The 324,748-nt window shown below is 36.0% G+C and carries 283 protein-coding genes and 3 pseudogenes; 186 read left to right on the top strand and 100 right to left on the bottom strand.

Features of this window, described 5'->3' with window-relative positions; all coding sequences use genetic code 11:
* Positions 1 to 241 precede the first annotated feature (241 nt).
* Complete coding sequence (locus tag DSM00_RS11110; protein ID WP_128758081.1) at positions 242 to 775, top strand: 3-hydroxyanthranilate 3,4-dioxygenase; 534 nt, start codon at positions 242 to 244, stop codon at positions 773 to 775.
* 141 nt (positions 776 to 916) lie between these two features.
* On the top strand, positions 917 to 2,470 hold the full coding sequence (gene amaB / locus DSM00_RS11105) for an L-piperidine-6-carboxylate dehydrogenase (RefSeq protein WP_128758080.1): 1,554 nt from the start codon (positions 917 to 919) through the stop codon (positions 2,468 to 2,470).
* 86 nt (positions 2,471 to 2,556) lie between these two features.
* On the opposite strand, the gene DSM00_RS11100 is transcribed toward amaB, so the two are convergent.
* From DSM00_RS11100 to DSM00_RS11090, 3 genes are all read right to left on the bottom strand, one after another.
* A complete protein-coding gene (locus tag DSM00_RS11100; RefSeq protein WP_128758079.1) occupies positions 2,557 to 3,285 on the bottom strand; it encodes a metallophosphoesterase in 729 nt (242 codons plus the stop codon).
* Positions 3,285 to 4,421: an ATP-binding protein gene (locus tag DSM00_RS11095; protein WP_128758078.1), complete on the bottom strand. Its 1,137-nt coding sequence runs from the start codon at positions 4,419 to 4,421 to the stop codon at positions 3,285 to 3,287. Before DSM00_RS11095 ends, DSM00_RS11100 begins: the two co-directional genes overlap by 1 nt.
* Before the next feature lie 114 nt (positions 4,422 to 4,535).
* Positions 4,536 to 5,291: an SDR family NAD(P)-dependent oxidoreductase gene (locus DSM00_RS11090; protein ID WP_128758077.1), complete on the bottom strand. Its 756-nt coding sequence runs from the start codon at positions 5,289 to 5,291 to the stop codon at positions 4,536 to 4,538.
* Between the two features lie 321 nt (positions 5,292 to 5,612).
* On the opposite strand from DSM00_RS11090, the gene DSM00_RS11085 reads away from it, so the two are divergent.
* The 11 genes from DSM00_RS11085 to DSM00_RS11035 all read left to right on the top strand — a co-directional run bounded on the left by DSM00_RS11085 (position 5,613) and on the right by DSM00_RS11035 (position 17,538).
* A complete protein-coding gene (locus tag DSM00_RS11085) occupies positions 5,613 to 6,617 on the top strand; it encodes an AAA family ATPase (protein WP_128758076.1) in 1,005 nt (334 codons plus the stop codon).
* A 131-nt stretch (positions 6,618 to 6,748) separates the two neighbouring features.
* Complete coding sequence (locus DSM00_RS11080; RefSeq protein ID WP_128758075.1) at positions 6,749 to 7,615, top strand: DUF58 domain-containing protein; 867 nt, start codon at positions 6,749 to 6,751, stop codon at positions 7,613 to 7,615.
* Positions 7,616 to 7,691: 76 nt separating this feature from the next.
* A complete protein-coding gene (locus DSM00_RS11075) occupies positions 7,692 to 9,305 on the top strand; it encodes a hypothetical protein (RefSeq protein ID WP_241652405.1) in 1,614 nt (537 codons plus the stop codon).
* Positions 9,295 to 10,299 carry a vWA domain-containing protein gene (locus tag DSM00_RS11070; RefSeq protein ID WP_128758073.1) on the top strand — a complete coding sequence of 335 codons (1,005 nt, stop codon included), beginning with the start codon at positions 9,295 to 9,297 and terminating at the stop codon, positions 10,297 to 10,299. Before DSM00_RS11075 ends, DSM00_RS11070 begins: the two co-directional genes overlap by 11 nt.
* A gap of 36 nt (positions 10,300 to 10,335) precedes the next feature.
* A complete protein-coding gene (locus tag DSM00_RS11065; RefSeq protein ID WP_128758072.1) occupies positions 10,336 to 11,385 on the top strand; it encodes a vWA domain-containing protein in 1,050 nt (349 codons plus the stop codon).
* A gap of 13 nt (positions 11,386 to 11,398) precedes the next feature.
* A complete protein-coding gene (locus DSM00_RS11060; RefSeq protein ID WP_128758071.1) occupies positions 11,399 to 12,259 on the top strand; it encodes a tetratricopeptide repeat protein in 861 nt (286 codons plus the stop codon).
* A gap of 57 nt (positions 12,260 to 12,316) precedes the next feature.
* Entirely contained in the window at positions 12,317 to 14,065 is a 1,749-nt protein-coding gene (locus DSM00_RS11055) for a BatD family protein (protein WP_128758070.1), read from the top strand.
* Positions 14,066 to 14,067: 2 nt separating this feature from the next.
* Complete coding sequence (locus DSM00_RS11050; RefSeq protein ID WP_241652404.1) at positions 14,068 to 14,847, top strand: tetratricopeptide repeat protein; 780 nt, start codon at positions 14,068 to 14,070, stop codon at positions 14,845 to 14,847.
* Between the two features lie 76 nt (positions 14,848 to 14,923).
* Positions 14,924 to 15,214 (top strand): hypothetical protein, encoded by a 291-nt coding sequence (locus tag DSM00_RS11045; RefSeq protein WP_128758069.1) that lies wholly within the window; start codon positions 14,924 to 14,926, stop codon positions 15,212 to 15,214.
* A gap of 89 nt (positions 15,215 to 15,303) precedes the next feature.
* Positions 15,304 to 15,927, top strand: coding sequence for a carbonic anhydrase family protein (locus tag DSM00_RS11040; RefSeq protein WP_128758068.1), 624 nt, complete (start codon positions 15,304 to 15,306; stop codon positions 15,925 to 15,927).
* Positions 15,928 to 15,939: 12 nt separating this feature from the next.
* The gene (locus DSM00_RS11035; protein WP_128758067.1) at positions 15,940 to 17,538 is read left to right on the top strand and encodes a SulP family inorganic anion transporter; all 1,599 of its coding nucleotides are present in this window, start codon (positions 15,940 to 15,942) and stop codon (positions 17,536 to 17,538) included.
* Between the two features lie 71 nt (positions 17,539 to 17,609).
* Here the strand turns inward: DSM00_RS11035 and DSM00_RS11030 are convergent, their stop codons facing one another.
* A complete protein-coding gene (locus tag DSM00_RS11030; RefSeq protein ID WP_128758066.1) occupies positions 17,610 to 18,152 on the bottom strand; it encodes a CvpA family protein in 543 nt (180 codons plus the stop codon).
* Between the two features lie 48 nt (positions 18,153 to 18,200).
* On the opposite strand from DSM00_RS11030, the gene DSM00_RS11025 reads away from it, so the two are divergent.
* The 5 genes from DSM00_RS11025 to DSM00_RS11010 are packed head-to-tail and all read left to right on the top strand — an operon-like array spanning position 18,201 to position 20,908.
* On the top strand, positions 18,201 to 18,557 hold the full coding sequence (locus DSM00_RS11025) for a hypothetical protein (protein WP_128758065.1): 357 nt from the start codon (positions 18,201 to 18,203) through the stop codon (positions 18,555 to 18,557).
* Positions 18,558 to 18,567: 10 nt separating this feature from the next.
* Complete coding sequence (locus tag DSM00_RS11020; protein WP_128758064.1) at positions 18,568 to 19,263, top strand: hypothetical protein; 696 nt, start codon at positions 18,568 to 18,570, stop codon at positions 19,261 to 19,263.
* Between the two features lie 28 nt (positions 19,264 to 19,291).
* Positions 19,292 to 20,308 carry a phenylalanine--tRNA ligase subunit alpha gene (pheS, locus tag DSM00_RS11015; protein ID WP_128758063.1) on the top strand — a complete coding sequence of 339 codons (1,017 nt, stop codon included), beginning with the start codon at positions 19,292 to 19,294 and terminating at the stop codon, positions 20,306 to 20,308.
* A 38-nt stretch (positions 20,309 to 20,346) separates the two neighbouring features.
* Complete coding sequence (locus DSM00_RS15555) at positions 20,347 to 20,511, top strand: hypothetical protein (RefSeq protein WP_164916323.1); 165 nt, start codon at positions 20,347 to 20,349, stop codon at positions 20,509 to 20,511.
* Position 20,512: 1 nt separating this feature from the next.
* A complete protein-coding gene (locus DSM00_RS11010; RefSeq protein ID WP_128758062.1) occupies positions 20,513 to 20,908 on the top strand; it encodes a hypothetical protein in 396 nt (131 codons plus the stop codon).
* Between the two features lies 1 nt (position 20,909).
* On the opposite strand, the gene DSM00_RS11005 is transcribed toward DSM00_RS11010, so the two are convergent.
* Positions 20,910 to 21,899, bottom strand: coding sequence for an NAD(P)H-dependent glycerol-3-phosphate dehydrogenase (locus DSM00_RS11005; RefSeq protein WP_128758061.1), 990 nt, complete (start codon positions 21,897 to 21,899; stop codon positions 20,910 to 20,912).
* A gap of 191 nt (positions 21,900 to 22,090) precedes the next feature.
* Between DSM00_RS11005 and DSM00_RS11000 the strand changes: the two genes are divergently transcribed.
* Both DSM00_RS11000 and lysM read left to right on the top strand, forming a co-directional pair.
* Positions 22,091 to 23,005 carry a nicotinic acid mononucleotide adenyltransferase gene (locus tag DSM00_RS11000; protein ID WP_128758060.1) on the top strand — a complete coding sequence of 305 codons (915 nt, stop codon included), beginning with the start codon at positions 22,091 to 22,093 and terminating at the stop codon, positions 23,003 to 23,005.
* Positions 23,006 to 23,209: 204 nt separating this feature from the next.
* A complete protein-coding gene (gene lysM, locus DSM00_RS10995; protein WP_128758059.1) occupies positions 23,210 to 23,704 on the top strand; it encodes a peptidoglycan-binding protein LysM in 495 nt (164 codons plus the stop codon).
* Between the two features lie 49 nt (positions 23,705 to 23,753).
* Here the strand turns inward: lysM and nadD are convergent, their stop codons facing one another.
* From nadD to DSM00_RS10980, 3 genes are read right to left on the bottom strand one after another with little or no spacing between them, the layout of a single operon-like run.
* The gene (gene nadD, locus DSM00_RS10990) at positions 23,754 to 24,332 is read right to left on the bottom strand and encodes a nicotinate (nicotinamide) nucleotide adenylyltransferase (protein ID WP_128758058.1); all 579 of its coding nucleotides are present in this window, start codon (positions 24,330 to 24,332) and stop codon (positions 23,754 to 23,756) included.
* A gap of 4 nt (positions 24,333 to 24,336) precedes the next feature.
* Positions 24,337 to 24,915: a guanylate kinase gene (gmk, locus tag DSM00_RS10985; RefSeq protein ID WP_128758057.1), complete on the bottom strand. Its 579-nt coding sequence runs from the start codon at positions 24,913 to 24,915 to the stop codon at positions 24,337 to 24,339.
* Positions 24,916 to 25,776, bottom strand: coding sequence for a YicC/YloC family endoribonuclease (locus tag DSM00_RS10980; RefSeq protein ID WP_128758056.1), 861 nt, complete (start codon positions 25,774 to 25,776; stop codon positions 24,916 to 24,918).
* 248 nt (positions 25,777 to 26,024) lie between these two features.
* Between DSM00_RS10980 and DSM00_RS10975 the strand changes: the two genes are divergently transcribed.
* Entirely contained in the window at positions 26,025 to 26,441 is a 417-nt protein-coding gene (locus tag DSM00_RS10975) for a hypothetical protein (RefSeq protein WP_128758055.1), read from the top strand.
* 64 nt (positions 26,442 to 26,505) lie between these two features.
* On the opposite strand, the gene DSM00_RS10970 is transcribed toward DSM00_RS10975, so the two are convergent.
* Genes DSM00_RS10970 through DSM00_RS10945 form a run of 6 tightly spaced genes read right to left on the bottom strand, consistent with a single transcriptional unit; the run spans position 26,506 to position 32,553 of the window.
* The gene (locus tag DSM00_RS10970; protein WP_164916322.1) at positions 26,506 to 27,315 is read right to left on the bottom strand and encodes a 3-keto-disaccharide hydrolase; all 810 of its coding nucleotides are present in this window, start codon (positions 27,313 to 27,315) and stop codon (positions 26,506 to 26,508) included.
* 4 nt (positions 27,316 to 27,319) lie between these two features.
* Complete coding sequence (locus DSM00_RS10965) at positions 27,320 to 28,063, bottom strand: 3-keto-disaccharide hydrolase (protein WP_128758054.1); 744 nt, start codon at positions 28,061 to 28,063, stop codon at positions 27,320 to 27,322.
* 12 nt (positions 28,064 to 28,075) lie between these two features.
* Positions 28,076 to 29,128: a sugar phosphate isomerase/epimerase family protein gene (locus DSM00_RS10960; protein WP_128758053.1), complete on the bottom strand. Its 1,053-nt coding sequence runs from the start codon at positions 29,126 to 29,128 to the stop codon at positions 28,076 to 28,078.
* Between the two features lie 54 nt (positions 29,129 to 29,182).
* Complete coding sequence (locus tag DSM00_RS10955; RefSeq protein ID WP_128758052.1) at positions 29,183 to 30,334, bottom strand: Gfo/Idh/MocA family protein; 1,152 nt, start codon at positions 30,332 to 30,334, stop codon at positions 29,183 to 29,185.
* 1 nt (position 30,335) lies between these two features.
* Positions 30,336 to 31,568: a nucleoside permease gene (locus tag DSM00_RS10950; RefSeq protein WP_128758051.1), complete on the bottom strand. Its 1,233-nt coding sequence runs from the start codon at positions 31,566 to 31,568 to the stop codon at positions 30,336 to 30,338.
* A gap of 7 nt (positions 31,569 to 31,575) precedes the next feature.
* Positions 31,576 to 32,553, bottom strand: a complete 978-nt coding sequence (locus DSM00_RS10945) for a sugar phosphate isomerase/epimerase family protein (protein ID WP_128758050.1) — start codon at positions 32,551 to 32,553, stop codon at positions 31,576 to 31,578.
* Positions 32,554 to 32,746: 193 nt separating this feature from the next.
* Between DSM00_RS10945 and DSM00_RS10940 the strand changes: the two genes are divergently transcribed.
* Genes DSM00_RS10940 through DSM00_RS10930 form a run of 3 tightly spaced genes read left to right on the top strand, consistent with a single transcriptional unit; the run spans position 32,747 to position 35,999 of the window.
* On the top strand, positions 32,747 to 34,432 hold the full coding sequence (locus DSM00_RS10940) for a GMC oxidoreductase (protein ID WP_128758096.1): 1,686 nt from the start codon (positions 32,747 to 32,749) through the stop codon (positions 34,430 to 34,432).
* A 2-nt stretch (positions 34,433 to 34,434) separates the two neighbouring features.
* The gene (locus tag DSM00_RS10935) at positions 34,435 to 35,073 is read left to right on the top strand and encodes a gluconate 2-dehydrogenase subunit 3 family protein (protein WP_128758049.1); all 639 of its coding nucleotides are present in this window, start codon (positions 34,435 to 34,437) and stop codon (positions 35,071 to 35,073) included.
* Positions 35,073 to 35,999, top strand: a complete 927-nt coding sequence (locus DSM00_RS10930) for a hydroxypyruvate isomerase family protein (RefSeq protein WP_128758048.1) — start codon at positions 35,073 to 35,075, stop codon at positions 35,997 to 35,999. Before DSM00_RS10935 ends, DSM00_RS10930 begins: the two co-directional genes overlap by 1 nt.
* Positions 36,000 to 36,081: 82 nt before the next feature.
* Here the strand turns inward: DSM00_RS10930 and treF are convergent, their stop codons facing one another.
* The 4 genes from treF to DSM00_RS10910 all read right to left on the bottom strand — a co-directional run bounded on the left by treF (position 36,082) and on the right by DSM00_RS10910 (position 40,369).
* A complete protein-coding gene (gene treF, locus DSM00_RS10925; protein ID WP_164916321.1) occupies positions 36,082 to 37,692 on the bottom strand; it encodes an alpha,alpha-trehalase TreF in 1,611 nt (536 codons plus the stop codon).
* An 80-nt stretch (positions 37,693 to 37,772) separates the two neighbouring features.
* Entirely contained in the window at positions 37,773 to 38,285 is a 513-nt protein-coding gene (gene azu / locus DSM00_RS10920; protein ID WP_128758046.1) for an azurin, read from the bottom strand.
* Between the two features lie 81 nt (positions 38,286 to 38,366).
* The gene (locus DSM00_RS10915; RefSeq protein WP_128758045.1) at positions 38,367 to 39,347 is read right to left on the bottom strand and encodes a YheT family hydrolase; all 981 of its coding nucleotides are present in this window, start codon (positions 39,345 to 39,347) and stop codon (positions 38,367 to 38,369) included.
* Positions 39,347 to 40,369, bottom strand: coding sequence for a bestrophin family protein (locus tag DSM00_RS10910; protein WP_128758044.1), 1,023 nt, complete (start codon positions 40,367 to 40,369; stop codon positions 39,347 to 39,349). The genes DSM00_RS10915 and DSM00_RS10910 overlap by 1 nt, the downstream gene beginning before the upstream one ends.
* A 122-nt stretch (positions 40,370 to 40,491) precedes the next feature.
* Here DSM00_RS10910 and DSM00_RS10905 point away from each other — a divergent pair, with 122 nt between their 5' ends.
* Complete coding sequence (locus tag DSM00_RS10905; RefSeq protein WP_128758043.1) at positions 40,492 to 40,971, top strand: acyl-CoA thioesterase; 480 nt, start codon at positions 40,492 to 40,494, stop codon at positions 40,969 to 40,971.
* On the opposite strand, the gene DSM00_RS10900 is transcribed toward DSM00_RS10905, so the two are convergent.
* Together DSM00_RS10900 and DSM00_RS10895 are read right to left on the bottom strand one after the other, a co-directional pair.
* On the bottom strand, positions 40,968 to 41,864 hold the full coding sequence (locus tag DSM00_RS10900; RefSeq protein ID WP_128758042.1) for a DMT family transporter: 897 nt from the start codon (positions 41,862 to 41,864) through the stop codon (positions 40,968 to 40,970). The two genes, DSM00_RS10905 and DSM00_RS10900, sit on opposite strands and share 4 nt — an antisense overlap.
* Before the next feature lie 3 nt (positions 41,865 to 41,867).
* Positions 41,868 to 42,221, bottom strand: coding sequence for an arsenate reductase family protein (locus DSM00_RS10895; protein ID WP_128758041.1), 354 nt, complete (start codon positions 42,219 to 42,221; stop codon positions 41,868 to 41,870).
* Positions 42,222 to 42,301: 80 nt separating this feature from the next.
* Between DSM00_RS10895 and DSM00_RS10890 the strand changes: the two genes are divergently transcribed.
* The gene (locus tag DSM00_RS10890) at positions 42,302 to 42,790 is read left to right on the top strand and encodes a DinB family protein (RefSeq protein ID WP_128758040.1); all 489 of its coding nucleotides are present in this window, start codon (positions 42,302 to 42,304) and stop codon (positions 42,788 to 42,790) included.
* On the opposite strand, the gene DSM00_RS10885 is transcribed toward DSM00_RS10890, so the two are convergent.
* On the bottom strand, positions 42,762 to 43,523 hold the full coding sequence (locus DSM00_RS10885) for a DUF3298 and DUF4163 domain-containing protein (protein ID WP_164916320.1): 762 nt from the start codon (positions 43,521 to 43,523) through the stop codon (positions 42,762 to 42,764). The two genes, DSM00_RS10890 and DSM00_RS10885, sit on opposite strands and share 29 nt — an antisense overlap.
* A 93-nt stretch (positions 43,524 to 43,616) precedes the next feature.
* On the opposite strand from DSM00_RS10885, the pseudogene DSM00_RS10880 reads away from it, so the two are divergent.
* Positions 43,617 to 44,762, top strand: a pseudogene (locus tag DSM00_RS10880) (cystathionine gamma-synthase); the annotation flags it as partial.
* A 6-nt stretch (positions 44,763 to 44,768) separates the two neighbouring features.
* Here DSM00_RS10880 and DSM00_RS10875 read toward each other — a convergent pair.
* Entirely contained in the window at positions 44,769 to 45,575 is an 807-nt protein-coding gene (locus tag DSM00_RS10875) for a THC0290_0291 family protein (protein WP_128758037.1), read from the bottom strand.
* A gap of 207 nt (positions 45,576 to 45,782) precedes the next feature.
* Between DSM00_RS10875 and gdhA the strand changes: the two genes are divergently transcribed.
* From gdhA to DSM00_RS10825, 10 genes are all read left to right on the top strand, one after another.
* Positions 45,783 to 47,126, top strand: coding sequence for an NADP-specific glutamate dehydrogenase (gdhA, locus tag DSM00_RS10870; RefSeq protein ID WP_128758036.1), 1,344 nt, complete (start codon positions 45,783 to 45,785; stop codon positions 47,124 to 47,126).
* Positions 47,127 to 47,222: 96 nt separating this feature from the next.
* Complete coding sequence (gene porZ, locus DSM00_RS10865; RefSeq protein WP_128758035.1) at positions 47,223 to 49,493, top strand: type IX secretion system anionic LPS delivery protein PorZ; 2,271 nt, start codon at positions 47,223 to 47,225, stop codon at positions 49,491 to 49,493.
* Positions 49,493 to 50,209, top strand: coding sequence for a DNA repair protein RecO (gene recO / locus DSM00_RS10860; protein WP_128758034.1), 717 nt, complete (start codon positions 49,493 to 49,495; stop codon positions 50,207 to 50,209). The genes porZ and recO overlap by 1 nt, the downstream gene beginning before the upstream one ends.
* 9 nt (positions 50,210 to 50,218) lie before the next feature.
* Positions 50,219 to 52,624, top strand: a complete 2,406-nt coding sequence (locus DSM00_RS10855; protein WP_128758033.1) for a TonB-dependent receptor plug domain-containing protein — start codon at positions 50,219 to 50,221, stop codon at positions 52,622 to 52,624.
* Positions 52,625 to 52,668: 44 nt separating this feature from the next.
* Complete coding sequence (locus tag DSM00_RS10850) at positions 52,669 to 53,523, top strand: hypothetical protein (protein ID WP_128758032.1); 855 nt, start codon at positions 52,669 to 52,671, stop codon at positions 53,521 to 53,523.
* A gap of 18 nt (positions 53,524 to 53,541) precedes the next feature.
* Positions 53,542 to 54,153, top strand: coding sequence for a hypothetical protein (locus DSM00_RS10845; protein WP_128758031.1), 612 nt, complete (start codon positions 53,542 to 53,544; stop codon positions 54,151 to 54,153).
* A gap of 175 nt (positions 54,154 to 54,328) precedes the next feature.
* Positions 54,329 to 57,739 carry an isoleucine--tRNA ligase gene (gene ileS / locus DSM00_RS10840; protein WP_128758030.1) on the top strand — a complete coding sequence of 1,137 codons (3,411 nt, stop codon included), beginning with the start codon at positions 54,329 to 54,331 and terminating at the stop codon, positions 57,737 to 57,739.
* A 7-nt stretch (positions 57,740 to 57,746) separates the two neighbouring features.
* Positions 57,747 to 58,127 carry a TraR/DksA family transcriptional regulator gene (locus DSM00_RS10835; RefSeq protein ID WP_128758029.1) on the top strand — a complete coding sequence of 127 codons (381 nt, stop codon included), beginning with the start codon at positions 57,747 to 57,749 and terminating at the stop codon, positions 58,125 to 58,127.
* 62 nt (positions 58,128 to 58,189) lie between these two features.
* On the top strand, positions 58,190 to 58,819 hold the full coding sequence (locus tag DSM00_RS10830; RefSeq protein ID WP_128758028.1) for a DUF4097 family beta strand repeat-containing protein: 630 nt from the start codon (positions 58,190 to 58,192) through the stop codon (positions 58,817 to 58,819).
* Positions 58,820 to 58,857: 38 nt separating this feature from the next.
* Entirely contained in the window at positions 58,858 to 59,469 is a 612-nt protein-coding gene (locus DSM00_RS10825; protein ID WP_128758027.1) for a lipoprotein signal peptidase, read from the top strand.
* Positions 59,470 to 59,477: 8 nt separating this feature from the next.
* Here DSM00_RS10825 and DSM00_RS10820 read toward each other — a convergent pair whose 3' ends face one another.
* From DSM00_RS10820 to DSM00_RS10800, 5 genes are read right to left on the bottom strand one after another with little or no spacing between them, the layout of a single operon-like run.
* Complete coding sequence (locus DSM00_RS10820) at positions 59,478 to 60,620, bottom strand: sensor histidine kinase (RefSeq protein ID WP_128758026.1); 1,143 nt, start codon at positions 60,618 to 60,620, stop codon at positions 59,478 to 59,480.
* Between the two features lie 54 nt (positions 60,621 to 60,674).
* Positions 60,675 to 61,235 carry a 5-formyltetrahydrofolate cyclo-ligase gene (locus DSM00_RS10815; protein WP_128758025.1) on the bottom strand — a complete coding sequence of 187 codons (561 nt, stop codon included), beginning with the start codon at positions 61,233 to 61,235 and terminating at the stop codon, positions 60,675 to 60,677.
* A complete protein-coding gene (locus DSM00_RS10810) occupies positions 61,228 to 62,211 on the bottom strand; it encodes a succinylglutamate desuccinylase/aspartoacylase family protein (protein WP_128758024.1) in 984 nt (327 codons plus the stop codon). Before DSM00_RS10810 ends, DSM00_RS10815 begins: the two co-directional genes overlap by 8 nt.
* A gap of 4 nt (positions 62,212 to 62,215) precedes the next feature.
* Positions 62,216 to 63,088, bottom strand: coding sequence for a 30S ribosomal protein S6--L-glutamate ligase (gene rimK / locus DSM00_RS10805; protein ID WP_128758023.1), 873 nt, complete (start codon positions 63,086 to 63,088; stop codon positions 62,216 to 62,218).
* Positions 63,085 to 63,510 (bottom strand): ATP-dependent zinc protease family protein, encoded by a 426-nt coding sequence (locus DSM00_RS10800; protein ID WP_128758022.1) that lies wholly within the window; start codon positions 63,508 to 63,510, stop codon positions 63,085 to 63,087. The genes rimK and DSM00_RS10800 overlap by 4 nt, the downstream gene beginning before the upstream one ends.
* Before the next feature lie 192 nt (positions 63,511 to 63,702).
* Between DSM00_RS10800 and uvrC the strand changes: the two genes are divergently transcribed.
* The 12 genes from uvrC to DSM00_RS10740 all read left to right on the top strand — a co-directional run bounded on the left by uvrC (position 63,703) and on the right by DSM00_RS10740 (position 80,994).
* Positions 63,703 to 65,499, top strand: coding sequence for an excinuclease ABC subunit UvrC (uvrC, locus tag DSM00_RS10795; RefSeq protein ID WP_128758021.1), 1,797 nt, complete (start codon positions 63,703 to 63,705; stop codon positions 65,497 to 65,499).
* Complete coding sequence (locus DSM00_RS10790) at positions 65,496 to 67,760, top strand: patatin-like phospholipase family protein (protein WP_128758020.1); 2,265 nt, start codon at positions 65,496 to 65,498, stop codon at positions 67,758 to 67,760. The genes uvrC and DSM00_RS10790 overlap by 4 nt, the downstream gene beginning before the upstream one ends.
* A 113-nt stretch (positions 67,761 to 67,873) precedes the next feature.
* Positions 67,874 to 69,034, top strand: a complete 1,161-nt coding sequence (locus tag DSM00_RS10785) for a homogentisate 1,2-dioxygenase (RefSeq protein ID WP_128758019.1) — start codon at positions 67,874 to 67,876, stop codon at positions 69,032 to 69,034.
* 109 nt (positions 69,035 to 69,143) lie between these two features.
* Positions 69,144 to 70,304, top strand: a complete 1,161-nt coding sequence (hppD, locus tag DSM00_RS10780) for a 4-hydroxyphenylpyruvate dioxygenase (protein ID WP_128758018.1) — start codon at positions 69,144 to 69,146, stop codon at positions 70,302 to 70,304.
* 154 nt (positions 70,305 to 70,458) lie between these two features.
* Positions 70,459 to 71,235, top strand: a complete 777-nt coding sequence (locus tag DSM00_RS10775) for a DUF3108 domain-containing protein (RefSeq protein WP_128758017.1) — start codon at positions 70,459 to 70,461, stop codon at positions 71,233 to 71,235.
* Positions 71,235 to 72,191, top strand: a complete 957-nt coding sequence (locus tag DSM00_RS10770) for a tryptophan 2,3-dioxygenase family protein (RefSeq protein WP_128758016.1) — start codon at positions 71,235 to 71,237, stop codon at positions 72,189 to 72,191. The genes DSM00_RS10775 and DSM00_RS10770 overlap by 1 nt, the downstream gene beginning before the upstream one ends.
* A gap of 25 nt (positions 72,192 to 72,216) precedes the next feature.
* Positions 72,217 to 73,449 carry a M23 family metallopeptidase gene (locus DSM00_RS10765; protein ID WP_241652403.1) on the top strand — a complete coding sequence of 411 codons (1,233 nt, stop codon included), beginning with the start codon at positions 72,217 to 72,219 and terminating at the stop codon, positions 73,447 to 73,449.
* A 5-nt stretch (positions 73,450 to 73,454) separates the two neighbouring features.
* Positions 73,455 to 75,098, top strand: coding sequence for a glucose-6-phosphate isomerase (gene pgi, locus DSM00_RS10760; protein ID WP_128758015.1), 1,644 nt, complete (start codon positions 73,455 to 73,457; stop codon positions 75,096 to 75,098).
* A gap of 168 nt (positions 75,099 to 75,266) precedes the next feature.
* Entirely contained in the window at positions 75,267 to 77,819 is a 2,553-nt protein-coding gene (locus DSM00_RS10755; protein WP_128758014.1) for a TonB-dependent receptor, read from the top strand.
* A 12-nt stretch (positions 77,820 to 77,831) separates the two neighbouring features.
* Entirely contained in the window at positions 77,832 to 78,995 is a 1,164-nt protein-coding gene (locus tag DSM00_RS10750; protein WP_128758013.1) for a hypothetical protein, read from the top strand.
* A gap of 72 nt (positions 78,996 to 79,067) precedes the next feature.
* Complete coding sequence (locus DSM00_RS10745; protein ID WP_128758012.1) at positions 79,068 to 80,432, top strand: endonuclease; 1,365 nt, start codon at positions 79,068 to 79,070, stop codon at positions 80,430 to 80,432.
* A 121-nt stretch (positions 80,433 to 80,553) separates the two neighbouring features.
* Positions 80,554 to 80,994 (top strand): hypothetical protein, encoded by a 441-nt coding sequence (locus tag DSM00_RS10740; protein ID WP_128758011.1) that lies wholly within the window; start codon positions 80,554 to 80,556, stop codon positions 80,992 to 80,994.
* Between the two features lie 78 nt (positions 80,995 to 81,072).
* Here the strand turns inward: DSM00_RS10740 and DSM00_RS10735 are convergent, their stop codons facing one another.
* A complete protein-coding gene (locus DSM00_RS10735; protein WP_128758010.1) occupies positions 81,073 to 82,365 on the bottom strand; it encodes an aminopeptidase P family protein in 1,293 nt (430 codons plus the stop codon).
* A gap of 120 nt (positions 82,366 to 82,485) precedes the next feature.
* Here DSM00_RS10735 and DSM00_RS10730 point away from each other — a divergent pair, with 120 nt between their 5' ends.
* From DSM00_RS10730 to DSM00_RS10710, 5 genes are all read left to right on the top strand, one after another.
* Positions 82,486 to 85,398: a WD40/YVTN/BNR-like repeat-containing protein gene (locus tag DSM00_RS10730; protein ID WP_128758009.1), complete on the top strand. Its 2,913-nt coding sequence runs from the start codon at positions 82,486 to 82,488 to the stop codon at positions 85,396 to 85,398.
* A 10-nt stretch (positions 85,399 to 85,408) separates the two neighbouring features.
* Entirely contained in the window at positions 85,409 to 85,798 is a 390-nt protein-coding gene (locus DSM00_RS10725) for a DUF2721 domain-containing protein (protein WP_128758008.1), read from the top strand.
* A gap of 253 nt (positions 85,799 to 86,051) precedes the next feature.
* A complete protein-coding gene (locus DSM00_RS10720) occupies positions 86,052 to 86,708 on the top strand; it encodes a succinate dehydrogenase cytochrome b subunit (RefSeq protein ID WP_128758007.1) in 657 nt (218 codons plus the stop codon).
* 3 nt (positions 86,709 to 86,711) lie between these two features.
* Complete coding sequence (locus DSM00_RS10715) at positions 86,712 to 88,715, top strand: fumarate reductase/succinate dehydrogenase flavoprotein subunit (RefSeq protein ID WP_128758006.1); 2,004 nt, start codon at positions 86,712 to 86,714, stop codon at positions 88,713 to 88,715.
* Between the two features lie 22 nt (positions 88,716 to 88,737).
* A complete protein-coding gene (locus DSM00_RS10710; protein ID WP_128758005.1) occupies positions 88,738 to 89,484 on the top strand; it encodes a succinate dehydrogenase/fumarate reductase iron-sulfur subunit in 747 nt (248 codons plus the stop codon).
* Between the two features lie 120 nt (positions 89,485 to 89,604).
* On the opposite strand, the gene radA is transcribed toward DSM00_RS10710, so the two are convergent.
* From radA to panC, 5 genes are all read right to left on the bottom strand, one after another.
* Positions 89,605 to 90,966: a DNA repair protein RadA gene (gene radA, locus DSM00_RS10705; RefSeq protein ID WP_128758004.1), complete on the bottom strand. Its 1,362-nt coding sequence runs from the start codon at positions 90,964 to 90,966 to the stop codon at positions 89,605 to 89,607.
* Entirely contained in the window at positions 90,966 to 92,102 is a 1,137-nt protein-coding gene (locus tag DSM00_RS10700; protein WP_128758003.1) for an alpha/beta hydrolase, read from the bottom strand. Before DSM00_RS10700 ends, radA begins: the two co-directional genes overlap by 1 nt.
* 70 nt (positions 92,103 to 92,172) lie before the next feature.
* Positions 92,173 to 93,141: a lysylphosphatidylglycerol synthase transmembrane domain-containing protein gene (locus DSM00_RS10695; RefSeq protein ID WP_128758002.1), complete on the bottom strand. Its 969-nt coding sequence runs from the start codon at positions 93,139 to 93,141 to the stop codon at positions 92,173 to 92,175.
* Between the two features lie 2 nt (positions 93,142 to 93,143).
* Positions 93,144 to 93,494, bottom strand: a complete 351-nt coding sequence (gene panD, locus DSM00_RS10690; protein ID WP_128758001.1) for an aspartate 1-decarboxylase — start codon at positions 93,492 to 93,494, stop codon at positions 93,144 to 93,146.
* 19 nt (positions 93,495 to 93,513) lie between these two features.
* Entirely contained in the window at positions 93,514 to 94,362 is an 849-nt protein-coding gene (gene panC, locus DSM00_RS10685) for a pantoate--beta-alanine ligase (protein ID WP_241652402.1), read from the bottom strand.
* A gap of 107 nt (positions 94,363 to 94,469) precedes the next feature.
* On the opposite strand from panC, the gene DSM00_RS10680 reads away from it, so the two are divergent.
* The 6 genes from DSM00_RS10680 to DSM00_RS10655 all read left to right on the top strand — a co-directional run bounded on the left by DSM00_RS10680 (position 94,470) and on the right by DSM00_RS10655 (position 101,484).
* Positions 94,470 to 95,279: a glycogen/starch synthase gene (locus DSM00_RS10680; RefSeq protein WP_128757999.1), complete on the top strand. Its 810-nt coding sequence runs from the start codon at positions 94,470 to 94,472 to the stop codon at positions 95,277 to 95,279.
* Between the two features lie 10 nt (positions 95,280 to 95,289).
* The gene (locus tag DSM00_RS10675) at positions 95,290 to 96,903 is read left to right on the top strand and encodes a DUF4270 domain-containing protein (protein WP_128757998.1); all 1,614 of its coding nucleotides are present in this window, start codon (positions 95,290 to 95,292) and stop codon (positions 96,901 to 96,903) included.
* A gap of 9 nt (positions 96,904 to 96,912) precedes the next feature.
* A complete protein-coding gene (gene glmS / locus DSM00_RS10670) occupies positions 96,913 to 98,763 on the top strand; it encodes a glutamine--fructose-6-phosphate transaminase (isomerizing) (protein ID WP_128757997.1) in 1,851 nt (616 codons plus the stop codon).
* A gap of 238 nt (positions 98,764 to 99,001) precedes the next feature.
* A complete protein-coding gene (gene atpD, locus DSM00_RS10665; protein ID WP_128757996.1) occupies positions 99,002 to 100,510 on the top strand; it encodes a F0F1 ATP synthase subunit beta in 1,509 nt (502 codons plus the stop codon).
* 91 nt (positions 100,511 to 100,601) lie between these two features.
* Positions 100,602 to 100,880, top strand: coding sequence for a F0F1 ATP synthase subunit epsilon (locus tag DSM00_RS10660; RefSeq protein WP_128757995.1), 279 nt, complete (start codon positions 100,602 to 100,604; stop codon positions 100,878 to 100,880).
* 73 nt (positions 100,881 to 100,953) lie between these two features.
* Positions 100,954 to 101,484 (top strand): hypothetical protein, encoded by a 531-nt coding sequence (locus tag DSM00_RS10655; protein ID WP_128757994.1) that lies wholly within the window; start codon positions 100,954 to 100,956, stop codon positions 101,482 to 101,484.
* A gap of 4 nt (positions 101,485 to 101,488) precedes the next feature.
* Here DSM00_RS10655 and DSM00_RS10650 read toward each other — a convergent pair whose 3' ends face one another.
* The 3 genes from DSM00_RS10650 to DSM00_RS10640 are packed head-to-tail and all read right to left on the bottom strand — an operon-like array spanning position 101,489 to position 104,036.
* Positions 101,489 to 103,261 (bottom strand): M61 family metallopeptidase, encoded by a 1,773-nt coding sequence (locus DSM00_RS10650; protein WP_128757993.1) that lies wholly within the window; start codon positions 103,259 to 103,261, stop codon positions 101,489 to 101,491.
* Between the two features lie 50 nt (positions 103,262 to 103,311).
* A complete protein-coding gene (locus DSM00_RS10645) occupies positions 103,312 to 103,518 on the bottom strand; it encodes a helix-turn-helix domain-containing protein (RefSeq protein WP_128757992.1) in 207 nt (68 codons plus the stop codon).
* Positions 103,519 to 103,520: 2 nt separating this feature from the next.
* Complete coding sequence (locus DSM00_RS10640) at positions 103,521 to 104,036, bottom strand: DUF2975 domain-containing protein (RefSeq protein WP_128757991.1); 516 nt, start codon at positions 104,034 to 104,036, stop codon at positions 103,521 to 103,523.
* 243 nt (positions 104,037 to 104,279) lie between these two features.
* Between DSM00_RS10640 and DSM00_RS10635 the strand changes: the two genes are divergently transcribed.
* The 3 genes from DSM00_RS10635 to bioA are packed head-to-tail and all read left to right on the top strand — an operon-like array spanning position 104,280 to position 107,433.
* Positions 104,280 to 105,476 (top strand): aminotransferase class I/II-fold pyridoxal phosphate-dependent enzyme, encoded by a 1,197-nt coding sequence (locus DSM00_RS10635; protein WP_128757990.1) that lies wholly within the window; start codon positions 104,280 to 104,282, stop codon positions 105,474 to 105,476.
* 26 nt (positions 105,477 to 105,502) lie between these two features.
* Complete coding sequence (gene bioD, locus DSM00_RS10630; protein ID WP_128757989.1) at positions 105,503 to 106,129, top strand: dethiobiotin synthase; 627 nt, start codon at positions 105,503 to 105,505, stop codon at positions 106,127 to 106,129.
* Between the two features lie 38 nt (positions 106,130 to 106,167).
* Complete coding sequence (gene bioA, locus DSM00_RS10625) at positions 106,168 to 107,433, top strand: adenosylmethionine--8-amino-7-oxononanoate transaminase (RefSeq protein ID WP_128757988.1); 1,266 nt, start codon at positions 106,168 to 106,170, stop codon at positions 107,431 to 107,433.
* Here bioA and DSM00_RS10620 read toward each other — a convergent pair.
* Positions 107,430 to 107,873, bottom strand: a complete 444-nt coding sequence (locus tag DSM00_RS10620; protein ID WP_128757987.1) for a cytochrome c oxidase assembly factor Coa1 family protein — start codon at positions 107,871 to 107,873, stop codon at positions 107,430 to 107,432. The genes bioA and DSM00_RS10620 overlap by 4 nt on opposite strands.
* 139 nt (positions 107,874 to 108,012) lie before the next feature.
* On the opposite strand from DSM00_RS10620, the gene DSM00_RS10615 reads away from it, so the two are divergent.
* The 3 genes from DSM00_RS10615 (at position 108,013) to DSM00_RS10605 (ending at position 111,268) form a co-directional block, all read left to right on the top strand.
* Complete coding sequence (locus DSM00_RS10615) at positions 108,013 to 109,194, top strand: beta-ketoacyl synthase N-terminal-like domain-containing protein (RefSeq protein WP_128757986.1); 1,182 nt, start codon at positions 108,013 to 108,015, stop codon at positions 109,192 to 109,194.
* Positions 109,195 to 109,309: 115 nt separating this feature from the next.
* On the top strand, positions 109,310 to 110,389 hold the full coding sequence (bioB, locus tag DSM00_RS10610; protein ID WP_394365800.1) for a biotin synthase BioB: 1,080 nt from the start codon (positions 109,310 to 109,312) through the stop codon (positions 110,387 to 110,389).
* An 18-nt stretch (positions 110,390 to 110,407) separates the two neighbouring features.
* Positions 110,408 to 111,268 (top strand): cupin-like domain-containing protein, encoded by an 861-nt coding sequence (locus tag DSM00_RS10605; protein WP_128757984.1) that lies wholly within the window; start codon positions 110,408 to 110,410, stop codon positions 111,266 to 111,268.
* A gap of 109 nt (positions 111,269 to 111,377) precedes the next feature.
* On the opposite strand, the gene DSM00_RS10600 is transcribed toward DSM00_RS10605, so the two are convergent.
* From DSM00_RS10600 to DSM00_RS10590, 3 genes are all read right to left on the bottom strand, one after another.
* Positions 111,378 to 111,857 (bottom strand): regulatory protein RecX, encoded by a 480-nt coding sequence (locus tag DSM00_RS10600; protein ID WP_128757983.1) that lies wholly within the window; start codon positions 111,855 to 111,857, stop codon positions 111,378 to 111,380.
* A 70-nt stretch (positions 111,858 to 111,927) separates the two neighbouring features.
* Positions 111,928 to 113,466, bottom strand: a complete 1,539-nt coding sequence (locus DSM00_RS10595; RefSeq protein WP_128757982.1) for an Rne/Rng family ribonuclease — start codon at positions 113,464 to 113,466, stop codon at positions 111,928 to 111,930.
* Between the two features lie 307 nt (positions 113,467 to 113,773).
* Positions 113,774 to 114,070: an HU family DNA-binding protein gene (locus tag DSM00_RS10590; protein WP_028376886.1), complete on the bottom strand. Its 297-nt coding sequence runs from the start codon at positions 114,068 to 114,070 to the stop codon at positions 113,774 to 113,776.
* Between the two features lie 128 nt (positions 114,071 to 114,198).
* Between DSM00_RS10590 and mutY the strand changes: the two genes are divergently transcribed.
* From mutY to DSM00_RS10565, 5 genes are all read left to right on the top strand, one after another.
* Positions 114,199 to 115,281: an A/G-specific adenine glycosylase gene (gene mutY, locus DSM00_RS10585; protein ID WP_128757981.1), complete on the top strand. Its 1,083-nt coding sequence runs from the start codon at positions 114,199 to 114,201 to the stop codon at positions 115,279 to 115,281.
* Between the two features lie 106 nt (positions 115,282 to 115,387).
* Positions 115,388 to 115,855 (top strand): single-stranded DNA-binding protein, encoded by a 468-nt coding sequence (locus DSM00_RS10580; protein WP_128757980.1) that lies wholly within the window; start codon positions 115,388 to 115,390, stop codon positions 115,853 to 115,855.
* 29 nt (positions 115,856 to 115,884) lie between these two features.
* Positions 115,885 to 117,213 carry a gliding motility-associated protein GldE gene (locus DSM00_RS10575; RefSeq protein WP_128757979.1) on the top strand — a complete coding sequence of 443 codons (1,329 nt, stop codon included), beginning with the start codon at positions 115,885 to 115,887 and terminating at the stop codon, positions 117,211 to 117,213.
* Between the two features lie 25 nt (positions 117,214 to 117,238).
* Positions 117,239 to 117,799 (top strand): gliding motility lipoprotein GldD, encoded by a 561-nt coding sequence (gldD, locus tag DSM00_RS10570; protein WP_128757978.1) that lies wholly within the window; start codon positions 117,239 to 117,241, stop codon positions 117,797 to 117,799.
* Positions 117,800 to 117,858: 59 nt separating this feature from the next.
* Positions 117,859 to 118,761: a DMT family transporter gene (locus DSM00_RS10565; protein WP_128757977.1), complete on the top strand. Its 903-nt coding sequence runs from the start codon at positions 117,859 to 117,861 to the stop codon at positions 118,759 to 118,761.
* A gap of 32 nt (positions 118,762 to 118,793) precedes the next feature.
* Here the strand turns inward: DSM00_RS10565 and DSM00_RS10560 are convergent, their stop codons facing one another.
* Together DSM00_RS10560 and DSM00_RS10555 are read right to left on the bottom strand one after the other, a co-directional pair.
* Complete coding sequence (locus DSM00_RS10560) at positions 118,794 to 120,866, bottom strand: M16 family metallopeptidase (protein ID WP_128757976.1); 2,073 nt, start codon at positions 120,864 to 120,866, stop codon at positions 118,794 to 118,796.
* 49 nt (positions 120,867 to 120,915) lie between these two features.
* Complete coding sequence (locus tag DSM00_RS10555; RefSeq protein ID WP_128757975.1) at positions 120,916 to 122,235, bottom strand: M16 family metallopeptidase; 1,320 nt, start codon at positions 122,233 to 122,235, stop codon at positions 120,916 to 120,918.
* 208 nt (positions 122,236 to 122,443) lie between these two features.
* Between DSM00_RS10555 and DSM00_RS10550 the strand changes: the two genes are divergently transcribed.
* From DSM00_RS10550 to DSM00_RS10525, 6 genes are all read left to right on the top strand, one after another.
* Positions 122,444 to 122,899 carry a DUF4199 domain-containing protein gene (locus tag DSM00_RS10550; protein ID WP_128758094.1) on the top strand — a complete coding sequence of 152 codons (456 nt, stop codon included), beginning with the start codon at positions 122,444 to 122,446 and terminating at the stop codon, positions 122,897 to 122,899.
* A gap of 110 nt (positions 122,900 to 123,009) precedes the next feature.
* Positions 123,010 to 123,483, top strand: a complete 474-nt coding sequence (gene rplU, locus DSM00_RS10545) for a 50S ribosomal protein L21 (RefSeq protein ID WP_128757974.1) — start codon at positions 123,010 to 123,012, stop codon at positions 123,481 to 123,483.
* A 28-nt stretch (positions 123,484 to 123,511) separates the two neighbouring features.
* On the top strand, positions 123,512 to 123,775 hold the full coding sequence (gene rpmA, locus DSM00_RS10540; protein WP_128757973.1) for a 50S ribosomal protein L27: 264 nt from the start codon (positions 123,512 to 123,514) through the stop codon (positions 123,773 to 123,775).
* 128 nt (positions 123,776 to 123,903) lie between these two features.
* Complete coding sequence (locus DSM00_RS10535; protein WP_128757972.1) at positions 123,904 to 125,484, top strand: tetratricopeptide repeat protein; 1,581 nt, start codon at positions 123,904 to 123,906, stop codon at positions 125,482 to 125,484.
* Between the two features lie 164 nt (positions 125,485 to 125,648).
* Complete coding sequence (locus tag DSM00_RS10530) at positions 125,649 to 128,474, top strand: TonB-dependent receptor (protein WP_128757971.1); 2,826 nt, start codon at positions 125,649 to 125,651, stop codon at positions 128,472 to 128,474.
* The gene (locus DSM00_RS10525; RefSeq protein ID WP_241652400.1) at positions 128,461 to 129,498 is read left to right on the top strand and encodes a phytase; all 1,038 of its coding nucleotides are present in this window, start codon (positions 128,461 to 128,463) and stop codon (positions 129,496 to 129,498) included. The genes DSM00_RS10530 and DSM00_RS10525 overlap by 14 nt, the downstream gene beginning before the upstream one ends.
* Before the next feature lie 70 nt (positions 129,499 to 129,568).
* Here DSM00_RS10525 and DSM00_RS10520 read toward each other — a convergent pair whose 3' ends face one another.
* Positions 129,569 to 129,907: a TM2 domain-containing protein gene (locus DSM00_RS10520; RefSeq protein WP_128757970.1), complete on the bottom strand. Its 339-nt coding sequence runs from the start codon at positions 129,905 to 129,907 to the stop codon at positions 129,569 to 129,571.
* A gap of 42 nt (positions 129,908 to 129,949) precedes the next feature.
* On the opposite strand from DSM00_RS10520, the gene DSM00_RS10515 reads away from it, so the two are divergent.
* Complete coding sequence (locus tag DSM00_RS10515; protein ID WP_241652398.1) at positions 129,950 to 130,831, top strand: hypothetical protein; 882 nt, start codon at positions 129,950 to 129,952, stop codon at positions 130,829 to 130,831.
* A 76-nt stretch (positions 130,832 to 130,907) separates the two neighbouring features.
* Positions 130,908 to 131,357, top strand: a complete 450-nt coding sequence (locus DSM00_RS10510; RefSeq protein ID WP_128757969.1) for a PEGA domain-containing protein — start codon at positions 130,908 to 130,910, stop codon at positions 131,355 to 131,357.
* A gap of 62 nt (positions 131,358 to 131,419) precedes the next feature.
* Here the strand turns inward: DSM00_RS10510 and ahcY are convergent, their stop codons facing one another.
* On the bottom strand, positions 131,420 to 132,736 hold the full coding sequence (ahcY, locus tag DSM00_RS10505) for an adenosylhomocysteinase (protein WP_128757968.1): 1,317 nt from the start codon (positions 132,734 to 132,736) through the stop codon (positions 131,420 to 131,422).
* Between the two features lie 57 nt (positions 132,737 to 132,793).
* On the opposite strand from ahcY, the gene DSM00_RS10500 reads away from it, so the two are divergent.
* The 13 genes from DSM00_RS10500 to DSM00_RS10440 all read left to right on the top strand — a co-directional run bounded on the left by DSM00_RS10500 (position 132,794) and on the right by DSM00_RS10440 (position 141,204).
* The gene (locus tag DSM00_RS10500; RefSeq protein ID WP_128757967.1) at positions 132,794 to 133,426 is read left to right on the top strand and encodes a 4'-phosphopantetheinyl transferase family protein; all 633 of its coding nucleotides are present in this window, start codon (positions 132,794 to 132,796) and stop codon (positions 133,424 to 133,426) included.
* 32 nt (positions 133,427 to 133,458) lie between these two features.
* The gene (locus DSM00_RS10495) at positions 133,459 to 134,148 is read left to right on the top strand and encodes a geranylgeranylglyceryl/heptaprenylglyceryl phosphate synthase (RefSeq protein WP_241652397.1); all 690 of its coding nucleotides are present in this window, start codon (positions 133,459 to 133,461) and stop codon (positions 134,146 to 134,148) included.
* A gap of 41 nt (positions 134,149 to 134,189) precedes the next feature.
* Positions 134,190 to 134,450, top strand: a complete 261-nt coding sequence (locus tag DSM00_RS10490) for a thiamine-binding protein (RefSeq protein WP_128757965.1) — start codon at positions 134,190 to 134,192, stop codon at positions 134,448 to 134,450.
* Entirely contained in the window at positions 134,434 to 135,066 is a 633-nt protein-coding gene (gene pnuC / locus DSM00_RS10485) for a nicotinamide riboside transporter PnuC (protein WP_128757964.1), read from the top strand. Before DSM00_RS10490 ends, pnuC begins: the two co-directional genes overlap by 17 nt.
* A 41-nt stretch (positions 135,067 to 135,107) precedes the next feature.
* Positions 135,108 to 135,587, top strand: coding sequence for an ATP-binding protein (locus DSM00_RS10480; RefSeq protein WP_317127838.1), 480 nt, complete (start codon positions 135,108 to 135,110; stop codon positions 135,585 to 135,587).
* Complete coding sequence (locus DSM00_RS10475) at positions 135,584 to 137,122, top strand: DUF4301 family protein (protein WP_128757962.1); 1,539 nt, start codon at positions 135,584 to 135,586, stop codon at positions 137,120 to 137,122. The genes DSM00_RS10480 and DSM00_RS10475 overlap by 4 nt, the downstream gene beginning before the upstream one ends.
* Positions 137,122 to 137,523, top strand: a complete 402-nt coding sequence (arfB, locus tag DSM00_RS10470; RefSeq protein WP_128757961.1) for an alternative ribosome rescue aminoacyl-tRNA hydrolase ArfB — start codon at positions 137,122 to 137,124, stop codon at positions 137,521 to 137,523. Before DSM00_RS10475 ends, arfB begins: the two co-directional genes overlap by 1 nt.
* 241 nt (positions 137,524 to 137,764) lie before the next feature.
* Entirely contained in the window at positions 137,765 to 138,094 is a 330-nt protein-coding gene (locus tag DSM00_RS10465; protein WP_128757960.1) for a hypothetical protein, read from the top strand.
* A 61-nt stretch (positions 138,095 to 138,155) separates the two neighbouring features.
* Positions 138,156 to 138,482, top strand: coding sequence for a hypothetical protein (locus tag DSM00_RS10460; protein ID WP_128757959.1), 327 nt, complete (start codon positions 138,156 to 138,158; stop codon positions 138,480 to 138,482).
* 60 nt (positions 138,483 to 138,542) lie between these two features.
* Complete coding sequence (locus DSM00_RS10455) at positions 138,543 to 138,869, top strand: hypothetical protein (protein ID WP_128757958.1); 327 nt, start codon at positions 138,543 to 138,545, stop codon at positions 138,867 to 138,869.
* A 60-nt stretch (positions 138,870 to 138,929) separates the two neighbouring features.
* On the top strand, positions 138,930 to 139,256 hold the full coding sequence (locus DSM00_RS10450) for a hypothetical protein (RefSeq protein ID WP_128757957.1): 327 nt from the start codon (positions 138,930 to 138,932) through the stop codon (positions 139,254 to 139,256).
* Positions 139,257 to 139,317: 61 nt separating this feature from the next.
* The gene (locus DSM00_RS10445) at positions 139,318 to 139,644 is read left to right on the top strand and encodes a hypothetical protein (protein ID WP_128757956.1); all 327 of its coding nucleotides are present in this window, start codon (positions 139,318 to 139,320) and stop codon (positions 139,642 to 139,644) included.
* Between the two features lie 195 nt (positions 139,645 to 139,839).
* The gene (locus DSM00_RS10440) at positions 139,840 to 141,204 is read left to right on the top strand and encodes a sigma-54-dependent transcriptional regulator (RefSeq protein ID WP_128757955.1); all 1,365 of its coding nucleotides are present in this window, start codon (positions 139,840 to 139,842) and stop codon (positions 141,202 to 141,204) included.
* Here DSM00_RS10440 and DSM00_RS10435 read toward each other — a convergent pair.
* Positions 141,194 to 143,590, bottom strand: a complete 2,397-nt coding sequence (locus DSM00_RS10435; RefSeq protein ID WP_128757954.1) for a hybrid sensor histidine kinase/response regulator — start codon at positions 143,588 to 143,590, stop codon at positions 141,194 to 141,196. The genes DSM00_RS10440 and DSM00_RS10435 overlap by 11 nt on opposite strands.
* A gap of 290 nt (positions 143,591 to 143,880) precedes the next feature.
* Between DSM00_RS10435 and DSM00_RS10430 the strand changes: the two genes are divergently transcribed.
* The gene (locus DSM00_RS10430; protein ID WP_128757953.1) at positions 143,881 to 146,100 is read left to right on the top strand and encodes a TonB-dependent receptor; all 2,220 of its coding nucleotides are present in this window, start codon (positions 143,881 to 143,883) and stop codon (positions 146,098 to 146,100) included.
* Between the two features lie 49 nt (positions 146,101 to 146,149).
* Here the strand turns inward: DSM00_RS10430 and DSM00_RS10425 are convergent, their stop codons facing one another.
* Complete coding sequence (locus tag DSM00_RS10425; protein WP_128757952.1) at positions 146,150 to 146,599, bottom strand: hypothetical protein; 450 nt, start codon at positions 146,597 to 146,599, stop codon at positions 146,150 to 146,152.
* 168 nt (positions 146,600 to 146,767) lie between these two features.
* On the opposite strand from DSM00_RS10425, the gene greA reads away from it, so the two are divergent.
* Positions 146,768 to 147,244 (top strand): transcription elongation factor GreA, encoded by a 477-nt coding sequence (greA, locus tag DSM00_RS10420; protein ID WP_128757951.1) that lies wholly within the window; start codon positions 146,768 to 146,770, stop codon positions 147,242 to 147,244.
* A 51-nt stretch (positions 147,245 to 147,295) separates the two neighbouring features.
* Positions 147,296 to 147,685, top strand: a complete 390-nt coding sequence (locus DSM00_RS10415) for an HIT family protein (protein WP_128757950.1) — start codon at positions 147,296 to 147,298, stop codon at positions 147,683 to 147,685.
* A gap of 54 nt (positions 147,686 to 147,739) precedes the next feature.
* Here the strand turns inward: DSM00_RS10415 and DSM00_RS10410 are convergent, their stop codons facing one another.
* From DSM00_RS10410 to DSM00_RS10400, 3 genes are read right to left on the bottom strand one after another with little or no spacing between them, the layout of a single operon-like run.
* Positions 147,740 to 148,093, bottom strand: coding sequence for a hypothetical protein (locus DSM00_RS10410; protein ID WP_128757949.1), 354 nt, complete (start codon positions 148,091 to 148,093; stop codon positions 147,740 to 147,742).
* A 34-nt stretch (positions 148,094 to 148,127) separates the two neighbouring features.
* Positions 148,128 to 148,715 (bottom strand): NUDIX domain-containing protein, encoded by a 588-nt coding sequence (locus tag DSM00_RS10405; RefSeq protein WP_128757948.1) that lies wholly within the window; start codon positions 148,713 to 148,715, stop codon positions 148,128 to 148,130.
* On the bottom strand, positions 148,715 to 149,866 hold the full coding sequence (locus DSM00_RS10400) for a sensor histidine kinase (protein WP_128757947.1): 1,152 nt from the start codon (positions 149,864 to 149,866) through the stop codon (positions 148,715 to 148,717). The genes DSM00_RS10405 and DSM00_RS10400 overlap by 1 nt, the downstream gene beginning before the upstream one ends.
* A 181-nt stretch (positions 149,867 to 150,047) precedes the next feature.
* Here DSM00_RS10400 and DSM00_RS10395 point away from each other — a divergent pair, with 181 nt between their 5' ends.
* From DSM00_RS10395 to aat, 3 genes are all read left to right on the top strand, one after another.
* The gene (locus DSM00_RS10395) at positions 150,048 to 150,929 is read left to right on the top strand and encodes a flavin reductase family protein (protein WP_128757946.1); all 882 of its coding nucleotides are present in this window, start codon (positions 150,048 to 150,050) and stop codon (positions 150,927 to 150,929) included.
* A 34-nt stretch (positions 150,930 to 150,963) separates the two neighbouring features.
* Positions 150,964 to 151,344, top strand: a complete 381-nt coding sequence (locus DSM00_RS10390; protein WP_128757945.1) for a DUF3127 domain-containing protein — start codon at positions 150,964 to 150,966, stop codon at positions 151,342 to 151,344.
* Between the two features lie 95 nt (positions 151,345 to 151,439).
* Positions 151,440 to 152,078 carry a leucyl/phenylalanyl-tRNA--protein transferase gene (gene aat / locus DSM00_RS10385; protein ID WP_128757944.1) on the top strand — a complete coding sequence of 213 codons (639 nt, stop codon included), beginning with the start codon at positions 151,440 to 151,442 and terminating at the stop codon, positions 152,076 to 152,078.
* 1 nt (position 152,079) lies between these two features.
* On the opposite strand, the gene DSM00_RS10380 is transcribed toward aat, so the two are convergent.
* From DSM00_RS10380 to DSM00_RS10370, 3 genes are read right to left on the bottom strand one after another with little or no spacing between them, the layout of a single operon-like run.
* Complete coding sequence (locus DSM00_RS10380) at positions 152,080 to 152,772, bottom strand: DUF2490 domain-containing protein (protein ID WP_206633802.1); 693 nt, start codon at positions 152,770 to 152,772, stop codon at positions 152,080 to 152,082.
* Positions 152,735 to 153,289, bottom strand: coding sequence for a hypothetical protein (locus DSM00_RS10375; protein ID WP_128757942.1), 555 nt, complete (start codon positions 153,287 to 153,289; stop codon positions 152,735 to 152,737). Before DSM00_RS10375 ends, DSM00_RS10380 begins: the two co-directional genes overlap by 38 nt.
* On the bottom strand, positions 153,286 to 153,864 hold the full coding sequence (locus DSM00_RS10370; protein WP_128757941.1) for a DNA-3-methyladenine glycosylase I: 579 nt from the start codon (positions 153,862 to 153,864) through the stop codon (positions 153,286 to 153,288). Before DSM00_RS10370 ends, DSM00_RS10375 begins: the two co-directional genes overlap by 4 nt.
* 93 nt (positions 153,865 to 153,957) lie before the next feature.
* On the opposite strand from DSM00_RS10370, the gene DSM00_RS10365 reads away from it, so the two are divergent.
* Positions 153,958 to 154,596, top strand: a complete 639-nt coding sequence (locus tag DSM00_RS10365; protein ID WP_128757940.1) for a thioredoxin family protein — start codon at positions 153,958 to 153,960, stop codon at positions 154,594 to 154,596.
* Here DSM00_RS10365 and DSM00_RS10360 read toward each other — a convergent pair.
* From DSM00_RS10360 to DSM00_RS10340, 5 genes are read right to left on the bottom strand one after another with little or no spacing between them, the layout of a single operon-like run.
* Positions 154,574 to 155,308 (bottom strand): hypothetical protein, encoded by a 735-nt coding sequence (locus DSM00_RS10360; protein WP_128757939.1) that lies wholly within the window; start codon positions 155,306 to 155,308, stop codon positions 154,574 to 154,576. The genes DSM00_RS10365 and DSM00_RS10360 overlap by 23 nt on opposite strands.
* Before the next feature lie 52 nt (positions 155,309 to 155,360).
* A complete protein-coding gene (gene truB, locus DSM00_RS10355; RefSeq protein ID WP_128757938.1) occupies positions 155,361 to 156,068 on the bottom strand; it encodes a tRNA pseudouridine(55) synthase TruB in 708 nt (235 codons plus the stop codon).
* A gap of 31 nt (positions 156,069 to 156,099) precedes the next feature.
* Positions 156,100 to 156,897 carry an undecaprenyl-diphosphatase UppP gene (uppP, locus tag DSM00_RS10350; protein ID WP_128757937.1) on the bottom strand — a complete coding sequence of 266 codons (798 nt, stop codon included), beginning with the start codon at positions 156,895 to 156,897 and terminating at the stop codon, positions 156,100 to 156,102.
* Positions 156,898 to 157,218 (bottom strand): DUF3098 domain-containing protein, encoded by a 321-nt coding sequence (locus DSM00_RS10345; RefSeq protein WP_128757936.1) that lies wholly within the window; start codon positions 157,216 to 157,218, stop codon positions 156,898 to 156,900.
* A 58-nt stretch (positions 157,219 to 157,276) separates the two neighbouring features.
* Positions 157,277 to 158,155: a cell division protein FtsX gene (locus DSM00_RS10340; RefSeq protein WP_128757935.1), complete on the bottom strand. Its 879-nt coding sequence runs from the start codon at positions 158,153 to 158,155 to the stop codon at positions 157,277 to 157,279.
* Between the two features lie 133 nt (positions 158,156 to 158,288).
* Here DSM00_RS10340 and DSM00_RS10335 point away from each other — a divergent pair, with 133 nt between their 5' ends.
* From DSM00_RS10335 to DSM00_RS10325, 3 genes are all read left to right on the top strand, one after another.
* Positions 158,289 to 159,215, top strand: a complete 927-nt coding sequence (locus DSM00_RS10335) for a ketopantoate reductase family protein (protein WP_128757934.1) — start codon at positions 158,289 to 158,291, stop codon at positions 159,213 to 159,215.
* A gap of 97 nt (positions 159,216 to 159,312) precedes the next feature.
* On the top strand, positions 159,313 to 162,576 hold the full coding sequence (leuS, locus tag DSM00_RS10330; protein ID WP_128757933.1) for a leucine--tRNA ligase: 3,264 nt from the start codon (positions 159,313 to 159,315) through the stop codon (positions 162,574 to 162,576).
* A 224-nt stretch (positions 162,577 to 162,800) separates the two neighbouring features.
* Positions 162,801 to 163,496 carry a zinc metallopeptidase gene (locus tag DSM00_RS10325; protein WP_128757932.1) on the top strand — a complete coding sequence of 232 codons (696 nt, stop codon included), beginning with the start codon at positions 162,801 to 162,803 and terminating at the stop codon, positions 163,494 to 163,496.
* A gap of 89 nt (positions 163,497 to 163,585) precedes the next feature.
* On the opposite strand, the gene tyrS is transcribed toward DSM00_RS10325, so the two are convergent.
* The gene (gene tyrS / locus DSM00_RS10320) at positions 163,586 to 164,884 is read right to left on the bottom strand and encodes a tyrosine--tRNA ligase (protein ID WP_128757931.1); all 1,299 of its coding nucleotides are present in this window, start codon (positions 164,882 to 164,884) and stop codon (positions 163,586 to 163,588) included.
* A 96-nt stretch (positions 164,885 to 164,980) separates the two neighbouring features.
* On the opposite strand from tyrS, the gene DSM00_RS10315 reads away from it, so the two are divergent.
* The gene (locus tag DSM00_RS10315; RefSeq protein ID WP_128757930.1) at positions 164,981 to 165,991 is read left to right on the top strand and encodes an NAD-dependent epimerase/dehydratase family protein; all 1,011 of its coding nucleotides are present in this window, start codon (positions 164,981 to 164,983) and stop codon (positions 165,989 to 165,991) included.
* On the opposite strand, the gene DSM00_RS10310 is transcribed toward DSM00_RS10315, so the two are convergent.
* From DSM00_RS10310 to DSM00_RS10300, 3 genes are read right to left on the bottom strand one after another with little or no spacing between them, the layout of a single operon-like run.
* Positions 165,978 to 166,457, bottom strand: a complete 480-nt coding sequence (locus tag DSM00_RS10310) for a DUF4296 domain-containing protein (protein ID WP_128757929.1) — start codon at positions 166,455 to 166,457, stop codon at positions 165,978 to 165,980. The two genes, DSM00_RS10315 and DSM00_RS10310, sit on opposite strands and share 14 nt — an antisense overlap.
* The gene (locus tag DSM00_RS10305; protein ID WP_128757928.1) at positions 166,454 to 167,794 is read right to left on the bottom strand and encodes a dihydroorotase; all 1,341 of its coding nucleotides are present in this window, start codon (positions 167,792 to 167,794) and stop codon (positions 166,454 to 166,456) included. Before DSM00_RS10305 ends, DSM00_RS10310 begins: the two co-directional genes overlap by 4 nt.
* Before the next feature lies 1 nt (position 167,795).
* Positions 167,796 to 168,527: a polyprenol monophosphomannose synthase gene (locus DSM00_RS10300; RefSeq protein ID WP_128757927.1), complete on the bottom strand. Its 732-nt coding sequence runs from the start codon at positions 168,525 to 168,527 to the stop codon at positions 167,796 to 167,798.
* A 68-nt stretch (positions 168,528 to 168,595) separates the two neighbouring features.
* On the opposite strand from DSM00_RS10300, the gene DSM00_RS10295 reads away from it, so the two are divergent.
* Together DSM00_RS10295 and DSM00_RS10290 are read left to right on the top strand one after the other, a co-directional pair.
* Positions 168,596 to 169,300 carry a DUF4271 domain-containing protein gene (locus DSM00_RS10295; protein WP_128757926.1) on the top strand — a complete coding sequence of 235 codons (705 nt, stop codon included), beginning with the start codon at positions 168,596 to 168,598 and terminating at the stop codon, positions 169,298 to 169,300.
* Between the two features lie 16 nt (positions 169,301 to 169,316).
* On the top strand, positions 169,317 to 170,066 hold the full coding sequence (locus tag DSM00_RS10290) for a uroporphyrinogen-III synthase (protein WP_128757925.1): 750 nt from the start codon (positions 169,317 to 169,319) through the stop codon (positions 170,064 to 170,066).
* 77 nt (positions 170,067 to 170,143) lie between these two features.
* Here the strand turns inward: DSM00_RS10290 and pckA are convergent, their stop codons facing one another.
* Together pckA and DSM00_RS10280 are read right to left on the bottom strand one after the other, a co-directional pair.
* Positions 170,144 to 171,754 carry a phosphoenolpyruvate carboxykinase (ATP) gene (gene pckA, locus DSM00_RS10285; protein WP_128757924.1) on the bottom strand — a complete coding sequence of 537 codons (1,611 nt, stop codon included), beginning with the start codon at positions 171,752 to 171,754 and terminating at the stop codon, positions 170,144 to 170,146.
* A 72-nt stretch (positions 171,755 to 171,826) separates the two neighbouring features.
* The gene (locus DSM00_RS10280) at positions 171,827 to 172,213 is read right to left on the bottom strand and encodes a DUF423 domain-containing protein (RefSeq protein WP_128757923.1); all 387 of its coding nucleotides are present in this window, start codon (positions 172,211 to 172,213) and stop codon (positions 171,827 to 171,829) included.
* 73 nt (positions 172,214 to 172,286) lie between these two features.
* Here DSM00_RS10280 and DSM00_RS10275 point away from each other — a divergent pair, with 73 nt between their 5' ends.
* Both DSM00_RS10275 and DSM00_RS10270 read left to right on the top strand, forming a co-directional pair.
* On the top strand, positions 172,287 to 173,651 hold the full coding sequence (locus DSM00_RS10275) for a saccharopine dehydrogenase family protein (protein ID WP_128757922.1): 1,365 nt from the start codon (positions 172,287 to 172,289) through the stop codon (positions 173,649 to 173,651).
* A 105-nt stretch (positions 173,652 to 173,756) separates the two neighbouring features.
* Positions 173,757 to 174,227, top strand: coding sequence for an Lrp/AsnC ligand binding domain-containing protein (locus DSM00_RS10270; RefSeq protein ID WP_128757921.1), 471 nt, complete (start codon positions 173,757 to 173,759; stop codon positions 174,225 to 174,227).
* Between the two features lie 125 nt (positions 174,228 to 174,352).
* Here DSM00_RS10270 and DSM00_RS10265 read toward each other — a convergent pair whose 3' ends face one another.
* On the bottom strand, positions 174,353 to 175,330 hold the full coding sequence (locus DSM00_RS10265; RefSeq protein ID WP_128757920.1) for a LuxE/PaaK family acyltransferase: 978 nt from the start codon (positions 175,328 to 175,330) through the stop codon (positions 174,353 to 174,355).
* 158 nt (positions 175,331 to 175,488) lie between these two features.
* On the opposite strand from DSM00_RS10265, the gene DSM00_RS10260 reads away from it, so the two are divergent.
* Together DSM00_RS10260 and DSM00_RS10255 are read left to right on the top strand one after the other, a co-directional pair.
* Positions 175,489 to 176,172 carry a response regulator transcription factor gene (locus DSM00_RS10260; RefSeq protein ID WP_128757919.1) on the top strand — a complete coding sequence of 228 codons (684 nt, stop codon included), beginning with the start codon at positions 175,489 to 175,491 and terminating at the stop codon, positions 176,170 to 176,172.
* Positions 176,172 to 177,254, top strand: coding sequence for a sensor histidine kinase (locus DSM00_RS10255; RefSeq protein WP_128757918.1), 1,083 nt, complete (start codon positions 176,172 to 176,174; stop codon positions 177,252 to 177,254). The genes DSM00_RS10260 and DSM00_RS10255 overlap by 1 nt, the downstream gene beginning before the upstream one ends.
* A gap of 90 nt (positions 177,255 to 177,344) precedes the next feature.
* Here DSM00_RS10255 and DSM00_RS15675 read toward each other — a convergent pair.
* A pseudogene (locus tag DSM00_RS15675) lies at positions 177,345 to 177,611 on the bottom strand (glycosyltransferase); the annotation flags it as partial.
* Positions 177,612 to 178,512: 901 nt separating this feature from the next.
* On the opposite strand from DSM00_RS15675, the gene trmB reads away from it, so the two are divergent.
* From trmB to DSM00_RS10215, 7 genes are all read left to right on the top strand, one after another.
* Positions 178,513 to 179,187, top strand: a complete 675-nt coding sequence (gene trmB, locus DSM00_RS10245) for a tRNA (guanosine(46)-N7)-methyltransferase TrmB (RefSeq protein ID WP_128758091.1) — start codon at positions 178,513 to 178,515, stop codon at positions 179,185 to 179,187.
* A gap of 6 nt (positions 179,188 to 179,193) precedes the next feature.
* A complete protein-coding gene (locus DSM00_RS10240) occupies positions 179,194 to 179,826 on the top strand; it encodes a LysE family translocator (protein WP_128757917.1) in 633 nt (210 codons plus the stop codon).
* Positions 179,813 to 180,160 carry an MGMT family protein gene (locus DSM00_RS10235; protein ID WP_128757916.1) on the top strand — a complete coding sequence of 116 codons (348 nt, stop codon included), beginning with the start codon at positions 179,813 to 179,815 and terminating at the stop codon, positions 180,158 to 180,160. The genes DSM00_RS10240 and DSM00_RS10235 overlap by 14 nt, the downstream gene beginning before the upstream one ends.
* 148 nt (positions 180,161 to 180,308) lie before the next feature.
* A complete protein-coding gene (locus DSM00_RS10230; RefSeq protein WP_128757915.1) occupies positions 180,309 to 181,445 on the top strand; it encodes an Mrp/NBP35 family ATP-binding protein in 1,137 nt (378 codons plus the stop codon).
* A 3-nt stretch (positions 181,446 to 181,448) separates the two neighbouring features.
* Complete coding sequence (locus DSM00_RS10225) at positions 181,449 to 181,691, top strand: NifU family protein (RefSeq protein ID WP_128757914.1); 243 nt, start codon at positions 181,449 to 181,451, stop codon at positions 181,689 to 181,691.
* A 140-nt stretch (positions 181,692 to 181,831) separates the two neighbouring features.
* Positions 181,832 to 182,740 (top strand): hydroxypyruvate isomerase family protein, encoded by a 909-nt coding sequence (locus DSM00_RS10220; RefSeq protein ID WP_128757913.1) that lies wholly within the window; start codon positions 181,832 to 181,834, stop codon positions 182,738 to 182,740.
* Between the two features lie 88 nt (positions 182,741 to 182,828).
* Positions 182,829 to 183,149: a 2Fe-2S iron-sulfur cluster-binding protein gene (locus DSM00_RS10215; protein ID WP_128757912.1), complete on the top strand. Its 321-nt coding sequence runs from the start codon at positions 182,829 to 182,831 to the stop codon at positions 183,147 to 183,149.
* A 32-nt stretch (positions 183,150 to 183,181) separates the two neighbouring features.
* Here the strand turns inward: DSM00_RS10215 and DSM00_RS10210 are convergent, their stop codons facing one another.
* The 6 genes from DSM00_RS10210 to DSM00_RS10185 form a co-directional block, all read right to left on the bottom strand.
* Entirely contained in the window at positions 183,182 to 183,931 is a 750-nt protein-coding gene (locus tag DSM00_RS10210) for an SGNH/GDSL hydrolase family protein (RefSeq protein WP_241652396.1), read from the bottom strand.
* A 121-nt stretch (positions 183,932 to 184,052) separates the two neighbouring features.
* A complete protein-coding gene (locus DSM00_RS10205; protein ID WP_128757911.1) occupies positions 184,053 to 184,829 on the bottom strand; it encodes a DUF3050 domain-containing protein in 777 nt (258 codons plus the stop codon).
* A gap of 78 nt (positions 184,830 to 184,907) precedes the next feature.
* The gene (locus tag DSM00_RS10200; RefSeq protein ID WP_128757910.1) at positions 184,908 to 186,086 is read right to left on the bottom strand and encodes an acyl-CoA dehydrogenase family protein; all 1,179 of its coding nucleotides are present in this window, start codon (positions 186,084 to 186,086) and stop codon (positions 184,908 to 184,910) included.
* Between the two features lie 139 nt (positions 186,087 to 186,225).
* Positions 186,226 to 186,948 carry a tRNA1(Val) (adenine(37)-N6)-methyltransferase gene (locus tag DSM00_RS10195; RefSeq protein WP_241652395.1) on the bottom strand — a complete coding sequence of 241 codons (723 nt, stop codon included), beginning with the start codon at positions 186,946 to 186,948 and terminating at the stop codon, positions 186,226 to 186,228.
* Between the two features lie 36 nt (positions 186,949 to 186,984).
* On the bottom strand, positions 186,985 to 187,509 hold the full coding sequence (gene rimM, locus DSM00_RS10190) for a ribosome maturation factor RimM (protein ID WP_128757909.1): 525 nt from the start codon (positions 187,507 to 187,509) through the stop codon (positions 186,985 to 186,987).
* A gap of 12 nt (positions 187,510 to 187,521) precedes the next feature.
* Entirely contained in the window at positions 187,522 to 188,046 is a 525-nt protein-coding gene (locus DSM00_RS10185; RefSeq protein WP_128757908.1) for a 30S ribosomal protein S16, read from the bottom strand.
* A 173-nt stretch (positions 188,047 to 188,219) separates the two neighbouring features.
* Between DSM00_RS10185 and DSM00_RS10180 the strand changes: the two genes are divergently transcribed.
* On the top strand, positions 188,220 to 189,077 hold the full coding sequence (locus DSM00_RS10180) for a DUF6252 family protein (protein ID WP_128757907.1): 858 nt from the start codon (positions 188,220 to 188,222) through the stop codon (positions 189,075 to 189,077).
* Here DSM00_RS10180 and DSM00_RS10175 read toward each other — a convergent pair.
* The 4 genes from DSM00_RS10175 to DSM00_RS10160 all read right to left on the bottom strand — a co-directional run bounded on the left by DSM00_RS10175 (position 189,067) and on the right by DSM00_RS10160 (position 194,360).
* The gene (locus tag DSM00_RS10175) at positions 189,067 to 190,614 is read right to left on the bottom strand and encodes a PepSY-associated TM helix domain-containing protein (protein ID WP_128757906.1); all 1,548 of its coding nucleotides are present in this window, start codon (positions 190,612 to 190,614) and stop codon (positions 189,067 to 189,069) included. The two genes, DSM00_RS10180 and DSM00_RS10175, sit on opposite strands and share 11 nt — an antisense overlap.
* A 1-nt stretch (position 190,615) precedes the next feature.
* Positions 190,616 to 190,918, bottom strand: a complete 303-nt coding sequence (locus DSM00_RS10170; RefSeq protein ID WP_128757905.1) for a hypothetical protein — start codon at positions 190,916 to 190,918, stop codon at positions 190,616 to 190,618.
* Positions 190,919 to 191,200: 282 nt separating this feature from the next.
* On the bottom strand, positions 191,201 to 191,923 hold the full coding sequence (locus DSM00_RS10165; RefSeq protein ID WP_128757904.1) for a DUF4198 domain-containing protein: 723 nt from the start codon (positions 191,921 to 191,923) through the stop codon (positions 191,201 to 191,203).
* Positions 191,924 to 191,933: 10 nt separating this feature from the next.
* Entirely contained in the window at positions 191,934 to 194,360 is a 2,427-nt protein-coding gene (locus DSM00_RS10160) for a TonB-dependent receptor (protein WP_128757903.1), read from the bottom strand.
* Positions 194,361 to 194,680: 320 nt separating this feature from the next.
* On the opposite strand from DSM00_RS10160, the gene DSM00_RS10155 reads away from it, so the two are divergent.
* Both DSM00_RS10155 and DSM00_RS10150 read left to right on the top strand, forming a co-directional pair.
* A complete protein-coding gene (locus DSM00_RS10155) occupies positions 194,681 to 195,550 on the top strand; it encodes a phosphatase PAP2 family protein (protein ID WP_128757902.1) in 870 nt (289 codons plus the stop codon).
* Positions 195,551 to 195,612: 62 nt separating this feature from the next.
* Complete coding sequence (locus tag DSM00_RS10150; RefSeq protein WP_128757901.1) at positions 195,613 to 196,392, top strand: DUF1206 domain-containing protein; 780 nt, start codon at positions 195,613 to 195,615, stop codon at positions 196,390 to 196,392.
* A 1-nt stretch (position 196,393) separates the two neighbouring features.
* Here the strand turns inward: DSM00_RS10150 and DSM00_RS10145 are convergent, their stop codons facing one another.
* The 7 genes from DSM00_RS10145 to DSM00_RS10115 all read right to left on the bottom strand — a co-directional run bounded on the left by DSM00_RS10145 (position 196,394) and on the right by DSM00_RS10115 (position 206,882).
* Complete coding sequence (locus DSM00_RS10145) at positions 196,394 to 198,769, bottom strand: S9 family peptidase (RefSeq protein ID WP_128757900.1); 2,376 nt, start codon at positions 198,767 to 198,769, stop codon at positions 196,394 to 196,396.
* A 279-nt stretch (positions 198,770 to 199,048) separates the two neighbouring features.
* Positions 199,049 to 199,888, bottom strand: coding sequence for an endonuclease/exonuclease/phosphatase family protein (locus DSM00_RS10140; RefSeq protein WP_128757899.1), 840 nt, complete (start codon positions 199,886 to 199,888; stop codon positions 199,049 to 199,051).
* A gap of 76 nt (positions 199,889 to 199,964) precedes the next feature.
* Positions 199,965 to 201,608, bottom strand: a complete 1,644-nt coding sequence (locus DSM00_RS10135) for a sulfatase family protein (protein WP_128757898.1) — start codon at positions 201,606 to 201,608, stop codon at positions 199,965 to 199,967.
* Between the two features lie 4 nt (positions 201,609 to 201,612).
* Positions 201,613 to 202,518 carry an alpha/beta hydrolase gene (locus tag DSM00_RS10130; protein WP_128757897.1) on the bottom strand — a complete coding sequence of 302 codons (906 nt, stop codon included), beginning with the start codon at positions 202,516 to 202,518 and terminating at the stop codon, positions 201,613 to 201,615.
* A gap of 17 nt (positions 202,519 to 202,535) precedes the next feature.
* On the bottom strand, positions 202,536 to 204,812 hold the full coding sequence (gene bglX, locus DSM00_RS10125) for a beta-glucosidase BglX (RefSeq protein WP_128757896.1): 2,277 nt from the start codon (positions 204,810 to 204,812) through the stop codon (positions 202,536 to 202,538).
* Between the two features lie 23 nt (positions 204,813 to 204,835).
* A complete protein-coding gene (locus DSM00_RS10120) occupies positions 204,836 to 205,615 on the bottom strand; it encodes a carboxylesterase family protein (protein WP_128757895.1) in 780 nt (259 codons plus the stop codon).
* A gap of 7 nt (positions 205,616 to 205,622) precedes the next feature.
* A complete protein-coding gene (locus tag DSM00_RS10115) occupies positions 205,623 to 206,882 on the bottom strand; it encodes a glucoamylase family protein (RefSeq protein WP_128757894.1) in 1,260 nt (419 codons plus the stop codon).
* Here DSM00_RS10115 and DSM00_RS15670 point away from each other — a divergent pair.
* Positions 206,854 to 207,000 carry a hypothetical protein gene (locus DSM00_RS15670; protein WP_241652394.1) on the top strand — a complete coding sequence of 49 codons (147 nt, stop codon included), beginning with the start codon at positions 206,854 to 206,856 and terminating at the stop codon, positions 206,998 to 207,000. The genes DSM00_RS10115 and DSM00_RS15670 overlap by 29 nt on opposite strands.
* A gap of 9 nt (positions 207,001 to 207,009) precedes the next feature.
* On the opposite strand, the gene DSM00_RS10110 is transcribed toward DSM00_RS15670, so the two are convergent.
* From DSM00_RS10110 to DSM00_RS10095, 4 genes are all read right to left on the bottom strand, one after another.
* Positions 207,010 to 208,377, bottom strand: a complete 1,368-nt coding sequence (locus tag DSM00_RS10110) for a glucoamylase family protein (protein ID WP_128757893.1) — start codon at positions 208,375 to 208,377, stop codon at positions 207,010 to 207,012.
* 17 nt (positions 208,378 to 208,394) lie between these two features.
* Positions 208,395 to 209,819: a RagB/SusD family nutrient uptake outer membrane protein gene (locus DSM00_RS10105; protein ID WP_128757892.1), complete on the bottom strand. Its 1,425-nt coding sequence runs from the start codon at positions 209,817 to 209,819 to the stop codon at positions 208,395 to 208,397.
* A gap of 13 nt (positions 209,820 to 209,832) precedes the next feature.
* Positions 209,833 to 212,943: a SusC/RagA family TonB-linked outer membrane protein gene (locus DSM00_RS10100; RefSeq protein WP_128757891.1), complete on the bottom strand. Its 3,111-nt coding sequence runs from the start codon at positions 212,941 to 212,943 to the stop codon at positions 209,833 to 209,835.
* A gap of 224 nt (positions 212,944 to 213,167) precedes the next feature.
* Positions 213,168 to 215,918 (bottom strand): helix-turn-helix and ligand-binding sensor domain-containing protein, encoded by a 2,751-nt coding sequence (locus tag DSM00_RS10095; RefSeq protein ID WP_128757890.1) that lies wholly within the window; start codon positions 215,916 to 215,918, stop codon positions 213,168 to 213,170.
* Between the two features lie 317 nt (positions 215,919 to 216,235).
* On the opposite strand from DSM00_RS10095, the gene DSM00_RS10090 reads away from it, so the two are divergent.
* The gene (locus tag DSM00_RS10090; protein ID WP_128757889.1) at positions 216,236 to 217,078 is read left to right on the top strand and encodes an SdiA-regulated domain-containing protein; all 843 of its coding nucleotides are present in this window, start codon (positions 216,236 to 216,238) and stop codon (positions 217,076 to 217,078) included.
* Here the strand turns inward: DSM00_RS10090 and DSM00_RS10085 are convergent.
* Positions 217,075 to 218,295 carry a PorV/PorQ family protein gene (locus DSM00_RS10085; protein WP_128757888.1) on the bottom strand — a complete coding sequence of 407 codons (1,221 nt, stop codon included), beginning with the start codon at positions 218,293 to 218,295 and terminating at the stop codon, positions 217,075 to 217,077. The two genes, DSM00_RS10090 and DSM00_RS10085, sit on opposite strands and share 4 nt — an antisense overlap.
* The gene (locus DSM00_RS10080) at positions 218,288 to 219,598 is read right to left on the bottom strand and encodes a DUF4270 family protein (RefSeq protein WP_128757887.1); all 1,311 of its coding nucleotides are present in this window, start codon (positions 219,596 to 219,598) and stop codon (positions 218,288 to 218,290) included. The genes DSM00_RS10085 and DSM00_RS10080 overlap by 8 nt, the downstream gene beginning before the upstream one ends.
* A 229-nt stretch (positions 219,599 to 219,827) precedes the next feature.
* Here DSM00_RS10080 and DSM00_RS10075 point away from each other — a divergent pair, with 229 nt between their 5' ends.
* From DSM00_RS10075 to DSM00_RS10010, 14 genes are all read left to right on the top strand, one after another.
* Positions 219,828 to 220,685 (top strand): hypothetical protein, encoded by an 858-nt coding sequence (locus DSM00_RS10075; RefSeq protein WP_128757886.1) that lies wholly within the window; start codon positions 219,828 to 219,830, stop codon positions 220,683 to 220,685.
* A 3-nt stretch (positions 220,686 to 220,688) separates the two neighbouring features.
* Positions 220,689 to 221,681 (top strand): Kelch repeat-containing protein, encoded by a 993-nt coding sequence (locus DSM00_RS10070; protein WP_128757885.1) that lies wholly within the window; start codon positions 220,689 to 220,691, stop codon positions 221,679 to 221,681.
* A 92-nt stretch (positions 221,682 to 221,773) separates the two neighbouring features.
* Complete coding sequence (locus DSM00_RS10065) at positions 221,774 to 222,106, top strand: DUF4907 domain-containing protein (RefSeq protein ID WP_128757884.1); 333 nt, start codon at positions 221,774 to 221,776, stop codon at positions 222,104 to 222,106.
* A gap of 3 nt (positions 222,107 to 222,109) precedes the next feature.
* Entirely contained in the window at positions 222,110 to 223,123 is a 1,014-nt protein-coding gene (locus tag DSM00_RS10060; RefSeq protein WP_128757883.1) for a sensor histidine kinase, read from the top strand.
* A complete protein-coding gene (locus DSM00_RS10055) occupies positions 223,123 to 223,854 on the top strand; it encodes a LytR/AlgR family response regulator transcription factor (RefSeq protein ID WP_128757882.1) in 732 nt (243 codons plus the stop codon). Before DSM00_RS10060 ends, DSM00_RS10055 begins: the two co-directional genes overlap by 1 nt.
* A 114-nt stretch (positions 223,855 to 223,968) precedes the next feature.
* Positions 223,969 to 224,547, top strand: a complete 579-nt coding sequence (locus DSM00_RS10050) for an RNA polymerase sigma-70 factor (RefSeq protein WP_128757881.1) — start codon at positions 223,969 to 223,971, stop codon at positions 224,545 to 224,547.
* Between the two features lie 100 nt (positions 224,548 to 224,647).
* The gene (locus tag DSM00_RS10045; RefSeq protein WP_128757880.1) at positions 224,648 to 225,580 is read left to right on the top strand and encodes a FecR family protein; all 933 of its coding nucleotides are present in this window, start codon (positions 224,648 to 224,650) and stop codon (positions 225,578 to 225,580) included.
* An 84-nt stretch (positions 225,581 to 225,664) separates the two neighbouring features.
* Complete coding sequence (locus DSM00_RS10040) at positions 225,665 to 229,108, top strand: SusC/RagA family TonB-linked outer membrane protein (RefSeq protein ID WP_128757879.1); 3,444 nt, start codon at positions 225,665 to 225,667, stop codon at positions 229,106 to 229,108.
* A 9-nt stretch (positions 229,109 to 229,117) separates the two neighbouring features.
* Complete coding sequence (locus tag DSM00_RS10035; protein WP_128757878.1) at positions 229,118 to 230,551, top strand: SusD/RagB family nutrient-binding outer membrane lipoprotein; 1,434 nt, start codon at positions 229,118 to 229,120, stop codon at positions 230,549 to 230,551.
* A 20-nt stretch (positions 230,552 to 230,571) separates the two neighbouring features.
* Positions 230,572 to 232,134, top strand: coding sequence for a calcineurin-like phosphoesterase C-terminal domain-containing protein (locus DSM00_RS10030; protein WP_128757877.1), 1,563 nt, complete (start codon positions 230,572 to 230,574; stop codon positions 232,132 to 232,134).
* A 76-nt stretch (positions 232,135 to 232,210) separates the two neighbouring features.
* Positions 232,211 to 233,131, top strand: a complete 921-nt coding sequence (locus DSM00_RS10025; RefSeq protein ID WP_128757876.1) for a glycerophosphodiester phosphodiesterase family protein — start codon at positions 232,211 to 232,213, stop codon at positions 233,129 to 233,131.
* Positions 233,132 to 233,497, top strand: a complete 366-nt coding sequence (locus DSM00_RS10020) for a VOC family protein (protein ID WP_128757875.1) — start codon at positions 233,132 to 233,134, stop codon at positions 233,495 to 233,497.
* Positions 233,498 to 233,617: 120 nt separating this feature from the next.
* Positions 233,618 to 234,052 carry a hypothetical protein gene (locus DSM00_RS10015; protein WP_128757874.1) on the top strand — a complete coding sequence of 145 codons (435 nt, stop codon included), beginning with the start codon at positions 233,618 to 233,620 and terminating at the stop codon, positions 234,050 to 234,052.
* Between the two features lie 114 nt (positions 234,053 to 234,166).
* Complete coding sequence (locus DSM00_RS10010; protein WP_128757873.1) at positions 234,167 to 236,395, top strand: TonB-dependent receptor; 2,229 nt, start codon at positions 234,167 to 234,169, stop codon at positions 236,393 to 236,395.
* A 1,019-nt stretch (positions 236,396 to 237,414) separates the two neighbouring features.
* Here DSM00_RS10010 and DSM00_RS10005 read toward each other — a convergent pair.
* The gene (locus DSM00_RS10005; protein WP_128757872.1) at positions 237,415 to 237,798 is read right to left on the bottom strand and encodes a DUF3037 domain-containing protein; all 384 of its coding nucleotides are present in this window, start codon (positions 237,796 to 237,798) and stop codon (positions 237,415 to 237,417) included.
* Positions 237,776 to 238,570 carry a HipA family kinase gene (locus tag DSM00_RS10000; RefSeq protein WP_128757871.1) on the bottom strand — a complete coding sequence of 265 codons (795 nt, stop codon included), beginning with the start codon at positions 238,568 to 238,570 and terminating at the stop codon, positions 237,776 to 237,778. Before DSM00_RS10000 ends, DSM00_RS10005 begins: the two co-directional genes overlap by 23 nt.
* Positions 238,571 to 238,725: 155 nt before the next feature.
* Here DSM00_RS10000 and DSM00_RS09995 point away from each other — a divergent pair, with 155 nt between their 5' ends.
* The 3 genes from DSM00_RS09995 (at position 238,726) to DSM00_RS09985 (ending at position 243,163) form a co-directional block, all read left to right on the top strand.
* Positions 238,726 to 239,118 carry a lysozyme inhibitor LprI family protein gene (locus DSM00_RS09995; RefSeq protein WP_128757870.1) on the top strand — a complete coding sequence of 131 codons (393 nt, stop codon included), beginning with the start codon at positions 238,726 to 238,728 and terminating at the stop codon, positions 239,116 to 239,118.
* Between the two features lie 198 nt (positions 239,119 to 239,316).
* Complete coding sequence (locus DSM00_RS09990; protein WP_128757869.1) at positions 239,317 to 241,362, top strand: ATP-dependent nuclease; 2,046 nt, start codon at positions 239,317 to 239,319, stop codon at positions 241,360 to 241,362.
* Position 241,363: 1 nt separating this feature from the next.
* The gene (locus tag DSM00_RS09985) at positions 241,364 to 243,163 is read left to right on the top strand and encodes a UvrD-helicase domain-containing protein (protein ID WP_128757868.1); all 1,800 of its coding nucleotides are present in this window, start codon (positions 241,364 to 241,366) and stop codon (positions 243,161 to 243,163) included.
* A gap of 202 nt (positions 243,164 to 243,365) precedes the next feature.
* On the opposite strand, the gene DSM00_RS09980 is transcribed toward DSM00_RS09985, so the two are convergent.
* The 4 genes from DSM00_RS09980 to DSM00_RS09965 form a co-directional block, all read right to left on the bottom strand.
* A complete protein-coding gene (locus tag DSM00_RS09980) occupies positions 243,366 to 244,586 on the bottom strand; it encodes an MFS transporter (protein WP_128757867.1) in 1,221 nt (406 codons plus the stop codon).
* Positions 244,587 to 244,721: 135 nt separating this feature from the next.
* Positions 244,722 to 245,690: a bifunctional methionine sulfoxide reductase B/A protein gene (locus tag DSM00_RS09975; protein ID WP_128758088.1), complete on the bottom strand. Its 969-nt coding sequence runs from the start codon at positions 245,688 to 245,690 to the stop codon at positions 244,722 to 244,724.
* A gap of 257 nt (positions 245,691 to 245,947) precedes the next feature.
* Complete coding sequence (locus DSM00_RS09970; protein ID WP_128757866.1) at positions 245,948 to 246,541, bottom strand: TlpA family protein disulfide reductase; 594 nt, start codon at positions 246,539 to 246,541, stop codon at positions 245,948 to 245,950.
* Positions 246,542 to 246,609: 68 nt separating this feature from the next.
* Positions 246,610 to 247,389 carry a DUF6503 family protein gene (locus DSM00_RS09965; RefSeq protein ID WP_128757865.1) on the bottom strand — a complete coding sequence of 260 codons (780 nt, stop codon included), beginning with the start codon at positions 247,387 to 247,389 and terminating at the stop codon, positions 246,610 to 246,612.
* Positions 247,390 to 247,556: 167 nt separating this feature from the next.
* Here DSM00_RS09965 and DSM00_RS09960 point away from each other — a divergent pair, with 167 nt between their 5' ends.
* The 4 genes from DSM00_RS09960 (at position 247,557) to DSM00_RS09945 (ending at position 252,642) form a co-directional block, all read left to right on the top strand.
* Entirely contained in the window at positions 247,557 to 247,841 is a 285-nt protein-coding gene (locus DSM00_RS09960; protein ID WP_128757864.1) for a hypothetical protein, read from the top strand.
* A gap of 136 nt (positions 247,842 to 247,977) precedes the next feature.
* Positions 247,978 to 248,685 (top strand): Crp/Fnr family transcriptional regulator, encoded by a 708-nt coding sequence (locus tag DSM00_RS09955; RefSeq protein ID WP_128757863.1) that lies wholly within the window; start codon positions 247,978 to 247,980, stop codon positions 248,683 to 248,685.
* Between the two features lie 161 nt (positions 248,686 to 248,846).
* A complete protein-coding gene (locus tag DSM00_RS09950) occupies positions 248,847 to 251,255 on the top strand; it encodes a TonB-dependent receptor (RefSeq protein WP_128757862.1) in 2,409 nt (802 codons plus the stop codon).
* A 19-nt stretch (positions 251,256 to 251,274) separates the two neighbouring features.
* Positions 251,275 to 252,642: a hypothetical protein gene (locus DSM00_RS09945; protein WP_128757861.1), complete on the top strand. Its 1,368-nt coding sequence runs from the start codon at positions 251,275 to 251,277 to the stop codon at positions 252,640 to 252,642.
* 137 nt (positions 252,643 to 252,779) lie between these two features.
* On the opposite strand, the gene DSM00_RS09940 is transcribed toward DSM00_RS09945, so the two are convergent.
* Positions 252,780 to 253,412, bottom strand: coding sequence for a nitroreductase family protein (locus DSM00_RS09940; protein ID WP_128757860.1), 633 nt, complete (start codon positions 253,410 to 253,412; stop codon positions 252,780 to 252,782).
* Positions 253,413 to 253,977: 565 nt separating this feature from the next.
* Between DSM00_RS09940 and DSM00_RS09935 the strand changes: the two genes are divergently transcribed.
* A complete protein-coding gene (locus tag DSM00_RS09935) occupies positions 253,978 to 254,643 on the top strand; it encodes a helix-turn-helix domain-containing protein (RefSeq protein ID WP_128757859.1) in 666 nt (221 codons plus the stop codon).
* A 23-nt stretch (positions 254,644 to 254,666) separates the two neighbouring features.
* On the opposite strand, the gene DSM00_RS09930 is transcribed toward DSM00_RS09935, so the two are convergent.
* Positions 254,667 to 255,485 carry an endonuclease/exonuclease/phosphatase family protein gene (locus DSM00_RS09930; protein ID WP_128757858.1) on the bottom strand — a complete coding sequence of 273 codons (819 nt, stop codon included), beginning with the start codon at positions 255,483 to 255,485 and terminating at the stop codon, positions 254,667 to 254,669.
* Between the two features lie 92 nt (positions 255,486 to 255,577).
* Positions 255,578 to 256,297, bottom strand: a complete 720-nt coding sequence (locus DSM00_RS09925) for a ribonuclease activity regulator RraA (protein WP_164916319.1) — start codon at positions 256,295 to 256,297, stop codon at positions 255,578 to 255,580.
* Positions 256,298 to 256,400: 103 nt separating this feature from the next.
* Between DSM00_RS09925 and DSM00_RS09920 the strand changes: the two genes are divergently transcribed.
* The 15 genes from DSM00_RS09920 (at position 256,401) to DSM00_RS09850 (ending at position 277,209) form a co-directional block, all read left to right on the top strand.
* Complete coding sequence (locus DSM00_RS09920) at positions 256,401 to 258,704, top strand: chondroitinase-B domain-containing protein (protein WP_128757857.1); 2,304 nt, start codon at positions 256,401 to 256,403, stop codon at positions 258,702 to 258,704.
* Between the two features lie 9 nt (positions 258,705 to 258,713).
* Positions 258,714 to 260,963: a heparinase II/III family protein gene (locus DSM00_RS09915; protein ID WP_128757856.1), complete on the top strand. Its 2,250-nt coding sequence runs from the start codon at positions 258,714 to 258,716 to the stop codon at positions 260,961 to 260,963.
* A 7-nt stretch (positions 260,964 to 260,970) separates the two neighbouring features.
* Positions 260,971 to 263,238 (top strand): alginate lyase family protein, encoded by a 2,268-nt coding sequence (locus DSM00_RS09910; protein ID WP_241652392.1) that lies wholly within the window; start codon positions 260,971 to 260,973, stop codon positions 263,236 to 263,238.
* Between the two features lie 10 nt (positions 263,239 to 263,248).
* On the top strand, positions 263,249 to 263,593 hold the full coding sequence (locus DSM00_RS09905; RefSeq protein ID WP_128757855.1) for a cupin domain-containing protein: 345 nt from the start codon (positions 263,249 to 263,251) through the stop codon (positions 263,591 to 263,593).
* Between the two features lie 285 nt (positions 263,594 to 263,878).
* Positions 263,879 to 266,932, top strand: a complete 3,054-nt coding sequence (locus tag DSM00_RS09900; RefSeq protein WP_128757854.1) for a SusC/RagA family TonB-linked outer membrane protein — start codon at positions 263,879 to 263,881, stop codon at positions 266,930 to 266,932.
* A 28-nt stretch (positions 266,933 to 266,960) separates the two neighbouring features.
* The gene (locus DSM00_RS09895; protein WP_128757853.1) at positions 266,961 to 268,382 is read left to right on the top strand and encodes a RagB/SusD family nutrient uptake outer membrane protein; all 1,422 of its coding nucleotides are present in this window, start codon (positions 266,961 to 266,963) and stop codon (positions 268,380 to 268,382) included.
* 18 nt (positions 268,383 to 268,400) lie between these two features.
* Positions 268,401 to 269,273: a PKD domain-containing protein gene (locus DSM00_RS09890; RefSeq protein ID WP_128757852.1), complete on the top strand. Its 873-nt coding sequence runs from the start codon at positions 268,401 to 268,403 to the stop codon at positions 269,271 to 269,273.
* 16 nt (positions 269,274 to 269,289) lie between these two features.
* Complete coding sequence (locus tag DSM00_RS09885; RefSeq protein WP_128757851.1) at positions 269,290 to 270,195, top strand: polysaccharide lyase family 7 protein; 906 nt, start codon at positions 269,290 to 269,292, stop codon at positions 270,193 to 270,195.
* 187 nt (positions 270,196 to 270,382) lie between these two features.
* Positions 270,383 to 271,090, top strand: a complete 708-nt coding sequence (locus DSM00_RS09880) for a FadR/GntR family transcriptional regulator (protein ID WP_128757850.1) — start codon at positions 270,383 to 270,385, stop codon at positions 271,088 to 271,090.
* Between the two features lie 143 nt (positions 271,091 to 271,233).
* Positions 271,234 to 272,511 (top strand): MFS transporter, encoded by a 1,278-nt coding sequence (locus DSM00_RS09875; protein ID WP_128757849.1) that lies wholly within the window; start codon positions 271,234 to 271,236, stop codon positions 272,509 to 272,511.
* 30 nt (positions 272,512 to 272,541) lie between these two features.
* Complete coding sequence (locus DSM00_RS09870; protein ID WP_128757848.1) at positions 272,542 to 273,303, top strand: SDR family NAD(P)-dependent oxidoreductase; 762 nt, start codon at positions 272,542 to 272,544, stop codon at positions 273,301 to 273,303.
* A gap of 63 nt (positions 273,304 to 273,366) precedes the next feature.
* Positions 273,367 to 274,377, top strand: coding sequence for a sugar kinase (locus DSM00_RS09865; RefSeq protein ID WP_128757847.1), 1,011 nt, complete (start codon positions 273,367 to 273,369; stop codon positions 274,375 to 274,377).
* A gap of 12 nt (positions 274,378 to 274,389) precedes the next feature.
* Positions 274,390 to 275,058 carry a bifunctional 4-hydroxy-2-oxoglutarate aldolase/2-dehydro-3-deoxy-phosphogluconate aldolase gene (locus DSM00_RS09860; protein WP_128757846.1) on the top strand — a complete coding sequence of 223 codons (669 nt, stop codon included), beginning with the start codon at positions 274,390 to 274,392 and terminating at the stop codon, positions 275,056 to 275,058.
* 452 nt (positions 275,059 to 275,510) lie between these two features.
* On the top strand, positions 275,511 to 276,545 hold the full coding sequence (locus DSM00_RS09855) for a sensor histidine kinase (protein WP_128757845.1): 1,035 nt from the start codon (positions 275,511 to 275,513) through the stop codon (positions 276,543 to 276,545).
* Positions 276,532 to 277,209, top strand: coding sequence for a LytR/AlgR family response regulator transcription factor (locus DSM00_RS09850; RefSeq protein WP_128757844.1), 678 nt, complete (start codon positions 276,532 to 276,534; stop codon positions 277,207 to 277,209). The genes DSM00_RS09855 and DSM00_RS09850 overlap by 14 nt, the downstream gene beginning before the upstream one ends.
* On the opposite strand, the gene DSM00_RS09845 is transcribed toward DSM00_RS09850, so the two are convergent.
* On the bottom strand, positions 277,206 to 277,421 hold the full coding sequence (locus tag DSM00_RS09845; RefSeq protein ID WP_128757843.1) for a hypothetical protein: 216 nt from the start codon (positions 277,419 to 277,421) through the stop codon (positions 277,206 to 277,208). The genes DSM00_RS09850 and DSM00_RS09845 overlap by 4 nt on opposite strands.
* 81 nt (positions 277,422 to 277,502) lie before the next feature.
* Here DSM00_RS09845 and DSM00_RS09840 point away from each other — a divergent pair, with 81 nt between their 5' ends.
* From DSM00_RS09840 to DSM00_RS09780, 13 genes are all read left to right on the top strand, one after another.
* Positions 277,503 to 278,420: a helix-turn-helix transcriptional regulator gene (locus tag DSM00_RS09840; protein ID WP_128757842.1), complete on the top strand. Its 918-nt coding sequence runs from the start codon at positions 277,503 to 277,505 to the stop codon at positions 278,418 to 278,420.
* Positions 278,421 to 278,745: 325 nt separating this feature from the next.
* The gene (locus tag DSM00_RS09835; RefSeq protein WP_241652389.1) at positions 278,746 to 279,093 is read left to right on the top strand and encodes a hypothetical protein; all 348 of its coding nucleotides are present in this window, start codon (positions 278,746 to 278,748) and stop codon (positions 279,091 to 279,093) included.
* A gap of 2 nt (positions 279,094 to 279,095) precedes the next feature.
* Positions 279,096 to 280,346 (top strand): BAR domain-containing protein, encoded by a 1,251-nt coding sequence (locus DSM00_RS09830; protein WP_164916318.1) that lies wholly within the window; start codon positions 279,096 to 279,098, stop codon positions 280,344 to 280,346.
* Positions 280,336 to 281,268, top strand: coding sequence for a hypothetical protein (locus tag DSM00_RS09825; protein ID WP_128757840.1), 933 nt, complete (start codon positions 280,336 to 280,338; stop codon positions 281,266 to 281,268). The genes DSM00_RS09830 and DSM00_RS09825 overlap by 11 nt, the downstream gene beginning before the upstream one ends.
* A gap of 45 nt (positions 281,269 to 281,313) precedes the next feature.
* Positions 281,314 to 281,520 (top strand): hypothetical protein, encoded by a 207-nt coding sequence (locus DSM00_RS09820; protein WP_206633800.1) that lies wholly within the window; start codon positions 281,314 to 281,316, stop codon positions 281,518 to 281,520.
* The gene (locus tag DSM00_RS09815; protein ID WP_128757839.1) at positions 281,517 to 281,834 is read left to right on the top strand and encodes a hypothetical protein; all 318 of its coding nucleotides are present in this window, start codon (positions 281,517 to 281,519) and stop codon (positions 281,832 to 281,834) included. Before DSM00_RS09820 ends, DSM00_RS09815 begins: the two co-directional genes overlap by 4 nt.
* A gap of 247 nt (positions 281,835 to 282,081) precedes the next feature.
* Positions 282,082 to 284,496, top strand: a complete 2,415-nt coding sequence (locus DSM00_RS09810; protein ID WP_128757838.1) for a type I restriction-modification system subunit M — start codon at positions 282,082 to 282,084, stop codon at positions 284,494 to 284,496.
* Positions 284,496 to 285,830 (top strand): restriction endonuclease subunit S, encoded by a 1,335-nt coding sequence (locus tag DSM00_RS09805; RefSeq protein WP_128757837.1) that lies wholly within the window; start codon positions 284,496 to 284,498, stop codon positions 285,828 to 285,830. Before DSM00_RS09810 ends, DSM00_RS09805 begins: the two co-directional genes overlap by 1 nt.
* Positions 285,831 to 285,909: 79 nt before the next feature.
* The gene (locus DSM00_RS09800; RefSeq protein WP_206633799.1) at positions 285,910 to 286,932 is read left to right on the top strand and encodes a DUF4917 family protein; all 1,023 of its coding nucleotides are present in this window, start codon (positions 285,910 to 285,912) and stop codon (positions 286,930 to 286,932) included.
* Between the two features lie 97 nt (positions 286,933 to 287,029).
* A complete protein-coding gene (locus DSM00_RS09795; protein WP_128757836.1) occupies positions 287,030 to 288,403 on the top strand; it encodes a DUF262 domain-containing protein in 1,374 nt (457 codons plus the stop codon).
* Positions 288,396 to 290,309 (top strand): DUF262 domain-containing protein, encoded by a 1,914-nt coding sequence (locus DSM00_RS09790; RefSeq protein ID WP_128757835.1) that lies wholly within the window; start codon positions 288,396 to 288,398, stop codon positions 290,307 to 290,309. The genes DSM00_RS09795 and DSM00_RS09790 overlap by 8 nt, the downstream gene beginning before the upstream one ends.
* Positions 290,302 to 293,352 (top strand): type I restriction endonuclease subunit R, encoded by a 3,051-nt coding sequence (locus DSM00_RS09785; RefSeq protein WP_128757834.1) that lies wholly within the window; start codon positions 290,302 to 290,304, stop codon positions 293,350 to 293,352. Before DSM00_RS09790 ends, DSM00_RS09785 begins: the two co-directional genes overlap by 8 nt.
* Before the next feature lie 6 nt (positions 293,353 to 293,358).
* Positions 293,359 to 293,910: a DUF6642 family protein gene (locus DSM00_RS09780; RefSeq protein ID WP_128757833.1), complete on the top strand. Its 552-nt coding sequence runs from the start codon at positions 293,359 to 293,361 to the stop codon at positions 293,908 to 293,910.
* Here the strand turns inward: DSM00_RS09780 and DSM00_RS09775 are convergent.
* Positions 293,907 to 294,398 (bottom strand): YqiA/YcfP family alpha/beta fold hydrolase, encoded by a 492-nt coding sequence (locus DSM00_RS09775; RefSeq protein WP_128757832.1) that lies wholly within the window; start codon positions 294,396 to 294,398, stop codon positions 293,907 to 293,909. The two genes, DSM00_RS09780 and DSM00_RS09775, sit on opposite strands and share 4 nt — an antisense overlap.
* 722 nt (positions 294,399 to 295,120) lie before the next feature.
* Here DSM00_RS09775 and DSM00_RS09770 point away from each other — a divergent pair.
* From DSM00_RS09770 to DSM00_RS09730, 9 genes are all read left to right on the top strand, one after another.
* Complete coding sequence (locus DSM00_RS09770; RefSeq protein ID WP_128757831.1) at positions 295,121 to 297,850, top strand: substrate-binding domain-containing protein; 2,730 nt, start codon at positions 295,121 to 295,123, stop codon at positions 297,848 to 297,850.
* A 313-nt stretch (positions 297,851 to 298,163) separates the two neighbouring features.
* On the top strand, positions 298,164 to 299,501 hold the full coding sequence (locus DSM00_RS09765) for a sugar porter family MFS transporter (RefSeq protein ID WP_128757830.1): 1,338 nt from the start codon (positions 298,164 to 298,166) through the stop codon (positions 299,499 to 299,501).
* An 11-nt stretch (positions 299,502 to 299,512) separates the two neighbouring features.
* Positions 299,513 to 301,117 carry a glycoside hydrolase family 32 protein gene (locus DSM00_RS09760; RefSeq protein WP_128757829.1) on the top strand — a complete coding sequence of 535 codons (1,605 nt, stop codon included), beginning with the start codon at positions 299,513 to 299,515 and terminating at the stop codon, positions 301,115 to 301,117.
* A 5-nt stretch (positions 301,118 to 301,122) separates the two neighbouring features.
* A complete protein-coding gene (locus tag DSM00_RS09755; protein ID WP_128757828.1) occupies positions 301,123 to 304,188 on the top strand; it encodes a SusC/RagA family TonB-linked outer membrane protein in 3,066 nt (1,021 codons plus the stop codon).
* 19 nt (positions 304,189 to 304,207) lie between these two features.
* A complete protein-coding gene (locus DSM00_RS09750; protein ID WP_128757827.1) occupies positions 304,208 to 305,905 on the top strand; it encodes a RagB/SusD family nutrient uptake outer membrane protein in 1,698 nt (565 codons plus the stop codon).
* Between the two features lie 20 nt (positions 305,906 to 305,925).
* Positions 305,926 to 307,827, top strand: coding sequence for a glycoside hydrolase family 32 protein (locus tag DSM00_RS09745; RefSeq protein WP_128757826.1), 1,902 nt, complete (start codon positions 305,926 to 305,928; stop codon positions 307,825 to 307,827).
* Positions 307,828 to 307,873: 46 nt separating this feature from the next.
* Positions 307,874 to 309,274 carry a DUF4960 domain-containing protein gene (locus tag DSM00_RS09740; protein ID WP_128757825.1) on the top strand — a complete coding sequence of 467 codons (1,401 nt, stop codon included), beginning with the start codon at positions 307,874 to 307,876 and terminating at the stop codon, positions 309,272 to 309,274.
* Positions 309,275 to 309,276: 2 nt separating this feature from the next.
* On the top strand, positions 309,277 to 310,842 hold the full coding sequence (locus DSM00_RS09735; RefSeq protein WP_128757824.1) for a glycoside hydrolase family 32 protein: 1,566 nt from the start codon (positions 309,277 to 309,279) through the stop codon (positions 310,840 to 310,842).
* Positions 310,843 to 310,882: 40 nt separating this feature from the next.
* Positions 310,883 to 311,767, top strand: coding sequence for a carbohydrate kinase family protein (locus tag DSM00_RS09730; protein WP_128757823.1), 885 nt, complete (start codon positions 310,883 to 310,885; stop codon positions 311,765 to 311,767).
* A 577-nt stretch (positions 311,768 to 312,344) separates the two neighbouring features.
* Here the strand turns inward: DSM00_RS09730 and DSM00_RS09725 are convergent.
* Entirely contained in the window at positions 312,345 to 316,286 is a 3,942-nt protein-coding gene (locus tag DSM00_RS09725) for a hybrid sensor histidine kinase/response regulator transcription factor (RefSeq protein WP_128757822.1), read from the bottom strand.
* Between the two features lie 350 nt (positions 316,287 to 316,636).
* On the opposite strand from DSM00_RS09725, the gene DSM00_RS09720 reads away from it, so the two are divergent.
* The 6 genes and pseudogenes from DSM00_RS09720 to DSM00_RS09695 all read left to right on the top strand — a co-directional run.
* Positions 316,637 to 319,753 (top strand): SusC/RagA family TonB-linked outer membrane protein, encoded by a 3,117-nt coding sequence (locus DSM00_RS09720; protein WP_241652388.1) that lies wholly within the window; start codon positions 316,637 to 316,639, stop codon positions 319,751 to 319,753.
* Positions 319,754 to 319,781: 28 nt separating this feature from the next.
* The gene (locus tag DSM00_RS09715; RefSeq protein WP_128757821.1) at positions 319,782 to 321,317 is read left to right on the top strand and encodes a RagB/SusD family nutrient uptake outer membrane protein; all 1,536 of its coding nucleotides are present in this window, start codon (positions 319,782 to 319,784) and stop codon (positions 321,315 to 321,317) included.
* Between the two features lie 39 nt (positions 321,318 to 321,356).
* Complete coding sequence (locus DSM00_RS09710) at positions 321,357 to 322,433, top strand: glycoside hydrolase family 43 protein (protein ID WP_241652387.1); 1,077 nt, start codon at positions 321,357 to 321,359, stop codon at positions 322,431 to 322,433.
* A gap of 4 nt (positions 322,434 to 322,437) precedes the next feature.
* Entirely contained in the window at positions 322,438 to 323,463 is a 1,026-nt protein-coding gene (locus DSM00_RS09705; RefSeq protein ID WP_128757820.1) for a glycoside hydrolase family 43 protein, read from the top strand.
* A gap of 5 nt (positions 323,464 to 323,468) precedes the next feature.
* Positions 323,469 to 324,527 (top strand): cellulase family glycosylhydrolase, encoded by a 1,059-nt coding sequence (locus tag DSM00_RS09700; RefSeq protein ID WP_128757819.1) that lies wholly within the window; start codon positions 323,469 to 323,471, stop codon positions 324,525 to 324,527.
* A 7-nt stretch (positions 324,528 to 324,534) separates the two neighbouring features.
* A pseudogene (locus DSM00_RS09695) lies at positions 324,535 to 324,748 on the top strand (galactose-1-epimerase); the annotation flags it as partial.

Raw genomic sequence — 324,748 nt, 5'->3', positions numbered from 1 at the left:
CAAATTCATAATTACCAACTCGATTACAATATTTAAAACATTTACAGATTCAAACACTTTAAGTTGGTTTTGTTATGTTAGATGCAGCGGGTGGGGACCTGCTGTTTCGCTTTTATCCTGTGATATGGGATTTTATTAAATTTGTCGATAACCTCTGAAGTGATATTCTTCAGAGGTTTTCTTTTTCCTATAAAGATGAGATGCAAAGTAAAATTGTAATTTTAACCATAAATAATTCAGTATGGCTATTGCAAAACCTTTTAATCTAACAAAATGGGTAGAAGATAATCGAGATCTTCTTAAGCCTCCGGTAGGTAATAAAAATTTATATAAAGAGGCAGATGATTATATAGTGATGGTAGTTGCCGGGCCTAATGCACGCAAGGATTATCACTATAACGAGACCGAAGAATTATTTTACCAGCTAGAAGGGGAGATTGAAGTGCACATTCAAGAAAATGGAGAGAAGCGCACTATGAAGTTAGGTCCGGGAGATATGTATTTACATCCGGCAAAAGTGCCACATTCGCCAGTGAGAAAAGAAGGTTCTATTGGGCTTGTTATAGAACGCAAACGTATTGATTCAGATGGTAAAGATGGTTTGCTTTGGTTTTGTGATGCCTGCAATAATAAACTCTATGAAGTCTATTTTCCACTTAATGATATTGAGGTGGATTTTCTAAAACATTTCAAAGTATTTTATGCTAATGAAGAACTGCGCACCTGTTCTAATTGCGGAACCGTAATGGAGGTAGATCCGCGGTTTACGGTTTAAAAATTATTTATAATACTATTAAATGCGTCTCATTGGGGCGCATTTTTAATTTTATGAATCTTCTAATATTTAGGCGAGATACTTTTTTGATTTACTAACTTCGGAGAGATAAAACTTAATTATTAAGAAATATATAATAACATGGCAGAAGCTAATCTAAATAATGCGATTGAAGACAAGCTAAAAGCACTAGAAATAGCAACTAATAATGCAGGGACATCCACAGGTACACAATGGTATAATTCTGGAGCTTCATTTGTATCTAGCTCTCCGGTAGATGGTGCTGTAATTAGCAATGTAAATGAGACTACTTCTGAAGAATATGACCAGGTTGTAATTAAAGCACAGCAGGCCTTTAAAGAATGGAGAACTATGCCGGCCCCATTACGTGGCGATATTGTACGCCAATTTAATGATGAGCTGCGACGTTTAAAGGAGCCGTTAGGTAAACTAGTTTCTTATGAAATGGGAAAGAGTTTGCAAGAGGGACTAGGGGAAGTACAGGAGATGATAGATATCTGCGATTTCGCTGTAGGTCTATCTAGACAATTACACGGCCTCACTATGCATAGTGAACGTCCCGGTCATCGCATGTATGAGCAATACCATCCTTTGGGAATAGTAGGTATCATATCTGCATTTAATTTTCCAGTAGCAGTATGGGCGTGGAACAGTGCTCTGGCTTGGGTATGTGGAGATGTAACCATATGGAAACCTTCAGAAAAAACACCGCTTACTGGTATCGCGTGTCAAAAAATTGCAGCACGCATATTTGCAAAAAATAATTTGCCAGAAGGCATTTCGTGTCTTATAAATGGTGATTATAAAGTAGGTGAATTAATGACAAAAGATGAGCGTGTTCCTCTTATTTCTGCAACGGGATCTACCAGAATGGGAAAACAAGTTGCTCAAACAGTAGCTGGGCGCTTAGGAAAATCACTTCTAGAATTAGGCGGTAATAATGCTATTATTGTTACACCAGATTCAGATTTAAATATGACCGTTATAGGGGCTGTTTTTGGAGCTGTAGGAACAGCTGGTCAACGTTGTACCTCTACACGAAGACTTATTATTCACGAGAGTATTTATGAAGTGGTAAAAGAGTCTATTGTCAGGGCATATAATCAATTGCGCATAGGTAATCCTCTCGATGAAAATAATCATGTAGGACCTTTAATTGATAAGGAGGCAGTAAAAATGTATTTAGATGCACTCGAAAAGGTTGAAGCCCAAGGCGGAAAAATTCTGGTTGAAGGTGGCGTTCTTGAAGGAGAGTTATACAAGAGTGGATGCTATGTAAAACCAGCCATAGCTGAAGCTGAAAATCATTATGAAATTGTACAACATGAGACTTTTGCTCCTATACTTTATATGATGAAATATAGTGGTGGTGTTGAAAATGCGATAGAATTGCAAAATGGAGTGCGTCAAGGATTATCATCTGCAATTATGACCAATAATTTAAGAGAGGCAGAGCATTTTTTAAGCGTAGCAGGTAGTGATTGTGGGATTGCAAATGTAAATATTGGAACAAGTGGGGCCGAAATAGGTGGTGCCTTTGGCGGAGAAAAAGAAACGGGAGGCGGTCGTGAAAGCGGTTCTGATGCTTGGAAGGTGTATATGCGTCGTCAAACCAATACCATAAATTATACAACACAGTTACCTTTAGCACAGGGGATAAAATTTGATATCTAATTTATAAGCTGCCGCCAAAAAACTCACTTAAACAGGTGTTTATAACTAGTTTTCTGGCTGCAGACTTTTTGTAAGTATTAGAAAGTTTAATTTCTACCTTGCTCTTCAGGATATAGCTTATAAAGTGGATCACTTTGCCAAAACTGCTTAGTGTCAACATCTATTATAGACAAGCAACCTTTAAATGCAGCCCCTGTATCCACATTCCATACATTTGCCATTTTTGTGGGGTTTACCTCATTTATACGAGTAACCGGTGTATGACCTATATAAATCTCTTTGTGATGTTGTAGGCGTTTTGGATAAGCAGGATCTTCTGTGCTTAAACGTTTATCAAGAGCGACCGCCATTTCCCAAAAAGTACGATCCCAATAAAAAGCTGTTTTGTGATGCTCGTGCTCAGGCCCATTATGATTTTGAAAACCAGCATGCACAAACATGCGATTTTGATCATCTATATAGTAATCCTTTAAATTTTTAAAAAATTCGAGATGTGCTGTTTTCTGCTGATCATCTATTGATTCATAAGAAGTGATAGTTCCTCTACCGCCGTGATTGAGCCACAGATCATTAAGTTCATTTGTTCTTAGCCAATCATAAACCAGTTCATCGTGATTGCCTCTTATAAAAATGCAATTATGCTCTTTAGATAAGTTGATAAGAAATTCTACGGTTTGAGCGCTTTCGCTCCAGCCATCTACATAATCTCCTAAAAATACGAGTAAATCGTCTTTTGAGACCATTGCTTTTTGAAGTGCTTGTCGTAATCCTTTAAGGCCTCCATGGATGTCGCCTATTGCAAGTGTACGTACCATTAATTATATTTTACTTTTCTTAAAATGCGTAAATTTTCTTTATAAGCGTTATAAAGTTTACTATCATATTTACGTAAATGAGGATGTAAACTTTCTAGCTTTTCTAATGCCGACTCAAATCCATTTAAATAACAAATGAGATAAGTTGCCGGAAGATTGTAAAGGTCTTCTAATTCGCCTTTATTAAGAATTTTGTCAATTAAAACTTTGTTAAGAATAATCGTGTTGTTATTGTAAATATGGTGTAACAACTTGTGATCAAATTTAGGCGGCTCAAAAACCAAGTTGCGCTCGATATTGTAAGATCCATTTTCTTTAAAATGTATAGTAAGCTGTTCTAACGGGTAATATTTATAAGTATTTTGAATTCCTAGTAATACATATTCTAAAATCGAAAATTCATCTGTTGTCATAGTAATAGAAACTTCATCAAGAGCAGAATAAAACAAGCGTACTTGCTCATTAATAAGTTCTATATCTACGCGACTATAATAAACATTATCTTTTATTACCTTTTTTACACCCGCCCAGCATACCACAAACTGTTCTTTAAAAACGCGATAATCAGTAAATAGATCAGCATGTCTAACATTTATAAAATCGATAACGCCATCTAGTGTGTGTTCAATGCTATTATGAGAATGTTTTTCTATAGTTGCAACCACAGAACTATTTACATCAAACATCTCGCTGGTAAATGACTTAGGCATAGAGATGCTGCCGTCTCTAAAAAAGACTGTACCACCCCAATATTTCCAAATGTTCTTTTTAAGAGAGGTAAGTTTTTCTAACGGTTTTATAGTAACCAGACCCACAACCTTGTCTTGTGGTAAATGTGGAAATGGAATGTTTTCATAAGAAACATAAGGAGGGTTATTTAGATAGGCATTTATGAGGTTTTGTATTTTACTGTCATCAAAAAATGGAACTCCTACAATTTCATTTGTATTATCTTCAACGCCTATAACCAGATAGCTGTTGTTTTTAGGGTTTGAATTTGATAAAGCACAAATATGTTTTAAAAATTTACCCTTCCCTTCTTTATTGCCTATATCAACTTTACACTTTTTATCATAAAAACTATTCTCATCATTGTGTGCGAGTAGATTTTTAATAAGTAAGCGTTTATTAATCATTGGTTAAGTTATAATACCGTGCGTTATACCAACCAGTATGGTTATTTAAATTTTCAGAATTTACTAATTTGAACTCGCATTTCTCAATCTGCCGGGTTAAGTAATTGAAAAGAGTTATTTTTTATTTACCACAGTACTTGAAGCTTGATCCACACTCATAACTACAAGATCGGCTATATTTACATGATAAGGTCTGGTAACAACAAAATGAATAATTTCTGCTATATCTTGAGCTTGCAATGGCTTAAATCCTTTATAAACATTTGATGCTCTTTCTGAGTCACCTTTAAAGCGAACTTCACTAAATTCAGTCTCCACCATTCCTGGATGCACGGCACCCACGCGAATATTATAGCCGTTTAAATCGATACGCATTCCTTGATTTATTGCATCTACTGCATGTTTGCTAGCGCAATACACATTTCCTTTAGGATAAACCTCTTTAGCGGCAGTAGAACCTATATTTATAATATGACCACTATTTTGAGCGATCATTTTAGGAATGATCATATTACTTACATATAATAAACCTTTTACGTTTATATCAATCATAGCGTCCCAGTCCTCTGTGGTGCCATCTTGAATGGTATCTAGGCCGTGTGCATTACCAGCATTATTAATTAATATATCTATTTGCTGAAAAGCATCAGGCAACCCGGAAATGGCATCTGCTACAGCAGCTTTATCACGCACATCAAAAGATAAAGTATATACGTTTACATACTGTTTTAAATCTTCACCTAATTCTTGTAGTCTTTCCTCTCTGCGCCCACAAAGAATAAGGTTAATATTATTTGCCGCAAAGTATCTTGCTGTTGCTGCGCCAATACCGCTTGTTGCACCGGTTATCAAAGCTGTTTTAGTTGACATGTTTCTGTAATTAATGTGTTATAAAATTGGTGATTCATACGTTTAAATGCTACTAAAAATCTATTAATCTTAGATTCATTTATGCGTAGCTTTAGAAAACCATTTTGATTACAATCTAAAGATCATTTATATTTGAAATGCAATCAAAAAAGGATTGAATTTTTTTTGCAACATACTATGTAAAAAGCAGTCTCTATTAATACCCTTATCAAAGATGTATAAGCCTTTAGAATAAAGGGTTTAACGATAGCTTAACAAAATCATTAGCAATAAAAATTAACCTTGTAGGCCTTAGAGTCATATAAAAATAGCATACAAATTATGGAAAACACCACTGCATCTGTAGATATAGGAGCGCTTAATGAGAAGATAGAAAGAGAAAGTGCATTTGTCAAAATTCTTACGATAGAAATGAATAAAGTGATCGTAGGACAAAAGCACATGATAGAGCGTTTGCTTATAGGACTTTTAGGTCGCGGTCATATTTTGCTCGAAGGGGTTCCTGGTCTAGCAAAAACATTGGCAATTAATACGTTGTCGCAAGCAGTACACGGAAGCTTTAGCCGTATTCAGTTTACTCCAGATTTACTTCCGGCAGATGTTGTAGGTACTTTAATCTACAATATGAAACTGAATGATTTCAGTATAAAAAAAGGTCCAATCTTCGCAAATTTCGTACTTGCAGATGAGATTAACCGTGCACCTGCAAAAGTACAAAGTGCCCTGCTTGAGGCGATGCAAGAAAAGCAAGTAACCATAGGTGATGAGACTTTTAAACTCGATGCCCCATTTCTAGTTATGGCAACACAAAACCCGGTTGAGCAAGAAGGTACCTACCCACTTCCTGAAGCTCAGGTAGACCGTTTTATGCTTAAAACTGTTATTGATTATCCTAAGATCGAAGATGAGCAGTTGATCATACGTCAAAATCTAAAAGGATCTTACGAGAAAGTGAATCCCGTAGTGACTATTGAGCAAATATTACGCGCTCAAGGGGCTGTACGCGAGGTTTACATGGATGAGAAAATTGAAAAGTATATACTTGATATTGTATTTGCTACGCGATATCCTGAAAATTATAATTTAGCGGAGTTAAAGCCTCTAATAAGCTTTGGGTCTTCTCCTCGTGGTAGTATTAATCTAGCTACTGCTGCAAAATGTTATGCATTTATAAAAGGGCGTGGTTATGTGATACCAGAAGATGTACGCGCAGTTATACATGATGTATTGCGTCATCGTATAGGTATCACATATGAGGCTGAGGCAGAAAATGTAACTACAGAAGAAATCATTAATAAAATCGTTAATGAGATCGAAGTGCCATAGGCGCATTTATGATCTATGAATTAATGACACTGTGATTTGCTTTTGTAAAGCATAAAATTTTAAATGAATCGACTTTGAGTAAGATTTATAAATTACCAACGTATAATAGTTCCTTTGCAGGATAGAGGCTTATGGATACTAAAGAGCTTTTAAAGAAAGTACGTAAAATTGAGATCAAGACCAGAAGGTTATCTGATCACATTTTTGGTGGTGAATATCATTCCACTTTTAAAGGTCGGGGAATGACTTTTAGCGAGGTGCGCCAGTATCAATTTGGTGATGATGTGCGTAATATTGATTGGAATGTTACTGCGCGCTATAGTGAGCCTTATGTAAAAGTTTTTGAAGAAGAGCGCGAGTTGACAATGATGCTCGTTGCAGATGTGAGTGGTTCAGAATTTTTTGGTACAGATCAACAATTTAAATCTGAAATAGTTACTGAAATAGCTGCGACGCTAGCTTTTTCTGCGATGCAAAATAATGACAAAATAGGATTGATATTGTTTTCAGATGGTATTGAACTTTATATTCCGCCAAAAAAAGGAAAGTCCCATGTATTACGTATAATTCGTGAATTGCTAGAGTTTAAGCCTAAGAGTAAACAAACAGATGTGGCTCAAGCATTAAAATTTCTTTCAAGTGTTATGAAGAAAAAAGCTATCGTATTTGTGCTTTCAGATTTTATAGCAGATGGGTACAGAGATACGATGAAAATTGCAGCAAAGCGTCATGATATCACGGGAATACGCATTTATGATGAACGGGAAGAAGAAATTCCTAGTCTGGGAGTTGTTCAAATGGAAGATGAGGAAACCGGTGAGTTACTTTTAGTGAATACGACCTCTAAAACGGTACGTGCAAATTATTCTGCCTATTACAAAGAACGAGTTGCTTATTACAAAGAGAGCTTCACACGAAGTGGTGCTGGTGTAATTGACGTGCGTACAGACGAGAGTTATGTCAAAAAATTATTAGGTTATTTTAAACGAAGAGGATAAGAGAATAATGAGTAATAACCCCAATACATCCCTAGTTACTCCAAGGAGAATTATGGTAAGGAAATTAATTTTTCTTTTGCCGTTTATTCTGTTTTTTGGAGCATTACAAGCGCAACGGGTAAAAGCATCTATAGATAGTTCTACAATACGTATTGGTGAACAGATTACCTATGCATTTCAAGTTGAAGCTGATGCTAAAGATTTAGTCATATTTCCCGAAGGACAAACTTTTTCTCCGTTAGAAGTTATTGAATCTTATAAGATAGATACTTCATTTTCTGGAGCAAAAATGAACCTTATCAAGCGATATGGCCTAACCCAATTTGATAGCGGATCTTACACAATCCCGAGACAGCTTGTAACAATTAATCAGCAGCAATTTTATACAGATTCTATTGCTGTTGAGGTTAATAATGTGCAAGTAGATACCACAAAACAAGGTCTTTACGACATTAAGGATATTGTTGTTGTTGAGCCTGCCAGCAGCAAAGTATGGAACTATTTACTGTATTTTCTCCTAGTGGCTTTAATAATTGGCGTATTCCTTTACTTTATTATACGTAGAAATCGCAAAAAAGCAGAAGCTGAGCGTAAACTTCCGCCATTTGAGCAAGCATTGTTCTCGTTAAAAAAACTAGATGAGGAATATAGAGAGCCATCACGAGGTATAGATCAACATATAGTTACAAAAGCTTATTATTCAAAACTTACTGAAATAATAAGACGATATCTTGATGAAGAAGTGTATGACCGTTCTATGGAAAGTACTTCGGCAGAATTAATCGAGAAATTATTACAAGAAAAGCAACAGGGTAAAATAGATTTAAGCAAGGAGACCATCCTTAAATTGGATCAAATTTTAAAGCGTGCAGATCTTAGCAAATTTGCTCGAATGTCACCAGGAACGGGACAGACTGAAGCAGACCGTATTGTCGCTGAAGAGATTGTAAAAGAGACTAAAGAGGCTATCCCGGCACCATCAGAAGAGGAACTTATGCGTGACGCTGCCTATAGAGAAGCCCTGGCAAAACGTAGAAAACGCAGACTCATCATAACAAGCATTGTAGGTATTTTTACAATAGTTATTTTGGCTACCGGAGTTCTTGTCGCTGTAAAGGGGTTTGATTTTGTTAAGGATAATTTTATAGGTCATCCTTCAAAAGATTTGTTAGAAGGCGAATGGGTGCGTAGTGAATACGGTTACCCTCCTGTTATTATAAGTACTCCACGTATATTAGAACGTAATGAGATTCCTATTCCAGACTCCTTGCGCACGCAGATGGATATGAGCACCTTTACCTACGGAAGCTTAATTGACCAATTTTATATTGTGGTAAATAATACCAAATATGGAGGAGATCAAGAAGCCGACTTAGAAAAGGCAACACAAGGTTTTATAAGTACTTTAGAAGCGAGCGGTGCTAAAAATCTTCTTGTAAAAAGTGAAGAATATACAACCCCTGAAGGTACAAAAGGACTTCGCGTTTATGGATCAGGTGATTTTCCGGATGCTTTAAATTCAGACAAATACAGTCCGGGAGCATATGAGATGCTATTGTTTACTGCTCCGGGAGTATTGCAACAGATACTGGTAGCTTGGCGAGATGAAGATAAATATGCAGTAGAAATGGCGTCACGCATTATAAATTCTGTAGAATTACAAAAAACCGTACCTACCGATGTTAAGTAATTTTGAATTTCAAAATCCTGAGTTTTTCTGGGTACTGTTACTAATTCCTGTATTAGCGGTTTGGTACTTTTATAAGCGTAATAAGATAACAGCTCAGGTTAAAATCTCAAGTCTCAAAGGTTTTAAAACAGGCAGTGGCTTATTAGCCAGACTGCGACCTATTCTTTTTGTTTTGCGTCTGCTGGCAATTGCATTTATAATAACCGCATTGGCAAGACCACGCACAGTAGATGTTTCTACACGTACAAAAACCACTCGAGGTATAGATATTGCGATTGCGATAGATGTCTCTGCTAGTATGCTGGCAAAAGATTTAAAGCCTAATCGTTTAGAGGCGCTTAAAAATGTTGCGGCAGAATTTATTAGACAACGCCCTAATGATCGTATAGGCTTAATTGAATATGCAGGAGAAAGTTATACCCGTACACCTATCACAAGTGATAAAAGCATTGTTTTAAGTTCGTTAAACGATATACGCTACAGCAGTATTATTGAAGGAGGTACCGCCATAGGGATGGGACTTGCTACGTCGGTTAATAGGTTGAAAGATAGTAAAGCGGTAAGTAAAGTCATAATACTTATGACAGACGGTGTAAACAATGGAGGTTTTATCGAGCCCGTAACTGCTAGTGAACTGGCTCAAGAATTTGGTATAAAAGTTTATACCATAGGCTTAGGAACTAACGGAACAGCACTTTCGCCGGTTGCATTACGACCAGATGGTAGTTTTCAATACGGTAATATTCCGGTAGAAATTGATGAAAGTTTGCTAAAAGAAATCGCAGAAAAAACGGGCGGACTTTACTTTAGAGCGACAGATAATGAGTCTTTAGAAGAGATTTACGACGAGATAAATAAACTTGAAAAAACAGATGTTGAAGAATTTAAGTATACAAATTACGAAGAGATGTTTCGTCCGCTTGTTCTTTTAGCTGGTTTACTTCTACTCATTGAAGTAGTGCTTAGAAATACAATTTTTAGAAGTTTTATTTAGATTAATATAAATAGTAATAACAGTAATAGATAGCTTGTGTATTTACTAGAAGAAAAAATATGGTTTTGGGCATTGCTTACTATACCAGCGTTGGTAGTTCTTTATTTTGCGGTCACTTTATGGAAGCGAAGTGCACAAAAACGATTTGCAGCAAATAGAATTTTATTTAGTCAGTTGACACCTAATCGTTCTGTTTTCAAGCCGGTATTTAAGTTGGTGGTTTTATGTCTTGCCTTTGCGTGTCTAGTTATCGCTCTTGTAAATCCAAAAATTGGTACTAAGCTAGAAACGGTCAAGAGAGAAGGAGTAGATGTAGTTTTTGCGGTAGATGTATCAAAAAGTATGGATGCTGAAGATATAGCTCCCAGCCGAATTGATAAAGCAAAGCAACTCGTTTCTCAGGTCATAAACAATCTGGGTAGTGATCGCGTGGGTATTATCGCGTATGCAGGAAGTGCTTATCCACAACTACCTATTACTACAGATTATAGTAGTGCAAAGATGTTTTTAAACTCGATGAATACAGATATGTTATCGAGTCAGGGAACAGCTATTAAAGATGCTATTGAGCTCGCAAAAACCTACTATAATGATGAAGAACAAACTAATCGGGTTCTTGTAATTATTTCTGATGGTGAAGATCACGAGGGTGATGTAGCTTCAATTGCAGAATCTGCCGAAGAAGTAGGTATACGTATTTTTACGATAGGCGTAGGTACAGAAGCTGGAGAGCGAATACCTTTAAAGCGTAACGGTGTGGTACAGTCTTATAAAAAGGATCAAAATGGAGAAACCGTTATTACCAAGTTAGATCCGGCTATTTTACAAGAAATTGCGGCTTCAGCAAATGGAGAATATATAAATGGTAATAGTACCCAAGAGGTTGTTGACAAAATGGGTGCTGCTTTGAATCAAATGGATAAAAAACAATTTGAAGCTAAGCAGTTTGCAGACTTTAAGGATCAATTTCAGTGGTTTTTAGGTGCGGCATTATTGTTGCTTATTTTAGATGTTTTCTTATTGGAACGAAAAACAAGTTGGGTACGAAAGCTTAATTTATTTAATGAGAATACACCTAAGTCTTAAATGATTGATGATGATGAGTAATAGGTTTTTAAGTAGAATAGTGAGTTTAGGAATGGTTATATTCCTTAGCATAATATCTGTTTTCGCGCAAAGCGATAACCCAGATCCTGCTATTTTAGAAGCGCAGGACTTTGTTGCAGATGGTAATGAGAAATTTGTCTCTAAAGAGTTTACTGCGGCAGAATCATCGTATAGAAAAGCAGTAGCTAAAGATCCTGCAAACGTATCTGCTAAATATAATATGGGTAATAACTACTACCGAAATAAAAAGTATGCAGAAGGGATGACCCGATATATACAGGCGACAGAAGTAGCTCAGACAAAATCTGAAAAGCATCAGGCATTTCACAATTTAGGAAATGCTTTTTATCAGCAAAAAGATTATAAAAAGGCGGTTGAAGCCTATAAAAACGCGTTGCGTAACGATCCTACAGATGATGAAACACGTTACAATCTGGCTCTTGCAAAAAAAGAGGAAGAAAAGAACGGCGGCGGCGGAGGTGGCGACGACAAAGATGATAATAAGGATAAAGGCGACGAGAATAAAGACAAAGAAGGTGATGGTGATGATAAAGAAGGAGATGATGGTAAGCCTAAAGATTCTGATGATCAGGGAGATAAAAAAGATAAGGGTGATGAAAATAAAGATGAAAAAGGAAAGCCCGAAGATAAAGAGGGTGATAAGCCTAAAGATGGAAAAGACGGTGATAAACCTAAAGAACAGCCACAACCTCAACCCGGTCAAGGTCAACTATCTCCTCAGCAGGTTAAAAGTCTGTTAGAAGCTATGAAAAATGAGGAGAATAAGGTTCAAGATAAAATTAATGCACAAAAAGTAAAAGGGGCTAAAGTTAAAACGGATAAAGACTGGTAATCTTTCAGTATTTAAAAACGAATAATAGAGTCTTAATAGATAAAGCAGAAGTTAAAAATGAAGATGAAGCTAAAATTTTTGCTGATAATTTTCTTTGCAAGCTTTACCGCATGGTCTCAAGTAAAATTTGATGCTGTTGTAAGTAAAGAGACACTAGGTGTGAATGAACGCTTACGTGTAGATTTTGAAATGAATGAAGACGGAGACAACTTTAGACCTCCCAGTTTTCAAGGTTTTGTCGTGGTGGGTGGTCCTAATCAATCGATAAGTAAACAGTGGATAAATGGTAAATCAAGTTTCTCAAAAACTTTTTCCTATTTTTTACAGCCTAAAGCCACGGGAAAATTACAAATAGGTGCTGCCGAAATTGAAATTAACAATACGGTTTATAAGACGCTGCCTATTGAAATTACAGTAACAGGAGCGGTTGATCTTGATAGGGACCCTAATGATCCCATTAATGCAGCTGAAGATAATGTGCATCTCGTTGCTGAAGTTTCTAAAACAAATCCGTATTTAAACGAAGCGATAACTGTAGTTTATAAATTATACGTTTCTCGTGAAACAGCTGTAAATGGCTGGAATGAAATAGAAGCTCCTAAATTTGCTGATTTCTGGAGTCAAAGTATTGATGAAAAACAATTTAAAGTTTACGATGGTTCTTATAATGGCAAGCCTTATCGGTATGTTATATTAAGGCGTACTTTGTTATATCCTCAAAAAACAGGAGAGCTTAATATAGAATCGCTATCGCTTAATATTAATGTGGAAGCACCTACAAATAGGCGAGATATCTTCGGTATGCGAATTACAAGACCAGCTCAGATTACCGTTTCTGCTCCTAACAAAAAAATTAAGGTTAAAGAATTACCAGAAGCAGGAAAACCGGAAAATTTTACAGGCGCTGTGGGCAAGTTTGACTTTAGCGTGCAGGCGAGTAAGACCAAGCTAGATGCTCAAGATGCATTAGATTTAACACTTACTGCAAAGGGTAACGGAAATTTAAAACTTTTTAATCTTCCGAAGCCAACATTGCCAGGATCTTTAGAAGTTTACGAGCCAGAAAACTTGCAGGATGTAAGTGTCTCTTTAGCGGGTATGACGGGTAAAAATGAAGAGCGTTATACAATTGTGCCACAAAGCAAAGGAGCTTACCCAATACCACCTATACGTTTTTCTTATTTTGATCCTACTACTGAACGATATAATACGATAAGTAGTGATGAGATTGTTATAACAGTTGAGAATGGTCCAGATGCCTTGGCATCCAATGACAGCACTAATAACGGATCTCAAAAACCGGTTAGTCAATTTAAATATATTAAGTCTCAGGCAGATTTAGTTGCTCAAAATAAAGATGATTTTTTTGGAAGTAAATTATTTTGGGGATTGTTAATAACACCTTTGCTTCTTATTCCTTTAGCAATTCTGTTTGGTCGCAAGCGTGAAGCTTATCAAAATGATGTAAAAGGAAATAGATTGCGTAAAGCAGATAAGCTAGCTCGTAAATATTTAAGCGAAGCTAAAAACAACCTTGGTAATCAGAAAGCGTTTTACTTAGCTTTAGAAAAATCATTACATAATTTCTTAAAAGCTCGTTTAAATATACAGACGAGTGATATGAGTAAAGAGCGCATAAGTAGATTACTTCAAGAGCGTGGAGTAACAGTAACTACTACTGCAGAATTTTTAAAGTTACTTGAAAGCTGTGAGTTTGCACGCTATACACCGACTAGTAGTGTGGCTATGCAACAAGATTATGAAAATGCGAGTCGTGTAATTTCTGAAATTGATAAACAGTTATGAAAATGCAGCGTTTAAAATATAAATATCAGACAATAGTATTAGGTTGTTTGTTTGGATTCATGCTGGTGCAAAATGCTTTTTCTCAAGGTCCGGAGCAATTTTTTGAAGCAGGAAATTCAGAATACGCAAAGAATAATTTTGAAGCGGCAATAATGAATTATGAGAATGTTTTAGAATCTGGATATTCATCTGCAGCAGTGTATTATAATTTAGGAAATGCAAATTATAAGCTTAATCGCATTGCACCTAGTGTTTATAATTATGAAAAAGCACTTCTCCTAAAGCCAAATGATGCAGAGATTAAAAATAATCTGCAGTTTGCTCAGAATATGACTATTGATGCAATCACCCCATTGCCGCAAAATACCTTTAAAAAATGGTACAATCAGATTCTTGGTATTTTTACAATAGATGGATGGGCTACCGCTACAATCGTTTTGGTATTTTTATTTACATTAAGTTTTATACTGTATTTCTTTAATAAAGGAGTAGGCAGTAAAAGAATATTTTTTACAGTTGCTTTAGTATCTATTTTTCTAGCATTATTAAGCCTAACACTCACTTTTCAGGCCAAATCTAATGAGGCCAATAGAGAGTATGCTATTATATTTTCAGTAGAAACAGAACTTAAAAATGAGCCTAATAATAGCAGCGAACAGATAGTTGTTCTCCACGAAGGAACAAAAGTACGTGTTCTGGAAGAACAAGATGATTGGCGGCTGGTGCGACTTGCAGATGGCAAGGAAGGCTGGTTACCTAAAGTAGAAATAAAGATTCTTTAGATTTAATATTTAATTATCTTAAGTATTGAAAGGGTTTATTATTTTTACAAACTTTTAAGAATTTAAATTATAGGTATTGCGAGTTAAGTCTTTCTTCTTTCTTGTTCTTTTTGCGGCATTTTTAGTCACACCTATAATCGTGTCTTTAATTCAGGATAATGAGAAAACATTAGTTATCTCCATGACTGAAGAAGAAAAGAGCACAAATAACGCATATGAATTTGAAAAAGATGTCAAGATTAGTATTGGCTCTTTTGCATTTAGTTTATTGCGATTTGAAGATAATGAAGTGTCTAATTATGAGTATAATAATAAAGCTCATATAGTTTACATCGATCTTTTATATCCTCCCCCTAAGTTTATCTAACTTCCCTATAATCATTCGAAAATATATAACCTTTATACATCGTGTATAGAGGGTATATGCTATTACATAAAATTTAAAACTTCTAAATAATGATAACTTCAGCAATAAATAAAGAGACTCAAGATGGCTTGACTCCAGACTCAGTACTTAAAGATCTTATACAAGGTAATGAGCGATTTATAAATAAGGAAATGCATCAACGAGACTTTAGCGCTCAAATAAAGGATACTACTGGAGGACAATGGCCTAAAGCAGTAATATTAGGATGTATAGATTCTAGAGTTCCTGTAGAGATGGTTTTTGACCAGGGATTGGGTGATATCTTCGTATCACGCGTAGCTGGTAACTTTGAGAATACAGATATGCTGGGAAGTATGGAGTATTCTTGTAAGGTTGCAGGTAGTAAACTTGTAATGGTATTAGGTCACGAGGCGTGTGGTGCAGTAAAAGCTGCTTGTGATGATGTGAAATTAGGAAACATCACGCACTTGCTAAGTAATATTAAACCTGCTGTAGAAGCTACAAAAACTGATGGTGAGCGCAATTCAAAAAATGATGCGTTTGTTGCAGGTGTAGTTGAAAACAATGTAAAACTTACTATAGATCGCATACGCGAAAAGAGTGAAGTTTTAAAAGAGATGGAGGATGCCGGCGAAATTAAAATTGTAGGTGGTGTTTATTCTATAACAAGTGGTAAAGTAACATTAATCTAATAAGTCACCAACATGTTTAAAAATTTAAAAAACGATTTTCCAGCAAGTGTCGTGGTGTTCTTTGTGGCGCTACCTTTATGTTTAGGTATTGCGCTGGCGAGTGGCGCTCCGCTATTTTCTGGATTAATTGCAGGAATTGTAGGAGGTATAGTAGTAGGAGGACTTAGTGGTTCTAGCCTAGGTGTAAGTGGCCCTGCAGCAGGATTGTCTGCGATCGTTTTAGTCGCTATTTCTACCTTAGGAGGATATGAAAACCTACTTGTAGCAGTAGTTTTGGGAGGGGCAATTCAATTATTATTTGGAGTGTTAAAAGCTGGAATAATAGGTTATTATTTTCCTTCTTCAGTAATAAAAGGAATGCTTACCGGTATCGGTATTATAATAATTCTAAAACAAATCCCTCACTTCTTTGGATACGATTCTGATCCCGAAGGTGATTGGGCATTTTTTCAAGTAGATGGTAAAAATACATTCACTGAGATAGGTCAAATATTTGATAGTATAAGTCCGGGAGCCACTGTAATTGCATTTGTTGCAATGTTTATTCTTATTCTGTGGGATGCCGTTCTTAGTAAAAAAGGTAAAATCTTCAAGTTGGTACAAGGTCCTCTTGTAGCAGTTGTATTAGGTATTTTATACTTTGTATTTACACAGGATTCTGCCACTTGGGGTATCTCTAGCGATCACCTAGTTAAGGTTCCGGTTCCTGATGATTTTGAATCATTCATTGGGCAATTTACTTTCCCTAACTTTAGTGTGATAACCCAACCACAAATTTGGATTACAGCGTTTACAATAGCTCTGGTAGCTAGTTTAGAAACATTATTATGTGTTGAAGCAACAGATAAATTAGATCCTAAAAAACGTACTACTCCTACAAATAGAGAATTATTTGCTCAAGGAGCAGGTAATATAATATCAGGTATGATAGGTGGATTACCGGTTACTCAAGTAATTGTACGTAGTTCTGCAAATATTCAGTCTGGTGGACAAACAAAAATGTCTGCAATTATTCACGGTTTTCTGTTGTTGATTTCAGTGATTTTAGTTCCTAATGTACTTAACTTAATACCTTTATCTGTACTTGCTGCAGTATTATTTTTAGTAGGTTATAAACTTGCTAAACCATCTACTTTTAAGCGTATGTGGGTTTTAGGTTGGAAACAATTTATTCCTTTTATAATTACAGTTTTAGGAATTGTATTTGCAGATTTACTTGTGGGTATAAGCCTGGGATTAGCCGTAGGTATCGTGGTTATTCTTATTAAAAACTACCAAAATTCACACTTCCTTCATATTGTAAGAGAAGAAGAAACTGGTCTTGATGTTGTAAAAATGAGATTAGCAGAAGAGGTGACTTTTATAAATAAAGGAGCGATCTTAAAGGAATTAAATAATCTACACGAAAATTCATACTTAGAAATAGACGTACGTAAAACACGCTATTTAGATCAGGATATTATTGAAATACTAGATGATTTTAGCTTTAGAGCTCAGGATAAAAACATCAATGTTAAGATAATTTCAGAGCGCGGAACTATTGAAAACCCTAGTAGCTATGAGCAATTCTTTAATCAGGAAAAGAAAGACAAGTTTAAGGTGTCTGCCTAATTGATTAATAGATTTCATATGTACACTAAAAGCGCCGGTAATTTACCGGCGCTTTTTTATTTTATAATATGTTATAAAGCCTGATTTTGGTCTTGATCGTATTCTTGATTTTCAGAATTTTCAAGCTTTAACTTATTTACCTGTTTTAGAATATTAGGTAAAACAAGAGGAGCAATAGGCTCAACAGTTTTAAAGAGCACAGATTCTTCTCGTGTTTGAGGGTCTATTACAGTAAAAGTTAGTGCTGAGGTAAACATGATTATTACGCTAAGTATAAATGCAACTTTAAGAAGCCCAAACATTCCACCCAATATTCGGTTTACAATTCCCAACATAATTAGGGAAGCTAATTTTGTAAGTAAACGCCCTGCCAGGCTTATAATAAGTACAATAACAATAAAAGTTATTGCAAATGCTAACAGATTGATGCTTTGATCACTCCAGGTTACTTTGTCGTCTAGATAAGCTACTGCATAATAGGAGAAATTCACTGCGCCATAAATACCTATAATCAAAGCTACTATAGAAGCAAGCTCGATTAGAAGTCCGTTTTTAATGCCTTTATAAAGACCTAGAAGTAGGAATATTCCAAGAATAATATCAAGATAGTTCATACGTTAAAGATACTATTTTTAAGAACCTTGTTAAGTATATTTGCGGCTATGGCAAGAGACGAACAACTTAAAGAACGCTGGGATCAAATTGTAACTAAACTCTCGGCACGATTTGCAGACGGAGATACATTAGATCTGGACGCGATTATATATTTAATAGGAGTACAAGAATTAGGGCAACCGGGTAAGCGATTTAAGAAAGATGACAAACTAGATTTAATGCATATTGCGATATGCAGACTTCTAGAGCCATTTGGGTATTATAAATTTGATTATCAAGACGCAGATGGCTGGCCGCATTATGAAGTCATAGATCAATTACCTACGCTTAAAGCCGGAGAACAATCTTTACTTATGAAAGAAGCAATTGTGCAGTATTTTCTAGAAATAAAATTGATTAATTAATTGGGAAACTATGCTTCTAGCGCTTTTACACGAGTTATTTCCCAATGATACGGGCCCTATTTATAAAGAAACGATCGCAGGTAGATTTCCTGTAGAGCCTTTTAATACATATAGTAATCTCATTTTTTTATTCATTGTAATTTACTTTGGAATCCGTATTTACAAGGAGCCAAAAAATCAATGGTTTTTGATGATTACTATACCATTCATTTTTATAGGCTACATAGGTGGCACCTTGTATCATGGGTTGCGTAATTCTGAAGCTTGGTTGCTTATAGATTGGGTTCCTATTAGAGGCTTAAGCTTTGCAGCAATATTATACTTTGTTTTTAAATGGAAGGATACCTGGAGAAAGCGATTGATATTTATAACTGCTATAGGAATAGCCTTTGTAGGACTTCGGTATTTACCGGTTAATGAAAATTTAGAGCATAATCTAGGTTATCTAATAAGTGCGCTTACTATTCTTATCCCTATTATTGGTTATTTAGCAAAAACAAAATGGCGTAATGCGAGACCGGCTATCATCGCATTCATCATATTTGGAGTTGCAGTAACATTTAGAGTACTTGATACTAGACTTGATTTTGAGATATTCTGGATGGGAACCCACTGGTTATGGCACCTTTTTGGTGGTACAGCAGTATTCTTCATTCTACTATATATTTTTAGAGACAATAAAGCGCAAGCCGCCTATATTTCTTAAATTTGTGCCTTCCTAATTTAAAGGAATTATGTTAGAAAAAATAAAAGAACTTATTGCAGAAGCCGAAGCTTTTACAACTACTTCACTTGAAGAAACTGAAGCATTCAGAATTAAATTTCTAGGGAAGAAAGGGCTGTTTAATGCGTATTTTTCAGAATTTAAGAATATACCTAATGAGCAGAAGAAAGAGTTTGGGCAAACTATAAACACGCTTAAAACGGTTGTTCAAGATAAGGTAGATACGTTAAAAGCAAGTCTTGAGATAGCCGATGATAAAGGTAGTTATGGAGACCTTACAAGACCAGGTGAGCCTGTAAATCTTGGTTCGCGCCATCCTATATCTATTGTAAAGAATCAAATAATAGATATTTTCTCCCGCATAGGTTTTGATGTTTCTGAAGGACCAGAGATTGAAGATGACTGGCATAATTTTACAGCATTAAATTTACCAGAATATCACCCTGCACGAGATATGCAGGATACTTTTTTTATTCAGACAAATCCTGATGTGCTGCTGCGCACACACACGTCTTCGGTACAAGTACGCTATATGGAGGCAAACAAGCCGCCTATACGTACAATTTCACCGGGAAGAGTTTATCGTAACGAAGCGATTTCTGCACGTTCACATTGCTTCTTTCATCAGGTAGAAGGTTTATATATTGACAAAGACGTTTCTTTTGCAGATCTAAAGCAAACCCTTCAGCATTTTACTACAGAAATGTTTGGCAAAAGCAAAATACGCCTTAGACCTTCATACTTTCCATTTACCGAGCCTAGTGCAGAGGTAGATGTATATTGGGGTCTGGAGACAGAAACGGATTATAAAATGACCAAAGGTACAGGCTGGTTAGAAATAATGGGCTGTGGTATGGTAGATCCTAACGTTCTTACAAACTGTGGGATTGATCCTAAAGAATATAGTGGTTTTGCATTCGGGATGGGTATAGATCGCATAGCTTTATTGCTGCATCAAATATCTGATATACGCTTGCTAAGCGAAAATGACTTACGCTTTCTTAACCAATTTAAGAGCGCACTTTAAAAAATTATTACTCTTATTTTTAATATAAAATAGTTGCTATGAAAAAGTATCTTGTAATTGCGGTTCTTCTTATTGCGCTGGTCGCAGTAGCTTATTTGACTTTTGTCATAGCAGCTATCAAAATTATGATAGGGAGTATTTTCTTAGGAATAATGGCTATTGCGCTACTAGCCTTATGGATAATGTGGAAAGTGAACGACTAGTATGCGTAAGGATATTGAAATACCTCAGGTTTCGGGAGTTTACGTAGCTGCCGTTAAAGATTTTAATGTAGAGCATCGCACACACGACTGGAATGCATATCTAATAAATGATACTGAGGATACTCTAGAAATGGTAATGATCGTTTCTAAAGGCTACGGTGAGGATAAAGTCACCAGCCAAATGCGTCATAAATTAGATGAATTGCCAGCTAAAGGATACGCAAAGGTCGAATTTATTGAGGATAGTGTACTGGCACTTACAAATGAGTTTGCAGTCACTTATTTTCTAGACGGAAAACTTTTTGAAAAGAATTATGTATTTGATGCAGGTGTAATTTCTGATGCAAATACAGAGCCACTACCTTCTATGTTGCAAGAAGGTGTTTTGGCTAAGTAATCTAATCTACTTTTTCAGTAAGCTTTATAAATGTCTTCTTAGGGTCTTTACCTTTATATAGGATGTCATAAACGGCATTGATAATAGGTGTTTTAGCACCTAGTTTCTCATTGATTTTATAAGCACTTTCTGCTGCATAATATCCTTCAGCAACCATACTCATTTCCATTTGTGCACTTTTTACAGTATACCCTTTACCTATCATATTCCCAAACATTCTATTACGACTAAATACAGAATATCCTGTTACTAACAGATCCCCCAGATAGGCCGAATCATTAATGTTTCGTTTCATTTTGTGAACCTTTTTGATAAATTTCTTCATCTCTCGGATCGCATTACTCATTAGTACACTTTGAAAATTATCTCCATAACCCAAACCGTGCGCAATGCCCGCGGCAATAGCATAAATATTTTTGAGCATAGCTGCATACTCGGTACCTATAGTATCGTCACTTATAGTAGTTTTTATATAGTCGCTGCTTAAATGCTTTGCTACTATCTTAGCGTGCTCTTCATCTGCACAAGCAATAGTAAGATAAGACAAGCGCTCTAAAGCAACTTCTTCTGCATGGCAAGGCCCAGTAATCACACCTATATTTTCAAAAGGGATATCGTATTTATCATGAAAATGTGAGCCTACGATTTGCCCTGTTTCTGGTACAATACCTTTAATTGCCGAAAAAACAATTTTATTGTCAAAGCTAGCCGTAACCCGTTCTAGCTCTTTACCTACAAATGCAGAAGGAATAGCAAAAATTAAATAATCTGCGTATTTAATTATCTCATTAATGTCATTGCTAAGTTTAAGTTGAGAGGGGTTAAATTCTACAGCACTTAGATAATTAGGATTATGCTGCTCTTTTTTAATATGCTCCAGCGCATAGTTACTACGCATGTACCAGCCTACTTCTTCTAGGTTTTCTGATAACATTTTTACAATTGCAGTTGCCCAGCTTCCACCTCCTAAAACTCCAAATTTCAAGCTCATAATCGTTTTTTTACTACCTCAAAAATACTGAATTTCTAAACTACCTAACACCTTGAAAACCACCCCGATCATTTTTGGCACAGCCTTTGAATACCCATAATTATAATTCACAAGCAAGACGTCTCCGCTAGAATTCGGAAGCATCTAGTTTTAGATAAACTGTATGCTGACATTAATTAAATCGTATTATTATGAGAACTATAAAATTACTCAGCGGATTTGCACTTATACTTTCAGTATTTACATCTTGTTATACAGATACATTTATTGAAGATGAAGTGATTACAGGATCTTCTTTAAGTCTTGATGAAGCTCTTAGTGCATACGAACTTTGGTATGTAGATATTAATTTAACTAAGGGGAATGCCGGGATTCCATTTATGGACAAAGCATTTACACTTTCATTTGTTAATGGTGATGTACGGGCAAATAATAATTTGGCAGGAATAGGAAATCAAGGGAATGGTTTTGGTATTAATGTGGGTTACTATGATCTTTTTGATTATGATTTAGATATAAGTCACGATATAGATGGATTTTATTCTTTTGAGGTGACTCTTTTGGCGGGAGGTAGATTGGAACTGTATAATAGAGCTACACGTACTTCTTACTATTTAAAGGGATATCAGCGTAATACGTTTGACTACGATCGCATTTTCTACGATAATATACATTTCTTCTTACAGGAATATGCGGTTTGGGAAAAAATCTATACAAGCCCTCAAGGGTTACAAAATGAATTTGATGCTGAAAACTTTTTACGTTTTCTACCAGTATCCAATAGTGGAAATTTTGAAAGTTCGCAAGATTTTAGAGGTTCTTCCATAAACATGATTTACTGGGATTATACAGGAATATATGAGGTGAGAGATGTCGTGAATAATGCATATATAAAGATATTGACTTTAGATTACGATTATTTCCAAAATGAATTTTTTGAGCTGTCTATAATAGATGATTCTACAATTGCGTTATATCAACCTTCGACGGGAAGTGAATATCGCTTTAGAGGTAAAGGATATATTACCTACAAGACAGCTTCAGAAGGCAAAAGCAGAATTGAACAGACTTTAATTGAAAAAAAGGGTAGTCAGTTAAGTCTCTAAAATATTAGATAGTTTTTTGGTTGGTTAGTTGAAAATCGCTTTAGGATTAAGTTCTTAGAGCGATTTTTATTAAAAAAAGTTATAGAATCTCAAGTTGAAACTGTGCTTATAAATATTCACATACATTTAAAACGCTCTTATTAAACTCTTAAGAAGCGTTTTTGTAATTTACATTCTTAAACTAACTAATAAGAAATAGAAGTTATGGGATTATTTTCATTCATTAAAAATGCTGGTGCTAAACTAGGCATTGGTAAAAGTACAGCGGAAGATGCTGCAGAGAAAAAAGCGGAAGCTGCTGCTGCAACTGCTGAAGCAAATAAAAAAGCTGCTGCTTCTTTAAAAGAGACTATAGGAGATTTAGGGCTTGAAGTTGAGAATCTTGAAGTTACAATAAATGGTGAAGCCGCTGTTGTAAGTGGTAAAGCAAAAGATCAAACTACAAAAGAAAAGGTAGTGCTTGTTGTAGGAAATGTTGAAGGTATCGCACAAGTTGATGATAGACTAGAAGTTGAACATAAAGAGCCTGAGGCGCAGTTTCATACTGTAGAATCTGGTGATACTTTAAGTAAAATAGCTAAGAAATTTTATGGTAATGCTATGAAGTATCCTGTAATTTTTGAAGCAAATAAACCTATGCTTAAAGATCCAGACAAGATTTATCCTGGGCAAATGCTGCGTATTCCTAATCTTGATTAAAGGATTAATAAAAAAAAAGAGCCATTTACTTTCGTAAATGGCTCTTTTTTTATCTATAAAAATTCATTTTATCAATATAGTCCCACACGGGATTAGATAAAAGTGGTCTGCAGTTTTTTCCTTCTTGTATTGCTTTTCTAATAAAAGTAGATGAAATCTCAACAACAGGAGCATCAATTACTTTTATGTTCTTATGATCTTTAAGGGAGTTCGTTGAGGTAATTTCAGAAATACGTGGATAAACATAAATCTGATGGTTTTCTAAAATCACTTCGTAGTTTTTCCACTTGTGAAGAGTTCTTAAATTGTCTTCACCCATTATTAAGCTAAACTCGTACTGTGGATATTTCTCTTTAAGATGTGCAAGCGTATTTGTTGTATAATTAGGTTGCGGCAAATTAAATTCAATTGTGCTGGGCTCAATCTTAGGGTAATCCTCAAGAGCTTCTAATAAGAGTTGGTATCTATGATTATTATCTAGAAGACTGCTCTTTTTTTTGAATGGATTGTGCGGTGTAAGTACCATCCAAACTTTATCAAGATCGCTATATTCTGCGAAGTGATTTGCAATTATGAGATGACCTATGTGAATAGGATTAAATGTCCCGAAATACAGCCCTATTTTCATAGAATCAATTCTTTTTTACAAAATTTGTAACCAGCTCATATGCTTCTATTAAAGCAACATCAAGATCGTTATTTTCAATAATATGATCAAATTGTGGGGCGGTAGCTAGTTCTATACTTGCTTTTGCCACGCGCATATTAATACGATCTTCACTTTCGGTTTTGCGCTTTTTTAATCTAATTTTTAACTCTTCGATACTAGGAGGTTTAACAAATACGGCAAGTGTGCGTTCTGGATATAATTTCTTTATATCTAAACCACCCACTACATCAATATCAAAAATTACATGTTTTCCCAGCTTCCAGATACGTTCTACTTCGCTTTTTAGCGTTCCATAAAAATTATCACGATAAACTTCTTCCCATTCTAAAAACTCATCAGCCTTGATGCGTCTTTTAAATTCTTTTAGCGATAAAAAATAATAATCAACACCATCTTTTTCAGTAGGTCTTGGTTCTCTTGATGCAGCAGAGATACTAAATTCGAGATTTAATTCTTCTTTAGCTAAAAGCCATCTTACAATGGTGGTTTTGCCACTTCCGCTAGGTGCAGAAAAAACAATTAATTTGCCTCCTTCAGTCATTTAAAGCACATTTAAAAGTTGTTCTTTTATTTTTTCTAGTTCGTCTTTCATACGCACTACAACTTGCTGCATAGGAGCGTAATTAGATTTTGAGCCTATGGTATTAATTTCACGACCCATTTCCTGGCTTATAAATGCCAGTTTTTTTCCGTTAGAATCTTCAGACTTTAAAGATTTCTGAAAATATTCTAAGTGATTATTTAAGCGTACTTTTTCTTCGGTGATATCGTACTTTTCTAAATAATAGGTAAGTTCCTGTTCAAAACGGTTTTCATCCACATCAGCTTTAAGATCGCTCACAGCTTTAGTAAGACGTTCCCTTACTCCTAGCATACGTTCAGGATCAATGGTTTTTACTTCCTCGAGGTAGGTAGAAATATTTGAAATTCGTAATTCAAAATCTTCTTTTAGTACTTTACCTTCGTCAAGTCTGTAATTCTCTATAGCGTTAAGAGCACTTTCTAACCCGGTAAGAATTGTTTGATATTCTTCTTCATCAATCTCGTCGCGTTCAGTTTTAAGTGCGTCAGGAAGTCTAACAGCCATCTTTAACAACTCTATATCATCTGCATCTGGAGTAACTACACGCAATTGCTTCATGTATTGCTGCACAACATCTGTATTTATAGAAGTGCTTGTTTCCTCTCCATTTAGTTCTACATATATGCTAAAATCGATTTTGCCACGCTCTAGTTTTTTAGCAACTATATTTCTCAATTCTAATTCTTTCTCTCTGTAGAATGAGGGGATGCGAGCATTAAGATCAAGACTCTTACTGTTAAGAGATTTAATCTCAATGGTTATTTTTTTTGAGGGAAGTTGATTAACAGATTTCCCAAAACCGGTCATAGATTTTATCATGCAAATAATTTAATGGTCAAAGATAGCAAAACTGAATGGTTAACACTCTTAGGGAATTTGAGGAATCCACACCAATAGCTCTGCATTTAATTAAATGTTTGTAATTAAAGGGTTAAAAAATAAAGTATATTTTGCTAACAGGAATACTAGACCTTGATTACTGAAAAAGAGCGGTTACAGCGCTGAGCATTAGTTAATTTATTTCTAATGTAAATTGATATTAAATGTGCTTTTTCTACTTTCGGCCTATGATAAATTATATTTTTTCTGCTCTAATCTTTTTGATTGCATTTGATGGATGCAGTCAGGAAACTAAAGTTGACGAAGTTATTTATACAGCAACTTCACGAGGATTTTACGAAGAGGTACGAATTACAAATGACAGCTGTATAATTAAAAAGTCAAAAGATACCCTTGTTACAAAAGCGATTGCGCTAAATACCAGTCAGAAAAACAATTTAAATGAAATTTTACGTAAAATATCTCTAGAGAAACTTAATAAAATAGCAGCACCGTCTGAAGCTCATACCTATGATGGTGCAGCAATGGCAACTCTAAAAGTTAAAAAAGGTGATTCACTTTTAGAGACGCGAACTTTTGATCACGGTAATCCACCCAAGCAGCTTGTAGATCTCGTTAATCTGATGCTGGGTTTTGAGGGATAGTATGTAATAACTATAAACACAAAGAGCTCCCTAAAAGGAGCTCTTTGTGTTTATAAGAATTAGCTTATAGCTTTCGCAGCCAGATATTTCTAAAGCTAACCGGGTTTCCGTGATCCTGTAATTTAATCGGACCTTCGCCGTGTGCTTCATTTTTAGGTTTTCCTATATATTCTGTAGTACCCTGTATCTCTACATTATCTTGAACTAAAACACCATTGTGCAAAACAGTTACGGTAGCAGATTGTGTCTTGTTACCATCTGCATCAAATACAGGTTGATGATAAATGATGTCATAGGTCTGCCATTCTTTAGTAGGTTTTGTAGCATTTGCAAGTGGTATAGATTGCTTATAAATTGCAGTAGCTTGCCCATTAGAATAGGTACGGTTCTCGAAGCTGTTAAGTACTTGTACTTCGTATAATCCTTGTAAAAAGATCCCACTATTACCTCGACCTTGACCTTCTCCCTCTACGACTTGCGGAGCTTGCCATTCAACGTGCAACTGCATGTCACCATAAGATTCTTTTGTTTGGATGTCTCCCGTACCGCCTACAACCGTCATAGAGCCGTCTTTATTTATTTGCCAAGGGGCATTAACAATAGAATCTGTGGCACTTTTCCAAGCATTAAGATTTTCACCATTAAATAAGACAATAGCGTCAGAAGGAACTCCGTTTTTGTTAAAAGTTACAACTGCAGGTTCTGGTTCCCAGACTTCAGTTTCTTTAGGATCTGTAATAGGAGCTTCTTCAACGACTGATGTGGTATCAGTTACGGATGTTGTTAAACCCTCCTTCTTTTTTTCTTCGGAAGTATTACAAGAAATTAATAATCCTGCAACTAAAGCCGGAAGTACAAATACTTTTCTAATCATTATTTTAAAGTTGTTTAATTTTTATATTTCTGTAAGAAACTTGATTGCCGTGGTCTTGTAAAGCAATTTTTCCGGTTTTTACTTTAGCAAATGCTTCCCAATCTGCGAATTTTGATTTTGCAACCATAGCATCCCATTCCTCACCAGACACCGGGAATGTGACAACCTCTTGACCATTCATTACCACACTACCTTTGTTAGTATTATGATCTATTGTTATCTCATAAGTATTCCACTCACCGGCAGATTTAACAACACCTTCTGGAGCTGCAATCATATCATACAATGCACCAGAACGGTGTGTGGTTCCTGCCTTTGCATCTGGATGGCGTTCATCATCAAGAACTTGTATTTCTGCACCTGTATAGTAAGGCTCATTGAATTTTGGATCTTCTTGTACACCCCATAAAATACCGCTATTTCCACCTTCTGAAATCTTCCAGTCAAGGCTCAATACAAAGCTAGTATATGTGCTGTCTGTTACTAAATTTTCGGTACCATCTCTTTTTTCTGCAGGTGTGAATACCAGTGCTTCATCTTCGATTTTCCATTGCGTAGGTTCAGCCCCATTATACACATGCCAATTGTCGAGGTTGCTACCATCAAAAAGAATAGTCCATTCCTCTTGCGGTTGAGTTTCTTCAGTTTCTGAAACTGCTACAGTTTCATTTTCAGCATTTTTCGTCTGTTCTTTACAAGATGCAAAGAGCGCGATAGCAAGTCCTAAGGATAAAGTGAATTTTTTCATTGTTTTTATATTTTAAATACCTAAAATTCGTTTCAGTTTTGCTTCATCTGTTTCCGCACCAGCAAAATCGTCAAAAGCTTTTTCGGTAGCCTCTATTATGTGACCGGCAATAAATGGAGCACCTTCCCGGGCCCCTTGTTCTGGAGATTTGATACAGCATTCCCATTCCATAACTGCCCAAACATCACAGCTATATTCTGTAAGTTTAGTAAATATGGTTTTAAAATCTATTTGTCCGTCTCCTGGAGAGCGATAGCGTCCTGCGCGATCTTTCCAATCGCCATAACCTCCAAAAACACCTTTTTTACCCGTAGGATTAAACTCTGAATCCTTTACGTGAAACATTTTTATAAACTCGTGATAATTGTCTATATACTCGATATAGTCTAATTGCTGAAGTACAAAATGACTAGGATCATATAAAATATTTACACGTTTGTGATTGCCTGTAGCTTCTCGAAAAAGTTCAAAAGTTACTCCGTCGTGAATATCTTCACCAGGGTGTACTTCATAACATACATCTACACCTTGCTCATCAAAAGCATTCAAAATAGGAGTCCAGCGTTCTGCCAGTTCTTTAAATCCTAATTCTACTAATCCTGGAGGGCGCTGTGGCCATGGATGAAAAGTGTGCCATAGTAATGCTCCACTAAATGTACCGTGAACATCAATACCTAAATTTCTACTCGCTTTTGCAGCACTTATTAATTGGTCAACTGCCCACGCCTGACGCTTTTTTGGATTATTTTTAAAACCGTCTGGAGCAAAATTGTCAAACATCTCATCATATGCAGGATGTACAGCAACTAATTGCCCTTGAAGATGTGTACATAGTTCGGTGATCTCTAAGCCGTAGCTATTTACTTTGCCTTTAATCTCGTCGCAGTATGTTTTGCTTTCTGCTGCTTTTTTTAGATCGATTAAACGAGTTTCCCAAGTAGGGATTTGAATTCCTTTATAACCTAGATTGCTTGCCCATTTACACAATCCGTCAAGAGAATTGAAGGGTTCTTTATCGTCCATAAACTGAGCGAGAAAAACTGCAGGGCCTTTTATGGTTTTCATTTGGTTGTTTATTTTATATAAACACAGCGTCTTGAGAGACGCTATGTTTAATTATTAATTTTTTAAGCTAACCCAAGCAGCATTATTATCGCTTGAAGCTACAGAAGCGTATATAAACTGCATACCGCGTAAGCCGTCATCTATAGTAGGAAAATCTGGTCTTTCAGATAGGTCAGCTCCATTCTTTACTGCTTCAACTTCTCTTGCAAAGCTGCGGTATATAGTAGCAAAACCTTCTAAGTAACCTTCCGGATGACCTGGAGGAACTCGTGTATATTCGGTAGATTCTGGGTATGTGCCATTACCACCAGGAGTGAAAATCTGCTTGGGTTTATCTAACCAATAGGCTGTTAATTCATTAGGATTTTCCTGATACCAAGCTACGCTTCCTTTTGTTCCATAAATACGTATGCCCAGATTGTTTTCTTCTCCTGTAGCTATTTGAGATATACTCAAAGAACCCTTAGTGTTTCCTTCTAAACGTAATAAAATATTACCATCATCATCGAGAACGCGACCGGCGCCAAAGCTACTTAAGTCTGCAGCTACCTCTACAATTTTTTTACCTGTAATGTACTCTGTTAAGTTTTCTGCGTGGGTACCTATATCGCCTAATGCACCACCTATTCCAGATTTTTTAGGATCTACACGCCACGAAGCTTGTTTGTTTTCGGTTTCTTCAACCGCAGTTGACATCCACCCTTGTAAATAGTGTACAACCACTTTACGCAATTCGCCAAGCTCTCCATTTGCTATCATCAATCGAGCTTGTTTAACCATAGGATAGCCCGTGTAATTATGTGTTAAAGCAAAAATTTTACCGCTGCTTTTTACTACTTTTTGAAGATCAAATGCTTCTTCTAGCGTTAATGTTACGGGCTTATCGCAAATAACATGAAAGCCAGATTCAAGCGCTAATTTTGCAGGTGGAAAATGCATATGATTAGGAGTGACAATGGCAACAAAATCCATACGCTCATTTTCAGGAAGTTCTGCTTCCTTTTTAATCATTTCCTCAAAGCTTTTGTAAGCGCGCTCAGGAGCTACTCCCAAAGCTTCAGCAGACTGCAGACTACGTTCTGCATCACTGCTAAACGCCCCACAAACCAAGTCGATCATTCCATCTATTCTGGAGGCTCTACGGTGTACATCTCCTATAAAAGATCCTTGACCGCCGCCTACCATTCCCATCTTAAGTTTTTTCATCTTATAAATGTTTTTCTTCTACTTTTTCATTCTTGAAGAATATAGCAAAAAGAACCATAACCACTACTGCAAAAAGTACCGGAAATGTCCAGATGCCATTCCAATCGTGAACCCCTTCACTAATTAAATTACTGTCTGTAACTTTTCCTGCTATAAAAAAGCCCACTAGCATTCCTACTCCGTAAGTTGCTAAAGTGATAAGACCTTGCGCAGAACTTTTAAATTTCTCTCCTGCTTTGCTATCTGTATAAATTTGTCCTGATACAAAGAAAAAATCATAACAAACGCCGTGAAGCGCGATTCCTATAAATAACATAACAACTAGCTCGTCTGCATTACCATAAGCAAATAATAAGTAGCGTACTGCCCAAGCAGCCATACCTATTAATAAAGTGTATTTTACCCCAAAACGCTTAAAGAATAAGGGTAGTAAAAGCATAAATAAAACCTCAGATACTTGACCTATTGCTGCTTTTGCAGTTGATCCTTCCATACCTATTTCAGTAAGAAACGGACTCAAATTCTGATAATAAAACGCTAGTGGAATACATATTAAGATTGAAGAAGCAAAGAACACTAGGAAATTTCGGTCTTTTAAAAGAGATAAAGCATCAAGACCAAGGATGTCACGAATTCCTACTTTTTCACCTTTTGCAACAACAGGTGGAGTTTTTGGCAAGGTAAAACTGAAAATCCCTAGAACTGCTGAAGCTATTGCGGTCATTAAGAATGTGTTTTTAAGAGCGCCATCTGCAAGGGCTTCTGTACTATCCCAGAAAAATACATAGCTAATCACAACACCAGCAACAATCCATCCTATGGTACCAAATACACGTATGTATGAAAACTCTTTAGCCGGATCTTTAAGTTGTCTAAATGAAACCGAATTTACTAAAGCCAGTGTAGGCATATAAGCAATCATATACCCTAAAACATAAGGATAGAAAGCTGCAAAATCTGTAGCATTTGCCATTTGATACATAAGTACGGCGCCAATTAAATGTAAAACACCTAGAATACGCTCGGCATTAAAGTAACGATCTGCAATTAACCCTATAATAAAAGGAGCAATGATAGCTCCCCAGGATTGAGTAGAAAATGCAGCGCCAATTTCACCGGCATTAGCATTTAAATTTTGACCCATAAATGTACCTAAGGTTACAAACCAACCTCCCCAGATAAAGAACTCCAGGAACATCATAATTGAGAGTTGTACGCGAATAAATGATTTCATAAAATAGTTAGTTAAGATTTTGTGCTGCAGTAAGCAGTAATTCTTTGGTTTTTATAATTCCTTGTTCGGCAGTAAGATTGTTGCCTTCATATTCTACACCTATATATCCTTGATAACCGGCGTCTTTTACTAATTGAAGAATTTTTGAAAAATCCATGGAAGTCTCGTTACCGTTCTGGTCAAAGTTATAGGTCTTGGCACTAACAGCTAAAGCTTTTGGCATCATTTCTTCAATACCTTGATAACGTGGATATTCTTCTAGGCAAGCGCCATCCCATTGTGCACCATTTTCACGTTTCATACAAAAATTACCGAAGTCAGGAAGTGTACCACAGTTAGATTTATCTATAGTATTAATGACCTGCATAAGTAATTTTGCGTTAGAAGAAAAGCCACCGTGATTTTCTACAATCACTTCGATATTTTTTGTAGCTCCATAGTCTGACAATTTTCCCAGACCGTCTATTGCGCTATTTTTCCAAACTTCCTCATCCGGAGCGCCTATCAAATTAACCCGAATAGCGTGACAACCTAAATAAGCGGCGGCATCAATCCATTTTTTGTGATCTTCAACAGCTTGATTACGCTCTTGTTCATTTGCAGCTGCAAGATTACCTTCTGCGTCAACCATTATTAAAACATTATCGACATTAAATGCTTCAGACTTCGATTTTAATATGGGAAGTATAGAATCTAATGCTACTTGATCACTAGAATAAGTTTCCATAAGTGGGGTATAAAGTTGGCTTACATATTCTATTCCTTCAAAACCCATTTCGCGGGCTTTTTCGGCAAAATCCATTGGGCTCATTTCACCATTGCGTATTGCTTCATTAAGCGACCATTGTGCTAAAGAAATTTTAAAAAAAGGGTCATTTTGAGCAACTACAACGCTTTCATTGACATTTTTTTCAATTTTTTTTTCGCTTTTACATGACATTACAGCTACAACTGTAAGTGATGCTAATAGGAGTTTAATGTTCATTGGCTAAGCAAATTAGGTTGTTTCTAGTTAAGTGCAATAACGTATGTTTTACACTTAAAACATATAAGATCTCTAAATTATACTTTTTTTGGTTTAACTAAAAAATAACTTAAAATTTATATATTTGATAGTATTGGCTAGAATATATTATCAAAAAACTAGAAAAAACGTGAGTAGTATTAAACCTGAAGAGATGTACGATGCCATTGTGGTAGGTACTGGAATTAGCGGTGGCTGGGCCGCCAAAGAGTTAAGTGAACAAGGTCTAAAGACTTTAGTTCTTGAACGTGGTCGTATGGTAAGGCATATTGAAGATTATCCTACCATGAATATGGATCCTTGGGATTTTAAATTTAAAGGCCAACCTACAAAAGAAGAGGAGGCAAAACAGTTTAAGCAAGCGCGTACAGGTTATACTACAAACAAAGCGCATAGTCACTTTTTTGTAAACGATTTAGAGCATCCTTATAATGAAACTAAGCGTTTTGACTGGATGCGAGGATATCACGTAGGAGGTCGTTCTATTATGTGGGGCCGTCAAAGTTATCGTTTGAGTGATATAGATTTTGAAGCAAATAAAAAAGAGGGCGTAGCAGTAGACTGGCCGGTACGTTACAAAGATATTGCTCCTTGGTATGACAAGGTTGAAGAATACATAGGTGTGAGTGGTGAGAACTTAGGGCTTCCTCAGTTGCCAGATGGTAATTTTGGACCACCAATGGATCTTAACTGTGTAGAAGAGCACCTAAAGAAGAATATGGCTCAAAATTACAAAGATCGTCTGGTAACCATAGGTCGTACAGCACATATTACTTATACAGATAAAACATTTGAAGGGCGTTCTGCGTGCCAGTACCGAAACAGATGTATGCGCGGTTGCCCATTTGGTGCTTACTTCAGTAGTAATTCATCTACGTTGCCAGCAGCAGAAAAGACAGGCAATATGACTTTGCGACCTTTTAGTATTGTTAAAGAAGTTATATATGATGACACTACTAAATTAGCAACTGGAGTAAAAGTTATTGATGCAGAAACTAAGGAGGAAATGACTTTTAACGCTAAAGTCATCTTTTTATGTGCATCTGCGATTGCTTCTGCATCTATTTTGATGCAGTCAAAATCAGATCGTTTTCCTAATGGATTAGGAAATGATAGTGGAGAGTTAGGGCACAATATAATGGACCACCATTTTCAGGTAGGTGCTTCCGGTAAATTTGATGGCTATCACGATAAATATTATAAAGGCCGCCGTGCAAACGGATTATATATACCTCGTTTTAGAAATGTAGGTGGTGAGACCGATCAACCTAACTTTAAGAGAGGTTATGGATATCAAGGTGGTGCAAGCCGAGGTGACTGGACCGAAGCAGTAGCTGAAATGAAATATGGAGAAGATTTAAAGAAGGCAATTTCTGAACCAGGTGACTGGACAATAGGAATTACAGCTTTTGGTGAATGTTTGCCATACCACGAAAACAAAATGACCTTAGATTATGATAAGGTTGATAAATGGGGAATCCCAACGATCACATTTGATGCAGAGTGGAAAGAGAACGAGTGGGAGATGCGTAAAGATATGAAGCAGCAGGCAGTAGAAATGCTTACCAATGCTGGCTTTAAAGATGTAAAACCTTACGACAATCCTGGAGCTCCAGGTTTAGGAATTCATGAAATGGGTACTGCTCGTATGGGTAGAGATCCTAAAACATCGGTTCTTAATGGAAACAACCAAGTACATGCTGTACCTAATGTTTATGTTACAGACGGTGCATTTATGACTTCTGCTAGTTGTGTAAATCCATCATTAACTTATATGGCATTTACTGCGCGTGCAGCCGCACACGCAGCAGAGCAATTTAAAAACGGAAAATTCGCATAATTATGAAAAGAAGAGAGGTTTTAAAGAATATTGGTCTGGGAGCCGGCTATGTTATGGTAGCTCCAGCCGTTTTTAACTTATTGCAAAGTTGTAAAAGCGAACCTAAAAGCGACTGGGAGCCTGTTTATTTAAATGCGGCTAATGGATATGCTTTAACTAAAATACTTGATGTTATTTTACCTAAAGGAGATACACCGGGTGCTTCAGATTTAAATCTTGCACAGTTTATTGACAGCTACATGAACGAAGTAGCGGGAGACAAGCAAAAAGAAGAATTTAAATCTGGCGCAAATGCATTTGCATTAAGCTTTAAAGAGAATTTTGATAAAGAATTAATCGATGCAGATGATGAGGATTTTGAAAAAGCGGTAGCAAAGTATCTTGGGGCTGATAACGAAACCAGAGATGCTTACGTTAAACGTATTTCTGAAACTCAGGATCCAGATGCTCCAAAAGCTGATTTTGATGCTCACGCAGGATCGTATGCTTACCTAAGTGCGGTAAGAGATCTTGGAATCTGGGGATGGAAAAACAGCGAAGAGGTAGGAGAGAATGTAATGTGGTACGATCCTATTCCAGGGGCTTATATAGGCTGTATGCCAGAATCTGAAGCAGGCGCAGGAAAAGCAATGTCACTGTAATGAAAAGACGTTTATTTATACAAAAAGGAGCCCTTAGTGGCTCCTTTTTAGCTCTGGGTGGTACAGAGCTATTTGCATTACAGAATACTGTAAATCCAATGCCCAAGCATCATTTCAACTTAAATTATGCGCCGCACTTAGGGATGTTTAAAAATAGTGCAGGTAATGACCCTATTGCGCAAATAAATTTTATGGCCGACCAGGGATTTACAGCATTTGAGGATAATGAAATGCGTAATCGAGAGGTTTCAGAGCAAAACAGGATTGCTGAGGTAATGCGTTCACGTAATATGCAAATGGGTGTATTTGTAGCACATAAAATTTATTGGACCACTCCCAATCTTACTAGCGGCAATCAAAATTTGCGGGATGAATTTCTCTCAGACATAAAAGCTTCTATAAGTGTGGCAAAACGCGTTAATGCAAAATTTATGACAGTTGTACCGGGTTATATAGATATGACTCAAAATATAAACTATCAAACGGCTCATGTAATTGAAACGCTTAAACAAGCTTCTGCATTATTAGAGCCAGAGGGACTAGTAATGGTTTTGGAACCACTTAATTTTTATAACCATCCCGGATTATTTTTAAAAGAAAGTGGACAAGCTTATCAAATTTGCAAAGCAGTTGATAGTCCTTCGTGTAAAATACTTTTTGATATTTATCATCAACAAATACAAGAAGGTAACTTAATACCTAATATAGACGCATGTTGGGATGAGATCGCTTATTTTCAAATGGGTGATAATCCCGGTAGAAAAGAGCCAACAACAGGTGAGATTAATTATAAAAATATATTCAGGCATATTCACAAAAAAGGCTTCAATGGAATTTTGGGGATGGAGCATGGTAACTCGATTTCCGGTATAGCAGGAGAACAAGCAGTTATAGATGCCTACGTCGCGTGTGATAATTTTATATAGCAACTAATAGTAAAAAAACAGCGGGTGTTAACTCAAAAAGTTAACACCCGCTGTTTTTTTTTGATTCCGGAGAATGATAGAACTAGCGTTTATTCTTTTTAAGATCCAAATAAACCCCATTTGTCCAGCCAAAACCATCTTGCGTGGGATATTCTCCTCCTCCGGCAACTAATGTGGTGTCAATCACATTGTATTTTTCAAGCATTTTGCCGGTGCGTTTATAAACCTGATCATTAAGATTTAGCCAGCGAGAAGTAATTTTTTCGGCTAATGTATTTTTTCCATAAGATTCTAATCCGCGTACAGCGAGCCATTGGTGAGGTGGCCAGCCATTAGGACTGTCCCATTGTTGTTTATTTAATTCAAGTGTTGTTACCAGTCCGCCTGGTTTTAAAAATTGATTTTCCAAAACTTGAGAAACTGACTCTGCTTGTTTTTCTGAAGCTAATTTGAAATATAATGGATAAACCATAGCGAGTGAAAGGGTAGGGGAAGCTTCCTTTTTCATCATATTATAATCTACATATGTACCCTTCCTTTTGTCCCACAAATACGTGTCTATAGCTTTTTTACGGAGTGATGCAGCCTGTTCTAATGCTGTCGATCCTTTCTGGTCATTTGCATATTTGCGTACCTCTGCTAATGTTTGTTCTAGGTTATAAAGAAGCGCATTAAGATCTACGGGGATAATCTCTGTAGTTTGAATAGTAGCAATGTCATTAGGATCTTCAAACCATCTGCTGCTAAAATCCCACCCACTCTCGCATGCTGCTGAAATATTTAAATATACCTCTGCTGCATTACGTCCAGATTCTTCAGCAGTAGTGACATCTTCTAGATAACTTTCTGCTCGTGGAGTTGTCGTATTGCTGTAATATCTATTCAAAAAGCTTCCATCTGGCATCTTAATTATCCGATCTATAGCAGCATCTGAAGCAAGGGTTTCACTGCCTTTCATCCAGAATTCATATTCTTTTTCAAGCGCATCATGATACTTGAGATACACCTCACGCTCTTCTTTTATTTCTGCTAAAAGATTTACCATTTCAGCAAAAAAAGGAGGTTGTGAACGACCCAGATAGTAAGTTCTGTTTCCGTTAGGTATAAAGCCAATAGTTTCAATTTGATAAGCAAAATTGTCTAATATATTTTCTATTAGGTCTATTTCGCCTGCCTCTTTTAAGCCTAGAAGAATAAAATAACTATCCCAGTAATAAACCTCTTGAAAGCGACCGCCAGGAACTATGTAAGCGTTAGGTAGAGAAATTCTCGAGCCATTTTCTACGGCATCTGCATCTCTTTTTAAATAGGGCCATAATGCATTAATATGCTCAGAAGTAGATAGAGTAGTATCAGATTTGAATGTCGAAGTAGCTATTTCGGGAAGTGTAAAATTATCGAGCACAAAGGTTTTTAAATCAAAATCGGGTTGATTTTTTAGTTTTTTGTATCGAGCTAAAATTGTATCTGATGAAAACTTAGGTTCACAATCTACAAAGGTTTTTCCGTCAGGAAAAACACGATTCGTTTGTACTGCAACTAATAATTCACCAAAACGTTCTAAAGGATCTAAATTTTTATTTGGAAAACTATCAGATTCCTGATCTATAGTTTGGGTTTGAGATTCTTTTTTACAGGAAGTAAAAGATAGGGTCATTACAAGTACGAGTATGATGGAGTAGTAAGTTTTCATAATTTTTATAAAGCTAAAAAGCCCAAAAATTATTCAGTTCAATAACTTTTGGGCTTTTGATTAGAATATAAGATGTTGTCTTATTCTACAATAAATTTACCTTTCATTACACTGTAATGACCGGGGAAGCTACATATAAAATCATAAGTTCCAGGTTCTGGAGCATCAAATTCTATAGTGTCTGATTGACCGCCACCTATCATTTTTGTGTGAACAATTACAGCATCTGTATCTTCAGGGATATAGTCGTTATCTCTTGCTGCAGAGGCTTTAGCTCCAAAGGCAGGAATTTCCGTTCCTTGAGTTAATAAAACAAAATTGTGTCCCATTACTTCAACTGGCTGCTTCCCGGTGTGACGAAGGGTCAATTTTACTTTTTTACCTGCTGCTACGCGTATTTCATTTTTATCAAATTGCATTAAATCTGTAGCCAGAAGAACTACTTCTGTTACATTTTCATCTGCTTTTTTTGATGTTGAAGAAGTATTAGAACCAATTTTTACTTCCTCTTTTTCTTCCTTATTTTCTTTATCACCGCAGTTAACTAAAACAAGTGATAGTGCTAAAAGAAATGTGAATTTTAATGTTTTCATTAAGTTTTATTTTAAGTAAGGGCTAATATACGCAAGAATTTAGAGTACACCAACACCGGTATGACGTTAATAGTGGTAAAGTTAAGAATTACGATGCGCCTGTGCGTTAAAAAATTCTACTGTTCTTTTTTCATTATAAGTAATTCCTTTACCCGAAATAAAGCCTACGTGACCACCGCGTTCTGGCATCTCAAGATGTAAATATTCGTGATTTGCAGATAAATCTATAGGATAGCATTTTTCATTCAAAAAGCTGTCGTCTTTTGCATTAAGCAACAAAACGGGTAATTTAATATTTTTAAGAAACTGCCTGCTACTGCTTTTAGTATAGTAATCTAGTGCATCTGTAAAGCCATGAGCAGGAGCCGTGTAATACTCGTCAAACAAACGAAGAGATCTTATTTTTTTGTAATTATCTAACGTTAGATGCTCTGGATAATGGGATAGCTTCATTTTATATTTTGCTCTCAAATCTTTTAAGAAAGACCACCTATATACCCAGTTGCCAGGTTTTTCTAAAGCCCCTAAAGAATCGTATAAATCTACCGGCGTAGAAATGGCTACGGCAGCGGCTAAATTTGACGGTCGTTCTCTCTCTTCCCCTAGATACTTTAAAATTAAATTGCCACCTAAGCTAAACCCGCATAGATATAAAGAAGAGTCATTATATTTAGTGTTTATATGACTTATAATCTCTGCAACATCTTCTGATGCTCCAGAATGATACGATCTCAATTTGCTATTAATTTCACCACTGCAACTTCGTAAATTCACTGCAGCACAGAGATATCCGTTGTCTAGTAATTGCTTAATAGTTCCCAACATATACGTTCTTTTTGCGGTACCCTCAAGACCGTGAAAAAGAAGAACAATTTTTGAATTTCCCTTTGTATTCTGGGGGAAACTCCAATCTATATCTATAAAATCTTCGTCACTTAATACAAGGCGCTCCCGTTTTTGTTTAACACCATATACACGTCTAAATTTTGCTGCAAAAATGGTGTTGAAATGAGAATTCCTAAATGGACCTTTAGGTTTGTATGTAGAAGGAATTAAAGGCATTAATATAAAATATCGTCTTTAGGTTTTATAGTTTCGGGTAAGTCTTCTTCATTTAACATATCTCTCAAGTCGATTTCTATAGTTCTGCAAAGAGCCGTCATAGGGACATCATTTGCCTTACCTTCAAAAGGGTCTTCACTGTTGTCTCCTACATATTCCATAGTAGTAAAAATCCACATAATTAATACAGTAAATGGAATCATTTGAAGAAAGAGAAACGAGATTTGTCTTGCAGGTTCTATATCTTCGGAAACGTGATTCTCAAAAATATTTAATAACCCAAGCGGAAGTAACAGTACAAAAATCCATGTAAATACTTTTGAGAAATATCCATATTGTCTGGGAAATGGCGTGTTTTTGATACGCTCACACATTCCTTGAAAATCATAGAATTTACCAAGTGCTTCTTGTAATTGCATTTCCTGAAAGCCGTCTATAACTTGATCTTTTCTTAATCGCTGAATAATTAAAGCTTGATTTTTTATGAGATGTGTTGCAGGATTTGCTCGGTTTTTTGTCTCTTCATATTCACTGTGACCTACATATTGATGTGCTTCACTGCTATCTTGATTACGTTCTGCGTGACGGTCAAATAAACGTTCTATTAAAAGCCCTTCTTGAAGACTCCAGCTTCGGGGTTGTCTTAATTGAACACGTAATGCATTTAACCACGCTATATGTCTGTAAAATAAATCTCTCTTAATTTCTTGCTCAACTACAGGGTCATCAATGCTTATTAAGCTTAATACCCGCACTCCCCACGTACGACTCCAGTTAACAATCATTCCCCATATTTTACGACCTTCCCAAAAACGATCATAACTCTGACTGTTTTTAAAACCCAGATAAAAAGAGACCGCAATACCTATCACTGTTAACGGCTCAAAAGGGATATCTATAAAATACCATCCTAAATCGTGATAAACGAAAAAGATAGTTAAGGAATAAATTAGAAAAAAAATGAGTTCTTTCCAGGTGTAGCGCAGGATTAACTTCCAGCTAATATTTCTTCTAATTAACATATTTCAATTTTGTGTTGTCAAAGATAGTGGGATTTGTTTCTACAGTAATGGCTATTAAGGTAAATTTAAAATAGTATGCACGCATAGGATATTTCAATATCTTTGTGTTTTAATTGATAACTATGTACAAGAAAGATTTTGAAATTAGGTGGAGTGATATAGATGCAAACAGACATCTTGCAAATAGCGCATACATTAATTTTATGAGTCACACGCGTATGGCTTTTTTAATGGAAAATGGTTTTGGGCAGCAAGAAATGGCTAAACATAACATAGGCCCTGTCGTGTTTTATGAGCATATGTATTACTTTAAAGAAGTGTTTGCCGGTAAACCGGTAAGTGTCACATTACAATTAAAGGGAATCTCAGAAGATGGAATGTACTTTGAGTTTCAGCATGATTTCTATGATTATAAAGGAAGAAATTTTGCTAGTTGTGAGATGATGGGTGCTTGGATAGATTTAAAAGAGCGTAAACTTATAAGTCTTCCGGAAGAATTATATGCAAATCTCTCATCGTTAGAACGAACCGAAGATTTTAAAATCCTTACTAAAGAAGACACGCGACGTTTCGGCAAAAAGCCAAATGATCTAAGTGCTTAAGTAACTTTAGATTTTTTAGTACGGGTAGATAGATAAACACCTGCAAATATTAATAGGCCGGCTAGTGCTCTTACCGGCGTTATACGGTCTGCTCCTACAAGAACAGCAAATATTACAGCTATTAAAGGTTGTAAATAAATAAATGCACCTACAGTTGAGGCCTTGAGGGTCTTAAGTGCATACAAGTTTAAAAAGTAGGTTGAAAATGTGGTTCCTACCACTACAAATAGCATAATCCAGATTACCCGTGTAGGTAAATCTAACCAGTTAACATTGGTGAATTCTGAAATGGTAAAAGGCAGATTTAAGAATACACCAGTTAAAAACAGCCATTTCATAAGTGTCACCGTTGAATATTTATTTGTAATAGGTTTTACTAATATTAAGTATATGGCATAAGTAGCCCCATTAATAAAATAAAGAACATTTCCCAGCGGTATATTAGGAGCGTTTGCTTGTGTTGAAGCACCAAAGAGAACCAGCACTAAAGCACCTAACATCCCAATTGCAATACCGATGATTTTAATCGGTGATATTTTTTCTTTTAAAAATATAGCTGATAAAACAAGTAAAATAACCGGTGATAATGTGATAATAACAGAACTGTTAATGGGTGTTGATAAGCTTAAGCCTTTAAAAAATGCAAGCATATTAATAAACATTCCAAAAACAGCACAGCCAAAAAGTCGCGAGTAGTCTTTGGGATCTACTTTTTCTGACTTTGTAAAGAGGCTTGCAATCCAGAAAAGAGCTGCCGCTCCTACCACCCGCAATAAAATAAATCCGTAAGCGCCTATATACTGTGGCATAACCCCTTTAGCAAGCGTATGGTTTACGCCATAAATAGTGCTGGCACCAGTTGCTGCTAAAAGTGCTAATACGCGCTTATCCATAATTTAAGAGTGTATTGAAGCTTTAGCTTCAGCTACGACATTTTTGCTGTTACCTATAAATATTTTATCATTATTTACAATTACAGGTCTTTTGAGAAAGGTATAATGTTCTAAAATTAACTCCTCATAATCCTGCTCTTCCAGATTTTGTGTGTTTAGATCTCGTTCTCTATACAAGCGCGCACGTTTATTAAAGAGCATTTCAAAACTGCCGCAAAGATTATGTAGTTCATCGAGTTGCTCCTCGGTAATAGGATCTGTCTTTAAATCCTGTTTAATAAATGCAGAAGGGAGTTCCACTTCCTTTAAAATTCGTGTACAGGTATCACAAGTAGATAAGTAATAGACTTTTTTCAAAATAAGAAATTTAGAGATTCAGTAAGGTACAAAGTAATTGCATTTAGCGCAAAAATGGTACTTTTAGAAAAACTTACATTATGGGCTTCACGTTTGATTATACTTTAGATATTACTCGCAAAAATCGTGAACTGTTAAAAGGGTTTTTGAAAACAACAACCTTACAGGATTTAAATAAAATTCCTGCTGGTTTTAATAATAACATTATCTGGAATATTGCTCACGTCATCGCAACACAACAAATCCTTGTATATAAATTTAGTGGTAATGAAACCCGGGTTTCTCAGGATTTTATAGAGAGGTATCGCAAAGGTACCAGACCTGAGCAAGATATTGCACAAAGTAATCTTATAACTATATGCGAATTATTATCTACTACGATAGATTGCGTGGCAGAAGATTATAAGGCAGGTATATTTAAAGATTACAATTCGTACACGGTTTCTACTGGGAGTACCTTAACTACAGTTGAAGAGGCTATAACGTTCAATAATTTTCATGAAGGAATACACTTCGGTTCCATTTTGGCCTTGCGTCGTGCTATAAATCTATCGAAAGGTATTCTTTAACCTCCTCAAGGGGTAAAGTGATTATTATTTGCCCTTCTGCATAGGAGGCAATCTCATAAGGATTATATACCAGAAGCAGCTCTTGATCGTTAAACCCTACATTAGCCGGTAAAATAAATTCTTCATTTTCAAAAAAGTAACCTGTGCTGTTTATATTTTCTTCGGCAGCAATACCTTTTTGTTTTTTGAATTTCGTTTCAGCTAACTTTAAAAATTCGGTTTGATTCTTAATCAAATCATTTATTGATAAGGTCTTTCCGGTACTCTTATCAAAGTTTAAATATGATGTGCTTCCATAGCCGTGCGCCCCTCCCCAATAGCTGTAGTTCTCAATACTCATACTCAACAAAACATCTGTATTTGAGCTTATAGAAGACTTGCTGGTAAATACATATTCTGCGGAAGCATCAGGGAATTCTTCCTTGTAGGAACGATAGCTGGTTGCAAAATTTTTTAATGCAGCTTCTAAGGTTAAAATTTTACTGCTTTCATCTGGATCGATGGTTAAATTTTCAATCAGCAGTTGTTCAATTGCATTATTTATACTGTCGGCAAGCTCTTGATTACCGATCGCAGTAACTCTTTCAATTTCAATTTCAGGGCAAATATTTTCTTTACAGAAATCTAAAGTTGAAGACGTATAGCTTTTGGTTTCAAAAGTTAAATTAGATTCTTTTTTCTGGCAACCGGCTACTATAAAAAGAATTATAGAAATGCTAAAAAGTTTTTTCAAAATAATATTTTTAAGCCTGTTAAACATTGGATAAAGGTACATTGATTTTTGGCAATGGATAATTAGCGTGGTACATTTAATAAAAGTTTAAAATTTATGAAATTCAATACTAAAACAATACACGGAGGTCAGCAAAATACAGATCCTGCGTTTGGTAGTGTAATGCCACCTATTTATCAGACATCCACATATTCTCAAACAACTCCAGGTGGTCATAAAGGTTTTGAATATTCACGAAGTGGTAATCCTACGCGTAAGGCTTTAGAAGATGCTTTAGCAAGTATAGAAAATGGAAATTTTGGTCTTGCTTTTGGTTCTGGATTAGCTGCTATCGATGCAGTTTTAAAACTTTTTAAACCAGGTGATGAGATAATTTCTACAAATGATTTGTATGGTGGATCTTATCGTTTATTTACTAAAATATTTGAAGGTTTTGGAATTAAATTTCATTTTGTAGGAATGCAGGATACTTCAAAAATTGAAGCTGCAATTACAGATAAAACAAAGCTAATCTGGGTAGAAACCCCTACAAACCCTATGATGAACATTATAGATGTAGTAGCTGTTTCTAAAGTGGCTAAAGCTCATAATGTGTTACTTGCTGTAGATAATACATTTGCCACACCCTATTTACAACAACCTTTAGATTTAGGAGCAGATATAGTTATGCATAGTGTAACAAAATATTTAGGAGGTCATAGTGACCTTGTAATGGGCGCTCTTATTGTAAAAGATAAAGAGCTTGCAGATAAACTTTATTTTATACAAAATGCGAGTGGAGCCGTTAGCGGGCCGCAGGATAGTTTTCTAGCGCTACGCGGAATTAAAACGCTTCATGTGCGTATGCAACGTCATTGTGAAAATGGTAAAGCAGTAGCACATTTCTTAAAGGACCACCCAAAAGTTGATCAAGTTTACTGGCCTGGTTTTGAAGATCATCCTAAATATGATATTGCGAAAAAACAAATGAGAGATTTTGGGGGTATGGTTTCTTTTACTACTAAAAATGATTCTCTTGAGGGAGCAGTAGCGGTAGTAGAAAATTTAAAAGTTTTTACACTAGCAGAGAGTTTAGGAGGTGTAGAGAGTCTAGCCGGGCATCCTGCAAGTATGACGCACGCTAGTATTCCAAAAGAAGAGCGAGAAAAAACGGGAGTTAAAGATTCATTAATACGCTTAAGCGTTGGAATTGAAGATATAGATGACCTTCTTGAAGATTTGAAACAAGCATTAAATTAAAGATACTTAAAAATTTAAGTAATAGATATACCCAATATTTAGCCATACGATAGAGTCGTCATATCTATTTGGCGGGTAAAATTCGGGGTCGGGATTAAGACCATCTACCCAGTTTGAATAGTATTTGTGATAACGAAATTCAAGATTAATATCACTTAGTTCACTTAATTTATAGCGTAGTCCTATGCTACCTGTAAGCGCCCAGGTAGTGCCGGCGCTATCATCAATACCTCCTAGTTCTCCATCACCAATTAGAAATTTGTCAAAATAAATATCTTCTGGTGTGGCGCCATCAACATCTTGAATTGAGGAGTAGGAAGGATTGTAACCTACGAAGTGCGCTCCTAAACTTATATACGGTGCTATTTTATAACCTCCAGCTTGAAAATCTCGTATACTTTTAGGAAAATATTCTAGTTGCATTCCCAATTCATAAACTAAAGATGTTCCTTGATGGTCTCTTAAGTCATAACCTTCTGGAGTTTCCTTTTTAGATTCAACACCCTCGTGTGTAAATTTTGAATAGTGTAAATCTGCTTCCGTTCTTAATTTAAAATGGTCATTAAAATATTTATCTCTCGTGTAACAGTTGCAATCTGAACGGTAAGCAAAATTCATATAATGTACGATACCTACTCCTATTCCTACATTGTTAATATTAGTATCGAAGTTCTCCCGAAGACCAAAATCTGATTGAAAAAGTAAAGGACCTGCGATTATTCCTACTTCATTTGAGAAGCCGAATTGTGCTTTCACCACTAAAGGCATTGAAAAACAGAAGAATAATACCGCAAGTAGGATTTTGGTATTCATTTATTATTGGGGATATTTATAGAACAAATATACTAAAACATCCGATTTAACCTAAATTTATGCACTTGGTAGATTTTTTGTTTGTGAATAGATAAAACCATTTGAGCTATATTAAGAATATATAAAAAATAAAGCCTGATTTTTATTGATATCATATATTTGTACCGCATTAACGTGTAAAAAATTATAATTATTAAAAACTTTAATATGTCAGATAGCATTAAAAAGTTCGTCGACTCTGTTGAAAAAGCAAATCCTAATGAGCCAGAATTTATTCAAGCGGTTCAGGAGGTTGCTGAAACTGTGATCCCATTTATTGAAAAAAATGCTAAATACCAAAATAAGAAGCTTTTAGAACGAATGGTAGAGCCAGAGCGTGCTATCTTATTCAGAATTCCTTGGGTTGATGATTCAGGAGAAACTCAAATTAATAAAGGTTATCGAGTTGAATTTAATTCTGCTATAGGACCTTACAAAGGAGGACTAAGATTTCACCCTTCAGTAAACCTGAGTATTTTAAAATTTTTAGGATTTGAACAGGTTTTTAAAAATAGTCTTACTTCATTACCTATGGGCGGAGGTAAAGGAGGTTCAGATTTTAATCCAAGAGGTAAAAGTGATGCTGAGGTTATGCGATTTTGCCAGAGTTTTATGACAGAGCTTTATCGCCACATTGGCCCTAATACAGATGTACCTGCGGGAGATATTGGAGTAGGTGGTCGTGAGATAGGTTATATGTTTGGTCAATACAAACGTATCCGCAATGAGTTTACTGGAATTCTTACTGGTAAAGGATTGTCCTATGGCGGCTCTAAAATTCGTCCAGAAGCTACAGGGTATGGAAATGTATATTTCACCAAATTTATGTTGAATAATATAGGAGAGAAAATGACGGGTAAAACTGTTGTGATCTCTGGTTCTGGAAATGTGGCTCAATATGCTGCAGAAAAAGCAATGCAGCTCGATGCAAAAGTAATTACGATGTCTGATTCGGATGGGTTTATATATGACGCAGCAGGTTTAGATAAGCACAAGCTGGCTCATATTATGGAAATTAAAAATGAGCGTCGTGGTAGAATTAAAGAATATTTAGATAAATATCCAGATGCAGAATTTCACGAGGGTAAAACTCCTTGGGGTGTAAAATGTGATATCGCGCTTCCTTGTGCTACTCAAAACGAACTTGACAAAGCAGATGCTGAATTACTCGTTCAAAACGGTGTTATGAGTGTAGGGGAAGGTGCAAATATGCCGTGTACTCCTGAGGCTGTTGAGATTTTTGTAAAGGCAAAAATATTATTTTCTCCAGGTAAAGCGTCAAATGCTGGAGGTGTTGCTACTTCTGGACTAGAAATGTCGCAAAACAGTATGAGATATAACTGGTCTGCAGAAGAAGTTGATAAAAAACTACATGAGATTATGTATGATATTCACAAAGCTTGCGTGGAATACGGTGCACAAGAAGATGGTTTTGTAGATTATGTAAAAGGGGCAAATATTGCAGGATTTGTGAAAGTGGCAGATGCAATGCTTGCGCAAGGAATTGTCTAAATAATAATACAAAATAGATAAGTTGAAACCTCGAAATTGCTTCGAGGTTTTTTTGTGAGGTAAATTGTACTTTTAGCATTCTGGTAATAGCCGCTTATGTTCAAAAAACTCTTGATTGTATTGGTTTTTGCATGCTCCTTTTTTTGTGTGCAAGGGCAGGACTATTATAGTTTGTGGACAGGGCATTTCTCCTATAATTCAATAGTATCTATTGCGGCTGGTGATCGTGAAGTTTATGTAGCGTCGCAAAATTCAGTATTTAGTTATTCACTATCTACAAATGAAACCAAGACGTACTCTACAATAGATGGTTTAACGGGAGAACTTATAAGTACAGTTTATTATAGTGCATCAACGGGTATCTTATTCGTTGGGTACTACTCAGGCTTGATAGATTTGATATTGCCAGATGGTACGGTGTCAACTTTGGTTGCTATTCGAGATAAGCCGGTTATACTTCCATCAGAAAAGGCTATAAATCATTTTTACGAAAACGAAAATATACTTTACATCGCTACCGGTTTTGGGATCTCTTTGTTTGATCTGGATAGATTAGAGTTTAAAGATTCCTATTTTATAGGCAATAACGGCACGCGTCTTCCTATTCTGCAGACGATAATTTTTGAGGATTTTATTTACGCAGCTTCTCCTACAGGAGGATTGAGACGTGCTAAAGCCGCTGCCGATAATCTTATAGATTTTAAAAATTGGGAGACAATAGATTCTCAAGGATGGCTTGGTTTACAACGAGTAGCAACTACTTTATTTGGAGTTCGTTCTGATCAGACATTGCAACAGTTGTCGTCTGATTCTTTTAGTACAATAGCAAATTTTGTGGGTGTACCAAAACAAATAGGCGCTAACGAGGATGAGCTACTTATTACTTTTGAAAACGAAATTCAAACATACTCTTCACAAGGAACCTTAAAAGAGACGATTTATACAAGTCCTCAATATTTTAGTGGTTATAATGCAGCGATTAAATTTGACGGAGCTTTTTATATAGGAACGGCCCAAAATGGCTTACTCATTACCTCATCAAGCTCGATTGATAAGGCATTAGCTATTATTCCAGAAGGACCTTTGCGGAATGATCCATTTAATATTGAAGCTGCATTTGGTGAATTGTGGGTGGTTTTTGGAGACTATAGTGATGCATACAATCCCTATCCTTTAAAGCAGCGAGGTGTAAGTAATTTACGTGAAGAAACGTGGCTAAATATTCCATACAGTGAGCTGTTGGGTGCAAATAATATAACAAATATCACTTTCAACCCAGATGATGCTAGCCAGGTCTTTCTGAGCTCGTATAATTCTGGTCTTTTAGAATTAAATGATAAAGTTCCTGTGCGTTTATATAATGAGACTAATAGCGGGTTAAGTGAGGTCCCCTCAAATCCCACAGACGTTAGAATAAACGGTGCTGCTTTTGATGTTTCCGGTAATTTATGGATGACCAATAGCCTGGTTAAAAACGGTTTGGCAAAGAAAGAAGGAGCTGTAATACAAGGTATATCTGTCGCAGATATTTTACCAGACTTCGATGAGATCAATGCATATACCGAAGTAGTTACAGATCGCCGAGGCAATGTCTATTTTGGCACTTCAAATCGTGGGTTAATTGGATATAATCCGCAATCTAAAAGTTTTATTCGCCTTGATGAGAATAGATCTAATTTGCCGTCTAATGCTATTTTATCACTTGCAATAGATTTAAATGGAAGTTTATGGATAGGCACTGCAGCCGGATTAAGAATCTTAACAAGTCCTGCTCAAATGTTTGATGAGCCCGATATACAAACGCGTAAAATTATAATTGAAGATAACGGTGTAGCAGTAGAGTTATTGGGCGAGCAAGTGATACGTACTATAGCCGTGGATGGAAATAATAATAAATGGGTAGGAACCGTAGGCAGTGGAGCATTTTATTTTACGTCAAATGGACTTGAAACTTTAAAACAATTCGGAACAAATAATTCTCCATTACCATCAAATAATATTCAAGATATTACAATAGATGATCAATCTGGAGAAGTTTATTTCGCTACTGCATTAGGACTGGTTTCCTATAGAGGATCTGCTGTTGCTGCAAAAGAGACGCTCGAAGACGCACGAGTTTTTCCTAATCCTGTTAGACCAGATTATAGCGGCTTAGTTACACTAGATGGTTTAACTGAAAATGCAACGATTAAAATTACAGACCTTAATGGAAATCTTGTTTATGAAGAAGAAAGTGAAGGTGGTAGCATTCAATGGGATACTACTGCATTTGGAAAATATAAAGTCGCATCGGGTGTTTATTTCATTTTAATCACTGCTGAAGATGCTGTTGAAACAAAGATTATTAAATTAATGATCATTCGGTAATGTTAGTAAATACGCGCGCCATAGTAATTTCAGCTTTAAAATATGGAGAGGCAGATTTAATTGTAAAATGTTTTACCGAAGAGGCGGGCTTAAAAACATATTTGCTGCGATCTATTTTAAAATCAAAAAAAGGAAAACTACGCACAGCAATGTTTCAACCGGCTACACAACTTGAGCTTGTAGCTATGCATAAGGATAAGGGGACTTTAGAAAGTATACGGGAAGCTAAAGTATTACAACCTTATTTAAGTTTGCATACCGATATTTTGAAATCTAGTATCGTTCTTTTTTTATCTGAAATGTTGCGCAACGCCATTCAGGAAGAGGAAGAGAACAGACCGCTTTATGCATTTTTAGAACACGCATTTATGTGGCTCGATTTAAATACACATACCGCGAATTTTCATTTACTATTTCTGCTTGAACTAACTAAATATTTAGGTTTTTATCCAGATACTTCAAACATCAATTATTCTAATTTTAATTTAGAGTCTGGTAATTTTGAAAATGTCGAGACGCTGTATAGTGTTTCCGAAAAAAATTTAGATACTTTAAAAATTCTTCTGGGTATAAATTTTGATGCATTATCAGAATTAAAATTAAACCAAAGGCGCCGTGCGGCATTTGTAAATATGCTCTTGAGCTATTATGAATTACATTTGCACAGTTTTAGAAAACCCAAGTCTCTGGCTGTTCTGAGTGCACTTTTCAACTAACTGATATTTATGCGATTTCTCTTATTCTTACTATTTATAATTCTGAAAATATCTTTTGCAACTGCTCAGAATATTACGGTTTACGATAATGAGAGTCACGAACCTATAGAAGGCGCAATGCTCTATAATGCTTTAAAAACAAATACAGCAATTACAAATGAACATGGAATTGTAGATATATCACTCTTTACAAATGCCGAAACAATTTACATATCTCACGTTTCACATATACTTAAGAAAACAACAAAGGCTGCTTTAATCGCTTCTGGAAATAGGGTGTATTTGTTGGATAACGAAAACCAATTGAATGAAGTGGTACTTTCGGTATCTAAATTTGAACAGCAAACAAAAGACATAACTCAAAAAGTTATTCGGCTTGATGCCGAAGATGTTGAGCTTAAAAATCCACAAACAACTGCAGATTTTTTAAGTCAAAGTGGGCAGGTTTATGTACAAAAAAGCCAGTTAGGAGGCGGGAGCCCTATGATTAGGGGCTTTTCTACAAATCGTTTGTTGATTACTGTGGATGGTGTACGTATGAATACCGCAATATTTAGATCGGGAAATCTTCAGAATGTTATCAATATAGACCCATTTACGATAGATCAAACCGAAGTTATTCTTGGTCCCGGCTCTGTGGTTTATGGGAGTGACGCGGTGGGCGGTGTGATGAATTTTTATACAAAGAAGCCGTCATTTTCTTTTGAAGAAGGAACTTCTTTTTCAGGAATGGGGCTTACACGTTATGCAACTGCAAATAATGAAAAGACCGGGCACCTAGATTTGAATTTCGGTTTGAAAAAATGGGCTTTTCTAAGTAGTATTAGTTACTCTGACTTTGACGATCTGCGCATGGGTGGGCACGGTCCCGATGATTATCTGAGACCAGAATACGTTAAAATTAGTGATGGTGTTGATACCGTTGTAGAGAATGAAGACCCTAATGTGCAGAATCCTACTGGGTTTAATTTGCTTAATCTCACTCAGAAAGTTCGTTTTATGCCTAATAGTATCTGGGATCTTAATCTGGGGCTGCATTACAGCACTACCTCAGACTATTCAAGATACGATCGTTTAACCCGTAAACGTGGTGATGAATTGCGTTCTGCTGAGTGGTACTACGGTCCGCAAACTTGGTTTTTAGGAAATCTTCAGGTAGATAAAAAAGGGAATGGAGATATTTATGATAATGCAAAATTAACGGCAGCTTACCAATATTTTGAAGAAAGTAGAAATGATCGAGATTTTAATAATCCCATATTGTATTCAACCGAAGAGCAGGTAAATGCCTATTCTTTAGGTCTCGATTTCACTAAAAAACTTTCTGAAAACAGATTGTTTTACGGTTTGGAATATGTGTATAATAAAGTTAATTCCTTAGGAAATCAAACCAATATAAATACCGGTGAGCAGGCTGCAACAGCCAGTAGATATCCCGATAATTCGAGCTGGCAATCTCTAGCGGCTTATTTAAGTGGTCAATTTAATCTTGCTGAAAAATTAACGCTTCAAACCGGTTTGCGCTATAACCATATTTTAATTAATGCCGCGTTTGATGATACTTTTTATGATTTTCCGTTCGAAGATGCGAATGTAAACTTTGGAAATCTCACCGGTTCTGCAGGTTTAAACTGGCAGACCAGCGACATACTCGATTTAAAATTGAATTTGGGGACTGCCTTTAGAGCGCCTAATATTGATGATATAGGTAAAATATTTGATAGTGAGGCGGGTTCTGTAGTGGTTCCTAATCCTAATTTGAAAGCAGAGTACGCCTATAATGCAGAGATAGGTGCGGCACTTAAAGTTGGCGAATCACTTAGATTGGATTTAACTACTTATTATACGCATTTAGAAAATGCATTAGTGCGTCGCGATTTTAATCTTGAGGGTGTAACGGTTATTGATTATCAGGGCGAGCCCAGTAATGTGCAAGCGATTCAAAATGCAGCACGTGCTGAGGTTTATGGTATCGAAGCCGGTTTAGAGTATTTATTTTCTAAAAATGTGAAGTTCACCTCTCATATTAATATCACAGAAGGTAGTCAAGAAGAAGATGACGGTAGTAACGCACCCTTGCGTCATGCGGCTCCATTATTTGGGAATACACATTTAATTTACCGACTTAATAAATGGAAGTTTGATGCCTCAGCAGAATACAATGGGGAGATTGCTTATGAAGATCTTGCACCTTCGCAAATTGCTAATGATTATTTATATGCACTAGATGCAGACGGGAATCCGTATTCTCCTAAATGGTATACGCTAAATCTATATAGCGAGTATCAAGTAGCGCAAAACTGGAAGGCCACCGCTGCCTTAGAAAACATTACAGACCAACGCTACCGCCCTTATTCTTCTGGGATTTCTGCGCCGGGACGGAATTTGATTTTAGCGTTGAAGTATAGTTTTTAGAGCCTGCTCCTTATTGGCAAGAAATTATTGCTCCTAATGAGTCTATGATAGCGACACTTGCTACTGAATTGAATCTTAATTCCACTCAAGCGGAATGGTTGGAGAATACCCAAAATAATGTTAATATGAGGCTGTTACCTTTCCAGATAATTAATTTTTTAGACCAGAATTTATGGAGGATTGAAGCCAAAAACTTTGCTCAAGAGGCGATAGGGGTTTTAATTGATGGTGGTGAAGTTGATTTTGTTAACGAAATAATAAAAGACAAATCATTTGTCGGCACTAAAGCCGATTGTATTTTAAATGCGTTAATTACTCAAGGGAATAATATTTTCAGAAAAACATCGGAAGCTTTTACAAAAAATAGGAGCAAATTTAAATTAAAATTCACCTTAATAAATGAACCTTCCAATATTGCTGATGCGCAAACACCTTTTCCAGATTCTAATTCAAATGGAATAATAACAATAGAAGTAAATGAGCCTGAAATATCAGGGTCAAACTACCTCGATTACGATAAAGCAATTTTACATGAAACAATTCATGCAGAACTGCACAGGCTAAAAATAGCAGGTAATTTAGGACCAAACTCAATGCCCAGTGAGCAATATAACTTGTATATGCATATGTGGGATTTTTATGAAGAAGTAAATTCCTCTCCTAACTATATTGCTACCCAATCTCAACATTATTTAATGGCCCAATATTACATTGATAATATAGCGAAGGGATTGTGGGAATTTAACCAGTTTCAGGCTAATATGTCTGATTATAAACATTTAGCTTGGGAGGGCTTAAATTCGTATGGTATTCAGGGAGAATTTATCACTCAAAATGAATTGGACAATTTATCGAATATGTACAGTAACGTGCCTAAGAATTCAGATCCGTGTAATTGATTTTAAACTTAGAAAAGCATGAGACACATATTAATTTTACTTTTTGCCTGTATCATTTTATCCTGTGCGGATAGGTCTAGTGAAACTATTAATTACTACCCAAATAAAGACTTTTATAAAAATGAAAAATTGGTAGGAATTAATTTAGAAGAGGAATATTCTAATATCACGAGTTTAATGAATAGAATAAATCAAATTTATAATAAGGATTCAATCCCCTACATTGATTTTAATATTAAAGATTTAAAAGTGAATTTAGTAATTTCTCAAAATCCATACGGATTAATTAGTGAGAGAAATTTATTGGAGATTACAAAAGACTCTATAAAAGGTTGTCATAATGTAAGCATAGAAAAGCTTGATAGTATTTTGCCGGAATATTATTACAATCCTCGCGAGCAATTGTGTAATCCGGTAAATCCTAAAAGAGCAGCAATAGATGTTTCATTAAAACCGAAAGAGAATATTGAAACTTTAAAAGCCCTTTTAAGCAAGATAATTTTGAATTTTGATAAAATTCGGGTAAAGAAAAACGATACTCTTGACCTTTATGTTACAATCAACTATTACAATTCGATTTTGCCTCCTCCTCCTCCTCCTCCTGAAATACTTAAAAAAGCCCCAGAATAGGATATGATTGGATACTAGTGTCTATCAACTCCCAGAAGGAATTTTATCGTGGCGTTGAAGTATGGGTTTTAGTAGAAAATAACCCTCATTTTATTTAAACCAGTTGCACGCGCTTCAGCAGTCGTTTTCTAACCAAAATTCCGTAATTTTGCACACTTATTAGAAAACGCAGATCATGAGCACAAAGTTCCCTGAATATAAAGGACTTGACCTACCCAAAGTGGCTGAAGAAATTTTAGCGTATTGGAAGGAAAATGACATATTTGAAAAAAGTATTTCTACACGAGAAGGCAACGACCCTTATATCTTTTTTGAGGGACCACCATCTGCAAATGGAATGCCTGGTATTCACCACGTTATGGCGCGTGCGATTAAAGATATTTTTTGCCGTTTTCAAACTCAAAAAGGAAAACAGGTAAAGCGTAAAGCCGGTTGGGATACGCACGGACTTCCGGTTGAGTTAGGTGTTGAGAAAGAACTGGGTATTACCAAAGAAGACATTGGTAAAAAAATAAGTGTTAGCGAATACAACGAAGCCTGTAAAAATGCGGTAATGCGCTACACCGATGTGTGGAACAACCTTACCGAGCAAATGGGATATTGGGTAGATATGGAAGATCCGTATATTACCTACAAGCCAAAATACATGGAGTCAGTATGGTGGCTTCTAAAGAATATTTACAACCAGGGCCTTATTTACAAAGGCTATACGATACAGCCCTATTCACCAAAGGCGGGGACCGGTTTAAGTTCGCACGAACTTAACCAGCCTGGTACCTATCAAGATGTTACAGATACTACGGTAACTGCACAATTTAAGGTTGTAGAAAATGAGACATTTAAAGCATCTCCCTTAGCAGCATTTGAAGGGCAGAAATATTTAATAGCCTGGACGACTACTCCCTGGACCTTGCCTTCTAATACGGCTTTGACCGTAGGTAAAAAGATTGATTATGTGTTGGTGAAAACTTTTAACCAATATACATTCGACGCTATCCAAGTAGTTCTGGCAAAAGCTTTGGTAAGTAAGCAATTTGATAAAAAATTCTTTGCAGCCGAAAACGAGGAAGATTTTTCAAATTTTAAAGAAAGCGATAAGAAAATACCTTATCAGATTCTTTTAGAATTTAAGGGTAGCGATTTATTAGAACTACGCTATGAGCCGGTAATTGATTATGTGCGACCTCACGATAACCCGGAGAATGCATTTCGAGTAATTTCTGGGGATTTTGTTACTACAGAAGATGGTACCGGTATTGTACATACGTCACCTACATTTGGTGCAGATGATGCAATGGTTGCCAAGCAGGCAGTACCAGAGGTGCCGCCTATGCTTGTAAAAGATGAGAATGGTAATCTTGTGCCACTTGTAGATTTACAAGGCCGTTTTAGACCAGAGTTGCAAGAATTTGGTGGTAAATATGTGAAGAATGAATATTACGATGATGGCGAAGCACCAGAGAAAAGTGTAGATGTTGAGATCGCAATAAAGCTAAAAGAAGAAAATAAAGCTTTTAAGGTTGAGAAGTATGTGCACAGTTATCCTAACTGCTGGCGTACAGATAAACCTATTTTATATTACCCGTTAGACTCCTGGTTTATTAAAGTAACCGATGTGCGTGATCGTATGCACGAATTAAACTTGGGTATAAATTGGAAACCAAAAGCAACAGGAGAAGGTCGTTTTGGTAACTGGTTAGCAAATGCTAATGACTGGAACTTATCGCGCTCGCGCTACTGGGGAATACCATTACCTATTTGGAGAACCGAAGATGGTAAAGAAGAAATCATCATTGGTTCGGTTTCCGAACTAAAAGAAAAAATTACTGAAGCTTTAGAAGCCGGTGTTATGCAAGCAGACCCTTTTGAAGGTTTTGTTGCAGGTGACATGACTGATGCAAACTATGATCTTGTAGACCTACATAAAAATATCGTAGATGAGATTGTTTTGGTTTCGCAAAGCGGAAAATCAATGCGTCGTGAATCTGATCTTATTGATGTTTGGTTTGATAGTGGTAGTATGCCGTATGCACAATGGCATTACCCTTTTGAAAATAAGGAAATGGTAGAATCAACCTGGCGCAAAGCAGATTTTATAGCTGAAGGGGTAGATCAAACTCGTGGATGGTTTTATACTTTGCATGCGATAGCTACTATGACTTTTGACGATGTTGCTTATAAAAACGTTGTTTCTAACGGACTTGTTCTAGACAAAAACGGTCAGAAAATGTCTAAACGCTTAGGCAATGCGGCAGATCCTTTTACAACGTTAAGCACTTTTGGTCCAGATGCAACACGCTGGTATATGATAAGTAATGCAAACCCTTGGGATAACTTAAAATTTGATCTTGATGGTATTACTGAAGTGCAGCGTAAATTCTTCGGAACACTTTACAATACCTATTCGTTCTTTTCATTGTATGCTAATCTCGATAGTTTTAATTATTCAGAAGCAGATATCGAGCTTAAAAATAGACCAGAAATAGACCGTTGGGTTCTTTCAGAATTACATAGTTTAATTGCTGAAGTAGATAAGTTTTATTCAGAATATGAACCTACAAAGGCTACAAGAGCAATTTCAGAATTTGTACAGGAAAATCTAAGTAACTGGTTTGTGCGTTTAAGTCGTCGCCGTTACTGGAAAGGCGATTATGCCCACGACAAGATTTCTGCATACCAGACTCTGTACAAATGTTTAATTACAGTTGCAAAATTGAGTGCACCGGTGGCGCCATTTTTTATGGATCGTTTGTACAAAGATTTAAATGGTTTGACTGGCTTAGAAACTTCAGAGAGTGTTCACCTTTCAGATTTTCCCGTTAGTGATGCTTCATTTATTGATAGAAAACTGGAGCATAAGATGCAAAAGGCTCAAACTATATCATCCTTAACACTTTCTTTACGTGCGAAGGAGAAAATTAAAGTTCGCCAACCATTGCAACGTATAATGATTCCTATTTTAGACAACGATCAGCGTGAAGAAATACTTGCGGTACAAGATTTGATTAAGTCTGAAGTAAATGTCAAGGAAATAGAACTTATTGATGATGCATCTGGAATATTAGTAAAATCTATAAAGCCTAATTTTAAAACCTTAGGTCCGCGTTTTGGAAAAGATATGAGGTTTGTGGCTAGCGCAATTAATGCAATGAATGCAGCAGATATTACGACTATTGAAAATGAAGGAAAAATCACGGTGGACATTAATGGAAAAAGTGTTACTTTGGCGCCCGAAGATGTAGAAATAACATCTCAAGATATTGAGGGGTGGTTAGTTGCAAGTAGTGGTCCTTTAACTGTTGCACTTGATGTAACTCTTAATGATGCTTTGAAGAATGAAGGCATCGCCAGAGAACTTGTAAATCGTATTCAAAACCTGAGAAAAGACAGTGGTTTTGAAGTGACAGATAAAATAGAAGTACAAATACAGCGTGACGGTAAGATCGAGCAAGCCGTTATCGACAATTTAGACTATATTAAATTAGAGACGCTCACCGCAAAACTCGAGGTTGCAGAGCAAGTTACTAACGGTATAGCCATTACATTTGACGATGTTGAAACAAAGTTGGCTATAAAAAAACAGTAGATACAATATGGCGACAGAAGTAAAAGAGCGATTTAGCGACGCAGAATTAGAGGAGTTTAGAATTCTTATTCAGGCTAAAATAGATAAGGCTCAGAATGATTTGGACCTTATTAAAAGTGCTTATATGAATGATGGCAATAATGGTACAGATGATACATCTCCTACCTTTAAAGCTTTTGAAGAGGGCAGCGAGACTATGAGTAAAGAAGCTAATTCTGCACTAGCAATACGCCAGGAAAAATTTATACGTGATTTAAAGAATGCATTAAACCGTATTCAGAATAAGACATTTGGTATTTGCCGCGTTACAGGTAAATTAATCAACAAAGAGCGTTTAAAGCTTGTTCCTCACGCTACATTAAGTATCGAGGCAAAAAACATGCAGTAATTATTGCACCATAAAATTTATAAACGCTTCAGTCTTTGCTGAGGCGTTTTTTTTTCCTGATTATGCAGAGCCATAAAATTCTTTTTTTAGTATTATTTTTCCTTATAGCTGGTACAGGTTTTGGGCAGAAACAAATGCAGTATCGTATTCCTGCTGAGGAATTAAAAGGAATTTATATAGACTCAGATGAGGTATTTCAAATACGAGTGCAAACTTCAAAAATTCAAAAATTTAAAATTACAGCCGCAGTAGAGGGAGAAACTTTTGAAAGTGTATTGGTAGATCCTAAACAAGAAAATGATCTTTGGCGTATTTATATAAAACGGTCTATTGGGTTTAAAGCTTTTGATGATAAACTTGCAGCCCACAAGGTAATATCTATTGTTTTAAACATTGAAATACCTGAAAATAAAGAATTATGGGTACGATCTTCTTTGGCTTCATTATGGGCAGAGGGAACTTTTAAGTATTTGAATGTAAACCTTATGAGTGGAGATTGTAATCTTATAAACTATCTTGGAGACGGGGTGATTAATACATTGCGCGGGAGTATCTACATAGAAACATCAAACGCACAAGTTGAAGCTATATCACGCAACGGAAACAATGAAACAGAGAATAAGAGTGATGGTAAGTATCATTTAAAACTTAAAAGCGTTGACGGAAATATAAGCGTCTCCCAATCTCAATAAATTAATTATTTTTACCATTCGCTAATCAACAACAGCACATGTCATTAAAGAAGGCCGTAGGAATTATTGTTCTGATATTACTTATAGATCAAATTAGTAAAATTTACATAAAAACACATTTTCAACTTCAAGAGCAAGTTCAGGTTTTTGAGTGGTTTAGAATTCTTTTTGTAGAAAATGAAGGTATGGCTTGGGGAGCTAAAATCCCGGGCGATTATGGAAAAATTATTCTTACTCTTTTTAGAATAGGTATTCTTCCGCTTATAGGATATTGGTTATATGACAGTGTAAAAAAGAATATGTCTCGTATTCTTATCGTAGGTATTGCGCTAATTTTTGCAGGTGCCTTTGGTAATATAATAGACTCCGTATTTTATGGTATTATCTTCGACAGTAGCGCAGGGCAATTAGCTACGTTCTTACCAGAAGATGGTGGTTATTCAAGTATATTTTATGGGCGTGTTGTAGATATGCTCTATTTTCCTATATGGGAGGGTTATTTACCAGAATGGTTACCTATCTGGGGTGGTAATTACTTTACGTTCTTTAATGCAGTATTTAATATTGCAGATATGGCAATAAGTACCGGAGTGGGTTTATTGTTAGTGTTTAATAAGCGGGCATTTGCAAAAGAAGGAAAACCGGCTTAAGCAGGATTTTAAATTGTTATAATAAATTTTGTACCGTAGCCAAGCTTACTTTTAACTTCAATCTTGCCGCCAAGAGCTTCAACTTGATTTTTGACAATAAATAATCCTACAGATTGATTATTTTCATTGTTATCTGTACTTCGCGACATATGAAAAATTTGATCTGCATTTCTATCAGATAAGTCATAACCTTTCCCATTATCTTCAATAATCAAGGAGATCTTCTTATCATTTTCTATACAATATGCTTTAATCTCCGGCTTGCGGCTAGGACTTTTATTTAGGATTCCATTTTTGATTAAAATTGTGAAAATATTATTTAAGAATTCTTGATTATATTCAATTTCAGGAACTTCAGAAAAATCAGTATAAATATATGCCTCCTGTTGCTCAATAAGTGGACGTAGTTGTGTTTTGATTTCCTCTAAAGTCTCTTCCAGATCGATTGTTATTTTTGGCAGGGAAGCTTTAGTTTGTATAGAAACAACTTCATTTAAACGCGATACTGTGCGGTTTAAACTTTTTGCAATCTCATTATAGTTATTGAAGAGCTCTTTCTGGTCTTCTGTAAATTTCTGTGTTTCTACTAACTGGCTAGTTAGCTCTAGGTTGTTAACATGAGATTTTATGTTGTGAGAAACATAATTAGCAAAAGTAAAAAGGCGAGAGTTATTTGCTTCAACAAGGTCTATTGCCTTTTCTAACATTAACTCACGCTCTTTCTCTTTATTTACATTTACAACAACTCCTTTTAAGCCTACAATTTCGCCATTGTTATCAATGTCTGGTTTGCTTATGGCATGTGCCCAGAAGGTTTTATTTGTATAAGTAACCATCTTAATTACTTCGTCAAAAATAGGCGTTCCGCTAGCTAGATTGTGATAACTATTTATAATAGTTTCATGAAAATTCATTTCAAAGAAATGAAGGGCATGTTTTAGTGAAGGTCTGTAACTGTCTGGAGTTTCTAAAATTTTTTGAAGTTGTTTATCAAAATAACTCTTCTTATTGAGAAAGTCTACTCTCCAACCACCTGCACCTACTAAGGTTGCAATTTGCTCATAAAAAAAGTTTTCTCTGAACTCTTCAGTTTCAGGGGCTGTTTTCTTTACAAAAAATGAAAAAATTCCATTTTGTTTACTGGCTGACATGCGTATTGGTTATTTGAAAATGAGGTTGAAGATAGGAAAAATATCGATATTGTGTTAATATATATACGTTTTATTAGGTGTTATACAGTGAGTTAGCAAAACGTCTGTAGAGGCTCTGGGTAACACTTCTTCTGCATCAAAAAGTGACAAACCTATTTTTAGAGATTCTGATGAACAACCAGCTAAAAAACGATCATAAAAACCTTTACCGTAACCTAATCTAGAACCCGATTTATCAAACGCAAGTAAGGGAATGAAAATCACATCGAGTTGATTTGAGTTGACCTCGATTCCATTTTCTGGTTCGGGTATTCCCCAATTATTAATTTTCAACCGCGTGTTATCGGTGAGAAGGTAGTGACGCATCGAGTAGTCTTTAAAATCACTTTTTGATAATACGATATTTTTGTCTTTACCACTTAGTATATTTAGAATATACTCCGTATTAATCTCTTTTAAGTGTTGAATACTTAAGAAAATATGGTAAAAATCAAAGTTCCAAATCGGAAGTTTAAGAAGTTGATTAGCAATTAATAAACTGCGCTCATCAAGTTCCTCTGCAGATAAACTTTCTCGTTTGATTTTATAGGTTTGTCTTAATTCAGCTTTAGTCATATTTGATCTCTGAAGTAGATAGATGAAATATAGCATCTCCTTGATAAACTAAAGAGGCTTCATTAGAATTGATGATATAGCCATCATTAGTAGCTTTAACTTTATGTCTAAAAGAGCCATAAGGGTCGGTAATAGTAGCAATAACTTCATTTTTTTCAACAAAATCACCACAGTTACTTTTGAGATGTAGTAAGCCGCTATACTTTGCTCGTAACCAAGAACTCGTCACAATTGTAGTTGACATTTTTGCAAGAGGAGGAGCAGAAAATTCTTTAGAAAGCATGTCAAAATGTTGTAGTATACGCATAACGCCAAACACACCTTCGCGGGCTATATCTTTATCACTTACCTGGGATTTTCCGCCTTCAAACAGAAGAATAGGAATGTTTAATTTTTCGCAAGTTGACCGATATGATTTTGAGATGTTTTTAGAATAAACGGTAAATGGCGCTCCAAATATCTTAGCATACTCTATCAAATCTTTTTTGTCTGGATCTACACGTATCTGAGCCACATTAAATCTGCTTCCGCCACCTGTGTGAAAATCAAGACAAAAATTAGCTGCGGGTAATATTCTATTGCTAAATTGATAAGCAAATCTGCCTGCTAACGAACCTTTGCGTGTTCCTGGAAATACGCGATTGAGGTCTCTTCCATCAGGAAAAGCCCGTTCCATATTGAGAAAACCAAAAACATTAATAACCGGGATGCAAATAATAGTACCTCGCGTAGGCTTATTAATTTTTTTTGAAATTACCTGGCGTACAATTTCTACACCATTAATTTCATCACCATGAATACCGGCGGTAATAAGAATACAAGGTCCCGGTTTTTTTGCACGCTGTATAATAATTGGCACTTCTACTGAGGTCGTAGTGTATAATTTTGCCAAATTAAAATTAAGTGTTCTTCGTGCCCCGGGAGGGATTTTTTCCCCTAGAATATGTAGGATATTATTTTCATCTATACCAGTCATATACTTATACGCCTCGTTCTATATATTTAATTATTTCTTTTGCAATATCTCTACCGGTAGCACGCTCGATACCTTCTAGACCCGGAGAAGAATTTACTTCAAGAATTAAGGGTCCTCTTGCACTTTGAAGCATATCTACACCAGCGACTCCAAGTCCCATAGCTTTAGCTGCCTTTATAGCTGCAATTTCTTCTTCATCAGAAAGAGTTATAACTTCAGCGGTTCCCCCTCTGTGTAAGTTAGATCTAAATTCGCCTTCTTTCCCTTGTCTTTTCATCGCGCCTACTACGTGACCGTCTATTATAAATGCTCTAATATCTGCTCCCTTTGCCTCTTTAATAAACTCTTGAACAATTACACGAGCCTGTAACCCATTAAAGGCTTCTATTACAGATTCTGCTGCATTTTTAGTTTCAGCAAGAACAACTCCTAATCCTTGAGTTCCTTCTAATAATTTTATAATTAATGGTGCACCACCTACGTGATCAATAATTTCGCCTACATCGCGAGAATAGTTAGTAAATACAGTTTTAGGTAAACCTAAACGTGCACGTGATAAAATTTGTAGACTACGTAACTTATCCCGACTTCTTACCAAAGCTTGTGACTCTGTAGTAGTGAAACATCCCATCATTTCAAACTGTCTTACAACCGCAGTGCCATAATAGGTGATTGACGCACCTATACGGGGAATTATTGCCTCTGAGTCTGAAAGGTAACGACCTTTGTAGTAAACAGAGGGCTTTTTCTTTTCAATAATAAGATCACATTTTAGCGGATCTATGATCTCCACGTTATGTTTGCGCTTTTTTGCAGCTTCAACAAGACGTGAAGTAGAGTATAAGCCACCATTTCGTGATAAAATTTTTATATTCATAAGACTTTCTGGGAGTGTGAGACATCTGTTAATTCAGTATCTACAATAAATTTTTTAGTGAGGAATTTTCGTCCAATTAATACCGGAAAACGCATGTCTTCACGAGAACTAAGTGTTAGTGATATTTTAAATGTTTTTTGAAATATAGTAATGTTGCTTTGTACCACATACCGGTATTGTATTTCGCCATTACTACTTTTTACAGCAGTAATATCGTAATCTGAAAAGCGCATTTCTTTGCCATTATATTCTGGATGTTTTGGGTCGAGAAATGTACAGCATAAAATATTGTCTTCCTCTCTAATATGATTACAATGAATAGATGAGGTATATGCACCTGTATCTATTTTAATATCAATATCAGATAAGCCCAGTTTTGGAAAATCGGCGCGGTCTATACGACCTATAATTACTTTTTCCATACGTTGCAATTTAGTAAAAGCATAATTGTTAAAGTATAATACCATCTAAAACTAGGTTAATTTGCTCATAATATTAGTTGGTAAAATATTAGTTGAATTTGTAAAGATACAGCGTTAAATAACGACCAAAGCATCAGCTAAGCGCAAGGATCGTTAATTTTATTTCTCCAAGAAGCTGTAAATTTGAATAAGATGGAAATACCAGATTTAGATTTACAATTAAAGACGCTTCCCAGCGGTCCTGGAGTATATCAATACTATGATAAAAAAGGGAAATTGCTTTATGTAGGCAAAGCAAAAAACTTAAAAAAACGCGTTTCTTCTTATTTTACTAAGAGGCATGATAATGCTAGAACTAATCTTCTGGTCAAGAAGATTGTTGAAATAAAACACATCGTAGTTGATAGTGAGACAGATGCACTATTGCTTGAAAATAACCTGATAAAAAACTACCAGCCCAGATACAATGTGATGCTCAAGGATGACAAGAGTTATCCCTGGATTTGTATAAAAAACGAACGTTTTCCCAGAGTCTTTCCTACGCGAAGACTTATTAAGGATGGTAGTGAATATTACGGTCCCTATACAAGTATGAAAACCGTACATACCTTACTCGATCTTATTAAAGGCTTATATCCTCTGCGTACGTGTAATTATGATCTTTCTAAAGAAAAAATAGAATCAGGTAAGTATAAAGTCTGTTTAGAATATCATTTAGGTAATTGCTTAGGTCCTTGTGAAGATCTTATATCTGCAGAAACCTATCACGATAATATAGACGCAATTAGAGATATTGTAAAAGGAAACTTCAAAGACTCGTTATATCGTTTTAAAACCCGAATGAAGCAGCATGCGGAGGCTATGGAGTTTGAAGATGCTCAGCGTATAAAGGAGAAAATAGAAATTCTTGAAGGCTATCAAGCAAAAAGCACTGTAGTTAATCCGTCTATAAATAATGTAGATGTCTTTAGTATTATATCTGATGAAGGATATGGTTATGTAAACTTTCTTCAGCTTTCACACGGGGCGATTATTAGATCTCATACATTAGAATTGAAGAAAAAATTAGACGAGTCTGATCAAGAATTACTTGAAATAGGAATTATTGAGATCCGCCAGCGTTTTAATTCACAATCCCCGGAAATCTACGCACCTTTCCCGGTAGATCTTGGGGAGAAATTTAAAGTTACAGTTCCTAAGCTCGGTGACAAAAAGCGTATCGTAGAGCTTTCTGAGCGTAATGCAAAGTATTTTAGGATGGAACGATTTAAACAAACAAAAATCGTTGATCCAGACCGTCATGTGAATAGATTAATGGCTCAAATGAAATCAGATTTGCGCCTTTCTGTAGAGCCAAGACATATAGAGTGTTTTGATAATTCTAATATTCAAGGAACAAACCCGGTTGCAGCTTGTGTGGTTTTTAAAGATGGAAAACCTAGTAAAAAGGATTATCGTAAATTTAATATCAAAACTGTCGAAGGGCCCAATGATTTTGCATCTATGGAAGAAGTTGTCTTTAGAAGATACAGACGTTTACTCAATGAAGACGAACCATTACCTCAACTTATCATTGTGGATGGAGGTAAAGGCCAGCTTTCATCAGGAGTTAAAGCACTGGACGATTTGGGATTGCGTGGCAAAATTGCAATTATAGGTATAGCAAAACGACTCGAGGAGTTGTTTTATCCAGGAGATTCGATTCCACTTTATTTAGATAAAAAAAGTGAAACACTAAAAGTTATTCAACAGTTGCGTAATGAGGCTCACCGTTTTGGAATCACATTTCATCGAAATAAACGTAGTAATGCCGCAATAAGTACAGAACTTGAAACAATTTCTGGGATAGGAGAAAAAACAGTAATCGAATTACTTACTCAGTTTAGATCTGTTTCAAAAGTCAAGGAGGCTTCAGAAAAAGCACTGGCAGAAGTAATAGGTCCTGCAAAGGCAAGGATCATATATAATCATTATCAACAAATAAAATGAAAATAAACTACTGTCTGTTATTTCTAGTTTTGATGAATTGGGCATTCTATGCACAGGACAGTACGGCTATAGATTTTGAAAGTTTTCCTAAGGGGCCTGATTTAAAAGTAGGTCTGGTACTTAGCGGAGGTGGAGCAAAAGGACTCGCACACATAGGTGTTTTAAAAGAGATTGAAGCCGCAGGAATAAAGATAGATTATATAGGAGGTACCAGTATGGGTGCTATTATAGGAGGTTTATATGCATCAGGATACAATGCACACCAGTTGGATTCAATTTTTAAAGTAGTAAACTTTGAGAAGCTTATTCAAGATAATCTTCCGCGCAGCGCACAGTCGTTTAATGAGCGAGCAGATTCAGAAAAATATGCTATAAGTCTACCATTTGATCATTTTAAAATCTCATTTCCATCTGCCTTATCTAAAGGTCAAAATATATACAATTTATTTACTGAGCTTACCCACCACGTACAGGAAGTAGAAGACTTTGGAGAATTACCCATACCATTTTTTTGTGTTGCTACAGATGCAGAAAAAGGGCAGGCAATTATACTTGACAAAGGCTGTTTGCCAGAAGCCATAACGGCTAGTGGGGCATTGCCCTCTCTTTTTAGTCCGGTGATTGTAGATGGTAGAATTTTAATTGATGGAGGTGTGGTTAATAATTATCCTGTAGAAGAATTGCGCCGCAGGGGTGCAAATTTTATTATAGGTGTTGATGTGCAAGATGATTTAAGAGGAAAAAGTGAGCTTAAAAGTGCTCCTGAAATGCTCATCCAGATAAATAATTACCGCACGATCGAGGCTATGAAAGATAAAGTTTCTGAAACTGATATTTATATCAAGCCGAATATTGCCGGTTTTAGTGTGGTAGATTTTGAAAAAGGAAGTGAAATTATAGAAGGCGGTGAAAAAAAAGCTAAACAATATAGCTCAGATTTTTTAAAACTTGCCCAGTTACAGAATACAACATACCGCAAAGCACAACTCGCACTAGATAAAAATGATACCTTAAAGATAAAGAGTGTAGGTATAAATGGAAATCTCTATTATACGCGCTCCTATATCCTCGGAAAATTAAAAATTAAGCCGCCTGTTAAGATGACTTATGCGGCGTTATTTAGAGGAATCAACAACCTCGCTGCAACAAATAACTTTCAGCGTATTAATCATAGATTAGAAGCTTATGATAACGGAGAGTATCATCTAGCCTTAAATCTTACTGAAAGTGAAGCAACAACATTTATCAAGGCTGCTATACATTATGATGATGTTTATAAAAGTGCGGCTTTGATGAATATAACTAAGAAGCGTGTTCTCTTCAAGAATGATATTGTCTCTTTAGATCTGGCACTGGGAGATAATATTAGGTACAATTTTGATTACTATAGTGATAACGGTTTTTATATAGGATTTGGACTGCGGGCTACCTATAATAGTTTTGAACGACGGGTAGATGCACGATTTGTAGAACAATTAAGTGATCTTCCTCTCGAGAGTTTTAATAGCTTAACAGTAGATTATACAGACTTCACGAACCAGGTTTATATACAAACTCTTTTTCAGAAACAATTTTCATTCAATTTAGGTGTAGAGCATAAATTTTTGAAAATCGATACCGAAAGCGTGAGGCTGGAAGATGATCCTGAAGCAAAAGTATATTTTGATAACAGTCACTATTTTAGCACTTATGGTAACCTGGTGTTAGATAGTTTTGATAATAAATATTTTCCCACTTCTGGCTGGTATTTTAATGGCGATTTTCATCTTTATTTACTTTCTTCAGATTATAATAATGATTTTGAGGAATTTTCAGTAGGTAAAGCGCGAGCTAAGTATGCACATAAAATTGTGCCTAAATTTTCAGTACAGATAGGGGTAGAGGGCGGATTTAAAATTGGTGATTCAGAAGCTGGGAGTCTTGATTTTATTCTTGGTGGCTGGGGTAATGATTTTGTTAATAATATAATTTCATTTTACGGTTACGATTATATAAGTTCTGCTGCAGACGGTCTTGTCAAATCTGATATTAGCTTTGACTATAATTTCTACCGAAAGCATCACCTTAATTTTGGAGGTAATTTTGCGAACCTTGAAAATGATTTATTCACAACAGGCAATTGGCTTTCGGCACCAGATTACACTGGTTATTTTGTAGGGTATGGTTTAGAAACACTCTTAGGACCGCTTCAGACAAAACTGTCTTATTCTCCAGAGGTTGATAAAATGTATTGGAATTTTAGTTTAGGATTTTGGTTTTAAGAAAAAATTAGTTTGATTCGCTAGTCTTTTTACGATATTTGTAACAATCGATAACGTTTTCGAAGAAAAATACAATTACCTTAAATTGTTGTAGACTTAAATCAAAATAGACTATGCCTTTCTATCATAAACTTGGTGAAATACCCCATAAGCGTCATACGCAATTTAGAAAGCCAGATGGTAGTTTATATTATGAGCAACTGTTTGGCACAATAGGATTTGATGGTATGTATAGTAATATGTACCATGAACAACGACCTACACAGGTTAAAGAAATAAAGGGAAGTAAAAGTGTTAAGCCTAGGGTATCAAAAGAAAATCACATTCAATCGTACCGATTTAGAGGTTTTGAGATCAAACCCGAGGCAGATTATCTTGACAGTCGCAAGCCTATTCTAACTAATAGTGATTGTACCATTATTCTCGCTGCTCCTCAAAACAAAACTCAAGATTATTTTTATAAAAATAGTGATGCAGACGAACTCCTGTTTGTACATCGAGGAAGTGGTAAATTTAGAAGCCATTTAGGAAATCTAGATTTCAAGTATGGAGACTACATCTTAGTCCCTAGAGGAACCATATATAAGCTCGATTTTGACACAAGCGATAACAGATTATTTATCGTAGAGTCAAGACGACCTATTTATACACCAAAGAGATACCGTAACTGGTTTGGTCAATTATTAGAACATTCTCCTTTCTGTGAGCGTGATTTGCGCAGGCCTTATGAATTAGAAACAAATAATGAAACGGGTGATTTTTTAATCAAAATTAAAAAGCAAGATGATCTTTTTGATATGGTTTATGCCACGCATCCATTTGATGTAGTAGGTTATGACGGTTACAATTACCCATACGCATTTTCAATTCACGATTTTGAGCCTATTACAGGGCGTATACATCAGCCGCCGCCTGTACATCAAACATTTGAGACAGACGCGTTTGTAGTTTGTAGTTTTTGTCCGCGTAAATATGATTATCACCCAGACAGTATACCCGCACCTTACAATCACAGCAATATAGATAGTGATGAGGTATTGTATTATGTAGATGGGGATTTTATGAGTCGCAATGATATTGAAGCGGGTCACATATCATTACATCCTGCAGGAATTCCTCACGGTCCGCATCCGGGTGCTGTAGAAAGAAGTATAGGTAAAACAGAAACAGAAGAACTTGCAGTAATGGTTGATACCTTTAAACCTTTGCAAATATGCGAGGATGCAATACCTATTGCAGATGAGAATTATTATAAATCTTGGTTACCACATTAATAGAAATTAGGAGCTACATCTTGCTTTTAGCTATATCTTTTTATTAATTACACGGGAAGTGTTATCAATAAAAAGGATGCCGCTTCAATCAGGGCTAAAAAAATAAATAATGAGTAAAGAATTAAAATCAGTAGAATACGGTTTAGAGAAGATATTTGAGGGAGCTCAGGATTTTCTTCCACTTTTAGGAACAGACTATGTGGAGTTTTATGTGGGTAATGCGAAACAAGCTGCACATTACTACAAAACTGCATTCGGTTTTCAGTCTTTTGCATATAGCGGTTTAGAAACCGGGAGAAGGGATAGTGTAAGTTATGTACTTAAGCAAGATAAAATAAGACTTGTATTAACATCTCCACTAGGAAGTAAATCGCCAATAAATGATCACATAGTCAAACACGGTGACGGTGTAAAAGTTGTTGCGTTGTGGGTTGAAGATGCACGAAGTGCTTTTGAAGAAACCACTAAACGCGGAGCCAAACCCTATTTAGAACCTACAGAAGAGAAAGATGAACATGGAGTTGTAGTGCGTTCTGGTATATATACATACGGCGAGACCGTACATATGTTTGTAGAGCGCAAAAACTATAATGGACTATTTATGCCGGGATACCGAAAGTGGGATTCTGATTATTATCCAGAACCTACCGGGTTAAAGTATATTGATCATATGGTAGGTAACGTAGGATGGGGAGAAATGAATACCTGGGTAAAATGGTATGAAGATGTAATGGGATTTGTAAACTTTCTAACTTTTGACGATAAGCAAATAACAACAGAATATTCTGCTTTGATGAGTAAGGTTATGAGTAATGGGAATGGAAGAATAAAATTTCCAATTAACGAACCGGCAGAAGGTATAAAAAAATCACAGATTGAAGAATATCTTGATTTTTATGAAGGTCCAGGTGTGCAACATCTTGCAGTAGCAACAGATGATATTATTAAAACAGTAGCAGATTTAAAGGCTAGAGGAGTAGAATTTTTACCGCCTCCGCCACAGGCGTATTATGATGATATACCTAGAAGACTGGGTACACATATGGATACTATGAAAGAAGATCTTAAGAAATTGCAAGAATTATCTATTCTTGTAGATGCAGATGAAGAAGGGTATTTGCTACAAATTTTCACAAAACCTTTACAGGACAGGCCTACCCTATTTTTTGAAATAATTCAGCGTATGGGAGCAAAAGGTTTTGGTGCTGGTAATTTTAAAGCTTTATTTGAATCTATAGAACGAGAACAAGCCTCAAGAGGGACTTTGTAATCAAAATATTTAAATGAACTAATTGTCTAAAATCCTTGTTTGTAATGAACAAGGATTTTTTTATTTATGCATACTACGGTTACAATTTTTAGCTTTTCGCTACTTTTGGAATAACTCTTGCAAATGCATTTGTAAAGCCCCTAAAATTATTGCTATGAAAAAAGGTTTATTGGTTCTTACAATGTTCTTTATAAGTGCATCCGTTTTTTCTCAAAGTACATCCTTTGGAGATGGCGAGTGGTTCCGTTTTCGTATTAGTTATAGTGGCTGGTGGAAGGCAGGAGAGGCTACTATGTCTGTAAATAACGAGACCTATAAAGGTAAGCCTGTTTATCATATTAAGGGAAAAGGAGTAACTACCGGAATGACCAAATTATTTTTTGGCGTCGAAGATTATTATGAAAGCTATATCGATAAGCAAACGACGCTTCCCTATCGATTTGTTAGAAAAATAGATGAAGGTGGTCATACTAAAGATAAAGTTGTTGACTTTGATCAACGCACACGAACTGCAACTGTAAACGATAAGAAACACAATACGGTCACCTCTTATAAAACTGAGCCATCTGTGCACGATATGGTTTCCAGTTTTTATTATTTACGAAATACCATAGATTCAAAAAAACTTAAAGAAGGTGATGAGACGGTGATTAACATGTTTTTTGATCAAGAGAATTATAAATTTAAACTGAAGTTTCTAGGTAGAGAAGTGCTTAAAACAAAGTTCGGAAAAGTGAATACCCTTATATTTAGACCCTATGTTCAAGCGGGAAGAGTATTTAAAGAACAAGAAAGTTTGACAGTTTGGATTAGTGATGATCAAAATAAAATACCTTTGCAAATTAAGGCCGATTTAGCAGTAGGTTCTCTTAAAGCAGATATCGATGCTTATAAAGGTCTCAAATACCCATTCTATATTATTCAAGATTGATGATTGAAGAAAACAGCCCAGAAACACAACAGCAATTAAGCGCATTAAGCGATAAATTTGATGCAATGGGCCAGAATCTTAATCATCAATTAGAGGGCTTTGTGCATAGTAAACCCATTAATTACTGGGATTATATTCAAACTGATGTACTTCTTAATCTTCAAGTGCAACGTACCTTGATTCCTGATGAAATGGTATTTATAATGTACCATCAAGTAAATGAATTATTTTTTAAAATGATTCTTTGGGAAATAGAACAAGTTGCTTATGCTAAGGAGCTAACTGCTGTTTTCTTTTCTGAAAAATTAGATCGTATAAGCCGGTATTTTGATATGTTGACATCGTCCTTCAATATTATGCGTGAGGGTATGCAGATGGAGCAATATTTAAAATTCCGTAGAACATTAAGTCCTGCAAGTGGATTTCAAAGCGCCCAATACCGATTCATAGAATTCAGCTCTACAGAGTTGCAGAATCTTATCGATTCTCGATTTAGAGAAGACTTCAAAAATATGGAAAAGAACAAGGATTCATTTTATGATGAAGCGTTTGAGCAGCTGTATTGGCAAGCGGCGGGAAAAAATTTCACCACAGGAGAAAAAACTTATACGTTAAAAGAGTTTGAATTAAAATATAAGGATGAGTTTATCCGTTTCATAAAGCAGTATGAATCCTTAAACTTGTGGTCAAAATTTAAAACCCTCCCTTTATCAGATCAAAAAGATGCAACATTGCTAAAAGCGATGCGTCATTACGATTACACAGTTAATGTGCAATGGGTAATGTCTCATTATCACGCTGCTTTGCATTATTTAAATCAAGGTAAAGAACCCCTTGAGGCAACAGGTGGTAGCGATTGGGTAAAATATATGCACCCTAAGTATCAAAAACGTATTTTCTTTCCAGAAGTTTGGTCACAGAAAGAACGTGAAGAATGGGGACAAAACGTAAACTAAATTAAGAATTTTCAAAAACCCTAGATTGAAGAAATTAAGCATATTACTTCTGTCGGCATTACTACTAGGTGCTTGTGCAGATGATAAGACAAAAGATGTAAAACCTGTAGTTAAGGAGAAGGTAGATCCAATTATAAAGCGTTTTGGTTACACATTCAACGATTACAATGTTGTTAATGATACGGTGCAACAAGGGGATAGTTTTGGTCAGATATTGTTTGACAATGGTATAGATTATGCTACCATACAACAAATTACAGATTCTGTTCAAAGTGTTTTTGACACGCGTTTAATTCGAGTAGGAAAGCCTTATACCCTCTTAAAATCTAAAGATTCTACAAATCTAGCTCAAGTATTTATCTATGAAGAAAACAATATAGATTACGTTGTTTTAGATTTCAAAGATGAGATTGTACAGGCCAAAGCAAAAAAGCGTCCTGTTACTATTAAAGAGCGAGAGGTAAGTGGTGTTATAAATAATAATCTTTCGACAACCTTTGACGATCTTGGTCTTAGCGTAAACGTTGCTTATAAAATGGCAGATATTTATGCGTGGACTATAGATTTCTTTAGGCTACAGGCAGGAGATCGTTTTAAATTAGTATATACAGAAAAATTTATAAACGATACGATTCCTGCTGGTTTTGGAGAGATTAAGGCTTCTTGGTTTGAGCACAAAGGCAAACCCTATTATGCTTTTAGGTATAAGAGCGATAGCCTTACAAAAGCGTACGGTTATTTTGATAAAGAAGCGATGAATCTTAAACGGGCATTTTTAAAAGGACCATTAGCGTTTAATAGAATCTCATCACGATATAATTTGAAACGTCGTATTGCTTACTATGGCAATCGTATACGACCTCATAAAGGGACCGATTTTGCCGGTGCGGTAGGAACACCTATTATGGCTACTGCAAATGGTACGGTAACAAAATCTGAATACAGAGGAGGAAATGGTAATTATGTTAAAATCAAACATAATAAAACTTATGAAACTCAGTATCTTCACATGAGTAAGCGTGCTGTAAAAGTAGGGCAATATGTCTCTCAAGGTGAGGTAATAGGATATATAGGTATGACTGGTAATACAAGTGGACCTCACGTATGCTACCGATTTTGGCAAAATGGTAAGCAAGTAGATCCATTTGCTTTAAACTTGCCTACTTCAGAGCCCCTTGCAAAAGAATATCAAGAGGAATACTTTAAACATATTTCTCCACTAGCAGATCAACTAGACGCAATAACCTTTAAAAAATAATCAAAATGCAAAAAGTAAATCCCACTCAGACTAAAGCTTGGAAAGCTCTTCAAGAACATTTTAATGAGGTTAAGAACTTAGAAATGAAAACGCTTTTTGAAGATGATTCAAGAGCTGAAGCTTTTTCAATTTCTTGGGAAGACTTTTATGTTGATTATAGTAAAAATAGAATTACCTCAACTACAAAATCGTTATTGCTTGATTTGGCTAAAGAAATGAAGCTTGAGGATGCTAAACACGCTTATTTTAATGGTTCAGAAATTAACGAAACTGAAGGCAGAGCAGTTATGCACACTGCTCTTAGGCAACCTACACAAGCAACTGTAGAAATTAATGGCCAAAATGTAATTACTGAAGTAAACGAAGTTAAGGAGAAGATAAAAGGATTTTGTGATACTGTAATTAGTGGTTCACACAAAGGCTTTACAGGAAAAGCTATCACAGATGTCGTTAATATAGGTATAGGTGGATCGGACCTTGGACCTAATATGGTTGCAGAAGCACTAGCTTATTATCACAATCATTTAAAAGTTCATTTTATCTCAAATGTAGATGGTGACCACGTTCACGAATCTTTAAAATATTTAAATCCGGAAACTACTCTTTTTGTAATCGTATCAAAAACGTTTACTACTCAAGAGACCTTATCAAATGCGAATACGGCTCGTAAATGGTTTTTAAGTAAAGTAGCGGGCACTGTACAAGAAGGAGAAGCTGTAGCGAAGCATTTTGTTGCAGTATCTACAAATGAAGAAGCAGTTAAAGAATTTGGTATCGATCCTAACAATGTCTTTACCATGTGGGATTGGGTAGGAGGACGTTTCTCTTTATGGAGCTCAGTAGGTTTGTCTATTGCTTTAGCTGTAGGCTTTGAGAATTTTGATAAAATGTTAGCAGGGGCTCACAAAGCAGATGAGCATTTTAAAAATACAGAATTGGAAGAAAACATACCGGTACTTATGGCGTTGGTAACCGTCTGGTATAATAACTTTTTCAAAGCTGAAAGTGAAGCTATAATACCTTATTCTCAATACTTAAATAGGTTTGCGGCATACTTGCAGCAGGCAATTATGGAGAGTAATGGTAAAAGTGTTGATCGCAATGGAAATGCTGTAGATTATCAAACAGGTCAAATAGTTTGGGGAGAGCCGGGAACAAATTCTCAACATGCATTTTTCCAACTTATTCATCAAGGGACAAAACTTATACCAACTCATTTTATAGGTTTTAAAAGTTCTCTTCATGGAGATGTTGATCATCATAATAAATTGATGGCAAACTTTTTTGCACAGACTGAAGCCTTAATGAACGGTAAAACCGAAGAAGAAGCTCGAGAAGAATTAGAATCTACAAATATGGATGCTAGTGCAATTGAAAAGCTTGTTCCATTTAAGGTTTTTGACGGAAATAAACCTACAACTACCATTCTTATTGATAAATTAACGCCGGAAAGCCTTGGTTCGCTGATCGCAATCTATGAACATAAGATTTTTACTGAAGGTATTCTTTGGAATATATTTAGTTATGATCAATGGGGTGTAGAGCTAGGTAAGCAACTAGCTAAAAATGTGCTAACTGATTTAAATTCAGACAGTATAGCCTCACATGATAGTTCTACAACTGCACTTATTAATAGATACAAAAGCTAATCATTTAAGCTTAATGTAATTAGAATTTTAACCCCTAATTGTTAATATTAGACAGTTAGGGGTTAAAATATTACACGCTACGTTAATTTGTAATTCTTAACATTGCGTTAATATTTAATTAGGTCTTTATTAAGACTTTTGCCAAAATTCTAAATTCAAACAAGCACAATGAAAAAAATTACAAGTTTACTAGCACTTGTTTTTCTACTGTTTACTGCAGCTATGCAGGCTCAAGGAACTATCCGTGGTACAGTGGTTGACGGTGAAAACAACACTCCATTACCGGGAGTAAATGTAGTTGTAAATGGTACAACTAACGGAGTAACAACTGATTTCGATGGTTTATTTGAAATACAAGTTGCTAAAAACACAGGTGCGCTTCGCGTTTCTTATGTAGGTTTTGCGCCCTTGACAGTTAATTTTGATGTTACAGGAAAAAAAGTGGTTGATCTGGGTACGATCAATTTGAAAATGGATTCTGATGCATTAGACGAAGTTATTGTTAAGGCATATTCATTGGCTATAGATCGTAAAACCCCTGTAGCTGTTTCTACAATTAAAGCTGAAACTATTGAAAATGAATTAGGAAGTCAAGAATTTCCTGAAATCTTAAAAACAACTCCAGGGGTATATGTTACTCGTGGTGGTGGTGGTTTTGGTGATGCAGAATTACGTATACGTGGTTTTAACTCTCAGAACGTGGCAGTAATGATTAACGGTATTCCAGTAAATGATATGGAAAACGGGAATGTATACTGGAGTAACTGGGCTGGTTTAGCAGATGTTACAAGTTCTATGCAAGTACAAAGAGGTTTAGGTGCTGCGATGATAGGTCTTCCATCAATAGGTGGAACAGTAAACATCGTAACTAAATCTACAGATATTGCTGCTGGAGGTAATGTTATGATGACAACTGGTAACGATGGTTACACAAAATATGGTTTTACAATTTCTACAGGTCTTTTAGATAGTGGATGGGCAGCAACTGCAAGTCTTTCTAGAACTACTGGTGAGCAATTTGTAGATGGTACTACTATTGACGCATATTCTTACTTCTTAAACGTAGCTAAGAAAATTAATGAAAATCACGAATTGTCTTTTACTGCTTTTGGAGCACCACAGCGTCACGGTCAGCGTCAAAACAGATTGCTAATCGATGATTACCGAGTAAGTGATCGTGGTATAAGAACAAACACTGACTATGGTTATAAAAATGGTCAGATTTTAAATCACGAAGACAACTTCTACCACAAACCTCAAATGTCATTAAACCATTACTGGACAATTAATGAGATTTCTTCTCTTACAACATCTGTTTATGCCTCTTATGGTACTGGTGGTGGAGGTGGTACTGCCGGATTAAATAAATTTGGTAAGTATGATACAAATTATCGTGATGAGCCGTTTGCTCCTGTAAACTTTGATCAAATAGTTGCGGAAAATAAGGCTTTAGGTGCTGCAGCAAGTGCAGAGACTTTCTTAAGAGCTTCTATTAATAATCACCAATGGTATGGTGCACTTTCTACATACAATACAGAACTTTCAGAATATATAGATCTTTCTGCTGGTGTTGATATTCGTTTTTACAAAGGAGATCATTCAACTGAATTAACAGATCTTTTAGGTGCTTCATTTTATATCGATAATAATGATGTAAACAATCCTAACAAAGTAGTTAAAGAAGGAGATACTTATAACTATAATGATTCTGGTTATACAAATTGGGGAGGTTTATTCGCTCAGGCAGAATACAATAAGGATAAAATTTCTGCAGTGTTATCTGTAGCAGGTAATAATACATCTTACAAAAGAGAAGACTACTTTAAATACACTCCTGAAGATCCTTTAAGAGAAACTGATTGGGTAAACTTTACAGCATTTAGTACAAAAGGTGGATTAAACTATCGCTTAGACTCTAAAAATAATGTATTTGCTAACATAGGATATTTTGAGCGCGCACCTTTTAGTGATGCAGTATTTATTAACAATACAAACATTACAAACGAGAATGCAGAGAATCAAAAAATCTTTAGTGCAGAACTAGGTTACGGTTTTAGAAGCGATAAATTTAGAGCAGACTTAAATGTTTATCGCACTAAGTGGATGGATCGTACATATACAATCTCTAGAACAGCAGATAACATTCAGTATACTGCAAATATTTTAGGTGTAGATGCTTTACACCAAGGTATAGAGTTAGAATTATCTTACCGACCTATAGAAACCCTAACCTTAACAGGTATGGCTTCTTTAGGAGATTGGCAGTGGGATAATGATGTAAAGAATGTTCAGGTATTTGACGATCAGCAAAATGCTATTGGAGATCCAATTGATATTTTTATCGACGGTGTTAAAGTAGGGAACTCTGCACAAACTACATTTGCAATTGGTGCAGATTATGAAGTGCTTGAGACTACAACATTAAGAGCATCATTTAACTATGCTGCAGATTATTTTGCAGATTATAATCCTACAGGTCGTACTACTTCTAACTTACCACAAACTTGGGAAATGCCAGACTATGGTTTATTAGATTTAGGTCTTACTCATAGATTTAATTTTGGCGGATTTAACGCTCAGATAAATGCAAACGTATTCAACGTTCTTGATACAGAATATATATCAGATGCTCAAGATGGAAGTGGTTCAGTAGCGTCTACTGCGCTTGTTTACTTTGGAGCAGGAAGAACTTATACTGTAGGAGCAAAAATTAATTTTTAATAAAAAATTGAAATGAAAAAATTTAATTATTTACTTACTGCAATTACTATAGGAGCTATGTCTATAGTAGGTTGTGATCCTGTAGAAGATATTAATGATCAACTAGAGGCGAATGAAGCAGGAATCTTTGATGTTTTTGATTATACATTAACAGAAGATGATTATAAAGAAACATTAGAGTTAGATTACGCTAACTTTAATACTGTAGATGATGCTAAAGCTCTTATACCTACAGTTTTAAATACAAATTTTCCTGTTCTAGGTGATGCTTCTTTAGCTAATGTATCTTATGATTTGTACGCTCCTGTTTCTACAGAGAGTTCATTAATTGTTTACACGGTATCTACAGCAGATTATGATGCTAACCCAGATACTGCTCAGTATAATAATTTTGATGATGAAGAGCAGATATATACATTTTTAGACAGTAAATTTCCAAACGTTGCAAATAGAACATTAGTTTCTTTGACTTATGTATTTTACAATGGCTCAGCTCAAACTTTGAATAATGGTTTTTTAAGAGTTAATGGAGAATGGCAGTTTGTTTTAGGTCTTACAAGTGCAGAGTATACTGCTGTAGGACAAGGTTTTGCTAACTTCAATACTGAAGATGAAGCGTTAAGAAAACTTCCTATATTTTTATTAGATAAATTCAAGTACGAGGAGATCGCTGTAAATACTGTTAAATCAACGATGTATAAATTATACACTACAGACGTTGATGATATTGATGGTGATGGTAGCAAGACTGACAGAGCTACATATAGCTACATTGTAAACTTTATCTATGATGGGTCTAGCTGGTCTGAATATAACAATACATTACGTATGACCTTACAATTTGGTAATGATTCTGGTGTTTGGGTTCCAGATAATACTATTGCATATTCATTTACTCAAGGAGATATTGCTCTAGTATCTTCAACATTACTTGCTAAATATCCTGGACCTGCAGATAACGTAGGTTTCTTCAAAAGTTTTGACAGAAGATCAGGAAGTAGCAACTATTGGAGTGATGATATGATGATCGAAGCAATTGGTATTGTTTTAGATTCTATCAATCCTAATGCTGAAGAAGATCAAAAGTATGCTGTAACTGTTGTAATTTACAATGGATCTACTACAAACGAAACCTTCTTTTTGATTAAAACAGATGGTGCCTGGGTAGCACAATAAGCATTAATTAAGCTAGTTAAAACCTCCTGCTCCTTGAGATAGGAGGTTTTTTAGTTTTCCAAGAAAGAGTTTATGAAAAAGAAGAATATTTTATTTAGTGCATTTTTATTTATTTTATTTGTTGCTTGTGGAGGGTCTGACGATAGCGAAATAGTTACGCCTATAGAACCTGAAGTAGAAGCTCCAGTAGCAAACCCCGACGAATTTACCACTACAGAAGGGGTAAATCTAATAATTAGTATTAGTGACTTAATGGCTAATGATGATCTAGCTGGCGGTGCTCGCATTACTTCAATAGATGCAACAACAACAGCGGGAGGTACTATTACAGATAATAGAAACGGAAGCTATACGTTCACTCCGGCACCGGGCTACAAAGGATCAGATACGTTCACCTATGAATTATGTTTAATTGCAGATACTAGTATTTGCTCTGAAGCAACTGTTACAGTAACGATTGAAGATGCTGGTGAGCCGGTTGCAAGAGATGATGAAGGTTTTACAGCAAAGGATGCTAAAATTACAATTACAGATCTTTTGGCAAATGATGATCTAATTGATGGAGCGACATTGACTAGTGTAGATTTTTCATCAAGTATTGGCTCTGCAGTTATTAATAATGATGGATCTGTAACCTATACTCCTAAGTCAGGTTTTCTAGGTGAAGACACTTTTACTTATACTATCTGTGATAATGATGAGACACCTAGCTGTTCGACAGCTACGGTTACCATAAATGTTATTGATGCTGTAAGCTTTACGATTCCTTCAGCCTTACAGAGTTATTATGCAGATGTTAGTTTCTTTGATAATTCAGAATTAACGTACGATAGGCTTAGTTCATTTACTACAGCTAAGCACACTACCATTCTTACTTACACACAACGTCATCAGTATTTGTATGATGCAGACGCAGATTTAAGCAATGCTGCAAATGTAATTCTACTTTATTCTGGGGAAAGCAGGGATGAGCGTGAATATACATCAGGTACAAATTCTCATTCTCCTCAAACTTTTAATACAGAACATATTTTCCCTCAATCTAAGTTAGCAACAGAGAATGCAGTAACAGATTTACATCATTTACGTTCTACAGATGATGCTGTTAATTCACTTAGACTTAATTACCCATTTGTTGATGGCAGCGGGCAATATAAATTAGTAAATGATAATAGTTGGTTTCCAGGTGATGAGTGGAAAGGAGATGTAGCTAGAGCTGTTTTATATCTTAATATACGATATGGTGAAGATTATAAAGAGGTAGGTACTCTTGATTTATTTTTAAAATGGAATAGAGAAGATCCTGTTTCAGCGTTTGAAAAAAACAGAAATAATGTAATTGAAAACGCACAAGGAAATAGAAACCCCTTTATTGACAACCCTTATTTAGTGACGCTAATTTGGGGCGGTACACCGGCAGAAAATACTTGGGAATAGTTTAAAAGACTCAATATATAGAACCCGTCTAATTTTTATTAGATGGGTTTTTGTATTTAAAGCTGTCGATTTAAAAATTTTTACTTCAAAAAGTTATCTTTGAATTTTAAATTTCAAAACTATGTATACTACCGTACAATTTGTGCATTCCTATTGGGCTTATTTAGCTCTTATAATTCTTACAATAACTACCATAAATGTATTGGTTTCTTATTTTTCGGGTAAAGAATTTGCAGCTCGAGATTTTAGACTTGCGTTATTTACCTTAATAGTTTCTCACATACAATTACTTATAGGTATAGTATTGTACTTTGTATCTCCGCTAGGTGCAAAAGCAATAGCTTCAGAAGGTATGAGTGCAGCAATGAAAGATCCTAACTTGCGCCTCTATGTTGTTGAGCATCCTTTGGCGATGATTCTTACTGTTGTATTTATTACAGTAGGTTACAGCAAGCATAAGAAAAAACTCACTTCAAAACCTAAATTTAAATTACTTGCCATATTTTATACCCTTGCATTAATTGTTATGCTAAGTCGTATTCCGTGGGCAAATTGGTTTTAAGAATCAAAAGTTATTAAATTAAAAATCCCGTAAATCGAATTTCGACTTACGGGATTTTTTATAAGTTATTATCAGGAGTTAACGATTCATCCAGTCTTCGATCTCTTCTACTTCAATAGGTATATCTCCCATTAAATTAATAGGTTCTCCATTCTCTTGTATCACAAGATCATCTTCTAGTCGTATCCCAAAACCTTCAGCAGGAATATAAATTCCCGGTTCTACAGTAAATACATTATTAGCTTGCATAGGCTCGTGTAGTAATCCGTAATCGTGAGTGTCTAGCCCAATATGATGTGATGTACCGTGCATAAAATACTTCTTGTAAGCCGGCCAATCTTTATTTTCATTTTGAACGTCTGCTTTATCAAGTAGACCCAAGCCTAGCAATTCTGAAGTCATTAATTTACCCACCTCCTCGTGGTAAGGGGCCCATAAATTACCAGGGGTTAACATCTTTGTTGCTTCCTTTTTAACTCGTAGCACAGCGTTGTAAACATCTTTTTGTCTATCTGTAAACCTACCAGATACCGGTATAGTTCGGGTCATATCACTACTGTAGTTTGCATATTCTGCACCTACATCTAGTAATATTAAATCTCCTGCTTTACATTCAGAATTATTAACTACATAATGTAAAACATTAGCATTATTTCCAGAAGCAACAATAGGTGTGTACGCAAATCCTCTCGAACGATTACGCAAAAATTCGTGCATAAATTCTGCTTCGATCTCATATTCCATTACGCCGGGTTTTACAAACTGAAGAATGCGTTTAAAACCTTTCTCTGTTATAGTACAGGCTTTTTGTAATAAATCAATCTCTATAGGATCTTTTACAGAGCGCAGTCGTTGTAAAATAGGATTACTCTTTGCAACGCTGTGTGCGGGATATTGCTCTTTAATTTTTTTATTAAAACGTGCTTCTCGGGTTTCAGTTTCTACATTTGCCCGGTAGTGCTCATTTGTATTAATATATAGTGTTTCTGCCTGCGTCATCAATTCATAGAATATTTTATCCCATTCTTGAATCCAATAAACAGTTTTTACCCCACTAACCTCAAGCGCTTTTTCTTTTGTAAGTTTTTCTCCTTCCCAGACAGCAATATGGTCATTTGTTTCTTTTAGAAAAAGAATTTCACGGTGCTTCTCTTTTGGGCAATCAGGAAAAAGTACAAGAATACTTTCTTCTTGATCTACTCCGCTTAAGTAGAAAAGATCCCGATTTTGTTGAAATGGCATGGTGCTGTCTGCACCTATTGGGTAAATGTCGTTACTATTAAAAACAGCCAGACTATTTGGCTTCATAGCTGCCATAAATCCTTTGCGGTTTTTTATAAACAGATTGCGATCTATAAGGTCGTATTTCATAATTGTAATAAGATTTTCTCAAAGGTAAAAACTACAAGATCAAAGCGTGTTAAACTCTCTTTAAAATGTTTAGATTTCTTTAACAAAAAAGGTATTTTTAAGTCCATCAAATTATTTTCTATGCCTATTCGTTTTCTATTATTCTTTCTCTCAGTAAGTGTTTTATCAAGTATTTATGCTCAGCAACCAGATTCTACATCTTCATCAATTTCTCAGTCATTGATTGAGAAGAATGAACTGATAAAAAATTCTCTCGTAAAAAACATTCCTTTTAGAAATGCAGGTCCTACCATAATGAGTGGTCGTGTAGTTGATCTAGAAGTTAATCCAGAAAACAGTACCGAGTTTTACGTGGCGTATGCAACGGGCGGGGTGTGGCATACTACAAATAATGGTATAACATTTAAATCTGTATTCGATAAAGCGCCTACTCAAAATGTGGGAGATATAGCAGTTAACTGGAGAAACAAGATTATCTGGGTGGGTACTGGCGAGACCATATCTTCACGCTCTTCTTATGCGGGAGTGGGTATTTTAAAAAGTACAGACAATGGGAATTCTTGGACAAATGTGGGCTTATACGATAGTCACCATATAAGCGATATTATTTTAGATAAAAATGATCCAGATGTTGTTTTAGTAGCAGCATTAGGTCATTTATATTCTCAAAATGAAGAACGGGGAATTTTTAAAACTGTTGATGGCGGAAAAACTTGGAAAAAAACGCTTTTTATTAATAGCAATACAGGTATTATAAATTTAGGCGAAGCTCCTGAGAATCCATCAGTTTTATATGCTGCTGCTTGGGAAAGAGAACGACAAGCTTGGGATTTTAAAGGTTCTGGAGAAAACTCAGGGATTTACAAATCTACAGATGCCGGCGATACCTGGAATTTGATTACTACTGGTAATGGTTTTCCTCAGGGAGCCGGTGTAGGCCGTATAGGTCTGGCGGTAGTAAATGAGAATACCATTTATGCAGTTCACGACAATCAAAATATACGTGAGACTAACAAAGAAGAAAAAGCAGATAAAGAAGCTAAAGATTTAAAACCGAAGATTTTTGAGAATATATCATCTTTAGATTTTTTGGCATTAAACACGGAAGAGCTTGATGATTATTTAAAAGCAAATCGATTCCCTAAACAATATGATGCTGCCAAGGCTAAAGAGCTTGTAAAAAAAGGCCAGATTAAACCTTCAGATTTTTACTTATATACTCACGATAACACGGTGTCTGAGAGTGATGGAGAGGTAATAGGTGCAGAAGTTTTTAAATCTACAGACGGAGGTAAAACGTGGAATCGTACTCACGAAGGTTATATCGAAGATTTCTTTTATTCCTATGGGTACGTATTTGCTGAGATGGATGTAAATCCGCAGGATGAAAATGAAATTTATTTAGTGGGTGTACCGCTCATTAAATCTGTAGATGGAGGTAAAACTTTTACATATATAGACGAACCTAATGTTCATGCGGATCATCATATAATTTGGGTTGACCCTAAAATGCCAAATCATTTAATCAACGGTAATGATGGTGGATTAAACATGTCTTACGATGCCGGTGAAAGTTGGTCAAAGCTTAACTCTATGCCGCTAGCGCAGTTTTACGCTATAAATGTGGATTATGAGAAACCTTATAATATTTATGGTGGTTTACAAGATAATGGCACTTGGAAAGGACCACATAATTATGAATATTCAAAAGACTACGAAGCTGAAGGGCAATATCCTTTTAAGCGTGTAGGTGGTGGTGATGGGATGCAGGTTCAGATTGACCGTAGAGATAGTGATGTAATCTATGTGGGTTCTCAGTTTGGGTTTTACAATCGTCTAAATTTAAAAACTGGAGCGCGTAAGTTTATTAAACCCAGCCACGATTTAGGAGAAAGCCCTTATCGATTTAATTGGGAAACTCCTATTTTACTTTCATCACATAACCAGGACATTTTATATATGGGTGGTAATAAATTAATGCGTTCTATGAATCAAGGGGACGACTGGACGGCAATTTCACCAGATCTTACAGCGGGAGGTAAATTAGGTAATGTCCCTTTTGGAACGCTTGCAACGATTAGTGAATCTGTATTTCAATTCGGTTTAATCTATACGGGGAGTGATGATGGAGTCATACAAGTGACACAAGATGCCGGGGGAAGTTGGGATATTATTTCAGGAAATTTACCTCAAAATCTATGGGTGAGTACGGTTATAGCTTCGATTCACAATAAGAGTAGGGTGTATGCTGTGCTGAATGGATATAGAAACGACGACTTTCAGCCGTATGTATATAAAAGTGATGATTATGGTCAAAACTGGAAAGATATTAGTTCAAACCTACCGTTATCTCCTATAAATGTAATTGTCGAAGATCCTAAAAAAGAGAATATTTTATATTTAGGTACAGACGATGCTAGTTATGTTAGTTTCGATAATGGAGATCGCTGGGAAGTTCTTGATGGGAGTATGCCTAATGTGGCTGTACACGATTTAGTTATACAAACTGAAGCAAACGATCTTATAGTAGGCACTCACGGAAGATCTATATACATCGCTAATTTGAATGAAATCCAGGAATTTGATTCTTCTAAAACGAATGAATTACAGCTCTTTGATATGGAAACTGTCGATTTTTCTACAAATTGGGGGCGTTCTTGGAGTGCGTGGAGAGCCGCTAGCACACCAGAGACTAAAATAACTTTCTTTAGTCCGGTTGCAGGAGAGGCAAAAGTTGAAGTAATAAGTACAAATGGGAAAACGCTGAAAACTTGGAAAGATACTGTCGATAAAGGATTTAACTATCTGCAATACGATTTGAGTATATCAGAAAGTGGTAAAAACCTTTTAGAAAAAGAGCGTAAAGATCTTAAAATAACAAAATCCCAAAATGAAACTTTTTATCTACCGCCGGGAGCATATTCTATCCAGGTAGAGGTAAATGGTAAATCTGCAAAAACAGCTTTAGAAATAAAAGAGGGAAGCCGTCGTAGAGATCGTGCAGAACGCGCTGAGCAAGAGCAAAAAGATTAAACGTTAACAAATGAATTTGACTCTTAGTATCCCGGCACTTTTATTTCCTGCAATTTCTCTGACTATGTTGGCTTATAATGCCAGGTATCTGGCAATTGCTGCACTTATTAGAGAATTACATAAGCGTTATCAAGATAGCTCGTCTACTCCGGTAAAAAAGCAAATTGAGCAGCTACGTAAACGTCTTGGTATAATTAAAGCGATGCAGGCAATGGCTATCGTTAGTTTTTTACTTGCGGTAATTACCATGTTTTTAATTTATATTGAACTTGCGATACTTGCAAATGTAGTTTTTGGTGTAAGCTTAGTAGCGCTAATGATATCGCTAACACTTTCTTTCATTGAAGTACAATTAAGTACAGAGGCATTAGAGATACAATTAAACGATATGGATGATTAGAGGTGTTAAGAAGAAATGTAAGCAAAAAGAGAAATATTATTTTCTATAATGTGTCATATAGGAGCCATTCTCCTCTTAAAATCCTCAATTAGTAAAAAATGTTGTTTAACGAGAAGCCTATATTTCAAAGGTTTTCGAAGGATTTATTAAACATTTTTTTCTTTATTTAAAACCATTCCAAAAGCGGTCTCAAAGTTTGTGAAACAATGTTTTGAGCCGTATTTTTGTGCCACTAAATTAAAAACGTAAATAAATGGGAATCATTTCCTCTTCTATCGCCCGAAAAGTTGCTATGGCACTTTCAGGTTTATTCCTTGTATTGTTTTTAGGTCAGCATTTTACAATAAACTTAACATCGACCTTCAGTCCAGAAACTTTTAATGAAATCTCCCATTTTATGGGGACTAATTTTCTAGTACAGGCAATACTTCAACCAGTATTAATTTTTGGAGTTATTTTTCACTTTGTAATGGGTTTCATTCTTGAAATTCGTAACCGATCTGCACGTAAAATTAATTATGTGAGATATGATGGAAATGCAAATTCTACTTGGGTAAGTCGCAATATGATCTACAGTGGAGTTGCAATTTTAGCTTTCTTAGGATTACACTTTTACGATTTCTGGTTTCCAGAGATTGTACACAAATATATTGAGTCAAATCCTGCAGACGCAACTCGTTACTACGGGGAGTTAGTGGAGAAATTTGAGAGCCCGGTAAGAACAGGTCTTTATGTGTTGGCATTTGTTTTCTTAGCACTACACTTGTTTCACGGTTTTGCATCTTCATTTCAATCGGTTGGCTTTAATAACAAATACGCTACAGCCTTAAAGAAGTTTGCTAAATTTTATGCAATTGCAATTCCTGCAGGTTTTGTTTTCATCGCGTTGTTTCACCATTTTAATCACTAGACGATGTCAGAATTAAAATCAAATATACCAGACGGCCCACTTGCAGATAAGTGGACTCAACATAAAAATGATATTAACCTGGTTAACCCTGCAAACAAGCGTAACATAGATGTTATTGTTGTGGGTACAGGTCTTGCAGGAGGTAGTGCTGCAGCAACTTTAGCAGAGTTAGGCTATAATGTAAAAACGTTTTGCTATCAGGATTCTCCGCGTCGAGCACACTCTATTGCTGCGCAAGGAGGTATTAATGCTGCAAAAAATTATCAGGGAGATGGTGATTCTAACTACCGTTTGTTTTACGATACTGTAAAAGGTGGTGATTACCGATCTCGAGAAGCAAACGTTTATCGTCTTGCTGAAGTATCAGGAAATATAATTGACCAGTGCGTTGCACAGGGGGTTCCTTTTGCACGTGAATATGGCGGACTTTTAGATAACCGTTCTTTTGGTGGAGTTTTAGTATCAAGAACTTTTTATGCTAAAGGTCAAACGGGGCAGCAGTTGCTTTTAGGAGCTTATTCTGCGATGAACCGTCAAATCAACCGTGGCAAAATCACGCCATATAACCGTCATGAGATGTTAGATCTTGTGCTGGTTGACGGTAAAGCACGAGGTATTATTGCCAGAGACCTTGTAACAGGAGAGATAGAAAGACATTCTGCACACGCGGTAGTTTTAGCTAGTGGTGGTTACGGTAATGTATTTTTCCTTTCTACAAATGCAATGGGAAGCAATGTAATGGCTGCTTGGAGAGCACACCGTCGCGGGGCGTACTTCGCTAACCCGTGCTATACGCAAATTCATCCTACATGTATTCCGGTATCGGGAGATCATCAGTCTAAGTTAACCTTGATGTCAGAGTCATTACGTAATGATGGGCGTATTTGGGTTCCGAAGAAAAAAGAAGATGCGATTGCTATTAGAGAAGGTAAAAAGAAACCTACTGATCTTTCTGAAGAAGAAAGAGATTATTATTTAGAGCGTCGTTATCCGGCGTTTGGTAACTTGGTACCTCGTGATGTAGCATCTAGAGCTGCTAAAGAACGTTGTGATGCCGGTTATGGTGTAAATAAAACAGGAGAAGCAGTTTACCTTGATTTTAAGAGTGCAATAATGCGCTACGGAAAAGAGGAAGCACTAATTAGCGGTAACCATAATCCTACAGATCAAGAAATATATAACTACGGAAAGAAAGTAGTTGAGAATAAGTACGGTAACTTATTCCAAATGTATGAGAAAATCGTAGATGAAGATCCATACAAAACGCCAATGATGATCTATCCTGCTGTGCATTATACAATGGGTGGTCTTTGGGTAGATTATAACTTACAGACAACTATACCAGGTTGTTATGCTGCAGGTGAAGCAAATTTCTCAGATCACGGAGCCAACCGTTTAGGTGCGTCTGCATTAATGCAGGGTCTGGCTGATGGTTATTTTGTTCTGCCTTATACGATAGGAGATTACCTTTCTAAAGATATACGTACAGGTAAAATACCTACAGATTCTCCTGAGTTTGATCAGGCAGAGAAAGATGTTCGTGACCGTATGACAAAGCTTATGAATGGTAGCGGGAAACATTCGGTTGATTATTACCACAAGAAGCTAGGTAAGATTATGTGGAATAAATGCGGAATGGCTCGTAATGCTAAAGAGCTTGAAGAAGCAATGGATGAGATTGCAGCGTTAAGAGCAGATTTCTGGGCTAACGTTAAAGTTACCGGAACTCTAAACTCTAAAAATGCAGAATTAGAAAAAGCAGGTAGAGTAGCAGATTTCTTAGAGCTAGGTGAGCTTTTTGCTAAAGATGCTTTAACAAGAAATGAATCATGTGGAGGTCACTTTAGAGAAGAGTATCAAACTCCAGAAGGAGAGGCTTTAAGAGATGATGAGAATTTTAGTTTTGTGTCTGCGTGGGAGTATAATGCAAATCCACGAGAAGCAAAATTGCATAAAGAAGAGTTGACTTTCGAGAATATCGAAGTGAAAACCCGTTCTTACAAATAATAATTAAAAGATAACTTTTACTATGAAGTTAACACTCAAAATATGGCGTCAAGAAAACGCTAAGACTAAAGGAGCAATGAAGACCTATCAGATAGATGGTATTGATGGGGATATGTCTTTTTTAGAAATGCTAGACGTTCTTAATGAAGATCTAATTAACAAAGGTGAAATCCCTGTTGAGTTTGATCACGATTGTAGAGAAGGGATTTGTGGGAGCTGTTCATTACAAATTAATGGTGAACCACATGGTCCAGATCGTTTAGTGACTACGTGTCAATTGCATATGCGTAAGTTTAACGATGGCGATACAATTGTAATAGAGCCATTTAGAGCTACTGCATTTCCTGTTGTTACAGACCTTATTGTAGACCGTTCTTCTTTTGATCGTATTCAACAAGCTGGTGGTTATATTTCTGTAAATACTTCAGGAAATACGGTTGATGCAAACGCAATTCCTATTAAGAAAGAGAATGCAGATGATGCATTTTATGCAGCTACTTGTATAGGTTGTGGGGCGTGTGTTGCTGCTTGTAAAAATGCAAGTGCAATGTTATTTACCTCTGCCAAAGTTTCTCAATTTGCTCTTTTACCTCAAGGAGAAATTGAAGCTACCGAGCGTGTAGAAAATATGGTACGCCAAATGGATTTGGAAGGTTTTGGTAACTGTACAAATACTGGAGCGTGTGAGATTGAGTGTCCTAAAGGAATTTCTTTAGAAAATATCGCTCGTATGAATCGTGAGTATTTAAGCGCGGTTTCAAAAGGATAAGTTTTCGCAAAGCGGATATTATAAACTAAAACACCCGGTAGATTTTTAAAATCTATCGGGTGTTTTTATATTAAGTAATCTCAAAATGTGGGCGATATTGAGTGTTATTATAGATTTTTTTTATCCAAATAACCACTCCACCACGTCATTCATCTTGGCAACTTTTATAATGGTGATTCCATAATTTGCATCGGGTATTTTGCAATATTTAGAAACCATAATTGTTCCGAAACCTAATTTTTCTGCTTCAAGAATGCGTTGCTCTACACGTGTTACAGGACGAATCTCACCGGCGAGACCCACCTCTGCAGCGAAGCAGATGTCTTTTGCTACGGCAATGTCTTCATTACTTGATAAGATAGCAGCGACTACTGCAAGATCTATTGCGGTATCATCCACGCTAATTCCGCCAGTGATATTTAAGAAAACATCTTTTGCTCCTAATCGAAAACCGGCGCGCTTTTCGAGCACTGCAAGAATCATATTCAGACGTTTTGCATTGTATCCCGTTGCGCTTCGTTGTGGTGTACCGTAAACCGCTGTGCTAACTAATGCTTGTATTTCAATCATTAATGGACGCATTCCTTCTAAAGTAGCAGCTATAGCTGTACCGCTAAGTTCTTCATCATTCTTTGAGATAAGAATTTCAGATGGGTTAGAAACTTCGCGTAGGCCGCTGCCTTGCATTTCATAAATCCCTAGTTCATTTGTAGATCCAAAACGATTTTTATGTGCTCTTAGAATTCGATAAACGTGATTGCGATCGCCTTCAAATTGTAAAACAGTATCAACCATATGCTCCAGAATCTTTGGGCCAGCAATATTACCATCTTTGGTAATGTGACCAATTAATATTACCGGTGTGGCCGTTTCTTTAGCAAATTTGATGAGTTCGGTAGTGGTTTCTCGTATTTGAGAAATACTGCCGGCTCCGCTCTCTACATAATCTGTATGAAGCGTTTGAATTGAATCTATAATTACGATATCTGGTTCTACAGCTTCAATTTGCTTAAAGATATTCTGCGTCTTAGTTTCAGTTAAGATGAGGCAGTTTTGAGCGTTAGAATTTATTCGTTCTGCTCGCATTTTTATTTGTTGTGCACTTTCTTCTCCAGAAACATACAGCGTTTTATAGGGTAGCATCAATGCGATTTGTAACATCAATGTACTCTTACCTATTCCTGGCTCACCACCTAGAAGTGTTAAAGATCCCGGTACGAGTCCGCCACCTAAAACCCGATTTAATTCGTTGTTTTTGGTATTTAGACGTGCTTCAGCAGTCGTATCAATTTCCTGAATACGCTGTGCTTTAGCAACACGTTTAGTAGTGGGAGTTTCTACCTTCCAGCTCGATTTTTCGGCTTTTTGTATTACTTCTTCTGCAATTGTGTTCCATTCTTTGCAAGAAGTACACTGCCCTTGCCATTTTGCAAATTGAGCTCCACAGTTTTGACAGAAAAATGTTGTTTTAGTCTTTGCCATTAGTATCCAAAATCATCTTTTATACGTTGCGCTCGAGCCATTAAAACATCTTTATCAATGTCGCCTGCGCTTTTTAATACGAGAGCACTTTCATACGTGCGCATCGCTTTTTTAGTATCTCCTTTGCCTTCGTAGGATTTACCTAAATAATAAGAACCAAGTACAGTTTCGGGATATTCTTTACGAGCTAATTTCCCGAGATCTTCAAAACCTTCCCAGTCAGATTTTTTTTCTAAAGCAGCTGCTATAGCAATAAAATCATTAATGCGGATTCTATCATTCATTCCGAAAAGATTTTCAATAATCTCATATTTTTCAATAAGATACGCGTAAGGCGATTCTGCATTTAATACCTGATCTTCAAACTCTTTTTTAGTAATAGGTCTGTAAATTGAGAATATCTGTTCTAAGGCACTCGGAATTCCTCTTCCTACAAGCGTGTAGTGAGTTGCCTCTTCAAAATCGTCAAAATAATATTTAATATTAGTATTCTCAATGTTCTCAAGAGAAGTATTAAGGGCTAAGGTCGCATCTCTAAGCGGAGTTATATCTTGCGATCCTGTAGCTTGATAATAAAATATTTTATTGTCTGTACGCTGTAAATTATCTGTGAGGCGTTCGCTCATTTGAGGAGCCAGATCTGGGCTCAAAGAGACATAGGCATTAAATAACGGCGGATTTTTCATTAAGAAGTAGTTCGCAAACCCTGCTGTTGCATCGTGACCTATAATAAGATTAAAAGGTGCAAGGCGGTATTTTTTGCTCAACCACGGAAAAAGTTCATTTCCTATAAAATCAAAGAATAACTTTCCTTGGCCAACGGGTAAAAAATTGGTTTCATCGTACTGGGAGTCTGCCATGCGATCAGGTTGCATTATGCCTACTACGATAGCTTGAGGCATATCTTCCCAATAGCTATAGTAATCTACATTACCAGCAACCGGTTCAAAAAGATAATCTGCATCCAGAACAACTATAACTGGGTAGTCTTTGTTTTTATTCGATTCATAATTACGTGGTAACTGAATTTTTACCTGTCTGGGTTCACCAAAATTTAGTGAAGGTACAGTCTCATATATCACCTGTGCATCAAGAAAGCTAGTGAATAGTAAGCATAAGAGTAGTGTTTTTTTCATAGTAGGAGGTTATTTGGTTATGTGAATTTAACCATAATATGCACACATAGCTTAAATGCAATGTGTGGGTTTATTTGCTTCGGTTTAATACGGGTAGCAAAATAAATGAAAGAGCACCAAGTATTACCACTAAAAGAGTTTGTGAACCCCAAATAATCCATCCAAATGCCTCTCCACCTTCCTTACTGAATCCAAAAAACACAAAAAGTGCACCTATTGTTATCGGGTAAACACCTATTCCGCCGTTAGTTACAGATATTGAAAATGATCCTATTACAAATGCAGCGAGAATGATACCAAGATTGGCAATTGCAATTTCTGGGATTGTGAATTTTATTACCCAAAACATTAAAATGTACATCAGCCAAATAAATAAGGTATGAGCAATGAAGGCAATCTTGTGTTTCATATGTAAGATGCTCTTCATACCTTCTAAGAGCCCATTCATAAATTTTCTTATTTTCAGAAATAAACCAGACCTGGCATTTTTTACAATTCTAAAGCCGAGGTATATGGCACCAACTACTAGCGCTAGAAAAATAACAGTATAAAGCGGATTGATATTTTGTTCTTTAAGATAGGTTAGAAGCATATCTGTTTGCATTAAAACAGCCACCGCAACTACAAGTAAAAGCATCAGAAAATCTGCGATGCGTTCTGAAATTATAGTTCCAAACCCCTTTTCAAAAGGAACATCTTCATAGGTGGTCAATAATGCGCCTCTTAAAAACTCGCCGCTTCTCGGTATTCCTAAGTTTGCTAAATAAGCAGCCATTACAGCCATAAATCTATTAGAAAGTTTTGGGGAATATCCCATAGGTTCTAATAAAAATTGCCATCTATAGGCTCTCGAAAAATGACTTAAAATGCCAAATATTAAAGATAGGAATATGTATGTTGGGTCTGCTTTTTTAATATTTAACCAGAGTGTAGTGCGTTCTTCTGGTGTTGCTGAGCTTAAAGAATAGTAAATTAAAAATACTCCTAACCCTAGGGGTATTAATATTTTGAGAACTTTTATAAGTTTTTTCTTGCTCAAGATTATTTAAGCAGATTTGTATCCTCATTAGGGAAAACTAGAGAAGGTTTAAATGCTTTGGCTTCGTCTAATTCCATAAAAGCATAAGCGATAAGAATTAAAATGTCTCCTTTTGCAACCTTGCGTGCTGCTGCGCCGTTGAGTGTTATCTCGCCACTACTGCGTGGGCCAGGTATTGCATAAGTTTCTAAGCGCTCGCCGTTTGTAACATTCACAATTTGAAGACGTTCTCCTTCAATTACACCGGCAGCATCCATAAGATCTTCATCTATCGTAATGCTTCCTATATAATGTAATTCTGCTCCGGTAACTTTTACGCGGTGAATTTTTGACTTTACAACGTTAACTAACATGGTGTAAAAATAAGGGTTTTTAATTTAGGGCAATATTATCAATAAGACGCACGTCATCAGCAAAAACAGCTATAAAGGCACGGTGCGTTTCATTGGTGTCTTTTATTGTCGTATGCTCTAATGTTGAGGCATTTGCGATTTCAAAATATTCTAATTTCAGTAGTTCGTTATCTTTAAAGGCATCGGTAACAAACTGATGAACATCTGCAATAGGTTTGTCGTTAAACAGTTCTTTTGCTTTCAGTAAGGTGTTATAAATAAAAGGAGCAACCTGGCGATGTTTCTGAGTTAGGCGCATATTGCGGGAACTTTCTGCGAGACCATCATCGTGGCGGCTTATAGGGCATCCTACAACTTTTACAGGTAGGTTTTCTATAGACACTAATTTGTTTACAATTTGTAGTTGTTGGTAGTCTTTCTCTCCAAAAAATGCAAAATCGGGTTGAACAATCTCAAAAAGATATTTTAAAACTGTAGCTACACCTTCAAAATGTCCAGGTCTGAAAGCACCCTCCATAACTTTGTCAAGTCCGTCAAAATTGTAATCAATCGACTCTACTTTGGAGCCATAAATTGTTTGAGTGCTAGGAGCAAAGACCAGAAGATTAGGGTTTATATTTTCTAGTAGCTCTAAATCTGCCTGAAGATCTCTGGGATATGTCTTTAAATCCTGAATATTATTGAATTGTGTAGGGTTTACAAAAATACTTACAACAACAATATCGCAGCTTTTTAGTGCAAAATTAAAGAGGCTGGCATGGCCCCGATGCAGAGCTCCCATAGTGGGTACAAAACCTATTTTTAAACCATTTTCTTTATGCGCTGCAACAGCGTTAGAAATTTCTGGTCTATTAGTAAATACGTGCATGGGGATTAATTTAACAGGCGGCAAAATTACTATATTACTGGCAATCTGCATAAAATTTCGTAATTTTGCGTGTTTTTTAGCCTTAACAAAAACTTAGAAGCACACATATGAAAAATAAGAGGATATTATACGTATCATCTGAAGTTATACCTTATTTGCCAGAGACAGAGATTGCGTCTATGTCTTTTGAGGTACCTCAAATGGTTAACAGTAAGGGAGGTCAAATAAGAATTTTTATGCCTCGATACGGAAATATCAATGAAAGACGTCATCAATTACATGAGGTAATTAGACTTTCTGGAATGAATCTCGTTATTAATGATTTTGATATGCCGCTTATAATTAAAGTAGCTTCTATCCCTAAAGAGCGTATTCAGGTGTACTTTATTGATAATGAAGAATACTTTAAGCGTAAAGCAACGTTTACAGACGAAGATGGAAACTTATTCGCAGATAATGATGAGCGTGCAATCTTTTTTGCAAAGGGAGTAGTTGAGACTGTGAAGAAGTTAAACTGGGCTCCAGATATCATTCACGTTCATGGCTGGTTAGCTTCATTGCTTCCGCTTTATCTAAAGAGGTATTATGCAAGTGAACCTCTATTTAAACAAAGTAAAATAGTTACTTCGGTTTACAATAAAGGGTTTGATGATACGCTTAATAAGCAACTGATTGATAAAATTGCTTTTGACGGAATTGATAAAGGAGATATTTCAGAATTAGAAGAGCCTACGTATTCTAACCTTATGAAGGTGGCTATAAAAAATTCTGATGCTGCAATTATTGGATCGTCAGATTTAGATGAAGAACTTTCAGGATATTTAAATACTACTAAAATACCTGTATTACCCTATAAGAAAAAAGAAGAGTTCGCTCAAGCTTATGAGGAATTCTACACGACTAAGGTTTTAGATTAAATAAAAATAAATGAAATTAAACGCGTTGTTAATAAGAACATTAGGAATACTAACTGTTCTTTTTGTTGCTGCTTCTTGTGAAGATGATTTTTTAGAAATAGGAGAGGGATTAGTTGATTCTAGCAATTTTACGTCAGATGTAGAAACATATAATGTTATTGCTTATAACGAGCAATTTGCTAATATAAATGGTGTTCAGACAAATGGGATTAGTGTTGGAGTTTTAGGATATTATAACGATCCGCTGTACGGCACAACTACTGCTTCGAGCTTAAGTCAGGTAGGTTTAGCGACATATAATACTACATATGGTACAAATCCTGTAATAGACTCTATAGTTTTTACAATGCCCTATTTTAGTACGCAATCTACAAATAGTGACGGCGAGACAGAATTTACTTTAGATTCAGTTTATGGTTCAAATCCTATTAAATTAACGGCTTACAGATCTAATTATTTACTTAGAGATAATGCACCGCCAGACTTTACAGATGCTGCGGTTTATTATTCTAATGACCTTCCTAATTTTAATGGAGTACGTGGAGATCTCCTTTTTGAAAGAGAAGTTTTGCCTTCAAATGCACCCGTAATTACAACTGTACCTGCAGATGCTACTGCCGAAAGTCAAGATCCTGTGGCAACAACAAACTCACCTCGATTGCGATTTAGGTTAGACCAACTTGCGACAGGTGCAAATTCTGCGTATTGGCAAAATGCAATTTTCGCTAAAGAAGGTCAGGATGTGCTTTTCAACCAGAATTCATTCAGAAATTATTTTAGAGGAATTTATTTTGAAGCGGCGCCTATAGGAGGAACAGGTAATTATTTCCTTTACGATAAAGCAAATACTTCGATTGTAATTTATTATAAATCTGGAGCAGATGATTCTAGAGTGCAAAGTAGTGTGACGTTAGGCTTTGGAGGAAATTCCGCGATAAATCTAGATAACAATTTTAAAACTTCAGTAACAGATCGTTTAGCAAATGTGAATACGACTGAAGGTGATGAGCGTTTATATTTAAAGGGCGGTCAGGGAAGTATGGCTGTTATAGAATTATTTGGTGATGATGCAGATAACGATGGGATTCCAGAGGCACTTGCAGATTTACGCTTAAAAAACAGATTAATTCGTGAAGCTAATTTGGAATTTTTTGTAGATCAACCAAGTATTGCAGAATTAGCTACTTCGGCTATATCTGAGCCAGATCGTATTTATATCTATGATTTAGAAACTAATCAACCTTTAATAGATCTTTCTCTAGATGCCAACATTACGAGCACAGGAGCTATTACTGCAGTAGGAACAACACATCTAGGTCCTTTGACAAAAACGGAAACGGGTCTTGGGATTAGTTATAAAATTAGAGTTACAGAGTATATTAAGAACCTTCTGAATACTGAAAACGATAGTCCTAATACAAAATTAGGAATTGTTGTGAGTCAAAACCCTGCTGTAATAAGTACTGGTAAGATACAGAACAAGTCTACGACAGATTACCCGAGTAGAGTGCCTTATGCATCTGTGGTTTCTCAAAAAGGAACAATTCTTTATGGTAGTAATGCTTCGGTGCCAGATGCACAACGCTTAAAATTGAAAATATTCTACTCAGAAGCTTCTAATTAATAAAATACTATGTGCGGAATTGTGGGTTATATTGGTCACCGTCAGGCATATCCTATCGTGATGAAAGGATTACAGCGATTAGAATATCGTGGTTATGATAGTGCCGGTGTTGCGATATACGATGGAGAGTCTATACAACTTTGCAAAACAAAAGGTAAGGTTGAAGATTTAAAAAATAAGGTTGAAAGTTCTATAAATACAGCAGGTAATCTGGGAATAGGACATACACGCTGGGCAACTCACGGTGTGCCCAATGATGTAAATTCTCATCCTCATTATTCAAACTCTGGTGATCTTGTAATTATTCATAATGGAATCATTGAAAACTATGATGCTATTAAAAAAGAACTTACAAATCGCGGATTTACATTTGAGTCTGATACAGACACAGAAGTTTTAGTAAATCTTATAGAAGATGTTCAAATAAATCAAGGATTAAAATTAGGTAAAGCAGTGCAAGTTGCACTCAATCAAACAGTGGGTGCCTATGCTATTGCTGTATTTGACAAGAAAAAACCTAATGAGATTGTAGTTGCAAGATTAGGCAGCCCATTAGCCATAGGTATTGGCGAGGGAGAGTTTTTTATTGCATCAGACGCATCTCCTTTTATAGAATATACCACAAACGCGCTATACCTGGAAGATGGTGAGATGGCGATTGTGCGTTTAGATAAAAAAATAAAGGTTTTCAGTATTAAAGATGATGCCTTAATTACCGCTCCTTACATTCAGGAATTAAAATTGAATCTTGAGCAAATTGAAAAGGGCGGGTATGAGCATTTTATGCTTAAGGAAATTTATGAACAACCTCAAGCCATACGTGATACATTTAGAGGGCGTATGCGTGTTAAAGAGGGTATTATAAAAATGGCCGGCGTAGATGATCATATTGATAAATTTATCAATGCCAAAAGGCTGGTAATTTTAGCTTGCGGAACCTCTTGGCACGCAGGATTAGTTGCAGAATATATCATTGAAGAATTAGTGCGTATTCCTGTAGAAGTAGAATATGCTTCAGAATTTAGATACCGTAACCCTGTAATAGAAAAAGGAGACATCGTTATTGCAATTTCTCAAAGTGGAGAAACCGCAGACACGATGGCTGCAATGAAACTTGCAAAAGAGCAGGGGGCATTTGTTTTTGGTGTTTGTAATGTCGTTGGCTCGTCAATATCCAGAGAAGCTCACGCAGGTGCCTATACGCACGCAGGTCCCGAAATAGGAGTTGCATCAACAAAAGCATTTACTACGCAAATTACAGTTCTTACGTTGCTAGGTTTAAAAATAGCAAAGGCTAAAGGCAAAATTTCAACGTCAGACTTTCATATGCATCTTGAAGAACTCAATCTTGTTCCTCAAAAAGTTGAAGAAGCATTACAAAGCAATGAGCAGGCAAAGAAAATCGCCGAAGTATATAAAGACGCTGCTAACTTTTTATATTTAGGTCGCGGGTTTAATTTCCCTGTAGCCTTAGAAGGTGCTTTAAAACTAAAAGAGATTTCCTATATTCATGCAGAAGGCTATCCAGCAGCAGAAATGAAGCATGGTCCTATTGCACTTATCGATGAGCAAATGCCGGTGGTTGTAATTGCAACCCGCCGAGGTCATTACGATAAAATCGTAAGTAATATTCAGGAAATAAAAAGCCGAAAAGGAAAGATTATAGGAATTGTTACAAAAGGAGATGTTACTGTACGTGATCTCGCAGATTATGTCATTGAGGTTCCTGAGATAATGGATTCTATGTCGCCGCTTTTAACTACAATACCATTACAATTATTATCCTATCACATTGCAGTGATGCTGGGTAAAAATGTTGATCAGCCTCGTAATTTAGCAAAATCAGTTACGGTTGAATAAACATTATATGTGCGTTATATGCGCATTAAATCTAAAAACAAAAACCTCCTCATTTAAGGAGGTTTTTGTTTTTTAGGAGGTAAATAAATGAAAAAAAAATCTACACAGTAATTTCAACTAAAGAGGGTTAGTTTTTTTAATATTAAAAACTATCTTTGCACGACGAAAAAAAACAGGTGATTTTAAGCGCTGAATTTTTTTTCAACTACATATTTTGCTAAACATTAAATAGTTAAGAATGTCAAACGTTACAGGTAAAGTTTCCCAAATTATCGGCCCTGTTGTAGATGTGGAATTTGCAAGCATTGCAGATCTTCCAAAAATTTATGATTCATTAGAAATCACTAGAGCAGACGGAAGTCTTCTGGTACTTGAAGTGCAATCACACGTAGGTGAGAACACAGTTAGAACTATCGCTATGGATTCTGCAGATGGTTTGAGCAGAGGTACAGATGTAGTCGCTACAGGTTCGCCTATACAAATGCCGATAGGTGATGATATCTACGGAAGATTATTTAATGTAATTGGTGATGCTATTGATGGTATAGGTAACCTTCCAAAATCTGGAAATGCAGGTCTTCCTATTCACCGTGAAGCACCAAAATTTGAAGATTTATCAACTTCTACAGAAGTTTTATTTACAGGTATTAAAGTAATTGACCTTATTGAGCCTTATGCAAAAGGTGGTAAGATTGGTCTTTTTGGTGGTGCTGGTGTAGGTAAAACTGTATTAATTCAGGAGTTGATTAACAATATTGCAAAAGGACATGGTGGTCTTTCTGTATTCGCCGGAGTAGGTGAGCGTACTCGTGAGGGTAACGATTTACTACGTGAGATGTTAGAGTCTGGTATTATAAAATACGGTGAAGACTTTATGCATTCTATGGAAGATGGTGGTTGGGATCTAACTAAAGTAGATAAAGAGGCGATGAAAGGCTCTAAAGCTACTTTTGTTTTCGGTCAGATGAATGAGCCTCCAGGGGCGCGTGCTCGTGTGGCACTTTCAGGATTAACAATTGCTGAATATTTCCGTGATGGAGCAGGAGAAGGCCAAGGTAAAGACGTTCTTTTCTTCGTAGATAACATTTTCCGATTTACACAAGCGGGATCTGAAGTATCTGCTCTTTTAGGTCGTATGCCATCTGCGGTAGGTTACCAGCCTACATTAGCAACAGAAATGGGTGCAATGCAAGAGCGTATTACTTCTACAAAAAGAGGTTCTATTACATCTGTACAGGCGGTTTATGTACCTGCAGATGACCTTACTGACCCGGCACCGGCTACAACCTTTGCTCACTTAGATGCTACGACTGTACTTTCTCGTAAAATTGCAGAATTAGGTATTTATCCTGCGGTTGATCCTCTAGATTCAACTTCACGTATTCTTTCTTCAGCTATTTTAGGTGATGAGCATTATAACTGTGCTCAAAATGTAAAGGAGTTATTACAGCGTTATAAAGAACTTCAAGATATTATTGCCATCTTAGGTATGGAAGAATTATCTGAAGAAGATAAATTAGCTGTTGGTCGTGCACGTCGCGTACAACGTTTCTTATCTCAGCCTTTCCACGTAGCAGAACAATTTACAGGTATACCAGGAGTTTTAGTAGATATTAAAGAGACTATAAAAGGATTTAATATGATTATGGATGGTGAGTTAGACCACCTTCCAGAAGCAGCTTTTAACCTTAAAGGTACTATCGAAGAAGCAATTGAAGCTGGTGAGAAAATGCTTTCTGAAGCTTAATAGGCTATTGATTTCTTTTCTGTGAAAGCAGATATCTAAGTATTGATTTGAATAGTTTTTCGCTTTGGCGGAAAAGATAAATGAACATATTATGCATTTAGAAATAGTAAGTCCTGAAGCTACTTTATATAGCGGTGAAGCAACATCAGTTACTCTTCCGGGAGTTGATGGAGGTTTTCAGATTTTAGATAATCATGCCCCTATTGTTGCTCTTCTAGAAAAAGGAGTAATCAAGGTAAAAGGAGCAACTCTTTCAGAGAAAGCTAAAAAACAATTTACAGCCGGAAAAGAAGCTGGCGAATTTGTTCTTGCTATTAGCTCAGGTACTGTAGAGATGAAAGATAACAGAGTAATTGTATTAGCAGACTAAATACTAGTTTGTCATACACATAAAAGAAAAACGCTTGATCATTAGATTAAGCGTTTTTTTTATTTTAGTACTTATGGAATCTTCCCAAAAACGAATTGTAAATCAAACAGATCGCTCCCTTATTATTAAATGTATAGCAGCATTTTTTTTTATAGCTTTTCTATTTTTAATCTTTCGTAGCTACCATATAACATTTGCGTCAGGTTATGATTTAAGTAATAAGAAGCAATTTGTGATGTGGGGAAAAGAGCTTAAAAACATACTACTAGCTGGAGTTTTCGTTTTTGCAATTGGATCTTATTTAGCTAAACGCAAGCGCATAATATTTGTAAATTCTTCCAAAAAATATAAAATTGAATATTTCATAGGACCTTTTCATTGGGGGAGCTGGACACATTATGAAGAGCTCAAAATGATAGGAATATTTAAGAATTCTAAAGAAATCTATGAAGTTAATATCTGGTTTTCAAATTCAAGACACGTCAAATTTGATAATTTTCAGTTGTATAACAAAGCGCTTGTAGAGGCTCAATACTTAGCTGAAACTTTAAAACTTCCAATCTGGGATGCATCAGATCCTAAAAATCCTGATTTCATTAAATAAGCAGTTATTTTTTAGATAACCAAGATTCTCTCGCTTTTAAAATCGTTTTCTTCGCATCCTTATCAATAGTAATATGATAAGTAGGATCTGCTAAAAGAATCGCGGTAGTGGTTTTTAATTTCCCGAAGCGCACGTATTCGATTGTTATTTTGTCTCCTATATTTTTAGAATCAATCAAATTGTTGAAAATTTCCTTATCGTTTACAGGGGTTCCATTAACTGATGTTATAATATCTCCATTATCTAACCCTGCTACATAAGCCGGGCTGCCTATCATAGTATTTCTTACGACTTCAACACCATTTTCAGTATTGCGTAAAGTGGCCCCTAAAAACGCCTTAGATGAGTCTCGTTCAATAGTAATACCTACTTGTTCAAAAAGCGTTTCATAATCTGGCATTTGACTAGCATAGATATAGTTGTTAAAAAAGTCTTTTGAAAATTCCTTACCCGCATAAGTAGATAATGTTTTTTCAATATCACTCACTTCGTAGCCTACTTCATTCTTTCCGTAGGTAGACCACATCAATTTCATAAAATCATCAAGATTCAAGTTTTTTTCGCGTAAACTAAGATCTAGAGCAAGGCCCAAAACACTTCCGTAGGAATAATACGAAATAAACATATTCTCGCGATTTACAGGGTCTACCGATGTTGCAGCATCTACAAATGGCGCCTGATTACTCATTTCAATTGGGTTAAAAAACTGTAGTGCAGGAGAATTCCAAACGTAATTAAAAGTGCCATTGAGACTTTTAACATACTCTTCTACAGTAATAATTCCTGCACGTTCTAGAATAAGATTGGTGTAATAACTTGTAAAGCCTTCTGCAAACCACAGCGAATTACTCATATTGGCACGATCAAATTTAAATGGTTCAAGATCTGCGGGGCGTATACGCTCTACATTCCAGCTGTGAAAATACTCGTGAGAAACCGTGCCTATATTGCTTTTCATTCCGCCATTCGCAAGTGTCTCTGTGTCTGTAAGAATGGTGCTGTTGCGATGCTCCATTCCATCCCCTGAGACATTGGGCATATAGCAGGCTAAAAAGGTATACTCACCAAAATCATAGATAGGCAACGCTCCAAAAACGGCTTTCTCTTGCAACACAATTTTTTGAACTTTCTCCCAGTATTCATCAAATTCGGCTTCAGTTCCCGGATCGTGTAAAACAAATCGTATATTCTGGCCGTCAACTTTAAATTCACGTAGTTTGTAGTCGCTTATTTCGGTGGGACTATCTAAAAAATAATAGAGATTAGGCGATGTGTACGTTGTGCCTTGTGTATGTTTTAGCTGTGTGGCAACTTTCCAATTTAGATCTTTGCGTGTATTAAATGTGATTTCTATGGGGCGTTCTTGTAAACTTTCAGCATAGATAAATGTTGCTGGCATATTCAAATGTGCATGCGTTTCGTCAATTTGAGAATAAGTTCCGTCAGCACGATTTGCAAAAAGTATGTATTCTATATTTATAGTTCCGTCTGTGTTTGTGATCTCCCACGAGTAAGGATCTTCCCGCTTCATTTCAAGTGTTTCGCCTGCTTCATTTGTAGCTTTAAAACCATATACATTTTTAGCGAACTCGTGAATGGCATAACGCCCCGGTGAAGAGCGGCTCATCTGAACGCGCAATGTTTTAGACTTTATCTCTGGAAAACTTACATTAACCACAGCCTCGTGGTGAACCGCATTGTCAAAAGAAATAGTGTAGGTGTTTGTCTGAGCCTGAAGTGATAAGCTAACAAGAAGGAAAGTAATCCAAAGTTTCATTTAAAGCTATTTAAGAATGAACTTTAAAAGTACTTAAACAGATCTAAAAATTAATCTTCTGAATAAGCTAAAATATCCCCGGGCTGACAATCTAATGCTTTACAAATCGCTTCTAAAGTTGAAAACCGCACCGCCTTTGCTTTGCCCGACTTGAGAATTGAAAGATTGGCTTCGGTTATACCTACGATTTCCGCTAGTTCTTTGCTCTTCATATTGCGCTCTGCTAAAACTTGATCTAAGTTGATGATTATGGGCATAGCTAGACGGTTAAATCGTTTTCCTCTTTAAGCTTTAAGGCCCTTGCAAAAGCATCACTAAGTAGTAAAAACAGTACTCCTATGATCAAAAGAAATAAAAGAAGGTTGAAGTTTGAAGTGCCAAAGGTGATGCTAAATTCACTCTTAATCGTAAGTAAGGAATTTATTCCTATAAAAACCAACGAGCCTAATGCGCAAGCTGTAAAAAACTGTCCGGTTTTTTTAGTGCTTACAATAACTTCTTTAGAAAAGAGCTTGTTTTTGAACAGCAGGGCAGCAAACTTCCTCAAATGGTAAAAACCTGCAAAAAATAGCAGGAAAAGTGCAAAAAATAGAATTATAAATAAGAGTGCTTTACCTCCAAAACCATCTTCAGTAAACGGAATATTTACATTAATAATGCTTTGTTCAGGAAAAATTAGGATGTACAAAATAGTTCCAGGAAAAAATACCACTATGGGAATCATCAAATAAAAAGCCAGATCAATAAGGAGCTTAAATAACTTGTTTAGTTTCATTTTTAATAATGTGTTATACAAATACTTATTCTATCAGCAAAAAAGCCATTCAAAAGAAAATTAATACCATCGAAGCGGCTATAATAAAAAGTACTTTTTCAGTTTTATAATAGTATTATTATCGTTATACGATAACAAATATAGTTTAATTATTGAAAAACAATAATTTTTTCAGTTTTTTGTAAATTAAAATATCCTTCTACCCTTCTTTGGAGGGTTTGGATGAGGATGTATCTTTACGTGATGCTACCTAAAAAATTACAGGCAAAACTTGATCTGCGGAGTGCAGCCAATGCGTTACGTAAATTAGGCTCTTCTCATCATTTAGAGGAATCTGGAGAGAATGTTGATTTTTCTTCAAATGATTATCTGGGATATTCTAAAAATCAGACAATATTTTTTCGAGCAAGCGAAATTTTAGAAGAACAAAACCTGCAAGAAAACGGTGCGACCGGTTCGCGGTTACTTTCTGGTAATCACAAGCTATACCGACAAGCAGAAGATTTTATAGCACAAATACATCAAGTTGAAGCTTCGTTGATTTTCAATTCCGGTTATGATGCTAATGTGGGTTTTTTCAGTAGTGTGCCACAGCGTGGTGATGTAATTTTATATGATGAATTTATTCACGCCAGCATTCGTGATGGTATACAAATGAGCAATGCAAAAGCCTACAAGTTTAAGCATAATGATTTGGAAGATCTAGAATCAAAACTATCACTTAGAGCGCAGTCGAGAAGTGCAGGAGAGTCAGCTGAGTTTGAAATTTATATGGTCACTGAATCGGTATTTTCTATGGACGGCGATAGTCCAAACCTACAAGCTATGGCAGATTTAAGCAAAAAGCATGGAACCAATTTTATTGTTGATGAAGCACACGCACTTGGTGTTTTTAATTATGGATTAGTTCATCAGCTAGGATTGCAAGACCGCGTATTTGCTATTCTTGTAACATTTGGTAAGGCATTGGGATGTCACGGCGCAGCAATTTTAGGGTCTAATCAAATAAAAAGTTATCTCGTTAATTTTGCCAGAAGTTTAATTTATACCACAGGATTACCGCCGCATTCTGTAGCGACTATTTTAGCTTCTTATGAACATATGGAGCATGAGGCAAAAATGCCTCAATCCGATATAATTAGGCTCGACGCAACCATTCAGTTCTTCAGGGAAGTAGTCAAAAATAAAAACCTTCAAGCGTATTTTATCTCGAGCGACTCTGCAATACAATGCGCGATCATTCCGGGAAACGATACCGTTAAAAGAATTTCACTTCAGCTTAAAAAAGCCGGGTTTGATGTTAAAGCAATTCTTTCTCCTACAATTTCAGCCGGTCAAGAGCGCTTGCGTTTTTGTTTACACAGCTATAATTCTCAAAATGAAATTCTAAACGTACTCGAGCTCTTGTCAAAATCTTTAAAGGGATTCTCTGCCGATTAATCTTCCCGTAGTACCTTTGCAGTACTATGGCAAAAAACACCTTTTTTATAACCGGGATTTCAACCGAAGTAGGAAAAACAGTAGCTTCGGCAATTGTAACTGAGGCTTTAGAAGCAGATTACTGGAAGCCTATTCAGGCGGGAGATTTAGAGTATTCAGATACACATAAGGTTAAAGAATTTATCTCAAACGCTAAGACAGTTTTTCATGAGAACGCCTTTAGCTTAAAGACGCCTATGAGTCCGCACGCTGCGGCTGCAATCGATGGGGTTCATATCACTTCCTCGGAAATTAGACGACCAGAAACTATCAATAATTTAGTGATAGAAGGAGCTGGTGGTTTGTTAGTTCCTATAAGTGAAACTGAGACCATTCTTGATCTAATTGAACCAGATGATAAGGTGATTGTAGTTTCTAGACATTATTTAGGAAGTATTAATCACACTTTGCTTACAATCGATAAATTGAAACAAGCCGGGAAAACCATTTTCGGAATTCTTTTCAGTGGAGCTGAACATCCCACCACTGAGGCTGTAATTGAAAAAATGAGTGGCGTTAAGATTATTGGCCGTATTGATGAAGAGCCTTATTTTGATAAAATGGTGGTTAATGAATATGCAGAACTTTTAAAGGAAAGTTTACATCAGGAATAAACTGTGAGCAGGCTTGTACGAATTTTAAACTTTGAATTTTGAATCTAATCGAACGCGATAAAAAACACATTTGGCACCCGTTAACGCAACATAAACTGCATCCGGAGTCAAAACCTATTATTAAAGCAAAAGGAGCCTTGTTGTATGATGAAGATGGTAATGCATATATTGATGCTATTTCTTCTTGGTACACGGCAATGTATGGGCATTGTAATGATTTTATAATCGATCGTGTTTATAAACAAATGCAGCAGCTTGATCAGATTATTTTTAGTGGTTTTACTCATAAACCGGCTATAGAACTTTCAGAAAAGTTGATGGCTATATTGCCTAACAATCAGGCGAAATTGATGTTTAATGACAATGGATCGACTTCAACAGAGATTGGTATTAAAATGGCTTTGCAGTACCACCACAATACGGGTAACGACCGAAAAACACTATTGGCTTTTGAAGAAGGTTTCCATGGTGATACGCTAGGTGCAATGTCTGTAAGTGGACTTTCAGTATACAACGGTCCGTTTGAAGCATTTTTTATTGACGTAAAGCGTGTTCCATTACCTAACGGCGAAAACAGTAGTGACATTCTTGAGCTGATAGAAAAATATCATCAGGAAACTCCATTAGCCGGTTTTATTTACGAACCCTTAGTGCAAGGCGCTGCAGGGATGAAAATGTATAAAGCCGAATATTTGAATCCTATTTTAGAAAAATGTAAAAGACTAGGGATAATCACAATTGCTGATGAGGTAATGACGGGTTTTGGAAAAACCGGAAGCTTCTTCGCTTCAGATTATGTAGATATTAAACCCGATGTAATGTGCCTTTCTAAAGCATTAACAGCAGGCTTAGTTCCTATGGGAATCACAACTTGTACTCAGGAAATATATGATGCATTTTATGATGACGATATAAGCAAAGGTTTGTTTCATGCGCATACGTACTCTGCAAATCCTATTGCGTGTGCAACTGCAATTGCAGGAATAGATTTGCTTACTTCAGAAGAGATTCAATCTAATATAAAAGAAATTGAGAGTTGGCATGCCGCATTTTCTGATGCAATTAAAGATCACCCTAAAGTACGTGTTACCCGTCAACAAGGTGTGATTTTTGCCCTTGAATTGGACGTAGAAATGGAACGTTACGGGAATTTACGTTATCGCATTTATGAGGCGTGTATGGCAGAAGGCGTTTATTTACGCCCTTTAGGAGCAACTATTTATATTTTAGCTCCTTATGTGACAACGCAAGATCAAATGAATCAAGTGTATGCGGCTATTAAAAAAATATTAGACACATTTTAATAATCTGCTTTTTCAAGTGGGTTTTCTCTCAAGTCTATAATTTGAGAAGTATGCTCAATAGTCACTTGAAATAGCTCATAAGTTACAGTCTCTCCATCGCCATAGGAATTTATTTCAACATCAGCAGATCCCTTAGGGCCTTTAATTGGAAAACTAGCTTCTGCAGTTTTAGCACCATTCTCGTAATTCACGTGGAAGCTCCCAAATCCGGCCTTTTCAATGGGTTCTCCAAGTGCTTCAATTATAGCGGGGTTGTTTTTAACAATTTCAAATGCAGCATCTCCACCGCTACTACTTTGCACTTTATTTACAAATCCAAAAATGGCACTTCCCAAGAGAATTACACCTAAAATTATTAGCGTTAAACACCCGCCGGTAGGCACCACCCATTTCCAGTTGCGTGACCACCAGCTGCGCTCTTCCTTTTTGAGTTCGTTCATAAAATCTGTGTTAATGATGCTACGAATCTAAGTAAATCTTTTAAAACTTGATTTTTTGCTATTCTGATTAAGTGATATGGTAATTTTGCGACTATTAGAAATATAGTTGAAAAACTAATTTTCATCAAAATTTATAAAATTGAAACAAGTAATTGCCATTACGGGGATCTCTGCGATATCTGCAACAGGTGCAGACACATCACTGTTAGGAAATAAGGGAGATCATAACTTATCGTTTGATAGCAGTTTACACGCATGGGTGGGTAAATTGCCGGCAGATGTTCTACAGCTTATAGAAGAGATACGTGAAGAAAACCGCAATTATCTAGCCTTAGATGCATCTGTATTATATGCGATTTATGTATCAAGAAAAGCAATTGCATCTGCAGGATGGGATTTTAGTAATGATTTTGGAATAAATATTGGGTCTTCAAGAGGAGCCACACAGCTTTTTGAAAAATACTATAGTGCTTTCTTAGAAAATGGAAAGAGTGAAACACTAGCTTCGCCTACAACTACTTTAGGTAATATTTCCTCTTGGGTTGCTCAGGATTTACAAAATGAGGGTCCAGATATTTCACATTCTATAACCTGTTCTACTGCATTGCATTCTTTGCTTAACGGGGTTGCCTGGTTACAGTCGGGTATGTGTGATAAGTTTATGGTAGGAGGTAGTGAAGCCGCATTAACTCCATTTACAATTGCACAAATGCGGGCGATGAAAACCTATAGTCGAGCAGAAAATGATTCCCTTTATCCATGTCTTGCATTAGATCTGGATAAGGCTGAAAATACGATGGTTCTAGGAGAAGGAGCAGCTTCAGTATGTTTAGAAATTGGAATTAAACCAACAGCTTTAGCTTACGTAGTAGGAGTAGGTTATGCAACCGAAAAATTAAAACACGCGGTATCTATTTCTGCTGAGGCTACCTGCTTTCAAAAGTCTATGAAAATGGCTATTGAGGATGCTAAAACCAGTTTTCAGGGAAGCGATTTTGAAAAAAGGCTTAATGAGATAGATGCAGTTGTAATGCATGCACCTGGCACACAGCTGGGAGACACTTCAGAATACATGGCGATTCAGAAAATATTTAAAGATAAGCTTCCGTTATTAACAACAAATAAATGGAAGATAGGACACACCTTTGGTGCTAGTGGTCTTTTAAGTCTCGATCTGGCTATAAAGATGCTGCAATCACAAGAATATGAGGAAGTGCCTTTCATATCACCACAGGTTAAACCTAAGCGAATAAATAATATATTAGTAAATGCTGTAGGTTTTGGGGGCAATGCTGTTAGTATTTTGTTACGCAAAGCCTAGCTTTTTCACATTTATAAACAACAGATTTAGTATTTTTGACACATCTCCAAGTGCTATAAAATGACTTTAGTAAAAAAGAAACTACTTTTTATACTAAAGACTTAAAATAAAACAGATGAAACATAACTGGACTCGCGAGGAAATTCTCGATATCTATAACAAACCTTTAATGGAATTACTTTATGAAGCAGCGACAACACACCGCTTGCATCATGATCCTAATACTGTGCAGGTTTCAACATTATTATCAATAAAAACTGGGGGTTGTCCAGAAGACTGTGGCTATTGTCCTCAGGCCGCAAGATATCATACAGATATCAAGGGAAATGATTTAATGGGTGTTCAGCAGGTAAAAGCACAAGCGTTACGCGCAAAAGCAGCAGGAAGTTCACGAGTGTGTATGGGTGCAGCTTGGCGTAATGTTAAGGATGGGGAAGAGTTTGATCAAGTTTTAGAAATGGTGCGTACTATTAATAAGCTTGATATGGAAGTATGTTGCACGCTAGGCATGATTACCGAAAACCAAGCACAGCGTCTGGCAGAAGCTGGTTTATATGCTTATAATCATAACTTAGATACTTCTGAAGATTATTATAAAGATGTAATCTCGACGCGTGCTTTTCAAGATCGATTAGACACTATAGGAAATGTACGTAAGACTAATGTTACTGTTTGTAGCGGTGGTATTATTGGGATGGGAGAAAAAGTTGAAGACAGAGCTGGTATGCTCGTTGCTCTTGCGACTTTAGATCCACAGCCAGAAAGTGTGCCTATTAATGCTTTAGTTGCAGTAGAGGGTACGCCTATGGAAGATATAGAGCCAATATCTATTTGGGAAATGGTGCGTATGGTAGCAACCACCCGCATTGTAATGCCACAAACGCAAGTACGACTAAGTGCCGGGCGTACTCAGATGAGTAGAGAAGGGCAGGCAATGTGTTTCTTTGCAGGAGCAAATTCTATTTTTGCAGGAGATAAATTATTGACTACGCCTAATCCTGATGTAAATGAGGATATGAAGATGTTTGAATTACTAGGTTTAAATCCGCAGGCACCATTTGTTAAAAAGGCAAAGCCAGAAACAGTTGAGGCGCAAGATTCTAAACATATTCCTATGGGCGAAAAGCCTAAATGGTCTAGACCGGGTCATACAATACCCAGAAATGAAGAAGCTAAGGCAAAAGCCAAAGCTTAATTTTAACTTGTTATATACTTGAAGCTTACCAAAATACATAGGGTAAAAACGATTACCAGAGCAGATTTTATTAAAGACTACATAAAGCCTCAAAAACCAGTGGTTATTGAGAATTTAATTGAAGACTGGCCTGCTTATACAAAATGGCATCTTGACTACATTAAAGATGTGGCAGGAGATCGTACTGTACCATTGTACGATGATCGTCCTGTTACTCACGAAGATGGATTTAATCAAGCTCATGCAAAAATGAAAATGGCAGATTATATAGATCTGCTTAAGAAAGAGCCTACCACATATCGCATTTTCTTGTATAATATCATGAAAGACGTTCCTTTGTTAAAAAAGGACTTCAAATTTCCTAAAATAGGCCTGCGTTTAATTAAGCAGATTCCTATGGTGTTTTTTGGAGGTGAAAATTCGCGTGTGTTCATGCATTATGATATTGACTGGGCAAACATTTTGCATTTTCATTTTCACGGAAAAAAGCAAGTGGTTTTATTCCCTCCGGATCAAACCGAAAATTTATATAAAGTTCCGCACTCGTTGATCACCAGAGAAGATATTGATTTTGATAATCCGGATTATGATAAATTTCCGGTTTTAAAAAAAGCAGAAGGCTTTATCTGCGAACTCAACCACGGAGAAACTTTATATATGCCCGAAGGATACTGGCATTATATGAAGTATGTAACGCCTGGTTTTAGTATGAGTTTGCGTTCGCTACCTAGAAAGCCTAAACATCTGTTACGCGCCGTTTATAACGTCTTTATAATGCGTCATTTTGATGGCTTAATGCGACGTAGAAAAGGACAAGCATGGATTGATGAGAAAAATGAGCGTGCTATTTCAGAAACCCATAAGGCACACGGTATTTAAATGAGTTTCTGATTCTGAAGTTTCCCTTAAAGTTGGTGAATTTGGCTGCGATGGTTCTGTGCGTAAAAACACTAAAATTGTATTTTTTTTAGTCGCTAAGAAAATAAAACTAAGGAATTAACTCTTTTGACTTCTCATAAATCCAGTCTCCCGGCCAACCGCGGTAGATTAAGTAATCGGCTAGTTTTTTTCGTTTTTTGTATTTATCCTTTTCGTTTATAAGCTGGTCAAAACGTTTTTGAGCCAGTTCTTCAAAGGTTTCTATGTATTCTGAATCTGGGATTTCGGTAAAAGCTTTTTTGATGAGGTAATCTCCAATATCACGCTGTTTTAATTCTTGTTTAATGCGGTTTTTACCCCATTGCTTATGACGAAATTTTCCGCGGGCAAAACTGCGTGCAAAACGTTCTTCATCTAAAAATTTGTGTTGAAGCAGATGGTATATAATTTCATCAATAGCTCCAGGAATCATACGCATTTGATGCAGTTTCTCACGTACTTCTTTATGGCAACGATCTTGGTAAGCACAATAGGCTTCGAGCTTTCGCTTGGCTTGCTCTACAGTGTATGTTTTTACAGGTTGCTGCATTTAATATTAAAATAAGTCAAAGATATAAAACAAAAAACCCCCACCGTTTGCACGATGAGGGTTATTTCAGTTATCTAATTTCTTTCCCGTCTTTATCTGTAAAACGGTACTCAAGATACGTGTAAGCATCTCTTGGCATTATTTTTACCCATTTTTTATGTTCTATAAACCATTTAGAACGTACTGATGGGAAGCCTTTTGTCAAGAAGGCTTCTATAAAAGGATGCGTATGTAACGTAATCTTTTTATAGTCTTTTTTGAATAATTTTATTAAGTCTGCTTGTATGCGACTTACAACACTAATAGGTGCTTCGATTTCACCATCACCGTTAGGATCTTTTTCCCGGGTTTTTATGTTCATTTCAGGTCGTACACGTTGACGTGTGATCTGTATGAGTCCAAATTTACTAGGAGGTAAAATTTTATGCTTTGCACGGTCATCGCTCATTTCATCACGTAAATGATTAAAAAGGGTTTTACGATTTTCGGCTTTACCCATATCTATAAAATCTACAACAATGATACCGCCCATATCACGAAGGCGTAATTGGCGAGCTACTTCTGTAGCGGCGATCATATTAACTTCCAGAGCTGTTTCTTCTTGGCTTTTAGCTTTATTAGAACGGTTACCACTATTTACATCAATAACATGCAAAGCTTCGGTATGCTCGATAACTAAATAAGCCCCACGACTCATAGATACCGTCTTCCCAAAAGAAGTTTTTATTTGTCGTTCAATGCCATGTTTTTCAAAAACAGGTACATTACTCTGGTGTAGTTTTACGATATTTTCTTTATTAGGCGCAATCTCTTGCAGATATTCTTTAATTTGATAATACAATGTCTCATCATCTACGCAAATTGCAGTAAAGGTGTCATTAAATAGATCTCTTAACATAGAAGAGGCTCTATTCATCTCACCTAATACTTTACTGGGTAAATGAGCATTGTGTAATTTTTTAGACATGGCAGTCCAACGGTCTACCAAGTTTTGTAGATCTTTATCTAACTCTGCAACCATTTTTCCTTCAGCGACAGTACGCACAATCACACCAAATCCTTTTGGGCGTATGCTTTGCATAAGGCGTTTAAGACGTGCCTTTTCTTCTTTAGATTCTATTTTTTGTGAAATAGAAATACGGTCTGAAAAAGGGACTAATACCACATATCTTCCGGCTATTGAAAGCTCACTGCTAATTCTGGGCCCTTTGGTTGATATAGGTTCTTTAACTACTTGTACTAAAATTGATTGATTTGATTTTATAGCATCTGCTATTTTACCATTTTTATCAATGTCTTTTTCTGTAGGAAAGTTTTTTAAGGAGTAATCCTTGAGTTTACCTGTGCTTACACGTTTTACAAATTTCAAAAGAGTGGGAAGCTGTGGTCCTAAATCGTGATAGTGCAAAAATGCATCTTTCTCGTAGCCAACATTGACAAATGCGGCGTTAAGACCAGAAACCGTTTTGCGTATTTTAGAAATAAAAATATCTCCTACTGCAAACTGGTTATCTTCCTCATCCTTATGTAATTCTATTAGTTTACCATCTTTTAAAAGGGCAAAATCAACTGAAGTGGAACTGGATCTAATGATTAATTCATTATTCACGCTTCATTAAATTATATCCACAGCATATTACTGACGAGCAGTTTTTCTGCTGCAAAAGATTAAACATTAATTTTCACAGGATTTTGTAATCGGTTGAAGCAATGCATATTTAGATGTATTTGCTTCAGATGTCAATGAACTTGGGTTATTATAACAAATGCTATAATAACAGAAAAAGTAGTACTAGACTACTTTTTCTTTTTGTGACGGTTAGCGCGACGACGTTTTTTACGTTTGTGTGTTGCTACCTTGTGTCTTTTTCTTTTTTTACCACTTGGCATAAGAGCTCGGTTTAATAATTAATAGTTTAGTTTTCGTCTACTGATACATTTGACTTAACTCCTTCTACAAAAACCTTAGCAGGTTTAAATGCCGGGATGTTATGTGCTGGTATCTTAATAGTAGTATTCTTAGAAATGTTACGGCCGGTTTTCTCAGCACGTGTTTTGATAATAAAACTTCCAAAACCTCTCAAGTAAACATTGTCTCCACTTTCCAGAGAATTCTTCACTTCGGTCATAAATGTTTCAACAGTTGCCTGAACATCATTTTTCTCAATTCCTAATTTCTCGGAAATCTTAGCAACAATATCTGCTTTTGTCATTATTTATTGTTTTAGGGGGTTAAAAATTTTCAAGGGTGCAAATATACACATTAATAAATCAATATTTCAAGCGTAAAAGATTAAAATATAACTACATAAACGGCTAAATTGAACAAAAGGTATTTTTTGTGTTAAATTTCTCTAAAAAACTAATTGACTGGTATTTACAAAATAAAAGAGCGCTCCCGTGGAGGACAACTCGTGACCCATATTACATTTGGTTGTCAGAAATCATACTGCAACAGACGCGTGTAGAGCAAGGAACTCCCTACTATTTTAGATTTACAAGTACATTTCCTACTATTAAAGCGCTCGCAGATGCAGATGAGGATACTGTACTAAAATTGTGGCAAGGTCTGGGTTACTATTCCAGAGCCCGCAATCTTCACAGCACTGCTAAAAAAATAGCATATGAGTATGATAGCATTTTTCCTGATACTTATAAGGAGATTGTAAAACTTAAAGGTGTAGGTGATTATACAGCTAGTGCGATTGCCTCAATATGTTTTGACGAGCCTACTGCAGTTGTTGATGGGAATGTTTATCGCGTGCTGTCAAGAATATTTGGTATAGATACGCCTATAGATTCAACACTGGGTAAAAAAGAATTTAAGGCACTTGCTCAAAAATTAATAGATGTTCGGGATCCGGCGACTTTTAACCAGGCTATAATGGAGTTTGGTGCTACGCAATGCAAACCCAAAAATCCATACTGTTTACATTGTCCTTTTAATACAGATTGCATTGCTTTTCAGCAAGGAAAAATAGAAAGCCTTCCTTATAAAGCAGGGAAAACAAAAGTACGTGATCGATTTTTTAATTACCTAATCTTAAAAACCCCAAGTGCACACACTCTTCTGCAAAAACGAGAAGAAAAAGGGATATGGCAAGGTTTGTTTGATTTTCCGTTATTAGAGTCTGATGTAGATTTAGAAAAGACCGAGCTAATCGCGCAATTAGATCTTTTTTCTTTAAAAGGTGTTTCCGGTTCTGTAGCTTTTAAAAGTTTGAAAATAAAATCTATTGTTCTGGAATCTAATGAGCCTATAATTCACAAATTATCGCACCAGAAATTAAATGTAAAGTTTTGGGTGGTGCGAATCGCAGATACTAGTGAGCTTCAAACAATACCCATAGCAGATTTTAAGAAGTATGCCGTACCACGAGTAATTGATCGCTTTATGGAAAGTTTTGATTTTGAGAACTATTAATTGCAAATATCTATTTTTTACTATCTATTTATGGCAAAGCCTTAACGCCTTTTTAGTTGAGCAACTACTTAATTTTAATTACTTTTGAGCTTTAAAAATAAAGATTATGTCAGGCACGCTCAATAAAGTAATGTTAATAGGTCACACAGGTGATGATGTGAAGATGCACTATTTTGAAGGTGGTGGTAGTATAGGTCGATTTCCGCTTGCGACAAATGAAACGTATACTAATAAAACTTCGGGAGAACGAGTAAGTTCTACCGAGTGGCATAATATCGTGGTGCGTAATAAAGGAGCAGAGATTTGTGAGAAGTACCTTAAGAAAGGAGATAAGGTTTACATCGAAGGGCGCATTAAAACCCGCAAATGGACTGATGAAGCTGGTACAGAACGGTACAGTACAGAAATTCAATGTACAGACTTTACTTTTCTTACTCCTAAAGATAGCGGTGGGATGGATGCAGCAAATTCACAACCTGCGCAAAACAGACCTGCAGCTGCAACAAGTTCTAAAGCAGCTCCTTCTCCGGTAACACCGTCTATAGATGAGGAAGAAGATGACCTTCCTTTTTAAGTATTAAAAAACTAAATACCATAATTTAATTGGATCCCGACCCCCCAAGCTTGCTGTTTATACAACAAAACTTTTCTTTAACTACAGTTATTGAAATTGTAGCAGTGCTCATTTTGCTTATTTGTTCTGCATTGATTAGCGGAACCGAAGTAGCATTTTTTTCTCTTACTCCGGCAGATCTTGAGTTAGATCCAGATAAACAATCCAGAAAGCAAAGTCTTGTAATTAGACTTCTGGAGAAGCCAAAGAAGCTTCTTGCCACCATTCTGGTTGCAAACAATTTTATAAATATTGCGATTGTGCTAATTTTCACGGGTCTTGGAGAGACGCTATTCTCTGGACTATCGGGTATAAAAGTATGGGTACTTGACTTGAGGTTTCTAGTTGAGGTTTTAGGTATTACATTTCTAATATTAATGTTTGGAGAGATATTGCCTAAAGTTTATGCCAGCCGTAATAAGGTTAAATTTTCTAACCAGATGGCGTATCCTATGATGGTTTTAGATTTTATCATCTCGCCACTAAGTACACCAATGCGATCAATAACCTTATTGTTGCAAGATCGTTTAGGAAAACAAAAAGCCAATATAAGTATTGACCAACTAGGGCAGGCTTTAGAGCTTACCAGTGAGGAAGATACTTCACTAGAAGAGCAAAAGATACTTAAGGGTATTGTGAGTTTTGGAAACACAGACACAAAGCAGGTTATGAAACCCAGAATGGATGTGTTTGCATTAAATGGAGAGTTGTCTTATGCGACAATCATTCCGTTAATCATTGAGAATGGATATTCTAGAATTCCGGTTTATTCTGAAAACGTAGATAATATATCAGGAATATTATATGTAAAAGATTTGCTTCCGCATATTGATAAGGAGGACTTTGATTGGAAAACACTCTTGAGAGACCCTTATTTTGTCCCTGAAAATAAAAAGCTGGATGATCTTTTAAATGAATTCAAAGAAAAACGAATTCACTTAGCTATTGTTGTAGATGAATATGGCGGTACCAGTGGCTTGATATCTTTAGAAGATATTATTGAAGAGATTGTAGGTGACATTAGTGACGAATTTGATGATGAAGACATCATTTTTTCTAAGTTAGACGATAACAATTATATTTTTGAAGGTAAAACATCGCTCAAAGATTTTTATAAAGTTTTGAGAATGGACGATCCTTCGTCATTTGAAGAAAATAAAGGAGAAGCTGAAACATTAGCAGGTTTTCTTCTTGAAATTTCTAAAGGCTTTCCGCGGAAAAATGAAATACTAAATTTTGAACATTATGCGTTTACAATTGAAGTCATAGATCAAAAGCGAATCAAACAAATAAAACTTACCATTAGAGATACTGAGTAAGTTTATAAGCTAATAATTATCTTTTTTGAATTTTAAAGCCCTATCTTTTTTAATTTTATGTACTCTTCTTTTATCCTGCAAAGAAGATGTTTTGCCAAAGCCAAATGCTTTTTTGGCACTTACCTATGAGCATCCAGAATACCAACCTTATAGTTCAGACTCATGTGCGTATGTATTTATGAAAAATGCTAACGCAGTAGTAAGGTACAAAAGTGATTGCTCTGCAGTTTTGGAGTACCCTGACCTAGATGCAGCTTTATATCTTACCTATAGGCCTGTAAACAATAATATTAAACAATTGCTTACCGATGCTCAAAAGCTCACCTATGAGCACGTTATAAAAGCCGATAATATTTCTGAAGAGAAGTATTTAAATGATGAGTATAAGGTGTATGGTATGTTTTATGACGTTGCCGGTAATGCGGCTTCACAATCTCAGTTTTACGTTACAGATAGTCTTTCACATTTCATAACTGGATCTATTTATTTTAATGTTAAGCCTAACTACGATAGTATTTTGCCCGCTGCAGCATATATGAAGGATGATATTAAACATTTGATGGAGAGCTTACGCTGGAAGAAATAATTAGTCAAGTTTGAAGATTTAAAATTATTAATTCCATTTTTGCGGCCAGAAGCTACATTATGGAAAATGATAAGAAAAAGTGGATCTACCTTTTAATACTTTCACTGGTCTGGGGCAGTTCTTATATACTTATTAAAAAAGGATTATTGGGTCTTACACCGCTTCAGTTAGGAGCGCTGCGCATTACTTTTTCTACGATTTTTCTGTTTATTATAGGATTTAAATCTTTGTTTACAATCACAAAAGCACAGTGGCCGTGGATTGCTCTTAGTGCGCTATTGGGTACTTTTTTACCTGTATTTCTATTTGCATACGCAGAGACAGAAATTGATAGCAGTATAGCTTCTATTTTAAACTCACTAGTTCCTTTGTTTACTATGTTTCTGGGGTATGTGATCTTTAAAATACCGTTTACGGGAAATCAGGTATTGGGAGTTTTACTTGGTCTTGCCGGGGGAGCGATTTTAATTCTCAAAGGCGCAGCGGTTAATCCTACTCAAAATTATTTATTTGCTGGTTTTGTAGTTGTTGCTGCCTTTTGCTATGCGGGAAATGCAAACATTATAAAATCAAAATTGCAAGAGGTGTCGTCAAAGGCTATTGCAGTAGGTAATTTTAGTATAATGATAATCCCAGCATTATTTGTGCTCTTATATTCAGGTGTTGGAGAATTAGATTATACAGATACAGTTGTTGTAGAGTCGCTTATTTATATAGGTGTATTAGCAGTTGTAGGTACGGGTATCGCAAAAATTTTATTCAACAAACTTGTTCAAATCTCTAATCCAGTATTTTCTACTTCGGTGACGTACTTAATTCCCGTTGTAGGGATATTTTGGGGTTTGCTTGATGGAGAATTATTTACCTACATTCATTTTATGGGAGCTATGATTATACTTCTTGGAGTTTATCTTGTTAACCGTAAACAAAAAAAAGACCAACGTTTAAGTCGGTCTTTTTAAGTAAGGTTTAAATACTGAATTAAAAAATACGGTTATTTAAAATCTGCATCAGAAACACCTTCATTCACCTTAACTTCAGTAAAAGTGAATTCAATATTTTGAGGACCCATTGATTGAGACATCATAAACGGAAACTTAACGCCATTTACTTCTTTATAGTCACTAAACATCACAGCTTGTACAAAGCTTTGACCTTGCATTTCCTGTGTGGTCTCTTCTTTTAATTTTAGTCCGCTTTCTATATCAAAAAATGCATTTTTCTTATCGCTTATAGCAATCACGTAAGCATTCTTACTATCTACCTTCTCTATACCTTTTAAGGAAATTGTTTCATTAGCAAGCATATCTAATTCGGGAACGATCGCAGATTCTGCTTTTAAAGCTTCAACCTGCTCAGCGTTAGGAGTAATTGTTTGTCCTTGTGCAGTAATTATAGCTGTTTCGCCATCTAAAACTTGCTTTGACATTACATTACCCATCACAGATATTTCTTGTAAAAATTGACCATTACTAGTTTTCTTAATAGTCAATTTAAGAGGTGTGCCTTGAACGCTACCTTCACCCATCATAATTAATGATTGAAGAGCTTCCACTTTGTCTTTACCGCCTATAGCTTGTAGATAACTGTTTAAAACTGTTTCAGTAGTTACTCCTTCTGGTAAAGCAACTTCGTATGTAGGCTTTTCAACACTGTTTCCTTCTTTATCATAAAATTTAACAGGAATCATTTTTCCTTTAAAGTTTACTTTTTCCAGATTCTCGAGTATTTCGCTGCCCTTTCCTGCAATTACAATACGTGTATTATCGGTTAAAAAGTATTTTTTTGCTACCCGTTGTACATCGGCAATGGTAACAGCATTGATCTTACTTAGGTAATTCTGGTAAAAGTCTTCAGGAAGATTTTCTGTCTCGATATTAAGAGCAAAACGAGCTACTGTAGCCGGTTGTTCTAAAGATCTAACAAAACTTCCTACATATTTTGCTTTAGCATTTTTAAGATCTTTTTCAGAAATTGGAGTCTCACGTATTTTATCGATTTCTTCTAAAAATGCAACTACCGAGCTATCTGTAACCATATTTCTTACGCTTGCTGAAGCGTTAAAAGATGTCATTCCATATTTGTCGTTCCCTATGCTTGAGTATGCACCATAAGTATAGCCCTTATCTTCACGAAGATTTAAAAATAAACGGCCTTCACCGCCACCTCCTAAGATTTGATTAGCCATTAGTACAGGAAAATAATCAGGATCACTCATTTTTAAGGAAACCAAATTTTCAACAATCACTTCAGACTGAACCGCATTTGGCATATCTATAAAGTCGATTTCTGTAGCAGCAACATTTTCTGGAGATTTAAAAGTTGAAGGAAGAGCGGTGCCTTTTTTCCACCCACTAAAATGCTTAGTTACTAATTTTTTGATGTTTTTAAAATCTACATCACCTACAACTACCAGGTAGGCGTTATTAGGAATAAAAGCTTTAGTGTAAAATGCTTTAGCATCAGCAAGTGTAATATTTTCTAAACCTGCAGGTGTTTCAAATTCACCTTTAGGGTGATTCTTTCCATAAAGAAGGGCGCGACTTGCTGTATTCGCAGCAGCAGAAACGCTCTTTTCATTAGTTTTTAAATTATCTATAAGAAGCGCTTTCTCTTTACTGAATTCTTCTTCGGTAAAATTAGGATTGATTGCTGCATCTGCAAGTAGTTCTAAAATACGATCTGAATATTGAGTAAGACCACTTGCTGAAGCGTATTGTGAGCCAAAATTAATACGAGCCCCCATAAAATCAACTTCCTCATTATAATCATCTTTAGAAATAGATTTAGAACCTTTTCCTAATAAAGCACCAGATAAAGCTGCTGCTCCTGTCTTTTCTCCTTCTTGAATAGGAGGATTATCTAACGTAAGTGTGTAGGCAACGCGAGGTAGTTTATGATTTTCTACAACGATTACTTTTAAGCCATTCTTTAATTCAAAGCTTTGTGGCTTGCTGAGGTTAATTTCTGGAGCAGGACCTGCCTTTGGCATTGTGCTTCTGTCTACTTGTGCGTTTGCAGCAAAGCTACCGGCTATTACAAGTAAACTAAATATAATTTTTTTCATCAGAATTTAATTTTGTTTGATGTTACTGTATAAAGTGTAATAACACAGTTTATTTATCCTCTTTTTTAGGTAAGTATTCTACTTCAACACGTTGATTAGGTTTTAAATACTTATTCGCTACTTCTTTAATTTCTTCACGTGTAATAGAACGATAGATATCAATTTCTGTATTTATAAGATTTGTATCATCGTAAAGCATATAATTTGTGGCTAACGTGCTAGCAATACCTTCAACGCTTGCGTTTGAATTAACAAAATTGCTTTCAGCTTTGTTCTGAAGTTTTTGAAAATCACTTTCTGAAATTAAATTATCTCGTAAAGCAGCTATTTCTGTTTCCATCCCTTCTAATAATCCTTCAAGAGTATTTTCGCCTAACGGTAAGCCATATATAATATACATTCCATAGTCTTCTTGCTCAAGATTTATAGCTCCTATTTGAAGTGCTTGTTTCTGCTCATCTACCATTTTTTTATAAAGCTTAGAGCTTTTACCGTCACTTAAATACGAAGAGATCATATTTAAAACATACGTATCTCGATCTCCATAACCAGGCGTGCGATATGCGGTAAGAATTGCAGGAACCTGAATATTTGAATCGTAGAATTGTGTTCTTTTTGCTTCAGTAATAGGAGCTTCGGTAGGATAGGTGCGCTCTAATTTTGGTCCGCTTGGGATAGGGCCAAAATAGTCTTCAATCATCTTTTTAGTTTCAGCAATATCAATATCTCCTGCAACTACTAATGCGGCATTACTCGGTTTATAATATTTGTCAAAATAGGCTTTAAAATCTTCAAGTGAGGCAGCATCTAGATCTTCCATGTAACCTACGTTAGGATCTTTATAAGGGTGGTTCTGAAACAATTGTTCGCTAATTGCAAATAAAAACTGACCATAAGGGGAGTTGTCATATCGCAAACGGCGCTCTTCTTTCACTACTTCATTTTGAGTGTCTACACCGCCTTGCTTAATTATAGGGTGCAGCATACGCTCAGACTCCATCCATAAACCTAACTCAAGGTTGTTTGAAGGAAAAACTTCGTAATAATAGGTGCGATCCTGAGAGGTGTTTGCATTATTTGTGCCTCCGTTAGAGCTTACCATTTCAAACCATTTTCCGTTCTCGATGTTTTCGGTACCTTCAAAAAGAAGGTGCTCAAAGAAATGTGCGAAGCCAGTTTGACCGTCTTCACGATCTTTACCTCCTACGTGATACATAACTGCAGTAGTAACCACAGGAGCATTGTTGTCCTGATGTAAAATTACGTGTAGACCATTGTCTAAGTCATACTCTTCAAATTCTACCTCTTGAGCATTGCTAGTTATGCTCAAAAGAAGAATTGAAGCCATTGAAAAAAGAGTCTTTTTCATGCTTATTTTTTTGAATTTAGTTATGCAGATTTGTAGGTCTAATTAGATAAACGTTACATATTCTGCATAAAATTTAATAGATCTATATAAAGTGGTTGTAATTTATTACTTAAAGGAAGTTTTAGGCTTATAATCCTTAATTTTTAACATGGTGTTAATGACATTAAATTTAAAAAGTAAGACCTTTATAGAAATCAAAAGTTCAATTATGCTTAAAGTTGCTCTTCCTATACGTTTTGGTGTTGCGATCACCGGGGGTTTAATTGCCTACTTTCTTGTATTGGCATTATTTAAAATTCATACAAATCCTATTTTCAGTTTATTCAATGGTATTATAACCGGTTTTGGGATTTATGAAGCTATTAAATATTATAAACTGAGCAAAGGTAAAGACTTTGAATACAGCGACGGATTTTCTGTAGGTGTAGTAACAGGGTTTGTTTCGACTATCTTATTCACAGCATTTTTTGCATTGTACGCGGGTAATTTAAATCCCGATTATCTAGAAACGTTATTAGATAGATGGGAAACAACCTATGATACAAGTCTAGGTAGTGTTGTAATAGTTGTTGCATTAATGGGGTTTGCTACAAGTGTGGTTCTTACATTGTCTTTTATGCAATTATTTAAACAAAGCTGGAATACTAAAAAGAAAGCTGAATAATCTTATTTTAAATTTTACTCATCGGTTTGTATTGTAAGTAAATAGCTGTATATTTGCGCCCTCTTAAATCTAAAGGTTTAAGATTTTAAAAACTATTTAATCATTACGCTATGTACGCAATTGTAGAGATAGCAGGGCAGCAATTTAAAGTTGCAAAAGACCAAAAGGTATTTGTAAACCGTTTGTCAGGAGAAGAAGGAGACGATGTTTCTTTCGATAAAGTTCTTATGACAGGAGATGGTGACAACATTACTTTAGGCGCCCCGGCTATAGAAGGTGCTCTAGTAGGAGCAACAATCACACGTCACTTAAAAGGAGACAAAGTAATCGTTTTCAAAAAGAAAAGACGTAAAGGTTACAGAAAGAAAAACGGTCACCGTCAATCTTTAACTGAAATCTTAATTGGTGATATTTCATTAAAAGGAGGAAAAAAAGCAGCTCCTAAAGCTGAGGCTAAACAAGAATCTTCTGATGATTTAAGTAACAATACTGTTGCTGAATTAAGAGAGATGGCCAAAGAACAAGGACTTGAGGGATATTCTTCAATGAAGAAGGCTGAATTAATTGAAGCTTTAAGTAAATAAATATTAATCTACTAAAACTTAAAATAAGATGGCTCACAAAAAAGGGGTAGGTAGTTCGAAAAACGGTAGAGAATCAGAATCAAAACGTTTAGGTGTTAAGATTTTTGGTGGTCAGGCAGCTATAGCTGGTAACATTATCGTTAGACAACGTGGTAACACGCACCATCCAGGTGAAAATGTATACGGTGGTAAAGACCATACACTTCACGCTAGAGTAGACGGTGTTGTTAAGTTTACTAAAAAGAAAGACAATAAATCTTACGTTTCTATAGTTCCAGCTGCAGAAGCATAAGTAAAAGTTTATATTTTTTAAAAAAAGTCTCTATCAAATGATAGAGACTTTTTTTTGCTCAAAATTTAAAGTTAAGCTAATGTCAATTTAATATGGTAACGCTACTTTAGGCAGTTATAACTTTACTTTTGAGAAATCACTTCCTCATTATTATTCTAATTAGTTGTGCGTCATCTGTGTATTCACAAAATGAAGCCGCTCGAGACAGCTATCGGAGATTTTCAGATTCATTATTCTACCAGTATAAAACAGAATTAGACAGTTCATTAAAATCCAATGATCGGGAACTCATTGTTGAGGCCTATGTAAACCTGGCGTCCTTTTATAAAAAGTCTCAAATTTATACCGAAGCTGTTGCTAACTACACTCAGGCATTAAAGCAAAACAACAATGAAAATAATGTTGTTTTAGTACAAATTAAAAATAGTCTGGGAGAGGTTTATATCGAGTTAGGTAATTATGCAAAAGCAATAGAATACTTATCTACTGCGCTACATATTTCTACCCGCGAGAAATTACTAAATGAGAAAGCTAAAAGCTTACGTTTAATAGGTTCTTGTAAAGAAAAAATGGGAAACCTTAATGATGCTCTTAATTTTCAGCAACAGAGTTTTGCGATTTATGGCAAGCAAAATGATTTACTAGGTCAAGCGATAGTAAATGAGAATATAGGTAGTATTTATGAGGATCTTGAGTTGTATGATAAGGCGTATGTGCATTTTGAAAAAGCATATCAGTATTTTAAAAGTTCGAATAATGAAGCTCAAATAAATGCTTTGAATAATCTGGCAGATATCTCCCGAAAGACAAAGAGATATGATGCATCTATAGCAACTACACTAGAAGTATTAGACCTTGCGTTGAAGTATAACAATGCCCATCAGATAGAGAGTGCTTATAAAGATCTGTCAAAAGCATATGCTTTCAAGAATGACTTTGAGAAAGCTCATACTTATTTATTAAAATATCAAAATCTGGTTGAAAAGCAGTTTTACTCTCAAAATTTTAATCAGCTTAATGCATTGCAAACCATATTCGATACACGGGAAAAACAATCACAAATCGATTTATTAGAACAGCAAAATAAAGCAAGTAGAGCTAGATTAATGGCTATTATTATTTTAGCAATAACCGTATTGGGTGCAGGCTTAGTCTCTTTTATCTATTTAAAGCGTAAACGTCAAATTATAAATAAACTACAAGCTTATAAGCAACGTGTTCTGGAAGCCGAACTAGAAAATAAAGCTGTTAAAGAGCAAAACCTTAAGAACGAAATTCAGCTTAAAACAGCTACGTTATCAAAATATAGTCTTAGTATCTCTCAGAAAAATAAACTTATTGAAGAGGTGTCTGGAAGCCTGCAAAAAATGAGCACGCGCAAACGAATGGATTTACCCATAAAAATAAATGAATTAGCACTGCAATTAAATCAACATTTAGAGCAGGATAACGAATGGGAGCAGTTTATGGATCTGTTTGAAGACATTCATCCCCATTTTTCTAAAAAATTAAGTGACATTGCCTTGCAAAAACTTACAGCTACAGAGCTACGTCTATGTTTATTATTGCGTCTTGATTTGTCATCAAAAGAAATAAGTTCGGTTTTGCGTATTACTCCAGATAGCGTTCGTGTTGCTCGATACAGACTGCGGAAGAAATTACCTATAGAAACGCAGGAAGAATTGGTCAATTTTATGCTAAAGTTATAAGGTGGGTTTAAATTTTCCCTAATTGTTAGGTGCGTGTAAACTTTAGGTGAATGTTGCCTTGATGTAGCTTCTAAAAAAGCTATTCTTTACAATTTGTTGCCGTTAAGTTTAGCAGGTGTTTAAAGGGCTCAGGTAAATTTGAGAAATACTAAACATCAAAATATATGAGAATTTTTACCAGCTTAAAGTTGCTTGTTGTAACGCTGTTTTTTGCTTCGGGTTTTGCTGATTTGTACGCTCAAAATAGCATTGTTCAGGGAGTAATTGTAGATGATTACGGCATTAATATTCCCGGTGCCGCCGTGATGATAGAATCACTTAATAAAGGAGTTGTTTCTAATCAAGATGGAAAATTTACATTCTTAAATGTACCTCAAGGAAATCATCAAATCGTAGTAAAATACTTGGGCTTTAAAGATACATTTACACCTATTGACGTTACTGCTGGGGAGACCCTTCCCGTATCTATACTTTTAACTTCTGAAGAAACACGTCTTGATGATGTGCAAATTACTGGCTTTAGTGGCGGTGGACAGGCACGGGCACTCAATACACAGAAGAATAATCTCAATATAACCAATGTTGTCTCTACAGATCAGATCGGTAAATTTCCCGATGCTAATATTGGGGATGCTACAAAACGTATCCCGGGTATTACGATGCAAATGGATCAAGGAGAAGCACGAAACATCATCGTAAGAGGTCTCGCTCCTCAGCTTAACTCGGTTACCTTGAATGGAAGCCGTATTCCTTCGGCTGAAGGAGACAACAGAAATGTACAGATGGATTTGATTCCGTCAGATATGATTCAAACTATCGAGGTTAATAAAGCTGTGACTCCAGATATGGATGCAGATGCACTAGGCGGTTCTGTTAATCTAGTTACACGCTCTACGCCTCAAGGTTTCCGACTTTCTGCTACGGGAGGTAGTGGAGTAAATTTTATTAATGATAAACGAATTTTAAGTGGATCTTTTTTAATTGGAGATCGCTCAAAAGATAAAAAGTTTGGCTGGTTAGTTTCAGCATCAATTAATGATAATGATTTTGGGAGTGATAATGTCGAGGCAGAATGGTCTAATACATTTGCCTATACCGATGCGGCAGGTGAGGAGACAGAGTTAGATGTTAATCCATACACATCGGTTTTTGAAACGCGTAAATATCTTGTACAGCGGGTACGACGTAGTTTTTCTGCAAATATGGATTACAATTTTGACGAGAATAATGAAATTTATCTAAAGACCATGTATAACTGGAGAGATGATCGTGAGAATCGCTTTGCCTATTCTTCTGAAATTTTGGATGCTGAAGATATTGAAGTAGGAGACTTCGAACTTACAAATAATACTCCTTCTCAATTTCCGGTTGAGGCTAAGAGAGAAACTAAAGGAGGTATACCCGGCGGACGTACACAAAACAGACGTTTAGAAGATCAGCGAATGCAAAATTACAGCTTAGGAGGAAACCATATTTTTGGTAATTTAAAATTTACCTGGATGGGTTCTTTCGCTAAAGCTTCTGAAGAACGACCTAACGAACGTTATCTGGTTTATGCATCTGAATATACAGTAAATAACACAGTAACTAATAACAGAAAACCACTGCATACTTCTGTAACTGCTGAAGATTTTACAGATTTTGAACTTGACGAACTTACAGAGGAATATCAATTTACTGAAGAGAAAGATGTAAATTTCTTTGCCAATTTTGAACTTCCTGCGAACTTTTTTAATACGGAGAACGGGACACTCAAGTTTGGTGTGCGTGGTCGTTTTAAAAATAAAAACAGAGAAAATAATTTCTTTGAATATTCCCCTCTTACTGGCAATCTGGATAATCTGTCACTAGTAAATCAGCGCGTATATACAGGTTCAGATTTTCTTGCAGGCTCTCAATATTCTCCAGGAGTATTTGCTTCAGCTACATTTTTAGGAAACTTAGATCTTAATAATATGGCAGATTTTGAGGGAGAAGCTGTTCCTGATGAATATCTGGGAGATAACTTTGACGTTACCGAGAATGTTTTTGCAGGTTATGTGATGACCAATCAAAAGATAACCGATAAACTTGATGTACTTGTAGGGCTTAGAGTAGAGAATACACGTATTGAGAGTACTGGAAACAGTTTTAATGTAGATGAGCCAGAAGATGTAACACAGGTTAACGATGAAAGCTCCTATACTAATATACTGCCTGGGGTACATTTCAAATACAATTCTTCAGAAACCACCGTATTACGTTTTGCGTGGACAAATACTATTGCAAGACCTAACTATATAGACCTTGTGCCCTACAGACAGCGCGAAGATGATGAGATATCTATAGGTAATCCGCAGTTGAATCCTACAACGTCAATGAATTTTGATTTTATGGCAGAGCGATATTTTGAATCTGTAGGGATTCTTTCCGGAGGTGTGTTCTATAAAAATTTAAACGATTTTATTTACACACAGAAAACAGATCAAGAGGATGGTATTGAGTTGTATCAGCCTTTAAATGGAGATAAAGCAACAATCTTTGGAGCAGAAGTTGCATTTCAAAGGCAACTTGACTTCCTTCCGGGATTCCTGAAAAATTTCGGAATTTATGCAAACTATACATATCTAAATTCTGAAGCTAAAGGAATTGCAAATGCGGATGGAGATATGAGAGGTGATCTTGATTTACCGGGTTCTTCGCCTAATATGTTTAATGCTTCCTTATCATACGGTGATAAGTGGTTTAATGCCCGCCTTTCTAGTAATTATGCAGACGCGTATATAGATGAGCTTGGCGGCGATGCATTTGAAGACCGTTTCTATGATGAGCAGTTTTTCTTAGACTTTAACGCTACTGTATTTCTGTCAAAAAACCTACAGGTATATGCCAATTTAAATAATATTACAAATCAGCCATTACGTTATTATCAAGGGGTTAAAGATCGAACGATGCAAATGGAATATTACAGCACCCGTTTAACATTTGGAGTAAAATATGACTTATTTTAAGATGATAGCATTTAAATATATACTTGCTTTAGGTGGTTTTTCACTTTTAGCAGCCTGCGGAAGTAGTAAATCTCAATTACCGGAAATAAAGCCAGATATTATTACTGAACATGTAAAATACGATACAGATGATCCGGCAATTTGGGTTAATCCTCAAGATCCTTCACAAAGTATAATTTTTGGTACAGATAAAGAAAGTGATGGTGCTATTTATGCATTTGATCTGAATGGTAAAATTATTGAGTCAAAGACAATAAGAGGAATTGAACGCCCTAATAATGTAGATCTTCGATATGGTTTTAAATTGAATGATTCTGTAACCACAGATATTATTGCTTTTACTGAACGAGAACGAAAAATGTTACGTATTTATTCGGTGCCGGCGATGCAACCTTTAGATGGTGGCGGATTTCCTGTATTTGAGGATGAGACTAATGAGAATTTTCAGAGTCCTATGGGTGTTAGTCTTTACAAATCTGCTATAGATAGTTCGCTTTACGCAATTGTGGGTCGTAAAGCTGGTCCTGCAGACAAGTACCTATATCAATATAAAATTAAGCCTAAGTCTTTAGATTTGGTTGAATTTGAATTGGTACGGAAATTTGGTCAGTTTAGTGGTAAGAAAGAAATAGAAGCGATCGCAGTTGATGATGCTTTAGGATTTATATATTATTCTGATGAAGGAGATGGTGTAAAAAAATACTTTGCCGAACCTCAAAAAGGAAACGATCAATTAAGTTCTTTTGGATTTGAAGATTTTCAAGATGACATTGAGGGTATTGCAATTGCCGCATATGAAGATGGTTCTGGGATAATTATTGTTTCTGATCAACAACGTGGACAGTTTAATATATATGATCGTAAGACAAATGCCTTCATAAAAGCCTTAAATCTTACTACAACAGAAACAGACGGTTGTGACGTGGTAACTCAACCTTTAAACTCAACCTTTAAAAATGGTCTTTTTGTTGCGATGAATGATGATGGAACATTTTATTTCTATGATTTAGCAAAACTGAACTAGTAGAATCTAATTAAATTAAAAACCCCTCTTAATTAATTAAGAGGGGTTTTTTTAATGTTATTTATTTTGGTTAGAGTCCGGGATAGGTACCGGTAATGATTTCAACACCGTCGATAATCCAACCTACAATAAAGAATCCTGCAGTTAAAATAAAGACAATGTTCCATAAAATAGGGCTGCCCAAATACCATCTGTGAGCCGCAAAAGCACCTAAAAATAACCATAATAATATGGCTACAGTCTGACGATCTGCTGCAACAGCAGCAGGTGACACAAATTCACTTGTAGCTTCTTCGGCAGCGTTAAGTTCGGTTGTAACTTTTGCTTTACGCTCTACAGGGAAGCCTGCAAAAGTTGTTGTTGATATCATTAGCAGAAGTGCCAGTGAAAGAATAATTTTGAAATTCATAGAGTTTAGTGATTAAATTAGACTTTTAAAAATTACGCCATTTTGAGAAGAAAATCCTACACCGGTATATTGTTTTTGATTTGTTTAACTTTTTGCAATTCGTCTATAGCACAAGAATTTGAGTTTTTTGGCGTAATTAAATTAAACGACACTTCACTTATAAGTTATAAATTATTATTTGATCGCGTAAATGACTCTATACAAGGGTATTCCTTAACAGATTTTTCTGGAAAGCACGAGACGAAGTCAAATATCAAAGGTTATTATAATGCGGATAAAAACCTGTTAAGCTTTAAGGAATATGATATTGTTTATACAAAATCACCGGTGGTTCAGGAGGACTTTTGCTTTGTAAACTTTAATGGGAATGTTCGTGATCTCAATAAAGTTAAAGCTTTTAGTGGAGATTTTAAAGGACTTTACACTAATGGTGAGCGTTGCCTAGACGGTAAGATAGTTGTTAATTCTGGACAAGAAGTTCGTAAGCGTGTAGAGAAAATAGATAAGGTAATACAACGTTCCAGGAAATTCTCTGATTCTGTTAAACAGAATATTAAGGTAGCGCGGGTTTTAGATACGCTCACGCGAAATATCATTGCAAAAAATGAAAACTTAAATATTTTCACACGAGATCAAAAGATAAAGCTTTCGGTTTATGATGCCGGTAAAGAAGATGGAGATATTATTAACCTATTTGTAAACGGAAAACCCGTCCTACAGAATTATACTGTTACGCACACAAAGAAGCATTTAGAATTTAAGTTAGAATCTCCTTCGACACTCATAAAAATAGAAGCTGTAAGTGAAGGTACATCATCTCCTAACACGGTGCGTCTAGAGGTAGAGGATAACCGCAATTTTGTACGAACAATTACAAATCTTAAGGCTGGGGAAACCGCAGCAATGACTATTATAAAAAAATAAGACCTCTAATACAGATTTCTGTAAGTATTGTATTATTAACAAATATAGATTTACCATTCATTAACAAATCTATATTATGAAGAAAATTACGTTAACAAGTTTAATAGCTTTAATGTTATTAACAAGTTGTGCAAGCATTTTAACAGGTTCAAAAAGAAAAGTTTTATTTGAGTCAAATCCTAATGGCGCTAAAGTGTATGTCAATGGTTTTGAAAAAGGAGTGACCCCAGTTCAGATTAAAGTGAAAGCTGAAGATCGAATTGATTTTAGATTAGAGAATTATAAAGAGCGAGTAGTTGTTATGGATAGCGATTTTAATCTCGTATCAATTTTAAATGGTATATCAATTATAGGCTGGGGAATAGATGCTCTGACTGGTTCATTGAAAAGGGTAGACACAAAATATGTAAAGGTAGACTTGGAAAGTGTAGCCACAGCTTCCAATTATCTTGAAAAAGGAAGAATTCAAAGTGTTAATATTAATACAGATGAGAAAATAGTAGAAACTGTAATCGTATTAAATTAGCATAATAAAAAAAACCTCCGAAAATTATTTTCGGAGGTTTGCTTTTAATGTCTAAACAAAGACTAGTATCTATAATATTCCGGTTTAAAAGGACCTTCAACAGTTACACCTATGTATTCTGCTTGTTCTGTACTTAATTCAGTAAGCTCCACACCTATTTTTGCTAAGTGTAATGCAGCAACTTTTTCGTCTAAATGCTTTGGAAGCATATAAACTTCATTCTCATAGCTCGCTGAATTTTTCCAAAGCTCAATTTGCGCTAATGTCTGGTTTGTAAATGAGTTACTCATTACAAAACTTGGGTGACCAGTAGCACAACCTAAGTTTACAAGACGACCTTCAGCCAGTAAAATAATATCTTTTCCGTCTATAGTGTACTTATCAACCTGAGGTTTGATTTCATCTTTAGTAGAACCATAATTTTCGTTCAACCAGGCAACTTGTATTTCATTATCAAAATGGCCAATATTACAAACTATAGTTTTGTCTTTCATCGCCATAAAGTGCTCTGCACGTACGATGTCTTTGTTTCCGGTAGTAGTAATTACAATGTCTGCAGTGCCTACAACGGTTTCTAATTTTTTAACTTCAAAACCATCCATTGCAGCTTGTAGCGCACAAATAGGATCAATTTCAGTAACAGTTACAATAGAGCCGGCTCCTTTAAATGAGGCAGCAGTTCCTTTACCTACATCGCCATAACCGCAAACAACAACACGTTTACCCGCAAGCATAATATCTGTAGCGCGACGTACAGCATCTACAGCACTTTCGCGACAACCATATTTATTGTCAAATTTAGATTTTGTAACGCTGTCATTAATATTTATAGCGGGCATTGGTAAAGTACCTTTTTTCACACGCTCGTATAAGCGGTGAACACCCGTAGTAGTCTCTTCAGAAATACCTTTAATGGCAGCACCTAATTCTGGATATTTATCTAATACCATATTAGTCAAATCTCCACCATCATCAAGAATCATATTTAAAGGTTCGCGCTCCTCTCCAAAAAACAAAGTTTGCTCGATACACCAGTTAAATTCCTCTTCACTTAAGCCTTTCCAAGCGTAAACAGGAATACCCGCTGCTGCGATTGCTGCTGCTGCATGATCCTGTGTAGAAAATATATTACAAGAACTCCAGGTTACATCTGCACCTAAAGCTACAAGTGTTTCAATTAATACTGCGGTTTGAATTGTCATATGCAGACATCCTGCTATACGAGCCCCTTTAAGAGGTTGCTCGGCACCATATTCTTCTCTCAAAGCCATAAGTCCAGGCATCTCTGCTTCTGCTAATTCAATTTCTTTTCTACCCCAAGCAGCTAAAGAAATATCTTTAACTTTATAAGGTACATATTGTACTGTTTTCGTTGACATAGTCTTATATTTACAATTCTTATTTTTTGCAAAAATACGTAATAATCACTACTTAACGTGCCACTTTTCAAAACAATAACACCTAGTTCTACCACTCAAGTTTATATCTGGAAAGTGGAAGAATCTCTTGAAGTATTGTCTCAGAATGTAAATCTTACACTGCATTGCCAAGCGCGTTTTGATAGTATGAAGTCTGAGTTACACCGTAAAGGTTTTTTAAGTATTAGGCATCTCCTCCACGTGGCAGGGTATACAGATAAAGATTTATTTTATACGAGTAATGGCAAGCCACACCTCAACGATGGTAAGCATATTTCTATCACCCATTCTTATAACTTCACAGCAATAATTGTAAGTGATACTTCTGAAGTAGGGATTGATATAGAAATGCAACGCGATAAGATTTTACGTATTGCTTCGCGTTTTACTCCATTAAAAGAGTACAGGACTCTTGCAAATGATGAGGCGTTAATACGAAAGCTCACTATAGTCTGGGGTGCTAAAGAATCTCTCTATAAAATTTATGGCGTTAAGGGTCTTAGCTTTTTACAACATATAAACGTAGCCGATTTTGATTTTGATGCCGAGAAAACGACTGCTGTAATTAATTACCACGGAAGTCATTCTGATTACCAAATCGATTTCTTAGAGTTTGAAGGGTTTACCTGTGTATATGCACGTGCCATATGACAAATGATTTATTGCAAAATAAAAAAGGGGTATTGTCTACTATAAAAAATGCTATTACACGTGATCAACACCTTTTTGCTATCCTCTTTGATCCTGAAAATTTCACTTCTGAAAGTTTAACAAATAAACTTCGAAAATTACCACACCATACTACTCATATATTTGTAGGTGGAAGCACTGCAACGCAGGCACAAACCCAAAAAGCTGTGCGTATTATTAAAGAACACACTCAACTTCCGGTAATTTTATTTCCTGGTGATTACAGGCATATTACTACCGAAGCAGATGCCATTCTTTTTCTAAGTTTATTATCTGGGGACAATGCCGAATATTTAATTCATCAGCAGGTCAAATCTGTGGCGATCCTTAAAAACACAGATTTAGAAATTTTACCTACCGGATATTTATTAATTGATGGTGGTGTAGAAACAGCGGTGCAGCGTGTGAGTAAAACACAACCTTTATCACAAAATAATATAGATTTAATTGTAAACACAGCATTAGCTGGTGAATACTTAGGAAAGCAACTCATTTATCTGGAGGCCGGTAGCGGTGCAAAATTTCCAGTTTCTCCAGAAATCATTAACGCGGTTAAAAAAGCAATTAGTATTCCGCTAATTGTAGGTGGTGGTATAAGGACTGCAAATCAACTTAATGATGCGTATACTGCCGGAGCTAATCTGGTGGTGGTAGGTAATGCTTTTGAAAAAGGTATTTATTAGTACCTTCTGCAAATAAACTTCAACTACAAAACTATAGGACTATGAATATTTCTGTCGAACTTACACTCACTCCTTTACAAGATAATTATGAGCCGGCTATTATAGATTTCATCAAATGTTTACGAGCAAGCGGACTAACAGTTTTAGAAAATCCATTAAGTACTCAGATATATGGTGATTATGATGAGGTAATGGAGTTGTTAAAGAAAGAAATGAAAACTGCTTTAGAGGCTGTAGAACGCGGCTTGTTATATATAAAAATTGTGAAATCTGACCGAAGTGATTATGAACCTCATTTTTGATTTCTTTTTTGGTCAGTATGCAGATTATGATTCCCTATCTATTGTCTTAGAGATAATAGCGGTGATCTTCGGATTATTATCAGTATGGTTTTCTAAGCAAAATAATGTTTTGGTGTATCCAACAGGTATGATTAGCACTGCACTGTTTGTATATTTACTTGCTAAATGGGGGCTACTGGGAGATTTAATGATTAATGCCTACTATTTTTCGATGAGTGTTTATGGGTGGTATATCTGGACGCGTAAAGTAGATGATAAACATGTAACTCCTATTTCAAAAACTACTCGAAAAGAACATATATGGTCTGCTGTTTTATTTGTTCTTACACTACTATTTGTATTTGTCGTTTACACAGTTTTTGACAAGTGGAATAACTGGACGGCGTATGTCGATACTTTTACTACTGCAATTTTCTTTGTGGGAATGTGGCTTATGGCAAAACGTAAGATTGAGAACTGGACCTATTGGATTATTGGAGATATAATTTCTGTGCCCTTATATTTTCACAAAGGCTTCACATTTACCAGTTTTCAATATATTATTTTTACTGCACTAGCTATTTATGGTTTTATTGCGTGGAAAAAATACCTGAACAACAGCCCTGTGACTGTATAAAAATTGTGCTTTTTGGTCCTGAAAGTAGTGGTAAAACTACCATGTCCAAAAAACTATCAGAATACTACAAAGGAGCATTTGTGCCAGAATTTGCACGCGATTATCTTCAGCAAAAATGGGAGAATAAGAAGCAAATATGCACTCCTGAAGATATCTTACCTATAGCGCAAGGACAAATTGAACTTGAAAATAATGCCGTTAATTCTGGGAACAAAATGATTTTTTGTGATACAGACCTTTTGGAAACAAAAGTATATAGCGAAGCTTATTTTGAAGGATGGTGTGACCTCAGTGTAACTAAAGCTGCATTGGGTAACTCATACGATCTTTACTTTTTAACGTATATTGATATACCTTGGGAAGCAGATGATTTAAGGGATCGGCCAGATCAGCGTCAGGAAATGTTTGATCTCTTTGAGCAGGCATTAATAGAAAATGACCGGCGGTACGTCCTTTTAAAAGGAAATATAGAACAGCGATTAAATACGGCTATTAATCAAATTAACAACTTACTACTTTGAACTTTACAGACCAAGAAATTAGCGAAATTAGAGAGCACGGTTTAACTGAAAAACAAGTAGCATCTCAAATAAAACTTTTTGAAAATGGTGTTCCTAACGTTAAGCTTATCGCAGCTGCAACTATTTCAAAAGGAATATTTAAATTATCAGAACAGGAAGAACTGAATTATCGAGAGATTTATGAGCATAAGAAGAAGAACTTAGAGATCCTCAAATTTACTCCCGCTTCTGGTGCTGCAAGTAGAATGTTTAAAAGCGTTTTTAAGTTTCTCAATGATTATGATGCTGAAAAGGAAACGGTAAATGACTATTTAGAGCGAGCTGGTAGCAATGCGATGAAGCTGTTTTTTGCTAATTATGAGAAGTTTCCATTTTACGATCAGATTATTGATCAGCTTGATGAAGAGGAATTGGCAACTGAAAGCTTAAAAAAATATGCTTTTATAAAAAAAATGATGAATGAAGATGGTGAAAACTTTGGCAACTTGCCAAAAGGATTAATACCATTTCATTATTATGGTTCTTATAGTGCAACTGCTTTTGAAGAGCATTTATATGAGGCTGCAGCTTATGCAGAAAGAGACGATCACGCTAAATTACATTTTACAGTTTCTCCAGAACATAAAGAGGCATTTGAGAATGAATTCAGTGATATTGAGTCTTCAGTAAGTACGTCAACAAATACAAATTTTGAGGTTTCTTATTCTTTTCAAAAACCAGAAACCGATACGATTGCTGTTACCCCAGATAATAAAATGTATCGTAAAGAAGATGGTTCTTTACTTTTTAGACCAGGTGGTCACGGTGCGCTTATCGAAAACTTAAATGATGTAGATGCAGATGTGATTTTTATAAAAAATATCGATAATGTTTTAATAAATAGCAAAATTCAGGATTTAGCTAAAAGTAAACGTATGCTTGCGGGTGTTCTACTTGCAAAGCAAGAACAGGTTTTTGAATACGCAAGATTACTAGATGAAGATTCTATTACAGGCTCTGAGTTAAAAGAACTTTTGAAATTTTTAGAGAATGAATTTAGTACGCGTATAAGCAATGAATTTGATTCTTTTTCAAAAGAAGAGAAGAAATCTTATTTGATGAATATTCTTGACAGGCCACTTCGCGTTTGTGGTATGGTTAAAAATGAAGGTGAGCCAGGTGGCGGTCCTTTTTGGGTTGCCGATAAAGAGGGAGAAGTTGCTCTACAAATTATAGAAAGCGCTCAAGTAAATACAAAAGACCCTAAGCAGGAAGAAATATTTAAAAATTCGACACACTTTAATCCGGTAGATATCGTAGCAGGGGTACGTAATTATAAAGGAGAAAAATACAATCTACTAGATTTTGTGAACCCTGATCTGGCTTTTATTGCTAATAAGACCGATGGTGGTAATGAAATAAAGGCACTTGAACTTCCAGGATTGTGGAACGGAGCTATGGCCTTGTGGAATACATTATTTGTTGAGGTACCTCTTGAAACATTTAATCCGGTTAAAACAGTCAACGATCTTTTAAAACCATCGCATCAGGCGTAATGAACAAAGATCTACTCTATACTGAATGTAATTTTAAAGCAGTACGCAGTAGTGGTCCGGGTGGGCAACATGTAAATAAAACTTCTACAAAGGTTGTTCTAAGTTGGAGTTTAGAATTAACAACTGCTTTTGACGAGTTTCAGAAAGTACGATTGGAGAAATACTTAGCTACAAAACTTACTAAAGATAGGATGATTGTTTTATCCTATGATCAAAGTCGTAGCCAGCATAAGAATAAAGAGACGGTTTTTACTAACTTTATCAAACTGCTTGAAAAGGGACTTCGAGTTCCAAAGCATAGAAAAAAGACCAAGCCCACATTTACTTCTAAACGAAAAAGGCTTGATAGTAAAAAAAGAACTTCAGAAAAGAAAAACAACAGAAGGCCTCCTAAATTATAAAGTCTTTGAAGTTACAAAACGTAAAGTGTGGAGAAATTCCACACTTTTTTTGTGGAATAAACTCAGATTCCACAAATTCTACACATTAGTAAAACCCCACTAATTTTCATAAATCACTGTATTACAGATTTGTATAGCTATTAAGTTAGGAGTACTGTGTAATGGTACGGTTTTGCTATATACTATTATGAGTTTGATTGTAATTAGGCTCACAATTGAAATAAACTACAAACACTGAATAATGAAGAATCTAATAATGACAGTAGCAGCCGCAGCAACTTTGCTTTTTTCTACGCAATGTGCAACAGCTCAAGAAACTGAAAATACAGATGTAGCCGTGAACAGTACGGAGGTTCAGGCGCCAATACAAGATGGCTTTGAAAAAGTTGAAACTTCAGCATTACCAAAAATTATTACTGATGCCGTATTAGTAGATAAAGCTGGTGCGAAAGTAAGGGAAGCTTATATAAATGAAAATTTAAAAGTATACAAACTGGAACTTCAAATAGAAGGTCAGGACCCTCAAACAGCTTTCATTAATGAAGTTGGAAGATGGGTTGAGATTAAATAAGAATTCAAATTAACTATCAATATAAACCAAAGTACAAACGTACTTATATAATTCAAAAATTATGAAAAAGTTAGTAATGACAGTAGCAGCCGCAACAACAATGTTATTTGCCGCTCAAAATATGACAGCTCAAGAAACTACACAAGATGTAGCAATGAATGAGACAGAAGTACAAGCACCAGTACAAGATGGCTTTGAAAAAATAGAAGCATCTGCGTTACCAGAAGTAGTTACCAATGCAATCGAAGCTGACAAAGCAGGATCTACAGTAACTGAAGCATATGTAAATGAAGAATTAGGAGTTTACAAATTAATGCTACAAGCAGAAGGATCAGAAGTAGAAACAGCATTTATTAATGCAGAAGGAAAATGGGTTACTGTTGAGTAATCAGTTTTCAAAAATAAATATTACAAACCACGACCATTAGGTCATTCAAAATATACAATTATGAAAAAGTTAGTAATGACAGTAGCAGCCGCAACAACAATGTTATTTGCCGCTCAAAATATGACAGCTCAAGAAACTACGCAAGATGTAGCTATGAATGAGACAGAAGTACAAGCACCGGTACAAGATGGGTTTGAAAAAATTGAAGCATCTGCGTTACCAGAAGTAGTTACCAATGCAATCGAAGCTGACAAAGCAGGATCTACAGTAACTGAAGCATATGTAAATGAAGAATTAGGAGTTTACAAATTAATGCTACAAGCAGAAGGATCAGAAATAGAAACAGCATTTATTAATGCAGAAGGAAAATGGGTTACTGTTGAGTAATCAGTTTTCAAAAATAAATATTATAAACCACGACCATTAGGTCACTCAAAATATACAATTATGAAAAAGTTAGTAATGACAGTAGCAGCCGCAACAACAATGTTATTTGCCGCTCAAAATATGATAGCTCAAGAAACTACACAAGATGTAGCAATGAATGAGACAGAAGTACAAGCACCGGTACAAGATGGCTTTGAAAAAATTGAAGCATCTGCGTTACCAGAAGTAGTTACCAATGCAATCGAAGCTGATAAGGCCGGTTCCACAGTAATTGAGGCATATGTAAATGAAGAATTAGGAGTTTACAAATTAATGCTACAAGCAGAAGGATCAGAAGTAGAAACAGCATTTATTAATGCAGAAGGAAAATGGGTTACTGTTGAGTAATCAGTTTTTCAAAAGTAAATAATACAAATCACGACCATTAGGTCACTCAAAATATACAATTATGAAAAAGTTAGTAATGACAGTAGCAGCAGCAACAACAATGTTATTTGCCGCTCAAAATATGACAGCTCAGGAAACTACACAAGATGTAGCAATGAATGAAACAGAGGTTCAAGCGCCAGTAGAAGGATTTGAGCAGATTGAAGTTTCAGAATTGCCGGTAACAGTTACAGATGCTATTGAAGCAGATAAAGCTGGAGCAGAAGTAACAGAAGCTTGGGTAGATAATGAGAAAAAAACGTTTAAACTTATTCTGGTAGCAGAAGGTCAAGAAGCTGAAACAGCTTATATCAATGCTGCAGGAGAATGGGTTGAACCAAAAGAGTAGTTTAATTCCCTTGAATTTTTAATCTATAGAATGGTTTAAAATTCAGAGAAAACCCCAACGTTAGTCGGGGTTTTTTTATGTGTAAAAAGAATTGTTTTTAAAATATTGAATCTTTAATTCCGTTATTATTTATGATTTATTTGACCATAGCCCTACTTTAGGTTTAGTACTTTTAAATTTATAAAATAAAAGCAGTTGACTAGTATTCTTATTATTGAAGATGATGTGGCATTTTGCAAAATGCTAGAAACCTTTTTAGGCAGGCGCAATTTTAAAATCACAAGCGCATTTACTGCAGAAGAGGCTTTAAAAACTCTCAAATCATCTACTATAGATTTAGTGTTGACTGATGTGCGTTTGCCAGATGATGATGGCTTAAGCATATTAAAATATGTTACTACGCTTCCTAAAGAAATTCCGGTAATTCTTATGACAGGCTATGCAGAAGTCAACAAAGCTGTGCAAGCTATGAAAGAAGGGGCTTTTGATTATATTTCAAAACCGGTACGGCCAGATGAATTACTTCAAATTATAGAGAAAGCGCTTCAGACGGATACTACACCTTCGGCAGCAAAAAAGCCCGAGAAAAAAGGATATGTAGCACCTCTGGATAAGAAGGAAAGTTTAAACTCAAAATACATTAAGGGTATAAGTGATGCCTCTGCAAAACTCAATCAATATGTAGACTTAGTAGCGCCTACAAATATGTCTGTATTAGTTATTGGAGATAGTGGTACAGGGAAAGAATATGTTGCAAAAAACATTCATGATAGAAGTAAACGCAGTCAAAATCCGTTTATAGCAGTTGATTGTGGAGCAATCCCAAAAGAATTAGCTAGCAGCGAATTTTTTGGTCATAAAAAAGGATCATTTACAGGTGCTTTGTCCGATAAAACCGGACATTTTGAGGCCGCAAACGGAGGTACTTTGTTTTTAGACGAAATAGGAAACCTTTCTTATGAATTGCAAGTACAGCTTTTACGTGCTTTGCAAGAACGTAAAGTAAAGCCAGTAGGCGCAAATACAGAAATTCCGGTAGATATACGAGTTGTTGCAGCTACAAATGAAGACCTTTCCGAAGCGGTAAAAAAAGGTGATTTTAGAGAAGATTTATATCACAGACTCAATGAGTTCTCTATTAAAGTACCTCGATTGAGTAAGCGTAAAGAAGATTTACGGTTGTTTGTAAGTTCGTTTCTTGAACGAGCAAATAAAGAATTAGAAAAGGATGTTACTGGTTTTAGTGAAGAGGCTATGCGAGCCATGGAAAACTATGACTGGCCCGGAAATCTTAGAGAATTACAAAATATTGTTAAGCGTACTGTATTACTAAGTCAAGAAAGCACAATTAATATAGACTTGTTGCCAGTAGAAATCACTGCATTTAAAGGTGAAGATTCTAAACAGGATTTCAGTCTGTTTAAAAATGCTAATGAACAGGAACTCATTCTGGATGCATTAGAAGAGGCTAATGGTAATAAGAGTAAAGCAGCACGAATTCTCAACGTAGATCGTAAGACGCTTTATAATAAACTAAAGCAATACGATATTAAGCTGTAAATTTTTCACGTAAATCTGCCAGCATTTCTTGTGTAGTGTTATCTACAATTGTAATTAAAGATTTCAACACCTTTTTAGAGAGTAATGTGCCTTCAGGATTTTCTAATTTCTCCAGTATTTTTATTATTTGTCCTGCTTCTAATTGCCGCATCATCGGAAGCATTTTATGAGCGACTTCTTTTAATCTTTCGGGGTCCTGGGCGTATGTATTGAGTGCTTTGAGATTTTCTTCAGCGGTTTCTATAAATACTAAAATAATAGACTTTAAGGATTCTGGGTCACCATCGGCAAAAACAGATAAGGTTTCTAAATTGTATAATGATTCGGATGTATCAGATTTACGATCTTCAGTATCTATTGAAAAATCAATGTCGTTAATTATAGCAATTAAATGATCTGGTTTATAGGGTTTTTTTAGGTTTCCTGTAAAGCCTAGATTCTTATAATCTGAATCTTCCAATTTCCCATTTCCAGATAATGCAATGACCGGAATAGTTTCAAACTTTTTTAAAGCTCTAATCTTTTTAATGAGTTCGATCCCATCAAGAACAGGCATTTGTATATCTGTAAGCACTAAATCAAAATTTTCTTCTTGAAGTAAATCAAGTGCTTCGAGTCCGTTTTTTGCGGTGCGTATACTGTAAGGGAATTTTTTTAATGTCTCCTGAGCAAGTTTAATTTGCATAGGTTCATCATCAACTAGTAGAATTTGTTTTGGAGTCAAATCTTTCTTGTTGTCTGAAGGTAAAGTATTTATTTGATTTGTACTTTGAGTACTCTTCTCAATAGGAATAATCAACGTAAACGAACTCCCTTTGCCAAGATCGCTTTCTAAAAGAAGTTTACCATTTAATAAATCTGCCAACTTCTGAGAGATCGAAAGGCCAAGTCCAAATCCTCCATATTTCTGTGAAATATGATCTTCAGCCTGCGAAAATTCTTGAAAAATAAGTTTCTGCTTGTGTTTAGCGATTCCGATCCCTGTATCTTTAATAGAAATTTTTAGATCTTTCTTATCCAGTGCTGCAGTAACAGTAATTGATCCTGCATCTGTGAACTTATACGCGTTAGTAATTAAATTCGAAAGTATCTGTTTAATACGAAAAGGATCGCTTAAATAGAGATTATCCAGTGTTTGCGGTATAGCCACATTAAGTGTGACATCGGGTTTACCTTTAGCAGGAACAGCCACCGTAATTACATCTTCGATAAGATTTTTAGGATTGAAAGGTATCTTCTCAATTTTAATTTTTCCAGCTTCTAATTTCGAGAAATCCAGTAAGTCATTTACTAACTGAAGCATGTACTCACCAGATTTTCCTATTGTCTGTAAATACCGATTTTGTGTATCGTTTACTGCTGTTTTTTGAAGTAGATCTGTAAACCCTAAAACTGTATTTAGAGGGGAGCGCATATCATGCGTAATCGTAGCCATCAATTGTTCCCGACTTTTGAGCAAGTTTTGTGCTACTTGATTGCTTTTTTGTAATTCGGAATTGTATTGCTGACTTCTTGAAGCATCTTTAAAAATCATTATGACAAATCCTAAGGCCAGTATAATACTTATAATCCCGATGATTTTTAAGGTTTGAGAAATCTCTTCGATACGTGAATTAAGAAGATCTTCCCGCTGTTTAGCAGATAGCATACCTTCTTGTTCAAACGAACTCAAGAGTGTTCTGATTTTTAAGTTGATCTCTCGATCATTTTTAAGTAAGTTGTTCTCTTTATTTATAATGTCTATTTCCAGCTGTTTTTTTCGGTCTTCAATTTTAGCAAGCGTTTCTCTAACCGTTTTTGCCATCGAAGTAAGATTTTGATCTGGATCTGCATTATCTTTTCTCAGATATTCTAGATAATCTACAATCACTTTCTTAGTATATGCGTCTACAGAATCTAAGCGCGGATCATTTTTATAATCCTCAAAATAAATATCCTCTTTGGTAAGTTCAGATAAAGCTTCATCATAATAATTACGCGAGTACTGCTCTCTACGCAATTGCACCATAGTGCTTATATTCTGGGTTTTTGTTCGTAATAATATTTGAATACTATCGAGTTGCTGTATGAGCATTTTTGTAGTGGTAAGTGCTCGCAAAGAATCGAGTTGCGGCGATATACTGTCTACGATAACACGATACTGTTTAAATTGATCCTGAGACCCGGTTGCCATCGCAGTTCTGCCTATAGTTTCTGCCTCATAGAGGTAACTAAGCGCGTTGCTTGTGTAGGTAAGCTTCTTATTTGTAGTCCCGTTTTCTTTTTCTGGATAGATAAACGTTTTGATCTGAGGATAAATAAACCAAACTCCCACAATTATTAAAAGTGCAATAAGCAGATATCCCGCCAGCACTTTTAAAGTAATAGATCGCTTTGTATTTTTCATAGGTACATATTCAATTTAAAAATAATCTTATGTAACATAAAAGCCCTTAATTTTTTTATAAAAGCAGAACTATTGTACTACATTTGCCGCTCAATCTCAAAGGGGTGCTTAAACTTTCTATTTAGAAATGCAAGCTGAGATCACACCCAATGAACCTGGGCAGGTAATGCTGCCAAGGGAAACGTTTAAAAAGTATAGATGTATTCAACATTGCTTTTAAACAACATTGCTTTTTTTATTTAATAATTTTAAAGAATAATCGCCCCTTTTATTCGTAATAAATTTTACGAATGAAAACTCTTTTATTTGCGTGCATTGCTTCCGTAACAACTTTAGGAACATTTGCACAAAAAACACCATCAGACACTACAAGTGTCAATACCTTAAATGAAGTACTGGTAAAATCTGTGCGTGTAAACGCAGATTCTCCTATTACCTTCAGCAACCTTTCTAAAGCCGAAATTAACGAGCGAAATTTAGGTCAGGATCTTCCTATTTTACTTAATTATTTGCCTAGTGTAGTTACAACATCAGATGCGGGTGCCGGTGTGGGTTATACCGGTTTTCGTGTTCGGGGAACTGGAAATCAAGGTATCAACGTTACTATAAATGGAATTCCTTATAATGATTCTGAAAGCTTGACAACATTCTTTGTTAATCTTCAGGATTTTAGCAGCTCTGTGCAGAGTTTACAATTGCAGCGTGGTGTGGGAACTTCTACAAATGGTGCCGGTGCTTTTGGAGCAAGTTTAAATATACTTACTGAAGCAATAGACAACAAAGCATACGCCGAAGTTAGTGCTTCAGGAGGATCATTTAATACTCGTAGAGCCAATGTGAAATTTGGGACAGGATTAATTAATGAACACTATAGTTTTTCAGGAAGATTATCAACGATAAAGTCTGATGGGTACGTTGATCGCGCCAGCTCTGATTTAAAATCCTATTATTTGCAAGGAGGATATCGCGATGAGAATACCTTGATTAAGGTTATAGGTTTTGGAGGTGCTGAGGTTACTTATCAATCGTGGAATGGTATAGATGCCGAAACACTGGCAACAGACAGAACCTTTAACCCTATAGGCTTTCAATACGATGATGCCGGAAACCTGCAAGGTTTTTATGACAATCAAGTAGATAATTATAAGCAAGACCATTTACAAATTTTATGGAATCAAAAATACAGCGGCGGCTGGTCTACTAACCTCAGTTTAAACTATACAATGGGACGTGGCTTTTTTGAAGAATATGTGGATTCGTGGTATTACGCGAATGTCAATTTTAGTGATGATGCTACTTTTGACTTTATAGGCTGGGAGCCGTATCAAGTTGAGGGTTCTTTACAAACTGATACCGATTTAGTACGTCGTCGCTGGTTAGATAATCGTTATTATGTAGCTAATTTAACTACTAATTATTCAGACGAAAACATCGATTTTGATGCCGGGGTTTTCGGTAGTATATACAGCGGTGATCACTATGGCGAAATCACGTGGGCTCGATATTTTTCACAAACTGAAGAACCGGGTTACCGTTATTATTTTGGGACAGCAGATAAGAATGAGTTTACCACATTTGCTAAGGCTACGTGGCGAATAAACGATACCTGGAGTGTTTTTGGAGATTTACAAGGTCGTTTTGTAGGTTATGAAACATCTGGTCTCAATGACGATCGGGAGGATTTTGTAATTGATAAAAATTATTCATTTTTTAATCCTAAAGCAGGGTTAACTGTTACTCTTGATGCCTCAAATAAGGTTTATGCCTCTTATGCGCGGGCAAACCGGGAACCTAATCGTACCGATTTTGAAAACGGAAATCCAGTTGCAGAAAGCCTCAATGATTTTGAATTAGGCTATCGATTTACTAAGGAGCGAGCTCGTATTTATGCAAACCTGTATTATATGGATTATCGTGATCAGCTAGTATTAACAGGAGCGATTGATGATGTGGGCGCTCCTATACGTCAAAACAGTGGGTCAAGTTATCGACTGGGATTAGAGGTGGAAGCTGCTGTAGAGCTTATGCCAGGTATGCTGGCGATGTCTCCAAATATTGCTTTAAGCACAAATAAAAACAGAGATTTTGTTTTTGAGAGAGATGGAGTTTTACAAAATTTAGGTAATACAACAATTTCTTTCTCTCCAGAAATCGTTGCAGGAAATCGATTAGACTATTATCCTATCCAAAATTTAAGATTATCCCTTCTTTCAAAATTTGTAGGAGAACAGTATTTGGGAAATATTGATGCAGCAAGTTCTAAACTTGATAGCTATTTTATAAATGACTTCAATATACAATATGACCTGCAAAATATAGGATTTGCAAAATCAATTACATTAACAGCATTAGTGAATAATATTTTTAGTGAAGAGTATGTTTCAAACGGATATTTCTTTACCTATGATGATGACTTTACAAATCCAGGTACAGTAACTACTATTGAAGGTGCCGGTTATTATCCGCAGGCAAAAATTAATTTCTTAGTGGGAGCGACTGTGAGATTTTAGGGGACTTATAGCGTTGCTATACAGCCGGCATCTGCCGGCTGTTTTTATTTTAATTAGAGACAATAATGTTATTTCCGCTTTGCGAAATACGGTATTCTACTAGAGTATAGGGTAATTGCTTACTTAAATCCTGACCTGTATATAATGTATACTCATTTCCTTCGCATGAACATGCTGCTTCTACTCCATTCAACGCCATTGCCGAGCAATAATTAGGTACGTGATTGGGATCTGTAGCTTCCCAGGCACGTATTCCTGCACCGGTATTAATTACAAAAATACCACGTACGCCGGCATTAGATACGTAAATCGCATTTCCCGGAAATTGTAAAACACTATACTCTGGGAAATTCGTGTTTAGATTAATTGAAAAAGAGATAGGATTGACATTAGGATTTGTAGTTCGATTGTCGTCTGTACTACAAGAAAATAAAAGTGCGCAGAAGATATATGCAGCAATACAATTTCCTGTTAATTTTAGTGAATGAGTAATTGTCAATTTATAAGATTTTAAAAGTAAGAATTAATAAATTCGTATATTAGCAACACATAATCCCGTTTTTGATGGGATTTTTTGTGTTTATAGCTCTGCGAACGAATTAAGGCTGCAAAAGGCTAATGATAAAACGAAGATACGCAGATTACATTGTATTTAATAAATGAAGTTATGAGTAAGGTAGCATACTATACAGCAGAAGGATTAAAGAAATTAAGAGACGAACTTAACCAGTTAAAAGATGTTGAGCGTCCTAAATCTTCTCAAGCTATTGCCGAGGCAAGAGATAAGGGTGATTTAAGTGAGAATGCAGAATATGATGCAGCTAAAGAAGCACAAGGAATGTTAGAAATGCGTATTTCTAAAATGGAAGAAATAGTTGCTAATGCACGTATTATAGATGAATCTCAGTTAGATACTTCTAAAGTGCTCGTTCATTCTACGGTTAAAATCAAAAACCAGGTTAACGGCAGTGAAATGAAATATAAACTTGTAGCTCAAAGTGAAGCCGACTTAAAAACCGGGAAAATTTCGGTTGATTCTCCTATTGGTAAAGGTTTATTAGGTAAAAAAGTAGGGGATGTTGCAGAAATAAGCGTTCCTAACGGAACGGTTAAGTTTGATATTGTTGAAATTACAAGAGACTAAATTCCATTTTAAGGCTTTAATAAAATTGAAAAAGTAATTTAAATAACAACGATGGCATCTGTTTTCACTAAAATAATAAATCGCGAAATTCCTGGTCATATCGTAGCAGAAGACGATAAGCACATAGCAATTCTAGATGTTAATCCTAATGCAAAAGGTCACACACTTTGCATTCCTAAGAAAGAAGTAAACAAACTATTTGATCTTGATCAGGATGATTATCTACAGCTAATGAGTTTTAGTAGAAAAGTGGCAATCGCACTCGAGAAAGTTATTGACTGCAAGCGTATAGGGGTATCAGTAATAGGCCTTGAAGTGCCACATGTTCACGTGCATTTAATACCGCTAACAACTATGGATGATGCCCGATTTATAGAGAAAAAATCATTTACCACGGATGAGTTTAAAGAATTGGCTGCTAAAATAAATGCCGCTCTATAGTTAAATATTGATCCAATAAAGTTATTTAAGCCTCGAATTTACTTCGGGGCTTTTTTATTGTTGTTGTAAACTATAAATAGCAAAAGCGGCACCTGCAATAGCAAGAGTAATACCTACAAAAAGACCTACTGCAAGTGGTTTAAAACGAGTATAAGTTTGCGGGCTTCCCATTCGTTTTAGATTGTACAAATAAACCCGATCAATCTCATCTGTCCAGAGTGCAGGATAGATAACAGTCTCGCAGTGACTGCAATTAAGTTCTCCTTTAATCTCCTTTGTGGCTTTGCTTACCATTTTAGTTTCTACAATTTTGTTAGAAAAACTAAACACAAGGCCATCTTGGGCAAAACATTTAGGACAATTGTTACGTATTTTGGACTCCCCAAATTTAACGTACGAAGTAGGCATAATTCCATCTGTTGATTGATGCCGCTAAATTAAATTATTTAGCTAGATCCACCAGATTAATTTGTGCATATTGAAGGAGCATAATAGTTTTAGCATCTTTAATGGCTCCTGTTTTTAATAGTTTAAGAGCGTCTTGAAACTGGTATTCAAGAACTTCTATATTTTCAGTTTCATCAGAAGCGCCGCCGCCTTCCGATACTTTTTGTTTTTCAGAATATTCAGCTATAAAGAAGTGCAAAATTTCGGTCACAGATCCTGGAGACATATAGGATTCAAATATTTTTGTAGCGTTAGCTAGTTTATAACCGGTTTCTTCTTCTATTTCTTTAAGAATAGCAGTTTCAGGATCATTTTCATCGAGCAGGCCTGCGCAAGCCTCTATCATCATTCCGTCCTTATTTTTATTTAGATATGTGGGCATTCTAAATTGACGCGTAAGAATTATAGACTTTCGCTGTAAATTATAAAGTAGTACTACCGCTCCATTTCCTCGGTCGTAAGCTTCCCGAGATTGTTTTTCCCATACTTGATCATTGCTGAGGTATTCAAAATCTACTTTATGAAGGGTATACCAGTTGTCTGATAATACAGAAACTTTCATATTTCTTATGCGATCATTCATTAATCTACTAGTTTGAGAGCTATTTGAAATGTCGTTCCTTTATTTATCTCACTATGTAAAACGCGTACTTGCCCATCGTGATATTCTTCAATAATACGTTTTGTGAGCGATAAGCCAAGACCCCAGCCTCGTTTTTTTGTAGTATAGCCGGGTTCAAATATGGTTGAGAAATTCATTTTAGGTATTCCTTTTCCAGTATCTTTAATTAGGATTTTAGCATAGCGCGTATCTCTTTTTAACGTGAGTTTCAAAGCTCCTTTTCCTTTCATGGCATCGATAGCATTTTTGACAAGGTTTTCTATACTCCAGGCAAAAAGTTCTTTATTAAGCATAACATACAGCTCTCCTTGTGGCACATCTATGTCAAAATCGATAAGTTTTGAACTGCGTTTTGACAAGTATTCAAATGCCTCCTGTGTTTCTAAAATGATATTGGTGCGCTCTAATTTTGGAATACTCCCTATTTTAGAAAATCTACCGGTAATCGTCTCCAGTCGCGAGATGTCTTTATTTATTTCTACAAGGTATTCTGGATTTACATTTTCACTCTTTAAAATCTCTGTCCATCCTACTAGGGATGATAAGGGAGTTCCTATTTGATGAGCCGTTTCTTTAGCCATTCCTGCCCATACTAAATTTTGTTCTGAAGCCTTTGAAGTTGCGTAGAAGAAATAAATTAAGGCAATAAAGAGAATAACGATAATTACCAAAACAATGGGGAAGTATTTCAATTGGTTTATAACTGGAGAATGGCCATAATAGGCATATTGCAAATCCCCGCCTGTAATATCAATACGTATAGGTTCATTTTCAGCAGCCATTTCCATCAACAACTCTTGAGACTTTACAGCATCTTTTAAAACCGACTCTGCGATATTAATGCTGTTTACAATACTGTCCTGATCATCGGTTATAATTATAGGAATGTATTGATTCTTAGAATTAATTTTTTGACTAAGCGCATAATACTGATTTATATCTTCAGTATTAAAAGCTTCCATAGAAGAGGCCCAGATTTGCATACGATCTCGTTCTGATTGCTTAAGCTGATCAAAAAACAAAGAAACATTCCACAAAATAAGGGCGGTTATGACAACCGCAGCAAATATGATAAACCAGCGTGAAAAGCGCTGATCTGGATTAAAGGTCATACTATTATTGTCTTAAAAAGGGTAAAAAATTATACGCAACGGCCATCTGCAAATCTTAGATTTTTTAACCAATTATCATTAGTCTTTAACTAATAGACTTAATTAAATATAATGCATTTCTAACGCAATTATTGTAATCAAAACGGTTTTAAGTATACGGCTGTATGCCTACCTTTGCAAAATGAGCAAAGAATTTGTTACAATTGATCCTGCAGAGACAGATAATGCCAGCGTTTATGGTATTTTATCTGGAGCAATAGGTCCGCGCCCTATAGCATTTGCAAGTACTCTCGACGCAGAGGGAAGGCCTAATCTGGCCCCGTATAGTTTTTTTAATGTATTTAGTTCTAATCCTCCTGTGGTCGTGTTTTCGCCAGTGCGAAGAGGCAGAGATAACACTACTAAGCATACATTAGAAAATATCATAGCTACGGGTGAGGTTGTAATTAACAGTGTGAGCTATGCGATGGTGCAACAAATGTCGCTTACCAGCACAGATTATGATGCAGGTGTAGATGAGTTTGTTAAAGGTGGTTTTACAAAGGAAGCCTCTGAATTAGTAAAGCCGTACAGAGTCAAAGAGGCTCCGGTTCAGTTTGAATGTAAGGTAAAGGATGTTGTTGCCTTGGGTACAGCAGGAGGCGCAGGAAATTTAGTGATTTGTGAAATTGTAAAAATACATTTGCAGAAGGCGATTTTAAATGCAGACAATTCTATAAATGAACATAAATTAGATCTTGTTGCCCGTATGGGAAGCAACTGGTACACCCGAGCAATTGATGGTATGTTTGAAGTGCCAAAACCTTTGCGTAATTTAGGTGTGGGTGTAGATCAAATACCAGAAGAGTTTCGTTTAAGTACTATTCTTACGGGTAATGACCTCGGAAAACTGGGAAATATTGAGCGTGTTCCTTCTAAAGAGGAAATTAGTGCATTTTTAGAACAAGATGATGCATTAAAACTGCTTGTAGAGCATAAAGACACAAATGCACTACATTCAAAAATACAAGATTTAATTAATCAAGATAATACAGGTGATGCCTGGAAATTAATTTTAGCCTAAATTGTAGAGGCTTTTATAATACTAAATAACAACGATGGAAGTACAGGGAAAAGTAAAAATGGTAGGCGATACGCAAACGTTTGGAAGCAATGGCTTTAGAAAGCGTGAAATTGTAGTAACCACAGAAGAGCAATATCCACAACATATTATGGTTGAGTTTGTTCAAGACAAGACAGACTTACTTGATAGCTACAAACCGGGTCAAAATGTGAAAATAAGCATTAACCTACGTGGTCGTGAATGGGTAAACCCACAAGGTGAAACAAAATACTTTAATAGTATACAAGGATGGAGAATCGAAAATCTTGAAGGTTCTTCTCCTAGTGGAGCAGGAATGCCTCCTGTACCACCGGCAGATCAATTTGAACCGGCATCTAATTTTGATGATGACGATCACGATGATTTACCATTTTAATAGATTTTAAAATTTTAAACACCCCCTGCAATTTTAAAATTGCAGGGGGTGTTTTTTTTAACGTATAACTTCTTTCAAATTTAATACTTAGCATCATCGTTTATATTAATGAACATCAGCCGTTTCCAGATTACTCGTATGCCGATGATGACGGGTTGCTGGCAGTAGGAGCAGACCTCTCTGTAAACCGACTGTTAGATGCCTATTCTAAAGGAATTTTTCCATGGTATAATGATGGGCAGCCTGTTTTGTGGTGGTCACCAGATCCTCGAATGGTTCTTAAGCCCCAACAGATTTACATCTCAAAATCTATGCGTAAGGTTTTAAGATCTAATTTATTTGAGGTTACGTATAATACAGCATTTATAGATGTCATGCTTAACTGTAAACGTATTAAACGTGAGGGGCAAGTAGGTACCTGGATAACTAATGAAATGTTAGAGGCCTATCAAAAACTTCATCTATTAGGTGTTGCAGAGTCTATTGAGGTCTGGCAGAATGGTCAATTAGTAGGTGGTTTATATGGTTTAAATCTTAAAGATAAGCGCGTTTTTTGTGGAGAGAGTATGTTTGCTAAAGTGAGTAATGCTAGCAAAATTGCACTTATCAGTCTTGCTCAAAAATTAGAATTGCTCAATTATAAATTAATCGACTGTCAGGTTTATACAGAACATCTGGATAGTATGGGCGCATTAGAAATAAGTAGAGCAGAATTTCTTAGCTATCTACAATAATCTATAAATCTATTTTAGCAGCAGTATAAATAAACACTCTGTTTGAGGCTTCTGAAGTGTAATCTTCTTTTCTATATTCTAAAGAAAGCTGAATTTTTAAAGCCGAATTTAATTTTGTCCCTATAGTAGCCATCAAACGCTGATTAAATTCTGGAGATTCTAGTTTATTTAGTGTGTAGAGTGTTTCTATCGATAACGCAGAATAAAATTCGCCTTCATCTAATGTTAAACCTTGAAGCGGGAAATCGAGTCCCAATCTATAGCGTAACCTATAAGCCGTTTCTTTTGAGAAAAATCGTTCTTCTACGCGTAAACGATGTCCTAAGCGATACTGGTTGTAAGATTTAGCATAAGCATATTGTTGGGTAAGGCGTATTTCATCACTACGTTGCTCATCAAATAATTCTCTCGATCTGTACCGGAGCCCTAAACTTAGATTTCCATAAAAACCGCTTTGATACGTTGTAAAGTGAGTTAGCTCTACATGATCTGCTTTCAACGAATTTTTAATAGGTAAATAGTTTCGGTTTGTAACTTCAAAATTATAACTCCATCGAGTTTCATTCTTGAAATTCAAAGAAACTTCATGCTGACTTAAATACTGTGTGTCTTGTGCAAATAAGTTTAACGGAAAGAGTAATGTAAGTAGTAAGTATCTAAAATAATAAAAAGTCATAAGATTGTCTAACTGCAATGCGTAGGTTTAAAAACTCCCCTTTTGTATCAAACGTCATTTCAAAGCGCTCTAGTTTATTCGTCTTGTTTTTTGTGGCAACTATAAGTTCCCAGGCGTCTGGATTTTGATAAGGTTTTGTTTCTAATGAATTTAATTTCTGATATTGAGCTTGAATTTTTTCGATTTTAAAATGCTCGTAATTTGCGGTCAAGTGATTTTCTATAACGGTCATTACCTCCTTAGATTTTATCTTACGAATTTCAACTTCTATATCTTGTAGTTTTCCTTCCTCAGAAAATTCTACACTGTATTTATTTTTTCCGAATTTGAATTTTGATTCAAAACTCGTTTTTGATCCGTCGTTTTCTAGATAATGCTTTAATCGTTTTTTAGCTACAGGTATTTTTTTTAAAATTGACAATGCCTCTTTAGGCATTTGACTTTCATTTATCCGTTCTTCATATTCTCTTTTTTTTTCTTGTGCTTGGAGAGAGATACAAAAACAAATTGCGATTATAAGAAGTTTCGATTTCAAGGTGTCGAAGTTTTAATTTCATCATATCTAAAACAGTTTACCTCGTGATCATTTACCATACCCGTAGCCTGCATAAAAGCATAAATAACCGTTGAACCGGTAAATTTAAACCCTCGCTTTTTTAAGTCTTTAGATAAAGCATCGCTCATAGGTGTGGTAGCTGGAGATTGTTTATAATTTTCTATTGCATTTTGAATAGGAGTACCGCCTACAAAGTTCCAAATATATGTAGAGAACGAACCAAATTCTTTTTGAATTTTAATAAACGACTGTGCATTAGTTACAGTAGCCATTATTTTTAATCTATTTCTGATAATTCCGGGGTTGGCCCGCAATGATTCTAACTTATCCTCTTTATAATTTGAAATTATTTTATAATCAAAGTTATCAAATGCTTCTCGGAAGTTTTCGCGCTTGCGTAATATCGTAATCCAACTTAAACCTGCCTGAAAAGTTTCTAATATTAAGAATTCAAATAGAGTAGCATCATTATAAACAGGTACTCCCCACTCGGTATCGTGATAATGTTCATATAAAGTATCTCCTACACACCAGCCACATTTATGAATAGCCATAACTAATATTTTGTGTTTTAAAGATAGGGATTATTAGAAATCTGGCGCAGTGGTAAGGTGTAAGTAAAAATAATTTTTACCGACTTTTTATTGATGAAATCCACAGCTATTGAAATTCAGGAATTTGCAAAACAGGCCTTCGATAATGCGATGACGTATGCAGATTATCGAGTGCTCGTTGCAAAACATGCAGCCTCATTTACAAGTACTGGCCATACACAAACAGAGGCTTTATCTAATTATACCGTTCTTAATGATAAACGTATGAAACGGTGGGATAAAACCCTTCGGTTTACCGAAGAACAGGAAGTCGAAATTAAAAATCTCGACAGGCCTTTAAACTGGTTATTACTTACTGAAAGTTGGTGTGGAGATGCACCTCCAGCAGTTGCTGTTATGAATCGTATTGCCGAATTGCAACCTGCTATCACATTGAAGATTATTTTGAGAGATGATAATCCGCAATTAATGGATGCTTTTTTAACTAATGGCTCTAAATCAATTCCTAAACTTATTATTCAGGATTCGATTACTCAGGAAATTCTTACCTCCTGGGGTTCGCGATCTGCAGCCGCTCAACAACTAGTTGATGATCACAAAGCTCAATATGGTGAAATCAAGCCTTCTTTTAAAGAAGAATTACAAATGTGGTATAACAACGATAAGGGAAAATCTGTAGTTGCAGAACTACTTATTTTATTGAAAGCTCTTAACCTTGAAACTCAAAGGTAATTGTACCTAATTGCGAAGTGCGCTTACTGTCGTTAAACAAAGCTTGCTGCGCATATTCTAAAGCTTGATCCAGTAGACAACCGTTAGTGGTAGTTGAGGCTGCTTTGTTATAGTAAGCTCTGGTAACACTGCCTAGATTTGATACTTCGATATTTATGACAACTTTTCCGGTTGCATCACACGTATATACCGGATTAGGTATTTTTATAGCATTTCGCTCATTCAGGTTATAGGAGACTGTGCTTCTTCTATAGCTTGATGTATTTACTTTAGAAACTTGTTTTGAGGTCATACTTTCTCCTGCAGACTGTTTTTCTTTTCTTCTCTGTTTTAATAAGGCGATACGTTGTTGATAATCAGGAAAAGCTTCATCATCACCATCATTATCTTCTGAAGGACCTGCTGTTTGAGAATCGGTTTTTAGTGCATTGTCAACTTGATTCTGCTGACTAAAAAACCGGTTTGCCTCACGTACTAATCGGTTGCTGCTCTGTGCTTGATTAGTCATTTTTTGATTTAGCTGCTCGGCTTCTTCGAGCTCTTGAAGTTCTTCTGCTTCTAAAGGTAATTCTTCAATAATAGGAATAGGAATAAACTCTTCAATTTGTGAAGAATCATAAGGCTTAACACTCAAAAAGAAAAACACCAAAACAAAGATACTAGCACCTGTGAAGGTGATTAACATAGCTTTATCTTCTGGGGATAGTCTCATAAATATAAAAATACAATTTCAGTGCTGTTAAACAGAACGATAGAACTAGCTACTAATTGTGTTTTATGTGGCTACTTAATGCAGACTCAAATTCTTCAAGTGTAATCGCATCATCCACTTTATAATCACCTATTTGTGTACGGCGTAGAGCAGATAAATGCGCTCCGCTATCTAGCGCTTTTCCAAAATCATTTGCTAGAGATCGTATGTAGGTACCTTTACTGCAACGTACTTCAAAATCTACTTCAGGGAGTGCAATACGTGTTATTTTGAATGAAGAAATATGTACTTCACGTGTAGGTATTTCTACTTCTTCTCCGGCCCGGGCAAATTCATAAAGGCGTTTACCTTCTTTTTTTAAAGCTGAAAAAACTGGCGGTTTTTGCTGAATGCTTCCTGTAAATTTTTCGGTAGTTTTGTGAATTAAATCTTCAGTAATATGTGAAGTAGAAAAGGTCGCGTCTACTGAAGTTTCCAAGTCATAAGAAGGAGTCGTACTGCCCAGCACAAAAGTTCCTGTATATTCCTTTTCCTGCCCCATAAATTCTTCAATACGTTTTGTGAATTTACCGGTGCAAATTATAAGTAAGCCTGTAGCAAGCGGATCTAAAGTACCCGCGTGACCTACCTTTATTTTTTTAATGTTGTAAGTTTTCCGTATGAGCCAGCGTGCCTTATTTACCAGCTGAAACGAGGTCCAGTTAAGTGGTTTGTCAAAAAGTAAAACCTGCCCTTCTTTAAACTCTTCTTCTGTGTGCATACTAAGTTACTGTTGTTGTAGGAACTAATTTTTATAGATTATAACATCCAAAACCTACAGCGATAATTCCTACCAGTAGACAGTAGATAGCAAACCAAGAGAGTTTGCTCTTTTTTACAAGTTTTATCATCCAGGTACAAGCAATTAAACCACTTATAAATGCAGCAATAAAGCCTATTAAAAGAGGCGTGAAATTACCGGATGTAGTAGTAATTTCACCACCTAAAAGATCTTTGGCTATTTTTCCAAAAATTAAAGGAACCACCATTAAAAAAGAAAATCGTGCCGCTTTGCTTTTATCATTTCCTAATAATACCGAAGTTGAAATAGTAGCTCCGCTACGAGAAATACCAGGTAGCATAGCTATAGCTTGTGCTACACCTATCGTAAATGCGTTACTAAAACTCACTGGTTTTTGAGTGTCTTTTGCTTTATCTGCAAGCCATAAAAGTAGAGCAGTAACAATAAGCATCATCCCTACTAGGAATATATTCCCGTTAAATAAAGATTCTAATTGTTCTTCAAAAAACAAACCTATTACAACGGCCGGAATCATTGATAATATAATCTTTACGGCAAATTGCGATTCCTCATTCCATTTAAATTGAAATAGGCCTTTTACAATGTCAAAAATATCTTTTCTAAAAACGACAAGTGTACTTAATGCAGTTGCAAAATGAAGTACTACGGTAAATAAAAGACTTTCTTCGGGTAATGTACTGTCTCCTAAAATAGCCTTACCCAGTTCGAGATGACCACTTGATGATACCGGTAAAAATTCGGTAAGTCCTTGAATTATACCAAGTATTATAGCGTCTATTATATCCATTTACTTTGTATGCTTGTCCTTAGGAAAAGTTTCTGAGACTTCATCTTGTGTAGTTGATGAAGAGGCATCCGGGTTGAGTAATATGGCATAAACCTCAATACCAAAACCTATAAGTACTAAGGCTGGAGCCAGACGTATACGTCTCCAGTTATAAATTTCAGGGTTAAAAACGTTAGGGTCGTCACTTCCTCCACCAGACATTAGGATAAAACCTAGTGCAATAACACCAAGTCCTATAAGCATAACCTGATAATTTTTTTTCTTAAATATAAAGCTACTGCGGTGCAGTTCGTTTCTTTTTTTTCGTTTTTGTTCTCCCATTTCTCGTAAAGAGTTAATGTTATATGTTAAAAGAGATTAATCTCTCCCTAATCAAATTTTAATAATACAGTTCGTCTGTTCTTAAATTCAAGAAGCGCTGTGTAGCTAAAAAAGTACTAAACCACGTAATAACTACGCTGGCGACAAATACCCCTACAAATAGAATAGCTAAAATCATTTTATCGCGTAGTAGTTCAAGTTCGGGGAATGTTTCATTTAGATAATACAAAACAGCGGCCATTCCCGCTAATGCAATTATAGCGCCTACCATTCCCAGTTTCATACTTAGCCAGATAAAAGGTCTGCGTATAAAGCCTTTTGTTGCTCCTACCATTTGCATGGTTTTAATTGTAAATCGTTTAGAATAAACGGATAGTCTAATAGCACTATTTATAAGCAAAACGGCAATTAGCGTAAAAACGCCACTTATGATTATTATCCAGAGGCTAATTTTTTTGATATTGTCATTGAGTAATGAGATTAATGGCTGGTCATAATTCACCTCTTCCACAAAATCTTTAGTCATCAATTCATCAGCGATTTCTTTTACCTGAGCGGCAGAAACAAAGTCTGCTTTCATATACACATCAATAGAATTTTGAAGCGGGTTGTAACCTAGAAAATCCATAAAATTCTCACCTATCTCTTTGCTATGTTCTTCTGCAGCTTCTTCTTTAGAAACAAATTGAGTAGATTTTGTGTAGTCTGCAAGTGCTAATGTCTTTTCGAGCTGCTTCATTTCAACATCCTTAGCGTCGTCTTTTAAATATACGGTAAGTGCAATTTGCTCTTTAAAGTGATCTGCAACTTTCTTAGAGTTGAGCACTAAAAGACCTAATAAACCCAATAAAAAAAGCACCAAAGCAATACTTAAAACCACCGAGAAATACGATGAGATCAATCTGCGGCGCTGAAACTTTTCAAAAGATGACGACATGAGGCTTACTAAAATTTTGCGTAAAAATACTAAAGTTCGTGCTTCTTAAACGCACCCTTTCTGCATTTTGTATTTTTAGTTTGTCTTTTTCAGAATAACAGTGTTCTTAAACTTAAAATATAAATAGAAAACGATGAATATTCTTATATATGGTATAGGTGGTGTAGGTGGCTATTTTGGCGGAAAACTCACACAGACAAAACATAATGTAACCTTTATCGCTCGCGGTGAACATCTCAAAGCGATACAGGATAATGGGTTAGATGTTACCAGTTATAAAGGTGATTTTAAAGCGACTCCAGATCTTGCCACAGATGATTTGAGTAAAATACCTACTCCAGATCTTGTAATTTTAGGTGTAAAATCTTGGCAGGTAAATGATACGGTAAAAAACCTGAAGCCTTACATAAAGCCGGAAACATTTTTTTTGCCTCTGCAAAACGGAGCGGCAAATGCCGAAATGATTCTTGAAGTGCTTCCAGATGCACAGGTTTTAGGTGGATTGTGCCGCATCGTGAGTTTTGTAGATGGCGCTGGCAAAATAAAACATCCGCATTTTGAACCCAGTATTACTCTGGGAGAGCTTGATGGCAGTCTTACAGATCGAGCAAAAAGAATCAAAGAAATGTTTGAAGAGGTAGGGCACGTTACAGTTCACTTAGTAGATAATATTCAAGTAGAGATTTGGAAAAAGTTTTTATTCATCTGTACCATTAGTGGTCTTGGTGGTTTGGTGCGTGTACCTATGGGAAAAATTAGATCTAGTGATTATCTTTTTAATATGATGAGAGATACGGCTCAAGAGATTTTTAAAGTAGCAAAAGCTAAGGGCATCAAGCTTACCGAAGCGCATATGGATGCTGTTTTTGAAGCGATTCAAAATCAGGGAGCAGATGTTACTGCTTCTACACAGCGCGATATTATGGAGGGCAAGCCTAGCGAACTCGATAATTTTAACGGTTATATTGTGAGGGAAGGGAAACGTCTTGGGGTTCCGGTTCCTATAAATGAGCTCATTTATGAATGCCTTAAACCTATGGAAATAGAAGCACGATCCTAGCTTTATAGCTTTCGCGAAAGCAAAACTTCAAATCCCTTTAAAATTGTAAATTTGCCGCCTATTATAACGCGCTAAGTGCGCAACGTAACACACGGCAATGAACTACGATTTTAACGCGATTGAAGAAAAATGGCAAAAGCACTGGAAAGATAACGGTACTTTTGAAGCTCAAAATAACAGCGACAAGCCTAAATATTATGTGCTTGATATGTTTCCCTATCCTTCGGGAGCAGGATTACACGTGGGGCACCCATTAGGGTATATCGCCAGTGATATTTATGCGCGTTATAAGCGCCATCAAGGTTTTAATGTGTTGCATCCTCAGGGTTATGATTCGTTTGGTTTGCCTGCAGAACAGTATGCCATTCAAACCGGGCAACACCCTGCTATTACGACTGAAACCAACATTGCACGCTACCGTGAGCAACTTGATAAAATCGGTTTTTCATTTGACTGGAGTCGGGAAGTACGTACATCAGAACCTGAGTATTACCGCTGGACGCAATGGATTTTTATTCAGCTTTTTGAAAGTTGGTATAATAAAGACAGCAACAAAGCAGAACACGTAGACATCCTTATTGCAAAATTTGAAGTTGAAGGAAATGCTTCAGTTAATGCGGTTTGTGATGAAAATATTGAAGTATTTACTGCTGAAGAGTGGAAAAATGCTTCTGCAATAGCGAAACAAGAAATCCTTTTAAAATACCGCTTAACCTACCTTGCAGAAACCGAAGTAAACTGGTGTCCAGCATTGGGAACGGTTTTAGCAAACGATGAGATTGTAAACGGCGTTTCAGAACGTGGCGGGCATCCTGTGGTACGAAAAAAAATGACGCAATGGAGTATGCGCATCAGTGCATATGCCCAGCGTTTACTAGATGGATTGCAAGATATAGATTGGCCACAACCGCTTAAGGATTCACAAACCAATTGGATCGGGAGAAGTAAAGGAGCTTCGGTAGAATTCAGAATCCTCCCCCCAACCCCCTCCCATGGAGGGGGCGCAAGCCACGCCGGTTTTATGACCGGAAAGCCCGAACTAATCTCGGTTCTTTTAGAACGCGCTCAGGAAATGCGTGATAAACCTACAAAAGCCGAGGCCCTACTGTGGAGCAAATTGCGCGGTAAAAAAACCGGATTTAAATTTAGACAGCAACATCCAATTGATCAATATATTGTTGATTTTGTGTGTCTTTCAGCTCAACTCATTGTTGAGGTAGATGGGGATGTGCATCAATATCAAATGGATAAAGATGCAGAACGTCAATTGTTATTGGAACAGAAAAAAGGGTACAAAGTTCTAAGATTCTCTAACGATGAGGTGCTGAATAATGTTGAAAAGGTAGTTGAAACGATTACCAGTGAAATAGAGCGTCGTGAGAAAGTCCTCACCTTGGGGGAGGATTTAGGTGGGGAGCGTATATCTGTGTTCACAACTCGTCCTGATACTATTTTTGGGGTTACGTTTATGACACTTGCTCCAGAACTAGATTTGGTTAATGAGATTACCACTCCAGAGCAAAAAGCGGAAGTTGATGCGTATATAGCAGCAACTGCAAAGCGCAGTGAGCGCGAACGTATGGCAGATGTAAAAACCATTTCGGGAGCATTTACCGGAGCATATGCAGAACACCCCTTTACCAAAGAGCCTATTCCAATCTGGATAGGAGACTATGTGCTTGCAGGTTATGGTACAGGAGCCGTGATGGCGGTTCCTTGCGGGGATCAGCGGGATTGGGATTTTGCAAAGCATTTTAATATTCCTATTAAAAATATATTTGATGGGGTTGATATTAGTGATCGGGCATACGCGGAAAAAGATAATACGCCGCTTAAAGATTCTGATTTCTTAAACGGGCTGTCTTACAAACAAGCGCTTCCTAAGGCGATTGAAGCACTCGAAGAATTAGAGCAAGGTCAAGGTAAGATTAACTATCGTTTACGTGATGCGGTATTTAGCCGCCAGCGCTATTGGGGAGAACCGTTCCCAACATATTATGTTGACGGAATGCCACAAATGATCGCTGCTGAGCATTTACCTATTCGCTTACCTGAAGTCGAAAAATACTTACCTACCGAAGAAGGTGAGCCGCCATTAGGTCGTGCAGATATTTGGGCATGGGATACTACCGAAAATAAGGTAGTTGGCAATGAGAAAATTGATCATAAAACTGTTTTTCCTTTAGAACTCAACACCATGCCAGGTTGGGCGGGATCGAGCTGGTATTTCTTCAGGTATATGGAGAAAGCTTTGCGCGATGAAGCTTTTGCTTCAAAAGAAGCGATGGACTATTGGCAGAATGTAGACTTGTACATTGGCGGAAGCGAACACGCAACCGGTCATTTATTATACAGTCGCTTCTGGGTTAAGTTTTTAAAAGATCGAGGATTTGCATCGGTTGAAGAGCCTTTTAAAAAGCTTATTAATCAGGGGATGATTTTAGGAACCAGTGCTTTTGTGTATCGTGTAGATGGAGAAAATAAATTTGTGTCAAGTACAAATAAAAATTCATTTAACGTTCAGCCTATTCACGCTCCTGTAGAGTTTGTGAATGCTTCAGATGAGTTAGATGTTGAAGCTTTTAAAAGTTGGAGACCCGAATTTCAAGATGCCGAATTTATTCTAGAAAACGGAGTATATAAAGTAGGTCGCGAAGTAGAAAAAATGTCGAAATCCAAATATAACGTGGTGAATCCCGATACTATTTGTGAGGAGTATGGCGCAGATACGCTGCGTATGTATGAGATGTTTTTAGGTCCATTAGAACAGGCAAAACCCTGGAACACTGCCGGAATCACCGGAGTGCATAATTTCCTTAAAAAACTATGGAAGCTATATCACAAAGTTGATGCCTCGGGTAATTTAGGGGATTTTGTAGTTTCAGAAGAATCTGCTTCTAAAGAGGCGATGAAAGTTCTACACAAGACCATAAAAAAGACGCAGGAAGATATTGAGAACTTCAGTTTTAATACATCTGTTTCTACATTTATGATTGCAGTAAACGAACTTTCCACTTTAAAATGCAATAATAGAGATGTGCTGGAGCCGCTGGCCATTTTGATTTCGCCTTATGCGCCACATATCGCAGAAGAGTTATGGAGTTTGTTAGGCCATAATAAGTCGATCGCTACAGCAGCATTTCCTGAATTTGACGCAAAACATTTAGTAGAAAGTAGTAAAGAATATCCTATTTCATTTAACGGGAAAATGCGTTTTACAATGGAACTTCCGCTAGACCTTTCTAATGAAGAAATTGAAAAGGCAGTGCGAGCACACGAGAAAACTGAAGAGTATCTAGGTGGTCGCGAACCTAAAAAGGTAATTATCGTACCCGGTAAGATCATCAACTTTGTAGGATAGATTTTATAGGAATGAGAGTAGTAATTAGAAGATATAGTCTGCAGTACATCAAGTCAAACATTTGGTACTTTATGGTGTCAAATCAAGTGTAGTGGATATATTTTGTTAGAATTACTATTAACTTAATTACATTTTAAGTATTAATAAGCCAAAACGACAGCTTTCGTTTTGGCTTATTTTTTGCTAATTAATCAGTAGTTTTATACTACTTAAAATTTAAAGTTATGATGGGATATTATATTCTCATTGGTGCAATTGCATTGGTGAGTTGGTTAGTGAGTAATAAATTAAAGAGCAAGTTTAAAGAATACTCGAAGATACATTTACAAAATGGGATGAGTGGAGCAGAGATTGCTCGTAAAATGCTTAGCGATAATGGGATTCACGATGTGAAAGTTATTTCTGTGCAGGGACAGCTAACAGATCATTACAATCCTGCAAATAAAACGGTTAACTTAAGTGAAGCAGTTTATAATCAACGCAATGCAGCGGCAGCGGCCGTAGCGGCGCACGAGTGTGGTCACGCGCTGCAACACGCACAAGCTTACAGTTGGTTAACGATGCGATCCACATTAGTGCCGGTTGTAAGTGTAGCTTCTCGTATGTCTATGTTTGTAATTATAGGAGGTTTTGTGTTGATGTCGATTATAAGTAGCGGAGTGGGCTTTACAGTTGCTGTAATAGGTCTAGGGTTATTTGCAATGGGAACTTTATTTGCTTTCATCACATTACCGGTAGAATACGATGCAAGTAATCGTGCGTTAGCATGGTTAGAATCATCTAATATGTTGACAAGTCAGGAACATGCAGGGGCTGAAGATTCTTTGAAGTGGGCTGCACGCACCTATGTGGTGGCAGCAATAGGATCGTTAGCAACTCTATTGTATTTCGCACTACAAGTTTTTGGCGGAAGAAGATAGTGCTTAGCGTACCTTAATAAAGGTAAGGCTATTAAAAAGCCGCAAGCAGATTGTTCTGCTTGCGGCTTTTTTATTGATATATATAGGATTTAATCCATCACGCGAATCACAAAGTAATTTTTCTTACCGCTTTGTAATAAGATAAAGCGGTTGTTGATTAAATCTTCTGAAGTTATCGTGTAATCATCTGCAATCTTTTCTTGATTTACAGAAATAGAATTTTGCTTTAGTGCGCGTTTTGCTTCACCATTTGATTTTAAGAATCCGGTTTTTTCTGATAATGCACTTACCATATCTAATCCTGCTTCAACTTCCCCGCGGCTTATTTCTGCTTGCGGAACCCCCTCAAAGACATCTAAGAATGTTTTTTCATTAAGTGCTTTTAAGTTGGCTGCTGTAGATTTTCCGAATAAAATTTCTGATGCGCGTACGGCATTTTCTAAATCTTCAGCACCGTGAGTACTGGTGGTTACTTCTTCTGCAAGACGTTTCTGCAGGGCGCGCAGGTGTGGAGCTTCCTGATGTTTTTCAATTAAATCTTCGATTTCTTCGCGTCCTAAGAAGGTAAATATTTTTATATACTTAGCTGCGTCCTCATCACTGGTATTTAACCAGTATTGGTAAAATTTATATGGAGAGGTGCGTTCTGCATCAAGCCAAATATTGCCGCCAGCCGTTTTTCCAAATTTAGTACCATCAGCCTTTGTAATAAGAGGGCAAGTCATAGCATATGCCTTACCGCCACCTATTCTACGTACGAGTTCTGTACCAGTAGTAATATTTCCCCATTGATCGCTACCACCCATCTGCAGCGTCAATTGTTTTTCTCTGTATAAGTGCAGAAAGTCATAGCCCTGTACCAGCTGATAGGTAAATTCTGTAAAACTCATACCTTCAGCAGAATCTGATGATAAGCGCTTTTTTACCGAATCTTTCGCCATCATATAGTTTACTGTAATGTGTTTACCCACATCACGTATAAAGTCTAAGAAGCTAAAATCCTTCATCCAGTCATAGTTATTAACTAGCTGAGCAGCATTTTCTTCACTAGAATCAAAATCTAGAAAACGAGATAATTGGTTTTTGATAGCCTGTTGATTGTGACGTAAAGTCTCTTCATCAAGTAAATTGCGTTCGTCTGATTTGCCAGAAGGGTCACCTATCATCCCGGTCGCACCACCTACAAGTGCAATAGGTTTATGCCCACATTGTTGAAAATGTTTGAGCATCATTACGCCTACAAGATGTCCTATATGAAGTGAGTCTGCAGTAGGATCAATCCCTACATATGCAGAGCGCATTTGCTCCATAAGGTGTTCCTCGGTTCCTGGCATCACATCGTGAATCATTCCTCTCCAGGTAAGTTCTTCTACAAAATTAGTAATCATAAGTGCTGTTTTCTGCAAATTTATAAGCCTGTAAATATAAAGATATTGGTTTAAGCACCGCGGGTAGAATAGAAGAATATAATTAACTTCGTAACTATGATTTTAGTCACTGGAGGAACAGGTTTAGTAGGGTCACATTTGCTATTTGCTTTAGCTGAAAGCGGAGACGAAAAAATACGCGCTACGTATAGAACCTTAGAAAGTCAGGAGCGGGTACATGCTTTATTTAAATGGAAAACAGCACAACGGCCAGAAATCGTTGAAGATCTCTTTGATAAGATCGAATGGATACAGGCGACCGTTAATGATATTCCAGCTTTGACTGAAGCTTTTGAGAATATTGTCGAAGTATATCACTGTGCTGCACTAATCTCCTTTAATCCTAAAGATTTTGAAAGTCTTCAGAAAATTAATGTAGAGGGAACTGCAAATATTGTTAATCTGAGTATTAAGAATAAGATAAGAAAGTTGTGCTATGTTAGTTCAGTAGCGGCTTTAGGAGATTCTAAGAAGCAAATTACTGAAGACACACATTGGGAAGCAAATAAAGAAAACAGTGTGTATAGCATTTCTAAGTTCGCTTCAGAAATGGAGGTATGGCGCGGAACTCAAGAAGGTCTAGATGTGGTGATTGTGAATCCGGGCGTTATTCTTGGAGAAGGGTTTTATAGTCAGGGAAGCGGTGTTTTTTTTAGAAAATTAAGTAAAGGTCTCAAATATATTGTACCGGGATCTTCTGGTTTTGTAGATGTTGTGGATGTAGTTGAGGCGATGGTATTACTTATGAAACACAGCATAACAAATGAACGTTACATCCTGGTGGGACACAATATAAAGTTTAGTACACTCTTTGAAAAAATTGCAGTTGCTCTCAAAAGCACAGTGCCTTTAAAAAAAATTAAGATATGGCAATTAGAATTGGCTTGGCGCCTTGATTGGTTTGCAGGGATCTTCGGAAATAAAAGACGTTTATTTAGAAGCACCGCACGATCTGCATATGCGCAGGTATCCTATGATTCTTCTAAGTTAAAACAGGATTTAAATTTCACCTACACGCCATTAAACGATACAATACAAAGAATCTCAAAACATTTTAATTCCCAATAGGAGCCAAGATAGAATCTTGAGCTTCTTCAAGCATCAAAAGGCTGTCTTTACTCTTTGCTTGTCGATTAATAGAATCTCCCTTTATTTTTTCAGCAGCATTGCGAATGCTATCCTCGTCATTCTGATTGAATTGTAGTTTGTCACGCTGAGCGATAAGTCGCTTATTAACTTCTTCCCATAATGCAGCATAATCATTAAAATTAACGCTGTAGTAATTTATGCTTTCTGCAAACTGTAGACTATCGATATTGTATTTCTTATAAATTAATGAGTCGGGTACAATGCCCAGACTGCGCATTTCATTCATATTGTAGGTTCTTAACGTACGCATTAATGAAATGTCATAAAGAACATCTACCATAAGATCTTCTTTAATGAAATTATCTGGTTTTTTAGGACGCTGTATCTCATTGCAGCCCACAAATACAAACAGTATTAAAACAATTAAAAAACCTTTTAATCTCATCGGTTGAAGGTTAAGCGCTGCGCAAATTTCTCATCATATACTTTAAAATTTTTGTAAGCTAAACGGCCATTTACAAAAGTATGAGTGATACGTGACTTAAAGGTGCTTCCTTCAAAAGGAGACCATTTGCATTTGTATAAAATGTTGTCTGTAGTTACTGTCCACGGATTATTAAGATCTACTAAAACTAGATCTGCGTAATATCCAGGTTTGATAAATCCGCGTTTCTCAACTTCAAATAAGATTGCCGGATTATGGCACATCTTTTCTACAATTTTTTCAAGACTTATCTTTTCTTCGTGATACATTTCTAGCATTGCAGGCAGTGCATGCTGTACCAGCGGACCTCCGCTTGGTGCTTTAGTATATACGTTTTGCTTTTCGTCTAGGGTATGCGGAGCGTGATCTGTAGCGATAACATCTAACCTGTCATCTAGTAGTGCTTCCCAGAGCGCATCTTGATCTGCCTGCGTTTTTACGGCGGGATTCCATTTTATAAGCGTTCCTTTTTCATCATAATCAGCATCACTAAACCACAAGTGGTGAATACAAACCTCTGCAGTGATCTTTTTATCTTTTAGAGGAATTTTATTATCAAAAAGGTCCATCTCCTTAGCGGTAGACAAATGGAACACATGAAGTCTGGCACCTGTTTCTTTTGCAAGGGCAATCGCTCTGGATGAAGATATGTAGCACGCATCTGCACTACGTATAATAGGGTGCATATTTATAGGGATATCATCACCATATCTTTCTGTATAAATCGCTAAATTTTCTTTTATAGTAGCTTCATCCTCACAATGAACAGAAATAAGAAAGTCTGTACTTTTGAAAATTTCACGTATTACATCTTCATTATCTACAAGCATATTCCCTGTAGAACTTCCAAGAAATAACTTTAGACCTGCAACCGTTTTTTTGTCTACTTTTTTTATTTCTGAAAGATTGTCATTTGTACCGCCAAACATAAAAGAATAGTTGGCATAAGAAGTCTCTGCGGCAATGCTAAATTTCTCTTCCAGCTTTTCAATTGTGGTGGTTTGAGGGATGGTATTTGGCATTTCTATAAAAGAAGTGATGCCACCGGCAATGGCAGCTGCAGATTCTGTAGCAATCGATGCTTTATGCGTGAGACCGGGTTCTCTAAAATGTACCTGATCATCAATTACACCCGGGAGTAAATGTTTTCCTTCTGCATCAAACACGTGAACATCAGGACTCTTAACGCTAAGGTTTTGACTCACCTCAATGATAATCCCGTTCTCAATGTACACGTCCCCACGTACAATAGAACCTTCGTTTACAATGTTTGCATCCTTTATTAGTACTTTTTCCATCTTAAATAGCGTATCCTTTAAAAAGACTTTTTATCTTCATTCCTATTACTCCAAAAACAGCTTCACTAAAAATACCTGTACTCATCTTACTTGCGCCACGTGTGCGGTCAACAAAAATTACAGGAACTTCAAAAATTGTAAAGCCTAGAAGGTGTGCTTTAAACTTCATTTCAATCTGAAAAGCGTATCCTACAAATTTAATTTTATCAAGTGTAATCTGCTCTAAAACTTCACGTTTATAACAGATGAATCCGGCAGTTGTATCGGCAATATCAAGTCCGGTAATAAATCGCACATATTTTGAAGCCCCATATGATAAGAGTACTCGACCCATAGGCCAATTAACAACATTTACTCCGGTTTTATATCTAGAGCCTATTGCTAAATCTGCGCCACCACGTGCACAGGCATTATAAAGGCGTATTAAATCATTAGGAGAATGCGAAAAATCTGCATCCATCTCAAAAATATAACTGTAATCCCGCTCTAAGGCCCATTTAAAACCCGCTATATATGCTGTTCCAAGTCCGTTTTTACCGGGTCTTTCAATTAAATGGAGTTTATCCGCAAATTCTAATTGTAAAGTAGAAACCAGAGATGCTGTGCCATCGGGCGAATTGTCATCAACAATAAGCACTTCAAATGCTCGCTGCTGCGCAAAAATATTGCGCACTAACTTTTCAATATTCTCTGCTTCGTTATAGGTTGGGATTATGACGAGCGAACCTGCCATTGTATGAAATTTAAACGCAAATGTAATTATTTTGAACGTTAATTGTCTTCTGCATTCTAGTAAACTCTATGAATTATATTAATTTTAACCTCTCAATTATAGCTATCGTGCAAGCCCTAGAACGCAGTTTTATTAGTAATGACTGGATTACAATTGTAATAGTTGCATGCGTAGCTCTGGTAGTATTAGTGAAGGTGGCTTACGAAGCGCGATTTATAGATTTTACAGAGCTGCTGGTTAATGAGAAATATCTTTTAAAAGCGAATAAAGAGATCAAATTTCAAGATCCCTTTAATATTATTCTATTTGCCGCCCAGTTATTATCTGTCTCTCTTTTCATCTATATTGCTTTTGTTCAATTTGGAGTTTCAGTAACATTAGCGCCGGTTTTACTTTATATACGAATAGCTTTAGTTTATGTCGTTTTTGTGGCTTTAAAATTTTTTATAGAACGCATGATGGGAGTTCTATTTGATGGCGAACATATTTTGAGTTCATACCAATTTCAGAAGTTAAGCTACAGAAGTTTTTTCGCCTTGATTTTATTACCAGTTAATGCGTTGTTTATCTATGGTTTACAGCCAAGTTTGCTGCTCATTCAGATTATTATAGGTGTATTTGTAATCTTTAATTTAATCAGTCTTATCAATACATTAAGACGATATGAAAATCTAATTTATTATAATCTTTTTTATTTTATTTTGTACCTTTGCGCTCTTGAAATCGCACCCTACTTCATTTTATATAAGGTGTTTAGTAAGAGTGTGAATTAAACAAATTTGAATGTCTATGAAAGTGAAGACTATTTTGGTATCACAACCAGAGCCAAAAGTTGAGAATTCCCCCTATTTTGAACTGCAAGAGAAGAAAAAAGTTAAAGTTGATTTCATTCCCTTCATACATGTCGAGGGTGTTTCAGGAAAGGAAGTTAGGCATCAAAAAATCGATCTGAATAAATATACAGCGATTATTTTAACCAGCCGTAATGCCGTTGACAATTTTTTTAGAATTGCAGATGAAATGCGTTTCAAAGTGCCAGATTCTTTAAAATATTTTTGTCAAAGTGAGGCAGTGGCTTACTACCTACAGAAGTATGTAGTTTACCGCAAGCGGAAGATTTATGTAGGGCAGCGCACATTTACCGAAATGTCTTCTATCCTTAAAAAATATAAGACTGAAAAGTTTTTACTTCCTTCTTCTGATGTACTAAAACCAGAAGTTCCTAATGTACTTAATGATCTTAAGTTGAACTGGGATAGAGGTATTTTTTATCGTACGGTAGTAAGTGATCTTTCTCATTTAAAAGATGTGACTTATGATGTACTGGTGTTTTTTAGCCCAAGCGGAATAAAATCTCTTTTTGAAAATTTTCCAGATTTTAAACAAAATAATACACGTATTGCTGTATTTGGAAACTCTACTGTTAAAGCTGTAGAAGATGCGGGACTTAAGGTAGACATTATGGCTCCTACTCCAGAAACTCCATCTATGACAATGGCTCTGGAGAAATACATAGATAATGTAAATAGTAAGAAGTAAACACGATCACTTCTCAATTCAAATAGAAAAGGCTCCTTAAACTAAGGAGCCTTTTTCTTTTTTAATAGTTTTTAGAACTAGCCTAATGGAGGCTGCCCAGACATAATTTCTTCACTTGCAAAAGCCTCAAATTTCTTGAAGTTCTCCTTAAATGCTGCGGCAAGTTTAAATGCTGTCTTGTAATATGCATCTTCATTATCCCAAGACTGTCGCGGACTTAAAATATAATTAGGAATACCCGGGCACGTGCGTGGCTGAGCAAGTCCAAATACTGAATGTATGTGGTAATTTTCATAATTTAAAGCACCAAGTTCTCCATTTAAAGCAGCGTTTATCATTCTGCGTGTATATTTTAACGGCATACGCTCTCCTACACCATACGATCCACCAGTCCATCCTGTGTTTACTAACCATACATTTACGTTAGCAGCTTTCATCTTTTCACTTAGCATTTCTGCATAGCGGGTAGGATGCAAAGGCATAAATGGCGCTCCAAAACAAGCAGAGAATGAAGGTATAGGTTCTTTTACTCCCGCTTCTGTGCCGGCAACTTTAGCAGTATAACCGCTTATAAAATGATAAGCAGCTTGACCTGGAGTTAATCTTGAAATAGGAGGTAATACCCCAAAAGCATCCGCGGTTAAGAAAAATATATTCTTAGGTGTACTTCCTGTAGAAGGCTTTTGTATATTTTTTATGTGATGTATGGGATAACTTACACGTGTGTTTTGTGTGACAGAAGTATCTTCATAGTCCACAGTGTTATCATCATTAAGAACGACATTTTCTAGAAGTGCTCCTTTTTTAATCGCATTAAAAATATCTGGCTCTTGCTCTTGTGATAGATTAATAACTTTAGCATAACAGCCACCTTCAAAATTAAATATTGAGTTGTCTTCAGACCAGCCGTGCTCATCATCACCTATTAGTTTCCTATTAGGATCTGCACTTAAGGTCGTTTTTCCGGTTCCAGATAGTCCAAAGAATAAAGCAGTTTCACCATTCTCACCCACATTTGCAGAGCAGTGCATAGGGAGTGTGTTTTTTTCGGTAGGTAATAAAAAATTAAGCACAGAGAAAATGCCTTTTTTGATCTCACCTGTATAACCGGTTCCACCTATAAGTATGGTTTTTTCAGTAAAATTTACAATTGCAAAGTTCTCTTGTCTGGTACCATCTAATTCTGGATTAGCTTTGAAACCCGGTGCATTTAAAATTAACCAGTCTTCTTTAAAATTTTCCAGCTCATTCTCATCAGGACGCAGAAACATATTGTAAGCAAACAAATTAGACCAGGCATATTCGTTAACTACACGTATACCCAGCTTAAAGCGGGAGTCTGCACAAGCAAAAGCATCACGTACGTACAGACTGCGATCAGATAAATAGGTGATCATTTTGTTTTTAAGACGCGTAAATTTCTGACTGTCAAAGGGGATGTTTATATCTCCCCACCAGACATCATCACGTGTTAATTCATCAATTACAATGAAGCGGTCTTTAGGAGATCTACCTGTAAACGTGCCGGTGTCTATCGCTAAAGCACCGGTAGATGTTTCTCTACCTTGACCAAGATCTAGGCTAATAGCTTGCAGGTCTTCGGGTTCTAATTGATAATGAGTTGTGGCATTTTTAATTCCGTATGGAGTTAACGAAATCGTTTTCGTAGATAAGGCGCTTGTAGCCATATAAATTGAATTTTTAGTAAATACGAGCCAAAATTAATGCTTTATTTTGGCTAATAATTTAATTTTAACTAATTATTTTGCAGATTTGATAAGAGAGTAGGTGATACTTATCCAGGCAGAAATTAGCAATGCACCGCCAATTGGGGTGATCCAGGCAAAGGCACTAATATCCATTCCAGTTAATGCTTTAGTAGAAAGTAAATAAATAGAACCACTAAAAAGTATAATGCCACTTATCACTAAATAAAAAATTGTGTTTAGCGATTTAGTATTCAGCGGTAAAATGCTGGAAACAATTAATAATAAAAAAGAGTGATACATTTGATAACGAACACCAGTTTCAAATGAATTTACAGCTTCTACAGTTAAACTGTCTTTAAGACCGTGCGCTCCAAAAGCTCCTAGAATTACTGCCGTAAGACCTAATATAGAACCTGTTATAAGGATTTTTCTTTTCATAAGAACTATTTTTATAAAGCTACTGTTTCAGTAAATTTTGCTGATTTCAGCAGTGCAAAAATAATACATAATTATGCGAAACATATTAATAATAGGTGCCGGAAAATCTACCGCGCAATTGGTTAAGTATCTTCTAGAAAAAGCTGAAAAAGAAGATTTATATTTAATAATCGCAGATCAAGTTTTGAGTAATGCCGAGCGTTTAGTGCGTAATACATCAAGAGCAAAAGCCGTGGAGCTCAACATCAACAAAATTGAAGACAGGAGAAAACAAATTGCCGAAGCAGATATTGTTATAAGTATGTTACCTGCATTTTTGCATAATATTGTCGCTGAGGATTGTCTAGAGCTCGCTAAAAATCTGGTTACGGCTTCTTATATAAGTGACGAAATGCTTAAAATGGATGCCGAGGTCAAGAAAAAGGGCTTGGTTTTTATGAATGAAGTAGGTCTTGATCCTGGTATAGATCATATGAGTGCGATGCGTATTATAGATCGCATTCGGGATGAAGGCGGAAAAATAATATTGTTTGAATCGTTTTGCGGAGGTTTATTGGCTCCTGAAAGTGATACCAATTTATGGAATTACAAATTCACCTGGAATCCACGTAATGTTGTATTAGCAGGACAAGGAGGTGCAGCCGAATTTATTCAGGAAGGTACTTATAAATATATTCCGTATCACCGTCTATTTAGACGCACCGAATTTCTGGATGTCGAAAATCATGGCAGATTTGAAGCCTATGCTAATCGTAATTCTTTAAAATATAGGAGTATCTATGGACTCGATGATGTACTTACCTTATATCGAGGGACAATGCGTCGTGTAGGATTTTCAAGAGCGTGGAATTTATTTGTGCAACTAGGCATGACCGATGACAGCTATAATTTGCAACACACAGAAACGATGAGTTATAGGGAGTTTACTAACCTCTTTTTGCCTTATTCTCCCAACGATTCTGTAGAGTTAAAACTGCGGCATATGCTACGAATTGATCAAGACGATCTGTTGTGGGATAAATTACTGGAACTTGATCTTTTTAATCCGGATAAAATTTTAAATCTCAGAGAGGCTACACCGGCGCAATGTCTTCAGCATATCTTAGAAAATAAATGGACGCTAGAAGAAACAGATAAAGATATGATTGTAATGTATCATAAGTTTGGATTTCTGTTAAACGGAGAGCAGAAACAGATAGATTCTACTATGGTAATCATTGGAGAAAATCAAACCTACACTGCAATGGCAAAAACTGTAGGATTGCCTGTAGCTATAGCAGCGCTCAAAATTTTAAATAAAGAAATCACTCAACCGGGTGTGCAATTACCTATAGCTCGGGAGGTGTATGAGCCTATTTTAAAAGAACTAGAAGATTATGGGATAGTCTTTAAGGAACATGATATGCCCTACTTAGGATACAACCCGCATCATCTATAAATTTGTGTGCCTGATTACAGGTTTTAGTTGTTTGATTAAAATAATACCTGCCAAAAGCTAAAAATGTATAAGCAAAACAGGTATTTTTAATTATAAATATGTGTTATGAAAATTGTAAACGAGCAGATAGCTATAGACGGAATAGATAAAATTATCCTTCGCCAATTAATGGACGACGCCCGAAAGCCTATTTTGGAAATCGCCAGACAAGTAGGTATTTCTGGTGCTGCCATACATCAACGTTTAAGAAAATTAGAAAAATCGGGTTTAATTTCTGGCAGTAAGTTTATTGTAGATCCTAAGATTTTAGGCTATAATACAATGGCATTTGTAGGTATTTATCTCGACCGCGCGATGAGTAACCCAAAAGCGGTAAAGCAGCTTGAAGAAATTCCGGAGGTATTAGAATGTCATTATACTACCGGAAACTGGTCGATATTTATAAAAATACTATGTAAAAATAATGAGCATTTAATGCATTTGCTCAACAAAAAAATACAGGCTATTGAAGGCGTTTCCCGTACGGAAACCTTTATTTCTCTTAATCAACAGATAGAACGGCAGATTCAGATTTAAACATAAAAAACCCGGCACTTTAATACTAAAGTATCCGGGTTTTTCAACTTAACTAACCAATCAATTATGAACGGTTATATAGTCGCTTGTTACTTAGTTAGCTTACAAAGCATATTAATATTTTTTTAAAAAACCATTAGATTGCAACCCCGTATATCTGAAGTATCAAAACGTCCTAAAATTTCAAAGCGATTTCCATCTAACTTTTTACCCAAATCCTGAGTGGCTATAAAGGGACACGAATTATGATTTGCCAGATCAATGACATTTATTCCACCCGTAACACCTTCAGGAACAAGTTGCAGAGCATCTTCAGTATCTCTCATATAAACACGCAGCCAGGGAGGAGTTGTAAAAATGCCGTCGCCTTTTGAATATCCCTGAGAGAGTAACTCGGTCATCCCGTATTCACTATGAATTTTGTCAACACCAAATCCGTTTTTTAATAGCTGGTGAAGCTCATCGCGTATGAGCTCTTTACGTCTGCCTTTCATACCGCCGGTTTCCATAACGATAGTATTATTTAAATTAAACTGAAAAGCTTCAGTAAGATCTAAAAGAGCGAAAGAAACTCCTATAAGCAGAATCTTTTCACCTTCCGCATCAAGCCTTTTTAATTTTTCACTCAAACCAGGATAATCGTTGAGATAAAAACCACTTTCCTCTTTTTTACTGTCTTTAATTAATTGATCGACCATAACAATTAGAGAAGATCCGTCGCGCTCGAGATAAGAAGGTAAGAGTGCCAGTACGGTGTATTCTTCAATATTACCGTAATGTAGTTTAAAGCCTTCGCGAAAACTTTTTACATACAAATCTAGATCAGTTACAAGATGCTTACTAGTTACACTGCCTGTTGTTCCACTACTGGTAAATATAGTTTGCACGGGGTTTTGAGAGGCTAGTACATCAAATTGTTTAAAAAACTGAATAGGCAGAAACGGGATTTTCTCAACAGTATTTATGCCCGAAGGATCAATGCCCAGGTGATTACAAAACCTTTTGTAAATTGCATTAAACTCCCATTGATGCTTGAACGACTGAAGAGCTAAATCTTCAAACTCAGCACTGGTTTTAATATTAAAAATGGCGTTAGACTGCATACATATATTTAGAATCGTAAAGGTATTTAAAATGCAAGTGATTGCTCTAATTATTAGTTATAAGCTGCTCAACTTTATCTAAATGTTACCAATGTAAATAGCAATGCTATGCCACGATTTAAACCTTATCTTTACGATTACATTAAATCTTTACACGAATGAAAAAAAAGGAAATTAAAATTCTGCTTGTTGATGATGAGCCAGATATCCTAGAAATTGTAGGTTATAATCTTAGTAACGAAGGATACCAAGTCGTTACTGCTGAGAATGGTAAAGAAGGTGTGAAAATGGCAAAAAAGCACAATCCACATTTGATTATTCTTGATGTGATGATGCCAGAGATGGATGGGATTGAAGCTTGTGAGCAAATACGTAAACTCCCGGAACACGCAGAAACAATAATTACCTTTTTAACTGCACGTGGAGAAGATTATTCTCAAGTTGCCGGCTATGATGCAGGTGCAGATGATTACATTACAAAACCAATAAAGCCAAAGGTTTTGGTGAGTAAAGTAAAAGCATTATTACGCAGACTTAAAGAGGAGGAAGAAGGGGATTCGCTGGTTAAAGTAGGCGACTTAGTAATTAATCGGGAAGAATATAAAATCATAAAAGATAAAAAAGAACTTGTGCTTCCTCGTAAGGAATTTGAGCTGTTGTCACTTCTTGCGTCAAAACCGGGAAAAGTTTTTAAACGCGAAGATATTTTAGATAAAGTCTGGGGCAATGAGGTTGTAGTAGGTGGTAGGACTATAGATGTTCATATTAGAAAGCTACGCGAAAAGATAGGAGATAAGCGATTTAAGACAATTAAAGGGGTAGGGTATAAATTTGTTGTTTAATGTCTGCTAGTTTTAAAAAATCATATCGTTTTGCAGGCTTTTCTGCAATGTATATCACATTATTTCTAACGCTCTTTGTGAGCGTTTTTTTCTTTACAGAAGATCGTTTTAATTTTTTATGGATATTGAGCTTTGCAGTTATCTGCTTTTGCTTCTCATTTACTGTTTTACAAATACGAGTAGAAAAGTTTATTTACAAGCGCGTAAAAAAAATCTACGATGATGTTTCTCTTCTTGATGTCACTACTTTAAAACGAGGTCAGGTTACTACAGATATGGGAACGCTAACCAAAGAGGTAGAACGGTTTGCGGCTAGTAAAAAACTTGAAATAGAATCTCTCAAAATTAGAGAAGAATACAGAAAGGAGTTTATGGGTAATGTGGCGCACGAACTCAAAACGCCATTGTTTACAACGCAAGGTTATATTCATACGCTTCTTGATGGGGCGATGAAAGATAAAAGCGTTAGAAAAAAATACTTAAAACGTGCAGCTGCTGCAGTAGAACGTTTGGTTTATCTGGTAAGTGATCTGGATATGATCTCAAAGCTAGAAGTGGGGGATCTCAATTTAAGATATGAGTATTTTGATATGGTAGAGCTGGTTAAGGGAACTTTTGATCTCTTAGAAATGAAAGCTGCTAAGAAAAATATTACGCTTGCTTACGATATGCCATATAATGGACCCATTATGGTTAATGCAGATCGAGAACGTATACAGCAATTATTAACGAACCTGATTGTAAATTCGATTAAATACGGCAAACAGGACGGTACCACAGAAGTTTCGATTGAAAATCTAATTCAGAATAAAGTTATTGTACGCGTTACAGATAATGGAGAGGGGATCTCCACAGAGCATATACCTCGCTTATTTGAGCGTTTTTATCGGGTAGATAAAAGTGGGTCGAGAAGAGAAGGAGGTTCTGGTTTAGGACTTTCCATCGTCAAGCACATCATTGAAGCCCATGATGAAAAGATTTATATAGAAAGCGATTTTGGAGTGGGTTCTGAGTTTTCGTTTACCCTCGAAAAAGCCGAAGAGCTCCCTAAAACCGTTGTTTTTGAAGGCCCCCTCACTTAGTAATTTTTCAAAGCCACTATACACTTTTACCTTACTAAGGTCTTTAATTTTAAATTTTTCTTGTTCAGCAAATGGTACAATCCCTGCCTTCTGAAAGCGTTTTGCCAAATATTCTTGTTCAGTTTGTCCGGGAGTAGGAATAAAAAATGCTTTTTTACTCAGCTTCACCAAATCCATAACTGTAGTGTATCCCGAGCGACTTATAATTAAATCACTAGAACATAGAGCGCGCTGTAAATCTGCAGTTTCCATATAATTTACAACCTTTATATGGTCTTTAATTGTACTGGTCTGTTCTGCTTCAATTACACCTCTTACAAATAAAACCTGTCCCTTATAATGCTTTAACTCGTGCATTAAAATTTCTTCAAGCTCTGTGCGTTGAGGTTCTGGGCCACTTAGCAGCACCATAACATCGTAAACTGATTTTGTCTCTTCAGCTTCCAATCGAGAAAGGGCACCTATATATTTAACCGGAATATCAAAACTTTTAGGATGCCCAAGTTTTCCACTCAAATTGCTTTTTCCTTCAAAATCAGGTACCCAGCATTCATCAAATCGTTTGATGTAATTGCGATGCATTGCTGAAGTTAATTTTGTGGTTTTTCCGCTTAAAACTTGTAATTGATGTGTGACAAATACGGTGGGGATATCTGCATGGTACAAGCCTAATCTATTATCAGATAGAACGCCATCGATAGTTTTTGCCTTTACAAGCTCTTTGAGTTGTTCGCGTTCTTTGCGTATAGCTTTTAGAACTTTGGGGCTGCGCAACAGCATTTTCCATTTAAAACGTTTGCCGTTTTTAGCGTATTCTATTTTATAGGAAGGTAATTCTAGAGCTTGAAGCTGTGGAAATTCTTTTTTTAATAGATCTAATGCTTGACCATCACTTCCAAGTATAACCTCAAAGCCTTCACTTAGAAGCTCGCGTATGAGTGGCACGCATCTAGTGGCGTGACCGAGTCCCCAATTTAATGGAGCTACGAGTATGGTTTTTTGCTTTTGCACTTTACAAAGTTGATATATCTCTTAAACGTAAATGTTTCCAATAGATTATTAAACTATTAAAACTGTAAAATTTTTCACATAGAAAGTATTTTCACATAGATTTTAATATTCTGATAAACAATTAATTAGATTAAAAAGTTTGAGTTAATACTATGTTATCTGGTATTTCGATCTCAATAATGGAGTCACTTTCAAAGCAGTACTCGTATCTTTGGCGCGTAAATTTTTAATTAAATACATACCTGCATTGGGAAGTAAAAATAAATTGAGACGCTTTCGCGAAAATGAAACCTTTAGTAATGTCGTACAGCCTGAGCGAAAAGACCTTACTGATCAGGAGTTTCCTTTAAAAGGCAACTGGAATCGTGATTTTTTCAAAAATGACAAGCCTATTGTATTAGAGCTTGGCTGCGGAAAAGGAGAATACACTGTAGGTCTCGCAAAGCGTTTTCCCGATAAAAACTTTCTAGGGATTGATATTAAAGGTGCGCGCTTCTGGCGAGGAGCAAAAACGGCATTGGAAGAAAACATTGATAATGCCGGATTTATGCGTACGCAGATCGAACTTGTCGATAAAGCATTTGCAGAGAATGAAGTTTCAGAAATCTGGATTACGTTTCCAGACCCTCAAATAAAATATAAGCGTACAAAACACCGTATGACTAATCCGCATTTTTTAGAACGTTACAAAACGGTACTAAAACCCAATGGGATAATGCATCTTAAAACAGACAGTGAATATATGCACGGGTATACTTTAGGTTTGCTAGAAGGCCTGGGTCACGAGATTTTGTATGCACACCACAATATTTATATTAACCACGATGCTCCAAAAGAAGTAGTAGGGATACAAACTTTTTATGAAAAACAGTATCTTGAAATAGGAAAACCTATTACCTATATCAAATTTAGGATCAACTAGAAGCATTTGGAAATAACAAAACTTTTCTTCATTACTTATTTTGCTGCTTTTCTTGGAGTATTACCTCCGGGATTGGTAAATATGTCTGTTGCAAAAACCTGTGTACACAGAGGGAGGCGTAATGGTATGCTGGTTGCTTTAGGTGCGTCAATAATAGTATTACTACAGGCTTTTGTGGCAATTCTACTTGCGCGCTATATATTTAGTCATCCTATTGTGCGCAATACTTTACTACGTACCGGTATTGTAATATTTGGTATTCTTGCGGTATATTTTTTTATAGCCGCAAAAAAGAATAAAGTGAAAGAAGTAGAAATCCCAAAGCACTCGGGTAGAAAAAGTTTTGCTAAAGGCATGCTAGTTGCTTTAATCAACGTGTTGCCTATACCGTATTTCTGCGCGCTGAGTGCAGCATTTAATGTTTCTGGATCTAATACGAACGGTTGGGTGGAGGTTTCTCTCTTTATTTTAGCTGCAGCCTCTGGAACTTTTACCGCTTTGTACATCTATGTAGTGGGTTTTGATCGCATTCAGAATGAACCGCGTAATTTTGCTAAATATTCAAATTATTTTATGGCTGCCTTAATGGTTGTTCTGGTCGCTATTACGCTAATCCGAATGCTTTATGGCAAAACCTGAAACGCTTAATTTTTATGAGCGCGTTTATGAGGTTACTAGAATGATACCGTATGGGAAAGTAACTTCTTACGGGGCAATAGCAAAATGTCTGGGAGCTGCAGGCAGTGCACGTATGGTGGGTTATGCTATGAATGGTGCTTCCAATCTTGAAGATGTGCCTGCGCACCGTGTACTTAATAGAAACGGACTCCTTACCGGAAAGCACCATTTTAAAGGGACGCATCTCATGCAACAGCTCCTAGAAAGTGAGGGTCACACGGTTAAAGAGGATAAGCTACAGAACTTCGAAGATAAATTTTGGGATCCCGTAGAAATGGTAGGATTTAAAACCTAAAATAAGCCATTATTTTTTTGTTTCAGTATCGGTTTAAACTAATCTTCAGACATAGAAACCGTCAATACATGGATAGGCAATAACTCTTTCGATTTCTGAAGTTTTCAGCCTATATTTGTAGTTTTAGAATCAATCTAAGTAAGATATCGTGAAGTTAGAGAAACAAGCAATATACAATGCACTAAAAACCATAAGTGCGCCTGGTGAAGGAGAAGATATGGTAACGAGTGGTGCGGTGACTAATGTAGTGACCTTTGGTGACGAGGTTATCGTAGATATCACTATAAATAACCCAAGCCTGCAAGCAAAAAAGAAAACTGAAGTAGAAATCATGAAAGTGATTCACGCTGAGGTGCATCAAAAAGCTCAGGTTAAAGTTAATGTACGTGTAGATGCTCCAGAAAAGCAAACTAAGAACGAGATAAAAGGAAAGCCAATACCGGGCATTCAAAATATTATAGCAGTTGCATCTGGTAAAGGTGGTGTTGGAAAATCTACAATTACCGCAAACCTTGCTGTGAGTCTGTCAAAAATGGGCTTTAAAGTGGGAATTTTAGATGCAGATATTTACGGCCCTTCTGTGCCTATAATGTTTGATGTTCAGGATTCTAAGCCACTGTCTGTAAAAGTAGACGGAAAGCAAAAAATGAAACCTGTAGAAAGTTACGGGGTTAATATACTTTCAATTGGATTCTTTACAAAACCAGATCAGGCAGTTGTTTGGCGTGGGCCAATGGCTTCAAAAGCATTAAATCAAATGATTTTTGATGCTGCCTGGGGAGAATTAGATTTTCTGTTAGTAGATCTTCCTCCGGGAACAGGTGATATTCATTTAAGTATTGTGCAAGCTATGCCACTTACCGGAGCAGTAGTTGTGAGTACGCCTCAAAATGTAGCTCTTGCAGATGCTAAGAAAGGGGTTGCAATGTTTCAACAAGAAAGTATAAATGTACCCGTTCTAGGTATTGTAGAAAATATGGCTTGGTTTACTCCAGAAGAGTTGCCAGAGAATAAATATTATATATTTGGAAAAGAGGGCGCAAAAAATCTTGCAGACGATTTAGGTGTGCGTTTACTAGCGCAAATCCCGCTGGTTCAAAGTATTCGTGAAGCTGGTGATGTAGGACATCCTGCTGCATTGCAAGATGATACTATGCTCTCTGAAGCTTTTCAGGAAATGACGCGTAATACAGTTGAAGAATTAGTAAAACGTAATGATGATTTACCGCCTACAGAAGCTGTGAAGATTACTACTATGGCAGGTTGCTCAGCCGTTAAAAAATAAACTATGACAGATTTAGAATTAAAGGGGAAAGTTGAAGATGCATTAGAAGAAATCAGACCTTTTTTGCAAAGTGATGGTGGCGATATTGCGTTACTAGGTATCGAAGATGGTACCACAGTTAAAGTTCAGCTGGAGGGTGCTTGTGTAGGATGCAGCGTGAACCAGATGACTCTTAAAAGTGGCGTTGAAATGACTATAAAAAAACACGCCCCACAAATACAAAATGTGATTAATGTAGTTGCATAAGTATTACATTATAAAAAAAATGACAAGCAGCTTTGATCTTATCAAAGCTGCTTTTTTTATTTCAAAAAAATAATAAGCGTAATATTTACAATTATTTAAAGTAATTGATTAGTTTTATTTTAAATCACAAATATCTTCTTATGAGTCACGCTAATAGTCGCAGAAAGGCTTTAAAAAATATTGCGCTTACAACTTCTGGATTAAGTTTAGGTTTAGCAACATTAAGTTGTAAAGATGAATCTAACAAAGATAATCTGGACGATAGCGATCAAAGAGAGATTGCCTTAAAAGGAAACATTAATCATTCAGCGTGTTACTGGTGCTATAGTGGAATGCCGCTTGATGATTTTGCACAAAGTGCAGCAGAGCTAGGATTAAAAGGAATTGATTTATTGAAGCCTGAAGAATGGGAGACAGCTGAGAAATACGGTCTCAAATGCGCAGTGGCGACAGATAGCTTTGCAAATATTGAAAATGGTTTTAATGATAGAGCTAATCACGCAAGTCTGCAGGAACAATATTCATTATTAATCGATAAAGCTGCTGCTCAGGGAATTAAAAATGTTATTGTTTTTTCAGGAAATAGGAGGTTGTTGTCAAGAGAGGATGGGCTTCAAAATTGTGCAGATGGTCTTACGCCACTTGTCAAAAAAGCTCAAGAGAAGAATGTTGTCTTGATAATGGAATTGCTTAATAGCAAAATAGATCATAAAGATTATCAATGTGATCACACACGGTGGGGTGTTGATCTCTGTAAATTACTAGATTCTGAAAATTTTAAATTGCTTTACGATATCTATCATATGCAAATTATGGAAGGCGATGTAATACGTACTATTAATGAACATCACAAATATATTGCTCATTACCATACCGGTGGTGTCCCGGGACGTCATGAAATTAATGATGCCCAAGAGCTTAATTATCCTGCAATAATCAAAGCCATTTTAGATACTGGATTTACGGGATATGTTGCACAGGAATTCATTCCTACATATCCTGATAAAGTTGCTGCTCTTCGGGAAGGCGTAAAAATTTGTGACGTATAGCTGTTTTAAAATCCTATTATTTGAATAGGTTTTAAGACGGTGCAACAGCGTTTTTTATTAATTTAGCACGCTCTTAAGAAAAGCAGATATGCAGGACATAACAATTACAGTAATTGACCGGGAAGGTGTGGCTCACGCCCTTGAAGCACCTACAGATATGAATCTTAATCTAATGGAAGTTTTTAAGATGTATGAACTTCCGGTTGAAGGTACTTGTGGCGGTATGGCAATGTGTGCCTCGTGCCAGTGTTATGTGGTATCTGATCACAAATTAAATGAAATGGGGTATGATGAGGAAGCTATGCTGTCTGAAGCATTTTATGTTGAGAATAACAGTCGGTTAGGGTGTCAAATACCTATCACACCAGATTTAAATGGGTTAGAAGTTAAATTAGCTCCCGAAAGTTAATTTTACAGAACTTATAATACTGCCTCAATAACTTAGTTACTGAGGCTTTTTTTATTTAAAATACCTATAGCTAGTGGAAAGAGGCGATCTACAAATAGGGAGTAAGCTTCCTTTGATGGGTGTAAACCATCGGCAGCAACTAGCTTAGGCTGGGAGATTCCTTTTCTTGTGATATCTGTAATATTCAAATAGGTAACTCCATTATTGATAGTAACTTCTTTTGCAAACGCGTTGTATTTATCTATTTCTGAAGAAATTTCTTCCTGATTGCCATTGTTTTGACCAAATGCTGTGTAAGCATAATCAGGTATTGAAATTACGATAACACGCTTTTCGTTTCCGCCGGCTAATTGAATTGCAGTTTCTAAAAGAACGTTGAAGTCTTTTTTATATTCAGAAAACACAATTCTTTGATATTGGTTATTAACACCAATTAGAATTGTTACGAGGTCGTAATCAGATTTGAGATTTTTAGCTGCTAACGCATTAATTAAATTGTCTGTACGCCAACCCGTTTCTGCAATTACAGTTGTATTTAAAATACTATTTTGGGAGCTTTCGATTCTAGTTTTTAGCTGATTGGGAAACCTGCAAGATTCGCATACCCGCTCTCCTATAGTATAACTGTCACCTAATGCAAGATAATTGTACCTCTTTGCTGTATCAGTGGTTTTACTTTCAGCTATAGTTGCCTTAGAGTTGTTGCAGCTAATTATAAAAAGGCAAAATATATTTATTAATGTTATGCGTAGCAGTGTGTAATTCATAAAATAGCTACGCATATTTCACACAATCGGTTTAATAAACAATGCGGTTTCTAAGTTTCTTTTAGTTGTGCAAATATCATTTCAAGTGGTAGCTTGCCATCTTATCAAAGATATCAAGCCGCTCTAGTGCTTCTCTTTAAACCGAAATATTTGATGTTATTTCTTGTTCAATGCCATTCCATAGAGTTGCTCTTTTTTTAAGAGCAGTAATCGCAGTTTCTTTTACTTCTTCCCATTTTACCGCATCGTTACCACATAATTCAGAAACCATTTGTAAAGCCATCGGTCCATGTTCATCACCATCTAATTCAATATGACGATCAAAGTAATATTTAAATAACGTGAGATCCTCCATCGGGAAATTCTGTTGAATGTTTCCTATAATTTGAGTAAACATACTCGGAATAAGATCTTCTCTGCCAAATGTGAATGCAGCTGCAATCTTATGTGCTTTTCCTTCAGAAATAATTTCAAAAGTGAAACGTAAAAACTCCTTAACTGACTCTGGGATTTCACTTACTGCAATCACTAAAAATATATCTGTACCATGTGTGATATGGCTTAAAAAAGAATTTATTTCCTGAGTACCTGCGTTTGAATTTGCCATAGCATCCAGATACATTTCAAAATGGCTTTGGCGCTTGCCCTCTAGATTAATATCTGTTTCTTCGGCAAGTACAATTTCATTAATTAAGTACCTGATTTCAGGATTTCCCAAAGGATACCAAGGCGTAGAAACTTTTGTAAGATCGTACTGTAATGCTTTTAATAATGACATAAAATCCCACACAGCAAAAACATGATGCTGCATAAAGATTTGTAGGTCTGCAGGAGTGCGTAATTTTTTATATAACTGATGACTCAATAACTGATCTTGATATGGGGCAATAGCCTTCTTAACTTCGTCAATCATAGTATTTGTTTTTCGGCAAAACTAATAAACAAATAAGAGTATAATCTATTTTAAAGCTTGATATTATTTATACTACTATTATTTAAATGCATTTAGACCGGTAACATCCATTCCTGTTATCAAAAGGTGAATATCGTGAGTTCCTTCATAAGTAACTACACTCTCTAAATTCATCATATGGCGCATAATACTATATTCACCGGAAATACCCATTCCTCCTAAAATTTGTCGTGCATCACGGGCTATTTTGAGAGCCATATCGACGTTGTTTCGCTTTGCCATAGATATTTGTGCAGAAGTAGCTCTTCCTTCATTTCGTAAAGTTCCCAGACGCCAGGCGAGTAATTGCGCTTTAGTAATTTCTGTAATCATTTCTGCAAGTTTTTTTTGCTGAAGCTGAAATGATCCTATAGGTTTCCCAAACTGATGGCGCTCTTTAGAATACCTCAATGCTGTGTCATAACAATCCATCGCCGCGCCAATAACTCCCCAGGCAATCCCAAATCGTGCAGAATCAAGGCACATGAGAGGTGCGCCCAATCCCGATTTATTGGGCAGTATATTTTCTTTAGGCACTTTAACATTATCAAAAATAAGTTCGCCGGTTGCACTTGCACGCAGAGACCATTTATTATGAGTTTCAGGAGTAGAAAAACCTTCCATTCCCCGCTCTACAATTAAACCGTGTATACGGCCTTCTTCACTTTTAGCCCAGACTATTGCAATGTCTGCAAAAGGCGAATTTGAAATCCACATTTTAGCACCATTCAGTAGATAATGATCTCCTTTGTCTTTAAAATGGGTAACCATTCCGCCAGGGTTAGAGCCGTGATCAGGTTCTGTAAGGCCAAAACATCCCATGAATTCGCCACTAGCCAATTTAGGAAGGTATTTGTTTCGCTGCTCCTCATTTCCAAATTTAAAAATAGGATACATTACGAGTGATGATTGTACTGATGCGGTAGAACGTACGCCACTGTCACCACGTTCTATTTCCTGCATGATTAAACCATATGAAATTTGATCTAAACCTGCTCCGCCATACGCTTCAGGAATATAGGGTCCAAAGGCACCTATACCTGCAAGACCTTCAATTATTTGCTTCGGAAATTTTGCTTCTTGAGCCGCCTCTTCAATTATGGGCGATATGTCGCGTTTTACCCAATCTCTTGCTGCAGAACGAACTAATTTTTGCTCTTCTGTTAAAAGGTCATCGATGTTATAATAATCTGGAGACTCAAAAAGATCTGGTTTCATAATTGTAATATTTTCATTCTAAATCAATTAAGTTAAGAATGGTTGAATTTATGACAGTTACTTGCAGCTATTTTATCAAATTTGATAATTAGCGTATAACTATATTACAATTTTTAAACTAAAAATTCTTTGATTTGTTCTACATTTTGAGGTAAAAATCTTTTACAAGATCCTGATATTCTTTTGTATAAATATGTCGTTCAATTTCTATTGTAAGGGTAGTATGAAGACATTCTGTAGTCGTTTTGGTTAATGTAATTAAAGAACGCTTTGCAGATACATTAGCGTTACCTTTTACAGATGTAATCTGAGTAGGGTGTAATCCAGCTTGGTTTGCATATTCTAAGAATTCGGTTTCGCGCAGTTTAGGGATTATGACGCAAAACAATCCCTCAGGATTTAATAGGTGGCTTGCTGAAGCAGCTAAAAGTTCAAAAGGCATAGATTCTTCAAAGCGAGCCTTTTCTCGAGCTGTATTTTTTTCATCATCAGGATTTGAACCGCCTTCAAAAAATGGCGGATTGCAAACAATGAGATCATATTTGTCTTCAATTTCTGTTGCAAACTCGTATAAGTGAGCGTGATAACAAAATAAACGATCTCCCCACGGTGAATTTTCAAAATTAGCAACAGCCTGCTCGTAAGCGTTATCATCGAGTTCTAAAGCATCTATAATTTCAGCATCACAGCGTTGTGCCAGCATAAGGGCAATAACTCCTGTGCCTGTACCTATATCCAGTATAGAATTAGGGAAATTAGCAATAGGTGCCCAAGCGCCCAGTAATACACCGTCAGTACCTATTTTCATCGCACACTGATCTTGAGCAATAGTAAATTCTTTAAATTTAAATGGCTTAGACACAGATTATGAATTGAGTATTTTTAGATATAGAAGAAGCTAGATATAAATAGCTATTAACCCCTCTGGTGTATCTAGTGTTATGGTTTTTGTAGATCGATCTACTTTTTTGATAAAGTCATCGTTTATAGGTATAAGAACCTCTTTACCGTTGTGATCTATCTCAAAAAGTGCTTGTGCGGTATTATCGTTTACTCCGGTAATCGTACCTACTTCTCCAAAGTGGATATCGTTTACTGTAAAGCCTATAATCTCGTGGTAATAAAATTGATTGCCTTTGAGTTGAGGTAATGTAGAAAGTGGTAAGAAGAGCTCTGCATTGATGAGATCTTCTGCATCTTCCTCATTATTGACGTCTTCAAAATCGATACGAAGTAATGTAGATTTATGGAGCTGGCAAGAATGAATAAAAAATGGAACCAGATTGCCGTTAAAATCGACAAAGACTGATTCCAAATTTTCATACATTTCAGGCTCATCAGTATCTAGCTTAGCTAGTAACTCGCCTTTAAAGCTAAATTTTCGCACGATTTTGCCTAGATAGAAACATTCTTCTTTGCGCATCGTGAGTTTTATTTATTTAGCTTCTTCTTCGTTGTTTTCTTCAGTAGCAGGAGCTTCTGCTTCAGGAGCAGCCTCTTCAGCTACTTCTTCAGGTTGTGCAGCAGCGATACGAGCTTCGTTAGCAGCTGTTTCAGCAGCTAAAGCCTCTTTCTTAGCTTTTTCCTGTTCTTTAGAAAGTGTGTCTTTTTTAGATTCAACTTTAGAAGACTTATCCTCTAACCATGCGTTGAATTTTTCTTCCATTTGCTCTTCAGTAAGTGCACCTTTACGTACTCCACCGGCTAAATGATTTTTCAATAAAACACCTTTGTAAGAAAGTAAACGTTTTGCAGTTTCAGTAGGCTGAGCCCCGTTTTGCAACCATTTTACTGATGAATCTACGTCTAGGTCAATAGTCGCAGGATTTGTGTTTGGATTGTAAGTTCCTAGTTTTTCTAAGAATTTACCATCACGTTTAGCGCGCGTATCTGCGGCTACTACCCAATAAAAAGGTTTTCCTTTTTTACCGTGTCTTTGTAATCTGATTTTTACTGGCATAAAAATTAATTTTTGAGGTACCCGACCCCGATTATAATTTGTTGAATTCTATCTATAAGCACAGGCCTATAAATAGGTTCTCTAAATGAAGGCGCAAATATACTACAATTTTCTGGCTATCAATATGTTTTTATTTTATAAAATCTTAATTTTGAACTTAGACTTAATGTGTTATGGTAAAGTACCTTGTTGCTTTTTTAGGTGTGCTTTTGATATTTTCTTGTTCTGATGATGTGAGTTTTAACTCGCCCGCTTTTCAGGGAATTCGAGACACTGTTTTTTTCAAGGCAGCTGTATCAAGGGCAGAGCTTGTAAATGATTCCTCAGACACTGCAAACTCTTCAAATTTTGTTTATGCGGTACGCTTGTCAGGTATTTTAAATGATGAAGTGGTAAGTTTTACATTACCCTACTACGGTGAAGGGGTTTTTGATCTTAATCCTGAAGATGATGCTTATGCAAGTTATAGCAACACTTTAGGAAAAGAGTTTTCTACACGTTTTGATGGGGAAGGATCTGTAGTCGTTGAGCGTATAGAAGATAGTACATATACCGGATCTTTTAGATTTAGAGCACGTTCTGCTACAGATAGTACCGAGGTTTATTTTACTAAAGGTTATTTTTATGAGGTTCCTTTTTATAAGCGCCCCCCTATAGAAGAAGAAATTCCTGTTGTAAGTACTTTTTTTACGTGTAGGATAAACGGAGTTACTTTTAATCCTTTAAGTGTAAATGCTTCTTCAGGATCGACTAGTCTTTTAGGAGTAGGAAGTACAAACTCTGTAATTATACGCCTTATTTTACCATTAAATATTGAGCCGGGAACTTATCCGCTAACAGATTTTAGTGTAGACAGTGAATATAGGGCATCTTACAAATCGGGCATTTTTGAACCTATAGTTCAAAGTGGCACAGTTACCATTATTTCACATAATAAAGACGAGAAATCTATAGGGGGAACGTTTTCTTTTGTAGCTAAAGGAGCAAGTACAATTAATATTACTGACGGGAAATTTGGATTTAATTATTAGTCTTTTTTCTTACTTTCAAATAGGCAAATAAGGTACAAAGAGCGAGAGCTATCCAGAATACATCAACAAAGGCAATCTGATAGTTACCCATTGATAAGTTCTCCCAGAAAGTTGTTTTTGTAATACTATAATTTGCAATCGGAACTATAAAACCAAAAATACTTCCCCAAAGCAAGCTAAATCGAATGCAGTTTCCTCTGTCTTTTTTGAAGATTAGGTATGCACTTGCAAGAGCCCAAGTAATGAGGTAGAACCAGTAAATAGAATTTTCAGTTAGGGGATATGCCAGTTTTACAACGACAAAGCTAAGTGCCGTTACGGGATACATACTTAAGCATATGGCTAAATAAGTAAGTGCAACTCTCCTGTAAAACTTTTGTTTTTTAAGAGGAACATTTTTTTTATCACGGGACAGTAACCAAATCAATACTCCGGAAATAATTACTACACACGTGATAATTCCCAATAAAAAAGAAATTATGCGCAAGAGATAGCCTCCATAATCACCAAAATGTAAGCGGTACATTACATTTTTCACACTATCTAAATAAGAAGCATCTGAATACGGATTTTTAACGATTGTATTTTCTCCGCTGGCAACAGCAAATATGCTTGTTCCGGGAGCATTAAACTTTTCGGTATAATTTTGATGTCCCTTTAAAGTGATATGCATATTTTGATCACCATAATTATTAATTACAAGTTCGTTGACATTAAAACCCGGCCAGTCATCTCTAACTTTTAAAAGATAAGAGTCGAGTTTAGGAGTCTGTTCTAATCTTTTATTTTCAAAATTATAAGAAGGGACATCAAATTCTAGATCTTGATATACGGCAGCTTCATTACCTCCATACAAGGAGACAGCTGCGGGAGTAAGTAATAATACTTTAAGCATAAAAAATGCTCCGGAAACAGCTAAAACAAATTGAAATGGAAGTCCTATCATACCTAAAGCGGTATGTGCATCTGTCCACATCGTTTTTAACTTTGCCAATGGGCGAAATGTATAAAAATTAGAAAGTATTTTTTTCCAATGTATAAGTAAGCCGGTGAGAATTGCAAATAGAAAAAAGAACGCTACAAAGCCTGAGATGTAATAGCCTACAGGATAGAAAAATTGTGTTAGAAAATGCAGTCTGTATAAAAACTCCCCCAGAGTATAAGACTCAGCATAAGACTGTTGTTTATAGGTTAATGGGTCTATGTAAAAAAACTGTGCTCTGGGGTTATCATTTGTAATTAGAGAATCTTTTAGTGCACCCAGACTTACAGCTATACGGCGTTCTTCATAGTAGGTTTTAAGAGTAATATCTCTGCTGTTTAAATTATAGCGTTCATGTATACTATCTAAAACAGGATTTATTTGTGCAGGTAGATTGTCTGCTGATAATTCATTCTGATTTCTTTCCCAGGCGATAATGTCATCTCTGAAAAATGAAAAGGAGCCTGCAAAAAAGATGATATATAACGCAACACTTATTACAATACCACTTACTGTATGCAGGTTGAAAAATAAATTATAAAGCCGGTTATTCATATTAGGAAAGTACGGAGTTATAGGTATTTGTAAAAAACAAGATAAGCGCCAAAACACCTGTTACTCCAAAATAGGTCAAGCTTGCTTGCCAAGCTTTTTTTGGGATGTAGGCGACTATAAATAGAACCGCCCAAATTATAAATCCACTAAAAGTAAAGGTTATTAAAATTACGCTTTTAGAAATGTAAGCTGCAGCAATTAGATGCAACAATGTTGTTACCAGGTAACCCCCTACAAACCCGGTTAATAGTCGAATTGCCCGTTGTACGGGTGAGGAGGTTAAGTATTTAGAATTTGCAGGCAAATCAATTAAATTTAAATAGGTTTAATGGAGCAAGAATGATTATTAAACTGCTAAAAGTCATTAGGATAACACTAGCTGTAAAAATCCCTGCGGCCCAACTCATTTGATTTATAAATAGGCCATAGCCAAAACAAAGCAGGTAAAACCCGAGAGAATTAAGTATCCACTTATTCTTTCGGGTTTTGTTTTTATTTGATATTACTTTTTTGGAAGACATTTTTGCAGATGCCTTATACATTGCATAAAAGCCTACCGCAAGTAATAAACAAGCCAAATACAGCATTACGGCAAACTTGTGTAGGTTGCACAATGCCAGATAAATTGATAATCTACATCATTATAGCTCCCCGGCGTATTTTCATTATGGGTTACTTCAACAATATATTTTGTTTCAAAAGGCTTTGAATAGCTAATCATTCCATTTTCATCTGTAGTTACTTTCTTAGTCCATAAATCCAGCATCGAGATCGTAGCTTCTGCTTTTTCTAATGGAGCGCCATTATAGAGCACTTGTAGTTTTACACTATCTGGTGTATTTTCGATTTGATTTATTACCAGTCCTTCAGTGAATTTAGAGCTGTCTGCAGTTTGTTCTGCGTTTACATTTACTTGCTTAAATGTTTTATAAACAGGCTTAAAAATTCCGAAGTCATATTCTGTATAATCAAGAACTTCAATATTTTGATTTTCAAGATAAACCAGATATACACCATCTTGAGTAGGAGTGAATTCTGCTGAATAATGGTCTGTACCGGCTTTAGTTTCTAATGAATGTTTCTTTCCTGCAGGGTCTATAAGCCATAACTTAAAATCGCTCACCCCTTTAAAAGCATCTCCAGCAACTTCTTCAACAACACCATATGCGTATTCACCATAGTAAACGCGAACTTCTTGTGGCTCGTTTAAATTACCTTTGGCGCTGGTCTCCACCCATAAGTAATGTGCGAAAGCAGAATTTGACCCGCTTAAAAAAGCAATAGCAAGTAATAATATTATTTTTTTCATCTTATTTTTTTTAAAAGTTATAGGTAAAATTGGCTAACAATGTTCTTTGATTTTGTGGAGAAATTGTGCTCCATCCTTTGTAGTATTCTTTATTGGCAATATTGTCTAACTTAAGTGTTATGCGGTAATCTGAAGTCCCATAAAATAGTGATGAATTAAGTATGGTGTACTCAGGAAGTGTGAATGTTCCGCCTAAATTTCTGTTGAATATTTTATTCTCACTTGCATAGTTTCCTCCAAAACCAAAGCCCAAGCCGTCTAACTTACCGGAAGAAATTTGATAACTCGCCCACAAATTAGCCAGATTTTCTGGACCTGCACTCTCAGGACGTAACCCTTTAAAGTCTGCATCACCTTCTACCAGCTTACTGTCATTAAAACTGTAACCGGCTACAATATTTAAACCATCTATAGGATTTGCAATAAGACTTGCTTCAAAACCTTTATTTTCCTGAGTTCCATTTTGAGTGTAAAAATAATTGCTGGCATCTACATCTATACGTAACGATTTATCCTTAACCGTAATGTCGTAATAACTTAATGTCGCACTAATTCTATTTTTATAGAGATTGAATTTTGTGCCTACCTCAAACTGATTTGCCTGTTCTGGATCTAGGGTGCGAATTGTAGTTACCCCATTTGCTAACTCTTCTACGGGAGCTGTATTACTGAAACCATTCATATAGTTTGCAAAAATCGAAACTTTATTCAAAACTGGCTGATACACTAAACCAAACTTAGGAGATAAGGCAGTTTGTGAATGATCTGTATTGCTAAAATGATCTACACGTAAGCTAAGCATTGCAGATAATTCGGGAAGAATATTTACAACATCTGAAGCATAAGCACTAAAAATTTCTTGTTCAGATCTAGAGGGATTGATAGGAGAATTTTCTAATAAAGCATCTGTTCCCGGCTGATTTAATATACCAGAATCGTCTGTGAAATTTGCAGCGTCTGTTCTGCCCAGTACTTCCTCATTAAACTCTTGTAAATTGTCTCCTATATAAATAATACCATTGCCTACATAGCTCGAGCTATTATTGATTACAGTATTCTTATAATAATCAAGACCTACCACTAGTCTATTACGTACATTTCCTATATTAAAATCTCCAATGAAATTCTGCTGAATATCTGTGGCGTTTGTTTCTGAATTCTGCTTGCTTATATATCTGGAAAGAGAAATCCCCTCATCTAAAGTTGTGTATTGTGTACCTTCATATAAATAAGAATAGTACCCATCTGATTTTGAAGACGAACTAGAAAAAGCGGTTTGAGAAGTCCAGTTGTCACTTAGTTTATAATTCATTTGAGCCTGTAAGCTGTATGTAGGCGTCTCTATATATAAATCATTACCCGTGTAAGATCTATCATTATCGTAACCTAATTCTTCTAAATTAGTTACGCGAAGAGGTGCTGCACGATCTAAGAAAAGCATAGTAGGGTTTGTGCTTTTCCCATTATAAAATTCTGTATTTATATTGAATGATAATCTGTCATTAACACGGTAGGCCAGTGAAGGAGCTATGAAAAATGACTTCTTAAAACCAGCATCTTGATAGCTATTTTGAGTATGATATGCTGTGTTTACACGTAAAGCAATGTCTTTATCTTTACTTAATAAAGTGTTTACATCTGCAGTAACCCGGTTTAAACCATAACTACCCGCAGTGTAAGAAAGCGAACCACCAAATCCAAAAAATGGTTTCTTGGTAGTTATATTAATTAATCCTCCATAAGAAATTAAGCTACTTCCGTACAGAGTTCCTGAAGGGCCTTTAATCACATCGATGCTCTCTATATTTGCAGGGTCTGGACTCCCATTTGTGAGTGCAGGTAGACTATTAACAAGATTAGGCTGTGTTGCAAAACCACGTAAAGAAAAGTATCCGGCACCATCACTTCCGCGGCCTGTAGATTCCCAGAGCTTATCTATACCCGAAGCATTTTTTAAGGCATCATCAAAATTTGTAACTACTTGTTCTTTAAGTAAAGCAGAAGAAATGCTCGTGTATACTTGCGGATTTTCTATATCTGCAAGCGGCATTTTTGATACGCTCACACTCATTTCTCTATTAAATTTGTTATGTTTTACACCGTTTATACTTACAGCATCAAGCTGTTCCTGGCTCTCTTGAAGAATTATAGTCCCTAAATTTTTATTTGATTCTGCGTTTATTGTAACTTCTATATATTTCGTTTTAAAACCTATGTAGGAAATAGTAACGCGATACGTACCTATAGGGATTTTTTCTATTGTGAAAATTCCATTAGAATCGGTGGTGGTTCCTAGACTTGTTTTACCTACATCAATAGTAGCTCCCATTAAAGGCTGTTGATTATTGGTTTGTACCACACCGGTTAGCTGACTATTTTGAGCTGATACTTGAAGTGAGATTAGCGCAAGTATAAATGCACTTAGAAAAGTACGCATCGTTATTTAGATTAAATTAAAATTACATTGTTCGGCAAATGTATTTTCGAAATCTCAATTTTCAAAATTTATTTAGACTTAATTTAAATAAAACTTTTGAATATTCTGTCAAGCCTCAGAAACAAAGGCTTGTATAGTTAAATATTTTTCTAAAAAAATTAAAAACATTTAGAATAAACTTAGAATTTTAGCCTTGTACAAACGGCTATTTAACGCGATTGTAAATTTTAGGTTATTAAAATGTAATAAAATAGCACCTTTGCAGACTACCTCTTTTAAATGTTATCTATCAAATTTTATTAGATTTAATATACTACGTAATGACGAAAATTACCCTGTATGCTATTTTCATTATTCTTTTTGGAATACAATCAATTCAAGCACAAGACAGTTTATTTGTTGCATTAAATACCGAGGAGAAAAACACGCTTTGGAATGATTTTACTTATGATATGGGTAATGTTGTAGGGGGTGTAGGTTTTGCATATTCCAGACCTTTACATTGGCAAGGTGATGATTTCCTTCGTTTTGGTGGTGTTGCAGCAGGAACCGTGGGTTTATTTTTAGTTGATGATGAGATACGTCACAATTTTCTTTCCCATAAAGATGATGTACCACAAGGTTTATTGGAATTTGGTCGTTACGCGGGAAATCCTCAGAATAACTATGGTATTACTGGTGCGGTATATTTAACCGGATTATTTACAAAGAATGAAAAGCTTCGTAGAACGGGTGTCTTAATGATTGCATCTGCTACCGCAGCAGGTTTCATACAACAATTAAGCAAATCGCTGGTAGGTAGGGCACGTCCTGGAGCAGGTTTTGGTAATCATCATTTTAAACCCTTTGGTGGTACAGCTGCTTATCGTTCATTTCCTTCGGGTCACGCGGTACTTACTTTTACCACAACCTATACAATTGCCAAGCAATTTGACAATCCGTGGATTAAAGGAGGAATAATTGGAGTAGGACTAATCCCGGGATTAAGTCGAATATATGAAGAAGCACACTGGGCCAGTGATGTTGCGCTGAGTTGGGCAATGAGTGCTTTCATTGTTGAAGCTATTGATAAGTATCTTGATAGAAAATATGAGAAAAAGTATAACCCGGATTCATCTGCTAAAGAGTCTAATTTAGAATGGAATCTCACATTTACCGGTGATCAAATAGGTGTTGTACTTCAGTTTTAAAAGAAGTTTGGCTCACATTCTTCACATTATCATTACTATTAAATTCTAGAATCCCACCTTAATTGACATCGAAAAAAACTATATACGCGCGGTCTGGTCTCTTTGCAAAAGCCCTACTTTATTTATCAATTGGTATTGTTACGGCTATGGAGGCCTTTGGACTTGGTGGATTTAAAGCGGGAAGTTTTACCATTATGAATGTGCTAGCAGGCCACTCCTGGGGAAAGGCAATACTCTTTTTGTGGGCTGCGGGGTTGTTTGGGTATGTATTCTGGCGCATCTATGAATCTATTATAGACCACGAGGGATATGGGACGACTATATTAGGACTTGGGCAACGTATAGGTTTTGGCTTTGGAGGAGTTGTATATGGCTTTCTAGCCTTCAAGGCCTTGCAAATTGTATTTAATTCTGGAGATGACAGCTCGTACTCTACATCAAAAATTCAAGAGTTTATACATACAGACTTAGGGATGCTATTAGTTATTGGCGTGTCATTAGGTATGATGGGAGGCGCACTTAACGAATTTTATATTGCCTTTTCAGGAATTTTTAAAAAGACGATAGCCCTTGATGAGGTACCGTCAAAATATAAAAATGCGGTTATGAGTTTCGGTAAATTTGGGTATGCTTGTCGTGGTTTTACATTAGGTATTGCAGCTTATCTTTTATTACAATCGGCATTTACTACACGAGATATATCTAGCGCAGACAAGGAGGCAGCCTTTTCTTTTATGCAATATAATTTTGGAAACTTCATTTTAGGTCTCATTGCACTAGGCTTTATAATTTATTCCTTTTACGTTTTTGTAGAAACCTACTACCGCAAAATTGATATGTAAATTACTCTTTCAGTAAACTTTCATTAAATAATTTTAGAATACGCTTATACTCATCGGTCCAACTGCTAGGTTCAATAAAACCGTGATCTTCAACTGGGTAAACTGCAAGTTTCCAATTTTCTTTTCCTAACTCAATCAGGCGTTGTGTAAGGCGCACAACATCTTGAAAATGAACATTTGTATCTACCATACCGTGTTGAATTAGTAAATCACCCTCTAAACCTTCAGCAAAATAAATAGGCGAAGAACGTTTATATGCAATAGGATCTTCAGAAGGCTCATTTAAAATATTTGCTGTATAGCCATGATTATAATGTGCCCAATCTGTAACCGATCGTAATGCTGCACCGGCTTTAAATGTTTCCGGCTCATTAAAGAGAGCCATTAATGTTATAAAGCCACCATAGCTTCCTCCATAAATACCTACTTTATTAGGATTCACACCGTGATTTTCAATGAGGTACTTTACACCGTCAACTTGGTCAGACAAATCTTTGCCGCCCATATGGCGATAGATACCTGTTCTCCAATCTCTACCATACCCAGAACTAGCGCGGTAATCAATATCAATAACTGTATAACCTAAATCGGTAAGCATATTATTAAACATATACTCTCTAAAGTAACTCGACCACCATTTATGGGCATTTTGTAAATAACCTGCTCCATGAACAAAAACTACTGCTGCGCCATTTTTTGCTGATTCCTCTGGAAGGTATAAACGCGCAGGGATCATAGCGCCATCCTGAGCTTTGAATTTTATATTTTGGGGAATGCGCCACGCATAATCTTTAAATTCTTGAGACTGCCCTTTTGTGAGTTGTCTGGCAGTATCTTTTGAGCCCGTCTTTTTAATGTATAATTCCCAAGGTCTATTACTAAAGGAATTGCGTATTGCCATATATTTTTCATCAGGGGAGAGTGTAACCTCATTATTTCCTTGAAGATCTGTAAGCTGTTGCATCGATCCACCTCTTACCGGCATTTTATAAAAATGACGTTCTCCGGCATCTACTTGTGAGGTTGTCAAAAACCAGGATTTTTTATCATTAGATAAAAAAGGATCAAAAACCTCGTATTCACCCTGAGTTAATGAATTCTTTTTACCTGTAATAATATCTAATAGGTATAAGTGTGAGTAACCATTTTCTTCAGACTGAAAATATATAGTTCTGTTATCGGGAAGCCAACCTAATGTACCGCCACCAAATGACCAACCGATTCCTGGTCCTGCGATCCACGCCTCATCACGCTGGTGGTCTAAAGATTTCAAACTACCGTCTGTAAGATCTAACAGAGCTATCCAACGGTCTTTATTATCTTTAGAACGCACGTTAACAATAGCTTTGTTTCCGTCATCAGAGAATAGAGCTTGCGATACGATGACTTCCCGTTCTTTTTCTTCCCATTCTCTTGCGGGATATTCTTTAACGTAATCCGGCAAAGTTGTAATACCTGGTAATGCGGAGGTAATTACCGCATATGCCGTATCCTTTTTACGATTATAAATAGACAGAGAAGCTTCAGTTTTATCATCACCCACTTTACTGCGGGCGCGTAGTTCTTCGGTATATCCTGATGCATCTACATAATTAGGAACATTTGTAGATTCGCCGCGGTCCCGTTTCATCAACATAATGGTTACAAATTCTGCTGTGGGTGAAACTTGTAAGCTGCTTATCGATTTATCTCCGGCATAAAATACATAAGGATCTTTATCACCAGTCATTTTGCGGTATGCTTTAGAAAGTGAATCTTGTGTTTCCCGCTCATTAACAACTTCAAGCAGGCTCAAATTTTGAGATTTGATCCATTTATTTTTGTCTGATAATTTAGATTCTTTTTCTTCTTTAGATTTACCTTCTTTAAATTCTGTAATCTTTTCTAAACTACCATTTTTAGTATCCAAAACATAGGCGTTGTTCTCGTGTGTAAAGGCGATTTTAGTTTCATCTTTAAGAAAGGTTATATCACTTAAGCGCGCTCCCAGATCTATAAGTACCGAAGATTTATTTTTAGCTAAATCATAGAGATATAGCGCATTGTCTTTTGTATATAATTTTTCGGTTTTGGTATTATTATAGCTTCCGTATTTGCTAATCATTGCTTTGCGCTCAGCAAGTGTCACTTTCTCAATCTTATCCAGATTTTTAAGCGTTACTTTATACAAGCTGTCTGTTGAATTTCCTTCAGGATTGTAATCAAAATAGATCGTATTGCTTTGCGTTCCCCATTCTATATTTTCAGGAAAAGTCCCCATCCATTTAGGGTCTTTCATTATTTTCTCTACGGAAAGAGGAGAGGTTTGAGCATAAGAAGTGGATGCGTATAAACTTAAAAAACTTGCAAAAACTGCAGAAAGGTAAAATTTAATCATACAAGTAAATAAAAATTAGAGAACAGCAGGGAAGTTACAGAATAGTTATAAAAGTGAAACTAGTCAGCGTCTTAAAACCGCATAATATATTTTAAAACAAAAAAGCCTCACCATTTAAGGTAAAGCTTCTCAAAGGTTTCACTACAAAACCAGTTCCCAAATCTCTTTGGAAACAACACAACATCGTTATAAAGAGGCAGCTTTAAAGCTGCTGTTAAATCTTAGTAAGAAAACAAAAATAGCATTACTTTTTTGAATTTTGAACAATACTTATAAAATTTACGGTTGTAATTTTATTAAAACATAAATAGGTAAATGATCAGAAGCATATCGTAAATTCTTAGAATCACTTAATACAGCGTGTTTTAAAACTAGATTTGTATTTGATTTTCCTTGAAAAATATAATCTATACGTCGGGTTACAGGCTCGTTAAAATTAAATCCATTATAGGTTCCTGATGGTCCAAAAGGACCCATAGGTGCAATGTCATAAGTGTCAAATAAATCTGATTTTAATACAGCTATAGGCGCACTGTCTGGCTCCAGATTTAAATCTCCAGTTAAGAATACATCAACATTTTCAGTATTTAATTCGTTCATTTTTGCAAGAATAAGTTCTGAAGCTTTTTTGCGTGCTTCAACTCCTACGTGGTCAAAATGTGTATTAAAAACATAGAATTTTTCGCTGGAGCTTTTATCTTGAAATAATGCATAGGTACAAATACGAGGCAAAGCAGCATCCCATCCTGTGGAAATGGTATCAGGAGTTTCAGAAAGCCAGAATGTATCGCTTTTTAAAACATCTAGTTTGGCAGCATTGTAGAAAAGTGCAGAAAACTCTCCTTTATTTTCACCTTCTCGACCTACTCCAAGTGATTTATAGTCTTTGAGATTATCATTTAAGTACTGCATTTGCTCTGGTAAAGCTTCCTGTATTCCCATCACATCTGGAGCATAGAAGAGCACCTGGTTTTTTAGAAATTCTTTACGCTCGCTCCAGGCATTCTCACCATCAGACTCTGTAGCTAACCGAATGTTGTAGCTCATAAGTCCTAGTTCTTGTGCACAAAGCCCTGTAATACTAAAAACGAAGATTAGCGTGTAGAGAAGTGTTTTCATTTTGAATTTATTTAATTTATAAAAGTACGATTATACAAAGCCAAATTAGACTCTCTTACTTTATTTGAACATTAAGTTACTTCATAGGTGTACCGCGCAATCTTCTAAAATTCTGATATTCTTTGGCCACGCGCTCTTTAGGAGCTTGCTCAAATTCTTTTTGTGTAACTCCATAGACGTTTTGTATAGAGTCTAATTGTTTATGTAAGCGTAATATAACGTCAGCGTAAGCAGGATCATCAATTTTATTATGAATTTCTGAAGGGTCCGTTTTAAGGTCATAAAATTCCCAAGCATCAATATCATCATAAAAATGCATCAGTTTATAGCGCTTTGTGCTTACCCCATAATGCTTCTTAACCATATGAAATGCCGGAAAATCATAATAATGGTAATATAAAACAGATCTAAAATCTGCCTCTCCTATTTTTTGTTCTAGAACCGGTCTCAATGATTGACCCTGCATATCTTTAGTAAGATTAGTACCATTTGCATAATCTAAGAAAGTTTGGGCAAAATCCAGATTTTGAACCAATGCATCGCTGGTAGTTCCTGCTTTTATAGAATTTGGATACTGAATTAAAAGCGGGGTTCGGTATGATTCTTCGTACATAAAACGCTTATCAAAAAAGCCCTTTTCTCCAAGATAAAATCCTTGATCTGAGGTATAAACAACAATCGTATTCTTGTCTAGATTATTAGCTTCTAAATAGTCGAGAATAGAACCTACGCCTTCATCAACAGCTGCAATTGTAGCCATATAATCTTGTAAATACCGTTGGCCCTTCCATACGGCGAGTTCCTCCCCGTGTAAGTTTGCTTTATGAAAAGCATCGTTTTTAGGTTGATATGCCGCGTCCCAGGTTTTACGTTGTTGCGGAGTCATACGGTCAAAATCTGTAGTCCATGGATTATGCGCAAGTTGCGGATTACCTTGAGTTTTGGTCATTTTTAAATCGTGACCTTCATACATATCTGTATAGATTGTTTGCAGCTGTTCTTGAGCAGCTTGTTGACCTTTATTATCTGCAAAATAGGTTTCTGGTAATGGAAAGGTAACCGAATCATATTTATTTACGTGGCGCAAAGCAGGCATCCAATTGCGATGCGGAGCTTTGTGATGTACCATCATAAAAAATGGCTTGCTGGTATCGCGCTGTTTATCTAGCCATTTAATTGCATCTGCTGTGATGATATCTGTAGCATAGCCTTCAACTTGTGTAGTGTCGCCGTCTTTTATAAAATTAGGATTGTAGTAATTACCTTGATCCTGTATGATATTCCAATAATCAAATCCTTGGGGGTATCCATCTAAGTGCCACTTACCAAGTATTGAGGTCGTATATCCAAGTTCTTTGAGCTTTTTAGGCAACGTAGGTTGATCCCCATTAAAGCGATCCCCATTTTGACGAAAGCCATTTATGTGACTGTGTTTTCCAGTAAGGATTACTGCACGGCTGGGACCGCATATAGAATTTGTAACGTAAGCACGATCCATGCGCATGCCATTCTCGGCGATACGATCTATATTAGGTGTGGGTGCTAACTTACTTACAGGATGATCATAAGCGCTTATAGCTTGATATGCATGATCATCAGACATTATAAAAATAATATTAGGCTGTTTAGAAATTACTTCTGCAGTTACTTGTTCTTTAGCACTCTCTTTACAAGCTGAAACTAGTACTAAGAGTAAATAAGCTAAAAGTAACTTCTTCATTTTTTTATTTTTTAGTAACAGACATGGATTCTTGAATTAATGTGCCTTCGTTTACTACTGAATTTAAAAATTCAGCAATCTCATTAACAAATGCATAACCCAAATTTGCCCAGTCGTGATTACCGCCTTCTGCAGTTAGCAACATATAGGATGCATCTAATTTTTTAAGACGTTCTGCAATAAACGCATCACCATCTAAGGGTAAAAAACCGGGAGTTTCTGAGCTACAAAAGTGATGAGGCTGACTGTTGTATGGAACTAAATTATCTGCATCACCGTGTATGAATAGCCCGGGAATTGCATTATGTTTTGTAATATATCTGGCATCAACTACAGCTCCTGCAAGTGATACTACAGCAGCATATTTAGGATAAGTTCCTAGTTCTTTAAAATCAGGATGACTAGACATATAAGCAGTATTTAAAATACCCTCAGCGCCGGCGCTACTACCCGCAAGCACAATTTTAGATCTGTCAAACGCAAATTTACTTTCAGCTATTAGAAAGTTAGTTGCTTTTAATATGTCTTCTGTGGTTTGCTTAAAAGTCTCTATTTTTTCAGAGGAAGGACAATTACAACCAAATCCTGTCGATTTACCTTTTCGGGTAAGTGTATAGCTTATAGATGCAACAGCATAACCCTTTGCTGCCATCGCCTGAGAAAATTGTACTTCTAAAGGATTGTCCCGCTTACCACCAGAAAAACCACCACCGTGAACCAAAATTATAAGCGGTCTGGCAGCGTCTTTTTCATTTTCTTTAGCTGAATAAAAATCCAGTTTCAAAGAGTCTGAATACGTATGCGTAGACTTTACCAGATCAGCATATATCTGACCTACATATTTTTCTTGTGCATGTGTAAGTATTCCTGCAAACAGGAATAAAAAAAGAATACTGATCTGGCGTTTCATCTACTTATATTTTTTGTTTAGTTTAAAGTAAACGTTTCTTTTAGTGAAGCATTGCTATCACCGCCTACAAAAATTTCAAAATCACCGGCTTCAGCAACAAAATCTAAAGATCCATTATAGAATTTAAGATCATCTGCCTGTAGAGTCAAGACAACTGTTTTAGTCTCGCCCTTCTTTAAAAATACATTTTCAAAACCTTTTAATGTTCGCATAGGAGGTGTAAGACTACGCACCACATCGTGTAGGTATAATTGTACAATTTCGGTTCCATCATACGCACCGGTGTTAGTCACGTCAACACTTACTTCGATAGCTTCACCTTGTGCGATTTCTTTTTTGCTTACTTGAAGGTTTTTATAGTCAAAAGTGGTGTAGCTCATTCCAAATCCAAATGCTAATAAAGGTGCATTAGGAGCATCTAAATATTGAGATTTAAATTTCTCAAAAGCTTCAGAAGGGGCAGGACGACCTGTGTTTTTCTCACTGTGATATATAGGTATTTGACCTACATTGCGTGGCCAGGTTGCAGTAAGTTTACCTGAAGGATTGTAATCACCAAAAAGAACATCTGCAACTGCATTACCAGCTTCAATACCTGGATGCCAGATTTGTAAAATACTTACAGGCAGATCTAATTCTTCCATAATAACAAGTGGGCGACCACTCATAAGAGCTAATACAACAGGCTTTCCAGTTTTTGTAAGTTCGCGTATCAATACCTTTTGACTTTCTGGTATTGAAATATCTGTACGACTTGCAGCTTCTCCGCTCATTTCACTTGCTTCACCTACAACAGCTACAATTACATCTGCATTTTCTGCTGCTTTTAATGCTTCGGCTAGTAATGCTTCCGCACTTTCCTCAGAAATTTCAAGTCGAGGTCCAAACACATTTACTTTTTTAGCAAACGAAGTATCATTAGAGATGTTAGCACCTTTTGCGTAGGTTATACGTGCATTAGGAGCCACATTTTTTAATCCTTCTAATATAGATACTGACAGTTGAGGGTCACCAGTAGGAGCCCAAGTTCCTAACATATTGTTCTTGCTGTCTGCTAAAGGTCCTACAAGAGCGATTTTTGCAGTTTTAGAAAGTGGCAGCGTATTGTTTTCGTTTTTAAATAATACAAAAGATTTACGAGCAGCCTCACGAGCAAGCTTTTTATTTGCATCAGTTAAGATATCGCGCTTTGGTCTTTTACTATCTGAATATTTATACGGGTCTTTAAAAAGGCCTAACTTATATTTAGCTACCAGAATACGACGACAAGCTTGTGTAATAGTCTCTTCGGAAACTTTTCCTTCATCAACAGATTTCTTTAAAGTAGTTAGGAAACCTTCTCCTACCATATCCATATCCAGGCCGGCATTTATTGATAATGCAGATACTGCTTGTAAATCCCCCATACCGTGAGCGATCATTTCATTAACGCTGGTGTAATCTGAAACTACAAATCCCTCAAAACCCCACTTGTCTCTTAACAAATCTGTTAATAGCCATTTATTACCACTTGCAGGAACACCGTCAACATCGTTAAACGAACTCATCACACTTTCTGCACCGGCATCTATAGCCGCTTTATAGGGTGGTAAATATTCATTAAACATGCGCACGCGGCTCATGTCTGTGGTGTTGTAATCACGACCACCTTCTGAAGCTCCATATAATGCAAAATGCTTTACAGTCGCTATCATAGTAGCCTCGTTTGTAAGATCTTTTTGCTGGTATCCGCGTACCATTGCTTTTGCTACTTGCGATCCTAAATAAGGGTCTTCTCCAGCACCTTCAGCAATTCGTCCCCAGCGCGGGTCACGTGCAATGTCAACCATAGGAGAGAAATTCCAATTAATACCATCTGCGGTAGCCTCTTTAGCAGCAATCTGAGCTGTCTGCTCAATAAGATTCATATCCCAGCTGCTAGATAAACCCAGTGGAGTAGGGAAGGTTGTTTTATAACCGTGTATAATATCAGATCCTATAAGTAACGGAATACCCAGGCGTGTTTTTTTAACAGCAATTTCTTGTGCTTGTCTTATTTTATCAGGTCCCGAAACACCAAATAAACCACCTACATTTCCGGCTTTAATTTTTTCTTCAACATTTTTACTTACTACAGAGCCTGTAGCAACGCCGCCGCCGGGAGTAAGTAAGTTAAGCTGACCTATTTTTTCTTCAAGAGTCATTTTTTTCAACAATGCTTCTACTTCTGGGATAGCTTGTTGTTTTTGAGCAACTGCAGAGCCAAAGCTTGCGATTGCTAAAACGAGTAAAAATTTAGGGAGTGTATTTTTCATAATTCTAGTTGCAATTGTATTTTTTAGTTTTGTTGGGTATGACTAAAAAGCCATTGTAAAAAGTCTGGTTCTGCAAATGCAGGATCCCAGCTGTTATGATTAGCATGCTCATAAATTGTAACACGTGGAGTAGCTCCTGCTTGTAGCATTGCGTGCGCCATTTCTATAGAATAGATAGGGTTAACCACATCATCCTTTGCACCGTGAATTATCCAAAAAGGGGTGCTAGCGGAATATTTTGTGGCACTTTCTGTACTTCCTGCTCCGCAAATAGCGATAGCCGCAGCAAATAAAGAAGGGTTGCGCTGAACAATCTCATACGTTCCCATACCGCCCATAGAAAGACCGGCAACATAGACACGAGTCGTATCTACTTTGCCGTCTTTTATAAAACTATTCACTAATTCTGTCGCCATCCTAAGATGTGGTGTTGGCTTTTTGTCTGGGTGAAAGGTGATGCCAACAGGAGCGCTATTGCGATCTACATCTACATTTGCCCAGTATGAATCTGCAGGGCACTGCGGAAAAATTACAATTGCCGGAAACGCATTGCGATTACCAGTATTTGCAAAAAGCTTTGCCCCGTGAGTTAACTGAGATGTATTGTTTGAACCGCGCTCTCCCGCACCGTGCATAAACAGAATCAGTGGATATTTTTTTGTCTCATCGTAATTTAAGGGATATTGAATACGGTATTGTAAACTATCTGCCTCACTGTGATATACAGCAGGTTCAAAACTCTCTTGCGCCACCGTAAATCCTGAATATAAAAGCGTTAAAAATACTATGAGTTGTGTTTTCATAAATTATTTATTGAGGTATTGTATACTGAAAATTTAGTTTATCGAGACCTGCCTGTACACGTTCGTTTTGCATAAATAGTTTCCAAAGTAAACCGGTTCTGTGGTTCTCTATCATTACTAATATGGGTCCTTGGTCAATTGCCAGATAAGCTTCTGCAACCGCATAGTTCTGTGACGGACTAAAGGCATCATAAAAGCCAGCTGGTCCTAATAAAATATTTCTTAAACTGTAAAATCCGCGTAAAGCAGACATCGATTCGTTCGGGGTATAGGGGAACGAACTTAAAGCTGCTGTGGGGGATATTACGCCGGTGTCATTGCCGGGTCTGTGTGCTTTATAACCCAGACTTCCGTCTGCATTAAGCGTGTAACTTGCCGTAAGTCCCCAAAAGTTTTTACCATAATCCCGCCATCCTAAGGGATTTTGTACACAATAAGCATAGTTACTCAAAGCGTGATTTACAGTTGCAGTTTCATAATTTACATAGGAGTCAGAAAGCCCAAAAGGATTAAGACCCATATGTGAATAATGTGCCCAAAATAAAGGTCCACCGGTTTGTTCTGCACCCGCATGCTTCACTTCTAAAGGATAGCCAAAAGCAGAAGCACCGGACTTTATAGAACCATTTATAGCCCAACCTTGATTATATACAGCTTCAGAAATACTATACTCTTTGGAAGCAGCAGCCAGAATGTACGTTATGAGTGTTTCATTATAGCCTTGTAACATCAATTTTATAGCAAAATCATTATTAGGACTCCAGTGCCAGTACAGCACATTTTGACCTTGGGTAAACCAGTTCCATTCGATACCATCAACAAGAGTAAACGCCTGCTGAGAAAGCAATTTTTCTTCGGTAGAACCCTCTTTAAAATACTCGCCAACAGTAATAAGACCTTGAGCGAGGAATGCGGTCTCAACTAAGTCTGCTCCATCATCAAGTGCGCTAAAGGGAAGTGTTTTTCCTGTAGTGCCGTGAATCCAGTGCGACCAGGCTCCGTGAAAACGATCTGCGTTTTCTAAGAAATTTAAAATTTTTGTTAGTCGGTTTACCGCTTCAGTACGTGTTACAAACTGGCGCTCTAAACCTACAAGAATTCCCATTAAACCAAAACCCGTTCCACCTGTGGTGACCGTGTTTTGATCTTGCGAAGGATTTGAAGGAATATAACGCTCACGAGCTGCACCTGAATCTGTATTTGCGAAGTCCCAAAAATATTTAAAAGTCTCTCTTTGCGTGAGATCTAATAATTCAGTATCAGAAATCTCAGGTTCGGGAGTAGGTGTTTCTCCTCCCGAATCTGGATTTTCTTCAGGAAGTTCTGCGACAGAATCACCACTGTCGCTAGAACATCCTAGAAAGATTATTAGAAATGCTATGTAGATTGAATTTTTAATTTTCTTCAGTTTTTAAGTACGGACTATTAAAACCAAGTTTTTTTAATCCCGTTAATACATCTTCATTCTTCATAAATAGTTTCCAAAGTAAACCACTTCTGTAATTCTCGATCATAACCGGAATAGGCCCTTGATCTATTGCTAGATATCTAGGTAAATACCAGTCGTTTTCTAGGCTAAATGCATCATAAGGACCATATTTCCCTACTAGTGTATCTAGGTTTGTGTACATATTGCGTAGAAATGCTGTACTTTCTTTAGGGGTGTAAGGCATAGAAGATAAAGCAGCAGTAGGAGAAATTACTCCTAAATCATTATCAGGTCTGTGACCTGCATAACCTTTCATAGAATAACTGGATGTCATACCCCATACCTCTGGACCATACCCTTTAAATCCTTTAGGATTTTCTACAGCATATTCATATTGAATTTTTGCGTGATTCACATTTAATTTCCAATAGTCACCATACTGATCTGTAAGATCATTAGGATCGAGACCTAAATAAGAATAGTGTGCCCAAAACATAGGACCTACTGGGGATGCGTCGTGCTCATAATGATTAAGAATTGTTCTCATCCCATACATCGTAGTATCTTGAGCTATTTTACCGTCAAGAGCCCAGCCTTTCTCATATACAGATTTTGAGATGGGATGTGTAGGTGATGCTGCTCCTAAAACATACATAATGAGCGCTTCGTTGTAACCACCCACCGGAAAATTCATTTTCCATCCTACATTAGGAGACCAGTGCCAGTATAGCGTGTCTTTACCTTGAGTGTACCAATCCCATTCTACTTCTTCCCAAAGTTTTTGTATCTGAGCTACAAGTGCTTGCTCTTCTTCATTTCCGTCTCTGTAATACTCGGCAACTGCTAACATTCCTTGAACCAGAAACGCAGTTTCTACAAGGTCCCCGCCATCATCAAATTTGCTGAATGGTTTTACTTTACCAGTAGTGCCATCTAACCAATGAGGCCAGACACCGTGAAAACGATCTGATTTTTCAAGAAAATCAATCATTTTTTGAAAACGGGTGAATGCGGAATCTTTAGGGATAAAACCACGTTCAACACCCGCTAACAAGGCCATAAATCCAAAACCTGAACCACCTATAGTTACGATATTTCTATCGTCAGATGGGTAAATGTCATCAGTATGAATACGTTCTGGAGCTAGACCAGAATCTTTATTTGCACCTTCCCAAAAATAGTTGATAGTCTGTTTTTGTATAGAATCGTACAACGTTTCGTCAGAAAGGGTATCAGAGGTTGTTGTTACAACCTCTTGATTTTGCCCTTCTGTTTTAGAATCCTTGCATCCTGACAGTGATACAAGGATCATAACAATTAAAAATAATCGCATAAAGCTTCTTTAATAAGTTACCAACCCGGATTTTGAGTCATTTCTGGTGTTTGTACTAATTGATCATTTGGAATAGGGAACAATTCGTGTTTCCCTTCTATAAATGTTTTACCATCTGCAGCTAAAGCAGTTTTAGCTTGACCAGTACGTACTAAGTCATAAAAACGGTCGTGCTCCATAGCAAGTTCTAGACGACGCTCCTTCCAGATAAGGGGTCTTAATGCAGTTTGATCTGTTGTAGTTACAGCAGGTAAATTTACACGTGCTCTTACACGGTTAAGAGGCACAAGGGCAGCTGCGCTTTGACCTAGTTCATTTAATGCTTCTGCTCTAATTAGTAGGATTTCAGAAAAACGTAGAATACGTACGTTTTTGTCTCCATCACTTTGTCCTGCATTTGCAGAAGAATATGCTTTCTCATTGTAACGAGGGTTTTCTACACTAGCGCTTACCTCACGGCCGTCAAATAATGTCTCTCCTGCAAAGATGATAGTCGCATCTCTACGAATAACGTCTCCTTCTGCATTAAAAGCATCTTCTAAGTTTTGTGAAGGTGAGTTGAAACCCCATCCCCATCCACTAGGTCCGCGAGCACCTTGTGTTTGAGAATATTGTTGAACACCATGCTGAGGGATTTCTCCACGAGCCTGAATTTCAAAAACTGATTCTGGTCCATTTTCTGAAGAAGCTCTCCAAACAGTAGCATAATCAGGTTCTAAGTCATATTGGCCAGAAGTAATTAAATTATTGGCCATATCTGCAGCTTGCTGCCATTTTTCCTGATACAAGTATACTTTTGCAAGTAAACCCTGAGCCGAACCTTTAGAAGCACGACCTACATCAAGATTTGAATACTCGTTTTTGTTAGGAAGTGCAGCAATAGCTTCAGTAAGGTCTTGCTCGATATAAGCATATACTTCTGAAGCAGGAGCACGATCAATAAGATCGATATGCTGTAAAGGCACATCTCCAAAAGAACGCACTAACCAGAAATAATTAAGAGCTCTTAAAAACTTTGCTTCAGCAATTACACGTTGAGTAGGAGCAGCAGACTGTCCAGTATATTCTTGTGTAAGTTCTATTGTTTGAGAAGCTCTACCAATGGTTTTATACCACTGGGTCCACATTGCACGTACAGAAACTGAAGACGATGTATGCGTTAAGTTATCAAGTTCTCTTTTATCTGTACCAGAATCTGTAGGTGAACTTCCTTTATCTGCATTATCAGAAATCATTTCTGTAATTCCAAGATATGAGAATGCATAAGAGAAATCTGTATGCATACCATAAACGCCTGTTAAGAAGTTTACTGGTTCAAAATCTTCTTCACTATTTTCTGCTTCAGGAACTGTTACTTCAACGTCTTCCACAAAGTCATCGCAGCTTGCAAACATGAACCCTGTAGCAAGAGTTAATGCTGCTATTTTAAGTTTATAAATCATAGTATTCAATTTTTTACAATTTGAAATTAGCTCCAAGAATAAATGACTTGGTATTAGGATATGCAGACAATTCGATACCTGTTGTTCCCGTAGGATCTCCATTTTGATTTAATTCTGGAGTGAATCCTGAATAATCTGTGATCATAAATGGGTTTTGAACAGTTACATAAATTCTTGCGCTGTTAACGAATTTAATTTCTGGAAGCGTGTAGCCTAAGGTGATGTTACTTACTCTAAAATAAGAACCATCTTCTAAGTAGTATGAAGAAGCTTCAACATCACGATCTGCACCCGGGTCTGTATTTGTAGAACCTGGACCTGTCCAACGGTTGTTAAAGATCTCTTCGCTGATGTTTTCACCACCTAATCTTGTATTGTATAAACCGTTGTAAACTTTGTTTCCGCCTACACCAAAACCAGCAACACTTAAATCAAAGTTTTTGTAGTTAGCACCTATGTTGATACCATAGTTGTAAGTTGGTATATACGAACCAAAGTACTTTTTATCACGGTCATCTATGACACCATCTTCGTTTTGATCTTTGTAACGCAAGTGACCCGGAGAAGCATTTCCTATAGAAGCGTTAGCATCTATCTCTTCTTGAGTTTGCCATACACCATCTGCCTCATACATCCACCAGGCAAAAATTGGCTGGCCATCTGCAAGACGTTTTGTGATACGACCATTTCCTAAACTACCACCGGTAGCACCGTCATAGGCCGCTTTTACATTCTGAACTTTGTTTTCGTTTGTAGAAAAATTAAAACCTACATTATAGCTGAAATCTGATCCTATTTGATCTCTCCAGTTTACTAAAAATTCAAAACCTGTATTTGATATTTCCGCAGATTCATCAAAGAAGTTATTCAAGAATTCTGAGTTTAATACGGGACGCGTATTTAAAATCGCGTTCGTATTTAATCGGTTATAGTAATCAATAGTACCTGATAATTTGCGATCTAATAATGCAAAGTCAAAACCTACTTCAAATTCTTCGGTCACCTCCCACGATAATGGAATTGCCGGTGTACCTAATGCAGCACCTATTATTAAGCTTTGAGCAGGACCGAAAACATAATTTGTATTTCTACTACCATCACCTGTATTTATTGTTTGTGCATTAAATGGAATTGACTGGTTACCAAGTTTACCCCAACCTGCGAAGATTTTAAGATTGTCAAGAACTCCATTATCTTCCATAAAACCTTCATTTGTAATATTCCATCCTAAACTGAATGCAGGGAAATATCCAAAAAAGTTATCGTCACCGGTAACAAAATCACTGGTTCCATCACGTCTTAAAACAGCACGTAAGTAGTAACGCGAATCGTAATTATATTCTACACGACCAAAATAAGACTGAAGGTTTGTACTTTGAAAAGTATCTCCGCCAATACTATCGTCAAATAAACGATCTGTTCTTAAGTTGAAGTTTCTCAGGTTGCGCTCATTTCTAACGTCATAACCTTGAGAAGAAGTAACTTCTCCACCATTAAAGTTTTCACGGCTAATACCTAAAGTAGCGCTAATATCGTGTTTTCCTATTACCTTAGAATAAGTAAGAAATCCTTCAACGTTCCAACGGTAAGACTCCGTACGTGAGATTGAATATGAGTTATTTGCAAATTCAGTAGAAACTACCCCATCATCATCAGGATCTGTACGTTGTAAGTCAAAAAACGCTTCATCTCTACGTGGATCTGCATTTAACCAGCTTGCACGAATGTCTGAAAAACTGTGATTTGTAGAGTAAAATTTAGTTGCTCCAAAGCGAGTTGAAAGCATCAAATCTTCAGAAATATCAAATTCTGCTGTAATCTGACCTTGAAGGCTGGTTGTATTTATGTAAGTATCTTCAAAAAACACTTGTGATACTGGGTTAGCATGAGTATTAAGACGACCAACGCGATCCCCAGGAGCGCCTTCAAAAGTTACTTGTCCTGTAGTTTCGTTTACAAATGATTGACCAAATAATCCATTGTCATATCGTACAGGAACTAAAGGCGACTGGCGATACGCAGAACTAAAAGCACCTGACGGTTTTGGAGTCTCGTTTGTATACGCAATGTTTAGATTTTGTATGATTCTAAAACGGTCATTGAATAAGTGATAGGTGTTGTTGCTACGTATTGTACCACGCTGGTATTTTTGACCTTCTAAAATTCCTTTCTCTTCATACAAGTTGTAGCTTAAAAAGTAATCGATGTTTTCACCTGCACCAGAAACAGAAAAGCTATTGTTTTTTATAGTTCCGGTTTGAAGAAGTTCATCATACCAGTCTGTATCATAACGCTGGTTTTCATCTAAAAGAAAACCTCCATTTGCTGCACTTTCTTCATTGAAGTATTGTGTGTATTGTTGTGCATTAGCCATTTTAACTTGGTTAAGTGTTGTTTTAGCACCATAATACGACTCAAAAGAAAATACAGTCTTTCCTTTTTTACCACGTTTTGTTGTAACTAAAATCACACCATTTGCAGCACGTATACCATAAATGTTAGCATAAGAAGCACCCTTAAGGAAATCTATTGACTCAATGTCATTCGGGTTAATGCTTCGTATATCGCTTAATGGCTGACCATCTACAATATAAAGTGGAGAACGACCACCTTCAGCAGTTCCTAAACCACGCATAAGTACTGTAGGAGTAGAGCCAGGTGCATCGTTTGCGATGATATTTACACCAGCAACTTTACCCTGTACAGATTGAATAGCTGAAGTTGCAGGAGATTTTGTAATCTCTTCACTCTTAACTGAAACAATCGCCCCAGTAATGTCAGATTTTTTCTGGTTTCCATAACCTACGACCACTACTTCTTCTAATTCATTAGAATCATCTTGCAACGTTATATTATAAGTTGCGTCATTAGTTATAGAAAACGTTTGAGCTTGAAAACCTAAATAGGTTACTCGCACTTGATCTCCTACAGAAACTTCTAGAGAAAAGTTTCCATCAAAATCGGTAATCGCATAGTTGTTCTTATCAACAACTTTAACTTCTGCTCCCGGAAGCGGAACATCTCGAGTGTCTTTAACAGTACCCGTAACTGTTTTTGATTCCTGCGCGTTCATGCTAAAAGTAGCAAGCGTCAGCAATAACAGAAAGGTTATTTTAAGTTTCATACGCACTATATTTGAATTAGTATTTGTTATCTGAGCGTGAATATAGGGGAGTTATAAATGAATAACAGTACATAACAAATACATCAAAACGTTAATAAAATAAAAATTACTGATTATCAATACAATACAAAATAAAATAATTGTATATAACGTTTTCGTAAACAGTTTTGATGTAGTAATGAGAAAGTATTAATGCGTTAATTTACGCATTGAAGTATGAGAATTTAGTAATTTTTGATGAGATATTTTGATAAATTCTTACCACTATTTATATCCAGTTTTTTGCGTAAACGGTAGCGGTGAATTTCTACTCCACGAACAGATATTGCCATCAAAGGAGCAATCTCTTTTGTAGTTAAATTCATTTTTAAGTAGGCACAAAGTTTTAAATCCTTCGAACTCAAATTAGGATGATCTGCCAATAATTTCTGAAAGAAGTCATCATTTATTTCTTTAAATGTTGTTTCAAAAATCTTCCAGTTATCCTTCGTATCTATAATGTGATTTATTTTACTCTGGATGGTGGAAACTTTTTTAGGATTAATGCCTGAAGATTTTACTTCTTCTAATTCATTTTTAATATCTATCAAACTACTATTTCTTTTTGCTGCGAGATACGTCGTATTTGCAAGTTCTTTTCGTTTTGTGTTTATCTCTTGTAGCAGATTGTTGCGTTCTGCAATTTGATTTTTGCGCTCCTGTTCTTTTAAAAGGCGTTCTTCTAATTCTCTACGATGGTAGTTTAGTTTTTTCTTATTGTAAAGAGCAATGACAATTATAATTCCAAAAAGTAACAGCACATACAGTACTACCATTACATTAGACAAGTACCACGGTCTTTTAATTATAAAATCTATGGTTAGGGGAGTGTTTCCTTTTTGACCATTTGCTAGAGGCCATATTTGTAGTGTGTATTTACCCGATTGTAAATTCTGAAATATTAGAGGTCCTGTAAAATGGGCTTCAGTTCCATTAGATAGGGTGTATAAAAATTCGGGTTTGTGTAGCGCAGGCGTTGCTATATTAAATTGCACAGTGCCGGCCTCTTTATACTCTATTTCATAATTATTAGCATTTAATGCCAATACCTTATTTGATGTTTGAATTTTGTTTAAAATGGGCTTCTGTAAGTCTAGGGCGGCAGTGTTTGCCTGAAGTTCATTAAGATTTATCCTTCCAAAACCTTCATTTAGTGTGATATAATAGATGCTATCATTATGCGCAATTACCCGCTCATAGTTTTTGATAACGCGCTCTTCAAGAAGAGGTTCGTAAATATAGATACTATCATTAATAAAGTCGGTATAAATGAGACCATTACCTTTTTGATTTTTAAACCAGTATTTGTTATTCTGATTACTTACAAGTGAAAAAGATTTATAATCTTTTAAGTCTGCAAAAGGCTCTAGGTTATCGTTAATACTGTTGTATCTATACCAATTACCGGCATTGTAAAATGAAATTTCACCTTCAATTTTATGCATTTTAGTCTTAGATGCAAGTAAATTGGTGGAGTTGTTAAACGACTCTTTGTCTATTATTTTTTGATTCTTAGCATCGTATTTTGCTCTGTAGAATCCCTTGTATGGATGTGCCGCCCAGAAGTAGTTTTTGTCCTCAAAGATTACTTTCTCTACTGGAGATCCACTTGCGTTTGATAAAGTAAGTGATTCTATTCCAGTAGAGGTTGTTGCGTATTGCTTTAGACCATTATAAGTGTTGTTTAAAAATGTATTGGTACCGGGTACCGGTGTTACACTGTAGCTGCCCGATGGTCCTGATATTGAGTAGAGGTGATCGTTAAGAAGCTCAAACATACCCAAGTTATGGTTTACAAATAACCTATTGTTAACCTCGCTGAAGTTCCATACTTGTCCTTGTGATCCCGGAATAAAGTAAATTCCATCATCTGTAACCTTATGAACTCCTGTGTTGCTACCTACGTAGAGTTGATTTTTATAAAAGGCAATGTCATACACAGCTCCAATCTGGCCGGTGTTATCTAATAAATATTGAATAGGTGCGTCTGGCAATACGGCGTCTATACCATTATCAAGCCCTATCCATATTTTGCGGTGGTCTTTATGAAGGGAAAGCACCGTATTATTTTGCAAACCATTTTGACGATAATGATTTTTTATTGCTCCTGTTTTGGGGTTGTAATAAATGATACCCCCTTTTACCGTACCTATGATTAATAAGTCGTCATTAAAAACTTCAACTTTGTTAAGTTCGTTTACTTCAAGAAAGCGAGTTAAGTTTTCACTTCCCCAGGGTACTAGTTTATCATCTTCTATGGTAAAAAGGCCTTTTGTACGAGTGCCGGCTAGAGATGTATTTTTATAGTTAGTTAATTCTATAATAGCTGTTTGATTTGTATTTGTAGAGGTACGTGCATTGAATTTTCCAGAAGTGAACTCGATAATTCTACCAGAGTTTGTTCCTAAGAATAATTGATTGTTTACTACATTTAGTGCTGTTATAATTTCAGAAGGTTTGTAGGTTTTTATACTTTCTCCATCGTAGATGTATAGATTTCCAAAGGATCTAAAAATGACCTTATCTTTCCAGGCTGTAATTTGCCAGAACTCTTCATTAGCATATTTACTTTTTATAAGTGGTGAAAGCGAAGTGTACTCAAGAGATCCAAATTCATCATTAGTCCAATAACCGAATTCTTCATAAGAACCGGTATAAATACGAGTTCCTAAACAAAATACAGAGCGTAAAATAGTTTTATTAGGTAAGGTGTATAACTCCCATCGCTGACCGTCAAAACGTAAAAGTCCTTCGTTATTTGCTGCATACAAAGTGCCATTTGCATCTGCGCTTAATCCCCAATTTTGACTAGCAGCACTATAATCACTGCTATTATAACTTGTAACGGGAGGCAAAAAATTTTGTGCGAGGCTGCAAAAATGACCAAACAACAAAACAAGAATAACTAGAAATAAAGGTTTTGATTTTTTGAACATTCAGGGTATAATTAGTTATCTATTTAAAACCAGTGGATTGAGGTTTTAAAATGATTTTAATAGTATGTGTATGTAGTTGGTTTAAAATTATTAAAAAGCTATAACGTAACACCTATTTTAGATTTTTAATGTTATTCAGCTCTATCTTTCATTAAGTATCGAGCTTTTTCTAACTAGAACGGAACTTAGTCATAATCTTTTATTGATATCCACTCAAAGGCATAAGATTTGCACCGATTTAAGAAAATTGAAAATGTAGGTTACGAACTTTGTATAACGTGACGCTATCTAGAAGAAAATATCTTTAAAATTTAAATATGAAGTTGATAAAATTAATAAGTCTTGTAGGTATTTTAGGAATCATTTCAGCTTTTGTTTTGCCTGGCAAATCATTTTATAGTTCTAAAGAAAGCCAAATTGAAATACTCAATACCTGGGAATTACCAAATGTACTTCGGGAAGTTTCCGGAATAGACTGGATAGGTGATAATAAAATTGCTGCCGTTGAAGATGAAGACGGTATTATTTTTATTTATGATTTGAAGGCAAAAGAAATAACTACTGAAATTGAATTTGCAGATAAGGGAGATTATGAAGGAATTGCTATAAATGGCGCTAATGCGTATGTCATGCGTAGTGATGGCTTGTTATTTGAAGTACTTAATTATAAGTCAAACAAGCGCACAATTAAAACCTATCAATCTGCGCTATCGCACAAAAATAATGTAGAAACTTTAGCTCTGGATTCTAAAAGAAACCGCTTGTTAATCGCTCCAAAAGATGAAGATCCTAACGATGAAAACATAAAGGGTGTCTATGCCTTTGATTTAAAAGGACAGACCATGTTAGCAGATTTAATTTTCAGAATTGATATGAAGGATAAGGCGCTAAAAGATTATCAAGAAAAGAAAAGTTCTAAAACCTTTCGACCTTCAGATTTAGCTATTAATCCTCTAGATAGTAAGATTTATATGCTTGAAGGTGTAAACCCAAAACTTTTAATACTCGATGCGACCGGCACAATCACAAAGGTTATAAAGCTAGATAAGAAGCATTTTCCGCAGCCAGAAGGCATCACCTTTACACCAGATGGAAAACTCTATATTTCTAATGAAGGGGCTGGAGGTAAAGCGACCCTATTAGAAGTTAAGATTCTTTAATTGTATTTAGATTTTACAAACCAGATACCATCTAAGCTAAAGTTTATAGAAAGCGAATGAATATTCTCACGTATGAGCCCGTTTGCTAATTCACCATTCTGTCCATACGAATACATTAAATTAAGCTTAGAACCGCTTCGGCTAATAGGAAGACCTACTCCCACGCTCATCGAATAATTTTTAACATCAGCTCCAGAAAGATTTAAATAGCCGGTATCATAATTAAGTCCGGCGCGGTATTCTACATTTTCCCAGTAATATATACTTCCGGGTTTTGGTGTGAATGTTAATCCGGTTTTAAAAATATTTTGATCAATTAGGGTGCCGTAGCCCAATTCTTGATCTGTATCAGACCATAGTTTACGGGTATAGTCTGCATAGACCGCATAGCTTTTTCCGAATTTAAATTCGGTACCTATTCCTACTTCTAGAGGAAGTTCAAAATCTTTTACCGATGTATCTTCAGTAATCGCATCAGCATAATCTTGCGTGATGATACTATTTTGGGTAGTTTTTAATTGTGAAGGTAATTTTACAGTACTTCCTATTGCTATTTTTTCGGTCACTTCATATTGTAATCCCATCCCCAGTCTATATCCTGAATATCTATTTTCACGTTGAATATCTAAGGAATAGTCATAAATAGTATTGTATTCTGTCTGTTCTGTTTTTCCGAAGAAATAAGAGCCAGTTATACCGAGACGAAAATTATTAAATACAGCGTAACCATAATTTAAATCCAGCGAATTTAAAGATCCATTACCACTTACATCTGATGAGTAAAATTCTGTTGAACCTTCGATACTGTGTTCAATACCCGTAATATCATATCCTACATTACTATAAGGAGCGAGTACAACACTTACTGCAGATTTTGTAGTTACCGGAAACGCTAATGCAAGATTTGAAAAAGTTGAGTTTGTTTGTTTAGATGTCCCTGCTCCTTCATTAAGATTAAATAATTGGGAGGTGTAACCTATATCAAAATAAAAATGATTTAGTGGCATAGCTCCTAATGAAGCGGCATTTAAACTATTTAAGGAGTTGTCTGATTTTAAGGCAATCCCGGCACCACCCAAAGCATTTGTTTTCCCGGTACTAAAGGTGTTAGGGATACCTGCTCCAAAAAGCGAGTACGGGGAATTTGAAAGTGCATTAGTTTGTGCCGCCAGACCACCTGTTGCCAGCAATATTATAAGAAGTATGTGTTTATTCATTATCGTAAACTGCATAAATAAGAATGATTTGTAATTTGAGTGTTTCAGATGCTTTGTTACCGTAAAAACTGTATCTATTCACACTTTCACTCATTGCAGGATCTAATAGTGCCAAGTACCAGTTATCTCCATTAGAATCTGTTGTTTTCTGATCTAAGAAGTAATGTATAGGTACCGAAAAAGTAGTTTGTGAAAACTCATCGGAGTTTGCGACAACTGTACCTGATGCTTCATTGCCTTCATAATCATAGAGGTTGCCGAGAATCTGGTTTTTTTGATCGATGATATAACAACTAAGATTACTTCCCGCGTAAAGTGATGTGCTTTCTACTTTTGTGTTTAATGAGATTAGCAGATTCGCACCTAATAGAGTTCCGCTGCCTTCTATATAATCTAAGCCAGCAAGATGCGGGATTGATATGCGCGAGGCTATACCCAGACCTGCCTGTATATAGCTAAACCCGCCACTATCTTCTGCATCTACATTAATTTCCTGATCATCTAAACTTTCAAAGTAGGTAGTGTCACGATCACTGCTAAGATTATGATAGGAATACGAACTATTAAATGTCATATCAAACGAGTTCTCATCTTCTTCTTCAACCTCATTAGGTAAGGAGTAATAAATACGAATACTACTTGCCGGTAGAAATCCTAAAATTGTGGTGTTATTTTCATCAGGAACTAAAGCCAGTCCGCGGTGGGTACGTAAAAATTCATCACTATTATTAATATCATTATCTTGAATCTCGTCAAATAAGAGTTGGCCATAGGCATCTTCAAGTCTTAAATGCAGCGAATCTTCACGTATAGGTCTTGGAGTGTATGTAACTTCGCTTATGGTATTTTCATCATATTTAAAAGTGGTTGTATTGTAGAAATACCCGTCATCTGTAGGTTTAATATCTTGCAAAACTTCGTGAATGCGCAATGTTTGAACTTGCGTGGTATCATTATAAAAGTAGTCGTCATAATTTAATATGAGTACTATAGAATCAAATACAGCATCACTATCTAATGTGTACGTGCTGTTTGCTAACTGGGTGTATATCGTGCTCGAGGTCCTACCGAATATAGGATCAACATAGGAGCCTAATAATAATCTACTGGTTGAAGATACTTGTACCGAGTCAAATTTAAAGGTGCTGCTTTCTACAGTCATTGTATCTATATACAAAACACGTGTATCACTATCCACCCAGTCTTCACCCACAGGAAAACTTGCATCATCTTGAGAACACGATCCTAATAGCAACATAAACGAGCTAAGAAGAACACACATTTTAATTAGGGTTTTTGACATAGTGTATTTGAATTTAGCAGCAAACCTAGTAGGCTCATTTGGGGTGGTCAAATACAATAGACAAATACCTTAAATCTTACCCTCAATCCTCGCTTTTTATCTATGAATAAGCTGTAGCAGCGTTTGTCGATAAAAAATGCATATGGGTAGAGGTGATCTCGGTGCTCATCCATTATGTTTTTTTAACCAAAACAGCTCCTCTAGTTTTGGTCAAAATTAGAATGAAGGAATGCACAGGTATCTTATAATGGTTTTAGTATTAGCATATAACAGCTTTAGTTTTAGTCAGGAAATTAATCCGCAGATTAGTTTTGATTATACGCTTATGCCTGCTACATCAGAAAATATTTCTGCTCAGCTTTTTGATGGTTCCTTGGCTATTCCGTTAGAATTTGATGCATTCAGTATAAAGCCGGTGGTAGGTTTGCGTAATTATGATTTTGAATATTTGGAGGGTATGTCCTTTAATACAGAGCCAGTAGAACGTATTCATAATATATATTCTGGTGTAGAGATTAATTACAGTTTAGATGAGAGTTGGGAGTTAGGAGGTGGTGTAGAGGTTTCTAACGCTTCAAACTTAGATGCAGATCAATATGTTATAACCGGTAATGCCCACCTTAATTATAATTTCAAAACTGCATTTCCGGTAGCTGTTGAGGTAGGAGCATTATACGATTCGCCATTAGGGAAACTCCAATTTCTACCTACCGTTGCTTTGACGACAACCTATAGAAAATATCAGATACAATTAGGTTTTCCTAAAAGTAGCCTTCAGTATAAATTATCTGAAAATAGTATGCTCGAAGCGGCTTATGCTTTTGAAGGAGATTATTTTCACCTAGCAGATGAGCTCACTTTTAATTCAGTTGAACTAGCGCGGGAGGTAGGCTTGAGTCAGCAAAAATTAAGCCTGGGCTATACGTATAATCTAGATTCTAACTGGTCCTTTTCATTAAGTGGTGGATATCTGTTAAAAAACGAACTCTCATTTTATACGGGTAACGACGATACGATTTACGATCTGGACCTGGATACCGGACCAGTTTTTTCTACCGGAATTAAATTCAATTTTTTCAATAAATAAACAATGAAACGAATGACTAACAATCGAATATTTTTAATGCTTACCGGTATGGTAACGCTTGCATTTGCAAGTTGTAGTAGTGATGATGACTTTGAACGCGGAAACTGGCAAGAACGCTCTGTTTTTGATGGAGTGCCACGTAGTAACGTTGCCGGTTTTACGATAGGTAATTTTGGATATATGGGAACAGGATATGATGGGGATGATTATTTAAATGATTTCTGGCAGTATGATATTGAGAATGATTATTGGGTGCAAAAAGCAGATTTTCCTGGGACGGCACGTAGCTCTGCAAAAGGGTTTAACCTGGACGGTATGGGTTATGTAGGTACGGGTTACGATGGAGATTTTGAGCTTGCAGATTTCTGGCAATACAATCCGGGATCTAATGTTTGGACTCAGAAAGCAGATTTTGGCGGAGGGGAGCGTAGAGCGGTAACAGCTTTTAGCGGTTCGGGCTATGGGTATATGGGAACCGGGTATGATGGTGATAATGATCGTAAAGATTTCTGGAAGTATGATCCGGCATCAGACACTTGGATAGAGCTTGTAGGTTTTGGTGGTGATAAACGTAGAGATGCAACAGCATTTACCATTAATAGTACGGTTTACTTTGGTACTGGTGTGAGCAATGGCTTATATCTTACAGATTTTTGGAGTTTTAATACTGCTACAGATACATGGAGCCGTTTGACAGATCTTGATGAAGAAGATGATTACGCAATTACCAGATCAAATGCTGTAAGTTTTAGTATAGATGGCCTGGGTTATATAGTAAGTGGCTATCTGGGAGGTGCTATAGGTAGTACGTGGGAATATGACCCTTTAACAGATGAGTGGGAAGATATTACATCGCTAGAGGCAACTGCCAGACAAGATGCGATAAGTTTTACAACAGGTACTCGTGGTATTATCGCATTAGGAAGATCTGGTAGTTTATATCTTGACGATTCATATGAATTGTTTCCTCAAGATGAGTATGACGATGAAGATTAGTAGTTAAGTTTTTTTGTTGGCCCGGGGTGTTTTTATAAGTACAGAAAAGTTTTAGCACTCCGGGTTTTTTTTAACCCTAACAGTAAAAAGTTATGAAATTTAAAAGAGGGCTTTTATATTTAGGCATATCTTTAAGCTTTATGCTTGTAGCAAGTGCCATCTGGCTCGCCTATCAGGAAAAGCCATTATATACGCACGTTTTTAAAACTGAGACAGGTTATGGATATTCTATTATTGATCATGGTAAAATCATTATCAAGCAAGATTTTATCCCTGCGGTAGCATCGCAACTTAGTTTTTGTTCTAAAGAGGATGCAAAAAACACAGGAGATCTGGTGTTGTCCAAAATCAGTAAACGGATGAGTCCTGCAATTACCCAAGAGGAGCTGCAAAAAATAGGAATTAAATTTAACTGCCAGAACTAGCATATGTCTAGAAAGATTTTACTTCATTTAGGAATATGGTTAACTTTTATAAGTCTATTCATATTTGAAGTATATTCAAGTTCAGACTTGTTTTCAATGCGACCAAGTCTAATTCTACTTTTTAATTTATTGCTTTTTTACTTTAATTATTCGGTGCTAGTACCGCGCCTTTTATTAAAGAAAAAAATTACGCATTACATCATATCACTTCTTATCATTTTTATTCTGATATTAATTGTACAAGAATTTATTTTTGAAGGTCCGCCAGGAAAATTTAGAAATCCACCAGATTTCGACCGACCAAAACCGCCCATCTTTAACTTTTTAAGGTTTTTATTTCCGCTTATTATGTCGTTGAGTTTTGTTGTTATAGGTACAACAATTAGAATGTATGAGCAGTGGAATCGTAGTATGGTAGAAGAAAAGGAGATTGAGGCATTTAAAACCCGCACAGAACTCCATTATCTCAAAAATCAGTTAAGTCCGCATTTTTTATTCAACTCGTTGAATAGTATTTACTCTTTAATTTATAACAAATCTGAAGAAGCATCAGAAGCGGTAATTATGCTTTCAGAACTAATGCGTTATATGCTGTATCAGGCAGATAAAGATTTTGTAGCGCTTACAGACGAATTAAATTATATGCAAAATTACGTGCGCCTACAGCGCTTGCGTATCGCAAATAATGAAAATGTCACACTTAATATTCACGGGGCTGTAACCCATCAAAAAATAAGACCGTTATTACTTATCTCATTTATCGAAAATGCGTTTAAATACGGTACAGATTATAAAGGAAATACTCAAGTACGTATTGTAATTCACGTAACCGAAAACGTGCTCAAATTCAGTTGTAAAAATCTTATTGGCTCACGTAAAAAAGACCTCAATAATTCTGGTATCGGACTTCAAAATACACGAGAACGTATAAAATTACTTTATGGAGATAAACATACCTTGAATGTTTATGAAGAAGACTCCAGTTTTATAGTAAATTTAGAATTAAACTTAGATTGATGCGCTGTTTACTTGTAGATGATGAGCCTCTGGCATTAGATGTAATAGCATCTTACCTCGAGAAAGTAGAAGGAGTAGAACTTGTAGCACGCTGTACAAATCCTCTTGAAGCAATACATATTTTAAGCGAGCAGTCTGTTGATCTCGTTTTTCTTGATATAGAGATGCCCAATCTTTCTGGGATTGATCTTGTAAAATCGCTCGATCGTCTTCCGCAGTTTATCTTTACAACCGCTTATCCTCAATATGCGCTTGAAGGGTTTGAGCTCAACGCAACAGACTATTTAGTAAAACCTATACCTTTTCCGCGCTTTTTAAAAGCCATAGCTCGAGCTAAAGAAAAATTTGAAGCCACTTCTAATAAATTGGCAGAGTCCAAAGCACTACAGGCAACTCAAATACCAGACACAACCCCGGCTTTTATATTTGTCAAATCTGAATATGAAAATATAAAGATCGATGTCGCAGATATACGCTATATGCAGGGCTTAAAAGATTATATAAAAATTTACACCCAGCATTCAGAGAAAGCAATTCTCACGCTAAGTAGCTTTAAAGAATTATTAGATAAGTTACCTCAGCAAAATTTTTTAAGAACCCATCGTAGCTTTATTGTAAATATCAATGCCATACGAGCAGTTCAAAAAAGTAAAATTGTAATCGACGAGATTCGTATTCCTATAGGCGATACCTATAAAGATGAGGTATTTAAAAAACTCAATATTTCATAATACACTACATACGTTTCAACTTTTAAGCTGTTGTTGTAATTCTTAACCAAAAGGTAAAGCGTTTTATTACGAGAAAGCGCCGCTATGTACTTCTTTTGTTTTAACTGAAAGACTATGCAAGCCCAGCTTACCAGCTATACAGATTTAGAACTACAACTTCTCCTCAATAAAGATCGGGATCACGCCTTTAATTTAATATTTGACAAATACTGGAAACGTCTGTATGCCTATGCATTCAAGATTTATTCTGATGAAGAAATATGTGAAGATATTGTACAGGAGGTTTTTGTAAGTCTCTGGGAAAAATCTGAGAATACACCTATTATTAATCTGGAAGGATACCTCCTTAGGGCCGTAAAATACAAAGCGATTAATTACTTACGCAATCTCAAATTTAAACCGGAACACGAGCAAATATTGGCTTCGATTGCTATTCCGGCAAAGGCAGAGCGCTTGCTGGAATACAATGAGTTTGAGGCAATAGTCGAATCTAAAATTAATAAACTTGCTCCCCGCTGTAAAAAAGTGTTTATGCTAAGCCGATTTGAAGATTATACAAATGCTGAGATCGCAAAAAAGCTTAATATTTCTATACGCACTGTAGAAAAGCATATTAGCGATGCGTTAAAGCAGCTTAAAGCTTCACTTTCTGCAACAGAGCTTTCGCTTATGGTTATCTTAATGTTTCAGTAATGTAAATAAAAATAGGGCCATTTAAACAAAACATTAAATGCCATTTTAACACTACGTGTACAGCGTACAAAATGTGACTTACTTGTAAAAGGAACTCATTTTGACGCGAAAAGAACTATTAGAATTAGCCAAAAAGCACGAATTAGGACAAGCAAGTAAAGTAGAAGAATTGGCGTTGCTTTCTTTTATGGAAGGTGCAGAAAAAGCCTCTTCAAATCTTAAGGTCCCTAGTACTCCTATAAACAAACAGCGCATACTCAAAGCAATTAATGCTAAGATAAAGCCTAAGCAACCACGCTTTACCCGTAGAAAATTTGTGGCTTATGCAGCCATTTTTGTAGCTATTATGGGAGTAGGAGTATTATCTAATTATTTATATAATGGTCGCCTTACTATAGAAAGTACATTGAGAGGTGAGAAGCGCACTGTGCTGCTTGCAGACGGTTCAAAAGTATTTCTCAATTCAAATTCCCGCATTAGCTATCCTAAAAATTTCAAAACCAATAGAACGGTAGCACTCACAGGTGAAGCTTTTTTTGAAGTTCAGCGCGACCCAGAGCATCCTTTTAGCATTACTACAGGAGAAATAGAAACTCAGGTTCTTGGTACCAAATTCAACATAAATAGTTATAACAAAAATGAAGTTTTGGTTACTGTAAGCAGCGGTAAAGTTTCAGTGCGTAATACCCGTACCCAAGAAGCAGTCTATCTTCAGAAAAATCAGCAGGTATTATTTAAAGATTCAGCAGCTGCTGTGCAGTCACTAGTAAATAGCGAAGATCAAATTGCCTGGATAAAAAATATTATCTCACTTCACAATACCAGCCTGGCTAAGACAGCAGCAATATTAGAAAACTGGTATGATGTACAAATTGATTTTGAGAATGAAGAAATCGAAAACTTAAAAATCACTGGAAAATTTAAAGAAGAATCGCTAGAAAATGTTTTCCGAAGTATAGCCTTAATCAACAACCTAACCATAGATACGCTAACCCAAAAGCACTTTACTATAAGAAAAAACTCCTCCAACTAAAATCAAAAAACCCATAACTGCTCTAACAGAAATGGGCTCAATTAATTTATGACTACAAATCGACAAATAAGAGCCATTATTAAAATGAAAACTAAACTACAATTTTTAAGAAAGTTTCGCTTTCGGAAAATAGAATTTTTAGCATTAATACTGTGTTTTGTGAATTTCACATACGCAGCACCTAACATAAATCGAGATTTAAAAGACGTTTACGTAACCACAAAACTAACTGATGCTTCTCTTACTGAAACTTTTTCTGCCATCGAGAGGCAAACTCAATTCACATTTGTTTTTGATAGCGCTTTATCTCAAACAGCAAACCCAATTACTCTTTCTGCGACTCACGAAAGTTTAGATTCTGTATTAAAGAAAATCACCACGCAAACCGGATTACGATTTACTCAAATCAATAATACGATTACCGTATTAAAATCTGCCGGTCAACAAGTGGTTACTGGTAAAGTGGTAGATAAAGAAGGTGTTCCTTTACCGGGAGCAACAGTAATGGAGCAAGGTACAAGTAACGGAGTGACAACAGATTTTGACGGTCTCTTTAGGATCTCAATCACAAATTCTGCAGTTCTAGAAGTTTCATTTATAGGTTTTGAAACACAAACAGTAGCAGCACAAACCGGTGCAGCAATGACAATAGTTCTGGAAGCTAATGTAAATGCCCTTAATGAAGTGGTAGTAACGGCATTAGGAATTAAGAGAGAAGAAAAAAGACTCGGATTCTCTCAAGCGACGATCAGTGCCGATAATCTGTCGCAGACTATGCCCACTAACTGGTCTTCTGGATTAAAAGGTAAAGTTGCGGGTTTAAATATTGTTTCATCAGGTTCTGGTCCTTTAAACTCACAACAAATCACATTACGCGGTAACAACTCATTAAATCCTAATGGAAATAATGCTTTAATCGTCGTTGACGGGGTTCCTGTTAATAGTGAGATGACAACTTCTGGCTCTTCGGCGTCCTATATTGGTGAAGATTCTCCAATAGATTATGGAAACGGTATTTCAGATTTAAATCTTGACGATATAGAAAGTGTTACCGTTTTAAAAGGTCCCGGTGCAACCGCACTTTATGGTAGTCGTGCTGCTAATGGTGCTCTTGTAATTACAACAAAATCGGGTAAGCAAACTACAGGACTGGGACTTACGTATAACTCAAGCGTAAACCTTGATGTAATACAGCGCTGGCCAGATTGGCAATACGAATACGGGCAAGGTACCGGTAAAAGTTTTAACGCCGCGGGTGATCCCTATTACTCGTATGGCGGTTCTGAAGATGGTAACAATACGGGGAGTACAAGTAGTGCCTGGGGACCTCGCTTTGACGGACAAGAATATTATCAATATGACCCTACGGTTAAAGGCCAATCGCTAGAACGCCAGCCATGGACTGCTTATAAAGATAACCGTAAAGATTTTTGGCGTACTGGAGTAACTTTTACAAATAACTTGTCTCTCCAAGGCGGAAACGATAAAGGATCGATGCGACTTTCTGTAGGACATTCTAAGAATGAATGGATTATGCCAAATACTGGTTACGAGCGAATCACGGCTTCCATAAATTCTAACTATCAGATTTCAGAACATATTAAGATAGGTTCGGTGGTTAATTACAATAACCGAAGCAGTGATAATCTGCCAAGTACAGGTTACAATAATGGGTCTATCGCTTATTTTATGATTTTCCAAAACCCCAATGTTGATCTTGATTGGCTGAGACCCATCTGGCAGGAAGGACAAAATCAAATTCAGCAGATACAGCCTTTTAGCTCCTATATAGACAACCCCTATTTAATTGCCTATGAAGCAACAAACCCACTTGCAAGTAGCCAAATTGTAGGTAATATATTTTCAAATATAGATCTGGCTCCTAATCTTGATTTAATGTTACGTGCTTCTTTAAATACGTATAATCAAGATCGTGAGCAAATACGACCCTATAGTATTAATCGCTATAAAAATGGATTTTACGAGACGCAGGATATCTGGAAACAAGAGGTAAACACAGACTTTTTATTGAGTTATAAAAATGACCTTTCAGAAAAAATAGGCTTATCGGCTTCTGTAGGTGGTAATGCAATGGATTATAAATACCGTCGTACCGATGCATCTGTAGATGGTCTTGTGGTACCTGCAGTGTATAAACTTGCAAACGGAATTAACAATCCCATTGTACAGACGTATGACAAAAATAAAAAGGTAAATAGTCTTTATGGTTTAGTCTCTCTTTCTTTTGAGAATAAGTTGTTTCTTGATGTAACTGGTAGAAACGACTGGTCAAGTACACTTCCTACAGCTAATAACTCTTTCTTCTATCCTTCAGCAAATGCAAGTGTTATTTTATCTGAAGTTTTTGAGCTTCCAAAGGCTGTAGATTATTTAAAATACCGTTTTTCATTTGCAGAGGTAGGTAATGATACAGATCCGTATAAGACGAGTAAATATTATAGTCAGAGTGCATTTCCAAGTTCGGCAACAGTTCCTACAAACCTTTATAATGGGAATTTTAAACCCGAAATCACTACCAGTTTTGAAACAGGTCTGGAAGCGCGACTGCTTAAAAACAGACTTAATCTGGATGCGACCGTTTATCAAACACTTACTAAAAACCAGATTATCTCAGTGCCGCTAGATATTACAACGGGCTATAGCTCTGGAGTATTAAATTCTGGTGAAGTACGTAACCGTGGTGTAGAATTAACCCTAACCGGAAAGATTTTTGACACTAAAAAATTTAAATGGAGCAGCACACTTACCTTCTCCAGAAACTGGAACAAAGTTATGGAGCTTGCAGATGGGATAGACGGTCAACAAGAAATAGGTTCTGGTGGTAACGCAACTTTACTGGCAAAAGTGGGAGGTACGACAACTGCGATTTATGGGTATGGTTTTGTGCGTTCTCCAGAAGGTGAGATTGTTTATGATAATGCGGGATTACCTGCTTATCCAGACGAGATACAATACATAGGTGATGCAAGTCCAGACTGGAAAGCAGGTTTATACAACAGCTTTAATTTTGGGCCGGTAACACTTAATGTTATGTTAGACGGGCAGTATGGTGGTATTATTTATTCACAGACCCATCATAAACTTACGCAACAAGGTAAACTGCGCTCCACCTTTGAAGGTCGTGAAGAAGGGGTTATTGTAGGTGATGGTGTTGTTTTAAATGAGGATGGTACTTATAGCCCAAATACGACTGAGGCAATCACTCCAGACTGGTACAACCGGTATTACCGCCGGGCAAATGTAGAATCTAACTCATTTGATGCTTCATTTTTGAAGCTTAGAGAGGTGAGTTTGCAATACGCATTTCCTAAACGTTTATTAGGTAACAGCGGGATTACAGCACTCAATATCTCTGTTTTTGGTCGTAATCTGGCAACCGTTTCAGATTTTCCAATTTATGATCCTGAGACCGCGGCTTTAAATGGTGATACGATTTTACCAGGTATCGAAATGGGACAAATGCCATCACCGGCAACCTATGGTTTTAATCTTAAAGTAAACTTATAAAAGACTAAGATGAAAAATTTAAAAACACTTTTTACAGGTTTAAGCTTCTTAATGCTTCTGGCAGCTTGTACCGGTAATTTTGAAGAAATAAATGAAGACCCTAATCGTATTGCAGAGATAAGTCCCGGGACATTAATTAATCCTATTATTTATGGTCTGGCAAGTCACAATGCAGGCAGAGCTCACGGGATTACTTTTGACTTGATGCAGGTAACGCTGCCTTTCCCCAGTGTTTCGGGTGGATTACACCGGTATGATGTAAGTCAAAATATAGGAAACTCCTCGTGGTATTATTATTACAAGTGGTTGAATAATATTAAAGAAATGGAACTTGCATCTATTGCAGCCGAAGATCCTAATTATGAGGCTATCGCACTAACGCTTAAAGCGATGTGTTACTCAAATCTTACCGATCTCTTTGGTCCTGTGCCTATGACCGAAGCAGTAAATGGAGAAGAAGGAAACTTCTACCCGGCTTTTGACAGTCAGCAGACAGTTTATGAGACTATTCTGGAAGATCTGGAGCGGGCAAATTCTATTTATGATACCAGTCTGGATATGGTTTATGCAGAGGATATTTTATTCCATAATGATATCGAATTGTGGCAAAAGCTTACTAATGCGGTGCACATGCGCTTGTTACTACGTATTTCAAACCGTACTGAAACCGGTGCGTTTACAAAGTTGGCAGCAATGATAAATAACCCAGCGACCTATCCTGTTTTTGAAAGCACAGCAGAATCTGCCATTTTACAAGTTACGGGTATCACGCCTAATGTATCACCTTGGGGTCGACCACAAGATTTTCCATTAGGTACAAAAATGGCCTCTTTCTTTGTCGATAATTTAAATGCACTAGAAGATCCGCGCAGACCTATTATTGCGACAGAAGCAAAAGATCTTGCCGGTGTGTCTCTAGGATATAAAGGTATTCCTAGTGCGTATGCAGGTAGCGAATCACAATTTGATTATGATGCCAGCAACTTAAATAGAGAGCAGGTAGAAAACCCTATGCAGATATTTCTTTTTACCTACGCAGAAGTAGAATTTATAAAGGCAGAAATGGCGCAACGTGGTTATACTTCTAATGCAGAAGTACATTATCAAAATGGCGTTAAAGGAGCAATTGAGCAACTGGAAACAGAGATTACTCCAGATTATTTTGAGAATCCGGCGGCAGCATACGACGGGACTTTAGCACAAATCTTACTGCAGAAATATTTTGCGCTCTACTTTGTAGATTACCAGCAGTGGTTCGAGTATCGCAGAACAGGTTTACCGGTATTACCTACAACAGAAGCTATGCTTAATGACGGTATTATGCCGGCTCGTTTTCAATATCCTTCTGATGTGCAAATCAGTAATGCATCAAATTATGGTGCAGCTTTAAAATTGCTGGGAGGTGATGATTCAATAAACACTAAAGTTTGGTGGGATAACTAATAATAGAAAAGCTAAAACTGATGAAAAATTTTAAAGTAGCCCTATTCGGCTGTATGATTTCTCTAAGCGTATTTGCTCAGGAACAAGCTTCAGGTTTTGTTTATGAAGATGCGAATGCAAACGGAAAAAAGGATCGTTCTGAAAAAGGAATCCCCAATGTTTCTGTTACAAATGGCGAACTAGTCGTGCGCACTGATGCAAGCGGAAAATATAAGCTTCCAGTTGTAGATGGTCAAACCCTCGCTGTTATCAAACCTGCGGGTTACAGCCTTCCTGTAGATGAAAACAACCTTCCTCAATTTTATTATAGTTATAGACCAAAAGGATCTGTAAAATCAGAATTTGCTGGAATTGCCCCAACGGGGAAACTTCCGCGATCTGTAGATTTTGCGGTATTACCTACTACTGAAAAAGAACGTTTTACGGCGTTGATATTTGGAGATCCACAACCGTACACCGAAGAAGAAGTTGCTTTCTTTGCTAAAGGGGTGGTTTCTGAAGTTGTAGGGATTAAAGATGTTGAATTTGGTTTGAGTCTGGGAGATTTAGTAGGTAATGATCTTGATTTATTTAATCCGTATATCGCAGCTACGCAGCAGGTGGGAATTCCATGGTTTAATGTAATGGGTAATCACGATATGAATTTTGATGCCGCTACAGATTCTGACACCGATGAGACTTATGAAGCCCATTTTGGCCCGGCTAATTATGCGTTTAATTACGGTAAAATTCACGTGATCGTACTGGATGATATTTTATATCCAGATCCTCGTGATGGGAAGAGTTATTGGGGCGGATTTAGAGAAGACCAATTACTTTTTGTAGAAAATGATTTAAAATTTGTGCCTAAAGATCATCTGGTAGTACTGGCATTTCACATACCTCTTAGTGAGCCCGAAGGAGATCCGTTTAGAGATGCAGACCGCGAACGCTTATTTAAAGCGCTTCAGCCTTTTGAAAACACCTTATCATTATCTGCGCATACGCATATTCAGCGTCAGGATTATTTTGGAAAGGAATCTGGTTTTATGCGCGACAAACCGCATCACGAGTACAATGTAGGTACAACATCCGGCGATTGGTATTCGGGCAAGTTAAACGAGCAGGGGGTACCTGTTTCTACAATGCGTGATGGTACACCTAAGGGTTATGCATTTATTCATTTTGACGGTAATCAATATAAGATAGATTATAAAGTTGCTGGTAAAACAGAAGATTATCAGCTTGAGATTTTTGCTCCTAAAGTAGCAGCACAAGGGAGAAATACAAAAGCGGGTATTTATGCTAATTTTTTTATGGGTAGAGAAGGAGATGTAGTAGAATACCGTGTTGATGATACCGAATGGAAAAAAATGCACTACGTAGAAGAGCAGGACCCGGCATATGAATTTTCTGTTTATGAGTGGGATACTTCAGAAGAATTACTTGAAGGAAGACGCTCTAGTAATCCCGTGCCAAGTAAACATTTATGGCGTGCTGCTTTACCTGCAAAATTACCAGTAGGAACCCATAAAGTAGAAGTTAGAGCGACCGATCAATATGGTAAAACGCATACGGGGGAAACAGCCTATCGTTTAGAATAGTTTTTTTTATACTTGTTTGTTTGAGCCTGCCTATATTGTAAAATAGATGGCGGGCTTTTTTTAAATTGAATCCACAATGAAAAATGTAATTTTAGGAGTACTTACACTAGTATTAATTGCGACAGGCTGTAAGTCAAAATCTGAAAAGCAAGAACCGATGAAGGTAGCAGAACAACATACAATACAGGTACAAGGGCATCGAGGAGAGCGCGGTAATCTACCCGAAAATTCTATCGAGGCTTTTCTGGGAGCATTACGAAAAGGGGTAGATGTGCTGGAGCTTGATGTAGTGATCTCTAAAGATAAAAAGGTAGTGGTAAGCCACGAGCCATATATGCTCGCCCTTTATATGCAAACGCCTGCAGGGGATTTTATCGCTAAAGAAACCGAAAAAGAATATAACCTTTATGAGATGGATTATGCCGAAATTAAACAATTTGACGGTGGCTCTAAAGGGAATGTACGCTTTCCGCAGCAGCAAAAAATGAAAACCTATAAGCCGTTACTAAGTGAGGTTTTTGATACCGTTGCAGCGACGATTAAAGCCGAAAATCTCAAGCCTGTAAAGTTTAATATTGAGATAAAATCTGAAGAGGCTATTTATGGAATATATCAACCCGATCCAGATGAATTTGTAGATCTGGTAATGCAGGTGGTACAGGATAAAAAGGCTGAGGGTCAAATTAATATGCAGTCTTTTGATATACGCATACTTGAGACGATGCACAGTAATTATCCGCAGATCGAATTGGCTTATTTAGTAGAGGACAGAACTCTTGAAGAAAACTTGAAACTGTTAAGCTTCAAACCAGAGATTTATAGTCCGTATTTTAAATTGCTTGATAGTGCTGAGGTAACCGCCATTCGTGATAAGGGTATGCGGGTAATACCGTGGACGGTGAACGAACCTGCCGATATTGATGCGGTAATCAATTTAAAAGTAGATGGTATAATCACCGATTACCCGGAGCGGGTAATTGAAAAACTAAAGAAATAAATGAATTTTAAACCCAAATCCATTCGACCGTTTATAGGAGCTAAAGATTTTGAAACTTCACGTAGGTTTTACCGGGATTTGGGTTTTAAAGAAGTGCTGCTTCCGCCTAAAATGGCAGTGTTTACACTAGGAGATTTCTCCTTTTATTTGCAGGATGCCTACGTCAAAGACTGGATAGATAATAGCATGCTTTTTCTGGAAGTTGAAGACTTAGAACAGCTCCTGATTGATATAAAAGCGCTCCAATTGCCACAAAAATATCCCGGTGTTCGGGTTTCAGAAATTGTGACTAATGACTGGGGAGCCGAGTTTTTTGTGCACGATCCTTCCGGAATACTCTGGCATATAGGAAGTTTTAAAAATTAAAATTTACCGTATAGTCTCGTTTAGACATATTTGGTTAAGGATTAAATTTTAAGCCAAATAATCAAGGTTAAGAAAGGTATAGTATTAGTTTTGTAAACTTCAGTTTTTGAGTGAAGCCTGATGTTTAAAGAAGAGTCTTTTTTACGATCTAAAGCTATTGCAATTGCAAGTCTGTTTATGGCGCTTGTGTATGTCGCAGCACCCTTACAAAAAGAGATACTTACACTGGTTCACGATCTGGAACATAAATTTGATCACGTAACTTCTAGCGATCACAATCACGATTTTTTAAATGCCGAGCAGCTTCTTGCAGAAGCCGGTCACGACCACCGAACTTTAGAATACATCAAACAAGTTTTAGAGCCTTTTGGAGATGATTTTCAGCAAGAAAAAAAAGAACAGGAGCCGGTTAAAATTGATAAACACCTCCCTGGCGCACATTTCAAAACAGACCTGGCGACTTTTCAATTAAGAAAAGAGTCTGTAGTCCAATTTATCGCTGCTACACATCAGCAGTTGACACTCCACACCCCATCACCACCTCCTAAACTGTAGTATTTCATATAATTTTTATCGCTAGCCGCTACTTTAGGGTTAGCCACGCTATGCTGTGCTTTTTTAAATGAAAAAGAAGATACAGCTTATACAATTATGTTAATACACAAAAATATGAAATACAGTTTTTTACTGCTTTTTACGCTTTGCGCACACCTGAGTTTTGCTCAGAATTTTACCGGAAATATTTTAGATATTCAAAACAATCCTATTGAGAATGTGACTATTTACAACCTCAACACCGGGAAACATACACATACAAACAGCAAGGGGGATTTTATACTTCCTAATGCACAAATAAATGATTCTGTAGTAATCTCGAGACTTGGTTTTCAAACTCAAAAACAAATTCTTACCAGAGAAATGCTTGCCCAATCTCAGCTACTTACAATAGTGGAAGCGAGCACTTCGCTAGATCAAATTGTACTTACTTCAAAGGTAAATACACTAAGCAGCATAGCCGCGGTGGACCTGCAACTCAATCCGGTGAAATCTTCACAGGAAATACTTAGAAAAGTACCCGGATTATTTATAGGCCAGCACGCCGGTGGTGGTAAAGCCGAACAGATTTTCTTAAGGGGTTTTGATGTAGATCACGGCACCGATGTCGCGATAAGCGTAGAAGGGATGCCTGTAAATATGGTGTCACACGCACACGGTCAAGGCTATGCAGATTTGCACTTTGTGATTCCTGAAACCATACAGAACATCGATTTTGGTAAAGGTGCTTACTATGCAGATAAAGGGAATTTTAATACAGCCGGCTATGTAGATTTACGTTTAAAAGACCAACTTGACGCTAGTAGTATTTCGTTAGAAGCGGGCCAGTTTAACACCTCCCGATTAACGGGAATGTTTAATCTTATTGATGAAAACGAACATAGCGCTTATGTAGCTTCTGAGATTTATTTAACCGATGGTCCTTTTGATGCGCCACAAAATTTTAATCGGTTTAATGTTATGGGACGTTACGGGTATACTAATGCAAATAATGACAAGCTTACACTTACCGCGTCTCATTTTCAGAGCAAGTGGGATGCTTCCGGGCAAATCCCGCAGCGCGCGGTCGATCAGGGTTTGATAGGTAGGTTTGGAGCAATAGACGCTACTGAAGGCGGGCAAACCAGCAGATCTAACCTTAGCCTCAATCACCTAAAAAATCTGGAACACGATGCGGTTTTAAAAACCAATGCTTATGTGTCTAAATATGATTTTGAGTTGTTTTCTAATTTTACCTTTTTCTTAGAAGATCCTGTGAATGGCGATCAGATTAAGCAACATGAAGATCGGTTTATTGCCGGGTTACAAAGTATCTATGAGCAGCGGGAGCTTGCGGTATCTACTAACACTACACTCGATTATCAAGCCGGTATTGGGTTTAGATATGATAATGTAGATGATGTAGAACTGGCACATACCCTCAACAGACAGATTACCTTAAACCGTCTTGCCTATGGTGATGTAGATGAGTTTAATGCTTTTGCATTTTTAAATACCGAATTTAAAACCGGTAAGTTCACGTTTAATCCTGCAGTACGATTAGACTATTTTAAGTTTGATTATTACAACAAGCTTACCGAAACTTACGATGCGCAAAGCGAGTCTAAAGTTGCCTTTAGTCCAAAATTTAATACGGTCTTTTCGGTGAATCGTAATTGGCAGCTTTCTTTAAAAACAGGAATTGGTTTTCATTCTAATGATGCACGTGTAGTCGTTGCAAATAGTGGAGAAGATATTTTACCGGCGGCATATAGCGCAGATCTGGGGACTATTGTGAAGCCTACAGAAAAGCTTGCGCTTAACGCTACGTTATGGACGCTTTTTCTCGATCAGGAGTTTGTGTATGTAGGTGATGCAGGTATTGTAGAACCTAGCGGAAAAACGCGACGTATGGGTGTAGAGCTGGGAGCCCGCTATCAAGTTCTCGATTGGTTGTATTTCTATGCAGACGGCAATTATACCCACACCCGAAGTACCGAAGAGCCAGATGGAGCAGATTATATTCCCCTTGCGCCAAAATTTACCTCTGCGGGTGGTTTTAGTGTAGAAAATCTAAAAGGTTTTTCAGGTTCGTTGGGCTACAGATGGCTGGGCGATCGTGCGGCAAATGAGGATGATTCAATCACTGCGGAAGGCTATTTTGTAACCGATTTTAATGTGAATTACAATTGGAACAAATGGACATTAGGCGTAATTGTCGAAAATCTCTTTGACACCCAATGGAATGAGACCCAGTTTGCTACAGAAAGCCGACTCTTTAATGAGCCTGCGGCTGTAGAGGAGATTCATTTTACGCCGGGAACCCCGTTTTATTTAAGAGGAAAAATAACCTATCGTTTTTAGTTCAATTTTAACCAGAGGAAGCCGCAAGGCTTCCTCTGGTTTTAAAAAACCCGAATGTGTTTTTGAAGTTTGTATTACCATTTATGTAGATAATACTGGCCTATAAAGCTTTTTAAGCCTAGATTTTTTTGGTTCGTTTTTTCATCAATTGAAAAAATGAACAAAGCCCTATTTAAATAAATCAGTAAAATCAGTATTTCAAGAGTTGGAAATACTCAACAGACATTTAAGCAGTTAATACTGGCCTATAAAGATTTATCGTAAAATCTGAAATGTGTGAGCGTAAAATTTTAGACTGTTTGAGTTTACGTATTCAGATCTTTAAAATCAGTTGAGCGAGTTTCTAAAATTTTGCGAGGAAATGATAGATTTAGATAAAGCTTTTTGAGCCTAGATTTTTTTGGTTCGTTTTTTCATCAATGGAAAAAATGAACAAAGCCCCTATTTAAATAAATCAGTATTTCAAGCGTTAGAAATACTCAACAGTCATTTAAGCAGTTAACACTGGCCTATAAAGATGTATCGTAAAATCTGAAATGCGTGAGCGTAAAATTTTAGACTGTCTGAGCTTAGGTATTTAGATCTTTAAAAATCAGTTGAGCGAGTTTCTAAAATTTAGCGAGGAAATGATAGATTTAGATAAAGCTTTTTAAGCCTAGATTTTTTTGGTTCGTTTTTTCATCAATGGAAAAAATGAACAAAGCCCTATTTAAATAAATCAGTATTTCAAGTGTTAGAAATACTCAACAGGCATTTAAGCAGTTAACACTGGCCTATAAAGATGTATCGTAAAATCTGAAATGCGTGAGCGTAAAATTTTAGACTGTTTGAGTTTACGTATTCAGATCTTTAAAGATCAGTTGAGCGAGTTTCTAAAATTTAGCGAGGAAATGATAGATTTAGATAAAGCTTTTTAAGCCTAGATTTTTTTGGTTCGTTTTTTCATCAATTGAAAAAATGAACAAAGCCCCATTTAATGAGGTTTTTTTAATTCAAGTTCAAAATTTTTTGATTTTAAACTACATCACTAAATCATTAAACAACTGTTCTAAAGTATCTTCTAGATTTCCACTAAAACCGGGATGCGTTTTTGACGTTTGTATCACCGAACTTCTGGTAGCAGTAAGCCATCTAAAACGTTCTGAAGCTTCAAGCTGTGCAATAGGACCGCCAGATTTCTCCCCACAGCTAATTGCTTTAAAAGCGCTGAGGTTTTTTTGTACCTGCTCGACATCAAGGTCTGGGCAAAACGCAGCTAGTTTTTGAGAATCCAGCGTGTATTTCATATTTACAAACCGCGGACTTTTGCAATACAGGATTACGCCTACATTTACAAACTCTTCACGCTCTACCTGAGGTACAATGCGTATTACCGCGTACTCATATAAGTGCTTTCCGTGCATCTTGAGCAGTTTTAGTGAATACTTCGGCTTGTGCTAATCGTGCGGTTAAGAATTGAAAGTAGATCGCGCGAATTTCTTCGGTTGTCTGCTCATAACCTTCCCACTCGAGCCATTCTTGCGGGATAAGGTTTACGATATCTTGTAAAACCTGCGGTGTAAGTAGGCTTTTTAATTTTTGATTTGCAGTATCCAGTTCGCTTGCCTGCGGAAGCAATACGTGATCTTTAACCAGTGCAAATGGGGTTTGTGCTCCTTTCTCCCAATTCGTAAAACTGTGGTGGAAGTACAGCGATGCACCGTGATCGATTAACCACAATTCGCGGTGCCACATCAGCATATTTGTATTGCGGAAGGTGCGGTCGATGTTTGTCATAAATGCATCAAACCAAACAATTTCTGAAGCCAGTTGCGCATCAATAGTCGTTACAACGGGATCAAAGTTTATGGCACCTGATAAAAAGTGCAATCCTATATTAAGTCCCTGGCTGCCTTTAAGCAAATCCTGAATTTCCTCATCTGCTTCGGTGCGGCCAAAAGCTTCATCAAGATGTGCAAAAACCACTTCCGGAACTTTAAAACCCAGTACGCGACCTATCTCACAACCTATAAGTTCTGCGATAAGCATTTTTACCCCGTGCCCGGCGCCCTTAAATTTTACGACATACTTAAAACCGTCATCGGCATCTGCGACCGCTGGCAGCGAACCGCCTTCCCGCAAAGGAGTAATGTACCGCGTAACATTGACGTGGCGAATTTCTGGAGTAGGAATCATCTGTTATTTATGAAGAAGCAAAAATAAACTTTTAGCAACGTATAGAAACCAATAAAAAAGAATGATATTTAGTACTTCATATACATATGCGAGAGGTAGCGGTGTGTTAGAGAACAGCATTTAAAAGACAATCGTTATAGAAATTACACCTACTTATGAAACATCTATTTACATTCTTGTTACTTACCATTTCCTTGAGTGGTTTTTCACAAAACCAATCTGAAATGAATATAGCGGCCTATGAGTCGTTACAAAAAGTTGATGACGAACTCAATAAAGTTTATCAAGATATTTTAAAAGAATATAAGCACGACACGCTCTTCATTAAAAACTTAAGAACTGCTCAGAAACTCTGGTTACAATTTAGAGATGCAGAACTTAAAATGAAGTATCCCGCATATGCAGGCAATCACTACGGAAGTATACAGCCAGTATGTAGCGCAAGTTATCTAGAAGCTTTAACCCAGGAACGAGTTGATACATTAAAAATCTGGCTTCAAGGCATTGAAGAAGGTGATGCCTGCACCGGATCTGTAAAAACAAAATAACGGATTTATCCCCTTTTTTAAGTTTTAAATGGGCGGATTACGGGAATCTGTACTTATTAAAATTGTAGATGTGGTAGATTTAAGGGCTGATGATTAGAGTCTTATTATTTTTCTTATCCTAATTGAGTTAAACTGAAAAAAAACCATTCGTTAGGATTCATCAACAATAAAAGTCACTGTAGCTTTAATAAAATTTATATGAAAATAAAAAAAATAGAAGTCTTAAACTTTCGCCTTTTAGAGAGTGTAAGTTGCAACTTAGAAGACGATATAACATTGATTGTCGGAAAAAATAATACTGGAAAAACCTCTTTTTTTGAAGCAATAAGGTTAGCTACCAGTACAGATGGTAAATTTATTTTTGAGGATTTTTCTCAGAGTTCTTATGCTGTATTTAAATCTTGTTTCAATAAATATTTAGAATCTAAAAAAGAAGGAATCACAGAAGAGGATCAAGAAGAACTTGAAAAAGAACTATTAGCTGAAATTCCCAAAATCAAAATCAATTTTGAAATTGAATATAATAAGGAGAATAATGAATCTCTTGTAGAACTAAGTGAATTTATTACAGATTTAGAAGATGCTAGAAATGATGCTACAATTTGTGTGTCTTTCGAACCAAAAAATACATTAAAAGTATTTCAATCATATGAAAATAGAGAAGAGAATAGCATTGACTTAATAAAATACCTTCATCAAAACATCAAGTTTTTATATGAAAATGTTTGCTACGCAATTGATAAAAAATCTGACTATAAAAGAATAATTGAAGACAGTTTTAAAACGAAAATTCAAAAAGTAATGCTTTTTGAAAATATAAAAGCAATGCGAATTTTAGATGATATAAATAGTGATTCTAATAATGCTTTATCAATTGGTTTTTCTAATTATTACAAACACAGAGACAAAACTAGCAATCAGGATGTTAAAGATTTAGAGAACACATTAAAAACAGTTTCAGAAGATTTAAAAACTAAGTATGAAAAGGTATTAGAAAGTATAATGTCGAAATTAGGAAGATTTGGAGCTAAAACTCTAATTTCAATTCCTACCATAACGATCGATTCAAAATTTGATTCTGAAAAAGTTATTAAAAATAATATACAATATCTGTATTTACAAAATGAAGTAAACTTACCAGAAAGTTATAATGGACTTGGTTATAGCAATCTAATATATATGATATTAGAGTTAGAAAGTTTTATTGAGAAATTTAAAAACTCTAAAAAGGTGAAGCTCTCAAATTTACTTTGTATACTTATTGAAGAGCCTGAAGCTCATATGCATCCACAAATGCAACAAGTATTTATCAGTCAAGTCTCAGAAGTTTTAAAAGATGCTAAGAATGATACTGACATAGAAATACAGGTAATTATCACAACACATTCTTCGCATATACTTTCAGAATCAGGGATTGAGACAGAATTAGGGTTTAATAGAATTAGATATTTCAATAGATTAGAAACTGAATCTGGAGGGTATAAAATAATAAATCAAGATTTTAATAATTTAAAAATCAAGAACGATAAACGAACTTTTAGATTTTTAAGGCAATATTTAACCCTTCATAAATCTGATTTATTTTTTGCGGATAAAGTCATATTAGTTGAAGGTACGACTGAACGTATGCTTTTGCCTCAAATGATTAAAAAATCTGCAAAATCATTGTGTAACGAATATGTCTCTATACTCGAAGTTGGTGGAGCTTACGCTCATTCTTTTAGAGAAATGTTAGAGTTTATAAAAGTTCGAACACTAATAATTACAGATATTGATTCTGCGCAAAAACACATAGAAAAAAACAAAAAGAAAACTAGCAAATGTAAAGTTGATGTTGGGGAATTTACAACAAACCAAACTTTGATTAAGTGGTTACCAAACAAAACAACTATACCCGATTTAGTAAATTGTAAAGTTGAAGATAAGATACAAGATAATATTCGTGTAGCTTATCAAACAAATGAAAACGGTTATAACGCAAGAAGTTTTGAAGATGCTTTTATAAATGCAAATAAAGATTTCTTTTTAACTGAACATCCTATTGATAAAGGAAAAAAAATAAAGGATGAATTTTCTTATCTAAAAAACAAAGATATATCTATAGAAATGCCTGATAAGTTTACATCTAAACAAAAAACGGAATTCACATTCGATATTATGTCTTTTAATGAAAAGGAATATGGAGAATGGAAAGTTCCAGAATATATAAATGAAGGTTTGATTTGGTTAGCTAAAAACGATTAGAATGATAGCTATAGAACAAATAATAAATCTTATAGAAGAAAACAAAAGTTTTGTTCTTGAAGCTGGAGCTGGTTCAGGTAAAACATATACTTTAATTCAAACTATAAATCACGTTTTAGCAACCAAAGGAGAAAGTATCAAACTAAACAATCAAAGAATTGTTTGTATTACTTATACTAATGTTGCAAAAAATGAAATTATTGAAAGACTTGAAAATAATCCTTTAGTCATTGTTTCCACAATTCACGAATTTTTGTGGGATTGCATCAAAAGGTTCAATAAACAACTAATTATTGAATTAGATGTTTTAAACGAGTTTATGATTGCTAATAGTAAAAAACCTGAAAAATATAAAACTGGATTAAAAGATAGGATTAAAACAGATGTGAAATATGACGATAGTGGTTATAGAGATTTTGAACAAGGGAGTCTACATCACGATGATGTAATAACTTTATCATTACAGATGTTTAAAAACTATACTGCTTTAACTCAAATCTTAGGTCAAAAATATCCTTATATTTTTATAGACGAGTATCAAGATACAGCTAGTGAAACTGTTGATGCTATTGTAAATTATCTACTTGAAAGAAATAAATCAAAACTATTAGTTGGTTTCTACGGAGATTCTTATCAAAAAATCTATGATGAAGGAGTTGGCTCATTGCAAACTTATATTGATTCAAACAAACTTAAACTTGTAACGAAAGACGACAATTATCGTTCTTCTGAAAATGTAGTTAATCTTTTAAATAACATTCGAGATAATATAACTCAGATTATTCCTGAAAGTAAAAAAAGTATTGAAGGAATTGTTCAGTTTATTAATTGTATAAATGCACCAATACAACCAAAAGAAGGTAAAAGGGCTTATTACGAAAGAATTGCACCTAAAAAAAGTACAGACTATGACAAAGTCGTTTCAAGTTTAGAAAAAAATGGTTGGGATTTTTCAGAGTTTGGGGATGATAAAATTTTAATAATAGCAAATAGTAAAGTTGCAGAAAGAGCAGGTTTTGGAAAGCTATACAAAACGTATTCTAAAAGGTTTTATGACCCTAAAGCAGAATTATTAAATAGAGAAAATCATTTTGCTTCATACTTCTTTGGTTCTAAAGACAAAAAAACTTCTAAAGAACGAGAAACGGGAATAGAACATTTAGCTTCATTTTGGGAACAGAAAAACTATAACAGAGTTATAAAGTACTTAAAACAACAGGGTATTTTTAGTTCTCTAACTAAACATTCTGATAAAAAAGAAATAGAAAATAAATTAGAGGAGTTAACTACATTAAGAACGACTGGAACAGTTCAAGATGTTTTTGATTTTTGCCAAACAAACCAATTATCGTTATGTTCTAGGAACTTACAACGGTTTCTAGAAAAAGTAAAAATAGATATAAAAAGTATTACAGATGATGAGGAAAAGAAGAGAGCAACTGAAAATAAAGCATTTTATGATTCATTAATGCATATTAATTATAATGAGATAATTTGTGCTTTTAAACACATTCAAGAACAAACTTCATATTCAACAAAACACGGAACAAAAGGAGAAGAATATAGAAATGTTTTAGTTGTAATTGATGATACAAGTTGGGTTGCAAAGTATAATTTTAAAGACTTTTTTAATAATACTGAAACAAATTCTGACAGAAAATTACGAACTAAAAATTTATTCTATGTTTCTTGTTCTAGAGCTAAAAAGAATTTAGTTGTTTTAGCTTTATCAGAAATGGGAGAATCAGCTATGAAAAAAATAACTGAATGGTTTGGAGTAGAAAATGTACAAAAACAATAAAAAGACAATTAAAATAAGTTGGGTAAAAATTATTTCTTTCTAAATAAATAATTAATTAATTGCTTGGTTCAAATCTATGTGAGAAACATGAAAGTACTTTTCATTGATTAAGTCCAATTTTATCTTTTGTCCCGCATCAGGACTGCGCTCGATGTGACATCCAAATCTACAACATCAACTTTTCGCTTCTAACAATCAACCATTAACTCATTACCCGCTTCCGCATCTCCCTTTTTTTAAAATACCTTAACGAAAAATAAAGGACTACTGCCAGCGGTAACGCGATCATCAGATAGCGTAACGACATATCGAATGTCGTGTTTATTTCGCCTGAGGCGGAGATCGCAAAACTCCCTATAGAAGTGATGATGTAGAGCAAACCGCCCATTAGTCCGCCAGCGATACCAGCGTTTCCCGGGAAGAAAATCATATTTTGAGTAAAGTAATTGGTAAACAAAAAGCCCGAGCAGATGTGAATAAAAAAAGCAAAACCAATAAGCAGCACCAGATTATCTACAAAGCTGGCGAGCGCGATAAACACGCCAATAATTACCAACTGTATTAAGGAAACTAACCGTATTTTTTTTGCAAAAGCCACTGGTGTAAATTTCTTACTTAGAATACCACCTATCATCCAGGAGAGTCCCAGAACCAGTGTGCAGTACCCAATAATCACCGGACTGTAATTAAAATGGTGTTCTACTACAAATGGCCCTGCGATGTTAAATACCATCACCACTGAGTAGGCAAACCCCAAGACTAATATTCCCATAATAAACCCCGGATTTTTGAGCATTGCCATATACAATAGCGAAGTTTTCTTGAGGTTGAATTTTTTGTAATTGCGTATGGTTTCCCCGCCAAAAGCGAGTTCGGCTCCAAAGAGTATCGCTGCATAGATCGCCAGGAAGTAAAAATTAGACTGCCAGCCAAACTGCTCCTCAAGAAAACCACCAAGAAACGGAGCGATAATAGGGCCACACGACCAGACGATGGTAAAGAAACTCAGGTAATGTTTTCGCTCTTTATCATCGTATAGATCTACAAAATAAGCACGTTTTGCCACTACAATAAACGCAGTCGCAATCCCTTGTACAATACGCAACAAGCTAATAACTGCGACTTCGTGGGTGAAAGTAACCGCAAGGCTGCTCAACAGTAAAATAACAAGCGAAATCATTACGGGTTTACGTCGCCCAATACTGTCTGCTACAGGACCTACAAAAAGTTGAGCAAAACCATAACTTAGAAAAAAGCAGGTGAGCGTAAACTGGATGCTTTGTTCAGAAACATTAAGGTTACGTGCCATAGACGGAAACGATGGCAAATAGATATCGGTCATAAATCCCGATAAGGGAATAGAAAGAAAGGTGATAATCGTAGCGATTTTCTTTCGGGATGCGGAGGCTTCGCGTAAGTGCATTGGGAATTTTTTAAAGTTCCACTCCTTTTAAAGGAGGGGATGTATGCGTTTTAATTCTTAAACAGAATTAAAATCAAAGCTCCCCTCCTAAGATAGAGGGGAGCTTTGTTGTGTATTGAATTAAAAATTAAAGTCTTAATGCTTTCCGTCTTTTATAAGATCTGGAAATTTTGCTTGAAAACGCTCTAATCTTGGGATCGATACATTTTGAATGTATGGATTCTCCGGGTGTTGTCTTTCGTAATTTTGGTGATACCCTTCGGCTTCCCAGAATTTATCAAAAGGCTTCACTTCAGCAGCAATTTTAGCATCTAGCTCTTTAGCTAATGCAGCTTTTTTCTCGTCTATAATTTTCTTTTCGGCATCGTTCTGATAAAAGATGATAGAGCGGTACTGCGAACCTTTATCTGGCCCCTGACCATTTACCTGTGTAGGATTCTGTGAACCAAAATACACATCTACCAGTTGGCTAAAAGTAACCACACTCGGATCGTAAATAATCTTCACAGCCTCTGCGTGACCTGTTTTACCGGTATTGCTCTCTTCGTAAGTTGGGTTTTTTGTATGTCCACCAGCATAACCAGAAATTGATTCTTTAACTCCCTTTACGCTTTCGTAAACCGCTTCTACACACCAGAAACATCCACTTGCAAAATAAGCAGTCGCTTCTTGTTGTGAAGTAGCCGCTTCAATCTTATCTTTCGGTATAAATTTTAAAGCAGCAGAATTAATGCAGTAACGTAAGCCGGTAGGTTCTGGACCATCGTCAAACACGTGACCTAAGTGTAAACCCGTTTCTTTCTCGATCACCTCATCGCGAGTCATTCCCAGACTATTGTCTTTTACCCAGATTACGGCATCCTCATTTATAGGTTTGGAGAAAGAAGGCCATCCGGTACCGGAGTCAAATTTAGTTTCAGAACTAAATAAAGGCTGTCCTGTAGCAGCACTTACATAAATACCTTCCTCGTGATTGTTGTAGAATTCATTTTCAAAAGGAGCTTCTGTTCCTTTCTTTACCATAATTTCATACTGCTCCTCGGTAAGTTGTGATTTCCACGCCTCGTCTGCTTTAGCAGCGGGAAACGATTCATTTAGCGCCATATCTGCACTTTCTGTCACTTCATTTTTGCCTTGTTTGCCTTCTCCGCACGAAGTAAATAGTAAACTCAATGCGATAGTCGCTGCAAGTAATGCTGAAAATAAAATTCTATTTTTCATACTCTTTTTTAATATAAACGATTTTTAGTCGTTTTGGGTTTTCTGTTTTGACGTAATGGCTAAAGTGAACTTTCTTAATGGGTTCCTAAAGTTTAGCAAATATCTTACTGAATATTTTTTAGTGCACGTTAAGCGGCTTTTTATTTCAGCGAATCCAGATAAGATCTAAAGTTTTGTGTGTCGTAATCTGCCATTCCCATGTGGGTAAGGGCAAGATTGCCTTGGGCATCTATAAAAATCGTTGTGGGTAGGCTTCCGGTGTTGTACATCTCAGGAAGGTCATTTGCAACCCGATAAATGGGAAAGGTGTAGCCTTTTTTTGCTTTAAAATGACGTGCCTTTTGAAAGTCTGTATCAAAAGAAACGAGTACAAAATTTACATCTTTATTTTTATCTGCATAGAGATTGGCAATCCCTGGCATTTCTGCGATACAAGGTGCGCACCAGGTGGCCCAGAAATTCATAAAAATAGGTTTATCTCTAAATGTCTTTAAAGAAACAAGTTCGTCTTGCTCATTGTAAAACTGAACTTCAAAATCTGCTTTTGTAAGTTCGTTTTCTGAAGTGCCTGTAGTTTCCTGAGCACGCTCAATCTTCGGGTTAAAAATGCCAGTTTTAAGCAAACCACGCTGTACCAGTGCTGAAACCTGAGTATTAAGGCCGGTGCTGTAGAAAATTACAATAGCACCGATAAACAAGGTGATTTTTATAATTCGTTTGTGTTGAATTTTCATAAATAGTATTAACTAAAAACGCAGCACAAGTTATGCGCTGCGTTTTGAAAATGCTCCTTAGGCAGCACTTATTTTTTGGAATAGAACGTATCTGGTTTTGCTTCTTTACTTAATGAGCTATTTTTAAAAGAAACCGTGTTGCGAGGTTCGGTTAATAGATCATCTTCTACCACATACCAGGATATAGATTGAGGCAAGAGTATATCCTCAACAGTTGTCCAGTTGTCATACGCAATATAATTTATGGCATCAGATTTTTCTTCTGCGCCAAAAGTTGCTGTATAACCTAACCAGCGCATATTATAAGTTTCTGAGTCGTAGTATATGTAATACTCGTCGTTTGAAGACGTACCCACATTAGCTTCAAAGCTTATTTTAAAACCAGGGTATGCTACATCTTTAACTACAAGGTCATTTGTAGGCTCATAAATGATTCCTTCATCGGCAAGTACAAACGGCATTGCATAGAAATAAAACATAAGATTGTGGTAGAAGTTAGGATTGCCTTTATAAGTCTCTTCAGGATCGGTAAGCCAGGCTTGAGAACCGTCAAAACCCATTGAAGCAGCACCCATTTGAATATGATCTTTGCGGGTTTGCAAATCTATGGTGTGCGTCTCGTCTGTATTAGGTGATTTATCAATCGTAAACTGAAGCGTTTTATAGGATTTCCAGTTATCTAGCCCACCGTGAGCTTCTAGTATTTTCTCAAAAGCCACAGGATAACTTCTTGGTTCTTCTGCTGGAACTTCGATTTCTGTAGTTGTTTCAGGTTGTGTATTGTTTTCTTTTTTTGAATTACAAGCCAGTGTAATGCTAAGAACAAAAAGTAAAAGTGCGTATTTCATTGTATTTAGGTTGATTAGCGTGTTTAGTCTTTGGTTCTAAAAAGGGCTTACAACGATCACTTATTTTAATTTGAATTTAATTCTGTAAACTGACAAAAGTCATAAAATAGGACGCAGACTACCGGTAATTTTACCCTGTAAATTACTAATAATTAAAATGATCTGGTATGAACGTGTTCTCAAAATTCCATTCTGATTTTACTGATAATGTGCTTGGCTACTCTGCACTAGGTATCATTCTAAGTACCTGTTTAGGTTCTGCAGCAGTCTTTAGTGTGCTTCATTTTGGGCACGGAATGACTCAAATGCTAATTGTTATGCTCACGGTAATTTTGTGCAGCACGCATAATGCAGCTATCTTAACTGTACAAAAGCCCGAGCTAATTTTTAAGTTACTAGGCGCAAGTATTGTATCGAGTATATTAATAATCGCAGGCAGCTTACTGATGTAACTATTTTATAGACTATTTATTAAACAAACCTCAGAATCTTAGCTTTACTATTCTGAGGTTTTCTTTTTTTACTGAAAGCATACGTGAAGCATCAACCGGCATAAATGATTGAGTTGTTTTGCCTAATTTTGATGGTATGACAGATCATTCAGAATCCAGATGTGAAAATTGCATAATCCGAGAGTTGAATGCGCTTAAAGCTTTGAAAAAAGAAGAGCTTAAACAAATTTCTGACAGTAAGATTAGCCGCACTATAAAAAAAGGAGAAGCTATTTTTAGAGAAGGCGAGCAACTTAATGGAGTCTTTTGTGTACGCAACGGAGTTTCTAAGCTTTCAAAAATTAGTGAAAACGGTAAAGATCAAATTGTCAAAATAGCTACAAAAGGAGAAGTAATGGGGCAGCGTTCCCTTATAGCAGAAGAGGCGACAAACCTAAGCGCCGTAGCTTTAAACGATATGGAAGTCTGTTACATACCTAAAAGTAACATAACTAAAACGCTTACCGACAACCCGGCTTTTGTAGCTGCGATCCTGAAGCATATGGCTCAGGAGCTTAAGCAAGCAGATGATCTAATCGTGAATATGGCGCAAAAATCGGTAAGTCAGCGTATAGCAGAAGTACTTCTGTATCTGGAGAAAAATTTTGGGTGTGATGAAGCCGGTTATTTTAATCTTGTTCTTTCCCGGGCAGACATTGCAGCGGTTGTAGGTACAGCTACAGAATTGTGTATACGTACACTTGCAAAAATGAAAAAGCAACAACTCATAGCGACCAAAGGAAAACGCATACGCATTCTTAATAAAGAGGGCTTAATGCAACTTCAAAACGGAAGCAAATTCTAAACTACCGTGTAACTTCTTACGAATTTCAATTCTATAAAATCTACCGTATCCCTTAGTGGTAAAGAGCTCCCGTGTATACTGATCAAATTGAATAAATAAAGTCTTTATTTTTATTTGTACTTAATCTAAATAATAATAAGTTTGCAACTCAATAACTATTGATGAAGCAAAAATTACTTTTTTTATTACTTGTTTTTCCGCTTTTGGCGTCTGCACAATATGACATAAGTGGTGTAGTAAAAGATGCAAATGGATATTTGGTTGCAAATACTACGGTTCAACTTAATCACGCAAAATATGGTCAGCGTGCAGTTACAAACGCAGCCGGGATTTATGTTTTGAAGAACATTGCTTCAGGAACCTATACATTAGAAGTTTCTTCAGGAGATTTTATAGGCTTTGAACAGGTAACGGTAAAAAATGCTCCTTTACGTCATGACATTCAGCTTAAAAATGACAAAGATTATGAGCTTGACGAAGTTGCTATTAAAGGTGAATCGTTAAAAACCAAAATCGAGAAAAAAGGTTTTGCAGTTAACATCATCAATACCGAAGAAGCCAGCCAGCGTAACATACAAACTAATGAGTTACTCAATACCACAGTAGGTGTAAAGATTCGTCAAAATGGAGGATTAGGTTCTAATGTAGAATATTCTCTAAACGGACTTTCAGGAAGTGCGGTGCGTATTTTTATAGACGGGATTCCTATTTCGACTTTTGGGTCTTCGTTTAATTTAAATAGTATTCCACCCTCTTTAATTGAGCAGATCGAAGTGTACAAAGGAGTTGTGCCCGGTTATCTAGCCGATGATGCTTTAGGAGGAGCTATAAATATTGTTCTAGATAAAACTGCCAACACACATTTGAATGCTTCCGTTTCTTATGGATCGTTTAATACCTTTCAAGCAAGTGTAAACGGTTTGTACCGATTTGAAGAATCGGGCTTTACCGTTAAAGCTTCTGGTTTCCATAATTATTCAGATAACGATTATAAAGTTTCTGGTAGAAGTGTCGTAGTTACAGGCTTGGGCGGTGTACAAACACCTATCACAGCACGTAGATTTAATGATGCATACCGCTCAACCGGAGGAATGGTGCAATTAGGATTTACCAATGTAAAATGGGCAGATCAATTTTTTGTAGGCTTTACCGGTTCTGACGATTATAAGGAAGTACAGCACGGTGCATTTATGACGATAAGACCGTATAAAGGGCGTTTTCTTGAATCTGACGCTGCGCTGGCAAATCTTACTTACCAAAAGCGCGATCTATTTGTAGAAGGTTTAGACCTTAATATCAATGGATACTATGGAAAACGCAACCGACAGGTAAATGATACGGTAGCTGCAGCATATAGCTGGACGGGCGAGCGGGCAACAGACTTTAGAGGTGACGAGTATGAATACTTGTGGGGATCGCAGCAAGAGGGCGGTCCTACACTGGCTAGAATTAAGCGTGATGTAGCTTCTATACGTACGGGATTGTCGTATTCCGTTAATGACAATCATCGGTTTTTACTTAACCACGTGTATAGCGGTATAGATCGTGAAGATAGCGACGAATTGCTATCATTTTTAGAAAACACATTTATAGGAACGAGAGATTTACATAAAAATATATTCTCGTTGACCTATGAGGTTAATGCTTTTGATGATAAGCTAGAAGCCAGTTTATTTGGCAAGCACTATCAGCAAAAATCGGTGAGTGTTGATCCTGCGATAACAACTGATGCAAACGGCGATAATCAAGTTATAGATGAGGTTGTAAGTAGTAACAAATCGTATGAGGGTTACGGGTTTGCACTTTCTTATGCTATTCTGCCTGAGCTAACCTTGCTTACCTCTGCAGAAAAGGCAATACGCCTACCTAATGAGACTGAAATTTTTGGTAACGACGGAGATAATGTGGTCGCAAACTCAAGTATAAAACCCGAGCAAAGTAACAACTACAATTTTGGTTTTAGATTTGGTTCGTTTAACATAAAAAAGCATCAGTTTACAATTTCTACAAACTTATTTACCCGAAATATAAAAGACCGAATAGGACTTCCTATTGAAAATTCATCTAACATAGATGACGAACTAATTGTCTATGTTAATCAGGGAAGTGGAACTTCAAAAGGTATTGATGCCCAATTGAATTATAGCTACAATACAAACTTCGGGTTCAATTTTAATGTGTCAAAATTTGATTTAAAAATTGAAAACCGCGGAGCTGAAGTAGATGTTCCCAATACGCCTTTTCTTACGATGAATGGTAGTCTTAGATATTCATTTAAAGATTTTATTCAGAAAGACGCTCGTTTAAATCTGTTTTACACCGTGTATTATACAGACGAGTTTTCTTACCTCGTACCCCAAGGATCAAATACTGTAGGAGACGAATTTTTTAAAGTGCCGGAGCAATTACAGCAAGATTTTGGATTGAGCTACAGCTTTCCTAAAAACAATCTGGTAATGAGTTTTGATGTTAAAAACATATTTGACAAGCCGGTGTTTGATAATCTTTCGGTACAAAAACCAGGAAGAGCTTTCTACTTAAAACTAAACTATACAATCAATAAATTTTAATTTCTAAAATAGAACTATAATGAAGCGCAATTTTTTTAATATCAAATATGTCGCGGCAGGAGTACTGCTAGCAGGTCTAATGGCATCTTGTAGTACCGATGATACAAACGAAGATACAGATCCAGGTACAGACCCGGTAACCGAATCAAGATTTATCACCATTGCAGCTGCACGAATGGGAACTGACCCGGGAGATGGAAATGGCGGTACATCTATCTACTCAATTACCAGTGAGCAGGCAAAAGACCCTAATTTTTCTGTAGATCCTTTTAACAATGGCTTTACAGTACCTTCTAATAGAACGGCACGTTTACAGTCTTCTGAGGATGGAAATACTATATTTAATATTAGTTATGCAGGGGATACCGGTGGTAACTATTCAAAATTTGCAGTAGAAGGTGGTCAGGATTTTGTAAAAGTAGGGTCTGATATAAGCATCGAACCTTATGTAGGATCTGCACCTCGATGGATTAAGCTTTTTGATGGAGATCAGACAGGAGCTGCTGTGTATGTAAATACTGAAAATATATTTGACGACAATGGTACGGAAGATATTGATACAGATGATTTTTATGTGCGTACTGAAGCTACAATGGGTATCGTAACCTTAGATTTAGAAAACTCATTAATAAAGAATTTTGAAGAATCTATCGTTCGATTAACTGCTGAAGAAGAAGCACAAGGATATTATATCTCTAGAATAGATATGCCAACTTTAAACGCTGCAGGAGACAAATTATATATAGGAGCACGTTTGAGTAAAGTAAATCCTGATACGGCAGAAAGTGATTCTGACTATGAGATTTTAGGATCTAAAACTATCGTGTTAGATTACCCATCTTTAACAAACCCTACAGTTATCACTTCTAATGTAGGAATAGGTAATACAAACGGTTACAGAAGTATAAACTCTTTTCTTTATGAAGGAAGTGTTTACCAGGCAAATCAAGGAGACCCACAAGGTTCTCATATCTTAAAAATTAATGCAGACAATACGTATGATGACTCTTATGTATTTAATTTTGACGATGCATTAGGAGTTGACGATGCTTATATATTAGCGTGGAGACCAGCTTCAAACGGAAAAGCTGTAGTTGCGTATCGTCACGCAGGTTCTGCAGAAGGTGTTGCAGGAGCTCAAGGATTTTTTGCACTAGTTGATCTAGAGACAAGAACAGCTCAAAAAATTGATGCAATCCCATACGATCCTGATTTTTACTTATTCCAGTACCAAGGATTTGTAGTTGATGGTAATGATATCTATGTTACTCAAGCTCCAGTAGGTAAAAATGGAAATATTTATGTTATAGATACTGAAACCGGTGCAGTTACAAAAGGAGCTGAATTGGTAAATACTACAGGAAGTCACTTTATAGGTGTATTCTAGTACCCAAGCATTAGAACAACTAAAAAACCTCGTAGCAATACGAGGTTTTTTAGGTCTTACTGAATGTTGAGATTAGTAAGTCATAAAAAAAATGCCCGCTTTAGCGGGCATTTTTAGTTATCAAAATATTGAAAACCTTATTTGATTTTAGTAATAAAATCTTCTTTAGGAGTACGCACTTTTTTCATATTTACGAGCCAGTCGTTATCGGCATCGCGATAGCCTAAAGTAAGAAGAAGTGTGCTTTTGTAACCGCTATTCTCAAGATTTAAGAGTTCGTCAACTTTAGGAGGTAAAAAACCTTCTATAGGAGTAGCATCTACTTTTTGTTCAGCAGCTGCAGCAATAGCCATTGCAAAAGAAATATAACTCTGCTTAGCAGCGTGATCTGCCTGCCATTCTTTCCCTAAAGGCTCATATAAACCTAAGATGTTATTTTTATAGTCATCCATAGTAGAGTGTGGAAGACCGCGCTCGTCCATTGTATAATTAAAAACCTCAGAAACACGCTCGTCTGAGTATCCATCCCAGGCCGCAAAAACGAGTAAATGAGAACAATCAATAACCTGGCTTTGACCCCAGGCAACATCTTTAATCTTCGCCAGTAATTCTCGGTTAGAAATAACAAACACCTTGTAAGGCTGTAATCCTGAAGATGAAGGAGCAAGTCGTGCAGCTTCTAATATATAGTCTAATTTCTCCTGCGGTATCTGTTCGCCATTCATTTTCTTAGCAGCGTATCGCCATTGAAGGTCTTCTAATAAACTCATTTTTCAGTTTTTTAATTTTTTGTAAAATTAGTGAAGGTAAGTGACATAGAATGATTCATCACAGAAAGTGTGCTGTTAATAATTGCCAATTAAATGGTTGACTTCTCAATTAAATAACTTTTAATTATTTAGACATATACGCAACACGATAGATTTGGCCAAAATTATTTTAATTAAAATATCAATCTCATCTGATGTTGTGGATTAAAATTTCTAGTATAAATTTTACAAAAGCCCGAAAAATAAATCTTTTACAACCTAAATTCATAACATCTCGTGGGAGCAAGTAGATCAGTGGTTTAAGAGGCACTTTACAAATTTCTTCGAGAATTAATGATAAATATGAGAAAACACAGTTCGGTTAAATTGCTAACCGTCAAATTCTCTAAAGATCGATTATGAAGATATTAATGTAGGAGCCTCACAAGAAGCATTAATTTTAAAAAATGGACTACGTAATATAGAAAAGCGTATAAAAGCTATTGGAGGAACTATTAATTTTGAATCAGAAATAGGAAAAGGTCTTAAAACCTTGATCCATATACCAAAATAAAAGTTCTGTATTATGTTCAAAAAAGTTCTGATTGCTGAAGACTTTCAAGGTGATAATAAAAGTATTGTTGATACGCTAAAAGAGAAATCAGGGATTCCGTTTTTGTATGAAGAATTATATTGTGATAAAGCCTACAATAGAATTAGTGTTGCTTTACAAGAAAATGATCCCTTTGAACTACTTGTAACTGATTTATCTTTTAAAGAAAGTCATCTGAAGCAAAAGCTTAATTCTGGAGAAGAGCTTATCGCTGCTGTACGTAAAATACAACCTGATATTAAGATTATTGTCAATTCTATGGAAGATAATCCGTCTAAAGTACAGGCGCTTTTCAACCAATTAAACATTGATGGTTATGTGTGCAAAGGCAGACAAAGTTTAAACGAACTGGTGATGGCGGTGCAGCATGCAAATGAGAATAAGACTTATACTTCTCCGCAAATTAATCTAAATACAAACTCTAATGTTTTTCAGCTTGAAGAGCTAGATCTTATAGTTTTAAAAAGCCTTGCCGATGGTTTTAGTAAACGAGAGATAAGAGAGCAGTTGATGAAGCAGAATATTAAGCCAAATTCTGAAAGTGCTATCGATAAACGCGTGAGTAAGTTGTTTGTAGAGTTTGGTGTTAAAAACTCTACCGAATTAGTGGCTAAACTTATTCGAAAAGGAATTATTTAGTTTTAAGGTATTAAACGGAAGAATTACATATTCTTAAATCTAAAACGTACAAATACGGGTAAATGATCAGAAAGAGTACGCGCATTTTCTAGGTTAGAACACGTCTTTACAAAATCGATAACACCAGAATTAACGCATTGAATGTCCTTAGAATAGAAGATGTTATCTATAACATAGTTGAGGTATTCAAATTCTTTACATTGAATTTTTAATGTTGTCTTTTGATTATGAAGTGCTGTTAAAAAGCCTCTTTTCTTTAATGGATTGAAAACCTCTTCTTGCGCATTCATATTAAAATCTCCGGCAAGAAAGACAGGTTCGTTTTGTGTATTTAGTACATACTCTGCGAGTGCTTTTATCTCTCGCGCAGGATTTTGATTATAGGGTCGTGAATGAAAATTGATAATTGTAAATGGCTTATCTGCATAAAAAAACTGAAGTAAAAAGGGCTCCCGATCCACTTCGTCATCTAGCTGTTTAACAAGATTTCCTCTGTTTTTAATTTTGATTTGAGCTGTCTTCCAGATATAGGCATAACGCTCTGTTACATATTTGGGACTGTTAGTAGGATCGCTAATTACATAATCCCATTTTGCGCCTTTTCGGTTTAATACAGCTGTAAGTTTTGCGACTGCCTGAGCACCACCATAACCGGCAACAACTTCTTGTATAGCTACAATATCTACATCTCTTAAAATTTCTGCAATCTGGTTGAGTTCTTCATTGCTTTTAGTTTTACCAAAATCACGAATATTCCACGAGACTAGCGTAATATCATTTTGCTGTGCAGCAGCAAAAAGCGAGATAAAGAGGAAGTAGAGTACAAATAGTTGTTTGATCAAAATAGCAGTTTTATTCAGACGAAAATAGAGCATTTTCAAGATTTCACTACATATTTTTAAATACTTAAACGGGATGCAGGTATAGTCTGGATTTAGCGATCCTGAATTTCTTTCCACTTTTCAAAATCAACTAAAGTTTCAGGGTTTGTAGGCGGATAAAGACCACGAATGCTAGCACCTTGTATTACTCTTTCCATAACAAAATCTTCAAATAGTGTCATTTCAGCACAGGTTTCCGCAATTTCCTCAATAAGATGCTGAGGAATAACGATTACTCCGTCTGCATCACCTACGAGTAAGTCTCCCGGAAACACAGCAACATCTCCACAACTTATTGGTTCGTTGATTCCTATCGCCTGGTGCAAAGTGAGATTTGTAGGAGCCGATGGTCTACTATGATAAGAAGGAAAATCAAGAGCAGCAATTTCTGAACTGTCTCTAAATCCGCCATCGGTTATGATGCCAGAACATCCTCTTTTAAATAGTCTGGTAATTAAGATTGAGCCTGCAGATGCTGCCCGTGCATCTTTACGACTGTCGATCACCAGAACAGAATGCTCGGGACATGTTTCTACAGCTACCCGTTGTGGGTGATCAGGATCTTTAAAAACTTCTAAACCATTGAGATCTTCACGAGCGGGAATGTAACGCAGCGTAAAAGCAGGACCAATTAGTTTCTTCCCCGAATGATGTAATGCACTAACCCCTTGAATACATTGATTTTTTAGACCTCGTTTAAATAACTCAGTCGCCAATGTTGCAGTGCTTATTAATTTAAATTTCTCTTGATAGTTTATTGAATGGTTGCTCATAAAATGGTGATAATTAAAAGAAATCTGCAGTTTTTTGACTAATTTTTTGGGGAACGCGTAAATATACATATATTTGGTAAACCAATTTGGTAAACCAGTGTTTATGAATCGATTAATTTACTACATCGTTACCTTAATTCTAACTATTGGCTATTCTGCTGATAGTCTGGCATTTCAGTCTGAAGAATTAGTTTCATCCATTGAAGAATTTAATGCTGCAGTTGACAATGCAGAGCCGGGCTCTGTAATTGTTATGAAGGATGGAAAATGGAAAGACGTGGCCTTAAAATTTACAGGAGAAGGAACTTCTAAAAGTCCCATTACTTTAAAAGCGCAAACTAAAGGAGGTGTTACCATCGAAGGAGAATCGTATCTAGAATTAGGAGGTAATTTTCTAATTGTAGAAGATTTATTTTTCACAAATGGTTATACGCCAACTAATACTGTTATTCAATTTAAAAGTGGTAGACGTATTGCAAATAACTCTACAATAAAAAATTGTGTAATCGAAAATTTCACTCAGCCAGATAGAGATACAGATGATCATTGGGTAGAATTCTGGGGTCGTAATAATGCACTAGATCATTGTTATATAGCGGGCAAATCAAACACCGGTCCTACGGTACGTGTTTATCTTAAAGGGAATGAGCATATAAACAACAGGCATCAAATTGTAAATAACTACTTTGGGCCACGTCCCAGAAAAGGCGGACCGCACGGTGAGACCTTACAGATAGGTGACAGTTATACTTCGATGACACCGTCGTATACAAATATTTCTCACAATCTATTTGGTAGATGTAACGGTGAAGTAGAAATTATATCGAGTAAGTCTAATTTTAATACATTCTCAAATAACGTATTTTTTGAATCGGAAGGTTCGCTGGTTTTGCGCCATGGTAATTATGCTACTATAGACGCTAACTTATTCATAGGAAATGATAACTCATCAAATATAGGTGGAATTCGTGTTATTAATACCGGTCACTGGATTACTAATAATTATTTTTACAAGTTAACGGGAGAAGAATTTAGAGCACCACTTGCAGTTATGAATGGTATTCCAAAATCACCACTCAATCGTTATAATCAGGTAACTGATGTGGTGGTTGCCTATAATACCTGGATCGATTGCGGAATACCGTGGAATTTTGGTGTAGGTTCTAATGTAGATCAAAGCGAAGTATTGCCAGCTTCTGAAATTAGATCTGCTCGTGCAGAGCGTATGCTTGTAGCGAATAACGTTATTTATAGTGATCGAGAAAGTGCAATAACCAGACGTTACGATTCTATAGACGGCGTAACTTTTAAAAACAATACTATAGGAGGAGCTGTTGTAAATGACATAAATGATACTGGCGTTTTATCAAACGCGATAACGATTGAGAAAAAAGGAGATATGCTTTTTATTCCTAAAGAAAAATTAGATGAAGTGCATATGGGTTTTGATTTTGAAACAATCAAAACAGATTTATTTGGAGCCTCCAGAGAAAATCAACCACGTGCAGGAGCTGTTGTAATTGCACCTGAAAAAGGAAGGAAATTAGTAGATTTTTCAAAATATGGGCCTAATTGGTTCGAACCAAAAGAAGAAAATAAAAATATACCGGCTATTACGGTAAGCACTGCTAAAGCTCTTATTGACGCTATAGAAAAAGGAGAGTCTGGAGCTGAAATTTTACTTGAAAAAGGAGAATACATATTTACGAAGCCTTTAGACATTACTAAGAATATCACTTTGAAAGCTAAGAGTGTCAAGCAGAAAGTCAAAATGTCTTTCAATACAGAGGATGCTGCATTTAAAATGCATCCTAACGGTAGACTTGCTCTAGAAAATATTAGTTTAAATGGTACTAACAAGCAAGATGCTATACGTACCCTGGAAAAGCAAATGTCAAGTGCCTATAATATATTTATCACAAATTCTCAATTTGAAAATTTCAAGTCGATCTTACAGACCTCAAAATCTTCATTTGCAGATACGATTCAAATTAAAAATTCAAAATTCATCAATTTTCAAAATGGGATTCAGTTGGCTAATGAAACTGATGATACCGGAGAGTACAATGCAGAGTTTTTAATTGTTGCAAATTCAAACTTTGAAAACTTTCAAAATTCAGTTATAGATTATTATCGTGGAGGTTATGATGAATCTACAATAGGAGGAAATATGATTCTTTCAGGCAATACTTTCAGTCTTTCAGGATTAGCAGACGAGACTAAAATTCTTATTAAGAACAGAGGTATTGTTCACGTAACTGTTTCAGATAACACATTTAAAAATAATTCGGTAGACCTTATTGCTGTTCTGTGGGGAGAGAAAGGGCAAAAGCCGGAGAATAATAAAATTACAAACTCCGGTGAATTTAAGATCGTAGAGAACCTGGAGTTAAAATTAATGTACTAGAGCGTAACTATGAAAAATATCATCTTCTTTACTGCGCTTATTCTCGTTAATTTTGAAAGTTTAGCACAACAGATTCCAAATAATCGAGTTTTGGATATTGCAGAACTTTCTGAGTATTTAAATGAAGATACTAAACAAAAATTACAAGGCGATTCTAAAGTTATTTCTTCGGAAACCTTAGCCGCTTATTTTAGAGAGCAATTTTCTTATGGTTTCTTCTATAATTGGGAAAACAATAATGCACGCTTTGAAGAATATGCCGCGCTCTACGAGGAAAAGGATGCACATGTAACACGCGCTTTAGATCATCAAAATAAATATAAGGCTAACACCGTGTGGCAGTTACCTTTTAATTATAAAAATGGAGAAGCGGTTGATGTCTATGCATTACGTCACTTAGCGAGACAACACAAAATGGTTGATGTTGCTATGCAATATTACTATACAGGAAAAGATACGCTAAAGGTAAATTACTTTAAAGAGCAGTTAAAATCATTGAATACTGCTTTAAAGAACAATAAAGTAGAGACTATAGAAAGCGGTAATGGTATCTATGAAGTATTTAGGTCTGGATATCGAATTTTAAACTGGTTGCAAATACACAATTTATATTTAGGCTCTGAAGCATACTCAGACGAAGACCAGCTTCTTACAATAGCAACGTTATTGCAGCACGCTTCAGATTTATATGAAACGAATGACACATTTCAGGCAGGCAATCACCAAACGCGAGGGATGTCTGCATTAGCAATGTTGTCTATATTATTTAATGATTTTAAGGATGCTGATGCCTGGAGAGAAAGAGCGTTAGATTTATTAGAGCAGCACCTAAACAAGGAGATTAATAAAGACGGTTTTCAGTTTGAGCGCTCAGTACATTACCATATAAGTGATATTGAAAACTATTTTTATGTATATCAATTGGCTCAAAACAACAAAGTGAAATTGAGTGCAAATTTTGAAAACAAGCTGCGCAATCTATTTTCAACACTTGTGAAAATTGCATATCCTGATAAATCTGCTCCTGTTTTTTCTGATGATACAGATGCGCCTTGGGCAGAAAGTAATGATATATCAGGAACTTTGACCTTAGGTTACTTACTTTTTGAAGATCCTGAAATGGGTTATTTTGCAAAGAGTAATGTCTCCTCAAAGATTTATTGGTTTCTGAAAAAAGAACAATTAGATAAATTAAAAACTATAAAAAGTACTAAGCCCTCTTTTGGTTCTCTACAATTACCAGAAACTGGCTATTATGTTATGCGAGGAGGCTGGGATAAAAACGATGCAATGCTTGTTATCTCAGCCGGTCTCGATGCAGAAAAACCAGATCACCAGCATGGTGATATGCTGGGGCTGCAAATTTTTGCAAATGAAAGAGTGATTCTACCAAATTATCAAGTTCGGTATTCCTTAGAAGATTTAGAATTGTTTAAAAATTCTGAAGTAAAAAATGTGTCATTAGTAGATACTCTTTTACAAGGTGTAGATTACAAGTCAAATAAAGGAGGTAGTGGCTTTGGTAAATTTGGGAGCTTGCCTCAACCAGAAACATTGTTGTTTGATTCAACAGATTCCCTTGATGTATATATTGGCAAACATTCAGGTTTCGAAGAAAACGGAGTTGAATATTCTAGACAGGTGTTATTTATTGATACAGATTTCTGGATAGTTAAAGATAATTTCAGTTCGGCTAATCCGCATAACTATAAGCAAGTATGGCAGGGTCACTACACATTAGAAGAAGCTCCGCAGTTATTAAGAAGTTCGTTTGACAATGGCAGTGGATTAGACATTTATCAACTTCAAGAAGTGGATACCGTTTCATTAAGTGGAAAAAGAGGAAAAGAATGGGCTATGCCAAAAGTGAGTGATAGAACCAATTTTAGTTTTGTGACAGCTGTAGTTCCTTTTAAAACCTATCTAGATCGTATAGATGAAACAAGCTCAAAACCAACTATCAAAGACTGGTCTGTTGTTTATACTCCAACATCAAAAGTTGGCATCAAAACAATTCAACTTAATAAAGCGAATAAATCTTATTTTTTCAATGTCATAAACACAACCGTTAGCAACCTTAAATTTGATTTTATTGAACCTGCAGATGTTATAATTGAAAAGGGTTTGCGGGATATTACAATAAGATCGCTAAGTACAAAAGAGATTTTATTTACTTACCAAGATTCTGATAGCAATATAGCTGCAGTTATGAATACTTTAAAAATGGGAGCTTCGATTAAAATCGAAATGAAGAAATAATATAATTATGAGCAAAGTATATATACAATTATTGATTTTCTGTATGTTTTTTAATGCTATAGGGCAATCAAAAAAGCAGGTTTATAATTTTGATAGTAGTTCACATCACGGTTTATTAATTACAAATAAAGGCTTAGAATTAATTAAAGAGAATCTGGGAACAATACCCTTGTTTGATAAATCATTAGCACAAACAAAAGCAGAAATAGATGCCATAATTGTTGAAGAGATAGAAGTCCCTATACCTAAAGACATGGCAGGTGGTTACACCCATACACAGCATAAAAAAAATTATGACGTAGTGCAAAAAGCAGGTGTACTTTTCCAAATATATGGGGATGAGAAGTATGCTACTTACATCAAAGATATGTTTATGGAATACGCTCAAATGTATCCAAAACTGCCATTACATCCAGAAACGCGATCTTATTCCAGAGGAAAGCTATTTTGGCAATGTCTTAATGATGCGAACTGGTTAGTGAATATGAGCCAAGGTTATGATGCGATTTATGACTGGTTATCCCCAAAGGATCGAAAGTTTTTAGAAACCAAATTATTTAAACCTTTTGCATTATTTCTTTCCGTGGAGAATCCGCAATTTTTTAATCGTATTCATAATCACAGTACGTGGGGTAATGCAGCTGTGGGTATGATGGGGCTTGCAATGCGTGATAATCAATTAGTAAATTATGCACTTTATGGTTTGCCAGAAGACAGTATTGATGCAAATGCGGTAGATAATGATGGCGGTCTAATTAAAAAGCCGGGACAAGATGCCGGTTTTATTGCAAATATAGAAGAGGCATTTTCACCAGATGGATATTATACAGAAGGACCGTATTATCAACGCTATGCGATGTATCCTTTTTTAGCTTTTTCTGTGGCGCTAGAAAATACGGTGCCAGAATTAAAAGTACTTGCCTATAAAGATAGTGTACAAATTAAGGCTGTTTATGCATTAATAGATCTTACAGATTCTAAAGGCGGATTTTTTCCTTTAAATGATGGTCAAAAAGGAATGTCTTTTTACAACAATGCCTTGGTCAATAGTGTGGATATTGCATATCACTATGGTTCTAAAGATCCTGAGTTGTTAGCAATTGCAGAAATCCAAAATGAGGTAACCTTAGATGATGCCGGACTGGCTGTCGCATTAGGTCTTAAGCGAAATGAAATTCAGCCCTATCAAAAAAGGTCTGTTAACTTTACTGACGGTCCTAAAGGTAATCAAGGTGGTCTCACAATACTGCGTTCTAAAGAGGATAGTGATTTAGAATTAGTCTTCAAGTACAGTGCTCAGGGTAACAGCCACGGTCATTACGATAAACTTTCCTATTCAATATATGAGAATGGTGATGAGGTGATACCTGATTATGGCTTAGCGCGTTTTGTAAATATAAATTCTAAAAATGGTGGAGGTTATCTAAAAGAAAATACGACATGGGCAAAGCAGACCATCGCTCATAACACTGTTGTGCAAAATGAAACATCTCATTTTAACGGGGATTTCAAAACGGGAAGTTCATTTCATTCCCAACTTCACTTTCAAGATTTGAGCAATGATTTGATACAGATTGTAAGTGCCAGAGAGCATAATGCCTATGAAGGAACAGAAATGCTACGTACAGTAGCAATGTTGTCACCGAAGGAAGGAATGAAACCAATCATTATCGATATATTTAAATTACAAAGTAAGAATGCAAATCAATATGATTTACCATTTTATTATAAAGGTCAGTTAATGGATTATTCTGTAGATCCTGTTTCAGAATCTATACTTAAACCATTAGGAACGTCAAACGGCTATCAACATTTGTGGAAAGAGGCGTCAGCAGTTACAAATTCAGATTTGAGTAAAGTAACTTGGTTGCATAATAACCTGTTTTATACACTAAGCAGTAAGACAAGTGTTGGAGACAGTTTATTATTTGTGAGGCAAGGAGCAAATGATCCAGTATTTAATTTAAGAAGAGAGCCCGGCATCATTATACGGAAATCAAACGCGAGAGATGCTATCTTTGTTAATATAATAGAATCTCACGGAACGTACGATGCTGTAACTGAACGTGCAGAGAATACAGAATCAATAATTGATAAGATCGATATTATACAAAATACCGGCACCTATACCGCTTTAGAAATCACATATAAAGATGATAATAGTAACTTATTAATAATATCAAATTTGAAGGCAGATTCTTCAGAAAAACATAGTTTAACCCTTAATGGAACTTCATACTCATGGGAAGGACCATATTATTTTATTAATCGATAAAGAGAATAGCATGAAAAAATTTGGAGCAAGTAAAGAGTTTTTAATAGGAGATGAAATTGCCTGGGAAACTGTAGGAGAAGGAGTGAAAAGAAAAATTAAAGGATATGATGATACCATTATGATGGTGCAAGTAGACTTTAAGGAAGGTAGCATTGGGCCTATGCATGAGCATCATCACGCTCAAGTAACTTATGTTGTAAAAGGTCAGTTTGAAGTTACAATAGGAGAAGAAACAAAACTACTCAAAGGTGGCGACTCTTTTTACATACCACCACACATAATGCACGGAGCGTTGTGTAAAGAGGATGGAATGCTAATCGATGTATTTAGTCCTATTCGAGAAGATTTTATGTAGATAGTTTGTTTGGTTATTTAAAAACACCTTAGCAATTGCTAAGGTGTTTTTTTTTAGACTATGATTTTCTAAATAATCTCTATTCAAAATCTCCTTAATGCGAATTTAAATGGCCTTTTTTATTAAAAACTAAAAATTTTAACATTAGTGCGTTTTTTTTATGGTTTAATTATATATATATATTTGGGAAACCAATTTGGTAAACCACTTTGGAATACCAATGTAAATAAGTGGATATCAGCTTATTTATAAAGTAGTAATAATTTAAAGAATAAACCTTTTCTTATGAATGTTAAAACTATAACTACTGCGTTTATTATGTTTCTCTGTCAATTTGCATTAATTGCCCAAGAAAAATATATGGTACGTGGTACAGTAACTGCCGCCTCGGACAACAGTCCTGTTCCGGGAGTAAACGTATTAGTATTTGGAACAACCTCGGGGGTTGTTACAGATTTTGATGGTAATTATGAGATCTCTGTATCTGATGATTCACAACTTGTATTTTCTTATGTTGGTTTCGCTACGCAAACGTTATCGGTAGATGGAAGAAAAGAAATTAATGTAGCATTGGCAGACGATGCTCAAAATCTTGATGAGGTTGTAGTAGTAGGTTACGGTACTCGTAAAAAGAGTCACTTAACAGGTGCTGTTTCTAGTGTGGTTAACGAAGACTTGGATCAATTACCTGTATCTCGTGTAGATGATGCACTTGTGGGTCAAATTTCTGGGGTAAATGTACAGGCGACACAAGGGGAAGCAGGTTCTGCTCCAACTATCAGAATTAGAGGTACAGGGTCTCTTACCGGAAGCTCAGATCCTTTGATAGTTTTAGATGGTCTTGTTGTCGATAACGATTTCTTAGGGAGTTTAGATATGAGTGAGGTTGCATCATTTGATGTTCTTAAAGATGCTGCATCTGCTGCGATATATGGTTCTCGTGGAGGTAATGGTGTAATTCTTATTACTACTAAACAAGGTAAAGAAGGTAAAACTGTATTTAGCTATCAAGGCTACACTGGCTTTAAAGAAGCGCGCCAGAGCGATTCTTACTATTTTTCTGTAGCTAAAACTGCCGCTGCAGAACTCGCCGCTACCGGATCGCTTTCACCCAGAACTCAATATATTCAGCAAATAGGAATTGATCAGGATTGGCAGGATATTATATTTGATGGAGGAATGATTGAAAATCATTCACTTAGTGCGCGAGGAGGAAATGAGAATACAAAGTATAGCATCTCTTTAGGTTACTTACACGATGAAGGTGTTTTATTAACAGATGATTATAAGCGTTATAACTTGCGTTTAAAACTTGATTCTGATGTAAGTGATAAATTTAAGATAGGTGGTAACCTTGCGCCATCATATACAAACACAAGAAGATTTGATGGTTCTACGCACGATATCTTACGTCAACCACCATGGTTACCAGTTTACCATGATGCAAATACAATTCAATATGTAGATCGTTCAGTTTATCCTGATGTTCAGATAGGGGATTATGCTGTGCAAAGACACTTTGATAATTATGACTTATTTGGCGACGGAACATTAATTGATATTAGTGATACTTCAAATACCAATCCTGCTGCTAAAGTAATCGAGCGCGATCGTAATGATTACAAATTTAAGCTTAACGGAAACTTTTACGGAGAATATGAATTATATGATAATTTAAAATTAAGAAGTACTCTTTCTGGGGATTACCAAAGTACAAAGCGTGACAGATGGCAAGGTGTCTTATCAAGTAGAAACGGTGCTGCAGACGCTAGTTATGAAGTATCTAATGAGACTCAAATTCACATTGCTTCTGAAACATTTTTAACTTATAACAAAAATTTCGGTGAACATGAATTTGATGCGCTTGCAGGTATCTCTTTTGAAAAGTGGGATTATTCTGGTGAGAGTTCATTAGGAACGGGTTATACTTCAGATTTAATACGTACGCTTACAGCTGCAACTGTATTAACAAATATTGACTCTTATAAATTTGCAGAGCGTTTTCAATCTTATTTTGCACGGGTAAACTACGCATATGCAGACAAGTATTTAGCTTCTGTAAGTTATAGAAGAGATGGTAGTTCAGTTTTTGGATCAGATAACAAGTATGGTGATTTCCCTGCGGTTTCAGTAGGTTGGGATATTGCTCAAGAAGATTTCTTAAAAGAAAGCAATACATTAAGCTCTCTTAAATTTAGATTTAGTTATGGATTTACAGGTAATAAAGATTTAGATACGGGTAGCGATATTATTGACCTGTATCCTTCATTACCTTTATTAGGACCTTCTTCTGCAACTATAGACGGCAGTTTACAATCAGCTTATATTGCTTTAAATATTGCAAACCCAGATTTACAGTGGGAACGTTCTAGAGAATATAATCCAGGTCTTGATTTTGGAATCTTAAACAACAGAATTACAGGATCTGTAGATTACTATAAACGTACCAGTGATCAATTATTACTTTTTAACCCGGTAAGTTCTACTACTGGTTTTAGAAATGCACTTGTAAATATTGGTGAAGTTGTAAATAGTGGTGTTGAATTTGAATTACGTACTCGTAATATTTCAACTCCTAACTTTCAATGGAGTACTACGATTCTTGCATCTATGAATGATAATGAATTAACCGATTTTGCAGATTCTAATGGTCAAATTCAAATTACAGATGATAAGCGTGCTGCAGAATGGATTAACCTTCAAGGCCAGCCAATATCTTCTTTCTACGGTTGGGTTGTAGATGAGGAAATTGCGTTAGAAAATTTACAACAGCCTTATTTTCCAATAGGAGGTGAAGCACAAGATGTATACGTAAAAGATTTAAACGGAGATGGTCTTATCGATGATGATGATAAAACAATATTAGGAAGTCCATATCCAGATTTAGTATGGAGTATATCTAATGATTTTAAAATAGGTAATGTAGATGTTAGTTTCCTTTTTCAAGGAAGTCATGGAGCCGAAGTACGTAATATGGGTGACCAGTATATATTTAATCACTTTAATAGCGGTCAGGATTTCAATGTTCAGACAACTCCTAATCAAGGATTTATTAAGGAAAAAATATTTACAAACTCTATAGTGCAAGATGCATCTTACGTAGCATTAAGAAATGTAAATATTGGTTACAATTTTCCAAAAACTCTTACTTCGAAAATAGGATTAACTGGAATGAGAGTTTATGCTGCCGGTCAAAACCTAATGTATCTAACTGCAGATGATTATACAGGTTTTAACCCAGAGTCTATAGATGATACATCACCTACAACTTACGGGTATCAGCGTGGTGGTTCTCCTATATTCAGAACAATATCTTTTGGTATTAATGCTGATTTTTAAGAATATAAAAAGCAAAAAGAACACGATTATGAAAAAAATATATCCATTTATTCTGCTAATTTTCACCGGACTCTTAATGTCTTGTGGGGATGATTTTCTGGAGCCACTTCCTGAATCTGCAGTATCTTCAGAAAGTTACTTTTCTAATGATGAAGAGATTGAGTCTGGAGTGATAGGTATGTATGATGCAATTCAAGGAATTAATTCTAACAACCTAACAGACAATTTTAGTATTCAGAGAGAATATTATCTTACTGAAATGCGTAGTGATAATACACGTACGAAATCGAGCGAAGGGGAAGCTGCCCAATTTGAAAGCTATACAGTTACAGCGAGTAACGGTATTGTAAGTAATTATTATATAAGTTTCTATGAGATTATTTACCGAGCAAATCTAGTACTGTCAAGTCTGGATGCCGCTTCACCAGAAAAGGCTGCTTCATTTGAAGCTGAAGCAAAATTTGTAAGAGCATATGCATATTTTAACTTAGTTCGTTTATACGGTGATATTCCACTTATAGATCGTTTAATTGGTCCATTAGAACGTGAAATTTCATATACTCGAGTAGAAACTAGCGAAGTCTATAATCTTATTGTTTCTGATTTGCAAACTGCTGTTTCAGGTCTTGATAATACATACAAAAACAGAGCGTCAAAAGCAGCTGCACAAACTTTACTTGCTAAAGTGTATTTAACACAAGGAACAAATTATGCTGAAGCACAAACGCTATTAGAAAGTGTAATAGGAAGCGGGTTTTCACTTGAGCCCAATTTTAAAGATGTTTTCTATACTGAAAATAATAATGAAGTAATATTTGCAATAGGATATACTTCAGATCTTACTTCAGATAGTCAAAATATTTCTGCAGAATGGTTAAACTCTGTAGGTCGTACGAGTGGTGTAAATTATGTAACGGCAGATGCTCGTGAAGCATTAGACAATCTTGGCGGTAGTAGAACACCATATTTATACAGACAAGATGCAGCGCAGCCTACACAATATCAAGTTGCCAAGTACATCCCGAACGGAGATGCAAATTTAGGAATTGCTCCTACTGCAAGTAATCCAGAATTAGCGGGTAACGACTGGATTATTTTACGCTTTGCAGATGTGCTACTTATGCATGTAGAAGCGATTCTTGCAGGTGGTCAACAAACTTCTGCAACTGCCGCAATAAATTCTTTTCAGCGTGTTAGAAATCGTGCAGGTCTAACGACTCCCGTTACTTCAATAACGAAAGAAGATTTACTTGCAGAGCGCCGTGTAGAATTAGCTTTTGAAAATCACCGCTTTTTTGACCTAGTGCGTTTTGGAGCTGCTCAACAAGTTCTTTCAGCATTTTCAGATGCAAACGGATATAGTTTTAATGCTACAGATTTATTACTGCCTATTCCACAAAGAGAAATTAACCTAAGTAACGGTTTGATGTCTCAAAATCCAGGTTACTAAAATTTAAAAATTTATAAGATGAACACTATAAAACAAATAGCCGGTATAAACTTTTCAAAGTTTCTAGTTGCAGGTTGCATGCTATTCGGTTTAACAGCTTGTGATTTTGAGTACGATTTGCCAGAAGAGGGTTCTATAGAAGATCTTACGCCACCCGAAGCAAGTTTTACTGCTTCGCAAAGTGATGCTGATTTTCTAACCTATAATTTTGCAAATTTCTCAGGAAGTGCAACAACTTATGTCTGGGATTTTGGAGATGGTAACACAGCAACAACAGTAGATGCGGTAAATACATATCCAGATGAAGGTACTTATACGATTACTTTGACAGCATCAGATGCTTTAGGTAAATCAGACACTTTTACTTCAGATATAACAATAGTAGAGCCAGAGGCGCCTACAGCAATTACACCAGTTATAGGGGCAGCAGATTTTCAAGATGGACCAGATGTGTGTGGTAGTGGTGATAGTAGAGATTGCTGGAGAATAAGTGGTGGAAGCATTCATCAGACAACATCAGATGGTCGCAATGGTACTCGTGGTGCAAAATACACTGCAGCTAGTTCAAACAGTCCTAGAGTTACTTATCAAGCGGTAACGGTTTCTCCAAATACAAAGTATATTTTGACGGCATATTATGCTATACAATCAGACGGAGATACAGTAAGAGGAACTGTCATTGACGGTCAATTATCTAACTATAGTGAATTTTCTTCAGCTTCTTTATTGGGGCAGACTGTAGGAGATGTAAATGGAGGTAAAGGAAATTTCAACAGATTAGTTGTAGAATTTGGAACTGGAGCAAGTGGAGAGATCTCTATATTATTTGATTCAGGATCAAATGCAAGTGAATCTTATCTGGATGATGTTTCTATAATTCCTGCGGAATAAATCACTATTCGTTACTATGTACTTATATAAATACATACTTATTTTTGCAATACAGCTAGTAGGTGCCACTGCCTGTTCACAAGAGCATGGCCCTATGGTTGTAGAAGAGGAAGTAATTTTAGATCAAAATCAAATAGATGAAGATCGTATAAAACTACCCGATATTGATCTCTCGCATTGGAAGGTTACAATTCCTGAAGGATCAGGAAAGGGAGGCGCCATTAGTGTAGAGCCGCCAGAAATATTGAACTATGCGACAAATCCTGTCTTGAAACCATTTATGTACAATGATTCTACAGCAGGAGCACTGGTTTTTCACGCCTATCCTTCAAACGCGACAACTGCAAATACTAAATACAGCAGATCAGAATTGAGGGAGCAAATGGTTCCAGGTGATGATAATGTTAATTGGACATTTGCGCAAGGAGGGAAGTTAAAAGCCCGCATTGCCATGGAGGAAGTTACTAAAGATAGTGAGGGCAAATACCACCGTGTAATTATTTTACAAATCCACGGGCGTCTTACAAATGAGCAGAAAGAACGTATTGGTCAATCTGATAACAATGCCCCTCCAATTCTTAAGATTTATTGGCAGAATGGAAAAATTCGGGTCAAAACAAAAGTCTTAAAAGATTTAAATGCTTCTGCTGAGGATATTCTTCATGAAGATGCTTGGGATGACGATGAAGGGCACACCTTTGATCAAGAAGTAGGTTTTAAAAAATTCAATATCGAAGTAGACGTATCTGACGGAAAAATGATTGTAAGTCTTAATAATACAGAATTTGCCGTTTATGATGACATCCATATGAAGAAGTGGGGAGTATTTGAAAACTACTTCAAAGCTGGGAATTATTTTCAATCCAGAGATGCGGGATCACATGCTAGTGTAAAATTCTATAAGTTAGAAGTTAGTCACTAAGAATTAAAATTTTAAGTATTTGTTTAAAGTTTGTTTATTAGTTTTTGGAGTCCGGTACCTAGCCTTAACACACGTAAAGTCAAGGCTAGGTTAATGGATTAACTTTTACTTTATAAATCGTTTTATAATACTTAAATTTGATAAACCAATCTGGTAAACCAGTTTAACCTTAAACTTTTTAATGTTTATGAAGATAGAAGCTTTAAATAAAACAGATAATAGAGGGTTACAGAATGATATCATTTCTAAGATAAGAGATCATATCAATTATAAAAATCTAGAGCCTGGTGATAAACTTCCATCGGAGCGCATGTTATCTGAAAAGTTTGAAGTTAGTAGAAGCGCGATTAGAGAGGCGATACAGTCATTAGAGTTTTATGGAATTTTAGAATCTATTCCGCAAAGTGGAACATTTGTAGCAAAACTGGGAGTTACTGCGTTAAATGGAATGATTAACGAGATTTTAAATCTCGAGGAACCTGATTTTAAATCATTAGTCGAAACCAGAATACTTTTAGAATTAAAAACGGTTAGACTAGCTGCTCAACGACGTACCGAAGAGCAATTAAAGCATATGAAGCAGGCGCTTGACGCCTACACTGAAAAGGCCTTGTTAGGTGAGGATGCAGTTCAGGAAGATTTACTTTTTCATCTCGCAATTGCGAAAGCAAGTGGAAATCCAAGTTTAAATACGCTTATGCTAATTATTACTCCTGAAATCATTACAAATTTTGAAAAATATCATGTTTGTGGTGATGATCAAACATTTAAAGGTATTGAAGAGCATAAGTCTATTTTCGAGGCTATTAAGAACAAAGATGTTCAGAAAAGTAAAGAGCTTATGAAGGTTCATTTTAAAAGTCTTTATAAGTATTGCTATAACGTAGATTTATAAGAAGCTTTCAAGTTTTAGTAGTTTAAATACTGCGACTTCAAGCATTTATTTTACAAATTATAAACACTAAATTTTTGAGTATAAAAATTTAGCAAGGATTTTTTTGCCAAATTATTAGGCAATTGTTATAAAATAATTCAAATATGAAAGTAAAAGGATTACGCTGGTGGGTTATCGGGTTGATCTGTTTAGCCACAGTAATCAATTATATAGACCGTACTGCCTTTGGGGTTATGTGGCCAGAAATGGGTAAGGATTTAGGTATGGACGAGTCTGATTATGCCATTATGCTTAATGTATTTATGATCACGTATGCCGCGGGTAAGTTTCTTTCTGGGAAATTATATGATATGATAGGAACCCGTATGGGTTTTGTTGTTTCTATTACCGTGTGGTCTGTAGCTTCGATTTTTCATGCAGTAGCTAGAGGACTAATCTCGTTAACTATATTTAGAGCTTTATTAGGTCTGGGTGAAGCAGGTAACTGGCCAGGTGCTGTTAAGAGTAATGGAGAATGGTTTCCAGTAAAACAACGTGCAGTAGCACAAGGTATTTTTAATGCGGGGGCTAGTTTAGGAAGTGTGATTGCTCCTGTTTTAATAGCTTTTTTATATGGTAAATTTGGGTGGAGAACTACCTTTATAATAATAGGTTTTCTTGGATTAATCTGGATTATTCCGTGGTTATTCATAAACAAAGCAAAGCCTAGAAAACATCCTTGGATTACAGAAGAAGAAAAGAAATTTATAACTCAGGGAAGTATCGAAAATGTTTTTGATATGGACGATGAGAAAGAAAAAGGTTTGAGTCTTGTTAAGATCCTTAGCTATAAAGAATCGTGGGGTGTTTTATCTGCTCGATTTTTCATTGAGCCTATATGGTGGCTTTTTGTAGGCTGGATGCCTTTGTATTTGCATTCAGAATATGATTTTAGCATTGAACAAATAGGCTCTACAATCTGGATCTCTTATTTAGGAGGTATGGCCGGTAGTTTGTTAGGAGGCTGGTATTGCGGAAAGCTAATGGAAACAAAAACTACAGATGCAGCTAGGAAAATAACAATTACCATAGGGGGTGTATTGATTTTCCTAGGTCTGCTCGGTATTATATTCTTTGTTCAACCAGATAGTCCAATGTCATTTATTTATATAACAGGAGTTGTATTATTTGGATTCCAGTTTGCAATAGGTAATATTCAAACCTTATCAAGTGATCTTTTTAGAGGGCCATCAGTAGGTACATTAGCTGGATTAGCTGGTAGTGTAGGTGCTGTTTCGGTAATAATTATGAACTGGTTAATCCCTCAAATTACAGTTCAATCTTACGCTCCGGCGTTTATATTAATTGCGGTATTAGCACCGCTGGCAGTTTTATCGATATTGGTTTTAATCCGTAAGGTGAGACCTGTCGAAGTAGAATAATTTTAATACGATAATTAAATTTTAATAAAGATGAGTTTAAAAGAAAAAGTTGCAGTAGTTACAGGAGCCACAGGTGGAATAGGATTTGCCGTAGCAAAAAAGTTAGGTGAAGATGGGTTTATAGTGGTGTTAAATGGTATAGATGATGAAGCAGGTTCAGAACGTATTGAAGAACTAAAAGCATTAGGAATTAATGCTGCTTATTACGGTTTTGATGTTACTAGCGAAGATGCTGTTGCTTCTAATATAAAAGCAATTGGTGAAAAATATGGAAAAATAGATGTTTTAGTCAACAATGCCGGTGGATTAGGTGGTAGATCAAGGTTCGAAGAAATGACTACAGAATTTTATAGATCTGTTATGGCCCTTAACCTTGACTCTGTATTTTTTGCTTCAAGAGCTGCAATACCTTACCTGAAAAAAGGAGATAACGCTTCTATTATAAACTATACATCTAATGCAGCTTGGAATGCAGGAGGACCTGGAGCAGGTATTTATGGCACTTCAAAAGCTGGTGTACACGCGATTACTAGAGCATTAGCAAAAGATCTTGCTGAGTATGGAATTCGCGTAAATGCGGTATCTCCAGGAACAATTGATACACCTTTCCACGCTCAAATAAAAATGACTAAACCAGAGGTATTTGCTTCCTGGAAGAATAATATATTATTAGGTAGATTAGGTCAACCAGAAGATGTAGCATCAGTAGTTGCATTTCTTGCTGGTGATGGAGCTGCGTTTATAACTGCAGAGACAATTCAAATTGGAGGTGGTCAAGCTTTAGGTATTTAATGCCTGTTTTTTAAAATAAAAACAGAACTTTAGAATCTAAACTTAAAATATTAAAGTCGTCTTATGAAAAAGATAGTGACTTTTGGAGAACTTATGATGCGCCTGGCCACACAAAACAATGAACGGTTTGGTCAGGCGCGTTCTTTAGGTTTAACTTATGGGGGAGGCGAATTTAATGTAGCAGTATCACTCGCTAATTACGGGTTAAATGCACAATTTGTTACGCGCTTGCCTAATAATGATTTAGGTAAAAGTGCTCTAGAAGAAGTTAATAGATTTCAAGTAAACGCAGATCATATTTTATTTGGAGGTGATCGTTTAGGTGTTTACTTTTTAGAACAAGGCGCAGGACTTCGTGCTAGTAGTGTTGTTTATGATAGGGCTAATAGTGCTTTGGCAACTGTTGAAACTAACACCTTTGATTGGCAGACAATTTTTAAAAATGCAGATTGGTTTCATTGGAGCGGGGTAACTCCTGCATTATCTCAAACTGCTGCAGATGTAACCTTAGAAGCTATTAAAGTCGCTAAGTCAATGGGTGTCAAAATATCTTGTGATCTTAATTATAGATCTAAACTTTGGCAATACGGAAAATCACCAAGTGAAGTTATGTCAGAATTACTAGCATACAGTACGGTAATTTTGGGAGATATCGATACAGCATATTTTATGCTCGGAAAGGAAAAGGTGAATCCAGACTATACAGCAACTAACGAACTTGCAAATTTATACAAGCCCTTATTTGAGCATTGCTCGAATCTCGATTACGTTGCAACCAGCTTGCGTAATTCGATTAATACATCTCATCAGCGCATCGGAGGGATTCTATTTGACGGAGCGCAATTATTTACATCAAAAAGTTACGAAGTATCTTATGTAGTTGACCGCGTAGGTAGTGGAGATGCTTTTATGGGAGGATTGATTTATGGTTTAAATGAATTACCAGCTCAGGAAGCTATTAATTTTGCCACTGCAGCTTGTGTATTAAAGCATACCATACCAGGCGATTTAAATCGAGTTAGCGTTAACGAAGTAGAAAAATTAACAACTGGCGGTGGAGATGTTCAACGCTAAATTTATAAACTAATGAGTACTCATACACGCATCGAAGTAGCTTTGGCTTTAAAATCTAATGGTTTTGTGCCGTTATTCTATGATGAGAATATAGAAAATTGTAAAAAATTAATTACCGCCTGTTATTCGGGAGGAGCTCGTTTGCTAGAATTTACCGCGAGAGGAAATTTTGCTCATGAAGTATTTAATGAAGTATCAAAGTTTATAAAGTCTAATTATCCAGATATGTATTTGGGAGTAGGATCAATTACGGACGGGGCAGCTGCATCATTGTATATGCAAATGGGAGCAGATTTTATTGTAACTCCGGCATTGCGGGAGGATATAGCAGATGTTTGTAATAGGCGTAAAGTATTATGGTTGCCAGGATGTGGCTCATTAAAGGAAATTAATGATGCCGAAGCCTTAGGCTGTGAGATAATTAAGTTATTCCCGGGATCTATCTATGGACCTGAATTTGTTAAGGCAGTAAGAGGCCCGCAACCCTGGACCTCAATTATGCCTACCGGTGGAGTGACGCCAACTTCAGAAAATTTAAAATCCTGGTTTGATGTGGGGGTTACTTGTGTAGGATTGGGTTCTCAATTAATTGGGAAATCTTCTGACGGTACTTACGATTATCAGGGTATTGAAACCAAAGTGAAGGAAGTAATTAAAATAATAAGTACACTTAGAAATTAGCTCTATTAATTTCTAAGTTTTTACCGTGATGATCCCTTTGTTTGTAGATCCATTCCATTAAAATTTATACAGTATTTCATTTTCTTTATTCGATCACACTCCTCCCTATAAAAAACTGTCAAAGTATTTTTATAACACTTCCCAGCATTTGCATTTTATATTTTTCAGTTAAATCCAAAGTAAACTTCTACGGCCTTAATTTTAATTTCTGAAGAAAGATTCAGAATGACATTTTAAATGAGTTTTTGCAAGTGGATTTTAGAATTGCAGCTTCTCAATTTTGCATCTTTAAAATCGTTATTTTATATATTAAATTCGGCTACCACAACTATCTGTCAATGAATAGTAGTTTTAAGTGAGAGCGACATGGCATTAAGTGAAATAGCCTATAGACGTTGGTAACGTAGCAAATTCTTAAGACCGATTAAATATTATTTCGCTTTATTTGTTCTATGAAGAAGATAACTAGACTCATTGCTCAGTTAATTTTATGGGGTGTGGTATGGCTTGTTATGTGGCAGGGAGAGGATAAAGCACCCCCTTTTTTAAGAGAGAATTTACCTGCCTACATAATGCAAATTGTGGTACTCTCGCTATTGGTTTACGTGATAGCTCCTAAAGTATTATTCAAAAAAAAATACTTCCTATTCTTCGGCATAACAGTGGGTATTTTATTGCTTACAGCTTACTTGTCAAGTATAGTAGTGGTAGCCCCCAATTTAGACAGAATGCCACCACCACCTGGACGTGGGGGATTTCCTCAATTTCATGAGCCACCATCTCAATTTTTTATACATAGTTTAATGATTGCAATAGCCTATAGCATTGCTACCAGTATCGAGTTATTTATTTATGTTAACGAGAAGGAAAAGGAAACAATAAAACGGAAAAACGAGAGTCTTCAAACGGAACTAAAACTCCTTAAGTCCCAAATTAATCCGCACTTTTTATTTAATGCACTGAACAATATTTATTCAATGTCTATAATGCAATCTTCAAAAACATCTGAAAGCATTCTGGATCTTTCAAATATGTTGCGTTATGTACTTTATGAATGTGAGCAACCTGAAGTGTTCTTAGAAAAAGAGATTGCGTATATTAAGGATTACATTAGGCTTTTTACACTTAAAAGTAGTCAGGAATTTGATATTAAACTGGATGTAAATATTCAAAATCACACTTTAAAAATTGCACCGATGATTTTGATACCGTTTATTGAAAATGCATTTAAGCACGGAAATATTGAAGCTCGAGCGGGTTCTTATATAGTTATAGGAATTAAATCAGAATCAAATAAGATCAATTTTAAAGTTGAAAATAGCCTTCCTAAATCACCTAAACAAAAAGATAGCGTAGGCGGTATAGGATTAGTAAATGTCAAGAAGCGGCTAAAAATTTTATATCCTAATACCCACGAGCTGAACATTAAGGCTGCAAATTCTAGTTATTCAGTACAATTAAATATTGAAGTGCATGAAAACAATTAGTTGTATTATAATTGATGATGAGGAGCTTGCTCGCACGCTATTGGCTACTTACGTTGCTAAACTGAGTTATCTCAAAATAAAAGGCTCTTTTGAAAATGCACTTGATGCTCTTCCTATAATAAAAAACGAAAAAGTGGATCTGGTGTTTCTTGATATACAGATGCCAGAAATACGTGGTACAGATTTCGCAAAATTACTTCCTGCTTCAACACAGGTTATATTTACAACTGCGTATTCAGACTATGCAATTGAGGGTTTTGAATTAAAGGCACTCGATTATTTACTTAAACCAATTCGGTTTGAGCGATTTGTTGATGCTGTTAATAGAATGGAAATGTCTAAAACTTCTGAAGAAACAGATTTTATAACTATTAAATCTGGATATGATTTAAACAAAGTAAAACTCTCAGATATTCTATATGTAGAAAGTGAAAGTGAATATGTCATGTTTTATCTAAAAAACCGGAAGATTTTGAGTTACCTATCTCTTAAAAAACTAGAAAATACGCTACCTCCAAATTCATTTATGCGTGTTCACAGATCATTTATCGTAAATGTAAATCACGTATCTGGTTTGAAAGGTAGGGACTTGATAGTAGGAGAAAAACATATCCCAGTAAGCACACGTTATTATGAACAAGTCAAAAATGAAATGTTTAATTAATCTTTATTTTTAAGTAGTTCATCAATGCTTTCTAAAGACTGTCCTAAAATTTTTTCTATTTCCCATTCGATTACTGCCTGCTCGTATTTTTGAAAAGAGATTGAAATAGCTTTTATCTCACATATTAAATCTTTACTTGTTTTAAGTTGTGCTTTCAAGAGTTTTAATTTCACTTTTCGGTCTTGAAGCAGCAATTTCATCTTAGTATTCATAGTTCTTATTTTCAATAAAATTAAAAAAGAATACCGTCATTTTATGTCGGTATAAATAGTATTTTTATTAAAATTTATAAGATGAGCACCTACGATAAACTATCCCGATTGGGCAAAATTGTTAGTTTAATAAAAAATAATGAAGGTATTAGTCAGGCCGATATAATGAAGCGTTTGTATCCTGATGTAGATTCTAATCCCAAATCTAAGAGAACACTAGAGCGGGATATAGCTGCCATTCGTAATGAATTTTTTATACAAATTGATTATAATCGTTCACTTCAAGGATATACAATAGATGATAGTGCTCTTAATGAAACCTACGAGTTTTTAAAATTGGTTGAATTTGCCAACGTAGGCCAGTTACTTCAGGATGGTAAAACAGACTTGCGTAAGTTTTCAGATATTGTTGAGTTGGACGATTCTTCAATTTTCAAAGGAATTGATCTTTTGAAAATTATAATTAATGCTATTCAGCAAAAGCAAAATATTCAATTTAAGCATATAAATTATTGGGAGGAAAGCGAGAAAGAATATACTATAACCCCTCTCAAGATTAAAGAATATTTAAACCGCTGGTATGTGATAGGGGTTCCGTTTAAAATGAATGAAATACGCACTTTTGGTATCGACCGACTTAAAGATTTGACAATTACCAACGGAAAAACTGTAAAGTATAAAGACTTTGAGGACCAGCTTAATAACTTCCATAATATTATTGGTCTTAACTTTAATGAAGGTGATGGAAAAATTAAATATATTAAACTGAAAGTTTATCACAAGCACCTGAAATATTTACGCAGCCTGCCATTACACAGTTCTCAAACTATTGATTGGAAACATGGTCAGGAACATGGTATTGTAACCTATCGGCTTATTCCTAATTATGAATTGAAAATTCAAATATTAAAAATGCACTGTTTTACTGAAGTACTTGAACCAAAAGAGTTACGTGAAGAGGTTAAAATTATGCTTCAGGAAGCTTTAGAACAATACTAATAAATTATGTACGTCACAAAGTGGCGGTATCCATTTTTACTTTTGAATCAATAATTAAAATTAGATCTAAAATCTCGAAGACTCATTTTTTTAAATTTTATACACACTACAGTTATCCTCGTCGATAATACTATAAAATAATTCTTTTAATAGGTACTGAGAAATTGACTTGTAGGTAGTTTGAAAAATATATATCTGGCTTAAATGAGGAAATCTGTAAAAAACTTGTTCTATGAAGTCTTTTATTTGAATGTCGAACAATTAAATAAATAATTTTATGGTTATTAATGCCGAACTAAAAAGTCATTTTTTAAGATTATATCAAATGGCTTTCGCTGATGATAATTTTAACGTCTTAGAAATGCAAATGCTTTACAAATTTGCTGAAGAACGTGGGTTTACAAAGGACCAGCTTAATGAAGTGCTTTTAAATCCTTCTCACAACTCGGCTATCCCTGAATCTTTGGACGTGCGTGTAGAATACCTTTATGATTTAGCTGTTATGATCTGGGCAGATAATAAGGTGACAGAGGATGAGTATATAACTTTAAAAAAATACTGTAGAAGGTTTGAATTTTTAGATGAAAACATTACAGAACTAGCAGACTATTTACTAGAGTCAGCAAAGAATAAAGTTTCTAAGGAGGAGCTAATAAAAACCATAAACTCTTAGTTATGAAAAATTTATTCAAACTTAAGACGACTCTCATTGAACATAAAGTAGAAGAAAATATTGATGAGGCACGTGAGCAGGATAGAATAACCTATTATCAAAGTGGCTATGGAGCATCTAAAAAAGCCAGTGGAAATGCAATAACTCTAGGAATCTCTTTAAATAACCTTTTTAATTCATTTGAGAATCTTTGTCGTAAACAATTAAATGAGCAGAAGAGATTAAAACAGCCATACGTGGAGGAACAAGAAAGAAAAAGAACAGAGTTTAAAAAAAGAGAAACTGCTCGCAGTATTTACGAAGAGCAATTAAGGGATTTAGAAAAAAATATAGATACTTATAAATTTGAAATCGTCGATGTTAAACAACATCCAGATAAGTACGGTATAGATTCAGATAAAAGACCTAAAGCTCAATTCTATATTGGTTTAATTCTTCTTTTGCCCATTACTATTTACTTATTTGTATTTTATATATCGGCGTCTTACTCAGGTTTCTTTAAAGATTTTGAGACTGGTAGTTTAACAGCGGCAATTTTTGATGCTGATGCACTTGGAAAGGCAATTAATGATGGTTGGTTAGAAGCTGTGTTTGTAGGTACAATACCTTTTGTATTTATGGGATTAGGTTATCTAGTACATATGTTTCAAAAAATAAAAGGGTGGCAAGCATTCTTAAAACTTGGTCTGCTGTTTATTCTCACCTTTATTTTTGATATTATTTTAGCTTATTTGATTGAAAAGAAGATTTTTCAATTTGATGCTGTTTTGGGAGAATCTTTTACACCTCAAATAGCAATTGAGAGCGTAAATTTTTGGGGAATTATTTTTGCCGGTTTTGTAGTATACGTTATTTGGGGTCTCGTTTTTGACTTTGTTATGAAAGAACACGAAAATGTAGACAAAATAAAATTATTTATTAAAGGCAAAAATGAAGAAATTAAAAATGCAATTTTAAAAAAAGAGTCTTTAAACATACAGATAGACGAAATAGTACAAGAAATTACAGTTATTAAAGGTTCTATAGATGAATTACAATCAAAAATAGACGGATTTATCTTTCCTGTTAAAGAGTACTTACATTATCATTATCAATACGTTGAAGGATGGTATCAGGCAATAAATTCAGAATTACAGTTTCCTATTAAACAGATTGATGAATTACGTGATGCGTGTGAGATTGTTGCTAAGCAGCATATAGAAAATTTAAGTCTTAAAAATGCCGAATTTCAAAATTTGATCTATGAGAATTAATAAGCAAAACAAGAGGTCTTATATACTATTCTTTGCAATGTTGAGTGTAATTTTAATTAGCTCCTGTGGTAAAAGTAAAGAATCGGATAATAGAAGATCATCAAGTGAAGATGCACAAGTTGATACCAAGAAAAAAGGAACAGAAAATCTTAACATTAGTTTTCTTTTGGATCTTTCTGATCGTATAAGTCCAAGTAAATTTCCTAATGAAACCATGGATTATTATAAGAGAGATGTAGCTTATATCAAATCTGTAGCCGAAGCATTTGATCAACACTTAAGAACAAAGCGCGTACGAGAAATGAATGATCGCATTCAGGTTTTTTTTGATCCAGAGCCACAAAATCCTAGCATAAATAGTATTTCAAGCGATCTAAAATACGCTGTAATTCGCACTAATGCTAGTATACAACTCTTAGATAATATTAAAGAGGTATATGCTACAAGGCCATTAGAAATTTATAACCTAGCAATAGAAGATGATCAATACGTAGGATCAGATACATGGAAATTTTTTAATAGTAAAGTTAAAGACTATTGTATTGAGGACGGCTATAGAAATATCTTGATTATCTTAACTGATGGATATATCTATCATAAAGATACCAGGCGATTAGAAGGTAATAAGACTACGTATTTAACGCCACAAACAATAAGGGGCAATGGTTTAGTTAAAGCAGACTGGGGAGACATTATCGTGGAAAAAGAGTTTGGTTTTATTCCTGCAATCTCAGGTTTAGATAATCTAGAGGTACTTGTTTTAGGTATAAACCCTGATCCTAAAAATTCGTATGAAGAAGATGTAATTAAATATTACTGGAAAGATTGGTTTGATGAGATGGGAGTTAAGAGACATAGTATCAAAAATGCAGGATTACCCTCAAATATGGATAAGATTATTAAAGATTTTATATTGAAATAGGTATCATGTTGCGATTTTGTCAAATATGAAAAGAGTGCCGAAAGTTTGGATCGGGCAGTTACCAATATTGAAGGCATTAGCGATGGGGGAGTAGCCCTTATCGCTTACGGAAAATTACAACTTGAAGATGTGTCCAAACGCGGGGGTCTAGAAATCGAAAACGGACTCCTGCGTTATTGCGAACTCGATACGCTGGCGTTGGTAATGATCTTGGAATATTTTAGAGAAGTAATTAAACCGTTAAATAGATGAGAACATTTAGATCTGATAATTTCAACGAACTAAAAGCTCGTTTTGAAGAAATAAAAGAAGAGTTTGATAAGGGAAATGACGACCACGAACAGATTTATGATTTGGAGGAACGTCTAAACCATTTTGAATATTCAGGAGAAGCCCAACGCAGATGGCAAGAATTAGAAGCTCTAAAAAGAAATATTAAAAACTTTAAGGAGGAGGAGAGTTTTTACAACGCAGAAGCAGAACTAGACCATATGTTCCCAGATCGGCACGATGAGGATTTTGATGAAGACTCTATGTCTTGGGATAGTGTTTTTGGAGATGAATAATTTTATATCAATTGTTTTTCATCTGAAAGAGGTGATAATTATCGAGTAGGAGCTGGCAATACACATTTTTTAATAGGATTCAAGAAACTTTAGAAGAGGAAAGGTGTTTTCAAGATGCGGAAAATGTAGAAAATGCATTTGTTAAAAAAATGAGGGCTCAGGATTTTAAAATAATTGAAGAAAAGAAAGGTTTAATATTTTGTATAAACCCTATCTTCCCAAACAATACAATTAACCTACACTTTTAATGAATCAACAAGTACACAATAAACTCGTTTCGTTTATATGGTCTATTGCAGACGACTGCCTGCGTGATGTCTATGTGCGCGGTAAATACCGTGACGTAATCTTACCTATGGTGGTTTTGCGCCGACTCGATGCGCTGCTCGAAACCACAAAAGATGCCGTTTTGGAAGAAGTTCGGTTTCAAAAAGAGGAAATGGAGTTTGTAGAGTTTGAAGGCGGGGGTTTGCAGGATGCTTCAGGCTATGTGTTTTACAATACCAGTAAATGGACGTTGCAACGGCTGCACGATACGGCAACAAACAGTCAGCAGTTGCTTCAGGCAAATTTTGAAGAATACCTGGCGGGTTTCAGCAGTAATGTAAAAGAAATTATAGACAAGTTTAATCTCAAAAGGCAAATCAGTCATATGGCCAATAAGGACGTATTGCTAGATGTGCTGGAAAAATTTACTTCACCGTATATCAATCTTACTCCAAACGAAAAACCCGATCCCGAAGGCCGAAAACTACCTGCCCTTACCAACCTGGGAATGGGATATGTTTTTGAAGAACTCATCAGGAAATTTAATGAGGAGAATAACGAGGAGGCCGGGGAACACTTTACACCCCGTGAGGTAATTGAGTTGATGACGCATTTGGTTTTTGAGCCGGTAAAAGAGAATCTGCCGCCCGTAATGACCATTTACGATCCTGCTTGTGGAAGTGGTGGGATGCTCACCGAATCTCAGAATTTTATCAAGGATGAGGTAGGTGCTATAAAAGCTTTGGGCGATGTGTACCTCTACGGGAAGGAAATCAATGACGAGACTTACGCCATTTGCAAGAGTGATATGATGATAAAGGGGAATAACCCCGAGAACATTCGCGTGGGTTCTACCTTGTCTGTAGATGAGTTTGCCGGTACTGCGTTTGACTATATGTTGTCTAATCCGCCGTATGGTAAATCGTGGAGTAGTGAGACTAAATATATCAAAGATGGGAAAGAGATTATAGATCCCCGTTTTAAAGTAGTGCTTAACGATTACTGGGGCAACGAAGAAGAAGCAGATGCCACACCAAGAAGCAGTGACGGGCAGTTGCTGTTTTTGATGGAAATGGTAAACAAAATGAAACCTCTGCATCAGAGTCCCGCAGGTTCCCGTATTGCTTCGGTACATAACGGGAGCAGCCTGTTTACAGGTGATGCCGGTGGAGGTGAGAGCAATATTCGCCGCTATATTATTGAGAACGACTTGCTGGAGTGTATTGTGCAAATGCCCAACAACCTGTTTTACAACACGGGGATTACGACCTACATCTGGTTATTAAGCAACAACAAAACCGCCAACCGAAAAGGAAAAGTACAGCTTATAGATGCCGGGCAATTATACCGTAAACTGCGGAAAAACCTGGGGAATAAAAACTGTGAGTTTGCACCCGAGCATATAGCAGAAATTGTTGATGTGTACATGCGTATGTCAGTGCAGCGTGCTGAAGTGCCGAATGCAGAACAGGCAGAAGCGCAGGTGTTTGATAATGCAGACTTTGGCTATTATAAAGTAAGTATAGAACGCCCACAGCGATTAAAGACGCAAATGACACTCGATAAGATCGAAACTTTGCGTTTTGAAAAGTATCTGGAAGAACCGATGCAGTATGCGTATACCACTTATGGAGATAGGGTTTATACTGATTTGGCTTCGCTCGAAAAAAATATAATTGCCTGGTGTGAAGAATACGAATTAGATCTTACCAGCAAGAACAAAAAGAAACTCCTAAGCCCGGCTACCTGGGCCAAAAACCACGAACTCGTTCAATTGGCGCAAAAATTGTACGACTCATTGGGCGAGCAGGAGTACATGGACTTTAATGTTTTTACTAAAGAAGCAGATAAAATCTTTAAAGAGTTAAAGCTAAAACCCAGTGCTACGAAGAAAAAAACCATTTACGGGGCGGTGAGTGCATACGATGCCAATGCTGAAAAGGTTATTAGGAAAAAAGAAAAACTTACCGGTGACAAACTCAATACCCTCTTAACCCATTTAAGCTGTAAAGAAGAAGATCTCGCAGACTTTGGTTATTATTCTCAAGCCAGTTTAGAAAAAGAAGCAGCAATGTCAGTTCGAGCGCAGTTGAGAACCGAGAAGCCATTAAAACCCGGAGAATACCTCACCTACGAGACCGAAACCAACCTGCGCGATACGGAAAATGTACCGCTTAAAGAAGCCATACACGCTTACTTTTTAAGAGAAGTAAAACCGCACGTACCCGAAGCCTGGATCAATCTGGATGCTACTAAAATAGGCTATGAGATAAGTTTTAATAAATACTTCTACAAGCATACACCTTTACGTAATATTGAAGACGTTACTCACGACATTCTAGAGTTAGAAAAACAAAGCGATGGTTTAATTGCTGAAATTTTAAATCTGGCCTAATGGAAATACCACAAACAAAGAACAGGCTGGCTGAGACAACAAAACGCTATGAGCATTATAAAGAATCGGGTGTGGAGTGGCTGGGGAAAATTCCTGAGCATTGGGAAGCATTATCAAATAAGTTCATTTTCGATTTGAAGAAAATTCAAGTTGGTAAAAAATCAAATGAATACGACTTATTGTCTTTGACTTTAAGAGGAATCGTAATTAGAAATCTGGAAGGTGGAGGAAAATTTCCAGCGGAGTTTGATACATATCAAGAGGTAAAAAAGGGAGACTTTGTTTTTTGTTTATTTGATGTTGAAGAAACACCTCGTTGTGTTGGATTATCAGATTATGATGGAATGATTACAGGTGCTTATACGGTAATGGAGACCAATGAAAATTTTGACAGAAGCTTTTTGTATTACTTCTATTTGAATTTAGATGCAGATAAAAGGATGAAACCTTTATACACTGGTTTAAGAAATACAATATCTAAAGATAATTTTTTTGCATTTAAAACCTTTGTGCCTCCACTTCAAGAACAAACTGCTATTGCTCAATTTCTTGATGATAAGACCCAAAAAATAGATGCTGCGGTTGCTTTAAAAGAGCAACAGATTAAGCTGCTTCAGGAGCGTAAACAAATACTCATACACAAAGCAGTTACCCGCGGTTTAGATGATACTGTGAAATTGAAAGATAGCGGTGTGGAGTGGATAGGCAAGATCCCGGAGCATTGGGAGGTGAAAAAGCTTAAGTATATTTTAAATGAGAAATTGAAATATGGAGCGAATGAAAGTGGTGTTCAATACGATATAAATCTGCCTCGTTATGTGAGAATCACTGATTTTGGGAAGGATGGTAAATTAGGTGAAGAGAATAAACTTTCTCTTTCTTGGAATAATGGTGGGGATTATTTACTAAAGGATGGCGATATTTTGTTTGCTAGAAGTGGAGCAACAGTAGGAAAGACTTACCAATTCAAAAAATCAATGTCTGTTGAAAAATATTATTGCTTTGCGGGCTATCTAATAAAAGCTGAGGCAAATGAAGAAATTATTTTAAGCGACTTTCTTTATTTATACACTAATTCTGAATTATTTAATAAATGGAAGGATAGCATTTTTATAAAAGCGACTATCGAAAATATTGGAGCGGACAAGTACTCTCAACTTTTTGTAATCATTCCGCCCATAAGAGAGCAAAAAGAAATTCTTTGTCAATACGAATCTGCTTCTCAAAAAATAGAAACTGCCATAAGTTTAAAACAGCAAGAAATTGAGAAACTTAAAGAGTACAAGAGCAGCTTAATCAATAGTGTGGTAACGGGTAAGGTAAAAGTTAACTAATATAAAATAGCAATATATAGCATTAGGAAATTTAGATCAGGATTTAAAGTTTGAAAATATACCCTCATATCAAGATATCTTGAAAAAACTAGGTGACAGAAGCCATAAAAAATATGCGAAGCACCTGATAATGGGTAATGGGTTCAGTATGTCTTACGACCATAAAATATTTTCCTATAATGCTTTATATGATTTTATAGACAATTTAAAAGATCCTACTCTTTCTAAACTCTTTAACGTAATCAATACGAAAAACTTTGAGCTGATAATGCGCCAATTAGACAGCTTTATAGAAATAGCTAAAGCATTTGATACAGATATTAAGCTTATTGAAGCTTTAGAAGATGCAAATAAACTTCTTCAAACAAGTTTAATAGACGCAGTAAGCGAATTACATCCAGAGCATGTATTTGAAGTTGAGGAAGATAGAAGTAAAGCTTGTTTCGATTTTTTAAGTGATTTTTTGAAAAATGATGGGAAAGTATTTTCTACAAATTATGATTTATTGCTTTATTGGGTGTTACTTAGAAATGAGTCTAAAGAAGCAAATGACGGTTTTGGAAGAGAACACCTAAACCCGGTAGAAACAAGAAGAGGTCAAGAAGATGCAGAATACGGTGAGCTATTTTGGGGTAAGCATAAAGATGATCAAAAAGTTTTTCATGTTCATGGTACATTGCCAATTTTTGATACAGGGACTGAGATCGAAAAAGAGGTTTATAGAGATCGCCGCTATTTATTAGCGAACATAAAAGAGCGAATGAATAAAAAGGATTACCCTGTATTTGTAACGGCAGGTGATGGAAACGAAAAACTCAATCATATTTATCATAATAGATATCTGACCTTTTGTTATGAGAAGTTGAGTAGTATAACTGGTTATTTAGTTTCTTTTGGTTTCAATTTTGGAGAATATGATTATCATATTATAGATGCAGTTAACAAAGCAGCTAAACGAGGAGCGCAGTCTGGAGATAAATTGTTTAGTATTTATATAGGTGTTTATTCTCCAGATGATCTTGAATATATAAAAAGTATCCAAGGTAAGTTTAACTGCAAGGTGAATGTTTATAATTCACGAACTGCAAATATATGGGGATGAATTGTGAAATGTTAATTAATAAAAAGAGTATTAATGCTTGTGATAAACCGTGTAGTAAGGGGAAAATAAAGGTTTGTTTAAAAAGTAATATTGTAAAATGACAAAAAACCCAACCCACAAAAGCGAGGTAATACGACCAGAAATCATAACAGTCAAAGAGTTAGTTACTACAAAAAACGTAGAAATACCTAAATACCAGCGGCCTTATAGATGGTCAAGTAAAAATGTAAATCAATTACTAGATGATATTTTGCTTTTTAAGGATAAGCCTGCTTATCGTTTAGGGACTGTTGTATATCATTTGAATGATGACCAGATTTTAAATATTGTAGATGGTCAACAACGTTCTATCACTTTATTACTTATAGGTCTTGCAATTCAAAATAATGATGTTTTAACAGTAAAGCTAAAAGAATCAAAAATAGAGCTGCCTAATCTGGATATTATAGGAAAACTTTATTTTACAAATAATCTGAGTAAAAATAATATTCGGGATAACTATCTAGAAATTCAACGTAGAGTTAGTGATTTTGATGTTGAGACTGTTCAATTCTTTTATAGTTCCTGCGAAGTGGTTAAGGTAGTATTAACTGATATATCTGAAGCCTTTCAATTTTTTGACTCTCAAAATGCACGGGGTGTAGATCTGGAACCCCATGACTTACTTAAAGCTTTTCATTTACGAGAAATGATGAGTAATACTTCTGAAGACGAGCGAATACGAATCGTAGATAACTGGGAAAATATGGAATTAGAGCAGTTAAAACGTACTTTTTCCAACTATTTATATAGAATCAAAAACTGGGCAAATTCTAAATCTGCAAGAAAGTTTACTAAGAATGATGTAGACATTTTTAAAGGTATAAGTCCTAGTGTTAGAGAACCTTTTCCTTTTGCAAGTATATACCGTATAAGTCATTTTTATGTTGAGTCTTATAACGATGATTTTAATAGAAAAATAGATAAAAATTATATGTCTTATCCGTTTCAACTTGACCAAGTCCTTATAAACGGGAAACGTTTTTTTGAAATGATTAATCATTATGTAGAAGTTATCGAGGTTTTAAGGATAGAGACTAGAGAAAGTAGTTTGGCGAAAGAAATCTTAGAGACTATAGATAATTATGATGGTAAAAATAGAACAGGCGATAAATATGTGAGAAATTTATTTAACTGTGGGTTGATTTTTTATATAGACAAATTCGGAACTGCTGAGATTGAGCGTGCTATTGAACGTATTTTTATTTGGGCTTACAGTGTACGTCTTACATATTATAGTGTACAATTAGCGTCTGTAGATAATTATGCGCTTGCATACCCGCATGTATTTAAAACAATTAAAGACGCTTTAAAGCCTAACGACTTTTTAAATCTAAAGATTGATATCTTAAGTGAAAATGATATAGTAGAATCAAGCAAAACAAAAGATATCCAAACGTTATTTACAAAAATGAATTACATCTATGCATAAAGAAATACCATCCTTTTCTATACAGTCTTTATTTGAAAATAACGATACTTATGTTATACCAATTTACCAAAGGAATTATACTTGGGGATTAGGAGAGATAACGCAATTAATTCAAGATATTTCTGATTACGCCTTTGATGAAGATAAATCTAGAACAAGTTATTACATAGGTACTTTAGTAGTTTACGAGCGGCACTTGGATGGCGAAATTATTTATGAAACTATTGATGGTCAACAACGTCTCACAACCTTAAATATTTTACTAAATGCAATTCACCGTATATTTTACAAAGCCATTGAAGACAAGATAAAATATAAGTTAAATCTTAGTTTTGATAGTCGCAAGAAATCTACGGAAACTTTGATGGTAATAAGTAATCATCAAGGTGATCAAGTTTCCTTTATAGCAAACAAAGACTACAATACAAATATAAAACAGCGGTATTTTGATGCAGAGAAGGTACTTCGTAGATTTCTGGATAGCTCAGATAAGATAGAAAAGTTTTATAGCTATTTTACTAAAAATGTTCGTTTGGTACGAGTTGCGGTTCCTGAAAATACAGACTTAAATCATTATTTTGAAATAATGAATAATCGCGGCGAACAACTTGAAAAGCACGAAGTACTCAAAGCTAATATGCTTGAGCGTCTAAAGAATGAGAAAAACCTTTTAAATGCCTTTGACAAAGTGTGGGAAGCTTGTTCTGATATGGAACGTTATTTACAATATGGTTTCACGACCTCTCAGCGAGATAGTATTTTTGAAAAAGGAGATTGGAACACTTTAAAAATTAAATCTTTACAAGAGTTAGCTGAATGCCTGAGTGCAAATTCTAACGACATGGGCAATAACTGCCTTCCTCTTCAAGAAATCATTGGTTTTAAAGGAATATTTGAGCATAATACAGATGAAAACGATGATGCTCCAGAGCGTTTCAATTCTGTTATTAGCTTTTCTAATTTTTTGCTTCATGTTTTGCGAATACAAACAAAAACAGATATCCCATTAGACGATAAAAGATTAATAGATGTTTTCAATACTTATTTAAAGGGAGATGATATAGAAAATCAAATTCAATTTGTTAAAGACTTTGGGTTCAATTTGCTTAAGGCTAAACACTTATTTGATCAGTTTGTAATCAAAAGAGAATTCATCAGAGAAAGGGATCAATGGAGTTTAAAGAAGCTTAAGTGGTATTCAGGTAACAAAGTGAGTTACGTTAATAGTTTTGATGATGAGCTTTTAAATAAGGATTTGATTATGCTCTTAGCTATGTTTCACGTTTCAACTCCAACATTGGTCTATAAACATTGGTTAAATGCCTGTTTATTTTATTTGTTTTACAATAATGACTTTACTGTACAGGAGTACAAAACATATTTGCAGAACTTAGCACAGGCTTACTTATTTGACCGGTATATAGCCCAAGGCGATCCCTTGGATTATTTCAAAATGATATATGAAAATAAAGCTATTTCTCAAAATAAGTTAAATAGTACGTATGAGTTAAGAATATTAGATAAGGGAACAGATGTTGAGAATTTTGTTTTCAATTATTTAGACTATATTTTGTGGAAAGAGAATGTAAACGGTTCATCATCTTTTGAATTTACGTTTAGAAGTTCCGTTGAGCATTATTATCCTCAAAATCCAATTTCTAAAGAACATAAAATAGATAAATCAATCTATGATTTGTTTGGTAATTTATGTTTGATAAGTAGTAGCAAAAATTCAAGGCTGAGTAATCATTTACCTTCAGCAAAAAAAGGCTATTACACAAAAGTAGGTGCCGATAGCTTGAAGCAACAAATGATGATGGATGATTTGGATGATTGGGGGGAAACTGAAATTAGAAGCCATACTCTCTTAATGAAATCTAAACTTGAAAACTTTGATTATGCCTAGCCAAACCAATGAACAAGCCCTTGAGGCAGCGATAGAACAAACGCTTACCGGCACAACACTAGAGCGTTTAAAAGAAGACGGCACCAGTGTTCGGGAGGCGCAGGCGGGCTATCATACTCCGGGAACTTTTGTTATTGGCGATGCAACAGATTTTGATGCACGTTATGCACTAGATAAGCACTTTTTTTGGGAGTTTCTCGAGAACACGCAGCAAGACGAACTCGATAAACTAAAACGCTCCTCAGACTGGCAGCTTAAAATTTTGGAGCGTTACGACCGTATGGTGAAAAAATACGGTTTATTACGTCTTATGCGCAAAGGGCTTGAGGTAGAAGATGCACATCTTACGCTGTTATATCAGTTACCACTAGCCAGTAGTAGCAAGACCATACAAGATAATTTTAATAAAAACCGGTTTAGCATTTCCCGTCAGGTACGCTACAATCCAGAAAATCTTAGAGAAGAGATTGATATGGTGGTTTTTACAAATGGGGTACCTATTGCCACCTTAGAACTTAAAAATCACTGGACGGGACAGAATGCCGCTACCCACGGGGTCAAACAATACAAATACGACAGAGACTTTAGACAACCTTTATTAAACTTTGGGCGTTGTCTCGTGCATTTTGCAGTAGATACTGATGAAGTATTTATGACCACCAAACTTACCGGGGCAAGTACTTTTTTCCTTCCGTTTAATAAAGGTAACAATAGCGGTAAAGGGAATCCCGTGAATCCGTTTGGGCATAAAACCGCTTATTTGTGGGAAGAAGTTTTTCAGCCTAAAAGTCTGGTCAATATCATTCAGCATTTTGTGCGTTTTGATGGTAAATCTACAGACAAGCTGGCAACACGTACTTTATTTTTCCCGAGGTATCATCAGTTGGATGTCGTGCGTAAATTAATTGATGACGTATCTCATAAAGGAGTTGGTCAGACCTATTTAATACAACACTCGGCAGGTTCCGGTAAATCCAATTCGATTACCTGGGCTGCCTATCAGCTTATAGAAACCTATCCTGCAACAGCAGCAGTACCCGGAGCAAAAAGTCTGGAGCATCCGCTCTTTGATTCGGTAATTGTGGTCACAGACCGCCGTATTCTCGATAAGCAGTTACGCGATAACATCCGCGAGTTTTCCGAAGTAAAGAATATTCTGGCTCCTGCGCGTTCTTCGCAGGAATTAAAAGACAGTCTAGAGCAGGGTAAAAAGATTATAATTACCACGATTCAGAAATTTCCGTTTATTATAGATGGGATTTCAGATCTTAGTGACCGCAGGTTTGCAGTGATTATTGATGAAGCACACAGTTCGCAGGGAGGTACTACCGCCGGTAAGATGAATCAGGCGATGGGAATGGCAGAAACTGACGAGGATGAAGAAGACGGGCAGGACAAAATCTTAAAAGCGATGAAAGCACGTAAGATGAAAGGCAACGCCTCATATTTTGCTTTTACCGCAACTCCTAAAAATGCAACTTTAGAACGTTTTGGCACTAAACAGGAAGACGGTAGGTTTAAACCGTTTCACCTGTACTCGATGAAGCAGGCCATTGAAGAAGGTTTTATTCTTGATGTACTGGCTAATTACACCACCTATAAGAGTTATTACGAGATTGAAAAATCTATTGAAGACAATCCGTTGTTTGATACGGCAAAAGCGCAGAAGAAGCTTAGAGCCTTTGTAGAAAAGGATAAGCGTACCATAGCGACTAAAGCAGAACTGATGATGGAGCACTTTATAACAAAAGTGGTCAATACAAAGAAGCTGAAGGGGAAGGCAAAATCAATAGTCGTTACTCAAAGTATAGAATCGGCTATACGGTATTATCAGGCGATTAACACCTATCTGGAAAGTAAAGGAAATCCTTTTCAAATTATCGTGGCATTTTCTGGTAAAAAGAAAGTAGATGGCATTGAATATACAGAAGCTGATCTCAACGGTTTTGCAGATTCTGAAACCAAAGATCAATTTGATACCGATGCCTATAGAATGCTGGTTGTAGCCAATAAATACCTTACCGGTTTTGATCAACCTAAACTGGCTACGATGTATGTAGATAAAAAACTACAAGGCGTACTTGCGGTACAGGCACTAAGTCGTCTTAATCGTTCGGCATTTAAATACGGTAAAAAAACAGAAGACTTGTTTGTACTCGATTTTTTCAATAAGGTTGATGATATACAGGAATCTTTTGAGCCTTTCTACACATCTACAACATTAAGCAAAGCTACAGATGTGAATGTACTCCATGAGTTGAAAGATGCATTGGATGAAGTGGGCGTTTATGAATGGGCTGAGGTAGAAGATTTTGTTGAAAAGTATTTTGATAAGGTAGACGCTCAACAACTGAGTCCCATAATAGATACTGCTGCAAACCGCTTCAATGTAGAACTTGACCTTGAAGATGGAGCCAAAGCCGATTTTAAAATTAAAGCGAAACAATTCGTAAAAATTTACGGTCAGATGGCAGCTATAATGCCATACGAAATGCTAGTCTGGGAAAAATTGTTTTGGTTTCTTAAGTTTTTAATACCAAAACTAATCGTAAAAGATCCAGATGGCGAGGCAATAGATGAGTTGCTAGAATCTGTTGATCTTTCTACCTACGGTCTGGAGCGCACAAAAGTGAATGAGGCTATTGTTTTAGATGACGGGGAATCTGAGTTAGATCCTCAAAAAGCAACTCCAAGGGGAGCTCACGGCAGTACCGAAGAGACAGACGAGTTGAATGAGATTATTAAATCATTTAATGAACGCTGGTTTCAAGGGTGGGATAGTACTCCAGATGAACAAAGAATCAAACTTTTAACGCTATCCAAAAGTATAGAAGCTCATCCTGATTATGAATTAAAATATCTAAATAACCCAGATACCCAAAACAAGGAACTTGCACTTCATAGAATGTTTAAGGATGTTTTAAATAAACAGCGCAAACAGGATATGGAATTGTATCGTTTAACGGCTAAAGATGAATCTTTTTATCAAGGAATATTTGATACGATGAAGCGAATTATAGATCACAGTCAACCTAATCTTTAAATGCTAATGAAGCCTGATAATCATATTTTTGCGATAGAAGGAGAGTGGGAAACTAAACTCAATAAGGAATTAACTATTAAGTCTACATTGACCTTATTAAAAGAGGTTTGTAATGTGGAGTCAATTTTCAGAAAAACAAATACTGTAGAGTCGTTAATCCAATATTTGGAAGTGTCTAGTACTGCGAGTTATAAAAAGTACGGTACAATTGTAATAGGTACACACGGTGATAAAGGTGAAATTCTTTTGTCTGATTCAGAAAGCATTTCAATAAGAGATCTTGCAGGACAATGTGAAAATTTATTTACAGACAAGATTGTTCACTTCAGCAGTTGCGGCATTTTAAAGAGGATGACAGATATTGAGTACTTTAAAAAATTAACAAATGCTAAGGGAGTCTGTGGCTACAGCAAAAAAGTTCTGTTTTTAGAAAGTTCAATTTTTGATATTTTACTATTTAATAGACTTTACAGAAATAATAGTCTAACAAAGACTCAAGAATTTTTAATGAATAATTATCCTGATCTAGTTAAGAAACTAGGCTTTAAAGTTCTTTAATAATTATACAAAAAAAACATCCCCACTTCCTCTTTAAACACATCCAGCGGGGTACGATGACTCATTTCGGCCCGCAGATGTATATGGTAATCAAAACCGCGTTTAAGTTGGTTTCCTAAAAAAATTAGCGTATCACTTGGGTCCACAACAGTATCTTTACCACCTAAAACCACTTGGCCAAATCCAGAACTTGCAGCTTCAAATTTTGGGATATTATGAGAAACCGAACGTTTTACTAAAACCGGATTAAACAGTAATACCGGCTTATTAAATGCGAGCCCCAAATGATATGCTGCAAAACCGCCCATACTACTTCCCATAATATAATCTATAGTCTCAGATTTATAATTTAGGTAGATCTGTTGTACCGCATCAGGATTGTTTTTATAGTCTAAATCTGGCGCTATAACAGTTGCGTACTGTTCAAGAATCGCTTTTTTAGCAGCACTGAGTTTGCTTTCGAGTCCGTGGAGGTAGAGTATGGTCATAATGTGGATTAATTAATTTTAAAGGTGATTAGAAGGTATGGTGAATAAAGCAACGTACTAAGGCAAACAGTTACTCTGAATGCTTTTTTATATGAATTAAATGAACTTGCTATTTCCATTTTTTCTGGTATTAGATTTATAGATTCTTGGTGTTCATATACCTTTTAGAAAATAAACGGTGCATCGAATTAGACGAATATTATAAAATCAAAGTTAAACGGAAATACCGCCAATCGGTGTCGTAGTAATAGTTAAATACTATTTAGTTAAAACGATAGTTGGTCTTTAATTTCGAAAAGATAAACCGGATCTTATATACGGAAGAATGGGTTATACTTTGATGTGGGCTTATTTGAAGTACGGCAGGATTACCGTATGCTTTAATTCTGAAGGTTATTAAAATAAAGATAATAATCTCCTAGGGCTTCTTTTAATTGGTTTTACAGAATTTCTATAGCAAACAAGTCAAACACTTATTGAGAAATTTTTGTAATCTCAAATAACTAAAACTAATTCGAGATTATCAGTTTTATGGTTTGTTGCTAATGCTTGTTAATATCTTACCGAATTAACGCAACTCCATATTTTGAACTAATTTGTATACACAGTTTAGAGTTTTATTATTGGAATTGTGATTTATTAATTTATTCTGAATTTAAGTCTAAAAGCACTCTAAACAAAATCAAAAGGCTATATTTATTAATATCTCATAGAATGAATATATGTTTTTAAGGTTTTCTTTTCTTGTAGTTTTATGTCTTTTTTTTTCTTGTAATTCTGAAGATACTGATAAAATAAATATAGGTTTCTCACAATGCATTTCAGACGATATCTGGCGCGAAGAAATGAATCATTCTATGCAGGTTGAAGCAGATTTACATCCTGAAGTAGATTTAGAGATCGTAATATCAAACCGTAATGTCAAAAAACAAATTGCTCAAATAAATAAGTTTGTTTATGATAAGGTAGATATTATTATTATTTCTCCATTAGAATCTATTGAGATTGTACCTGCAATAGAAAATGCTTACGATTCTGGTATTCCCGTAATTTTAATTGACCGAAAAATTAATTCTGATAAATACACTGCATTTTTAGGAGCAGATAATCTAAGTATCGGAAGACTCACTGCAAATTATATTGCTTCAAAGACTGTAAAGCCTATTAGAGTTATAGAGTTAATGCCCGATGATTTTAGTTCCCCTACATTAGATAGAAGTTTGGGTTTTAATCAAGTTGCTGAACGTTCTAAAAATATTAAAGAGGTTATCACACTTAAGCCTTATACAGATGGTGCGTATGCTCAGCTTCTAGATTCTGTATCTTTTGAAGAAGTTAATTCTGTATTTGCATTTAATGATCTCATAGCCAAATGGGCATGGAGTGTAGCAGACCGCAAAGGCATTGCAAATAATTTAAAAATCGTGGGTGTAGATGGATTACTGGGTCCAGACCAAGGAATCGAGATGGTTCTTGAAAACAAATTAAAAGCCACTATACTTTACCCTACTGGTGGCGCAGAAGCTATAAAGCTCGCTTTACGAATCGCAAATGGTGAACAAGTTCCCAAAAATAATGAACTTGATATTGTACTTATAGATCAGCTTAATGCTGATATTATGAAACATCAATTGCTGAAAATTAAAAATCAACAAGCTGATATTGAAAACCAAATAGATGCTATTGAGGAACAAGAACGACTATATTCAAATCAAAATAATCTACTCAAAATAACATTTTGCTTTCTCCTATTGATACTGGGATTAGCAGTATATAGTATTCGATCTATTTTTATAATTAGAAAGAAAAACAGACAGCTGCTTATTAACAATGATAAAATAACCATACAGCGCAATCAAATAGAAAAAATAGCTAAAGAAGTTAAAGAGAGTAATGATGCAAAAGTCAACTTTTTTACAGGATTATCTCACGAGTTTAAAACTCCCATTACTCTTATCACAACATCATTAGAGTCATTAAGAGAGATGTTTGGTACAAAAAACTCCCCTATTCCATTTGAGATTTCTCTTATAGAAAATAATAGCCGCAGACTACTTAGACTTGTAAATAATCTATTAGATTTTAGAAAAGTAGAAGATCAAAAATTTAATCTTCGGGTCTCAAAAACAAATATTTATACTTTTTCAAATAATATTTTTAAAGAATTTGAACGGGAAGCCATACGGCGAAATATTGAATTCAAATTAATTGCTATTGCTACAGATCTCGAGATCTATTTTGACCGAAGCCTTATGGATAAGGTTTATTTTAATCTATTATCAAACGCTTTTAAATTCACACCAGATAATGGAAAAATAACAATTGAGTTAAAAGAACTTCAAAATAGTATACAAATAAAATTTTCAGATAGCGGTATTGGTATTCCAGATAAAGAACTCGATAGTGTGTTTAAACCCTTTTTTAAAGGATCTAATAACCGTAAAAACAGTTCGGGAATAGGACTTTTTCTTAGTAAGCAGTTTGTTGATTTACACTTAGGAGAAATAGAAGTGCAATCTGTACACGGTTCTACCTTTATAATTACACTATTTAAAGGAAATAAACATTTTAATGAAGATCAGATTACAGTAGAGCAAGATATAAGTGATTTTACAGAAACAACCTCGTCATTATCCTTTGATTTATTTGAACAAGATTTAGAACTTACAAATTCTGCCAATAGTGATAAAGAGCGGTATCAAATACTTGTCATTGAGGACAACAAAGATTTGTTACAATTTTTAGCTAAGAAACTAGCTCAACAATTTGAGATATATACTTCTGATGGGACAAATGCAATCGAGAAAGCTACCGAAGAAATACCAGATATAATTATTTGCGATATAAATTTACCCGATAAAAATGGTTTTGAAATTTGCGCTACGTTAAAAGATAATCTTACAACATCCCATATCCCTATCATATTACTTACCGCAAATAGTGATAAAGAATCTTACTTAAAAGGTTTGGATGCTAAAGCAGACTTATACATTACAAAACCCTTTAGCTACGATGTTTTAATGCAGTCTATAAAGTCAATGCTCTATAACCGTGAGAAATTGCGATATTATTTTACAAATAATCTTTTTAGAGAAAATCCAACACTACAGATAAAAAGTCCGGAGCAAAAATTCTTAATTGATATAAACGATATTGTAAAAAATTCTTTTGAAAACGCAGACTTCTCAGTAGAAAATCTAGCAGAGTCTATGGGTATTTCTCGAGTACAACTATACCGTAAGACTAAAGCAATATTGGGATATGGAGTAAATGATTTTATCAATAATTTTAGATTGGCAAAAGCTCAAGAATTATTAGAAAAATCAAATAATAATATCTCTGAAATTGCTTATCAAAGCGGATTTTCTACACCAAGCTACTTTTCAACAGCCTTTAAAGCAAAATATGGAGAAAGTCCAGCTGCATATCGCAAAAACTTCAAAAATCAATAAACTACATTTTTGGGTTAAGTTTAAACTAACTTCATTTTTTTAAGAAAACGATATATTAAAAGAAGTTAACTTCTAAATATCTGATCTCAAAAATAAGTTCCAACACTCATCAATCGTAACAAATTTTAAAATAAGCGTATCATAATTAAATAAATATCACGCTAGTTAAACGATTAAATAAGTTTAAATTACTGTCTTACTGATAGTTAGTATATTTTGTTAATTATTTTACAAAATCAAACACAATTGAAACTATAACGTAATAGTTGATTCGGCCTTCCTGCTAGTTTTATACCAAACGAAATTATTCAAAATGAACAAAATTTGGATTTGGTCTATTACCGCAGCGCTAGCAGGTTTTTTATTTGGCTTTGATACAGTAGTTATTTCTGGAGCAGACAAGAAGCTTCAATTACTTTGGGAAACAACAGATGTATTTCATGGCACTGTAGTTATGGGAATGGCCCTTTGGGGTACAGTAATAGGAGCTCTTTTTGGGAGCATACCCACAAATATATTAGGTCGTAAAAAAACCTTAGTATGGATAGGTATACTTTATACTTTATCTGCACTGGGTTCAGCTCTTGCTACAGATCCTATAACGTTTGCAATTTTTAGATTTGTGGGCGGTCTAGGAGTAGGTGCTTCTACAATAGCTGCACCTGCTTACATATCAGAAATTGCTCCACCTAAAGACCGTGGTAAACTTGTAGGTTTATACCAATTTAATATAGTTCTTGGAATTTTAATAGCCTTTCTCTCTAACTACCTGTTGAGCAATACTGGAGAAAATGACTGGCGTTATATGATGGGCGTAGAGGCTATACCCGCAATTATATATACCTTATTTACCCTTACCGTACCTAAAAGTCCGCGTTGGTTAATTACCAAATTTAGAGGAGAAGAAGCTAAAAAAGTTTTAAAAATCATTAACCCAGAAAGGGATATAGAATCTCTAATGACCGAACTAAAAACGGCTAATGGTAATGAGGAAATTGGTGAAAATATATTTCTTAAAAAATATCGTTTTCCGTTAATATTGGCCTTTTTAATTGCTTTTTTTAACCAGGCTTCAGGCATAAATGCCTTTTTATATTACGCCCCACGTATTTTTGAAGAAGCAGGATTAGGTGAAAGCACTGCTCTACTAAGCAGTATAGGAATTGGTATAATCAACTTACTTTTTACTCTATTAGGTATTTTTCTGGTAGATCGTCTAGGCAGAAAACAGCTCATGTATATAGGCTCAATAGGGTATATTGTGTCATTAACTCTGGTGTCTTGTGCATTCTTTCTAAACTGGGGAGGTTTATATGTGCCTATTTTCTTATTCATATTTATCGCAGCACACGCAATAGGTCAGGGCACCGTTATTTGGGTTTTTATTACAGAACTTTTTCCCAATCATCTGCGTGGCTCAGGACAATCATTTGCTAGTTCTGTACATTGGATTTTGGCTGCAATTATTCCTTCTCTTATTCCTTTCTTATTTGCATCAATAGGTGCAGGTACTGTATTTGCAATTTTTGCGGGTATGATGGTGCTTCAGCTAGTATTTGTTGCATTCTTAATGCCCGAAACCAAAGGGAAATCGTTAGAAGATCTTAGCAAAGAATTTTCCTCCTCTAAACTTTTTAAAAAAACAGCTTAATCATAACAAATATGAACTATTCTACTACTCTAAAAATTCTTCCTGTATTGGGTTTATTGCTTTTTTCTTGCCAGAATAAAGTGAAAAAAGATGATAATCAAGATGCTGTCAAAACTGTTCTAAATGAAGAAGAACTTTACAGACCTAACTATCATTTTACTCCAGAAAATAACTGGATGAATGATCCTAACGGTATGTTTTACCTCAACGGCTATTACCACCTATATTTTCAGCATTATCCAGATGGCAATACCTGGGGTCCTATGCATTGGGGTCACGCCACCAGTTTAGATCTAGTAAATTGGAAAGAACAGCCTATTGCACTATATCCAGATTCATTAGGTTATATATTTTCTGGAAGTGCTGTTGTTGATTACAATAACGACTCTGGTTTTGCCAAAGAGGGTAAACCTGTAGTAGTTGCTATGTATACCTATCACGACCCTGTAGGTGAAAAAGAAAATACGAATACATACCAAACTCAAGGTATTGCTTATTCTCAAGATGAAGGGCTTACGTGGACCAAGTATGAAGGTAATCCTGTTATAAAAAATACCGGAATTAAAGACTTCAGAGATCCTAAAATAACTTGGGATTCATTTCGTGATAAATGGGTGATGGTTTTAGCTGCTGGTCAGGAAACCCAATTTTTTGAATCTTCTAATTTAAAAGAATGGACCTTTTTAAGTTCTTTTGGGGAAGGTATAGGTAATCATAACGGAGTATGGGAATGTCCAGAACTTATACCGTTTCAGGTTGAAGATAGTGAGGAAGTTAAGTGGGTCTTACTTGTAAGTATAAACCCCGGAGGTCCTAATGGTGGTAGTGCAACACAATATTTTGTAGGTGATTTTGATGGTAAAAAATTTAGTGTTGACCCTGCTTTTAAACTTGCAATGCAAGAAGATCACAACTTCTGGGTAGATCTGGGCAAAGATAATTATGCAGGTGTGACATTTTCAAACACTCCAGCTTCTGACGGTAGAAAGATTTTTATGGGCTGGATGTCTAACTGGCAATATGCAAATAAAGTCCCTACCGAAAAATGGCGCAGTACTATGACAATTCCCAGAGAATTAACCTTAGAAAAGGTAGCTAATACATATCGTTTGTATTCAAATCCTGTAAAGGAATTTGAAGCGCATTATGGTGAGACAGATTTATCCTGGGAAAAAAGAACGTTCAAAAATGGCGAATCTCTTTTAGATGAAAATAAGATTGATTTATCAAAAGCACGCATAAGTTTTAACCTTCCTGATGCAAATAAGAATTTCACATTTGTATTAAAAAATAAGGTCGGGGATTCTCTGAAATTTGGATATGAAGCCGCTAAAAGATCTTTTTTTATAGATCGAAAAAAATCGGGGATTGTTGACTTTAATAAAAGTTTTGCCGATATAAAAAGTGTAGCTCCAAGAATATCAACTTCTGGAGAAATCCAAGTAGAACTATTGCTAGATAAAACATCCATTGAACTATTTTATGACAAAGGTGAGACGGTAATGACAGAGATATTTTTTCCAAAGGAACCTTATAAAGACTTAATTATTACAGGTCTGGATGAAGGGCTTTTGATTGAAAATTTGACTATAGACCAACTAGAATTTAAACAGTAATCAAGATGAGATTTAGACTTTTACTTTTATTATTTTTTCCCGTTACATTATTTGCGCAGCAGACCATTACGGGAACAATTACAGATGCAGAAACTAACACTCCGATACCAGGTGTAAACGTGCTAGTGAAAAACACCAACAGAGGCGCTGTTAGTGATTTTGACGGAATCTTCACTATAACTGCTACTTCAACAGATACACTCGTATTCTCTTTCTTAGGATACAAAACAGTTAGTGAAGTTGTAGGTACAAGAAGTAGTATTAATATCTCTCTAGCTAATGATGCACAAGCATTAGAGAGTGTTATTGTTACCGGCTATCAAACACAACGCAAACGTGATATTACCGGAGCAGTTTCAGTTGCCGATGTCGAAGAAATGAATAAGCAATCTGCAGCAAGCCCTATTGCCGGTCTTAAAGGGCGTATTGCAGGGATGGATATAGCCAGTAATGGATCACCCAGTTCGCCTACTACGATTAGAATTAGAGGAGTGGGAACACTTAATAATAATGATCCCCTATACATAATAGATGGTGTGCCCACAAAAGCTGGTCTACACGAACTTAACCCTAATGATATAGCATCATTACAGGTTTTAAAAGACGCTTCAGCAGCGAGTATTTACGGTTCAAGAGCAGCGAACGGAGTTATCATCATTACAACAAAAGAAGGGAAATTAGGAGAGGTTGTGCTTAGTGTAAATGCACAAACTTCAATTTCAAGTTATACCAGTATCACAGAAATGATGGATACTCAAGAATACGGAAGAGCATTGTGGCAGGCTAATGTAAATGCAGGAATAGATCCTAATACAAATAGTATAAAATACCGTTTTGACTGGGGAGTTAATCAAGAAACAGGAGCTCCTGAATTAAACAAAGTATTAATTCCTGAATTTCTAGATCAACAACAAACATTGCGATCGTCGAATACTAATTGGTTTGAAGAAATTTCAAGGGTAGGTGTTATTCAGGATTACAATGTCTCTCTTTCTAACGGTACTGAAAAGGGTAATTACTATACCTCCTTTGGTTTTTTTAAAAATGAAGGCATAATAAAAACGTCAAAATTTGACCGGTTTTCACTTCGTCTTAATGCAGATTATAAACTGTTTAACGATAGAGTAGTTATTGGTGAGAATCTAAGCATTACAAAAACCAGTGAAGTGGAAGGTGCGCCTATAAATGCTGCTTTACAAGCACTTCCAATAATTCCTGTACGCACCTTTGACGGAACGGGTTGGGGTGGTCCTGTAGCTGGGATGAACGATCGTCAAAATCCAGTTAGATTACTAGAAGATAACAAGCAAAATGACTATGACTTCTTACGTTTATTCGGAAGCTTTTATGTAGAAGCTAATTTGACAAAAAGTTTAAAATTTAGAACAAATTTAGGGCTTGATTATGGTGACTTCACTGCGAGAAGACTTAGAAAAAGATATGAGTCAGGATATCTAAATAATCCAGTAAATAGGCTGGAGTCATCACAGACACATGACTTTAAGATGACCTGGTCTAACACTTTAAATTATAACAAGACCTTTAATGACGTTCACGAGCTAAGCGTATTGGTTGGTACTGAATATTTCTGGGCAAATACAAATTCATTTACGGCCTCAAGAGAAGACTTTGTAATAGAGGACGAGGATTACACCTATTTAGATGCCGGTACAGGAATTAAAAATAACAGCGGGTTTGGCGCTGAAAATATATTGATGTCCTATTTTGGTAAGGTTAACTATTCTTTGTTAGATCGCTATTTGGTTACGGGAACGTTGCGCTATGATGGATCTTCCCGTTTTGGAGAAAACAATCGTTTTGGAACCTTTCCTGCGTTCTCTTTAGGGTGGAGAATAAGTGAAGAAGAGTTTTTTAAAGACAATGTTTCGTTTATAAATGAACTTAAGTTTAGATATGGTTTTGGTATTACAGGAAATCAAGAGATTGATAATAATGCCATTTTTAATGTTTATGTCACTGACTATCCCACTACAGCCTATGATATAGACGGCAGTAAAACGGGTAACCTTCCTTCTGGCTATAAATTAATTCAAAATGCGAATCCCAATTTAAAATGGGAGGAAAGTATGATGAGTAATTTTGGTCTTGATTTTGAATTGTTTAATCAAAAAGTTTACGGAAGCGCTGAATACTATATTAAAGAAACCTCAGACATTTTGATTTTACCACCCTACATCGCAACATTAGGTGAAGGGGGAAATCAATTTATTAATGGAGCTTCAATGGAAAACAAAGGTTTTGAATTAAGCCTTGGTAAGCGTAGTAGTTTTTCAAATGAACTTCAGGTTGATTTAAATGCTAATATAAGTCTTTACAAAAATAAAATTACAAAGCTACCGAGTGAGGTTGTTAATGCTTATGGCGGTAATGGTGCAGACCAAAATATCCTAGGCCGTCCAGTAAATTCATTTTACGGTTATGTTGCCGATGGATTATTCCGTTCAGAAGAAGAAGTAGTACAACACGCCGATCAACCCGGAAAAGATATAGGAAGAATTCGTTATAGTGATCTTAATGGAGATGGCGTTGTTAATGCGGATGATCAAACTTGGATAGGAGCTCCTCACCCTGATTTCACATATGGTTTTAATGCTAATGTATCTTATAAGAACTTTGATTTATCCTTCCTATTGCAAGGTGTATCTGGTATCGATGTGATTAATGATTTTAAGTATTCTACAGATTTTTGGAGTGTTTCAGAAACAGGATCAAATAAAGCAACACGTTTATTAGATGCTTACTCACCGACTAATACAAATTCCTCAATTCCGGCAATATCACTTACCGACAGTAATTTCGAAAGTAGATTTTCTACCTATTTTGTTGAAAACGGTTCTTATCTAAAGGTTAGAAATGCGCAGTTAGGGTATTCTTTCGAAGAAGATTTGATCAAAAAATGGGGTATGAAATCTATGCGGATTTACATAGGTGGCGATAATCTGGGGATTTTATTAAAAAGTAAATCATTTACGGGCATAGATCCAGAAAATCCTGGGTTTGGATACCCTAACCCACTATTGGTAAAAACAGGTTTCAATCTAAAATTTTAATGTAAAAGATAAACTAATTATGAAGAAGATATTCATTTTTATCAGTTTCGGCTTTTTAATGTTCAGTTCTTGCAATGACGAATTGGATTTAGATCCTAAAGCGATCCTGAGCGAAGACCAGATAAGTACACCACAAGATGCCGAGCGTTTTGTTATTGCAGCATACTCAGAGTTGGGTAATGACGAGATAAATAGACCTTTTAGTCTCTGGCCTTACGGAAACGTGCGTTCAGATGATGCTTATAAAGGGGGGCGTGATCCGGGTGACGGCCAGCATTTTCATTTCACCGAAACCTTTACAAACCTTACTCCAAACATTAGTTTTTTTGATGAGCTCTGGTTTCACCTATATGTAGGTGTGCGTCGGGCAAATGAAGGTCTGCGTATAATGGAAAACTTTACAGATGACGATTATCCTGCGAAGCAGACCAGAATAGGAGAACTACGTTTCATTCGCGGCCACTTTTATTTTGAGCTTAAAAAGCTATTCAATAGAATTCCATATTTAGATGAAAACACAGATCCTGCTACTTATAAAGACGTTACAAATGTAGAGTTTACAAGTGATGAATTGTGGGAGAAAATCGCAAGCGACTTTGAGTTTGCTTCAGAAGTATTGCCCCAGGTGCAGTCACAAGTAGGGAGGGCAGATCAGATTGCAGCTTTTGCTTATCTCGCCAAAACAAGATTATATCAAGCGTATGAAAAAGGAGAAACACACCAGGTTACTGGTATAAATACAGCACATTTACAGGAGGTGATTGCTGCTGCAGACAAAGTTTTAGCATCAGATCACGCTTTACAAAGTGATTATGCAAACAATTTTTTACCTGGCCCATTTGAGAATGGTGTTGAATCTGTTTTTGCGGTTCAATTCTCTAAAGATGACGGTACCACAAACGGCAGACTCAATTTTGGAGATATGCTTACTGTACCGCAAGGCATAGGATGCTGTGATTTTCAAAAACCATCGCAGAATTTGGTCAATGCATTTAGAACCGATGAAAATGGATTACCATTATTTGATACTTTCAACCAAAATAATGTAGATTTTGCTAATAATACAGTAGATCCGAGATTAGACCACACCGTATCAAGACCAGGAAATCCCTGGAAATATCAAACTGATCTTATTGTTGAAGAGAATTGGAGCAGAGCCCCTCAAATTTATGGGACTTTCAATTCACTAAAGGAAAATGTTTCACCAGATGATCCTGGATTTACTAACGTTGATCCTTTTTATGGGAATACAAAAACACGTGTGATATTACGATATGCAGATGTAATGCTCTTTAAAGCAGAAGCACTGATCGAATTAGGTCAACAAGATCAGGCATTGTCATTAATAAATGCTCTAAGAGAACGAGCGGCATCAAGTACCACGAGACTGGTTAATGCAGATGGTATAGCCTTGGCAAATTATGAGTTAGAACCTTACCAACCTGGAGTTAATATAGAATGGACGCAAGCAAATGCTAGGAAGGCCTTGCGCTTTGAACGTCGTATGGAATTATCTCTAGAAGGTCATCGTTTTTTTGATCTTGTACGTTGGGGAGTCGCTGGGCCTGTATTAAACCAATATTTTTCTATAGAGCAAACCCGTAGGGCCCACTTACAAAGTGCAAGTTTCGCTATTGGCACCCACGAATATTTACCTATCCCCCAAAACCAGATTTTTTTCAGTGAAAACAAATATGTTCAAAATCCTGGATATTAATTAAACGGTCAAAAAACGAAATGAATTTTTTCAACTACATATATTGTTTTTGCTTCGGTTTGCTTTTAATAGCCGGTAAGGGGTATGGACAATATAATGAGGAATACAGACCTCAATTCCATTTCAGTCCTAAAGAAGGATGGATTGGAGATCCAGACGGGCTTGTACATTACAAAGATACTTATCATTTGTTTTGGTGGGGACACGCCACATCTAAAGACCTGGTTTACTGGGAAGAACAACCAAGACCTATGCGGGGTGGCAATGGCGATTTCACTTATTTTTCAGGTTCTGTTGCGATTGATAAAGACAATACGGCCGGTTTTGGAAAAGAACGAATGGTTGCTTTTTATACTAAACATTTTCCTGGTGATAGCTTGCCTGAAACACAGGCTATTTCAATAAGCAAGGATGGCCAATTCTTTGATTATTATGAACAAAATCCGGTGCTTGATATTGGCAAAGTATTTTTTAGAGATCCGCAGGTGTTTTGGTACGCAGAGAAAAATAAGTGGATAATGGTGGTGTCCTTACCCGATGTTCAAAAAATAAATATATATGAGTCTGATAATCTAAAAGACTGGGAGTTTCTTAGTGAGTTTTCAGGCTTTGGAGCGCAAAATTCTTTCTGGGAATGTCCAGATCTCATTAAGCTAAAAGATGAAAATGATAGAGATCAATGGGTAATGTTTATTGGTAGAGGTCCTAACAGGGTTCAGTATTTTCTTGGTGATTTTGATGGGACAACCTTCACCCCTTCATCAGAAACCAGCCATTATTTAAAACAAGGTATTGGTCTTAAAGGAACTGTTTTTGAAGATTTTGAAACTAAAAACCTTGAAAATTGGGATGTTAAAAACAATTCATTCTCTTTAAAAGAGAATGAAAATAAAGGCAGTCTAGGGGATATGTTTCTTTCTTCTGAAAACTTAAATGAAATTAAGCAAGCGCAAAAAATACGTTCAGCAGATTTTAAAATTACAGAACCCGCGATAAATTTTTTGATTGCAGGGGTTGATAGCCTTGCTGTTGCAAACTTTCAGTTGATTATCGATGGTAATGTAGTTAAGGAAACTTCAGGTACAGGCAGCAAGGTTTTTAAATGGAAAGGCTGGGATGTGAGTACGTATATAGGTAAAACGGCCCAATTACAATTGGCAGTAAAACCCGCCCTTGAAGACTCGCTCTATATTGCAGTTGATCATATTATGTTTTCTGATGGCTTGCGGAATACAGCCTTAGAACATGCGCTGTGGTTGGACTATGGGACAGATTTTTATGCTGCTAGAACTTGGAGGGACTATGATGATAAATTAGATCGTACCCTTATGCTCGGGTGGTTGGGCAATTGGGATTATACCGGCAAAGTGCCTACATCTTGGGGTAAAGGTTTTGAATCGATACCGAGAGAATTATATATCAAAAACAACCGTATTTATCAAAAACCCATTCCTGCTTTACAAAAATTACGAACAACAGAGTTTTCTTCAATCGAAGCATTTAAACCAGATAAAAATATATACGAGTTTGAAGCTGTTTTTGACACAAAACAAGAAGGAAAATTTGGAATTAACTTATTTGAATCAACCTCTAAAAAGTTAGTGCTTTCCTATAATCCTACAACACATTCCTTTAGTGTTGACCGTACAAATAGTACACATTACGTCGATGGTAAACCCTTTAGTGAAAAGTTTGAGTCTATTATGAATACAGTCATTTTTCCTGATCATAATGAGTTAAGACTTCATGTCTATGTAGATCAATCATCTGTAGAAATTTTTATAAATGACGGAGAGCAGGTGCTGAGCGCGCTTGTTTTTCCTGAAAGTAATCAAACGGGAATAAGTTTTTTTTCAGAAGAAGATAAAATTGCTTTGAAAAATTTTAAGGCCTGGACACTTTCTTCGATATGGAAGAAATAAAAATCAATAAATCCTATTTAGAATAATTAATAAAACCATTATAGTCATGAAATTTAAAAAAAATATTACGGCAAAATTCCTCAGCGGAGTTCTGGGGCTTTTCATAGCAGTTTCTGTTATGCTATCCTGCGAAAGCAATGATGATTCATCAGCCTTTGAAATTGATAAATCGGTTAGTCTATCTACTTTCAGTATAAATGGTGTTGCCGCGACGATAAATGAGGGCACTGGCGCTGTGCGAGTAGCTTTACCTTACAATACAGAGATCACTGCGCTTACCCCGGAAGTAGGTATCCCAGAAGGCGCAACAATAGTTCCAGATCCTAATACGCCTACAGATTTTACAAATGAAGTTGAATACTTGTTGAATAATGGCAATTTGTACAAAAGCTATAAAGTAAATGTTACTGTTAATAAACCCATTTTAAAGTTTAGCATTAATGGAATTTCGGCTACTATAAATGACAATAATCAAACGGTAAAACTTACGGTTGAACCGGAAGCAGACATTACTAACTTAATTCCTCAAATTGAAGTATCAGAAGGGGTTTCCATTTCACCTGTTTCAGAAGTGGCACAAGATTTTTCAGAACCTGTAGTTTATACAGTAAGTATTGGTGGTTTTAGTACCGAGTATACCGTAAATGTTAGTCAGCAAAGTACAGGGACAAAAATAGGCTTTATAGGTACAGCTGCAACTCGTGAAGCTATAGTAGATCTTGATGAGGTTGCTGCTTCAGATTGGCTGTTTAGTACATATTCTCAAGTAGAATATATTTCTCTTCAAAATATTGCAAATAAAGATCTTGCAGAATTTGATGTTTTATGGTGGCATTATGACGCTGCAATTGAACTACCTCAAATTGCTTTTAACAACGGAGTCATCAATGCGTTTAAAGACTTCCGTAATAACGGAGGAAAATTATTGCTCACCACATTTGCTACTCAATATGTAGAAGCTCTAGGTATTGTTCCTGGTGGAGAAGGACCAAATAACGTTTTTGGAGATTTTGGAACAAATGGATTTATAGCAGATAACAACTGGGGAATTTCTTATGTAGGTAAGGAAGACCATCCCATTTTTCAAGGCTTAGAGACCTTTACACAAGGAAAATCTTATTTATTAGAAAGTGGCACTTTTAGACAAAATCACGTTTCCTGGTGGTTTTTACCAGATTTTGGTGGCTACGATAACTCAGAAAACTGGAGAAATGCAACAGGAGGTATCAATCTAGCCAGCGAAGATTTTGATGACTCTCTCGACTTTCGTGTGGCTATTGCAGAATTCCCAGGTAGTGATAGCCAAGGAAATGTTGTAGTTATTTCTTTAGGAGCATATGACTGGTACAATGAGAATAATGCAAATGGCGACCCTAGTGAATCTAATGGGTTCATTGGAAACATTCAGCTACTCACCAAAAATAGTTTAGACTATCTAACACAATAAGTATGAAAACTTTTAAATATTGTATCAAATGCTTCCTTATTATATTTCTCGTCGCTTGTAGTAGCGAAGATGATATAGAAATTAGTAACGATCAAAAGCTTTTAGATGAGAAAAATCTTAATGTTTATCCTGCCCCAACCAGTGGTTGGGGAGGTGAAACTGATCCTTATCTTACTACAGGTTTTACTGCAGATGTAATGCCTTTTTATGATAATGGTTTGTTTCACTCCTTCTTTTTACATGATGCAGCCTTTAAACCTGAAGGAAAGGGTTTTCACCCTATCCACAAATTTGTAAGTGAAAATGTAAGTGCATTTTCATATGAAGGTGAGCAAATACCTTATGGGAAAGCTACTGAGCCCGATTTTGCGATAGGTACAGGTTCTACTATAAAAGTGGGAGACACGTACTACTTCTATTACACTGGTTTTAATGATAAATCATCCTTTCTTCAAAGTAACCCTCGAGAGAGTATCTTATTAGCAAAAAGCAGCGATCTTGAGAATTGGGAAAAAGATGAAGAATTTAGAATTACTGCCTCAGAAAATTATTACGACTTTGAATTTCGTGATCCGGAAGTATTTTTTAATGAAGATACTAATGAATACTGGATGCTGGTATGCACACAATTTAATGATTCTAGAAAGGCTGTTATATTAGTATATACGTCAAACAATCCTGAAAATAACGACTGGAAACTTCAGAACAATCCATTATATATTACTTCTAATGAAGAAAATTATTTAATGATGGAATGTCCCGATATGTTCAAAATGAATGGTACATGGTATTTGATTTTTTCAGAAAACTGGAAAGATAAAGCTACCCATTACCGAATGGCCTCCAGCCCTTATGGCCCCTGGGAGACACCTGATAATGATCTCTTAGATGGGAGATATTATTATGCTGCTAAAACAGAAACAGATGGAAATAACAGATATATTTTTGGTTGGACCGCCCGTAAATTTCCTGAAAATGATAATGGAAATAAAGAGTTTGGAGGAAATATGGTTGTTCACGAGATTACGCAAAATAGTGATCGAACCTTAAATTATAGTTTGCCGGGTACCACAGAAAATTTATTTCTAGAGCGTGCTGCTTTAGAACTAGATTCGACGATTGGAAGCACTTCAGTAATTGAAAATAGTTATACGCTTAATGCTTCGGGTGATACGTCAACTTATCTTTTTAAAGCAGACTACGGAACAAAAATGTTAAGAACTAGTTTAAAGATGGATAGTAATTCTGGAAGGGCTGGTTTCATATTTCAAAATAAAGGGAGTAATACCAATTCATATCAAATTTTATTGGAGCCAGCATCTAATCGTATTGTATCGTATTATGAACAGGGTGGAAATTTAGAGGAAATAAACAGTATATCTTTTAATCTGGAAACTGGTAAAGAGTATTCGATAAAAATGGTCATGGATGAAACGATTTGTGTGCTTTATATTGATGGGAAAAAGGCATTCAGCAATCGCATCTATGAGATGCCAGGAAATACATTTGGATTTGTTTCATATGATATGACAACAATGTTTAACAATACGTTGATGTTAAAACCTTAATCGACTTTTTTAATAAAACTTGAATTTAAAGAAAATTTATATGTTGAACGTAGTCAGTTTTGGTGAAGTATTATTTGATGTGTTTCCTACGCATTTAAAAATCGGCGGAGCCCCTCTTAATGTAGCATTAAGGTTACAGTCATTAGGAGCCCAGATAAGTATGGTAAGTAGTATTGGTACAGATAATAAAGGTATTCGTATTAAAGATTACCTCAACCATGTAGGATTAGATACCAGTACCATACAAACACACCCTACCTTACCTACTAGTGAAGTTTTAGTTAAACTAGATGACAAAGGCGCAGCCACCTACACTATAGTTGCTCCAGTTGCCTGGGATGAGATAGAACTAACCGATTTAAATATTCAAAAAGTTTCAGAATCAGATTTATTTCTATTTGGAAGTTTAGCTTGTAGAAATAATGCATCCGAAAAAACGCTTAAAAGTCTTATTAAACACGCAAAATACAATGTATTTGATGTCAATTTAAGAGCTCCACATTATACTAAAAGTTTATTGCTTGAACTCATAGATAAAGCAAATTTTGTAAAATTTAATGACGACGAATTGTTTGAAATAGCCACTTTTATGGACTGTAAATTTAACGGTATGGAGCAAACCATAAAATTTATCGCAAACAAAGCAAATTTAGATACCATTTGTGTAACCAAAGGTGCTTTTGGGGCAGTTCTTTATCATCAAGGTTTATTTTATTACAATAGTGGTTATCGGGTTAAAGTTTCGGATACCGTAGGATCTGGAGATTCTTTTTTAGCAAGTTTACTCTATAAATTGTTTACAGGAAGTAATTCTCAAGAGGCAGTAGATTATGCTTGTGCTGTAGGTGCACTCGTTGCAGGGTGTGAAGGGGCTAACCCTAATATCTCTATAGAAGCTATAAATCATTTTATGAATCCAATCTAATTATAGAGATTATATCTTAAAGAAAATCAATTTTAATTAATCTATATTTATTTCAGACGTATTTATAAAACCTGAAGTCTTAATGATTTCGGATTTCTTGATTATAATATTTTTAGAAGTTTCATTTTAAAATTCATCAATTTTATTAAACTCTTCCTGAATGAGGCTGAATTAATATCTAATTCGGCCTTATGTTTTTTTGTAAACCCTTAAAATAATTCTTCTTAAAAGGTAATTATAAATTATTTCAAACAACTTAGTCGAAGTTTCTTTTAAAATGCCGCACGTTACGTACGCATTAATTCTGAAGGTTATTAAAATAAAGATAATAATCTCCTAAGGGCTTCTTTTAATCGGTTTTACAGAATTTCTATAAACCATAAAGCCTTTCTTTTGAAGGGATTTTAGCAGTCTTAATGGGATTCGAACTAATCTGGAAGTGCAAGTGTTTTTAGGGCTTCAGAAATGTTTTTTTGGATGACTTATAGAATTTTAATCCTATTTTCAAACTTTGGAAATTTTTAATAGAAATCGAGTTTTCTAACTAATTAAGGTATCACTAATTTTTAAAAAAAAATTAATTTGAATCATTACTTTTTAAAAATTCGGAAGGACTCATTTTGAAATGCTTTTGAAAGTTGCGACCAAAACTCGTTTGAGAACGGTAACCCACTTCCTCTGAAATCTCGAAAATCTTTTTATTGGTTGCTTTTAAAAGAAATGCTGCTTTTTTCAGTCGGCTTATATTTATAAGTTCATTGGGACTTAATGCAGAAATTTCTTTAATTTTCCGGTATAGAGTCGATCTACTCATATTCATAAGTTGAGCTAGAGAAGCTACGTTGAGGTCAGGATCTTTCATGTTCTCTTCAATAATTTTATCTAATTTGGTAATAAAATCCTGATCAGATTGAGACAGTGAAAGGGATTTTAAATGAGCGAGAGGCGTATTGCTGTAATGCCCTAATATGGTTTTTCTATTCTCTAGTAAATTTGAAATTTGAACTAAAAGGTGATCCATTGAAAATGGTTTAGTAATATAGGCATCAGCACCAGATTCAAGCCCCTCAATTTTCGCATTTAAGGCACTTTTAGCGGTTAAGATTATTATTGGGATGTGATTGGTTTCAGAATCTTCTTTAAGGTTTTTACAAAATGATATACCGTCCATAACTGGCATCATAACATCGCTTATTACAAGTTGTATATCGGCCCTTGTAAACACCTGCAAAGCCTGTTCTCCATTTGAGGCGAGAATTACGTTGTAGGTTAGGGATAATTCAGAATACATAAAGTCAGCAAGTTCTAGGTTGTCTTCAACTACAAGGATAACAGGGGCATTTTTCTCAAATTTTTCAGTATACGATTCGGTTCGCTCTTTTTTAGTTGGGCTGGTTCTTATAATTGATTTTAATCCATCAGGCTGGTCAACAGGCATCTGTAGAATAAAAGTATTCATGCTGTTGGTGGTTTCAAAAAGCAATTTACCCTGATGTAGTTGGGTTAACGAATACGCCAGAGACAATCCAATCCCTGTACCCATATTCTTTGTCTCTCCTGGTACCCGGTAAAAGGGTTCAAAAATACGTTGTTGCAAATCAATGGGAATTAATGTGCCGTCGTTTTCGATGCGTATTTTAAAATAGGTTTCTTCAGCTGTCAAGCTTATCTTAACCTTCTTGTGTGAGTATTTAATTGCATTGCTAAAGAGATTGCTGAGAATTTTTTTAATGGCTTCTTCATCTACGTAAGCAATTACAGCTTCATTAGGTTGAATTAGATCAAATCCAATCTCTTTTTCCTGTATCATTTGACTGAAACGAATATAGGTTTCTTCAAGAAGCTCATTTATAGAAACCTCAACAAAGTTGAGTTTAACATGCTGCATTTCAGTCTTTCTGAAATCTAAAAGTTCATTTACAAGATTGAGCAAGCGTGAAGTATTTTTCTCCATAATCCCTAGGTTTCGAGGAATTTCTGGAGATTTATACGTGCTTTTCATAAGCTTTTCCAGCGGACTCTTAATGAGTGTAAGTGGTGTTCTAATCTCGTGTGCAATATTTGTAAAGAATTCAATTTTTGCTTGATAAATTTCCTTTTCTTTTGCGTTTTCTAATTGCTGTATGCGTTGATTATTTTTATCTCTATTAAAGATGTGATAATACCGAAGCAGAAGAAATAGTAAAAATACCAAACAGAGACTGTAAAAAGTATAAGCTATTTTACTTGCGAAAAAAGGAGGTAGTACGTTTATTTCTAAACCTGCATCATTAGTGCTCCATACACCATCGCCAGTGAGTGCTTTTATTTTAAATATATAGTTCCCAGCAGGCAATTCAGTAAAACTTACTTCATGATTTTTGCCTAGACTTATCCAATTATCGTTTAAGCCCTCTAGTTTATACCAGTACTTAGTCATTTCTGGCGAAGTATAATTCAATGAGGCAAAAGTGAGGTTGAAGGTAGATTGTTTATTGGTAAGCTCCAGTTCCCTTGAGAAGGAGACTGATTTATTTAGAGGAGAGTCTATGCTATTAACATCTACATTTTCATTATTTATTTGAATATCTGTTATATAGATGGGAGGCTTAAATGTGTTTTTCAGAAAAGTACTCGGGTTAAAACTAATCAAACCATTTACGCTTCCAAAGTACATCTCTCCAGAATCATCTTTAAAAAATGAGCTGTAATTAAATTGATCGCTCAATAAGCCATTAGATTTTGTATAAACTGTAAGATTATTGTCATCAGGATTATAAGCTACCAATCCGTTTGAAGTACTTATCCAGAGATTGTTATTTATATCCTCTAGTATTGCATAAGTGACATTACTGGGAAAACCGTCTTCTTTAGCTACTCTCGTAAAATCTTGTGTTTGCCGATTAAAAAGATTTAATCCATTTTCCGTAGCTATCCATAAGCGTTTCTGAGAATCTTCAAATATTCCATTTATTACATTTGAACTAATGCTTTTAGAATTTGTACTATCATATTTATAAAAGCCTTTTGCTCCGGTTTTAGGATTGTAATAGTAAAGACCGTCCCAATACGTTCCAGCCCACAATACACCTCTATGGTCTTCCAGTAAAAATGTGTAATGGTGTATTTCAGGAAAACCTTCAACAATTTCAAACGAATCAGTGGTTTCAAGATGCTTGTAAACTCCAAGTGAGGTAAGTATATAAAGCTCTTGATTCTGGGTTTCATAAATGTATAATATAAAATCACTACGTAGTCCGCCTTCATTGGCTCCTGTACCGTAGTGCCTTATAATCTTGCCACTCTTAATATCCATTACATCCAGACCATGTTCAAAGGTGCCTATCCATAACTCAGAATCTCTTGGCAATAAGCCATGTATATTGTAATGAGAAAGTACACCCCCATCTCGAGTAGGAGTATAATTTTGAAAAATGCCAGTTGCGATATTCAGTTTATTAAGACCGGCATCTTCAGTACCAATCCACATATTACCATAAATATCTTTTTTAATTTCACGCACGGCATTGCCACTTATTGAATTTTCACCAACCCTCGGAAAATATCTGGTGATGGGAGTGTATTGTTTGGGGTAGTAGTTGACACCTCCAAAATAGGATCCTATCCAGACTCCATCTTCCTGATCGCGAACTAAACAGTAAATGGCGTTATCTGAAAGCGAATAGGGATTATTGTAATTTTTTTTGAGTTTTTGAAATGTTCGGGATTTAAGGTCATAGATAAAAACCCCAGATTCACTTGCGATCCACAGTTCAAAGTTGTTTTTACGTAAAAAATCCCGTATAAATGTGGGCTTATCTTTTTCGGAAAAAAGAGAGGTGATTTGCTGCTTACTTATAGAATAGACTAAAGCGCCTCTATCTTTAGTTCCTATGTAAATAGTGTCCCTTGCAATAGTTGCATCAATTTGAGTGATTACTAAAGGGCTATCGGTTTGTAAGCCTAAATCTAGTTTTTGCAAGGAGTTATTATCTTTTACGTACCTGAAAATCTCATCTGAGCTTGATACATAAATAGTTCCTGATGCGCTTTTTGAAAGAAAAGAAAAATTGACCTGCTTGTAAACTTCCTCTGTTGAAGAGGCAGTTTTTAATCTGTGAAGATTCCCCGATGCAATAAACCATACATTCCCTTGATCGTCATTATCTATGTCAATTATGGGTTGATCTTTCGTACTTTGAATAAGGGAGAACGATTCGGTATTTTCATCATATTGAAAAAGGCCGGTATCAGTGCCTACCCAAATCTCATTTTCATACTCATGCAGACAACGTATAAAATTGCTGCCTATACTGGTAGAATCATCTGATTTATGCTGAAAAACCTTGTAATTATATCCATCAAATCTATTGAGACCATCCTTGGTACCAAACCACATAAATCCTCTGTGATCCTGAAGCATACTAATAACGGAATTATGAGACAATCCGTCTTCAACACGATAGTGATGAAAAGAAACGCTCTGACTGTAACTCAGAAATACCCAAAAATTAATAAGCAGACAGCAAAAAATTCTCATAAGCACAAAGCACGTTAATAAACCTTTATCAATACAAATCATATAGTCTCATTCTTCGATACATTAGTTCATTGTCTTTGTTTTTTTAACTAAAATTTAAAGTTGAACGATTTCGCCGAAAAATTGAAACAGCGATATAGGTTTTTTTTGAATTAAAATAATCTCCTTTGTAATGCGACAAATCGGTAATTAAAGGTTATGAAGTTTAACTTATTCCTAAAATCAGTTGCTCAAAATTAAGGTTTATTCAAAATAATATGAATGGTCTTTTTTTTGAAAATGGAATCTTAACTAGGCCATTCATCAATATGTTGCATTAAAACATAACTAAAATTTCTAAATGAAATTCTATGAGAACTAAACTACATTTCCATTTAAGAACACTTGCGTTCCTGATGCTTAGTGTTTTTTACGCAACTCAAACGATTGCGCAAGAAACAATGATCACGGGTACGGTAACAACTACCGAGGGAGAACCTATTCCTTTTGCTAATATTTTATTCAAAGGTTCATCTCAAGGAACAGCTGCGGACATGGATGGCAGCTATGCTATTCAGGCTAAACCTAATGAAATCCTAGTATTTAGCTATGTAGGCTTTAAAACTATCGAAGTTTCCGTTGAAGATCAAACGAGAATTAATATACAGCTTGAGGAGGATATAGCAGCTCTAGATGAGGTAGTGGTCATTGGCTATCAGAGTGTAAGTAAAAAAGATCTAACCGGCGCGATGGGGCTAATAGATACTAAGGATACCGAGAATATAGTGAAGCGCTCTGTTCCCGAAGCATTACAAGGTCTTTCTCCGGGTATCAATGTAAGAAATGGTGGAGCTCCCGGTCAGAATGCTGTAGTAAACATAAGAGGTTTGAGTACTTTTTATGGTAATGCAAGCCCGCTCTATATTATTGACGGAATGTTTGCCGATCCTAATATCACCATCAATCCAAATGATGTGGAAAGTATACAGGTTTTAAAAGATGCTTCTGCAGCTGCGATTTACGGTTCACGGGCAGCAAACGGAGTTATAATTATTACTACCATAAAGGGTAAACAGGGAGAACCTAAGTTTTCACTTACAACACGCTATAGTGTTTCTACAGTTCCTAAGAAGTATGATATGATGAATGCTTCTGAATATGTAATTACAAATACGAATGCCTATAATGCTGCCGGGTATACCTTACAACCTGCAGTTGCTAATTACGATGGAAGTGTTGATACAGATTGGAGTGATCAATCCTTGCGCACCGGTTTCGTAAAAGATGTGAATGCTACATATTCAGGCGGAAGTGAAACGCATAAATATGCTATTTCTGCTGGTTATTTTAAAGACCAGGGAACATTGCTGGGCAGAGATTTTGATCGTATGTCCTTCCGTGTCAATACCGAAACTGATAGCGGTAGATTTACTTTTGGGGAGAATCTTTCCATCAGTAATAGTAGAAATAATTCACCATTCACAGGGGGATTTGCAGTTGGAAACCCTTGGTATGATATGTGGAATAATGTACCCATTATTCCAGTACAGAGCGATGACCTTATTTCTGATTCAAATCCGGGCGGCTGGGGCTATGGTTCTACCAATACGGTAAATACGTTTTCTAGAAACGCGGTTGCCATTAATAATATAACCTCAAGTAGTGCCAATTATGTTAAGCTTTTAGGAAATGCGTTTGTTGATTTTAGAATTATAAAAGGTTTAAAGTACCGTTTCAATGCCGGTCTGGAGACAAGCTTCGATAAAACTAAAGATATTCGTAAAGAAGGTTCCTGGTACCAAAACCAGTCTCCAGAAAATAGCAGCGTCAATGAAACTCGTTCACAGTTTTTAAGTTATCTTTTTGAGCATACTTTAAATTTTGATTATGATCTAGGCAAACACAGCTTCAACGGGGTGGCAGGTTATACTCAGCAAACTTATAAGACTGATTTCACTTCTGGAAGCGGATTATTTTTAGCCCAGTTTGGGAACGATTACTTTACGACCATTTCTTCAACCAGTAATTTACCTGGTGATCGTAATGCTTCCGGAGGATTAACCAAGTACCTGATCGATTCGTATCTAGGGCGTTTAAACTACACCTTCGATGAGAAATACCTACTAACCTTAACATTCAGATCTGATAAAGATTCCCGTTTTTCCCCAGATTTCAGAAGAGGTAATTTCCCATCAGTTGCAGGTGCCTGGAGAATATCAAATGAACGTTTTTTTGAAGTGCCTTGGATTTCCAATTTAAAGGTGAGAGGATCCTATGGGGTTTTAGGGTCTGCAAATCTAGGAGTATACCAATATACCGGTTTTCTCAATCAAGGTCCAAATGCGGTATTTGGTCCTAATCAAACAGGGGTTGCCGGGGCTACTCAGGCGCGTTTAGCATCTGGAGATTTGCGTTGGGAAGAAAAGATAACAACCAATTTAGGCCTTGATGCTTCTCTTTTTAATAATCAATTCAACATCACATTCGATATTTATAAATCTATTTCAGATGATGTGCTTTTACCACAGCCTTTGCCTTCCTATTTAGGTAATTTACAAGGGGATCCAATTGTAAATATTGGCTCTATTGAAAATAAAGGTTTGGAACTTGATCTCAATTACAGACCACGGTCAACTGGAGAATTTAGCTGGGATATTGCCGGAAACATCAGTTTTATCAGAAATAAAATTCTGGCTTTAGGTAATCTTGGTATTGATGAGGAAACCGGTTTGCCACGTGATTATATTCAAGTAGGTAACACACGCTCACAAGTGGGTCGTTCTATTGGTGAGTACTACGTACTCAAAACAGATGGAATTTTTCAAAATCAACAGGAAATTGATGATCATCAGGCACAGGCGGCTTACGCTCAACCTGGAGATATTAGATATGTAAATGTTACTGACGATGGCACAAATGATGACATTAATGATAAAGACCGATTGTACGTAGGATCACCTTGGCCAGACTTTACAGCCGGTTTGCAGTTTAATTCAGCATATAAAAATTTCAATTTTAGCATACAATTTTACGGTTCTTTTGGAGGGGATCTTTACAACGATGTAAGACGTGATCTGGATAGTTATGGATATTCAAATTACAGAAGAGGAATTAATCCTTGGCGTACAGATAACACCAATACTTCAGATCCGAGACTGGGTGTCGCTTATGCTTATGGGGGAGAACCAGCAGATCGCGGTATTATATCTAACTCAAGAGGTAATACAGACCGTTGGATTGAAGATGGAACTTATGTTAGAGTACGTAATGTAGAATTTGGTTACAATTTACCTAGCAAATTTCTTAATAACTACGGGATTAACAATGCCCGTCTTTCACTAAGCGGACAAAACCTGTTAACCTTAACCAGTTATTCAGGATTAGACCCTGATGTGATTGGTGCTAATATCAATTTAGAACCCGGAGTTGATGCAGGAAACTATCCATCATCACGTATTTTCTCTCTTGGTCTTAACATAGGATTTTAATTATAAATCGCTTTAAAGCATAACGATTATGAAAACTATTTATAAAATATCACTCGTGCTATTATTAGGTTTAACCGCTTGCGATAGAGATTTTGATGAACCTAACCCTAATTCACCTACAATTGCCAGTTTCTGGAAAAATGCAGGAGATGCAGAAAAAGGAGTTAACGCTACCTACAGTACTTTTTATAGAACAGCATCTACCTATTCAAGATGGATGTTTTACCACGGCTCTTTAAAATCTGATGAAGGTTTTGGATCTGGAGGTGATATCGGCCTAAACAACTTAGTAAGTTTTAATCAAAATGATTACAATCAAAATCTTACAGCAGAAACTTGGCAAAATTTATATGTTGGCGTTTTCCGAGCAAATCAGGTGATTGCAAACGTGCCTACTATTGAAATGGACGAAGCATTAAAAGCACGTTTGATAGGAGAAGCAAAATTCTTAAGAGCTTTATTTTATTTCAATCTTACACTATACTACGGTAGACCACCGCTTATGCTTGAGCCTTCACAACCGCTAGATACACCTCCAAATGCTTCAACAGAAGAGGCCTATGCACAGGTTGCTTTAGATTTGGAACAGGCAATACCTGATTTACCGGTATCCTATACTGGGATTGATTTAGGGAGAGCAACTCGCGGTGCTGCTTACGCTTTATTAGGTAAAACATACTTGCAGCAAAACAAATATGCAGAAGCAGCAGGTGCTTTTGAATGGTTGGTTGAAGGTCCTGGAGCTAGCCAATATGGTCTAACTGAAAATTACCGGGATAATTTTTTAATCTCTACAGAAAACAATATTGAGTCTGTTTTTGAAATTCAATTTCAGGAGAATCTTTCTGAAACTACAGATAACGACGTTGATGAAAGCCGTGTAAACAATACTGGAACTTCAATAGCGCAATTTTATGCTCCTCCAGGAATAGGTTTTAACGATGGTGCTGCGCGAAGATGGTTAATTGATGAATTTCTGGAAGAAACCACTACTAATGGAGAGCGCGACCCCAGACTTGCAGCCTCATTCATATATAACTTTACTAATCCTGCGGGACCCGATGACACTCAGGTTTATGGTCAAAGTTTCAGCAGCAGATTTGGTGACGGACCTAATGCAAATGGTGTGTGGTTTAGAAAATTATTAAATGATCATTGGAAGAATCAGGAGGGTTTCCGTTCTCCTAATAATTATAGACTTATTCGTTATGCCGATGTGCTGCTTATGTATGCTGAAGCGTTAAATGGTTTAAATAGAACAGGTGAAGCCTATCAATATGTAGATCGCGTACGGCAACGTGCAGGCTTGGCAACATTGACGAGTGCAATGCCTGGCTTGAATCAAGATCAGTTTTTAGAGCAGCTCAAACACGAGCGTATTACTGAACTCTCAGGAGAAGCATGGCGTTTTGCAGACTTAAAACGCTGGGGAGATTTGAGTCCAGCTTTGAGTTCCAGAGATCCGGAATTTCAAAATTTTGTAGTAGGAAAACACGAGAATTATCCAATTCCTCAGCGGGATATCGATTTGAATCCAAATCTTACGCAAAACCCGAAGTACTAACGGAAAGTCTTCCAACAGAAAGAGATAAATTAAAAAGCTATGAGTACAGTAAAACTGAAAAATATAATTAGAGGGATACGGTTGTTTTTTATAAGCCTTTTTATGACAGGACTGTCGTGTTCTGAAAGTGATAACCCTCCTGTGGAGATCATTGATCCAGTTGAGGAAACCACATTTACTAACCCGCTTGTTACAGGGGCTGATCCTTATGTTTATAAAGAGGGAGATACGTATTATTATATGCATACGGTAGGTAATGCAGTAAGACTTTGGGAAACGCCAGCGCTTGAAGATTTAGCTTCAGCTACTTCAAAAGAAGTATTTAAAGCTGCAGCCGGCGCTCCTAACTCTAGAAATGTATGGGCTCCTGAAATATTTAAATTAGAAGGTAAATGGTATATTTATTACACTGCCGGGGATGGTGATGACATCAACCAACGTACTTGGGTGCTAGAAAATTCAAATAGCGATCCTATGCAGGGAACGTGGGTAGACAAGGGGAAAATTTACAATCCCAATGCGGATTTCTGGGCTATTGATGGTACTGTTATGGAACATTTGGGTAAAACCTATTTTCTGTGGTCTGGAAGACCTGATAAAACCAATATAAACCTTACTCAGAAAATCTATATTTCAGAAATGAGCAATCCGTGGACGCTTACAGGAAACGTAACTTTATTGAGTGAACCAGAATATAATTGGGAGCAAAATGGATTTGGTGTAAATGAGGCTCCTGAAGTTCTTAAAGGTCCTAACACTCAATTTATGATTTATTCAGCTAGTTTTTGTGGTACAGATGATTATGCACTAGGAATGCTTACCCTCAAAGCAAATGGAGATCCAATGGTTGCTGAAGATTGGGTTAAGTCTGACCAGCCGGTATTTACCAAAAAACCTTCGGCTAACGCTTTTGGCCCTGGTCACAACAGCTTTTTTAAATCTCCCGATGGTACTGAAGATTGGCTTATTTACCATGCAAATCCCAATACCGGTATGGGGTGTTCTGTAAATAGAACCGTAAGAATGCAGAAATTCACCTTTGATTCAAGCGGAAAACCTGAGTTTGGAGAACCAGTCGCAATAGGAATGGAAGTTGAAAAACCATCACAAAATTAGTTGAATGAAATTATTACTTGTAGGATTAATCGCTTGTTGTATGAGTTATACAGCATATGCACAATCGTTTCAAAATCCCGTTTTAGATTCAGGGGCAGACCCATATAGTGTATTTGTAGATGGGTATTATTATTACACGCACACGGTAGGAGACCGTATAATGCTTTGGAAAACTAGAAATCTGGCCAATCTTAGAGAAGCAGAGTCCAAGATCATCTGGATTCCACCTCAAAGTACTGCTTACAGCAAAGAGATTTGGGCTCCGGAAATACATTATATAAATAAAGCTTGGTATATATACTTTGCGGCAGATGACGGTGACAACAATAATCATCGCATGTATGCACTACAGAACACTTCAAAAGATCCCTTTAGTGATAGTTGGGAGTTTAAAGGTAAAGTAGCAGCATATCCTGACCGTTGGGCCATTGATGGGAATGTTTTTGAATATAAAGACCTGTTATACATGGTTTGGTCTGGTTGGGAAGGAGAGACAAATGGACAACAAAATATCTACATCGCTAAAATGAAAAACCCATGGACTCTTGAGGGGAACCGAGTGTTAATCTCTCAGCCTACAAACATCTGGGAAAAGCAAGGAGATTTAGATGATGCGAATAATCCGCCTCATGTAAATGTGAATGAAGGGCCTCAGTATTTAGAACACAACGGAAAACTTTTCATCATTTTTTCAGCAAATGGTTGTTGGACTGATTACTACTCACTAGGAATGTTGCAATTCACAGGCGATGATCTTCTGGATCCTGCGGGCTGGGAAAAACATCCCAAACCCCTCTTTGTGAAGTCTGAAGAAAATGGGGTGTATGCACCCGGTCACAACTCATTTTTTAAATCTCCTGACGGGAAGGAAGACTGGATTTTATATCATGCGAATGCCAATCCTGGAGATGGCTGCGGGGGAAAAAGATCACCCCGAATGCAAAAGATTAAATGGAATAAAGACGGAACTCCTAATTTGGGGATTCCCCTATCTGAAAATACCAAAATAAAAATACCCTCACAAAACTAAAAATCATGAAAAGATTAGCATTTATACTGATACTGCTGGTAACTCTTCTTAATAACCTTAATGCACAGGAACGCTGGAACAAAGAAAAAGCCGATGCCTGGTATGCAAAACATGACTGGATCACAGGAGCCAATTTTATTCCCAGTACTGCAATTAATCAGCTTGAAATGTGGCAGGAGAACAGTTTTGATCCAGAAACTATAGATCGAGAACTGGGTTATGCCGAAGGCATTGGGTTTAATACGATGCGGGTGTATTTACACAGTCTGGCTTACAAGGCAGATCCAAAAGGATTTAAAAATCGGGTGGATACCTACTTGAAGCTTGCTGCAAAGCACAAGATCAAAACCATTTTTGTAATATTTGATGATGTCTGGGATGCTAAGCCTGAAATGGGCAAACAACGTGCTCCTAAACCTGGTGTTCATAATTCAGGATGGATGCAGGATCCTGGATATCCTGCTTCTAATGAGATGGCCACTTCAACCGAACTTAAAAAATATGTTCAGGATATCATTAGAACTTTTAAAGATGACGATCGTGTGTTATTTTGGGATTTGTATAATGAACCAGGTAACAGCGGTAAAAAGACCGAAAGCCTTCCACTTCTTAAAAATGTTTTTGCCTGGGCAAGGGAGATTAACCCTTCCCAACCACTTTCAGCGGGTTTATGGGATTGGAGTTTCACGGAATTAAATGCATATCAGGCGCAACATTCAGATATCATTACTTATCACGATTATGAGGATCCTGAGTGGCACCGTAGAGTTATTCAGCTCTTAAAATCTCACGACCGACCAATGATATGTACCGAATATATGGCTCGTACCCGTAACAACAGATTTTCAAATACCTTACCAATGCTTGCTGAATACAATATAGGCGCTATCAACTGGGGTCTTGTAAACGGGAAAACAAATACCATTTACGCTTGGGATACGCCAATAGAATCGGGAGAAGAGCCTTTAGAATGGTTTCATGATATATTTAGAAAGGATGGTACACCGTACCGCAACGATGAGGTAAACCTTATTAAAAAATTAAACTTAGAATACAGTAAATAATAAGAATATGAAGGAATTGCGAGTACTTGTTTTATTTGGTTTTGTAAATCTATTCCTGTTTAACTCTTGTAAGGAAAAACCAAGTAACCATAACGATGTGAAAATAGTAAATGATACATTATTCTCCGACTTCCACAAGGATGAGATGTTGAAACCAGCAGCATTTGATACAATCATTGACAATAAAAAAGTGAGTTTATACTGGATAGAAAGTGATAATT

This window comes from Leeuwenhoekiella aequorea (assembly GCF_004104375.1).
Classification (GTDB): Bacteria; Bacteroidota; Bacteroidia; order Flavobacteriales; family Flavobacteriaceae; genus Leeuwenhoekiella; species Leeuwenhoekiella aequorea.
This window is presented reverse-complemented; position numbering and strand designations above follow the sequence as displayed.

What these genes read in the sequence shown, in the direction of transcription:
- DSM00_RS11110 (WP_128758081.1), top strand. Translation starts at nt 242, where the DNA reads ATGGCTATTGCAAAACCTTTTAATCTAACAAAATGGGTAGAAGATAAT.
- amaB (WP_128758080.1), top strand. Translation starts at nt 917, where the DNA reads ATGGCAGAAGCTAATCTAAATAATGCGATTGAAGACAAGCTAAAAGCA.
- DSM00_RS11100 (WP_128758079.1), bottom strand. Translation starts at nt 3,285, where the DNA reads ATGGTACGTACACTTGCAATAGGCGACATCCATGGAGGCCTTAAAGGA.
- DSM00_RS11095 (WP_128758078.1), bottom strand. Translation starts at nt 4,421, where the DNA reads ATGATTAATAAACGCTTACTTATTAAAAATCTACTCGCACACAATGAT.
- DSM00_RS11090 (WP_128758077.1), bottom strand. Translation starts at nt 5,291, where the DNA reads ATGTCAACTAAAACAGCTTTGATAACCGGTGCAACAAGCGGTATTGGC.
- DSM00_RS11085 (WP_128758076.1), top strand. Translation starts at nt 5,613, where the DNA reads ATGGAAAACACCACTGCATCTGTAGATATAGGAGCGCTTAATGAGAAG.
- DSM00_RS11080 (WP_128758075.1), top strand. Translation starts at nt 6,749, where the DNA reads ATGGATACTAAAGAGCTTTTAAAGAAAGTACGTAAAATTGAGATCAAG.
- DSM00_RS11070 (WP_128758073.1), top strand. Translation starts at nt 9,295, where the DNA reads ATGTTAAGTAATTTTGAATTTCAAAATCCTGAGTTTTTCTGGGTACTG.
- DSM00_RS11060 (WP_128758071.1), top strand. Translation starts at nt 11,399, where the DNA reads ATGAGTAATAGGTTTTTAAGTAGAATAGTGAGTTTAGGAATGGTTATA.
- DSM00_RS11055 (WP_128758070.1), top strand. Translation starts at nt 12,317, where the DNA reads ATGAAGATGAAGCTAAAATTTTTGCTGATAATTTTCTTTGCAAGCTTT.
- DSM00_RS11050 (WP_241652404.1), top strand. Translation starts at nt 14,068, where the DNA reads ATGCAGCGTTTAAAATATAAATATCAGACAATAGTATTAGGTTGTTTG.
- DSM00_RS11040 (WP_128758068.1), top strand. Translation starts at nt 15,304, where the DNA reads ATGATAACTTCAGCAATAAATAAAGAGACTCAAGATGGCTTGACTCCA.
- DSM00_RS11035 (WP_128758067.1), top strand. Translation starts at nt 15,940, where the DNA reads ATGTTTAAAAATTTAAAAAACGATTTTCCAGCAAGTGTCGTGGTGTTC.
- DSM00_RS11030 (WP_128758066.1), bottom strand. Translation starts at nt 18,152, where the DNA reads ATGAACTATCTTGATATTATTCTTGGAATATTCCTACTTCTAGGTCTT.
- DSM00_RS11025 (WP_128758065.1), top strand. Translation starts at nt 18,201, where the DNA reads ATGGCAAGAGACGAACAACTTAAAGAACGCTGGGATCAAATTGTAACT.
- DSM00_RS11020 (WP_128758064.1), top strand. Translation starts at nt 18,568, where the DNA reads ATGCTTCTAGCGCTTTTACACGAGTTATTTCCCAATGATACGGGCCCT.
- pheS (WP_128758063.1), top strand. Translation starts at nt 19,292, where the DNA reads ATGTTAGAAAAAATAAAAGAACTTATTGCAGAAGCCGAAGCTTTTACA.
- DSM00_RS15555 (WP_164916323.1), top strand. Translation starts at nt 20,347, where the DNA reads ATGAAAAAGTATCTTGTAATTGCGGTTCTTCTTATTGCGCTGGTCGCA.
- DSM00_RS11010 (WP_128758062.1), top strand. Translation starts at nt 20,513, where the DNA reads ATGCGTAAGGATATTGAAATACCTCAGGTTTCGGGAGTTTACGTAGCT.
- DSM00_RS11005 (WP_128758061.1), bottom strand. Translation starts at nt 21,899, where the DNA reads ATGAGCTTGAAATTTGGAGTTTTAGGAGGTGGAAGCTGGGCAACTGCA.
- DSM00_RS11000 (WP_128758060.1), top strand. Translation starts at nt 22,091, where the DNA reads ATGAGAACTATAAAATTACTCAGCGGATTTGCACTTATACTTTCAGTA.
- lysM (WP_128758059.1), top strand. Translation starts at nt 23,210, where the DNA reads ATGGGATTATTTTCATTCATTAAAAATGCTGGTGCTAAACTAGGCATT.
- nadD (WP_128758058.1), bottom strand. Translation starts at nt 24,332, where the DNA reads ATGAAAATAGGGCTGTATTTCGGGACATTTAATCCTATTCACATAGGT.
- gmk (WP_128758057.1), bottom strand. Translation starts at nt 24,915, where the DNA reads ATGACTGAAGGAGGCAAATTAATTGTTTTTTCTGCACCTAGCGGAAGT.
- DSM00_RS10980 (WP_128758056.1), bottom strand. Translation starts at nt 25,776, where the DNA reads ATGATAAAATCTATGACCGGTTTTGGGAAATCTGTTAATCAACTTCCC.
- DSM00_RS10975 (WP_128758055.1), top strand. Translation starts at nt 26,025, where the DNA reads ATGATAAATTATATTTTTTCTGCTCTAATCTTTTTGATTGCATTTGAT.
- DSM00_RS10970 (WP_164916322.1), bottom strand. Translation starts at nt 27,315, where the DNA reads ATGATTAGAAAAGTATTTGTACTTCCGGCTTTAGTTGCAGGATTATTA.
- DSM00_RS10965 (WP_128758054.1), bottom strand. Translation starts at nt 28,063, where the DNA reads ATGAAAAAATTCACTTTATCCTTAGGACTTGCTATCGCGCTCTTTGCA.
- DSM00_RS10960 (WP_128758053.1), bottom strand. Translation starts at nt 29,128, where the DNA reads ATGAAAACCATAAAAGGCCCTGCAGTTTTTCTCGCTCAGTTTATGGAC.
- DSM00_RS10955 (WP_128758052.1), bottom strand. Translation starts at nt 30,334, where the DNA reads ATGAAAAAACTTAAGATGGGAATGGTAGGCGGCGGTCAAGGATCTTTT.
- DSM00_RS10950 (WP_128758051.1), bottom strand. Translation starts at nt 31,568, where the DNA reads ATGAAATCATTTATTCGCGTACAACTCTCAATTATGATGTTCCTGGAG.
- DSM00_RS10945 (WP_128758050.1), bottom strand. Translation starts at nt 32,553, where the DNA reads ATGAACATTAAACTCCTATTAGCATCACTTACAGTTGTAGCTGTAATG.
- DSM00_RS10940 (WP_128758096.1), top strand. Translation starts at nt 32,747, where the DNA reads ATGTACGATGCCATTGTGGTAGGTACTGGAATTAGCGGTGGCTGGGCC.
- DSM00_RS10935 (WP_128758049.1), top strand. Translation starts at nt 34,435, where the DNA reads ATGAAAAGAAGAGAGGTTTTAAAGAATATTGGTCTGGGAGCCGGCTAT.
- DSM00_RS10930 (WP_128758048.1), top strand. Translation starts at nt 35,073, where the DNA reads ATGAAAAGACGTTTATTTATACAAAAAGGAGCCCTTAGTGGCTCCTTT.
- treF (WP_164916321.1), bottom strand. Translation starts at nt 37,692, where the DNA reads ATGAAAACTTACTACTCCATCATACTCGTACTTGTAATGACCCTATCT.
- azu (WP_128758046.1), bottom strand. Translation starts at nt 38,285, where the DNA reads ATGAAAACATTAAAATTCACATTTCTTTTAGCACTATCACTTGTTTTA.
- DSM00_RS10915 (WP_128758045.1), bottom strand. Translation starts at nt 39,347, where the DNA reads ATGCCTTTAATTCCTTCTACATACAAACCTAAAGGTCCATTTAGGAAT.
- DSM00_RS10910 (WP_128758044.1), bottom strand. Translation starts at nt 40,369, where the DNA reads ATGTTAATTAGAAGAAATATTAGCTGGAAGTTAATCCTGCGCTACACC.
- DSM00_RS10905 (WP_128758043.1), top strand. Translation starts at nt 40,492, where the DNA reads ATGTACAAGAAAGATTTTGAAATTAGGTGGAGTGATATAGATGCAAAC.
- DSM00_RS10900 (WP_128758042.1), bottom strand. Translation starts at nt 41,864, where the DNA reads ATGGATAAGCGCGTATTAGCACTTTTAGCAGCAACTGGTGCCAGCACT.
- DSM00_RS10890 (WP_128758040.1), top strand. Translation starts at nt 42,302, where the DNA reads ATGGGCTTCACGTTTGATTATACTTTAGATATTACTCGCAAAAATCGT.
- DSM00_RS10875 (WP_128758037.1), bottom strand. Translation starts at nt 45,575, where the DNA reads ATGAATACCAAAATCCTACTTGCGGTATTATTCTTCTGTTTTTCAATG.
- gdhA (WP_128758036.1), top strand. Translation starts at nt 45,783, where the DNA reads ATGTCAGATAGCATTAAAAAGTTCGTCGACTCTGTTGAAAAAGCAAAT.
- porZ (WP_128758035.1), top strand. Translation starts at nt 47,223, where the DNA reads ATGTTCAAAAAACTCTTGATTGTATTGGTTTTTGCATGCTCCTTTTTT.
- recO (WP_128758034.1), top strand. Translation starts at nt 49,493, where the DNA reads ATGTTAGTAAATACGCGCGCCATAGTAATTTCAGCTTTAAAATATGGA.
- DSM00_RS10855 (WP_128758033.1), top strand. Translation starts at nt 50,219, where the DNA reads ATGCGATTTCTCTTATTCTTACTATTTATAATTCTGAAAATATCTTTT.
- DSM00_RS10850 (WP_128758032.1), top strand. Translation starts at nt 52,669, where the DNA reads ATGATAGCGACACTTGCTACTGAATTGAATCTTAATTCCACTCAAGCG.
- DSM00_RS10845 (WP_128758031.1), top strand. Translation starts at nt 53,542, where the DNA reads ATGAGACACATATTAATTTTACTTTTTGCCTGTATCATTTTATCCTGT.
- ileS (WP_128758030.1), top strand. Translation starts at nt 54,329, where the DNA reads ATGAGCACAAAGTTCCCTGAATATAAAGGACTTGACCTACCCAAAGTG.
- DSM00_RS10835 (WP_128758029.1), top strand. Translation starts at nt 57,747, where the DNA reads ATGGCGACAGAAGTAAAAGAGCGATTTAGCGACGCAGAATTAGAGGAG.
- DSM00_RS10830 (WP_128758028.1), top strand. Translation starts at nt 58,190, where the DNA reads ATGCAGAGCCATAAAATTCTTTTTTTAGTATTATTTTTCCTTATAGCT.
- DSM00_RS10825 (WP_128758027.1), top strand. Translation starts at nt 58,858, where the DNA reads ATGTCATTAAAGAAGGCCGTAGGAATTATTGTTCTGATATTACTTATA.
- DSM00_RS10820 (WP_128758026.1), bottom strand. Translation starts at nt 60,620, where the DNA reads ATGTCAGCCAGTAAACAAAATGGAATTTTTTCATTTTTTGTAAAGAAA.
- DSM00_RS10815 (WP_128758025.1), bottom strand. Translation starts at nt 61,235, where the DNA reads ATGACTAAAGCTGAATTAAGACAAACCTATAAAATCAAACGAGAAAGT.
- DSM00_RS10810 (WP_128758024.1), bottom strand. Translation starts at nt 62,211, where the DNA reads ATGACTGGTATAGATGAAAATAATATCCTACATATTCTAGGGGAAAAA.
- rimK (WP_128758023.1), bottom strand. Translation starts at nt 63,088, where the DNA reads ATGAATATAAAAATTTTATCACGAAATGGTGGCTTATACTCTACTTCA.
- DSM00_RS10800 (WP_128758022.1), bottom strand. Translation starts at nt 63,510, where the DNA reads ATGGAAAAAGTAATTATAGGTCGTATAGACCGCGCCGATTTTCCAAAA.
- uvrC (WP_128758021.1), top strand. Translation starts at nt 63,703, where the DNA reads ATGGAAATACCAGATTTAGATTTACAATTAAAGACGCTTCCCAGCGGT.
- DSM00_RS10790 (WP_128758020.1), top strand. Translation starts at nt 65,496, where the DNA reads ATGAAAATAAACTACTGTCTGTTATTTCTAGTTTTGATGAATTGGGCA.
- DSM00_RS10785 (WP_128758019.1), top strand. Translation starts at nt 67,874, where the DNA reads ATGCCTTTCTATCATAAACTTGGTGAAATACCCCATAAGCGTCATACG.
- hppD (WP_128758018.1), top strand. Translation starts at nt 69,144, where the DNA reads ATGAGTAAAGAATTAAAATCAGTAGAATACGGTTTAGAGAAGATATTT.
- DSM00_RS10775 (WP_128758017.1), top strand. Translation starts at nt 70,459, where the DNA reads ATGAAAAAAGGTTTATTGGTTCTTACAATGTTCTTTATAAGTGCATCC.
- DSM00_RS10770 (WP_128758016.1), top strand. Translation starts at nt 71,235, where the DNA reads ATGATTGAAGAAAACAGCCCAGAAACACAACAGCAATTAAGCGCATTA.
- pgi (WP_128758015.1), top strand. Translation starts at nt 73,455, where the DNA reads ATGCAAAAAGTAAATCCCACTCAGACTAAAGCTTGGAAAGCTCTTCAA.
- DSM00_RS10755 (WP_128758014.1), top strand. Translation starts at nt 75,267, where the DNA reads ATGAAAAAAATTACAAGTTTACTAGCACTTGTTTTTCTACTGTTTACT.
- DSM00_RS10750 (WP_128758013.1), top strand. Translation starts at nt 77,832, where the DNA reads ATGAAAAAATTTAATTATTTACTTACTGCAATTACTATAGGAGCTATG.
- DSM00_RS10745 (WP_128758012.1), top strand. Translation starts at nt 79,068, where the DNA reads ATGAAAAAGAAGAATATTTTATTTAGTGCATTTTTATTTATTTTATTT.
- DSM00_RS10740 (WP_128758011.1), top strand. Translation starts at nt 80,554, where the DNA reads ATGTATACTACCGTACAATTTGTGCATTCCTATTGGGCTTATTTAGCT.
- DSM00_RS10735 (WP_128758010.1), bottom strand. Translation starts at nt 82,365, where the DNA reads ATGAAATACGACCTTATAGATCGCAATCTGTTTATAAAAAACCGCAAA.
- DSM00_RS10730 (WP_128758009.1), top strand. Translation starts at nt 82,486, where the DNA reads ATGCCTATTCGTTTTCTATTATTCTTTCTCTCAGTAAGTGTTTTATCA.
- DSM00_RS10725 (WP_128758008.1), top strand. Translation starts at nt 85,409, where the DNA reads ATGAATTTGACTCTTAGTATCCCGGCACTTTTATTTCCTGCAATTTCT.
- DSM00_RS10720 (WP_128758007.1), top strand. Translation starts at nt 86,052, where the DNA reads ATGGGAATCATTTCCTCTTCTATCGCCCGAAAAGTTGCTATGGCACTT.
- DSM00_RS10715 (WP_128758006.1), top strand. Translation starts at nt 86,712, where the DNA reads ATGTCAGAATTAAAATCAAATATACCAGACGGCCCACTTGCAGATAAG.
- DSM00_RS10710 (WP_128758005.1), top strand. Translation starts at nt 88,738, where the DNA reads ATGAAGTTAACACTCAAAATATGGCGTCAAGAAAACGCTAAGACTAAA.
- radA (WP_128758004.1), bottom strand. Translation starts at nt 90,966, where the DNA reads ATGGCAAAGACTAAAACAACATTTTTCTGTCAAAACTGTGGAGCTCAA.
- DSM00_RS10700 (WP_128758003.1), bottom strand. Translation starts at nt 92,102, where the DNA reads ATGAAAAAAACACTACTCTTATGCTTACTATTCACTAGCTTTCTTGAT.
- panD (WP_128758001.1), bottom strand. Translation starts at nt 93,494, where the DNA reads ATGTTAGTTAACGTTGTAAAGTCAAAAATTCACCGCGTAAAAGTTACC.
- panC (WP_241652402.1), bottom strand. Translation starts at nt 94,362, where the DNA reads ATGCACGTATTTACTAATAGACCAGAAATTTCTAACGCTGTTGCAGCG.
- DSM00_RS10680 (WP_128757999.1), top strand. Translation starts at nt 94,470, where the DNA reads ATGAAAAATAAGAGGATATTATACGTATCATCTGAAGTTATACCTTAT.
- DSM00_RS10675 (WP_128757998.1), top strand. Translation starts at nt 95,290, where the DNA reads ATGAAATTAAACGCGTTGTTAATAAGAACATTAGGAATACTAACTGTT.
- glmS (WP_128757997.1), top strand. Translation starts at nt 96,913, where the DNA reads ATGTGCGGAATTGTGGGTTATATTGGTCACCGTCAGGCATATCCTATC.
- atpD (WP_128757996.1), top strand. Translation starts at nt 99,002, where the DNA reads ATGTCAAACGTTACAGGTAAAGTTTCCCAAATTATCGGCCCTGTTGTA.
- DSM00_RS10660 (WP_128757995.1), top strand. Translation starts at nt 100,602, where the DNA reads ATGCATTTAGAAATAGTAAGTCCTGAAGCTACTTTATATAGCGGTGAA.
- DSM00_RS10655 (WP_128757994.1), top strand. Translation starts at nt 100,954, where the DNA reads ATGGAATCTTCCCAAAAACGAATTGTAAATCAAACAGATCGCTCCCTT.
- DSM00_RS10650 (WP_128757993.1), bottom strand. Translation starts at nt 103,261, where the DNA reads ATGAAACTTTGGATTACTTTCCTTCTTGTTAGCTTATCACTTCAGGCT.
- DSM00_RS10645 (WP_128757992.1), bottom strand. Translation starts at nt 103,518, where the DNA reads ATGCCCATAATCATCAACTTAGATCAAGTTTTAGCAGAGCGCAATATG.
- DSM00_RS10640 (WP_128757991.1), bottom strand. Translation starts at nt 104,036, where the DNA reads ATGAAACTAAACAAGTTATTTAAGCTCCTTATTGATCTGGCTTTTTAT.
- DSM00_RS10635 (WP_128757990.1), top strand. Translation starts at nt 104,280, where the DNA reads ATGCTACCTAAAAAATTACAGGCAAAACTTGATCTGCGGAGTGCAGCC.
- bioD (WP_128757989.1), top strand. Translation starts at nt 105,503, where the DNA reads ATGGCAAAAAACACCTTTTTTATAACCGGGATTTCAACCGAAGTAGGA.
- DSM00_RS10620 (WP_128757987.1), bottom strand. Translation starts at nt 107,873, where the DNA reads ATGAACGAACTCAAAAAGGAAGAGCGCAGCTGGTGGTCACGCAACTGG.
- bioB (WP_394365800.1), top strand. Translation starts at nt 109,310, where the DNA reads ATGAAACATAACTGGACTCGCGAGGAAATTCTCGATATCTATAACAAA.
- DSM00_RS10600 (WP_128757983.1), bottom strand. Translation starts at nt 111,857, where the DNA reads ATGCAGCAACCTGTAAAAACATACACTGTAGAGCAAGCCAAGCGAAAG.
- DSM00_RS10590 (WP_028376886.1), bottom strand. Translation starts at nt 114,070, where the DNA reads ATGACAAAAGCAGATATTGTTGCTAAGATTTCCGAGAAATTAGGAATT.
- DSM00_RS10580 (WP_128757980.1), top strand. Translation starts at nt 115,388, where the DNA reads ATGTCAGGCACGCTCAATAAAGTAATGTTAATAGGTCACACAGGTGAT.
- DSM00_RS10565 (WP_128757977.1), top strand. Translation starts at nt 117,859, where the DNA reads ATGGAAAATGATAAGAAAAAGTGGATCTACCTTTTAATACTTTCACTG.
- DSM00_RS10560 (WP_128757976.1), bottom strand. Translation starts at nt 120,866, where the DNA reads ATGAAAAAAATTATATTTAGTTTACTTGTAATAGCCGGTAGCTTTGCT.
- DSM00_RS10555 (WP_128757975.1), bottom strand. Translation starts at nt 122,235, where the DNA reads ATGAAAAAGACTCTTTTTTCAATGGCTTCAATTCTTCTTTTGAGCATA.
- DSM00_RS10550 (WP_128758094.1), top strand. Translation starts at nt 122,444, where the DNA reads ATGCTTAAAGTTGCTCTTCCTATACGTTTTGGTGTTGCGATCACCGGG.
- rplU (WP_128757974.1), top strand. Translation starts at nt 123,010, where the DNA reads ATGTACGCAATTGTAGAGATAGCAGGGCAGCAATTTAAAGTTGCAAAA.
- rpmA (WP_128757973.1), top strand. Translation starts at nt 123,512, where the DNA reads ATGGCTCACAAAAAAGGGGTAGGTAGTTCGAAAAACGGTAGAGAATCA.
- DSM00_RS10530 (WP_128757971.1), top strand. Translation starts at nt 125,649, where the DNA reads ATGAGAATTTTTACCAGCTTAAAGTTGCTTGTTGTAACGCTGTTTTTT.
- DSM00_RS10525 (WP_241652400.1), top strand. Translation starts at nt 128,461, where the DNA reads ATGACTTATTTTAAGATGATAGCATTTAAATATATACTTGCTTTAGGT.
- DSM00_RS10520 (WP_128757970.1), bottom strand. Translation starts at nt 129,907, where the DNA reads ATGAATTTCAAAATTATTCTTTCACTGGCACTTCTGCTAATGATATCA.
- DSM00_RS10510 (WP_128757969.1), top strand. Translation starts at nt 130,908, where the DNA reads ATGAAGAAAATTACGTTAACAAGTTTAATAGCTTTAATGTTATTAACA.
- ahcY (WP_128757968.1), bottom strand. Translation starts at nt 132,736, where the DNA reads ATGTCAACGAAAACAGTACAATATGTACCTTATAAAGTTAAAGATATT.
- DSM00_RS10490 (WP_128757965.1), top strand. Translation starts at nt 134,190, where the DNA reads ATGAATATTTCTGTCGAACTTACACTCACTCCTTTACAAGATAATTAT.
- pnuC (WP_128757964.1), top strand. Translation starts at nt 134,434, where the DNA reads ATGAACCTCATTTTTGATTTCTTTTTTGGTCAGTATGCAGATTATGAT.
- DSM00_RS10480 (WP_317127838.1), top strand. Translation starts at nt 135,108, where the DNA reads ATGTCCAAAAAACTATCAGAATACTACAAAGGAGCATTTGTGCCAGAA.
- arfB (WP_128757961.1), top strand. Translation starts at nt 137,122, where the DNA reads ATGAACAAAGATCTACTCTATACTGAATGTAATTTTAAAGCAGTACGC.
- DSM00_RS10465 (WP_128757960.1), top strand. Translation starts at nt 137,765, where the DNA reads ATGAAGAATCTAATAATGACAGTAGCAGCCGCAGCAACTTTGCTTTTT.
- DSM00_RS10460 (WP_128757959.1), top strand. Translation starts at nt 138,156, where the DNA reads ATGAAAAAGTTAGTAATGACAGTAGCAGCCGCAACAACAATGTTATTT.
- DSM00_RS10455 (WP_128757958.1), top strand. Translation starts at nt 138,543, where the DNA reads ATGAAAAAGTTAGTAATGACAGTAGCAGCCGCAACAACAATGTTATTT.
- DSM00_RS10450 (WP_128757957.1), top strand. Translation starts at nt 138,930, where the DNA reads ATGAAAAAGTTAGTAATGACAGTAGCAGCCGCAACAACAATGTTATTT.
- DSM00_RS10445 (WP_128757956.1), top strand. Translation starts at nt 139,318, where the DNA reads ATGAAAAAGTTAGTAATGACAGTAGCAGCAGCAACAACAATGTTATTT.
- DSM00_RS10435 (WP_128757954.1), bottom strand. Translation starts at nt 143,590, where the DNA reads ATGAAAAATACAAAGCGATCTATTACTTTAAAAGTGCTGGCGGGATAT.
- DSM00_RS10430 (WP_128757953.1), top strand. Translation starts at nt 143,881, where the DNA reads ATGAAAACTCTTTTATTTGCGTGCATTGCTTCCGTAACAACTTTAGGA.
- greA (WP_128757951.1), top strand. Translation starts at nt 146,768, where the DNA reads ATGAGTAAGGTAGCATACTATACAGCAGAAGGATTAAAGAAATTAAGA.
- DSM00_RS10415 (WP_128757950.1), top strand. Translation starts at nt 147,296, where the DNA reads ATGGCATCTGTTTTCACTAAAATAATAAATCGCGAAATTCCTGGTCAT.
- DSM00_RS10410 (WP_128757949.1), bottom strand. Translation starts at nt 148,093, where the DNA reads ATGCCTACTTCGTACGTTAAATTTGGGGAGTCCAAAATACGTAACAAT.
- DSM00_RS10405 (WP_128757948.1), bottom strand. Translation starts at nt 148,715, where the DNA reads ATGAATGATCGCATAAGAAATATGAAAGTTTCTGTATTATCAGACAAC.
- DSM00_RS10400 (WP_128757947.1), bottom strand. Translation starts at nt 149,866, where the DNA reads ATGACCTTTAATCCAGATCAGCGCTTTTCACGCTGGTTTATCATATTT.
- DSM00_RS10395 (WP_128757946.1), top strand. Translation starts at nt 150,048, where the DNA reads ATGAGCAAAGAATTTGTTACAATTGATCCTGCAGAGACAGATAATGCC.
- DSM00_RS10390 (WP_128757945.1), top strand. Translation starts at nt 150,964, where the DNA reads ATGGAAGTACAGGGAAAAGTAAAAATGGTAGGCGATACGCAAACGTTT.
- DSM00_RS10370 (WP_128757941.1), bottom strand. Translation starts at nt 153,864, where the DNA reads ATGGCTATTCATAAATGTGGCTGGTGTGTAGGAGATACTTTATATGAA.
- DSM00_RS10365 (WP_128757940.1), top strand. Translation starts at nt 153,958, where the DNA reads ATGAAATCCACAGCTATTGAAATTCAGGAATTTGCAAAACAGGCCTTC.
- DSM00_RS10360 (WP_128757939.1), bottom strand. Translation starts at nt 155,308, where the DNA reads ATGAGACTATCCCCAGAAGATAAAGCTATGTTAATCACCTTCACAGGT.
- truB (WP_128757938.1), bottom strand. Translation starts at nt 156,068, where the DNA reads ATGCACACAGAAGAAGAGTTTAAAGAAGGGCAGGTTTTACTTTTTGAC.
- uppP (WP_128757937.1), bottom strand. Translation starts at nt 156,897, where the DNA reads ATGGATATAATAGACGCTATAATACTTGGTATAATTCAAGGACTTACC.
- DSM00_RS10345 (WP_128757936.1), bottom strand. Translation starts at nt 157,218, where the DNA reads ATGGGAGAACAAAAACGAAAAAAAAGAAACGAACTGCACCGCAGTAGC.
- DSM00_RS10340 (WP_128757935.1), bottom strand. Translation starts at nt 158,155, where the DNA reads ATGTCGTCATCTTTTGAAAAGTTTCAGCGCCGCAGATTGATCTCATCG.
- DSM00_RS10335 (WP_128757934.1), top strand. Translation starts at nt 158,289, where the DNA reads ATGAATATTCTTATATATGGTATAGGTGGTGTAGGTGGCTATTTTGGC.
- leuS (WP_128757933.1), top strand. Translation starts at nt 159,313, where the DNA reads ATGAACTACGATTTTAACGCGATTGAAGAAAAATGGCAAAAGCACTGG.
- DSM00_RS10325 (WP_128757932.1), top strand. Translation starts at nt 162,801, where the DNA reads ATGATGGGATATTATATTCTCATTGGTGCAATTGCATTGGTGAGTTGG.
- tyrS (WP_128757931.1), bottom strand. Translation starts at nt 164,884, where the DNA reads ATGATTACTAATTTTGTAGAAGAACTTACCTGGAGAGGAATGATTCAC.
- DSM00_RS10315 (WP_128757930.1), top strand. Translation starts at nt 164,981, where the DNA reads ATGATTTTAGTCACTGGAGGAACAGGTTTAGTAGGGTCACATTTGCTA.
- DSM00_RS10310 (WP_128757929.1), bottom strand. Translation starts at nt 166,457, where the DNA reads ATGAGATTAAAAGGTTTTTTAATTGTTTTAATACTGTTTGTATTTGTG.
- DSM00_RS10305 (WP_128757928.1), bottom strand. Translation starts at nt 167,794, where the DNA reads ATGGAAAAAGTACTAATAAAGGATGCAAACATTGTAAACGAAGGTTCT.
- DSM00_RS10300 (WP_128757927.1), bottom strand. Translation starts at nt 168,527, where the DNA reads ATGGCAGGTTCGCTCGTCATAATCCCAACCTATAACGAAGCAGAGAAT.
- DSM00_RS10295 (WP_128757926.1), top strand. Translation starts at nt 168,596, where the DNA reads ATGAATTATATTAATTTTAACCTCTCAATTATAGCTATCGTGCAAGCC.
- DSM00_RS10290 (WP_128757925.1), top strand. Translation starts at nt 169,317, where the DNA reads ATGAAAGTGAAGACTATTTTGGTATCACAACCAGAGCCAAAAGTTGAG.
- pckA (WP_128757924.1), bottom strand. Translation starts at nt 171,754, where the DNA reads ATGGCTACAAGCGCCTTATCTACGAAAACGATTTCGTTAACTCCATAC.
- DSM00_RS10280 (WP_128757923.1), bottom strand. Translation starts at nt 172,213, where the DNA reads ATGAAAAGAAAAATCCTTATAACAGGTTCTATATTAGGTCTTACGGCA.
- DSM00_RS10275 (WP_128757922.1), top strand. Translation starts at nt 172,287, where the DNA reads ATGCGAAACATATTAATAATAGGTGCCGGAAAATCTACCGCGCAATTG.
- DSM00_RS10270 (WP_128757921.1), top strand. Translation starts at nt 173,757, where the DNA reads ATGAAAATTGTAAACGAGCAGATAGCTATAGACGGAATAGATAAAATT.
- DSM00_RS10265 (WP_128757920.1), bottom strand. Translation starts at nt 175,330, where the DNA reads ATGCAGTCTAACGCCATTTTTAATATTAAAACCAGTGCTGAGTTTGAA.
- DSM00_RS10260 (WP_128757919.1), top strand. Translation starts at nt 175,489, where the DNA reads ATGAAAAAAAAGGAAATTAAAATTCTGCTTGTTGATGATGAGCCAGAT.
- DSM00_RS10255 (WP_128757918.1), top strand. Translation starts at nt 176,172, where the DNA reads ATGTCTGCTAGTTTTAAAAAATCATATCGTTTTGCAGGCTTTTCTGCA.
- DSM00_RS10235 (WP_128757916.1), top strand. Translation starts at nt 179,813, where the DNA reads ATGGCAAAACCTGAAACGCTTAATTTTTATGAGCGCGTTTATGAGGTT.
- DSM00_RS10225 (WP_128757914.1), top strand. Translation starts at nt 181,449, where the DNA reads ATGACAGATTTAGAATTAAAGGGGAAAGTTGAAGATGCATTAGAAGAA.
- DSM00_RS10220 (WP_128757913.1), top strand. Translation starts at nt 181,832, where the DNA reads ATGAGTCACGCTAATAGTCGCAGAAAGGCTTTAAAAAATATTGCGCTT.
- DSM00_RS10215 (WP_128757912.1), top strand. Translation starts at nt 182,829, where the DNA reads ATGCAGGACATAACAATTACAGTAATTGACCGGGAAGGTGTGGCTCAC.
- DSM00_RS10210 (WP_241652396.1), bottom strand. Translation starts at nt 183,931, where the DNA reads ATGCGTAGCTATTTTATGAATTACACACTGCTACGCATAACATTAATA.
- DSM00_RS10205 (WP_128757911.1), bottom strand. Translation starts at nt 184,829, where the DNA reads ATGATTGACGAAGTTAAGAAGGCTATTGCCCCATATCAAGATCAGTTA.
- DSM00_RS10200 (WP_128757910.1), bottom strand. Translation starts at nt 186,086, where the DNA reads ATGAAACCAGATCTTTTTGAGTCTCCAGATTATTATAACATCGATGAC.
- rimM (WP_128757909.1), bottom strand. Translation starts at nt 187,509, where the DNA reads ATGCGCAAAGAAGAATGTTTCTATCTAGGCAAAATCGTGCGAAAATTT.
- DSM00_RS10185 (WP_128757908.1), bottom strand. Translation starts at nt 188,046, where the DNA reads ATGCCAGTAAAAATCAGATTACAAAGACACGGTAAAAAAGGAAAACCT.
- DSM00_RS10180 (WP_128757907.1), top strand. Translation starts at nt 188,220, where the DNA reads ATGGTAAAGTACCTTGTTGCTTTTTTAGGTGTGCTTTTGATATTTTCT.
- DSM00_RS10175 (WP_128757906.1), bottom strand. Translation starts at nt 190,614, where the DNA reads ATGAATAACCGGCTTTATAATTTATTTTTCAACCTGCATACAGTAAGT.
- DSM00_RS10165 (WP_128757904.1), bottom strand. Translation starts at nt 191,923, where the DNA reads ATGAAAAAAATAATATTATTACTTGCTATTGCTTTTTTAAGCGGGTCA.
- DSM00_RS10160 (WP_128757903.1), bottom strand. Translation starts at nt 194,360, where the DNA reads ATGCGTACTTTTCTAAGTGCATTTATACTTGCGCTAATCTCACTTCAA.
- DSM00_RS10155 (WP_128757902.1), top strand. Translation starts at nt 194,681, where the DNA reads ATGACGAAAATTACCCTGTATGCTATTTTCATTATTCTTTTTGGAATA.
- DSM00_RS10145 (WP_128757900.1), bottom strand. Translation starts at nt 198,769, where the DNA reads ATGATTAAATTTTACCTTTCTGCAGTTTTTGCAAGTTTTTTAAGTTTA.
- DSM00_RS10140 (WP_128757899.1), bottom strand. Translation starts at nt 199,888, where the DNA reads ATGAAAACACTTCTCTACACGCTAATCTTCGTTTTTAGTATTACAGGG.
- DSM00_RS10135 (WP_128757898.1), bottom strand. Translation starts at nt 201,608, where the DNA reads ATGAAGAAGTTACTTTTAGCTTATTTACTCTTAGTACTAGTTTCAGCT.
- DSM00_RS10130 (WP_128757897.1), bottom strand. Translation starts at nt 202,518, where the DNA reads ATGAAACGCCAGATCAGTATTCTTTTTTTATTCCTGTTTGCAGGAATA.
- bglX (WP_128757896.1), bottom strand. Translation starts at nt 204,812, where the DNA reads ATGAAAAATACACTCCCTAAATTTTTACTCGTTTTAGCAATCGCAAGC.
- DSM00_RS10120 (WP_128757895.1), bottom strand. Translation starts at nt 205,615, where the DNA reads ATGAAAACACAACTCATAGTATTTTTAACGCTTTTATATTCAGGATTT.
- DSM00_RS10110 (WP_128757893.1), bottom strand. Translation starts at nt 208,377, where the DNA reads ATGCGATTATTTTTAATTGTTATGATCCTTGTATCACTGTCAGGATGC.
- DSM00_RS10105 (WP_128757892.1), bottom strand. Translation starts at nt 209,819, where the DNA reads ATGATTTATAAACTTAAAATAGCAGCATTAACTCTTGCTACAGGGTTC.
- DSM00_RS10100 (WP_128757891.1), bottom strand. Translation starts at nt 212,943, where the DNA reads ATGAAACTTAAAATAACCTTTCTGTTATTGCTGACGCTTGCTACTTTT.
- DSM00_RS10095 (WP_128757890.1), bottom strand. Translation starts at nt 215,918, where the DNA reads ATGTTCAAAAAATCAAAACCTTTATTTCTAGTTATTCTTGTTTTGTTG.
- DSM00_RS10090 (WP_128757889.1), top strand. Translation starts at nt 216,236, where the DNA reads ATGAAGTTGATAAAATTAATAAGTCTTGTAGGTATTTTAGGAATCATT.
- DSM00_RS10085 (WP_128757888.1), bottom strand. Translation starts at nt 218,295, where the DNA reads ATGAATAAACACATACTTCTTATAATATTGCTGGCAACAGGTGGTCTG.
- DSM00_RS10080 (WP_128757887.1), bottom strand. Translation starts at nt 219,598, where the DNA reads ATGTCAAAAACCCTAATTAAAATGTGTGTTCTTCTTAGCTCGTTTATG.
- DSM00_RS10075 (WP_128757886.1), top strand. Translation starts at nt 219,828, where the DNA reads ATGCACAGGTATCTTATAATGGTTTTAGTATTAGCATATAACAGCTTT.
- DSM00_RS10070 (WP_128757885.1), top strand. Translation starts at nt 220,689, where the DNA reads ATGAAACGAATGACTAACAATCGAATATTTTTAATGCTTACCGGTATG.
- DSM00_RS10065 (WP_128757884.1), top strand. Translation starts at nt 221,774, where the DNA reads ATGAAATTTAAAAGAGGGCTTTTATATTTAGGCATATCTTTAAGCTTT.
- DSM00_RS10060 (WP_128757883.1), top strand. Translation starts at nt 222,110, where the DNA reads ATGTCTAGAAAGATTTTACTTCATTTAGGAATATGGTTAACTTTTATA.
- DSM00_RS10055 (WP_128757882.1), top strand. Translation starts at nt 223,123, where the DNA reads ATGCGCTGTTTACTTGTAGATGATGAGCCTCTGGCATTAGATGTAATA.
- DSM00_RS10050 (WP_128757881.1), top strand. Translation starts at nt 223,969, where the DNA reads ATGCAAGCCCAGCTTACCAGCTATACAGATTTAGAACTACAACTTCTC.
- DSM00_RS10040 (WP_128757879.1), top strand. Translation starts at nt 225,665, where the DNA reads ATGAAAACTAAACTACAATTTTTAAGAAAGTTTCGCTTTCGGAAAATA.
- DSM00_RS10035 (WP_128757878.1), top strand. Translation starts at nt 229,118, where the DNA reads ATGAAAAATTTAAAAACACTTTTTACAGGTTTAAGCTTCTTAATGCTT.
- DSM00_RS10030 (WP_128757877.1), top strand. Translation starts at nt 230,572, where the DNA reads ATGAAAAATTTTAAAGTAGCCCTATTCGGCTGTATGATTTCTCTAAGC.
- DSM00_RS10025 (WP_128757876.1), top strand. Translation starts at nt 232,211, where the DNA reads ATGAAAAATGTAATTTTAGGAGTACTTACACTAGTATTAATTGCGACA.
- DSM00_RS10020 (WP_128757875.1), top strand. Translation starts at nt 233,132, where the DNA reads ATGAATTTTAAACCCAAATCCATTCGACCGTTTATAGGAGCTAAAGAT.
- DSM00_RS10015 (WP_128757874.1), top strand. Translation starts at nt 233,618, where the DNA reads ATGTTTAAAGAAGAGTCTTTTTTACGATCTAAAGCTATTGCAATTGCA.
- DSM00_RS10010 (WP_128757873.1), top strand. Translation starts at nt 234,167, where the DNA reads ATGAAATACAGTTTTTTACTGCTTTTTACGCTTTGCGCACACCTGAGT.
- DSM00_RS10005 (WP_128757872.1), bottom strand. Translation starts at nt 237,798, where the DNA reads ATGCACGGAAAGCACTTATATGAGTACGCGGTAATACGCATTGTACCT.
- DSM00_RS10000 (WP_128757871.1), bottom strand. Translation starts at nt 238,570, where the DNA reads ATGATTCCTACTCCAGAAATTCGCCACGTCAATGTTACGCGGTACATT.
- DSM00_RS09995 (WP_128757870.1), top strand. Translation starts at nt 238,726, where the DNA reads ATGAAACATCTATTTACATTCTTGTTACTTACCATTTCCTTGAGTGGT.
- DSM00_RS09990 (WP_128757869.1), top strand. Translation starts at nt 239,317, where the DNA reads ATGAAAATAAAAAAAATAGAAGTCTTAAACTTTCGCCTTTTAGAGAGT.
- DSM00_RS09985 (WP_128757868.1), top strand. Translation starts at nt 241,364, where the DNA reads ATGATAGCTATAGAACAAATAATAAATCTTATAGAAGAAAACAAAAGT.
- DSM00_RS09980 (WP_128757867.1), bottom strand. Translation starts at nt 244,586, where the DNA reads ATGCACTTACGCGAAGCCTCCGCATCCCGAAAGAAAATCGCTACGATT.
- DSM00_RS09975 (WP_128758088.1), bottom strand. Translation starts at nt 245,690, where the DNA reads ATGGCGCTAAATGAATCGTTTCCCGCTGCTAAAGCAGACGAGGCGTGG.
- DSM00_RS09970 (WP_128757866.1), bottom strand. Translation starts at nt 246,541, where the DNA reads ATGAAAATTCAACACAAACGAATTATAAAAATCACCTTGTTTATCGGT.
- DSM00_RS09965 (WP_128757865.1), bottom strand. Translation starts at nt 247,389, where the DNA reads ATGAAATACGCACTTTTACTTTTTGTTCTTAGCATTACACTGGCTTGT.
- DSM00_RS09960 (WP_128757864.1), top strand. Translation starts at nt 247,557, where the DNA reads ATGAACGTGTTCTCAAAATTCCATTCTGATTTTACTGATAATGTGCTT.
- DSM00_RS09955 (WP_128757863.1), top strand. Translation starts at nt 247,978, where the DNA reads ATGACAGATCATTCAGAATCCAGATGTGAAAATTGCATAATCCGAGAG.
- DSM00_RS09950 (WP_128757862.1), top strand. Translation starts at nt 248,847, where the DNA reads ATGAAGCAAAAATTACTTTTTTTATTACTTGTTTTTCCGCTTTTGGCG.
- DSM00_RS09945 (WP_128757861.1), top strand. Translation starts at nt 251,275, where the DNA reads ATGAAGCGCAATTTTTTTAATATCAAATATGTCGCGGCAGGAGTACTG.
- DSM00_RS09940 (WP_128757860.1), bottom strand. Translation starts at nt 253,412, where the DNA reads ATGAGTTTATTAGAAGACCTTCAATGGCGATACGCTGCTAAGAAAATG.
- DSM00_RS09935 (WP_128757859.1), top strand. Translation starts at nt 253,978, where the DNA reads ATGTTCAAAAAAGTTCTGATTGCTGAAGACTTTCAAGGTGATAATAAA.
- DSM00_RS09925 (WP_164916319.1), bottom strand. Translation starts at nt 256,297, where the DNA reads ATGAGCAACCATTCAATAAACTATCAAGAGAAATTTAAATTAATAAGC.
- DSM00_RS09920 (WP_128757857.1), top strand. Translation starts at nt 256,401, where the DNA reads ATGAATCGATTAATTTACTACATCGTTACCTTAATTCTAACTATTGGC.
- DSM00_RS09915 (WP_128757856.1), top strand. Translation starts at nt 258,714, where the DNA reads ATGAAAAATATCATCTTCTTTACTGCGCTTATTCTCGTTAATTTTGAA.
- DSM00_RS09910 (WP_241652392.1), top strand. Translation starts at nt 260,971, where the DNA reads ATGAGCAAAGTATATATACAATTATTGATTTTCTGTATGTTTTTTAAT.
- DSM00_RS09905 (WP_128757855.1), top strand. Translation starts at nt 263,249, where the DNA reads ATGAAAAAATTTGGAGCAAGTAAAGAGTTTTTAATAGGAGATGAAATT.
- DSM00_RS09900 (WP_128757854.1), top strand. Translation starts at nt 263,879, where the DNA reads ATGAATGTTAAAACTATAACTACTGCGTTTATTATGTTTCTCTGTCAA.
- DSM00_RS09895 (WP_128757853.1), top strand. Translation starts at nt 266,961, where the DNA reads ATGAAAAAAATATATCCATTTATTCTGCTAATTTTCACCGGACTCTTA.
- DSM00_RS09890 (WP_128757852.1), top strand. Translation starts at nt 268,401, where the DNA reads ATGAACACTATAAAACAAATAGCCGGTATAAACTTTTCAAAGTTTCTA.
- DSM00_RS09885 (WP_128757851.1), top strand. Translation starts at nt 269,290, where the DNA reads ATGTACTTATATAAATACATACTTATTTTTGCAATACAGCTAGTAGGT.
- DSM00_RS09880 (WP_128757850.1), top strand. Translation starts at nt 270,383, where the DNA reads ATGAAGATAGAAGCTTTAAATAAAACAGATAATAGAGGGTTACAGAAT.
- DSM00_RS09875 (WP_128757849.1), top strand. Translation starts at nt 271,234, where the DNA reads ATGAAAGTAAAAGGATTACGCTGGTGGGTTATCGGGTTGATCTGTTTA.
- DSM00_RS09870 (WP_128757848.1), top strand. Translation starts at nt 272,542, where the DNA reads ATGAGTTTAAAAGAAAAAGTTGCAGTAGTTACAGGAGCCACAGGTGGA.
- DSM00_RS09865 (WP_128757847.1), top strand. Translation starts at nt 273,367, where the DNA reads ATGAAAAAGATAGTGACTTTTGGAGAACTTATGATGCGCCTGGCCACA.
- DSM00_RS09860 (WP_128757846.1), top strand. Translation starts at nt 274,390, where the DNA reads ATGAGTACTCATACACGCATCGAAGTAGCTTTGGCTTTAAAATCTAAT.
- DSM00_RS09855 (WP_128757845.1), top strand. Translation starts at nt 275,511, where the DNA reads ATGAAGAAGATAACTAGACTCATTGCTCAGTTAATTTTATGGGGTGTG.
- DSM00_RS09850 (WP_128757844.1), top strand. Translation starts at nt 276,532, where the DNA reads ATGAAAACAATTAGTTGTATTATAATTGATGATGAGGAGCTTGCTCGC.
- DSM00_RS09845 (WP_128757843.1), bottom strand. Translation starts at nt 277,421, where the DNA reads ATGAATACTAAGATGAAATTGCTGCTTCAAGACCGAAAAGTGAAATTA.
- DSM00_RS09840 (WP_128757842.1), top strand. Translation starts at nt 277,503, where the DNA reads ATGAGCACCTACGATAAACTATCCCGATTGGGCAAAATTGTTAGTTTA.
- DSM00_RS09835 (WP_241652389.1), top strand. Translation starts at nt 278,746, where the DNA reads ATGGCTTTCGCTGATGATAATTTTAACGTCTTAGAAATGCAAATGCTT.
- DSM00_RS09830 (WP_164916318.1), top strand. Translation starts at nt 279,096, where the DNA reads ATGAAAAATTTATTCAAACTTAAGACGACTCTCATTGAACATAAAGTA.
- DSM00_RS09825 (WP_128757840.1), top strand. Translation starts at nt 280,336, where the DNA reads ATGAGAATTAATAAGCAAAACAAGAGGTCTTATATACTATTCTTTGCA.
- DSM00_RS09815 (WP_128757839.1), top strand. Translation starts at nt 281,517, where the DNA reads ATGAGAACATTTAGATCTGATAATTTCAACGAACTAAAAGCTCGTTTT.
- DSM00_RS09810 (WP_128757838.1), top strand. Translation starts at nt 282,082, where the DNA reads ATGAATCAACAAGTACACAATAAACTCGTTTCGTTTATATGGTCTATT.
- DSM00_RS09805 (WP_128757837.1), top strand. Translation starts at nt 284,496, where the DNA reads ATGGAAATACCACAAACAAAGAACAGGCTGGCTGAGACAACAAAACGC.
- DSM00_RS09795 (WP_128757836.1), top strand. Translation starts at nt 287,030, where the DNA reads ATGACAAAAAACCCAACCCACAAAAGCGAGGTAATACGACCAGAAATC.
- DSM00_RS09790 (WP_128757835.1), top strand. Translation starts at nt 288,396, where the DNA reads ATGCATAAAGAAATACCATCCTTTTCTATACAGTCTTTATTTGAAAAT.
- DSM00_RS09785 (WP_128757834.1), top strand. Translation starts at nt 290,302, where the DNA reads ATGCCTAGCCAAACCAATGAACAAGCCCTTGAGGCAGCGATAGAACAA.
- DSM00_RS09780 (WP_128757833.1), top strand. Translation starts at nt 293,359, where the DNA reads ATGAAGCCTGATAATCATATTTTTGCGATAGAAGGAGAGTGGGAAACT.
- DSM00_RS09775 (WP_128757832.1), bottom strand. Translation starts at nt 294,398, where the DNA reads ATGACCATACTCTACCTCCACGGACTCGAAAGCAAACTCAGTGCTGCT.
- DSM00_RS09770 (WP_128757831.1), top strand. Translation starts at nt 295,121, where the DNA reads ATGTTTTTAAGGTTTTCTTTTCTTGTAGTTTTATGTCTTTTTTTTTCT.
- DSM00_RS09765 (WP_128757830.1), top strand. Translation starts at nt 298,164, where the DNA reads ATGAACAAAATTTGGATTTGGTCTATTACCGCAGCGCTAGCAGGTTTT.
- DSM00_RS09760 (WP_128757829.1), top strand. Translation starts at nt 299,513, where the DNA reads ATGAACTATTCTACTACTCTAAAAATTCTTCCTGTATTGGGTTTATTG.
- DSM00_RS09755 (WP_128757828.1), top strand. Translation starts at nt 301,123, where the DNA reads ATGAGATTTAGACTTTTACTTTTATTATTTTTTCCCGTTACATTATTT.
- DSM00_RS09750 (WP_128757827.1), top strand. Translation starts at nt 304,208, where the DNA reads ATGAAGAAGATATTCATTTTTATCAGTTTCGGCTTTTTAATGTTCAGT.
- DSM00_RS09745 (WP_128757826.1), top strand. Translation starts at nt 305,926, where the DNA reads ATGAATTTTTTCAACTACATATATTGTTTTTGCTTCGGTTTGCTTTTA.
- DSM00_RS09740 (WP_128757825.1), top strand. Translation starts at nt 307,874, where the DNA reads ATGAAATTTAAAAAAAATATTACGGCAAAATTCCTCAGCGGAGTTCTG.
- DSM00_RS09735 (WP_128757824.1), top strand. Translation starts at nt 309,277, where the DNA reads ATGAAAACTTTTAAATATTGTATCAAATGCTTCCTTATTATATTTCTC.
- DSM00_RS09730 (WP_128757823.1), top strand. Translation starts at nt 310,883, where the DNA reads ATGTTGAACGTAGTCAGTTTTGGTGAAGTATTATTTGATGTGTTTCCT.
- DSM00_RS09725 (WP_128757822.1), bottom strand. Translation starts at nt 316,286, where the DNA reads ATGAGAATTTTTTGCTGTCTGCTTATTAATTTTTGGGTATTTCTGAGT.
- DSM00_RS09720 (WP_241652388.1), top strand. Translation starts at nt 316,637, where the DNA reads ATGAGAACTAAACTACATTTCCATTTAAGAACACTTGCGTTCCTGATG.
- DSM00_RS09715 (WP_128757821.1), top strand. Translation starts at nt 319,782, where the DNA reads ATGAAAACTATTTATAAAATATCACTCGTGCTATTATTAGGTTTAACC.
- DSM00_RS09710 (WP_241652387.1), top strand. Translation starts at nt 321,357, where the DNA reads ATGAGTACAGTAAAACTGAAAAATATAATTAGAGGGATACGGTTGTTT.
- DSM00_RS09705 (WP_128757820.1), top strand. Translation starts at nt 322,438, where the DNA reads ATGAAATTATTACTTGTAGGATTAATCGCTTGTTGTATGAGTTATACA.
- DSM00_RS09700 (WP_128757819.1), top strand. Translation starts at nt 323,469, where the DNA reads ATGAAAAGATTAGCATTTATACTGATACTGCTGGTAACTCTTCTTAAT.